This is a genomic window from Streptomyces sp. LARHCF249 (genome assembly GCF_052871255.1).
This window is the reverse complement of record NZ_JBIXJQ010000006.1, coordinates 276149-625813: the sequence shown is the minus strand read 5'-3', so window position 1 is coordinate 625813 and position 349665 is coordinate 276149. Positions and strand designations below refer to the sequence as shown.

The window sequence follows — 349665 nt, the reverse complement described above, 5'->3', positions numbered from 1 at the left end:
GGATCAAACTCTCCATGAATGTTTACCCGTAATCGGGTGCACACACACGCAGAGCGGGACGATCATGTCGGAATAAGACCGACCGTCCACTGCGTCCTCGCTGTGTAATTGCCTGCAAGCACTCCACAAGGAAGCCTCACAGGTCTTTTTCAAAGGAACCTCATCCACCGAAATGGACGGGGTATCAACTTTTGGCGTTGATTTTTGGCACGCTGTTGAGTTCTCAAGGAACGGACGCTTCCTTTGTACTCACCCTCGCGGGCTTTCCTCCGGGCTTTCGTTCTGTGTTCTTGCGTTTCCGACTCTATCAGACTCTTTCGGGCCTGACCCCCAGTCAGTGGGGTTTGTCTTCCGGGCTGTTGGGCCCTTCCGACTCCCGAACTCTAGTGGATTTCCCCGGCGATTCATAATCGGCCTTCGGAAATGAATTCGGGCACGCCGAATTCGTTCCCAGTGGGAGATCGTGCTGAGTTGGGTGCCGCAACGAGGCGGCGGGATGTGTTGCGCCCCAAACCTTTCGGCCCGGGGACAACTCGAAGAACCTTACGGATCCTCGGGGGCTGTGTCAACCCCCGTGGTCAGCTGGGCGACTGGAGGTCCTCCACGCGGTCCAGGAGCCGGGTGAGCATGTCGCCCAGCACCCCGCGTTCCGCGGTGGAGAGGTCTTGGAGGAGGTCCTCCTCGAAGACCGTGGCCGCACGCATCGCGTCCAGCCACTTGCTGCGGCCCTCGTCGGTGAGCTCCACGATCACGCGGACCCGGTTGGACTCATCGCGTTCGCGCGTGACCAGTCCTTCCGCCGTCATGCGGTCGATCCGGTGGGTCATCGCCGCCGGCGTGAGGCCCAGCTGCTTCGCGAGCTCGCTCGGGCCCATCCGGTACGGGGCGCCGGAGAGGACGAGGGCCTTGAGGACCTCCCACTCCGCGTTGCTGATGCCCAGCGCCGCGGTCTGGCGTCCGTACGCCACGTTCATGCGGCGGTTCAGCCGGCTCAGCGCCGAGACCACCTTCTCGACCTGGGGGTCGAGGTCCTGGAACTCGCGCTGGTAGACGGCGATCTGCTCATCGAGGGTCGGCTCGTGGACGGGCGCAGTGCCGTCGGGGGTGTCACCCATGCGTCGAAGTATCGCACGAACCCGTTGGCGTCTAACTCCTTCGATGTGTAGAGTTAAGGCTCAAAGTTTAGGTATGAAGTTCTGAAGTCTTCAGTCTTCGGCTCTCAAAGGCAGGTGAGAAGTGACCAAGGTGATGGGCGCCGCGATGCGGCGGATCCAGGCCGGGAACGCGCTGACCGCGTTCGGCATCGGCTTCACGGTTCCGTTCCTCTACATCTATGTGGCGCAGGTGCGAGGTCTGGGTTCCATGGCCGCCACGAGCGCGTTCGTGGCGTTCGCGCTGGGCGCCCTCGTCGCGCTGCCCCTCACCGGCCGGGTCATCGACCGACGCGGTCCCGTGCCCGTGGTCATCGGCGCCGCTGTCGCCGCCTCCGCGGGCGCGTTCTCGCTGGGGCTCTCCACCGGCCTGGTGCCGATCCTGCTGTCCGCCCTGGCGCTCGGCGCCGGGCAGGCCGTGATGCAGCCGGCCCTCGCCACCATGATCGTGTGGTGCTCCACCCCCTCCACGCGGACCCGTGCCTTCGCCCTCCAGTTCTTCATGCAGAACCTGGGTCTGGGCATCGGCGGGCTCATCGGCGGCCAGATCGTCGACGAGAGCCGGCCCGGCAGCTTCACCCTGCTGTTCGGCATCGAGGCCGTGATGTTCCTGGTGCTGGCGGCGGTCATCGCCTCCGTGCGGATGCCCCAGGTGCAGGGGTTCAAGGACGCCCGGCCGAAGGACTCTGCGCAGGCGGGCAGCGGCTTCAAGCGGCTGCTGCGGCACAAGGCCATGGTGCAGCTGTGCGTGCTCGGCTTCGTGCTGTTCTTCGCCTGCTACGGGCAGTTCGAGTCGGGTCTGGCCGCCTTCGGTACCGAGGCCGCGGGGATCTCCCCCTCCACGCTCGGCTTCGCGCTGGCCGCCAACACCGGCGCGATCGTCATCGCGCAGTTCGTGGTGCTCCGGCTCGTCGAGAAGCGGCGCCGGTCCCGCGTGATCGCGCTGGTCGGGCTGATCTGGACCGTGGCATGGGTCATCGCCGGGTTCTCGGGGCTGGGGCACGGCAGCGCCATGATGGCCGCCGCCGCGTTCATCACCACGTACGCGCTCTTCGGCATCGGCGAGGCCATGCTGTCCCCGACCCTGGCGCCGCTGGTGGCGGACCTGGCTCCGGAGGGCTCCGTGGGCCAGTACAACTCGGCCTTCGCGCTGGTCAAGCAGATGGCGCTGGCGCTGGGGCCGCTCGGTGTGCCGCTCGGAGCGGGGGTTCCGATGCTCTACATCGGGATCTTCATCGCCGTCTCGCTGGGGATCGCCTGGCTGGCGCTGCGGCTCGGCAAGCAGCTGACGCCGGTGCAGGACAACCCGTCGCTGTCCCGGGTCGTGGCGCAGGGCGGGCCCGCCCATCCGGCGGGTCCGGCCGCCCCGGCCGTGGGGGCCAAGGCCGCTGAGCCCGTGCACGCGTAAGCGCCCGTAGGACCCGAAGGACCCGTAGAACACGTACGGCAAGAGAACGAAGGCCCCGGTCCGGTGGATCGGGGCCTTCGGCGTGTCCGGCTATTTGTCCGGCAGGGCGAACTCGCACCAGACGGCCTTGCCGCCGCCCGGGGTGCGGCGGGTGCCCCAGGACGAGGCGATGGTGGCGACGATCGAGATGCCGCGGCCGGTCTCGTCGGCCGGCTCGGCGCGGCGGCGGCGCGGCAGGTGGTCGTCCCCGTCGGTGACCTCGATGATCAGGCGGCGGTCGGTGCGGCGCAGCCGCAGCCGCATGGGCGGGGTGCCGTGCTGGAGGGAGTTCGCGACGAGCTCGCTGGCGGCCAGGACACCGAGGTCGCACAGCTCGACGGGGAAGCGCCAGGAGGTGAGCACGCCCTGGGCGAAGGCGCGGGCGCGCGGGGCGGCCTCGATGCCGCCGAGGAGTTCCAGGGCGGCGTTGTGGAAGAGCTCGGCGTCCGCGCCGGTGCGGGCGGGCTGCTGGAGGACCATCACGGCGACGTCGTCGTCGTGGTCGGCGTCGACTCCGAGGGCGCGCATGAGGCGGTCGCAGATGACGGCCGGGGTGCCCTGGGCGCCGGAGAGGGCGCGCTCCAGGGCGGCGACGCCTTCGTCGATGTCCTCGCCGCGGCGTTCGACCAGGCCGTCGGTGTAGAGGACCGCGGTGGAGCCGGGGCCCAGGGCGATGGTGCCGGAGGTGTGGAGCCAGCCGCCGGTGCCGAGGGGCGGGCCGGTGGGGTCTGCGGCTCTGCGTACGGTGCCGTCCTCGTCGCGGACCAGGATCGGGAGGTGGCCGGCGGAGGCGTACGCGAGCAGGCCCTCGTTGGGGTCGTGGACGGCGTAGACGCAGGTGGCGATCTGGCTGGCGTCGATCTCGGCGGCGAGGCCGTCGAGGAGCTGCAGGACCTCGTGCGGGGGGAGGTCGAGGCGGGCGTACGCGCGGACGGCGGTGCGGAGCTGGCCCATGACGGCGGCGGCGCGGACCCCGCGGCCCATGACGTCGCCGATGACGAGGGCGGTGCGGCCGGCGCCGAGGGTGATGACGTCGTACCAGTCGCCGCCGACGGCCGCCTCGGTGCCGCCGGGCTGGTAGGTGGCGGCGACGCGCAGGTCGTCGGGCTGTTCGAGCTCCTGCGGGAGGAGGGAGCGCTGGAGGGTGACGGCGGCCTCGCGCTGGCGGCGTTCGCTGGCGCGGAGGCGCTCGACGGCTTCGGCGTGGTCGGTGACGTCGGCGAGGTGGATCAGGATCCCGGTGTGGTGGAGGTCGGTGTCGCCCTCGTTGCCGGACTTGGGGAACTCGACCGGGGTGCAGGTGACGGTGTACGAGTTCGTGCCGCCCGGGGTGGTGCGGTTCTTGGCGGTACGGGGCTTGCCGCTGCGCTGGACCTGGTCGAGGAGCGGGAGGAGGCCGAGGTCGCCGAGTTCGGGGAGGGCCTCGTGCGCGGGGGCGCCGGGGGTGCGGGTGCCGAAGCCGGCGACGTAGGCGTCGTTGACGTAGGCGACGCGGTGCTCGGGGCCGTGGACGAGGGCGACCAGGGCGGGGAGCCGGCCGAGGACCTCGCGTACGGAGAGCTCGTCGAGGGAGGGCGGCGCGGCCGTCGCGGGGTGGCCGCCGGTCCGCCGGACGGGGGCGAGGGCCGGGGTGGTGCCGGAGCCGGCGCCGGTCCCGGATGCCGTGGGGTCGGCGGGGGATCCGTCGGCGGCGGGCGTGGACCGCTCGGTTCCGGGGTCGGCGCGGCCGCCGCGGGCTGCCGGGACCGAGCCTTCACCCCGTTTGGCCTGGGCGGCGGCGTGTTCGGACCGGGCGGCGGCGCGGCGCTGCGTTCCGGGAAACCGGGCGCTCCAGCGCGTGAAGTTCACTGCGTTCAAGCCTCGTGGTGTCGCAAGTGGTCGCTGTGTCGCTCGTGGTGAGTCGCTGACTGGACGTTGTCACTCTGTGCAGGTGTGAGCCCACCTATGGTCACACGTCCAGTGTGGCCGACCGCACTGACAACGTCAGCCCTGGCTGTCCTGCGGGGGGTTGGGGGCGGGGTTCGGCGGGGGTTCCTTGGGGCCGCCGCCTGCGGCGAGTTCGAATTCTGCCCTGGGGTGTTCGAGTGAGCCTAGGGAGACGATCTCCCGCTTGAAAAGACCGGAGAGGGTCCATTCCGCGAGGACGCGCATCTTGCGGTTGAAGGTGGGGACGCGGCTGAGGTGGTAGGCGCGGTGCATGAACCAGGCGGGGTAGCCCTTGATCTTGCGGCCGTAGATGTGCGCGACGCCCTTGTGGAGGCCGAGCGAGGCGACGGAACCGGCGTACTTGTGGGCGTACTCCGTGAGGACTTCGTCGCGCAGGGCGGCGACGAGGTTGTCGGCGAGGGCCCTGGCCTGGCGGACGGCGTGCTGGGCGTTGGGGGCGCATTCGCGGCCGGGCCCCGGCGCGGTGATGTCGGGGACGGCGGCGGCGTCGCCGGCGGCCCAGGCGTGTTCCACCCCCTCGACGGTGAGGAAGGAGGTGCAGGCCAGGCGCCCGCGTTCGTTCTTCGGCAGGTCGCAGGCGCTCAGGATCGGGTGGGGTTTGACGCCGGCGGTCCACACGACGGTGCGGGTGGGGAAGCGGGCGCCGTCGCTGAGGACGGCGACGCGGTTCTCGCAGGATTCCAGCCGGGTCTCCAGGCGGAGGTCGATGTTGCGGCGGCGCAGTTCGCGGATCGTGTAGACGCCCATCTCGGGGCCGACTTCGGGAAGGATCCGGTCGCTGGCCTCGACCAGCACCCACTTCATGTCCTCGGGCTTGATGTTGTGGTAGTACCGCGCGGCGTAGCGGGCCATGTCCTCGAGTTCGCCGAGTGCCTCGACGCCCGCGTAGCCGCCGCCGACGAAGACGAAGGTGAGGGCGGCGTCGCGGAGGGCGGGGTCGCGGGTGGAGGAGGCGATGTCCATCTGTTCGATGACGTGGTTGCGCAGGCCGATGGCCTCTTCGACGGTCTTGAACCCGATGCCGTAGTCGGCGAGTCCCGGGATGGGCAGGGTGCGCGAGATGGAGCCGGGGGCGAGGACGAGTTCGTCGTACTCGATCTCGGTGGCGCCGGTGCCCTCTTCCTCGGTGGCGAGGGTGGTGATGGTGGCGGTGCGCTTGGAGTGGTCGATGCGGCGGGCCTCGCCGATGACGATGCGGCATTTGCCGAGGACGCGGCGGAGCGGGACCACGACGTGGCGGGGTGAGATGGAGCCTGCGGCCGCTTCGGGCAGGAAGGGCTGATAGGTCATGTACGGCTCGGGGGTGACCACCGTGACCTCGGCTTCTTCGGATCTCAGCTTTCTCTGGAGCCGAAGGGCCGTGTACATGCCGACGTAACCGCCGCCGACGACCAGGATGCGGGTGCGGGGCGGGGTACCGGGGGCCGCGCCCCGGGAGTTAGCAGCCTTCACCATCCCATGACGCAACGTGGCCGGGAGTTTGTCCACAGGCCCGACAAATTGTGTGACCGGCGGTGGGGGTGGGACGGGGTGGAAGCGGACCTTGGACGGGGGTACGGATCCGCAGGTCAGAGCGTGCGGAATGAGTACTTCCGAGGGCACGGAACGGAAAAGTGGGGGTGAATGCTCCGATCGGGCGGTGCTCCGTCCGGGGCTGCCTCTTCTGAATTGACTCTGGCTCAACTATGTTCGTATCTCGTCGAGGAGTAGGACCGGGCCCACATGACCGTGGCCCCCTCGGCGTGAAGGCGGGGAGTGTCTCCGGGGGGAGACAGATGATTACCGGGGGAAACATATGAACATTTCCGATTTCCATGGCTCTGCGACCGCACTCTCGGTCGAGGCCAACGGCCGCGGTATCGCGGGCGGCACGACGCACGGCGCAGGCCGGTCCACGCCGCTGCGCGTCGATGCCCAGCGCAATCTGGAGCACGTGCTGCGCGCGGCACGCGAGGTCTTCGGCGAGCTCGGCTACGGGGCTCCGATGGAGGATGTGGCACGGCGTGCGCGGGTCGGCGTCGGCACGGTGTACCGGCGGTTCCCCAGCAAGGACGTGCTGGTGCGGCGGATAGCCGAGGAGGAGACCGCGCGGCTGACCGAGCAGGCCAAGGCCGCGCTGGGCCAGGAGGAGGAGCCGTGGCAGGCGCTGTCGCGCTTCCTGCGCACCTCCGTGGCCTCGGGCGCGGGGCGGCTGCTGCCGCCGCAGGTGCTGCGGGTGGGCTCGGCGAGCGAGGACGGTGCCGAGGAGGCCGAGGCGGCGCGGGTTCCGCACCAGCGTCAGGCCGTCACGGCCGTCGGGGCTCCCGAACTGCGGGTCGTGGGCACGCGGCCCCCGAGCGAGGACGAGCCTTCGGAGGACGCGGGCGCGGGTGCGCTGCTCGAGGTCGTCGGCCGGCTGGTCGACCGGGCCCGGGAAGCCGGTGAGCTGCGGACCGACGTCACGGTGGCCGATGTGCTGCTGGTGATAGCGACGGCGGCGCCCGCGCTGCCCGACCCGGCGCATCAGGCGGCGGCCTCGACGCGGCTGCTCGACATCCTGCTCGAGGGGCTGCGGTCCCGGACGGTGTGACCTCCGCCGGGGTGCGGTCAGGGCGCCGGCTCGACCGGGCGTCAATCCGTGTGCCAGTACGGGGTTTCGTCGAATTGTGCCCGGATGAGTGGATGGTACGCAGAAGGGTTCGACGCGTGGCCGCCGTGTGACACGCTTGATCGGTGTACCGGTTGAGTGTGTCGTGCGGGGGCTTCCGCGATGAGCGTTGACGGGCGTCAAGAGCCACTCGGTGGCGCCGGCGGCGAGGTCGGAGCGGGCAGTCTGCCCGCCCGGCAGGTACCCGCACAGCGCGAGCCGGGCGGGCGGCACGCTGCCCCAGCGGGCACCGGCGGTGAGCTGCCGCGGTCCGACGGGGACTTGATCGCCCGGATGCGGGGCGGCGACGACGGTGCGTACGAGGAGCTGTTCCGTCGGCACGCCGATGCCGTACGCCGCTACGCACGGACCTGCTGCCGGGACGGGCACACGGCCGACGATCTGACCGCCGAGGTGTTCGCGCGGACGCTTCAGGCGGTACGGGGCGGGGCCGGGCCGGACCAGTCGGTGCGGGCCTATCTGCTGACCACCGTGCGCAGGGTCGCCGCGGCCTGGGCGAAGACCGCCCGGCGGGAGCACCTCGTCGAGGACTTCGCCGTCTTCGCGGAGCAGGCGGCCACGGGGACGGAAGGGGCCGGGCTGTCCGGTCTGTCCGGAGACGACACCCTCGAACTGGGCGCGGACGTCCGGGCGATGCACGAGGCGGAGCAGTCGCTGGCGATGCAGGCGTTCCGGAGCCTGCCCGAGCGGTGGCAGGCCGTGCTGTGGCACACCACCGTCGAGGAGGCCTCGCCGAGCGCGATCGCGCCGCTGTTCGGGCTGAGCGCCAACGCGACCGCCGTGCTGGCCAGTCGTGCTCGCGAGGGGCTCAAGCAGGCGTATCTGCAGGCGCACGTGAGTTCGGCGCTGAGTGAGGGCGGCGACTGCGCGCGGTACGCGGACCGGCTGGGCGCCTATGCGCGCGGCGGGCTGCGGATGCGGGCGGAGCGGGGGCTGCGCAAGCACCTGGAGGAGTGCGCGAAGTGCCGGCTGGCCGCCGGGGAGCTCAAGGACGTCAACGCGGGCATTCCCGCGCTGCTTCCGGTGGCGGTCATCGGGTGGTTCGCCGCCGGGTACGCGGCCAAGGCGGCCGGGGTGGTGGCCGGTGGGGCCGTTGCCGCGGGCGGAGCCGGGGCCGCTGCGGCTGCCACTGGAGCGGCGACTTCGGGGGCCGGAGCCGCCGGGGGGACTGCGGGGGCCGGAGCCGCCGGGGGTGCTGCGGGGGCCGGAGCCGCCGGTGGTGCTGCGGGAGCCGGAGCCGCCGGGGGGACTGCCGGGGCGGGTGTTGCCGGTGGGACGGGAGGTGCCGCCGGTGGGGCCGGGTCGGGGGCCGGGGCCGGGGGCGCCGTGGTGTCCGAGGGGCTGGGGATGCCGGCCAAGGCGTCCATCGCCGCCGGGATCGCGGTCGCTGCGGCCGCCGGGGTGGTGTTCGCGCTGGCCGGGGACGACACCGAGCCGCAGGCCCAGGCGAAGCCCGCCCCGAGTGTGGCGGCGCCGGTGGTGCCGAGCGCCCCCGCCTCGCCGACTCCGAGCCCGCCGGAGGCGGAGCCGCGGCCCGCGCAGGGCTCCGTACCGCCGCTGCCGGCCAAGCCGTCGCCGCCGGCCGCGCCGAGCCGCGCCGTGCCGAGCCACTCGCCTTCTGCGTCGCCCAGCCGGGAGCAGGCGTCGCCCGGCCCGTCTCCGAGCCGGACTTCGCCGAAGCCCGCGCCGCCGCCCGCGCCGAAGCCTGCCCAGGGGTTCCAGCTGTCGCGGCTCGGCCACTCGTTCTACGGGGACCAGGAGGGCCCGGAGATCGAGACCTGGCGCAGCAGTTGGGTGTGGCAGCGCTGGGGGCTGGAAGTGGGCGACCGGCGGTTCGGGCAGGGCATCACCGTGAACTCCCGTTCCTCCGTGGAGATCGCCCTCAACCGGCCGTGCACGGCCTTTTCGGCGCGCGCCGGGGTGGACGGCCTGTCGATGGTCACCCGGGGATCCCCGCGGACGGAGTCCGGGGGAGGCTCGGTGCGGTTCTCCGTGTACGCCGACGGGCAGCGGCTGTGGCAGTCCGCGGCCCTCGGGTACGGGGATCCGGCGGCGGCCGTGGAGGTCTCGCTGACCGGGCACAAGACGCTGCGCCTGGTGACGGAGAAGGCCGGTCCGGGCCGCCTGCCCGCGCTGGCCAGCTGGGCCGACTCGGTGATCAGCTGCCGCTGACCGGCGGCGAGCAGGAGCGGGACCGCCTCAGGACAGGGCCGGGCGGTGGACGGGGACTCCCTCCGGCACCGCGCGGCGGCGGGCCGCGGACGTGCCCGTCCAGCAGGTGCCGCGGCGGGCCAGGAGGCGGCGCAGCCACAGTTCCATGGAGACGAGTTCCGCCAGCCCGTCGAGCGGGACCGGGCGGCCGTCCGCCGCGTCGATCAGCGCCTGCTGGACGACCCGGGCGTCGATCAGCCCGGCGTCCGCGAGCAGCGGCGCGGCGAACAGGGCGAGCAGCTCGCCCAGGGCGGCGCGCAGCCCGAGCCGGGTCGCCGCCTCGTTCGGGGTGTGGGCGGTGGCCCCCCAGCCGGGCGGCAGTTCGCGCACCCCGGTCGAGGACAGGACGGTGCGCAGGATCGCGGCGCGGGCCCCGGGCTGGACGCGCAGGGATTCGGGGAGGGCGCGGGCGGCCCGGACGACCTGGTTGTCCAGGAACGGGGCGTGCAGGCGCTGGCTGCGGACTTCCACGGCCTGTTCGAAGACCCGGTGGTCGGCGGCGTGCCGGGCGAGGGCCGCGCGGGCCCGGGCCTCCCCCGGCCGCAGGGACAGGGGAGGGCGGCCGGCCGCTGCCGCGAGGCGGATCGATACTTCCGCCAGCGCCTCCCCGGTGAGCCATCCGGCCGCCGGGCCGGGCCGGGACCAGGTCAGGGCGGCGAGGGAAGCGTCCACCGGACCGGAGGATCTCTCGGTGACCCCGCCCTCGCGGAGCCTGGCCGCGGCGGCTTCCATGCCCGCGCGGTACGTCGTACGGGCAAGTCTGCGGGCCGCGGAGTACACGGTCAGCGGCACCAGCAGGGACTCGCCCGAGGCTCCGGAGGCCGATGCCGAGCGGACCAGCGCCGCCACCGGGCGCAGCAGGTGGCGCCTGCGGCGGTCCATCAGGAGGTCGGCCATGCGGGCGGGGTGCGCGTCGAGGACCTGGCGGGCGCCGTGGCCGGTGAAGTGGTCGGCGGAGCCGGCGGCCAGCCTTCGCCGCTCGCGGGCGGCGAAGACCAGCGAGGGGGCGGGTTCGTCGGTCAGCGGGCCGTCGAGTTCGGCGTACGGGAGGGCCTCCTCGGCGGCGGCCACCACGACGTGGTGCAGGCGCGGGTCGGCCGCGATGGCGCGGGCCCGCTCCAGTTCGTCCTCGCGGCCCTGCGGGGTGGCCAGGTCGTTGAAGGTGACCGCCAGCAGCCTGGCCCCGGCGGGGCTGCCAAGGGTGCCGGGGGCGCCGGGCAGGCCGGCCGCGAGCAGGGCCAGGGTCGCGGAGGCGCTGCCGCCGGACAGGTCGGCGCCGACCCCGGGCACCGGGGCGCCCCGGGCCGCACGCCGGTCGGCGGGCCCCATGCCGGGTACGGGGCCGGGATCGTACGGCGGAGCTGCGTCGGGGGCATGGCGGGGGGCCGTGAGCCGGGCGCGCACGGCATCCACCAAAGCTTCCCGTACGCCCTCCACCGCGCGGTCGGGATCGGCCTGGGGTCCGGCCACCGCGAGCGAGGCGACGGGCTCGTAGCCGGTGATCTCGCGGGATCCCTCGCGCAGGATGAGCGCGTGCCCGGGCGGGATGCGGCGGACCCCGGCGTACGGTGTGCCGTCGCCCAGTGCCTCCGGGCTGTCGGGACAGGCCAGCAGGGCGGCGAGATGGCCGATGTCGAGCTGCGCCTCGATGAGGTCGGCGAGCGGGAGGGCGGCGGTGGCGTACGCGGTGCCGCTGGCCCAGGGGGTGTAGAAGACGGGCCGCGCGCCCGCGAGGTCGCCGACGACGGTGATCCGGCGGCCGGCCTGGACGACGGCGGTGTAGCTGCCGGACCACTGGGTGAGGTGGCGCAGGGCCCCGCCGCGGGCGGCGTAGAGGGCCCGTCTCAGCTCGGCGTCGGTGGCACCGCAGCAGCCGAGGACGGCGAGCCGGGTGAAGGGGTCGGCCGGGTCGGCGGTGAGGGTGCGGATCTCGTCGGGGCGCCAGTCGCCGACGGCCCAGAGGGGGTCGGGGTCGCCCCAGAGCAGCTGGGATCCGACGGGGTGGACGGTGCGTTCGGCGTCCGCGCCGGGGTCGTCGGCGTGGGCGGCGTCCGCGATGCCTCCGTGGGGCGGGGCGCTGCCGCCCGGGTAGCCGGTATCGGGGTAACCGGGCTGGCCGGAGCCGTGCCTGGCCCCGTGTCCGGCACCGTTTCCGGCTCCGTTTCCGGAGACGCGGCCGGCCGTGCCGAAGCTCGCGGCGATACTGCTCCAACCCACCAACCAGCGCACCGCCGCCTCCCCAGCCTGTGGGCACATGACCGGGGCACGGGCAGCACGGTCGGCGCTGAGGGCGCGGTCGGCGGGACCCCGGGTGGCTCGGGTCCATGCTGCCACGGGACAGGCGTGCGAGAGTGGTTAAAGGGGGCGCACATGCAAACGAACACGCCCCCGCCACGCGGTATTTGGCGTTCCGTTCCCCCCGCCCCATAGGTCGCTTTCAGCCATTCTTCGGCGGTCCTGAGGGCCATCGGGGGCGCTCGGCTCCCGGTGCGCGGGCGCGGTCCGGGAGGCGGAATCCGCCCCCCGGACCGTTCCGCCACCCGCGGGGATTGAGGTAGCGGCATCCCCCGGCCCGCCAGATCCGCGCAGCGGGCCGACCCACGCACCGCACATCGAATCGCCGGGCCCGCGGACCGGCCAGAGCGCACGGGTGGGCGCACGGCCACACGGGCGGAGCACGCGAGGAGACGTGCGCCCCGGACACGGGGCCGGGGCGGACTGTGCAAACGGACAACAATCCCGCCATACGGAAGTAAAGGCCTTAACGCTTGGGAGGCGGGGAACTACGCTGGGTTTACGAAATGCCGGGCGCCTATGCCCCGGCGGCGTCTGCGTTCCGCGTGTGACGAGGGGTGGCGCATGTCCAGGGAGCTCCGCGAGCCCAATGAGAAGCTCGGCGCCGTCCTCGCCCTCGCGGGCATCAGCAACGCGGGGCTGGCCCGGCGGGTCAACGACCTCGGTGCGCAGCGCGGCCTGACGCTTCGGTACGACAAGACGTCGGTGGCCCGGTGGGTGTCGAAGGGGATGGTGCCGCAGGGTGCCGCACCCCACCTGATCGCGGCCGCCATCGGCGCGAAGCTGGGGCGGCCGGTGCCGCTGCACGAGATCGGGCTGGCGGACGCGGATCCCGCGCCCGAGGTCGGGCTGGCGTTCCCGCGCGATGTGGGTGCGGCGGTACGGTCGGCCACCGATCTCTACCGGCTCGACCTCGCCGGCCGGCGCGGCGGTGGCGGGATCTGGCAGTCCCTTGCCGGTTCGTTCTCCGTGGCGGCGTACGCGACGCCCGCCTCGCGCTGGCTGATATCTCCTGCCGACGGCTCGGTGGCGCGCGAGCCCGCGGGGGTGGGCGGTTCGGTACAGGCTCCTGCGGCCTCCTCGGCTGTGACCCCCTCGGCTCACGACGTGCCGGTGCACGACCCACCGGCGGGACAGACGGGCGGACCGACGGGCGGACGGGTCGGCGGACGGGTCGGCGGACGGGCCGGCGAACGGACCGGTGGACAGGCCGGTGGACAGGCAGCAGCGCCGGCGACCGGTCCGACGACAGGACCCGCGACGGGTGCGGCGGGAAGCCTGCCGGCTCCGCCGTCCACCGTTGTGCCCGCCCAGCCCGGCCTCGAAACGCCCCGTGACCACGGCCAGCGCGTGGGCCACAGCGATGTGGCCAAGCTGCGCGAGGCCGCCGAGGACGCCCGCCGCTGGGACTCCAAGTACGGGGGCGGGGACTGGCGTTCGTCGATGGTGCCCGAGTGCCTCCGGGTGGACGCGGCGCCCCTGCTCCTCGGCTCCTACTCCGACGAGGTGGGCCGGGCCCTGTTCGGCGCGACCGCCGAACTGACCCGGCTCGCCGGGTGGATGGCCTTCGACACCGGCCAGCAGGAGGCGGCCCAGCGCTACTACATCCAGGCGCTGCGCCTCGCCCGGGCGGCCGCGGACGTACCGCTCGGCGGCTACGTCCTGGCGTCGATGTCCCTGCAGGCGACCTACCGGGACTTCCCGGACGAGGGCGTGGACCTCGCGCAGGCTGCCGTCGAGCGCAACCGCGGCCTGGCCACCGCCCGCACCATGAGCTTCTTCCGGCTCGTCGAGGCCCGCGCCCACGCGAAGGCGGGCGATTCCGCGGCGGCGGGAGCCGCACTGCGGGCCGCCGAAGGCTGGCTGGAACGCGCCCGCGCCGGCGACCCGGACCCGACCTGGCTGGGCTTCTACTCCTACGACCGCTTCGCGGCGGACGCGGCGGAGTGCTACCGGGACCTCAAACTCCCGCGGCAGGTGCGGCGTTTCACCGAACAGGCCCTGTCCCGGCCCACCGAGGAGTATGTACGGTCGCATGGGCTGCGCCTGGTCGTGAGCGCGGTCGCCGAGCTGGAGTCGGGCAACCTCGACGCGGCCTGCGCGGCGGGCACACGGGCGGTGGAGGTGGCGGGCCGGATCTCCTCCGCGCGGACGACCGAATACGTGCGGGACCTGCTGCACCGCCTGGAACCGTACGGGGACGAGCCGCGCGTGGCGGAGCTGCGCGAGCGGGCCCGGCCGCTGCTGGTGGCACAGGCGTAGGGACCGCGTGCCCGCGTTGTCGGTGGCGGGGTGCAGTATGCAGGGGTGGGAGGTGTCAGCGTGGGCGGCGGCGTGGACTGCGATGTGCTGGTGATCGGTGGCGGGATCGTCGGCCTGTCGACGGCGCATGCCCTGTCACGGCTGGCTCCGGGGACCAGGGTGGTCGTCCTGGAGAAGGAGGTCGGCCCGGCCCGGCACCAGACGGGCCGCAACAGCGGGGTGATCCACAGCGGGATCTACTACCGCCCCGGGTCGCTCAAGGCGCGCTTCGCGGTGAGCGGCGCGGCCGAGATGGTCAAGTTCTGCGCGGAGCACGACATTCCGCACGAAGTGACGGGCAAGCTGATCGTCGCCACGGAGCGCGAGGAGCTGCCACGGCTGCACGCGCTGGTGCAGCGCGGCCGGGAGAACGGCATTCCGGTGCGCGAGCTCGGCCCGGCGCAGATCGCGGAGTACGAGCCGGAGGTCCAGGGCCTGGCCGCGATCCACGTGGGCAGCACCGGGATCGCGGACTTCGGGCGGGTGGCCGCCCGGCTGGCCGAGTCCTCGGGGGCGGAGATCGTCTACGGCGGCGCGGTGGACCTGATCTCCCGCCGCCCGTCGGCGGTGGCGGTCCGCACCACCGCCGGGCTGGTGGTCCGTGCCCGGGTGCTGGTGAACTGCGCGGGCCTCCAGTGCGACCGGATCGCCCGCCTGGCCGGAGACGACCCCGGCATGCGGATCATCCCCTTCCGGGGCGAGTACTACGACCTGGCCCGCCCGGAGCTGGTCCGCGGGCTGGTCTACCCGGTCCCCGACCCCGCCTTCCCCTTCCTGGGCGTCCACCTGACCCGCGGCATCGCCGGCGGCGTCCACGTCGGCCCGAACGCCGTGCCCGCGCTGGCCCGCGAGGGGTACGCCTGGTCGACCGTCCGCCCGCGCGACATCGGCTCCGAGCTGGCCTGGCCGGGAGCCTGGCGGATGGCCGCGCGGCACTGGCGGTACGGGGTGGGCGAGATCCACCGCTCGCTGTCGAAGCCGGCCTTCACCCAGGCGGTCCGGCGCCTCCTGCCGGCCGTGACGGCGGCGGACCTCCACCCCGCCCCGGCCGGGGTCCGGGCCCAGGCCGTCCTGCGGGACGGCACGCTGGTGGACGACTTCCTGATCCGGGACGCCCCGCGCACGGTGCACGTCCTGAACGCCCCCTCGCCGGCGGCCACCGCTTCGCTCCCGATCGGCCGCGAGATCGCTGCGCGAGCCCTTCGGACCCTCCGCTCGTCCTGACGGGCCGGGGCGGAGCCCGGGGCCGCTCGCGCAGCGGCCCGCCGGCCCGCCCGTCGTAGAATCAGCGCATTGTGTCTGAGTCCCTGAACCCCCAGCCGCCCAGCCTCCCGGACGCCGAGCCGGAGGCGAACGCGTACGTGCCGCCCAAGTGGCGCACCGAGCCCCGCTTCCCCGACGGGCCCTCTCCGGATCCGGCCGGCTCGCACCACGAGCGGCGCATCCGGAGCTTCCAGCCCCGCCGCAGCCGGGTCACCACCGGACAGGGCGAAGCCCTGAAGCGCCTGTGGGGCACCTGGGGCCTGGACATCGACGGCCATGAGGTCATCGACCTGAAGGCCCTCTTCGACGGCCTGCCCGTGGTCCTGGAGATCGGCTTCGGCATGGGCGAGGCCACCGCCCAGATGGCCGCTGCCGACCCCGGCACCGGCATCCTCGCCGCCGACGTGCACACGCCCGGGCAGGGCAACCTGCTCGCCCTCGCCGAGCGCAACGGGCTCAGCAACGTCCGCGTGGCCAACGGCGACGCCATCATCCTGCTCCGCGAGATGCTGCCGCCCGACTCCCTGGCCGGGATCCGCGTGTACTTCCCGGACCCCTGGCCCAAGGCCCGCCACCACAAGCGCCGGCTGATCCAGCCCGAGTTCCTCACCCTGGCCGCGACCCGGCTGGCCCCCGGGGCCGTGCTGCACTGCGCGACCGACTGGGAGCCGTACGCCGAGCAGATGCTCGAAGTCCTCACCGCGCACCCCGACTTCGAGAACACGCAGAGCGACGGCGGCTATGCGCCGCGCCCCGCATTCCGCCCGCTCACCCGTTTCGAGGGCCAGGGCCTCGACAAGGGCCACGTCGTACACGACTTGCTCTTCCGCCGCAGGGAGAACTGACAACGTCACTGCGCGTGTCAGACCGGCTCTGTAGGGTCATGGTGTGTTCCGAGCGCTCCCCCCTGTGCTCGCACGCCCGTCGGGCACGGTCCGCACGTGCGTGCTCCTCGTTCTGCTCGCCGCCACCGGGATCGCGATCCTCGAACTCGTGCGGGAGCAGACCGGTACCCCCGGGTTCTTCGTCGGTCTCGGTCTGGCCCTGCTGCCGGTGCCGCTGCTCATGGCGGCCTTCCGGTGGCTGGGCCGGGCCGCCCCCGCGCCCTGGCCGCAGCTGCTGTTCTGCTTCGGCTGGGGTGCCTGCACCGCGGCGCTGATCGCGATACTGGCCAACAGCTTCGCTACCGAGTGGATAGCCGCGGCCACCGCGGACCCCTCCGACGCCGACCAGCTCGGTTCGGTGGCGATCGCGCCGGTGGTGGAGGAGAGCGCCAAGGCGGCGGCCCTGCTCCTCGTCTTCGTCTTCCGGAGACGGCATTTCACCGGTCCCGCCGACGGTTTCGTGGTGGCCGGCTTCACCGCCACCGGCTTCGCCTTCACCGAGAACATCCTCTACCTCGGCAACGCCTTCGGCGAGGACCTGGCCAAGGGCACCGGCATGCTCAACTCGATCACGGCTGCGACCTTCTTCGTCCGCATAGTGGTGTCGCCGTTCGCGCACCCGCTGTTCACCGTGTTCACCGGGCTCGGTTTCGGCGCGGCCGCGCTCAGCGCCCGCCGGAGGAGCCGGATCGGCCTGCCCCTGCTCGGCTTGGCGCTCGCCATGGGTCTGCACGCACTGTGGAACAGCTCCTCGCGGGTCGGGGAGTACGGGTTCTACCTGGTCTACGGCTGCGTCATGGTCCCGGTGTTCGGGCTGCTGCTGTCGCTGGCGGTGCGGATAAGGCGCCGTCGCCTGCGGGCCGTCGCCGGGGAGCTCGCGGTGTACGCGGCCGCGGGCTGGCTCGGTCCGGCCGAGGTCCCCGCCCTGGCTTCGATGCCCGCCCGGTCGCTGGCGCGCAGCCTGGCACGGCGCAGCGGGGGCCGGGCCGCCGGGCGGGCGGTCGCCCTGTACGAGGCGGATGCGGCGGCCCTGGCGCTGCTGCGGAACCGGGCGCGCCGCGGCGGCCCCGGGCGCGAGCCGGATTTCGCCGGACGGGAGCGGGAGCTGCTGGACCGGCTCTGGCTGCGCCGGGCGACGGCGGGGCCCGCGCTGTCCCGGGCGGCCGTCATGGAAGAGCTGCTTCCGCCGTGGTTCGATCCCCTGCCCAGGCCCGGTGCAGCGCCCGGGGCCGTGCCGGCCGGCGTACCGGTGCCACGGCGGGCGGGCGATGCCGGGAACAGGACGGGCGGTGCCGACGCGAGGAGCGCCGGCGGCCTGCTCAGACGTTCAGGCCCTTGGAGGTCAGCCACGCCAGCGGGTCCACCGTCGAGCCGCCCTTGCGTACTTCCAGGTGGAGATGGGGTCCGGTGACGTTGCCGGTGGCGCCGACACGGCCGATGGTCTCGCCCGGGGAGACCGTGCCGGAGGTCACCGACATCGACGAGAGGTGGCAGTACCAGACCTCCGTCCCGTCCTCGAGCTCGAGCACGATCCGGTAGCCGTACGCCCCGGACCAGCCGGCCGAGGTGATCTTCCCGGCGGCCACGGCCTTGGCCGGGGTGCCGGTGGGAGCGGCGAAGTCGAGGCCGGTGTGGTAGCCGGAGGACCACATGGAGCCGGCGACCCCGTAGTGCGAGGTGAGGGTGTAGGCGGAGGTGGGCAGGGAGTAGCTGCCGGCCAGTTTGGCGAGGCGCTCCTGCTCGGCCTTGGCCGCGGCGGCCGCAGCTGCCTCCTCGGCGGCCTTGGCCTCTTCCGCGGCCTTCGCCTCGGCCGCCGCCTTCGCTTCCTCGGCCGCCTTGCGCGCGGCCTCCAGCTTGTCCTTGGCCTCCTGGGTGGCGGTCTCCCGGGCGACCCGCTCGGCCTCGGCCTGGGCCTGAGCCGCCGCGGCGGCCTGCTGTGAGTCGGCCTGCTGGAGGATGCGGTTGCGCAGCACTTCGCCGGGGTCGGCGCGGCGGTCGGACTGCTGCGGGATGATCCCGGCCTTCGCGGCCGCCCCCGCCGCCTGCTCGGAGCCGGCCTCCGCCTGCCGGACGGTGTCCCCGGTGATCCCGACGCCGGAGCCGTCCGGCACCAGGTCGGGCAAGGACGGCATGGATATCGCGACTTGGGGCCGGTCCTGGGCGGTGGCGATGCCGCCCGCGCCGACGGCCGCGATCACGCCGACGCCGAGCACGGTGGAGCTGCGGGCGAGTCCGCCGCGCTGCTTGGCCACGCGGTGCTTGCCGCGGACCGAACGGACCGAATCCTCGGTGGGATTCCACTCGCCCCAGGCGCCCGCGGTCGGCGGCTCCTGGTTCTCGATGCCTTCAGGGGCAGGCAAGTTGGAGGCCACCGGGGCACACTCCTCATTGACGCGATCGCGCACGGCGCCGTCTCTTGCGACGGCTGGGACGACCGCGCTGCGTTATCGAAAGGTAATAGACGGAGGGGAGTGATTCCAAGCTGTTGCGATTGATCGTTCCCACAATCGGCCACTCCCCGATCAGCTTTGGCCAGACCTTTTCATCTGAGATCCGGATTAAATCGGGCAAAATTCAGCCAACTACACCACCACTCCAGCCACATCTGGATCATGACGATCCGTCAGGCACCTTGCAGAGAGCGGCACGCCCCTCACCCACCGTCACAGCCTGTCGTCGCGTCGCACCACCGGTACGGTCCGCCGCCGCTCCGGCTGCCCCTCTCCCGGGCGGCCCACCGCGAGCAGCGCCATGTCGTCCGTCGCCCCGCCCCCGGTATGCCGTCGCACATCGCTGCTGAGCGCGCCGAGCAGTTCCTCCGGCCCGGGGAACACCCGGCCGCGCAGCCGGTCCGCCGGATCGTAGAAGGCCCCCGCCCGGTCCCTGGCCTCGGTGACCCCGTCCGTGTACAGCAGCAGCGTGGCGCCCGCCGGGAAGGCCCACTCCTCGACCCGGTCCGGCCGGCCGTCCAGCTCGCCCAGGCCGAGCGGCAGGGCCGGCTCCTCCGGGCCGAGCGCCACCAGCCCCCCGTCGGCGTGCAGCAGCAGCGGCTCGGGGTGGCCCCGGTTCAGCAGCCGCAGCACCTGTGCCTCCGGCGGGATCTCGCCGAGCACGCACGTCGTGAACCCCTCCACCGCGTCCAGGCTGTCGCGCCGGGTGCCCTCCCTGGCCAGGGCCCGCTCCAGCCGCTGCGCCAGGTCCTCCAGCGTCGGCTCGGTCTCCGCGGCCTCCCGGAAGGCCCCCAGGACCACCGCCACGGCTTCCACCGCGCCCAGCCCCTTGCCCCGTACGTCGCCCACCGCCAGCCGGACTCCGTACGGGGTCTGCTGGACCGCGTACAGGTCCCCGCCGATGAAGGCGTCCGCCTGCGCGGCCTCGTACCGGGCGGAGACGTGCAGGCCCCCGATCCGCTCGGCGGGCGTGGGCAGCACCGCCCGCTGCGCGGCCTCGGCGATGCCGCGCGCCGAGGCGAGCCGCTCGCCGCTGCGCCGCACCACCTGGTTGATCAGGAGCGCCAGCCCCGAGACGGTCAGGACGGTGACCAGCTCGGTCAGCGCCTCCACCTTCCACGTGGTGCCGTGGTACACGTGCAGCAGGACCACCGCGAGCGAGGCCAGCGCGCCGGTCGCGGCCGTGGCCCGGAAGCTGAACAGCGGGGCGGCGATCAGCGGTGCCGCCGAGAAGAAGGGGGATCCGGTGAAGCTGGGCGGGGTCAGCATGTCGAAGGCCAGCCCGAGGGCGAGCAGCACGCCCGGCAGCATCCGGACCACCTGCCGGGCCGTACCGTTGCCGCCGTCTGCGCCGTCTGCGCCTTCGGCGCCGTCCACGCGCTCGCCGTTGTCCTGCCGGCCCAGCCCCAACACGCTGCTCTCCTGCCGCCCGGTCGCTCGCACGGGTGCGGTCTGGCCCGCCTCGCCCCTCAAGGCTGGCGGCACGGGGGCCCGTACGGCGACCCGGCGGAGGCCGACCGGGTGACGGAGCCTCAGACGGCGGGACCGGAACCGGTAACCAGAAGCAGTAACCAGAGCCAGAGCAGGAACCGGAACCGCAGCACGACGAAGGCCCGGCTCCCCAAGGGGAACCGGGCCTTCGTACTGAGTAGCGGGGACAGGATTTGAACCTGCGACCTCTGGGTTATGAGCCCAGCGAGCTACCGAGCTGCTCCACCCCGCGTCGGTAAACCCAACTCTACGCCATCCGGGGGGAGGCCTTCGCCAATTAACCGCCACCCCACCCCCTCCACCCCCATAACCCCAGGTCAGGGCGGGTTCAACCGACTCGAACCCGGCGCGCGGAAGCGAAGATCATCTCTGTTGCACGCTGGTGACACTGCGGGGATGGTTCCGGGATCGGTTCCGGGCGAGGATTCACCTGTCGCCAAGGCCGCGGGGAACACGAACCGGCCGGCCGACACAGACCACACCAACCGGCTCGGCGCTCTGCCGTGCCCTCGTGATTCCTGGGGGGAGTCCACCATGTCCGTTCGCACCGCAGCCGCCATCGCAGTCGTCGCCGGCGTTGTCACCACTCTGCTGCCGCTCTCGGCCACCGCCGCGTCCGCCGCGCCCACCACCGACGGCCACGCCGTGCTGCGTACGGAGATGGGCACTCCCATCCCCAACGGCCCGCTGACCCGCGGCGGGGTCACCGAGACCTTCGACCTCACGGTGAAGAACCCCACCGGCAAGGCCGTCACCTACAAGCCGTGGATGCTCCTGGACCCGACCGGCCCGAGCCGCCTCCAGCAGGACGACGTCGTCTTCAAGGTCGAGTCGGTGGACGCCCCGGCGACCAAGTCCTCCATCGGCCAGCAGGACGGCGAGTGGCAGGGGACGTTCTTCCCGGCGGCCGGCACCCCGGGCGAGCCGAGCGAGGGCTTCGACATCCCCGCGAACGGCAAGATGACCTGGAAGGTCACCCTCGGCCTCGGCGCGAACTACCCGACGAACAACGGGGACTTCAACCTCCGGGCCGCCAGCTACAACAACTCGGTGGCCGCCGACGGCACGGACTCCCGCCTCTTCAAGGTCGGCCCGCAGATCAAGACGGGCGAGCTGAAGACCTCGTTCGCGCAGGGCAGCCCCGACATGGGCGGCCCGGAGAAGCGCGCGTACTGGAACGTGAACTACCAGGCCACCGGCGACGGTACGTTCGCCACCGGTCTCGCGAGCACCCTGATCCTGTCGCACCCGGGCGACGAGAAGGCCGACTTCCGCGTCCAGGCCATGATCGACGGCCGCTGGCAGGACCTGAAGGAAGAGGACGTCGACCGCTACAAGCTGCCCGAGATCCCCAAGGGCTTCGGCGCGGCCTCCGGCGTCCGCACCCTGCCGCTGCGGGTCAACCTGGGCGAGAACACCAAGATCAAGCAGAAGGCCACCGTCACGATGGAGGTCGAGGTCTCCCACGCCACGGGCAACACCTACCCGCTCAAGACCGTCGGTGTGAAGTTCCCCCTCGTCCCGTTCGCGCAGCCGGTGCCCTCCGGCACCCCGAGCACCACGCCGTCGGCCACGCCCACCAAGGCCCCGGCCACCTCCCCGTCGGTGCAGCCGGCCGCGGCCACGTCCTCCTCGGCCGCCGCCGCGGGCAACACCCACACGACCACCACGGGTTCGGGTGCGCTGGCCTCCACCGGCTCCTCCTCGGGCACGGGCCTGTACGCCGGCCTGGCCGCGGCCCTGGTCGCCCTCGGCGCGGCCGCCGCCTGGCTCGGCGCCCGCCGCCGCCGGGGCATCTCCGCCTGACCCGCACCCCGTACGGCGAAGCGCCCCACCCGATCTGCCCGGGTGGGGCGCTTCGCCGTACGGGCCATCGGAGTTGTCCCGCACGATCGTCCGGTCGCGAGACCCGCCCCGTCGTGGCCCGCGCCGTCGTTCGCCGGGGCTGCTTGCGCGCGCACAGGCCTGGAAACGACTGAGCGCCCTGTCCGGCCGAAACCAGATGGGGCGCTCAGTGCCAGGTCAGAGGGGGTGTCCCTCCCCTGGGAGCAGTAGGCCATGTCGGACTCGAACCGACAACCAACGGATTAAAAGTCCGCTGCTCTGCCAATTGAGCTAATGGCCCTCGGCGTGCTCACCCCAGAGCATAGCCGGACAGCGCCGGTCAGCCGATCGGGTATCGGCTGACCGGCCTGTCGGGGTCAGCGGGCCGGGGGGCGAACGACGCGCGAGGGGATGCCGGTGACCTTCATCGAGCCGCTGGTGCGGAGCTCCGGGCCCTGCCCGTCGGCGGGGCGGGCGGTCAGCGTCCACTCGTAGTCGCCGGTGTAGAGGTACGAACCCCACTGGTTCTTGCCGTCCCAGGCAGGGGCGATCACGCCACGCGCCTCGCCGCCCGAGCGCACGACCGTCGAGATGCCCGAGGTCTTGTTGCGCACCGTCAGCCGCCAGGACGAGACGGGCTTGGACAGCCACCAGCGCGACGCCCAGCTCTTCGCACTCCTGAAGTCCACGGTGGCGGGAACGTCCTGGTCGATCGCCGCGAGCGGCGAGGCCGAGCCGGTGACACCGACCAGGTGGACGGTCTGGCCCGCGTCCGTGTAGGCGAGCCGGCCGCCGAACCGGTCGATGGTCCAGTCATAGCCGTAGCTGTTGAACCACTTGGCGATCTCGCGTTCCCGTACCGGCGCGCCGGAGCGCAGGTTGAAGAGCTCCAGGCCGACGCCCCCCTGGTGCACGACGTAACCGTCGCCGAGCCGCACGCGGTGCGGCTCGGACGTGAAGGGCAGCGGTATCCGCTTCTTGGACGGCACGTGGAAGGCAGCGGCGCCGTCCCCGGCGGAGGAACACGCGGAGTAGAACCAGCTGCCGGCGGCCATGAGCCCGCTCGGGCGGCACCCCGAACCGAGGTCCACCCGCTGGACGACCTGCCGGGTCCGCAGGTCCGTACCGGCCACCACGCCCTTGTCCCCCTCGGGCTGCCAGAGCGTGGAGCCCCACAGGACGGACGACGAGGCCGGACTGACGTCCAGGACCTCCCCGGTATCGATGTCCGCCACGAACGACCGGGTGGAGGACTTGTCGGCCGCCACGAACTGGACGTACCGGCCCGAGGCGCTCTGGATGTGGCCCGGCCACAGCTCCGTCCCGCCCGCCAGTCGCACCTGGCGCACCGTGCCGCCCGCGGCGGCGTCGATCACGTTCACCGCGAGGTGGCAGCCGAAGCAGTCCCCCACGTCGACGCGCAACAGCGACACGAACCGGCCGTCGCCCGTCGCGACGCTCCGGTGGCCGACGGCGTCCTGCACGCCGCAGACCTTCGCGTTCACCGACAGGTCGCACTTCCACACGGAGTTCTGCGACACGGCCGGGGAACCCGAGACCGAAGCCGTGTATCCCTGAACGCTCCAGGCGGGGTCGCGTTGGCCCACCGCGAGCTGCCCCTGGGCGAAGGCGAGGCCCGCACGTTCCGCGGGATTCGGCGGAACGTCCACGACCTTCTGCACCGCGGGGACGCCGTCCGGGCCCGTTGCGATGCGGTGGATGCCCCAGCGGGTGGAGTCGGTGCCGCCGACCATGTAGGCGGCGCCGTCGGTTCCGGGCACGGTCGGGGCGCTGCCGGTCCGCGGCAGCAGGCTGCGCGTCGCTCCGCCCGCGACGGGCACCGCGGTCAGTCCCTGCGGGACCTGGGCCAGCAGCCAGTCGCCCACGGGCTGGACGGACACCGTCGACGACGTGGCCAGGTCGACCGTGTGGGTCACCTGGCCGTCGGTGCGCGAACGCAGCGTCACCTTGCCCGAGTTCTCCATCGCGATCCACCGCGAACCGAGCCCGAACTTGGTGTGGGCCGTCCCCGTGACACCGTCCGGCAGCGCCACCGGGCGCAGCGCGGCCGTGGCGAAGTCGAGCAGCGCCACGGTTTCGCCGCCCTTGCCGTTCAGGTACGAGACCAGGGCGCCCTTCGGGTCGAAGGCCTGCACCCGGAATCCGGAGGTCCCGAACCTGTCCGGCGAGGTGACGACCACGTCCTTGCGCGGCTCGTTCTCCCGGCCGATCAGATGCAGCGTGAGCCAGCCGACCTGGTCCACCTCCGCGGCGAGCACCTGCGTCGGCGAGAAGGCCTTCATCCAGGCCCGGCCCGCAGGGGCGGTCAGCGTCTCGCTGTTGCCGGAGCCGAGATCACGGATCACGAGCGGTTTGGTGTTGCCGGACGAAACGTAGTCGGACCCCAGTCCGCAGGCCACGGAGTCTCCGTGGAAGGCCACCCCGGACGAGTCGGACGGGCACCAGTCCACGGCCACGGCCACATCGCGTCCGTCCTGGAGACTCCGCCAGTGGCGATCCGGGCCCGCGCTGTAGGTGAGGCCGGAACCGCCCGCGTACACGGCGGCGTGCGCCGGATCCCGGTGCGGCGGCGGCGCGATCGTCAGGTCCCCGGCGGCCGTCGGCCCTGCCGTGGCCGGTACGGCGGCAAGGCCGCCGAGCCCGATGGCCAGTGCGAGCGCGGCGGCGCCCAGCACACGTGACCGTCTCATAGATGTCCCGCCCCTAGGAGATGGGCAGGGGCGGTCGCGATGGCGCGTTGCCGTGGCCCCCCGCCACAAAAGTCTGTGGATCGTAGCAACATGCGACAGGGCCCCCACGACCAGCTTGATCCAAGCGGTCGTGGGGGCCCTGTCAGGGGTTCAGCTCAGCTGCGATCAGCCGTTGCGCTTCCAGCGCGGCTTGTCGTCGCGGCGGCCGCCGAAGCCACCGGTGGAACCGGAGCCGGACGGGCGGTGGTCGTCGCGGCGGCCGTACGGGCGGTCGCCGGCGCCGCCGGAGCGGAAGCCACCGGACGGACGGTCGTCACGACGGTCGCGGTTGAACGGGCGGTCGCCGCCGCCGGAGCGGAAGCCGCCGCCGGAGGTGCGGTCGTCACGGTTGTACGTGCCGTTGCCCGTGGCCGGACGGTCGCCACCGGAGCGGAAGCCGCCCGACGGACGGTCGTCGCGGCGGAAACCACCACGGTCGCCACCACGGTCATCGCGGTTGAAGCCACCCGAGGGACGCTCGTCACGACGGAAGCCACCACCGGCCGGACGGTCACCACCGGAACGGAAACCACCCGACGGACGGTCGTCACGGCGGAAACCACCACGGTCGCCACCACGGTCATCGCGGTTGAAGCCACCCGAGGGACGCTCGTCACGACGGAAGCCACCACCGGCCGGACGGTCACCACCGGAACGGAAACCACCCGACGGACGGTCGTCACGGCGGAAACCACCACGGTCGCCACCACGGTCGTCACGGTTGAAGCCACCGGACGGACGGCCGCCGCGGTCGCCGCGGTCGTCACGGCGGAAGCCTCCGCGGTCACCGCCGCGGTCGCCACCGCGGTTGTCGCGACGCTCGAAGTTGCCGCGGTCGTCGCGCTGGGCGCGCTGCTCCTCGCGGCGCTCCTGCGCGGCCAGCTCGGCGGCAGCAGCCGCGGCGGCGGCCGCGACCTCGGCCTCGGCGGCCTCGGCCACCTCGGCGACAGCGGCCTCCGGGTCCTCGCCGCGCTCGCGCGCGGAACGGGCGACCAGGCGGTCGGCCTCCTCGCGCAGCTCGACGGCACGGCGCGACAGGCGCTCGAGCTGCTTGGTGAGCTCGGCGACCTCGCGCTCGGCCTGCTTGGCGGCGTTGTTCGCGGAGTCGGCCTGGACCTCGGTCAGCGAACGGGCACCGGTGATCTCGGCGACCTCGGGCTCGAAGGCGCCGGCGCCCTGGACGATGTGGCGCGAGGCGTCGACGCCCGCGTCCTCCATCAGGCGGAAGATCTGGCGGCGCTGGTGCGGCAGGGCCAGGGAGACGACGACACCGGACTTGCCGGCACGGGCGGTACGGCCCGAGCGGTGCAGGTAGTCCTTGTGGTCGCCGGCCGGGTCCACGTTCAGGACCAGGTCGATGCCGTCGACGTGGATGCCGCGGGCGGCGACGTCGGTGGCGACGAGCGCGTTGACGTAGCCGTCCTTGAAGTCGGCGAGGACGCGGGTACGGGCGCCCTGCGTCATGCCGCCGTGCAGCGCGTCGGCCTTCACGCCGGCCTCGACGAGCTGCTCGGCGATGCGGTCGGCGCCCAGCTGGGTGCGGACGAAGATGATGGTGCGGCCCTTGCGGGCGGCGATGGCGGCCGTGACCGGCGCCTTGTCCTTCGGCTTCACGACGAGCACGTGGTGCGTCATGGTCGTGACGTTGCCCTGCGCGCTGTCGACCTCGTGCGTGACGGGGTTGGACAGGTAGCGCTTGACCAGGGTGCCGATCTCGTTCTCCATGGTGGCGGAGAAGAGCATGCGCTGGCCGCCGCCGGGGATCTGGTCGAGCAGCTCGGTGACCTCGGGCAGGAAGCCCAGGTCGGCCATCTGGTCGGCCTCGTCGAGGACGGCGATCTTGACGTTCTCGAGGGAGCAGGCGCCGCGGTTGATGATGTCGCGCAGACGGCCCGGGGTGGCGACGAGGACGTCGACACCGCGCTCGAGGGCGTAGATCTGGTTGCTCATCGAGGTACCGCCGCAGACGACCTTCATCTTCAGGCCGAGCACGTCGCCGTAGGGCTGGAGGGCGTCCGCGACCTGCATCGCGAGCTCACGGGTCGGCGTGAGGATGATCGCGCGGGGCTTCTTCTTCTCGGTGTGACCGCCGGCCAGCGAGGCCAGGGTCGGCAGACCGAAGGAGAGGGTCTTGCCGGAGCCGGTGCGGCCGCGGCCGAGGATGTCCTTGCCGGCCAGGGCGTCCGGGATGGTCGCGGCCTGGATCGGGAAGGGGGCGGTGACGCCGTTCTGCGCGAGCTTGCGCACGATGCCCTCGGGCAGACCGAGGTCGCCGAAGGTGATCGTGGGCTCGGCGTCGGCGTCGGACTCGTCGTCGCCGTCGGCGTCGAAGGAGTCGATGGACTGGTCGGTCGTCACGTCGGCCTCAAGAGCCTCGATGGCCTCGTCGACCACATGGGTCTCTACTGCGTCGACGATCTCGTTCGAGTCGTTCTCGGGCATGACGGCACGGTCAGAACTGGAAATGGACATGCGAAATGCGAAACCTTCCGGAGTCTCGGCACGCGCCCAAACTCCGTGAATCGCAAATCGACCGCCTCAATGCGGTCAGCCACGGCTAGGGAGAGTACGCGCCACACGGCGCTCTTCGGATTCGGCGCCGGGCAATGGGATCAAACGATCTATAACCATACGCACCCTCCCCCGGGTCTGGCAAGTCACCTCAGCAGAAACGTCCTGACCTGCGGAGATGCCCTGAGCCCGGGGGCGGGCGGAGCGCGGCAACGCCCAGAACGACGCCCCGGCTACGACCCCGGCGCGGTACTCGGCTCCGGCTGCGGGCTCACCGGCGGCGGCGTGGGTTCCGTCACAGGCGGCGTCGTGGCCGGCGGCTCCGGGGTCGGGCTGGCGGACTGGTGCCCGCCGCCCGAGCCGCCCGAGCCGGAACCACCCGATCCACCCGATCCGCCCGAGCCACCCGAGCCGCCCGATCCCCCGGAGCCTCCGGATCCGCCCGACCCGCCCCCGGAGGGCTCCTGCGGCCCCTGGCCGCCGGCCCCGCCGCCCGGTCCCGCCGACGGCGAGGGCACTCCCGGCTTCCCGCTCGGCGCCCCCGGGCTCGGCGAGCCCCCGGTCGCGCCGGACGCCTTGCCGTCCTCCTTGGGCTTGCCGTCCTGGGTCCCCGTACCGTCCTTCGCGCCGTGCCCGCTGCCGTGCACTCCGGAGCCCCGGCCGGCCGTGGAGCCCCCGCCCGCCGCGGCGCCGCCGCGCCCGTCGGACGAGGCGGAGGGCCCGGGTTTCGCCGAGTCCTCGCCGACACTCATGCAGCTCGCCGTCGCCGCGACCGCGAGCGCGGTGACGGCCAGTCGGAGGGAAGCGGACAACTGGCGCACGAGGGCACCTCCGAGCCTGTGGGGTGAGCGGTCCGCATGAGCGGGTCAAGAAGCCCAACTCCCTTCGACCCGCAAGGGACACGCCCTCAGCCGAACAGCTGCTGCGCGACCTGCGAGCCGAGGTGTACGGCGCCCAGCCCGACCAGCACCGATGCCGCCACGTTCGCCGCCGCGAGAAACGTCCGGCCGAGCTCGGCCAGCCGCAGCGTCTCGTACGAGAACGTCGAGTACGTGCTCAGTGCCCCGCACAGGCCGGTCCCCAGCAGCAGTTCCAGCCGCCCGGAGGAAGCCCCGGCCAGCAGGGCGCCGGTCAGCACCCCCAGCACCAGGCACGCGGCCGCGTTGACCACGAAGGTGCCCCAGGGGAACAGCGAATCGTGCCGCGCCTGCACCGCACGGTCCGTCAGGTACCGCAGCGGCGCGCCGACCGCCGCGCCCGCCACCACGAGCAGCCAGTTCACCGGGCCGCCGCCCGCCCCCGGACGGCGCGGCGCGTCACCGCGGCCGCCGCCCACACCGCCCCGAGCGCCGCCACCACGGTGAGCCCCGCGTACGCGAGCGCGGTGCCCGCCTCCCCCTCGTCCAGGAGCCGTGCGAAGTCCACCGCGTACGTCGAGAAGGTGGTGAAGCCGCCGAGGATCCCGACCCCCGCGAAGGGCCGGACCAGCGGATGCCGCGCCGCCCGGCCGCCCTCGCCGATCAGCACCATCAGTACGCCGATCAGCGCACAGCCCGCCGCGTTGACCACGAGGGTCGCCCACGGGAAGGCCCCGGGCGCGGCCGGCCACAGCAGGAAGATCCCGTACCGCGCCGAGGCCCCGACCGCGCCGCCCGCCGCCACCGCCGCGAGCACCCGGCCCTGCGGCTCGGCGCGCTGCGCGGGTACGTGCAGGTCGACGTCGGGGTCGATGGCCTCGGCGCCGGGGACCGGCCGGGTCATCCGTAGCCCAGCGCGTGCAGCCGTTCGTCGTCGATCCCGAAGTGGTGGGCGATCTCGTGCACCACGGTGACCTCCGTCTCGACGATCACGCTCTCCCGGTCCCCGCACATCCGCAACGTGGGGTTCCGGTAGATCGTGATCCGGTCCGGCAGCACCCCGGCGTACCACTCGCCCCGGTCCGTCAGCGGGGTCCCCTCGTACAGGCCGAGCAGCTCGGGATCGTCGACGGAGGGTTCGTCCTCGACGAACACCGCCACGTTGTCCATCAGCCGCGTCAGCTCCGGCGGGATCCGGTCCAGCGCCTCTGCGACAAGCTCTTCGAACTCCTCGCGCGTCATCTCCAGCACCGGGCCATTGTCCCCCCGGCAGGGGCTCCTCCCGCCTGCCGGGGGGAAACCGTTTTGGCGATCCCTCCCCGGATCCCATATGCTTCTCACGTCCCCGACGCGCTGGAAAGTGCCCGGCGGGCCTTTAGCCCTCATCGTCTAGTGGCCCAGGACGCCGCCCTTTCAAGGCGGTAGCACGGGTTCGAATCCCGTTGGGGGTACGCATTACCGTGTGCAAGACTTGTTCTCGCACACTGCAAGGTCCTGTGGAGCAGTTGGTTAGCTCGCCACCCTGTCAAGGTGGAGGTCGCGGGTTCAAGTCCCGTCAGGATCGCTGAAGCCGGAAACGGCTTCGTGGCTGGGTAGCTCAGTTGGTACGAGCGATCGCCTGAAAAGCGATAGGTCGCCGGTTCGACCCCGGCCCCAGCCACCATCAAGAAGGCCCCGTCCATCGGACGGGGCCTTCTGTGGTTACTCCGTCTCCGTCTCCATCTCCGCCGTACGCGTCCTGCGGCGCCACTGCGCCAGCCCGGCGGCCGCCGCCCCCGACGCGACCAGGCCGAGCAGCGCCCAGTCCGGGACCCCGTCCGCCACCGACCGGACCCACTCCTCCACCGCGAACGAGTCGTCCACGTCCAGCAGCCCCGGCAGGGCGCTCGCCCCGTCGAAGGCCAGGAACATCGCGCCCAGGGCGATGAAGAACAGCCCGGACAGCAGCGAGGTGGTGTGCAGCTCGAAGCGGCCCGCCGTGAAGGCCCGCCCGCGCAGCCAGCGCCGCCGGCCCAGGTCGAACCGCTCCCACAGCAGGGCCAGCAGGAACAGCGGCACGGCCATCCCCAGCGCGTAGACGGCCAGCAGCAGGCCCCCGTAGACCGGGCTGCCGCTGACCGCCGCCACCGTCAGCACGCTGCCCAGGATCGGGCCCGCGCAGAAGCCGGCCAGCCCGTAGACCGCGCCGAGGGCGTACACCGACAGGGCGGTCGTCGGCCGGATCCTCCCCGACAGCTCGGAGACGCGCTGCGAGGCGAAGCCCAGCCCGAGGATCTGGGCGAGCCCGAGCGCAATGATCAGCCAGCCGCCGGCCAGGACCAGCGCGTCGCGGTTGCCGTGGAAGAACCGCCCGGCGTACGAGCCGGCCGCACCCAGCGGCACGAGGGTGGTCGCGAGGCCCGCGTAGAAGATCCCGGTCCGCGCCAGCAGCCGGGACGCGGAGTCGATCGAGTACGCGAAGAAGGCGGGCAGCAGCAGGGCGCTGCACGGGCTGAGCAGCGCGAGGAGGCCGCCCAGCAGCGCGGCCAGGTATCCGATGCCGGTCACGGGCGCGCCGCCGCCTCGGCCTTGGCGATGGCGGCGGTGAAGGCGTCGAGGGGCTGGGCTCCCGCGAGGGGCTGCCCGTTGACCAGGAACGAGGGGGTCGAGGTCACGCCGATGCGGTAGCCCTCGTCCTGGTCCTTCTTCAGGGCCGCCGCAGCCTGCTCCCCGGCCATGTCCTTCTTGAAGCGCTCCAGGTCGGGGACGCCCGCCTGCTCGGCCAGCTCCAGGAGGCGGGCCCCGCCGAAGCCCTTCTCCTTGGCGCCGTCGGCGTACGCGGCCGCGTGGAAGGCGCTGAAACGGTCCTGTTGCCCGGCGGCCCAGGCGGCCTTGGCGGCGGCCTCGGAGTCCGCGCCGAAGATCGGGAAGTTGCGCCACTCGATGCGCAGGGTGCCGTCCTCCACGTACTTCTTGACGAGCTCGGGCTCGGTGTCCCGGGCGAACTTGCCGCAGTAGCCGCACAGGAAGTCGGAGTACTCGATCAGCACGACGGGGGCGTCGGCGCGGCCGACGGCGAGCTTGTCGCCGGACTCCCGGCGGGCCAGCGCCTTCAGCTGGGCCGAGAGGTCGGTACGGGCCGCGGCGGAGGCGCCGGATCCGCCGGAGGGCCTGTCGGTGGCGGCGGTGGAGGCCTGCCAGGAGACGAGGCCGAGGGTGAGCGCGGCGAGGGCGACCCCGGCGGCGATGTGCAGGGGCTTCTTGGACGTCTTGCCGGGCTTGGAAGAGGACATGGGTGCTCCAGGGCTGCGGGTGGTGAGGCGGACCGGTGGGGTGACCGGCCCTCCTAGACCCGCATCACGGACAGCTCCACGGGGCCGGGCGGCGGCTGCTCCGGCCCGCGTACGAGGACCCGTACGGGTATCGCCCGGCCGTCCCAGGCCCGGTCCGCCGCGAGCCGCCCGGCGGCCGGGACGTGGGCGTGGCCCGGGTCGCCGGCGCGCGGCGGAACGGCCGGCGGCCGGCCGCGGTCCCCGGTCCCGGGGGCGCAGGACGGGCCGCCGCCCTCGTACGCGACCGCGCGGGCCGCGGAAGCCGCGGAGGCCGCGGGCGGGGGCGGCTGCCTCGCGGCGGCCGGCAGCGCACACCCCGCCAGCAGGGCCAGTACGGCGCCGAGCAGGCACCACACACGGCTGCGGCGGGACAAGGTGGGCTGCCTCTCACTCGTACGGCTGGGGGAGTCGTCCCGAAATGGTACGGGTACGCCCCACAAATGCGTTCGCCACCCGGCGGCCCCGGGTGAGATCCTCGACCAGGTATGTCTACTTCCTTCGCCGCCCTGCAGACGCTTCTCGGTGAGATCTCCCTCCGCGACGCGCACCGCCTAGGCCGCCGCCTCGAGGGCGCCCGCCGTATCCGCAAACCCGAGGCCAAGCAGGCCGTGCTCGACGAGATCGCCGCGGAGGCCGCGAAGGCCGCCGAGCGACTGGCCGGCCGTGCCTCGCGGATGCCCGAGGTCACGTATCCCGAGAACCTGCCCGTCAGCCAGAAGAAGGACGAGATCGCCGAGGCGATACGCGACCACCAGGTCGTGATCGTCGCGGGCGAGACCGGCTCCGGCAAGACCACGCAGATCCCCAAGATCTGCATGGAGCTGGGCCGCGGCGTCCGGGGCATGATCGGGCACACCCAGCCCCGCCGGATCGCCGCCCGCACGGTCGCGGAGCGCATCGCCGAGGAGCTGAAGTCCGAGATCGGCCAGACGGTCGGCTGGAAGGTCCGCTTCACCGACCAGGTGGACCAGGACGCGACCTTCGTGAAGCTGATGACGGACGGCATCCTGCTCGCCGAGATCCAGACGGACCGCGAGCTGCGCGCGTACGACACGATCATCATCGACGAGGCCCACGAGCGGTCGCTGAACATCGACTTCCTGCTCGGCTACCTGGCCACGCTGCTGCCCAAGCGCCCCGACCTCAAGGTGATCATCACCTCCGCCACGATCGACCCGGAGCGGTTCTCGCGGCACTTCGGGGACGCGCCGATCGTCGAGGTCAGCGGGCGGACGTATCCGGTGGAGGTCCGCTACCGGCCGCTGCTGGAGGAGGATTCGCAGGAGAGCGACCGGGACCAGATCACCGCGATCTGCGAGGCCGTGGACGAACTCCAGTCCGAGGGCGCGGGCGACATCCTGGTCTTCCTCTCCGGCGAGCGCGAGATCCGCGACACGGCGGACGCCCTGAACAAACGGAACCTTCGCTTCACCGAGGTTCTCCCCCTGTACGCCCGCCTCTCGCACGCCGAGCAGCACCGGGTCTTCCAGCAGCACACCGGCCGCCGGATCGTGCTCGCGACGAACGTCGCCGAGACCTCCCTCACCGTCCCGGGCATCAAGTACGTGATCGACCCGGGCACCGCCCGGATCTCCCGCTACAGCCACCGCACCAAGGTGCAGCGCCTGCCCATCGAGCGGATCTCGCAGGCCAGCGCCAACCAGCGCAAGGGCCGCTGCGGCCGCACCAGCGACGGCATCTGCATCCGGCTCTACTCCGAGGACGACTTCAACGCCCGTCCCGAGTTCACCGACGCCGAGATCCTGCGCACCAACCTGGCCTCCGTCATCCTCCAGATGACCGCGGCCGGGCTGGGCGAGATCGAGAAGTTCCCCTTCATCGACCCGCCGGACCACCGCAACATCCGCGACGGCGTGCAGCTGCTCCAGGAGCTCGGGGCGCTCGACCCGGCGGAGAAGGACCCCAAGAAGCGGCTCACGCAGATGGGCCGCCAGCTCTCCCAGCTCCCCGTGGACCCGCGTCTGGCCCGCATGGTCGTGGAGGCGGACAAGAACAACTGCGTCCGCGAGGTCATGGTCATCGCGGCGGCCCTGTCCATCCAGGACCCGCGCGAGCGGCCCTCGGACAAGCAGACCCAGGCCGACCAGAACCATGCCCGCTTCAAGGACGAGACCAGCGACTTCCTCTCGTTCCTCAACATGTGGCGCTACGTGCGCGAGCAGCAGAAGGAGCGCGGCTCGTCCTCGTTCCGCCGGATGTGCAAGCAGGAGTACCTGAACTTCCTGCGGATCCGCGAGTGGCAGGACATCTACTCGCAGCTGCGTACGGTCGCCAAGACCATGGGCATCCACGTCAACGAGGCCGACGCTCCCGAGACGAGCATCCACATCTCGCTCCTGGCCGGTCTGCTCTCGCACATCGGGCTCAAGGACACCGACAAGAACGAGTACCTGGGGGCCCGGTCCGCCAAGTTCGCGATCTTCCCGGGCTCGGCGCTCTTCAAGAAGCAGCCGAAGTTCCTGATGTCGGCGGAGCTGGTGGAGACCTCGCGGCTGTGGGCCCGGGTGAACGCCAAGGTGGAGCCCGAGTGGGTCGAACCGCTCGCGCAGCACCTGATCAAGCGCACCTACAGCGAGCCGCACTGGGAGAAGGACCAGGCGGCCGTGATGGCGTACGAGAAGGTCACGCTGTACGGCGTACCGATCGTGGCCCAGCGGAAGATCAACTACGGGCGGATCGACCCCGAGGTCTCCCGCGAGCTGTTCATCCGCAACGCGCTGGTCGAGGGCGACTGGCGGACCCACCACAAGTTCTACGCCGACAACCGCAAGCTCCTCACCGAGGTGGAGGAGCTGGAGAACCGGGCCCGGCGCCGCGACATCGTGGTGGACGACGAGACCCTCTTCGACTTCTACGACCAGAAGATCCCCGAGCACGTGGTCTCCGGGGCGCACTTCGACTCCTGGTGGAAGCACAAGAAGCGCGAGGAGCCCGAACTCCTCGACTTCGAGCGGGAGATGCTGCTGACCGAGAAGGCGGCCGGGGTCACCAAGGCCGACTACCCGGACACCTGGCGGCAGGGGCAGCTGAAGTTCCGGGTGACCTACCAGTTCGAGCCGGGCGCGGACGCGGACGGCGTGACCGTGCACATTCCGCTCCAGGTGCTGAACCAGGTCACCGACGAGGGCTTCGACTGGCAGATCCCGGGCCTGCGGGAGGAAGTCGTCACCGAGCTGATCCGCTCGCTGCCGAAGCCGATCCGCCGCCACTACGTCCCGGCGCCGAACTTCGCCGGCCGCTTCCTGGACACCGCCGTGCCCCTGCAGGAGCCGCTGCCGGTGACGCTGGCGCGCGAGCTCCAGCGGATGGTCGGCGTGCCGGTCTCGGCCGAGGACTTCGACCTCTCCCGGATCCCGGACCACCTGAAGATCACTTTCCGGATCGTCGACGAGCGCCGCAGGAACCTCGCCGAGGACAAGGACCTCGAGGCGCTCAGGCTGCGGCTGAAGCCGAAGGCCCGCCAGGCCCTGTCCAAGGCCGCCGCGGCCACCGCGGAACGGTCGGGCGGGGAGTCGGTGGAGCGCACCGGGCTGACCGACTGGACCATCGGGACGCTGACCAAGGTGTTCGAGACCCGGCGGGCGGGCCAGCCGGTGAAGGCGTATCCGGCGCTGGTGGACGAGGGCTCGAGCGTCTCCGTACGGCTCTTCGACACCGAGGCCGAGCAGCAGCAGGCGATGTGGCTGGGCACCCGGCGGCTCATCCTGCTGAACATCCCGGTGAATCCCGCGAAGTTCGCCTCGGACCACCTGACCAACCAGCAGAAGCTGGCCCTGTCCAGGAACCCGCACGGCTCCATCCAGGCCCTGTTCGACGACTGCGCGACCGCCGCGGCCGACAAGCTGATCGCCGACCACGGCGGGCCCGCGTGGGACGAGGCGGCCTTCCGGCGGCTCTACGAGGCCGTCCGCGCCGACCTCGTGGACACGACCGTGCGGACGGTGAGCCAGGTCGAGCAGGTGCTGGCCGCCTGGCAGGCCTGCGAGCGCCGCCTGAAGGCCACCGGCAGCCTCGCGCTGGTCGCCAACCTCCAGGACGTGAAGACGCAGCTGGCGGCCCTCATGCCGGCCGGCTTCGTGACGCTCACCGGGCTGCGCCGGCTGCCGGACCTCATGCGCTACCTGGTGGCGGTGGACCGGCGGCTCCAGCAGATGCCGGCGGGCGCCCAGCGCGACACCACGCGCATGGAGAAGGTCCACGAGATGCAGGACGAGTACGCGTGGCTGCTGGAGCAGCTGCCGAAGGGCCGGCCGGTGCCGGCGGCGGTCACCGACATCCGCTGGATGATCGAGGAACTGCGGGTCAGTTACTTCGCGCACGCCCTCGGGACGGCGTACCCGGTCTCCGACAAACGCATCGTGAAGGCGGTCGACGCGGCGGCACCGCCGTCGGCCCGGTGACCGGCCGCGTGATCCGGTTCGACTGCACCCCCTGAGCTGCGGTACAGTCTGATTCGCAGCCGCCGAGCGGCCGCAAATCAAGGACCTGTGGAGCAGTTGGTTAGCTCGCCACCCTGTCAAGGTGGAGGTCGCGGGTTCAAGTCCCGTCAGGTTCGCAGAAACGTCAGGGCCCGTATCCCCCAGGGGATGCGGGCCCTGACGCGTTGGCGGGGAAATCCGCTGGGCGGCCTTGGGGACTCCTGGCCCCCTGGGGCCCCTGGGGCTCGCCCGGGCCCGCTGGGCGCCCTTCAAGGCCCTCCGGGGCCCGTTCCGGCGCCCACGGCCGTTCCGGTGGCCCTCGCAGTCGACGCTGCCCCCCTGCCCGCCACCCGCCCGGCGAGAATCCCCCGTTCGCATGATGCGCTCCGCGGCGGGCATCCCCCTACGGGGTGCATTCGCGGGAATACAAGAGTGATCATCTGTGACGGGAGTCACCGTATGAGTTTTTGAGAGCGGTGCTTTTATCACACCCATACACCCGCTCAATTTAATATGTGCAATGGCACCCGCCCCGCAGGTCTCCGCACACCAGCCCGATACCGCCCTGACCTGGGCATAAAAAAGATCGCGCTGGACCCGGCGGAGTCCAGCGCGATCGACGACTCGTGAACCTGTTGGGGCAGGTTCAGTCGTATGAAGCTATGTGGGTTTCATCGGATTGGGGGACCCGATATAGACCCGTTAAAGCAGGGGTGCTTGCGGTGCCTCAGGCCTCGCTGCGCTGCTGCGGAATTCCCGCAAGCAGTGCGCGAACCTCGGCCTCGCGGTAACGGCGGTGTCCACCCAGAGTGCGGATGGACGTGAGCTTGCCAGCCTTGGCCCAGCGGGTGACCGTCTTCGGGTCCACGCGGAACATCGTGGCAACCTCAGCCGGGGTCAGCAGCGGCTCGGCATCAGGGGTGCGAGCGGTCATGAGCGGCCTCCTCGGGAGAACCGAACCATCTCGGTTCTTTCCTCTAAATTCTGCACCTTGGCCCGCGTTGCCCGAAATGGACATACGCGGGCCGAGTCGGTTATAGGACGAACGGCTTGTCCTCGGCACTACAACTACACCATCCGTCCAGCCCCAAGGGCCAAACCGACGGAATTGCCCTCCGAGGTGTTCATCAGCGGCGGAAGCCGATGGACCGTCCCATAACGGACAGTCACCCCACTGTGACGATCAGTCACAGAGCGATCAGGAGTCGTCAGACCCCCCGTAGAGCGCAATGCCGAGCATTCCGCACTTAGTTGGGCGGAAGGAACCCTCCCCGGACTCCTTGTCCTATTTTGGCACGAGGGTAGGGGAAGGGCGCAAGGGTGTGGTTAGTGCGGTCCGTCACGCTTGGGCCAATGGCCCGTATCGGGACGTAGGTCCTGGTACTACGTCCTTAAAGCCCCGATCAAGCCGCTGATCAGCCACTTATGACCAAAAGACCGATACGCAAGGGTACGTACGGGTGCTCCCCGGCCCGATCCGAGCGCGATCGGCTCCCGGACATCAATTCGCGAACAGTCTCTCCCGGACCGCCCGCCACCGCTCCGCCAGCTCCTCGTACACCTCGGCCGCGCCCTCCGCGTCGCCCGCGCGCAAGGCCGCGATCCCCTCCGCCAGCTCCCGCGCCGAGCGGTCCGCCGCCAGCCGGTCCGCCGGCAGGGCGTGCAGCAGCCCGCCGTAGTCCAGCTCGACCATCGACCGCGGGTGGAACTCCTCCAGCCAGCTCCCGACCTCCACCAGGCCGTCGGCGAGCCCCGCGTACCCCTCGGCCTCCCGCAGGGTCCGCAGGGCGCGCGCCAGGCGCCTCCGCGCCTGGACCATCGGCGTCCGGTAGCGCAGCCGCTCCCCCGGCACGTACTCCCGCTCCTGATCCGCCACCAGCACGAACCAGCGCAGCGGGACCTGCCACACCCCCGTACGGATCCACGGGCGCGCGTCCGGGTTCCGCTCGCGCCAGCGCTCGTACTCCTCGGCGGCCCGTTCGCGCATCAGCGGCGGGAGCGCCGCGTCCAGCACCGGCCGCGGGAACCACTCGACCAGCTCCTGGAGCGCCAGCCAGCCGCGGAGCCGGGTGCGCCACGGACAGACCAGCAGCACCCCGTCCACCTCCGCGGTGAAGGCGTCCGCGCTCTCGTGCGCCGGCACCCCCACCACGGGCACCCGTACCAAGTCGGAGAGGGACCGGCGCAGTTCGTCCTGGGCGGTCGGAGCCGTCCCGCGGCGGGCGTATTCGGCCCAGTGCGCGCGTTCCGGCTCCGGAAAGGCCACGAGGGGTTCGTAGACTCGCAGGTAGGAGGCATACGGGACGGCCGGCGCCGAGCGCGCGGAGGGCAGCAGGGGATCGGGAGATTCGCTCACGCTCTCGTACTCCCCTTTTTGCGGCTCCGCTACCTCCGGCGCTCCAGTGACACGGGAGTGTTCCGATCCTCGGACAGGCGGTCCCCGCGCCTCCCGCAGGTCTTACGCTGCTCCCAGCACGCCCTCCCCCACCCGCAGGGCGGGCGTCTCTTCCGCGCCGCATCTCTTCCATGGGAGTCACCACCGTGACCGAAATGACCGACGGCGTCCTGCACACCCTGTTCCGTACGGAGCAGGGCGGCCACGAGCAAGTCGTGCTGTGCCAGGACCGAGCCACTGGCCTGAAGGCCGTCATCGCGATCCACTCCACCGCCCTGGGCCCCGCCCTCGGCGGCACGCGCTTCCACGCGTACGCCTCGGACGAGGAGGCCGTCCTCGACGCGCTGAACCTCTCGCGCGGCATGTCCTACAAGAACGCCCTCGCCGGTCTCGACCTCGGCGGCGGCAAGGCCGTGATCATCGGCGACCCGGACGTCCTGAAGTCCGAGGAACTGCTGCTGGCCTACGGGCGGTTCGTCGAGTCCCTCGGCGGCCGCTACGTGACCGCCTGCGACGTCGGCACGTACGTGGCGGACATGGACATCGTGGCCCGCGAGACCCGCTGGGCGACCGGCCGCTCCCCCGAGAACGGCGGCGCGGGCGACTCCTCGGTGCTCACCGCCTTCGGTGTCTTCCAGGGCATGCGCGCCAGCGCCCAGCACCTGTGGGGCGACCCGACCCTGCGCGGCCGCAAGGTCGGCGTCGCCGGCGTCGGCAAGGTCGGCCACTACCTGGTCGAGCACCTGCTGGAGGACGGCGCCGAGGTCGTGATCACGGACGTGCGGGAGGAGTCCGTCCAGCGGATCCTCGACAAGCACCCGGGCAAGGTCACCGCGGTCACCGACACGGACGCGCTGATCCGCGTCGAGGGCCTGGACATCTACGCCCCGTGCGCGCTCGGCGGCGCCCTGGACGACGAGACCGTGCCGGCCCTCACCGCCAAGATCGTCTGCGGTGCGGCCAACAACCAGCTCGCCCACCCGGGCATCGAGAAGGACCTGCAGGACCGCGGGATCCTCTACGCCCCGGACTACGTGGTCAACGCCGGCGGCGTGATCCAGGTGGCCGACGAGCTGGTCGGTTTCGACTTCGACCGGTGCAAGGCCAAGGCCACGAAGATCTTCGACACCACCCTGGAAATCTTTGCTCGCGCGAAGATGGACGGCATCCCGCCGGCCGCCGCGGCCGACCGGATCGCCGAGCAGCGGATGGCGGACGCCCGCTCCGCCCGCCAGGTCTGACCCTTCACGGGGCCCCTGGGCGCGCCCGCCGGGGTGCGGGGAGACAGAACTCACTGCACTTCGGCGGGTCGCGGGCCAGGAAAGCGTTAAAATCGCGGTTGACCAGGGAGGACGGGGCGCCTTGTTGGTTCTGCACCAGGGCGCGTCATGCGGGCGGCGTACCGTATGGCCTCGGAAGCAGGTACCGTTAAACCCCTACGGACGGTCTCTCCATGGAGAGCCCGCTCCGAACCATGAACGCGTGTCAGACTCTGGGGCCGTCGAGCCCCGTCACCGAGGGGGTCGAGCCATGGGGCGCGGCCGGGCCAAGGCCAAGCAGACAAAGGTCGCCCGCCAGCTGAAGTACAACAGCGGCGGGACTGACCTCTCGCGTCTGGCCAATGAGCTGGGCGCATCGCCGACAGAGCCGCTGCAGATCAGCGAGCCGGTCGAAGTCGATGACGATCTGGACGACGACGACCCGTACGCCAAGTACGCGGATCTCTACAACAGCGATGACGACGATGAGGACGAAGAGTCCGGTCCGTCGGCACAGCGTCGCGGCGCTTGACGCTTTCTCGAGAGCGTCTGCACAACAGGTTCAAAGACTGAAACCCGGTCCAGGGCATCGCCCCGGGCCGGGTTTCAGTGCTGCTCAGCTCGCGTAGGAACCGGTCAGGGTCGACCCCTCGGCGTGGTCGCCGCGCTCGACGATCTCACCGGCGACCCAGGAGTCGACGCCCCGGTCGGCCAGCGCCGTCAGGGCCACGTCCACCGACTCGGCGGGCACGACCGCCATCATGCCGACGCCCATGTTCAGCGTCTTCTCCAGTTCCAGCTGCTCGACCTGACCGGCCTTGCCGACCAGGTCGAAGACCGCGCCGGGAGCCCAGGTCGAACGGTCGACCGCGGCGTGCAGGTGGTCCGGGATGACCCGGGCCAGGTTCGCCGCCAGGCCGCCGCCGGTGATGTGCGAGAAGGCGTGCACCTCGGCCGTCCGGGTGAGGGCCAGGCAGTCCAGCGAGTAGATCTTGGTGGGCTCCAGGAGCTCCTCGCCGAGGGTGCGGCCGAACTCCGCGATCTCCTGCTCCAGGGACATCCCGGCCCGGTCGAAGAGGACGTGGCGGACCAGCGAGTACCCGTTCGAGTGAAGGCCGGACGAAGCCATCGCGATGACGGCGTCACCCTTACGGATGCGATCCGCGCCGAGCAGCCGGTCGTACTCGACCACGCCGGTGCCGGCGCCCGCCACGTCGAAGTCGTCCGGGCCCAGCAGGCCCGGGTGTTCGGCGGTCTCGCCGCCGACCAGGGCGCAGCCGGCGAGGACGCAGCCCTCGGCGATGCCCTTGACGATGGCCGCGACCCGCTCGGGGTGGACCTTGCCGACGCAGATGTAGTCGGTCATGAAGAGCGGCTCGGCGCCGCAGACGACGATGTCGTCCATCACCATCGCCACGAGGTCGTGGCCGATGGTGTCGTACACGCCGAGCTGGCGGGCGATGTCGACCTTGGTGCCGACCCCGTCGGTGGCGGAGGCGAGCAGCGGACGCTCGTAGCGCTTGAGGGCGGAGGCGTCGAAGAGGCCGGCGAAACCGCCGAGGCCGCCGAGGACCTCGGGGCGCTGCGTCTTCTTCACCCACTCCTTCATCAGCTCGACGGCGCGGTCTCCCGCTTCGATGTCCACACCCGCGGCTGCGTAGCTGGCACCGGTGGTCTTCTCTGTCATGACAGGGAGAGCTTTCGTGTCGTTACTGCTGGGGGTGCCGGGCCCTTGAACCGCCTGAATGTTCTCTGGCGTGAAAAGGCAGGGCCCGGCGCAGGTGGAGCGGGGTTACGGGCGACGCAGCGCGTCGGCGGCGTCCGTGCCGCCTGCGAGCTCGGTCTCCAGGAGCTGCTTGCCCAGGAGCTGCGGGTCGGGCAGCTCCATCGGGTACTCGCCGTCGAAGCAGGCGCGGCAGAGGTTGGGCTTCTGGATGGTCGTCGCCTCGATCATCGCGTCGAGCGAGATGTACGAGAGCGAGTCCGCACCGAGCGACGTGGCGATCTCGTCGACCGTCATGCCGTTGGCGATCAGCTCGGCCCGGGTGGCGAAGTCGATGCCGAAGAAGCACGGCCACTTCACCGGCGGCGAGGAGATCCGGATGTGGACCTCCGCCGCGCCGGCCTCGCGGAGCATCTTGACCAGGGCGCGCTGGGTGTTGCCGCGGACGATCGAGTCGTCGACGACCACCAGGCGCTTGCCCCGGATGACTTCCTTGAGGGGGTTGAGCTTCAGGCGGATGCCGAGCTGGCGGATCGTCTGCGAGGGCTGGATGAAGGTCCTGCCGACGTAGGCGTTCTTGACCAGGCCGGAGCCGTACGGAATCCCGCTGGCCTCGGCGTAGCCGACGGCGGCGGGCGTACCCGACTCCGGCGTCGCTATGACCAGGTCGGCGTCGACCGGGGCTTCCTTGGCCAGGCGCCGGCCCATCTCGACACGCGAGAGGTAGACGTTCCGGCCGGCGATGTCGGTGTCCGGGCGCGCCAGGTAGACGTACTCGAAGACACAGCCCTTGGGCTTCGCTTCCGCGAATCGGGAGGTGCGCAGGCCGTTCTCGTCGATCGCGATGAGCTCGCCCGGCTCGACCTCGCGGACGAAGCTGGCGCCGCAGATGTCGAGGGCGGCGGTCTCGCTCGCGACCACCCAGCCGCGCTCCAGGCGGCCGAGGACCAGCGGGCGGATGCCCTGCGGGTCACGGGCGGTGTAGAGGGTTCCCTCGTCCATGAACACCAGCGAGAAGGCACCCTTGACCTGCGGGAGGACCTTGGCGGCCGACTCCTCGATGGTCAGGGGCTTGCCCTCGTCGTCGGTCTGGCCGGCGAGCAGGGCGGTCACCAGGTCGGTGTCGTTGGTGGCGGCCACCTGGGTGGCACGGCCGTCCTGACGGGGGAGGTCGGCGACCATCTCGGCAAGCTCGGCGGTGTTCACCAGGTTGCCGTTGTGACCCAGGGCAATGGAGCCGTGGGCGGTCGCGCGGAAGGTGGGCTGCGCGTTCTCCCAGACGGAGGCTCCGGTGGTCGAGTAGCGGGCGTGACCGACCGCGATATGACCTTGGAGCGAGCCGAGAGAGGTTTCGTCGAAGACTTGGGAAACGAGGCCCATGTCCTTGAAGACGAGGATCTGGGAACCGTTGCTCACAGCGATTCCCGCGGACTCTTGTCCGCGGTGCTGCAGTGCATACAGTCCGAAGTAGGTGAGCTTGGCGACCTCTTCACCCGGAGCCCAGACACCGAAGACGCCGCAAGCGTCCTGGGGGCCCTTTTCTCCGGGGAGCAGGTCGTGGTTGAGTCGTCCATCACCACGAGGCACACCTTGAGTGTAGGCGAGGTCGACCACTGGTCCGAATTCGGGACGCCCGGGAAATGTCACAGCACAGAGGGTGACGGTACCGCCGCGTCTTGCTATCCGATTTCTTTGTCGGCAGCCGTATGGGCATTCACTCGGCCGCCGTGGCGCCCTTGGCCGTGAGGCCCTTCCCGTCGGGGGCGGTGAGGGTCAGGTTCTGGCCCTGCGTCTTCCAGGTGAGCGCCCCGCTGCCGAACAGTGCGGTCAGGGTCCGCTCCACCTCACCGGCCGGGCCCTCGCAGGCCATCCGGGTCGTGGTGAGCGGTCCGAAGGTGACCGAGGAGCCCTCCACGGCGGCCTTGGCGCTGAACCGGTTGCAGCCGAGGCTGCCGCTCGCCGCGCCGTCGGCGGTGAGGGTGAACCGGGCCTTTCCGGCCGCCTCTGCGGGGACGGAGGACACGGTCGCGCCGTCGACCAGCGCGTCCACGGTCCACTCGGTCGCGGCGAGCGGGGCGTCCGGGGCCGGGGGCTCGGAGGTCAGGGCGATGGTGCTCCCGTCGGCGGCCTTCAGGGTGAGCCGGTCGGGGCCGCGGTCGATGGTGAGCCGGCCCTTGAAGACCTGGGCGAACGCGGTCTCGAACTCCAGGTTCTCGCAGGCGATGGCGGTCGACATGCCGGGGGTCACGGTCAGGGCGGACGAGCCTTCGAAGGCGACCTCTGCCCTGAAGCCGTTGCAGCCGTAGTTGCCCGTGGCCTTGTCCTGCTCGAGGTCGACGCGCGCGACCGCGGGCGCGTGCAGGGTGCGGCCGCCGGTGGTGAGGGACTCGACGGCCCAGGAGCCGACGGGGTCGGGGAGCGGGGCGCTGCTCCCGCCGTCCCCGGACCGGGCGCACGCGGCGAGCACGAGGAGGAGGGCCAGGCCGGTCGGAAGGTGCCTGAGGGTACGCATGCCGATGGGACGGAGCAGGCGCCCGGGCGGTTCCGCCGGCGCCGTGGCCGGGAGGGTCTGTCCGCCGCGGCACTACCTCATGAGGGGGAGCAGCGCGGACAGGTCGGCCCGTTCGCCGCTGGCCCTGACCAGCGCTTCATCGAGGGCCGCGGCCCAGTCCGTACGGCCCGTCGCGAGCCGGATCCAGGTCAGCGGGTCGGTCTCGACCACGTTCGGCGGAGTGCCGCGGGTGTGGCGGGGGCCCTCGATGCACTGGACCACGGCGAAGGGCGGGATCCGTACCTCGACCGAGCCGCCCGGCGCCTTGAGTGCGAGGGCGTCGGCGAGCAGCCGGGTGCAGGCGGCCAGGGCCTGGCGCTCGATGGGGATGTCCGCTGCGGCGGCCCGGTTCAGGTCGTCGGTGTGGACCACCAGCTCCACGGTCCTGGTGACCATGAAGTCGGCGAGGGTCATGTCGCCGATCCACAGGTTCAGCACGCGCGCGCCGGAGTTGGCCTCCAGCGCCCCGGCCATGTCGGCGGCCGCCCGCTCGTACAGCTCGGCGAGCGGGCCCCCGGCGAGGGTCTCGTGGGCGGCCTCGGAGATCTTCCCGGCGAGGGAGGCGGTGGCGAAGGGCCACTCGACGGCGGTCAGCTCGGCGAGGGCGGCGGGCGGCCGCGCGAGGCCGGCGGCCAGGGAGTCCGCGATCCACGCGATGTGAGCGGCGAGGTCGGCCACGGTCCACTTCCCGAGCCCGGTCGGCCGCGCCAGCTGCTCGGGGCTCAACTCGCCGACGGCCCGCGCGACATGCCCGAACTGCGCGGTGACCGCGGCGCGGATCTTGGCGGGGTCGTAGGCGCGCGGCTTCTTCTTGGCGGGCGGCATGGTCCCGACCCTACTCGGGCGGGGGCAGCACGAGCCCGGTGCATCCGCGCCGCGCCGCCGTCTCGGTGGCGTACGTCTTGAACAGCTCGGCCAGGCGGGCCTTCAGCAGGATGCCGTACTCGAGCTCGGCCTTCATCGTGAACGCCGCCGGGCGGCCCTGGCAGGTGGCCGACCCGAAGAGGACGTTGCCGCCCACCCGCCCGGCCTTGCGCCCGACGACCGAGATCGTGTGGGAGGGCCGGCCGACGTACGTGCCTTCTGCCTCGTTCCCGAAGTAGCTCTGGGTCCGGATCCACTCGGGGCGCTCGCCCAGCGCGGGGGCTTTCGCGCGCTCCTGCTCGGTCATCTCACCGAGGAGCCGCTTCGACTCCGCGGAACTCACCGCCAGCGTGCAGGACTCACCACGGGTGTGCGGGGCGAGTGGGGCGCCCACGGCGCGGTCCGGGAGCCTGCCCCGGTCCGCTCCCTTCAAGAAGTCCGCGTACCAGCCGCACGTGCCCTGCGCGGATCCGGCCGGCCCCAGGTCGAGCGGGGCTGCGGGCAGTTCCGCCGGCAGCTCGGGGAGGTCCGGCTCGCAGCCTCGCCGGGCAGCGGCCTTCAGCGCGCCATCCCGCGCGATCCGGGCGAGGAGCCGGCGATCGGCGCCGCTCACGTCGTCGAAGCCGGCCGACGCGGAGACCAGGAGGGAGGAAGCGCCGCACGGGGCGGTGACGGTGACGACCTGGCGCCCGTAGTCGCCCAGTGAGCCGTCACCCAGCGGCTGCCTGCTGGGGCGGTCGAGCCGGGTGGTGTCCTCGGCCTCGGAGCGCCTGCCGCGTTCGAAGGGGGCGTCCGAGTCCCCGATCAGGTGGAAGGGGTACGCGTGGGGGAGTTCGCGCAGGTTCAGGGCGAAGTACTCCTCGTCCTGCGTCTCTCCGTCCCGTTCCCGAGGGGTGTCGAGGGAGCAGAAGTGCGTGATCCCCACTCCCTGCGCGCTGCCGCTGGGCCGCAAGCCCCGGAGCCCCACGGCGTCGACCCCGCCGTTCAGCCGCATGACCGTGCGCGGATCGGCGAGGCCGGCACACGCCTTGTCGATCAGCTTGCGGTCCTGCCAGGCGTCGTACTCGCCCTTCAGGACCCACCCGCTGACCGCGATGCCCGTCAAGGCCAGGGTCAGCACCAGCAGGTTGATCCGATTGCGCAGGCGTCCCCGGTCCGGCAGGAGACGCTGAGATGCCGCTCCCGGCTCGGGCGGTTCGAGAACCATGCCTGTTCCCCCTCGCGCATGCGACGGCCCCGACCGTACCAATCACCGCCCGCAACGCCGAGGCCCCGCCCAGGGGGTGGGCGGGGCCTCGTACAGCCGATGGCGGGATCAGGCCAGCAGGGCCGGGATCGTCGCCTCGTGCGCCTCGCGGAGTTCGGCCAGCGGGAGGGTGAACTCGCCCTGGATCTCGATCTCCTCGCCGTCCACCACGCCGATGCGGGCGACCGGCAGGCCGCGCGCTCCGCACATGTCGGTGAAGCGGAGCTCCTCGCTGCGCGGGACGGACACGATGGCCCGGCCCGCCGACTCGGAGAACAGGAAGGTGAAGGCGTCCAGGCCCTCCGGGACCACGATCCGCGCGCCGTTGCCGCCGCGCAGGCAGGACTCGGTGAGCGCCTGGATCACGCCGCCGTCGGACAGGTCGTGCGCGGCGTCGATCATGCCGTCGCGCGAGGCGGAGATCAGGATCTCGCCGAGCAGCTTCTCGCGGCCCAGGTCCACCTTGGGCGGCATGCCGCCGAGGTGGTCGTGGACGACCTGCGACCAGGCCGAGCCGCCGAACTCCTCGGCCGTGTCGCCCAGCAGGTACAGCAGCTGGCCGGCCTCCGAGAACGCCATCGGCGTACGGCGGTTGACGTCGTCGATCACGCCGAGGACCGCCACGACCGGGGTCGGGTGGATGGCGATGTCGCCCGTCTGGTTGTAGAGGGAGACGTTGCCGCCGGTCACCGGGGTGCCCAGCTCCAGACAGCCGTCGGCCAGACCGCGGCAGGCCTCCGCGAACTGCCACATGACGTCCGGGTCCTCGGGGGAGCCGAAGTTCAGGCAGTCGGAGATCGCGAGCGGCTTGGCGCCGGTCGCGGCCACGTTGCGGTAGGACTCGGCCAGCGCCAGCTGCGCGCCCGTGTACGGGTCGAGCTTGGCGAAGCGGCCGTTGCCGTCGGTGGCCATGGCCACGCCGAGGTTGGACTCCTCGTCGATGCGGACCATGCCCGCGTCCTCGGGCTGCGAGAGCACCGTGTTGCCCTGGACGAAGCGGTCGTACTGGTCGGTGACCCACGACTTCGAGGCCTGGTTCGGGGAGGAGACCAGGGCCAGGACCTGTGCGCGCAGTTCGGCCGAAGTGGCCGGGCGCGGCAGCTTGTTCGCGTCGTCCGCCTGCAGCGCGTCCTGCCACTCGGGGCGGGCGTACGGGCGGTGGTACGTCGGGCCCTCGTGGGCGACGGTGCCCGGGGGCACGTCCACGATGAGCTCGCCGTGCCAGAAGATCTCCAGGTGGTCGCCGTCGGTCACCTCACCGATGACGGTGGCGATGACGTCCCACTTCTCGCAGATCTCCATGAAGCGCTCGACGTGCTGCGGCTCGACGATCGCGCACATGCGCTCCTGCGACTCGCTCATGAGGATTTCCTCGGGCGAGAGCGTCGCATCGCGCAGCGGGACGGTGTCCAGCTCGACGCGCATGCCGCCGGTACCGGCGGAGGCGAGCTCGGAGGTCGCGCAGGAGAGCCCGGCGCCACCGAGGTCCTGGATGCCCGCGACCAGCTTCTCCTTGAAGATCTCCAGGGTGCACTCGATGAGGAGCTTCTCCTGGAAGGGGTCGCCGACCTGGACCGCCGGGCGCTTCGTCGGCTTGGTGTCGTCGAAGGTCTCCGAGGCCAGCACGGACACGCCGCCGATGCCGTCGCCGCCCGTGCGGGCGCCGTAGAGGATGACCTTGTTGCCGGGGCCGGAGGCCTTGGCGAGGTGGATGTCCTCGTGCTTCATCACGCCGATGCAGCCGGCGTTGACCAGCGGGTTGCCCTGGTAGCAGGCGTCGAAGACGACCTCGCCGCCGATGTTGGGCAGGCCCAGGCAGTTGCCGTAGCCGCCGATGCCCGCGACCACGCCCGGCAGGACGCGCTTGGTGTCGGGGTGGTCGGCCGCGCCGAAGCGCAGCGGGTCCACGACGGCGATCGGGCGGGCGCCCATGGCGAGGATGTCGCGGACGATGCCGCCGATGCCGGTGGCCGCGCCCTGGTAGGGCTCGATGTACGACGGGTGGTTGTGCGACTCGACCTTGAAGGTGACCGCGTACCCCTGGCCGACGTCGACGACGCCGGCGTTCTCGCCGATGCCGACGAGCATGGCGTCGTTCTTGGGGGCCTTCGCGCCGAACTGGGCGAGGTGGACCTTGCTGCTCTTGTACGAGCAGTGCTCGGACCACATGACCGAGTACATGGCGAGCTCGGCGCCCGTGGGGCGTCGGCCGAGGATCTCCCGGATGCGGGCGTACTCGTCCTCCTTGAGGCCGAGCTCCTTCCAGGGCTGGGCCGCGTCCGGGGTCCCGGAGGCGTTCTTGACCGTGTCGAGGCTCATGCGTTGACCAGCTTCTTGAGGACCGACGTGAAGAACGGGAGGCCGTCGGTGCGGCCCGTCCCGATCAGCGGCTCCACCGCGTGCTCCGGGTGCGGCATGAGGCCGACGACGTTGCCCGCGGCGTTGGTGATGCCGGCGATGTCGCGCAGCGAGCCGTTCGGGTTGACGTCCACGTAGCGGAAGGCCACTCGGCCCTCGGCCTCCAGTTCGTCGAGCACGCGCTCGTCGGCGGTGTAGCGGCCGTCCATGTTCTTGAGCGGTACGGAGATCTCCTGGCCGGCGGTGTAGTCGCCGGTCCACGTGGTCTCCGCGTTCTCCACCCGCAGCTTCTGGTCGCGGCAGATGAAGTGCAGGTGGTTGTTGCGGAGCATCGCCCCCGGCAGCAGGTGGGCCTCGGTGAGGACCTGGAAGCCGTTGCAGATGCCGAGGACGGGCATGCCGCCCTTGGCCTGCTCGATGATGGTGTCCATCACCGGCGAGAACCGGGAGATGGCTCCGGCGCGCAGGTAGTCCCCGTAGGAGAAGCCGCCCGCGAGGACGACCGCGTCGACCTGGTGCAGGTCCTTGTCGCGGTGCCAGAGCGAAACCGGCTCGGCCCCCGCGAGGCGGATGGCGCGCAGTGAGTCACGGTCGTCGAGCGTTCCGGGGAACGTGACGACTCCGATGCGAGTGGTCACCGTCAGGCCTCGACCTTCACGGTGAAGTCTTCGATGACGGTGTTGGCGAGGAAGGTTTCGGCCATCTTGTGGATGCGGTCGAGGGCGGCCTGGTCGACCGGCCCCTCCACCTCGAGCTCGAAACGCTTCCCCTGGCGGACGTCCGCGATCCCCTCGAAGCCCAGGCGCGGCAGTGCACGCTGCACCGCCTGGCCCTGGGGGTCGAGGATCTCCGGCTTGAGCATGACGTCGACTACGACGCGTGCCATCGGGCACTCCCGTGTGTGGTTGGTGCGAAGGCGGTTCCCTCAGCGTACCCGGCCGAAATTTCTACGCGGGTAGATATCTCGGCGCCGTGATCACCGAACCGTTTCGCCTTCACCAACGCTTCGCAAAATCCGTCGGAAAACCACGTGCCCGGCATTGCGGCGGGACACGCGGAGAGAATTAACTGGGCTTCGCAATGCAATGGGAATCGGGGTACAAAGGAATCACCCGGGATTCCGGTTGAATGATGCATTGCCCCGAAACATCCACACAGTCGGCATCGCCCCACGTCAGCCGGTGGCGGCGTCGCACGAAGGGACCGATATCCGTGGCGCAGCGCGTAGTAGTCACGCTCTCCGACGACATCGATGGCGGAGAAGCGGCGGAAACGGTCGTGTTCGCTCTGGACGGAAAGTCGTACGAGATCGACCTCAATGCGGCCAACGCAAAGAAACTGCGGAAGGACCTCGAGCCCTTCGTGGCCGCCGGACGCCGCCAGTCGCGTTCGGGGAAGACCTTCAAGCACACGTCCATCGCGCCCGATCCGGCGGTCGTCCGGGCCTGGGCCCGGTCCAACCAGTACGAGGTGCCGCCCCGCGGCCGCATCCCCAAGAAGATCTACGAGGCCTACAACGCGGCCCACTGAGGGCCGATTTGCCATCCACCCCCCTGCTTCGGCTAATGTGTGGATCACGCCGAGGGGCCAGACCGCAGGTCAGGGCCTCGAAGGTCGTGCGGGTGTAGTTCAGTAGCAGAACATCCTCCTTCCAGGAGGAAGGCGCAGTGTGCGATCCCTGTCACCCGCTCTGCATCGGTTTGCCGACCACCACCGTGGATCAGGTAGAGTGATGTACGCATTGCTCGCGCAGTGCACGCAGTAAACCTGCGGACGTAGCTCAGTTGGTAGAGCACCACCTTGCCAAGGTGGATGTCGCGCGTTCGAGTCGCGTCGTCCGCTCCATAGGGAGAAGGCCCCGGTCATTACGACCGGGGCCTTCTTCGTGTTCCGCTTATCCAGAGCCTGACAAATGTCATCGCGGATCATGACAGCGCGCACTGCCCCGGCCGTCCGGGCGCCGCGAGGCTGGAGTCATGACTGACACCGTGATCGACGTCGCAGGGCTGCGCCGCGGCTACGTCGGCGGCTTCGAAGCCGTACGGGGCGTCTCCTTCTCCGTGGCCCGCGGCGAGATATTCGCCCTCCTCGGGCGACCGAAGGGAGATGGGGGTCCCCCCGGACGGAGTCTGGGGGAGGGGCCGGCAAGACCTCCACCGTCGAGCTGCTGGAGGGGCTGGCCGCGCCGAGCGGCGGGCAGGTCCGCGTCTTCGGGCTCGACCCGTACGCGCGGCGGGCCGAGGTCCGCCCGCGCACCGGGGTCATGCTCCAGGAGGGCGGTTTCCCCTCGGACCTCTCGGTCGCCGAGACCGTACGGATGTGGGGCGGGGGTCACCACGGGCGCCCGGCCCGCGGCGGAGGTGCTGGAGCTGGTGGGCCTGGGCGCGCGTGCCTCCGTACGGGTCAAGCAGCTGTCCGGCGGTGAACGGCGGCGCCTCGACCTGGCGCTGGCCCTGGTGGGGCGGCCCGAGGTGCTGTTCCTGGACGAGCCGACCACCGGCATGGATCCCGAAGGGCGCCGGGACACCTGGGCGCTGGTACGGGAGCTGCGGGACCGGGGAACCACGGTGGTGCTCACCACGCACTACCTGGAGGAGGCCGAGGAGCTCGCCGACCGGCTGGCGATCCTGCACGAGGGGGAGATCGTGCTGTCCGGCACCCCGGCCGAGGTGACCGCCACCCGGCCCGCCCGGATCCGCTGCACGCTGCCGGACGGGGTGCCCGCGGCCCGGCTCCCGCTGTCGCTGCACGCGGCGGCCTACGGGCAGCGCGTGGAGATCCGTACCCGGCGGCTCCAGGAGTCGCTTACCGAACTGCTGCGCTGGGCCCATGACTCCGGGGTGGAGCTGGACCGGCTCGAGGCCCGGTCCGGCTCCCTGGAGGAGGCGTTCCTGGAGATCGCGCAGGGCCGCCGCACCGACGACCCGACCGACACGGCAGAGCCGGTCGACCCGGCCCGCGCACCGGCAGGAGCCGCCCGATGAACACGCCCACCCTGAACCCCGGCCGACTCACCGCACTCGGCCGCAGCGAGCTCACCCTGCTCGTGCGCAACCGGGCTGCCCTGAGCGTGGCCCTGCTGATGCCGCTCCTGATGGTGTTCGTGCTGCGCTCCACCCTGGGCGGGGCGCAGGGCGCGCAAGCCGTCGCCGAGGCCACGCTGACCGGCGGGATCGGCATGGTGCTGCTGCTCGTCGTGTACATGAACCTGGTCTCCTCGTACGTGGCCCGGCGCGAGGAGCTCGTACTCAAGCGGCTGCGCACCGGCGAGGCGAGCGACCTGGAGATCCTGGCCGGGACCGCGCTGCCGTCCGCCGCCCTCGCGGTCGGCCAGATCGCCGTCCTCGCGGTCGCCGGGGCCGCCGCCCTGGACGTGCCGATGCCGCGCAACCCGCTGCTGCTCGTCTCGGCGGTCCTCGCCGGGATCGTGCTGCTGGCCGGGATGTCCGCACTGACCAGCACCGTCACCCGCACCGTGGAGAGCGCGGGCCTCACCACGCTGCCGCTGTTCCTGCTGACCGCGCTCGGCTCGGGGCTCTTCGTACCGCTGGACACACTGCCGGAGTTGGCGGCCTCGGTGTGCGAACTGCTGCCGCTCAGCGGCGTGATGACCCTGGTGCGGGCCGGCTGGAGCGGTGGCGCGCAGGTCCACGACCTGCCGGGGGCGGCGCTCACCACGCTGGCCTGGGTCATGATCACCGTGTTTGCTGTGCAGAAGTGGTTCCGCTGGGAACCGCGCCGCTAGAGAGCCGGGGGACGGGACCGTGTCGAAACTGACCGGGTGGTGGAAGAACCGCAGCAGCGCGGAGAAGGTCGAGCTGTACTGCCGCTGGTCGTGCCATCTCTTCATCCTCATCGAGATCATGTCGTTCGGGCTGCTCCCGGTGGCGGTCGAGGCCCCCAAGCGGCCCGTGGTGGCCCTGGCCCTCTTCCTGCTGGTGTGCGGGCACTCGGTGGTGTGCGGGGTGGTCTACTCGCGGGCGATGGACTGGGCCGTCGGCCGGCGCGAGCGTCCGGCCCGGCTCTCGGCCGCCATCACCGTGCTGACGGCGGTCTTCGCGGTGACGGTGCTCGCCCTGCGCGCCTACGGGGCGCTCTCCGAGCCGTCCGTGGCCCCGCAACTGGTCGGCGGGGTGGTCGGCTTCGGGAGCGGGGCCCTGGTGATGTGCCTGCCCTCGGTGCGGCAGATGCGGTTCATCGGCCCGGTCTTCGCGGGCGGCACGGGGCTGGTCGTGCTCGCCCTCGGACTGTCGGCCGGAGAAGCCCTCGGGTACGTGGTCGGCGTGCTGATCTCCTCCGTCTTCTTCTCGCTGGCCTGCGGGTTCACGATCTGGCTGATCAAGACCGTCTGGGAGCTGGACCGCTCCCGCGAGGCCCAGTCGCAGCTGGCGGTCGCCGAGGAGCGGCTGCGCTTCGGCCGGGACCTGCACGACGTGATGGGCCGCAACCTGGCGGTGATCGCGCTCAAGAGCGAGCTGGCGGTCCAGCTGGCGCGGCGCGAACGCCCGGAGGCGGTGTACCAGATGATCGAGGTGCAGCGGATCGCCCAGGAGTCCCAGCGAGAGGTACGGGACGTCGTGCGCGGCTACCGGGAGGCGGACCTCGCGGTGGAGCTGGAAGGTGCGCGCGGAGTGCTGAGCGCGGCCGGAATGGACTGCCGGGTCGATTTCGAGGCCGGGCGGGCGCTGCCCTCCGAGGTGCAGTCGGCGCTGGGCTGGGTGGTGCGCGAGGCGACCACCAACGTCCTGCGGCACGGGGACGCGCAGAGCTGCGTGATACGGCTGACCGCGCCGGATGCCGGCGCCGTGACGCTGGTGGTGGAGAACGACGGGGCGCCCGAGTGCCCCGCCGGGCCGCCGGGATCGGGGCTCGCCGGCCTGCGGGAACGGCTCGCGGTCCTGGACGGAACCCTGCAGGCGGGGCCGGTGGCCGGCGGCCGCTTCCGGCTGCGCGCCGAGATCCCGAGTGCGCACGTGCAAGGACTGGAGGTGCGGGCGTGAGCCCCGTACGCGTACTGCTCGCCGACGACGAGCACTTGATCCGCGGGGCGCTGGCCGCCCTGCTGGCGCTGGAGGACGACCTGCTGGTCGTCGCCGAGGCGGCCTCGGGACCCGAGGCGCTGGCGATGGCCCGGGCGCACCGGCCGGACGTGGCGGTGCTGGACCTCCAGATGCCCGGGGCGGACGGTGTGAGTGTCGCCACATCGCTCCGGGCCGAGCTCCCCGACTGCAAGACCATGATCGTGACCAGTCACGGCCGTCCGGGGCACCTGAAGCGGGCCCTGGCGGCGGGGGTGCGGGCCTTCGCGCCGAAGACCGTCTCGGCGCAGCGGCTGGCCGAGCTGATCCGGACCGTGCACGCCGGAGGGCGTTATGTGGACCCGGAGTTGGCGGCCGACGCGATCAGCGCGGGGGACTCGCCGCTGACCGCCCGCGAGGCGGAGGTACTGGAGTTCGCGGCGGACGGGGCGCCGGTCGCGGAGATCGCGGAGCGGGCCAGGCTCTCGCAGGGGACCGTACGCAACTACCTGTCCTCGGCGGCGACGAAGCTGGGGGCCGAGAACCGGCACACGGCAGTGCGTCTCGCACGGGAGCGGGGTTGGGTATAGTAGGTCTCGCCTTACGGCGCCTGCGGACATAGCTCAGTTGGTAGAGCACCACCTTGCCAAGGTGGATGTCGCGCGTTCGAGTCGCGTTGTCCGCTCTGCAGGGAAGAAGCCCCCGGTCCTCGACCGGGGGCTTCTTCATGCCCGATGTCCTACGGCCTCCTGCGAGGCCCTACGACCACGTCAGGCCGGTGAGCCGCTCGTACGCCTCGACGTACTTGGCGCGGGTCTGCTCGACGACCTCCTGCGGGAGGGCGGGCGGCGGGAGCTCCCCCTTCGGGTCCCAGCCGGAGGCCGGGGAGGCCAGCCAGTCGCGGACGTACTGCTTGTCGAAGGACGGCTGCGCGTGGCCCGGCTCCCACAGATCGGCCGGCCAGAAGCGGGAGGAGTCCGGGGTCAGCACCTCGTCGGCGGCGACCAGCGAGCCGTCCTTCGGGTCGAAGCCGAACTCGAACTTGGTGTCCGCCAGGATGATCCCGCGCTCGCGGGCGATGTCCCGGGCGCGGCCGTACACGGCGAGGGTCGTCTGGCGCAGCAGGGCGGCCGTCTCGGCGCCCGCGGTGCGCGCGACCTCCTCGTAGGAGACGTTCTCGTCGTGCTCGCCGACCGCGGCCTTGGCCGCCGGGGTGAAGATCGGGGCGGGCAGCTCGGAGCCGTCCACGAGGCCTTCGGGGAGCGCGAGGCCGCAGACCGTGCGGGTCTGCTTGTACTCGGCGAGGCCGGAGCCGGTCAGGTAGCCGCGGGCCACGCACTCGACGGGGACCATGTCGAGATTGCGGCAGACCAGCGTGCGGCCGGCCCAGTCGGCGGGGGCGCCGGCGGGCAGGTCGGTGGAGATGACGTGGTTCGGGACGAGGTCCGCGAGCTGGTCGAACCACCACAGGGAGAGCTGCGTCAGGACGCGGCCCTTGTCCGGGATCTCGGTGGGCAGCACCCAGTCGAAGGCGGACATGCGGTCGCTGGCGACCATGACGAGGCGGTCGTCCTCGTCGCGGTAGAGGTCGCGGACCTTGCCGGTGTGGAGGTGGACGAGGCCGGGAACCTCAACCGGCTCGGGCTTTTCGACGAATCCGGACACGGGGTCTCCCTGTGGGTCTGTACAAGCGCAAACCCATTCTCCCGTACGCGGTCCCCTGCCCGGGCAGGCGGGGTGTCGTGCGGGGTCTCAGTCCCGCTTGCAGATCCGGTCGAGGAGGTTGGCGGTGGCGCGCTGCACCCGCTCGTCGACGTGGCCGGGGCGGTCGAGCGCCGGGGACCAGGCGAAGGTGCCGGACGCGAAGACCAGGGCGCCGCTGGGCGCCCGGTAGAGCGAGGTCTCCTGGTGGCGGCGGTGGTTCTCGCTGTCGAGGTACGGGGAGTGCGCGAGCAGGATCCGGTCCTGGTGCGCGGGGAGCTGGGTGCGCGGGAAGTACCGGTCGGCCTCGCCCGCGACGAGGCCGGGCAGTTCGTCGTTCTCCCCGGCGCCGGTGGAGTCCCACAGCCAGTGCGTGGCGTTGCGCACGATCAGCGGCGCGGGCTCGGGGACCCGTCCCGCGTACTGGATGCCGAGCAGCTGCTGCTCCGGGCGGTCGACCTCGCGCCAGAGGCTGGGGCGGCCCGGGCCGCGGCGTTTTCGGCAGGTCAGGAGCCGGTCCTCGACCCCGGAGGGGGAGGGACCGAGCTCGACCTGCCAGTACATGGTGTTGGCGGAGAGGAAGACGAGGGAGGTGCCGTGGTCGCGGGCGCGCTCGACGGTGCGGCGCATGGGGACGGACCAGTACTCGTCGTGGCCGGGGAAGACCAGGCCGCGGTAGCGGGTGGGGTCGACGCGGCCGGCGTGCAGGTCGCGGGTGTCGGCGTAGGCGAGGTCGTAGCCGTAGCGCTCGGCCCAGCGGATGAAGTCGTAGGCGTGGCCCACGTGCAGGGGCAGGCCCGCGCCCGCGTAGGGGCGGTCGAAGGAGACGGTGTGGGCCGCGTCCTGCTCGCCGAGCAGCCGGCCGTCCTCGTCCCAGGCGTGGTAGAGGCTGGCGCCGGTACGGCCGTCCTCCGGGTAGAGGTTGTAGGCCTGCCAGGTGATGTCGGGGAGCAGCAGCAGGAGGTCGGCGGGGTGGTCGTCGCGGACCGTGAAGGGGATGTGGGAGCGGTAGCCGTCGGCGGTGGTGAGGACCGCCACGTACGCGCCGATGCTCCAGTAGGACGGCACCTGGAGGCGCCAGGACAGCCACCAGTGGTGGCAGGAGACGGTGCGGTCGGCGGCGAGGGGGGCCGGCTGGACGATGCCGGAGAGCCGGGGACTGGTGGTGATCTTGGACGCGCCGTCGCCGCCGTAGTGGCCGATGCGGTAGACGTCGACGGAGAACTGCTGGGGCGGGTCGACCGTGATGTGGAAGTCGATCGCCTCGCCGGGGGCCACGGCGCCTGTGGAGGCGAAGCCCTTGATCTGGCGGCGCACGTCGTCGGCGGTGCGGGGGCCGCCGGTGCCTCCGCGGGCGCGCGGCACCTGGCCGGGGGCGAGCGGGAGCCGGCCGGGGGCGAGCGCGGGGTCCACGTACCAGGGGACGACCTGGCCGGTGTCGTCGAAGTAGAGCTCACTGCCCCGGAACCAGGGCAGGGGGCCCTGGCCGAAGGGGTCGGTCACCGCGTGCGCGAGCGCACCTGACTCCCAGCGCCGGATCTGGTCCGCACCCATAACCGCTCCCCTCCCTCGCTCCCCCGAACGGGCATGCAATCGAGCCGGTCCCAGCACATCACATAACGCACGCAGTCCGTCACCGTTCGTCGCGAATTGACGGGATCGGAACATGGGGATCCGGTTGTGTGTGCGATCCGTAGCCCGTCAGAACGGGCGCGCCAGGGGAGGCCGTGGGCCTCGTCAGACGAGGCGGACGGGCTTCTCGGGGCGGACGCCGAGGTCCGCGAGCCAGTCGCGCAGCGGCTCCGGGTCACCGTCCTCGACCAGGCACAGCACGCGGGGCGCGAGGTCCGAGCGGCGGTCGCCGCCGACGAGCAGGACCGGGCCGTCGAGCCAGTCCAGGCCGGGTGCGGCCCCGGCCGAGTCGACCGCCGCGCAGCACACCATCGCCGTCACGTGGTCGGCCAGCAGGTCGCGGCCGCTGCGCGGCGGCTGGAGCGGGAACAGCGGTACGGCGTCCGCGCCGCGCGCCTTCCCGGTCGAGGGCTGCGCGGCGCCGGTGGCGCGCTCCTCGCGGGCCAGGTCGCCGCTGAGCCGTCCGGCCAGCGCCTCCCCGGCCGAGCCCGCGCCGGCGGGGTCGGTGAGATAGCCCAGCACCCGCTCCAGCGTGGGCCCGGCGAAGCCGTCCCCAGCGGGGGCGGGGGCGGGCGAGGCGGCGGAAACCGCGGGGGCGGAGGCCGCGGAGCCGGAGGCCGAGGGGGCGGGCGGCGCGGCCTCGACGGTCAGGGCGTCCAGCGCCGTGTGCAGGCGGGCCGCCTCCGTCCGCCACTTGCGGTCCACGACCTCTTCCGGATACGCCGCCCAGTCCACCGGGGACCAATCCGGCCCGGTCTCGGCCGGTCCGCCGTGGAAGAGCCGCGCGGCCAGCAGCGAAGCCGCCTCGTCGACCGCACCGGGCTGCTCCAGCAGGTCGCAGGCGGGGCGCTCGCCGAGGCGCGAGGTGAACCCGTCGGCGAGCCGGTCCCGGCGGGACAGCTCGGTCAGCGCGGAGACGACCCCGGCGTCGAGGTGCGCCGGCCAGCGGCCCATCCGCCAGGCGGGCAGCGCGACCCGGGTCAGCAGCCGGTCCCAGCCCGCGTAGGCGAGGCCGACCTGCTCCTGGGCGACGATGCGCAATCCGTAATCCACAGCCTGTGCACGCTCCGAGGCGGCCGCGGCCACCCCGCGCTCCATCTCGGCGGCATCCACCCGGCACAGCCGCAGCAGCAGCCGGGCCGGCCCGGCGATCCAGCCGAGGCCGCGGCGGCCGCCCACGTCCACGGCGGCGTCCAGGCCCCGTACGAAACCGCGCGCGTCGGCTATGTCCGGGTGGGCCGAGGGTCCCGTGCCGGCGACGACCGGGGCGAGGACGGCGCGCAGCTCGGCGACCCGCATCCACCACAGGAACGGCGAGCCGATGACCAGTACGGGGGCGGCGCCGGGCTCGGACTCCGGACGGGCAGGCCCGGCTATGCCGGCGGATGTGCGCGCGCCGCCGCGGCGGTGGGCCGCGTGGGTGCGGTCCTCCAGCCAGCTGTCGCAGTCCGGGGTCAGGGCTATCGCGGAGGGCGCCGGCACGTTCATGCGGTCGGCCAGATCACGCACCAGCCGGTAGAGATCGGGGGCGGCGGCCTCGGACAGCGGCACCGTCGGCGTCACGGCGGGGCTCGCCCGCAGGACCACCGCGGCGAAGATCCCGCCGACGAGCAGCACCAGCACGGCGACCGCGCAGACGGCGAGGGTCACCGCGGGCCAGGGGTCAGCGGCGAGCCGGCCCGTCATCCGGGCGGCCACCAGCACCACCGCGAGGGCGGCGGGCAGCAGCCCGACGGCCAAGGCCCTGCTGCGGACGCGCAGCACGGCCAAGGCGCGGGAACGCGCGGACGGCACGCCCACTTCCATGATCGAACCGGTTCCGGACACGGCCGGACCTCACCCCCTCTGCCCTGCGGCGGCTTTGCTCACTCCCCCACTGTGACACCCGCCACTGACATCGCAATGCCGGTGGGCCAAGTGCCGGAATGAGTGCCGGAATGCTTGCGCCGCACCCTAGTTGGGGCACGCCCGGGCGTCAGGCAGACCGAGGGACGATCACCCGATGGAATGGCTTTGGGCAAAGGTGGGTGCGTTCGAACGCGGCTGGATGCAGTCGCACGCGAACACGCCCGCGGGCCCGGGCGCACCTCGTGCGCACCGGGCCCGCGGGGGTGGGTCTGCCGCAGCTCAGGGGCGTCCAGCCGCCATGGCCGCGATATCCGTACGGTGCTGCGAGCCGTCGAGCCGGATGCGCGCGACCGCCTTATACGCCTTCTCCCTGGCCTGCGCCAGATCAGAACCGGTCGCCGTCACCGACAGCACACGGCCGCCCGCGCTGACCACCGCGTCGCCCTCGCGCCGGGTCCCGGCGTGCAGCACGTACGCGTCGGGGGCGTCCTCGGCGGCCACCTCGTCCAGGCCCTCGATGACATCGCCCGTGCGCGGGGTCTCGGGGTAGTTGTGCGAGGCGATGACCACCGTGACGGCCGCGTCCTCGCTCCAGCGGAGCTCGGGCTGGGCGTCCAGGGTGCCGTTGGCGGCGTTCAGCAGCACGCCCGCGAGGGGGGTGCGCAGCCGGGCCAGGACCACCTGGGTCTCGGGGTCGCCGAAGCGGGCGTTGAACTCGATGACCCGGGTACCGCGGCTCGTGATCGCCAGGCCGGCGTACAGGAGTCCGGAGAAGGGCGTTCCGCGGTGGCGCAGCTCGTCGACGGTGGGCTGGAGGACCAGCTCCATGACCTCGTCGACCAGCTTCGGGTCGGCCCAGGGCAGCGGGGAGTACGCGCCCATGCCGCCGGTGTTGGGGCCCTCGTCGCCGTCCAGCGCCCGCTTGAAGTCCTGGGCGGGCTGGAGCGGGACGACGGTGACGCCGTCGGTGATGGCGAAGAGGGAGACCTCGGGGCCGTCGAGGTACTCCTCGATGACCACGCGGTCGCAGCCGAGCGCGTGCGCGCGGGCCGCGGCCAGGTCCCCGGTGACCACGACGCCCTTGCCGGCGGCCAGGCCGTCGTCCTTGACGACGTACGGGGCGCCGAAGGCGTCGAGGGCCTCGTCCACCTCCTCCGGGGTGGTGCAGACGTAGCTGCGCGCGGTCGGGACCCCGGCCGCGGCCATCACGTCCTTGGCGAAGGCCTTGGAGCCCTCCAGCTGCGCCGCCTCGCCGGACGGGCCGAAGACGGGGATGCCGGCGGCGCGCACGGCGTCGGCGACTCCGGCGACCAGCGGGGCCTCCGGGCCGACGACGACCAGGTCGGCGCCGAGTTCGGTGGCGAGGGCGCAGACGGCGTCGCCGTCGAGGGCGTCGACCGGGCGGAGCTCGGCCACTTCGGCGATGCCGGCGTTGCCGGGAGCGCAGTACAGCGCGGAGACGTCGGGGTCGAGGGACAGAGAGCGGCACAGGGCGTGTTCGCGGGCGCCGCCGCCGATGACGAGGACCTTCACGCTGCTCAGCCTAGCCCGGACGGCGCAGCCGGCTTCGTGCGGCCACCCCAATCAGGCGGTGCTACTCATTCGTGTATTCCTCCACAACGGTGGCTCCGAGCTCGCGCACGATCAGGTCGTGTCCGGTCAGCGCGCTCTCGACGAGGTCGGGATCGTCCTCCTCCGGGACGTCGTCCTCGGGGGCGACCGGCGGGGGCGCCTGCTGTACGGGGGGCTGCGGGGCCGTAGCCGACTGCTGGGACTGCTGCGGCTGCTGGTACTGCGGGCCGGGAGCGGACGGGGCCGGTGCCTGCGGCGGGGGCGGCGGGCTGTAGGCCGGGGCAGGGGCGTGGGCGGCCGGGGCGCCGTACGGGGGTGAGGACTGGACCGGGCCCGGTGATCCGCCGCCCACCACGGCGTCGATCTTCCAGTTGACCTGGAACTGCTCGGCCAGGACGGCCTTGAGCACGTCCTCGCTGCCGCTGCTCGCGAAGTTGTCGCGGGCTCCGGCGTTGGGGAAGCCGAGCTGGAGGGTGGTCCCGTCGAAGCCGGTGACCTGGGCGTTCTGGCTGAGCAGGATCCAGGTGAAGCGGCGGCGGTTCTTGACGGCCTCGAGGACGCCGGGCCACATCGCCTGGACCTGCCCGGCGCCGGCGGCCATGCCGGGCGAGGGGGCGGCGGAGGCGGCGGGGGCCTGGGCCTGGGCGGCCGGTGCGGGCGCCGCGGGAGCGGGAGCCGGGACCCCCTGGCCGGGAGCGGCCGCGCTGGGCCAGGCGCCGGGGGACGCGGCCGCGGCTGCGGGCCGGGCGCCGGGCGCGCCGCTGCCGGGCTGCGCGGCTCCGGGCCACGCTCCGGGGGCGGGCGTCGTGGGGGCGGCGGCCGCGGCTGCGGGTGGCGCGGCCTGAACCGGAGCCTCCGGCTGCGCGGGAGCCCGTACCGGCTCGGGAGCCGCGACCGGCGCGGGGGAAGGCACCGCGGCGGGAGCCTGTGCGGCGGCCCGCGCGGCGGCGGCGCCCCCGCCCGGACCGGCGGGGGCCATGGCGTGCGCCTCGGGCCCGGGCACGTAGCCCATGGCGGGCGGCACGGCGACGGGGCCGGCGGCGAAGGCGGCCGCCCCGCTGCGCTCCAGCCGGTCGAGCCGGGCCTGGAAGGACCGCTCGTCGTCGAAGGCGGCGGGCAGCAGCACGCGGGCGCAGATCAGCTCGAGCTGGAGCCGCGGCGAGGTCGCGCCCCGCATCTCGGTGAGGCCGGTGTTGACGAGATCGGCGGCGCGCGACAGCTCGGCGGCCCCGAACACGGACGCCTGGGCCTGCATCCGCTCCACGACATCGGCGGGGGCGTCGATCAGCCCCTTCTCCCCGGCGTCGGGCACGGCCGCCAGGATGACCAGGTCCCGCAGCCGCTCGAGCAGATCGGCGACGAAGCGCCGGGGATCGTTCCCGCCCTCCACCACCCGGTCGACGACCTCGAAGGCGGCGGCCCCGTCCCCGGCGGCGAAGGCGTCGATGACGGAGTCGAGCAGGGACCCCTCGGTGTACCCGAGCAACGAGGTCGCCATGGCATACGTCACACCGTCGTCGGCGGCGCCGGCCAGCAGCTGGTCCATGACGGACATCGAGTCGCGAACGGACCCGGCACCGGCGCGCACGACGAGCGGCAGCACGCCGTCCTCGACCTTGGCGCCCTCGCGGCCGCAGACCTCGCCCAGGTAGTCGCGCAGGGTCCCCGGCGGAACCAGCCGGAAGGGATAGTGGTGCGTCCTGGACCGGATCGTCCCGATGACCTTCTCGGGCTCGGTGGTGGCGAAGATGAACTTGAGGTGCTCCGGCGGCTCCTCGACGACCTTCAGCAGGGCGTTGAAGCCCGCCGAGGTGACCATGTGGGCCTCGTCGATGATGTAGATCTTGTACCGGCTGGACGCGGGCCCGAAGAAGGCCTTCTCGCGCAGGTCGCGGGCATCGTCCACACCACCGTGCGAGGCGGCGTCGATCTCGATGACGTCGATGGACCCCGGCCCGTTCCTGGCCAGGTCACGGCAGGACTGGCACTCCCCGCACGGGGTGGGAGTGGGACCCTGCTCACAGTTCAGGCAGCGGGCGAGGATGCGCGCGCTGGTCGTCTTTCCGCAGCCGCGCGGCCCGCTGAACAGGTACGCGTGATTGACCCGGTTGTTCCGCAGCGCCTGCATCAGCGGGACAGTGACATGCTCCTGTCCGATGACCTCGGCGAACGTCTCGGGGCGATAGCGGCGGTAGAGCGCAAGGGACGACACGTCTACGAGGTTATCCGGGCCCACCGACAACGGCGGCCCACACGGTCCCCGGAACGCAAAGCGCCCCCCACGCACCCGCCAGAGCCCACTTACCCTTGCTGCCTTCCGGCCCTGGGGGAGTTGGGTGAGATAGCGCCACGTGAGGGGCTGACCCCACCCTAGCGGATGGACGCCCCCGGAATCGAGCCCGGCCCCGCGCCCGCCCTCCGAGAACGATCACGTTCGCGAGCACCCCTCAACGTCTTGTATTGTTTGCGGCGGAGGATTCGCCTAGTGGCCTAGGGCGCACGCTTGGAAAGCGTGTTGGGGGCAACCCCTCACGAGTTCGAATCTCGTATCCTCCGCCAGTGCCTCACCGGGCACTTGAAGGCCCCGACCGGGAAACCGGCCGGGGCCTTCTGCGTGCTCCGTCTCACTCGGTGTTCGGGACCAGCGGCGCGCCGGTGGGAGAGGCGAAGACGAAGCCCGTTCCCCGCCCGGGCGGTCCCCGACGAGGACTGACCGCACCGCACGGACGCGCCGAGGGGCCCGCGGCCGGATTCCGCCGGTGGGCCCCCCGGTCAGAAGCCGAGGGCGAGGGCGGCGACGGCCGGGGCGGCGTACAGGAGCGGGAAGGGGACGTGCGCGTACGAACGGGCGCGCAGGACGGTCAGGACGGCGCCGGTGAAGTAGACGGCGATGCCGATGGCGGCGGCGACGCCGATCGCCGGGACGAACAGTCCGACGACGAGGCCGGCCGCCCCGGCCGCCTTGGCGACGCCCAGCCAGGGCCACCACGAGGCCGGAACCCCGTACGCGGCGAGCGGCTCGACGACCCACTTGGCGCGGAGGAAGACCGAGACGGCGGAGAAGCCGACCATGAGGGCGCCGACGAGGGTGAGGACTACGGCGGTGGTGGACATGGGGTTCGCTCCCTTGGCAGATCCTGACGGGTTCACTCCACTGACCCGCCGGACCGCCGGGATGTGACGGCCCCGCGAAAAAAATCACGGCACGCTACCTCAGGGCGCAGTCCTGCGCCTTGGTTCGGCGCGCTCACTGCGCCGGGGCGGGTGTGTGATCAGCCGGTCCGGAGCGAGATCTCGGTGGACTTGATCAGCGCGACGACGGAGGAGCCGGCCGTCAGGCCGAGCGCGCCGACGGCGTCGGCGGTGATGGCGGCGGTCAGCCCGCCGCCGTTCACGTCCACCTTGACGGTGGCCATGGCGGGCCCGGCGGCGACGTCGACGACCGTGCCGGCGATCTGGTTGCGGATGGACAGCCCCTCGACCGGCCCGGTGGCCAGGGCCACCTCGGTGGCCTTGACCAGCGCCGTGACCGGGGACCCCGTCCCGATGCCGAGTTCCCTGACGGCGTCTGCGGTGATGGCGGCGGTGATCTCCTGGCCGCCGTCCAGCCGGACCTTGACCGCGGCCATGGCCTCACCGGTGGTGACGGCGGTGACGGTGCCGGCGATCTGGTTGCGGATGCTCAGGCTCATGGCGCTCGGACCTCTCGCGGCTCAGCCGAACTGCGGCATCTCGCCGACCGTCGTCGACATGTCGATCACCGCGAAGGCCGCGCCCTGCTGGTCCGTCACCGCCGCGAAGCGGCCGAACGGGCTGTCCATCGGGCCGAAGTACAGCTTCCCGCCGTGCTTCTTCGTCTTCTCGACCGCCTCGTCGCAGTTCGGGACGCCGAAGTAGACCTGGATGTACGAGGGGATCTGCGGCGGGAACTCGTCGCCCATCTTCATCCGGCCCAGCACCGGGTTCTCGGGGCCGCCGACGCTGAAGACCTTGAAGTCCATGCCCGCCGCCTCCGGGTCGTCACCCGCGTCCATCTGCTGGCCGCTGTACGGGAAGACCTTCGACAGGAAGGCGTCCGCCTTGCCGGGCTCGCGGGTGAAGACCTCCGCCCAGGCGTACGCGCCGGCCTCGCCCATCTTCTCGAAGCCCTTGTGGTCGCCGGGCTGCCAGACGCCGAAGACCGCGCCGCTCGGCTCCTTCGCGATGAGCATCGAGCCGAAGCTGCCCACCTGCATGGGCCCCATCAGCACCTCTCCGCCGTTCGAGGTGACCTTCTCGGCCGTGGCCGCCACGTCGGGCGAGTGCAGGTACAGACACCACTGCGACGGGGCGTCCGCCCCGGGCATCGGGGGCACCACGGCCGCGACGGCCTTCCCGCCGGAGTAGGCCTGCGTGTAGTTGCCGTACTCGCTGCTGGCCTCGCCGAAGGTCCAGCCCAGCACATCGCCGTAGAAGGTCTTGGCGGCCTCCACGTCGGCGAACATCGCGTCCACCCAGCACGGTGCGCCTTCGGTGAACTCACCCATGGTCGATCGACTCCTCGGACTCGGACTCGGACTGGGACTCGTACTCGTACGCGTAGCTTCGGTCGCTCCCACGCTAGGGGCGCGGTGCGCCGACCGCGCGGGGAGCGCGCCCGCGCGGGAGGCTGGAGCCATGGACAAGGACATCACCATCCGGCTGGCGCAGCAGCCGGACGCCGACGCGCTGCTCTCCCGGAGCCCGCTCGCCGCCCTCGTCGGGATGCTGCTGGACCAGCAGGTACCGATGGAATGGGCCTTCTCGGGGCCCTGGACGATCGCCCAGCGGCTCGGCTCCGACGACCTGGACGCGCACGCCATCGCCGCGTACGACCCGGAGGCCTTCGCCGCGCTGCTCTCGCAGAAGCCCGCCGTCCACCGCTACCCCGGGTCGATGGCGAAGCGGATCCAGCAGCTGTGCGCGTACCTGGTGGAGCACTACGGCGGGGACGCCGAGGCGGTCTGGGCCGGCGTCGGGACCGGGGCGGAACTGCTGGCGCGCCTCAAGGCGCTGCCCGGCTTCGGCGAGCAGAAGGCCCAGATCTTCCTCGCCCTGCTGGGGAAGCGGCTCGGGGTGCGGCCGAAGGGCTGGCGGGAGGCGGCGGGCGGCTACGGACCGGCGAACGTCTACCGCTCGGCGGCCGACATCACCGGCCCCGAGTCGCTGGCCAAGGTCCGGGCGCACAAGCAGGAGATGAAGGCCGCGGCCAAAGCCGCGAAAGGGCCGGGCTGACCGGCGGGGCCAACCAGAAATTGACCGGCTTGAAGGGTGCTGGATTGACCCCGGAAACCGGTCTATCAGCCCCGTAGATTAGGGGACATGAACGAGATCGCGACCCGCGCCGCCACCGCCGAAGCCATCCAGGACGCCCCCGGCAGCCTCATCACGCTGCTCACGGACACCGCCGAACTCACCTGCAACACGGCTACCTTCGAGGAGGGCGCGGCCGGCGCCCCGGTGCACTTCCACACCAGGGCCACCGAGTTCTTCCACGTCACCGCCGGCCGCCTCGACATCCTGGTCGGGGACGAGATCCACACCCTCGACGCCGGCGACTTCATCGCGGTTCCGCCCGGCGTCAAGCACGCCTTCGCGCCCGCCGCGGGCCACACCGCCGGCGTCTTCGTCGGCTTCACCCCCGGCATGGGCCGCTTCGACTACTACCGCCTCCTCGGCCGGGTCAACGCGGGCGAGGCCACCGTGCAGGACATCAAGGACAGCTCCGCCACGTACGACAACCACTACGCGGAGAGCGCCGCCTGGAGCGGCCGCCGTCGCAGCGCCGAGCCGTAGGTCACGTCCGCGTCGAGGCGGCGCAGCTCCTCCGCGATCAGTTCGGCGCCGCTGCGGATCTTCAGGGCCACGCTGCGGTCCGGGCTCCCCGGCAGGGCCAGCGTGGCCAGCGCGCCCGCGGGCCGGTCCACCCGGATCTCGCCGCCCGCGGTGCGCAGGCTGACCCGGGTGATCACCGGGCCCGCGCCCGCCACCCGGTCGACGGGCACGCCGAGCCGGTCCTCCAGCCAGCGCGCCAGCAGCTCGGCGCTCGCGTTGTCCGGCTCGCTCTCCACCGCCGCGCCGGTCACCGGCAGCGGCTTCTGGTCCAGGGCGGCCGCCAGCAGGGCCCGCCACGGCGTCAGCCGGGTCCAGGCCAGGTCGGTGTCCCCGGGCCGGTACGCGGCGGCCCGGTCGTCCAGTACGCCGACCGGGTCGAAGGCCGCGGCCGCGTCCGTGATCCGGCGCTGCGCGAGCGAGCCCAGGGAGTCCCCGGCGACATCGGCGGGGGCATCGGCCGGCCACCACGCCACGACGGGCGCGTCCGGCACCAGCAGCGGCAGGACGACCGAGCCGGCCTGCCCGGTCAGCTCCCCGTGCAGGCGCAGCACCAGGGTCTCCCCGGTCCCGGCGTCCGAGCCGACCCGCAGCTCGGCGTCCAGGCGGGTGGCGCGGAGCTTGTGCGAGCCGCGCGAGGTCCGCTTGATCACCGTGATGATGCGGCAGGGGTGCTCGCGCGAGGCCTCGGAGGCCGCGCGCAGGGCGTCGTAGGCGTTCTCCTCGTCGGTGACGACGAGGAGGGTCAGCACCAGCCCCGTGGTGGGGCTTCCTATCGCGCGGCGGGCCGCGAGCAGCGCCCGGTTGATCTTGCTGGACGTGGTGTCGGTCAGTTCGGTCCGCATGCCACGAGTCTGTCAGCGACGGGCCGGTTCCTCTCACCCGGTGCGCTGGATTCCGCCTGGAACGGGGGCCGGGTGACGCCGTTTTCGGCTCACCGCCGCCTGCGGGCCGTCCCGAAGACCGAGCGCGAGATCTCCCGGCCCAGCTGGGTCCCGATCGACCGGGCCAGTGAGCGGAACAGCCCGCTCCCCACCACCTGCTCGGCCAGCGAGGGATCGGGCCTGGGGGCGCTGCGCGCGGTCCGCGCCGCCTGCTTCTCGGCCTCTTCGGCCTGCTTCTGCGCCTCGGCGGCCGCCGCTGCCGCCTCCGCCGCCGCCTCCGCGGCGGCCTGCTCGGCGCTGATCTTCTCGTACGCCGACTCGCGGTCGACCGGCTCCGCGTAGCGCGACCAGAGCGGCGAGGACCTCACCGCCTGGTCCAGGGCCGCCGGCGCGATCGGCCCCATCAGCGACTGCGGGGCCCGCAGCCGGGTCGCCGCCACCGGGGTCGGCGCGCCGTTCTCGCTGAGCACGGTGACCACCGCCTCGCCGGTCCCCAGCTGTGTGAGCAGCTCCTCCAGGTCGTAGGCGGAGTGGGGGAAGGTCTTCACGGTCGCCTTCAGCGCCTTGGCGTCGTCGGGGGTGAAGGCGCGCAGCGCGTGCTGCACGCGGTTGCCGAGCTGGGCGAGCACGTCCCCCGGCACGTCCTTGGGCGTCTGCGTCACGAAGAAGACGCCCACCCCCTTGGAGCGGATGAGGCGCACGGTCTGGGTGATGGAGTCGAGGAAGGCCTTGGACGCGCCGTGGAAGAGCAGGTGCGCCTCGTCGAAGAAGAAGACGAGCTTGGGCTGCTCCAGGTCGCCGACCTCCGGCAGGTCGTTGAAGAGGTCGGCCAGCAGCCACATCAGGAAGGTGGAGAAGAGCTGCGGCTTGTCCTGGACCGCCGGGAGTTCGAGTACGGAGACGGTGCCGCGGCCGTCCGCGGCCGTCCGCAGGAACTCGCCGGTGTCGAACTCCGGCTCGCCGAAGAACTCCGCGGCCCCCTGCTGCTCGAAGGCGGTGAGCGCCCGCAGGATCACCCCGGCCGTCACCGTGGACAGCCCGCCGATGCCCTTGAGCTCCGGCTTTCCCTGGTCGGAGACGAGGAAGGCGACGACCGCGCGCAGGTCCTTGAGGTCGATCAGCTCCAGGCCCTTGGTGTCGGCGTAGTGGAAGATCAGGCCGAGGGACTGCTCCTGCGTCTGGTTGAGCTGGAGCACCTTCGACATCAGGACCGGGCCGAAGCTGGTGACGGTCGACCGGACCGGGATCCCGGGGCCGATACCGCCGAGCGAGTAGAACTCGGTGGGGTATCCGGTGGCCTCCCACCGCTGGGCCACGCCGTTCGCCCGCTCTGCGACCTTCTCGTTCGGCGCGCCCGGCGCCGAGATCCCCGAGACGTCGCCCTTGATGTCCGCGAGGAAGACCGGGACCCCGGCCGCCGACAGCTGCTCGGCGATGAGCTGGAGCGTCTTGGTCTTGCCGGTGCCGGTGGCGCCCGCGACCAGCCCGTGCCGGTTGAGCATCGGCAGGGGGATGCGGACCTGGTGGCCGGGCAGGCAGCTGCCGTCCCAGAGCAGGGCCCCCAGCTCGAGCGCCGGTCCGGTGAAGGCGTATCCGGCGGCGATCTTGTCGGCCGGGCCCGTCTGCTCCGCCACGGCGGCGGGGTCGGTGCTCTCGCTCATGCATCACTCCCGAATTGGCGCTGTTCGCCACTTTTGCACCAACGCGGCGAGGCTGCGCTCGCAGGGCCCGGCCCGGTAGGCTTTCCGTGTGATCTTCAAGCGCATCGGTAACGGAAAGCCGTACCCCGACCACGGCCGGGAAAGCACCCGGCAGTGGGCGGATGTCGCGCCGCGCCCGGTCCGGCTCGACCAGCTGGTGACGACCAAGGGGCAGCTCGACCTCGAGACCCTGCTCGCCGAGGACTCCACCTTCTACGGCGACCTCTTCGCGCACGTCGTCAAGTGGCGGGGCGACCTCTACCTGGAGGACGGGCTGCACCGCGCCGTGCGCGCGGCCCTGCAGCAGCGCCAGGTCCTGCACGCCCGCGTCCTCGAGATGGACTGAGCCCCGACCGGCACCGACCGGCCCGGCCCGGCCCCGAACGGCCCGAACCCAAGCCCCTGCCCGCCCATCGGCCAGGGGTTTCGGCGCTTTGGCGATGCGGCGCTTCGCGGTGGATTGCGCCTTTCGGGTCACCATTGACCTATCAGCAGATCATTTAGTAGGCATCGCCCCCGGGCGGCACTACGCTGCGCCCATGAGCATGCTCACTCCCCCCGGCATGGGCGGAAAGTACCGCGTCACGGGAGCCGCCTACCCCCGTATGAGCCGTAAGCGGAGCCGCCGGCGGATCGTCTTCGCCCTGCTCGGCTCGGTCCTCGCACTGGCCCTGCTCGGCTACGGAGCCCTGCAGCTCATCGACGTGTTCCAGGGCGACAGCCCGAAGCGGAACACGGCCGCGGGCGCCAGGGACTGTCCGACGAAGGCGGCCGACGCCGCCGTCAAGGGCGGACCCGAAGCCGCCTCGGCCGCCTCCCCGAAACCGGCGGTCGCGCTGCCCAAGCCCGCCGACATCACCGTCAACGTCTACAACGCGACCCCGCGCGCGGGACTCGCCAAGGCCGTCGGCGACGAGCTGCGCAAACGCGGCTTCACCGTCGGCAACGTCGGCAACGCCCCCGCCGACTTCGACAAGAAGGTCCCCGGCACCGGGATACTGCTGGGCTCCCCCGCCACCGACAAGGCCGCCTACAGCGTGCTGGGCACCCAGCTCGCGGGGGTCACCCAGCAGACCGACGCCCGCGAGACCGCGGAGATCGACCTGATCCTGGGCGACGCCTTCAAGGAGCTGAGTACGCCGGCGGACGCGGCCAAGGCGCTGGCCCTGCTGGCCAACCCCGCGCCCGCGCCCACCGCGAAGTGCTGATGCGCCTGATCCGGTGATCCGGTGCCGGAGGGCTACTCGGCCGAGCCGTACATGCGGTCGCCCGCGTCGCCCAGGCCCGGAACGATGTAGCCGTGCTCGTTGAGCCGCTCGTCCACCGCGGCCGTCACCACGGTCACCGGCGTGCCCGCCAGCTCGCGCTCCATGATCTCGACGCCCTCGGGCGCGGCCAGCAGCACCACGGCCGTGACGTCGTCGGCGCCGCGCTTGATCAGCTCACGGATCGCCGCGACGAGCGTGCCGCCGGTGGCCAGCATCGGGTCGACGACGTAGACCTGCCGCCCGGAGAGGTCCTCCGGCATGCGCGTCGCGTACGTGGAGGCCTCCAGGGTCTCCTCGTTGCGGACCATGCCCAGGAAGCCCACCTCGGCGGTCGGCAGGAGCCGCACCATGCCGTCGAGCATGCCGAGGCCCGCCCGCAGGATCGGCACGACCAGCGGGCGCGGGTGCGAGAGCTTCACGCCGGTGGTCGGGGCCACCGGGGTCTCGATGTCGGCCTGCTCCGTGCGCACGTCCCGGGTGGCCTCGTACGCGAGCAGGGTCACCAGCTCGTCGGCGAGCCGCCGGAACGTCGCGGAGTCGGTGCGCTTGTCGCGCAAGGTGGTGAGTTTGTGCGCCACCAAGGGGTGATCGACGACCTGCAAACGCACAACATCCTCCAAAACTCGGCCTGCGACCTGCAAAAACGGCCGCGAGACGCGACCTGCACCCAAAAGGCTACGCGCTGAGCGAGCCCCCGCGCGTCCGTCTGGGGATGCGACCCGCGCGCGAGCCGACCAGGCTGGACTGATGAGCAACGCACCGGTGATCGCCGCCGTCGACGGATCCGAGCACAGCCTCAAGGCCCTGGACTGGGCCAGGGCCGCGGCGCTGCGGCACGGCACGGGACTGCTGATCGCCCATGTACTGCCCGACCACGCCCAGTTGTACGCGGGACGCCGGGCCGCGCTGCACGACGCCTCGCAGCCGGAGGAGTTCTCCGACCCGGTGAGCGAGCGCATCCGGGCGCTCCTGGGCGGCGGACCCGACCTGCCGGAAGGGGTCCGGTACGAGTCGCTGGAGGGCTCCGTCCCCGAGGCGCTGCGCGTGATCGGCGCGGAGGCCCTGATGCTCGTGATGGGCTCCCGCGGGCGCGGCGGCTTCGCCAGCCTGCTGCTCGGCTCGAACAGCCGCGCCGTCGCCACCACCGCGCCCTGCCCGGTGGTCGTGGTCCCGCACGCGGAGCGCGGAGCGGCGGACGCCTCGGCGGAGGAGTCCGCCGGGAAGGTGGTGCTCGGCCTGCACGCCGCGGAGACCCCGGACGACGTACTGGCCTTCGCGTTCGCGGAAGCGTCCGTGCGGGGGACCACCGTCCAGGTGGTGTCCGCGTACGCCGTACCGCCCGCGCCGACCATGGTCATCGACGCGCCCTTCGCGGTGATCCCGCCGGAGGGCCTGGCGGACGACGGGGACGCCGTACCGGCCGAGCGGGAGATGCTGCGGTCCCAGACGGCGCGGCTGGCGCCGTTCCGCGCACGCTACCCCGGCGTCCCGGTCGAGCAGGCCGCCGTGCCCGGGGACGCGGCGGGCCGGATGGTGATGGCCTCGCGGTCGGCGGAGCTCGTCGTGGTGGGCCGCCACCATCCGCGGCGCACGGCCATGTCGCTGATGATCGGCTCGGTGGCGAACGCGGTACTGCAGCACGCCCACGGCCCCGTGGCGGTGGTCCCGACACTCTCCGAGGAGGCGGCGGCCGCGTGACCCAGGCGCGGTGATGACCGTTCTGACCTGCGCAGGGGTGGCATCAAACGGCCCGTCCGGGGGAAGGTGGGTGCAGGGGGAACGACCGACCAGCCCGGGGTGGTGGCCGATGCCCGACACGCAGCCGAGCGACGATGTGCCGGAGACCGCGGCGCAGCGCCGAGCACGCCGCGCGCAGTTCCTGCGCGACCTCATGGAGGCGCGGGCGCTGCGCGACCGCGTCCAGCCCCGCCGCGCCCGCGCCGCCCGCATGCGCCAGCAGATGCGCATGCGGACGTTCCGCTGGTGACCGCTCCCGCCCGACACGGCCGGGGCGCGCCCGGCGAGGAGGTGCGCCGGGCCGGGGCCCGTCCGAGGCCCTGGACCCGTACGGCGCCGCCGCCCCGCACCCCCCGCACAGGCCGCGCAGCGCACGGCACGGGACGACGCAAGCGCGGAAGACCTCTCGCAATGCCGCCGTTTCTGCCACGATGCCGATTGGGCGGGGCAGTACGGCGGGCACCACAGCCGTTCGACCCCAACCTCCGGCCGGGGGGACCTCCAACCGGCACGCCTATGACCAGTGGGAGAGTCACGGTGTATTTCGCCGCACTGCTCGCGCGCACCGAAGACGGGTGGGAAGCGAGCGACATGGAACTCGACGACGTCGAGTCCCTCAGTGATCTGATCGATCTCGCCCGGTCCGCCGCTGTCGACGACGACACGGTGGTCGCCCTCATCGAGCAGGAGGACGCCTGGTTCGGCGTCGTCCGCGTGGACGGCGAGGAGGACCCGCGGTACTTCGTATCGAACGCCTCCGCGGCCGCCCGCAGCTCCTACGGCTCGATGCTGACCAAAGAGCTGCTGGGCAGCGACGAGGAGGACGACGAACTCGACGAGCTGGACCTGGACGGCACCGAGGACGGCGAGGAGGAACCCCTCACCGCCTTCACCGACGAGACCGACGACGAGGACGAGCTGGGAGGCACCGGAGCGGAGCCGGTACCGGCCGGTCCGCTCGGCGACCCCCAGTTGCTGGACGACCTCGGCGTGACCCACAAGCAGCTGATGACCCTGGACGGGGACGCCCTCTCGGAGATCGCCGAGTCCCTCGGCGCGACCGAGGTCCTGGAGGCCGTCCGCTAGTGATCCACATGCAGGACGCGCACACTCCGGATCCCGTGCGGGACCCGTGGCGGGATTCCATGCGCCTGGCGCTCCACGAGGCCGCGCGGGCGGTGCCGGCCGGCGACGTGCCGGTCGGCGCCGTCGTGCTCGGCCCCGACGGCTCGGTCCTGGCCACCGGGTACAACGAGCGCGAGGCGACCGGCGACCCCACGGCGCACGCCGAGGTGCTGGCGCTGCGCCGGGCCGCGGCGGCACTCGGGGAATGGCGGCTTCCGGGGTGCACCCTCGTGGTGACCCTGGAGCCGTGCGTGATGTGCGCCGGCGCGCTCGTGCAGTCGCGCGTCGCCCGGGTCGTCTACGGCGCGGACGACGAGAAGGCGGGCGCGGCCGGCTCGCTCTGGGACCTCGTACGCGACCGCCGGCTCAACCACCGGCCCGAGGTGATCCGCGGCGTCCTCGCCGAGGAGTGCGCACGTCAGCTGACGGAGTTCTTCCGCGACCTGTGACATGGGACCGGCGGGCTACGGCTGACTGCCCCGGTGAACGGCCCGGGTGAACGGCCCGGGGGATTCCGATTTCGGTGAATGAGGCTCCTTAGGCTAGGATCCATCTCGGTAGTGTGTCCGAGTGGCCGAAGGAGCTCGCCTCGAAAGCGAGTATGGGGCAACCCATCGGGGGTTCAAATCCCTCCACTACCGCTCCGATCGAGAGCCCCAACCCGCAAGGGTCGGGGCTCTCGGCGTTCCGCCCGCGCGTCTCCGCCGCGCATCCACCGCGCCGCAACCGCGCCGCCGCCGCGTCCCTCCGGATGACGCCCGCGTGACCGCCCGCCCCCTCGGCCGTTGTCACGGCATGACCAAGACCCAGCGCATGCTCGCCGCCTTCGCCCTCGCGGGGGCCGCCGCGGGCCTCGCCGCACCCGCCGCCTCCGCCGCACCCCTGGCCCCCCTCACCCTCCCGGACCTCCCGACGGCCGCCCCGGGCATGCCCGCGGGGGCCCAGCCCGCCTCCGTCCAGGAGATCGGCGCGAAGATCAGCGAAGGCGCGAACCAGCTCAACCAGCTGACGGAGCTGCCGAACCAGCTGGCGCCCGTCATCGCCCCCGTACAGCCCCTGACGGACCTGGCCGGCGCCATCCAGTAGCCGGAGAACACGGGCGGGAAACACGAAGAAGGCCCCGACCGGAGTCGGGACCTTCCACGTGTGGGACGGGGGAAGTGGCATCGGGGGGACAAAGCCACTTCCCCCGACGAGGACGGAACCTGCCAGCCCGAGCCGCAGTCAGGGGGAAGCTTGCGGCTCGGACCCCGCAGTGAGGTCCTGTCCCTCACCCGCCGGTTTCCTGCCAGAACCGGTGGGCTCACACCAATCCTGCGCCCCCCGCAACCGCCGGCACACCGGCAAAGGGCCTGGAGTGCCGGGTCATTGGTCCTTAAAGGACAGGTGAGTACCCAAACCTGACCGGTTAGACTCACCCGACTTTGCAAGGACCGGTTGGGGAGGCCGTCACCGCTCATGGACACCAAGAAGCTCATCACGGGCGCCCTCACCATCTTCGTACTCTTCGTGATCATCACCCAGCCCAAGCGTGCGGCCGAGATGGTGGGAATAGGTTTCCAGGGCATATCGGATGCAGCCTCCGGTATCGGCGAGTTCATGACCGAACTGGTGCGCTGAGCCCGTACGCTGAACCGGCTTCCGGATTTCCCGGCCCCCCACTCCGACGGGTGGGGGGCTTTTTGCATACCCACCACCGGGCGCGATGCCCCTATATGCCCAACTTGCCCTCAACACGGTGATATACGGTGCTTGCACATAGTGCACATCTCTTGTGATGCTATGACCGCTTTTGACGGATGAGTTGACTGAAGGGGTGGCGTGACCGTGCCGGCCAGTACAGCGCCTCAGGTGCCACCCCAGCAGGACCCGCAGCAGGAAGCCCCGGTACCGCCCCAGCAGGAGCCCCGGCAGGGACCGAGGCAGGAGCCGCGCCCGGAGCCCTCCCCCGAGGAGCCCCCGGCACCGCCCGCGCCCCCCAGACCGCCCAGCAGGGGCGCGGACACCCGGGCCCTGACCCAGGTCCTCTTCGGGCAGCTGAAAGGGCTCCAGCCGGGCACCAGCGAGCACAACCGGGTGCGCGGGGCCCTCATCGAGGCCAACCTCCCCCTCGTCCGCTACGCGGCCGCCCGCTTCCGCAGCCGCAACGAGCCGATGGAGGACGTGGTCCAGGTCGGCACCATCGGGCTCATCAACGCCATCGACCGGTTCGACCCGGACCGCGGCGTGCAGTTCCCGACCTTCGCGATGCCCACCGTCGTGGGCGAGATCAAGCGCTACTTCCGCGACAACGTCCGCACCGTCCACGTGCCCCGCCGCCTCCACGAGCTGTGGGTGCAGGTCAACGCCGCCACCGAGGACCTCACCACCCTCCACGGCCGCACCCCGACCACCGCCGAGATCGCCGAGCGGCTGCGCATCAGCGAGGACGAGGTCCTCTCCTGCATCGAGGCCGGACGGAGCTATCACGCAACCTCACTCGAGGCCGCCCAGGAGGGCGACGGCATGCCGGGCCTCCTCGACCGCCTGGGTTACGAGGATCCGGAGCTGGCCGGGGTCGAGCACCGCGACCTCGTCCGCCACCTCCTCGTACAGCTGCCCGAGCGTGAGCAAAGGATCCTGCTCCTGCGGTACTACAACAATCTGACGCAGTCGCAGATCAGCGCAGAGCTCGGCGTCTCCCAGATGCACGTCTCCCGACTCCTCGCCCGGAGCTTCGCCCGACTGAGATCCGCAAACAGGATCGAGGCATAACCGGAACGAGTGGAGATCATTCACGCGTTTCCCGACAGAACGGGCTGATCGCCCTCAGACCTCCTCTGTCGCTGGAGATATATGTCGACTTGGCGCTACAGCGTGTTGCCGACATGTGACATTCTGCTTGAACCGCGTTTGCCGCAGCCCCGCCTCCGGTATTCAGGTGGAGGCTGCGTTCCTCCGACGGGCGCGCCGTACGCGACCGTCCGCGACCTCAAGGGGGTGGCATGTCCGTAGACCAGGGCAGCTCCAAGGTGCTCACGCTCGTCAAGAGCGCGGCGCCGGCAGCACCGGCAGCGTCTGACCGCTCGGAAGCCATCGACACCCGCACCCTCTCCCGCTCCCTCTTCCAGCGCCTCGCCGCCCTGGACGCGGACAGCCCCGACCGTACGTACGTACGCGACACCCTGATCGAGCTGAACCTGCCCCTGGTCCGGTACGCCGCCGCGCGCTTCCGCAGCCGCAACGAGCCGATGGAGGACATCGTCCAAGTCGGCACGATCGGCCTGATCAAGGCGATCGACCGGTTCGACTGCGAACGCGGCGTGGAGTTCCCGACGTTCGCTATGCCGACCGTCGTGGGCGAGATCAAACGATTCTTTAGGGACACCTCCTGGTCCGTCCGCGTCCCGCGGCGCCTCCAGGAGCTGCGCCTGGCGCTGACCAAGGCCAGCGACGAGCTCGCCCAGAAGCTGGACCGCTCGCCGACCGTCCCCGAGCTCGCCGCCGTCCTGGGCGTCTCGGAGGAGGACGTCGTCGACGGCCTCGCCGTGGGCAACGCCTACACCGCCTCCTCGCTCGACTCGCCCTCCCCCGAGGACGAGGGCGGCGAGGGCTCGCTCGCGGACCGGCTCGGCTACGAGGACACCGCGCTCGAGGGCGTGGAGTACCGCGAGTCGCTCAAGCCGCTGCTCGCCAAACTCCCCGCGCGGGAACGGCAGATCATCATGCTGCGGTTCTTCGCGAACATGACGCAGTCGCAGATCGGCGAGGAGGTCGGCATCTCCCAGATGCACGTCTCCCGGCTGCTCACCCGAACCCTCGCGCAACTGCGCGCAGGCTTGATCGGCGAGTGATCCGGGCGCACGGGCTTCCCAATTGACGGAGCGTCAGGAAAACTGGCGCGATGCGAAAGGGATCTCGCGCGGCCATCCTCCTCGCCCTGTGCTGCACGGCCGCCGCCGCCCTCACCGGCTGCGGCGGCCCGGCGCGGGACGGCTACGTCGCCGTGGGCGCCGCGGCCCCGGGCCCCGAGCGGGGCGCGGGGGAGAACGTGGCGCCGCAGGGCCAGGTCGAGTTCCAGCCGCTCGGCGGCCCGTCCGCGGCGGGCGGCTCCTCCGTGTCGTCGAGTACGTCGGCCAGTACGCCCGGGTCCCAGGCGCCCGGCGGCTCCGCCCGGACCGGAGCCGCGACCACCGGACCCGGCGGCTCCGCACACGCCCCGGGCACCTCACCCGGAGCCGGCCCCTCCACCACCGCACCCGGTACCCCCGGGAGCCCTGGCGGAACCGGCAGCCCGGGCAGCCCCGGCACGCCGGCGAGCCCGTCCGCCAAACCCGGCACCACGCCCCCGGCGCCGCCGGCCTCTCCGGCGAAGCTGACGCTGTCCACGCCGGTCAGGGCGGCCGCGGCCGACCGCTGGTGCGAGCAGGTGACCGTCACCTTCACCAACACCGGCTCCACCGCGGCCCGTTCGGGCACGGTCGGCTTCGCGACGCACATCATCGGCGCCCTCGGCATCGACTGGGCCACGATCACCACCACCCAGCCGCTGCCCGCGCCCATCGCGGGCGGGGCCGCGAAGACGCAGAGCTACGTGGTGTGCGTGGAGGCGTGGCGGGTGCCGCTGGGCATGCACGTGGAGACCCGTCAGGTCACGGCCACCTGGAACTGAGGGCTCCTGCCCGGACCGCGGGGCTCGGCAACCCAGCCGGGCTCAGCGCAGAGCGAGCCAGGCGGCCGCGCCGATCACGAGCACCAGCGCGACGGCCACGCCCAGCCACACGCCCTTCTTCGAGCCGGCGGCCTGCTGCTCCTCCTCGCGGCGCTGGCGACGGGAGGGCGTCTGCCGGGCCGGAGCGGCCTCCTCGACGAACGCTCGGAACATCTGGGTGCTGCCCGCGGGGTCGTAGTTGCCCTCGGGGCCCTGTGAGTTGTGGTTCGCAGCCATGGAGCAGGACCCTAGCCGGTTTTCCGAATCCTTTACCGCCCCACCCCCCGGATTCATTTGCCTGTAGCAACCATCCGCTTCTATGGTTGCCGCAAGCAACAAGATAGGGGGCTGTCGGGTGACCACGCAGACGCCGGAGGCGGCGCAGACCACGCGGTACGAAGAGCTGGCCCGCCAGCTCAGCGGAATCGGCGCGGTCAAACGCGACCTCGCCCGCATCCTGCCCCCGGACTGCCCGCCGGGCGCCGCCGCCGTCCTCACCGTGCTCGACCGGCACGGCGAGATGCGGCTGAGCCGGCTGGCCGAGCTCATGGCCGTGGACATCTCGGTGACCAGCCGGCACGTGACCCACGTCGCCGAGCGCGGCTGGATCGGGCGCGAGGCCGACCCGGGGGACGGCCGCTGCCGGATCCTGCGGCTCACCCCGGCCGGCCGCACGCTCCTCGCCGAGCTCGGCTCCCGCTACACGGCCGCGCTGGAAAGAGCACTGGCCGCATGGCCCCCCGAGGACGTCGACGCACTCAACACCCTGCTGGCCCGACTCCGATCGAGCTTCTAGACAAAGGAACGACATGGTTCAGTCGGAGACGACGACCCCCAACCCGCCCCCGTCCGCGACGTCGTCCGAGACCCCGGCCATGACCCACCCGCAGATCATGAAGGCCCTGTCCGGGCTGATGCTCGGCATGTTCGTGGCGATCCTGTCCTCCACGATCGTCTCGAACGCCCTGCCCCAGATCATCGGCGACCTCGGCGGCACGCAGTCCTCGTACACCTGGGTCGTCACCGCGGCCCTGCTGTCGATGACGGCGGCCACCCCGCTGTGGGGCAAGCTGTCGGACCTCTTCAGCAAGAAGCTGCTGGTCCAGATATCCCTCGTGATCTACGTCCTCGGCTCCGTGGTCGCCGGCATGTCCCAGAACACCGGCACGCTGATCGCCTGCCGCGTGGTCCAGGGCATCGGCGTCGGCGGCCTGTCCGCCCTCGCGCAGATCGTGATGGCCGCGATGATCTCCCCGCGCGAGCGCGGCCGGTACAGCGGCTACCTCGGCGCGGTCTTCGCCGTCGCGACCGTCGGCGGTCCGCTGCTGGGCGGTGTCATCACCGACACCGAGTGGCTCGGCTGGCGCTGGTGCTTCTACGTCGGCGTGCCCTTCGCGATCATCGCGCTGATCGTGCTCCAGCGCACCCTGCACCTGCCCGTCGTGCGCCGCGAGGTCAAGGTCGACTGGCTGGGCGCCTTCCTGATCAGCGGAGCCGTCTCGCTGCTGCTGATCTGGGTCACGCAGGCCGGCGACTCCTACGCGTGGATCTCCTGGCAGACCTGGGCGATGACCGCCGGCGCGGTGGCGCTCGGCCTGCTCTTCGTCCTGGTGGAGTCCCGGGCGAGCGACCCGATCATCCCGCTGCGCCTGTTCCGCAACAAGACCATCACGCTCGCCTCGGCGGCTTCGCTGTTCGTGGGCATCGCGATGTTCTCGGGCACCGTGTTTTTCAGCCAGTTCTTCCAGCTGGCCCGCGGCGAGTCCCCCACGATGTCCGGAATCCTCACGATTCCGATGATCGGCGGGCTCTTCGTCTCCTCCACCGTTTCCGGTCAGGTGATCACCAAGACCGGTAAGTGGAAGGCCTGGCTCGTCGCCGGCGGCGTGCTGCTGACCGCCGGTCTCGGACTGCTGGGCACCCTGCGGTACGACACCCCGTACTGGCACATCGCGGTCTACATGGCGCTGACCGGACTCGGCCTCGGCATGATGATGCAGAACCTGGTCCTCGCCACCCAGAACCAGGTGGCCCCCGAGGACCTGGGCGCGGCCAGCTCGGTCGTCACCTTCTTCCGCTCGCTCGGCGGCGCCATGGGCGTCTCGGCGCTCGGCGCGCTGATGGCGCACCAGGTCACCGGTTACGTGAAGGACGGCCTGGCCGCGCTCGGCCCGAAGGCCGCGGCGCTCGGCCACGGCGGCACGGGCGGCGGCGCCTTCCCGGACCTCGACAAACTGCCGGCCCCGGTCCGTACGGTCATCGAGTCGGCGTACGGGCACGGCGTGGGCGACGTCTTCCTCTACGCGGCGCCCACCGCACTGCTCGCGCTGCTGCTGTGCCTGTTCATCAAGGAGGTCGTGCTGAAGTCGAAGCCCACGGCCCACGCCCCGGCGGCCGGTTCCGCCGAGAAGACCGCCACCCCGGCGGAGGTGCCGGCCAAGGCCTGACCCTGCGCGCCTACGCCGTGGCCCCGGCCCCGGCCCCGGCCTTGGCCTCGATCCCGGCGATCAGGACGTCGAGCGCGAGGCAGAAGTCGCCCTCGGGCGCCCGCCGGGCCGCGCCGCCACAGCCGTGCAGGAACTGTGAGACGGCCAGATGGGCGCCGGTCCGGGCGGGGTCCGCGAGGCCCGTCGCGTCCAACAGCCGCTGGAGGGCGGCGTCGAAGGCCCGGGCGTGCGGGCCGATGTTCGGATAGGCGGCGGTGAGCGGGGCCACCCAGGGATGGTCCGTCAGCAGCCGGCGGTAGCCCCGGGCCAGCGCCCGCAGCCGGCCGGGCCAGCCATCCGGCGCGGGTCCGGCCTCCGGCACGGGTCCACCCTCCGGCACGGGTCCACCCCCCGGCGCGGGTCCACCCTCCGGCGGGGGCCCGGCCGACAGGGCCAGCTCGCCCAGAGCGCGGTCCAGGGCGAGTTCGAGCAGATCGTGTTTGGTGTCCACGTACCAGTACAGGGACATCGCGGTGACCCCGAGTCCGGCGGCGAGCCGCCGCATCGAGAACCGGGCCAGCCCCTCGGAGTCGAGCAGCCGCACGGTGGCGGCGGTGATCCGCTCCCGGTCGAGCCCGGAGGGCGCCTCGCTGCGGCGTCTGGCGGGTGCGGCGGGCCTGGCGGTCAGCCACACGCTGGGCTCGACCGGCAGCGGATCACCGGCATCGGCCGCGGTCACCATGGAGGCACCCTCCTCACGCCAGGCGGACCAGCCCGGAATGCCCGGTCCGCCCTCTTGATGCTAGGGGCTGCGCCGCGGCGGGCGCTGGATCAGGGCGTGGAAGCTGTCAGATCGTAGAAGGTGGCTCCGCCGACCGTGGTGGCCTTGAAGGTGGCCTTGACCCAGGTCTCGATGGCGGTGCCGGTGGCTCCGCCCGGACCGCCGCCGCCCTGGAGGAGGCGGCCTCCGCCGGCTTCACCGGTGGCGCCGCCGTCGGTGACCCTCTCGCTTCCTCCCCCGGGGCTTACCTGGCCGATGAACCAGTGGATCTTCCCGTCCCGCACGTACTGCTTGAACTGCTCCAGGGTGGGCGACGGATCGCTGCCGTTGAAGCCGCCGATCGGCATCACCGGGGCGCCGGTGGCCAGCTGGTAACTCGCGGCGTTCTGCGAGCCGATGGCGGCCGCCGCCCAGGTGTACCGGTCCGCGCCGGCGCTCAGGGCCGCCTTGGCCTCGGCGCTGACCCGGGTGCCGCCGAGGAGGCCGCCCGGCCCGCCCCCGACGCGCTCGAGGCCGCGCCCGGCCTGGCCGCCCGCGCCACCGCCCTGGGGTGCCCCGCCCGCCCGGGCCCCCGGCATGCCGCCCTGCGGCGGGGTGTTGCCGCCCTGGGGGCCGCCGCCTTGGCCCGCGCCACCGGGCCCGCCCGGAGGCAGCTCGCCGGCCCCGCCCTCACCCCGCATCATGCCGCCGGGCCCGCCCCGGCCACCCGCCACCGCGGGGCCGGCGGTCACGATGGAGCCGGTGTGCCCGGTGCTCACGGTGGTCAGGCAGTACGCGAGCGGTCCCGCCAGCACCGCCCCCAGGGCCAGCGCCGCCGTGGACTGCAGCACCCGGCGCCCGGCCCGTGCGGCGAACGGCAGCGCGGCCGCGGCGAGCAGCCCGCCCACCAGCACCGCCCAGCGCAGCCACGGCAGATAGCCGGGGGCCCGGCCGAGCAGCACGTACGACCAGACGGCGGTGAGGGCGAGCGTGCCGGACAGGGTGAGGAGGGCGGCCCGGTTGCCCCGCTCCTCCCACAGCACGGCGACCCCCATTCCGATCAGCGCGGCCACGAACGGCGCCAGCGCCACGGTGTAGTACTCGTGGAAGATGCCCTGCATGTAGCTGAAGACGAGCGCGGTGATCAGCAGCGAACCGCCCCAGGCCAGGAACGACGCCCGGGCCATCCCCTCCAGCGAGTCGGTGGCCCGGCGGGCCCGCCAGGTCACCACCAGCCCGGCCGCCAGCAGCACCAGGGCCGCGGGCATCAGCCAGGCGATCTGACCGCCGATGTTGGCCGAGAAGAGCCGGTCGATGCCCGTCTCACCCCAGCCGCCTCCACCTCCGCCGCCTCCACCTCCGCCGCCGGCTCGTCCCCCGCCGCCGACGCTGCCCGTCTCGTTGCCGTTGATCCGGCCCAGCCCGTTGTAGCCGAGGGTCAGTTCCAGGAAGGAGTTGGTCTGCGAGCCGCCGATGTACGGGCGGGAGGAGGCGGGCCACAGTTCCACGACGGCCACCCACCAGCCGCCGGCCACCACCATCGCGAGCCCGGCCAGCAGCAGCTGGCCCAGGCGCCTGCGCAGCACGGTGGGCGCGCAGACCGCGTACAGCACGGCGAGCGGCGGCAGGATGACGAAGGCCTGCAAGGTCTTGGTGAGGAAGCCGAAACCGACCGCCACACCGGCCCAGACCAGCCACTTCGTGTGCGCTCCGTCCAGCGCGCGCAGCACGCAGTACACGGTGGCGGTGAGCAGCAGGGTCAGCAGCGCGTCGGGGTTGTTGAAGCGGAACATGAGCGCGGCGACGGGCGTGAGCGCGAAGGCGCAGCCGCTCAGCAGCGCGGCCCCCGGCCCGAACTGGCGCCGTACGGCCGCGTACAGCACGGCGGTCGTCGCGACGCCCATCAGCGCCTGCGGGACGAGGATCTGCCAGGAGCCGAGCCCGAACAGCCGGACCGACAGCATCATCGGCCACAGGGCGGCCGGGGGCTTGTCGACGGTGATGGAGTTCCCGGCGTCCGAGGAGCCGAAGAAGAAGGCCTTCCAGCTCTCGCTGCCCGCCTGCACGGCTGCGGAGTAGAAGGAGTTGGCGTAGCCGGAGGAGCCCAGGTCCCACAGCAGCAGGAGGGCCGTGGCGATCAGGAGCCCGGCGAACGCGGGCCGTTCCCAGCCGGGCCGGCCGGTGCGGGGCCGGGCCTCGGCGGCCGGGAAGAGCGGAAGTGCTGCCGTGGTCATCGACTGTCCTTGGGCGTAGGGAACTCGGAGCCGCGCCGGTCGGGGAAGACCCAGGCGCGGAAGAGCAGGAACCGCAGCACGGTGGCGGCGAGGTTGGCGGTGATCAGTACGGCCAGTTCGGTGCCGTGCGCGGGATGCGCCGCGGCCGCACCGAGGGCGGCGAGGGAGCCGCTGGTCAGGGCCAGTCCGATGGCGAACACGACCAGCCCCTGGGCCTGGTGGCGCACGACCCGGTCCCGGCCGCGCACACCGAAGGTGAGCCGGCGGTTGGCGGCGGTGTTGGCGACGGCGGAGAGCAGCAGGGCGGCGCCGTTGGCGACCTGCGGGCCGGTCCCGGCGCGGAAGACGGAGTAGAGCGCCAGGTACAGCAGGGTCGACAGGGCTCCGACCGCGCAGAAGCCGAGGAGCTGGCGGGCCAGCCCGCCCTCCACCCCGGGCAGGGCGGTGCGGTCGCGCGGGTCGTCACCGAAGGGGCGGGCGAGCCGGTCGAGCGGGAGCGCGCCGACGGCCAGGGCACGGCCCACCCGCCAGACGCCCTTGAGGTCCTCGGTGGCGGTCTTGACGATGTGGACGGTGGAGTCGGGGTCGTCGACCCAGTCCACCGGCACCTCGTGGATCCGCAGCCCGGCCCGCTCCGCGAGGACGAGCAGCTCGGTGTCGAAGAACCAGCCGGAATCCTCCACCAGCGGCAGCAGCCGCTCGGCGACCTCCCGCCGGATGGCCTTGAACCCGCACTGGGCGTCGCTGAAGCGGGCGGCGAGGGAGGAGCGCAGGAGGAGGTTGTAGGCGCGGGAGACGAACTCCCGCTTGGCTCCGCGCACCACCCGGGAGGAGCGGGCGAGGCGGGTGCCGATGGCGAGGTCGGAGTGGCCGGAGATCAGCGGGGCGACCAGCGGCAGCAGGGCGTTCAGGTCGGTGGAGAGGTCCACGTCCATGTACGCGAGGACCGGTGCGTCGGAACCGGACCAGACCGTCCGCAGGGCCCTGCCCCGGCCCTTCTCCTCCAGCCGGGTGCTGCGCACGCCGTCCAGGGTCGCGGCGAGCGCACCCGCGACCTCGGGGGTGCGGTCGGTGCTCGCGTTGTCGGCGACGGTGATCCGGAAGGGGTAGGGGAACGTACGGGTGAGGTGCTCGTGCAGCCTGCGCACGCAGGGTCCGAGGTCCTTCTCCTCGTTGAAGACCGGAATCACCACGTCGAGGACGGGCTCACCGGGCACGGGCGCGAGGGGCGCCCGTGCCGGGAGGGCCCCGGGAGAGGTGTCGGTTCGCATGCTCCGACACTCGCCGGGCGCCCTGTCACCGCTGTGTGGTGAGCCTGTGCCCCGTCTGTGAGTCCTCGGCGTCGGACGCTGCCTCGGACGCCGCCTCGGGGGCGAGCGGCAGCAGGACCTCGAAGCAGGTCCGCCCGGGCTCGCTCCGCACGCCGACCCGGCCGCCGTGCGCGGTGACGACGGCCTGGACGATCGCGAGCCCGAGGCCGGTGGAGCCCACCGCCCGGGAGCGGGAGGCGTCACCGCGGGCGAAGCGCTCGAAGACGTGGGGGAGCAGGGCGGGCGGGATACCGGGCCCGTCGTCCTCGATCCGCAGCCTCACGGTGGATGTTTCACGTGAAACATCGGCGGTGACGGTGGTGCCGGGCGGCGTATGCGTGCGGGCATTGGCGAGCAGGTTGACCAGCACCTGCTGGATCCGCGCCGGGTCGCCGCGGACGGGCGCGGGCTCGTCCGGCAGGCGCAGCCGCCAGTGGTGCCCGGGGCCTGCGGCCCGGGCATCGCTGACGGCGTCGACGACGAGGGGCGCCAGGTCGGTGTCGGTGTCGCCGGTGGCGAGCGGACGGCCCGCGTCGAGCCGGGCCAGCAGCAGCAGGTCCTCGACCAGTCCGGTCATCCGGGTGGCCTCGGATTCGATCCGGCCCAGCGCGTGCCGGGTGTCGGGGCCCGGCTCCTCCCGTCCCCGGCGGGTCAGTTCGGCGTAGCCGCGGATGGAGGCCAGCGGGGTGCGCAGTTCGTGGCTGGCGTCGGCGACGAACTGCCGCACCCGCATCTCGCTCTGCTGGCGGGCCGTGAGGGCGGCGGAGACGTGGCCCAGCATCCGGTTGAGGGCGGCGCCGACTTGGCCCACTTCGGTGCGGGGGTCGGCCTCGGCGTCCGGGACCCGCTCGTGGAGGGCGGGTTCGCCCTCGTGCAGGGGCAGTTCGGAAACCCGGGTGGCGGTGGCGGCGACCCGGCGCAGCGGGCGCAGGGCGACCCCGACCATGGCCTGTCCGGCGAGGGAGGCCGCGATCAGCCCCGCCAGGGTGACGCAGACCTCCACCGCGATCAGAGTGTTCACGGTGGAGTCGACCTCGCCCAGCGGGAAGCCGAGGACGACGCTTCCGTCGGGCGCGGGCAGCACCCGGTACGCCCCGAGTCCCGGAAGGCTCAGGTTGACCGCTGCGGCCCCCTCCGGCCCGGCCGCACGGGCGGTCTTGGCCAGGACGGCGATCTGGGCTTCCGTGAGGGGCTCGCGGTTGTCGCGCGCGGGGTCCTCGAAGCGCACTGCGCGGTCGGCGCCGAACACCTTGCCGTCGGAGTCGACCCGGAATCCGACGGCATCCAGCGGCGTACCGGGGCCCAGGACGGACTTGCCCTCCCTGATCGGCTTCCCCAGGCCGGGGGGCGAGGAGGCCATGGAGACGGAGGTGCGCAGCTGCTCGTCGAGCTTGTCGACCAGGTAGGAGCGCAGGGCGAGGGTGGTGACGGCCCCGATGGCCGCTCCCACGACGGCGATCAGCGCGACCGCCGAAACGACGAGCCGGGTCCGCAGCGACCACGGCCGGCCGATCCGGGTCCGCAGCGACCACGGCCGGCGGATCCGCGCCGGCCGCTTGCCGCGGAAGGCCACTACTCGGCCGGCTTGATCAGGTAGCCCGCGCCGCGCCGGGTGTGGATCAGCGGTGCCATGCCCGGCCCGCTCTCCAGCTTCCGCCGCAGGTAGGAGATGTACAGCTCGACCACATTGGCCTGGCCGCCGAAGTCGTACGACCACACACGGTCCAGGATCTGCGCCTTGCTGAGCACCCGGCGCGGGTTGCGCATCAGGTAGCGCAGCAGCTCGAACTCGGTGGCGGTCAGGTGGATCTCGCGTCCGGCGCGGACCACCTCATGGCTGTCCTCGTCGAGCCGCAGGTCGCCGACGGCAAGCACCGAGCCGCCGCGCGCCGCCTGCGCCGCGCCCGAGCGCCGGACCAGGCCGCGCAGCCGGGCCACGACCTCCTCCAGGCTGAACGGCTTCGTGACGTAGTCGTCGCCGCCCGCCGTCAGGCCCGCGATGCGGTCCTCCACGGAGTCCTTTGCGGTCAGGAAGAGCACCGGGACCTGGGGGAGCTCCCGGCGCAGCTGTCCGAGGACGGCGAGCCCGTCCATGTCGGGAAGCATGATGTCGAGGACCACGACGTCGGGCCGGAACTCCCGGGCCGCCCGTACCGCACCGGCCCCGTCACCGGCGCTGCGGACCTCGCAGCCCTCGTAGCGCAGGGCCATGGACAGCAGCTCGGAGAGCGAGGCCTCGTCGTCGACGACCAGGACCCGGCAGGGCCCGCCGTCGGGCCGCACCAGGGCCGTGGGGCTGCTGGTGGACGTGGACGCGTGGGAGGTGGTCGTCGCAGTCATGCATTCACGCTGTCCGGCGCCTCTGAGAGCGTTCTTGTCCCTACCTGTGAATTTGCTGAGAAACGGAAGAAGGCCGTCGCGGCACGATCAGGCTCGGCCGTCGAGCCGGAACAGCCGGGCGCCGTTGTCGTGGCAGACGGCCCGCAGCCAGTCGTCGCCCAGGCCGAGCCGTTCGAGGGCGGCGAGCTGGTGCTCGTAGGGGTAGGGGATGTTCGGGAAGTCGGTGCCGAGCAGGATGCGGTCGCCCAGGTCGGCGAGCCGCGCGCGCTCCCCGGGCGGGAAGGGGCTGATCCGTTCGGAGAAGTCGGTGAAGGCCATGGTGGTGTCCAGGCGCACCTCTGAGTACCGGTCGGCGAGGTCCAGGAAGTCGGCGTACTCGGGCATGCCCATGTGGGCCACGATCAACGGCAGCCGCGGGTGGCGGGCCAGCAGCCGGGCGATCGGGTCGGGCCCCGTGTACTTGCCCGGAGCGGGCCCCGAACCGCAGTGGATCACGGTCGGGACGCCGGCCTCGGCGAGCAGCCCCCAGACGGGGTCGAGCCGGTCGTCGTTCGGGTCGTACGCGCCCACCTGGAGGTGTGCCTTGAAGACCCGGGCCCCGGCGTCGAGAGCCTGGCGGACGTACGCGCCCACGCCCTCCTCCGGGAAGAAGGTCGCCGTGTGCAGGCAGTCGGGGGTCCGGGCGGCGAAATCGGCGGACCACGAGTTGAGCCAGGCCGCCATCGCCGGCTTGTGCGGGTAGAGCATGGCGGTGAAGGCCCGGACCCCGAACTCCCGCAGGAGCGCGACGCGCTGCTCCTCCTCGTGCCGGTAGGTGATCGGCCACTCGACCCCCGTCAGCGGCCCGATCGCGTCGAAGTAGTCCCACACCTTGTCCAGGACCCGCTCGGGCATGAAGTGCGTGTGTACGTCGACCAGTCCGGGCAGCCCGAGCCGCTCCCGGAAGGCGCGGACCGCCTCAGCCGTTGCGGGCAAAGCCGTGGCTCCGCTCGACGGTCGCGACGTGCAGGGTGTAGCTCTCGTACCAGTTCTCGCGGCCCTGCTTCATGGCGCTCTGGTGTTCCAGGTCCTCCCGCCACGCCCGGAGCGACTCGTGGTCGCGGAAGTAGGCGACGGTGATCCCGAGGCCTCCCGGGGTGCGCGCGGACTCATAGCCGAGGAAGCCCGGGTTCTGCGCGACGATCTCGTTCATCCGGGCGAGGGTCTGCGGATAACCGCTGTCGTCGTCGGTGCGGACATTGCTGAAAACGGCCATCAGGTAAGGCGGTTCGAAGGCCGGTACCGGCTGAATGCTCATGCCCACCACCCTGTGCGGCGCACCCCGGCGTGTCCACCGGAATCCGCCCCGGCAGGCCAAAGGGATCCAAGTTTTGACCATGCCGCCGGCCAGCCCCGTCGGCGGCGGTCCGCCTCAGAACAGTCCGTCCTGCTCGGCCGGCGGATGCACCACGGCAGGCGGGACCTCCACCACCGGCACCGAGGTCACGACGGCCCCGCCCACCGGTGCGACGAGCTCCCACCCGGCCAGCAGCCGGGTGTCCACGACCAGCCCGTCGGCGAAGTGCAGATCCGGACCGGCCGCACCCACCAGCTGCCCCACGACCACCCCGCCGATGACCATCTCGGCGATCACCCGCGCGGGCTCGGGCAGCCCCTCCAGCCCGAACGGTCCCGCGTGGTCGGCAACCTCACAGTCCATCCGCTCCAGCGAGTCCGGCCAGCCGGGCAGCGCAGCGGCCCGTGCGTGCAGCTCGGCAACCTCCCGGGCCCGTTCGGGCGCGGCCGGCAGGCGGGCCCGTACGGCGCGCTTACGGGCGTACGCGATCCGGTCGGGCACCCCGAGCGCGGCCCGCAGCAGCTCCTCGGTGCGCCGGGTGGCCATCAGCGGCCCGCGCCCCAGCCAGGCCCAGGCCACGGCACCCTGCTCCAGCAGCCGGGCCCGGCCCCGCTCCTCGGCGGTGATGCCGACCTTGACCATCCCGGGCCCGAACCACGCCAGGTACACCCGGTAGGTGCGCGGATCGGCGGCGTTGGTGTCGGCGGCCACCGAGAACGACCGGTCGAGCCGCGCGCATTCGGGACACTGCGCGTTCCCGGCGCGGCCGGGCACGGTGGCGCCGGTGGGGCAGGGCGTCCGCTTCCCGGCCCGCCGCACCCCGAGGCAGCGCCGCTCCCCCTGGGCGACGAAGGCCAGCCGCTGCCCGTAGCCGAGCGTGCTCGCCCGCTCCCCGCGTTCCCCGTACCACCCGATGGCGGGCTGCCCGTCCTTCCACCGGATTCCGGTGCACCACCAGCTCACAGCGGGAGCGGCCGCTCGAAGAAGGTCTCCAGGACGACGGTGGCGTGCGTACCGCTGACCCCGTCGATGGCGTAGAGACGCCGCAGGACGTCCTGCAACTGCTCGGTCGAGGCCGTGCGCACCTTGACCAGCACCGACGCGCTGCCCGCAATGATGTGCGCCTCCTGGATCTCCGGGATCGCCGCGAACGCGGCGGCGGACTCTCCCATCCAGGCGTTGGAGTCGACCATCACGTAGGCGAGCACTCCACTGCCGACGGCCGCCGGGTCCACCTCGACGGTGGTCCGCCGGATCACCCCGCGCTCGCGCAGTTTGCGGACCCGCTCGTGGGTCGCCCCCGCCGAGAGCCCCACGGCCGCGCCGAGCGCGGCGTACGACTGGCCGGCGTCCTCCTGCAGGCGCAGGACGAGCGCCCGGTCGATGTCGTCCACGCGATCTTCCTCCCATGGGCCCGTCGGCCCTTGCGAAGACGGTACCTGATCCTGCAATCTCACCATCACGCCGAACATCATTCGGCAAATCACTCTCAGGGGGAATCATGTCAGGCATAGCCGACCTCACCTTGTACGAGATCCTGGACGAGCGCTTCAAGACCGGCCGCTGCGCCAACGGTGACGCGCGCCTGGACCGGCTCTACGACGACTGCCGCTGGGCGGAGGGCCCGCTGTACCTGCCCGCCTGGCGACAACTGGTGTGGAGCGACATCCCCAACGACCGCATGCTCCGCTGGGACGAGGCGACCGGCGCGGTGTCCGTCTTCCGCTCCCCGGCCGGCCACTCCAACGGCAACACCCTGGACCGCGAGGGCCGCCTGATCACCTGTGAGCAGGGCAACCGGCGCGTCACCCGCACCGAGCCCGACGGCCGCCTCACCGTCATCGCCGACCGCTTCGACGGCAAGCGGCTCAACAGCCCGAACGACGCGGTGGTCCGCTCGGACGGCTCGGTCTGGTTCTCCGACCCGGACTTCGGCATCACCAGCGACTACGAAGGCCATCGCGCGCCCGGCGAGATCGGCGCCTGCAACCTCTACCGGGCCGACCCGGCGACCGGCGAAGTCCGCATGGTCGCCGACGGCTTCCTCGGGCCCAACGGGCTGGTCTTCTCCCCCGACGAGAGCGAGCTGTACGCCGCGGACACCCGCGCGGGCCACATCCGCGCCTTCAAGGTCACCGACGACGGCACCCTCACCGGCGACCGGGTCTTCACCGCCTGCCCCTCCGTCGACAACATCCGCTTCGACGACGAGGGCCGCCTGTGGGCCGCCGCAATGGAGTCCGGCGTCCACTGCTACGCCGCGGACGGCACCCTGATCGGCCGCGTCCGCGTCCCGGAACCCGTCTCGAACATCGCCTTCGGCGGCCCGAAGAACAACCGCCTCTTCATCACCGCCACCACCTCCCTCTACTCCCTGGTGATGTCCGTGACCGGCCTGCCCCGCGTCCTCTGAGGACCGCGGCCCGCCCGGCTACCGGGCGACGAACTGCGTGAGGATCGCCTGCACCTCGTAGATGTCGACACCCTTGGTGAAGGTCTTCTCGATCGGCGCCGAGCTCCCGGATATCCAGATCTTGAGCTCGGCGTCGAGATCGAAGTGGCCGGCGGTCTCCACGGAGAAGTCCGTGATGCTCCGGTAGGGCACGGAGTGGTACTCGACCTTCTTCCCCGTGAGCCCCTGCTTGTCGATGAGCACCAGCCGCCGGTCGGTGAACAGGATCGTGTCGCGGATCAGCAGATAGGCGGCATGCACCTGCTCACCCTGGCCCAGCAGCCGCGCGTAATCCCGCTGGGCCGACGCCGAGTCGATGCTGTGCGCGTTTCCGAACAGTCCCATGAGAGCCCCCGTGTCCCGGTTTCCACTTCGAACGATCTTCAAGAACCGTACGGAACCCGACCCGTAACCCGCGTCCCTCTCCAGAGCCATCTCACCCCTGACCCCCTACGGGGTACGCCCTCCCCACCAAGGAGGAGACCGGCCCCACCCGACTCCGCCGGCACATACGACAGAGGCCCCCAGGATTTCTCGTGGGGGGCCTCTGCCTTGCTGTGCACTCGGCAGGGTTCGAGCCTGCAGCCTTCTGATCCACAGCTCTACAAAGATCGGTCAGCGCCGGTCGTTCTGGCCGCCTCGCGCCCTCTGAATGCCGCCATGGATCAACGCAGACTGCTGCGGTTGCGGTACACCGTTGCTGTCGTCACTCCCCGCGAACCGCTACCTAAGGATCGCAATAAGGGCCGCAATCCCCGTAAGCAAGCCGCCCAACCCTGCTGCTAGGGAAGCGACCCCCGCTACGAATGATCTTTTTCTTGCAGTAGGCTCAGCATCAGCTGGGGTGGCATGTTCCATGCCATTCCTCCTTTGGCGCTCGTCCAGCAGCGTCAGGAGCCTCACTCGGGTCTCGGCAGACATAGCGAGTGGGGCTCCTTTTTCGTCTGAGAACGTAGCAGCGACCCTTTCGCGACCAACCACAATTCGGCTCACATCCGGTGGAGTTTTTTTCGACGGAAGCCCCGCCTATGAGCGAATTAGCGCAACGCCCTGACCTGCACTTTTCCTAGCCGGACAAATCGACCAAGGCCAACCAAGGTCTTCTCGAGGCTTTCTCGAGACCAGCTAAGGCAGCCTGGATGCGAAGTAAGACCTTCTCGAGATCACAAGAGATTCGTCCTCGAGGTAAGTGGGTGACTTGACTCGAGAATGCCCCAATTCCCCTCATTATGGGACAACCTCTCTGGCATCGTTTGGCTGGAAATAGCCTTCAGGCAAACAGCGAGCAAGGCCCGGGCGGCGCCCAGCCGCGGAGACCCCCACACAACCAGCCCGCACCCGCACGACCGGCCCCAGTCATCCCGGAGCCTGAGCGCCTCCGCCGAAAGGCACTGCAGGTGCCTTGATGGAGTAGGGCTCTCACCGCGCCTTGAGCAACTGGCGCCCGTCATGGCTCCGGCCGTGAGGCCCGTCCCCGTCGTGGGCATCCAGTAGTCGGATGGCGTAGACCTCGCCGTCCGCTCGGACCCCTCTTCGGGCGGGAGTCACTGGCTGCCGCCGTCTCGTCGGGCTTCAAGGCCGGTGAGCTAGCACGTCGATCACCAAATCCAGCGCCAGGGCAGACGCACCACGAGACCTAGACCGAGGACTCCGACGACTTCCTTCCGATGCCATACCTCTGCATCAGGCGCTCCGGATGCGCCGCGCCCAGCAGGTCGGGGACCGGAAGGCGGGCGGGGAGCTCTGGCAGGACAGCCGCGGCCTCGACTTCACGACGAAGTAGGGGACGCCGATCAAGCCGCGGAACCTGACTCCGATGTTCGCGCTGCGGGCTCGGCGCGCTGGCCTGCGGGTGGCCCTGCTCCGGAACACCCGGCACGCGTGCCGTTCGCTTCCGGTCGCGCTCAAGGTGCAGTCGACGGTGGCACAGCGCACCCTGCGGCACTCGCAGATTGCCACGACGATGGGGGTCCACGTCGAGGCGGGCGAGGGATAGGTGCGGGACGCGATCGGCAAGCTGTCTGAAGCGATGGGTGGCAGCGGCGGCTGAGGCGGTTGCTGTGCTTCGCTGCTGTACGGCCCGAAACGACAGAAGCCCCGGACTTTCGTCCGGGGCTTCTGTCCTGCTGTGCACTCGGCAGGATTCGAACCTGCAACCTTCTGATCCGTAGTCAGATGCTCTATCCGTTAAGCTACGAGTGCTTGTCCGCCGGGGTTTTGCGCCCCGTTGGCCTTGCGAGAACAACAATACATGGACCTCGCCGGGACGCGAAATCCATTAGCCAAACCACCGCTGACCTGCGGAAACGCGCTGGAAGAAGATCATCCGGTTGAGCCCGGGAGGCTCCCGCCGAAGCAGTGCGCGGCCGGCCCGCCGCGGGTCGGGGCGCTTCGCCGGGACGCTTCGGAAGTCGCACAGACGTCGGAACGCACCGAAGCCCCGGTCCGCAGGGACCGGGGCTTCGTGAAGTGCGGAGGCGGAGGGATTTGAACCCTCGATGGGGTGTAAGCCCCAAACCGCATTAGCAGTGCGGCGCCATAGACCGGACTAGGCGACGCCTCCAGCACACCCTCGCGTACGAAGGTGCGTGCAGATGATGACACAGGCGCAGGGCCCCTCACCAATCCGCTCCCACGGTACTAGGAGGGGCGGGCGGAGGGCAAAGCCTTAAACCCGCCGCAACACGCAACATCGGCGGACCGGCGTCGTTGGTCAGGCGTACGACGTACGGACGACCTGGAGTGCCCCATGCTGCGTCTCGCCGCCTTCGCCGTCACCTCCGCCCTGGCCGCCGCGGCCGCCGGACCACTGCCCCCGCTGCCCGAGCCGCTGGGCGGGCTGCTCTCGACGCCCGACCGCCTGACGATCACCATGGCCAACACCGGCAACCGGCACCTGGACCGCGAGTACCAACTCGAATGCGATCCCGTCGGCGGCAACCACCCCTCGGCGGAGCAGGCCTGCGCGAAGCTGGACCGGCTCGCCGCGGAGGGGAAGGATCCCTTCGCACCCGTCTCCAAGCGGCAGATCTGCTCCGAGCAGTACGGGGGCCCGGCCACCGCCGAGATCACCGGGACCTGGCGGGGGCGCACAGTGGACGCGCGCTTCCGCCGGACGGACGGCTGCGAGATCAGCCGCTGGAAGGAGCTGGAACCTCTGCTTCCGCCCGGGCGTTCCTGACCTGGGAGGATGCGCACGACGGGTGGTCTCCGCCACACATCGGCCACCTCGCCGCGGGACTGTGGCCTTAGACTCCTCCCGTGACATGCCGGTAGTTGTGGTCAGGGAGGAAGCTCGTCGTGAGCAGCAGGCCATCCCGAGGCGCTGCTCGCCTCGCAGCAATACTCGACGCTCTTCCGGACGCGCTGTTGCTCGTCAACGCCAACGGCACTGTCGTCAACGCCAATTCGATCGCCCTCGAGGTCATGGAGAGCCCGGGCACCGGGCTCGTCGGCCGCGGCGTGCTCGACCTCCTGCCCGAGTTCGACTCCAAGCTGATCCCCGGCTCCATGCGCCGGCCCGGCGAGGACGAAGGCGGCCGGGCCACGCCCAAGCGGATGATCGCGCGCCGCACCGACGGCACCGAGTTCCCCGTCGAGGTCACCAGCGCCCACCTGGACGGGCGCGACGCCTACCGCGAGCCCCAGGCCTACACCGGTGACGAGCTGCTGATGCTCGTCGTACGGGACCTCTCGCAGACCGTGGACACCGAGGCCGAGCTGGCCCGCTCCCAGCGGCAGACCGAGATGATCCTGCGGGCCGCCGCGGAGGGCGTCGTCGGCACCGACACCGACGGACGGGTGGTGCTGGTCAATCCGGCCGCCGCCCAGATCCTCGGCTACCGCGCCACCGACCTCGGCAACCGCGAACTGCACGGGCTGGTCCTTCACTCGCGCGCCGACGGCTCGCCGTTCCCGTTCGAGGAGTCACCGCTCGCCGACACCCTGCGCAGCGGACGCAAGCACCGCGTGCGCGGCCAGGTCCTGTGGAACAAGGCCGGGCAGCCGGTCGCCGTCGACCTCACCACCTCGCCCGTGCGGGACGGGGAGCAGCTCGTCGGCGCCGTCATGACCTTCACCGACCGGCGGCCCTATGACGCCCTCGCCGCGCGCCACGCGCAATTGCTGGCCGTCCTCGGCGAGTCCCTGCGCGGACCGCTGGACGAGCTGCGCGGGGAGCTGGCGACGCTGGCCGCCGACGACGCCGGGCAGCTGTGGCCCGAGGCCAACCAGCTGCTGCACCACCTGGCCGCCGGGTACTCGCGGATGACCACGCTGCTGGACAACGTGCTCGGCTTCCAGCGCCTGGACTCCGGGAGCGACCGGCTCAAGAAGAAGAAAGTCCTGATCAACGGTGTGGTCACGGCGGGCGTCGACGGGGCCGTCGAGCTGATCGGCCCGGGCCGCGCGCAGTTCGCCGTCCACGCGCCGACGATCGAGGCCGAGGTCGACGCGGACCGGATCGCGATCGCTCTCGCGCACCTGGTCGCGGACGTCGCCGGGGTGGACGCCACCGGCAAGACGCGTCAGGGCAGCGGGTACAGCGACTCGACGATCGTGGTGGCCGCCGCGCAGCGCGGTGACGTCGTACGGATCGAGGTGCGCGGGCCGTACGAGGGCGGGAACCCGGTCCACGAGCCGATCGTACGAGGCATCGTGGCCGCGCACGGAGGCGTGCTGCAGACGGTGGAGGTTCCGGGCGCGCCCGGCGGCGCGTACGTGCTGGAACTGCCGCTGGGCGCGGGCGCGGGGACGGTCACCCTGCCCGAGCCGGCGGAGGAGCCCCCGGCCGACACGGCCCCCGCGGGCCGGGTCTCCGGAGGACGGCGGGCCCGTCGCGGGGTGGACGCGTTCCTGGAGGACGAGGCCGGCGGTCCCGGCGCGCCCGGCGCCGAGAAGGCCGCCGAGGGCGGCGCCGCGCTGGCGCTGCCGTCCGGGCGGCGGCGGGCCGGTGAGGCCGCGGCCGAGACGGGTCCGGAGCTCGCGCAGTCCCCGGTGAACCCGGCGGGGCTCGGGACCGGTCGGCGCCGTGGCCGCGCCGGTGACGGCAGCGGCGAAGGAGGCCCGGGGCAGCCCGTGCCCCCGCAGGGCACCGCCATGCCCGCGCTGCCGCCCGTTCCGACCGTGCCCCCGGTGCCGCTGATGGAGCATCCCGCCGGGCGGCGCCGCGCGCTGGGTGCGGCCGGTCCGGCGCAGCCCGGCGGTCCGGTGCCGGCGACCGGGCTCGGGCCGGCGCCCGCTCCCGCCCAGGTTCCGGCGCGGCCCATCGCTCCCGAGGGCGGCTTCGCGCTGCCCGCCGGTCCGACCCCCGCGGCCCCGGCTCCGGCTGCGGCTCCGGCTCCGCAGGATTCCGTGGTGGCCGGCTCGGCCCCCGTTCCCGTCGAGGCCGACGCCGAGGCCCCCGGTGGGCGGCGTGGGCGTCGCGTGCTCGGCGCCCCCGGTACTCCCGAGGACGAAGCCCCCGCAGCACCGTCGGCCGCGGCCGAGGGGGACCCCGTACATCCCACCGGGCGGCGGCGGGCGCTGGCGAACGCGCCGGCCTGGCCGGTTCCGGCGGCCAGGACCGCTCCGGAGGACGCCGAGGCGGCCACCGGCCAGGTCTCGGTGCCCGGGGCCCGGCAGCCGCAGGAGGCCCCGGCGGAGGGCCAGGCCGCGCAGCCGATCAGCGTGCGCGCCCTCGGCACCCTCGGGCAGGGCATCTCCGTGGACCCGACCGGTTCGGGTTCCGGCCGCCGCCGCCGGCTCTCCGAGCCCGCTCCACAGGGACGGGCCTTCGCGATAGGAGCCCCCGAGGCGGGCTCCGCCGAGGGTCCGGAGCCGCTGGACGGTCCCGGCGGCGCCGTCGAGGTGGTCAACCGTCCCGTGCCACGGCCCGTCGACGACGAACTGCCTCCGGAGCCGCTGGACAACCCGCGCCGGCTGCTGGTGTGGCCCGCGCCGGACGTGCAGACGCAGCAGGCGCTCAGCGACCGCGGCTACCGGCCGGTGATCGTGCACTCCCGCGAGGAGGTGGACGCGCAGATCGCGGCGTTCCCCGCCGCGCTGTTCGTGGATCCGCTGACCGGGCCGATCACCCGGACCGCCCTGCAGTCCCTGCGCCAGGCCGCGGTGGCCGCCGAGGTGCCCGTACTGGTCACGGCCGGGCTGGGGCACGCCACGCGCGAGGCGGCGTACGGCGCCGATCCGGCCGTCCTGCTGAAGGCGCTCGCACCGCGCGACAGCGAGCAGCACCCCTCCCGGGTCCTGCTGATCGAGGAGCACGACGCGATCGCGACCGCCCTGACCGCAGCGCTGGAGCGGCGCGGCCTCCAGGTCGCTCGGGCGGGCGCCGACACCGACGCCGTGGAGCTGGCGACGCGGATACGGCCCAACCTGGTCGTCATGGACCTGATGCAGGTGCGCCGCCGGCGGGCCGGGATCGTGGACTGGCTGCGTGCCAACGGGCAGCTGAACCACACCCCGCTGGTCGTCTACACGACGGCCGGCATCGAGCCGTCCGACCTGCCGAGGCTGGCGTCCGGCGAGAGCGTGCTCTTCCTCGCCGAACGGGCCACGACGGCGGACGTACAGGGCCGCATCGTGGACCTGCTGGCAAAGATCGGCACCAACTAGCCATCCTGGCCCGATGGCCCTCACCCACACGACCGAGCACACCGTCCCCGCCGACAACGGGGAGGTGAACCTGCTCATCGCGCGGCAGGTGGAGCCGGGACACGAGGAGACCTTCGAGGCCTGGGCCCACGGGATCCTGGAGACGGCCGCGGGCTTCCCGGACCACCTCGGGTACGGGCTCTTCCGCCCGGCGGCGGAGGGCGGGCCGTGGTTCCTGGTCCACCGCTTCCGCAACCAGGCGGCGTTCCAGCGCTGGCAGGACTCCCCGGAGCGGGCGGAGTGGTTCTCGAACTGCCTCGGGCACCACCACACGGAGATAGCCCGCCGTGAACTGCACGGCATGGAGACGTGGTTCGCCAGGCCGGGTACGACCCGGCCCGCGCCGCCGCGGTGGAAGATGGCGATCAGCTCGGGGCTGGCCATCTTCCCGATCTCGCTCGCCGGCAACGCGGTGCTCGGGCCGTACCTGGTGGATCTGCACTTCGTGCTGCGGACGGCGGCCTTCGCCGCCGTCTTCAGCACCCTGATGACCTACGTGGCCATGCCCGCCGTCAGCAAGCTGCTGCGGCCATGGCTCACCAAGGGCTGAGGGAGGTGAGGGCAGGGCGCGGTCAGTCCAGCTTCGTGACGTCCAGCGCGCCGTCCGCGTACTGCTTGCGGATCACCTTCTTGTCGAACTTGCCGACGCTGGTCTTCGGAACCGACTCGATGATCGTCCAGCGCTCGGGCAGCTGCCACTTGGCGATGGACTGGCTGAGGAACGCGCGCAGCCCCGCGTAGTCGACGGTCGCGCCCTCCTTGAGGACGACGGTGGCCAGCGGGCGCTCGCCCCACTTGTCGTCGGGGACCGCCACGACCGCGGCCTCGGCGACCTCGGGGTGGGCCATCAGCGCGTTCTCCAGCTCGACACTGGAGATCCACTCGCCGCCGGACTTGATGACGTCCTTGGCCCGGTCGGTGAGCGTGAGGTAGCCGTCGGGGCTGATGATGCCGACGTCGCCGGTCTTGAGCCAGCCGTCCGCGCTGAACTTGTCCTCGGGGCGGAGAGGTTCGCCGGACGCCCCGCCGTAGTAGGAGCCCGCGATCCAGGTGCCGCGCACCTCCAGCTCGCCCGCCGATTCACCGTCCCAGGGCAGGATGCCGCCGCCGGGTCCGACCAGGCGGGCCTCGACACCCGCCGGGAAGCGGCCCTGCGTGATCCGGTAGGGCCACTCCTCCTCGGCGCTGAGCCCGGACGGCGGGTGGGCCATCGTGCCCAGCGGGGAGGTCTCGGTCATGCCCCAGGCGTGGCAGAGGCGGACGCCGAGCTTGTCGTAGGCCTCCATCAGGGCGGGCGGACAGGCCGAGCCGCCGATGGTGACCTGCTTCATCGAGCTCAGGTCGCGGGGACGGGCGGTGACCTCGGCGAGGAGGCCCTGCCAGATGGTGGGGACGGCCGCGGCGTGCGTCGGCTTCTCGCGCTCGATCATCTCGGCGAGCGGGGCGGGCTGGAGGAACCGGTCCGGCATCAGCATGTTGATACCGGTCATGAAGGTGGCGTGCGGCAGTCCCCAGGCGTTCACGTGGAACTGCGGGACCACGACGAGGGTGGTGTCCTTGTCGGTCAGGCCCATCGACTCGGCCATGTTGACCTGCATGGAGTGCAGGTAGATCGAGCGGTGCGAGTAGACGACGCCCTTCGGGTCCCCGGTGGTGCCGGAGGTGTAACACATGGCCGCCGCCTGGCGTTCGTCCAGCTCGGGCCAGTCGTACGTGTCGGGGCGGCCCGCGAGCAGCTCCTCGTACTCGTGCACGCGTACGTCCAGGCCCGCGAGCGCGGAGCGGTCGCCGACGCCCGAGACGACGACGTGCTCGATGGTCGGCAGGTGCGGCAGCAGCGGCACCAGCAGGGGCAGCAGGGTGCCGTCGACCAGCACGACCCGGTCGGCGGCGTGGTTGACGATGAAGACCAGCTGCTCGGGAGGGAGCCGCAGGTTGAGGGTGTGCAGGACCGCGCCCATGGACGGGATCGCGAAGTATGCCTCGATGTGATTGGAGTTGTTCCACATGAGGGTCGCGACACGATCGTCCCGCTGCACACCGAGCTCGTCGCGCAGGGCGTTCGCGAGGCGGGTGGCGCGGGTACCGATCTCGGCGAAGCTGCGGCGGTGCGGCTCAGCCTCCCCGGTCCAGGTCGTGACCTGGGACTTCCCGTGGATCGTCATCCCGTGCTGGAGTATGCGGGTGACGAGGAGTGGTACGTCCTGCATGGTGCTCAGCAAAGCGTCCTCCCGGTGAGCGCTGCGGCGCCGCGGCGGCTACGGATGCTGCCGATTCTGCGCACGTACCGGTCGGCATGTCACTACCCGGGAGTACAACCCGCGCTGTGTTTCACGTGAAACATCGTGCGGCTCACCTGACCGGCGTGAGCTCCGGATCATCGCGGAGCTTGCCCAGCGCGCGGGAGACGGCGCTCTTGACCGTGCCCACCGAGACGCCCAGCAGTTCGGCGGTCTGCACCTCGCTGAGGTCCTCGTAGTAGCGCAGGACGACCATGGCCCGCTGCCGGTCGGGCAGCCGGGTCACCGCGCGCCACATCGCGTCGCGCAGGGCCTGCGCCTCCGCGGGGTCGGCGGCCGGGACCTCCTCGGTCTCCGGTAGCTCCTCGCAGGCGAACTCGTCGACCTTGCGCTTGCGCCACTGCGAGGTGCGCGTGTTGACGAGGGCGCGCCGGACGTAGCCGTCGAGGGCGCGGTGGTCCTCGATGCGGTCCCAGGCCATGTACGTCTTCGCGAGGGCCGTCTGGAGCAGGTCCTCGGCATCGCACGGGTTGGCGGTGAGGGAGCGCGCGGTGCGCATCAGGACCGTACCGCGGGTCCGGACGTACGCCGAGAACGACGGGTACGGCGTCGGCTGCGAGGCGAGCGTGCACACAGGCGTGGTCATGGCTCCACGCTAGGAGCGCCCGCCCGCCGTGGGATCGGCCGCAAGTGCCGAAGGGGGATCCGCCTCAGGTTGTAGGAGTAGGGCAAACCACACCCCCTGAAGGTGGAGGAGGCGGGGCCCGGGTGGGACGGAGGTCTCAGCCGTCGGCTCCGAGGATCAGCCCGGAGGTCGGCACGCCGGTACCGGCCGTGACGAGTACGCGCTCCGCCCCCGCGACCTGGTTGACGGAGCTGCCGCGCAGCTGGCGGACGGCCTCGGCGATCCCGTTCATGCCGTGCAGGTACGCCTCGCCCAGCTGGCCGCCGTGGGTGTTGAGCGGCAGTGCGTCCGCGGCCACGAAATCACCCGCCTCGCCCGGCGCGCAGAAGCCGAACTCCTCCAGCTGCATGAGCACGAAGGGGGTGAAGTGGTCGTAGAGGATGCCGACGTCGATGTCCGAGGGCCTCAGGCCGCTGGTCCGCCACAGCTGGCGGGCGACCACGTCCATCTCGGGCAGCCCGGTGAGGTCGTCGCGGTAGAAGGAGGTCATGGCCTCCTGGCGGCGCCCGGCGCCCTGGGCGGCCGCGGTGATCACGGCGGGCGCGTTCCGCAGGTCGCGTGCCCGCTCGACCGTGGTGACGACGAGGGCCTGGCCGCCGTCGGTCTCCTGGCAGCAGTCCAGCAGCCGCAGCGGCTCCACGATCCAGCGCGAGGCGGCGTGGTCGGCGAGGGTGATGGGCTTGCCGTGGAAGTACGCGGCGGGGTTGTTCGCGGCGTGCCGGCGGTCGGTGACCGCGACGTGCCCGAAGGCCTCGGGGGTGAGGTTGTACGTGTGCAGGTAGCGCTGGGCCGTCATGGCCACCCAAGAGGCGGGGGTGAGCAGCCCCCAGGGCAGCGACCAGCCGAGCGCCGCACCCTCGGCGGAGGGCTCGCGCTGCTGGACGCCAGAGCCGAAGCGGCGGCCGGAGCGCTCGTTGAAGGCGCGGTAGCAGACGACGACCTCGGCGACCCCGGTGGCGACGGCGAGGGCGGCCTGCTGGACGGTGGCGCAGGCCGCGCCGCCGCCGTAGTGGATACGGGAGAAGAAGGAGAGGTCCCCGACGCCGGCCGCCTGGGCGACGGTGATCTCGGGGCTGGTGTCCATCGTGAAGGTGACCATGCCGTCGACGTCGGCGGGGGTGAGTCCGGCGTCGTCGAGGGCGGCGTGGACGGCCTCGACGGCGAGCTTGAGCTCGCTGCGGCCGGAGTCCTTGGAGAACTCGGTGGCGCCGATCCCGGCGATGGCGGCGCGGCCGCCGAGTTCGTCGCGCCTGCGGACGCTCATGCCGGCACCTCCGCGGTGACCGTGCCCGTGACGTGGTGGCCGATGCCGTTGGCGCCGACCACGCGGATCTCGACCGTGGTCCCGGCCACGGCGGTGACGGTGCCGGTGAAGGTCACCGTGTTGCCCGGGTAGTTCGGGGCGCCCAGCCGGATCGCCACCTTGCGCAGCACGGCGTGCGGCCCGAGGTGGTCGGTGACGTAGCGGCCGACCAGGCCGTTCGTCGTCAGGATGTTCATGAAGATGTCCGGTGAGCCCTTCTCGCGCGCCAGCGCCGCGTCGTGGTGCACGTCCTGGTAGTCACGGGAGGCGATCGCACCCGCCACGATGAGCGTGCGGGTGACCGGGACCTCCAGCGGCGGCAGTGCGTCGCCGACCTTCATGCGTGTTCCCCCTCGGCTATCGAAGCTCCCAGCTCGGCCAGCAGTTCGCTGCCGCAGCCCAGATACGCGTCCAGCTGGCGGCCCCACAGGAAGTGCCGGTGGACGGGGTGGTCCAGATCGGCGCCCATGCCGCCGTGCAGGTGCTGGCCCGCGTGCACGACCCGCTTCCCCGCCTCCGAGGCCCACCAGGCCGCGGTCAGGGCGTGGTCGCGTGCCGGAAGCCCCCCGTCGATGCGCCAGGCCGCCTCGTACGCGGTGACCCGGATCGCCTCGGTGTCCATGTACGCGTCGGCCGCGCGCAGCATGACCCCCTGGTTGGTGGAGAGCGGCCTGCCGAACTGCTCGCGGGTCGAGGTGTACTCCACCGCCCGGGCGAGCGAGCCCGCGCAGACACCCGCCTGCAGCCCGGCGAAGGCGGTGCGGGCAGCGGCCAGGACCTCGTCGTAGGCCCCTGCTCCACCGAGCCGTTCCGCCTCGGCGCCGGTCAGGGTCAGCCGTCCCGCCGACCAGGGGGCGGTGGTCTCCACCGGCGAGGTCCGTACGCCGGGCGCGTCCGTCCGTACGAGCCACAGCACCCGGTCGGCGTCCGGGACCAGCACGTGCGTGGCCTCGCGCAGCCAGGGCACGGCGGGGGCGGTCCCGGTGAGCCGGCCGTCCTGCGCGGTGATCCGGCCGCGTGCCGGGAAGGCACCGGTGGCCACCGCCCCGCCGCTCTCCAGCGCGGGCAGCAGCCGGGCACGCTGCTCGGCGCTGCCGTGCGCCGCCAGCGGGAGCATCCCGTACACACAGGTGGCGGCGTACGGGACCTGTGCGGTGGTGCGGCCCTGTTCCTCCAGCAGCAGGACCAGTCCGAGCAGGCCGACGTCATGGACGGCGGCGATCAGCCCGGAGGCGGTGAGGGCCTTCCACAGCTCGGCGTCGCTGCCGGTGCCGGCGGCGGCGAGGCGTTCGTGGGTGGCGAGGTCGCGGAAGATCCGGGCGGCGAGGCCGGCGGCGGCTGCCTGCTCCTCGGTGGGGTGGAAGTCCATCAGCCCTCGCTCCCGCGGAAGACGGGCAGTTCGAGGTCGTCGTCGACGCGCAGGAACTCCAGCCGGACGGGCAGCCCGATGCGCACCTTGTCGTAGGGGACGCCGGTGATGTTGCTGACCATCCGGACCCCTTCGGCGAGTTCGACGAGCGCCACGGCGTACGGGCCCCCCGCGCCGGCGGGATCTTCGTGCGCGGTGAAAGCAGGGAAGGGCGGGTGGTGCATGACGACGTAGCTGAACACCGTGCCGGCGCCGGAGGCCTCGACCGTGTCCCAGTCGGGGGAGGCGCAGGCGTTGCACCCGGGGAGCCAGGGGAATCGCAGGGTGGCGCAGGCAGTGCAGCGCTGGACCAGCAGCTTGTGGTCCCGGACCCCGGCCCAGAATCCCTCGTTGTCACGGTTGATCACCGGACGGGGGCGCTGGGCCTTGGGCTTCTGCTCCCGCGCCCTGGCGGCCGGCGCGTACTTGAGGATCCGGAAGCGGTGGGTGCCGGCGAGCTCGCCGTCCGCGTGGACGTCCATGCGGGTGGTGACGAAGTGGCCGGTGCCCAGCTTGGTCGTCTTGCGCGGCGACACGGACTCGATGACGGCGTCGAACGTGATCGCGTCGCCGGGGCGCAGCGGGCGCAGGTACTCCTGCTCGCAGTCGGTGGCGACGACGGAGGTGAAGCCCGCGGCGTCGAGCAGCGCGAGGAGCTCGTCGTAGGCGGAGGAGCGGTCCGTGTGGCCGGAGAGGCCGCCCATCGTCCAGGCCTGGAGCATCGTGGGCGGAGCGATGGCGTCCGGGCCGGTGTAGGCGGGGTTGGCGTCGCCCATCGCCTCGCACCAGTGGCGGATCATCGGCTGGTTGACCACGTCCCTGCCCCGGCCCGCGGTGGCGGCGGGCTGCCCCTCGAAGGCCGTGACCAGGGCGTGGAACCGGCCCGCCTCATCCGCTGCGCCGGCACCGTCTGCCGTCATCGCTTCCTTCCCTTCATGCCGAGCCGCATCATGGCGACGATCTCCCGCTGGACCTCACTGACCCCGCCGCCGAAGGTGTTGATCTGGGCGGCCCGGTTCATCCGTTCCAGCTCGCCGCCCGCGAAGGCCGCGGGCCCCCGGATGAGGGCCTCCTCGCCCACCACCTCCTGGCACATCCGGTACACCTCGACGGTCGATTCGGTGCCGAGGAACTTCACGCCGCTCGCGTCGCCGGGGGCCAGGGTGCCGCCGCCCACGTCCTGGACGAGGCGCCAGTTCAGGAGGCGTACGGCGGCCAGCCGGGCGTGCGCCTCGGCGAGGCGGGACCGCACCCAGGGCAGGTCGGCGGGGCGGTCGCCGGTGACCGGGTCGGGGGTGCGGGCGTGGGCGAGGGCCGCCTCGAAGAAGTCCTCGGCCTGCATGCCGATGGCGGCGAGGGCCACGCGCTCGTGGTTGAGCTGGTTGGTGATCAGGCCCCAGCCGCCGTGCTCGGGGCCGACGAGGTTGCCGGCGGGCACGCGCACGGAGTCGTAGTACGTCGCCGTGGTCGTGAGCCCGCCGACGGTGTCGATCGGGGTCCAGGAGAAGCCGGGGGCGTCGGTGGGGACCAGGATGATCGAGATGCCCTTGTGTTTGGGGGCCGCGGGGTCGGTGCGGCAGGCGAGCCAGATCCAGTCCGCGTGCTGGGCGTTGGAGGTGAAGATCTTCTGTCCGTCGATGACCCAGTCACCGGCGTTCTTCCCGGCCTCGGCGTCCTGCCCCGCCTCGGGGTCCTGCCCGGCCTCGGGGTCCTGCCCGGCCTCGGCGACGCCGTCGCGGACGGCACGGGTGCGCAGGGCGGCGAGGTCGGTGCCGGCCTCGGGCTCGGAGTAGCCGATGGCGAAGACGATCTCGCCCTTGAGGATCCGGGGCAGGAAGTAGTCCTTCTGCTCCTGGGTCCCGTACTTCATCAGGGTCGGGCCGACGGTGTTGAGCGTGACCATGGAGACGGGGGCGCCGGCCCGGTAGGCCTCGTCGAAGAAGACGAACTGCTCGTCGGGGCCGCGCCCTTGGCCGCCGTACTCGACGGGCCAGCCGAGGCCGAGCAGTTCGTCGTCGCCGATGCGGCGCAGCAGTTCGCGCTGGTGGGCCGGATCTTCGGGGACCCCGTCCGGCAGCAGGTCCTGGAAGTACTCCCGCAGTTCGGCACGCAGCCGCAACTGGCCTTCGGTCGGGGCGAGGTGCACGGCGCTGGCCTCCCGGCATCACATCATCACGTGAACCTGACTGTCCGTCAGATTCACCCGTGGTGTCAAGGTCGGGGAGGGGGTGGGCGGGCCTGGGCGACGCCTGGCGGGCATGCGGGAGGGCGCCCGCGCTACCGGACCCCAGCCGGTCCGGTCGCACAGGCGCCCTCTTCAGTCGGAGCGGCTCAGGCCGCGGCTACCACCACGGGTGGAAGTTGACGGCGACGTTCGAGTTGGACTGGTCGATCGCGGTGAGGGCGGAGCCGTTGACCTGCGCGGTGTTGTTCTGGTTGGAGGCGCCGGAGCCGGTCGCCACCTGCTGCGACGTGGACGAGTTGCCGTTGTTGTTGCCGCCCACGCCGCTGCCGATGATGCTGGCGACGCTCGCATTCGATCCGTCGTTCGCGAAGGAGCCGTTGTCGGCCGAGGCCACCCCGCCGAACAGGGCGACGGCGAGGGGGAGCGCGGCGACAGCGGCGACGACGCGGGCGGTACGGATGCTTGCCATGTCTGAATCCTCCAGAAAAGCGAAGTGGGGCTTGCTCCAAGGCAGTTGGCCGACCGCCTCGGTCGTTCTGCGTACTGACGACGTCGCGACATCAGAGTTGCCCACCGAATCCCCGGCGAACCACCCCGGAGTCTGCGATTCCCCCGCAAGCATGACCAACATCGGATAAACCCGATTCGCGCCCCCGGCGCCCCAGATCAGCACTCCGGAATCCCCTGAAACGCCTGCCCCACAAGGGACGAAGCGTTCCACCAGACCACCGTGTCCCGGACATGCCGAAAAGGGCCGCGTCGTCCGGGAACCCCACCGTCTCCCGGGCCTGCGGCCCTGCAATGCCAAGCTTTGCGCCCCCTGTGCGCCCCCGGCGTCCGCCGGGGCAACCCATCCGTGCCCCGCTCCGGGGCACACCACGTGGCGCGATCCTCGGTCACATGCGACCGGGCTCCAGCGCCAGTTCCACGTCCCGTCCCAGCGGCAGCGCGTACGCCTACGCGGCGAGCGCGAGCACTTCCCGGGCGGCTCCGGCGGCGGTTCCGGCCGGCGCGCAGACGGGGGCACCTGCGGGGGCACCGGCGGGGGCACCGGCCTGGGTCGGGATTCGGACAGCGGTTCCCGGTCCGGCGCCCATGGCCGCGGCGGTGGTCGATCGACGGACGGACGGGGTCTTGCCGTGCGCCTCGGCGCGGATCCGCTGCTTGATGGTCGGCGGCAGCGATCCGCCCCGCATCATCGCCCGCCAGGTTCGCCGGGCCGCGAAGGCCGGACGGCGCACCGCGGCGACCGGGGCGGCGGGAGCGGCCGGGGCCGTGACGGAGGCGGTGGCCGCAGCGGCTTTCCCACCGAGACCGAGAGAGGTGAGGAGAGCCACGAGGGCGGCGAGGACGGAGGTCCAGATCGAGGAGAGGGTGCTGCGCTGAGCCATGACGGGTGCCTCGTTTCGAGATGTTCCGACGGGCGGATCTGAATACATTCGTCATGATGTGCCCGCAACCGCACAGCACCCACGACGCGCGCCGATCTTCCGACAAACACCACTCGGAAGGCCCAGCCGCAGGAGTCGTCTCCGACGGCGAGCACGCCATTGCGAGGCACCTGGAACCCGCTGACCTGCACCTTCGCCCCACGTCAGGCCGGGGGCCCGCAGCGGCACGCACACGCCGCGTCGGCAAGTCGGACATCGCGTCACGCGCCTTCACCCCGGCGGGGAACGCTTTCGGCCAATGGGGACGGGTGTCTTTGCCTTGTCGGCCCACAATGGGCCCAGAGCCGTGGGCGCTCGTCGCGCACGAGGGAGAGGGATGTGCCGGTGGTCGCAAGCGCGGGCATGACCGGCCGGGGAGTCGAGATGACCCGGATGGGTGATCGGTGGCGGGTGACCCGGCCGTGGCCTCCCCAGTTGCGCCCGTTCGTGCACAGCTATGCCGGCTACTGGGAGGCGGCGGCCTCGCCCTACCGGGTCCGGCTGGTGCCCACGGGGCGAGCCGTCGTGGTGATCAACCTCGGTGAGCCATTCGCCCAGGTCAGGCGGCTGGGGGAGGCGAGCCCGAGCAGCCAGGTGACCGGCTCGCTGATCGCGGGTCTGGAAGACGGGCCCCGGGTGTGCGACCACCCTGGCGGCCAGGAGGCGATTCGGCTCGAGCTGACTCCCCTGGGCGCCTTTCGGCTGTTCGCCGTGCCGATGAGCGAGTTGACCAACAGGGTGGTCGAGCTCTGCAACGTCCTCGGCCCCGAGACCGGTGTGCTGGTGGAGCAACTGGCGGCCACCAGCGACTGGGGAGCCCGGTTCGACCTGCTGGACCTCGCGCTGTCGGTCCGGCTCGAGCGCGGCCCGGATCCCTCGCCCGAGGTACGCCATGCCTGGCGGCTGCTGTCGCGGGCCGGCGGGGCGATCCCGGTCGGCCGGATCGCGGCCGAGGTCGGCTGGAGCCAGGGCTACCTGATCCGCCGGTTCACCGAACAGATCGGCCTGACACCCAAGACCTCCGCGCGGGTGCTGCGCTTCCATCGGGCGATGCGGCTGCTCACCCGGGAGGGAGCAGATCTCGCCGAAGTGACCGCCGCCTGCGGCTTCTACGACCAGGCCCACCTCAACCGCGAGTTCCGCGCCCTGGCCGGGACCACCCCGGGCCGGCTGGCCGTCGCCCGCCTCGCGGAGGGAGCCGTCCCCTTGTAAGGGGCGAGGTCAAATTTGTCCAAGCCAGCCCGGGCTGCGCGTCGATAGTGTCCCCCTTCGTAGTTGCCCAGAGGGGGAGTACTCGATGGAAGACCTGCTGCGCATTCTGGTATCCGGCGCGATCACCGGCGGCTTGATCGGTTTGGCGGGAGCCTTCGGCGCTCGCAGGCGCAGGCGGCGGGCGGGCGGCGGCACCAACGGCCGCTGACGCCCGGCTCGCGGCCCGTGCCGGCCGACTGCCTCTTGGCCCCACATGCACCGGTCAGCGACGGGAAACGGGGGATCCCGGCGCTGACCGGTGAACGCAGAGGGCGGGTCCCCGTATCGGGGACCCGCCCTTTGATCGTCATCCCGCTGGTGTCGACGATCCGGACGGTCAGGACGTCGCGTGCGCGCGATGTCCCCGGCGTGCTTGCCGTGCACGGCTCTGACCAGGTACGCAGCGCCGAGCAGGATGAGTAGGCGAACTCAGGTGGCGGTCCTCGGCAGCTTCGAGACTGGGCGCAGGTCGAACGAAGCGGAACGGAACGGGGAACGTCATGGTGCGGCGCTGGTCGAAGCCTGAGATGTGGGTGCCCGGTGGATACCTGGCCCTGGTGGTCGCGATGCTGGTCTACGTCGCGGTCGTCAGCCGGACGGGCGACATCGGGTTCTTCGGAGTCTGGCCGATCCTCGCCACCGCGCCGGTCAGCCTCCTGCTGCTGAGCACCTTCGGACCCGCGGCGGACGCCCCGGACGGGTCGGCCCCGGTCGACGGGCCAATCTACGAAGGCTCGCAGCCGCCTCCCGAACCGCTGCCCACGGAGTTCCTGCCGGAGTCCGCCCCGCGCCCCTCGGACTGGGTGGCACCGGACACATCCATCGACACCAAGCTCGACATGTGGTCCGAATTCGGCTTCTACGGCGCGGTCCTGGTCAGCGCCCTGGTCAACGCCGCGGCGATCTGGGCCCTGCTCCGCTGCGTGGCGCGGCGGCGTGACGCCAGGAGTTCAAGGTGAGACAGGATGAGCAGAGAGGGCGGGCACCCGGTTCGGGTACCCGCCCTCTGACCTGCTACTTCTCTGACCTGCAAGCGGTGGGTGTGGGATTTGAACCCACGGTGACTCGCGCCACGACGGTTTTCAAGACCGTTCCCTTAGGCCGCTCGGGCAACCCACCTGGCCGGTACAGAGTACCGGCCAGGTGGGGATGACGGGGCCGCTGAGGGTCAGGCGGTCTGGGCCTTGTCGTAGGCCGCCTTCGCCTCGTTGCCGAAGTAGGGGCCGTACATCCGGTTCGGCAGGAAGGTGTAGCCGAAGCTGTTCACCGAGACCTGGGTGCCCAGGCCGGTGGTCTCGTTGAAGTCCTGGAACCAGGGGCCGCCGCTGGAGCCGCCGGTCATGTTGCAGGCCAGGCTGTGGTCCTTGGTGAGCAGGAAGTCCTTGCCGCTGTTGCCGCTGCAGTAGACGAGCTTCGTGCCGTCGTACGGGGCCGCCGCGGGGAAGCCGAAGGAGTACATCCTCTTGTTGTAGCCGCCGTTGAAGAGGATGCCCTGGGCGCCGACGGCCTGGCTCAGGGTCTGCCCGTTCAGCGGGGCGACGACGGCGAGGCCGACGTCCATGTTCATGTCCTCGCTGGCGGCCCACTGGTCGGTGGCGAAGGTCTTGGTGGCCGACCACTGGCCGTAGGGCGCGTTGCCGTTGTTGTAGGCCGGTACGAAGACCCAGTTGGTGTGCCAGGCGCCCTGGTACTTCACGCAGTGGCCGGCCGTCATGACCGTGCTGCCGTTGGCGCTGGTGACCGAGTCGCCCGAGCAGGAGGCGGTCCGGTTTCCCATGGTGAAGAAGACCCGGCCCGAGGTCTTCACCACCGCTCCGGCGCCCGTCCAGGCGCCGCCCGGCTGCGGGAACGCGGTGGGGGACGCGGAGGCAACCGTCGGGGCGATGCGGGTCGGGGCGGCCGAGGTGGCGACCGGCGTACGGGCGGCGCCGGGGGCTGCCGTGATGTCGAGCGGGGTGGCGCTCCGCATCCGCTCGGCGGTCCAGAAACCCTGGGTGTGCTGCTGCCGGAAGGACGCGGGAGTGTCCGACGCGGCCGAGGGGGAGGCCGAGGTCAGTACACCCGCGATCAGGGCGCCTGCCGACAAGAGGACGGATGCGGCGATGCGATGACGATTCACGCATGACTCCTTCTGCCGTGCCCGGTCCGGTCCTGTCGGTCGGACCCGGGCAGGGTGGGGGTGAAGAACGGTCGGTGCGGATCGGCGGTGCGGGTTGTGCGGTGCGTGCCGTGCGGTGTGCGCCGGGCGGTGAGTGATGGACAGTGAGTGCCTGGGACTTGCCCGGCAGAGTGGCACGGCCGCGCACCATTGTCAGCGGGCAGTCAGAACGTTCGGTCGGTTCCGGCCATGAAATGGCCAACTCCCTCCCCTCGCTGCCGTCATGCGGTGAGCAGCACGCCCGCGTACGAGGCCCCCGCGACCACCACCCAGGCCCCCAGCCCGAGCACCGCGGCCCGTCCGCCGGTCCGGGCCAAGGTCGGCAGGTGCACCGCGCTGCCCAGACCGAACAGGGCAGCCGCGAGCAGGGCCTCCTGCGCGGTGTGCGCCCATTCCAGTGCCACGTCGGGCAGGGCTCCCGTGGCACGCAGGGCCGCCGCGGCCAGGAAACCGGCCACGAACAGCGGCACCGGGGCCGGCCGGCGGCCCGATGCCGTGCGCACCCCGCGCCGCCGGGCCCGTACGGAGAAGGCGACGGCCGCCACCAGCGGGGCGAGCAGCGCCACCCGCATCAGCTTGACCAGCACCGCTTCGCCGAGGGCCCCCGGGCCTGCGGTCTGCGCGGTGGCCACCACCTGGCCGACGTCGTGGACGCTCGCGCCGACCCACCGCCCGAAGGCGAGGTCGGAGAGCGCCAGGGGGTCTTGCAGAAGGGGAAGCACCGCGATCGCGAGCGTCCCGCACAGGGTCACCAGCGCCACCGAGGCGGCCACGTCCTCCTCGTCACTGCCGGAAACCTCGCTCACCGCGCCGATCGCCGAGGCCCCGCAGATCGAGTACCCGGTGGCGATCAACAGCGGTTGGTCGCCCGGGAGTCGGAGGCGTCGCCCCAGCCAGAGGGTGCCGAAGAAGGTGGCCGCGACGACCCCGGCCACCATGGCCACGGTCGCCCAGCCGAGCCGGAGGACCTGGTCCAGCCCCAGGCCGAGGCCCAGCAGGACGATGCCGATCCGCATCAGCCGCCGCCCCGCGAGCGAGAGGCCCGGACGGGCGGTTCCCCGTACGTAGGTCCGCAGACCGGGAAGGTGCGCCACGGCGATGCCCAGGACCACCGACGCGGTCAGCATGGGGACGGCGGGCACCACCCGGTGGATGCACCAGGCCGCCAGCGCTCCGCCCGCCGCCGCTGCCAAACCCGGCCAGACGGTGGATGTTTCACGTGAAACATGCCGGACCGCCGCACTCTGGGGGCGGTGGAGGAGGGCCATCAGTCGACGGGCAGCGTGTAGACGCGGCGGATGCTGGTACCCAGCCGGGAGACGTCGGCCCCGTACACGTGCACCGATATCGCTTTCGTACGACAGGAGTTGCGCACCTTGTGGATGTCGCCGGGCGGGGCGAAGCCGCAGACCTCACCCTGGCCGTTGACCACGTCCTCGGTGGCCACCAGCCGGGCCGCGTCCGGTCCGGGCGAGAGCCGGTAGCGGCGTTCGCTCTCCTCGCCCTGGTGGACGCCGGCCACGCACCACGCCACGTGGTCGTGGATGCAGGTCTCCTGGCCGGGCAGCCACACCAGGGCCACCACAGAGAAGCTGCCGTCGGACTCGGCGTGCAGGACGTGCTGCCGGTACCGATCCGGGTCGCCTTCCTGCTGCGCCGGGGTCAGCAGGTCGGCTGCGCCCAGATGCGGGGCGAGGCGTTCGCCGACCAGGTACGCGGTGAGGTCGGGGGCCAGCCCCCGGTCCACGACCGTGCGGATCTCATTGACGAGGGCGGCCATCCTCGTGGTCGTACGGGCCGGCGTCGTGGTGGTCATACCGGCAGCGTCCTGCTGCCGTTCCATCACGTCCAACGACAGTTATGACCCGAAATCCCAAGCTCTGCTTATCGGTTGATCAGCAGCCGACCCGGTTCGCGGCCGCGCTCTTCAGCGCGTCGAGCACCACGGCCGTCGCCGGGACGCGCAGGTGGTCGCGGTAGACGTAGGCGGCGATGTGGCGGCGGGCGGCTGGCTGGAGCGCCCGTCCGCAGACGCGGTTCAGCGAGAGGGAGGGAAGTACCAGCGCGGGCATCATGGCGACGCCCAGCCCCTGCCCGACCAGGCTCTGCACGACCAGGTTGTCATCGGTGGCGAACCGGATGTCGGGCACGAAGCCGAGCTCCGCGCACTCGTGCAGCAGGTTGGCCCGGCAGCGCGGGCAGCCGGCGATCCACTGCTCCTCGGCGAGGTCGGCCAGGTGGACGGCTCGGCGGCGGGCCAGCGGATGCCCGGTCGGGAGCAGCACCGTCAGCTGGTCCTCCAGCAGCCTGACCTCGGCGACCTCGTCCGGGATCTCCTCGTGCAGCCCGGGATAGGTGAAGGCCAGGGTGATGTCGCACTCCCCGCGCTCCAGCCGGCGCAGCGACTCCGGAGGCTCCCCCTCCAGCAGCTCCACCTGTACGCCGGGGTGCTCCTTGGCCAGGCCGCTCAACGCCTCCGGGACGAGGGTGACGTTGGCGCTGGGAAAGCCGCACAGCCGGACCCGTCCGGTGCGCAGGCGCGCGTACGCCTTGAGCTGGGCCTCGGCGGCGGAGAGGCTGCCGAGGATGGTCTCGGCGTGCCGCGAGAGGGACTCCCCGGCCTCGGTGAGCTGCATCTTTCGGCCCACACGGGTGAACAGCGGGGTCCCGACCGCGCGTTCGAGCGCCTTCATCTGCTGGGTGATGGCGGGCTGGGTGTAGCCCAGCACGCGTGCGGCCGCCGAGTAGGAGCCCGAGGCGACCACAGCGTGGAACGTCCGAATGTGCCGGGAATCGAACACCCGTGAAGCATAAGCGGACGTTGGGAGGGGCCGTAGGCGGAATCCCGCCCACGGCCCCTCCCCATCAAGCCACTGATGCGCGCCGCGCGCCCGTTACTTGTCTCCGACCCGCGAGCCGAGGGTGATGTCGACCGTGGTCGGCTTGCCGCCGCGCAGGTAGGTCAGCTTCACCGTGTCGCCGGGCTTGTACGTCCAGATCATGCTGATGAGGGTCGGACCGCTGTCGACCGGCTTGCCACCGAACTCGGTGATGATGTCGCCCGGCTTGAGGCCCGCCTTGCCGGCCGGGCCGTTCGGGTCCACCAGGTCGCCGGCGGGCGCGCCCTGCTCGGAGATCTTGGCGCCCTCGGCCTTGGCCTGGAGGTCGACGGAGACCGAGATCACCGGGTACACGGGCTTGCCCGTCTTGATCAGCGACTCTGCGACGTTCTTCGCCTGGTTGATCGGGATGGCGAAGCCGAGGCCGATCGAACCGGCCTGGCCGCCGCCGAAGCCGCCGTTGCCCGCCGACTGGATCGCGGAGTTGATGCCGATGACGGCGCCGCGCCCGTCGAGGAGGGGGCCGCCGGAGTTGCCCGGGTTGATCGAGGCGTCCGTCTGGAGCGCGCTCATGTACGAGTTCTTGCTGCCGGAGCCGTCACCCGAGGCGACCGGGCGGTTCTTGGCGCTCACGATGCCGGTGGTGACCGTGTTGGACAGGCCGAACGGGGCGCCGATCGCGATGGTCGCGTCGCCGACCGCGACCTTCTCGGAGTCGCCGAGCGGCAGCGGCTTGAGTCCGGCGGGCGGGTTCTTCAGCTTGAGGACGGCGACGTCATAGCCCTGGGCCCGGCCCACCACCTCGGCCTCGTACTTCTTGCCGTCGGAGAACGTGGCGGAGAGCTTGCCGCCGTTCGCCGCAGAGGCCACCACGTGGTTGTTGGTGAGGATGTGGCCCTGCTGGTCGTAGACGAACCCGGTACCGGTGCCGCCGTCGCCGTCGCCGGCCGAGGCCTCGATGGTGACCACGCTGGGCAGCGCGGCCGCGGCGAGGCCCGCGATGGAGCCGGCATCCCGCTTGAGGTCCTTCGGGGTGTTGCCCGCGCTGATCGTGGTGGAGCCGGCGGCGTCCTTGCTCCGGTCGGCGGCCCAGTAGCCGACGCCACCGCCGATGCCGCCGGCCAGCAGCGCGGCCACGAGCACGCCCGCGATCAGGCCGCCCCTGCCCTTCGGCTTGGCCGGCGGGGTGCCGTCCGCACCGAGCGGGGCGCCCCACGCACCGCCGCCGTGGCCGCCGCCCGCACCGTACGCGGGCACCGTGGGCGGCGGGGGCGGCCAGCCCTCGGCTCCGTGGGCGGCCGGGGCGTGGGCCGGCGGGGGGGCCTGGCCGTACGCGGGGGCCTGACCGTACGGGGGGGCCGGAGCCGGGGCCGGAGCAGCGGCCGGGGCGGCCGCCGGGTGCTCCGGCGCGGACGGAATCTGCTGGGTCGGCTCGGTGCCCGGCGCCGCCGCGGGCGGCAGCTGCTGGGTCACCGGCTCGGCAGCGGCGGGGGCCTGTCCGGCCGCCTGCGTCTCGGAGGCCGGAGCAGGGGGTGCGGACGGGGCCGCGGGGGGTGTAGGGGCCGCGGTGCCCTCGTTCTCGGTGCTCACAGCGCTCTCTCCTCGTCACACACGGCTTCAGAATTCTCTGGCGTCTCGGGCCGACTGAACGTTCGACGTGCCGTACAAGTTCCTGGGCAAAGCCTTTCCCATGGCCCGTCAGAGCACTGTAAGCCGGACCTGTGCATCTCCTGCCATACTTTATATCCGGCATTTCGGACGCATCCGCAGGACCTGGCCTCGACGCCGATCGGCCCGTCGGTGGCACCATGACCCAGTGACCCACGCAACGCCGCGTCCCATCCAGGTCGTCGCCCACCGCGGCGCCTCGGAGGATGCCCCCGAGCACACCCTGGCCGCCTACCGCAAAGCCATCGAGGACGGCGCCGACGCCCTCGAATGCGATGTCCGGCTGACCGCCGACGGCCATCTGGTCCTGGTCCACGACCGCCGGGTGAACCGCACCTCGAACGGCCGCGGCGCCGTCTCCGCCCTGGAGCTGGCCGATCTCGCCGCCCTCGACTTCGGCTCCTGGAGGGACCGCGAGGAGTCCCCCGACTGGGACGCGGACCCCGAGCGCACCTCCGTCCTCACCCTGGAACGCCTGCTGGAGCTGGTTTCCGACGCCGGCCGGCCGGTGCAGCTCGCGATCGAGACGAAGCACCCGACACGCTGGGCCGGACAGGTGGAGGAGCGCCTCCTCTTCCTGCTCAAGCGGTTCGGCCTGGACGCCCCCGCCGCCGAGGGCCCGCACCCCGTGCGGGTCATGAGCTTCTCCGCCCGCTCCCTGCACCGGGTGCGCGCGGCGGCCCCGACCATCCCCACCGTGTACCTGATGCAGTTCGTCTCGCCCCGGATGCGCGACGGCCGGCTGCCCGCCGGAGTGAAGATCGCTGGCCCCGGGATGCGGATCGTGCGCAACCACCCCGGCTTCATCCGCAAGCTCCAGGGCGCGGGTCATTCCGTACACGTCTGGACAGTGAACGATCCCGAAGATGTTCAGCTGTGCGCTGATTTGGGGGTAGAAGCGATCATCACGAACAGACCCCGTCAGGTTCTGTCCCAACTAGGCCGCTGACGTCCCTATTTGCCCACCAACCCCTCCCACCTCGCCGATAACAGGGTGTGCCCCGGCGCATCCGCTCCGCATCCGGACGGCACGAATGCGTCAGAGGGCTCCGGTTGGACGGTTTCCGGTCCAGGCCATTGGGGCATCCAGACCATGCGTGGGGCTAAGGAGGTTCCGGGGGTGGCGTTGGTGGTGGCACAGGAAGTGCCCACGTCGTCGTGCATGGATGTACGCCATGGTCCTGCGGGCGTGGGCGAAGCGAGACACCGGATGCGTGAACAACTGCGCATCAGCGGGGTGTCCGAATCGGTCGTGGACGATGCCGTACTGATCCTTTCCGAACTGCTCAGCAACGCTTGTCGACACGGCAGGCCACTGGGCGCGCGGGAAGTCGGGGACGGGGAGATACGCGCCGCATGGCGCGTCGACAAAGCGGGGCGACTGACGGTCGAGGTCACGGACGGGGGCGGACCCACCCGCCCGGTCCCGGCCACGCCTTCGGTCACCGCACGGGGCGGCCGGGGGCTGAACATCATCAGCGCGCTGGCCCAGGACTGGGGTGTCCGGGATGGAGCGGCGGGTGAGGTCACCGTCTGGGTGATCGTTGCCTGTGGGCCCCGGCACGACGATTTCGCTACGCGCGTTGCGCCCCCGGCGATCGACTTCAGTACGGCCTTCGACGACCTGGATCCGTGAACCCGGGATCCCGAGGCGGACAGCACGGCGAACAGCACGACGCACAACGAACAGCACCACAGCAGTACCGGGCATGGCACAGGCGGCCGTCCGGGAGCGCACGCCGACCGTGCTCCCGGCCGCACCCCACCGGTTCCGGCGGTACGAACGGCTAGGCTCGCGCCCAGACACGACGCCGTACCGCCGCAACCGGGAGACACGCACGATGGCCAAGAAGCGCCCCGCAGCCAAGACCGCAAAGCCGCAGCTCAACAACGGTGAAATCCCGGTGGTGGGCGCGCGCGAGCCCTGCCCCTGCGGATCCGGGCGCCGCTACAAGGCCTGCCATGGCGCGGCCGCCGCGCACGCGGTCACCGAGCACGTACGGCGCCCCTTCGAAGGCCTGCCGGGCGAGTGCGACTGGGTCGCGCTGCGCGAGCTCGTACCGGCGGCCACCGTTCCGCTGACCCTCAAGGGCGGCCTGCCCGAGGATGTCCCCTCCGTCACGCTGGTGACCGTGCTCCCCATGGCCTGGCCGGCCCTGCGCCGCGAGGACGGCTCCGTCCTCCTCGCCCTGCAGAACGACTCCACCACGGGGGACCTCGGCCGCGACATGGCCGACACCCTGCAGCGCGCGCTCGTAGCGGAGCCTGGTACTCCGATTCCGGCGCGCCGGGTTCCGGCCGAGGGTCCGCGACTTCAGGATCTCCTGGACACCGACGGCGTTTTCGAGCCGGTTGTGCACAGCGGCTTCGAATTCTGGATTCCGGAATCGGAGAGCGCCCAGAGCGCGTCCCCGGAGATCGCCGCCTCGCTGGAACGGGCCAACGCGGCCGCCATTCCCACCGTCAAGCTGACGGGCGCGGACGCGGCCTACTGGTGCGAGACCCCGGACAAGAACCACCTGCGCTGGGTCATGCCGCACCCCGAGGAGAAGCTGCTCGACGCCCTCGCGCGGCTGCACGCGGCCGGCACGTCCTCGCTCGGCGAGGGCACCAAGCTCGTCGGCTCCTTCCGCGCGCACGGCCTGATGGTTCCCGTCTGGGACCTGCCCACCGGGGTCACGGCCGACGATGTCGAGAAGCCCGCGGCGGAGTTCGCGGAGCGGCTGGCCACGGCTCTGGCCTCGGACGCACCGCTGACCACGGAGGAGCGCCGGGCGCGCGGCGGACTCACCAACCGCCAGGTGACCCTCAGCTGAGCTGCACCCTCGCGCAGGCCCGGTGACAGGAGTCACAACTCCCGCTAACCGTCTGCAAATCGGTGTCTGAATATCAGAGATCGAATTTGCGAACAGGCGATCTCTTGTTACCGTTCTTGTAGCCCGGTCGCTGGTGCATCCCCCGTCGCCAGCGACCGGGCCCTTCAAATTCCGGCGGTACTCAACCGTCACCCGGTTCCGGTGAGTTGCTCCCGGACCGCAGGAGCAGCCGCCCTTCCTCATCCGGAACTGCAAATTCCGCTACAGCCGAGTAGCTCTCCGGCTCTCCGGCCGAGTCCTCCTTGGGCGTCTCGCACAGTCCCGGCTCGTCCCCCGGGCCGATCGAGCAACGGATCTGCACCGTGCGCCCGGCGGGCCCCATCACCGTCAGCACGGCATCCAGCGCGCGACCACTCGTGTTCCGGTAGTAACTCCGGCCCCACGTCCGGCCCTCACCCACCAGAATGCACGTCTGGGCCTCCACACCATGGGGCGAGGACAGCTCGGGGCCGCACCGGGAATCCGTACGGGGCTGCTCGACGGGCCCGGCCTGCTCGGCCCCGGCCGGCGGCGTCGACGGTGCCGCCGCAGGCGCGGATGCCGTGGGGGAGGTACGCGAAGAGTCCGAAAGCCCGAGCGTCGAAAACAGGCCGCCGTTTTTTCCGTCATCCTGACCGGCAAAATCCGGCCCGGCGATCGCTCCTGCGAGCGGGAGCGACAAGATGATCAGCACACCGGCGCCGATACCGATCAGGCGGAGATTCATTCGCCGAAGATAGCGATGCGGGAATGGGGCACGGAGATCCCCGCGCCCAATTCCCTTGGAAACTCGTCCCGCTGGCACCCGTACGAGTGATCCGGACGAGCGCCGGAGCACCTGCGATCCGCCGAACCCGGCAGGTCAGTAAGCGAGTCTGCTGCCGCCGCCGGGCGCACCGCTGCTCGCCTCGACCAGCGCGTCCACGACCGCTTCCACCTGCGGGAGCCAGAGTTCCGGCGTACCCACCGGCCCGGCCGGCCCCGAAGACGGCTCCCTCTCCCACCGGACCTGGCCGCCGCTGGAGGCGGCGGACGGCGGCAGCAGGAGATAGCCGCCCTCGCCGTGGAAACGCAGCGAGGACGGCACGTGGTCCTTGGCGTAAAGCAGCTCTCCGAGCCGCTCCAGCGAGTACGGCGCCACCAGCAGTGACCACCGGGTGGGCGTGGCCACGACCGGCCCGAGCCTCATGCCTTGCTCGTCCAGTCGTACGAGGGCCCGCGCGGCCGCGCCGGCCGGGAGGCTCACGGCACACGGAGCGGTTCCGCCGGTGGCCATCAGAACAGGGGCGGTGGGCCGGTTGGTCCACCACCAGGTCACCATCCGGGGATCGGTGGTGGCCGCGAGCAGCCCCGGGTCGAAGGGGTGCGCGCCGGGGACGACGCAGTCGGGGTCGGGGCAGGCGCAGCGCGAGCCGTCCGTGGCGGACCGGCCGACGCCGGGCAGCACGGGCCACTGCCAGGCGGTGGCGCAGGTGAGCGCCGCGTCGAGGAGAGCCGGCGTGGCGCCGGTCTGTCGCGGGGTGGGGCGCAGGGATTGAAAGCGATCGCGGAGCCGCTGGAGACGCCTTCCGAGGATCTCGCGCATGAGCGCTCGTTCCTTTCCGTTGAACGCCGAGGGCCACATCACACCATGTAAGCGGTGTCTCACCACACGTACAGGTTTCGCGTCACTGTCCGCCATAGGCAGGTTCACACGGTTCGTGCAGTTTTCTTATGGAACGCAAGCCGCACCGGCTGCCGCCGCTAAGGACGGCGGCCCGCCTCGAACGGTTCCCGGCCCCCTCCGGGCAGGTCGCACGACGCACCGCGGTAGCGGCGACGGTCGTGGCCCAGTAGGTCCGGGGCCGCGCCAACTGGCCCCGGACACTACCGATTACGTACCCGGACCCCTTGCGGAGCCCGTCCAGTCGACCGCAAAAACCGCCTGCTTCCAGCTTTTTCCGGCCAAGTTCTAGCCTTGGCTGGACAGTGAGTTGCCGTCCCACGGACACCAGTATTCCCACCTGGGCAATGCTGGACATGGATCCGTGTGTGCGTGTAGATGTGGATTCCTTGATGGCGGCGCAGCACGATCTGGGGGTTTGCGATGCTATATGGCGAATCGCACCAGGTGGAAAGGCGGACGCCATGAGCGCCCCGCATCTGCCGAAAGTGGCTGGAATCGATCCCACAGTGACGACGCCACCGCACACTGTGGCGCCCACTCCCGCCCGGACCACACCCGCCCCGGCCCCGGTGCCCGGACCGGGCGGCCTCATCCAGGACCGGCTGGCAGGCATGGTCTCGGACCTCACCACCCTCCACGAACTCACCGAGCGCCTGACCCGAGCCGACGACCTCGACTCCTCCCTCCACGAGTTCCTGCGCGCCGGTGCCGCACTCGTCGGCGCCCGCCGCGGCCTGATCGTCCTGGAGCCCTCCGACGGTCTCGGCCCCACGAGCACGATCGGCCTCGGGCTCGGCCACGCCGACCTCGGGCACATCGAGACCGTGCCGCGCAGCGCCACCTCGTACGGCCGCATCCTCGACGGGCTCCCCGACGCCCACGGCGGCTCCGAGGTGCTCCCCGAACCGGGCGAGCCTCCCGGCGCGCCAGGCATCGCGGCCCCCGTCGACCCCCGCCACCGCGAAGTGGCCGCCCGCCTCGGCTACGCCGCCAGCTACGCGCTCCCGCTCACCGCCGAGGCCACCGGCCGGCTCGGCGCGGCCGTCTGGCTCTACGACGAGCAGGCCGAGCCCAACGACCGCCAGCGCGACCTCGTCGGACTGTACGTACGGCACGCCGCCGAGCACCTCGCCCGGATGCTGGAGGTGGAGCGCTCCCGCGCGCGCCTGGCCACCCTCACCGAGGAACTGCTGCCCAGCCGCCTCCCCCGGGTCCCCGGGGTCCAGCTCGCCGCCCGCCACCACACGGGACCGCGCGGCGGGGGCGACTGGTACGACGCCCTGCCACTGCCCGAGGGCGCCCTGGGGCTGGCCGTCGGCTCCGTCACCGGCTCGGGGCCCAGCGCCGTCGCCGCGATGGGCCGGCTCCGGGCCTCGCTGCGCGCCTACGCCGTGATGGAGGGCGAGGACCCGGTCGCCGTCCTGTCCGACCTGGAGCTGCTGCTGCGCCTGACCGAGCCGGCGCGCTCGGCCACCGCGCTCTTCGCCTACTGCGAGCCCGCCGAGCGAAAGATCATCCTGGCCGGCGCCGGGCACGCCCCGCCGCTCCTCATCGGCGAGCGCCGCACCGAGTACGTGGAGACCTCGCTCTCCGCGCCGCTGGGGATGCTGTCCTGCTGGGAGGCGCCGAGCGTGGAGATCGAGCCCGCACCGGGAGAAACGGTGCTGCTGTACACGGACGGGCTGCTGCGCCGCACCGGCGACCCGATGGACCGGGCCTACGCCCGGCTGCACGCGGCGGCCGCCTCGGTCCCCCGTACCGCCCGGGAAGACCCGGCCGCCCTCTGCGAGCACATCCTGCGGACCGTGCTGCCCGAAGGAGGGCCGGCCGACCTGCCCGAGGACATCGTCCTGCTCGCCGCCCGGTTCGAGTGAGCGGCGACCGTGCGATCGCTGCCACCAAAACGGTCGTTTGTGCGATAAAGCACACGGGCCTCCGGAGGCTCGCACATACGATGGACAAGGGCCCCACCCCGGTCCGTGCCTGTCGTCGTAGCTGAGGAGAATGACGTGGCTGACGAGCTCACCCCGGAGACCCCGGAAGAAGAGCAGCCCAAGAAGACGCACAAGCAGCGCAAGAACGGTCTGTACCCGGGCGTCAGCGACGAACTCGCCGAGAGCATGCGCACCGGCTGGGCCGACACCGAACTGCACGGGCTGGAGCCCATCGCCCAGGCCGAGCACACCGCCGCCCGCCGCGCCGCCCTGTCCGCGCGCTTCCCCGGCGACCGCCTGGTCGTCCCCGCGGGCCGTCTGAAGACCCGCTCGAACGACACCGAGTACCCCTTCCGCGCCTCGACCGAGTACGCGTACCTCACCGGCGACCAGACCGAGAACGGCGTCCTGGTCCTGGAGCCCACCGGGGAGGCCGGGCACACGGCCGCCATCTACCTGCTGCCGCGCTCCAACCGTGAGAACGGCGAGTTCTGGCTCTCGGGCCAGGGCGAGCTGTGGGTCGGCCGGCGCCACTCCCTCACCGAGGCCGAGCAGCTGCTGGGCATCCCCGCCAAGGACGTCCGCGAGCTCGCCGAGGCCCTCACCGAGGCCGAGGGCCCGGTGCGGTGCGTACGCGGCCACGACTCGGTCATCGAGTCCGCCCTCACCGACAAGGTGACCAAGGAGCGCGACGAGGAACTGCGCGTCTACCTCTCCGAGGCCCGCGCCGTGAAGGACGAGTTCGAGATCGGCGAACTGCAGAAGGCCGTCGACTCCACCGTCCGCGGCTTCGAGGACGTCGTGAAGGTCCTCGACAAGGCGGAGGCCACCTCCGAGCGCTACATCGAGGGCACGTTCTTCCTGCGCGCCCGCGTCGAGGGCAACGACGTCGGCTACGGCTCCATCTGCGCCGCCGGCCCGCACGCCTGCACCCTGCACTGGGTCCGCAACGACGGCGACGTCCGCTCCGGCGACCTGCTGCTGCTCGACGCCGGTGTGGAGACCCACTCCCTCTACACCGCCGACGTCACGCGCACGCTGCCGGTCAACGGCACGTACACCGACATCCAGCGCAAGATCTACGACGCGGTGTACGAGTCCCAGGAAGCCGGCATCGCCGCGGTCAAGCCGGGCGCGAAGTTCCGCGACTTCCACGACGCCTCCCAGCACGTCCTTGCCGAGAAGCTCGTCGCGTGGGGCCTTCTGGAGGGCCCGGTCGAGCGCGTTCTGGAGCTCGGCCTGCAGCGCCGCTGGACCCTGCACGGCACCGGCCACATGCTCGGCATGGACGTTCACGACTGCGCCGCCGCGCGCACCGAGGCGTACGTCGACGGCACGCTGGAGCCGGGCATGTGCCTCACCGTCGAGCCGGGCCTGTACTTCCAGGCCGACGACCTGACCGTGCCCGAGGAGTACCGCGGCATCGGCGTCCGGATCGAGGACGACATCCTCGTCACCGAGGACGGCAACCGGAACCTGTCGGCCGGGCTGCCCCGCACCTCGGTCGAGGTCGAGGCCTGGATGGCGCGGCTCAAGGGCTGACGCGCAGTTCCGGCGCAGTCGCTGCGCCACGATGGGCGGGGTCCCGGCAAGGGGTTCCGCCCATCGGCGTTTCCCCGCCGGGTTCTACGACACCTTCAGCAGCGCGTCGTCGCGCCACTTCAGGATCTTGTCGAAGCTCACGACCGCGCCGCGGCCGGGCCGGTTGCGGAAGCGGACGTGGTCGGCGAGTTCCTCGATCAGGTACAGGCCGCGGCCGTGCTCGGCCAGCGAGGGTCTGCGGCGGCCCACCGCCGAAGGCGGGAATCCGGGCCCGGAATCCGTCACTTCGATGCGGCAGCAGTCCCCGTCCAGATAGGCCGTGACGTGGTACGCCTCGGTCTCGTCCGGGATTCCGCCGCCCCCGCCGTGCTCCACCGCGTTCGCACACGCCTCGCTCAGCGCCACCGAGAGATCGTAGGAGATGTCCGGGTCCACCCCCGCGGTCTCCATCGTCCCGAGCAGCAGTCGCCTGGCGAGCGGCACGCTCGCGGCTTCGCGCCTCAAGTGGAGAGACCACCAGATGCTCATACGGTTACGTATTGCCGCCCACGGGGACCCGTAAGCGCCCAGAGGGCCTCCGGGCGCTTCATTGCCCTCGTTCGGCCGATGCGGCCCTGCGGGATCCGGTATATGCGGCGGCGCCCGCCGCGGTACTCGGCCCGGACCGCCGTGCCGGTGCCCATGACGGACTCATGGGACCTTCCGGACCTGCCGCATGGAGGGCCCGAGGGCAGTGCGATGATGGCCCGGCCATGACTGACCCCCACGCGACGCACGCCGGAGCCGGCCTCCGGCTCATCCGGGCCGCGGTGTTCACCGCGGTCTGCGTCGTGCTGTCCGCTGCGGGCCACGCCCTGGCATCCTGCGCCACGGTGCCGTGGTGGTCCCTGTGTCTGGGCTTCCTCGCCGTCTTCGCGGTCGCCGCGCCGCTCGCCGGACGCCGGCGCTCGCTGCCCGGCATCGCCGCCGGGCTGGCCGCCGGACAGCTCGCGCTGCACACGGTGTTCGGCCTCGGCCAGCACAGCGCCGCGTCGGCATCGGCATCGGCGTCGGCGTCGGCGTCGGCATCGGCATCGGCGGCCCAGGCATCGGCCTCCGCCGCCGACAACTCGCTCGCCGAGCTCGCCGCCCGTCTGGTGTGCGGGGGCAACGCCGTACCGCTCAGCCCGGCGGACGCCCGGCAGATCCTGACGACCGCCGGCCTGGACCCGGCTGCCCTGGCCGCGGAGGCGGCTCAGGCCGCACAGCTCGCCTCGCAGGGCCACGACGCGCACGCCCACGTGGCCCAAGCCGCCGCCGCGGCCCCTGCGACCGGACTGTTCAGCCCGGCCATGCTGCTGGGCCACCTGCTGGCGGCACTGGCCGTCGGCTGGCTCCTCGGCCGCGGCGACGCCGCGCTCTTCCGGCTCGTCGAACTCTCCCGGCTCTCCGCCGAAGCCGCCCCGGTACGCCCGTTGCGTGCCGCGCTGGCCTTCGTACGCGCCCTCGGCGCCGGACTCCCGGCCGCGCCCGCCGGTACCCCGCAGGCCCCGCGGACCGCGGCCGACCCCGCGGCCGCCACCGGCCGAGAGGCACTCCAGCACACGGTGATCAGGCGCGGGCCGCCCACGGCGCTCGCCCTCGCGGCCTGACGCGGCACCCTCCTCCCCGGGACACACGACGGGAACGCCGGTGCCGCGAACTCCGCGCGCGCCCGTGCGCGGAGCCGACGTCACCACTGCTTCCGTGGAGTGTTTCTGCCATGAAGACCTCTCGCGTCTCCTTCGCCGCCGCCCTCGCCGGCGGTACCGTCCTCCTCCTGTCCGGTCCCGCCTTCGCCCACGTCGGCGTGCAGCCCGGCGAGGCCGCCAAGGGCGGCTACGCCACGATCGACTTCAAGGTCCCCAACGAGCGCGACAACGCCTCGACCACCCAGCTCGAGGTCAACTTCCCGATCGACCAGCCCCTCACGTCCGTCATGCCGCAGGACGTTCCCGGCTGGACGGTGACGGTCGAGAAGAGCAAGCTCGACAAGCCGCTCACCGTCCACGGCAAGCAGATCAACGAGGCCGTCACCAAGGTCACCTGGTCCGGCGGCAAGATCGAGCCCGGCAAGTTCCAGCAGTTCCCGCTCTCCGTGGGCAAGCTCCCCGAGAACGCGGACCAGATGGTCTTCAAGTCCATCCAGACCTACGACAACGGCGAGGTCGTCCGCTGGATCGAAGAGGCCAAGGAAGGCGCCGCGGAACCGCAGAACCCCGCGCCCGTCCTGAAGCTGACCGCCGCCAAGGGCGCCGGCCACCACGATGCCGGTGCCGGCGACAAGAACGCCGACAAGAACACCAAGGACGCGCAGCACGGCCACGACCGGGCCGGCGCCGAGCACGGCTCCGACACGACCGCGCGTGCCCTCGGTATCGCCGGCATCGTCGTCGGGCTGGGCGGTGTCGCCTTCGGCGTCGCCTCGCGCCGCCGCTCCGCCTGACCGGCCGCGCCCCCTCGCGCCGCCGTTCCCGAACATCCGTCACATCCCCGATCCCAGGGACACCTCTCCATGCGCACCACACGCGTGACGGTCGCCGCACTCCTCGCGGCGGCCGCACTCACCCTGACCGCCTGCGGCGGCGAACCCGCCAAGGCCGGCTCGGTCACCCAGATCTCGGGCGGCCAGAGCAAGACCAAGGCCGCGACCGTGCTGGACCGCCCGTTCACCAAGCCGGAGCTGGTCCTCACCGACACCACGGGCAAGCCGTGGAACCTGCGCGAGCAGACCAAGGGCAAGCCGACGCTCATCTACTTCGGCTACACCAATTGCCCCGACGTGTGCCCGCTGACGATGAGCAACATCGCCGTCGCCAAGAAGGCACTCCCCAAGGCCGACCAGGACAACCTCCAGGTCGTCTTCGTCACCACCGACCCCGAGCGGGACACTCCCGACTCCCTCGGCGCGTGGCTCAGGGCCCAGGACCCGTCCTTCACCGGACTCACCGGGGACTTCGCCGCCATCCAGGCCGCCGCTCGCTCGCTCGGCATCGGCATCGAGGCCGCCAAGACGGACGCCGACGGCAAGGTCGTCTCCATGCACGGCGCCCAGGTCATCGCGTTCTCGCCCAAGACCGACGAGGGCTACGTCCTCTACGGCGAGGGCACCACCGTCGACGACTACACCAAGGACCTGCCGAAGATCATCAAGGGAGAGAACCCGTGAACGCCCGCACCACCCGCACCCTGGCCGCCGCCCTCTCCCTGACGGCCGCGCTCGCCATATCCGGCTGTTCCGGCTCCGAGAACGAGGCGTCCAAGCCCGCCCCGACGGTCAGCGGCGCCTTCATGCCCCAGCCGGTCAACGACGAGATGGCCGGCGCGTTCATGGTCATCAAGAACGGCTCCGAGACCGCCGACAAGCTCACCGGCGCCACCTCCACGCTCTCCGACGATCTGCAGATCCACGAGACCAAGAACCGGAAGATGCAGCAGGTCCAGTCCCTGGACGTGCCCGCCAACGGCGAGCTCAAGCTGGAGCGCGGCGGCAGCCACATCATGTTCATGGGCCTCAAGAGCACGCCGAAGGTCGGCGACAAGGTCACCATCGAGCTGCGCTTCGAGAAGGCCGACCCGGTCAAGGTCGAGCTCGACGTGAAGGAACGGACGTACACCGGGCAGGCTCCATCCACCGCCGGCAACGGCCACTGACGGACCGAGGAAGCGACACGCCATGACGGCCACGGCCCCCGCCCCATCCACGGTTCACGCCCGGACCGCGGCGCTGCTGCCGCGGCTCGTGCTGGTCCTCGCGGCCCTGCTGGCAACCCTGTTCACCGCGGCCACCCCGGCCTCGGCACACGCCGCACTCACCGCGAGCGACCCCGCGGACGGGGCGGTGGTCGCCACGGCCCCCGCCCAGGTCACGCTCTCCTTCTCGGAGCAGGTCGCCCTGGGCGACGACTCCATCCGTGTCCTGGACCCCCAGGGCAAGCGCGTGGACACCGGCGAACTGCGCGACATGTGCAGCGGGAACACCATCCGCTACGGCACCGCGCTGCACTCCGGCCTGCCCAACGGCACGTACACCGTCGCCTGGCAGGCCGTCTCCGCCGACAGCCACCCGATCTCCGGCGCCTTCACCTTCTCCATCGGAGCGCCCTCGGCCACCGATGTCACCCTGCCCACCGGACAGGCGGGGGGCGGGCCCGTCGGCATCGCGTACGGGATCGCCCGGTACGCCGCCTACGCCGGCTTCACCGTCCTCGTCGGCGGCGCGGCCTTCATCCTCCTGTGCTGGCGCCGGGGAGCGGCCGAACGGCCGCTCCAGAAGCTCGTCGTACGGGCCTGGGTGACCCTGACCGCCGCCACCCTCGCCATGCTCGTGCTCCGCGCCCCGTACACCGGATCCGGGAAGTTCGCCGATGTCTTCGACCTCGAGGGCCTGAAGGGCGTCCTGGAGACCAAGACCGGCGCCTCGCTGGTCTCCCGGCTGCTCCTGCTGGGCGCCGCCGCCCTCTTCATCGCGGTCCTCTTCGGCGTCTACGCACGCCGGCTGGGCTCCGCGACCGCGCAGGGCAGCACGGCGGAGGGCGGCGACGCCGAGGCCGAGGACACCAACGACCTCACCTTCGGCCTGGGCATCGGCGGCGCCGTGGTGTCCGCCGGTATCGCCGCCACCTGGGCCCTGTCCGAGCACGCCTCCACGGGCATCCAGCCCGGCATCGCCATGCCCGCCGACATCCTGCACCTGCTGGCCGTGGCCGCCTGGCTCGGCGGGCTCGCCGCGCTGCTCGTCGCCCTGTACAACGTCCCTGCGATCGAGCGGGCGGCCGTCCGGCGCTTCTCCCAAGTCGCTTTCGTCAGTGTGCTGGTGCTCGCGGTCACCGGCGTCTACCAGTCCTGGCGCCAGCTCGGCAGCTGGTCGGCACTGACCGGAACCACGTACGGACGACTGCTGCTCCTGAAGGCCGGCCTGGTCGCCGTCCTCGTCGCCATCGCGTACATGTCCCGGAAATGGACCGCCCGGCTCGCCGACGCCCCTGCGGCCGGCGTCGATGTTTCACGTGAAACGGCCGCCGCCGCAGCCGGGGTTCCCTCCCCGGCCACCGCTGGGAGCGCCCCCGGTGAAACAGAGTCGGTGACCGTGCCTGCCGACCCGCGGCGCGCGGCCCAGCTCGCCCGGCAGCGCACCGTCATCGAGAGCGCACGCGAGAAGCGGGCCCGTGACGCCGACCCGGACCGCGCAGGCCTGCGCCGCTCCGTCCTCGCCGAGGCCGCTGTCGCCGTGGCGCTGCTCGCCGTCACCACGGTGCTCACGAGCACCGAGCCCGGACGCACCGTGGAGCGGGAGGCCTCCCGGGGCTCCACCGCCACGGCCGTTCCGGACCGCGCGGTGAAGATCACCCTGCCCTTCGACACCGGCGGCCGCAACGGCAAGGGGAACGTCCGGCTCGAGCTCGATCCGGGTCGGGTAGGCGCCAACACCCTTCACCTCTGGGCCGACTCCGACGACGGCACGCCCCTCGACCTCCCCGAGGCCAAGGTGTCCTTCACCCTTCCGGCGAAGGACATCGGCCCCCTGCCCCTCCTGCCGGAACGTGCCGCACCCGGGCACTGGACGGCGTCCGGCGTCCAGCTGCCGCTCGCCGGCGAATGGCGCATCGACGTGACCGTCCGCACCTCCGACATCGACCAGACGACCGTCCAGAAGACCGTGAAGATCGGCTGACCCGCGTGACGCAGAGCAATACCGACATCGAGATCTCCCGCCGTCGCCTGCTGGGCACCGTCGGGGCCGCAGGCGCCGCCGGACTCGCGCTGGGCGCCGCCGGCGGGGCCCTCGCGCACTCCGCGCTCGCCGACTCCGGGAGCGGTTCCGCCTCCGGGGCCGGCGCCCGCCTGTCCGCCCTCGGCACCACCGAGGTCGCCTTCCACGGCGACCACCAGGCCGGCATCACCACGCCCTTGCAGGCCAAGGGGCACCTCGTCGCCTTCGACCTCGCCGCGGGGGCGGGCCGCACGCAGGCCGCCGCACTGCTGCGGCGCTGGTCCGAGACCGCCCGTCGGCTGATGGCGGGCGAGACCGCCTCGACCGACGACACCGGCATCGCCCTCGACGCCGGTCCGTCCTCCCTGACCGTCACCTTCGGCTTCGGCCACTCCTTCTTCGAGCGCACCGGCCTCACCGCCCGCCGCCCCGCCGCCCTGGACCCGCTGCCGGACTTCTCCTCCGACCGGCTCGACGCCCAGCGCAGCAACGGCGACCTGTGGGTCCAGATCGGCGCGGACGACGGGCTCGTCGCGTTCCACGCCCTGCGCGCCCTCCAGAAGGACGCCGGGGACGCCGCCCGCGTGCGCTGGCAGATGAACGGCTTCAACCGCTCCCCCGGAGCCACCGCCTCCCCGATGACCGCCCGCAACCTCATGGGGCAGATCGACGGCACCGGCAACCCCAAGCCCTCGGAGCCCGACTTCGACAAGCGGATCTTCGTGCCCGCGGCCGGCCCCGGGCCCGCCGAGCACGCCTGGATGGCGGGGGGCTCGTATGCCGTCGTCCGGCGCATCCGGATGCTCCTCGACGACTGGGACAAGCAGTCCCTCGCCCAGCAGGAGCAGGTCATAGGCCGTACCAAGGCCACCGGCGCCCCGCTGACCGGCGGCGGCGAGACCACCGAGATGGCACTCGACAAGATCGGTGCCGACGGCAAGCCGGTCATCCCGTCGAACGCCCATGCCCGGATCTCCGCCCCCGAGCAGAACGGCGGAGCCGCCATGCTGCGCCGCCCCTTCTCCTTCCACGACGGGATCGGCGCGGACGGTACGCCCGACGCGGGACTCCTCTTCGTCTGCTGGCAGGCCGATCCGCTGCGCGGGTTCGTCCCCGTCCAGCGCAAGCTCGACCGGGGTGACGCGCTGTCGGCCTTCATCCGGCACGAGGCCAGCGGTCTCTACGCGGTTCCGCCCGGCCCCCGCACCGGCGAGTACGTGGGGCAGCGGCTGCTCGAAGGGTGAACGGCACCCCGGCGGGCAGCACCCCGGCATTAGGCTGACCGCATGTCGGCCACCCGCTTCACGTATCTCGGTCCCGAGGGCACTTTCACCGAAGCCGCCCTGCGCACACTGCCGGAAGCAGCCACCCGGGAGCTCGTCCCGATGGTGTCGGTCCCGGCCGCCCTGGACGCCGTGCGCAACGGCGAGGCCGCTGCCGCCCTGGTGCCGATCGAGAACTCGGTGGAGGGCGGGGTCACCGCCACCCTCGACGAGCTGGCGTCCGGCGAACCGCTGATGATCTACCGCGAGGTGCTGCTGCCCATCGCCTTCGCACTCCTGGTGCGCCCCGGTACCTCCCTGTCGGACGTCAAGACGGTCACCGGTCACCCGGTGGCCCAGCCGCAGGTGCGGAACTGGCTGCGGGCGAACCTGCCCGACGCGGTGTGGGAGTCGGCCGCCTCGAACGCCGACGGCGCCCGGCTGGTCCAGGAGGGCCGCTTCGACGCGGCCTTCGCCGGCGAGTTCGCGGCCGCCACCTACGGGCTGGTCCCGCTGGTCACCGAGATCCACGACGCGGAGAACGCCGAGACCCGGTTCGTGCTCGTCGGGCGCCCCGCCCGGCCCGCCGCCCCGACCGGCGCCGACAAGACCTCCGTCGTGCTGTGGCTCGGCGACGACCACCCCGGGGCGCTGCTGGAGCTCCTCCAGGAGTTCGCCGTGCGCGGGGTCAACCTGATGCTGATCCAGTCCCGGCCGACGGGCGAGGGCATCGGCAACTACTGCTTCGCGGTCGACGCGGAGGGCCACATCTCCGACCGTCGCGTCAGCGAGGCCCTCATGGGCCTCAAGCGGACCTGTCCGCAGGTCCGCTTCCTCGGGTCCTATCCGCGTGCGGGTGTCGCTCAGGGTGACGTGCGGGCTCCGCGTCCGGGGACCTCCGACGGTGACTTCACGGCCGCCTCCGACTGGCTGACGCGCTGCCTCGACGGCCGGGCCTGAGCTTCGTCCACTGTCCACAGAGTTATCCACAGGCCGAGATGGGGACCTGGGGACAAGTCGACAGAGCGGCATGACAAGGTCGACAAATCGTCCGCAGGGCCCAGGTTTCGCGCTGGAGAGCGGAAGGTGAACGGCGTCACCCCCGTATCGCGGATCAACTCTTTGGGGCGAGTCATTCCCACCCGAATGAGTGTGTGAGGGTGGTTTGAGCTCCGATTCGCCCCGGCCCCCGGCCGATCCCTAATGATCTATTTCCGTGTCCACAGATGCGGCACACAGCCTGTGGATAAGATCCGGGACCGGGCAATTCCTGTGGACAAGGAACACCTCCGGCCCTGCTCAGGGACACGCGCACCGACTACCCTTCTGCCCCTTTTCGGGGAATGGGCCCGCTTTTATTGGCCGCCCGAGAAGCATCACTTCCGGCCAGCAGCCAAGATTTATCCATTCGCGGCAATTAGGACATAGCGACACGCAGCGTGATATCGGTGTGATCCCTGGAACCCCAGCCCGGTAGCCTGGAGGGGTGATTGACCTCCGGCTGCTCCGTGAAGACCCTGACCGTGTCCGCGCCTCGCAGCGCGCTCGTGGAGAGGACGTCGAACTCGTCGACGCACTGCTCTCCGCCGACGAGCGCCGCAGGTCCTCCGGCATGCGCTTCGACGAACTGCGCAATGAGCAGAAGTCGCTCGGCAAGCTCATCCCGAAGGCCTCTCCGGAGGAGCGGGCGGAGCTCCTGAAGAAGGCCGAGCAGCTCAAGCAGGACGTCAAGGCGGCCGAGAGCGAGCAGAACGAGGCGGACGAAGCCGCCAAGCGGCTCCTGCTCCAGCTCGGCAACATCGTCCACGAGGACGTCCCGGTCGGCGGCGAGGAGGACTTCACCGTCCTGGAGACGCACGGCACGATCCGCGACTTCGCCGCCGAGGGCTTCGAGCCCAAGGACCACCTCGAGCTCGGCGAGTCGCTGGGCGCCATCGACGTCGAGCGCGGCGCCAAGGTGTCGGGCTCGCGCTTCTACTACCTCACCGGTGTGGGCGCGCTGCTCGAGCTGGCGCTGGTCAACGCGGCCATCGCCCAGGCCACCGAGGCCGGCTTCATCCCGATGCTGACTCCGGCGCTGGTCCGTCCGCGCGCCATGGAGGGCACCGGCTTCCTCGGCCAGGCCGCGGAGAACGTGTACCACCTGGAGAAGGACGACTACTACCTGGTCGGCACCTCCGAGGTCCCGCTCGCCGCGTACCACATGGACGAGATCATCGACGCGGACAAGCTGCCGCTGCGCTACGCCGGCTTCTCGCCGTGCTTCCGCCGTGAGGCCGGCACGTACGGCAAGGACACCCGCGGCATCTTCCGCGTCCACCAGTTCGACAAGGTCGAGATGTTCTCGTACGTCGCGCCGGAGGAGGCCGAGGCCGAGCACCAGCGCCTCCTGGAGTGGGAGAAGCAGTGGCTGACCAGCCTGGAGCTGCCGTTCCAGGTGATCGACGTCGCCACCGGTGACCTGGGCGCCTCCGCCTCGCGCAAGTTCGACTGCGAGGCCTGGATTCCGACCCAGGGCAAGTACCGCGAGCTGACCTCCGCCTCGAACTGCAACAGCTTCCAGGCCCGCCGCCTGTCGATCCGCTACCGCGACGGCAAGAAGACGCAGCCGCTGTCCACGCTGAACGGCACGCTGTGCGCCGTACCGCGCACGATCGTCGCGATCCTGGAGAACCACCAGCAGGCCGACGGTTCGGTGCGCGTGCCCCAGGTGCTCCGTCCGTACCTCGGCGGCCGCGAGGTCCTGGAGCCGATCACCAAGTGAGCCCGGCCCCGTTCCCGTACAAGCTCGTCGCGACCGATCTCGACGGCACGCTGCTGCGCGGCGACGACAGCGTCTCGGAACGCACCCGTGAAGCGCTCGTCGCGGCCACCGCGGCGGGCGCGGCGCACATCGTCGTCACCGGCCGCGCCGTGCCCTGGACCCGGCACGTACTGGACGATCTCGGCTACCGGGGGATCGCCGTGTGCGGGCAGGGGGCGCAGGTCTACGACGCGGGCGCGCACCGGCTGCTGACGTCGGTGACGCTGGACCGGCAGCTCGCCGGTCTTGCCCTGTCGAAGATCGAGGCCGAGATCGGTCCGCTGGCCTTGGCGGCCAGCCGGGACGGGGTGGACGGCGAGGTCCTGTTCGGGCCCGGCTACCAGGTGCAGGAGGGCCTGCCGGCCATATACCTGGAGGACACCGCGGCGGTGTGGACGGCCCCGCTGAACAAGCTGTACATCCAGCACCCGGAGCTGGACGAGGACACGCTCGTCAAGGTGGCCCGGGAGATCGTGGGCAGCCTGGTCGACATCGTGATGGCCGGTCCCGGGATCGTGGAGATCCTGCCGCTGGGACTGACCAAGGCCACCGGCCTCTCGCTGGCCGCGCGCCGGCTCGGGGTGAAGGCCGCCGAGACGATCGCCTTCGGCGACATGCCGAACGACATCCCGATGTTCGGCTGGGCGGCGCACGGAGTGGCCATGGCCAACGCGCACGCGGAGCTCAAGGCGGTGGCCGACGAGGTGACGACCTCCAACGAGGAGGACGGGATCGCGGTGGTCCTGGAACGTCTGCTGGGCGCCGCCTAGCCCGTACGGCGTACGAGAGGTCCGGGGCAGCCCGCGCCGGACGGCGCGCTCGAAGTGGCTGCCCCGGGCCTTTTGTTGCTCCCCGCACGACTCACTCTGCCTGCGCCGGAAGCCCCGTACCAGCGAATTTCCGTGGGCCTGACCGTCTGTCAGTCATGTTTCACGTGAAACACACCCCTGTTTCACGTGAAACAGCGTGGCGCGTGAGCGGCCAGGCGAGCAGGCCGACGGAGAGCGCGATGGCGTGGCCGAGGTCGGTGAAGGTTCCGCCGGTGAGGAGGGGGAGCCCGAAGAAGGCGACAGCGCCGGCGAGGTAGAGCCAGCGCCAGGGGCCGGGGAGCCGGTAGGTGAGGACTCCGACGGCGGCCGCGAGTCCGTAACTGACGCCGATGTCGACGACATGGGTCATGCTGCGCGAGGCGCGGTGGTCTTCGATGGCCGTCAGGAGGACCTTCTGGCTGGCCAGCGTGGCGACGATGTGGGCGGTCGCGACGATCAGGAGCCAGCGCAGGGTGCCGAGCCAGCGTTCGACGGGGGCGTGGAACAGCTCGAAGAGCACGGCGTAGAGAGCGAGCGAGGCCGGGTTCTCGATCCAGAAGGCGCTGCTGAGGAGCGCCCGGACGGGGTGCTTGACCAGCTGGTGGATGTTGCTGCTGTTGCGGTGGAGCAGGATGTGCTCGACCCGGTCGGGGACGATCACCACGATGATGCTGGTGACCGCGATGATCAGCAGCCAGACGTGCGTACCGGGCGAGGAGCGTATCCAGGACCACAGAGGCCTGGACGGCTCGGGCTCGGTGCGCTCGATCATGCACCGATGATGACGCGCGAAGCTGTGCCCCGCCTGGCCGGTGGGCCGGGCGGGGCACAGCTTCGGGCAGTACGGCAGGACTTACTCCTCGCCTGCCAGGGTGAGGCGGCGCAGCTTCTGGCCCGCGTAGACGGTGGCACCGACGGTGACCACGGTGAGCAGGACCGCGGCGGTGGGCAGGCCGACGGTGGCATCGACGTATCCCTCGCCCGCGACCTTCTCGGCCAGGGACAGGGCCCACTGCTGGACGCTGAGGGTCTTGGCGCCGGAGACCAGGCTACCGAAGAGCGATTCCCAGATCAGGGCGTAGACCAGGCCGAAGACGACCGCGTGCCGGCTGACGGTGCCCAGGAGCAGGAACAGCGCGCTGTAGGCGATCGAGGCCACGAGGGCCGCGATGGTGTAGGCGACGGCGATCTGCTGTCCGTTGCCGTTGAGGATGAATCCGGCGATCAGGGTGGGGATCGCGGAGAAGGCCATGGTGACGGCGATCGCCACGATCAGCTTGGTCATGATGATCGTCGGCCGCTTCACCGGCTTGGAGAGCAGGTAGACGATCGATCCGTCGTCGATCTCGGGGCCGATGGCGCCCGTGCCGGCGATGACACCGATCAGCGGGACCATCGTCGCGAGGGCGAATCCGCCGAGCAGGTCGGCGGCGACCTTGTCGTCGACACCCGTGAGGGCGCGGACGGCGATCGCGATGAGGATCAGCAGGGCGGGCAGCAGGAAGAGGATCAGCGCCCTGCGGCGGCCGAGCAGGGCCCGGTAGGTGAGCCGGGCAACGGTGGGGTCGTACATGGGTGCCAGCTCCTTCAGGCCGCGACGAGGTAGGAGAAGACCGACTCGAGGGACTCGTCGGAAGGCGAGACCGTCAGCAGCCGGATGCCGTGCGCGCGGGCGACCCGCGGCAGCAGCTCGGTGAAGCGCCCGAAGTCGACGGCCTGGATGCGCAGGGCGCCTTCCTTCAGGTCGACCTCGATACCGGCCGTGGACGGGTCGGCGATCAGGGCCGCGGCGAGGGCCCGGTCGTCGGAGGAGCGGACGAGGTAGCGGTGCGGGCGGTCCGTCATCAGGCGGCGGATCTTGCGGAAGTCGCCGGAGGCGGCGTGCCGGCCGGCGACGACCACCTCGATGTGGGAGGCCAGTTGCTCGACCTCCTCCAGGATGTGCGAGGAGAACAGGACGGTGCGGCCGTCGCCGCCCATCCGCCGCAGCAGGCCCATCAGCTGCATCCGCTGGCGTGGGTCCATACCGTTGAACGGCTCGTCGAGGAGCAGTACGGACGGGTCGTGGACCAGGGCGGAGGCCATCTTCACGCGTTGGCGCATGCCCTTGGAGTACGTGGAGATCTTCCGGTCCTGGGCGTACTCCATCTCCACGGTGGCCAGCGCCCGCTGGGCGTCGGCGTCACCGAGGCCGTGCAGCTCGGCGTTGGCGACGACGAACTCGCGGCCGGTGAGGAAGTCGTACATGGCCTCGCGCTCGGGCACGACGCCGATCTGCTTGTAGACCTGCTCGTTGCGCCAGATCGGCGTGCCGTCCAGGGTGACCGTGCCCGTGGAGGGGGCCAGGAAGCCGCCCATCATGTTGATGAGGGTGGACTTGCCGGCGCCGTTGGGGCCCAGGAGGCCGGTGACGCCGGGACCGATGCGCATGGTCACGTCGTTGACGGCGACGACGTTCCCGAACCAGCGGGAGGTGTGGTCGATGTCGATGATGGTCACAGCCCGGCCTTCCGGTAGCGGGCCATCAGGGCGGCGTAGGAGCCGGCGATGAGGCCGAGGACGACGAGCAGGTAGACGAAGCCGGTGCCGGCCGAGGGGCCTTCGCCACCGGGGAAGGTGGAGGTCGCGCCGAGGAAGGCCGTCTGGACTCCGTCGATCAGTGTGATCGGGGAGAACAGGCCCATCCACTCGATGGCTCCGGTGTTCCCGGTGCTGTGGGCGATCCCCTGGACGGCGGTCACCGCGCCGAACGGGATCAGCAGCACGGCGATGATCGCGGCGACGCCGAATCCGCGGCGGGGGGTGAGCGCGGCCATGACGAGGCCGAGGCCCGCGAACAGCAGCGACAGCAGCAGTACCGACACCAGTCCCTGCCCGAATCCCTTGGTCTGGTCACCGAAGTCGAACTTCGCCAGCAGAGAGCCGATCCACATGATCAGCAGCGGGGTGGCGGTGAGGATGAACAGGGCCGAGGCCATGGCAGCGAACTTGGCCACGACGTAGTCGACCCGCTCGATGGGCCTGGAGAAGTAGAGCGGAACGGTCTTGAAGCGCAGGTCCCGGGAGACCGACTGCGGCGCCTGGGAGGCGAGGTAGAGGCCGATGACCACCTGGGTGGTCAGGGCGTACGTCGTGTACTTGATCGGCAGTTCGGTGGAGCCGGGGATGGTGATGGCCACCGCGACGAGGATCAGCGCGGGGACGCACATCACCGCGAAGAGGATCATCGGCAGCACCTTGGACTTGGCGGAGCGGCCGAGTCCGTAGGCGCCGCGCAGGGACTGCGAGAACAGCGACTTGCGGGCGTAGCCGCGGCCGAGCCGGGGGCCGTCGTAGGACCGGTAGCCGATGTTGTGGATCTGGGTCGAGGTGTCAGGCGCCATCGGAACCGGCTCCCTTCTGCTGGATGGGCTGCTCGGGCTGTTCGTTGTCGCGGAAGACCTCCGCGATGTGGTGGCGGCGCTGCTCCATGCGGATCAGGCCGATGCCGAGGTCGGCGACGGTGTCACGGACGGTGTCGTACGTCTCTTCGCCCGTGGCCTCTACCAGGAGGATGTGGCCGGCGCCGGGCAGGCCGTGCTCCTCGGCCGCGTGCAGGCTGATGCCCGCCTCGGTGAGTGCCTTGCGCAGGGCGGCGGTGCCGTCCGGGTGCGCGTCGGAGTCGGTGACCTCGACCGCGAGGGTCGTGGTGATCTGGGTGAAGTCGCTGGTGGAGCTGGAGCGCAGCAGCTTGCCGCCGTCGACGACCACGACGTGGTCGCAGGTCCGCTCCAGCTCGCCGAGGAGGTGGGAGGTGACCAGGACGGAGATGCCGAAGTCGGTGTAGACGCGGCGGATCAGGCCGAGCATCTCGTCGCGGCCGACCGGGTCGAGCCCGTTGGTGGGCTCGTCGAGGAGGACCAGCTGGGGGTCGTGGACGAGCGCCTGGGCCAGCTTGACGCGCTGCTTCATGCCCGTGGAGTAGCCGCCGATGGGGCGGTAGCGCTCCTCGTAGAGCCCCACGTGACGCAGGGTGTCCGCGGTGCGCTCCCGGGCCGCGGTCGGGGGGAGCCCGGACATGCGGGCCATGTGGACGACGAACTCGGTGGCCGAGACGTCGGGTGGCAGGCAGTCGTGCTCGGGCATGTAGCCGACGCGTTCACGGATGGCGCTGCCATGCGTGGTGACGTCGAGGCCGAGCACGGCGGCGCTGCCCTCGGTGGCGGGGGACAGTCCCAGCAGGATCTTGATCAGCGTGGACTTGCCGGCTCCATTGGCACCCACGAGGCCGGTCACACCAGGCCCGATGTCCAGGGAGAGCCGGTCGAGGGCGGTCACTCGGGGGTACCGCTTGCTCAGGCTTTCGGTCGCGATGACAGTCACGGCTTCGACGTTAGTGGCGGAGCTCGCGCGAATCGTCAGACCTTGAGCTGGATCCCGCCTCAGCCTTCAGGCGTACATGCCCGTACTGGAGGCTGATGTGGACCGGACAACTTTGTCCACAGGTCTGTGCACGGCCCTTGACGTGATCTCCGGTCATTGTCACATTCATCAGTGTCAACTTACGGGTACGTACGGCGACCGAGACGGGTGCTGACCATGGCAGGGGACGATTTTCGCGGGTTCAGGGAAGTGCAGCGCCTCTCCTACGAGTGCGCGGAGACCGTCGCCGCGCAGCTGCGCCCCGGGATGACCGAGCGCGAGGCCGCGCGCATGCAGCGGGAGTGGCTGCGCGAGCGCGGCGTGCGCGACTGGTTCCACCTGCCCTTCGCCTGGTTCGGGGACCGCACCGCCTTCGTGAACTTCCGCATCCCGCTGCAGTTCTTCCCGACGAACCGGAAGCTGGAGCCGGGGATGCCGTTCATCCTCGACATGGCGCCGGTCTACAAGGGCTACGCGGCGGACATCGGATACTCGGGCAGCCTCGGACTCAATCCGGTGCAGGACCGGCTCATGTCGGATCTGCAGGCCCACCGCACCCTGATCCTGGAGCAGGTGCGCGAGCGCCGCTCCCTGCGCGAGATCTACGAGAACGTCGAACGGCTCATGACCCGGCAGGGGTACGCCAACCGGCACCGCGCCTACCCCTTCGGCGTGATCGCGCACAAGATCGACCGGGTCAAGGAGCGACGCTGGTCCCCGACGGCGTTCGGTTTCGGCACCCAGTCCCTGAAGGGGCTGGCCTCCGACGCCCTGCACGGGCACCGTGAGGGCTGGTCCCCTCTGTGGAGCCCGTACCGCTTCTCCGACCACCCGCCGCAGCCCGGCCTGTGGGCGGTGGAGCCGCATCTGGGCTTCCGGGGGACCGGTGCGAAATTCGAGGAGATCCTGGTCGTCACCGACTCCCGGGACCCCGGGGAGAGCGCGTTCTGGCTGGACGACGATCTGCCGCACGTGCGGCGCTGGGCTGAGGAGAAGGCGGCATGAGCGGCATGAACGGGACGGGCACGGCAGGAGCGGCGGGCGCGCGCGAGCGCTGGGTGAACACCGGCGGCGTGGAGCTGTGCGTGGCCGAACTCGGCGACGCCGCCCAGCCCACGGTGATCCTGGTGCACGGCTACCCGGACAGCAAGGAGGTCTGGTCGGAGGTCGCCGAGCGGCTGGCCGCCCGCTTCCACGTGGTGCTCTACGACGTACGCGGCCACGGGCGCTCGACCGCGCCGCAGCCGCTGCGCGGCGGCTTCACCCTGGAGAAGCTGACCGACGACTTCCTCGCGGTGGCCGACGCGGTCAGCCCGGACCGGCCGGTCCACCTGGTCGGCCACGACTGGGGCTCCGTACAGGGATGGGAGTTCGCCACGGTAGCCCGCACCGAGGGCCGGATCGCCTCCTTCACCTCGATGTCGGGTCCCTCCCTCGACCACTTCGGGCACTGGATCAAGAAGCGGATGACCCGGCCCACCCCGCGCCGGGCGGCGCAGCTGCTGGGCCAGGGCGCCAAGTCCTGGTACGTGTACATGCTGCACACGCCCGTGCTGCCGGAGCTCGCCTGGCGCGGGCCGCTCGGCAAGCGCTGGCCGGCGATCCTCGAGCGGTTGGAGAAGGTTCCGGCCGGTTCCTACCCGACGGCCTCGCTGCCCTCGGACGCGGCGCGGGGAGCCTGGCTCTACCGCGACAACGTGCGCCCGCGGCTGCGCCGTCCGCGCCCGGACGCGTACGCCCACGCACCGGTGCAGCTGATCACCCCGACCGGCGACGCCTTCCTGTCCGAGCGGCTGTACGACGACCTGGAGCGGTGGGCCCCGGATCTGGTGCGCCGCACGCTGCCCGCCAAGCACTGGGTGCCCCGGACCCGGCCCGACCAGCTGGCCGCGTGGATCACCGAGTTCGTCACGGCCCGGGAGGAGCCCGCCACGCGGGCACCGGAGCAGAAGGCCCCGGGGAAGCACTCCGACCGTTTCGGCGGTCAGCTGGTCCTGGTCACGGGCGCGGCCAGCGGCATCGGCCGGGCCACCGCCTTCGCGTTCGCCGAGGCCGGGGCGCGCGTGGTGGCCGTGGACCGGGACGCCGAGGGCGCGGCGCGCACTGCGGACATGGCCCGCCTGGTCGGCGCCCCCGAGGCCTGGGGCGAGTGCGCGGACGTCAGCGACGAGCAGGCCATGGAGAAGCTCGCGGCGAAGGTGGCCGCGGAGTACGGGATCGTGGACGTCCTGGTCAACAACGCCGGGATCGGACTGTCCGGGGCCTTCCTCGACACCAGCGCCGAGGACTGGAAGAAGGTCCTCGACGTCAACCTGTGGGGCGTCATCCACGGCTGCCGGATCTTCGGCAAGCAGATGGTCGAGCGCGGCCAGGGCGGCCACATCGTCAACACCGCTTCCGCCGCCGCCTACCTGCCCTCCAGGACCCTGCCGGCCTACAGCACCTCCAAGGCCGCGGTCCTGATGCTGTCGGAGTGCCTGCGCGCGGAGCTGGCGTCGAGGTCGATCGGCGTCTCCGCCATCTGCCCCGGCATCGTCAACACCAACATCACCGCCACCTCGCGCTTCGCCGGCGTGGACGAGGCGGAGGAGAAGCGCCGTCAGGAACGCTCCTCTCGGCTGTACGGTCTGCGCAACTTCCCGCCGGAGAAGGTTGCCGACGCGATCCTGCGGGCCGTGGTGCGCAACGAGGCCGTGGTGCCGGTGACCCCCGAGTCCAAGGGCGCCCTGTGGATGTACCGCTTCGCCCCGCGCACCCTGCGGCGCATCGCGAAGCTGGAGCCCAGGCTGTGACCGCGGCCTCGTACGTGATCAGCCCGCGCCGGGTGGCCTTCGACTGGAAGGCCACACCGCTGCACTGGATACCCGACGAGCCCACCGCCACCCACGTCATCAACGTGCTGCACCTGCTGCTGCCCGCCGGGGAGCGGTGGTTCGTGAAGGTCTTCAAGGAGGGCCTGCCGCTGGTCACCGACCCCGAACTGCTGTGCCGGGTCAAGGGGTTCATGGGCCAGGGGGCCACGCACAGCGTGCAGCGCTCCTCCGTACTGGACCACCTCGCCGAGCAGCAGCTGCCGACGGAGGCGTACACGCGGCACGTGGACTTCCGAGGGACTGGACCGGGCCGGTGCGGACGCGGTCATGCTGGACCTGCTGCGCTGGCACGGCGCCGAGGAAGTGGAACACCGCTCCGTCGCCTTCGACATGTACCGGCACTGCGGGGGAGCGGGCCTGCCCCGCTACACGCGGCGCATCGGGGGGATGGCCGTGGTCGCGCCCGTACTGGCCTGGCTGTGGGTGTGGGGGGCTTCGTACCTCATCCGCAACGACCCCGAACTGGGCGGCCGGCTGCGCTATTCGCTCCGCGGGCACAACCGGGCGGTGGCCAAGGGTCTGCTGCCCCCGTGGAGCGAGCTCGCCGCGGCCATACCCCGCTACTTCCGGCGGTCGTACCATCCCTGGCAGGAGGGCTCGCTGCGCAGGGCGGTCGAGTACCTCGCGGCGTCACCCGCCGCCCGGGCCGCGGCGGGCGCGGTCGGCCGAGCCGCGATGTCGTAGGGAGCCGGGATTGTCCGATCAGGCGGTAGCCGAGTACCGGATCGAGGATCTGGCGCACCACAGCGGGGCGACGGTGCGCACGATCCGCGCGTACCAGGACCGGGGTCTGCTGCCGAAGCCGGAGCGGCGGGGCCGCTCCAACGTCTACCGGGACACGCATCTGGCGCGGCTGCGCCAGATCGCGGACCTGCTCGACCGCGGCTACACCCTGGCCTCCATCAAGGAGCTGCTGGAGGCGTGGGACGCCGGACGCGGGCTGGGCGGTGTCCTCGGGCTGGTTGCCGAGGTGCACGGGCCGTGGACCGACGAGGAGGCGGCCCGCATCAGCCGGGAGGAGCTGAACGCGCGCTTCGGCGGCAGGCCCGACGACGAGGCGGTGGACGAGGCCTGCGAACTGGGAGTGCTCGAGCGGATCCCGGGGCGCCCGGACCAGTTCCTGGTGCCCTCGCCGCAGGAGCTGGCGGTGGCCGCCGAGCTGTACGCGGCCGGCGTGCCGCTGTCGGCGATCACCGGGCACCTGCGGGAGCTGCGCGGGCAGGTGGAGCACATCGCCTCGCGGTTCCTGGAGTTCACCACCGAGCACGTCTTCGCGCGCTACCTCGGCCAGGTGCCCCCGACCGACACGGATGCGGCGGAGGCGGCGACGATGGTGCGGCGGCTGCGGCCGCTGGCCCAGCAGACCGTGGACGCGGAGCTGGCCCGGGCGATGCGGCTGTTCGCGACCCGCCATCTGCAGCGGCACCTCGGGGCGGGCGGGCCGCCTCCGTCGGGCCCCGCTCCGGTGGCGCTCCCGGCCGGGACGGTGCGGGCGGTGCAGGACCTCGTCGGCGCCGATCACGTGGCGGAGTTCGTCCGGGCCGCGACGGAGCGGGAACTCCAGGCCCGGACGATGAACGATCTGGCGCGCCGGGCCGAGCCCGGCCGGTAGTCCACAGGGCGGATCACGCGTTTGCCGTCAAAACCCGCCCAAACAGCTGTGGACAACTCCTGTTTGCCTGTGGGCAACAGGGGCTGAGAGCTCAGCCGATGGTCTCGTACGCGGCCTTGGTGGGCGTCGCCCCGTCCACCGGCCCGGGCTCGGTCAGGGTCTCCACCGGCAGGGACTTCGCGGACCGGGAGGTTCCGTACAACAGGCGGGCCAGGGTCAGGCCGAGGATGCCGCCGATCAGCTGCGCCGCGACGAACCCGGGAAGCGACTGCGGCGCGATGCCGGTGAAGGAGTCGCTGAAGCTGCGCCCGACGGTGCCGGCCGGATTGGCGAAGGAGCCGGAGGAGGTGAACCAGATCGCCGCGGCGATGTACGCGGCGACGGCGGCCGGGATGAGCTTCGGACGCCCGATGCGGTCCAGGCCCTGGATGACGAGGACGAGTCCGGCGGTGGCGACGACCTCGCCGACGAGCAGGTGTCCGCCGTCGCGGACCTGGGTGGCGAAGGTGCCGGGGGTACGGCCGAACATGGCTTCCGCGAGGACCGCCCCGCCGATCGCCCCGGCCGTCTGGGCAACGACGTAGGCCAGCGCCTCCCGGCCGGCGAGGCCTTCTCCGCCGGTGCGCCGGGACCACCAGGCGGTGAGGGTGACCACGGGGTTGAGGTGGGCGCCGGACAGCGGCCCGAAGAGCGTGATGATCAGCCACAGGCCGATGGCGGAGGCGACCGAGTTGGCGAGGAGGGCGACACCGGTGTCGCGGCTGAGCTCGGCGGCCTGGATTCCGGAGCCGATCACGACCAGGAGCAGGCCGGCCGTGCCGATCAGTTCGGCAGCCGCACGGCGTGGCAGAGAGGTATGGGCTGTCATGGTTTCTCCCCCTGAGCAGAAGTGGCAGCGGAAAATGTATTCCGTATCTTGGAATGGCGATAGGGGGTGTCCATGACCGTCGGCACTCCGAAAATCCCTGCCGGAAGGCCTCCCGACCCGGCAGGCTGGGGCCATGGACGACAGACGCACCGTGAAGGTGTCCAAATACGTCTCGAAACACCTGCGGCACCAGCCGGAACGGATCGGACTGGTGCTCGACCCGCACGGCTGGGTGGAGATCGACGACCTGCTGCGCGCGGCCGCCGCCCACGGTTTCGCCTTCAGCCGCGCCGAACTCGATCACGTCGTGGCCGCCAACGACAAACAGCGGTTCGCCGTCGACGGCACCCGGATCCGGGCCAGCCAGGGCCACACGGTGGCCGTCGACCTGGATCTTCCGGAAGCCGAACCGCCCGCGTACCTCTACCACGGCACCGTCGCCGCGGCCCTGGAAGCGATCCGCGCCGAGGGCCTGCGCCCGATGGCCCGCCACCACGTGCACCTGTCCCCCGACAGGGAGACCGCGACCCGGGTCGGCGCACGACGCGGCCGGCCCGTGGTGCTCAGTGTGGACGCGGGTGGGATGCGCTCCGCCGGGCACGTCTTCCGGATCAGCGCGAACGGGGTGTGGCTGGTGGACGCCGTACCGCCGCAGTTCCTGCGCTTCCAGTAGGACGTCCTGGCGCGCGCCCCGGCCGGCACCACTGGCTCAGCCCAGTGCCTGGACAATGCCGCCTGGACCGAGCAGGAGCGGGGCGCCGGACGCATCCCGGGGCCGCAGGGGTCGCCGCGCTGATCGACGAGGTCAAGACGCTGCCCGAGAGCGCGGTGCCCGACTGGCTGCTGCCGTCGGCAGAGCGCCTGTTCGTGGGAGCGGCGGATCAGCCGTTCAGCTGGGCCGTTGCCTCCAGGGCGATCTTCTCGAAGACCGACTCGTCCGCGGCGAAGTCGGAGTCCGGGATCGGCGCGTGGATCACCAGCTCGGTGAAGCCCAGCTCGAGGTGACGCCCCGCGAAGTCGACGAACGCATCCACGGATTCGAGCACCGTGTTGGCCTCGGGCGTGAAGCCGGTCAGCAGGATCTTCTCCATCGATGCGGCATCCCTCCCGATCTCCGCGCAGGCCTTGCCGAGCTTCTCGACCTGGCCGCGGATGGCCTCCACCGACTGCTCCGGAGTGCCGTCCGCGAAGAGCTTCGGGTCACCCGTGGTCACCCACGCCTGCCCGTGCCGCGCGGCGAGCCGCAGACCGCGCGGGCCCGTGGCGGCAACCGCGAACGGCAGGCGCGGCCGCTGCACACAGCCGGGGATGTTGCGGGCCTCCTCCGCGGAGTAGAAGGTGCCCTGCGAGCTCACCGCGCCCTCGGTCAGCAGCGTGTCCAGCAGCGGCACGAACTCGGCGAACCGGTCGGCCCGCTCGCGCGGGCTCCACGGCACCTGGCCCAGCGCGGTCGCGTCGAAGCCGTTGCCGCCCGCGCCGATACCGAGGGTGACCCGCCCGCCGGACACGTCATCCAGGGTGATGAGCTCCTTGGCGAGGGTTACGGGGTGGCGGAAGTTCGGAGAAGTGACCAGCGTCCCCAGGCGCAGCCGCTCGGTGGCCCCGGCCGCCGCGGTCAGGGTGGGCAACGCTCCGAACCAGGGTCCGTCGCGGAAGGTCCGCCAGGACAGGTGGTCATAGGTGTAGGCGGTGTGGAAGCCGAGCTGTTCTGCCCGGACCCACTGGTCGCGCCCCCCTTCGTGCCATCGACGTACCGGAAGGATCACCGTGCTCAGACGCAGACTCATGCGTTCGAGACTACGGCCGTCCCGATGTTTCACGTGAAACATGGCCGCCGAAGCGGTGTTTCACGTGAAACGTCGGCGGCTCTCGGACGGGACGGCCCCACCGTGGTCCGGGCGATCGCGGGCGATGGGCGAAGATGGGGCGGTGACCTCGGCTCCCCAGCGCCCGGATGGGCCAACCCCCACCCCTCGGCTCATCGCCACCGACCTCGACGGCACCCTGCTGCGCGACGACAAGTCCGTCTCGCTGCGCACCGTCGCCGCACTCGCCGCCGCCGAGGAGGCCGGGATCGAGGTCTTCTTCGTCACCGGACGGCCCGCCCGCTGGATGGACGTGGTCAGCGACCACGTCCACGGTCACGGCCTCGCAATCTGCGCGAACGGCGCTGCGGTCGTCGATCTGCATGCCGGGCGGGAATTCGTCCAGGTCAGAGCACTTCCCCGAGCTGCCGCCCTGTCCGTTGTGAACGCCCTGCGGAGCGCGGCACCCGGCACCTCCTTCGCCGTCGAGCTGACCACCGGCATCAACTACGAGCCGGCGTACCCGCCCTTCTTCAAGGACCCCGGCGCCCACGTCGCCATCGCCGAGAAGCTGCTCGCCGAGGACACGGACGACAGCGCCGCGCCCGTACTCAAGCTGCTCGCGCACCACGCCGAACTGGCCCCGGACGAATTCCTCGCCCTGGCCCGCTCGGCCGCCGGCGAGTACGCCTCCATCACCCGCTCAAGCCCCACCGCCCTCCTGGAGGTCAGCGGACACGGCGTCTCCAAGGCGAGCACCCTGGCGCTGTGCTGCGCCGAGCGGGGCATTTCCCCCGCCGAGGTCGTCGCCTTCGGAGACATGCCGAACGACGTGGAGATGCTCAGCTGGGCGGGCACCTCCTACGCGATGGGAAACGCACACCCGGACGTGATCGCGGCCGCGTCCGGCCGTACCACCGCCAACAACGAGGACGGAGTCGCCGTCGTCATCGAGCGCATCGTGGCCGACCTGATCGCTCGGCGGCAGCACCGGGACTCTGCCTCCCAGCGCCCGCAGGACGAGTCCTAGAGCGGGGCCTCCCACACCAGGGTGGTCCCGCCGCCGTCCTCGCCGATGCCCGGGCCGTACGAGCTCGTGCCGCCCAGGGACTCGGCCCGCCGGCGCAGATTCCGCAGCCCGCTGCGCCGCCCGCCCTCGGTGATGCCCACCCCGTCATCGGCGACCTCCAGCCGCACGCCCGGGCGTCCGTCGGCCAGCGTGACGGTGGAGTCCAGGACCACCTCGATGCGCGAGGCGTCGGCGTGGCGGAACGCGTTGGACAGGGCCTCGCGCAGCGCGGCGATCAGGTTCTTGCCGACCAGTTCACCGACGACCGCGTCGATCGGGCCGAGGAAGCGGTGCGCGGGCTTGAACCCGAGCGGCACGGCCGCCATGTTGATCTCCCGGAGCACCCGGGTGCGCAGGCCCGAGGGAGCCTCCGCCGGGCCCTGCTGGAGGGCGAAGATCGCCGTGCGGATCTCCTGGATCGTCACGTCCAGCTCGTCCACGGCCTTGCCGACCCCGTCGCGGACCTCCGGGACGATGGACCGGCGCTGGGCGCCCTCCAGCATCATGCCGGTGGCGAACAGCCGCTGGATGACCAGGTCGTGCAGATCACGGGCGATTCGGTCGCGGTCCTCGAAGACGGCGAGCCGTTCCCGGTCGCGCTGCGCCTCCGCCATCATGAGCGCGAGCGCGGCCTGTGAGGCGAACTGCGTGGCCAGCGTCCGCTCGGCCTCGCTGAACGGACGGCTGCCGCGGCCCCTAGGGGTGACCAGCGCCCCCAGCACCCGGCCGCCGCTGTGCAGGGGCAGCATCATGCAGGGCCCGTACTGGCTGGTCAGCTTGCTGACCATGCGCGGGTCGGACGCCGCGTCGTCGACGAAGACCGGCTCTCCCTGGAGCAGCCTGTGCACGACCGGGCTCTCGGCGGGGATCACCACGCCGAGCGAGGTGGCCGGGTTCTCGGCGGAGACGGCGACGATCTCCATCCCGCCCTCCTCGGCCGGGAGCATGACGATCCCGGCGGAGGAGTCGGCCAGGCGGCGGGCCTGCTCGGCCACCACCGCAAGGGCGTCGTCGGCGTCCCCGCCTGACAGCAGGGCGGTGGTGACGGCCACCGAACCGTCGATCCAGCGCTCTCGCTGGGTGGCCGCCTCGTACAGGCGGGCGTTGCCGATGGCGATGCCCGCCTCGGTCGCCAGCACCCGGACCATGTTGACGTCGTAGTCGTTGAACGGGCCGCCTCCGTTCTTCTCGGCAAGGTACAGATTGCCGAAGATCTCCCCCTGGACCCGGATCGGGACGCCGAGGAACGTGTTCATGGCCGGGTGGTGCGGCGGGAAGCCCGCCGAGCGCGGATCCTTCGTAAGATCCTCGAGCCGGACGGTGTCGGTCTGCGAGATCAGCGCCCCCAGCAGGCCCCGCTTCCCGTCCGGGCGGTGACCGATCTTCCGGGCGAGCTCGGAGCTGATCCCGAACGTGACGAAGTCCGAAAGTCCGCGGCCCTCCATGTCGACGACGCCGATCGCCGCGTAGCGGGCGTCCGCGAGCTCGGCCGCGGTCTCGCAGATCCGGTCCAGGGTGGAGTGCAGTTCGAGTCCGGTACCGACCGATCTCATGGCCTCCAGCAGCTGCGGTACCCGGGCCGTGAGCTCGGTGGACAGGCCTTGCAGACTCCTGGTGGCCTGGGTGGCGGCCTCCAGCGGGTCCGGCGTTCCCGGTGATGGTTCCGGCGGTTCCTGGGACTCCTGCACTGACATGTCCTTGAGACTAGTTAGTCCCGTTTAGCGGGGAAAGTCGGCATGGGGAAAGCCGGCCACCGCCGCGTCGGCTCCCCGTTCCCGCTCCAGCAGCCGCCGCAGCGGCCCCTCGGCGGCGGCCAGCTCGGCGTACGCACCGCGCTGTACGACCTCTCCGCCGTCGAGCACGAGCACCTCGTCGACCGCCTCCAGCCCGGCGAGCCGGTGCGTGATGAGCACGGTGGTACGGCCCTCGGTCGCCGTCAGCAGGTCGGCGGTCAGCGCGTCCGCCGTGGCCAGGTCGAGATGCTCGGCCGGCTCGTCCAGCACCAGTACGGGGAAGTCCGCGAGCAGCGCCCGGGCCAGGGCCAGGCGCTGGCGCTGGCCGCCGGAGATCCGCTCCCCGTGCTCGCCGACCAGCGTGTCGAGCCCGTCCGGAAGTCCGTCGGCCCACTCCAGGAGCCGCGCCGCGGCCAGCGCCTCCCGCAGCTCCTGCTCACTCGCGCCGGTCCGGGCCAGCCGCAGGTTCTCCCGTACCGAGCTGTCGAAGAGGTGCGCGTCTTGGGCGCAGAGCCCCACGAGCGCCCGGACGTCGTCCCCGTCGAGCGCGCACGCGTCGGTGCCGCCCACGGTGTACGTGCCCTCGCGCGGGTCCAGGAAGCGCAGCAGGACCTGCGCGAGGGTGGTCTTGCCGGAGCCCGAGGGGCCGACGACGGCGATGCGCCGGCCGGCTTCCAGGCTCAGCTCCACGCCCCGCAGCGCGTCCCGTTCCTGGCCGGGGTGCCGGGCGGCGAGCCCCGTCAGCCGCAGCGGGAAGGGCGAGCCGGGGGCCGCGGCGGCCTGCTGCGGCTCGGCGACCGGAGCCGTTGCGTCGATGACCTCGTAGAGCCGCTCGGCGCTGCGGCGCACCCGCTGGCGGTACTGGACCGCGAGCGGAAGGCCGTTGACCGCCTCGAAGGCGGCGAGGGGAGTCAGTACGGCGACGGCCATGGCTACTCCGGACAGCCGTCCGTCGTGCACCGCGTTCGCGGCCGCGGCCGCGGCGGCCACGACGGTCAGCCCGCACACGAGGGCGGACAGCCCGCCGCCCAGCCCGGCCGCGGCCGATCCGCGGGCGGCGATCCGCGTCAGCACGCCGTCGCTCTCCCCGGCCCGGGCCTTGCGGTCTTCCAGCGCCCCGGCGACGGTCAGTTCCGCGGTGCCGGTGAGCAGATCGGCCACCCGGGTGGCGAGTTCGCCCCGGGCGGGAGCCAGTCGGCGCTCCGCACGCCGCGCGCAGGCCCCGCTGACGAGCGGAACGCCGATGCCGGCGGCGAGCAGTCCGACGGCGAGCGCGGCTCCCGCCTCCGGCAGCAGCCAGGTGGTGAAGGCGACGGAACCGGTGCCGACGAGCACCGCGGTTCCGACCGGCAGCAGCCAGCGCAGCCAGTAGTCCTGCAGCGCGTCCGCGTCGGCCACCAGGCGGGTCAGCAGGTCGCCGCGCCGGTGCTCGCGCAGCCCGGCAGGGGCGATGCGCTCCAGCCTGCGGTACACGGAGACCCGCAGATCGGCGAGCATCCGCAGGACGGCGTCGTGCGAGACGAGCCGCTCGGCGTACCGGAAGACGGCCCGGCCCATTCCGAAGGCCCGGGTGGCCGTCACGGCCACCATCAGATAGAGCACGGGGGGCTGTTCGGAGGCCCGCGAGATCAGCCAGCCGGACACGGCCATCAGCCCGACGCTGCACCCCACGGCCAGCGCTCCGAGCATCAGTCCGAGCCGGAAACGGCCCTGCCACGCCCTGGCCACGGCCCGGACCCGGCGCAGCGGATCGCTCCCGCCGGAGTCGGTCCCGCCGACGGCGCGCGCCCGCTCGGCCGCTGCGCCGAGGATCCACTCCCCGGCGTCGGGTGCGGACGGGTCGGAAGCCCCGGCCCGGACGGCGGCGGTCCGGGGGAGCGGCGCGGGGGGCGCTCCCGCCGCGGCGATCGGGACCACGCGGTCGGCGACGGCGAGCAGCGCCGGCCGGTGCACGACCAGCAGGACGGTCCGGCCCACGGCCAGCCGCCGGACCGCGTCCACCACGGCGGCCTCGGTCTCGCCGTCCAGCGCCGCGGTCGGCTCGTCCAGAAGCAGCACGGGCCGGTCCGCCAGGAACGCCCGGGCGAGCGCCAGCCGCTGCCGCTGCCCGGCGGACAGTCCCACGCCCCCCTCGCCGAGGGGGGTTTCGACCCCGCCCGGCAGCGCGGCCACGAACTCCCAGGCGCCCGCGTCCCGCAGGGCCCGGGCCACGTCCGCTGCGCAGGCCTCCGGGCGGGCCAGCCGTACGTTTTCGCCGATGGTCCCGGCGAACAGGTGCGGGCGCTGCGGCACCCACGCCACCCGCTCCCGCCACTGCTCCGGCGACAGTTCGGCAAGGTCCGCTCCCGCGATCCGAACCTGTCCCGCGGTCGGTGCCACGAACCCCAGCAGCACCTGGAGCAGCGTGGACTTCCCGACTCCGCTCGGGCCGGTGAGCGCCACGCACTCCCCCGGTTCGACGGTCAGCGAGACCGGCCCGGGCGAGTCCTCGCTCCGGCCCTCGTACCGGACGGCGACCCCGTCGATCTCGATGCGCAGGGGAGCGCCGCCCGGCAGGACGGCTCCGCCGGCCGGCCGCGCGACGGGGGTCTCGAGGACCTCGAAGATCTCCTCGGCGGCCGCCAGCCCCTCGGCGGCCGCGTGGTACTGCGCGCCCACCTGCCGCAACGGCAGGTACGCCTCGGGCGCCAGGATCAGGATGACCAGTCCGGTGTAGAGGTCCAGCTCCCCGTGGACCAGCCGCATGCCGATGGTCACCGCCACCAGCGCCACCGACAGGGTCGCCAGGAGTTCCAGCGCGAAGGAGGAGAGGAAGGCGATGCGCAGGGTCCGCATCGTCGCGCGCCGGTAGTCGTCGGTGATCTTCCGGATCGACTCGGCCTGGGCCTTGGCCCGTCCGAATACCTTCAGGGTGGGAAGTCCGGCCACCACGTCGAGGAAGTGCCCCGACAGGCGCGACAGCAGCCGCCACTGGCGGTCCATCCGGGACTGGGTGGCCATGCCGATGAGGACCATGAACAGCGGGATCAGGGGCAGGGTGACGACGATGATGGCAGCCGACACCCAGTCCTCGGTGACGATCCGGGCCAGCACCGCCGCCGGCACCACCACCGCGAGCCCCAGCTGGGGCAGGTAGCGGCAGAAGTAGTCGTCGAGCGCGTCCACGCCCCGGGTGGCCAGGGCGACCAGTGACCCGGTCCGCTGGCCGTTCAGCCAGCCGGGCCCCAGATCCGCGGCCCGGTCCAGCAGCCGGCCCCGCAGTTCCGACTTGACCGCCGCGCCGGCCCGGTGCGCGGCCAGCTCCGTCAGCCAGGCGATCAGGCCGCGGCCCAGCGCCACCGCCGCGAGCAGCAGCAGCGGCGTCCGCAGCGCGGCCCCGCCCATCCCCTGTTCGAAGGCGCCGACCACGATTTCGGCGATCAGCATCGCCTGACCGACGACCAGCCCTGCCCCGGCAAGGCCCAGGGCCACCACCGCGCCCAGGAAGAGGCGGGTGGAACGGGCGTACCGAAGCAGGCGCGGGTCGATCGGTTTCACGTGAAACATCTCCCAGGCAGGGTCGGTCGGTCAGACAGGAGGGTCAGGGCGGCGGTGCCGCCGCACGCGGAGCTCAGTGCGCGTCGACGATGTGCTGCGTCCCGATGCGCTTGCGGAACACCCAGTACGTCCAGCCCTGGTAGAGCAGGACCAGCGGCGTGGCCACTGCCGCAAGCCAGGTCATGATCTTCAGGGTGTACGGGCTGGACGAGGCGTTGGTGACCGTGAGGCTCCAGGCGTCGTCCAGCGAGGACGGCATGACGTTCGGGAACAGCGTCAGGAAGAGCATCGCGACGGCCGCCGCGATGGTGACCCCGGACAGGGCGAACGCCCAGCCCTCGCGGCCCGCCCGGGTGAAGCCGAGGGCCCCGACCAGCGCGAGCACAGCGACGACCATGGCGACCAGGCTCTTGGCGTCGCCGCGCGTGAACTGGGTCCACGTCAGGAACACCAGGGCCAGCACCGCTGCGGCCGCACCCAGCCGGTTCGCGAGCCTGCGCGACCGGTCCCGGATGTCACCGACCGTCTTGAGCGAGGTGAAAACCGCACCGTGGAAGGTGAACAGGGTGAGGGTGACCAGGCCCCCGAGGAGCGAGTAGCCGTTCAGGAGGTCGAGGAAGGTGCCGACGTACTCCTTGTTCTGATCGATCTTCACACCGCGGACGATGTTGGCGAAGGCCACGCCCCACAGGAACGCGGGGATCAGCGAGGTCCAGAAGATCGCGTGTTCCCAGTTGGTCTGCCACTTGTCCTCGGGGCGCTTGTGCCGGTATTCGAACGCCACCCCCCGGATGATCAGGCAGACCAGGATGAGCAGCAGCGGAAGGTAGAACCCGGAGAAGAGGGTGGCGTACCAGTCGGGGAACGCGGCGAAGGTCGCACCGCCCGCGGTGAGCAGCCAGACCTCGTTGCCGTCCCAGACCGGCCCGATCGTGTTGATCAGGACTCGCTTCTCCGTACGGTCGCGGGCGAGCAGCTTGGTCAGCACGCCGACTCCGAAGTCGAAGCCCTCCAGGAAGAAGTAGCCGATCCACAGAACGGCGATGAGTACGAACCAGACGTCGTGGAGTTGCATCGTGTGGTCTCCTCAGCCTCAGTACGAGAAGGCCATCGGCCGGTCGGGGTTCTTGTCGTCCCCGCCGATCTTGGTGGGCGGGTTGAGATCGGCCTCGGTGAGCTCGGGGGGCCCGAGCTTGACGTACTTCACCAGCAGCTTGACCTCGATCACGGCGAGCACCGCGTACAGGAGCGTGAAGCCGATCATGGACGTGAGGACCTCGCCCTGCGAGACGCCCGGCGAGACCGCGTCCCGGGTGCGCAGGACTCCGTAGACCACCCAGGGCTGGCGGCCCATCTCGGTGAAGATCCAGCCCCAGGAGCTGGCGATGAGCGGGAAGCCCATGGTCCAGAGCGCGACGATCCAGTAGAGCCGTCCCCACTTGGGGCTCAGCGCCTGCTTGAAGAGGACCAGGTTCGGGACCTCGTCCTCCGAGGTGCGCAGTCCCGGCGGGAGCATGAACTTCTTGCGGGTCAGCCACAGCCCCAGCACGCCGATGCCGAGCGAGGCCATGCCGAAGCCGATCATCCAGCGGAAGCCCCAGTAGGCGACGGGGATGTTGGGCCGGTAGTCGCCGGGCCCGAACTTCTCCTGCTCGGCTTTGTTGACGTCGTTGATGCCCGGGACGAAGGAGGTGAAGTCGTCATTGGCCAGGAAGGACAGCAGGCCGGGGATCTCTATGGCGACCTCGTTGTGGCCCTTCTCGACATCGCCGTAGGCGAAGATCGAGAAGGGTGCCGGCGCCTCGCCGTCCCAGAGCGCCTCGGCGGCGGCCATCTTCATCGGCTGCTGCTTGAACATGACCTTGCCGAGCAGGTCACCGCTGATGGCGGTGCCCAGTCCGGCGATGATCAGAGTGACCAGGCCGAGCCGCAGCGAGGTCCGCATCACCGGGATGTGCTTCTTGCGCGCCAGGTGGAAGGCGGCGATGCCGACCATGAACGCGCCTCCGACCAGGAAGGCGGCCGTGATGGTGTGGAAGAACTGGGTGAGCGCCGTGTTCTGGGTGAGCACCTGCCAGAAATCGGTGAGCTCGGCCCGGCCGCGCTCCTCGTTGATGCGGTATCCGACCGGGTGCTGCATCCAGGAATTGGCCGCGAGGATGAAGTAGGCGGACAGGACGGTGCCGATGGACACCATCCAGATGCAGGCCAGGTGGATCTTCTTCGGCAGCTTGTCCCAGCCGAAGATCCACAGACCGATGAAGGTCGACTCGAAGAAGAAGGCGATCAGCGCCTCGAAGGCCAGCGGGGCCCCGAAGACGTCACCGACGAATCGCGAGTAGTCGGACCAGTTCATGCCGAACTGGAACTCCTGGACGATGCCGGTGACGACGCCCATCGCGATATTGATCAAGAAGAGCTTTCCCCAGAACTTGGTGGCCCTGAGGTACTTCTCCTTCTCGGTGCGCACCCACGCGGTCTGCAGGCCGGCCGTGAGCGCGGCGAGCGAGATCGTCAGGGGGACGAAGAGGAAGTGGTAGACGGTGGTAATACCGAACTGCCATCGCGCCAGTGTCTCCGGCGCCAAAGCTAGGTCCACGTCGTCGTCTCCTTCGTGTCACCGTGGTCACAGCCGCAGTCTGCCTGTTGTGTCCCACTCAATCCGGGAGAAAGCAGGGCACGCTTGTGAACGCGTTCACATTCACAAGCATTATGGCGCACCGGCGTTCCGAGCTTTCAGGCGGGGGTCCCTCTAGCCAACAGATTCAACAGATTGTTGAATGCGGCTCATGAAGATTCGAATCTCCTGGCCTGCGGGCCAGCTCACCGCAACCCTCGACGAGACCCCGACCAGCAAAGCGCTGGCCGAGGCCCTTCCGATCTCCGCCTCCGCGAACACCTGGGGCGAGGAGGTCTACTTCGACACCGGCATCTCCGTTGCCCTGGAGCACGACGCCCAGCAGGTCGTTGAGCCCGGCACGGTCGCCTTCTGGACCGAGGGCGACGCGCTCGCCCTGCCCTACGGCCCCACTCCCATCTCGCGCGGAGGCGAGAGCCGCCTGGCGAGCCCGTGCAACGTGCTCGGCTCGTTCGACGGCGACCCCCGCCTGCTGTCCACCGTCCGCGACGGCGATCCCCTCCGCGTGGAACTGGCCTGACCAGGCCTGCAGCTCCTACAGCTCCTTGAAGAAGGCCTCCGCCGCGTGCAGGAAGAGGTCGTTCGCCTCGGTCTCACCGATCGTGACCCGCAGGCCCTCGCCCGCGAAGGGCCGGACCACCACACCGGCCTTCTCGCAGGCCGCCGCGAAGTCCGCGGTCCGCTCCCCCAGCCGCATCCACACGAAGTTCGCCTGCGTGTCCGGCACGGTCCAGCCCTGTGCGAGCAGCGTCTCGTGGACCCGCTTGCGCTCGCACACCAGCGCCCCGACGCGGCCCATCAGCTCGTCCTCGGCGCGCAGCGAGGCCACCGCCGCGTCCTGGGCGAGCTGGCTGACGCCGAAGGGCACCGCCGTCTTGCGCAGCGCAGCCGCCACCGGCTCGTGCGCCACCGCGAAGCCCACGCGCAGGCCGGCGAGCCCGTACGCCTTGGAGAACGTCCGCAGCACGCAGACGTTCGGACGGTCGCGGTACAGCTCGATGCCGTCCGGTACGTCGGCGTCGCGCACGAACTCGCGGTAGGCCTCGTCCAGCACCACCAGGACGTCCGAGGGCACCCGGTCCAGGAAGCGCTCCAGCTCGGCACGGCGCACGGCGGTACCGGTGGGGTTGTTGGGGTTGCAGACGAAGATCAGCCGGGTCCGCTCCGTGACCGCCTCGGCCATCGCGTCCAGGTCGTGCACATCGCCGTCGGTCAGCGGCACCCGCACCGAGGTCGCACCCGAGATCTGCGTGATGATCGGGTACGCCTCGAAGGAGCGCCAGGCGTAGATGACCTCGTCGCCCGGGCCGGCCGTCGACTGGATCAGCGACTGGGCCACGCCCACCGAGCCGGTGCCGGTGGCGACGTGCCCGACCGGCACCCCGAACCGCTCCGCGATCTCGTTCACCAGGCCGGTGCAGGCCATGTCCGGGTACCGGTTGAAGTTCCCGGCCGCCGCGACCGCGCTCTCCAGCACCCCGGTCAGCGGCGGGTAAGGGTTCTCGTTCGAGGACAGCTTGTACGCGACGGCCCCGCCCGCGGCAGCCGGCTTGCCCGGCTTGTACGTGGGAATGCCGTCCAGCTCGGCGCGCAGCTTCGGGCTCTTCTCGCTCACCGCAGGTCCTCCTCGACCATCCCGTCCGACGTCGCCGTCGACTCAATACTGCTCACCTTATGAGGATTCCGCTCTTCCGAGAATGGGGGCGCCTGGAATGCGGGGGAGCGCGCGCATATATGCGCGCGCTGGTGGCCTGCGCCGTGGCGCGCGTCCCTCGTGCAGGTGAGTTGAGACCGGCCCGAGACCGCACCGTTTTGGCATGCCCGTGGCCGCCGACAAGCTTCACCGCAGAGTATTTCGATCAAATGCCTTCAGTTCCAAGGTCATTGGGGGTGGCGAACCACGCAGAAACGTGCCTGTCAACGCGTGCATATGCACACGGACCACCCACCCCACCGAGCCCTACTATCGGCTCGCCATGACAGCAGCAGGGAAGCATCAGGTGAGCCGGACCGAGACCACCCGGCGGGCCGCCGGCCGACAGGGCCGGGCAGGCATCAGGGACGTGGCCGCCGCGGCGGGCGTCTCCATCACAACCGTCTCCGACGCGCTCAATGGCAAGGGACGGCTGCCTGACGCCACCCGCCGCCACGTTCGCGAAGTGGCCGACAGACTGGGCTACCGCCCGTCCGCCGCCGCCCGCACCCTCCGTACCGGCAAGTCGGGCCTCATCGGCCTGACCGTGACGACGTACGGGGATGAACCTTTCACCTTCACCGAATTCGCCTACTTCGCCGAGATGGCCAGGGCCGCCACCTCGGCCGCGCTGGCCCGCGGCTACGCCCTCGTCATCCTCCCCGCCACGTCCCGACACGACGTGTGGTCCAACGTCGCCCTCGACGGCACCGTCGTCATCGACCCCTCCGACCACGATCCCGTCGTCACCGAACTGGTCCGCCAGGGCCTGCCCGTGGTCTCCGACGGCCGCCCGGCAGGCTCCCTCCCCGTCACCGCCTGGGTCGACAACGACCACGAGGCCGCCGTACTGGGCCTGCTCGACCACCTCGCCGCCGCCGGGGCCCGCAGAATCGGGCTGCTGACCGGCACCACCACCGACACCTACACCCGACTCTCCACCACCGCCTACCTCAACTGGTGCGAGCGCGTGGGCCAGGACCCGGTCTACGAGTCCTACCCCGCCCACGACCCCTGCGCGGGCGCCGTGGCCGCCGACCGGCTCCTCGCCCGCCCCGACCGGCCCGACGCCGTGTACGGGCTCTTCGACCCCAACGGCACCGACCTGCTCGCTGCCGCCCGGCGCTACGGCCTGCGCGTCCCGGAGGACCTGCTGCTCGTGTGCTGCAGCGAGTCCACCGTGTACGCCAACACCGAACCCCCCATCACCACCCTCTCCCTCAAACCGCGCCGCATCGGCACCGCCGTCGTGCAGCTGCTCATCGACGCGATCGAGGGAGTGGACACCGGACGCCCCGTCGAACAGGTCGTCCCGACCGAGCTCATCATCCGTACCTCGTCGCAGCGCAGGCAGCCCCGTACGACCGTCAGTCCGCCCCGCTCCCCGGCACAGGACTGACCCGCCCCACCGCTCCCTGGGCGGTGCCATCGGCTCCGCCCAGGATTCCAGGAGCACAGATATCGGGAGAAAATGGTAGGAACGACTGGTTCCGGAGAGGATTCACCACCCCTGGTGCGTCACACAGCGCGAGCCGCATTCCTATGATGGGCGCACGACATCACGGACCCTCCTCCCTGGAGGTCAGGAGGGTCCGCAGGTGTACGGCAGCGCGACGGTGGTGGAGGGGTCGATGACTCAGGGGGCCGGTCAGGGACCCGCGATGCGGACGGAAACGCTGCGGGACTTCCGGGTGCCGGTCATCGAACCCGCTCCATACGCCGTATCCGCCGGGCTGCCCGATGAGGCCCCCGTCTACGGCGAGTACCCGGCGTACTACGAGGAAGGCGCACGGAGCGTACCCGCGCAGCCGGGCTACACGCCGCAGCCGGCCACGCGGCCCGCAGCACCGCCCGCGCCGCACCACGAGGCGTACACGGTCCACGAGGCGCACGAAGTGCACGAGGTCACGGAGCCGGACCCCCGATCCGAACCCGACGACGACCTCGACGGCTACACCCCGACCTACCGCGACCTACCCGTCATCGGGCGCGGCGCGCTCGGCGGCCCCGGCGACACCGTGCAGATCCAGTACGTGCCCCAGGACCTGGCGGCCGCCGGTCCCGGCCCGCTCTACGTCGTCGGCGACGTCCACGGCTACCTCGACGAACTCGTCACCGAACTCCACGCCCAGGGCCTCATCGACGCGGAGCGCCGCTGGTCCGCCGGCAACGCGCGGCTCTGGTTCCTCGGCGACTTCACCGACCGCGGGCCCGACGGCATCGGCGTGATCGACCTCGTCATGCGCCTGTCCGCCGAGGCGGCGGCCGCCGGCGGCTACTGCAAGGCCCTCATGGGCAACCACGAGCTGCTCCTCATCGGCGCCAAGCGGTTCGGCGACACCCCCGTCTCCTCCGGCGCCGGCACCGCCACCTTCCAGGCCGCCTGGCTGCTCAACGGCGGCCAGCGCACCGACATGGAACGCCTGCAGGACGTACACCTGCAGTGGATGTCCCGGCTGGACGCGGCCGTCCTGGAGGAAGGGCACCTGCTCCTGCACTCCGACACCACGGCCTACCTGGACTACGGCGACTCGATCGAGGACGTCAACGACACCATCCACGAACTGCTCAACCGCAACGACGCCGACATCACCTGGGACCTCTTCCGCAAGTTCACCAAGCGGTTCGCCTTCCGCGACGAGGAGACCGGCCCGGGGGCCGTACGCGAACTGCTCGGTACCTACGGCGGCAGCCGCGTCGTGCACGGGCACAGCCCCATCCCCTACCTGCTCGGCGAAGTGGGCACCGAGGACGGTGACGAGTCACGTGGACCGGAGGCCGTGGACGGCCCCCACGTGTACGCGGACGGGCTCGCCATCGCGATGGACGGCGGCGTCACGATGGCGGGCAAGCTGCTCGTCGTGCAACTTCCTCTGAGCGACTGAGGGTTTGTCACGCAGGGGGTATTTCTGCAAAGCCCCTGTCAACCTGCGGTGTGGGGCCTCTACCATCGCTCTATCCGTAGCAGGCTCTCCTCCGTTTGTGCCGGCGCCCGGGTCTACGCGGGCAAACCGGCCTCCACGGAGCATCGGGGGATGCACATGACCAGCGCTCCGCACCTGCTGACCGAAGACCGGCCGGAGTTCGATCGGCTCCTCGACGAGGCGCTGCGCACCGCACACGAACGGCCCGAGCTCGCCGCCCTCGGCGAACGTCTGAACGCCGAACAGCTGCGCACCATGGCCCTGGGGGCCAGCGCCCTGCTGACGGCAGCAGCCGCCACCGAGTACGCCCACTACGTGAAGGTCCGCGAGGAACGGCGCGACGAAGTCCTCTCCACTCCCGGGACAGCCCGGGAGGAGGCCGACGGAGAGGGCGGCGCGGGCCTCGGCGCCGTGATCGCGGTCCTCGCGCCCGTCCTGGCGGGCGCCGCCATGCTGATCTTCCTGCTGGTGGGCTACATCCTGAAAATGATCGAACCCGAGCCGGCCTTCGCCGAGACCATGCTGACGGCGGGCTCGTTCTTCGGCGTGCTCACCGTCGCCTCCCTGGTCTTCGCCGTGATCGGCCTGCTCGTGACGGCCGTACGCAACAGATCGACCGAGGTGGCCGCGGACGGCGCAGAGGCGATACCGGACGAAGTCGCGCGGGCCCGCGAGGCCTGGCGGCACGCACTGCTGGAGCGCGGCATCATGCCGTTCCTGCGCGACGCTCTCGCCGACCCGGGCGCGGGAACCGGTTTTCCGGCCCCTCGCAGACGCGGCAGCCGGATGCCCCATCTGGGGTACACGGCTCCTGACTTCACCAGTCCCGGCTCCCCCTCCCAGGGCCCCCGCCCCGGCCACACTCCGCCGGACTTCTCAAGTCCGGACTTCGGCGGCCCGGAACACGGGCCGAAGTAGGCCTCGCCGCCGGCGGCCGGTGTTTCAGGGCGATGTTTCACGTGAAACAACGGCGCCGCCCCCGGCCCGACCGGCCGTGGAGCGGCGCCCTCGCACGTGAGCGGTGCGTCAGTCGGCCAGCGGCAGGTAGACGCGGTTGCCCGAGGCCGCGAACTCGGCGGACTTCTCCGCCATGCCCGCCTGGATCTCGTCGGCCTTGAGGTCACCGCCGTGCTCGCGGCGGATGTCCTGCGAGATCTTCATCGAGCAGAACTTCGGACCGCACATGGAGCAGAAGTGCGCGGTCTTCGCCGGCTCGGCGGGCAGGGTCTCGTCGTGGAACTCACGGGCCGTGTCCGGGTCGAGGGCCAGGTTGAACTGGTCCTCCCAGCGGAACTCGAAGCGGGCGTCCGACAGCGCGTCGTCCCACTCCTGGGCTCCGGGGTGCCCCTTCGCCAGGTCCGCGGCGTGCGCGGCGATCTTGTACGTGATCACGCCGGTCTTGACGTCGTCGCGGTTGGGCAGGCCCAGGTGCTCCTTGGGCGTGACGTAGCAGAGCATCGCGGTGCCCCACCAGGCGATCATCGCGGCGCCGATGCCCGAGGTGATGTGGTCGTAAGCGGGCGCGACGTCCGTGGTCAGCGGGCCGAGCGTGTAGAACGGCGCCTCTTCGCAGATCTCCTGCTGGAGGTCGATGTTCTCCTTGATCTTGTGCATCGGGACGTGGCCCGGGCCCTCGATCATCGTCTGGACGTTGTGCCGCTTGGCGATCGTGTTCAGCTCGCCCAGCGTCTTCAGCTCCGCGAACTGCGCCGCGTCGTTGGCGTCCGCGATGGAACCGGGGCGCAGGCCGTCACCCAGCGAGTACGTGACGTCGTACGTCGCGAGGATCTCGCAGAGCTCCTCGAAGTTCGTGTAGAGGAAGTTCTCCTTGTGGTGCGCCAGGCACCACGCGGCCATGATCGAGCCGCCGCGCGAGACGATGCCGGTCTTGCGGCGGGCCGTCAGAGGCACGTACGGCAGCAGCACGCCGGCGTGGACCGTCATGTAGTCGACGCCCTGCTCGGCCTGCTCGATGACCGTGTCCTTGTAGATCTCCCAGGTCAGGTCCTCGGCGCGGCCGTCGACCTTCTCCAGCGCCTGGTAGAGCGGGACGGTGCCGATGGGGACGGGGGAGTTGCGCAGCACCCACTCGCGCGTCGTGTGGATGTTGCGGCCCGTCGAGAGGTCCATGACCGTGTCGGCGCCCCACTTGGTGGCCCAGGTCATCTTGTCGACCTCTTCCTCGATGGAGGAGGTGACCGCGGAGTTGCCGATGTTGGCGTTGACCTTCACCAGGAACCGCTTGCCGATGATCATCGGCTCGATCTCGGGGTGGTTCACGTTCGCCGGAAGCACCGCACGGCCTGCGGCGATCTCCTCGCGGACGACCTCGGGGGAGACGTTCTCCCGAATCGCGACGTACTCCATCTCCGGGGTGATCTCGCCCCGGCGGGCATACGCGAGCTGCGTGACGGCGGCGCCGCCGCGGCCCCGGCGGGGCTGGCGCGGGCGGCCCGGGAAGACCGCGTCGAGGTTCTTGAGCCCGCCCCGCGGCGAGGTGTGCTTGATTCCGTCGTCCTCGGGGCGCACGGGACGGCCCGCGTACTCCTCGGTGTCCCCGCGGCCGATGATCCAGTTCTCGCGCAGCGGCGCGAGACCGCGGCGCACGTCGGTCTCGATCTGGGGGTCGGTGTACGGCCCGGACGTGTCGTAGAGCGTCACGTCCTTGCCGTTGGTGAGGTGGACCTGGCGGACCGGCACCCGGATGTCGGGGCGGGAGCCCGCCACGTAGCCCTTGTGCCAGCCCGGCTGGCGCTCGGTCTGGCCGTCGGCGTCCTGGCTGACGGCAGGCGTGCGTGCGTCCTGAATGGTCATGAGACCTGATCTCCCTACGCCGGCATTACCCGGTAACAGGTTCGGCGGTCGACGCAGCCTCTTCCCGTACGCATCCGTGATGCTTGTACGGTGATCAGCGTCCTCTCAGCCCGGTGCTCCGAGCTCCCGCGTTGTGCAAAGGTGCCCCCACGCTAGCGTCATCTAGGGCGTGCTGAACAGTGGGCCCCCTCATCTCTTGCGATGATCTGCCAGTGACGACCTCGCCGCAGCCCCCCAGCGACCCCACGGATCCCACTGGCCACACGGGCCACGCACACTCGGGTTCCGGACATGCCGCCGGCCATGGACACAGCCACGGCCACGGCCCGGCAGCCCCGGTCTCGAAGCACCTGCGCAAGGTCATCGCGGCCGTGCTGATCCCCTTCGCCGCCGCGGTCTTCGTCGGCATGGCGGTGCTCTGGCCGGGCGGCGCCCCCGCTCACGAGCGCACGGGCGTCGGCTTCGACCGCCAGACCCAACAGGGCACGGTCGTCTCGCTCGAGCATGTCGACTGCAAATCGGTGAACGCCTCGCAGGTGCCGCCCACCGGCGACACGTCCACCCCCGAGGGCCGCGAGGCCCAGGCCGCACAGACCGGCGAGTGCAAGAAGGCCACCGTGAAGGTCGGTACCGGGCCGGACCAGGGCCGCACCTTCATCGAGATCGTCCAGCCGGGCGCCCCGCGGCAGTTGGCGGACGGCCAGGAGGTGGTGGTCGCGTACGCGCCGGACGCCCCGCGGGACCTCCAGTACTCGGTGATCGACGTGAACCGCAAGTTCCCCATGGCGCTGCTGGCGGGCATCTTCGCCGTCGCGGTCGTCGTGGTCGGCCGGATGCGCGGGCTGTTCGCGCTGATCGCGCTGGTCATCAGCTTCGGGGTGCTGACCCTCTTCATCCTCCCCGCCATCCTGCAGGGGTCGAACCCGCTGGTCGTCGCGGTCGTCGGGGCGAGCGCCATCATGCTCATCGCCCTCTACATGTGCCACGGACTCACCGCCCGCACCTCGGTCGCCGTCCTCGGCACGCTCGTCTCACTGCTGTTGATCGGGCTGCTGGGCTCGCTGTTCATCGGCTGGGCGTTCCTCAGCGGCAACACCGATGACAACACGGGTCTGATCCACGGGCTCTACCCGGACATCGACATGAGCGGTTTGCTGCTCGCAGGCGTGATCATCGGATCGCTGGGTGTGCTCGACGATGTGACGGTCACCCAGACCTCGGCGGTCTGGGAACTCCACCAGGCCGACCCGTCGATGGGCCCGCGCACCCTGTACAGGGCAGCCATCCGGATCGGCCGCGACCACATCGCATCGGTGGTCAACACACTGGTGCTGGCGTACGCGGGTGCCGCGCTCCCGCTGCTCCTGCTGTTCTCGATCGCGAACAGCAGCATGGGTTCGGTGGCGAACAGCGAGCTGGTCGCGGAGGAGATCGTACGGACCCTCGTGGGCTCGATCGGGCTCGTGGCCTCGGTCCCGGTGACGACGGCGCTGGCCGCTCTGGTCGTCTCGGCCGACCGGCCGGGCACCCCGGACAGCGGAGCGGTCTCGGGGCCGGTCCGCGGCGGCCGGGGCCGCCGGCGCAAGCGCTGAAGGTGTTCAGGAGGGGTGAAGGCGTTCAGGGCGGAACGGGCGCTCAGCGCGTCGGCACGCTGAGCCCGTCATCCCGGGTGGCCCTGAGGGGCATGTGAGGGAACGTCCGTGGTCAGCGGACCCCCTCACCCGGTGCCGGCTGGTCAGCCCGCGTTCTGCTCGTTCTGCCGGGATTGGGCCAGGATCTTGCCGAGCGCCTCGTCAAGGTTCTCCTCGAAGTCGCCCAGGTTCCGCTCCTGGCCGAGCGGAACGAGCCGGTCGGTGCGATCGAGGAACGCGACGAGCGGCGCCGCGCCGGCGCGGAACAGGGCCCGGTCGCCGCCGACCTGAAGGCGGATGTGGACATCGGACAGATCCTCGGGATCGGTGGGGGCGATGTGCACATCGCCGTCACCGCACGGCTTGTTGATGCCGTCGAGGAGGAGTTCCCGGCCGAACGCCCAGGTCACGGGCGCATCTCCGGGAAGGTGGAAAGTAAGGCGGACTGCGTAGGGGTCACGAGCGTCGTACCGGAGTTCCACCGGGATCCGGAACGAGAGCTCCTCGGAAACGAGGAAACTCATCATGACCTCTGCTTGAACCGACTCGCGCATTGCCTACCCCGCTGTAGTGGAAGTGGCCAGGAATGATCCCCCAAGGCCCTCTTGACAAGAGTGGTGGAAGCGCTAGCAGATCACAAGGAGTGAGTTTTCAGATACTGATAGAGAACGAGAGGGTGCTCAACAGCGCGCCTACTTCACTCCGTAGTCGATCGACTACATAGAGCAACCGATGTTCTTGGTGGAGAGGCAGAGAAATCGCCATGGTCGCGGCGGCATCGCCCGCGGTAATGGGAATGGCGGCGCATACCGTGCCCAAGGCATATTCCTGTCGCTCGATCACAGGCTGCATTCGTTCCAGAGATCCGATCCGGTGCTCCAAGGACCGTTGATCCGCCACCGTGTATGGGGTGATGGCCTCGACCGGGTGCCGGTCGTAGTAGTCCTTGCGCGTCTTCTCGTCGAGCTGGCCGAGCAGGCACTGCCCGATGGCGTGCGCGTGGCCGGTCTCGCGGAAGTCGGCCCACTCCTCGCAGGCCGGATTGGCCGGGGTGTCCGAGACACCCAGGAGCTCGATCTCACCCTCGCGGAACATCGCGAAGTAGACGGGCGCCCCGACGGCGTCGCGGAAGTGCGCGAGCGAGTCGAGGATCATGCTGCGACGTTTCTGCTGGAGTCCCCCACCGGCCAGCCGCCCGGCTGCGTCGCCCAGGACGAAGACTCCGCTCTCCCGGCGCAGATAGCCCTCGTGCGTCAGGGTGCGCAGCAAGTGGTACGCGGTGGGGAGCGGGAGGCCGGCCTCGCGCGCCAGCTGTTTCGCCGGGGCTCCCTCGCTGTGCGAACCGACCGCTTCGAGCAGCCTCAGCGCCCGCTGCACCGAACCGATCAGCGTCGGCACACCGGCGTTGTGAACCGAAGACAAAGCTCACCCCCAGGCGTGGCGGCGGGCTGTGGGGGCCCGCCCTGCGGGGGCCGCCCCCGCGTGTGCCGTGACTCCTGGGGGTCGTGCTCAGCACCTACGTGAGACAACCGCAGCTCAGAGCGGCAGTACCGGCTTTCGGTGCCCAGGGAACGGCACAGATTGCCACTCTATCCGCCGATTCCCGTGGTGTGAGCGGTTTCGCCCACCACGTTCCCTCGCCTGGCCCAATCGGGAACCGTCAGGTCCAAGTCCCTTTACCACTCACCGGAAGAGGAGGACTTCGAGCCGCTGCCGCTGAACTTCTTCACCATGAAGATCAGGCCGCCGACGAGGCCGACGAAGAGGAGCAGCTTGAAGACGAACGAGATCAGCGCGCCAAGGACGCTGGTGATCACACCGCCGAAGACGAACAACGCCAGAAGCGGGACCGCGACCCACTTGACCCACCAGGGCATGCCTGCGAATACCTCTCGGATGCCGTTCATGTCCTCGACCTCTTCCTCGTCTTCATCGTCCGTGACTTCCTGCTCCCGATGCTAGGAGGCGGCGGACTCGGGCGGGGGCCCGCGAGCCCCCGCCGTCCCCTGATCCGCCCCCTAGGGGGACCCGGGCCGCGGCCCTCGTCCAACGGGGAGCCGCTCAGCCCTCCGGCGGGGAGAACACCACCATCACCCGCAGGTCCTCGCTGATGTGGTGGAACTTGTGCGGGACCCCGGCGGGGACGTAGACGACACTGCCGCGCGCCACGGTCGTCGTCTCCTCCCCGACCGTGATCGAGGCCCGGCCGCTCACGACGAAGTACACCTCGTCCTGGCGGTGCGGCTGCTGCGGGTCGCTCTGTCCGGCGTCGAGCGCGTACAGCCCGACCGACATGTTCCGCTCGCGTACGAACTGCAGATACGCGCCGTCGTTGGCGGCCCGCTCCGCTTCGAGCTCGTCAAGCCGGAAGGCTTTCATCGTTGTTGTGCCCCTTGTACTCGATCGTTCCCTCGCATCCGCTGATCTGCGGATGTCCCACCGGGATCTTCTCTGCCACGATCAGACACATGACGAATTTCGTAGTCAAGACGCTCGCCAACGCAGCGGCACTGGCCGTCGCCATCTGGCTCCTCGCCGGCATCACCTTGGACGACGGCAGCAGCATGGGCCGCCGCACGCTGACCCTCATCCTGGTGGCCCTGGTGTTCGGCCTGGTCAACTTCATCGTCAAGCCCGTGGTGAAGCTGTTCTCGCTGCCGCTCTTCATCCTGACCCTCGGACTGTTCACCCTCGTCGTGAACGCCCTGATGCTGCTGCTGACCTCCTGGCTGGCCAAGCAGCTCGACCTCAGCTTCCATGTCGACGGCTTCTGGACCGCGGTCGTCGGCGGCCTGATCATCTCCGTCGTCTCGTGGGCCGTGAACATGGTCCTGCCCGACAAGAACTGAACGGGCCGCCCATGTACCGCGTGTGCTTCGTCTGCACGGGAAACATATGCCGCTCGCCCATGGCCGAGGCCGTCTTCCGCGCACATGTCGCCGAGGCCGGGCTCGACGGCCTGGTCGAGGTGGACAGCGCCGGGACCGGCGGCTGGCACGAGGGCGACGGCGCCGACCCGCGCACCGTCTCCGTCCTGGAGGCCGCCGGATACGAGCAGGACCACCGGGCCCGCCGGTTCCGGTCCTCCTGGTTCGAGCGCCTCGACCTCGTCATCGCGCTCGACGCCGGGCACCTGCGGGATCTGCGGGCGCTAGCCCCCACCCCGCAGGACGCCGCCAAGGTCCGGCTGCTGCGGTCCTACGACCCGGCGGCCACGGCGGCGGAGGCCGACGTACCCGATCCCTACTACGGCTCACTCGACGGTTTCGAGCAGTGCCTGGAGCTGGTCGAGGCGGCGAGCCCCGGTCTGCTGGACGCCGTACGCGAGGCCGTACGCGAGGCCGCCAAGGAGCACATCGCATGAACGAGGACACGTACGAGGACGCCTGCGGGACCGCCCGGCTCGGCGACGGCACCCGAGCCGTCCGTGCCGGACTGCCCGAGCCCGTCAAGAACGAGCCGCCCCTGCCCGGACCGGTCTTCGCCGCCCACTTCCACCTCCCCGGCGACGTAGAGGGCCCGTACACCTACGGCCGCGACACCAACCCGACCTGGACCCTCCTGGAACAGGCCGTCGGGGAGCTGGAGGCTCCCGGCCAGGACGTGCACACCGTCGTCTTCGCCTCCGGCATGGCCGCGGTCTCCGCGGTCCTGCTCTCCCAGGCGCGCACCGGCGACACCGTGGTCCTGCCCGACGACGGCTACCAGGCGCTGCCTCTCCTCCGCGAGCAGCTGGAGGACTACGGGATCCACGTGCGCACCGCCCCGACCAGGGACGAAGCTCAGCTGGCGGTGCTCGACGGCGCCCGGATGCTGTGGATCGAGACCCCTTCCAATCCCGGGCTCGACGTGTGCGACGTACGCCGCCTCGTGGACGCGGCGCACGCCGGCGGGACCCTGGTCGCCGTCGACAACACCCTCGCCACGCCGCTCGGCCAGCGGCCGCTCGAGCTCGGCGCGGACTTCTCGGTCGCGAGCGGCACCAAGGGCCTGACCGGACACGGCGACCTGCTGCTCGGCTACGTCGTCTGCCGCGACCCGGAACTCGCCGCCCGGGTCCGGCAGTGGCGCAAGATCGTCGGAGCGATCCCGGGCCCGATGGAGGCCTGGCTCGCCCACCGTTCACTGGCCACCATCCAGCTGCGCGCGCAGCGCCAGTGGGCCAACGCACTGGCCGTCGCCGAGGCACTGGGCGATCGCGCCGAGGTCACCGCAGTGCGCTATCCGGGCCTGGCCTCGGACCCGTCCCACAAGACGGCCTCCCGCCAGATGCGGGGCTTCGGGTCGGTGGTCTCCTTCACGCTGCCCGACCGCGCGCACGCCGAACGCTTCATGGCGGCCCTCCACCTGGTCGAGGACGCGACGAGCTTCGGCGGAGTACGGTCCACCGCCGAACGGCGCGGGCGGTGGGGCGGCGACGCGGTGCCGGAGGGATTCATCCGATTCTCGGCCGGCGCGGAGGACACCGAGGACCTCGTGGCGGACGTCCTGCGCGCTCTCGACCGCGCGGCCCTGGCGCCCCACGGAGGCTGAACGGGCCGTGGAACGGCGGTCCGAGCCTCCCCCCTCGTGGCTCGGACCGCCCTCGGGTTCTGTCGGCGAAGAACCACGTGACAAGGCTAGTTGACTCAGCGTCAGAGTCCAATCACGGTAACGACAGGGGGCTATCGGCATATTTATAGTTGAAGGCCCCCACCGAGAGGTGCCGCGATGGACCTGGCCCTGCTGCGCACCTTCGTCGCCGTACACCGGGCGGGTTCCTTCACCCGGGCGGCCGCGCTCCTGGGGCTGTCCCAGCCCGCCGTGACCTCGCAGATCCGCACCCTCGAACGCCAGCTGGGCCGCCCGCTCTTCCACCGGCGGGCCCGCGGTGTCACACCGACCGCCATGGGCGACGAGCTCGCCCACAAGGCCGCCCCGCACCTCGACGCGCTGCTGCGGATCACCGAGGCCGAGCGGGAGGCCGCCGGCGCCGTGCGCACCCTGCATGTGGCCGGGCCCCCCGAGTTCCTGTGCCTGCGCGTACTGCCCGCCCTCGCACCCCTGGTCGGCCAGGGCCACACCCTGCGCGCCGCGCTCCAGAGCGGCGCCGAGGAGACCCTCGACGGGCTCGCCGCCGGCCACCACGACCTCGTCGTCACCACCGCCCGCCCCCGGGGCCGGCTCTTCACCGCCACGGCGCTGTGGGACGAGGAGCACGTGCTCGTCGCCGCGCCGTACTGGGCCGCCCTGATCGGCACGGACGAGCTGCGGGAAGCCGGTCCCGCCGCTCTCGCGGGGATTCCGTTCGTCGAGGTCCACGAGAGCCTGCCCCTCGTCACCCGCTACTGGGCTGCCGTCTTCGACGCCCGGCCCGATGCCGGTGACTCCGCCGCCACCGTGGTCGCGCCCGATCTGCGGGCCGTACTGGAATGCGTGCAGGCCGGTGCCGGGTTCGCGGTCGTGCCCCGCTATCTGTGCCAGGACGCCCTCGACAGCGGCCGGATCGTGGCCCTCGCGGAGCCCCCGGTGCCTCCGCTGCGCACCTGGTTCCTCGTCGTGCGGGCCGGCAGCCTCGCCCTCGCCCATCTCGCCCGCGCGCACGAGCGGCTGCTGCACGCCGCCGCACGCTGGTGAGCCCCGTTTTTCGGCCCCTGGCGCGTTTCAGAAGGGGAGCCGTGGGCCACTCTTCTCCCATGACCGAACGTCCCGTGGTCAAACGCACCGCCCGCGCGATCCTGCTCGACGGTGACGACCTGATCCTCATCAAGCGCACCAAGCCCGGCGTCGATCCGTACTGGCTCACCCCCGGCGGCGGGGTGGAGTCCTCGGACGCCACCGTCGTCGACGCCCTCCACCGGGAGGTCCACGAAGAACTCGGCGCGAAGATCATCGATGTGGTGCCCTGCTTCGTCGACACCGTCGAGCACATCGCCGACGGGGGAGTGACGGGCGTGAAGGTGCAGCACTTCTTCGTCTGCCACCTCGAATCGATGGACCCCAGCCAACGGCACGGTCCCGAGATGGACCACCCCGAGGGCGAGTACGAGATCGTCCGCGTGCCCTTCAGCCGGGTGGGCATCGCCGCCGTCCACCTCGTTCCGCTGTCCCTGCGGCACTACCTCGACGGCAACATCGAGGGCGTGCGCGCCATGCACGCCCCCGACCTGGGCTGAGCCCCCGGCCGGGACCGGCGGGAGTGGCCGCCGGTCTCAGCCGGGCACGCCCGCCAGCTCCTCCACCGCGTCGTGGCGGATCCGATCGCCGGGGATCCCGATCCGCTTGAGCTCGTCGACCCCGCTGCGGATCATCGCGGGCGGCCCGGATATGAACGCGTCGTACGAACTCCACGGCCCGTGCTCCCCGACCGCCTGCGGCAGCTGCCCGGCGAGCCAGTCGCCGACCACCGGACGCACCGACAGCCAGGGGTGCGAGCGCTGCAGCCCCAGCAGGGTGTCCTTGTCGTACAGGTCGTGGTCGCTGCGCGCCCCGAAGAACACCTCCACCGGGCGCCGCTCACCGTGCACGGCCACGTCCTCGATCAGCGCCTTGATCGGGGCGATTCCGGTCCCCCCGCCCAGGCAGAGCATCCCGTTGTCCGTCGTGTGGTCCACCACCATCGACCCGGCCGGCGGTCCGAGGCGCAGCACGTCCCCCGGGCGGGCGTGGCGCACCAGGGCGTTGGAGACCCAGCCCGCGGGCACGGCCTTGACGTGGAAGGACAGCAGTCCGTCGGCGCGCGGCGCCGAGGCGAAGGAGTAGTGCCGCCACACCCGGGGCCACCACGGGGTCTCCAGGCTGGCGTACTGGCCGGCCAGGAAGGCATACGGCTGGTCGGGACGGACGGTCAGCACCGCGATGTCCGAGGTGCGCAGATCATGGGAGACGACCTCCGCCTGCCACCACGCCGGGCTCGTGACCCCGTCCTGCGCGGCCGCGTCGATCATGATCTGGGAGATGGCGGTGTAGGCCCGTACCCACGCCGCCTCGGTCTCCGGCCCCCAGGTCGTCTGCGCGTACCGGGCCAGCGCGCCGATGAGGGCCTCGCCCACCACCGGGTAGTGGCCCGCCATGGTGCCGTACTTGCGGTGCCCGGTGCCCAGCCGACGCAGATAGGGCGTGAGTACGGCCGGGTTGTCGATGTGCTCGGCCGCGGTCAGCAGGGCCTTCAGCAGCCGGTCGCGCTGAACGTCCATGGCGGCGGGGAACATGCCGCGCACTTCCGGGTGCCCGGTGAACACCAGGGCGTAGAAGTACGAGGTCACCTTGTCGGCGACGGGTGCGATGTCCGCGAGGGTCCGGCGGATCAGCACGGCATCCGGTGAGGGCTCGGCCGCACCGCCCTCGGCGGGTATCCGGCCTGTCCCCCCTCTGGCCGATCTGGTGGGCGGAGCGTCCATGCGGTGCCTCGCTTCGAGCATCTCGGTCGGTCTGCAAGGCCACGGTCTTGAATCCGTGGTTCCGGGTTTTACAGCGTGCCAGCCGGTCCGGAGGCCGGCGGGGAAACGCGGGAATTCCGCGTTTCGAACCCACTTTCCTCTTAAGATGCCTCAACTCCCGGGCGTGGCATGCCTGCAAGCTGGTATGCCTCCCGAAGGTCCCGGCCCTCGTACACGTGGGTGGCACGGTCCGCCAGATACGGCCGCGCGTTGACCGCCACCGAGACCGGCACCACCTCGAAGAGCACCGCGTCGGTCATCGAGTCCCCGTACGCGACGCAGTCACCGCGGCTCACCCCGAACCGCTCGCACAGTTGGTCCGCCACCGTGACCTTGCCCTCGGGCGTCAGGATCCCGGACACCTCCATGGGCCCGGTGAACGGCACCTGCGGGAACACCGAACCGTGCGCGGCGTGCGCGCCCCACTCCAGTAGCAGTTCCACGAAGAAGGACGGCGACAAGGAGATCACCGCGCAGTAGTCCCCGCGCTCCCGGATCTCCCGCCACACCTCCTGGATGCCCGCCAGCCAGGGGGAACCGTCGAACGCCGCCCGGACGTGCTCGGGCGTCAGCTCCGACCACAGAGCATGAGCGGCCACGGAGAACTGCTGCGGCCCGATCTCCCGCGCACTGAACGATCGCTCCAGCTCGGCGATCTCGGCGCTCAGACCGAGCTGTCGGGAGATCTCGACCGGCGCCGCGGAGCCGAACATCAGGGTGCCGTCGAGGTCGAAGAGGTGCAGGGTGGCCATAGCCATGGAGGCTAAACCGTCCGCTTCACGCAGGCGATGTTTCACGTGAAACAGGCTGGTGTTTCACGTGAAACATTCCACCCAAATCCTCTGGACGGCTCCCGGCCCCATGATCCAGTCTGAGTCGGTGACACCTCCACACCTGACCGAGCTGCCGATCCGAGCGCTGGCCGCGGACGATCTCCGCCACTGCGCCGACCTCTCCGAAGACCGCGGCTGGCCCCGCGAGGACCACAAATGGGGACTGCTGCTCGCCGCCGGAAGCGGCTTCGGTATCGACGCCCCGGACGGGCAGGGACTGGCTGCCGCCTGCATCGTCACCCGGTACGGCGGTACGCGCGACGAGCCGGAGCTCGCCGCCATCGGCATGGTCCTCGTCGCCGACCGCTACTCCCGCCGGGGCCTGGGCCGCCGCCTGATGGCCCACGTCTGCGACGACGTCCTCAAGGGCGTCCCGCTCACCCTGCACGCCACGCCCTACGGCCGCCCGCTCTACGAGGATCTCGGCTTCGAGACAGCCGGCCGCGCCGAGATGCTGAGGGGCGTCTTCCGCCCCGACCCCGCGGCCAAGCCGTCCGACAGCACCACCGTCCGGCCCGCCACCGCCGAGGACCTCCCGCGGATCCTCCAGCTGGACACCGAGGTCTTCGGCACCGACCGGACCCACATGATCACCCGGCTGCCCGCCTTCACCGACCGGCTGCTCGTCGCCGAGGACCGGGCGGGCGCCCTCACCGGCTACGCCGCGATCTGGCCCAACATGGAGACCCATGTCATCGGCCCGCTGATCGCCCGCGACACCGCCGGAGCCCAGGCCCTCGTCACCGCCCTCGCCGCCACCACCGACCGGCCGCTGCGCACGGACGTCGACGTACGCCACGAGGAGCTCGTCTCCTGGCTCAAGGACCGCGGCCTCGGCTCCGTGGCCTTCAACGCCGTCATGACCCGAGACCTCCCGGACCTGCCCGGCGACTGGACCCGCCGCTGGGCGCCGCTCACCGTGGCCGCAGGCTGAGAAGGGAACACCCGACCGTGACCGAGACACCCGAGCCGGCCATCCGCACCGCCACCGAGGCGGATCTGCCCGCCATCGTCGCCATGCTGGCCGACGACCCCCTCGGAGCCACCCGGGAATCCCCGGACGACCCCACCCCGTACCTCGCGGCTTTCAAACGCCTGGCCGAGGACCCGAACCAACACCTCGTGGTCGCCGTCCGGGCGGACCGCGTCGTGGGCACGCTCCAGCTGACGATCGTCCCCGGGCTCTCCCGCAAGGGGTCCACCCGCTCCATCATCGAGGGCGTCCGCGTCCACGCCGACGAGCGGGGCAGCGGCCTCGGCACCCGCTTCATCGAATGGGCGATCGAGAAGTCCCGCGCCGAGCACTGCGACCTCGTCCAGCTGACCTCCGACGCGACCCGCACCGATGCCCACCGCTTCTACGAGCGGCTCGGCTTCGCCCCCTCCCACGTCGGGTTCAAGCTGCAGCTCTGACCGTCCGCACCCGTAGGCCGGGCCGCCGCGTCAGCGGCCCGGCCTACGATCGGGAGGATGAGCCCCAGCCTGCCTCTGGTCACCACCGCCGAGCGCCGTCACCGCCTCGGCCGACGCCACCGCCTGGCTCCCTCGGCCCGCGCCGCCACGGTCCCCCAGGCCGCCGACGCCGTCGTCGCCCTGCACGCCACCGACGCCGCGACCGTCTTCCTCTCCGCCCGCGCCCGGCTCACCGAAGGCAGCGCGGGCACCGTCGAGCAGGCGCTCTACGAGGACGTCAGCCTCGTCAGGCTGCTGAGCATGCGCAACACGCTCTTCGCCGTTTCGACCGAACTCGCCCCGCACGTCGACTCCTCCACCGCCCGTGCCATCGCCGTCAAGGAGCGCCGCACCCTCCTCAAGCACCTCGAGGAGGACGGCCAGGGACTGGACGCCGCTTGGCTGGCCCAGGCCGAGACCGCTGCGCTCGAAGCCCTCGACAGCAGCGGGCCCTGCACCGGCAGCCAACTGTCCGCCGCCGTCCCGGCCCTGCGCCAGAAGATCACCATCGGCCGGGGCCAGAAGTACGAGACGCAGACCGGCGTCGCCACCCGCGTCATCCGCCTGCTGGCCGCCGACGGCCGGATCCGCCGCGACCGCCCGCGCGGCTCGTGGACCTCCAGCCAGTTCCGCTGGGTCCACACCGAGCGCTGGCCCGCCGTACCCGCGGCCGAGGCCCGCGCCGAGATCGCCCGCCGCTGGCTCCACGCGTACGGGCCGGCCACCGAGGCCGACCTCAAGTGGTGGACCGGCTGGACCCTCGGCGACGTACGCAAGGCCCTCGCGGCCGTGGGCCCCGACCAGGTGCGCCTGGAGGACGGGACCACCGCCCTCGTCAGCCCCGGGGACACGGCACCCGAACCCGCCCCGGAACCGTGGGCCGCCCTGCTCCCCGGCCTCGACCCCAGCGGCATGGGCTGGGCCGACCGCGGCTTCCACCTCGACCCCGCCCACCGCCCCGCCCTCTTCGACTACGCCGGCAACATCGGCCCCACCGTGTGGTGGAACGGCGAGATCGTCGGCGGCTGGGCCCAGCGCGCCGACGGCGAGATCGTCTGGCGGATGCTGGCAGACCCCGGCCGCGCCGCCGAGAAGGCGATCACCGCCGAGGCCGCCCGCCTCGCCGCATGGGTCGGCGATGCCCGCATCACCCCCCGCTTCCGTACCCCGCTGGAGCGCGAGCTCGTCGCCTAGTGCTGTGGCCGGACCGTCAGCCGATGCCCCGCCAGCCCTGCGGGTCCACTCCGCCGGGCACCGGGGCCTGGGCGTCGTACGGCTCCCGCGTGAACACGAAAGACGCCAGATCCAGGTGGCTGACCGAGCCGTCGCCACGCCGTACCGCCCGCAGCGTCTCACCCGCGTAGTAGCCGGACAGGCCGGTCCAGGTGCCGTCCGGCTCCGCCCGGAAGCGCGCGGACCGCCCGCTCGCACCCATCGGCCCCAGCTCCAGCGATCCGTCCGCTTTCAGCCGCACCACCTGGGCCGACGTCCCCCAGTACCAGGGCCCGCACACCTCCAGCGGCACCTGGTCGGACTCCGTGAACGGCCGCCACGGCTGCGGGAACCGCGGCTCGGCGTCCGCGACGACCGCCACCAGGTCGGCGGCCACCGACGAGGCCGGCAACCCCGAAGTGCAGTTCGCCAGCACCACCGCCGCCACGTCGTCCGCCTCGCTCAGCCACAGCCCCGCGACGAACCCCGGCAGCGATCCGCTGTGCCCCGCGAGCCGGCGCCCGTTCTGGGCCGTCAGCTGGATACCCAGCCCGTAGCCGACCTCTGCGATGCCCGGCTCCGGCGGCGCCGCCGACGTGCGCATCTCCCGTACGGAGTCCGCACCGAGCACCCGCTCGTCCCCTCGCATCAGGAAGTCCGCGAACCGCGCCAAATCCCTTGCCGTCGACCAGAGCTGACCGGCCGGAGCCATCAGCCCCAGGTCCTCCAGCGGTTCGGGCATCATCAGGTCCGCCCACGGGTGCACCGCCCAGCCGCCCGCGTGCGGCGCCTGCGGCGACCCGCTCGTCCGGTCCAGCCCCAGCGGCTCCAGCACCTCCGCCCTCAGCACCTCTTCCCACGGCTTCCCGCGCAGCGCCTCGATCAGCGAACCCAGCAGGGTGTACCCGGGGTTGGAGTAGTGGTGCCTGCTCCCCGGCGCGTGCCGGAACGGCTCGTCCCCGAGCACGTCGGCGAGCTCGGGCCGCAGCGCACCGGGAGTGCGCTCCCACCACTCACCGGGCGTCTCCGCTGCCAGGCCACCGGTGTGGGCCAGCAGTTGGGCGATGGTCACCTCACCGGCTCCGGTACCCGGCAGGTGCTTCTCCAGCGGATCCCCGAGTCCCAGCAGGCCCTCGTCCCTCAGCCGCATCACCAGAACTGCGGTGAAGGTCTTGGTGATCGACCCGATCCGGTACTGGACGTTGCCGTCCGGGCCGTGACCCTCCACCGAGGTCCTGGAGCCCTCCCAGACCACCTTCCCGCCCCGCACCACGGCCGCGACCACGGACGGAGCCCGTCCCTCGCTCTGCGCAACGGCGATCCGGTGCCTCAGCACACGCCGGGTGCCAGGAAGAACGTCCAGGTCCTCAGAGATCTCATCCATGATCGGGATGCTACGTGTTGGCCATGTCCACGAACCGCGAATAGTGGCCCTGGAAGGCGACCGTGATCGTCGCCGTGGGGCCGTTACGGTGCTTCGCCACGATCAGGTCCGCCTCACCCGCGCGGGGGGACTCCTTCTCGTACGCGTCCTCGCGGTGAAGCAGGATCACCATGTCCGCGTCCTGCTCGATCGAGCCCGACTCACGCAGGTCGGAGACCATCGGCTTCTTGTCGGTGCGCTGTTCCGGACCACGGTTCAGCTGGGACAGCGCGATCACGGGGACCTCGAGCTCCTTCGCCAGCAGCTTGAGGTTTCGGGACATGTCCGAGACCTCCTGCTGACGGCTCTCGGGACGGCGCGAGCCGCCCGACTGCATCAGCTGGAGGTAGTCGATGACCACCAGGGAGAGGTCGTTGCGCTGCTTGAGCCGACGGCACTTGGCCCGGATCTCCATCATCGACAGGTTGGGCGAATCGTCGATGTAGAGCGGGGCCGCGGACACGTCCGGCATCCGCCGGGCCAGCCGGGTCCAGTCGTCGTCGGTCATCGTGCCCGAGCGCATGTGGTGCAGAGCCACCCGGGCCTCGGCCGAGAGCAAGCGCATCGCGATCTCGTTGCGCCCCATTTCGAGGGAGAAGATCACGCTCGGCAGGTTGCTCTTGATGGAGCAGGCGCGCGCGAAGTCCAGCGCGAGCGTGGACTTGCCCATGGCGGGACGGGCCGCGATGACGATCATCTGGCCGGGGTGCAGGCCGTTGGTCAGCGAGTCGAGGTCCGTGAAGCCGGTCGGCACGCCCGACATCTGGCCGCTGCGCGACCCGATCGCCTCGATCTCGTCGAGGGCGCCCTCCATGATGTCGCCCAGCGGCAGGTAGTCCTCGGAGGTCCGCTGCTCGGTCACCGCGTAGATCTCGGCCTGGGCGCTGTTGACGATCTCGTCGACGTCCCCGTCGGCCGCGTAGCCCATCTGCGTGATCTTCGTACCGGCCGCGACCAGGCGGCGCAGGACGGCACGCTCGTGGACGATCTCCGCGTAGTACTCGGCATTCGCCGCCGTCGGGACCGACTGCACCAGCGTGTGCAGGTACGAGGCCCCGCCGACCTTGCTGATCTCCCCGCGCCGGGTCAGCTCTGCCCCGACGGTGATCGGGTCGGCCGGCTCCCCCTTGGCGTACAGGTCGAGGATGGCCTGGTAGATCGTCTCGTGCGAGGGCCGGTAGAAGTCGTGGCCCTTGAGGACCTCGACCACATCGGCGATCGCGTCCTTGGACAGCAGCATGCCGCCGAGCACGGACTGCTCGGCGTCCAGGTCCTGGGGGGGGACGCGCTCGAAGCCGCCGCCGGCGCCGCCGCCGTCCCAGGAGCCGCCCTCGCGGCCCCGGTCGTGCTGCTCGTCCCCGCGTCCGCGGCCCTCGCCGTTGCGGCGGGGACGGGGCGGCAGACGGTCACCCGGACCGCTGTCGGCCCAGGGGTCGTCCATGGGCTCGGACATGCTCACCGGGCCGCCTCCTCACGTCCGCAACGCGGACCTTGCCGTGCCACTCTTTCTACGACACGGCTCTGACATTTGGGGCACCCGAATCGGCTGGGGGCGAGTCGGGCAACGCACCACGGTAGGGCCGACGGCGGCGTCAGCCAATCTTGTTATCCACAGGCTGTGTGGATGAGATGTGGACGACGGCGCCAATGCTGTGGGTAAGTCCGCGGAAGCTGTGCACGGACCGGGGGACGACGCTGTGGACAAAATCACCTGCCCCACCCTTCCACCCCACCTGACCTGCGATTTCCTGCATCGGCGACCCTGCTGCGGAAAAATCTTGGCCGCGGTTGCGAGATCGCCTCCAACGGGTGGGGAGGAACGCGCAAGTCAGCGCGTTGGTAAGGATCCAAATGGGATTGCATCCATTACCTGTGGAAGATTAGATTGAGCACATGACACAGGCCCCCGCCGCACCGAAGGCTGTGCCCAGACGGCACGACCGAGAGATCTTCGCGCTCGCCGTCCCCGCCTTCGGCGCCCTCGTCGCCGAGCCCCTCTTCGTGATGGCCGACAGCGCCATCGTCGGGCACCTCGGGACGCCCCAGCTGGCCGGCCTCGGCATCGCGGCGGCACTGCTCACCACCGCCGTGAGCGTCTTCGTCTTCCTCGCCTACGCCACCACCGCGGCCGTCTCCCGCCGGGTCGGAGCGGGCGACCTGCAGGCAGCCATCCGGCAGGGCATGGACGGCATCTGGCTCGCCCTCCTGCTCGGCGCGGCCGTCATCGCCGTGTTCCTGCCCGCCGCCCCGTGGCTGGTCTCCGTCTTCGGCGCCTCCGACACCGTCGCCCCGTACGCGATCACCTATCTGCGGATCTCCGCGCTCGGCATCCCGGCCATGCTCATGGTCCTCGCCGCCACCGGTGTGCTCCGCGGCCTCCAGGACACCCGTACGCCGCTCTACGTCGCCGTCGCGGGCTTCGCCCTCAACGCGGCCCTGAACGCCCTCCTCGTCTACGGCGCGGACCTCGGCATCGCCGGCTCCGCCTGGGGCACGGTCATCGCCCAGTGCGCCATGGCCGCCGCCTACCTCGTCGTCGTCGTCCGCGGAGCCCGGCGGCACGACGCCTCCCTGCGCCCGGACCTCGCGGGGATCCGGGCGTGCGCCCAGGCCGGCGCACCCCTGCTGGTCCGCACCCTGTCCCTGCGCGCCATCCTGATGATCGCGACGGCCGTGGCCGCCCGCCTGGGCGACGCCGACATCGCCGCCCACCAGATCCTGCTCGCCCTGTGGAGCCTGCTCGCCTTCGCCCTGGACGCCATCGCGATCGCCGGGCAGGCGATCATCGGCCGCTACCTGGGCGCGGGCGACACCAGCGGCGCCAAGGCCGTCTGCCGCCGCATGGTGCAGTGGGGGATCGCCTCGGGGATCGTGCTCGGCCTCCTGGTCGTCCTGGCCCGCCCCGTGTTCATCCCGCTGTTCACCAGCGATCCGGCGGTCGAGGACGCCCTGCTGCCCGCCCTGCTGGTCGTCGCGCTCTCCCAGCCCGTCTCCGGCATCGTCTTCGTTCTCGACGGCGTCCTGATGGGTGCGGGCGACGGCCGCTACCTGGCCCGGGCCATGCTGGTGACGCTGGCCGTGTTCACCCCGGCGGCGCTCCTGGTACCGACCATGGGAGGCGGCCTGACGACGCTCTGGTGGGCCATGACGCTGATGATGCTGGTTCGGATGGTCACCCTCCAGCTGCGCGCCCGCTCGGGCCGGTGGCTTGTCGTCGGGGCGACGCGCTAGCCATGTTTCACGTGAAACATCGCCACCCGCCGCGCATGTTTCACGTGAAACGTCGCCCCCGCCGCCGTATCCGGGAACGACGAAGGGCCGCACCCCAGCGGGGTGCGGCCCTTCGTGTGCGCAGCCTTAGGCGGCGACGACCTCGACGCCCACGTTCGCGGCCACGTCGGCGTGCAGACGCACGGAGACCTGGTACGAACCGAGGGTCTTGATCGGGGAGCCCAGCTCGACGCGGCGCTTGTCGACCTTCGGGCCGCCCGAGGACTCGATCGCCGTGGCGATGTCGGCCGGGGTCACGGAACCGAAGAGACGACCGGCGTCACCCGCGCGGGTGGCCAGACGGACCTTCACGCCCTCGAGCTTGGCCTTGACCTCGTTGGCCTGCTCGATGGTCGCGATCTCGTGGATCTTGCGGGCGCGGCGGATCTGCGCCACGTCCTTCTCGCCACCCTTGGTCCAGCGGATCGCGAAACCACGCGGGACCAGGTAGTTGCGAGCGTAACCGTCCTTGACGTCGACGACATCGCCGGCGGCACCGAGGCCAGATACCTCGTGGGTCAGGATGATCTTCATTAGTCGGTCACCCTTTCCTTATCGCGCGGTGGACGTGTAGGGCAGCAGCGCCATCTCACGGCTGTTCTTCACGGCCGTGGCGACGTCACGCTGGTGCTGCGTGCAGTTGCCGGTAACGCGGCGGGCACGGATCTTGCCGCGGTCGGAAATGAACTTCCGCAGCATGTTCGTGTCCTTGTAGTCCACGTAAGCGGTCTTGTCCTTGCAGAACGCGCAGACCTTCTTCTTAGGCTTGCGCACAGGCGGCTTCGCCATTGTGTCTCTCCTGTGTGATCAAGAAGTTTGGATGCGAGCTGCCCTAGAAGGGCGGCTCGTCCGAGTAGCCACCGCCGGAGCCGCCGGAGCTTCCGCCCCAGCCGCCACCGGCGCCGCCGCCCTGCTGCTGCTGGCCGCCGGCCGGCGCGCTGGACGCCCACGGGTCGTCGGAGGGAGCTCCGCCGCCCTGCGGGGCGCCGCCGCTGGGGGCTCCGCCCCAGCCACCGCCGCCGCCCTGCTGCTGCTGTCCGCCGCCGTATCCACCCTGGCCACCACGACCGGTGGTCTTGGCGACCTTGGCCGTGGCGTTCTTCAGGCTGGGGCCGACTTCCTCGACGTCCAGCTCGTAGACCGTGCGCTTGACACCCTCACGGTCCTCGTACGACCGCTGCCTCAGCCGGCCCTGCACGATGACGCGCATGCCCCGCTGGAGGGATTCGGCGACGTTCTCCGCCGCCTGCCGCCACACCGAGCAGGTCAGGAACAGGCTCTCGCCGTCCTTCCACTCATTGGTCTGACGGTCGAAGGTGCGGGGGGTGGACGCGACACGGAACTTCGCGACCGCCGCACCCGAGGGGGTGAAGCGCAGCTCGGGGTCGTCGACGAGATTGCCGACGACCGTGATGACGGTCTCGCCTGCCATGGATGAACCTCTCGGCGGGGATTGCTGCTGGGCTGCTGTGCTACTCGATCCCGATTACCGCTGAACCGAAGTTCAGTGGGTCTCGGGGCGAAGGACCTTGGTCCGGAGAACCGACTCGTTCAGGTTCATCTGTCGGTCAAGCTCCTTGACGACCGCAGGCTCGGCCTGAAGGTCGATGACCGAGTAGATGCCCTCGGGCTTCTTCTTGATCTCGTAAGCGAGACGACGACGGCCCCAGGTGTCGACCTTCTCGACCTTTCCGTTGCCCTCACGGACGACGGAGAGGAAGTTCTCGATCAGCGGGGAGACAGCGCGCTCCTCGAGATCGGGGTCGAGGATGACCATCACTTCGTAGTGACGCATGTGGAACCCACCTCCTTTGGACTCAGCGGCCACGGTCGTTCCGTGGCAGGAGGGTCGTGATGCGTGCGCACGGTGTCCGAGAGCAGACACCGCGCAGCTGTACAGACTACCTCCTCGACTCCTTCCGGTTGAAATCCGGCGCCAGGGGGACACAATCTGTATCCATCGGGTGTGCTCGGTGCTATGCCCCCCGGCCCCGCCGGAGGCGGCCCCGCGCACCGCTCTGCTTCAGCCAGGAGGTGCCCTCCGATGGCACAGGCCATGCGACCCCAGTCCTCACCGCCGCCGATCTCGCTCTTCTCGACCGACGGCAAGCCCCACCCGCTGCAGGACACCCTGATGGCGGTCACCCTGATCCTCGGCGCCGTGGCGTTCGTCACGGCGTTCTTCCACCACCTGCACCTGCTCAGCTCGTGGACCGGGCTGCTCGGGATCCTCACCGGCGCGTACGGGCAGTTCATCTCCGTCACGACACGCGAGCGCTTCGCACTGATCATCGGCCTTGGCGCAGCGGGCATCGGCTTCTTCCTCGGCATGGCGCACGGCGGCCTCTTCGGCGGCTGGCTGGGCTGACCGGGGTACCTCCGCGGCAGGGGGCCGCCCACACCGGGCCGGGCCTGCGGCCCGTCCCCCAGATGGGTGGCGCCCCTGTCGCAGTAGGCTTCGCGCCATAGCCAGCGAAGCCGCCGGAGGAGACACCCCGCATGAGCCTGTCCCTGAGCACCATCAGCCGAGAGCAGCATCTGGCCTACCTCCAGAGCCTGCCCTCGGCTAGCCACTGCCAGGTCCCGGCATGGGCCGACGTCAAGAACGAGTGGCGTTCGGAGAACCTCGGCTGGTTCGACAAGTCCGGTGAACTCGTCGGTGTGGCCCTGGTGTTGTACCGGCAGCTGCCCAAGGTGAAGCGGTACCTGGCGTACCTCCCCGAGGGCCCGGTCATCAACTGGTACGCCCCGAACCTGGAGGAGTGGATCCAGCCGATGCTGGCCCACCTCAAGAACCAGGGCGCCTTCACCGTGAAGATGGGTCCGCCCGTCGTCATCCGCCGCTGGAACTCCGCCGCCATCAAGGCCGGCATCCAGGACCCCGACGTCAAGCGCCTGCGCGACGTGGAGGCCTCGGTCATCGAGCCGCGCGCCTTCGAGGTGTCCGACAAGCTGCGCCGGATGGGCTGGCAGCAGGCCGAGGACGGCGGCGCCGGATTCGGCGACGTCCAGCCGCGCTACGTCTTCCAGGTGCCGCTGGCCAACCGCTCGCTGGACGATGTCCTCAAGGGCTTCAACCAGCTGTGGCGCCGCAACATCAAGAAGGCCGAGAAGGCCGGCGTCGAGGTCGTCCAGGGCGGCTACGAGGACCTGCCGACCTGGCAGCACCTGTACGAGATCACGGCCGAGCGCGACAAGTTCCGCCCGCGCCCGCTCAGCTACTTCCAGCGCCAGTGGACGGCCCTCAACTCCGAGGACCCCAACCGGATGCGGCTGTACATCGCCACGCACGAGGGGGAGCCGCTGGCCGCCGCCACGATGCTCACCGTCGGCCAGCACGTCTGGTACTCGTACGGCGCCTCCGCCAACCACAAGCGCGAGGTGCGCCCGTCCAACGCGATGCAGTGGCGCATGCTGCGCGACTCGTACGCGCTGGGCGCGAGCGTCTACGACCTGCGCGGCATCTCTGACACGCTGGACGAGAACGACCACCTGTTCGGTCTGATCCAGTTCAAGGTCGGCACGGGCGGCGAGGCCGTCGAGTACGTCGGCGAGTGGGACTTCCCGCTCAACAAGGTGCTGCACAAGGCGCTCGACATCTACATGTCGCGTCGCTGACTCCACCCCACCACACACACGAGAGGCTCCGGACGGGCATGGCGCTCACGCTCTACGTCGACACCGCGCGCTGGCGTGCGCACCAGAAGCAGATCCAGGACCAGTTCCCCGGAATGGTCCCTGTCTGCAAGGGCAACGGGTACGGCTTCGGCCACGAGCGCCTGTGCGAGGAGGCGACCCGGATGGGCGCCGACGTACTGGCCGTCGGAACGACGTACGAGGCCGCCAGCATCAAGGACTGGTTCGGCGGCGACCTGCTCGTCCTCACCCCGTTCCGGCGGGGCGAGGACCCGGTACCGCTGCCCGACCGGGTCATCCGCTCGGTGTCCTCGCTGGACGGGGTCCGCGGTCTGGTCGGCGCCCGTGTGGTCATCGAGTGCATGAGCTCGATGCGCCGCCACGGCATCTCCGATCAGGACCTGGGACAGCTGCACGCGGCGATCGACGACGTACGGCTGGAGGGCTTCGCCCTGCACCTGCCGCTGGACCGCCCGGACGGCTCGGACGCCGTCGAGGAGGTCATCGGCTGGATGGACCGGCTGCGAGCGGCCCGGCTGCCGCTGCACACCATGTTCGTCAGCCACCTGCGGGCGGAGGAACTGGCCCGGCTGCAGCAGCAGTTCCCGCAGACCCGCTTCCGCGCACGGATCGGGACCCGGCTGTGGCTGGGCGACCACGACGCGACCGAGTACCGCGGCGCGGTCCTCGACGTCACGCGCGTGGCCAAGGGCGACCGCTTCGGCTACCGCCAGCAGAAGGCCGCGTCCGACGGCTGGCTGGTCGTCGTGGCCGGCGGTACCTCGCACGGCGTGGGGCTGGAGGCACCCAAGGCCCTCCACGGCGTGATGCCGCGTGCCAAGGGCGTCGCCCGGGCGGGCCTGGCCACGGTCAACCGCAACCTGTCGCCCTTCGTGTGGGCGGGCAAGCAGCGCTGGTTCGCCGAGCCGCCGCACATGCAGGTCTCGATCCTTTTCGTGCCGTCGGACGCGCCCGAGCCCACGGTCGGCGACGAGCTCGTGGCACACCTGCGGCACACCACCACGCAGTTCGACCGGGTGCTCGACGCCTGACCGGCTGCCGCCGGCCGGTCCGTGACCGGCCGGCACGCCCGGGTCAGTCCTTGGGGACCCTGCCCCAGTCGACCCGCTGGCCCTCCGAGGGCGTCGCGTACCGCGGCGCCCGCGCCGCGTCCGACAGCACGAACACGTCCTCGGCCCCGTCCAGGACACCGCCGGAGGGGTCGTCCGAGCCGTCCCGGCGCACGACGTCCCGTTCGGGCATCAGGATGTCGCGGACGATGACCGCGCACAGGTAGAGGGTGCCCAGCAGGTGGGCGGCGATCGCCAGCTGGTAGCCCTCCGTGGGCAGGCCCTGGTGCTTGTCCCCGCTGCTCGTGTAGGCCAGGTAGAACCAGATCCCGAAGAAGTACACGACCTCGGTCGCCTGCCAGATCAGGAAGTCCCGCCAGCGCGGCCTTGCCAGCGCCGCGAGCGGGATGAGCCACAGCACGTACTGCGGCGAGTAGACCTTGTTGCACAGGATGAAGGCGGCGACGACCAGGAAGGCCAGCTGGGCGAAGCGGGGCCGGCGCGGGGCGGTCAGGGTCAGCAGGCCGATGGCCCCGCAGAGCAGGAGCGTCAGCCCGGTCGCGTACGTGTTGGCGCCGTCCAGGGGGTTGCCCGAGCGCTGGGAGATCAGCAGCCACACGGAGCCGAAGTCGATGGGCCGTTCCTGGCTGAAGGTGTAGAACTTCGTCCAGCCCTCCCAGGCGAGGAGCATGACGGGCAGGTTCACCACGAGCCAGGATCCCGCCGCGCCGAGCGTCGCGGCCCCGAAGGCGCGCCACTTCCCGGCCCGCCAGCAGAGGACGAACAGCACTCCGAGCAGCAGCACCGGGTAGAGCTTCGCCGCGGTGGCCAGGCCGATGAGGACACCGAAGAGCACGGTCCGGCCGCGGGACCACATGAGCATTCCGGCGGCGGTCAGGGCGATGGCCAGCAGGTCCCAGTTGATCGTCGCGGTGAGCGCGAAGGCCGGCGCGAGGGCGAACAGCAGGGCGTCCCAGGGGCGGCGGCGGTGGGTCCGGGCCACGCACACGGCGATGACGGCGGTGCAGGCCATCAGCATGCCCGCGTTGACCATCCAGTACATCTGCTCGCGGTGCTGCATGGAGCCGCTGCCGGGCGTCAGCCAGGAGGCGATCTCCATGAAGAGCCCGGTGAGCACCGGGTACTCCAGGTACTCCATGTCGCCGGGGAGCCGGTCGAAGTACGGGGCCAGGTTGTCGGCGAAGCCGCGTACCGCGTACAGGTGGGGGATGTCGGAGTAGCAGGCGTGGGTGTACTGGGAAGCCGCGCCCCGGAACCACGCCCAGTCGTAGCAGGGCAGCTTCTGCACCATGCCCAGCGCGAACATGCCGATGGCGATGAGGGCCACCACGCGGACGGGCCCCAGCCAGTGGCCGCCGAGCCGGGCGTGGCGGCCGAGCGGGCCGCCGAGGAACTCACTGCCCGCTGCGGCGACCTCGTCCTGCTGGGTGGGCAGTACGGGGCTGTCCTCGTGCACCTTGGTCATGGGCTCATCCTGCCGTACCGGGCCGGACATGGGGGAAGGCCGTCGCACACCGTGCGACGGCCTTCCCGATTCGGTCGGCGGCCCGGTCAGTCGGCGGGCCCGGTCATTCGGCCGCCGCTCCGGTGGGCCAGCCCGTGGTGCCGCCCGGACGGCCGGGTTTGGCGGTGTTCGTCGGGGACTGCGATCCGCTGGGACCGCCGATGAACCCGCCGTCCGAACCCCCGGTGGGGGTCCCGGTGGGCGTCGGCTCGCAGTACAGCTCCCAGGGCTTGCAGGAGGGCCTGCCGCCCTTCGACGGGGTCGGGGACGGCGTCGGGGAGCTCGACGGCGAGGGCGAGGGCGAGGTGGACGGCGAGGCGGGGGCCGAGGGGGTCGGGGAGGGGGCGCCCGCCGAGTCGGCCTTCACACCGATGTCCTCGGCCTCCGGGAACGGCGTGACCGGGGTGTCCTTGAGCGCTTCGCGCATGTATTCGGTCCAGATCACGGCCGGGATGTCACCACCGTGGATGGAGTCGACCCCGCCCACGTTGTTCATCGAGAGCAGTTCCTTGCCCTGCGAGTTGGGGTCGGACCGGAAGAGGGCCACGGAGGTGGACAGTTCCGGGGTGTAGCCGACGAACCAGGCCGACTTGTTCTGGTCGGTGGTGCCGGTCTTGCCCGCGGCGGGCCGGCCCAGCTTCTTGACCTTGGTACCCGTACCGTTCTGGACCACGTTCTGCAGGACCTTGGTGACGTTGTCGGCGATGGCGTTGTCCATGGCCCGCTCGTCCTTGGGCTTTTCGAACCCGCTCAGCGCCTCGCCGTCCTTCTCGACCTTGGTCACGGAGAACGGCTCGCGGTGGGTACCGGAGGCGGCGAAGGTGGCGTACGAGTCGGCCATGCGAATGGCGCTCGGGGTCGAGGTGCCCAGGGCGAACGAGGCCGTGTTGTCCTTGTCCATCGACTCCTCGAGGATCCCCGTCGCCTTGGCCACGTCACGCACCTTGGTGTGGCCGACGTCGAAGACGAGCTGGGCGAAGGGGACGTTGATGGACTTCTCCATCGCCTCGGTGAGGGTCACGTAGCCGTAGGCCGTGGGGCTCTCGTTCTTCTGCCGGAACGGCTTGCCGTCGGGTCCCGCCAGCGGGTTGCCCTGGCGGCTCTTGATCACGGTGAGGTCGTCGGCCATGTACTTGCTGTCGGGCGAGATGCCCTGGCCGTTGGAGTTCTGGGTGCCGTGCTGCATCGCCGCGGCCAGGACGTAGGGCTTCCACGTCGAGCCGACCGGGACACCCATGGTGTTGGCATTGTTGCTGAAGTGCTTCTGGTCCATGCCGGGCCCGCCGTACAGGGCCACGATGGCACCGGTCTTCACATCGACGGAGGCAGCGCCGAACTGTACGAAGGTGTCGTACTCGGGGCGCTTCTTCTCGTCGAGGAAGTCGTTGCGGGTGTCCTCGACGGCCTTGGCCAGGGCGTCCACCTTCGGCTTCTGGAAGGTGGTGTGGATCTGGTAGCCGCCCAGGGCCATCTGCTCGACCGTGATGTTCTTGGTCTTCATCACGTACTGCTTGGCCGTCTCGACCAGGTAGCCGATCTGGCCGGTCATGCCGCGGGCCTGCTCCGACTCGACGCGCGGGGGGAAGTCCGTGTCCTTGTACTTGGCTCGCTCGTCCTTGGGCATCCGGCCCACCTCGACCTCGCGGTCCAGGACCCAGGCCCAGCGCTTCCTGGCCCGCTGCTCGTTGAGGGCGGGGGTGGCCGCGGCGCCGATGCCGCCGTCCGGGTTGTACAGGTTGGGGCCCTTGAGCACGGAGGCCAGGAAGGCGCACTCGGCGGGGTTCAGGTCCTGGCTGTCCTTGCCGAAGTAGGCGCGGGCCGCTGCCTGGATGCCGTAGGCGTCGCGCCCGTAGTAGGCGGTGTTGAGGTAGCCGGCGAGGACCGTGTCCTTCTCCTCGGAGACACCCAGCTTGAGCGCGATGAAGAGCTCGGTGACCTTGCGCTTGAGCGTCTGGTCGGAGTCCAGGTAGGTGTTCTTCACGTACTGCTGGGTGATGGTCGAGCCGCCCTGCGTGGAGCCGCCCGTGGCCATGTTCCACACGGCGCGGGCGATGCCCATGGGGTCGACGCCCTTGTCCGTCTCGAACGACTCGTTCTCCGCCGCGATCACGGCGTCCCTCATCGCCCGGGGGATCTTGTCGATGGTCACGATCTGCCGGTTCATCGAACCGCCGGTCGCGACCATCTGGGTGTCGTCCGCCCAATAGAAGACGTTGTTCTGGGCCTGGGCCGCCTTGTGCGGGTCGGGCGTGCTCACCATGGCGATGCCGATGCCCGCTCCGGCGGTGATGATCGCGAAGAAGCCCAGTGCCGTGCCGGACACCAGCTTCCAGGACGGCACGAAGCGCTTCCAGCCGTCCCGGTCGGACCGCGGGTAGTTGATGAGGCGCTTGTCGGGGCGTCCGGTGCCACGGGCGGCGCGGCCGGAGCCTCGGCCACGGCCGGCGGACCCTCTCTGGGCGGCCCGGCGGGCCTCGGCGCGGCTGCCGTGGGCGGACGGTTCCGCATACGGCCCGCTGGGCGAGGCGGTGGGCACGTCACGTCCGGATCCGGCGCCCCGGCCGGGACGCTGCTGGGCAGCCCGGCGGGCCGAGGCTCGCCCACCACCTTGGGGCTGCGACGGTTTGCGGCGGTGCTCGCTCATCGAACGACTACTCCTCGGGCAGGCGAGTGGCCTGGAAGCGGCAGGTGAATTCCGGTTCCCCCGGTGTCCTGGCGCACAGACTACGCACGCCCAAAACCCGACCAGTGCCGAAGTTCACCCCAAATCAGGCAACCTGCATCGTACGAATTGGTGATGTGATGCCGGTCACCACGTCACCCCTTGTCGCCGGACGCGCACCGTTCTATCGTCTGGATGTATCGAGTCGATACATCAGCTCGGTATAAAGACTCAGAGCGAGGGCTCGGAGTCAGAGTCAGAGGAGAGGCAGGCGGATGAGCAGGCGCTCAGGCATCCTCGAATTCGCCGTCCTCGGCCTGCTTCGCGAATCCCCCATGCACGGGTACGAGCTGCGCAAGCGGCTCAACACCTCGCTCGGGGTGTTCAGGGCCTTCAGCTACGGGACGCTCTATCCCTGCCTCAAGACGCTCGTCGCCAACGGCTGGTTGATCGAAGAACCGGGCAACGCCCCGGAAGACGCGCTCGCCGCTTCACTCGCAGGGCGGCGTGCCAAGATCGTCTACCGGTTGACGGCCGCGGGCAAGGAGCACTTCGAGGAGCTCCTCTCCCACACGGGACCCGACACCTGGGAGGACGAGTCCTTCGCCGCCCGCTTCGCCTTCTTCGGCCAGACCGAACGAGACGTACGCATGCGGGTGCTGGAGGGCCGCCGCAGCCGGCTGGAGGAGCGTCTGGAGAAGATGCGCGCCTCACTGGCCCGCACGCGGGAACGCCTCGACGACTACACGCTCGAGCTGCAGCGGCACGGCATGGAGTCCGTGGAGCGCGAAGTGCGCTGGCTGAACGAGCTCATCGAGAGCGAGCGGGCGGGACGGGATCGCAGACGACCCGGACCGTCCGACGAAACTGAAAAATGAGGCCTGCATCTCGCAGACCTCGTCCGAGAACAAACAGGGAGCAACCGGAATGGGTTCGGTTCGCGTAGCCATCGTAGGCGTGGGCAACTGCGCCGCCTCGCTGGTGCAGGGCGTCGAGTACTACAAGGACGCCGACCCGGCGTCCAAGGTCCCCGGGCTGATGCACGTCCAGTTCGGCGAGTACCACGTGCGTGACATCGAGTTCGTCGCCGCGTTCGACGTCGACGCGAAGAAGGTCGGCCTCGACCTTTCGGACGCCATCGGCGCCAGCGAGAACAACACCATCAAGATCTGCGACGTCCCGAACACCGGTGTGACCGTCCAGCGCGGCCACACCCTGGACGGCCTGGGCAAGTACTACCGCATGACCATCGAGGAGTCCGCCGAGGCTCCGGTCGACGTGGTGCAGATCCTCAAGGACCGCCAGGTCGACGTCCTGATCTGCTACCTGCCGGTCGGCTCCGAGGCCGCGGCGAAGTTCTACGCCCAGTGCGCCATCGACGCCAAGGTCGCCTTCGTCAACGCCCTCCCGGTCTTCATCGCCGGCACCAAGGAGTGGGCCGACAAGTTCACCGAGGCCGGTGTCCCGATCGTCGGCGACGACATCAAGTCGCAGGTCGGCGCCACCATCACGCACCGCGTGATGGCGAAGCTGTTCGAGGACCGCGGTGTCCGTCTTGAGCGCACCATGCAGCTCAACGTCGGCGGCAACATGGACTTCAAGAACATGCTCGAGCGCGACCGCCTCGAGTCGAAGAAGATCTCCAAGACGCAGGCCGTCACCTCGCAGATCCCCGACCGTGAGCTCGGCGAGAAGAACGTCCACATCGGCCCGTCCGACTACGTCGCGTGGCTCGACGACCGCAAGTGGGCCTACGTCCGCCTCGAGGGCCGCGCCTTCGGCGACGTCCCGCTGAACCTCGAGTACAAGCTCGAGGTGTGGGACTCCCCGAACTCCGCCGGTGTCATCATCGACGCCCTGCGCGCCGCGAAGATCGCCAAGGACCGCGGTATCGGCGGCCCGATCCTGTCGGCGTCCAGCTACTTCATGAAGTCCCCGCCGGTGCAGTACTTCGACGACGAGGCCTACGCGAACGTCGAGAAGTTCATCAAGGGCGAGGTCGAGCGCTAGTCGAGCCCCGAGGGTCCGCGAGGACACCTGGACTTCGGCTGTTCTTCCGCGGAGGGTCCCCGGGCAATATGCCCGGGGACCCTCCGCGTATGTGACCCTTTCCCTCATGCCTGTCGTACGTGATCTGCGCGTACTCCTGCGCCTGAGGGACTTCCGCAACCTGCTCGCCGTACGGCTGCTCTCCCAGGCGGCGGACGGCGTCTACCAGGTCGCGCTCGCCACCTACGTCGTCTTCTCCCCAGAGAAGCAGACCTCGCCGGCGGCCATCGCCTCGGCCATGGCGGTACTCCTGCTGCCGTATTCCGCGATCGGCCCGTTCGCCGGGGTGCTGCTCGACCGCTGGCGCCGCCGCCAGGTCTTCCTCTACGGCAACCTCCTGCGGGCCTTCCTCGCCTGCGTCACCGGCATGCTGATCGTCGCCCAGGTCCCCGACTGGCTGTTCTACGCGTCGGCGCTGTCCGTGACCGCCGTCAACCGCTTCGTCCTGGCCGGGCTCTCCGCATCCCTGCCCCACGTCGTCGGCCCCGGTCAGCTGGTCACCGCGAACGCCCTCTCCCCGACCGCCGGAACCCTCGCGGCGACCGCCGGCGGGGGACTGGCCTTCCTCGTCCGGCTGCTGGCCGCCGACGCCGACGCCCTCGTCGTGCTCCTCGGCGCAGGGCTGTACCTGACCGCGGCCCTGGCCTCCCTGCGCCTGGCCATCGGCCTCCTGGGGCCCGACCACCCCCCTGGCCTGGTCCGCCCGTCCGTCGCCGAGGGCGTGGCCCTCACCGTCCGCGGCATGGCCGAGGGTCTGCGCCATCTCGCCTCGCGGCGGGAGGCCGCCCGTGCGCTCACCGCGATGACGATGATGCGGTTCTGCTACGGGGCGCTGTTCGTCATGCTGCTCACGCTCTGCCGCTACTCGTGGTCGGACAACGAGTCCGACGGGCTCGCTCTGCTGGGGGTCGCGGTCGGCGTCTCGGGGGCCGGGTTCTTCACGGCCGCCGTCGTCACTCCCTGGCTGGTGGACCGGCTGGGCCCGCTGGGCTGCATCACCGCCTGCTCCGCGGCCGCAGCTGTCCTGGTGCCCGCGCTCGGACTGTCCTTCGCCCCCGGTCCGATGCTGATCGCCGCGTTCGTCCTCGGCCTCGCCACCCAGAGCGCCAAGATCTCCACCGACACGGTCGTGCAGTCCCGGGTGGACGACGACTATCGCGGCCGCGTCTTCTCCGTTTACGACGTGCTCTTCAACGTCGCCTTCGTGGGCGCCGCGGCGGTGGCCTCCCTCATTCTCCCCGCCCACGGGCGGTCCGTGCCACTGATCCTCTGCGTGACCGCCCTCTACGCCGTCACCGCGGCGCTGCTGGGCCGGCAGGAGCGACGTTTCACGTGAAACATCGCCGCCCGCGTCTGCGCCGGGGCCGTTGTTTCACGTGAAACATCGACCCCGGCCTCCCGCCTCAGGCCTGCGCGGCCCACCACTCCTTGAGGGCGGCGACGGCCGCGTCCTGCCCCATCGGTCCGTTCTCCAGCCGCAGCTCCAGCAGGAACGCGTACGCCTTCCCGATCACCGGACCGGGGCCGACGTCCAGCACCCGCATGATCTCGTTGCCGTCCAGGTCGGGCCGGATCGCGTCCAGCTCCTCCTGCTCCTTCAGCTGCGCGATGCGCTCCTCCAGCCCGTCGTAGGTGCGGGAGAGCGCGTTGGCCTTGCGCTTGTTGCGCGTGGTGCAGTCGGACCGGGTCAGCTTGTGCAGCCGCTCCAGCAGCGGGCCGGCATCGCGGACGTAGCGCCGTACCGCGGAGTCCGTCCACTCGCCGTCGCCGTACCCGTGGAACCGCAGGTGCAGCTCCACCAGCCGGGACACGTCCTTGACGATGTCGTTGGAGTACTTCAGGGCCGTCAGGCGCTTCTTGGTCATCTTCGCGCCCACCACCTCGTGGTGGTGGAAGGAGACCCTGCCGTCGCTCTCGAAGCGCCGGGTACGGGGCTTGCCGATGTCGTGCAGCAGGGCCGCGAGCCGCAGCACCAGGTCCGGGCCGTCCTCCTCCAGCGCGATCGCCTGCTCCAGCACGATCAGCGAGTGGTCGTAGACGTCCTTGTGGCGGTGGTGCTCGTCGCTCTCCAGCCGCAGCGCGGGCAGCTCGGGCAGGACCCGGTCGGCCAGCCCGGTGTCCACGAGCAGGCCCAGGCCCGTGCGCGGGTTGGCGGAGAGGATCAGCTTGTTCAGCTCGCCCTGCACCCGCTCCGCCGAGACGATCTCGATCCGGTCGGACATGGCCTTCATGGCCGCGACGACCTCGGGAGCGACCTCGAAGTCCAGCTGCGCGGCGAACCGCGCCGCCCGCAGCATGCGCAGCGGATCGTCGGAGAACGAGTCCTCGGGGGTGCCGGGAGTGCGCAGCACACCGGCGGCCAGATCCTCCAGACCGCCGTACGGATCGATGAACTCCTGCTCCGGCAGGGCCAGCGCCATGGCGTTGACCGTGAAGTCGCGCCGGACCAGGTCCTCCTCGATCGAGTCGCCGTAGGAGACCTCGGGCTTGCGCGACGTCCGGTCGTAGGCCTCCGACCGGTACGTCGTCACCTCGATCTGGAAGCTCCGCTCAGCGTCTGCGACGCGGGCACTCTTGTGCGCGCCGACCGTGCCGAAGGCGATGCCGACGTCCCACACCGAGTCGGCCCACGGCCGGACGATCTTCAGAACGTCCTCGGGGCGGGCATCGGTGGTGAAGTCGAGATCGTTGCCGAGACGCCCGAGCAGCGCGTCGCGGACGGACCCGCCGACCAGGGCGAGGCGGAATCCCGCCTCCTGGAAACGGCGGCCGAGCTCGTCGGCGACAGGGGCGACCCGCAGCAGTTCACTCACCGCGCGGCGCTGCACCTGACTCAGGGCACTGGGATTGTCTTCGTTGGCGTTCGGCACAACAGAAAAGGGTACGTGTCCCGCCCGGCGCGGGCTCCCCCGTTTATGGCGACCCCGGTACACGGCCGCCCCGGGGCTGAGCCGATCATGTGGAGCAAGGGGCGGCACCCGCGCACAGCGGGTCTCGTTACCATGCGTGGACGCACAGACGACGACCACTGACACTTCGAGGGACGGGCTAACGCGTGGCCGAGGCGGCAGACATCCTGGGGACGTCCCCCACTCCTGTCCGGCGCCGATGGCTGCGGCGCACGGTGGTCCTGCTCGCCGGGACGCCCGTCCTCGCCGCCCTCGTCTACTCTCCCGCCCCCGAGGCCCAGGCCGCCCAGGCGGCCACCGTAGACGTCCAGCTGAACTCGATGACCCCCGCCGCCCCGATCAAGGGCGACACCCTGACCATCTCCGGCACGGTGGTCAACAACGGCTCCGAGACGATCACCGACGCACACGTGGGCCTGCGGGTCGGGCCGCTGCTCGCGGACCGGTCGTCGATCGACGAGGCGGCGGAACGCACCAGCTTCCGGGCCGGCACCGACCCCGGCGAGATCGACCCGGCCCACGCCGTGAAGATCGCCTCGTTGCCCTCGAAGGTCAACCAGTCGTTCACGCTCACCATCCCGGTGAACAAGCTGGAGCTGGACAAGGACGGCGTCTACCAGCTCGGCGTCTCCCTGTCCGGGGCGACCGAGAGCCGCCCGTCCGAGCAGGTCCTCGGCATCAAGCGCACCTTCCTGCCCTGGCAGCCGGATCCCGCGGCCAAGCGGGCCCAGCTCACCTACGTGTGGCCGCTGATCTCCACCACGCACGTGACCGCGGAAACCGGCTCGGACGAAACCCAGACCCCCGTCTTCCTCGACGACTCCCTCGCCGAGGAACTCAGGTCGGGCGGCCGGCTGGAGCGGATGGTCGCGCTCGGCAAGGACCTGCCCATCACCTGGGTCATCGATCCCGACCTGCTGTACACGGTCGACGCGATGACCAAGGGCTACCGGGTCCGCGTACCGGGCGGAAAGTCCGTCCAGGGCAAGAACAAGGCCCTCGCCGAACAGTGGCTCAGCTCTCTGGAAGCCGCCGTCCAGGGCAAGAAGGTCGTGGCGCTGCCCTTCGCGGACCCCGACCTCGCCTCCCTCGCCCACCGGGGCAAGGACGTCTCGGGAACCCTGGGCCAGCTGCGCCCCGCCACCGACAAGGCGAAGCAGGCCGTCGAGACGGTCCTGCACGTCCCCGCGTCCACCGACTTCTCCTGGCCCGTGGACGGCGCCATCGACCCGTCGATCGTCAACGTCGCCACCTCGGCCGGTGCCCACAACATCCTCACCCGCAGCGACAGCCTCTCCGAGAGCGGCGCCCTCGGGTACACCCCCTCGGCCGCCCGCCCCATCGGCGCGGGTGCCACCGCCGTCGTCGCCGACGCGGAACTCTCCACCGCCTTCGAGGGCGACATGCTGAGCGCCGGGAACTCCACCCTCGCCGTGCAGCGGTTCCTCGCCCACAGCCTCGCTCTGAACCTGCAGAAGACCGACGAGCAGCGCAGCTTCGTCGTCACCCCGCAGCGGATGCCCGGTGTCAGCCAGGTGCAGACGATGGCCGACGCCGTCCGCGCCCTCCAGGCCGGCCGCTGGATCCAGCCCGTCGACCTCGAGACCGCGGCCGCGGCCAAACCCGACCCCTCTGCCGCCACCCAGGTGCCGGGCGCCGGGCAGTACCCCGAGGACCTGCGCAAGCAGGAGCTACCGGTGGCCGCCTTCGAGAAGATCCGGACCACCCAGAACACCCTCGACCACTTCAAGGTCATCCTCGCCGCACCCGACCGCGTCGAGATCCCCTTCGGCAACACCACCAACCGGGAGATGTCCACCTCCTGGCGCGGCCACCCTGCGGAGGCAGCCCTCTACCGGGACCAGGTCCAGGACTATCTGATCGGCCTCACCGAGAAGGTCAAGGTCGTCCCCAAGTCCGACGCCACCCTGTCCGGACACAGCGCCACCATTCCGGTGAGTGTCCAGAACAGCCTCGTCCAGGACGTGCGCGGCCTCGTCCTGCGGGTGAAGTCCGCCAACCCGACCCGCCTGATGTTCGGCGAGGCGGAACAGCAGGTCACCGTCCAGGGCGACCACACCCAGACCGTAAAGTTCACCGCGAACGCCACCGCGAGCGGCCCCGTCGAGGTCACCGCGCAGCTCTTCACCAAGGACGGCGTCCCCTACGGCAAGGAACGAAAGTTCACCGTCGACGCCACCGAGATCACCCCCACCGTCATGCTCGTCATCGCCGGCGGTGTGCTCCTCCTGGTCCTGGCCGGCATCAAGATGTACGCCAGCCGCAAGCGCGTCGCGGCACGCGCGGCCGCCGAGGAGAGCACGCAGCCGAGTGACGAGTCCCCGGACACCGGACCGCAAAGCACCGACGGGTCCGGCACGGGTGAGACAGTGGACCGTTGAGCGATGCCGTGGCCGGCCGGCCTGGGGACGATGAGGTGGGGTTTCGATGAACGCGCCGTACGACGGTGACCGCGCGCAGGGCACTGGTGGGCCTGCGCCCTCCCAGGGCACTGCCCCGGGCACCCCGGTGCCCGGGCAGGTTCCCGCGCCTGCGCCCGCGCCGGAACGCGACCCGTATGTCCAGGACGCCTACGACCACGACCCGTACCGGTCGCAGGACCTGTCCGCACAGGACCCCGTGTCCGAGGTCCTCTACGACAGAGCCGCGCACCCCCCGCCGCCGCCCGGCACCTACCAGGAGGCCGGCCCGCTCTACGCGGCGCCCAGCGCGCCCTCGTACGCCCCCGATCCGCGCGTCTGGGCCCAGACCCCACCGCCGGAGCCGGACGGCCCCTCCCGCCACCTGCCCTACGGCGACCACGCCACCACGACGCAGTTCGTCGGCGTGGACTCCCTCGTCACCAAGGCGTCGGACGAACAGCCCGAGCCCGATGCCTTCGCCCACCTGTACCGGGACCAGGAGGCGGCTCCCCGCACCCCCGCCGAGGACGCCCCCGTCGCCGCCCCGGCACCGGCCAAGCCCGCCGGACGCGCCTCCAGCCTGCTGAAGTCCAGCGCGCTCATGGCCGCCGGCACGATCGTCTCCCGCATCACCGGCTTCCTGCGGACCCTGGTCATCGCCGGCGCCATCGGCGTGGGCACCTTCAACGACACGTACCAGATCGCCAACACCCTGCCCACGATGATCTACGTGCTGGTCGGCGGCGGCGCCCTCAACGCCGTCTTCATCCCGCAGCTCGTCCGGGCCATGAAGAACGACAGTGACGGCGGCCAGGCGTACGCCAACCGGCTGCTGACCCTCGTCGTGGTCCTGTTGGCCGCCATCACCACCGTCTGCGTCCTGGCCGCACCGGTGTTCATCACGATGATGTCGCCGAAGATCGCCTCCGACCCCCAGCAGATGGATGTCGCGGTCGCCTTCGCCCGCTACTGCCTGCCCACCATGTTCTTCATGGGCGTACACGTGGTCCTCGGTCAGATCCTCAACGCGCGCGGCCGCTTCGGCGCGATGATGTGGACCCCGGTCCTCAACAACATCGTCGTCATCGCCACCTTCGGCGCCTTCATCTGGGCCTTCGGCGGCTTCACCACCTCCGGCGTCAACGCCACGACCGTCACCGCCGACGGGGTACGCCTCCTGGGCCTCGGCACCCTGCTGGGCCTCACCGTCCAGGCCCTCGCCATGCTGCCCTACCTGCGCGACGCCGGCTTCAAGCCGCGCCTGCGCTTCGACTGGAAGGGCCACGGCCTCGGCAAGGCCGCCCGCCTGGCGAAGTGGACGTTCTTCTTCGTCCTCGCCAACCAGATCGGTCTCGTCGTCGTCACCCAGCTCGCCACCTGGGCCGGATCCGTCGCCGAGAAGCAGGGCCACCCCGGCACCGGCATCACCGCCTACAACTACGCGCTGCTGCTGTGGCAGATGCCGCAGGCCATCATCACCGTCTCGGTCATGACGGCCGTCCTGCCGCGCATCTCCCGGTCCGCCCACGACGGAGACGCGGCCGCCGTGCGCGACGACATCTCCTACGGACTGCGCACCTCCGCCGTCGCGATCGTGCCCTGCGCCTTCGCGTTCCTCGCCCTCGGCGTCCCGATGGCCACCCTGCTCTACGCCGGCTCCGGCGCCGGCGCCCAGAACATCGGCTACGTCCTGATGGCCTTCGGCCTCGGACTGATCCCGTACTCGGTCCAGTACGTGGTCCTGCGCGGCTTCTACGCCTACGAGGACACCCGGACGCCCTTCTACAACACCGTCATCGTCGCCGCCGTCAACGCGGCGGGCTCCGCGGCCTCCTTCTTCGTCCTCCCCTCCCGGTGGGCCGTCGTCGGCATGGCCGCCGCCTACGGCCTCGGCTACGCCGTCGGCGTGGGCGTGGCCTGGCGCCGCCTGAAGACCCGTCTCGGCGGCGACCTCGACGGCGCCCACGTGATGCGCACCTACGCCCGCCTCACCGGCGCCTGCGTGCCCGCGGCCGCCGTGGCCGGCGCCGCCGCCTACGGGGTCACCCAGTGGCTGGGCAGCGGAGCCGCGGGCTCCGCCGCCTCCCTCGCAGCGGGAGGCATCGCCCTCGCGGCCGTGTTCCTCATCGCCGCCAAGCGGATGCGGATCGAAGAACTCAACTCGATGGTCGGAATGGTCCGCGGACGACTGGGGCGCTGATGCGCACAACCGTCGCCCCCCTTCGTGTGTCGTGCATAGCGTCGGACTGTGGGCACAATTGGCATGGCTTCGCAGACTGGCCGACAGCGCGCAACGGATGGGGAGGCGGGAACGACGGTGGCGGAACGTAGCACGGCTGCCGTCGACGTGGCCGACAACAGTGGCGACAAGCCGCTGGCCGCGAAAGCGGACAAGGCCACGGCCGACGGGGTGGACATCCAGAACGGACGAGCCGCGGACGGACCCATGACCGAAAAGGACAGCGAACGCACGACCGCGGCCCCCGCGGCCGCACCCGAACTCCACAGCGGCCACAAGCTCGCCAGACGCTACCGGCTCGAAGAGTGCGTCACCCGTGTGGACGGATTCAGCAGCTGGCGTGCGATGGACGAGAAGCTGCGCCGGGCCGTCGGCGTCCACCTGCTGCCCGCCGACCACCCGCGGGCCCGTTCCGTCCTGGCCGCCGCACGCTCCTCCGCGCTGCTCGGCGACCCCCGGTTCGTCCAGGTCCTCGACGCCGTGGAGGAGAACGACCTCGTCTACGTCGTCCACGAATGGCTGCCCGACGCCACCGAACTCACCGCGCTCCTCGCCGCAGGACCCCTGGAGCCCCACGAGGCCTACCAGCTCGTCAGCCAGGTCTCCCAGGCCATGACCGCGGCCCACCGCGAGGGCCTCGCCCACCTGCGGCTGACGCCCAGCGCGATACTGCGCACCTCCACCGGCCAGTACCGCATCCGCGGCCTCGCCGTGAACGCCGCCCTGCGCGGCATCACCAGCGAGACGCCGCAGCGCGCCGACACCGAGGCCATCGGCGCCCTCCTGTACGCCGCGCTCACCCAGCGCTGGCCGTACGAGAGCGACGCCTACGGCCTCACCGGCCTCCCCAAGGGCGTCGGCCTGATCGCCCCCGACCAGGTCCGCGCCGGCGTCCACCGGGGCCTGGGCGAGCTCGCCATGCGCGCCCTCGCCAACGACGGGGCCACCGCCTCCCGTCAGGAACCCGCCTGCACCACCCCCGAGGAGCTGGCCAAGGCCGTCGCCGCGATGCCCCGCATCCGGCCGCCGGAGCCCGCCTTCACCGCGCCGCCCGAGTACCAGCACACCACCTACCAGCAGGGCAGCTACGGCCGCCCCGCGCAGCCAGGACTGTCCACGACGCAGCCCACGGTCGTCGCCCCTCCGCCGCCGCTGCAGAGCCGCACCGGCCGCGCCCTCAAGTGGGGCGTCGCAGCCCTGCTGATCGCCGCCCTCGGCCTCGGCAGCTGGCAGCTGGCCGACACCCTGCTGGACCACAACAGCGGCGGCACCAACGGCCCGAACCACACGCAGACCGAGTCGGACGACAACCCGAAGCAGGAGCAGGAACCCGTCCCGCTTGAGATCAAGGGGGCACAGGAATACTTCCCGGACGGGAAACCGCAGAACGCCGAGGACGTCTCGAACACCTACGACGGAGACGCGTCCACCTTCTGGCGCACCAAGAGCTACTACGACGGCCCCGAGATGAAGATCAAGGACGGCGTCGGCATCGTCTACGATCTCGGCTCCGAGCAGGAAGTCAACGGAGCCTCGATAACGCTGAGGTACGGTGGCGCGCACACCACCCTCACGCTGTACGCCACCGACTCGAAGTCCCCCAAGGGCTCCGTCGGCTCCATGGCGAAGATTGCCGGAACCACGACGTCGGAGACCGCGCTGCAGCTGGCCGCCGAGAAGCCCGTGAAAACGCGGTACGTGCTGCTGTGGATCACCGCGATGCCACATGCCCCACTCGACGACTTCAGCGATCCCGGATACAAGCAGGCCATCACCAACGTCTCGTTCGTCCGGACCCCGTAGCACTCCTCGGAACCGGACGCGCCGATAAAATCGGGGCTGTGGGAGCAAAGCTCCCACAGCCCCGGAACAGACCGCATTGCTACAGGCAGAATGTACGGTCAGTAGGAAGCGGTCCGCGTGTGCAGGCTCGTGTTCGAGTACTGCGACCAGCCCTCAGCAAACGAATTCAGCGGATCCTTGTCGTACACCATGGCCGTGTAGCACGTGTAGCTGCCGAGGGAATCGCTGTAGCTCAAATTCGAGCAGTTGTAGGCCTTGCCGTCGTTGTTGCGCACGATCTGCGCCTTGCCCCAGGCGTTCTCGGAAAGCCTGATGCGAGCCCACGCGGTGTGGCACTTGACGCTGTATCGCAGTTCGACCACCCCGAGGGTCCAGTTCGACGTGCCGATGTACGCCGACTGCTTGGTCGTAGCGTCAGCGGCACAACCAGCCGACGACGGGTTCTGCCCGTCCAGGGGGTACGAAGCAGCGTGCGCGTTTCCCGGAATTGCTGCCACCAACAGCGGCGCCGCAACGAGAGCAGGAATAAACTTACCGAGCTTTCGCATCAGTCTCCCCAACCTGAATACCAATCGAAAAACAGCTCCGACCCTAACACAAGATGATCTTGGTTGTCGGGATCGCCGAAGCGGCCCGCCGCGACCGAAATGCCCAAATAGCCCTCATTTACATTCAGAGGCAAACCCGATTCAATACCAGCACGGAACCAACCAGGAGAGGAATCATGAGGCCTGCGGCTGACGATCCCGACCCGGTCCAAGACCAGGAGTTGCTGGCCCGGCACGTCGCAGGAGATCCGGAGGCCTTCGGAGAGCTCGTGCGGCGCCACCGCGACCGGCTCTGGGCCGTGGCCCTGCGGACACTCGGAGACCGGGAAGAGGCCGCCGACGCGGTACAGGACGCCCTCGTCTCCGCCTACCGGGCAGCCCACACCTTCCGCGGGGACTCCGCCGTCACCACCTGGCTGCACCGCATCACCGTCAACGCCTGCCTCGACCGGGCCCGCAAGGCCGCCTCCCGCAAGACCTCGCCCCTCGACGACACCGAGCGCCTGGAGCGCCTCCTGGAGCCCCACGAGTCCGCCGAAGCCCCCGCGGAACGCCAGGACCTCCACCGCCAGCTCCTGGCCGCCCTCAGCACCCTCCCGGCCGATCAGCGGGCCGCACTCGTCCTGGTCGACATGCAGGGATACCCCGTCGCCGAAGCCGCTGAGATCCTCGACGTCCCCACCGGCACCGTGAAGAGCCGGTGCGCACGCGGCCGGGCGAAATTGCTCCCGATGGTCACTCATCTGCGCACGAATGCCGGGGATAACACCGCCGCCGAGCGGGGAAGGAACCGGACGCCGGGCACAGCCGTCCCACCAGCGGCAGAACCCAGGCATCCAGACCCCGACGCAGTGAAGGGCGGAGGTGGACGACCGTGAGCCCCACCACCGGCACGACCGGCACGATCCGGCACCCGGACGTCTCGGAGATCTCCGACCTGACCGAAGGACTGCTCTCGCCGACCCGCAGCGCCGAAGTCCGCCGCCACCTCGGCGACTGCGCGCTGTGCGCCGATGTCCGCGCCTCCCTGGAGGAGATCCGCGCCCTGCTGGGCACCCTCCCCGGACCGGCCCGGATGCCCGCCGACATCGCGGGCCGCATCGACGCCGCCCTCGCCGCCGAGGCCCTCCTCGACGCCACCACGGCCCAGGCGTCCGGCAACAGCCGCCGGCCCGCCGAGACGGCCCGTCCGCGCTCCGACGACCGCGATGTTTCACGTGAAACGCCCCGGGCTGCCGCTGGGCGGCGCCTCCAGCCCACCGGTCACCCGACCGGCCCAACCGGCCCCGGCCGCCGCCGCGCCCGCCGCCGGATCGCCGTACTCGCGGGACTGACCGGAGCCGCCGCCTGCGCCCTCGGGATCTTCCTGTTCAGCGACCCCTCCGGCCCGCCCGCACAGACGGCCCGCGACGCGGCGAGCTCCGCTGCCCAGCCCCGTGCCACCGACGGCTCCTACACCGCCCAGGGCCTCCAGAACACCGTCAGGGACCTCCTCGCCTCCGGGAAGGCCGCCGGTACGGTCCCGGAGGAGCAGAACAACACGTACGGGCTGGAGAACAGCCCTCAGGCCCCGGGGATCGCGCCCGACGACCGTCGGGCTGCCCCCGTCCCGGCCTGCGTCCAGAAGGCCACCGGCCGCTCCGACCCGCCGATCGCCGCCGAACGCGGCAGCTACCAGGGCACTCCCGTCTTCCTGCTCGTCCTGCCCCACCCGGGCGACACCTCCCGCGTGGACGCCTACCTCGTGGACAGCGGCTGCGAAACCGCCCCGGCCGCCACCGGACGGGTGTTGCTCACGCACACCTACGCCCGCAGTTGACACGTCGGGGCCCGCACCGGGACAGCTGGGAATGCATGCGCCGTAGGATCCGTTGGGTGGGGTGAGAGTCCGCACCGGCCCCGGTAGGCAGCACGCAGTCCGCAGAGACGAGGAAGAAACCAGTGAGCGACGTCCGAAACGTGATCATCATCGGATCCGGACCGGCCGGCTATACCGCCGCCCTGTACACCGCACGTGCTTCGCTCAAGCCGCTGGTATTCGAAGGTGCCGTCACCGCCGGCGGCGCGCTGATGAACACCACCGAGGTGGAGAACTTCCCCGGGTTCCAGGACGGCATCATGGGCCCGGACCTCATGGACAACATGCGCGGCCAGGCCGAGCGCTTCGGCGCCGAGCTGGTCCCCGACGACGTCGTCTCCGTGGACCTCACCGGTGACATCAAGACCGTCACCGACACCGCCGGCACCGTCCACCGCGCCAAGGCCGTCATCGTCACCACCGGCTCCCAGCACCGCAAGCTCGGCCTGCCGAACGAGGACGCCCTCTCCGGCCGCGGTGTCTCCTGGTGCGCCACCTGCGACGGGTTCTTCTTCAAGGACCACGACATCGCCGTCGTCGGCGGCGGCGACACCGCGATCGAGGAAGCGACCTTCCTCTCCCGGTTCGCCAAGTCCGTCACGATCGTCCACCGTCGCGACAGCCTGCGCGCCTCGAAGGCCATGCAGGACCGCGCCTTCGCCGACCCGAAGATCAAGTTCGCCTGGGACAGCGAAGTCGCCGAGATCCACGGCGAGCAGAAGCTCTCCGGTCTGACCCTGCGCAACACCAAGACCGGCGAGACCTCCGCGCTGCCCGTGACCGGCCTCTTCATCGCCGTCGGCCACGACCCGCGCACCGAGCTGTTCAAGGACCAGCTGGAGCTCGACGAAGAGGGATACCTCAAGGTAGAGGCCCCCTCGACCCGGACCAGCGTGACCGGCGTGTTCGGCGCCGGCGACGTCGTGGACCACACCTACCGTCAGGCCATCACCGCCGCGGGCACCGGTTGCTCCGCCGCACTCGACGCCGAACGCTTCCTCGCCGCCCTCGCGGACGCCGAGAAGGCCCACGCGACCGTCTGACCCCGTACCAGCCCCACCCACACCCCGCAGGAAGAAGGAGGCCGCTGTGGCCGGCACCCTCAAGAACGTGACCGACGCTGACTTCGACGCCGAGGTCCTCAGGAGCGACAAGCCCGTACTGGTGGACTTCTGGGCCGCCTGGTGCGGACCGTGCCGCCAGATCGCGCCGTCCCTCGAGGCCATCGCCGCCGAGTACGGCGACCAGATCGAGATCGTCAAGCTGAACATCGACGAGAACCCGGCCACGGCCGCCAAGTACGGCGTCATGTCCATCCCGACCCTGAACGTGTACCAGGGCGGCGAGGTGGCCAAGACCATCGTGGGTGCCAAGCCGAAGGCCGCCATCCTGCGCGACCTCGAGGGCTTCGTCCAGGTCAAGACCGCCTGACGATCCACACGTTGCGACGGGGCCGCCCCTTCGGGGGCGGCCCCGTTTCGCGTATCCGGCTCACAGCGGGCGCAGCGCCGGTTCCTTGCGCGCCGCACCCAGCAGCCGGTCCAGCGCCAGCTCCACGTCTTCCTTCCACGACAGCGTGGAACGCAACTCCAGCCTCAGCCGCGGATGCGCCGGGTGGGGCCGCACCGTCTTGAAGCCGACCGCGAGCAGGTGGTCCGCCGGGAGCAGACACGCCGGACCCTCCCACCGGGCGTCCCCGAACGCCTCGATCGCCCGGAAGCCCCGCCGCAACAGGTCCTTCGCCACCGTCTGGACCATCACCCGGCCGAGCCCCTGTCCCTGGTATCCCGGCGTGATCCACGCAGTGATCAGCTGCACGGCGTCGGGTGACACGGGACTGGTCGGGAACGCGGTGGCCCGCGGTACGTACGCCGGCGGCGCGTACAGCACGAAGCCGACGGGAACCTCGTCCACGTAGACCACCCGGCCGCACGATCCCCACTCCAGGAGGACGGCGGAGATCCAGGCCTCCTTCTCCAGTGCCGGCGTACCCGCCTTCACGGCGGCCTCACCGCTGACCGGATCGAGCTCCCAGAACACGCAGGACCGGCAACGACGAGGCAGGTCCTGGAGGTTGTCCAGCGTGAGCGGTACCAGCCGACGACCCATGAACGCATCGTAGCCACTGGCTCCCGTTCTTTCGACAGGCACAGCTTCGACAGGCACAGCTGCGACAGGCACAGCTGCGACAGGACGACAAAGGGGCGGACCGCGCCGGATCTCACCGGCACGGTCCGCCCCTCGGCGGCCGGGGGGTCACTCCCCGGACAGACCCTGCTCCAGCACCCGGCCCTCGCCCGGCGCCAGCGTCCCCAGAATCCGCTCCAGATCCTCCATCGACGCGAACTCGACGGTGATCTTGCCCTTCTTCTGGCCCAGGTCGACCTTCACCCGCGTCTCGAACCGGTCCGACAGCCGCGTCGCCAGCTCACTGAGCGCCGGAGCCACCCGGGCACCCGCACGCGGACCCTTCGGCTTCACCGCACTGGAGGGCTCCGACGCCATCAGCGTCACGATCTCCTCCACCGCACGCACCGACAGCCCCTCGGCCACGATCCGGTGCGCCAGGCGGTCCTGCTCCTCGGAGTCCTCCACCGACAGCAGCGCCCGCGCATGACCCGCCGACAGCACACCCGCCGCCACCCGGCGCTGCACCGACGGCGACAGCTTCAGCAGCCGAAGCGTGTTCGACACCTGAGGACGCGAACGGCCGATCCGGTCGGCCAGCTGATCGTGCGTGCAGTTGAAGTCCCGGAGCAGCTGGTCGTACGCCGCAGCCTCCTCCAACGGATTCAGCTGAGCCCGGTGCAGGTTCTCCAGCAGCGCGTCCAGCAGCAGCTTTTCGTCATCCGTCGCCCGGATGATCGCCGGAATGGCCTCCAGACCGGCCTCCCGGCAGGCCCGCCACCGCCGCTCACCCATGATCAGCTCATAGCGGCCAGGAGTCGCCTGCCTCACGACCACCGGCTGCAGCAGACCCACCTCCTGGATGGAGGTCACCAGCTCGGCCAGCGCGTCCTCGTCGAACACCTCACGGGGCTGCCGCGGGTTCGGCGTGATCGCGTCCATCGGAAGCTCCGCGAACGTCGCCCCGGCCACCACATTGGCCTCCGGCGCCGCCGGCACCGGCTCGCTCACCGGCTCGGCCGCGAATGTTTCACGTGAAACATCGGCCTGCGCCAGCGAAGCCAGCTTCGCCGCCGCGATCCCCCGCTCCGAGGTGATCACCGGCACCGCCGACGGAGACATCGACCCGCCGCCGACCACCGGCGTCTTCTCCTGCGGAGCCGCCGGAATCAGCGCACCGAGCCCCCGCCCCAAACCTCTACGCCGCTCGCTCACTGGATCCCCTCCGCCACACTCTGCGTGCTGTTCACACCCGCGCCCAGATGGGCCTGCTGGGCGTCGTACTGCATTCCAACCCCACGAAACGCGATCTCCCGCGCCGCCTCCAGATAGGAGAGCGAACCGCTGGAACCCGGGTCGTACGTGAGCACCGTCTGCCCATAGCTCGGCGCCTCGGAGATACGCACCGACCGCGGGATGCTCGTCCGCAGCACCTCCTTGCCGAAGTGACTGCGCACCTCGTCCGCCACCTGCGAGGCCAACCGGGTCCTGCCGTCGTACATCGTCAGCAGGATCGTCGACACGTGCAGGGTCGGGTTCAGGTGGGCCCGCACCAGATCGACATTGCGCAGCAGCTGCCCCAGCCCCTCCAGCGCGTAGTACTCGCACTGGATCGGGATCAGCACCTCCGCGCCCGCCACCAAGGCGTTGACCGTCAGCAGCCCCAGCGACGGCGGGCAGTCGATCAGGATGTAGTCGAGCGGCTGCTCGTACGCCTGGATCGCTCGCTGCAGCCGGCTCTCACGGGCCACCAGCGACACCAGCTCGATCTCCGCGCCCGCCAGGTCGATCGTGGCCGGAGCGCAGAAGAGCCCCTCCACGTCCACCACGGGCTGGACGACCTCCAGCAGCGGCCTGCTGTCCACCAGCACGTCGTAGATCGACGGCACATCCGCGTGGTGGTCGATTCCCAGGGCCGTGGAGGCATTGCCCTGCGGGTCGAGGTCGACCACCAGGACCCGCGCTCCGTGCAGTGCCAGTGAGGCCGCCAGATTCACGGTCGTCGTGGTCTTGCCCACGCCGCCCTTCTGGTTGGCGACCACGATGACCCGGGTCTGCTCCGGGCGGGGCAGGCCCTCGCCGGCGCGCCCCAGTGCCTCGACCGCCAGCTGGGCAGCTCGGCCGATCGGGGTGTCGTTGTCTACAAGGGGCGGAGGCGATGTTTCACGTGAAACATCGTCTCCCGCCGATTCAGAGCGGGGACCGGGGACCGGATCGGCCATCGGCCCCGCGAGGTTGGCGTCGGACCGCACGGTGTCACTCTCCTCGACATCAGGCTCGCGATGAACAGAGCCTGCCATGTCACCGGGGTCGCGAACCAGCGGGGCCCGTACTCCTGTGGATGAATCCACCGATGTGGACAACTCCGTCCCCCTCGCGTCCTTGCGAGGGCGGGGGGACGCAGCCGCACGACCGCGGCTGATGATTCCGTGCAGCAGAGAGCGACGTTTCACGTGAAACACGATGCCCGGGCGAAGACTTCAGACTGCTACGACACTCCGAAATCCATACCTATAGGGCCCAACACAGGCGAAATCTCCCGCAGAACCCCAAGACCGGAGACTCAGCGACGCCGACGCGTGCGTCCCACACGGGCCGCCTTAGCCCGCTTGGCCGCGAACCTCACCCCACCGGGGCTCTCGCCGACCTCCACACGCACCACCGTCGACAGAGGGTCCACCACACCCTCACCCACGTGCAGCACCGAGGTCTTCACCACACCGAGCTTCGCCAGGGCGGACTTGGCCGACACCAGCTCCTCCTCGGCGGTATCGCCCTTGAGCGCCAGCATCTCCCCGTACGGACGCAGCAGGGGCACACCCCACCCGGCCAGCCGGTCCAGCGGAGCCACCGCCCGCGCCGTCACCACGTGCACCGGCTGCACCTTCCCGAGAACCTCCTCGGCCCGCCCGCGCACCACCGTGACGTGGTCCAGGCCCAGCAGCTCCACGGCCTCCTGGAGGAAGTTCGTCCGCCGCAGCAGCGGCTCGAGCAGCGTGATCTTCAGATCACGCCGCACCAGCGCCAGCGGGATGCCGGGCAGACCCGCACCCGAGCCCACGTCGCACACGGTGACTCCCTGGGGAACCACCTCCGACAGCACAGCGCAGTTCAGCAGATGCCGCTCCCACAGCCGCGGCACCTCACGCGGCCCGATCAGGCCCCGCTGCACTCCCGCATCGGCCAGCAGCTCCGCGTAGCGCACAGCTTCCGGGAAATACTCACCGAACACCGCGCGCGCCTCTTCAGGCGCCGGGGGAAGCTCAGCTGCTGCCTCCGTCACGGGGACCGTCCCTTCCGTACCGCATGGTTCTGAAGAACCACGTCTTCAAGATGGCGCGTCGTTCACATGCCAGGCTGACAAACTTCGGCCCCGTCTGCGACACAGACGGGGCCGAACACTCTCGCTACCGGTCAGGCCGGGAGCACAACGACGAAGCGCTGCGGCTCCTCGCCCTCGGACTCGCTCCGCAGACCGGCCGCCGCCACGGCGTCGTGGACGACCTTGCGCTCGAACGGGGTCATCGGGGCCAGCTTCAGGGGCTCGCCGGACGCCTTCACGTCCGCCGCGGCCTGAGCGCCCAGCGCCGCCAGTTCCTCACGCTTCTTCGCGCGGAACCCGGCGATGTCCAGCATCAGCCGGCTGCGGTCCCCGGTCTCGCGGTGCACGGCGAGGCGGGTCAGCTCCTGCAGAGCCTCCAGGACCTCACCGTCACGGCCCACGAGCTTCTGCAGATCACGGCTGGCCGAGTCACTGACGATCGACACCGCGGCCCGGTCGGCCTCGACGTCCATGTCGATGTCGCCGTCCAGGTCGGCGATGTCCAGCAGACCCTCAAGGTAGTCGGCCGCGATCTCACCCTCCTGCTCGAGGCGGGTCAGGGTGTCGCCACTCTCAGCGGCGGCGGTGGTGGTGCCTTCCGTCACGGGAGGGACTCCTTCTTACTTCTTGGAGGGCTTGCTGGGGGGCGTCTGACGCTTCGACTTCGACTGCCGCTTGGGCTGCTGCCGCTTCGTGGCGACACCACCGCTCGCCGCGTCCGAGTCGGCGGTCGCTTCAGAACTCTTGATCACCGAGCCGTCCGCCTGAGCGGCCATGCCCTGCTTGGTCAGCGCGGAGATGAACTTGCGCTCGTTGTCGTTGCGGTCCGGGCCCTTGGCCACGATCGCCGCGACGACCTTCTTCTTGCCACGGCTCTTGACGTCACCATGCGAGCTGACGTGCTTCAGCAGGCGGGTCAGGTACTGGTCCTGGGCCTTGCTGCCCGGCGTCGGGTTCTGGTTGATCACGTACATCTGCTGACCCATGGTCCACACGTTCGTGGTCATCCAGTAGACGAGGACACCGACGGGGAAGTTGATGCCCATCACCGCGAAGATCACGGGGAAGATGTACATCAGCATCTTCTGCTGCTGCATGAACGGCGTCTTGACCGACAGGTCGACGTTCTTCTGCATCAGCTGGCGCTGGGTGTAGAACTGCGACAGCGACATCAGGACGATCATGACCGCGGTCACGATCCGGACGTCCGTCAGGGAGGCGCCCAGCGCCTCGACCTTCTCCGGACTGTCCATGAACTTGGCGGCGATGGGCGCACCGAAGATCTTGGCCTCACGGGCGCTGTCGACCAGCTGCTGGTCCATCGCGCCGATCTTCTTGCCGTCGGCGATGTTGGCCAGCACGTGGTACAGCGCGAAGAAGAACGGAGACTGCGCCAGGATGGGAAGGCACGAGGAGAGCGGGTTGGTACCCGTCTCCTTGTACAGCTTCATCATCTCTTCGGACTGACGCTGCTTGTCGTTCTTGTAGCGCTCCTGGATCGCCTTCATCTTCGGCTGGAGCGCCTGCATGCCGCGCGTCGCCTTGATCTGCTTCACGAAGAGCGGGATCAGGCAGATACGAATCAAGATCACCAGGGACACGATGGACAGGCCCCAGGCCCACCCACTGTCCGCACCGAAGATCGCCCCGTACAGCTTGTGGAACTGGACGATGATCCACGAAACGGGTGTGGTGATAAAGCTGAACAAACTGGCAATCGTGTCCACTAATCAGGCTCCTTGAGCATTGCGAGATCTACGCAACGCACTGCGCAGCTGCTCGTGCCAACGCGGGCGTTTACGAGGTGGGACATGGTCCACACCACCCGGGGACCACGGATTGCACCGCAGGATCCGCCAGGCGGTCAGAACCGTCCCCTTCACCGCACCATGCCGGTCGATGGCCGTGTACCCGTAGTGCGAACACGAGGGGTAGTAGCGGCACACCGGCCCGAGCAGCGGACTGATCGTCCACTGGTACAGCTTGATCAAAGCGAGCAGCGGGTACTTCATCGAGCCACGCCTCCCAGGAGCCGCACCAGAGCGGCATCCAGGTCCCGGGCCAGTTCGTCGGGGCCGGCATCACCCGCTCCGGGCAACGCACGTACCACCACCAGGCTACCGGCGGGCAGCTGGGGCAGCCGCTCCCGGACCAGATGGCGCAGACGGCGCTTCACCCGGTTACGTATGACGGCGTTGCCGACAGCTTTGCTGACGACGAAACCCGCACGCGTCGAGGGATCGATCTCCCCCCGCTCGTGCGGGTCCGTTGCACCGCTTGTACGTAGGTGGACGACGAGGAGCGGGCGACCGGCCCGACGCCCTCGACGTACCGCGCTCGCGAAGTCCTCGCGCCGCCTCAGCCGATTCTCGGGAGACAGCACGACGTCACGACCTGCGTGTTGTTACGCGGAAAGGGCTGCGCGGCCCTTGCCACGGCGGTTCGCCAGGATCGCGCGACCGGCACGGGTACGCATCCGCAGGCGGAAGCCGTGGGTCTTGGCACGACGGCGGTTGTTCGGCTGGAAGGTGCGCTTGCTCACTCGGGGGCTCCAGATAATGAATCGTTGTGGCGGGACATCGCCTGGCTGTCACCGTGCGCCCACGAGGAAACTCGCGTGTTCGCCCGAGTGGCACCGCTAAACGATCACAAACCAGTGATCTTCGCCCATCGGTAGGCAGGCGGCAGCAGCCATCGACAACTCGACCTCGTTACGGTACGCGCGGCTACGCCATCCGGTCAAACCGAGGCGACGCTGCCCCACACTGTGCACAGGCTGTGGACAACGACTTGAACCGTACCCGCTGGCCTGACTACCGTTGCCTGACCCCGGATTTTTTGTCCCGACCGTCCCAAAGAACCACACATTCGTGGGACCCCCTGTGAGAGAGCGTGCTCTGTGGCTGACGTACCTGCCGATCTTGCCGCAGTGTGGCCAAGGGTGCTCGAAAAGCTCCTCGGGGAGGGACAGCCGGGGATCGAGCCCAAGGACAAGCAGTGGGTCGAGCGCTGCCAGCCCCTGGCACTCGTCGCCGACACCGCACTGCTCGCCGTCCCCAACGAATGGGGCAAGCGCGTCCTCGAAGGCCGCCTCGCGCCGCTGATCAGCGACGCGCTCAGCCGCGAGTGCGGCCGCCCCATCCGGATCGCCATCACCGTGGACGACTCCGCCGGCGAGCCCGCCCCCGCCCCGACCACCCAGCAGCAGGGCGCGTACGAGCCGTACCCCGGCCAGCGCCCCGGCGGTCCGGGCGGCCCCTCGGACGACCAGCTGCCCACCGCCCGCCCCGCCTACCCGGACTACCAGCAGCCGCGCCCCGAGCCCGGCGCCTGGCCCCGCGGCGGCCAGCAGGACGACTACGGCTGGCAGCAGCCCCGCCTCGGCGGCTTCCCCGAGCGCGACCCGTACGCCTCCCCGCAGCCGGGGTACCTCCAGCAGTCCGAACCCCCGGCCTATGACCAGGGCTCTTACGAGCAGCAGCAGTACGAGCAGTCCCCGTACGAGTCCCAGCAGCAGCACAAGAACCACCCGTCACGCCAGTACGAGCAGCAGCAGTACGAGCAGCCCGCGCCGCGCCAGGCACCCGGCCGGCCCTCGGCCGCCCCGGCCCCGTCCGGCGGCTCCACCTCCGGCCCGCTCGAACCGACCGCCCGGCTGAACCCCAAGTACCTCTTCGACACCTTCGTCATCGGCGCCTCCAACCGCTTCGCGCACGCCGCCGCGGTGGCCGTCGCCGAGGCACCCGCGAAGGCGTACAACCCCCTCTTCATCTACGGGGAGTCGGGCCTCGGCAAGACGCACCTGCTGCACGCCATCGGGCACTACGCGCGGAGCCTCTACCCCGGCACCCGGGTGCGGTACGTGAGCTCCGAGGAGTTCACCAACGAGTTCATCAACTCCATCCGCGACGGCAAGGGCGACGCGTTCCGCAAGCGCTACCGCGAGATGGACATCCTGCTCGTCGACGACATCCAGTTCCTGGCGAGCAAGGAGTCGACGCAGGAGGAGTTCTTCCACACCTTCAACACGCTCCACAACGCCAACAAGCAGATCGTGCTCTCCTCCGACCGGCCGCCCAAGCAGCTCGTCACCCTGGAGGACCGGCTCCGCAACCGCTTCGAGTGGGGCCTGATCACCGACGTCCAGCCGCCCGAGCTGGAGACCCGCATCGCGATCCTGCGCAAGAAGGCCGTCCAGGAGCAGCTCAACGCCCCGCCGGAGGTACTGGAGTTCATCGCCTCCCGCATCTCGCGCAACATCCGCGAGCTGGAGGGGGCGCTGATCCGGGTCACGGCCTTCGCGAGCCTCAACCGGCAGCCGGTCGACCTGGGCCTGACCGAGGACGTCCTCAAGAACCTGATCCCGGGCGGCGAGGACAGTGCGCCGGAGATCACGGCGACCGACATCATGGCGGCCACCGCCGACTACTTCGGGCTCACCGTGGACGACCTGTGCGGCTCCTCGCGCAGCCGGGTCCTGGTCACCGCCCGGCAGATCGCCATGTACCTGTGCCGGGAGCTCACCGACCTGTCCCTGCCCAAGATCGGGGCCCAGTTCGGCGGCCGCGACCACACCACGGTCATGCACGCGGACCGCAAGATCCGTGCCCTGATGGCGGAGCGCCGCTCCATCTACAACCAGGTCACGGAGCTCACCAACCGCATCAAGAACGCCTGAGACGAGCCTCGGCCGAGCTCCTCGGCACGTCCTTCACACGCCGCCAGAGGGCGCTCCCGGACCACAGCGGGGGCGCCCTTTTTCGTCCGCGCGCCCCTGACCTGTTCGAATACGCCCCCGCGGGAGCAACTCATCCACAGATTCGCCGAGTTTCTGCCGTCCACACCCTGGGGACGGCCCCGGTCGCCCACAATCTGTCCACAGGGATGCCGGTTGAGCCCCCATCAGCCCAGGTCAGCAGGCTGTGGAATTGTGCGCAAGCGTCGTCCACAGCCTGTGGACAATTTTTTCGTCCACAACGCTGTCCACGACGTTGTCCACCACCAACCCACAGGTTCGCCGATCCTGTGCACAGGTTCTGCGGTCTTCTCCACACCGTTGTCCACTGTTCGGCAACATGCCACCCCTTCTCACCGACCCGAGTGAAAGCCGTCACACGGAGGTGGACGTTTGGGCTGTGGAGTACTGGGGAAAAGCTGGGGACACACCTGTGGAGTAGTCGAGGTCGTCTGGGGACGGCCTGTGCAGAAGTTTTCGTTCTCCACAGCAACACCGTGTTGTCCACCGGTGCCACCCACAGGGTGTGGGGATAAAAAACGCGGCCTGACCAGCCAAAACGGGGTTATCCACCGTTTCCACAGGCCCTACTACTACCCCCATAGAGAGTTAGCCCGGTTTCGGTTTTCAAGCAGGTCCTGTGCACAACTCGGCGGACGGCCGCCCCGACGCCTCGCTCCCGACTTGACCGCCAGCCGCACCGACTGTCGGCGCCGTACGTCAGACTGGTCCCCGGCACTCGAGCCATCGACGAGCCGACGACGAAGGCCGGCAGACGAGCGAGCAACAGCAGGAGGCGGTTCCGGTGAAGATCCGGGTGGAGCGCGACGTACTCGCGGAGGCGGTGGCCTGGGCGGCCCGTAGCCTCCCGGCCCGGCCGCCGGTGCCCGTTCTCGCGGGCCTGCTGCTGAAGGCCGAAGAGGGCACCCTCAGCCTCTCCGGCTTCGACTACGAGGTCTCGGCCCGCGTCTCCGTCGAGGCGGACGTCGAGGAGGACGGCACCGTCCTGGTCTCCGGCCGGCTCCTCGCCGACATCTGCCGCGCTCTCCCCAACCGCCCGGTGGAGATTTCCACAGACGGTGTACGGGCGACCGTGGTCTGCGGCTCCTCACGGTTCACCCTCCACACCCTGCCTGTGGACGAGTACCCGGCGCTGCCCGTGATGCCGACCGCGACCGGCACCGTGCCCGGCGAGGTCTTCGCCTCCGCCGCCGCACAGGTCGCCATCGCCGCCGGCCGCGACGACACGCTGCCCGTGCTGACCGGTGTCCGCATCGAGATCGAGGGCGACCGCGTCACCCTGGCCTCCACCGACCGCTACCGCTTCGCGGTCCGCGAGTTCCTGTGGAAGCCGGAGAACCCGGACGCCTCCGCCGTGGCCCTGGTGCCCGCGAAGACGCTCCTGGACACCGCCAAGTCCCTGACCAGCGGCGACACCGTCACTCTGGCGCTGTCCGGCTCCGGTGCCGGTGAGGGCCTGATCGGTTTCGAGGGCGCCGGCCGCCGCACCACCACCCGCCTCCTCGAGGGCGACCTGCCGAAGTACCGGACTCTCTTCCCGACGGAGTTCAACTCCATCGCCGTGATCGAGACCGCCCCGTTCGTCGAGGCCGTCAAGCGCGTGGCCCTCGTCGCCGAGCGCAACACCCCGGTCCGGCTGAGCTTCGAGCAGGGCGTGCTGATCCTCGAGGCGGGTTCCTCCGACGATGCACAGGCTGTGGAGCGCGTCGACGCCAAGCTCGAGGGCGACGACATCTCGATCGCCTTCAACCCGACCTTCCTGCTCGACGGCCTGAGCGCGATCGACTCGCCCGCCGCGCAGCTCAGCTTCACCACGTCGACCAAGCCGGCTCTGCTCAGCGGCCGCCCGGCGGTCGACGCCGAGGCCGACGAGGCGTACAAGTACCTGATCATGCCGGTACGCCTCTCCGGCTGATTCTTCGCAGGTCAGGCCCGGTTTCGCGGCACGCGAGACCGGGCCTGACCGCGTTTCCCCCGCAGCCCGGGGCCGTGCGCGCCCCGTGGAGCCCGGCGGCCCGGCCGGGCGTAGGCTCGGGGCCTGGGATGTCCTCCGGGAAGCAGGAGGCCCCGGCAAAGACGGCCACAACGCTTAAGGAACCACCTGATGGAGCTTGGTCTCGTCGGTCTCGGCAAGATGGGCGGCAACATGCGCGAGCGCATCCGCCGCGCAGGCCACACCGTCATCGGATACGACCGCAACCCGGACCTCGCGGATGTCCACAGCCTGCGGGAACTTGTGGACAGCCTGCAGGCCCCCCGCGTGGTGTGGGTGATGGTCCCGGCCGGTGCCGCCACCCAGTCCACCGTCGACGAGCTCGCCGAGCTGCTCTCGATCGGCGACATCGTCGTCGACGGCGGCAACTCCCGCTGGACCGACGACGAGAAGCACGCCGGGGAGCTGGCGGCCAAGGGCATCGGCTTCGTCGACTGCGGTGTCTCGGGCGGTGTGTGGGGCCTGGAGAACGGCTACGCGCTGATGTACGGCGGCGAGAAGGACCACGTGGCACGGGTCCAGCCGATCTTCGACGCCCTCAAGCCCGAGGGCGACTTCGGCGCCGTGCACGCCGGCAAGGTCGGTGCGGGCCACTTCGCGAAGATGGTCCACAACGGCATCGAGTACGCCATGATGCAGGCCTATGCCGAGGGCTGGGAGCTCCTGGAGAAGGTGGACTCGGTCACCGACGTCCGCGAGGTCTTCCGCTCCTGGCAGGAGGGCACGGTCATCCGTTCCTGGCTGCTGGACCTGGCCGTGAACGCCCTCGACGAGGACGAGCACCTCGAGCGGCTGCGCGGCTTCGCGCAGGACTCGGGCGAGGGCCGCTGGACGGTGGAGGCGGCGATCGACAACGCGGTTCCGCTGCCGGCGATCACCGCTTCGCTGTTCGCGCGGTTCGCGTCGCGCCAGGACGACTCCCCGCAGATGAAGATGATCGCCGCGCTGCGCAACCAGTTCGGCGGCCACGCGGTCGAGAAGAAGTAGTCGGGAAGAGACACCACGCAGCTCAGAGCGGCTGCACAGCACCACACAGAGCAGTAGGAAGCCGGGGGAGGTCGGCGCCGTATGCATGTTTCGCATCTCTCGCTGGCCGACTTCCGCTCGTACGCCCGGGCCGAGGTTCCCCTCGACCCGGGCGTCACGGCTTTCGTGGGTCCCAACGGCCAGGGGAAGACGAACCTCGTCGAGGCGATCGGCTACCTGTCGACGCTGGGCAGCCACCGGGTCTCCTCGGACGCGCCGCTGGTGCGGATGGGCGCGGACCGGGCGATCATCCGCGCGGCCGTCACCCAGGGCGAGCGTCAGCAGCTGGTCGAGCTGGAGCTGAACCCGGGCCGGGCGAACCGGGCCCGGATCAACCGGTCCTCGCAGGTCAGGCCGCGGGACGTGCTGGGGATCGTACGGACGGTGCTGTTCGCGCCGGAGGACCTGGCCCTGGTGAAGGGCGACCCGGGTGAGCGGCGCCGGTTCCTGGACGAGCTGGTCACCGCGCGCTCGCCGCGGATGGCGGCGGTCCGCTCGGACTACGAGCGGGTGCTGAAGCAGCGCAACACCCTGCTGAAGTCGGCGGCGATGGCCCGTCGGCACGGCGGCCGGTCCATGGACCTGTCGACCCTGGACGTGTGGGACCAGCATCTGGCGCGCGCGGGCGCGGAGTTGGTGGCGCAGCGGCTGGATCTCATCGCGACGCTGCTGCCGCTGGCGGACAAGGCGTACGAGCAGCTCGCGCCCGGCGGCGGGCCGCTGGGGCTCTCGTACAAGTCCTCGGCGGGCGAGCCGGTGGACAGCGGGTCGGCGCGCAGTCGCGAGGCGGTCTGCGAGGTGCTGCTGGCGGCCCTGGCGGAGGTGCGCAAGCAGGAGATCGAGCGGGGTGTGACGCTGGTGGGTCCGCACCGCGACGACCTGCTGCTGCGGCTGGGGGAGCTGCCGGCGAAGGGGTACGCGAGCCACGGGGAGTCGTGGTCGTACGCGCTGGCCCTGCGGCTGGCCTCGTACGAGCTGCTGCGCTCGGAGGGCGCGGAGCCGGTGCTGATCCTGGACGACGTGTTCGCGGAGCTGGACGCGCGGCGGCGGGAGCGGCTGGCCGAGCTGGTGGCGCCGGGTGAGCAGGTGCTGGTGACGGCGGCGGTGGACGATGACGTTCCGGGTGTGCTGGCGGGGGCGCGGTTCGGGGTGTCCGGTGGTGAGGTGACCCGGCTGTGAGCGATCAGGACGGCGAGCGGGGCAAGGAGGCGCGGGCCGATGCCCGCAGGGCGCCGGAGCCCTCCGGGGTGGATCTGGCGCGGCAGGCGCTGGCCGCGGCGCGGGAGCAGGCGCGGGCCCGGGGGAACGCGGCGGGCGGGAAGAAGCGGCAGCAGGGTCCGGGGCTGCGGTCGGGCGCGCGTGCGGACGGCCGGGATCCGATGCCGTTGATGGCGGCGCTGGACCGGTTGCGCACGGAGCGCGGCTGGGAGATGCCGATGGCGGTGGCGGGCGTGATGGAGCGCTGGCCGGAGATCGTGGGTCCGGAGATCGCGGCGCACTGCGTGCCGGAGCGGTACGAGGACCGTGAGCTGCTGGTCCGCTGTGATTCCTCGGCGTGGGCGGCGCAGCTGAAGCTGCTGGCTCCGCAGCTCGTGGCGCGGCTGAACGGGGATCTCGGGCAGGGGACCGTGCGGATGATCCAGGTGCGGGGGCCCGGGACCGGGCGGCCGAAGGGCTACGGGCCGTGGCGGGCGCCGGGGAGTACCGGGCCCGGGGACACGTACGGGTAGTCCGGCTGCGCCTGGCCTGGGGCTCCGCCCCGGACCCCGCGCCTCAAACGCCGGCGGGGCCGGATCGTGCCCGGCGCGGCTGGGAGTCGTCCCGAAGGCCGGCGGGGGCGGGAACGGGTGGTGTCCCTCACGGTAGTGGGAGGTTGACAGGCCGAAGCGCTGGATGCCCGTGTGAGCCTCTTTGAGCCCCGTCCCGGATATGGGGAGTCGGAAGGTGGAGGTTCAGGGCGGCACATGCGGACTCAGGTACCGGCAAACCCCCATTCATGTCGGTGGTACCGGTAGACTGAAGGAAATCCCGCCCGATCGCGGGATCACGCAGACAACGCAGATCGACGCGGCCGCTCCTCCGGCGCACACGCTGGTCCGGAGTACGGGCTGCGCTGTGCCAGAAAGGGCGCTTCGTGGCCGATTCCGGCGACTCCAACGAGAAGAATTACGACGCCAGTGCCATCCAGGTCCTCGAGGGCCTGGATGCGGTCCGCAAGCGGCCCGGTATGTACATCGGCTCGACCGGTGAGCGCGGCCTGCACCACCTCGTGCAGGAGGTCGTGGACAACTCCGTCGACGAGGCCATGGCCGGGCACGCGGACACGATCGACGTGACGATCCTGGCCGACGGCGGCGTGCGCGTGGTCGACAACGGCCGAGGCATCCCGGTCGGCATCGTGCCGTCCGAGGGCAAGCCGGCGGTCGAGGTCGTCCTCACGGTGCTGCACGCGGGCGGCAAGTTCGGCGGCGGCGGCTACGCGGTCTCCGGCGGTCTGCACGGCGTGGGCGTGTCCGTCGTGAACGCCCTGTCGACCAAGGTCGCGGTCGAGGTCAAGACGGACGGCTACCGCTGGACCCAGGACTACAAGCTGGGCGTGCCGACGGCCCCGCTGGCCAGGAACGAGGAGACCGGCGAGCACGGCACGTCGGTGACGTTCTGGGCCGACCCCGACATCTTCGAGACGACCGACTACTCCTTCGAGACGCTCTCGCGGCGCTTCCAGGAGATGGCCTTCCTGAACAAGGGCCTGACCCTGACGCTGACCGACGAGCGCGAGTCGGCGAAGGCCACGGTCGGCGCCGACGACCCGGACGCGGAGGCGGCGGAGCCCGCGGCGCGCACGGTGAAGTACCACTACGAGGGCGGCATCGTCGACTTCGTGAAGTACCTCAACTCGCGCAAGGGCGAGATGATCCACCCGACCGTCATCGACGTCGAGGCCGAGGACAAGGAGCGGATGCTCTCGGTCGAGATCGCGATGCAGTGGAACTCGCAGTACACGGAGGGTGTCTACTCCTTCGCGAACACGATCCACACGCACGAGGGCGGTACGCACGAGGAGGGCTTCCGTGCGGCTCTGACGGGTCTGGTCAACCGGTACGCGCGCGACAAGAAGCTGCTGCGCGAGAAGGACGACAACCTCGCCGGCGAGGACATCCGCGAGGGTCTGACGGCGATCATCTCGATCAAGCTGGGCGAGCCGCAGTTCGAGGGCCAGACGAAGACCAAGCTGGGCAACACGGAGGCGAAGACCTTCGTGCAGAAGGTCGTGCACGAGCACCTGAACGACTGGTTCGACCGGAACCCGGTCGAGGCGGCGGACATCGTCCGCAAGTCGATCAACGCGGCCACGGCGCGCGTCGCGGCCCGCAAGGCCCGTGACCTGACCCGTCGCAAGGGTCTGCTGGAGAGCGCCTCGCTGCCGGGCAAGCTGTCCGACTGCCAGTCGAACGACCCGACGAAGTGCGAGATCTTCATCGTCGAGGGTGACTCCGCCGGTGGTTCGGCGAAGTCCGGCCGCAATCCGATGTACCAGGCCATCCTGCCGATCCGCGGCAAGATCCTGAACGTCGAGAAGGCGCGGATCGACAAGATCCTGCAGAACACCGAGGTCCAGGCGCTGATCAGTGCCTTCGGCACGGGTGTGCACGAGGACTTCGACATCGAGAAGCTCCGCTATCACAAGATCATCCTGATGGCGGACGCCGACGTCGACGGCCAGCACATCAACACCCTGCTGCTGACCTTCCTGTTCCGCTTCATGCGGCCGCTGGTCGAGGCGGGCCACGTGTACCTGTCGCGCCCGCCGCTGTACAAGATCAAGTGGGGTCGGGACGACTTCGAGTACGCGTACTCGGACCGTGAGCGCGACGCCCTGGTCGAGCTCGGCAAGCAGAACGGCAAGCGGATCAAGGAAGACTCGATCCAGCGCTTCAAGGGTCTGGGCGAGATGAACGCCGAGGAGCTGCGCGTCACCACCATGGACGTGGACCACCGCGTGCTCGGCCAGGTCACCCTGGACGACGCGGCGCAGGCCGACGACCTGTTCTCGGTGCTGATGGGTGAGGACGTCGAGGCCCGGCGCTCCTTCATCCAGCGCAACGCCAAGGACGTTCGGTTCCTCGACATCTGAGTCGGTCTCAGCTGACCGCCTGAAAGGACTTCTGACCAGCAATGGCCGACGAAACCACCCCCACCGCAGAGATGCCCGCGGAGGACCAGCCTGTGCTGCGGATCGAGCCCGTCGGGCTCGAGACGGAGATGCAGCGCTCCTACCTCGACTACGCGATGTCCGTCATCGTCTCGCGTGCGCTGCCCGACGTACGGGACGGCCTCAAGCCGGTCCACCGCCGTGTGCTGTACGCGATGTACGACGGCGGCTACCGGCCCGAGAAGGGCTTCTACAAGTGCGCCCGTGTCGTCGGTGACGTCATGGGTACGTACCACCCGCACGGTGACTCCTCGATCTACGACGCCCTGGTCCGCCTGGCCCAGCCGTGGTCGATGCGCATGCCGCTGGTGGACAGCAACGGCAACTTCGGTTCTCCGGGCAACGACCCGGCGGCCGCGATGCGCTACACCGAGTGCAAGCTGATGCCGCTGGCCATGGAGATGCTCCGGGACATCGACGAGGAGACCGTCGACTTCACGGACAACTACGACGGCCGCAACCAGGAGCCGACGGTCCTGCCGGCGCGCTTCCCGAACCTGCTGGTCAACGGCAGCGCCGGTATCGCGGTCGGTATGGCCACCAACATCCCGCCGCACAACCTGCGCGAGGTCGCGGCCGGTGCGCAGTGGGCGCTGGAGCACCCGGAGGCCACGCACGAGGAGCTGCTGGACGCGCTCCTCGAGCGGATCAAGGGCCCGGACTTCCCGTCGGGCGCCCTGGTCGTGGGCCGCAAGGGCATCGAGGAGGCGTACCGGACCGGTCGCGGCTCCATCACGATGCGCGCGGTGGTGGAGGTCGAGGAGATCCAGAACCGCCAGTGCCTGGTGGTGACGGAGCTTCCGTACCAGACCAACCCCGACAACCTCGCGCAGAAGATCGCGGACCTGGTGAAGGACGGGAAGATCGGCGGCATCGCCGACGTCCGTGACGAGACCTCGTCGCGGACCGGCCAGCGCCTGGTGATCGTCCTGAAGCGCGACGCCGTCGCCAAGGTCGTGCTGAACAACCTGTACAAGCACACCGACCTGCAGACGAACTTCGGCGCGAACATGCTGGCGCTGGTGGACGGCGTGCCGCGCACGCTGTCGATCGACGCGTTCATCCGCCACTGGGTGCAGCACCAGATCGAGGTCATCGTCCGCCGTACGCGCTTCCGCCTGCGCAAGGCGGAGGAGCGCGCGCACATCCTGCGCGGTCTGCTCAAGGCGCTGGACGCGATCGACGAGGTCATCGCGCTGATCCGGCGCAGCAACACGGTCGAGATCGCGCGCGAGGGCCTGATGGGCCTGCTGGAGATCGACGAGATCCAGGCGAACGCGATCCTGGAGATGCAGCTGCGGCGCCTGGCGGCGCTGGAGCGGCAGAAGATCGTCGCCGAGCACGACGAGCTCCAGGCCAAGATCAACGAGTACAACGCGATCCTGGCCTCGCCGGAGAAGCAGCGTTCGATCGTCAGCGAGGAGCTGGCGGCGATCGTGGAGAAGTTCGGCGACGACCGGCGGTCCAAGCTGGTGCCCTTCGACGGCGACATGTCCATGGAGGACCTGATCGCCGAAGAGGACATCGTCGTCACGATCACGCACGGCGGCTACGTCAAGCGCACCAAGACCGAGGACTACCGCTCGCAGAAGCGGGGCGGCAAGGGCGTGCGCGGTACGAAGCTGAAGCAGGACGACCTGGTCGACCACTTCTTCGTCTCCACGACGCACCACTGGCTGCTGTTCTTCACGAACAAGGGCCGGGTCTACCGGTCCAAGGCGTACGAGCTCCCGGACGCCGGGCGTGACGCGCGCGGGCAGCACGTGGCGAACCTGCTGGCCTTCCAGCCGGACGAGAAGATCGCGCAGATCCTCGCCATCCGCGACTACGAGGCGGCGCCGTACCTGATCCTGGCCACCAAGGGCGGCCTGGTGAAGAAGACGGCGCTGAAGGACTACGACTCGCCCCGTTCGGGTGGTGTCATCGCGATCAACCTCCGGGAGACGGGCGCCGACGGCGCCGACGGCGCTTCCGACGAGCTGATCGGCGCGGAGCTGGTGTCCGCCGAGGACGACCTGCTGTTGATCAGCAAGAAGGCGCAGTCGATCCGCTTCACGGCGACCGATGACGCGCTGCGCCCGATGGGCCGTGCCACGTCGGGCGTGAAGGGCATGAGTTTCCGCGAAGGTGACGAACTGCTTTCCATGAGCGTGGTGAGGCCGGGTACGTTCGTCTTCACCGCGACCGACGGCGGCTACGCCAAGCGGACGCCGGTCGACGAGTACCGCGTCCAGGGTCGTGGCGGTCTGGGCATCAAGGCCGCGAAGATCGTGGAGGACCGCGGGTCGCTCGTCGGGGCGCTCGTGGTGCACGAAACGGACGAGATTCTCGCCATCACGCTCGGCGGTGGTGTGATTCGTACGCGCGTCAACGAAGTCAGGGAGACCGGCCGTGACACCATGGGCGTCCAGCTGATCAACCTGGGCAAGCGCGATGCCGTGGTGGGCATCGCCCGCAACGCCGAGGCCGGTCAGGAAGCTGACGAGGTCGTGGGCGACGAGATCGAGACCGATATCGAGACCGAGACCGAGGCAGCCGACGGACAGGCCGCCGAGGCCGCCGAGGGCACGCAGCCCTCGGCTGGGGAGCACGAGGAGTAAGTCGTGAGTGGAGCCACGGGCGCCGGACCGGCCATGACTGGAGAGAACGGTGCCCGTGGCCCTGCCGCGGACTCCCAAGGGGGGACTGTGACGGATACCCGAGGATCGCAGCCGCAGCCGCAGCCGCAGGCCGGCGCGGCCCCCGCGCAGCCGTACCACCCGCCGCAGGCCTACACGGCGCCCGCGGGCCCGGGTGCGCCGCGGACCGGCGGTGCGGGCACCGCGCAGCGCAAGCCGCGTACGGGGGCCCGTATGGCGCCCAGGACGCGCAAGGCGCGGCTGCGGGTGGCCAAGGCCGACCCGTGGTCGGTGATGAAGGTCAGCTTCCTGCTGTCCATCGCGCTGGGCATCTGCACGGTCGTGGCGGCGGCGGTGCTGTGGATGGTCATGGACGCGATGGGCGTCTTCTCGACCGTCGGCAGCACGATCAGCGAGGCGACCGGCTCGAACGAGAGCAACGGCTTCGACCTCCAGGCGTTCATGTCGCTGCCGCGCGTACTGATCTTCACCTCGGTGATCGCGGTGATCGACGTGGTGCTGGCGACGGCCCTGGCGACGCTCGGCGCGTTCATCTACAACCTGTCGGCGGGCTTCGTCGGCGGTGTGGAGCTCACCCTCGCCGAGGACGAGTGACCTGCGCAGACGCCTGCGCGTGGTGCCCTCAGGGGCTTCGCCCCGGGGATTTTGGAGCTACCGCCTCCGTGCGCTAACCTTCAGGAGTCAGCGCGCAGCGCGGATGGGGCTATAGCTCAGTTGGTTAGAGCGCATCCCTGATAAGGATGAGGCCACAGGTTCAAATCCTGTTAGCCCCACAGTGTCGAAGACCCCCAGGCCCAAGGCCTGGGGGTCTTTGTCATAGCGGTAGTTGGCGGGTTCCGAGATAACCGATCGGTATCGGTCGGTGTGTATTGTTGGCTGCCAGAAGTCCCCTACGTCAACGAAAGACGAGGTCGCGCGGTGAAGAAGCTGCTCCTGGTCGCACTGGCCGCCATCGGCGGGCTCCTCGTGTACCGCCAGATCCAGGCGGACCGCGCCGAGCAGGACCTGTGGACGGAGGCAACTGACTCCGTGCCCTCTGGTTCCGGTGTGTGAGACCGAAAGCTGATCTCATGAAGCCCCGGCTGCCGCTGCGGCCGGGGCTTTGTGCTGTTCTGTGACAAAAAGTTACGTTATGCAAAGATTTGGCTTGCGCTAGCAAACTCGGGGTGGGCGTGATGGGTCGGGTACGGACGACAGTGCGGACGGGAGCCGTGGCGGGTGCGGCGGCCCTGGCCGTGGCGGCGGGCCTGCCGGGGGCCGCCCACGCGGAGGGGACGGCGCCGCAGCCCGTCCCGACGTACCGCGCGGCGGACGGCGCCAAGGCCGTGGCGGGCAAGCCCTCCACGGCGGACGCCCCGCTCCTGGAGGCGGGAAGCGTCTACAAGGACGAGATCTCCCCCGGAGAGCGCGTCTACCGGCTCGTCCTGGAGAAGGACCGGTCGAACGTCTACGTCTCCGCCGTGGTCCGCCCCGGGCCGACCGCCAAGGTCACGGGCAGCGACGGCATCGAGGTGGAGATCATGACCACCGCCGGCGCGTCCTGCCCCGACAGCACCGGCCGGGCGGGCTTCGGCTACGACCCCGTGCCCATCAGTGCCGCCGGCGTCCGCTGGGGCAGGGAGGACCACGACTGCGCGCCGGGCGGCGTCTACTACGTCAAGGTCACCCGCACGTCCGCCAAGGGCTCCGACCAGAGCCCCTGGCCGGTGGAGCTCAAGGTGCAGCGCGAGCCCGGCCGGGGCGGTGCCGGGGCACCCACCACCGCGCCCGGCAGCTGGCCCTCGGGCGCCCCGTCCCTGCCGGGCACCGGGGCGGTCCCCCGCACCGGCGGCACCGGCTTCAACGACGCCCGTGCGCTGGGCGGCGGGGTGTGGCGCGACGAACTGCGGCCCGGGCAGACCCGCTTCTACCGGGTGCCGCTGGACTGGGGGCAGCAGCTGGGCCTCAGCGCCGAACTGGCCGCCGCCAAGCTGACCAAGCAGTACGGCTCCGCCTCCAACGGGCTCACCGTCTCGCTCTACAACCCCTACCGCGCCCTGGTCTCGTACGAGGACGTCTCCTACGACGGCAAGCAGGCCGGGGCCACGCTGGCGAAGACCCCTCCCGTCGTCTACGAGAACCGCTACGCCGGCGACAAGGACGTCCAGCGCGTGGGGATCGCCGGCTGGTACTACATCGCCGTGACCATGGGCGCGAAGGTCGCCGACTTCACCGAGGACGCGACGCCCGTGCCGCTGACCCTGCGCACCGAGGTGTCCGGCACCCCGGCGAAGGGACCCGCCTACACGCAGAGCCCGGCCGCCGGCGGATTCGGGGTCGGGGCCGAGGACCGGGCCGCGGCCAGGGAGGGGCTCACCGCACCGGAGGCCGCCGACGCCGCAAGGAACGGCTCGGTGATGCGGGTGGTGGCGGGCGCCGGGTTCGGTACCGGGACCCTGCTGCTGCTCGTACTGGGCGGCTGGATCCTGCTCGCCCGGCGGGGCCGGGGCGCCGCTACAGCCGGGTGAGGGCCCACGCTCCGACGGCGAAGCAGAGCAGGGCCGCGGCGAGGATCCCGGCCTTCACCCCGGCCGGGGGCGGGGCGATCTTGCCGCCGGTCCGCGCGGGCGGCGCCTGGGGCGTCGGCGGCGCGAGGTGGAAACTGCCGGTCTCCAGCGGACCGTACGCGGCCGTGGGGGCGCTCTGTGAGGTACCGCGGGGATCGGTGCGGGCGGCCTGCGTGACCGAGGCCGCAGGCGTGTACGGGGAGGCCTGCGGGGGCCCGTACGGAGAGGCGGGCGTCGCGTGCGGCGTCGCGGGCCCCGCGGCGGCGCCGGCCGGGCCCGCCACGGCCGTGGGCGCCGTGGGTGTCTGCGTGCCGCCGGTCCGGCCGGCCGCCGCGGCCGGCGGCCCCTGGGGTCCGAAACCGGCCGGGAGCGGGCCGATTTGGTCGAACACCTCCACCGGAACCTCGTCCGGCGCGGGCGGCGCGAGCAGTTCCACGGCCTCGGCAAGGGCCTTGCGCGCCCCTGTGGCCGTCTTGAACCGGCTGTGCGGGTCCGGCGCGCACAGATTGGCGATGACGTCCCACAGCGGCGCGGGAACGCCCTCCGGCGCGCCGGGGGTGCCGTGCGCGAGGAAGTGCTCCACCAGGGCCTGGGAGTCGGGCTTGCGTCCCTGGAGCAAGTAGAGGGCGACCAGGCCGACCGCGAAGAGGTCGGCGGGGAAGTCCGGCTCGGCGCCCATCAGTTGTTCGGGGGCGAAGTAACCCGGGGTGCCGACCACGTAGTCGGTCTCGGTCAGCCGGGGCTCGCCCTTGCGCATGGAGATGCCGAAGTCGGACAGCCGCAGGTGCGGCCGCCCGGTTCCGGTGGCCTCCATCAGGATGTTGGCCGGTTTGATGTCGCGGTGGACGACGCCTTCCGCGTGCACCGCGGCCAGCCCCGACAGGAGCTGGTCGAGCAGGGTGCAGACGAACCGGGGCGGGAGGGGACCGTAGTCCCCGATCACATGGCCGAGCGAGCCGCCGCTGACCAGGTCCATCGTGAAGAGGACCTTGTCGTCGTCGGCCGCCCAGCTGGCCGGGGCCAGTACGTGCGGGTGATCGATCCGCAGCGCCTGTTCCCGTACGAACCGCAGGAGCGTGTGGGCGTCGCTCTGAAGGAGGACCTTCGCGGCGACGTACCGGCGGCGCCGGTGGTCCCAGGCGCGCCACACGGCGCCCGCGCCGCCGCGCCCGATCGGATCGATCAACTCGTACCGACCGGCGAAGACCTCACCCATCGCTGCGCCCGTCCCCCGTCACCCGTAGTCGCCCTGGCCCGCCCGCGTGCGGGTCAGTTCTGGTGGGCCTCGTAGTGGGCCACCGCGTCGGCGGTGCGGCCCGCGCCGTACACCCGGAGGAACTCTGCCAGTTCCGGGTGGCTGGGCGCGAGTGTGTCCGCGGCGTCGATGATGTCCCCCGCCGCGGAGACCGAGCGCAGCAGCGACTGGATCTCACGGACGACGCGCTTGACGGTGGGTGCACCCGAACTGACGGCCGTCTGGCCGCTGTTGCTGAGGACGGAGCCTCCCTGGGTCTTCTTGATCTCGTCCATCCGGTCGGTGGCCTCGGCCGCACTGACGCTCCCGTCGGCCACCTGGCCGGCGAGATCCTGGAGGGCCTGGACGCGCTGCACCACGGCAGGGTTACCGATCTTGGCGCGCTGGCCGCTCATCAGCTGGGACAGCATGGGCGCCGACAGTCCGAGGACGGCAGCGAGGCGAGCCTGGTTCAGTCCGAGGTCATCTATGAGCCGGCGGAAGAGCGCTCCGAGCGGCTCCCCGTACCAACTGCGCTGAAGCTCTCTGGCTCTGGCCGTGGCCTCTTGCTGTACTGCGTCCACTCTTCTTACTCCCCTTCGCTGGTGCGAACCTCGCGAGCATCTTACGGAGCGTGGTCGCAGGGCGGGAGTCCCTATCATTTTGCGAGATGAGGGGGTACACCCGGTACTCTGTTCTGCGGAACACCCACTCCCCGCAAGGGGAGAGGCGTGCCCCGACCCATGGGGCCTTAGCTCAGTTGGTAGAGCGCTGCCTTTGCAAGGCAGATGTCAGGAGTTCGAATCTCCTAGGCTCCACACTCAGGACCCCCTTGACCTGCGGAAACGTGGTCAAGGGGGTCTTTTTCGTGTTCCCCGGCGGGTGTGCGGCGGTGACGGGGGCACCGTGGGCGCGGTCCCGCCGGTGGGCCGCCCACACCGGAGGCGGGCGGCGGGGCCTCTCCGCACGGCCGACGGGCGGGCGGTCCCGCCGCCGGGCCGTCCCGGCGCCCCTCCCTTCCTCCTGTACCGCAGGCCGGCCCGGGGACGGGTAGCCGGGCGCGCACCCGCGGCCCCAGGTGTGTGGCGGGCGCACCTGGGCAAGCCCTCTCCCCGGGCCGCACGGTGGTGGTCCCGCGGAGAGCAGCGGGCTGCCGAGGTTGGGGAGACGTGGGGATGCACCTCGTTTGGGAAGAACAGAGCAGTCATCGGGTGCCGGACAGCGCCCTGGGTGAACTGTGCGCGGAGATCTTCGCGCCGCTGTCGCGCAGCGATCAGCGCCGCAAGGGCGAGATGTACCTGCGCGGGCTGCTGTCGGCCGGCGGCCGCAAGTCGATCCGGAACATCGCGGCCTGCGTGGGCGACCGGGCGGCCGAGCAGAGCCTGCACCACTTCATCTCCTCCTCCACCTGGGAGTGGGAGCCGGTGCGCGCGGCGCTGTCGCGGTACCTGGAGCGGTCTCTGCGCCCCCGTGCCTGGGTGGCCCACCCGGTGATCATCCCCAAGGCGGGGCGCCACTCGGTGGGGGTCGGCCGCCGGTTCGTGCCCCGCCTCGGTCACGTGGTCAACAGCCAGGAGGCGTACGGCATCTGGGCGGCCGGCGAGGAGACGAGCAGCCCGGTGAACTGGCGGCTCGCGCTCTGCGACGACTGGCGGGACATGCCCAGGCTGGGGCACCCGCGGCTGCCGGAGTCGAGCCTGGCCGAGACCTCGCTGGAGTGTGTGGCCGGAGCCGCGTTCGAAGCGCAGTCCTGGGCGGGGGGCAGGGCGCGCCCGGTCGTGCTCGACCTCCCGGACAGCGATCCGGCGGCGGTCGCGCGGCGCTTCGCCGCCGCGGGCATGCCCTTCGTGGCGGGGGTCCGAGGCTCCGCGCGGGTCGCTCCCATGGCTCCGGCCCTGTTGGGCCATGACGGGCAGGAGATGCCCGCGCACCAGCTCCTGCGGATGGTCCGTACGCTGCGGCGGCCCGTGGCCTGGACGGATCCGGTGGGCGGGGGACCCCGTACGAGCCTGGTGGCCGCCGTCCCGGTGCGGCTGCCGGGAACGCACCGGACCCTGCTGCTGCTGGGCGAGTGGAGCGGCCCGGGTGGCTGGCCGGAGCAGTGCTGGCTCACCGACATGGCCGACGTGCCCTGGGGCGCGCTGCTGCGCCTGGCGAAGCTGACGGGCCGCGTCGCCACCGACTTCTCCGAGATCTCCACGGAGGTGGGGATGGTGGATTTCGAGGGCAGGTCCTTCGGCGGCTGGCACCGGCACACGACGCTCGCCTCGGCCGCGCATGCCGTGCAGGCCCTGACCGCCGGTCACCGGCCTCAGCCGGTGGCCCGGCCCGCCTGATCGCGGCGTCCCCGCATCAGTGCCTGCCGGGTGCGCTGCATCTGGAGGGCCAGCTGGACTTCCAGCGCCTGCCGGGGCTCCAGCCAGTCGGGACCGAGCAGTTCGCTGATGCGCTCCAGGCGGCGGGAGACGGTGTTGGGGTGGACGTGCAGGGTTTCCGCGGCACGCGTCGGGCTGCCGGCGGAGGCGAAGTACGCCTCCAGGGTTCGGGCCAGGTCGGTGCGCTGCTGGGCGTCGTAGTCCAGGACGGGGCCGATGGTGTTGTTGACGAAGTCGCCGGTGTTGGGGCTGTCGGAGAGCAGCAGGCCCAGGAAGCCCAGCTCGCGCAGTGATGCGGTGCCGCCGGAGCCGCCCAGCGCCGTCAGGGCGTCCAGGCAGCACCGGGCCTCCTGGTAGGTGGGGCTGATGGCCGACAGCTCGGTGACCGGCCCTGACGTGCCCACGGTCACCGGGTGGTTGAGTGCAGAGGAGAGCTCCTGCGACACGGCCCGTGCCGCGCCGGCCGGGTCGGTTCCGGGCAGCATCAGGATGATGGAGCCCTCGTCGACGCTCTTGAGTCCGGAGAGCTGGTGGGCGTACGAGGACGCCCAGATGACCGCTCTGCTCAGGGAGCCGCCTTCGGGGCGGGCGACCACGACGACGTGGGGGCCGTCCAGGTCGACTCCGAGGCGCCGGGCGCGTTCGGCGAGCTTGGCGGTCTGGAGCTCTCCTCCCTTGAGCAGGTCGTTGAACAGTTCGTCGCGGACCTGGCCCTCGGCCGCGGCGGCGCTGCGCTGCATCATCAGCAGGAGGGCGGTGACCTGGGCCACGAGGGCGAGGAGCTGGATCCGGTGGGCCGTGTCGGAGACCTCCTCCTCCGTTCGCGCGTACGGGACCAGCAGGAGCGTGCCGAGCATCTCCTGGCCCGCGACGGCGGGGGCGATCCAGATGCCGCTCGGCGACCGGACGGGCCGGCGCTCGGTGTGGGCGTCCAGGGAGGCCGCGCGGACCTCGCTCTCGTCCAGCTCCGGAAGGTCCCCGGGGGCGTGGAGGTCCCGTCCGGCCTGGTCGCGGATGAGCAGGGTGCCGCCGAGCAGCGTGGACGCCTCGGAGGCCAGGGTGTGCAGGCTGCCGCCCCCCAGCACCAGTTCGATCAGGCGGCTGTGGGTGTCCCGCAGGCGGTTGGCGGCGGCGGAGGAGTCCAGGGCGCGCGAGGTGTTGAGCTCCAGTCCCGCGACTTCGTCCCTGACCCGGTCCAGGAGCCGGGTCTTCTCGATGGCCACCGCGGCGAGGTCGGCGAGCGAGCTCATGAGCGAGATCTCGTCCGGGTCGAAGTGGCGGATGCGCCGGCCCGCGACGTACAGGTTTCCCAGGTCGCAGTCCTCGTGGCGGAGCGGGACCGCCATCAGGGCGTGGAGGCCTTCGGCCCGCACGACGTTGTCGATCACGTCGGAATGGGTGAAGGAGGTGTCCTGGAGGTAGTCGGCCGTCCAGAAGGGGGCGGATCGCTGCCGTGCCTGGCGGCCGACGCCTCCGGTCATCGGGACGGCGAAGCCCACGGTGATCGCCGAGGTGTGGCCGTCCGCGGCGCGCACGTAGGAGCGGCCTTCGTCGAAGGCGTGGAACGTCACCCAGGACATGTCGAGTCCCAGGAGCAGCCGGGCCCGCCGGGTGATGACCTTGAGCAGCGTGTCCAGGTTGTACGGGAGCGTCAGGTCCCGGGCGGTGTCGACGAGTGCGCTCAGCCCCGCTTCGCGCTGCTGGCGGCGGGCGAACAGGCCCCGGATGCTCAAGGAGAGGTCCTTGGCCCGGGTCAGCCGGGTGAGGTCCTCCTCGGAGGCCCCGGTGTCGCGGGCGGTGCGCACGATCCGCTCGAACTCGTCGGTGGGCGCCTCCCGGGCCAGCAGCTCCAGCATCTCGGCTGCGTCCGCGTGCGGCTCGCGTCTTTCCGGCGTCACTTTCGTCCCCCCCTCGCCCCGCGGCTCGGCGCGTACCCCGTGGCGAACGTAGTGCGGTCGACCGCATGCGGTCAACGTTTTGTTGAAGTAATAGTGCCAGGTCAGGGGGGCGGAGTGTGGCTGGGCCACCACTCTTCGTGAACGATGTGGTTGCCTGGCCACCTTCTGACAAGGCCTCGGCTTGAGTAAACCTTTACCCGGCGCCATGACCGGGCGCCGCGGTTCCAGGTTGCTCACGAGGGGGTCCTATGTCACAGGTCCAGAGTTTCGAGCGCTCGCTTCACCGCAGTCGCATGTCGTTGACGAGGGACGACAGGCCGAAGGTCTTCTCCATGTGCGGAAGGGAGTGGGACCTGCTGGACGAGGTGTTCGCGCCCGTGTTCTCCCCGTCGACCGATATCGCGCTGGACTTCCTGGGCCTGAACGGGTCGCCGTTGCCCCCGCGCACCGGGTCCTTCCTCGAAGTGGGATGCGGCGCCGGAGTGACGGCGGTCATGGCCGCCCTCGCCGGTCACGAGCGCGTCGTCGCCTCGGACATCAGCCCGCGCGCGGTGGAGAACGCGGCGGTCAACGCCGAACGGCACGGGGTGACGGCGCGGTTGAGCGCCGTGCACAGCGACCTGTTCTCCGGTCTGACGGAGAGCGGGCGGTTCGACACCGTCTTCTGGAGTTCCAACTACGTGCTGGCGCCGGAGTCCTACGAGTACAAGTCGGTCCACGAGCGTGCGTACGTCGACACCGGCTACCGGGCCCATCGCCGCTATCTGGAGCAGGCGCCGCGCTGGCTCGCCCCGGGCGGATCGGCGCTGCTGCACTTCAGCGACCGGGGCGATGTGCCGGCCCTGCGCCGGATCGCGCAGGAGTGCGGCCGGGAGCTGCGCACGCTGCGCACCATCCGGGTGCGCGAGGGCGAGTACGGCGACGACGTGGTCGAGCACATGCTGCTCGAGATCGTGCCGTCCGGGGCGAAGTGACGAGAGGCCGACGTGCGGACACTCCTGATCGACAACCACGACTCGTTCACTTACAACCTCTTCCACCAGATCACCGAGGTCAACGGCCGGGAGCCGGAGGTGGTACGCAACGACGACCCGAACTGGCGGCCCGGCAGGCTCGCGGCATTCGACAACGTCGTCATCTCTCCCGGGCCCGGAACCCCTCATCGGGCGGCCGACCTCGGCGTCTCCCGCGGGATCATCGAGCAGGGCACTCTGCCGCTGCTCGGCATCTGCCTCGGCCATCAGGCGATCGGGCTGCTGCACGGTGCCACGGTGGGCCGGGCGCCGGAACCCAGGCACGGGCGGGTCTCCTCCGTACTGCACGACGGCGAGGGCCTGTTCACCTCGATCCCCTCACCGATGGAGGTCGTGCGCTACCACTCGCTCGCGGTGACCGATCTGCCGCCCGTGCTGGAGGCCACGGCCTGGACGGCGGACGGAGTCCTGATGGGGCTGCGGCACCGGGACCGGCCGATGTGGGGCGTACAGTTCCACCCCGAATCGATCTGCGCCGAATACGGCATCGAACTCCTGCGTAATTTCGCCGAGTTGAGCACACCGCGGCGCCGGTCCCGGGCCGCTCCGGTACGGCCGGCCGCTGCCGGGCCCGGCCCCCGCGCCACACGCAGGCTGCGGGTGCTCACCGAGGAGCTGCCCACCGGCTGGGCCGCCGAGACGGCCTACGACCGGCTCTTCCGGGGCAATCCGTATGCCTTCTGGCTGGACAGCAGCAGTCCCGATGCCGGCGCCGGCCGCTTCTCGGTGATGGGCGACGCCTCCGGGCCGCTGGCACGGGTGGCCCGCGCCGATGTGTGGAGCGGCACGGTCCGCGTGGACTCCGCGGCGGGCAGCGACATCATGGCGGGCCCCTTCCTGGACTGGATCGACCAGGATCTGCGCGGCATCACCACGGACATCCCGGAGCTGCCCTTCGACTTCGCCCTCGGGTGGGCCGGCTACCTCGGCTACGAGCTCAAGGCCGAGTGCGGCGGCGATCTCGCGCACCAGTCGGAGGATCCCGACGCGACGATGGTCTTCGTCGACAGGGCGCTGGTTCTCGACCACGTCACCGGCAGCACCCACCTGCTGACGCTGACGGAGGAGGGCGTGGAGGGGGCGGAGGCCGTCGCGCGGAGCCGGCTGGCCGACATGGCGCAGCGGCTTGCGGAGCTGCCCCCGGGAAGGCCCGGCCCGGCGCCCGCCCCCGCACGGCTGGGCGAGATCCGGCTGCGCCACGACCGCGACGCCTATCTGGACCTGATCGCCGACTGCCAGGAGCAGATAGCGGCCGGCGAGACCTACGAGGTCTGCCTGACCAACATGGCGGAACTGAGCGGCTCCCTCGACCCGTGGTCCGGTTACCTGCGGCTGCGCCGCGCCAGCCCGGCACCGTTCGGCGCACTACTCCAGTTCGACGGCCTCAGCGTGCTGAGCGCCTCACCCGAGCGGTTCCTGCGGATCTCCCGGGACGGCGTGGTCGAATCGAAGCCGATCAAGGGCACCCGTCCCCGGGGCGCCACCCCCGCCGAGGACGCCGAGTTGGTGGCGGACCTGCTGAACAACGAGAAGGACCGCGCCGAGAACCTGATGATCGTGGACCTGGTCCGCAACGATCTGGGGCGCTGCGCCGAGCCGGGCTCCGTGGAGGCCGACGAGATCTTCCGGGTCGAGAGCTACGCCGGCGTCCACCAGCTGGTGAGCACCGTGCGGGCGCGGCTGCGGTCCGGCACCAGCGCCGTGGACTGCGTCCGCGCGGCCTTCCCCGGGGGCTCGATGACCGGAGCGCCCAAGGTGCGGACGATGAAGATCATCGACCGTCTCGAAGGAGGCCCGCGCGGTGTGTACTCCGGTGCCATCGGCTACTTCTCGCTCTCCGGCGCCGCCGATCTGAGCATCGTGATCCGTACCGCACTCGTCACCGAGGACCGCGTCCGCTACGGCGTGGGCGGGGCCGTCATCGCACTCTCCGACCCCGAGGCCGAGTTCGAGGAGACGGCGGTCAAGGCCACTCCGCTGCTGTTACTCGCCGAGGCCCGATTCCCGGGCAGACGCGGGGAGAAGCTCAGCACCTGAGCGTCCAGGCACGCTGGAGACGGGTGAGCTGACCCGTCTCCAGCGCCCCCGCGACATCAGGCATACGGATCCCGAGCCGTTCGAGGAGGTCCAGCGCACGGCGCCCTTCCTCGTGCGCGCCCAGCAGGGTGTCTCCGCACAGCTCCTCGTGCAGCGCCGCCGACTCCAGCACCTCCAAGGAGGTCGCCTGGGCGGTGTTCCAGCCGATGAGCGCGCTGACGTGGCGGGGCTCGACCGTCGTCCACACCAGCGCCGGAGGCACGGCCCCGGCCGCCCGCAGCACCCTCCACCACCCACTGCCGAGCCGCCGCTCCCGCACCCGGTACATCTCGCGTGCGACCGCCACGGCCGCCGTGTCACGGGCCCGGGAAACGGGGAGGGCGGGTTCGGACAGCGCCGCCAGCCGGGTGTTGACCTCCGCGTCGAGCACGTCCACGGGCACCGAGGCCGTGGCCGTGACCTGCTGGAGCTCCAGTCCGGCCGCGAGCGCACGTTCCGTCCCGGCGAGGTAGGCGCCCAGTACCTCGTCGTACCTCTCGGCCGAGAAGACCAGGTCCACGTCGACACTGATGCCCAGGGCGAGGCAGTCCTCGAGCGCGGCGAGGCCGGCCGGGGTCGCCGGGATGCGTGCCAGCAGGTTCGGCCGCCCCACGTCGGCGTGCACCCGGCGGGCCGCGGCCACCAGGGCCTCCGCGTCATGGGCGATCCTCGGATCCACCGGTACCGAGACCCGTCCGTACCGGCTCTCGCTGGTCAGGAAGGCGTCCCACAAGGCGTCACATGCCCGGCGGACGACGGCCGGACCGAGGGCCGGCGCCACCACGCCGTGCACGAGACCGCTGCGTGCGGCACGGGACAGCGGGCCGGGGAGGAACTCCTCCTCGCTCGTGGCGGCCAGCCAGGGCGATACGCCCTCGGACGCCAACTGCCTCAGCAGCGCGATAGCCGGTTGGCTCAACATGGTCCGACCCTAGGCCGATCGGACCGGCGGGTAACACCAGCGGCCTGCGGCATTGTCAAGTCCGCCGGCTGGGGCACCCGGCCGGGTGCCCTCCCCCCGCGGCTCTGCGCCGCAGACGTATTCGGATGATGCAGGTCCGATTCCAATGCGCGCATTACGGCAGCCTCGTCGATTTGTTCCGCAAAGGAACGGACTTGACCAAGTGTCGGCCACCTGACGAAGTGGGACTCCCTTATTGGTGGCCCGCGTTCATTGTTCACAGAATCCTCGTGCATCGCCATGTCAGCAGGTTGAGCACTGGGAGGTACCGCGTGCGTGAGATTGCACCCTGGAAATCGCTAGACGCAGGCCAACAGCCGGACTGGCCGGATCAGACGGTTCTCGGCACGGTGCGTGAGGAACTGTCGAACGCGCCCGCTCTGGTGCGCGGTGAGGACGTACGCGCATTGCGCGCCCTGCTGGCAAGGGTCGCGGCCGGAGAGATCCAGGTGGTGCAGAGCGGGGACTGTGCTGAGGACCCGGCCGAGTCCACCCGCGGGCACGTGGCGCGCAAGGCGGCTCTCCTGGACATGCTGGCGGGCGTCATGAAGACGCGCTCGCACAAGCCGGTCCTGCGCGTGGGCCGGCTCGCCGGGCAGTTCGGCAAGCCGCGCTCGAGCTCCACCGAGATCATCAACGGTGTCGAACTCGCCTCGTACCGCGGCCACATGGTCAACAGCCCGGAACCCGACCCGATGCTGCGCCGCCCCGACCCGCACCGGCTGCTCTCGGGCTACCGGGCGGCAGCCGAGGTCATGGAGCTGCTCGGCTGGCACGGCGAGCGGCAGCCCAGCGCGGCCGAGGCGCCGGTGTGGACGAGCCACGAGGCCCTGCTGCTCGACTACGAAGGCCCGATGCTGCGGACGGAGCCGGACGGCTCGTCCCTGCTCACCTCGACGCACTGGCCGTGGATCGGCGAGCGGACGCGGCAGATCGACGGAGCCCACGTCGCGTTCTTCGCCTCGCTGGCCAACCCGGTCGCCACCAAGGTCGGTCCGAAGACCACCCCGGCCCAGCTGCTGGAACTGTGCGAACTGCTGGATCCCCGGCGCGAGCCGGGCCGGCTGACGCTGATCTCCCGGATGGGTGCCGGCACCGCCGCCGAAAGGCTGCCGGAGCTGGTCCGTGCCGTGCGCGCGGCCGGATTCCCCGTCATCTGGCTGTGCGACCCGATGCACGGAAACACCGTGAACGCGCCGGGCGGATTCAAGACCCGCTACATGGAAACGGTCGTGCGGGAGGTCGAGGAATTCCAGAACGCGGTTTCCGACAACGGTGGAGTCGCGGCGGGTCTGCATTTGGAAACCACCCCGGAAAACGTGTCCGAATGTGTTGCCGACGCATCGCGGGTCGGGGAATTGGGCGAGAAGTACACGAGCTTCTGCGACCCCAGGCTCAATCCTCAGCAGGCGATCGAAGTCGCCTCCGCCTGGCGCGGCTGAGAGAGGAGTTCATCGATCATGCAAGGAAAGACCGCTCTGGTCACCGGCGCTGCCGGCGGCATCGGGGAGGCCGTCGCGCGTGCGCTGGCGGCCAAGGGTGTGCGGGTCGCGGCCGTCGACCGCGACGCCGGCCGACTGCGCGAAACCGTGAAGTCCGCCGTGGAGGAGGGCCTCGATGTCGCCGCGTTCCCCGCCGATGTCACCCTGAGCTCCGACGTCGACGAGCTGGTGGCCGAGATCGAATCGACCTTCGGGCCGCTCGACTTCCTCGTCAACGCCGCCGGTGTGCTGCGCCTGGCGGAGGCACGGGCCCTCACCGACGAGGAATGGGCCACCACCTTCGCCGTCAACACGACGGGCGTCTTCTTCGTCTCGCGCGCCGTCGTGAACCGCATGGTTCCGCGGCAGCGCGGTGCGATCGTCACCGTGGCCTCCAACGCCGCCGGTACGGCCCGCACCGAGATGTCCGCGTACGCCGCCTCCAAGGCCGCCGCGACCATGTTCACCAAGTGCCTCGGGCTGGAGGTCGCCAAGTACGGCATCCGGGCCAACCTCGTGGCGCCGGGCTCCACCGACACGCCGATGCTCACCTCGATGTGGCAGAGCAGCTCCAGCGCCCAGGTCTCGATCGACGGCAACCCCGACGCGTACCGGGTGGGCATCCCCCTGGGGAAGCTGGCCCGGCCCCAGGACGTCGCCGACGCGGTGGTGTTCCTGCTCTCCGACCAGGCGTCGCACATCACCATGCACGACCTCACCGTGGACGGGGGTGCGGCGCTCGGTGTCTAGGTCCATTCCCGCCATCAGCGCGTATCCGATGCCCGCGGCCGGTGATCTGCCCGCCGGTCCCGCCCAGTGGCAGGTCGATCCCGACCGCGCGGTCCTGCTCCTGCACGACATGCAGAAGTTCTTCCTGGCGCCCTTCCCGGCCGGCGAACAGCCCGTCACCACCCTGGTGGACCACGCCGCGCAGCTGCGCGAGCGCTGCGCGGAGCTCGGCATACCGGTCGCGTACACCGCGCAGCCCGGCGGCATGACACCGCGCCAGCGGGGCCTGCTGAGGGATTTCTGGGGTCCCGGCATGACGCCGAGCCCCGAGCACCGGCAGGTCGTGGAGGCGGTGGCACCCGACGAGGGCGACTGGGTGTTCACCAAGTGGCGCTACAGCGCCTTCCACCACACCGACCTGCTGGAGCGCATGCGGGCCGCGGGCCGCGATCAGCTGATCATCTGCGGTGTGTACGCCCATGTCGGCGTCCTGATGACGGCCGTCGACGCCTTCAGCCACGACATCCAGCCCTTCCTCGTCGGCGATGCCATCGCCGACTTCAGCTGGACGGACCACCGGATGGCCCTGGAGTACGCAGCGGCCCGCTGTGCCCGCGTCGCCGGCACCAAGGCGCTCCTCGAAGACCTGCCGCTGCCCCGGGCGGTCGCGGGCACGGGGGAGGACGCGTCATGACCGAGGACCTGCTGGGCGCGGTGCTGGCCGGACGGGCCCCCGCCTTCGCGCTCGTGCACCGGCCCGAGACCACCGGGGCCGACCGGGTCGACCTGTTCGCCGGCGAGATGACCGAGGTGGCGGCCCTGGCCGACATCGCGCTCCCCGGCCCCACCGGATCGGCGGTCCCGCGCCAGGACGTGCTGGCACTGGTGCCGTACCGGCAGATCGCCGAACGCGGCTACGAGGCTCCCGACGACGGTGCGCCGCTGCTCGCCATGACCATCGCCGAGCAGGCAACCGTGCCGCTGGAGGAGGTGCTGCGCCGCATCCCGGACGCGCCCGTCCGGCTGGCGCAGGGCGGCGGCTTCGACATCGACGACGACGCCTACGCGGCGACCGTCCGGCAGGTCATCACGGACGAGATCGGCACGGGCGCGGGCGCGAACTTCGTCATCAAGCGTTCCTTCGTCGCGGACATCACCGACTACGACATCGGGTCCGCGCTGCGCTTCTTCCGCCGCCTCCTGGAGCGCGAGACCGGTGCGTACTGGACGTTCGTGGTGCACACGGGCGACCGGACCCTGGTCGGCGCCTCCCCCGAGCGGCACGTGAGCGTCGCGGGCGGCCGGGCCGTGATGAACCCCATCAGCGGCACCTACCGCTATCCCGCCTCCGGTCCCTCCCTCGCCGGCGTCATGGATTTCCTCGCCGACAGCAAGGAGTCCGACGAGCTCTACATGGTCGTCGACGAGGAGCTCAAGATGATGGCCCGGGTGTGCGACGGGGGCGGACGCGTCGTCGGCCCCTACCTCAAGGAGATGGCCCGGCTCGCGCACACCGAGTACTTCATCGAGGGCGAGACCACCCGGGACCCGCGCGAGATCCTGCACGAGACGCTGTTCGCGCCCACCGTCACCGGGTCTCCGCTGGAGAGCGCCGGCCGGGTGATCAAGCGGTACGAACCTCAGGGGCGCGGCTACTACAGCGGCGTGCTCGCGGTCATCGGCCAGGACGGGCAGGGTGCGCGCACCCTGGATTCCGCGATCCTCATCCGGACCGCGGACATCGACGGGGCCGGCCGGATGCGGCTGGGGGTCGGTGCCACGCTGGTCCGCCACTCCGACCCGCTCTCCGAGGTAGCCGAGACCCGGGCCAAGGCCGCGGGGCTGCTGGCCGTCCTCGGCGAGAGCGGCCCGGCCCGCTTCGCCGGCCATCCCGGCGTGCGTGCCGCGCTGGCCCGCCGCAACGAGGGCATCTCCGCCTTCTGGCTGGCGGACGACGCCGGCCGGGTCCGCCCGATCCCCGGGCTCGCGGGCCGCAGCGTGCTGGTGATCGACGCCGAGGACACCTTCACGGCGATGATCGCCCTCCAACTGCGTGCCGCAGGCGCGCAGGTGACGGTGCGCCGGTTCGACGAGCCGTACTCCTTCGCCCCGTACGACCTCGTCGTGATGGGACCGGGCCCCGGCGACCCGCAGGATGCCGGCGACCCGAAGATCGCCCATCTGCGGGGGGCGATCGACACCCTGCTGACCCAGGGCAGGCCGTTCCTCGCGGTGTGCCTGAGCCACCAGGTGCTCAGTGCCCGGCTCGGCCTCGGCCTGCTGCGCAGGGAACGGCCCAACCAGGGTGTGCAGCGCCGGATCGACCTGTTCGGGAGGACGGAACGGGTCGGCTTCTACAACACGTTCGCCGCCCACAGCACCGAGGACAAGGGGGAGTGCCCCGATGTCGGTGTCTTCGAGGTGAGCAGGGATCCGCGGACCGGTGAGGTCCACGCGCTGCGCGGCCCCGGTTTCCGGTCCATGCAGTTCCACCCCGAGTCGGTGCTCACCGAGGACGGAGTGCGCATCGTGGGAGAGGCCCTCTCCGCGCTGCTCGAGGAGGGGATCGTATGAAGGCCGCCGTCGTGTGGTGGGACCTGGCCGGTTCCGGGCGGTCCATCGAGTCGCTGCGCGACTTCCTTCGCGATGAGGCCGTCGACCGGTTCGCCGGGATCGAGGGCCTGCGCCTGAAGTTCTGGATCTCGGATCCGCAGACCGAACGGTGGGGCGCGGTGCTGCTCTGGGAGTCCGCCGAGGCCGCCGCGGCGCCGCTGCCCGCGCGGGCGGCCGAGCTCATCGGACGCCCGCCCGTGCAGCGCACGCTGTTCGACGTCGAGGCGACGGTGGAGGGGCTGTACTCCGTTCCGGGGCTGTCCGGTCTGGGCCTGGCCCTGGAGCGCCAGTTGGGCGGATGACCGGCCCAGCCGCGGTACGGCGCTGTCCCGGACGACTCCGGGGAGCGCCGTACCGCGGGACTTGTGACGTAGTCCGGGCCACCTGACGAAGTGCTCCCGGCATCCTGCGCCCGCCCGCTCCGGCCCCTGCAAGGTGGCCGTGGGAGCGGCTCTTTCCACCCGTTCCGAACATCAGCCAAGGAGCCCTGAGCAGAACCGTGAGGACCCCACCGAAGAGTGCGACCGGACGCTTCGAATGGAGCGAACTGGACCGGCGTGCCGTGGACGTCGCCCGTGCCCTGGCCGTCGACGCCGTCGAAGAGGCCGGCCACGGCCACCCGGGCACCGCGATGAGCCTGGCTCCGGCCGCGTACCTGCTCTTCCAGCGGCTGCTGCGGCACGACCCCGCCGACCCGCGGTGGACGGGCCGCGACCGCTTCGTGCTGTCCTGCGGTCACTCCAGTCTCACCCTGTACAACCAGCTCTACCTCTCCGGCTACGGCCTGGAGCTCGACGACATCAAGGCGCTGCGGACGGCCGGCAGCCTGACCCCCGCGCACCCCGAGTACGGGCACACCCCGGGCGTGGAGACCACCACCGGTCCGCTCGGCCAGGGCCTCGCCAACGCCGTGGGCATGGCCATGGCCGCCCGCCGTGAGCGCGGTCTGTTCGACCCGCAGGCCGCCCCGGGCGAGAGCCCCTTCGACCACACCGTCTGGGTCATCGCCTCCGACGGCGACCTGGAGGAGGGCATCAGCCACGAGGCGAGCTCCCTGGCCGGCCACCAGAAGCTCGGCAACCTGGTCGTCCTCTACGACGACAACCACATCTCCATCGAGGACGACACCCAGATCGCCCAGTCCGAGGACGTGGCGGCGCGCTACCGGGCCTACGGCTGGCACGTGCAGCGGATCGACTGGACCGCGACCGGTTCCTACGTGGAAGACGTGCCCGCGCTGTACGCCGCGCTGAGCGCCGCCCGCGAGGAGACCGACCGGCCTTCCCTCGTCGCACTGCGCACCGTCATCGGCTGGCCCTCGCCCGGCAAGCAGAACAGCGGAAAGATCCACGGCGCCGCGCTGGGCGCGGAGGAGGCCGCCGCCACCAAGGAAGCGATGGGGCTGGACCCCGAGCTGCGCTTCCAGGTGCCGGCCGAGGTCCTCGCACACGCCCGCCGGGTGGGCGAGCGGGCGCGCCGGGACCGGGCGGAGTGGGACAAGCGCGAGCGGGACTGGCGTGCCGGCTCCCCGGAGCGCGCCGCCGAGTTCGACCGGATCTCGGCGCGCGAACTCCCCGAGGGCTGGGAGGAGGCGCTCCCGGTCTTCGAGCCGGGCCAGGCGGTCGCCACCCGCAAGGCATCGGGCGAGGTCCTGAACGCCCTCGCGGCGGCCCTGCCCGAACTGTGGGGCGGATCCGCCGATCTGGCGGAGAGCAACAACACCACCATGCGGGGCGAGCCGTCCTTCATCCCCGAGGAGCTGTCGACCGGCGCGTTCACCGGCCACCGCTACGGCCGCACGCTGCACTTCGGCATCCGTGAGCACGCCATGGGAGCGATCCTCAACGGGATCGCCCTGCACGGCGGCACCCGTCCGTACGGCGGCACCTTCCTGGTCTTCTCCGACTACATGCGGCCCGCGGTGCGGCTCGCCGCGATGATGCGGCTGCCCGTGACCTACGTCTGGACGCACGACTCGATCGGTCTCGGCGAGGACGGCCCCACCCACCAGCCGGTGGAGCACCTCTGGGCGCTGCGCCTCATCCCCGGCCTCGACGTCGTACGCCCCGCCGACGCCAATGAGACGGCCGCCGTCTGGGCCTCCGTCCTGCGGCGCACCGACCGGCCCGCGGGTCTGTGCCTGTCCCGGCAGAACCTGCCCGTCCTGGACCGCTCACCGCAGTCGGACATCGAGTCCGCGCAGGGCGCCGCGCGGGGCGGCTACATCCTGGCGGAGGCCGCGGGCGGCGCCCCCGAGGCCGTGCTGCTCGCCACCGGCAGCGAGGTGCACATCGCCCTCGACGCCCGGCGGATACTCCAGCGCGACGGCATCCCCACCCGGGTGGTGTCCATGCCGTGCCTGGAGTGGTTCGGCGAGCAGAGCCAGGAGTACCGGGACCTGGTGCTGCCGCCGCAGGTGCGGGCCCGGGTGTCGGTGGAGGCCGGTTCCGCCCTCGGCTGGCACGCGCTGGTCGGCGACGCCGGGCAGGCGGTGGGCCTGGACGGGTTCGGCGCCTCGGCCCCGTACCAGGCGCTGTACGAGCAGTACGGTCTGACGGCCGAGCGCGTGGCGGCCGCTGCCCGGTCCAGCGTGGCCCGGGCCAGGAGCTGGTCATGACGACCCGGCCGGCTCCGCTGACCGCCCGGGTCCCCGGTTCCAAGAGCATCACCAACCGGGCCCTGCTGCTGGCCGCCGCCGCGACCGGTGTGACGCGCCTGCGCGCACCGCTGACCAGTGACGACACCCTTGCCTTCCGTACCGCGCTCACCGACCTGGGCGTCCGCATCTCGGGCACGGACGAGGTCTGGGAGGTCACCGGTGCGGGAGCCGGGCCCGTCGGCGCCGCCCGCGTGTGGTGTGCCGACGCGGGAACCGCCGCGCGTTTCCTGCCGCCCTTCGCCGCCGCCGGCCGGGGGGAGTTCGTCTTCGACGGGAGCGACCAGCTCCGTGCCCGCCCGCTGCGTCCGCTCGTGGACGCCCTCACCGCCCTGGGCTCGAAGGTGGGCTCAGGGCCCGGGGGAGCGCTGCCGCTGGCCGTCACCGCGAGCGGTCTGGACGGCGGGGAGATCACCCTCGACTCCTCCTTCAGCAGCCAGTACCTCACCGGGCTGCTGCTGTCGGCCCCCCTGATGCGCGGGCCGCTGACCATCCGGGCGACGAGCCTGGTCAGCCGTCCGTACATCGACATGACCCGGGCGCTGATGCACCACTTCGGGGCACGCACCCGGCAGGACGGCGACGGCACGATCACGGTGCTGCCCGGCGGATACACCGCGGCGGACCTGACGATCGAACCGGACGCCTCCACCGCGTCGTACGTCTTCGCGGCGGCCGCCGTGACCGGGCGCAGCGTCACCGTGCCGGGCCTGGGCAGCCGCAGCTCCCAGGGAGACCTCGGCTTCGTCGAGGTATTGCGCCGCACGGGGGCGCACGTGGAGGTCACCGATTCCGGGACCACGGTGACCGGTCGTGGGGACGGCGCGCTCACGGGGGGGTTCGAGGTCGACATGGGCGACATCTCGGACACCTTCATGACCCTGGCGGCCATCGCGCCGCTCGCCGACGCCCCGATCACGGTTCACGGGATCGCGCACGCACGGCTCAAGGAGTCCGACCGGATCGAGGCGGTCGCCGGGAACCTGCGGGCCCTCGGGATCCGCACGGACGAAGGCCCGGACCGGATCACGATCCACCCGGGCAGGCCGAGCGGCGCCGAGATCGCCTGCTACCGCGACCACCGGATCGCGATGGCCTTCTCCGTCCTCGGACTGCGCGTCGGCGGCATCACGCTCGACGCTCCGGCCTGTGTCGGCAAGACCTTCCCCGGGTTCCACGACGAACTGCGCCGACTCTTCCTCGATCATCCGACACCACAAGGGACTTGAACCACAGATGGCGAACATACTCATCGCCGGCGGAGGCATCGGCGGACTCGCCGCAGCGCTCGGCATCGCGGGCCGCGGGCACCGGGTGACCGTTCTGGAGCGCAGGGACACCTTCGCCGAACTCGGCGCCGGCATCCAGCTCGGCCCCAACGCCTTCCACGCACTCGACCTGCTCGGGGTGGGCGGGCAGGTCCGCGACCGGGCGGTCTACATCGACGAGCTGCGGTTCATGGACGGCACCACGGGCGAGCGGGTCGCCTCGATGCCGCTGACCGGTGACTACCGCGCGCGCTTCGGGAACCCGTACGCGGTCGTGCAGCGCTCCGACCTGTACGAGCCGCTGCTGGAGGGCTGCCTGAACCACCCCCTGATCGAGCTGCGCGGCAGCAGCGGCGTCGTGTCGTACGAGCAGGGCGGCCAGGGCTCGGGCGAGGTGACCGCCGTGCTGAGCAGCGGCGAGTGGCTCAGCGGCACCGCGCTCATCGGGGCCGACGGCATCCGATCGGCGGTACGGCGCCAGCTGGTCGGGGACGGGGATCCGCGGGTTTCCGGGCACACGATCTACCGCTCGGTGATTCCCATGGAGCAGGTGCCCGAGGAGCTGCGGTGGAACACCGTGACGCTGTGGGCCGGCCCCAAGTGGCACTTCGTCCACTACCCGATCGGCGGCGGTGCGTTCCTGAACCTGGCCGCGACCCGGGACGACGCCGCGCGGGAAGCCGTGGTCGGGAAGCCGACCGCGCGCGACCACGTGCTGAACGAGTTCCCGGACCTGGGCGAGACCGCGCGCCGGCTGCTGGAACTCGGCCTGGACTGGAAGGCGTGGGTGCTGTGCGACCGCGACCCGGTCGACCGGTGGACGGACGGGCGCGTGGCGCTGCTGGGCGATGCGGCGCACCCGATGCTGCAGTACGCCGCCCAGGGCGCCTGCCAGGCGCTCGAGGACGCCGTGGTCATCGCCGAGTTGCTGGACTGCACCGAGGACGCCGTCGTGCAGCGCCTGGAGAAGTACGGCGCTGAGCGGCGGGAACGTACGGCCCGGATCCAGTTGGTCGCCCGCGAGCTGGGGCGGCAGCTGTACCACCCGGTGGGCGACGCGGCGCGCGAGCGCAACGCGATGCTCTCGGGCCTCTCGGCCGACGACATGTACGACAAGGTCGCCTGGCTGCACGGGGCGGAGCTCCGTTGAGGAGGCTGCGCAGGCTGACGGCGCGGGCGCGCCGCACCGTGCTCGTCCGTCTGGACCGCTTCGCCGGCCAGTCGATCCACAGAAATGACAAGGGAGTTGCATCCGCATGACCAATGTTGCCGTTATCTACTATTCCTCCACCGGGAACGTCCACACGATGGCCAGGGCGGCCGCAGAGTCGGCCGCGAAGGCCGGCGCCGAGGTGCGCCTGCTCAAGGTCGCCGAGCTCGCCCCGGCGTCGGTCATCGCCGGCAACCAGGCGTGGGCGGACCACGCCGCGGCCACCGCGGACGTGGCCGAGGCGACCCTGGCCGACCTGGAGTGGGCCGACGTGATCCTCTTCGGCACCCCGACCCGCTACGGGCTGCCCGCCGCTCAGCTCAAGCAGTTCATCGACACCACGGGCGGGCTGTGGTTCCAGGGCAAGCTGGTGAACAAGGTCGTCTCCTCGTTCACCTCCACCTCGACCGCCCACGGCGGCCAGGAGAGCACCCTGCTGGCGCTGAACAACACCTTCTACCACTGGGGCTCGATCATCGTCCCGCCCGGTTTCGCCGACCCGGTCCAGTTCGACCCGGCCAACGGCAACCCGTACGGGGCGAGCAGCGTCTCCGGCAACACCCCCGACAACGTGGCCGATGTGAACCTCGGCTCCGTCGAGTTCCAGGCTCGTCGCGCCGTGGAGATCGCGGCCGCGCTCGGGCGCGGATTCCTGGCCGCCTGACCGGCTCGGCACAGCGGTGTCAGGGGACCGGGGCGCACCGCCCCGGTCCCCTGACACGTTTCCCCGGCACTTTCGACATGCGGCAGAGGACGGACATGAGACGGACATCCATGCGCCACGCGCTCGCGCTCACGGTGGCCATCACGGCGATGGCCGCACCCGCGAGCGCCGCGGGGCCGGCCGGCGGCCCCGGCACCGGGCACGGGTACGGGTACGACATCACGTGGGACGACTTCCGGTCGGGTTTCGACCACACCGGTGACGACGCGAAGTGGACCCTGAGCGCCACCGGGGACCTTCCCTACGGTGACGGGAAGCCCTCGACCTCGGCGAACGGGCTGAGCGTCGTGCCCACCGGCACCAACGCGGCCACCGGCGAACCGGCGTTCGCCTTCACGACGGGCCAGGAGGCCGGCGGCGGGGGCGGCGACTGGGACCACCTCAAGTGGTACGCCGTCGCCAACCACAAGGCCTCGACGGGCGTCACCGGCTTCGACGCGGTGCCGGGGCAGACGCTGACCTGTGAGACCCGGATGGCCGCCCGGACCTTCGGTACCGAGCACCATCCCTTCGGTGCCGCGGTCGCCGACCCCGGGACGGACCTGAGACTGGGCGCGGGTGCCCTGTCCGTCATCGACTTCGAGACAAATGTAGTCTTCGACTTCTTCGTCACCAACGAGCGCGTCTACGCCTTCTACGAGCGGCTGCCGAAGCCGGGAGCCTCCTACGCCGCGTTCTCCTACGCCCTCCCGGTCGCGACCCGCAGACCGGGCCAGGAGCACGACCTCGCGATCTCCTTCGACAAGTCGGCCGGGAAGGCCGTGTGGCGGCTGGACGGGCGCGAGGTGCTGAGCATCGACCGCGTCGGCCGCCTCCCGGCGGACCGCGGGCATCTGATCCTCGACCACGGAGGCACGCAGGAGACGGTCTCGCCGCGGCAGCTGTCCTGCGGCATCGGGACGTTCACGCTCCTCGACGCCGAGGGCGCGGACGGCCGTGGCCTGGTGAGGCTCAGCGACCGCCCCGACTACTACTTCGACCCGGACCTCGGCGCACCGCACGAGCAGGGCTTCCTGGACGACGCGGGCAGCCCCGCAAACCGGCTGTGGGGCCAGGGCGTCCAGCTGCAGGTGGGCAGGGTGGGCGTCTCCTCCCGGCCGGCCCCGCACTGACCGCAGGCACGGCAGAACCGCAGGCACGGCCGAGGGGCGGTACCCGGACCGGATCCGGGTACCGCCCCGTCGTACGTCCCGGCGCTCAGGCCTCCCGCCGGGCAGTGGAGCGCCACCGCGGCAGCGCGGCCGCCGCGCCCGCGGCCAGCGATCCGGCGACCGGGGCGAGCAGGTAGACCCACAGCAGGCCGGTCGTACCGGAGACGAGGGCCGGCCCGAACTGGCGCGCCGGGTTCGCGCCGCCGCCGGAGAGCGGCCCGAGGAAGACGATGACGGCGGCGACACAGGAGCCGACGACCGGCGGAAGGTACCGCAGCAGCGGCGGGCGGCTCCCGAAGAAGGCCGTGATCAGCATGATGGCGGCCATGGCCGCCGCCTCGGCCGCGAACACGGCGGCGGCGCTCCAGCCGGGGGCGGCGGCCAGCGCGGCGTCGCCGACCGCGGCGGCAGCGTCGCCCCACACCAGCCGTGCCAGTGCCACGCCGCACAGGGAACCGGCCAGCTGTGCGGCGACGAAGGGCACCACCGCGTTCCCGGGGAAGACGCGCAGGAGCCACAGCCCGATGGTGACCGCCGGGTTGAGGTGGCCGGCGGTCCCCCGCCGCATGGAGGGCCCGAGCACGGCGGTGACGATGGCGCCGACCAGCAGCCCCATCGCCACCAGTTGGCCGCGCGGGGTCGGCAGCAGGTCCGAGAGGGGGGAGTCGGGCGCCGCCATCCAGCGGACGGCCGTCACCACGGTGAACAGGGTGCCGGTGGTGAGCGCGAACTCGTAGCCGGCGGTCACCAGGAGGGCAGGCAGGCGTCCGGGCGCGCGTACGGGAGGCCTCGCGGCCCGGGGATCGGTGTCGAGAGATGTTGATGTCACCAGAGGGAATGTGCGTCCGGGCACGGGCCGCGGCAATGGCCCGAGGGCGCACTGTGTCAGGTTCGCGGGCCCGGTCCCGGCGGCGTGCGACCTCAAGAAGTCACCGTCACCTGACGAAGTGAACCGGCGCCGATGGACCGGGGATTCGGGCGGGGCCAACACTCTGGGAAGTCGGCCAAGGACACCTGGTCACCTGGTCATCCCCCTTATCGAGAGGAATCGATCACCTATGTGCGGCCTTGCCGGATGGGTTAGCTTTCAGCGCGATCTGACGGCGCACACGGACATCGCGTCGGCCATGACGGGCACCATGGAGTGCCGCGGCCCGGACGCGGGTGGGCTGTGGACCTCGCCCCGAGCGATCCTCGGACACCGCCGACTGGCGATCATCGACCTCGAGGGCGGCCGGCAGCCCATGGCCGCCGTCGAGAACGACGACACGCAGCCCGTCATCACCTACACCGGCGAGGTCTACAACTTCCAGGAGCTGCGCGAGGAGCTGCGCGGACTCGGCCACGAGTTCCGCACCTCCAGCGACACCGAGGTCGTCCTGCGCTCCTACCTGGAGTGGGGCGCGGACTTCGCGGACCGCCTCAACGGCATCTACGCCTTCGCGATCTGGGACCCGCGCAGCGAGGAACTCCTCCTCATCCGCGACCGGATGGGTGTGAAGCCGCTCTACTACTACCCGACCGCCGACGGCGTGCTCTTCGGCTCCGAGCCGAAGGCGATCCTCGCGCACGACGACGCCGAGGCCGTCGTCGACGCCGACGGCCTCAAGGAGATCTTCAGCATCGTCAAGACCCCCGGGCACGCCGTCTACAAGGGCATGCACGAGGTCCGCCCCGCCACGATCGTCCGCTTCACCCGCGAGGGCCGGACCGAGACGAAGTACTGGCAGCTCGAGGCGAAGCCGCACACCGACGACCTCGACTCGACGATCGCCACCGTGCGCGGCCTCCTCGAGGACATCGTGGAGCGCCAGCTCGTCGCCGACGTCACCGTCGGCACCCTGCTCTCCGGCGGCCTGGACTCCAGCGCGGTCACCGCGCTCGCCGCCAAGGCGCTCACCAAGCAGGGCGTGACGGAGCCCATCCGCGCCTTCTCGGTGGACTTCACCGGCCACGACGAGCGTTTCGAGGCCAACGTCCAGTGGGCCGACCCCGACACCCCGTTCGCGGTCGAGGTCGCAGAGCTGGTCGGCGCCGAGCACATCATCGTCGAGCTCGACAACGAGGACATCCTCGACCCCGAGGTGCGCAGCACCGTTCTGCGGGCCCAGGACCTGCCGGTCTCCACCGGCGACATGGAGTACTCGCTGCTCATCCTGTGCCGGGCGCTGAAGGAGCAGATGACCGTCGCGCTCTCCGGGGAGGCGGCCGACGAGCTGTTCGGCGGCTACACCTGGTTCCACGACAAGGAAGCCGTCGAGTCGGACAACTTCCCCTGGCACCACCCCTTCGAGAAGGCCGGCGGCATCGGCGCGCTGCGCACGGTCGGCCTGTGGGACAAGCTCGGCCTCACCGAGTACGTCAAGGAGCGCTACACCGAGGCCCTGGACGAGGTCCCCCGGCTGGACGGCGAGACCGGCCTGGAGGCGCGGATGCGCGAGGTCACGTACCTCAACCTGACCCGCTGGGAGAACTTCCTGCTGGACCGCAAGGACCGGATCAGCATGGCGGTGAGCCTCGAGGTGCGCGTCCCCTTCACCGACCACCGCCTCGTCGAGTACGTCTACAACACCCCGTGGGCGATGAAGACCTTCGACGGCCGGGAGAAGAGCCTGCTGCGCGCCTCCATGCGGGGTCTGCTGCCCGACTCGGTCCTCGACCGCAAGAAGAACCCGTACCCCTCCACCCAGGACCGCAAGTACGAACTGGCCCTGCGCGAGCAGGTCGAGGGCATCCTCACCGAGGGCGCCCCGGTCTTCCAGCTGGTCTCCGAGGCGGACATCCGCAAGCTGCTCGACGTGCCGGAGGGCTCGTACGGCGTCGGCGGCCCGTGGAGTGCCCGCGCGGTGCTGGAGCGGCTCATCGAGTTCAACACGTGGGTCACCGAGTACGACGTCCGCGTCGAGCTCTGATCGAGGTGTGCCCGGCCGCCCGGCGGCGGCCGGGCGCGTTCGTCCCACCCCAGGAGGATCGGACATGGTGACACAATCCGGCATCCCGACGGTGACCGTCTGGTCGGACATCGGGTGCCCCTGGGCGAGTCTCGCCCTGCACACCTTGCGCGCCGCGGCGAGGCGCCGGGCCCTGCCGCTGCTCATCGACCACCGGGCCTTCCCGCTGGAGCTGTTCAACGGCGAGCCCACCCCGAAGTTCATCGTGGACCCCGAGGTCATGGCGATCGCCGCCCGGCTGCCCGAGCTCGGCTGGCGGCTGTGGAACGGCCCGGCGTCCGCCTACCCGGTGACGACCCTGCCGGCGCTCGAAGCGGTCCAGGCCGCGAAGGACCCGGCGATAGGCGGGCTGCGGGGAAGCGACGAGCTGGACGAGGCGTTGCGCCGGGCGTTCTACGCCGACAGCAGGTGCATCAGCGTCCACGCCGTGATCCTCGACATCGCCCGGCAGTGCGAGCACGTCGACGCCGGGGCGCTGGCGGAGGCACTGGCCCGGGGAACCGGACGCGCCGAGGTCTACGCGCAGTGGCGTACGGCCGAGGGGCCGGACGTCCAGGGCAGCCCGCACCTGTTCGCCGGCGGGGGCTACGCGGCCCACAACCCCGGTGCCGCGTTCACGTGGACGGGCTCCCCCTACGAGGGCGGCCTCCCCCGGCTGGACGACTACAGCCGGGCCTGGGCCGACGAACTGCTCGACACGATTCACCGAGAAAGCTAGAGAGAGAGGCTTGGACGATGTCCGCACGATTCGCTGGAAGGGTCGCCCTCGTCGCCGGAGCGGGCGACGGCGTCTGCCGGGCGACGGCCGTTGCGTTCGCCCGCGAGGGCGCCACCGTCATGGTCGCGGGGCCGGACCCCGAGGAGCTGGCGGGCACGGTCAAGCTGATCCGTGACGCGGGTGGGGAGGCCGACTCGGTCGTGGCGGACATGACCCGGGGCGGTTCGGACGCGGCCGTTCGCATGGTGGCGGCGACGGTGGAGCGGTACGGCGCCCTGGACATCGCGTTCAACAACGCGACCGTCACCGGACCCCACCGCAACGTGGCCGACATCTGCGAGGTCGTCTGGGCGGAGACCCTCGCCGCGAACCTCACCGGTGTGTGGATGGCGATGAAGCACGAGCTGGCCCAGATGGAGCCGCACGGCGGCGGTGTGATCGTCAACACCGCCTGCAACATGGCGAGCACCGGGCGGCTGCTCGGCATGGGGGCGTACGCCGCCTCCAAAGCCGCCCTGAGCACGCTGACGCGCACCGCCGCCCACGAGTACATCGGCAAGGGCATCAGGATCAACGCGATCAGCCCGGGGCCCGCGCACGAGGCGGGATCCGCCGAAGCCGACGGCGCCACCGCCGAGGAGGTAGCCGAGACGGTGGTGTGGCTGTGTTCGGACGAGGCCTCCTTCGTCGTCGGCCACGACCTGGTGCTCGACAAGAAGACCGTGGTCTGAGTCCACAGTCCGGATTTGCGACAAGGAGCAGTGAGAGAGTGCTGAGCAGGTTGCGCTGGCTGACCGCAGGCGAGTCCCACGGACCCGCGCTGGTGGCCACCCTGGAGGGGCTTCCGGCAGGCGTTCCGGTCGACACCGCGATGGTCGCGGACCACCTGGCCCGGCGTCGGCTCGGGCACGGGCGCGGTGCCCGGATGACGTTCGAGCAGGACGAGGTGACGTTCCTCGGCGGTGTCCGGCACGGGCTGTCGCTGGGTTCCCCCGTCGCCGTCATGATCGGCAACAGCGAATGGCCGAAGTGGCAGACCGTGATGTCGGCCGACCCGGTCGACCCCTCGCTGCTGAAGGACACCGGCCGCAACGCGCCGCTGACCCGGCCCCGGCCCGGGCACGCCGACCTCGCCGGCATGCAGAAGTACGGCTTCGACGAGGCACGGCCGATCCTGGAGCGCGCCAGCGCCCGGGAGACCGCCGCCCGCGTCGCCCTGGGCGCGGTCGCCCGGTCCTTCATCAAGGAGGTCGCCGGCATCGAGATCGTCTCGCACGTGGTCGAACTGGCCGCGGCCAAGGCCCCGCACGGCGTCTACCCGACCCCCGCGGATGTGGAGAAGCTGGATGCGGATCCGGTGCGCTGCCTCGACGCCGACGCCTCGAAGGCGATGGTGGCGGAGATCGAGCAGGCTCAGAAGGGCGGCGACACCCTGGGGGGTGTGGTCGAGGTCCTCGCCTACGGAGTTCCGGTCGGACTCGGCTCGCACGTGCACTGGGACCGCCGCCTGGACGCACGTCTGGCCGCTGCGCTGATGGGCATCCAGGCGATCAAGGGCGTCGAGGTCGGCGACGGCTTCGCGCTGGCCCGTGTGCCCGGGTCGAAGGCCCACGACGAGATCGCGGCGACCGGCGACGGCATCCGCCGCACCTCGGATCGCTCCGGAGGGACCGAAGGCGGTCTGACCACCGGTGAACTGCTGCGCGTGCGCGCCGCGATGAAGCCGATCGCGACCGTGCCGCGCGCTCTCGCCACCGTCGACGTGGCGACCGGCGAGGCGGCCGTCGCGCACCACCAGCGCTCCGACGTGTGCGCCGTCCCCGCGGCCGGCATCGTCGCCGAGGCGATGGTGGCCCTGGTCCTCGCGGACGCCGTCATCGAGAAGTTCGGCGGCGACTCGGTCCCCGAGACCCGCCGCAACGTCCGCTCGTACCTCGACCACCTGCACATCCGGTGACCGGCGGACCGCTGACCGTCCTGGTGGGCCCGATGGGCGCCGGCAAGTCCACGGTGGGCGCGCTGGTGGCCGAACGGCTCGGAGCCCCCTTCCGTGACACCGACCAGGACGTGGAGAGCGGCACCGGCCGGACGGTCAGGGAGATCATCACCGGTGACGGGGAGCGGAGTTTCCGCGAACTGGAGCACCTGGCGGTGGCGCGCGCGGTCCGCGAGGACGGCGCCGTCCTCGCCCTCGGCGGGGGCGCGGTCCTGCACGCGGGCACCCGGGCGTTGCTGGGCGGGCTCCCCGTGGCCTTTCTCGACGTCCCGGCCGGCGAGGCCGTGATGCGGGTCGGGGAGGGGACCGGGCGGCCGCTGCTCGCCGCGGACCCCGAGCGGCGCTGGCAGGAACTGCTGGAAGAGCGACGCCACGTGTACCTCGGTGTCGCACGGGTCGTCGTACCGACGCACGGCCGCACGCCCGAGAGGGTGGCGGAGGCGGTCATAGAGGCATTGGAGCTGACACAAGCATGACCGGGCAGTCTGTGACACGGATCCGGGTCGGTGCGGGAGCCGGCACGGAACCGTACGAAGTCCTGGTCGGGCGGGGCGTCCTGGGCGATCAGGCCGAGCTGCACCGGCTGATCGGGCCGGCCGCCCAGCGGGTCGCCGTGATCCACCCGAAGGCGCTGACCGCCACGGCCGACGCGCTGCGGGCCCGGGCCGAGGAGCTCGGCTACGAGACGGTCGCCCTGCACGTGCCGGACGCGGAGGCGGCGAAGAGCGCCGAGGTGGCGGCGGACTGCTGGCAGTCGCTGGGCCGGGCCGGGTTCACCCGCACCGATGTGGTGATCGGCGTCGGCGGCGGCGCCACCACCGACCTGGCCGGCTTCGTTGCGGCGAGCTGGCTGCGCGGAGTGCGCTGGATCGCCGTTCCCACCACCGTTCTCGCCATGGTGGACGCCGCCGTCGGCGGGAAGACGGGCATCAACACGGCCGAGGGCAAGAACCTGGTCGGCGCCTTCCACCCGCCCGCCGGGGTGCTCTGCGACCTGGCGGCCCTGGACACCCTGCCGCAGGTGGAGCACGTCAGCGGGCTGGCCGAGATCATCAAGGCAGGCTTCATCGCCGACCCGGTGATCCTCGACCTCATCGAGCAGGACCCGGACGCCGCCCGCACCCCCGGCGGCCCGCACCTGCCCGAGCTGATCGAGCGCGCCATCCGGGTCAAGGCCGAGGTGGTCTCCGGCGATCTGCGGGAAGCCGGCCGCCGGGAGGTCCTCAACTACGGGCACACGCTCGCGCACGCCATCGAGAAGAGCGAGGACTACACCTGGCGGCACGGCGAGGCCGTCGCCGTCGGCATGGTCTACGCGGCCGAGCTCGCCCGCCTCGACGGCCGGCTGTCCGAGGCCGACGTGCGGCGCCACCGCGCCGTACTGGCCTGCGTGGGCCTGCCGACCGGCTACCGCGGCGATCGCTGGAGCGCACTGCTGGACGCCATGCGGGTGGACAAGAAGGCCCGCGGCGACCTGCTCCGTTTCATCGTCCTCGACGCGATCGGCCGCCCCGAAGTGCTGGCGGGCCCCAGCCCGGACACCTTGGCCGCCGCTTTCGCGAAGATCGCCGCCCCCCTGCCGGCGAGCACCCCGGCCCCCCGTCGGGTGCTGGTCCTCAACGGCCCCAATCTGGGCCGGCTCGGCTGCCGCGAACCCGGCATCTACGGCACCACCTCCTACGCCGGGCTCGTCGAGGCCTGCCGGACCCTCGGCGGGGAACTCGGACTCGACGTCGAGGTCCGCCAGACCGACGACGAGGCCGAACTGGTCCACTGGCTGCACGAATCCGCCGACTTCGCGCTGCCCGTCGTCCTCAACCCGGCGGCCTTCACCCACTACTCCTACGCGGTGCGGGACGCGGCCGCACAGCGCACCGCCCCGCTCATCGAAGTGCACCTGTCCCATCCGCAGGCCCGTGAGGACTTCCGGCACCTCTCGGTGACCGCTCCTGTCGCGAGCGGCACCATCGCCGGGCTGGGCATCGAGTCCTACCGGCTCGCGCTGCGCGCACTCGCCGGGCAGAACGGCGGGGCGGGTGAGTCCCGTGCCGTCTGACCGGGCTGCCGCGGGCGAAGGACGGCGCAGGGCCGCCGTGCTGGGCTCCCCCGTCGCCCATTCGCTCTCGCCGCTGCTGCACAGCGCCGCGTACTGCGCTCTGGGCCTGGACCGCTGGTCCTACGGCCGCTTCGAAGTGGACGAGCGGGGCCTGCCGGGCTTCGTGGCCCGGCTCGGCGGCCCGTCCGGCTCCGAGTGGGCCGGCCTGTCGCTGACCATGCCGCTCAAGCGTGCCGTCATCCCCCTGCTGGACGAGCTCACCGCCAGGGCAGCCTCCGTCGAGGCGGTCAACACCGTGATCCGGGCCCCCGACGGACGGTTGACCGGCGACAACACCGATATCCCGGGCATGGTCGAGGCGCTGCGGGCCAGGGGCGTGACCCGCGTCGAGTCCGCCACCGTCCTCGGTGCGGGGGCGACCGCGGCCTCCGCGATCGCCGCCCTCGCCCAGATCTGCTCCGGACCGGTCACGGTCTTCGCCCGGGTCCCCGGGCGCGCCGCCGAGCTGCGCGGCTGGGGCGAGCGCCTCGGCGTGGACGTCCGGACGGCGAGGTGGGAGCACGCCGAGCACGCCCTGTCCGCCCCGCTCGTGATCGCCTCCACCCCCAAGGGGGCCGCGGACGGCCTCGCGGGAGCCGTGCCCGCCGCCCCCGGGGTCCTGTTCGACGTGGTGTACGACCCGTGGCCCACAGCCCTCGCGGCGGCCTGGGCGGGCCGCGGCGGAGCGGTACTCGGCGGTCTTGACCTGCTGGTCCACCAGGCGGCACGCCAGGTCGAGCTGATGACGGGTCATCGCCGGGCCCCGCTCGCGGCGATGCGCGCGGCGGGCGCGGCGGCGCTGGCCGCGGCAGTCGCATGACGACAGGCCCGCGGCGGCACGCGTCCACGCCCGGGCGCGCGAACACACACACCTTGGAGGACAGATGAGCGCAGTGCAGTTCGGGATCTTCACGATCGGAGACGTCACGCCCGATCCGGCCACCGGGCGGGCGCCGACCGAGCACGAGCGGATCAAGGCGATGACCGCCATGGCCGTCAAGGCGGAGGAGGTCGGCCTGGACGTCTTCGCCACCGGCGAGCACCACAATCCGCCGTTCGTTCCCTCGTCCCCGACGACGCTGCTCGCCTGGATCGCGGCGCGCACCGAGCGGTTGATCCTCTCCACGTCCACCACGCTGATCACCACCAACGACCCGGTGAAGATCGCGGAGGACTACGCGATGCTCCAGCACCTGGCCGACGGCCGGACGGACCTGATGCTGGGCCGGGGCAACACGCCTGCCGTCTACCCGTGGTTCGGCAAGGACCAGCGCCGGGCCATACCCCTCGCCGTCGAGAACTACGAACTCCTCCACACCCTGTGGAGGAAGGAGCGGGTGACCTGGGAGGGGAAGTTCCGCACCCCGCTGCAGCAGTTCACCTCCACGCCGCGCCCGCTGGACGGCGTAGCGCCCTTCGTCTGGCACGGCTCGGTCCGTTCCGCCGAGGTGGCGGAACTGGCCGCGTTCTACGGCGACGGGTTCTTCGCCAACAACATCTTCGCGCCGACGGGCCACTACCGGCAGCTGGTGGAGTTCTACCGCGAGCGGTACGCCCACCACGGGCACGGGACTCCGGAACAGGCCGTCGTCGGCCTGGGCGGGCAGACCTTCCTGAAGGCGCGTTCCCAGGACGCCTTCCGGGGCTTCCGCCCGTACTTCGACCGCTCGCCCGTCTACGGCGGCGGCGCCTCCCTGGAGGACGTCGCCGCGCAGACCCCGCTGACGGTCGGCAGCCCGCAGCAGGCGATCGAGAAGACGCTGGCCTTCCGCGAGATCTACGGCGACTACCACCGCCAGCTCTTCCACGTGGACCACGCGGGCCTGCCGCTGAAGGCGGCCCTGGAGCAGATCGAGATCCTCGGCACGGAGGTCGTGCCGGTGCTGCGCAAGGAGATGGATTCCATCCGCCGCCCGGGAGTCCCGGACGCCCCCCGCCACCCTGCGCTGTTCGGCTAGAGGTCGATCCAGTAGCGGCGCTTGGGGCCGATCAAGGTCTCGCGGACGTCTTCGAGGACGCCGCCGCCCCGCTCGATCGTGCGCACCGACGCGGTGTTGCCGGGGTCGCAGGTCAGCAGGACCCGGTCCATGCCCATCACCCGCGCCTCGTGGAGCACCGATTCCAGGGCCCGCCCGGCCAGTCCGCGCCCCCGCGCCGAGGGGCGCACGCTGTAGCCGATGTGGCCGCCGGCATCGAGGAGGAACGCGTTCAGGTGGTGGCGCAGGTCGATGGCGCCCAGGTAGGTGTCGCCGTCGGCGATCCACCAGTACGTCGCGTGCACCCGGCCCTGCTCGACCGGCACCGTACGGTCCGCGTGGCGGTGCAGCGTCTCGACCCAGGCGGCGAAGCCCCCGGGGCTGTCCACGTCGTCGTCCGAGCCGAGGCCGGCCCCGTCCATGTGGGCGTCGTCGCCCCACTCCGCACGGGCGGCGAGCCAGGAGGAGTGCAGTCGGGGGGTGGGCCGGATCAGCTCGAACATGTTCCGGACGCTACCAGCCGGGCCGTTCGTCAACGGCCGGCCGATTTCCACCGGGGCCCCTCACCGCGGTAGCCGGGGGGCACCGGGCCGCAGGAGCGTCGCCGCGAGGGCGGTCGCGGCCAGCAGCAGCCCGGCGCCCAGGGCGAAGGCCAGGTGGTATCCGCTGGTGAGGGCCTCGGCCGGGGTGCTGCCGGACCGTGCCGAGGACTCCGTACGGGAGGCCGCCATGGTGGAGAGGACGGCCACACCCAGGGCCATGCCGATCTGCGCGGTCGTGTTGAACAGCCCCGAGGCCAGCCCCGCGTCGCGGTCGTCGGCGCCGGACATGCCCAGGGTGGTGAGGGCCGGCAGGGCCAGGCCGAAGCCCGCGGCCAGCAGCATCACCGGCAGCAGGTCGGTGGCGTAGTCGGCGCGCACGGGCAGCCGGGTCAGCAGCCCCAGGGCCGCGACGAGCAGGGCGAGTCCGGCCAGCAGTACGGCGCGCTCCCCGAAGCGGGCGTTGAGCCGGGCCGAGACGCCGAGGGAGACGGCCCCGATCACCAGGGCCGCGGGCAGCATGGCCAGGCCGGTGGCGGCGGCTCCGTAGCCCAGGACCTTCTGCAGGTAGAGGGCGACCAGGACCTGGAAGGAGAACAGCGCGGCCACCATCAGCATCTGGACCAGGTTCGCGCCGACCACGGTCCGCGACCGGAAGATCCGCAGGGGCACCAGCGGAGTACGGGCCTTCGCCTGGCGCAGGGTGAAGGCGGCGAGCAGGGCCAGGGAGAGCGCCCCGAGGCCGAGGGTGTGCGCGGAGGCCCAGCCGTACCGCTCCACCTTGACCACGGCGTAGATCCCGGTCATCAGCCCGCTCGTGACGAGGACGGCACCGAGTACGTCGGCACCCGCGCCCAGCCCCGGCCCGCCATGGGTGCGGTCGGCGGGGAGCGCGGGCAGGGCCAGGAGCAGTGCGGCGAGCCCGATCGGCAGGTTGATGAAGAAGATCCAGTGCCAGTCGAGCGCCTCGGTGAGGACACCGCCGAGCACCTGGCCCAGGGAGGCGCCGGCCGCGCCGGTGAAGGAGAACACGGCGATCGCCCTGGCGCGTTCACGGGGCTCGGTGAACAGGGTGACCAGGATGCCGAGACCGACGGCGGAGGCCATCGCACTGCCGACCCCCTGGAGGAAGCGGGCGCCTATCAGCGCCGCCGGGGAGGAGGCGAAACCGGCGAGCACCGAGGCGCCGGTGAACACGGCGGTGCCGGCCAGGAACAGGCGCTTGCGGCCGAGCAGGTCTCCGAGGCGTCCGGCGAGAAGCAGCAGGCTGCCGAAGGCGATCAGGTAGGCGTTCACGACCCAGCTGAGGCTCGCGGGGGAGAAGCCGAGGTCGTTCTGGATGGCGGGCATCGCCACGGTGACGATGCTGCCGTCGAGGATCGTCATCAGCATGCCGGTCGAGAGCACGGTCAGGGCGGTCCAGCGGGAGCGCAGGCCGCGGGGGGCGGCTGCGCCCGTCGGGCCGGTCGTCGGCGAAGGGGCGGAGGCGGACGGGGAAGCGGCAGGCATCGGTCTCTCCAGTCGGGGAGGGCGGCGGGCTACTGGTAAGACCGTAACAGATGATTTCGTTGCAGACTATTTTCTTCGGATCGAATTGTTAGGCTGGAGAACATGACTGCGATGGCACCCACCCGGACCGAGCCCGACCTCTCCTTCCTCCTGGACCACACCAGCCACGTGCTGCGCACCCGCATGGCGGCCGCCCTCGGCGAGATCGGGCTCACCCCCCGGATGCACTGCGTCCTGGTCCACGCCCTGGAGGAGGAGCGGACCCAGATCCAGCTCGCCGAGATCGGCGACATGGACAAGACGACGATGGTCGTCACGGTGGACGCCCTGGAGAAGGCCGGGCTGGCCGAGCGCCGCCCGTCCACCAAGGACCGCCGGGCCCGGATCATCGCCGTCACCGGGAAGGGCGCGGCCGTCGCCGTGGACAGCCAGCGGATCGTCGACCAGGTCCACGCGGACGCCCTGGGCTCCCTGGCCGACGCGGACCGCACGTCTCTGCTGCGGATCCTCGGCCTCCTCGTCGAAGGCGACCTGGCCGCCCCCTCGGAAAGCCCCCGCCCGGCGCGCCGCGCCCGCCAGTGACGGCAGGCCGGCGGCCCGGCCCGGTCCCCCGGACGGCCCCGTCGCAGGGCCGCCCGGCGCCCCGTGGCCGACAGTGGGGGAAGGCGCCGCGCCCCAAGGCGCCGCCCAGGGGGAAACACCACGCCGGAGGCGTACACACATGGGACTCTTCGACTTCCTGAAGTCCGACAAGAAGAAGGCGCACGAGGCCGCCGAGAAGGCGAAGGAGCAGGTACAGCAGCAGGCGCCGGCAGCACCCGCCACGAGCCGGGCGGCGGACGCCGCATCGGCCACCCGGGCGGCCGCCGAGCGGATGGCCGCCGCCGCACCGCCCAAGCCCGCCCCCGCGACCCCGACCCCCGCCTCGGCCGCGCACAAGGCCGTTCCCGCGCCCCCCAAGCCCGCAGCGATGCCCAAGCCCGGGACGGCGGCCGCGGCCGCGCCGCGCGCCGCGCACACCCCGACCCCCGCTTCGGCCGCGCACAAGGCGGTTCCGGCGGCGCCCGAGCCGGCGCCCACCGCCCAGAAGCGCACCTACACGGTCAAGCCCGGCGACTCGCTCTCCGAGATCGCCCGCCGAGAGCTGGGCAACGAGGCCCGCTGGCGCGAGCTCTACGCCGTGAACCAGGGGGTCATCGGCTCCAACCCCGACCTCATCCGCCCGGGCATGGTGCTGACGCTCCCCCACTGACACCGGCGGACAGACCGGCGCAGACGCGGAAGGGCCCGGATCCACCAACCTGGATCCGGGCCCTTCCGCCGGCCGTCAGACCTGCTTGTCGTCGGCTGCCGACCCGGTCTCCTGCTCCTTCGCCGCCAGCTCGTCGTCGAAGCTCGCCGGCTCGGCATCGCCCGCCGGCACCTCCGTGGCCGCCGGCGGCTCGACGAGCCAGTCCGGGTTCGACTGCTGGTCCCACCACCGCCACGCCGCGAAGGCGGCGCCCGCCAGGACACCGACCACGGCGACCCCGCGCAGTGCCCGGCCGAAGCGCGCCCGCCGCTCGTGGCGCCGGGCGAGCCGCGCGATCTCCTGCGGCCTCACCTGGCCGCGCAGCGCCGCGAAGGCGGCCACCGACCGCGAGGCGGCCTCCTCGGCCACCGGCGTGGCAGCCGCGATCGCGCTCTCGATGCGCGGCTGCGTGTAGTCGGCAGCCTGGCGCGCCGCCCGGCGCGTCTGCTTCGCCGCCTTCGTCGCCATCCGGTCCACGTTCGGCGGCACGTGGGCACGCGCCGCCCTCATCCGCGGGTGCAGATGGGCGTCGTACGTCGTACGCGCCTGCCGCGCGGCCTCCTGGGCCGCGTACGAGACCTTCGGCGCGAGTACCTGGTTCGCCTCATGCGCGTAGTGCGCCACGGCGTCTTTGGCGGTCCCTGCGTACGGTGCCACCACTTCCGACGCGTGCCGCGCGGTCTCCTTGGCGCTTTCCGCTGCCGCGCGCACGCTGTCCTTGCGGGTCACAGGATTCCTCCTTCTCGGTGGCGGACACAGTTCACCTTTCCACCCTTTGTCGGATCATGCCTGGCATGACGCCGCCGGGCATGCGCGACAGGGCATACGGGTGGAGCATTTCTCTGCCCTGCTTCCCTCCGTGGGAGGATCGGAACCGACAGTGATGACTATGGAAGGCAGATCTGTGGCCGAGAAGCTCTACGCCACCCTGAAGACCAGCCACGGCGACATCGAGATCGAGCTGCTGCCGAACTTCGCCCCGAAGACCGTACGGAACTTCGTCGAGCTCGCCACCGGCGCCCGTGAGTGGACCCGTCCCACCGACGGCCAGAAGACCACGGACCCGCTGTACGACGGCACCGTCTTCCACCGCGTCATCAGTGGCTTCATGATCCAGGGCGGTGACCCGCTGGGGAACGGCACCGGCGGTCCGGGCTACCAGTTCGCCGACGAGTTCCACCCCGACCTGGCCTTCACCAAGCCCTACGTGCTCGCCATGGCCAACGCCGGCCCGGGCACCAACGGCTCGCAGTTCTTCATCACGGTCGCCCCCACCGCCTGGCTGACCCGCAAGCACACCATCTTCGGCGAGGTCGCCGACAAGGCCAGCCAGACGGTCGTGGACAAGATCGCCTCGCTCCCGACCAACGCGCGCACCGAGCGCCCGCTGGACGACGTGATCATCAAGTCGGTCGTCATCGAGAAGCGCTGACGCCGACCGCCCGATCCCGTGCGCGGGGTCTCCGGGAACCTTTCCGCCCCGCCCGTCCGTCCTGCATGCGTACGCATCGCGGAGTCATACGGACCGGCGGGGCGTCATCCTGCCCCGCCGCCGATCGAGGGGACCGATGGACACCGACCGCCTGCCGGGCTGCTACCGCCACCCGGACCGCGACACGGGGATCAGCTGCACCCGCTGCGAGCGCCCCATCTGCCCCGAGTGCATGATCAGCGCCTCGGTCGGCTTCCAGTGCCCCGAGTGCGTACGCGAGGGCTCAGGCACCGGCCACCGGCCGACCGCGAACGCGCCGCGCACCCTCGCGGGCGGGGTGGTGGCCGCCGACCCCCAGCTGGTCACCAAGATCCTGATCGGCGTCAACGCCGCCGTGTTCCTCGCGGGTCTTGCGGCGCCGGCGCTCGTGGTGCAGCTGGAGCTGCTCGGCCGGTACGTGGAATTCTTCGGCGCACCCGTCGAAGGAGTCTCCACGGGCCAGTACTACCGCCTGCTGACCTCGGTGTTCCTGCACGTCGAGTGGTGGCACATCATCGGCAACATGATCGGCCTGTGGGTGATCGGCGGCCCGCTGGAAGCGGCGCTGGGCCGCTCCCGGTATCTCGCCGTCTACCTGCTCTCGGGGCTCGGCGGCAGCGCCCTGGTCTATCTGCTGACCGCGCCGAACACCCCGACCCTCGGCGCGTCCGGCGCCGTCTTCGGCCTGCTCGGTGCCACCGTCGTCCTGGCGCGCCGGCTGCGCTACGAGATGCGGCCGGTGATCGTGATGGTCGTACTGATGCTGTTCCTGACCTTCGTACCGCTCGGCGGCAGCCTCAACGTGTCCTGGCAGGCGCACGTGGGCGGCCTGGTCACCGGCGCGCTGGCGGGCGCGGGCATGCTCAGGCCCGCCGCCGGCAGGAACCGCGCACTCGTCCAGTGGGGGACCTGCGCGGTGGTGTTCCTGCTGGCGGCAGCGGTGATCCTGATCCGGACCGCGGAACTCACCTGATCACACCGGCGTCAACTCTCCACAGAGTTATCCACAGATCTTCTGTCTTTTCCTCAGGTGTGGATGACGCTGTGGATAACTCATGGGGAGAGCTTTCCTCAGGGAAGGTTTAGTGCTACTTCCACTGCGTGGAGACGCCGAATCCCGCCGCGATGAAGCCGAAACCGACCACAATGTTCCAATTGCCCAGCGACTCGATCGGCAGCTGGGTCTCGGTCACGTAGAAAACGACGATCCACGCGAGTCCGATCAGGAAAAGTGCCAGCATGACCGGGGCGACCCAGCTGCGATTGGTCAGCCTGATGGCCTGCGGCTGCCGCGTGGGCGGCGGCGTGTAGTCGTCCTTCTTGCGGATACGTGACTTCGGCACGAGGGGCTCTCCTGTCGATGCGCTGGGGACCTTGCCTGCCCCGGGCGTCCGTTAGCGTAGTGGACCTGTGGCGTTGAAGGAGAAGGGTACGTTGAGCAATTCCGACGACTCCTCCGCGGGTCCCCGTCGCCGGGCCAGACCGGTCCGGCTGCTGACAGCCGCCGTCTTCGCCCTGGCCGGGCTGCTCTTCGTCACCAGTTTCAACACCTCCAAGGGTACGAACATCCGGACCGACGCATCGCTCCTGAAACTGTCGGACCTCATCGAGGAACGCAGTCAGAGCAACGCGGCGCTGGAGGAGAGCCTCGGACCGGTGCGCCGCCGTGTCGGGGCGCTCGCCGAACGCGACGACGGCAGCACCAAGGCCGAGGACGCCAAGCTGGCCGCCCTGCGGGTGGCGTCGGGCACCGAGGAGCTGTCCGGCAAGGGCCTGAGCGTCACCCTCAACGACGCCCCGCCGAACGCAACCGCCCGCATCCCCAACGTCCCCGAGCCGCAGCCCAACGACCTGGTGATCCACCAGCAGGACCTGCAGGCCGTGGTGAACGCCCTCTGGCAGGGCGGGGCCCACGGCATCCAGGTCATGGACCAGCGGCTCATCTCCACCAGCGCGGTCCGGTGCGTCGGCAACACCCTGATCCTCCAGGGCCGGGTCTACTCGCCGCCGTACAAGGTCTCGGCGGTCGGCGACCCGGGCGCGTTGCGCAAGGCCCTCGCCGCCTCCCCGGCCCTGCAGAACTACCAGCTGTACGTGAACGCGTACGGGCTCGGCTGGAAAGTGGACGAGCACAGGGCGCTGACACTTCCCGGCTACTCCGGCACAGTGGACCTCCACTATGCGAAGCCGGTGGAGCCCTCGTCCTGAGGCATTGCGGCCCGACGTCGTACTGCGCCTGGTGGTACGGACGTTCAGCGAGGTGTGCCTGACGGCGGGAACCCTCATCGTGCTCTTCGTGGCCTACGTCCTGCTGTGGACCGGGGTCAAGGCCGACCGGGCCATGGACGGCGAGATGACCCGGCTGCGCGACGACTGGGCGGCCGCCGCGGCCGCGGAATCCGCCCCGGCGGCGGCGCCGGCGCCCGCCGAGCCGGTCGGCTACCCCGCGGGACAGGCCTTCGCCGAGATGTACGTCCCGCGCTTCGGCAAGGACTGGAACAAGCCCGTCCTGGAGGGCACCGGCACCGAGCTGCTGAAGAAGGGACTGGGCCACTACCCCGGCACGGCCGTCCTCGGCGCCACCGGGAACTTCTCGGTGGCGGGCCACCGGCGCACGTACGGAGACCCCTTCAAGGACTTCCCCGAGCTGCGTCCCGGCGACGCCGTGATCCTCAAGGACGCGACCGCCTGGTACACGTACACGGTGCGCGGCGGGCCGCTGCGCACCCTGCCCACGGACATCGGGGTGGTCGACCCGGTGCCCCGGAAGTCGCCGTTCACCACGCCCGGCCGGTATCTGACCCTGACGACCTGCGACCCCGAGTGGGGCCACAGCCACCGGCTGGTCGTCTGGGCGGAACTGACCGGCACGCGTGCCGTGGGGCAGGGCGGGCCGGAGGGTTTGCCGAGCTGACCCACCCGGCCCGGCCGCTGCCTTTAGTCTGTTGGCGTACCGCCCTTGCGGTGCGTGGACGAACGTGGACGAAAAGGAAACAGGCGGCATGTACGGCTGGATCTGGCGGCATCTGCCGGGCAACGCGTGGGTACGCGCGCTGATCTCACTCGTACTGGCCCTCGCGGTGGTGTTCGTGCTGTTCCAGTACGTCTTCCCGTGGGCCGAGCCGCTCCTGCCGTTCAACGATGTGACCGTGGACGAGGGATCGGGAGCCACTCCGTGAGCGCGCGCATTCTGGTTGTGGACAACTACGACAGCTTTGTCTTCAACCTGGTCCAGTACCTCTACCAGCTCGGCGCCGAGTGCGAAGTGCTGCGCAACGACGAGGTCGAGCTCTCGCACGCGCAGGACGGCTTCGACGGCGTGCTGCTCTCCCCGGGGCCCGGGACTCCGGAGGAGGCGGGGGTCTGCGTCGACATGGTCCGGCACTGCGCCGAGACGGGCGTGCCCGTCTTCGGGGTGTGCCTCGGCATGCAGTCGATGGCGGTCGCGTACGGAGGGGTCGTGGGCCGGGCGCCCGAGCTGCTGCACGGCAAGACCTCGCCGGTGGTCCACGAGGGCCTGGGCGTCTTCGAGGGCCTGCCCTCCCCCTTCACCGCGACCCGGTACCACTCCCTGGCCGCCGAGCCCCAGACCCTGCCCGAGGCGCTGGAGGTCACGGCGCGCACGCAGGACGGGATCATCATGGGCCTGCGCCACCGGGAGCACGACGTCGAGGGCGTGCAGTTCCACCCCGAGTCGGTGCTGACCGAGTGGGGCCACCGGATGCTCGCGAACTGGCTGGTGCGGTGCGGTGACGCGGGTGCCGTGGAGCGCTCGGTGGGGCTGGCCCCGGTGGTGGGCAAGGCCGTCGCGTGACCGCGCTCGCGCCGTCCGCGCCCACCGGGGGCCGGGCCGCGCGGCGCAGGGCAGCACAGGAGGCCGCGAAGCGGGCCGCCCGCACCTCCCGGAGGCGGGGCGGGCGGCGGCGCAGGCGGCCGGCGTCGGGCGGACCGCTGGTCGTCGCGAGCCGGCTGGGCGGGGAGCTGTTCATCACGGCTGGCCTGGTGATGCTGCTGTTCGTCGCCTACCAGCTCTGGTACACGAACATCGTCGCGGAGCGGACGGCCGACGGGGCCGCGGGCACGCTCCAGCAGACGTGGCAGCGGGACGCGGGCACGGACGCGGGCGGGGCGGCCGCGCCGCCCGTGACGGCGTTCGAGCCCGGCCAGGGTTTCGCGATCCTGCACATCCCGAAGCTGGACGTGAAGGTTCCGGTGGCGGAGGGGATCAGCAAGCCGAAGGTGCTGGACCGGGGGATGGTCGGGCACTACGGCGAGGGCGCGCTGAAGACGGCGATGCCGGCGGACAAGCAGGGGAACTTCGCGGTGGCCGGCCACCGCAACACCCACGGGGAGCCCTTCCGCTTCATCAACCGGCTGGTGCCGGGGGATCCCGTGGTGGTCGAGACGCGGGACGCGTACTACACGTACGAGATGACCTCGTCGCTGGCGCAGACCCCGCCGACGAACGTGGCGGTGATCAAACCGGTGCCGGAGGGCTCGGGATTCACCGCACCCGGCCGCTACATCACGCTGACGACCTGCACGCCGGAGTTCACCAGCACCTACCGGATGATCGTATGGGGCAGGATGGTCGACGAACGCCCCCGCAGCCAGGGTGCTCCGCCCGCGCTGACCAGTTAAGGACGAATCAGCAGTGTCTCGTGCCCGCCGCCGCGCCGCGGCACCGCCCGCCGGCAGCCGCAGTGTGCTCGCCGGGTTCCTGAGCCTGCTGGGCGAGCTCCTGATCACGCTGGGGCTGGTGCTGGGCCTGTTCGTGGCGTACTCGCTGTGGTGGACGAACGTGCTCGCGGACCGGCAGGCGTCGGCGCGTGGCGACCAGATCCGCCAGCAGTGGCAGACGCCGGGCACGTCGCAGTCGAAGCCCGCGGAGCCGGGGGCGCTGGACACCAAGGACGGCGTCGGCTTCCTGCACGTGCCGGCGATGAAGAACGGCGAGGTGCTGGTCAAGCGGGGCACGGACCCCGAGACGCTGAACGACGGGGTCGCGGGCTACTACACGGAGCCGGTGAAGTCGGCCCTGCCGTGGGACGAGAAGGGCAACTTCTCGCTCGCCGCGCACCGCGACGGCCACGGCGCGAAGTTCCACAACATCGACAAGCTGAAGAACGGCGACGCGATCGTCTTCGAGACCAAGGACACCTGGTACGTGTACAAGGTCTTCGCGGAGCTGCGCCAGACGTCGAAGTACAACGTGGACGTGATCAGCCCAGTGCCCAAGGAGTCGGGCAAGGCGGCCCCGGGGCGCTACATCACGCTGACGACGTGCACGCCGGTGTACACGTCGAAGTACCGGTACATCGTGTGGGGCGAGCTGGTCCGGACGGAGAAGGTGGACGGCAAGCGGACGCCGCCGGCGGAGCTGCGCTGACCGTGTTTTTTCTAGGCTGCATCTTGCAGCTTAGAAAGAGCGCAGCACCTGGAGCTGCACTCCCGCGCTCCAAGCCTCCAGAAGGCCCCTGTGGACGGCTGTGACGCCTCCCTGGGCGGCGATGGCCAGGGCTTCGCGGGTGAAGGCGCAGGTGGCCACGTAGAGGGCCACGTCGGCCTGGTGGAGGACCTTCGAGGCGCCGAGGAACTTCTGCATCTCGCCGCTGAGCACGTGCCGGAAGGGCGCGAAGTTCTTGCACTGCACGGCGACCGAGCGGCCGTCGGCGGTGCGGGCGGTGATGTCGACCCCGCGGTCGCCGCCGTGCCCGCCGAACACCTCGACGTCGGTGCACCCGTCCCGGCGCAGCAGGCCGGCGACGTGCAGCTCGAACTCCTTCCAGGCCCGAGCTCTCGATGAGGACGTTCAGCATGGGCACGACGGTCTTGCCGAGAACATCGGTGATCCGCCTGTCGATCCGCTCGTCTAGCTCGTCCCAGCCAGGGCTGTGGACAAAGTTATCCACAGGGCGCGTGCGGACCTCGTACTCGGCATCGAGAAGGTACGTACGCACCTGACGTGCGACTTTGCTGTCCCGAAGCAGCATCCCGACGTTGAGAACGGCCCGTCGCGAGTACACGGCGATGGCCGCTGCGTGCCTGTTGAGAGAACTGACCTCCTTAAAGGAGGTCAGTTCTGTACCTGTCAAAACCCTATAGCCGCCGGCGTTGAGTTCGTCTCGGTGATCGATCACCAAAGACTCAATGGCCTTGATGCCGACCTCGTAGTACGCCGCCACCATCGCCGTAGTCACATGCAGCCCGTCCGGCAGCAGCGACAGTGCCTTGACCTTGTCCAGGACGTGCGTCCGTTCGAGGACGCTCGTGCGCAGGGTCCGGGATTCCAGCAGTACCGATTCGTTGATCATGATCCGTCCCTCCCGGGCGGAGCCCCATACCCCACCCCCGTCCGGGTTAACGGATTTCGTACATATGAAGACACGTACGAAATGGGTCCGGCCCTTCTCCCAGGGGGAGGAGGGCCGGACCCATGGCTGCGGGCGGTGGTCAGCCGCCGAGGCCTCCGAAGAAGCCGCCGCCGCCGTTGTTGTTTCCGCCGTTGTTGCCGCCGCCGTCCATGGTCATCACGTTGATCACCGTGCCCGTCGGGACGGGGCGCCCGGCGCCCGGATCCGAGGACAGGACGCGGGCGTTGTCGTCCGTCGGGCCGGAGAGTACGGCGCCGAAGACCAGGCCCTTGGAGGCGAGTTCCGCCTTGGCCTGGGCGACCGTCTTGCCCATCAGGTTCGGGACCTGGACCTGCTGCGCGGCCTTGGCGATGGTCACGTTGACCGTCTTGCCGACCTCGAGCTGCGAGCCCGCCTGGGGCTGCTGGTCGATGACCGTCTTGGGCGCGGCCCCGGGGAAGTCGACCTCCGTCACGCTGCCGAGCTTGAGGTTGACGGCCTTGAGGGCCTTCTCCGCGTCGTCCTTGGTCTTGCCCTTGAGGTCCGGGACGATCGCCTTGGACTGTTCCTTGGCGACCGTCAGCGTGACCAGGGAGTTCTTCTCCGCCTCGCCGCCCGCCTTCGGGTTCTGCTCGAGGACCGTTCCGGCGGGGCGCTCGGACTCCTGGGGCTTGCGGTCGACCTGGAAACCCTTCTCCTTCAGCGCCGCCTCGGCCTGTTCGTAGGTGAGGTTGACCACGCTGGGGATCGCCACCTTGGGCGCGCCCGTGGAGACCGTCACCGTGACCGTGGAGTCCTTCGCGACCTTGGTGTCGGGCGCCGGGTCCTGCTTGCAGACGTTGCCCTTGGGCTGGTCGGCGCAGGGCTCGTCGGCTCCCTTCACGACCTTGATGCCGACGTTCTCCCCGCTCTTCTGCGCCTGCTCGAAGGTCGAGCCGATGAGCTTGGGCACGCTGGGCCGGTTGTCGGCGGTGCTGCTGAAGAGGGAGCGGCCGATCAGGATCGCGCCGACCAGGACGAGGATGCCGGCCGCCACGAGCAGGATCGTGGACGCCTTGCTCTTCTTCTGGCGGCGGTGCGGTCCCTGGTCGTAGCCGCCGTGGCCCTGGTCGCCGTAGCCGTAGCCGCCCTCGCCCGGGGGCATCGGCGGCATCATCGAGGTCTGGCCGGCGTCGGCGGTGCGCAGGGCGGTGGTGGGCTGGTCGTAGCCCTGGTGTCCGTAGCCGCCCTGGTCGTGCGGGTAGCCGTAGCCGGCCGCGCCCATGGCGGCGGTGGCGGCGACGGGCTGGCCGTCGAGGCAGGCCTCGATGTCGGCGCGCATCTCGTCGGCGGACTGGTAGCGGTAGTCGGGGTCCTTGACCAGCGCCTTCAACACGATCGCGTCCATTTCGGGCGTGATCTCGGGGTCGAAGTTCGACGGCGGCTGCGGTTCTTCCCGTACGTGCTGGTAGGCGACGGCCACGGGGGAGTCGCCGACGAACGGGGGCCGCACGCTGAGGAGCTCGTAGAGCAGGCAGCCGGCGGAGTAGAGGTCGGAGCGCGCGTCGACCTGCTCGCCCTTGGCCTGCTCGGGGGAGAGGTACTGGGCGGTGCCGATGACGGCGGCCGTCTGCGTCATGGTCATGCCGGAGTCGCCCATGGCGCGGGCGATGCCGAAGTCCATGACCTTGACCTGGCCGGTGCGGGTCAGCATCACGTTGGCGGGCTTGATGTCGCGGTGCACGATGCCGGCGCGGTGCGAGTACTCGAGGGCCTGGAGGATGCCGATGCACATTTCCAGGGTGCGTTCGGGCAGCAGCTTGCGCCCGGAGTGCAGCAGCTCGCGCAGGGTGGATCCGTCGACGTACTCCATCACGATGTACGGGATGGAGATGTTGTCGACGTAGTCCTCGCCGGTGTCGTAGACGGCGACGATCGCCGGATGGTTCAGCGACGCGGCCGACTGGGCCTCGCGCCGGAACCGGGCCTGGAAGGACGGGTCGCGGGCGAGATCGGCGCGCAGGGTCTTGACGGCGACGGTACGGCCGAGCCGGGTGTCGTGGGCGAGGTAGACCTCGGCCATGCCACCGCGGCCGAGCACGTGGCTCAGCTCGTACCGGCCGCCGAGGCGACGCGGCTCTTCCATAACGTTGCAGCCCTCTCCGTCAGTCCCGACCGCACCTGTGTGTGGTCCGGCGGTGTGCTGTTCGCGCAAAGGCTACCGGCCGATCGTCTGTGATCGGTTCGCGGCCACAGGCTGATACAGGACCGGTACCGTACGCTCCGACCCGGGCGGGATCAGTGACGTGGATCACGTGGTTCCGGCGGCCCGGCATCCCCGGCTCATCCCTGGCTCTTCAGTACGGCTTCCATGACGGCCTTCGCGACGGGGGCGGCGAGGCCGCCGCCGCTGATGTCCTCGCGGTCCGCCTGGCTGTCCTCGATGACGACGGCGACGGCGACGGGCGAGGTGCCGTCCGGGTTCTCGGCGTAGGAGATGAACCAGGCGTACGGGCGCTTCTTGTTGCCCTCGCCGTGCTGGGCGGTGCCGGTCTTGCCGCCGACCTTCGTGCCCTGGATCTTCGCCTTGGTGCCGGTGCCGTTCTCGACGACGTTGACCATCATCTCCTGCACCTTCTGCGCGTTGGCGGCGGAGAGGGGCCGGCTCATTTCCTGCGGCGAGTGCTTCTCGATGATGTCGAGGTTGGGCGCGGTGAGCTGGTCGACCATGTAGGGCTTCATCAGCTTGCCGTCGTTGGCGATGGCGGCGGTGACCATGGCCATCTGCAGCGGGGTGGCGGCGGTGTTGAACTGCCCGATGGCGCTCTGGGCGTTGCCGTCCTTGCCCATCTTCTTGTCGTAGACGCTGGCGAAGGCGCGGACCGGGATGTCGATCTTGTCGTTGTTGAAGCCGAACTTCTCCGCGGTCTCCACCATCTTGTCGCGGGTGACCTTGTCGCCCAGGTTCGCGAAGACGGAGTTGCAGGAGACCTTCAGGGCGTCGTTGAGGCTCGCTTCCTTGCAGCCCTTGGCGTGGTTGACCATCTCGGTCCGGGTGCCGGGCAGGAAGTACGGGTCCGGGGTGTCCGTCGGGGCGTTGATGTCCTGGACGACGTTGTGCTCCAGGGCGGCCGCGGCGGTGACCACCTTGAAGGTGGAGCCGGGCGGGTAGGTCTCGCGCAGGGCGCGGTTGACGAGGTTCTTGTCCTCGCTGTCCTTGAGCTCGACCCAGGCCTTCTCGTCGTCCTTGGAGTTGCCGGCGAAGCGGGAGGGGTCGTACGAGGGGGTGGAGACGAGGGCGAGGACGGCGCCGGTGCGCGGGTCGATGGCGGCGGCCGCGCCCTTGTTGTTGCCGAGCGCCTTGAAGGCGGCCCTCTGGGCGTCGGGGTTGAGCGTGGTGACGACGTTGCCGCCCTGCTTCTTCTCCCCGGTGAACATGCCGATGGTGCGGTCGAAGAACAGCCGGTCGTCGTTGCCGGTGAGGATGCCGTCCTCGAGCGATTCGAGCTGGGTGGAGCCGAAGGCCTGCGAGGCGTAGCCGGTGACGGGGGCCCAGAGGGGGCCGTCCAGGTAGGTGCGCTTGTACTTGTAGTCGCTGCCGTTGGTGACCGCGGAGCCGGTGATCGGCTCGCCCGCGACGATGATGTTGCCGCGTTCGGTGGCGTACTGGGCGATCTGGACCCGGCGGTTCTCCTTGCGGGTGCTGAGTTCCTCGGCCTGGACGTACTGCAGCCAGTTGGTCCGGATCAGCAGCGCGAGGACGAGCAGCCCGCAGAACAGCGAGATGCGGCGCAGGGGCTTGTTCATGACGGGCGGACCACCTGGGTCATCTCGGAGTCGGGGGACGGGGCGGGGGCCGGGGCAGGTCGGCGTGCGGTGTCGCTGATCCGGATGAGGATGGCGATGAGGATCCAGTTCGCGAGGACGGAGGAGCCGCCGGACGCGAGGAAGGGCATCGTCATGCCGGTGAGGGGGATGAGGCCCATGACTCCGCCGGCGACGACGAAGATCTGGAGGGCGAAGGCGCCGGAGAGGCCGATGGCGAAGAGCTTGCCGAAGGGGTCGCGGGCGGCGAGGGCGGTGCGGACGCCCCGCTCGATGATGAGGCCGTAGAGCAGGAGGAAGGCCATCACGCCGGTGAGGCCGAGTTCCTCGCCGACGGTGGAGAAGATGAAGTCGGAGTTGGCGGCGAAGCCGATGAGGTCGGAGTTGCCCTGGCCCCATCCGGCGCCGAGGACGCCGCCGGAGCCGAAGCTCATGATCGACTGGCCGACCTGCTCGCAGGCGCCCGAGGTGGTGTAGCAGGCGAAGGGGTCGAGCCAGGCGGTGACGCGGGCCTTGACGTGGCTGGCGAAGCTGGCCACGACGACGGCGCCGCCGACCGACATGAGCAGGCCGATGACGATCCAGCTGGTCCGCTCGGTGGCGACGTACAGCATGATCACGAACATGCCGAAGAAGAGCAGCGAGGTGCCGAGGTCGTTCTCGAAGACGAGGACGAGCAGGCTCATCGCCCAGATCATCAGGATCGGGCCCAGGTCGCGGCCGCGCGGCAGGTAGAGGCCCATGAAGCGGCGGCTGGCCAGGGCCAGGGCGTCACGTTTCACCATGAGGTAGCCGGCGAAGAAGATGGCGATGACGATCTTCGCGAACTCGCCTGGCTGGATGGAGAAGCCGCCGACGCTGATCCAGATCTTGGCGCCGAAGACGTCGGCGCCGAGGCCCGGGATGACGGGCAGGATCAGCAGGACCAGGGCGCCGGCCATGGAGATGTACGTGAAGCGCTGCAGGACGCGGTGGTCCTTGAGGACGAGCAGGACCGCGGCGAACAGGGCGATGGCGAGCGCCGTGTACATCATCTGGCGGGGTGCGGAGGGGGTGAAGGCACCGAAGGAGCGCTTGGCGAGGTTCTGCAGCCGCTCGGACTGGTCGAGCCGCCAGATCAGTACGAGGCCGAGGCCGTTGAGGAGGGTGGCCAGCGGCAGCAGCAGCGGGTCGGCGTACTTGGCGTACCGGCGTACGACGAGGTGCGCGATCCCGGCGAGGGCGCCCAGGCCCAGGCCGTAGAGCAGCATGCCGGGGGGCAGGCTGCCGTTGATCGCGAGGCCCACGTTGGCGTAGGCGAACATCGGGATGACCACGGCGAAGCCGAGCAGCATCAGCTCGGTGTTGCGCCGGCTCGGCAGCTCGATGGCGCCGATGGTGGTCGTGTTGGTGACAACGCTCATGGTGTGGCAGGCCCCCTGTGCCCGCGGGTGTCTACTGCTTTCCGCACAGGCTGACCACTTGCTGCTCCGCGGGAGTCAGAGTGGAGCCGGGTGTCTGGTTCTGCGCCTCGGCGTTGCGGCGTTCCTCGTCCTTCTTGCAGGCGGAGACCTGGACGCCGAGGTCGTCGAGCTTCGCGCGGGCGCCGTCGAGGCTGCCTTCGCTGATGGTGGCCTCGACCTGCTTGCGCTTGAAGGGCGGGAGGTACTTCAGTTCGATGTCGGGGCGGTCGGTCTCCACCTTGGAGAGCTCCAGCGGCCCGAGCTTCTGGCTGATGCCGCGGAAGAGCGCGACGTGCTCGCCCTTGACGCCGACGTAGTACTGGGTCTGGGTCCAGCGCCAGCCCGCGTAGAGGCCGCCGCCGACGACGCCGGCGACCAGGAGCAGGGTCAGCGTGCGGGTGGCCCACTTGCGCCCTTTGCCGCGGTGCCTGCGGGGGTGGTCGTACGTGTCCTCGTACTCGGAGTCGCCGTCGTAGGCCTCGGCTTCGCCGAAGCTTCCGTAGGCGCCGCCGCCCTGGCCCTGCTCGGCGTACCCGTAGCCGGCGGCCTCGCCGCTGCCGGGGGGGCCGAAGGCGCCGGCGGGCGGGGCTGCCTGGCGGCCGAGGCCCGAGGCGCGGCCGGCCGGGGTCTGCATGGCGTTGCCGCCGTCGAAGAGCTGGTGCTGGTTCTCGGCGACCGCGCCGACGACGACCGGGGTGTCGTTGACCTGGGCGGCGAGGGTGTCTCCGCTGTCGGTGTCGAGGACGTCGGCGACGATGCAGGTGATGTTGTCGGGTCCGCCGCCACGCAGGGCGAGCTGGATGAGCGACTGCACGGTCTCGCGGGGGCCGTGGTAGTCGGCGAGGGTCTCTTCGAGGGTCTGGTGGGAGACCACGCCGGAGAGTCCGTCGGAGCAGATGAGGTAGCGGTCGCCGGCGCGGACCTCGCGGATGGAGAGGTCGGGTTCGACGATGTCGCCGCTGCCGAGCGCCCGCATCAGCAGGGAGCGCTGCGGGTGGGTGGTGGCTTCCTCTTCGGTGATGCGGCCCTCGTCGACGAGGCGCTGCACCCAGGTGTGGTCCTGGGTGATCTGCGTGAGGACGCCGTCGCGGAGCAGGTAGGCGCGGGAGTCGCCGACGTGGACGAGGCCGAGGCGCTGTCCGGTCCACAGCAGGGCGGTGAGCGTGGTGCCCATGCCCTCGAGCTGGGGGTCCTCCTCGACCATGACGCGCAGCTGGTCGTTGGCGCGCTGCACGGCGGTGGCGAGGGAGGTGAGGATGTCGGAGCCCGGGACGTCGTCGTCGAGCTGCACGAGGGTGGAGATCACCTCGGAGCTGGCGACCTCGCCGGCGGCCTGGCCTCCCATGCCGTCGGCGATCGCGAGGAGGCGGGGCCCGGCGTAGCCGGAATCCTCGTTGCCCTCGCGGATCATGCCTTTGTGCGATCCGGCGGCGAACCGCAGGGACAGACTCATGCGCACCTCGCCGGTCGGCTCCGGGTACAACCGGTCTCGAGCCACACTGCCCACCCTCCGGTCGGGAGCGCGCGCGTGTCCGTGTCCTCGGTAGGACGGATCGCCGCTGCGTGCTCGCTCCGCTCGCTCATTCTCGTACTACTTCCGCAGCTCGATGACGGTCTTGCCGATGCGGATCGGGGCGCCCGGCGGAATGGGCGTCGGGGTGGTCAGCCGGGTCCGGTCGAGATACGTGCCGTTGGTGGACCCGAGATCCTCGACGATCCACTGGCCGTCACGGTCGGGATAGATCCTGGCATGGCGGCTGGACGCGTAGTCGTCGTCCAGCACGATCGTGGAGTCGTGGGCGCGGCCCAGGGTGATCGTCTGGCCCGCGAGGGCCACCGTGGTTCCTGTGAGGGTGCCCTCGGAGACGACGAGCTTGGTGGGCGCACCGCGGCGCTGGCGCTGCTGCGGAGGCGCGGCCTGCCGGCCGGCCTGCTGCGGGGCGGTGCCCGCGCCGCCGCGGCGGGAGCCGCGCTGCGTGACTCTCGTTCCGAAGAGGTCGCTGCGGATGACCTGGACGGCCACGATGACGAACAGCCACAGAACGGCTAGGAAACCCAGCCGCATGACCGTCAGGGTCAGCTCTGACATTGCCCCCGCTTCACCCTTCGGCTTGCCGGTAAATGATGGTCGTGCTGCCCACGACGATCCGCGAGCCGTCGCGGAGCGTAGCGCGGGTGGTGTGCTGCCCGTCCACCACGATGCCGTTGGTGGACCCGAGATCCTGGATCGTCGAGGGCGTTCCGGTCCGGATCTCACAGTGCCGGCGCGAGACGCCGGGGTCGTCGATCCGCACGTCGGCTTCGGTGCTTCGGCCGAGTACGAGCGTGGGGCGCGAGATCTGGTGGCGGGTGCCGTTGATCTCGATCCAGTGGCGCCGGGGGGCGCCGGAGGCCGGTACGGGTGCGGCCGGGCCGGGTCCGCCCGCGTGCCGCCTGGCGCCGGGTCCGCCGGGGGGCGGGGCGCTGGGCATGGGCGGGGCGGCGACCGGCGGGTAGCCGTAGCCGCCCTGGCCTGCCGGACCGCCCTGCGGCCGGCCCTGGGGGGCCTGCGGCTGGGAGGTGCTGGCGGCGAGGGTGCGGCTGCGGACCCGGTAGAGCCCGGTGTCGAGGTCGTCGGCCTTCTCCAGGTGGACCTTGATGGGGCCCATGAAGCTGTAGCGCTGCTGCTTGGCGTAGTCGCGGACGAGGCCCGCGAGCTCGTCGCCGAGCTGCCCGGAGTAGGGGCTCAGGCGGTCGTAGTCGCCGGCGCTGAGCTCGACGATGAAGTCGTTGGGGACGACGGTCCGCTCGCGGTTCCAGATGGTGGCGTTGTTGTCGCACTCCCGCTGGAGGGCTCCGGCGATCTCCACCGGCTGGACCTCGGACTTGAACACCTTGGCGAAGGTGCCGTTCACCAGACCTTCGAGTCGCTGCTCGAACCGCTTCAGAACTCCCATGGGGCACCTCCTCCGTCGTTGTCGCCCTGTACTGCTTACTGATCGTATCCACGCGTGGCGGATTCGGGTGGTTCCCCATCGGTCCTGTGAGGACGAGTGTTGGTCCTCACAGGGATCGTAGGGGGGCCTCAGGGACAGTGTCCCGCACCGGGAGCGGAGTGCGGGAGTGGCTGTCCGCGGCGGGGGTCCGGGGTGCGGGGAAAGCGATGTGATTCCACCCCGTCCGACGTGCTAATGTTTCGACGTCGCCAGGGGAACGGCCCGAAAGGGAAGAACCACTGGGACGCTGCTCGGGCGAGTGGCGGAACGGCAGACGCGCTGGCTTCAGGTGCCAGTGTCCTTCGGGACGTGGGGGTTCAAATCCCCCCTCGCCCACATCGACGAAACGGTCGTCATCGCGAAAGCGGTGGCGGCCGTTTCGTGTTTCCGGCTTTCCGGAGATCAACTGCCGTGCGCGGGGAGGCCCGTGCGGCCCAGGGACCGCCAAGGAGTGATCCAGGACACGTCGTTCGCGTTCGGTCGTCCGACTTTCGTCGCGCGGGGCGAGACGAAAGAGAGCGGCCGGCGGCGCGGCGGGGTGTCTAGGGTCGGTCGCGTGGATGCGAAGGCGATGACGCGTGCGGGCTGGGACTGGCTGAGGGGTCCGGAGCCCTGGACCCGGCGGATGCTCGCGGGTGATGTGGCGATCGCCGGGGTGCTGGCGCTGCTCGGCCTGGGCGTCGAGGAGCTCGACAACGGGTCCGGGCGCCGGATGGCCGCGAGCGCCGTGGCCGTGGTCCTGCTCACCCTGCTGCGGCGCAGGCTGCCGGCGGCGACGCTGGTCGCGGGTTCGGCGGTGAGCGTGTTCCTGCCCGGTTCGTTCCTGGTCACCAGCCTGCTGGGCTGGTCGGCGGGGCACCGGATCATCGGGGTGGGACGGGCGGGGGCCGCGTTCACGCTGGCCTTCGTCGCGGCGCTCGGGCTCGGCGTGATGCACGAGTGGTCGCAGATGCGGCCGCTGCTGGTGATCGTGTTCTCCACGCTGATGTTCCTGGCGATGACCGTGATGCCGGGTCTGGCCAGCCGGTACTGGTCGCAGCGCCACACGCTGCTGCGCGCGCTCCAGGAGCGCAACGGGCAGCTGATGCGGGAGCGGGCGATGGTCGCCGGGCAGGCGAGGCTGCGCGAGCGGCAGCGGATCGCCCAGGACATGCACGACAGCCTCGGCCACCAGTTGGCGCTGATCTCGGTGCACACCGGCGCGCTGGAGGTGGATCCGAAGCTCACCGACCGTCAGCGCGAGGCGGTCGGTGTGCTGCGGCAGGCCTCGGTCGCGGCGATGCACGAGCTGCGCGAGGTCGTCGGGATCCTGCGGGACGGGGTCGAGGCGCCCGTACCGGTGGAGGAGCCGGCGGCGCGCGGGGTGGCGGGGATCGCCGGGGTGGTGGAGGCGGCGCAGGGCGCGGGGACCGACGTACGGCTGTCCACCTCGGGTCAGCCGCGGCCGCTGGTCGCGGCCTGCGATCACGCGGCGTACCGGATCGTGCAGGAGGCGCTGACGAACGCGTACAAGCACGCTCCGGGGGCGCCGATCACGGTGGAACTGCGCTACGAGGACGACTCGCTGGTGGTGGAGATCGCCAACGGGCCGGCGGCCGGTCCGGGGGCCGGCGAGGTGGTGTCGGGCGGGCAGGGGCTGACGGGGCTGCGCGAGCGGGCGCGGCTGGTCGGCGGGATGGTGCACGCGGGCGGGACCGAGGGCGGCGGCTTCCGGGTGGCGGGGGTGCTGCCGTACGGGGCGGAGCCGGCCGGGGTGGCGGACGTGGCGGACGACTTCGGGCAGCAGGCGCGGGCGCGGGGGCTGCCGGGGGCGCCGCCGATGGACTGGGCGGCGGTGGACCGGGAGCTGGCCGTCCGGGCGCGCAGCCGGACCGGCGGGTTGGCGCTGGGCTGCGGGATCGCCTTCGCGGCGGTGGTGCTGATGGTGATCGTGCTGGGGGCGGGGGCGCTGATGGTGATGGGTTCGATGGGCGACTCGATGCTGGACCAGGACCAGTTCGACGCGGTGCGGGTGGGAGAGTCGGAGCGGGTCGTCCGGGAGCGGCTGCCGAGCGGCGACAATTTCCTGACGGCCGGGGCGGAGCACAAGGGCCCGCCGCGGCCGGAGGGTTCGAACTGCCTGGCAGTGCTGGCGCAGGATCAGCCGGAGGCGCTGGGGACGGACCTGATCTACCGGTTCTGCTTCAAGGACGGGCAGCTCGTGGACAAGCAGGCTTACGAGGTCAAGCAGTAGGAGCACGGGTGACAGCCGAAGTGATCCGCGTGGTGATCGCCGACGACGAGCCGCTGATCCGGGCGGGGATCAGGATGATCCTGACCTCGGCACCGGACATCGAGGTCGTGGCGGAGGCGGCGAACGGCCGGGAGGCGGTGGACCTGGCCCGGGCGCACGCGCCGGACGTGGTGCTGCTGGACATCCAGATGCCGGTGATGGACGGGCTGACGGCGCTGGGCGAGCTGGGGCGGGCCGCGCCGGAGGTGCGGGCGCTGATCCTGACCACCTTCGGGGAGAAGGAGAACGTGCTGCGGGCGCTGGGCGAGGGCGGTGCGGGGTTCCTGCTGAAGGACTCGGCGCCGAGTGAGCTCATCGGTGCCGTACGGGCGGCCGCGGCGGGCGACGCGTACCTCTCGCCGTCGGCGACCCGGCACGTGGTCGACCAGCTGGCGTCGGGGAAGGCCGCGGTGCGGGGCGAGGAGGCCCGGCGGCAGGTCGCCGAGCTGAGCGAACGCGAGCGCGGGGTCCTGGCGTTGCTGGGGGAGGGGCTCTCGAACGCCGACGCGGGGCGGCGGCTGCACATGAGCGAGGCGACCGTGAAGACGTACGTGAGCCGGATCCTGGCGAAGCTGGGCTGCGAGAACCGGGTGCAGGCGGCCTTGCTGGCCAGGGACGCCGGGCTGTAGATACGGTCAGCCCGTCCGAAGGCGATCAACGTACGGGTGGGGGGCGGCGCGCATGGCGGCGGTAGTGGGGCAGCGGATCCCGGAGGTGGCGGGGTTCGCGCCGCGGGTGGCGGACGGATCGCCCAAGCAGGAGGGCCGGGCGCTGCGCCTGCGCGTGCCGCGGGCGGCGCACGCCGCCTTCGCGGCGCCCGGCGACCGCCCGGACGCGGTGCGGGCGGTGGAGGAGTCCAACGCGGGCCGGGTCGCCGAGCTGACGCCGATACGGGTGGGCCGGATGGCGGCGAACCCCTTCGCGTTCCTGCGGGGGGCGGCAGGGCTGATGGCCCACGACCTGTCCGGCGGGCCGGTGACCGGGGTCGGCGCGCAGATCTGCGGCGACGCGCACGCGGCGAACTTCGGGCTGTACGGGGACGCGCAGGGCCGGCTGGTCATCGACCTGAACGACTTCGACGAGACCGTCTTCGGCCCGTGGGAGTGGGACGTGAAGCGGCTGGCGACCTCGCTGGTGCTGGCCGGGCGGGTGTCGGGCGCGGGCGAGGACGCCAGCCGGGCGGCCGCGCTGGATGCGGTGGGCGCCTACCGGCGGACCATGCGGCTGCTGTCGCGGCTGCCCGCCATGGACGCGTGGAACGCCATCGCCGACGAGGAGCTGGTCTCGCACACCGATGCCCGGGATCTGCTGGGCACGCTGGAGCGGGTCGCGGAGAAGGCCCGCAACAACACCTCCGCGCGGTTCGCCGCGCGGTCGACCGAGGCCGTACCGGACGGCAGCCGGCCCCGCGGCGGAGCCGTTCAGCGACGCTTCGTGGACGCGCTGCCCGTGCTGCGCCGGGTCGGGGACGGGGAGGCCGCGGCCGTGGCGGCCTCGCTGGGCCCGTACCTGGAGACCCTGCAGGCCGACCGGCTGCCGCTGATGGCCCGGTACGCGATCCACGACGTGGCCTTCCGCGTGGTGGGGACGGGGAGCGTCGGCACGCGGTCGTACGTGGTGCTGCTGCTGGACCACCGGGGCGAGCCGCTGGTGCTGCAGGTGAAGGAGGCCCGGCCTTCGGTGCTGCTGCCGCACCTGCCCGCGCTGGGCTTCGTCTCGCCGCCGGAGGAGCACGAGGGGCGCCGGGTGGTGGCCGGGCAGAAGCGGATGCAGGTGGTGTCGGACATCATGCTGGGCTGGACCACCGTGGAGGGGCGGCCCTTCCAGGTGCGCCAGTTCCGCAACCGCAAGGGCAGTGTGGATCCGGCGGCGCTGACCGCCGGCCAGCTCGACGACTACGGGCGGATGACCGGGGCCCTGCTGGCCCGGGCGCACGCGCACAGCGTCGATCCGCGGCTGCTGGCCGGGTACTGCGGGAAGAACGAGGAGCTGGACGAGGCGATGGCCGCGTTCGCGGTGGCCTACGCGGACCGGACCGAGGCCGACCACGCCGATCTGGTGGCGGCGGTGCGGGCCGGGCGGATCGCGGCGGAGTCCGGGGTCTGAGCGGTTCGGCCGGCGCGGTCCGGCCTGCGCGGGGTGCCCGGGGCGGCGGGCCGTAGGCTGGCCGGGTGAGCGAGCAGACCGAACACACGGTTCCCGACGACGAACGTCCCGAGGCGCGCCTGGAACGGGCCGTGCGGGTCGCCGAGCAGGCACTGATCGAGTTCGAGATCGCGGTGGAGACCTTCCGGGTCGAGGTGGAGAACTTCTCCCGCCTGCACCACCAGAAGCTCGGCCCGATGTATGCGCGGCTCGACGAACTCGAGGCGCTGATCGCCGAGGCGAAGGCGGCCCGTACCGGGGACCCGGAGGACCTGCGGCGGGCGCGCGAGGCGCGCTCGCTGGTCATGCCGATGCCCGGGGTGGACGAGCTGTTCCACGACTGGATGGACTCGGACGGGATCTCCGACGACGCGGGCGCGATGCTCACCGAGCGGCCCGTGCGGCCGCCGGAGCGGGTGCGGCCCTCGGAGGAGGTGCGCCGCCTCTACCGCGAGCTGGTCCGCCGGGCCCACCCCGACCTCGCGCAGGACGAGGCCGAGCGGGCGCGCCGTGACGCGTTCATCGCGCGGGTCAACGGCGCGTACGGGCGGGGCGAGGAGGGGTTGCTGCGCGAGCTGGCCGAGGAGTGGGCGGCCGGTCCCGCGCCGGAGCGGGCCGAGCCGGAGGAGAGCGGGGAGCTGTACGCCCGGCTGGAGTGGCTGGCGCGCCGCAAGGAGCTGCTGTCGCTCGTGGCCAAGGAGCTGGAGGACAGCGCGATCGGGTCGATGCTGAGGATGGCTCCCGAGGACCCGGACCGGCTGCTGGAGGAGATCGCGGAGCAGCTGCTGGCGCGGGTCGCCGAACGCGAGGCGGAGCTGGCCCAGGCGCTCGCCGCGGGGTGAGGCAGGGGCTGGACGGGCGCCTGGCCGGGCGGGGCCGTCGGATAGGTTGGACTTCGGATCTGTGATGAGAGAAGGCGACGTATGAACTTCGGACCGCTTCCCTCGGTGGACGCCGCCGCGGTGCCCTCCGAAGGCTTTGTGCTGGACGTCCGGGAGGACGACGAGTGGGCTGCCGGGCACGTCGAGGGGGCTCTGCACATTCCGATGAGTGACTTCGTGGCCCGTTTCGGCGAGCTGACCGAGGCCGTCGAGGACGGTCGCCGGGTGCACGTGATGTGCCGGGTCGGCGGGCGCTCCGCGCAGGTGACCCAGTACCTGGTGCGCCAGGAGATCGACGCGGTGAACGTCGACGGCGGGATGCAGGCCTGGGAACGTGCCGGGCGCCCGATGGTGGCGGACAGCGGGAACCCGGCCTTCGTGCTGTAGCCCCGGGGAGCCCTCAGGCGAGGGGGTGGGCGGCCAGCAGGTCGCCCAGGGCCTCCTCGTGCGCGGCGGCGGGGCCGAGCTGGAGTTCCAGCTGCTTGGCCCAGGCGTGGTACCGGTGCAGCGGGTAGTCGGTGTCGGCGCCGAAGCCGCCGTGCAGGTGCTGGGCGGTCTGCACGACCCGGCGTACGCCCTCCGAGGCCCAGATCTTGGCGACCGCGACGTCCCCCGAGCTCGGCAGCGGGCCGCCGGCGCCGCCGGTCGCGGCGTCGAGCCGCCAGGCGGCCTGCCAGAGGGTGGCCTCCATGGCGCGCAGGTCGATGTAGCGGTCGGCGGCCTGCACGGCGACGGCCTGGAAGGTGGCCACCGGGAAGCCGAACTGCTCGCGCTTGCTCGTGTACTGGCTGGTCATGGTGAGGACGCCCTCGCCGAGGCCGAGGGCGAGGGCGCAGGTTCCGGTGGCGAGGAGCTGGCGCAGCCGCTCCCAGGCGTCCGGGACGTCGATGAGGTGGGTCGGGGCCACCCGTACGCCGTCCAGGGCGAGTTCGGCGAGCCGTTCCCCGCTGGTGGAGACCTGTTCGGCGAGGGCCAGGCCCTCGGCGGTGCGCGGGACGAGCGCGAGGACGGCCTCGGCCTCGCCGGTGTGGGCCGGTACGGCGATCCAGTCGGCGCTCTGCGCCCAGGGGACGGCGGTCTGCGTGCCGTCCAGGATCCAGCCGTCCCCCTCCCGGCGGGCGGTGACGGCGAGTTCGGCCGGGTCGTGGCCGGAGCGGCCGTGGGCGGCGGCGGTCAGGACGAGGGTGCCGCGCCCGGCGCCGGGCAGCAGGGCGGCGGCGAGTTCGGGGCTGCCGTGGGCCTGTACGGCCATGGCGGTGGCGCAGTGTTCCAGCAGCGGTACCCGGGCCAGTACCCTCGCCGCCTCGCGCAGCACCAGGCACAGGGCGATGGTGTCGAGGCCGGCGCCGCCGTGCTCCTCGGCGAGGACCAGGCTCAGCAGGTCGGATCCGGCGAGCCTGGCCCACAGCGGGCGGTCGAAGTCGTCGGCGACGGCCCCGGGGGTGAGCGCGGGGCTGGGCACCCCGTCGGGCGCGACGTCCGCGAAGACGGCCTTCGCCGCTTCGACGGCCGCCTGCTGCTCCTCGGTGAAGGTGAAGTCCACTGCCGGTCCTCCCGTTCTGATCTGACGGTGCGTCAAGATAGAACAGGCTCTGGGAAAAGGACAGGGCCTGGGACAGGGACCCCGAACGGGGGCAGGGCCCCGGTCACCGGTCGAAGTCGATCTCCACTTCCTCCGTCACCGGGTGGGACTGGCAGGCCAGTACGAATCCGGCGTCCGTCTCCTCGGCCTCCAGCGCGAAGTTCCGGTCCATCCGGACCTCGCCCGTCACCAGGAACGCCCGGCAGGTGCCGCACACCCCGCCCTTGCAGGCGTACGGGGCGTCCGCGCGGTTGCGGAGCACCGCGTCCAGCAGGGATTCCCCGTCGCGGACCGGCCAGGTGCCGGAACGGCCGTCCAGGCGCGCGGTGACCCGGCCGTGGGAGGGGGCCGGGGCGGCGCCGGCGCGAACCGGCGCCGTGCTGTCCTCGACGTGGAAGATCTCCTCGTGCACCCGGCTCCGGGCGACGCCGAGCGCGCCCAGGGTGCGCTCCGCACTCTGCACCAGGCCGTACGGGCCGCACAGGAACCAGCCCGTCACGTCCGCCACCGGCAGCAGCGCGGGCAGCAGCTCGGCCAGCCGCTCCCCGTCCAGGCGCCCGGAGGGCAGTCCGGACTCCTGCTCCTCCCGGGACAGGACCGTGACCAGCTGGAAGCGTGCCGGATACCGGTCCTTGAGGTCGGCGACCTCCTCCAGGAACATCGTCGACGCCGCCGTGCGGTCGCTGCGCACGAGGCAGAACCGGGCGTCGGGGCGGGCGGCCAGCAGGCTCGCGGCGATCGACAGCACGGGGGTGATCCCGCTGCCGCCGACGATCGCCGCGTAGTGCCCGGCGGCCGGGGCGGCGGCCGGGTCCAGGACGAACCGGCCGGCCGGGACCATCACGTCCAGCACGTCCCCGGCGGCGATCTGCTTGTGGGCGAAGGTGGAGAACTCCCCGCCCTCCACCAGCCGCACGCCGACCCGCAGCTCCGCGGGGCCCGGGCCGTCCGGCGTCGGGGCGGGGGAGCAGATCGAGTAGGTGCGGCGGATCTCCGTGCCGCCCTCGGGGGCGGCGCGGCGCAGCGTCAGGTGCTGGCCGGGGGCGTGCCGGTACTCCTCGCGCAGTTCCTGCGGAACCCGGAGGGTCAGGGCCACCGAGTCGTCGGTGAGCCGGTCGACCGCAGCCACCGTCAGCGGGTGGAACGCGCCGTGGCGGGGTGCGGCCATCTACAGCTCCTTGAAGTGGTCGAACGGTTCGCGGCAGGCGGTGCAGCGGCGCAGCGCCTTGCAGGCGGTGGAGGAGAACCGGCTGAGCAGCTCGGTGTCGGTGGACCCACAGTTCGGGCAGCGGACCGACAGGGTCAGCGGGACCGGCCCGCCGGCCGCGTGCGGGCGCGGCGGGGCGATGCCGAACTCGGCCAGCTTGCGGCGGCCTTCGGCGCTGATGTCGTCGGTGGACCAGGCGGGGGCGAGCACGGTGGTCACCCGTACCTCGGGTATGCCGTGGTCGGTGAGGACCCGCTCGATGTCGGCGGACATGGCCTCGATGGCCGGGCAGCCGGTGTAGGTGGGGGTGAGGACGACCTCGGCGCCGCCGTTCTCGCGCATCTTCACGCCGCGCACCACGCCGAGCTCGCCGAGGGTGAGCACGGGCAGCTCGGGGTCCGGGACGGAGCCGGCCAGCTCGGCCAGCTCCGCCTCCAGGCGGGTCGTGCCGGCGTGGGCGGTCACCATGACGCCCCCGGGTGGCTGCGGTGCAGGTGCTGCATCTCGGCGAGCAGGCGGCCGAAGGACTCGGTGTGCAGTCCCTGGCGCCCGGCTCCGGCCGCCCAGGCGCCGGTGCGCGGCCCCTCGGGCAGCGCGAGCCCGGCCCGCTCCAGTACGCCGGTCACCGCGGCCAGCCAACGCCCTTCCAGGGCGGGCCAGTCCAGGCCCTCGAGGCCGTCCACCGGCTGGAACATCTCGCCGGTGTACTTCCACAGGGCGTCCAGGGCGGCGCGCATGCGGCCCCGGCTCTCCTCGGTGCCGTCGCCGAGCCGCAGGGTCCACTGCTCGGCGTGGTCGCGGTGGTAGGCGGTCTCCTTGACGGCCTTGGCCGCGAGCGGCGCGAACGGGCCGTCCCCGCAGGCCAGTTCCCCGTAGAGCTCGTGCTGGTAGAGGGAGAAGAAGAGCTGGCGGGCGATGGTGTGGGCGAAGTCGCCATTGGGTTGCTCGACCAGCTGGAGGTTGCGGAAGGAGCGCTCCTCGCGCAGGAACGCCAGCTCGTCCTCGTCGCCGGCCATGGTCAGCAGGATGCGGGCCTGGCCGAGCAGGTCGAGGGCGATGTTGGCGAGCGCGACCTCCTCCTCCAGCACGGGGGCGTGGCCCGCCCACTCGCCGAGGCGGTGGGAGAGGATCAGGGCGTCGTCGCCGAGGGCGAGGGCCGCCCGGTGGACTGCCGCGGTGGTCGTGTCGGCGGCGGTGTCGGTGCCGGTCACAGGTGGCTCACCCCCTCCGGGATGTCGTAGAAGGTCGGGTGGCGGTAGGGCTTGTCGGCGGACGGGGCGAAGAAGGGGTCGCGCTCGTCCGGCGAGGAGGCGGTGATCTCGGTGGAGGGCACCACCCAGATCGAGACGCCCTCGCTCCGCCGGGTGTAGAGGTCGCGGGCGTTGCGCAGGGCCATCTCCGCGTCGGGGGCGTGCAGGCTTCCCGCGTGCGTGTGCGAGAGGCCGCGGCGCGAGCGCACGAACACCTCCCACAGGGGCCAGTTCTGCGTCATACCCGTGCCTCCTCGTTCTGTGCGGCGCGTGCCGCCTGCTTCTCCGCGTACGCCGCGGCCGCGTCGCGCACCCAGGCGCCTTCCTCGTGCGCCGTGCGCCGCTGGCTCAGGCGCTGCTCGTTGCACGGGCCGTTGCCCTTGAGCACGTTCCAGAACTCCGCCCAGTCGATGGCGCCGAAGTCGTGGTGGCCGCGCTCCTCGTTCCACTTCAGGTCCGGGTCGGGCAGGGTCAGGCCGAGGGCCTCCGCCTGCGGGACGGCGATGTCCACGAACCGCTGGCGCAGCTCGTCGTTCGAGTGCCGCTTGATCCGCCAGGCCATCGACTGGGCCGAGTGCGCCGACTCGTCGTCGGGCGGGCCGAACATCATCAGCGAGGGCCACCACCAGCGGTCGACCGCGTCCTGGGCCATGGCGTGCTGTGCCTCGGTGCCCTTGGACAGGGTCATGAGGAGCTCGAAGCCCTGGCGCTGGTGGAAGGACTCCTCCTTGCAGATCCGGACCATGGCGCGCGCGTACGGCCCGTAGGAGCAGCGGCAGATCGGCACCTGGTTGGTGATCGCCGCGCCGTCCACCAGCCAGCCGATGGCGCCGACGTCGGCCCAGGTCAGGGTGGGGTAGTTGAAGATCGAGGAGTACTTCTGCTTGCCCGCGTGGAGCTTGTCGAGCAGCTCGTCGCGGCTGGTGCCCAGGGTCTCGGCCGCGCTGTAGAGGTACAGCCCGTGGCCGGCCTCGTCCTGCACCTTGGCCATCAGGATCGCCTTGCGGCGCAGCGAGGGCGCACGCGTGATCCAGTTCGCCTCGGGCTGCATGCCGATGATCTCGGAGTGGGCGTGCTGGGCCATCTGGCGCACGAGGGAGGCGCGGTATTCCTCGGGCATCCAGTCGCGCGGCTCCACGCGCTCCTCCGCCGCGACCGCCGCGTCGAAGGCCGCCGCGAGCTGTGCGCCCAGGTCAGCAGCCATGCCTGTGCCGTCCGTCCGGTCTGTCCCGAGGGCCGTCTCCGGCCCCGTCTCCGGGGTCACTGCCACCATCCCGGTCCCCTGTCAGCGTGTGTCGGCCGGCCGTCTGTCCACCCGACCGACCGATCGTTCGGTTCATCCTCTTCAATGGTGGGTCGGCGGCCCGTAGGGTGTCAACCTCTGAGGTCAACCCTGTGGATGCCGGACGATCGGGGCGGGATGGATTCGAACGAGCGGGAACCCGCCGCAGCGGCCGATCCGCCGCCCCCGCCGGCGCCCGGAATCGCCGGTCTGTCCTCCCCCTACCGGGTGGTCGTCGCCCTGGCCCTCGGCGCCGTCGCCGTGGCTGCCTGTACGCATCTCGCCCTGGTGTTCCTGCACGTCGCCCCGCCCAATACGGTCAGCAAGCAGCACGCGCGGACGGTCGACGACTGGATCTACCCCGAGTTCGAACAGAACTGGAAGCTCTTCGCGCCCAATCCGCTCCAGCAGAACATCGCGGTGGAGGTGCGCGCGCAGGTACGGACGGCCGGCGGCGAGCTCGTCACCACGGACTGGCGGAACCTGAGCGCCGAGGACGGCGCGGCCATCCGCCGCAGCCTGCTGCCCAGCCACACGGAGCAGAACGAGCTCCGCCGGGCCTGGGACTTCTTCACCGGCTCCCACGACGAGCAGAACAAGCCGAACGGCGAGCGCGGCGAGCTGTCCGAGCAGTACCTGCGGCGGATCGCGGTGAACCGGCTCGCCCCGCACCACCCCGGCGGCCACATCCTGCGGATCCAGCTGCGCTCGGCGACGACGGCCGTGCCCGCGCCGAAGTGGAGCGACGAGACGACCGACACCGAGACGTACTACCGGGAGCTGCCGTGGTGGACGGTGTGAGAACCGGCCTGGCGACCGCGCTGGCGAAGGTCACCGGGCAGGCCATGGGCCCGTACCAGAGCGCCGTGATCCGCATCGGCTTCGCCGGGACCTGGCTCTTCTTCCTGCTGCGCGAGTTCCCGCACCGCCACGAGCTGTACGGGCCGGACGGGCCGTGGAGCTGGGCGCTGGCGGAGCGGCTGATCGAGTCGAACGGGGCCTTCACGGTCCTGATGTGGTCGGACTCGACGGTGTGGTTCGAGATCGTCTACGCGGTGGCCGTGCTGGCGAGCGCCGGGCTGCTGCTGGGCTGGCGGACGCGGGCCACGTCCGTGCTGTTCATGGTCGGGGTGCTCGCGCTGCAGAACCGCAGCGTGTTCATGGGCGACGGCGGGGACAACGTCATCCACCTGATGGCCGTGTACCTGGTGCTGACCCGGTGCGCGCAGGTCTGGTCCCTGGACGCGCGGCGGGCCCGGCTGCGCGGTTCGGCCTCGGCGGGTGCCGCCGGGCCGGTGCTGTGGGGCGTGCTGGGCGCGGTGCTCGCGTACGGGGCGGTGACCGGGCGGTTCGGCAACGGCTGGCTGGCGGCCTTCGCGGCGGTGTGGGTGGTCTGCGGGCTGTGGTGGCTGGTGGACCGGCACGAGCCGGGCGGGGAGGGCCGGGCGACGCTGGACGTGCTGGCCAACGTGCTGCACAACGCCGGGATGCTGGTGATCATGGCGGAGGTGTGCCTGATCTACGCGACGGCGGGCTGGTACAAGATCCAGGGATCGCGGTGGCAGGACGGGACGGCCCTGTACTACCCCCTCGGCCTGGACTACTTCACGCCGTGGCCGGGGCTGTCCGCGCTGCTGGCGGGCAGTGGGACGCTGGTGATGCTGCTGTCGTACGGGACGGTGGCCGTCCAGGTGGCGTTTCCGTTCACGGTGTTCAACCGGCGGATCAAGAACGCGCTGCTGGCCGTGATGGTGCTGGAGCACGCCGGGATCGCCGTGCTGCTGGGCCTGCCGTTCTTCTCTTTGGCGATGATCGCCGCCGACGCGGTGTTCCTGCCGACGGTGTTCCTGGTCTGGCTGGGAGCCAGGGCCGCTGCGCTGCGGCCCGGGCGTCGTGAGCAGGCCCCTGCCCTGGCCCCGGCGGAGCCGAGCCCGGCCCTCCCCCGCTGACCGCCCCTGCGGGTCCGGGCAGAGGCGGACCGTAGGGTCGGGGCATGAGCAAAGGGCAGAGTGCCGACGATGTTGAGCGGCAGTGGCGGGACGGCGTCGGGCAGGGGCTCGTCCTGCTGGACGGGTTTCACGCGCTGAAGCACGCGCTGCGGTTCGGGGCCGAGGTGCGGACGGTCCTCGCCGAGGACCCCGACGCCGTACGGGCGCTCGCCGCCGAGCTGGCTCCGGACGTCGAGGCCGAGGTGGCCCGCCTGACGCGGGCGGCGCCGCTGAAGGGGCTGCTGGCCCGGGTGCACCCCACCGGAGTCGCGGCCCTGGCGGTGCGGCCCGACCGGGCGGCGGGCCTGGCGGCCCTGGGGCGGCTGCCGCGCCCCGCGCCCGTCGTCGTGCTCGACAACCCCCGCAACCTCGGCAACGTCGGAGCCGTCGTCCGCCTCGCCGCGGGCTTCGGCGCCACCGGCGTGGTCACCCGCGGCGACCTCGACCCCTGGCATCCGAACGTGGTCCGGGCCGGGGCCGGGCTGCACTACGCCACCACCGTCGAGCGGATCACCCTCGACACGCTGCCGCCCGGGCCGCTGTACGCGCTCGACCCGGAGGGCGAGGACATCCGTGCCCTCACCCTCCCGGACGACGCGCTGCTCGCCTTCGGCTCCGAGCGCCACGGCATCTCACCCGAGCTGCGGGAACGGGCCGACCACCTGGTCGCACTCCCGATGCGGCCGCAGGTCTCCAGCTACAACCTAGCCACCAGCGTGGCCATGGCCCTGTTCCACTGGGGCGGGCCCGGGGACACCGCTTAGGCCTGGCGGCGGACCTCCACCACGCGGAAGCGGTTGGAGACGAACGCGCCGTCGCACAGCGCCGCGTTGGCCGCCGGGTTGCCGCCCGAGCCGTGGAAGTCGGAGAACGCGGCGGTCTGGTTCACGTACACCCCGCCGGTCAGGTTCAGCGAGAGCTGCGCGGACTCCTCCAGGCAGACCTCCTCGATCGCCCGCTCGGTGTCGGCGGACGTCGTGTAGGCGCCCACCGTCATCGCGCCCTTCTCGCGCACCGTGCGGCGCAGCAGCTCCAGCGCGTCCGCCGTGGAGTCCACGGCCACCGCGAAGGAGACCGGGCCGAAGCACTCCGAGAGGTACGCCGCCTCCGGGTCGGGCTTGGACGCGTCCAGCTTGACCATCACCGGGGTGCGGACCACCGCGTCCGGGAACTCCGGGTTGACGACCTCGCGGGAGGCCAGCGCGACCTCGCCCAGTCCGGCCGCCGCCTCCAGCCGCTCCTTGACGCCCGGGTTGACCAGGGCGCCGAGCAGGGCGTTGGCCCGCGCGTCGTCGCCCAGCAGGCCGCCGACCGAGGCGGCGAGGTCGGCGACGACCTCGTCGTACGTCTTGTGCCCGGCGTCCGTGGCGATGCCGTCGCGCGGGATCAGCAGGTTCTGCGGGGTGGTGCACATCTGGCCGCTGTAGAGGGAGAGGGAGAACGCGAGGTTCGCCAGCATGCCCTTGTAGTTGTCCGTGGAGTCCACGACCACCGTGTTGACGCCGGCCTTCTCCGTGTAGACCTGGGCCTGGCGGGCGTTGGCCTCCAGCCAGTCGCCGAACTCGGTGGAGCCGGTGTAGTCGATCAGCTTGACCTCGGGGCGCAGCGCGAGGGTCTTGGCGATGCCCTCGCCCGGCCGCTCCACCGCCAGCGCCACCAGGTTCGGGTCGAAGCCGGCCTCGGCGAGGACCTCGCGGGCCGCCTGGACCGTCAGCGCCAGCGGGAGGACGGCCCGCGGGTGCGGCTTGACCAGCACCGCGTTGCCGGTGGCCAGGGAGGCGAACAGGCCCGGGTAGCCGTTCCACGTCGGGAAGGTGTTGCAGCCGATCATCAGGGAGACGCCGCGCGGGACCGCCGTGAAGGTCTTGCCGAGGTCGAGCGGGTCGCGCTTGCCCTGGGGCTTGGACCAGTCGGCCTGCCCCGGGACCCGCGTCTGCTCCTCGTACGCGTAGGCCACGGCCTCCAGGCCGCGGTCCTGCGCGTGCGGGCCGCCCGCCTGGAACGCCATCATGAACGCCTGGCCGCTGGTGTGCATGACCGCGTGCGCGAACTCGTGCGTGCGGGCACCGATCCGGGCCAGGATCTCGATGCAGACCAGGGCGCGCGCCTCGGGGCCCGCGTCGCGCCAGGCGGCCATGCCGGCCTTCATCGCGGGCAGCAGGACGTCCGGGTCCACGTGCGGGTACTCGACACCCAGCTCCGGGCCGTACGGGGAGACCTCGCCGCCCGCCCAGCCGTCGGTGCCGGGCTGTCCCAGGTCCAGCCGGGTGCCGCGGACGGCCTCGAAGGCGGCGAGCCCGTCGGCCGGGGCGGTTTCGCCGTAGGCCTTGGGGTGTTCGGGATGCGGGGACCAGTAGGCGCGGCTGTGGATCGCCGACAGGGCCTGGTCCAGGGTGGGCCGGTGCTTGGCGGACAGCTGGGGGACGGTGAGCTCGGCGGCCATCAGGGACCAACTCCTCGTTGAGCCGGGCGAAGGAGAGCAGACTGGAGTTAGAGTAACCGAACGATCGGTCGGGACAAGAGGGCCCGGCGGCCCTGTGGATAAGTCGGTGCGGGAGGATCAGGACATGACAGCAATCGAGCGGTCCCGCACTGTGGCGGTCATCGGCGCGGGCACCATGGGCCAGGGGATCGCCCAGGTCGCCCTTCTCGCAGGTCACCGCGTGCTGATCTACGACATCGACGCGGCCCTCGCCGCCGACGGCGTCGGCATCGTGCAGGACCGCATCGAGCGGATGACCGCCAAGGGCCGCCTGGATCGCGCCGAGGCCGAGGACGCGATCGGCCGAATCGCTTCGGCGGGCGCCCTCGCGGACCTGGCCGCAGCCGCCCTGGTCATCGAGGCGGTCGTCGAGAACGTCACCGTCAAGCAGACGCTCTTCGCCGCACTCGAAGGGGTGGTTTCGCCGGACGCGCTGCTGGCCACGAACACCTCTTCGCTCTCCGTCACCGAGCTCGCCGCGGGTCTCGCGCACCCCGGCCGCTTCCTCGGCCTGCACTTCTTCAACCCGGCCCCGCTGCTCCCCCTCGTCGAGGTGATCAGCGGTTTCGCGACCGACCCGGCCGCCGCCGAGCGCGCCTACCGCACCGTCCTCGGCTGGGGGAAGACGCCGGTCCGCTGCGCCGACACCCCCGGCTTCATCGTCAACCGGATCGCCCGCCCCTTCTACGCCGAGGCCTTCTCGGTGTACGAGGAGCAGGGCGCCGACCCGGCCACCATCGACGCCGTGCTCCGCGAGAGCGGCGGCTTCAAGATGGGCCCGTTCCAGCTGACCGACCTGATCGGCCAGGACGTCAACGAGGCCGTGACCCGCTCGGTGTGGGAGTCCTTCTTCCGCAGCCCCAAGTTCACCCCGTCCCTCGCGCAGCGCCGGCTGGTCCAGTCGGGCCGCCTCGGCCGGAAGTCGGGCCACGGCTGGTTCCCGTACGGCCCGGACGCCATCGCCCCGGAGCCGCACACCGCCGCCCCCGAGGAGGCCCCGGCCAAGGTCACCGTGGTCGGCGACCTCGGGCCCGCGGCCGAGCTGGCCGACCTGCTGGAAGAGGCCGGGATCGCGGTCGCCTCCACGGGGCACGGGGGCCCGTACATCCAGCTGCCCGGCGAGGGCCAGCTGGTGCTCGCGGACGGCAAGACCTCGGTCGAGTTCGCGGACGTCGTCTACTTCGACCTCGCGCTCGACTACCGGGGGGCCACCCGGATCGCGCTCTCCGCCAGCGAGGACACGAGCGAGCGGACCCTCGCGGAGGCCGTCGGCCTGTTCCAGAAGCTGGGCAAGAAGGTCTCCGTCATCGGAGACGTCCCCGGCATGATCGTCGCCCGGACGGTCGCGATGCTGATCGACCTGACGGCCGATGCCGTCGCGCGCGGCGCGGCCACCGCCGAGGACATCGACACGGCGATGCGGCTCGGCGTCAACTACCCGCTGGGCCCCGCCGAGTGGCACGACCGGCTGGGCCGGGACTGGGCCTACGACCTGCTGCACCACCTCGACGAGCGCTGTCCCGGCGGGCGGTACGCGCCCTCGCTGGCGCTGTTCCGGCTGGGCTACGCCGCAGGGGACGGCGACGAGACGGGGGAGAGCGCGTGACGACGGCGAAGCGGGACACCTACACCCCCGAGACACTGCTCTCGGTCGCCGTCGAGGTCTTCAACGAACGCGGCTACGACGGCACCTCAATGGAGCACCTCTCCAAGGCCGCGGGCATCTCGAAGTCCTCGATCTACCACCACGTGACGAGCAAGGAGGAGCTGCTGCGCCGAGCCGTGAGCCGCGCCCTCGACGGGCTCTTCGCCGTCCTGGAGGAGCCCGGCGCCGTACGGGGGCGGGCCGTCGAGCGCGTCGAGTACGTCACGCGCCGCACGGTGGAGGTGCTCGTCGGCGAGCTGCCGTACGTGACCCTGCTGCTGCGCGTGCGCGGCAACACCCGGACCGAGCGCTGGGCCCTGGAACGCCGCCGCGAGTTCGACCACCAGGTCGCGGACCTGCTCAAGGCGGCCGCCGCCGACGGGGACCTGCGGGCCGACGTGGACATCCGGCTCGCCACCCGCCTCCTCTTCGGCATGGTCAACTCCCTGGTCGAGTGGTACCGCCCGCACCCGGGCACGGGACCCGACCAACTGGCCGACGCGGTGGTGCACATGGCCCTCGACGGCCTGCGGACGGTCCGCTGACCAGCGGCTGCCACCCCCCTCCGGAAGGCTGCCGGGCGGTTCTGTACCCTGAGCGGGATTTCGGTCTTGAGCGCGTTCAAAACTTCGCGTCCAGGGCCCTCGCACCGAACGAAAATGGGGGAACCGGTGCGCAGTCGCCGTCTCGTAGTTCCAGCTGCCGCAATCGTCGCGGCCGTCGTGGGTTTTCTGCCGGGCACGGCCCAGGCCGCGGGTCCGTCCGCGCCGGGCGCCCACCACGTCACCAAGCCCTCCGACCCGGGGAAGGCCGGAGCGTCCAGCTTCAGGACCTTCACCAGCGGCGCCGAGAAGACCGTCCGGAAGGAGGCTTCCGCCGCCGCTCTGGCGGAAGGAGCCGCCACGGGGAACCCGGACCTGAAGGTCGCCCTGGGCGTCACGAACACCGGCGCCCACTCCCTCCAGCTGGAGGCGGACGTCACGAGTGCCGACGCCTCGCTCGAAGTCAGCGTCTCCTGGGGTGACGGCACGGTGGACCGGCTCGCCGCCTCCGGCTCCACCCTGCTGATGCCGACGCACACCTACGCGGAGGTCGGCCACTACACGATCAAGGTCGGTGTGAACGACGTCGCCAACAAGGTGTACGTCGAGAACGAGGTCGCGGCCGTGACCTCGGGCAACGAGTTCACGCCGCACGAGCCCCTGCGCCTGCTGGACACCCGGGAGGGGTTCCGCGCGCCGAAGGCCAAGATCGCCCCGTACGCCTCCGCCCGCGTGAAGGTCGCCGGCTACGGCACGATCCCGGCCGACGCGCAGGCCGTGGTCCTCAACGTCACCGTCACCAACACCACCAGCGGCGGGCACATCACGGCCTACGACTCGGGCAACATGCGGCCGAACGCGTCGAACATCAACTTCGAGGCCGGCCAGACGGTCCCGAACCTGGTCGTCGTACCGGTCGGCCAGGACGGCTCCGTGGAGCTCTACAACGGCGGTTGGGAGTCGGTCGACCTGATCGCCGACATCACCGGCTACTTCGCGCAGAAGGCATCCAACGGCTACACCCCGATCGCCCCGGCCCGCTTCGTCGACACCCGCGAGGGCCTCGGCACCCTCAAGGGCCAGGTCCCCGGCCAGACGAGCTTCGGCACGCAGATCAGCGGTCTGCGCGGGGTGCCCCAGGGGATCAAGGCGGTGGCGCTCAACGTGACGGTGACCGGCCCGAAGGAGGCCGGCCACCTGACCGTCTACCCGAGCGGCGGGCGGATCCCGCTCGCGTCCAACGTGAACTTCACCGCCGGCCAGACCGTCGCCAACTCGGTGATCGTGCCGGTCGGGCCCGACGGAAGCATCAACATCCGCAACAGCTCCTGGGCCGGGGCCGACGTCGTGGTGGACGTCGTCGGCTACTACAGCCCCGAAGGCCAGGGTGCCTTCATGGTGCTCTCGCCGATGCGCTGGCTCGACACGCGCAACCCCGAGGGCGCGATCAGCGAGATCCACGGCCCGATCGCCGGCCGCGGCTACGTCCCCGTGCCGTTCTTCTACGAGGAGGGCTTCGCCGTCACCGCGTACGTGCTGAACACCACGGTCACCAACACGGCCGGCGCGGGCTTCCTCTCGGTCGCTCCCGACCCGAACTCGGCCGAGCAGTACAAGAACGGGACCCAGGTCACGCCGGCGCGGCCCAGCGCCTCGACCCTGAACTGGACGAAGGGAAAGACCGTCCCGAACCTGGTCCAGGCGACCTCGGGCCCCCACGCCGTCGTCGACTTCTGGAACCAGGGCTGGGAGAAGGCCGACCTCGTGGTCGACATCTTCGGCTACTACGAGCACCCGGTTCACCCGTAGGTTCCGCGCACAGCGCCCCGGGGTGGTCCGCCAGGCCCTTCCCGGGGCGCTGTCGCGCGTACGGGCTATTCTTCGGTGAGCGACGGAGGCCCGGACGGGCCCGGGCCCGGGGCCAGGAGATCCGTTTCCTCGAACACCAGCAGGGTGCGCGTGGAGAGCACCTCCGGAATGGACTGGAGGCGGGTCAGGACCAGCTCGCGCAGGGTGCGGTTGTCCGGTGTGTGGACCAGCAGCAGGACGTCGAAGTCGCCGCTGACCAGGGCGATGTGCGCGGCGCCGGGGAGCTCGCGGAGCTTCTCGCGGACCGTCCGCCAGGAGTTCTGGACGATCTTCAGGGTGATGTAGGCGGAGGCGCCCTGGCCTGCCCGTTCGTGGTTGACGCGGGCCGTGAAGCCCCGGATCACGCCGTCGTCGATGAGCCGGTTGATGCGGGCGTAGGCGTTGGCGCGCGACACGTGGACCTGTTCGGCGACCGAGCGTATCGACGCGCGGCCGTCCGCCTGGAGCAGCCGCATGATCGACCGGTCGATCGGGTCCAGGGGGCGGGGTGGGACGGAAGACACCGACGGGGTCCCGGGGGCGACCCCCGGCGGGACCGGTGCGGAACCCGCTCCGGCCATTTGTTCATCCGGCATTGCCCGATGCCTCCCTCTCCTGGACGTCCTGCATCCATCCCAGGGCCCAGACGCCAGTTTGTCCACAGCCTGGAGCCGCCTGTAGCCAAATTGCGCGGACAACCGAACAATCGGTAGGTGAGGCGCCTCACATCCGAGCCGTCGCCTCCCCCGGCTACCGCTGGGGGTGCCCCCAGCCCGCTTCCCACGAGGAGGTGTACGCCGCCATGACGGTCCAAGAGCTGCCCGGTGCCGGTGCGTCCCACCGACCCACCCCGCCGCCCGCCTGGAGGCCCCGTACGGACGCCGCTCCGCTGCTCCCGGACGCCGAGCCCTACCGGGTCCTCGGTACGCCCGCGGCGGACCGGCTCGACCCCGCGCTGATGCGCCGCTGCTACGCCGAGCTGGTGCGCGGCCGCCGCTACAACGCGCAGGCCACCGCGCTGACCAAGCAGGGGCGGCTCGCCGTCTACCCGTCCACCGTCGGCCAGGAGGCCTGCGAGATCGCGGCGGCGATGGTCCTCGAGGACCAGGACTGGCTGTTCCCGAGCTACCGCGACACGCTCGCGGCCGTGGCGCGCGGACTGGACCCCGTACAGGCACTGACCCTGCTGCGCGGCGACTGGCACACCGGATACGACCCGCGCGAGCACCGGATAGCCCCGCTGAGCACCCCGCTCGCCACCCAGCTGCCGCACGCCGTGGGCCTGGCCCACGCGGCCCGGCTGCGCGGCGACGACGTCGTGGCCCTGGCCATGGTCGGCGACGGCGGCACCAGCGAGGGCGACTTCCACGAGGCCCTGAACTTCGCCGCCGTCTGGCAGGCACCGGTGGTCTTCCTCGTGCAGAACAACGGCTTCGCGATATCCGTTCCGCTCGCCAAGCAGACCGCCGCCCCGACGCTGGCCCACAAGGCCGTGGGCTACGGGATGCCCGGCCGGCTGGTCGACGGCAACGACGTGGCCGCGATGCACGAGGTGCTGACCGAGGCCGTCCGGCGGGCCCGGGCCGGCGGCGGTCCGACCCTGATCGAGGCCGTCACGTACCGGATGGAGGCCCACACGAACGCCGACGACGCCACCCGCTACCGCGGCGACGCCGAGGTCGAGGCCTGGAAGGCGCACGACCCGGTCGAGCTGCTGGAGCGCGAGCTGACCGCGCGCGGGATCCTCGACGAGGCGGGCATCCAGGAGGCGCGCGACGCGGCCGAGACCATGGCCGCCTCGCTGCGCGAGGGGATGAACGCGGATCCGGTGCTGGACCCGATGGACCTCTTCGCGCACGTCTACGCGGAGCAGACCGGCCGGCTGCGCGAGCAGGCGGCACAGCTGCGCGCCGAGCTGGACGCGGAGGGAGACGCATGACCACGGTGGCTGCGAAGGCGGCGAAGTCGGGGGCCAAGCCCGCGACGATGGCCCAGGCCCTGACGCGCGCGATGCGCGACGCGATGGCCGAGGACCCCACGGTCCACGTCATGGGCGAGGACGTCGGGACGCTGGGCGGGGTCTTCCGGATCACGGACGGGCTCGCGAAGGAGTTCGGCGAGGACCGCTGCACGGACACCCCGCTCGCGGAGGCCGGCATCCTGGGCGCGGCGGTCGGCATGGCCATGTACGGGCTGCGGCCGGTCGTGGAGATGCAGTTCGACGCGTTCGCGTACCCGGCCTTCGAGCAGCTGATCTCGCACGTGGCCAAGATGCGCAACCGCACGCGGGGCGCGATGCCGCTGCCGATCACCATCCGGGTGCCGTACGGCGGCGGGATCGGCGGGGTGGAGCACCACTGCGACTCCTCCGAGGCGTACTACCTGGCCACGCCCGGCCTGCACGTGGTGACCCCGGCGACGGTCGAGGACGCGTACGGGCTGCTGCGCGCGTCCATCGCGAGCGACGACCCGGTGGTCTTCCTGGAGCCGAAGCGGCTCTACTGGTCGAAGTCCGACTGGTCGCCGCAGGCTCCGGCCGCGGTGCCGGGGATCGGCAAGGCCCTGGTCCGGCGGACGGGCACGAGCGCGACGCTGATCACGTACGGGCCTTCGCTGCCGGTGTGCCTGGAGGCGGCCGAGGCGGCGCGCGAGGAGGGCTGGGACCTGGAGGTCGTGGACCTGCGCTCGCTGGTCCCCTTCGACGAGGACACGGTCGTGGAATCCGTACGCCGCACCGGGCGCGCGGTGGTGGTCCACGAGGCCGCCGGCTTCGGCGGACCGGGGGCGGAGATCGCCGCCCGGGTGACCGAGCGCTGCTTCCACCACCTGGAGGCGCCGGTGCTGCGGGTGACGGGCTTCGACATCCCGTATCCGCCGCCGATGCTGGAGAAGCACCACCTGCCCGGTGTGGACCGGATCCTGGACACCGTGGCCCGCCTGCAGTGGGAGATCTGATGCCGCAGGTCATGGAATTCAAGCTGCCGGACCTCGGTGAGGGCCTGACGGAGGCCGAGATCGTGCGCTGGCTGGTCGCGGTGGGCGATGTCGTCGCCATCGACCAGCCGGTCGTCGAGGTCGAGACGGCCAAGGCGATGGTCGAGGTGCCCTGCCCGTACGGCGGAGTGGTCACCGCCCGCTTCGGGGAGGAGGGGCAGGAGCTTCCGGTCGGCGCCCCGCTGATCACCGTGGCGGTGGGGGCGGAGGCGGCTTCCGCCGAGGCTCCCGCGGCTCCCGCGGCGGAGGCCTCGGGCTCCGGGAACGTCCTGGTCGGCTACGGCACGGACCATTCGCGTCCGGCCCGTCGGCGGCGGGTGCGACCCGTCACCGCCGAGGTCTCGGCGCCGGTGGCCCAGGTTGCCGGGCCCGTACCGGTGATCTCGCCGCTGGTACGGAAGCTGGCCAAGGACCACGGGGTCGACCTGCGCGCGCTGCGCGGGTCGGGCCCCGAGGGGCTGATCCTGCGCGCGGACGTCGAGGCGGCGCTGTCGGCGCTGCGCGCGCCGCAGCCCGCCGCGGCGCCCGTCGCGGCCCCTGTCGCCGTGGCGGCGCAGGGCGAGCGGATCCCGCTCAAGGGAGTGCGCGGGGCGGTCGCCGAGAAGCTGTCGCGCAGCCGGCGGGAGATCCCGGACGCGACCTGCTGGGTCGACGCGGACGCCACCGAGCTGATGGCGGCGCGGGCGGCGATGAACGCCGTGGGCGGGCCCAAGATCTCGGTGCTCGCGCTGCTGGCGCGGATCTGCACGGCCGCGCTGGCCCGGTATCCGGAGCTCAACTCCACCGTGGACCTGGCGGCGGGCGAGATCGTCCGGCTGCCGTCCGTGCACCTGTCCTTCGCCGCGCAGACCGAGCGGGGCCTGATGGTCCCGGTGGTCCGCGACGCGCAGAACCGCAACCCGGAGTCGCTGTCGGCGGAGTTCGCCCGGCTGACGGAGCTGGCGCGGGCCGGGAAGCTGTCGCCGGCGGACCTGACGGGCGGGACGTTCACCCTGAACAACTACGGGGTGTTCGGGGTCGACGGCTCCACGCCGATCATCAACCACCCCGAGGCGGCGATGCTCGGTGTCGGGCGGATCATCGCCAAGCCGTGGGTGCACGGCGGTGAGCTGGCGGTGCGGCAGGTCGTGCAGCTGTCCCTGACGTTCGACCACCGGGTCTGCGACGGCGGCACGGCCGGCGGGTTCCTGCGCTACGTCGCCGACTGCGTGGAATCCCCGGCGGTGCTGCTGCGCAGCCTGTAGCCGTCCCGCGGGGCCGGATGTGCCCACAGGGCGATCCGGCCCCGCCGGCGTTTGAGGCGGGGGCGCTCAGACCGTGAGCAGGAGTTTGCCCACGTGGCTGCCCGACTCCAACACCCGGTGGGCCTCGGCGGCCTCCGCCATCGGGAACGTCGCGTGGACCACCGGGCGTACGCGGCCCGCCGCCACCAGCGGCCACACGTGCTCCCGTACCGCCGCGATGATCGCCGCCTTCTCCTCCAGCGGACGCGTCCGCAGCGAGGTGGCGGTGATCGCCGCCCGCTTGGACAGCAGGGCGGCCAGGTTCAGTTCGGCCTTCACGCCGCCCTGGAGGCCGATGACCGCCAGGCGGCCGTTCACGGCGAGGGCGTCCACGTTCCGGGACAGGTACTTGGCGCCCATGATGTCCAGGATCACGTCCGCCCCGGCTCCGCCCGTCGCCGCCCGCAGCTCGGCCACGAAGTCCTGCTCGCGGTAGTCGATCAGGATGTCGGCGCCCAGCTCCTTGCAGCGGGCCAGCTTCTCCGGGCCGCCGGCCGTCACCGCGACGGTCGCGCCCACGGCTTTCGCCAGCTGGACGGCCATCGTCCCGATCCCGCTGGCCCCGCCGTGCACCAGCAGGGTCTCGCCGGGCCGCAGGCCCGCCACCATGAACACGTTGGACCACACGGTCGCGACGACCTCGGGCAGCGCGGCCGCCGTCACCAGGTCCACGCCCGCCGGGACCGGCAGCAGCTGGCCCACCGGGACGACCGCCTTCTGCGCGTACCCGCCGCCCGCCAGGAGGGCGCACACCTCGTCGCCCACCGACCATCCGGACACCCCCGGACCCATCGCCGAGATCCGCCCGGAGCACTCCAGCCCGGGGTGGAGCGAGGCGCCGGGCGGCGGATCGTAGAAACCCTGCCGCTGCAGGACGTCGGCACGGTTCACGGCGCTCGCCGCGACCTCGACGAGGACCTCGCCCTCGGCCGGCACCGGATCGGGTGCCTCGGTCCAGACGAGGGCCTCAGGACCGCCGGGCTGTTCGATGGTGATCGCATGCATGGCCCGGAGGCTACGCGATCTAGTCGCGGGACGGCAGCGTCACCGGCGGCGAAGTCGGCGGAGCCGCGCGGACGATGGTGATGAGACGGTCCGTCAGCTGGATCGGGCTCGCGTGCGGATCGTCGTACGCCAGCAGCCGGTGCCCGCGCAGCACGCTCACGACCAGGTCGTCCGTCTCGCGCACCGACTTGCCGACCTCGGACCGGTTGGCGGGCCGTTCGATGAGGTCGAGGCCGCTGCCCGACTGGATCAGGTCCTCCATCACGGTGCCCGCGCTCGGGCTGAGGACGGAGAGGCCCAGCAGCCGGCCCGCCGCGCTCGCGCTCGTGATGACCGCGTCCGCGCCCGACTGGCGCAGCAGGGGTGCGTTCTCCTCCTCGCGCACCGCCGCGACGATCTTCGCGCCGCGGTTGAGCTGCCGCGCCGTCAGCGTGACCAGGACCGCCGTGTCGTCGCGCTGGGTGGCGATGATGATCTGACGCGCCTTCTGGAGCTCTGCCCGCAGCAGGACGTCGGAGCGGGTGGCGTCGCCGACCACGCCGGTGAAGCCCTCCGCGTTGGCCATGTCGACCACCTTGGCGCTCGGATCGACGACGACGACCTGGTCCCGGCCCAGGCCGGTGGACAGCAGCGTCTGCAGGGCAGAGCGGCCCTTGGTGCCGAAGCCGACGACGACCGTGTGTTCGCGCAAGTTCTTCCTCCAGCGGCGCAGCCGCCATTCTTCCCTCGTCCGCTCCGTGAGGACTTCCAGGGTGGTTCCGACCAGGATGATCAGGAACAGGACGCGCAGGGGCGTGATGAGCAGGACGTTGGTCAGCCGCGCGCTGTCGCTGTGCGGGACGATGTCGCCGTAGCCGGTCGTCGACAGCGTCACGGTCGCGTAGTAGACGCAGTCGAGGAGGTCGACCCGGTCGTTGGCGTTGTCGTGGTAGCCCTCGCGGTCCAGCCACACGATCAGGACCGTCAGGAACAGCACGAACAGGGCCATCAGCAGGCGTTTGGTGACCTGCTGCAGGGGCTTCTCGACGATCCGTCTGGGCAGTTTGATGCGCCGGGACACCAGCTTCTCGTCGGCGTCCCGGGCCATGGCGTCGTGGCCGTGCAGTTTCACGTGAAACATCCTCCGGAGGCCCAGGGCAGATCGAGGATCTCCAACTCCTGCCCGGCCCGCGCGCCGTTCGGCGGTACGACGGCCAGCGCGTCGGCGGCGGCCACGCCGCGCAGCATCGCGGGACCGTTGTAGCGCAGCGGCTGCGCGTGCTCGCCGCTCAGCAGGACCGGGACCAGCCGGGTGTCGTGCGGGTGGCCCGGTACGTCGCCCTGGACCGTCGCCGTGTAGCGGGGGCGCGGGCGGCGGCCGGCGAGGGCGCGCAGCAGAGGTTCGGCCAGCGTCAGCAGCCCGGAGACGGCGGCGAGCGGGTTCCCGGGCAGCCCGACCAGGTGCCGGCCCTCGGCCCGGTTCCCGATCCTGGCCAGCAGCATCGGGTGGCCGGGGCGTACCGCGACGCCGTCGACCAGGAGTTCGGCTCCGGCCCGGCGCAGTACGGGGTGCACGTGGTCGACGGGCCCGGAGGCGGTGCCGCCGGTGGTGAGGACGACATCGGCGGCGGAGGTGGTGACGGCCTGGTGGAGGGCTTCGGCTCCGGCGGGGTCGTCGCCGAGCCGCCGCGTGCCGATGACCTCGGCACCGAGGCGGGTGAGCCAGGGGCCGAGCATGGGGCTCAGCGCGTCCCGGATCAGCCCGTCGTGCGGGCGGCCTTCCGTGAGGAGCTCGTCGCCGAGCACCAGGATCTCCACGCGGGGGCGGGGCCGGGTGGTCAGCTCGTCGTACCCGGCGGCCGCGGCCAGGCCCAGTACGGCGGGGGTGACCAGTGATCCGGCGGGCAGCAGCAGGTCGCCGGAGCGGCACTCCTGGCCGCGCGGGCGGATGTCCTGGCCGGTGAGGACGGGCCGGTCGGCGAAGAGCTGGGTGCCGCTCTCGCGGCAGTGCTCGCTGCGGATGACGGCGGTGGTCTCGGCGGGGATCCGGGCGCCGGTGGCGATCCGTACGGCCTCGCCGTCCGCGAGGGGCTCGGGCCGGCCGGAGCCGGCCAGCACCCCGGCACCGGCGCGGACGCTCCACGGGCCGGGGCCGGCGACGGCCCAGCCGTCCATGGCCGAGGTGTCGAAGGACGGCAGGTCGGTCAGGGCGTCCAGGGGCGCGGCCAGCACCTCGCCGAGGGCGTCCGCGAGGGGGACCCGGTGGGTGCGGGCCCGCACCCCGTCCCCGGCCCGGGCGGCCGTGTCCCGGGCCCGCGGCCAGGCGCAGGCGCGGCGGCCGCCGCCGGCCCCGCCGCCGGAGCCGGCACCGTCCGGGGTGCGGCTGACCAGGGCCAGGGCCTCGTCGAGGGCCTGTTCGGCGGGGTTCGCGGGGATCATCCGGAGCCGTTCTCGTGGGAGGCGTCGGGGGAGTCGGCGGCCTTCGCCTCGGCGGCCCAGCGCAGCGCCAGGCCGGCGGCCTTGCGGGAGGCCTCGGCGACGGCCTGGGCGGGGTCGGCCCCGGCGGCCTCGGCCCGCGCCGCCGCGTAGCCGACCAGGAAGGTGGTCAGCGGTGCGGCGGGCCGGTCGACGCCGTGGGCGGCGTCACGGGCGAGGTCGAGCAGGGCCTTGACGTCGACGGGGAGGTCGATGCCCAGCTCGGTCTTGACGGCGGTGATCCATTGGTCCAGCACGGTTCCATGCTCCCTGATCCGGGCGCGGGCGGCGGCGAGATCGTCCCAGGTGTCGCAGTCGAACGAGGCGAACGGCGGCGCCGGGACACGGGCGAGGTCGAGTTCGGCGGTGAGTGCGCGCAGCGGGAGCCCGGCGAGACTGCCGTGTTCGGCGGCGAGGAGGGCCAGCTCGCGGCGGAGCGGCTCGCCGCGGTAGGCGGCGATGAGCGGCTGGTCCCGGCCGTCCGGGTCGCGAAGCAGGGCGCCCTCGTGCCCGGGGGCGCCGTGCCCGCCGGGTCCGCCGGATGAGCTCAGCAGGGTCCGTACGGTCTCCCGGTCCAGGAAGGGCAGGTCCGCTGAGAGGACGAGCACGAGCTCGGCGGCGGTCTGCCGCAGTCCGGCGTCCAGCGCGGCCACGGGGCCGCCGCCGGGCGGATCCTCCCTGGCCCAGCGCACCGGGCGGGCGGTGGGGCGGCGGCCGCCGACCACGATGGTGGTGCGGGCGTCGGCGCACGCGTCGAGGACGCGGTCGAGGAGGGGGCGGCCGCCGACGCTCAGCGCGGGCTTGTCCGCCCCGCCGAGGCGCCTCGCGGCGCCGCCCGCCAGCACGATCGCGTCGTAACTCATGCCCCTGAGTATGCGTCGCCCGTGTCCCCTGTGGCGCCGCGCATGGTGAAGGCGGGTCCGGACAGCCGGACCCGCCGTGTGGATGCTGACCGCCGGAGGCTAGAGGTAGGGGCCCGAGCGGACCGGGCCGTGGCCGTCTTCGTCGTCCGTCGGCGCGCCCGGCGGGAGCGCGCGGCGCATCTGCTCGAGCTGGGCCCGCGCCGCCATCTGCTGCGCGAACAGGGCCGTCTGGATGCCGTGGAAGAGGCCCTCCAGCCAGCCCACCAACTGCGCCTGGGCGATGCGCAGTTCGGCCTCCGAGGGGATGGCCTCCTCGGTGAACGGGAGGGACAGGCGCTCCAGTTCCTCCACGAGCTCCGGGGCCAGACCGTCCTCCAGCTCCTTCACCGAGGCGGCATGGATGTCCTTGAGCCGGACCCGGCTCGCCTCGTCGAGAGGCGCGGCGCGTACCTCTTCCAGGAGTTGCTTGATCATGCTGCCGATCCGCATGACCTTGGCGGGCTGTTCGACCATCTCCGTCACCGGGACCTCGCGCGACTCGTCATCGGCGCCGCCGACCGCCATCCCGTCCTGTCCCACGATCAGGACGTGCGGGGGACTGTCCTGCGACCGTTCACTCCTCGGCATCTCCATGCCGTCATTCTCTCGCACACTTTCGTACTCACACGGTGTGCCCCCGTACAGGCGTGATCCACCCTGTACGGAGGCACCTTGTCACTCCGCGTGCGCTACCCGGCGGCGCGCCGCGCGAGCGCCCCGCCCGAGCGGGTCACCAGCGCGGCCAGCAGCCCCGCGCCCAGCGGGACGAGGACGATCAGCGCGCCCAGGGTCTCCCACGGCACGGAGATCGGGACGTAGGCCCCGGCCGCGTCCGAGGCGATGTGGCCGTTGGCGATGCCGTTCGCGTAGAGGCGCTCCAGATCCTGCCGTTCGAGGAGCCGCAGGCCCACCGCGGGCAGCACTCCGGCCGCCGAGCCCAGCACGACCCCCATGAGGGCCACGACCGCGCACTGGAAGCCGCTGAGCGTCCGCCGGACCCGCGGGGCCGCGCCGACCGCCGCCAGGGTCTTCAGATCGGCCTCGGCGTCGGCCTGGGCGAGGCCGGTGGCGATCCCGGCCGCACCGACGGTGACCAGACCCGCGAAGACGGTCAGGAGGAGCAGGACGAGGTCGTTGTTCCCCTGGTAGCCCGCCTCGATCTCGACGGAGGCGTCCACCCCCATCCGGTCGAGCGTGCCGTCCAGCCGCTGCCGCTGCTCCGTCGAGGCCGTCCCGTCGAGGGTGAAGTACGAGCCGAACGGTACGGCCGTCAGCCCGGCCTTCCGGGCCGTCTCGGGCGGCAGCACCAGCTCGAGGCCGTAGCCGTTGACGCCGTCGGGCACCTGGTAGGCGGCGAGGACCCTGTCCTCGCCCGGCAGCTCCTGGTTGCGCGCCTCCGCGCTCTCGGCCTTCTCCCGGTCGGTGACCAGGCGGACGGTGACCTTGTCGTCCTTGACGTTGCGCTTGTCGAAGGAGACCGCCTTGCCCGCCCTGAGGGCGGATACAGCGCCCGGGTCGGTGACCGCCAGCGCGGTCAGCAGCTTCTCGTCGGCGACGACCGTCTCGTGCGCCTTGCCGAACCGGGCCTCCGCGCACCGCCAGTCGCCGCGCAGCTCCCTGGCCTGGTCCACGGTGAAGGACGCGGGCCCGTTGGGGGCCTCGTAGAGCGGGCAGCGGTGTTCCTTGGGCGTGATGAGCTCGGCCCGTCCGCAGCCCTGCTCCAGGGAGTAGCCGTCGCAGCCGGGCCTGCCGACCACGAGCCGGTCCACGTCCGCCCGCACGCTCAACGGGAGCTCCTTGGCGAGCGCGTCGCGTACCGCGGGCACGTCCTTGTGGCCGGCGCTCTCGTTGACCGTCACCAGCCCGGAGCCGAACGGGTAGGAGGAGACGTACTCGTGCCGGTTCTGGACGTCCCGGCTGTGCTCGTACGTGGCCACCGCGACGGTGCCGGCGACGGCGGCCAGTACGGCGGCCACGGCCGGTGCCGTACGCCCCCGGTTGCGCACGGCGTCGCGCAGCGCGAGCCGCGGCGACAGCGGGAGCCACCGCCCGAGCCGCCCGAACAGGCCGACCAGGACCGGGGTGAGGGCGACGATGCCGAGCTCGGCGATGGCGCTGCCGCCCGCCACGACGGCGGACCCCATGCCCGAGGTGCTGCCGTACAGGGCGATCGCGGCGCCGGCCGCGACGGCGAGCAGGCCGAGGACGGGCAGGACCCGGTTGGCGCGGCGGACCCCGCGGCGGCCGGTCAGCGAGGCCAGCACGGTCTGCCGGGACGCGGTGACCGCCGGGACGATCGCGGAGAGCAGGCCGGTCAGGACGGCGAGCAGGGCGATGGCGGCCAGTTCCAGCGGCCGGACCTCGAAGCCGCCGAAGCGCTCGCCGAGGAACTGCTCCAGCAGCGGCCGCAGCGCGACGGTGAGGGCCAGGCCGACGGCGGTGCCGATGACGGCGGCCGCGGCGCCGATGACCAGGCCGCCGGAGAGCACGATGGCGCGGATGTGCCGCCGGTCGCCGCCGTTGGCCCCGACCAGGCCGAGCTGGCGGCGCGAGCGGCGGGCGCCCACGGCGAAGGCCGGCCCGGCGAGCAGGCAGATCTCCAGCATGGCGAGGCCCACGACGGTGGCCAGCACGGCCAGTTCTGTGGCCCGGGGGGAGTCGGAGAAGTTGAACTGCTCCTTGGGCTGCTGCTGGTAGAGCGGCACCTCGGAGTCGGCCGGCGGGTCGAGCATCACGGCGCGGGAGAGGACCGTCACGCCCTTGGTGTTGGCCTCCTTGACCATGTTCCACGTGAAACCGTCGCCGCCCCCGACCTTGACGAGGTAGGAGTCCTGGATCCGCAGCCCGTTCGCGCCGGCGGCCTGCAGGGCCGTGTCGAGCGGGCCGAGCAGGGTCCCCGGCGGGGCGATGAGCTCGTCCTTCTTGAGGTCGGAGGGCAGCTCGTAGGCGCCGACGATCTTGTAGGAGGCGGTGCCGCCGCGCGGGGTGACCGAGGAGCCGACGAACCGCCCGGAGTGCTTCAGGAAGGCGTTGGTGGCGATGACCTCGCCCGCGCCCTCGGGGAGCCGGCCGCGGTCGAGGGTGATCAGGCCCTCCGTCAGCGGGCTGTGCACGTCGAGTTCGCGGAACTCGATGCCGAGCACCCCGTGGGCGGTGTGGACCTTGGCGTAGGTCTGGCTGTCCTTGACGGACCGACCGCCCTGCGGGATCGCCGAGGTGAGGGCCTGCTGGTCCGCGTCCTTCTCCCTGGGCGGGGTGTAGGCGTCGTAGCCGCCGACGGGCGCGTAGCCGCTGCCCGCGGGCTCCTGGTAGATGGCCGTGCCCAGGTGGGCGGATTCCAGCCGGGCGTCGGCGCTGCCCAGTTTCCGGGTCAGCTGCTGTTCCACGGTCAGCTGGCCGCTGCGGAAAGTCAGGTCGGCGGCGCTCACTCCGATGATGGGCAGGGCGATCATCGACAGGACGAGGGCGCTGCGGCCCTTGGCGCGCCAGGCGTCGCGGCGCGCGATGCGCAGGGCCGCGACCCAGGAGTGGTAACGGCCTTGGAGCGAGGAGATCACTGGCCGGCCGCCTGCCCCGAGAGGAGGGAGTCGGCGTGGCTGCGCAGGGTCTCGTCGACCACGCTGCCGTCGCGCAGGAAGACCACGCGGTCCGCCCAGGCGGCGAACCGCGGTTCGTGGGTGACCAGGATCCCGGCCGCGCCCGCGTCGCAGCGGGAGCGCAGCAGGGCCAGGACGGACTCGCCGGTCTCGGAGTCGAGGGCGCCCGTGGGTTCGTCGGCGAGGACCAGGCGGCGGTCGCCGACGAGGGCGCGGGCTATGGCCACGCGCTGCTGCTGGCCGCCGGACATCTCGTCGGGGAAGCGGTCGGCGAGCTCGCCCAGCCCCATCTCCTCCAGCGCGGCGAGGGCGGAGGTCCGGGCCTTGCGGGCGGAGACACCGTCGAGTTCACGGGGCAGGGCCACGTTCTCGGCGGCGGTGAGGGCCGGGATCAGGTTGTAGTCCTGGAAGACGTACCCGATGCTGCGGCGGCGCAGCGCGGCCAGCTGCCCCCGGCTCGCCGTGGTGATGTCGGTGCCCTCGACGACGACCCGGCCGCTGCTCGGGGTGTCGAGTCCGCCGGCCAGTGTGAGCAGCGTGGACTTGCCGGAGCCGGACGGGCCCATGACGGCGACGAGTTCGCCGGGGTAGACGGAGAGGTTGATGCCGCGCAGGGCGTGCACCTCGGTGGCGCCGCTGCCGTGGGTGCGTACGAGCTGGTCCAACTGCAGTACGGGCTGTTGGCGCTGGTGCTGGTCAGGCATGAAGGGTCCCCCCTGGGACGGTCGTTCAGCTCCGCCGCGTGCGGGCGGTGCGGGGCCGGTCGGTGGTGGTCGGGGCGGGAGCTTCGGCTCCGGCGGCGGCCGGGGGCGGTACGGGCTCGGCGGCTCCCCCGCCGGCCGGCCGGGAGAGCCGGACGAGCCGGGATTCGCAGTGGTCGAGCCAGCGGGCCTCGGCCTCGGTCTGGAAGATCAGCTGTTCCAGCACCAGCAGCCAGGCCACGTCGTCGCGTTCGCGGGACCGCCCGCCCTCGACCGCGGCGAGCGCCGTGGCCTTGAGCCGGGTGTAGTCCTGCATCGCCTTGATCGTGGCGTGCCGCTGGGACTGGATGACGGCGCGGATGTCCACGCCGGGGGCGCCCACGGCCATGGCGAGCTTGATGGACAGCTCGTCACGGGGCGGGTTGGCGCGGTCGACGGGGCGCTCGTACCACTGGCGCAGTTCGGTGCGGCCGTCGTCGGTGATGGCGTAGAGGGTGTGCCCGGCGGCGTCCTCGCCGCCGGGGGCGACCAGTCCGTCGCGTTCCAGGCGGGCGAGGGTGGTGTACACCTGCCCGACGTTGAGCGGCCAGGTGGAGCCGGTGCGGGATTCGAACTCGGTGCGCAGCTGGGAGCCGTACCGAGGACCCCGTTCCAGCAGGGCGAGTAGCCCGTGACGGATCGACATACCGAGTATGTATACCGAGTATGTTCACTCTCGGCAACCGCCTCGGGTCGTACGCCGGAAGGGGGACGCCCGTGCGGCCGCCGGGCTAGAGGCCCTTGCGCAGCCGCATGCCCAGGTAGCCCAGGCCCACTCCCATCAGGGCGAATCCGGTGCCCAGCGGCAGTATGTGCGCGGCCAGGTCGGCGGCCCGCTCGTTCCGTTCGGTGCCGAGGGCGCCGACCGTCGACGGCGGGGTCGCGGCCGCCCCCGGCGGCGGCTCGGGAGGCTCGGGAGGCTCGGGGCGCGGCCGTACGGGCAGGGGGCGGGAGGCCACCATCATCTCCGGATTGGCGGGCTCGCCGACCGGCCTGCCCGGACGCGGCCGCCCGGCCCCGGCGGCGCTGCCGGCCAGCCCGTCGCGCGGGCCTTCCGGCGTGGCCGCGGCTTCCGCCGGATGGGGGCCCCAGGCGCGCGGCGCCGGGGCGGCGTGCGCGGGGGCGGCGGCGCCGAGCGCGGCGGCGGCCAGCGCGGCACAGGCGAGCCAGCGCGGCGGGCGGAAGCCTTGGATCACGGAGTGCCCCTCCCGTCCCGAGCTGCCAGGATGTCTCGCTCGCTCAGGTTTACATAGTGGGGCAAAACCGGCACCCCGGGCCCCTCATCAGGGTGCCCGGGGTGCAGGTGTGTCGCGTCGGGGAGCCGGCTGCGCTATCCCGGATTGCCGGTGGACACGGTCAGCGTGTACTCCGTGCCCTCCTTGTTGATCTTGTCGTCGGGCGCGGGGTTCTGCTCCAGCACCATGTCCTTGCCGTACACGGCCTCGTCCTTCTCGACGATCTTGTACTTGCCGCCCGAGGCCTGGATGCACTCCTTCACCGAGAGCAGGTTCTTGTAGCGCAGGTCCGGCGCCTGGTACTTGCCCGCTTCGCTGTAGTGCTTGGTCGGCTCCTTGCACTTCTTCGGGTCGATCGTGCGCGTGGGGTCCGGCCCCTTGAACCCGGGCTTGGCCGAGCCCGACGCGGCCGTCGAGGCGCCCGGAGTGGCCTGGTCGTCCTTCTTGTCGTCGTCACCGTTCATCACGATCGCGGTGATCAGACCGCCGACCGCCAGCAGGGCCACCGCGATCGCGCCCGCGACCACCGGCATGTTCCGCTTGCCGCCGCTGCCGGCCTGGGCCGGGGTGCTCGCCGGGGAGATCGTGTACGGCGGCGGGGTCTGCGGCGCGTACTGCTGCTGCGGCGGGGGCGTGTGCGGGTAGGCGTAGCCGCCCTGGGCGTGCGCCTGCGGCTGCGGGGCGGGCGTCGGCGCGTACGGGGACGGCGCCGGCGTGTGCGGCGCCTGGTACGGGTGCTGCACGGACTGCGGCGGCGCCTGGAACCCGGAGTCCACCGGCGGGAACACGGCCGAGGCCACGCCCGCACCGCTGCTCAGCGGCCCGTGTCCCTGCACGATGGCCGGAGCCCCGGTCTGCCCGGCGGACATCACCCGGGCGACCTCGTCGCGCATGGCCGCGGCCGAGGGGAAACGCTCGTTCGGGTTCTTCTTCAGCGCCCGCGCCACCAGCGCGTCCATCGCCGGGGTCAGCGACCGGTTGACGGAGGAGGGGGCGACCGGCTCCTCCTGCACGTGCGCGTACGCGATGGCCAGCGGCGAGTCGGCGTCGAACGGAATCCGCCCGGTCAGCAGCTGGAACAGCATGATGCCGACCGAGTACAGGTCGGAGCGGGCGTCGACCCCGCGCCCCAGCGCCTGCTCGGGCGAGAGGTACTGCGGGGTGCCGACGACCATGCCGGTCTGCGTCATCGAGGTGACGCCCGACTGCATGGCGCGCGCGATGCCGAAGTCCATGACCTTGACCACGCCGCGCTTGGTCATCATCACGTTGCCGGGCTTGATGTCGCGGTGGACGAGCCCCATGTCGTGGCTGGTCTCCAGCGCGGCCAGTACATCGGCCGTCACCTTCAGCGCCTTGTCCGCCGGCATCGCCCCGTACTGCGCGATGTCCGCCCGGAGCACGTCGCCGAGCGGCTGGCCCTCCACGAACTCCATCACGATGTACGGCATGACGGCGCCGTCGAACTCGTCTTCACCCGTATCGAACACCGAGACGATGTTGGTGTGCGACAGTTTGGCTACAGCCTGGGCCTCACGGCGGAACCGCTCGCGGAAGCTCTGCTCGCGCCCCAGCTCCGTGTGCAGGGTTTTGATCGCCACCTGCCGGTCGAGCGCGGTGTCGTACGCGAGGTACACGGCGGCCATGCCGCCCTCGCCGAGCAAATCCCGTAGCTGGTAACGGCCACGGGCCAGGGAACCGCCTGCGTACCGGCCCTGAGTGCCGTCCTGGCTCATGACTGTTGCTTCCCCTCGAGCTGCTGATGTCGCGCCCAGTCTGCCGGAGGGCAAGCACACGTCAAGCCGGGTGCCCGTTCTGTGACCACACGGCCACGCTCGCCCTTGTCCGAACGGTGACCGGTTCCGAGGCTGTAGCGTTCATCGGAGCACCAGAGCAGAGGACACCGCTGAGCGGCGGCCGAGAGAGACGACGGCGAGGACTGATGGCACCCGAACCCGAGGGAAACGGCGCCGGGATGGCCGATGGTCCTGAGCACTGGGGCGCCGGCGGCCTGGTGGGAGACGGCCGCTACCGGCTGACACACCGGCTCGGACGCGGCGGCATGGCCGAGGTGTTCGCCGCCGAGGACGTGCGCCTGGGCCGCACCGTGGCGGTGAAGCTGCTCCGCGCCGACCTGGCCGAGGACCCGGTGTCCAAGGCCCGTTTCACCCGCGAGGCGCAGTCCGTCGCCGGGCTCAACCACCACGCCGTCGTAGCGGTGTACGACTCGGGCGAGGACCGGGTCGGACCGAACACCGTCCCGTACATCGTGATGGAGCTGGTCGAGGGCCGCACCATCCGCGACCTCCTGATGAGCGCCGAGGCCCCGGGCCCCGAGCAGGCGCTCATCATCACCTCGGGCGTGCTCGAGGCGCTCGCGTACTCGCACCAGCACGGCATCGTGCACCGCGACATCAAACCGGCGAACGTCATCATCACGGACACCGGCGCGGTGAAGGTGATGGACTTCGGCATCGCCCGCGCCCTGCACGGCGTCCAGTCGACGATGACCCAGACCGGCATGGTCATGGGCACCCCGCAGTACCTGTCGCCCGAGCAGGCCCTCGGCAAGGCCGTGGACCACCGCTCCGACCTGTACGCCACCGGCTGCCTGCTGTACGAACTGCTCGCGCTGAGGCCCCCGTTCACCGGCGAGACGCCGCTGTCGGTGGTCTACCAGCACGTGCAGGACGCACCCGTGCCCCCCTCGCAGCTGCCGGAGGGCCGCCACATCCCGCAGGAGCTCGACGGGCTGGTCATGCGGTCGCTGGCCAAGGACCCGGACGACCGGTTCCAGAGCGCCGAGGAGATGCGCGGGCTGGTCCAGTACGCGCTCCGGATGCTGCACGACCAGGGGCCGAACACCGGTACCTGGAACACCGGCCCGGTCACCATGGCGCTGCCGCACGGGCGCGGCGGGGCGGCGGCCACCACGGCCATGCCCATGGGCGGGAGCGGCGGGCAGCAGCAGTACCCCGCGCACGCCTCGACCTCGCAGTTCCAGCAGCCGATGGTGCCGCCGCTGAACCCGGACGACGGCTCGGCCTTCCCGGGCGGCGGCGGCCACGGCCAGGGCGGCCACGGCGGCGGCTACGACGGGTACGAGGACCGCGGCGGCAGCCGCTGGAAGATGTGGCTGTTCGCGGTGCTCGCGGTCATCGCGGTGGCGGGCGGCGTGGCGTACGCCGTCAACTCCGTGGGCAAGAAGAACGACGACAACGGTCCGACCGCGCCGATCACGAGTTCCTCCAGCCAGCCGAGCACGTCCGGCACTCCGGAGAACACGCCGTCGCAGCAGACACCGGAGCACACCCCCTCGCACAGCGAGCCCTCGTTCACGCCGAGCCGCAGCCGGACGCCGACCTTCAGCCAGTCGCCCACGCCGTCGACGACGCCCTCGACGTCCCCGTCGACCTCCCCCTCGACGTCCAAGTCCCCGTCCTCCACGCCGTCGAAGACCCCGTCGGCGACGCCGTCGAAGCCCGTGGAGACGGGCGGCGGCCTCTTCGAGGAGTGACCCGCGAACGCGCGGACGGGCCCGGCGGAATCAATTCCGCCGGGCCCGTTCCCGTATCGGGTCCGGATTCCCGGCGAGGGAGTGCACGGTGACGAACTGCGGTTCGATCCGCATGTAGACCGGGTCGAAGACAGCTCCGTCGACGAAATGCGGACCGGGTCCGAAAAGCTCCAGTTCGGCGTCGGCCGGTTCGACGATCCGTGCGGTTCCGGTGAACTGGACGGACCACAGCCCGGGGTCGCGCGAATTGAAGTTGTCGGCCCCGTAGGCGACCACGCTGCCGTTGCACGCCCGGTGGTAGCCGAAGCCGGAGTGCATTCTCAGGACGACCTTGCCGTCCACCACGATGTGGCGGGCGAGCGCGAGGAAGGGCAGCGCGCGCATGCTGGTGGCCACCCGGCCGTACGGCACCCGGCGCAGCAGTTCGAGGGCGTGGAGTTCCTCTGGGGACATGCCGTCCACTCTCCGTCACCGGCAAGCGGCGGAAAAGAGGAGCCCGCCCCGATGATCGGGGACGTTGGTCCCGAATGAAACCGTCAGTGGCGCTTCTCGGCCTGCAGGCGGGCCACATAGGCGGCGGCCTGCGAGCGGCGCTCCATGCCCAGCTTGGAGAGCAGGCTCGACACGTAGTTCTTGATCGTCTTCTCGGCCAGGTGCAGCCGCTCGCCGATGACGCGGTTGGTCAGGCCCTCGCCGATCAGGTCGAGGATCTTCCGCTCCTGATCGGTGAGGTTCGAGAGCCGGTCGTCGCCCTTGCCGTTCTTGCCGTCGCGCAGCCGCTCCAGCACCCGCGCGGTGGCCACCGGGTCCAGCAGGGACCTGCCCGCCGCCACGTCCCGTACGGCGCTGAGGAGCTCATTGCCGCGGATCGCCTTGAGCACGTAGCCGGAGGCGCCGGCCATGATCGCGTCGAACAGCGCCTCGTCGTCGGCGAACGAGGTCAGCATCAGGCACTTGATGTCCTCGTTCCCGGAGCGCACCTCGCGGCACACCTCCACACCGCTGCCGTCCGGCAGGCGCACGTCGAGGACGGCGACGTCGGGGCGGGTGGCGGGGATGCGGACCAGGGCGTCGGCCGCCGTACCCGCCTCGCCGACGATCTCGATGTCCTCTTCGACCGACAACAGCTCGTGAACGCCCCGACGTACCACTTCGTGGTCGTCCAGGAGGAATACCTTGATTTTTCCGTCTTCGCGCACGAAGTCAGTTTCACACACTCACCCCTTCCCTGCCGGAGTTACCCGGGATAACGTGCCGTTGTTCCCGGCCCCTGCAAGGCTGTGACCAGTGGTTGTTCCCGCGCCGGCGGATTTACTTGGAAATCCAAGCAAAATCCCAGGTCAAACGGGGTTTCGCAGATATGCGGCGCACTGGGTAACGTGCATTGCGCAGGGCACTCGCCGGGGCACCTGTCACGCCTGAATCCCGTACACAGCGCGCACCCACCCCGTGCGCGGGTACAGGTTCAGGTGAGCCGCACTGGACCCCGGAGAACCCGGGTGCCGGACCGACGGAGGAGCACACGTGACCGTGGAGAGCACTGCCGCGCGCAAGCCGCGACGCAGCAGCGGCACCAAGCGGGCGGCAGGCGCGGCCAACGCCGCCAAGCCCACCGCTGCCACCGCGCAGACGCAGAACGCCGAACCTCAGCTCGTACAGCTGCTGACGCCCGAAGGGGACCGGGTCGACAACGCGGAGAACGCGGAGTTCGCCCCCTTCGTCGCCGACATCACCACCGAGGACCTGCGCGGGCTGTACCGCGACATGGTCCTGACCCGCCGCTTCGACGGGGAGGCGACCGCCCTGCAGCGCCAGGGCGAGCTGGGCCTGTGGGCCTCGCTGCTCGGGCAGGAGGCCGCCCAGATCGGCTCCGGCCGGGCCCTGAACGACGAGGACTACGTCTTCCCGACCTACCGCGAGCACGGAGTGGCCTGGTGCCGCGGGGTCGACCCGACCAACCTGCTCGGCATGTTCCGCGGTGTGAACCACGGTGGCTGGGACCCCAACACCAACAACTTCCACCTCTACACGATCGTCATCGGCTCGCAGACGCTCCACGCGACCGGTTACGCGATGGGCGTGGCCAAGGACGGCGCGGACTCCGCGGTCATCGCCTACTTCGGCGACGGCGCGTCCAGCCAGGGCGACGTGATGGAGGCCTTCAACTTCTCCGCCGTCTACAACTCGCCCGTGGTGTTCTTCTGCCAGAACAACCAGTGGGCGATCTCCGAGCCGACCGAGCGCCAGATGCGCGTGCCGCTCTACCAGCGCGCCCAGGGCTTCGGCTTCCCGGGCGTCCGCGTCGACGGCAACGACGTGCTGGCCTGCCTGGCCGTGACCCGCTGGGCCCTGGACCGGGCGCGCCGCGGCGAGGGCCCGACCCTGGTCGAGGCGTTCACGTACCGGATGGGCGCGCACACCACCTCCGACGACCCGACGAAGTACCGGCGGGACGAGGAGACGGCGGCGTGGGAGGCCAAGGACCCGATCCTGCGCCTGAAGGCCCACCTGCTCGCCTCCGGCGGCGCCGACGAGGCCTTCTTCGCCGAACTGGAGACGGAGAGCGAGGCGATGGGCAAGCGCGTGCGCGAGGCCGTACGCGCCATGCCCGACCCCGACACCATGGCGATCTTCGAGAACGTCTACGCGGACGGGCACGCGCTCGTCGACGAGGAGCGCGCGCAGTTCGCCGCCTACCTCGCGTCCTTCGAGGGTGGGGAGTGACCACCATGGCCATCGAGAAGATGTCTATCGCGAAGGCGCTCAACGAGTCGCTGCGCAAGGCCCTGGACACGGACCCCAAGGTCCTGATCATGGGTGAGGACGTCGGCAAGCTGGGCGGCGTCTTCCGGATCACCGACGGACTGCAGAAGGACTTCGGCGAGGAGCGGGTCATCGACACCCCGCTCGCCGAGTCGGGCATCGTCGGCACGGCCATCGGCCTCGCGCTGCGCGGCTACCGGCCGGTCGTGGAGATCCAGTTCGACGGGTTCGTCTTCCCCGCGTACGACCAGATCGTCACGCAGCTCGCGAAGATGCACGCGCGCGCCCTGGGCAAGATCAAGATGCCGGTCGTCGTGCGCATCCCGTACGCGGGCGGCATCGGCGCGGTCGAGCACCACAGCGAGTCCCCCGAGGCGCTCTTCGCGCACGTGCCGGGCCTGAAGGTGGTCTCCCCGTCCAACGCGAGCGACGCCTACTGGATGCTCCAGCAGGCGATCCTCAGCGACGACCCGGTGATCTTCTTCGAGCCGAAGCGCCGCTACTGGGACAAGGGCGAGGTCGACGTCGAGGCCATCCCCTACCAGCTGCACAAGGCGCGCGTGGCGCGGGAGGGCTCCGACATCACCCTGGCCGCTTACGGTCCGATGGTGAAGGTCTGCCTCGAGGCGGCGGCCGCGGCCGCCGAGGAGGGCAAGTCGGTGGAGGTCGTCGACCTGCGGTCGATGTCCCCGGTCGACTTCGACGGGATCCAGGCGTCGGTGGAGAAGACCCGCCGGCTCGTGGTCGTCCACGAGGCGCCGGTGTTCCTGGGCGTGGGCTCGGAGGTCGCCGCCCGCATCACGGAGCGGTGCTTCTACCACCTGGAGGCGCCGGTCCTGCGCGTGGGCGGCTTCCACGCCCCCTACCCGCCGGCCCGCCTGGAGGACGAGTACCTGCCGGGCCTGGACCGGGTGCTCGACGCCGTCGACCGCTCGCTGGCGTTCTGAGGAGCCACGTTCATGACCATCCGCGAATTCAAGATGCCCGACGTGGGCGAGGGCCTCACCGAGGCCGAGATCCTCAAGTGGTACGTCCAGCCGGGTGACACGGTCACCGACGGCCAGGTCGTCTGCGAGGTCGAGACGGCCAAGGCCGCCGTGGAACTGCCGATCCCGTTCGACGGTGTCGTGCACGCGCTCCTCTTCGAGGAGGGCACCACGGTCGACGTCGGCCAGGTGATCATCTCGGTGCAGACCGGCTCCGGCGAGGCCGCCGGGGCCCCGGTCCAGGAGGCGGCCCCGGCCGCCGCCGAGGAAGCGGCCCCGGCGGCCCGCCAGCCGGTCCTGGTGGGCTACGGCGTCTCCGAGGCCTCCACCAAGCGCCGCCCGCGCAAGGCCGCCCCGGCGTCCGCCGTGGCGGCGCAGAACGGCACGTCGGCTCCGGCGGCCCCCGCGGCTCCGGCCGCCCCGGTGCTTCCCGCGGTCCCGGCCCAGCCGGCCGGCGAGCGCCCGCTGGCCAAGCCGCCGGTGCGCAAGCTCGCCAAGGACCTCGGCATCGACCTGGCCTCGGTCGTCGCCACCGGCGACGGCGGGGTCGTGACCCGGGAGGACGTCCACGCGGCGGCCGCCGCGGCGCTCGCCCCGCAGGCCGCGCCGGCCCCGGCCGCGGCGCCGGCCCCCGCGCCCGTCCAGGCCGCGGCTGCGGCCGAGGCCGCCCCGGCACGGGAGACCCGTATCCCGGTCAAGGGCGTCCGCAAGGTCACCGCCCAGGCCATGGTCGGCTCCGCCTTCACCGCGCCGCACGTCACCGAGTTCGTCACGTTCGACGTGACCCGCACGATGAAGCTGGTCCAGGAGCTCAAGGAGGACCCGGACCTGGCGGGGCTGCGGATCAACCCGCTGCTCCTCATCGCCAAGGCCGTCCTGGTGGCCATCCGCCGCAACCCGGACGTCAACGCGTCCTGGGACGAGGCGGCCCAGGAGATCGTGCTCAAGCACTACGTCAACCTGGGCATCGCGGCGGCCACTCCGCGCGGGCTGATCGTCCCGAACATCAAGGACGCCCACGCCAAGACGCTCGGCGAGCTCTCGGAGTCCCTCTCCTCGCTGGTCGCCACGGCCCGCGAGGGCAAGACCTCCCCGGCCGACATGCAGAACGGCACCATCACCATCACCAACGTCGGCGTCTTCGGCGTCGACACCGGTACGCCCATCCTGAACCCGGGCGAGTCCGCGATCCTCGCGGTCGGCGCGATCAAGCTCCAGCCGTGGGTCCACAAGGGCAAGGTGAAGCCGCGCCAGGTCACCACCCTGGCCCTGTCGTTCGACCACCGCCTGATCGACGGCGAACTCGGCTCCAAGTTCCTCGCCGACATCGCGGCGGTCCTGGAACACCCCCGCCGCCTGATCACCTGGGCGTAGCGGGCACGTAAAACGCCCCACCCGACGGCCGGTCTCCCACGAGGAGGCCGGCCGTCGGCCGTATCCCGGGCGCTGACGGGGGGAAATCCCCTGGCCAGGGTAGTGACCGCGTGTGATCATCGCCGGATGTTCTTTCGCGCTGCCACCGCAGACCCCGCCGACCTGGACCGCGCCCTCGCCTACCCGGCCGACGGCCCCGTCCCCGCCCTGACCGCCGAGCGGATCCGGGAGGAGCTCGACGGGAACCGGTTCCGGCCCGAGTGGATCTGGTTCGCCGAGGACGGGGACGGGCAGGTTCTGGCCCGGGCCCTGTGGTGGGGGCGCGGCGACAGCGAGCGGCCCATCGCGCTCGACTGCCTGCAGGTGCGGTCCTCGGTGGCCGACCCGGCCGCGCTGGCCGCCGGGCTGCTCGCCGCCGGGCACGCCGCCTTCGGGATCCTGCCGGTCTACAACGTCTCGCTGCCCCGCGGCTGGCGGGCCGACCCGGCCGTGGCCGACGCGGTCGCCTGGCGGCGGAAGGCGGCGTACGAGGCCGGCCTGACCAGCGAGATCGAGCGCCTGCGCTACGAGTGGACCCCAGCCGCCGGGACCCCCGCCGAGCCCACCGGGCGGCTGGTCTTCCGGGAGGGCACCGACGAGGAGTTCCTGGACGCCTTCGTACGCCTGTCGGCCGGCAGCCTCGACCTGCACACGCAGGCCGAGCTCCGGTCGATGGACGCGGAACAACTGGCCCGCGAGGACATCGAGTTCTACCGCGACTGCCCCGGCGAGCGCGCGTGGTGGCGCCTCGCCGAGCTGCCGGACGGCGCCCTCGCCGGCATGGCCATCCCCTCGGCGACCCCGTACCACCGCAACGTGGGATACCTGGGCGTCGTACCGGAACAGCGCGGCCGGGGCCTGATCGACGAGATCCTGGCGGAGATCACCCGCTTCCACGCGGCGGCGGGCGCCGAGCGCATCACCGCGACCACGGACACCGTCAACATCCCGATGGCGGCCGCCTTCGACCGGGCCGGATACGAGGTGACGGAGATCCGCCTCGTCATGGAAGGCCCGTCACGCTGAAGGGGTGGACCGGGTAGCCTCCCGGCGTGCCCATAGCCGAGTTGCAGGTGTACTCCGTGGAGGAGGCCGACGTCACGGGCGGCGTGTGCGTGGTCCGCTGCGTCGGCGGGGTGGCGCGGGCCGGACAGGTCTACGCCGTGGGGGAGTTGCGGCTCGGGCTGCGCCGCATCGAGCGGTACGGGCGCACCGTCGGCTTCTTCGACGCCGGGCACGTCGCCAAGGTCCACCTCACGGGAGCCGTGGTCGCGCTGCTCAGCCGCGGGCAGGTGCTGACCTCGGTGCCGCCCGACGGACACTCGCTGGAGGAGCTGGAGGAGTGGCTGGCCACCGGCCCGCCGCTGGGGGACGAGCCCCTTCCGCGGACGCTGCGCATCCTGGCGGTCGGGTGGATGCAGGACGACGCGGTCCCGGACGGGATCCGGCTCCGCTGGGGCCGGGTGGCGCTGGCCGCGACCTACCGCTGCGCGGAGGCCGAGGAGACGGGCGAGCTGGCCCGCGGGGCCGAGCTGGCGGCCGTACGGGGCTACCTGATCCGGGAGTTCGGCCCGGAACGCGGCGGCGACCCGGCGGCCCTGTGCCGGGAGCTGCTGGCGCTGATCGACCTGACCCCGCAGGAAGCGGCCGCGGAGGCCGACAGCTGGCGCGACCTGCCGCGCCCGCGCATCCTGCACCTGCGCCGCATCAAGAACCTGCTCCCGTGGCTGGCCCTCGTACGCCCGTACCTGCCGGACGGCGAGCCCCTGGCGGAGGCGGTCGACGCGTGGTCGGCGGTGCGGCCGCGATTGCCGTAGGCCGAGGGAGTGACATCGGCTTCCGGCCATTGGATGATGATCGAAGTCTTCACGGGTTCGCGTGCGCCCGACTGTCGCTGGGGGAACAGGACGTCTGCCAGTCGTGCGGCGCCGCAGCACCCGTCGTGACTCCACGCCATTTGCTTCGTCGAAGGAACCCTTCTGGTGCGTCCCACTCGTGCGACGGTCCTGCTGACCGCAGGTCTCGTCACTCTTCTCGGCATTCCGGGCGCCGCGGCCGCCGATGTCCCGAGTTCCCTGTACGTCAGCAACCATGACGGCTCCAACTGCTCAGACGCCGGCTCCGGCACGCAGGCCGTCCCGTACTGCACGATCTCGGCCGCGGCCAAGGTCGTGGCGCCGGGTCAGACCGTGCGGATCCAGACGGGCAAGGCGTACGACGAAAACGTCGTCGTCGACCGCTCCGGGGAGCCGGGCAAGCCGATCAGCTTCGTGGCCGACGGGCGGGTGGGCGCCACCAGGGCGGACCTGGCCTACGGCAAGGGTCTGACCGTCAGCGGTGCCTCCCACGTGGTGCTGCGCCAGCTGCGGAGCTACAGCGGCATGCGGGTCAGCGGTTCCACCGGTGTGGAGCTGGACGGGATCGAAACCAGGAAGGGCGCGCTCGACTCCCTCGTGGTCGACGGGGCGAGCAAGGACGTGCGCGTCAGCCGGAGCACGCTGACGGGGGTCCGTATCGAGGGCGGCTCGCAGGGCACCGTGCTCAGCCGCAACGACATCGCGGGTACCGCCGGGCCGTCGGTCACGGTGGTGGACGCGCCGGGCACCGTCCTCACCAACAACACGGTCCAAGGCGGCTGCGCGGCGGCCGTCTCGGTCAGTGGCGGCTCGACCGCCTCCGGGCTGTTCAACAACGTGCTCCACACCGGGGCCCACTCCTTGTGCAGATCGACCGAACCGCGCCACGGCATCGCGGTGTCCACGAGTGCCGCGGCGGGAACCCTCGCCGACTACAACCTGATCGCCCTCAACCCCGCGGTCCCGCTCGTGCCCTACAGCTGGTCCGGCACGACCTACAAGGACCCGGCCGCCTTCCAGTCGGCCACCGGCCAGGGCGCGCACGACATCCAGACCCCGTCGTCGGAAGGCGTCGAACCCAGGGACGGCTCCCCCACCATCGACTCCGCCGACCCGACGGCTCCGGGCGTGCTGCCCACCGACATCAACGGGTACCCGACCGCGGACGACCCGCGCGTCCCCAACACCGGGAAGAACGGCGGGTACCTCGACCGCGGTGCCTACGAGACCGATGACGGCCTGAGCGCGGTCTGGATGTACATCGACCAGACCTGGGCGCCGGTCGGGACCGAGGTGCAGGTGCAGGCCGTCTCGGACAGCGGCTGGCCCACCGCGATGAGCTACCACGTCGACTTCGGCGACGGCACGGCGCCGGTCGTCACCCGGCAGGGCGACGGAATGCACGCCCTCGCCTCGCACGTCTACGGCAAGCCGGGCGACTACGTGGTCAAGGTGACGGCGGTCAACGGGGTCGGCCTGAAGGTCACCACGGAGAAGCCGGTCAAGGTGACCCCGGCCGGCCCGCTGACCGGGGGCTTCACCGCCGTGCCGGTCCTGCCGACCTCGGACAACCCGATCGGGCGCGTCGCACCGCTGACCCTTTCGGTCGACCCGGCGGCCACGGTGGCGCCGTGGCCGGTGGAGTACATGGAGGTGGACTTCGGCGACGGCTTCTCCGAGCGCAGCGAGGGCCTGTCCACCGTCCGGCACACCTACAGCACGCCGGGCGAGTACAAGGTGACGCTCAAGCTCCAGGACACCAAGGGCGGCACGTCCACGGTGAGCCGGACCGTTCGGGTCGACTACGCGGCGTCCGGCTACGTCGCCACCACACCCTTCCGGCTCATGGACACCCGGACCACTGACAGTCCCCTCCAGGGCGGCGTCGCCCGTTCCGTGATCCTGCCGGTCGGCATCACGGTGCCGGATCACGTCCTCTCCGGTGGCATGGCCTCGGTCGTACTCAATGTGACCGCCACCGGGGCCACCGAAGACACCCACGTCAGCGTCTGGCCCGCCGGTCAGCCCCGCCCGGTCACCTCGAACGTCAACGTCAAGGCGGGCGGCACTTCCTCCAACACCGTGACCGTCCCCGTGGGCGCCGACGGCAAGGTCTCCGCCCAGCTCAACTCGGGCCGCGCTTCACTCGTCGTCGACTTCGTCGGCTACTACCAGCCCAACATCGGGCAGCGTTTCAGCCCGGTCACCCCGACCCGGCTCGCCGACACCCGTACGTCGGGCGGCGCGGTGGCCGGCGGCCAGACGCGTACCGTCAAGGTCGCCGGTGTGGCCGGGATCCCGGCCGACGCCACGGCGGTCGCGCTGAACCTGACCAGCACCGGCACGACGGCCGACACCCACGTGATCGCCTACCCGGACCCGGCGAAGCGGCCCGTGACGTCGAACCTGAACCCGGAGCCGGGCAAGGACAAGTCCAACCAGGCCATCGTCCCGGTGGGCCCCGACGGCACGATCACCCTCTACAACAACTCCGGTTCCACGCACCTGATCGTCGACGCGGTCGGCTACTACGGCGAGGACGGCAAGGCCCTCTTCACCCCGGCCGTGCCCAAGCGCCTGGCCGACACCCGCACCACGGGCAAGGTCGCCCCGGGCGCGACCACGACCGTGGCCGGCCTGCCGGCGAACGCGGTCGGCGCGGTGCTGAACGTGACCGCGACCGAGACCACCGGTCCCGGCTTCCTGACCGTCCACGGGTACGGGACGCCGCGCACGGACGCGAGCAGCCTCAACACCCTGCCCGGCCTCACCGTCCCGAACCACGTCACGACCCCGGTCGGGGACGGCAAGGTCAGCGTCTTCAACAGCTGGGGCGGCAGCAACCACGTGATCACCGACCTGCTCGGTCACTTCACACAGGGCTGACGCCGGACTGACGAGCCCCGGCCCCCGCGCACCGTGCGGAGGCCGGGGCTCCCGGCTGTCCGGGACCCGGTCCTCAGCCCTCGGCGCGCGCCGCGTTGCCGAGGACCCTGGTCGGGGTGATGCGCACGACCACGCGGACGTTGTCGGCCGGGGCGTCCTGGTACTCCTTGCCGGCGCCCGGGCCGAGGTACTCCTCGGCGATGCGGACGGCCACGGCCCGGCCGGCGTCCTCGGCGACGGTGGCCGTGCCGCGGATCTCGGCGTAGAGGAAGGGGTTGGCCAGGTCGAAGACGGTCAGGCCGACCCGGCCGTCGCGGACGATGTTGCGCTCCTTGCGCCGCCCCTGCTCGGTGGAGATCAGCAGATCGCCGCCCTCGCGCGACACCCAGACCACGGAACTCTGCGGGCTTCCGTCGGGGTTGATGGTCGACAGGACGGCGGGATGCGGCGCGTCCAGCAGCCCGCGCACGGTCTCGTTCAGCTCAACAGTCATGGCCGTCACGCTAGTTGGCGGTGTCCGTTTCCGCTCCCCGACTACACGAAGTCGGGGAGCGGCTACGTCTCGGTCGCCGCGCCGCGACCATTGATGGGGAAGCGCCCGTGACCGGCAGCCCGTGCGGGCGGGTCAGGGTGACGGCCAGGTCGAGAGCAGGTCGTGACGGCGATGCGCTCCGGATGATGCCGGGACCCGCACCCCGCCACGTGGCGACGGCCGGCGGAGTGCTCCCGAGCCCACCGGCACGGCCTCATCACGGCCCCCTGCCGAGCGCCGTGTGGAGCCCCCTCGTGCCACCGCGCGACCTCGCGGACCCCCTTGACTCGGCCCGGGCGCGGGGAGACGCTCCCACGTCGGGGATCCGAACGGGTGCAGCTGGGGGGCCGCCATGCCGGAGGAATCTGTCCAGACAGCGGGGGAGTTGCGGGCACGGCTCGCGGCGCGCGGGGCGCGGTGGTCGGTCCTCGAGCACCTGGCCGACGAGGAGCCGGTGCCGCGGCCCTCGCTCGGACTGGAGCCCGGGTCGAACCTGACCCCCGCCGAGGCGGTCCGCGGCGCCGACCTGCGGGCGCTCATCGGGCACGAGAGCGGCAATCCGCACCTCACCCGGCGCCGGGCCGCCCACGGGCTGCTCCCCGGCACCCGCGCGGGCGCCCGGCCCGCCTCCGTCGACTGGCGCAGCCGCTGGGGCACGTCCTGGATCACCAAGGTGAAGGACCAGAACCCGTGCGGCTCCTGCTGGGCCTTCGGCGCCGCCGGGCTGGTGGAGTCCATGGCCCGCATAGAGCACTGCGTGTGGGCGGAGCGCTCCGAGGGGGACGTCCACGACGGGCTCAGGTTCAGCTGCGGGCAGGGCAGCAACCCCGAGACCGCCCTCGACTGGATCAGGACCAACGGCGGGCTCGCCGACCCGGACTGCTGGCCGTACAGCACCCCGCCCGCCGGTCTGCCCGCCGCCCGGCGCGACGCCTGGCGGGCCGAGTACACGCCCAGCTGGGACCGTTCGGGGCGGACCGTCCGGATCAGCGACTACGTCCGCCTCGGCGACGTCGAGCAGCAGAAGGTGTGGCTGGACACCGTCGGCCCGCTGACCGCCTGCTTCGACGTGTACGACGACTTCTTCGCCCTCGGCGCCGGGGTCTACCACCGCACCGGTGACCGGCTCGCGGGCGGCCACTGCGTGCTGATCACCGGGTACGACGACGCGGCGGGCTGCTGGCTGTTCAAGAACTCCTGGGGCCCGGGCTATCACGTCGGCGGCTACGGCCGGATCGCCTACGGCGAGGTCAACATCGACTACTGGGCCAAGTGCGGCCTGCGCGGCACCAACATCGACCCGTGGAGCAAGCGCCGCCTGCACACCGGCAGCGTCTACGAGAGCGGCAACGGCCGCGCCCACCGCAATTTCGAGCTGCTCGCGCGGGCCGGCGGCGGCCGCCTCCAGCACTGGTGGCGCGAGGGCGACGCGCCGTACGCGTGGGCCCGCGCGGGCACCTTCGCGAACGACGCCTCGGGCCCGCCCGCCTTCACCGGCACCACCTACAACCGGAACATGGAGTCCCTGCACGTGACCACGGGCGGCCGGCTGCGCCACTGGTACTACGAGCAGTCCGCCGGCGTCTGGCGCGACGGCGGGGCCTTCGGCCCGGGCGACGCGTCCGTCGGTTCGACCCCGGCCTTCATCCAGAGCGACTACGGCAAGCCGGGCAACTTCGAGGTGGTCGTGCGGACCGCGGACGGCCGCCTGAACCACTGGTGGCGGATCAACGGCGCCCCCTGGACCTGGAACGACGGCGGCCGCTTCGCCTCGGGCATCGCCCACTACGGCCCCGCCCTCGTCCAGACCCGCTCCCGCCGCCTCGACCTCGTCGCCGCCCGCGCCGACGGCCGGATGCAGCTGTGGTGGCGCGACGACGCGAACGGCTTCGTGTGGCGGGCCGGGGAGGTCTTCGGCGCCGGCGCGGTCTCCGCGCCCTGCCTGATCGAGGGGCAGTACGGGGCCGTGGACGAGGACACCGCGGGGAACTACGAGCTGTGCGTGGCCGTTGCCGACGGCCGCGTCGAGCACTGGTGGCGGGGCAACGCGCGCGGCTCGGCCTGGAGCCGCAGCGCGGTCTTCGGGCACGACGTGCGCGCGGTCACGGGGATGCTCCAGGGCAGTTTCGGGTTCAACCTGGAAGTGATCGCCTTGCGCACCGACCGCCTGCTCCAGCACTACTGGCGGGACGGGGCCGGCTGGCACGAGGGGCCGGTCATCGGCCCGGGCTGAGAGGACCGATGCGGGTGGAGGTACGGAGCGTCGTGCTGAGCCCCGGTGAGCCGTACGAGCTGCGGCTGACCGGGCGCGGGGCGCGCGGGTACGTGTGGACCTGGCAGGTCACCGGGGATGCGGACGTGGTGGCGGTGTCGCAGGGCCCGACGGTCTCCGGGGAAGGAGCGGAAGCGGGGGAAGCCGGGGAAGCCGCGGCCGGCCCCCCGGGGGCGGCGGTGGAGCGCACGTACGTCGTACGGGGCCGTCCCCCGGGCGGCGGCCGGGCCCGGATCCGGTTCGCGCAGATCCGGCCGCCCTACCCGGACGAGGCCCCGTACGACGAGTTCGTCCTGGACGTCGAGGTCACCTGAGCGCCCACCGCTGTACGGACTCCAGCGGGCCCCGGTCGAACCGGCGCAGCCACAGCCACGACCCGGCGGCCAGCGCGAGCCCGACGGCCGCCCACAGGCCCATGACCCACCAGGGGCCGGTCCCGGCGAACCGCTCGGCCAGGCCCAGTCCGAAGCCGTAGCAGAGCAGCATGCACAGCAGGTTCTGGGCGACGTAGCAGGTCAGGGCGGTGCGGCCGATCGAGCCGAGGGCGGTGGTGACGGGCCGCGGGATCCACAGCCGGTCCAGGGCGATGCCGATCAGGCCGATGTAGCCGACGGCGACGAGCGGCGCGGCCCCGTAGCGGCCCAGGAGGAAGAAGGCGTCGCCGCCCAGCGCGGTCGCGGCGTTCAGGGGCAGTCCGAGGCCGAGGCCCCAGGCGGCCGTCCGGGTCCGGATGCGGCGGCCTTCGGGGGTGGCGGCGAAGGCACCGGCCCGGTGCAGCCGGACGCCGAGCAGGAAGAGGAACACCAGCAGCCCGAAGGAGAAGACGGGCTCGATGCGCAGGGCGAGGACGTTCTCCAGCCGGAAGGCGATCTGGTCGCCGTAGCCCCGCTGCGCATACAGCTCGACGGCAGCCGGATCCGGCCCCTCCTGCGTGCCGTCCGCGCTGCCCAGGGCGGCGAGCGTCAGCAGGCAGACCAGGGCCAGGTGCACGGAGGCGGCCGTCCACATCGCGCGCCGGCGGACCTTCTCGGAGCGGGCGAGCAGCCAGGCGACGAGGAGGGCGGTGACGGCGTAGCCCATCAGCACGTCCCAGGCGAAGACGAGGACGAAGTGGACGGTGCCCTCGATGAACAGGAAGGCGGCGCGCCGCGGGTAGCGGCCGGGCCACGGTTCGCCGCGGCGGGCGGCGGAGTCGTACTGGATGGCCAGGCCCACCCCGAACAGGACCGTCAGCAGCGCCAGGAACTTGCCGTCCGCGAGGAAGCGGAAGACGCTCTCGGCGATGTTCGCGGTGGAGGGGTCGGCGACGGGGTCGGGGGTGGTGAGCCCGCCGGTGAGCACGCCCCACTCCGAGCCGGGCGAGGCGAAGATCCAGACATTGGTCATGAGCGTGCCGAGGATCGCGGCGCCGCGCAGGACGTCGAGGAGGGGGAGCCGGGCGGTCGTCCGGCTCACCGGGACGGTGGTCAGGGTGTCGGCCATGAGTTCAGCGTCCCGGCGCGCGGGGCTCCGTACGTCGTGCCGGTGGACGAACCGGCGGTACATCCTTCGATGCAGTCCCCGAGGAAGTCTTGGATGCTGAGACGCGACGAGGCTGTACACGACATGTATCTATGCTGTGGCCATGCCGTCCCCCGCCGCGCCCGCACCTGCCGCCGACCGCGTCTACCGGCACATCAAGCAGGGCGTTCTCGACCGCCGGTACGAGGGCGGCACGCTCCTCACCGAGGGCGAGGTCGCCGACGCCGTGGGCGTGTCCCGCACCCCGGTGCGCGAGGCGCTGCTGCGCCTGGAGACCGAGGGGCTGATCCGGCTCTACCCCAAGAAGGGCGCGCTGGTCCTGCCCGTGTCGGCGCAGGAGATCGCGGACGTGGTCGAAACCCGGCTGCTGGTGGAGGAGTTCACCGTACGGCGGGCCGTCCCGGCCCCGCCCGCGCTGCTCGAGCGGCTGGAGGAACTGCTGCGCGCGCAGGAGCGGCACGCGGACAGCGGCGATCTGGCGGCCTTCGCGGTCGAGGACCGCTGCTTCCACGCCGAGATCGTCCGGCACGCCGGCAACCAGATCCTGTCCCGCCTCTACGACCAACTGCGCGACCGGCAACTGCGGATGGGCGTCGCCGTGATGCACGCCCACCCGGACCGGGTCGCGCAGAACCTCGTCGAACACCGCGAGGTCCTGGCGGCGCTGCGGGCGGGCGACGCGGACCGGGCGGCGGCCTGCGTACGGGCGCACCTGGGCCGGGTCGGCACCCTGATGCGCGGTGACGCCCGGTGAGCGCCCTCGACCCTCCCGGCGGGCGCAAGGCCGTCGCCGTCTGGTCCATCGGCGTCGCCGTCTACTTCGTGGCGGTGATCTTCCGGACCAGCCTGGGCGTGGCCGGACTCGACGCCGCCGACCGCTTCCACGTCAACGCCTCGGCGCTGGCGACCTTCTCGCTGCTCCAGCTGCTGGTGTACGCGGGGATGCAGATACCGGTGGGGCTGATGGTGGACCGGCTCGGCACCAAGCGGGTGCTGACCCTCGGGGCCGTCCTGTTCACCGCCGGTCAGCTCGGCTTCGCGCTGGCCCCCTCGTACGAGATGGCGCTGGCCGCCCGCGCCCTGCTGGGCTGCGGCGACGCCATGACCTTCATTTCGGTGCTGCGGCTCGGCACCCGGTGGTTCCCGGCCCGGCGGGGGCCGCTGATGGCGCAGCTGGCCGGGCTGGTCGGGATGGCCGGCAACCTGGTCTCCACGCTGGTGCTGGCGCCGGTTCTGCACGGGGTCGGCTGGGTGCCGGCGTTCGCGGGGAGCGCGGCGGCGGGGCTGGTCGTCCTGGTCCCGCTGGTGCTGTTCCTTCGCGACCACCCGGAGGGGCACGCGCCGCCACCGGTGGCGCGCGGCGCGGGCGGAGGCTTCGTCCGCCGCCAGATCCGCGAGTCCTGGAGCGAGCCGGGCACCCGGCTGGGCCTGTGGGTGCACTTCACCACGCAGTTCCCGGCGATGGTGTTCCTGCTGCTGTGGGGCATGCCGTTCCTGGTCGAGGCGCAGGGCCTGTCCCGGACCACCGCGGGCGGCCTGCTGACCCTGGTCGTCGCCTCCAACATGGCGCTCGGCCTGGTCTACGGGCAGATCGTCGGCCGCCGCCAGTCCGCGCGGATACCCCTCGCCCTGGGCACGGTGGGCCTGACGGCCCTGCTGTGGGCGGCGGTCCTCGTCCACCCGGGTGACCGGGCCCCGATGTGGCTGCTGATCACCCTGTGCCTGGTGCTGGGCTCCTGCGGGCCGGCGTCGATGATCGGCTTCGACTTCGCCCGCCCGGCCAACCCGGCGGAGCGCCAGGGCACCGCCTCCGGGATCACGAACATGGGCGGATTCATCGCCTCGATGACCACCCTGCTGGCGGTGGGCGTCCTCCTGGACGCCACCGGCGACAACTACCGCATCGCGTTCTCCACGGTGTTCGCCGTGGAGGCGCTCGGCATCACCCAGATCCTCCGGCTGCGCGGCCGGGCCCTGTCCCGCGAAGCCGCCGGCGGCCGCGCCGTGATCCCCGCGCCGCAGGCCGGGCACCCGGATCCGGCCCCGCAACCGGAGCGGGTCCCCCGCGCGTGTCCCCTTCCGGAGACGTCGGGGCACGGGTCACAGTAGGCCCCGCCGTCGGCGGTCGACGGCACGGCCGGAGGAGGATCAGCCCGCATGTGGACCCGTGTGTCCGCCGCCGCCGTGCCCGTGGCGGACAGGTTCGAGTGGTTCAACGACCTCGTCGCCTCCGCCCTGATACCGACGGCGATCAAGAGCGAGCGGTCCGCCGACTTCCAGGCCGAGGCGGCGCTGCTGGACCTCGGCGCCCTCCAGGTGTCCACCTTCGCGCACTCGCCCCTGAGCTCGCGCCGCACGCCCGCCCTGATCCGGCGCGGGGACCCCGAGCAGTACCAGCTGGCGCTGATCACCGGCGGCCGGTGGTGGATGTCCCACCGGGGCGGGGACGAGGAGTTCGGCGTCGGCGACATGATCCTCTGGGACACCTCGCGCCCCCAGGAGACCGTCGCCCACCCCGGGGACGGCCCGAACCGGTCGATCATCCTCCATCTGCCGAAGGACGCCCTGCCGCTGCGGCCGGACCGGGTGGACCGGCTGCTCGGCCGGCGCATCGCCACGGACAGCGGCATGGCGGCCGTCCTGGCGCAGTTCATCTCCTCGCTCGGCGAACACGGCTCCGCGTGCGCACCGCAGGAGCTGCGCCGACTGGGCTCGGTGGCGGTCGATCTGGCTGCCGCCTGCCTCGCCCACCGCCTCGACGCCTACGGTGAGCTCCCCGCCGAGGCCCGCGAGCGGGCCCTGCGCGAGCGGATCGACGCGTTCATCGAGCACAACCTCGGGGATCCGCAGCTCGCCCCCGGCTTGATCGCCGCCGCGCACGGCATCTCCGTACGGAGCCTGCACGCGCTCTTCCGCGGGCGGGAGGAGAGCGTCTCGGCCGCCGTCCGGCGACGGCGCCTGGAGCGCGCCCGCGCCGATCTGGCCCGCGCCGATCTGGCCGGCCGGCCCGTCCACGAGATCGCGGCCCGCTGGTGCTTCACCAACGCCCCGGCCTTCAGCCGCGCGTTCCGCGCCGCGTACGCGCTCAGCCCCACCGAGTTCCGCCGCGCGGCCGCGGCCGGGGCCCGCGTGCCGCGCTGAAGGCTGAGCCACCGGGCGGGGCGGACCCCCGTCCCACCCCGCCCGGACGCGCTCAACGAGGTCGAGACTAGGGAGGGGCGGCCGCGGGGCGTGTGCCGTGCGCGCAGGATCCGTTGATCTTCCGCGCAGGCACACGCACGGGCCGAGGCCCGGGCCGGGGTGGGCGCAGGCCAGGCTGGGCGCAGGCCCGGGTACAGCCCGGGCCCGAGGCCTTACGGCGTGACGGCGAACCCGGCCAGGATGGCCCCGGCCAGCTCCGCGTCGCCCTCGACCTTCACCCGGTCGGCGACGGAGTGCGCGCGGACCCGGCCCGCGGCCAGCCGGACGTACGTCTCCCAGTCCAGCGTGAGCGTCACGGCCGGGCCCAGCGACGGGGCCTTGTCCACGGTCCCCCGCCCCTCCGCGTCGACCCGTACCGTCCGCATGAACTCCAGCTGACCGTGCACGTCGATCACCACCGCCGAGTTCGCCGGCGCCCCCGCCCGCTTCGCGACCACCTTCGGCAGCCCGGCGAGGAGGAGGTCCCGCGCCACGTACGCGCCCGGCGAGTCCCAGTTCCCCGGCACGCCCAGCGCCGCCCGCAGGTCCTGCTCGTGGATCCACACGTCGAACGCCCGCAGCCGCAGCGCCTGCTCCAGCGTCACCTGGTCGCCCAGCGGCCCCCGCACCATCGTGGCCGGATCCCGCTTCTCGTTCCGCAGCTGCCGCGACCGCCGGATGACCGTGTACTCGAGCTCCGAGGTCATCTCCGGCGCGGTGTGGTGGCGCCGTACGTCGACCTGCACCTCCATGTACCGGCTGAACTCGTCCACCACGTGCCGCAGGTCGCGGGCCACGGTGTGGATCGGCCGCGGGTCTCCGAGCTGCTCGCATTCGATGCCGATGATGTGTGACACGACGTCACGGACCGACCAGCCGGGGCACGGCGTCGCCCGGTTCCACTCGCCCTCCGTCAGCGGGAGGACCAGCTCGGATATTGCCTCGATGGAGTGCGTCCACGCGTCGGCATAGGGCTGAAGGCTGGAATGGACGGTCAACGGGACCCCTCGCGGTGCTGTTCAGTGGCGCGTTCTGGAAGCTCTGGACATCAGACTCGGTTTCCAAAACTACGCTGCCGGTGAGCACCCCGGCAGTGCTTTCGTGTGACGATCGTAGGCCCGAGTTGTCGGCTGGAAGGCCAGGACGGTGGTAATGTGCGCGCCTCGCTGATTCAAATCGCAGTGAACGAGGGCGAGTCGGTCGATTCCCGGCGCGCCCGTGTGGCCGATCTCGTACGCGAGCAGGCCGGCTCGGACCTGGTCGTACTGCCCGAGCTGTGGACGGTCGGGGCCTTCGCGTACGAGCAGTTCGAGACCGAGGCGGAACCGCTGGACGGCCCGACCTACGCGGCCATGGCCGGGGCCGCCCGCGATGCCGGGCTCTGGCTGCACGCGGGCTCGGTCGTGGAGCGCGCGGGCGACGGCTCGCTGTACAACACGACCCTCGTGCTCTCCCCGGAGGGCGAGCTGGCCGCCACCTACCGCAAGATCCACCGGTTCGGCTTCGACCAGGGCGAGGCGGTGCTCATGGCGCCGGGCGACTCCCTGACCACGGTGGAGCTGCCGGAGCAGACCCTCGGCATCGCCACCTGCTACGACCTGCGCTTCCCCGAACTGTTCCGCGGCCTGGTCGACGCCGGGGCCACCACGATGGTCGTCGCGGCCGGCTGGCCCGCGCGGCGCCGGTCGCACTGGACCCTGTTGAACCGGGCGCGGGCGGTCGAGGACCAGTCCTACGTCCTGGCGTGCGCCCTGGCCGGCACCCACGCGGGCGTCGAACAGTCGGGCCACAGCCTGGTGGTGGACCCGTGGGGCGAGGTGCTGGCCGAGGCCGGTCCCGGCGAGGACGTCCTCACCGTCGACCTCGACCCGGCGAAGGTCCCCGACACCCGTGCCCAGTTCCCGGCCCTCAAGGACCGCGTGCTGGGGCTCCGCGCCCCGGCCGGCCGATGACCGCCGATCCCGGCGCGGCACCGGCCGGCGGCATCCGGCGGCGCGGGCTCCCCGACCTCGACGCCTGCGCCGGGGTGCTCGCCGCCGTCCACGCGCACGACGGCTACCCGGTGCACTGGCCGGACCGGCCCGCCGAGTGGCTGGCTCCGGCCGGCCTGCTCGACGCCTGGGTGGCGCAGTCCGACGGCCGCGTGACCGGCCACATCGGCCTGTCCCGCAGCGGAGCGGGAGACGCGGCGCCCGCCCTGTGGAGCCGCCGCGCCGGTGTGCCGGTCGAGCGCACCGCGGTGATCAGCCGCCTGTTCGTCTCGCCCGCGGCCCGTGGCCGGGGCACGGGCGCCCTGCTGCTGGCACGGGCCGTGCAGGGAGCCCGGGAGCGCGCGCTGCACCCCGTCCTCGACGTCCTGGCGTCCGACACGGCCGCGGCGGCCCTGTACGAAAGCCGGGGCTGGAGCCGGCTGGCCACCGTCGAGCAGCGGTGGAGCCCTGACCAGCTGGTGTCCGTGCACTGCTACGCGGCGCCCGCCTGACCCCCGCCCGGCAGGATCCGGAAGAGACGGCCTAGCCGTCCTCGCGCTCCTTCTCCGCCATCCGGATCACGCACACCGCCACCGCGATCAGCAGCGCCGCGTCCGCGTCCTCGCGGATCACGTCCACCGCGTACGTGTCGCGGATCCGGTACCACTGGCGCGAGATCAGGGCGAGCAGCTCGCCCTCGTACTCGACCTTGAACTCACGGTCCAGGATCCGCCCGCTGACGTCGAGCCCGGTGCCCTCGGCCAGGGTCACGCGGTAGTGGTTGCGCAGCAGGGACAGCCGCTTCTTGCGGATCACCGCCAGCCGGAGGTCGTCCCGTTCCAGGGTCATCGCGTCGCGGAAGGAGAGCATCTTCTCCCGCAGGGTGATCAGGATCCGGCCGTCCGGATCCTTGAGCTCCAGGGTGTCGCGGACCCGCAGGGCCTTCCCGTCGACGAGGAAGGCGTGGCGGCCGTCCTCGTCCTCGATCCAGTAGTCGTCCCCGATGGCCAGCACTTTGTCCCGTACGAGGTATTTCATGCGCTGATCCGTGCCCGCGATAGGTTGCCCTCATGCCCCTGCTCTACGTGACCGACCTGGCGTACCCGGCGCGCGGCCGCCGCTACGGCGACGAGGACATATTCCTCACCGCCCGGCTGCGGGAGCACTTCCCGCTGGCCCTGTGCCATCCGCGCGACGCGCAGCGCCTGATGCCCGGCTTCGACGCCGTGATCGTCCGCAACAGCGGGCCGGTCCTGCACTACCAGGAGGCCTACGACGCCTTCCGCGCCGCCGCGCTCGCCTCCGGCACGCCGGTCTACAACCCCCTCACGGGCCGCGGCGACATGGCGGGCAAGCAGTACCTGCTCGACCTCACGGCCGCCGGATACCCGGTCATCCCGACCGTCGACGACCCGGCCCGGCTGTCGGAACTGCCGCAGGTGCCCCAGTACGCGGTCAAGCCCAAGCAGGGCGCGGACTCCATCGGCCTCACCTTCACGGCGGACCCGTCCGGGACGGCGGGCGAGGTCCTCATTCAGCCGCGCATCGACTTCGCGTACGAGGTGTCCTTCTACTTCGTCGACGACGCCTTCCAGTACGCCCTGTACGCCCCGGACCCGGACCGGCGCTGGGAGCTGCGGCCCTACGAACCCGCCGGCGCGGACCTGGAGTTCGCCCGCGCCTTCGTCGAGTGGAACACCCTCTCGCACGGCATCCAGCGGGTGGACGCCTGCCGGGCGCCCTCGGGCGAACTGCTCCTCGTCGAGCTGGAGGACCTGAACCCGTACCTGTCCCTGGACCTGGTCCCGCCTGCGGTCCGGCAAGCCTTCGTCACATCACTCACGGGATCTCTCCACTCCTTCCTCACCTGATGTCAGACCCGGGTGCGAGGCTCTGTCCATGGACAAGCAGACGTTCTGGAAGCTGATCGGCACGGCCCGCGCGGAGGCGGCGCAGGACCTGGTGGCCGAGCGTGCGGCGGCGTTGCTCGCGCGCCTCCCGGAGGCGGAGATAGCCGGGGCCCAGCAAGTGCTGTGGGACCTGCTGGCGGAGTCCTACCGCAGCCCCCTCTGGGCCGCGGCCTACGTGATCAACGGCGGCTGCTCGGACGACGGCTTCGACTACTTCCGGGGCTGGCTGCTCACCCAGGGCCAGGACGCCTTCGAGTCGGCGCTGGCCGACCCCGACTCCCTGGCGTCCCACCCCGCGGTCCGCGAGGCCGCGCGGGACGGCCTGGAGCTGGCCGACGAGGAGGCCCTGTCCATCGCCTGGACCGCCTACGAGACCGCCACGGGCCGCGAACTCCCGGCGGACTCCTTCACGATCAGCTACCCGCCGCTGGACCCGGCCTGGGACTTCGACTTCGACGACACCGGGGAAACCACGGCCCGCCTCCCCCGCCTGAGCGCCCTCTTCGACTAGAGCCCGCTGGAGTCCAGCTCGAGGTCGAAGGGCTCCGGCAGCCGGACCGGAGTCCCGAAGGGGTGCGGCCCGTTCACCTTGGTGTAGCCGAGCCGTCCCGGCTCGGCGAAGAGGGTGACGGTCTGGTTTCCGGACCCTCAGCGTCCCACGGGGGCTCGCGCCGCGTCGTCACCCGGACGGGTGCATATGCACGGGGGTGGCACCCTTGTCGCATGAACTCTGCCGCGTCCGCACCCCGACGTGCCCGTGTCCGTGCCCCCGAGCTGATCGGCAAGGGGGGCTGGCTGAATACCGGTGGCACGCCGTACACCCTCGCCGACCTGCGAGGGCGGATCGTCATCCTGGACTTCTGGACCTTCTGCTGCATCAACTGCCTGCACGTCCTCGACGAGCTGCGCGAGCTGGAGGAGAAGCACCGCGACACCGTCGTGATCATCGGGGTGCACTCGCCGAAGTTCGTGCACGAGGCGGAGCACGCCGCCGTCGTCGATGCCGTCGAGCGGTACGAGGTGCACCACCCCGTGCTGGACGACCCGGAGCTCGCGACGTGGAAGCAGTACGCCGTCCGGGCCTGGCCCACGCTCGTGGTGATCGACCCCGAGGGGTACGTCGTCGCGCAGCACGCCGGTGAGGGGCACGCGCACGCCATCGAGCGGCTCGTCGAGGAGCTGGAGGCCGCGCACGAGGCCAAGGGGACGCTGCGGCGCGGCGACGGGCCGTACGTGGCGCCCGAGCCGGTGGCGAGCGACCTGCGGTTCCCCGGCAAGGCCCTGGTGCTGCCCGGCGGGAACCTGCTGGTGTCGGACTCGACCCGGCACCAGCTGGTGGAGCTGGCGGCCGACGGGGAGAGCGTCGTACGGCGCATCGGGAGCGGGGAGCGCGGGTTCACCGCCCAGAGCTTCAGCGAGCCGCAGGGGCTGGCGCTGCTGCCCGACGGGAGCGTCGTCGTCGCCGACACCGTCAACCACGCGCTGCGCCGCTTCGACCCGGCCACCGGGGCCGTCGAGACCGTCGCCGGGACGGGCCGGCAGTGGTGGCAGGGCTCGCCCACCTCCGGGCCGGCCCTCGAGGTGGACCTGTCCTCGCCGTGGGACGTGGCCTGGTGGCAGGGCAAGGTCTGGATCGCCATGGCGGGTGTGCACCAGCTGTGGACCTGGGATCCGGAGACGGACACCGTCGAGGTCGCCGCCGGTACGACCAACGAGGGGCTGCACGACGGGCCGGCCGCCGAGGCCTGGTTCGCCCAGCCCTCGGGGCTCGCGGCCGCCGGGGACCGGCTCTGGATCGCCGACTCCGAGACCAGCGCGCTGCGCTACGTCCAGCCCGCCGAGGACGGCTACGCCGTCACGACCGCCGTGGGCACCGGGCTGTTCGACTTCGGGCACCGGGACGGCGACGCCGGCCAGGCCCTGCTCCAGCACCCGCTCGGGGTCACCGCCCTGCCCGACGGCTCGGTCGCGGTGTGCGACACGTACAACCACGCGCTGCGGCGGTTCGACCCGGCCACCGGGCAGGTGTCCACCCTCGCCACCGACCTGCGCGAGCCCAGCGACGCCGTGCTGGTCGGCGAGGACATCGTGGTCGTCGAGTCCGCCCGGCACCGGCTGACCCGGCTGCGGCTCCCGGAGGACGCCGTACGGGTGGACGCGGTCGCCCACCGGACGCAGCGCGCCGCCACCGAGGTGGCGCCGGGCACGCTCCGCCTCGACGTGGTGTTCCAGGCGCCGAGCGGGCAGAAGCTCGACACCCGCTACGGGCCGTCCACCCGGCTGCTGGTCTCCTCGACCCCGGCCGAGCTGCTCGCGGCGGGCGAGGGCGCCGGGACCGACCTGTTCCGGGAGCTCGCGCTGAACCCGGACGTCACCGAGGGCGTCCTGCACGTCTCCGCGATGGCGGCGTCCTGCGACGACGACCCCGACAACGAGTACCCGGCCTGCCACGTCCACCAGCAGGACTGGGGCGTCCCCGTCCGCGTCACCCCCGACGGGGCCGCCCGCCTGCCCCTCGTCCTCGCCGGGATGGACGACAGCGCCTGAGCTCCGCGCAGTCGCACCGAGGCCCTCGCACCAGGAGCGGTGCGAGGGCCTCGGCCTGCACAGGGGGCTTCGTACGGATCAGGCGGCGGCATTCGCGCAGATCGCGTAGAACTCTCCGGTCACCTGAGCGCCGACCCCGGCGACGGCGATCGTCCAGCTCGTGCCGGCGGCATTCGGGCCCGATGTCGCGACACGGAGGTCGATTGGAGAGCCGCTGGTGATCTCGACCCCTCCGCTGAGGACCCGCTTTCCTGCCGGGCAGGGGATTTGTGCGGCCACGGTTCCACCGTTGATGACCAAGAACCCGCCGCCGGGAACCACTTCGTAGCCGGTGATGCCGTCGCCGTCGCCACCGGGTGTCGTCGTCGCGGCCTGGTCGCAGGTGCCCGCCTGGTGGATCTCGTTGTTGTTGCCGGCCACGTTGTTCTGCAGGCCGCACACCAGAGGCGACAAGACGTCCAGCAGTCCGTCGGCCTGTGCGCTGCCCGCGCCCGTCAGGGTGAGGGTCGCCGCGCTCACCAGCGCGATGGCGATCCCACGAATCCTGCGCATGCCGCTCTCCCTCGTCCAAGGCCCGTTCCGGCCGGCTGGAGGCGAATCTACGAGGACGGCACGTGCCCGTCACGCACCGACATGCGCGGGCAGCCCTTGCGGGCCCAGTACTGCTCCATACGCCCGGGGGACGGGGCTTACCGCCCGGGAGAGCCTGGCTCCGAGGCCTCGGCGCGGCCGACTCCCGGGCCCGCCGGCGGCGGGCCGGTCCCTGAGGGGGCCGTGCCCTGCCGCCGACCGGGGCCTCAGCCCTCCAGGAAGGCGACCAGGGCGTTCGCGAGGAGGTACGGGTCGTCCGCGCCGCACAGTTCGCGGGCGCTGTGCATGGAGAGGATCGCGACGCCGATGTCGACGGTCTGGATGCCGTGGCGGGCAGCCGTGATCGGGCCGATCGTCGTGCCGCACGGCATCGAGTTGTTGGAGACGAAGGTCTGCCACGGCACCCCGGCCCGCTCGCACGCGCTCGCGAACACCGCGCGCCCGCTGCCGTCCGTCGCGTACCGCTGGTTGACGTTGACCTTCAGGATCGGTCCGCCGTTGGCCCGCGGGTGGTGCGTCGGGTCGTGCCGCTCCCCGTAGTTGGGGTGCACGGCGTGGCCGGTGTCCGAGGACAGGCAGATGGTGCCCGCGAAGGACCGCGCGCGGTCCTCGTACGAGCCGCCGCGCGCGAAGACTGAACGTTCCAGCACGTTGCCCAGCAGCGGCCCGTCCGCGCCGGTGTCCGACTGCGAGCCGTTCTCCTCGTGGTCGAAGGCGGCCAGCACCGGGATGTACTCCAGCTTCCCCGTGGAGACCGCCGCCAGCGCCGCGATGCCCGCGTGCACCGACAGCAGGTTGTCCATGCGCGGGCCGGCCAGCAGCTCGCGGTCGCGGCCGAGGTAGGCGGGCGGCTCGATCGAGTGGACCATCAGGTCCCAGCCGGCCACCGAGCCCTGTTCCAGGCCCTCTTCCTCTTCCAGGAAGGCGATCAGGTCGCCCTCCTGGACCTCGCCCAGACCCCAGATCGGCTGCATGTGCCGCTGCTTGTCGAGCTTGAGCCCGTCCGTGTTCACCGACCGGTCCAGGTGCACGGCCAGTTGGGGCACGCGCAGCAGTGCGCGGTCCACGTTCACCAGGCGCTCGGTGCCGTCGCGCAGGGTCAGCCGCCCGGCCAGGCCCAGGTCCCGGTCGAGCCAGGTGTTGAGCAGCGTCCCGCCGTAGATCTCGACGGCGATCTGCCGCCAGCCCTGGGAGCCCGTGTCCGGCAGCGGCTTGACCCGCAGGTTGGGGGAGTCGGTGTGCGCGCCGATGATGCGGAACGGGGTGTGCGCCGCCGCGCCTTCGGGGACGTACCAGGCGATGAGCGCGCCGCCGCGGAGCACGAACTTGCCCCCGGTGCTCGCATCCCAGGCGTCCGTTTCCGACAACTGGCTGAAGCCTGCCTTCTCCAGCCGCTCGGCCGCGTTGGCCACGGCGTGGTACGGCGACGGACTGGCCGTCAGGTAGGTCATCAGATCGTCGGTGTGGCCGCGGTCGAAGCGGGCGGGAGAGCTCATGTGATTCACCTTAACGACGGTCGTGTGCGCCATGGCCGGACTGCGGCTGATAGCCGAGGGGTCGCGACCGCGGGGTGGGTGATCTGCGGTCCCGTCAATTCTCAGCCCGGAGGACGCTCGAATCGGCGCTGCAGCTGTCTGCGCTCGCCCCGGCGGATGCGCGGGAGCATCTCCGGGGTTTGCGCGGAGCGCTGCGCGCGTCTCTTGCGTCCGGCGCAGAAGATACAGCCCTCACCTGGGGGTGCGTCGGGGTCGATGGGCGCCCCGGGGTGCTCGGAGCAGCCGGAGGCGTTGCGCGGCCGGGACAGCTCGCGGGCGACGATGAAGGCGCGGTGGAGGTCGTCGGCGATGCGGACGAAGTCCTCCGCGGGCGAGGACAGGGCGAGGTGGAAGCGCTGGTCCTCGACGGTGCGCAGGCACGCGCGCAGCCGCTCGAGGGTGTACGGGCCCTCCGGCACGGGGTAGCCCAGGCGCCGCTGCTCCGCGGCCGGTGCGGGGCCGGCCGCCCGGCCGCCCTGCCGCCGCCGCCCGAGGCGGCGCCGGTCGTTGCAGATGAGGCAGCGGCCCCAGCCGTCGGGGGCCTCGGGGTCGAGGGCGCCGTTGGGGTGTTCGGGGCAGCCGGTGTAGCTCTTGGCGGGCGCGAGTCCGGCGGCGGTCTGGAAGGCCACGTACAGCGCGTCGGCGATGCCGTCGTACTCGGCGGGGTGCGCGCCGTCGTACAGCTCCCGGAGGTGGTCGCCGAGGCTGCCCAGGCTCGCTTGCAGCTCCTTGAGGGCGTACGGCCGCCCGGTCGGGACGGAGTACCCCCTGCTGCTGCCGTGCTGATCCTGTGGACTCATGCGTACGAGCGTCCCATGAACGACTGACAACGGGGGAAAACCGCAGGCCAAGGGCCTTCGGCCGGTCCGCTTACGCCGACGGCCGGCCCCTCCTCGGCGGAGGGTCCGGCCGTCGTGCGTACCTGCGGGGCGACGCAGCCTAGAAGGCCGCCTCGTCCAGCTCCATCAGGGAGTTGTCGACGGCCTCGGCGAGCGACCGGGCGACCGAGACGTTGGGCAGGACCTGCGACGCGAAGAACTTCGCGGCGGCGATCTTGCCGGTGTAGAAGGGGACGTCCTTCGCGGAGGCGGTGGCGAGCTTCTCGGCGGCCACGGCCGCACCCTTGAGCAGCAGGTATCCGACGACGACGTCGCCGGAGGCCATCAGCAGGCGGGTGGTGTTCTGGCCGACCTTGTAGATGTTCTTGACGTCCTCGCCGGTGGCGGTGAGGTCGACGATCATCTGGCCGACGATGGCCTCGAGGTCGACGGCGGCCTTGGCGAGCGCGTCGCGGGCGCCGGCCAGCTCCTCGCCGCCGACGGCCTCGGCCAGGAACTTCTTGATCGTCTCGGAGAGGACGTTCAGGGAGGCGCCCTGGTCGCGGACGATCTTCCGGAAGAAGAAGTCCTGGCCCTGGATCGCCGTGGTGCCCTCGTAGAGGGTGTCGATCTTGGCGTCCCGGATGTACTGCTCGATCGGGTATTCCTGGAGGTAACCGGAACCGCCGAAGGTCTGCAGCGACTGGGCGAGCTGCTCGTAGGACTTCTCCGAGCCGTAGCCCTTCACGATCGGCAGGAGCAGGTCGTTCAGGCCGATCTCGGCGGAGGCGTCCTCGCCCGCGGCCTGCTTGACCTGGATCGCGTCCTGGACGGAGGCGGTGTACAGCACCAGGGCGCGCATGCCCTCGGCGTACGCCTTCTGCGTCATGAGCGAGCGGCGCACGTCGGGGTGGTGCGTGATGGTGACCTTGGGCGCGGTCTTGTCCATGAAGTTGGCCAGGTCCGGGCCCTGCACGCGCTCCTTGGCGTACTCCAGCGCGTTCAGGTAACCCGTCGAGAGCGTCGCGATGGCCTTCGTGCCGACCATCATGCGGGCGAACTCGATGATCATGAACATCTGGCGGATGCCGTCGTGCTTGTCACCGATCAGCCAGCCCTTGGCGGGGTGCTGGTCGCCGAAGGTCATCTCGCACGTGTTGGACGCCTTGAGGCCCATCTTGTGCTCGACGTTCGTGGCGTAGACGCCGTTGCGCTCGCCCAGCTCGCCGGTCTCCCAGTCGAAGTGGAACTTCGGGACGAGGAAGAGGGACAGGCCCTTGGTGCCCGGGCCGTGGCCCTCCGGGCGCGCGAGGACGTAGTGGAGGATGTTCTCCTCCATGTCGTGCTCACCGGACGTGATGAAGCGCTTGACGCCCTCGATGTGCCAGGAGCCGTCGTCCTGCTTGATCGCCTTGGTGCGGCCAGCGCCCACGTCCGAGCCGGCGTCCGGCTCGGTGAGGACCATGGTGGAGCCCCAGCGCTTCTCGACCGCTATCTGGGCGACCTTCTTCTGCGCCTCGTTGCCCTCGTCGTGGAGGATGCCGGCGAACGCCGGGCCGGAGGAGTACATCCAGATGGCCGGGTTCGAGCCGAGCAGCAGCTCCGCGTACGCCCAGATGAGGGAACGGGGCGAGGTGGTGCCGCCGATCTCCTCGGGCAGGCCCAGGCGCCAGTACTCCGAGTCCATGAAGGCTTCGTAGCTCTTCTTGAAGGAGGCCGGGACCGGCGCGGTGTTGGTGGCCGGGTCGAAGACCGGCGGGTTGCGGTCCGCGTCCTCGAAGGAGGCGGCCAGCTCGTTCTCGGCGAGACGCGTGAGCTCGGAGAGGACGCTCTTGGCGGTCTCGGTGTCCATCTCCTCGAACGGACCGGTGCCGTACAGCTTGTCGCGGCCGAGCACCTCGAAGAGGTTGAACTCGATGTCGCGGAGATTCGACTTGTAGTGCCCCATGGCGACGGCTCCGTTAAGGCTCGGGGAGACAGGTTCCTCGTACATACCAATCGGTAACAACATGATGCTACCCACGGGTAATAACGGCAACCCTTCCGAGCCGACTGTGACCAGGGTCAAAGCTCGCACCACACGGTCTTGCTGCCCAGCCCCCGGGTGACTCCCCACCGCAGGGCCACGGCGTCGAGCAGGGCCAGGCCCCGCCCGGATTCGTCGGTGTCGGCCGCCTGCCGCAGTACGGGCCACGCGCGCGGATCGGGATCGGTGAGCTCGACCCGCGTACGGGCTGCCCTTCCGGTGATCCGCAGGGTGACGGGCGTGCCCTCGCCGAGGTGGGCGATCACGTTGCCCAGCAGCTCGCTGACGCACAGCTCCGCGTCCGGGGAGGCGTCGGCGCCGAGGTGCTCGCGCACGGCGTGGCGGAGGAGGGGCGCGGCCTTGGGGACGGCGAGCAGCCGGATGGTGAGCTCGTTCACCGCTCGGCCAGCGCGGCGACCAGGCGCTGGGCGGTGGCCAGGTTGCAGTTGCCGAGGGCGATGAGGGGCGGCGTGCGGTAGCTGCCGGCGTAGGAGGGGAGGTGGAGCGCGAGGGAGGGCAGCGTGATGCCGTGCGCCGCGAGGGCGGCGCGGAGCGCTGCGAGGGCCTCGATGGTCTCGCGATCATGGGTGTGGTCGCTCATGGGGACCCTTCCGGATGTGCGGACTGTGACGAACCACTCACAGGCTGGCGCGGGTCGGCGTAGCGTGGGAAGGGTTTCGGGCTCCACGGTGCGAGGTGTGGAAGGCGGGCGATGGTGGCCGCGCGTAAGGACATTGACGGCTCGGCGAGCGTGCCGGCCTTCTATGGCAAGGAGCTGCGGTGGCGCCGGGAGGCGGCGGGCCTCACGCTCCAGCAGACCGTGGAGGGCAGCTTTTACGGGGCCAGCTACTTGAGCGAGATCGAGCGGGCCCAGCGGCGGATGCCGGAGGATCTCGCGCGGCACGTCGACCAGGTGCTGAAGACCGACGGGTTCTTCTCGCGACGCTGCGAAGACGTCCGGAAGGCCAAGCGGGGCGCGCACGCCGAGTACTTCGCTCCGGTCGCCGAGGCGGAGAAGCGGGCGCGAACCATCGAGGAGTGGAGCAACACGCTCATCCCCGGTCTGCTTCAGACGGAGGCTTACGCGCGGGCGGTCATCCACTCCACACATCCGTTGGACCTGGCGGAGGAGGTAGATGCGAAGGTCCGCGCCCGCATCGAGAGGGCCGCTCTGTTCGAGGATCCGAAGAGGCCGGAGTACTGGACGATCCTGCATGAGGGTTTGGTGCGCCAGCCGCTGTTGCCGCCGGGTGAGATGGCTGCTCAACTCGAGCACATCGCCGTCTTGGCGCGGCGCCGCCGCATCGTTCCACAGGTCTTGCTGTGGAGTTCTGCCATCCAGCCCTTCCTGGGGCTTCCGCTCATGTTCATGGAATTCGAGAACGAGCCGCCGTTCGTGTACACGGAGGGCCCGTATCACGGCGAGATCGTGGACGATCCGGCCCTCGTGAAGCGGTATCGCACGTCATACGATCGACTCAGGGCCGCCGCACTGTCGCCGGAGGCCTCTCTCGCCACGATCGAGCAAGCTGCTGAGGAGTACAGAAATGGCAAGCAACGGGACTGAGTTCGGTGCCGTGATCTGGCGCAAGAGCAGCTACAGCACCGGCGACGGCGGAAACTGCGTCGAGGTCGCCGACGGGCTGGACGGAATCGTCCCGGTTCGGGACTCCAAGAGGCCAGGCGGGCCCGCGCTCATTCTCAGCGCGCCCGCGTGGGGGCCGTTCATCGCCGCCCTCAAGGCGGCCCCGGCTCGGTAGGCTGTCGGCCATGTACGGCTACGACCAGAACCCGGGCGCCCAGCAGCAGGGCTACGCGCAGCCCCAGCCCCCGCAGGGGTACGGGCAGGCGCCGCTGTACCCCGAGCCGTCCCCGCCCTCCCTCGCGGACGCGGTACGCGCCTTCACCACGGGCTCCCTGTCCGCCGAGGACTTCCAGCAGATCTTCGCCTCCGCCAAGGTCTACTGCCCGCGCGGCGAGACCCCGGGCTTCCTGGCGCTGCACAACACGCAGCATCCGGTCATCCCGATGTTCACCACGCTCAAGGAGCTGCGCCGGTACGCCGGCAAGGAGTCCAAGTACTTCGTGATCACCGGCGCGGAGGTGATCGACCTGCTGCCCACCGGGTACGGCTTCGTCCTCGACATGGAGGGCGACCACCGGATGGTCTTCGACGCGAAGGCGGTCGAGCAGATGGTCGACTTCGCCATGCGCCGCATGTATGGCTAGACGCCATTGCCGCTCAGACGGCTAGCAGTCCCTGAACGTTTCGGGGGTGCCCGAAAGGATCGCGGCCGCGTCGGCGGCTCCCGAGTATCGGTGGTGCGGGGGGAATCCCGCTCCTACGGAAAGGGAGACTGCGATGTCACGTACGTCGATACGCACGAAGCTCGCGGCAGTCGCGGCCGCGGGGGTGATGGCGCTGGGTACGGGGGTCCTGGCGGCGTCTCCGGCCCAGGCCGCCGCGACGGGCGGCACCTACATGAACTGCGACTACGGTGCCGGGTGCATCTACGGCGGCGCCAACTGGAACGGCTGGCCCAAGGAGTACTTCAGCCGCGGGAACCACCCGTTCTACAACCAGTACGGAGTGCACCGGGTCTTCAACAACCAGACGCCCGGCTGGTACGTGCAGCTCTGCCGGAACGGCAACGGCACCAACTGCGACATCACCATCCCGCCGTGGACGTACTACGACGTCGACCTGACGCCGTACAACTCATTGAAGATCGTCGGACCGTAATCGCAGGTCGAGGGAGGCGCCGGCCCCAGGGGAATGCCCCTGGGGCCGGCGCTGTTCTGTCGGGTGTGGCAGAAAGTTCGAGTTTCAACTAAACTCGACGCAGAAGGAGGTCCTGACCATGCCCGCAGTGACTGTTGAGAACCCGTTGACGCTCCCCCGCGTGGCCGAGCCGACCGCGGTCGCCCCGCGCAAGGTGATGGCCGTCGTGACCGCTCCCGGCGGGTTCGAGGGCGAGGGATTCCCGGTGCGCCGCGCGTTCGCCGGCATCAACTACCAGTACCTCGACCCGTTCATCATGATGGACCAGATGGGCGAGGTGGAGTACGCCCCGGGCGAGCCCAAGGGCACCCCGTGGCACCCCCACCGCGGTTTCGAGACCGTCACGTACCTGATCGACGGAACCTTCGTCCACCAGGACAGCAACGGCGGCGGCGGAGTCATCAACGGCGGTGACACGCAGTGGATGACCGCCGGGTCGGGCCTCCTGCACATCGAGGCCCCGCCGGAGTCCCTCGTCGTGTCCGGCGGGCTGTTCCACGGCCTCCAGCTGTGGGTGAACCTCCCGGCCTCCGACAAGATGATGCCCCCGCGGTACCAGGACATCGGCGGCGGCCAGGTCCAGTTGCTGACCACCCCGGACGGCGGCGCCCTGCTCCGCGTGATCGCGGGCGAGCTGGACGGCCACGAGGGCCCCGGCATCACCCACACGCCGATCACGATGATCCACGCGACCGTCACCCCGGGCGCGCAGGTCACCCTGCCGTGGCGCGGGGACTTCAACGCCCTGGCGTACGTCATGGCCGGGCGCGGCTCGGTCGGCGAGGACCGCCGGCCCGTCCACACCGGGCAGACGGCCGTCTTCGGCGAGGGCGGCTCGCTCACGGTGCGGGCGGACGAGTCCCAGGACTCCAACGCTCCGGACCTCGAGGTCGTGCTCCTCGGCGGACGCCCGATCCGCGAACCCATGGCGCACTACGGGCCGTTCGTGATGAACAGCAAGCACGAGCTCCAGCAGGCCTTCGACGACTTCCAGGCCGGACGGCTGGGCACCGTCCCGACCACCGCCCGGGAGCGGACCCGGTCGTCGGAGCAGCACTCCTAGACCGGGGACTCCCCTCAGCCGCCCCGTCTCCCTCCCCCCGTGGGAGGCGGGGCTTCCGGCGGGGCGCGGCCTTCGGCGGCGCGGCTTCCCCCGGGCCGCGCCCCCGCCCGCCCCGCCGGACCCCCCACCAGGGTCCGGCCACAGCACTAGGCCGTCTCTTCCGGATCTTGCCTGACCCGCGCCGCCCGGCACCGCACCTCGCCGCACTGCCGGAGCACCCAAGTACGTCCAGTACGCGGGAGCCCCGGCAGCGCGCCGAGGCACGGCACCGGACGACGCGGGCTTAACCGGCAAGATCCGAAAGAGACGACCTAGGCGGCGGGCTCCGCCGGTTCCGCGTACCGGGCCCGCAGCTCCGAGACCACCCCGAACGCGGCCGCCGTCAGCGGGACCGCGAGCAGCATCCCCAGGATCCCGGCGACGCTCGCCCCTGCCGTGATGGCCAGCATGACCACCGCCGGGTGCATCTGCACCGTCCGGCTCTGCACCATCGGCTGGAGTACGTACCCCTCGATCATCTGGACCACCAGCACCAGGCCGATCGCCCACAGGCCGATGACCCAGCCCCGGTCGGCGAGGGCGACGAGGACCGCCACGGCGCCCGAGAGGAAGGCCCCGAGGTAGGGGATGTAGGCGGTCACGAACACCAGGGCCGCCAGGCCCACCGCCCCCGGCACGTCGAGCACGAGCAGGCCCGCGCCGATCAGCACGGCGTCGACCAGGGCGATGAAGGTGGTCCCGCGCATGAAGCCCTCGACGGCCTCGAACGCGCGCCGCCCCATCGCCTCCATCAGGTCGCCCGAGCGGGTCGGGACCAGGGAGCGCAGCGTCCCCACGGCCCGGTCGGAGTCGCGCAGGAAGAAGAAGATCAGCACCAGCGCCAGCAGGGCCGTCGCGAGCATCGTGCCCACCACGCTGAGCCCCGCGACCACCCCGGAGGCGGCCGTGCCGCCGAACTTGGCCAGCAGGTCCTTGGAGTTCTTCGCGACGTCCTCGAGCGAGGTGCCGAGCGCCCCGAAGTGCTCCGCGAGGCCCTGGCCGGCCCGCCGCAGCGCGTCGACGATCTGGTCGCCGGTCTCGATGAGCGCGAGCACGACGACGTACGAGGCCCCGCCGACGACGGCGAGCACGGCGAGGCAGGTGAGGGCCGCCGCGAGCGAGCGGTTGACCTTCATGCGGACCAGCCGCCGGTGCATCGGTCCGAGCAGGGCCGTGCCGAGCACGGCGAGCAGCACGGGCGTGACGACCGTACGGAAGACGGCGCACAGCCAGACGATGACGGCGAGCACGGCGGTCACGACGAGGACGACGGCGCACCAGGCGGCGAGCCGCCGCACGGGTTCGGGCAGCAGGGGGTTCGACACGGCGTCATCCAACCACGGCCCTGCACCGGCGGCTTGACGGAACGGCTGCGTCCGCCGATGCGGGCGGGTCACAATCCGAGGAGACCCGTCCCGGCGGTACGCGCCCCGAGCCCTCAGGAGCAGTTGGTGTCGTCGCAGGAAGTCGGCGTAACGATCACTCCGCAGCAGGCCGCCCACGGGGTGATCCTGACCGTCACGCTCCCGACCGGGCCGGCCCGCCTGCGCATCCCGTCCGGCACCCGGGACGGCGAGCTCGTCCGGGTCCGCGTCGGCGGTGGCGAGGTGCTCGCGCGGGTCACGGTGGCCGCGTCCCCGGCCGCCGCCCGGCCGGCGCCCGCCGGTCCCGCCCCGGCGCAGCCCGTTCCACCGCCGGCGCCGACGCAGCAGATACCGGCCCAGCCGGGCGGCGGCAATCCCTTCGCGACGCCGCGGCCGCCGCAGCCGGGCGGCGGCAACCCGTTCGCCACGCCGCCGCCGGCGGCGCCGAGCCGGGGAGGCGGCGGCAGGCCCGCCGTCGGACTCCTGGTGGCGGGCGGGATCGTCGCGGCCTTGCTCATCGGCATCTTCGCGTACGGCTCCGGGGACGTCGGCGACAGCAAGGCGTCCGGCTCCGGGGCGTCCACCCACTCGGCCGGCCCCGAGCCGTCGTCCTCGTCCTACAGCCCGTCGTACAGCCCGTCGTACAGCCCGTCCTCCAGTCCCTCCGCCGTCCCGGCCCCGCCCACCTACCCGGCCACGACCGCGCCGACCGAGGAGGCCGAGCCGAGCGAGGACGCGGCCCCCACCCCGTACGACAGGGGCACCTGCCTCAACGGCACCCTGCCGGACTCGACGACGGCGCAGCGCGTCGACGACGTGGAGGAGGTGTCCTGCTCGGCCTCCGACGCGCACTACCGGGTGATCGGGAGCATCCCGATGACCTCCGACATGGACCGCTGCGACGAGTATCCGAAGACGCAGTACGCCTTCTCCCACCGCTACACCCTCAACGGCGCCGTCATCAACGAGTACGTCTACTGCCTGGTCGGTCTCGGTTCGTACGCCCGCGGGTAGGGCCGGTCCTCCGGGTCAGGCGTCGGGCTGCTTGGAGCGCTCGTAGAGCTCGAACCAGATGGACTTGCCCTCACCGCGCGGGTCCACGCCCCAGGAGTCGGCGAGCATCTCCATCAGCAGGACGCCGCGGCCGCTGGAGGCCATCTCGCCCGGGTGCCGCTTGTGCGGGAGCTCGTCGCTCCCGTCCGCGACCTCCACGCGCAGCCGGCGCTCGCCCAGCTCGCCCACGGCCTCGGCGACCAGCAGGGCGTCGCCGTCGGTGTGCATGAGCACGTTGGTCACCATCTCGGAGACCATGAGCACCGCCGAGTCCACCTGATCGGCGTCGGCCCAGTCGTGCAGCAGCTCGCGGATCTGCTGCCGGGCGCCCGCGATCCGTTCCGGTTCGGCCTGGGCCACGGTCAGCATCGTGCGGCGGGCCGGACGGACCGGGTGCGCGAGTGCGGGGCCGCAGCCGCAGCCCTCGCCCTCGCGGCACAGCAGGACGACCGCTATGTCGTCCTCGCGGCGGTCGGCCAGCGGGCCGGTGGTGTGGTGCGAGGACGGCCCGTGCACGGCCTGGACCAGCAGGTCGGCGAGCTTCTCCAGCGACTCGGCCCCCTGCGTGTCGGACTCCAGGATCGCGCGCAGCCGCGCCCAGCCGGTGTCCAGGTCGTGTCCGCCGGTCTCGATGAGCCCGTCGGTGCACAGCATCATCGTCTCGCCGGGTTCCAGGGTGAACCGGGTCGTGGGGTAGTCGGTGTCCGGGACGATGCCGAGGGGCAGTCCGCCCGCCGTGGGGCGCATCAGGACGGTGCCGTCGGGCATCCGGATCGCGGGGTCGGGATGGCCGGCGCGGGCCACCTCCAGCACGCCGGTGCGGGGGTCGCACTCCACGTACAGGCAGGTCGCGAACCGGGGGCTCTGGAAGTCCGGGTCCTCGTCCGCGTCGGAGTCCTGCGCGGAGCCGAGCCCGGCGAGGAAGCGGGAGGCGCGGGAGAGCACCGCGTCGGGCCGGTGGCCCTCCGAGGCGTACGCCCGCACCGCGATCCGCAGCTGGCCCATCAGCCCGGCCGCGCGCACGTCGTGGCCCTGGACGTCGCCGATGACCAGCGCGAACCGTCCCGAGGGCAGCGGGATCATGTCGTACCAGTCGCCGCCGACCTGGAGCCCGCCGCCGGTCGGCACGTACCGGGCGGCGATCCGCATGCCGGGGATCTCCGGGCCGAGCTGCGGCATCATCGACCGCTGGAGGCCGGTGGTGAGTTCCCGCTCGGATTCGGCCACCCCGGCGCGCTGGAGGGCCTGGGCGAGCATCCGGGCCACGGTGGTCAGGACGGACCGCTCGTCGGGGGAGAAGGACACCGGATGCTTGAAGGCGGCCATCCAGGCGCCCATGGTCCGTCCGGCGACGATCAGGGGCAGGAAGGCCCAGGAGGCCCGTCCGAAGCGCTGGGCGAGCGGCCAGGTGGCCGGAAAGCGCCGTTTGTAGTCCTCGGGGCTGGGCAGGTAGATCGCCCGTCCGGTACGGACCACCTCCGCGGCCGGGTAGTCCGTCTCCAGCCGCATGTCCGCGAAGGGCGCCTCGTCGCCGACGTCGTGCCCGTGGTGCCCGGTGATCGACAGCCGGTCCCCGGCCACGCCGAAGACGGCCAGTCCGTCCGGGCTGAAGCCGGGCATGGACAGCGACGCCGCGACCCGCAGCACCTCCGCGGTGGAGCGGGCCTCGGCCAGCGCGCGCCCCGCGTCCAGCAGGAAGGCCTCGCGGGACCGCCGCCAGTCGCCGGTGATCGGGGTGTGCGCGGCGGTGGTGCCGGGCTGCGGCTCGGCGATCTCCTGGATGGTGCCGATCAGCTCGTAGTCGACGCGGCCGTCGGCGGTGCGGTTCTCCACCGGTTTGGAGCGGCTGCGCACGGTCCGCAGGACCCGCCCGTCCTCGTCCATGATCCGCAGCCGGGCCTCGGCGAGCGTGCCCTCCGCGACGGCCAGCGTCACGATGCCGTTGATCTCGTTCCAGTCCACCGGGTGGAACCGCGACCGTACGGCGACCTCCGGCAGCACCACCGGGTCCGCGGGCAGCCCCAGGAGCCGGGCGGCCTCGCTGTCGAGGGCGACCGTCCCGGACGCGTTGTCCCATCGCCACAGACCGGTCGCGATGGCGGCCAGGACATCCTCGGTGCGCACCCGGTCATCTTTACAGGTCATCCGTCTCACGTGCCTGTTCACCCGGTGGATCGGGTGCGTTCGCCCCGGCCCGCCGGGCGTGCCCGACCGGCCCCCCGCCCGGACGGTAACCTTGTGAGGGTTGAATCCACCCTGGTATCGCGAAGAACTGGATGACTGATGCATCGGTACAGGTCCCACACCTGCGGCGAGCTCCGCGCCTCTGACGTCAACGCCGACGTCCGGCTGAGCGGCTGGCTGCACAACCGTCGAGACCTGGGCGGCATCCTCTTCATCGATCTGCGTGACCACTACGGCATCACGCAGCTCGTGGCCCGTCCCGGCACCGCTGCCGCCGCCGTCCTGGACAAGCTCTCCAAGGAGACCGTGGTCCGGGTCGACGGCAAGGTCGTCTCGCGCGGTGCCGAGAACATCAACCCCGAGCTGCCGACCGGTGAGATCGAGATCGAGGCCGCCGAGGTCGAGGTGCTCGGCGCGGCCGCCCCGCTGCCCTTCACCATCAACACCGACGACGGGGTGAACGAGGAGCGGCGCCTGGAGTACCGCTTCCTCGACCTGCGCCGCGAGCGCATGCACCGCAACATCATGCTGCGCTCGGCGGTCATCGCCTCGATCCGCTCGAAGATGGTGGCCCTCGGCTTCAACGAGATGGCGACGCCGATCCTCACCGCGACCTCCCCCGAGGGCGCCCGTGACTTCGTCGTCCCGTCCCGCCTGAACCCGGGCAAGTTCTACGCCCTGCCGCAGGCACCGCAGCAGTTCAAGCAGCTGCTGATGATCTCCGGCTTCGACCGGTACTTCCAGATCGCGCCGTGCTTCCGCGACGAGGACGCCCGCGCCGACCGCTCGCCGGGCGAGTTCTACCAGCTCGACGTGGAGATGTCCTTCGTCGAGCAGGAGGACGTCTTCCAGCCGATCGAGCGCCTGATGACCGAGATCTTCACGGAGTTCGGCAAGGGCCGCGAGGTCACCTCGCCCTTCCCGCGGATCCCGTTCCGCGAGTCGATGCTGAAGTACGGCAACGACAAGCCCGACCTGCGCGCCAAGCTGGAACTCGTCGACATCACCGACGTGTTCGAGGGCTCGGAGTTCAAGGCGTTCGCCGGCAAGCACGTGCGCGCCCTGGCCGTCCCGGACACCGCCGCGCAGCCGCGCAAGTTCTTCGACGGCCTCGGCGAGTACGCGATCTCGCTGGGCGCCAAGGGCCTGGCCTGGGTCCGCGTCGGCGAGGACGGCGCCCTGACCGGCCCGATCGCCAAGTTCCTCACCGAGGAGAACGTCAAGGTCCTCACCGAGCGCCTGGGTCTGGCCGCCGGCCACGCCGTGTTCTTCGGCGCGGGCGAGTTCGACGAGGTCTCCAAGATCATGTCCGGCGTCCGCGTCGAGGCGGCCAAGCGCGCGGGCCAGTTCGAGGAGAACGTCTTCCGCTTCTGCTGGATCGTCGACTTCCCGATGTACGAGAAGGACGAGGAGACCGGCAAGATCGACTTCTCCCACAACCCCTTCTCCATGCCGCAGGGCGGGATGAAGGACCTGGAGGAGAAGGACCCGCTGGACATCCTGGCGTGGCAGTACGACATCGTCTGCAACGGCATCGAGCTGTCCTCCGGCGCCATCCGCAACCACGAGCCCGAGGTCATGCTGAAGGCCTTCGAGATCGCGGGCTACGAGGCCGAGACCGTCGAGCGCGAGTTCGCCGGCATGCTGCGCGCCTTCCGGCTCGGCGCCCCGCCGCACGGCGGCATCGCCCCGGGCGTGGACCGCATCGTGATGCTGCTGGCCGACGAGCCGAACATCCGCGAGACCATCGCCTTCCCGCTGAACGGCAACGCGCAGGACCTGATGATGGGCGCGCCGACGGTGCTGGAGGAGGCCCGCCTGCGCGAGCTGAACATCGCGCTGCGCAAGCCGGTGGAGGCCAAGCCGGCCGACGCCAAGCCGATCGCCGAGGCCGTCCACCCGGACGCCGCGCGGTAGTCGGAACGGATGTGCCGAAGGGCCCGGGATCGGATGATCCCGGGCCCT

310 protein-coding genes, 17 tRNA genes, 1 other RNA gene and 7 pseudogenes are annotated in these 349665 nt (G+C 71.5%); 177 read left to right on the top strand and 158 right to left on the bottom strand.

Annotated elements, in window-relative coordinates:
• Positions 1 to 578: 578 nt before the first annotated feature.
• Positions 579 to 1115 (bottom strand): MarR family winged helix-turn-helix transcriptional regulator, encoded by a 537-nt coding sequence (locus ACIPUC_RS20940; RefSeq protein ID WP_446591147.1) that lies wholly within the window; start codon positions 1113 to 1115, stop codon positions 579 to 581.
• Positions 1116 to 1248: 133 nt separating this feature from the next.
• On the opposite strand from ACIPUC_RS20940, the gene ACIPUC_RS20935 reads away from it, so the two are divergent.
• Positions 1249 to 2559, top strand: a complete 1311-nt coding sequence (locus ACIPUC_RS20935; protein ID WP_446591192.1) for an MFS transporter — start codon at positions 1249 to 1251, stop codon at positions 2557 to 2559.
• A gap of 90 nt (positions 2560 to 2649) precedes the next feature.
• Here ACIPUC_RS20935 and ACIPUC_RS20930 read toward each other — a convergent pair whose 3' ends face one another.
• Positions 2650 to 4446: an ATP-binding SpoIIE family protein phosphatase gene (locus tag ACIPUC_RS20930; protein ID WP_446591191.1), complete on the bottom strand. Its 1797-nt coding sequence runs from the start codon at positions 4444 to 4446 to the stop codon at positions 2650 to 2652.
• Positions 4447 to 4581: 135 nt separating this feature from the next.
• Complete coding sequence (locus ACIPUC_RS20925; protein WP_446591146.1) at positions 4582 to 6000, bottom strand: NAD(P)/FAD-dependent oxidoreductase; 1419 nt, start codon at positions 5998 to 6000, stop codon at positions 4582 to 4584.
• Between the two features lie 340 nt (positions 6001 to 6340).
• On the opposite strand from ACIPUC_RS20925, the gene ACIPUC_RS20920 reads away from it, so the two are divergent.
• Positions 6341 to 7114, top strand: coding sequence for a TetR/AcrR family transcriptional regulator (locus ACIPUC_RS20920; protein WP_446591144.1), 774 nt, complete (start codon positions 6341 to 6343; stop codon positions 7112 to 7114).
• 180 nt (positions 7115 to 7294) lie between these two features.
• Positions 7295 to 9364 (top strand): sigma-70 family RNA polymerase sigma factor, encoded by a 2070-nt coding sequence (locus tag ACIPUC_RS20915; protein ID WP_446591142.1) that lies wholly within the window; start codon positions 7295 to 7297, stop codon positions 9362 to 9364.
• 27 nt (positions 9365 to 9391) lie between these two features.
• On the opposite strand, the gene ACIPUC_RS20910 is transcribed toward ACIPUC_RS20915, so the two are convergent.
• Positions 9392 to 11632, bottom strand: a complete 2241-nt coding sequence (locus ACIPUC_RS20910) for an asparagine synthase-related protein (RefSeq protein ID WP_446591141.1) — start codon at positions 11630 to 11632, stop codon at positions 9392 to 9394.
• A 630-nt stretch (positions 11633 to 12262) separates the two neighbouring features.
• Between ACIPUC_RS20910 and ACIPUC_RS20905 the strand changes: the two genes are divergently transcribed.
• From ACIPUC_RS20905 to ACIPUC_RS20890, 4 genes are all read left to right on the top strand, one after another.
• The gene (locus ACIPUC_RS20905) at positions 12263 to 13960 is read left to right on the top strand and encodes a sporulation protein (protein ID WP_446591140.1); all 1698 of its coding nucleotides are present in this window, start codon (positions 12263 to 12265) and stop codon (positions 13958 to 13960) included.
• A gap of 30 nt (positions 13961 to 13990) precedes the next feature.
• Complete coding sequence (gene lhgO / locus ACIPUC_RS20900; RefSeq protein ID WP_446591138.1) at positions 13991 to 15223, top strand: L-2-hydroxyglutarate oxidase; 1233 nt, start codon at positions 13991 to 13993, stop codon at positions 15221 to 15223.
• Between the two features lie 71 nt (positions 15224 to 15294).
• Positions 15295 to 16107, top strand: a complete 813-nt coding sequence (gene trmB, locus ACIPUC_RS20895) for a tRNA (guanosine(46)-N7)-methyltransferase TrmB (protein ID WP_446591137.1) — start codon at positions 15295 to 15297, stop codon at positions 16105 to 16107.
• 43 nt (positions 16108 to 16150) lie between these two features.
• A complete protein-coding gene (locus ACIPUC_RS20890; RefSeq protein ID WP_446591136.1) occupies positions 16151 to 17557 on the top strand; it encodes a PrsW family intramembrane metalloprotease in 1407 nt (468 codons plus the stop codon).
• Here the strand turns inward: ACIPUC_RS20890 and ACIPUC_RS20885 are convergent.
• The 3 genes from ACIPUC_RS20885 to ACIPUC_RS20875 form a co-directional block, all read right to left on the bottom strand.
• On the bottom strand, positions 17466 to 18518 hold the full coding sequence (locus ACIPUC_RS20885; RefSeq protein WP_446591134.1) for a M23 family metallopeptidase: 1053 nt from the start codon (positions 18516 to 18518) through the stop codon (positions 17466 to 17468). The genes ACIPUC_RS20890 and ACIPUC_RS20885 overlap by 92 nt on opposite strands.
• Before the next feature lie 291 nt (positions 18519 to 18809).
• A complete protein-coding gene (locus tag ACIPUC_RS20880; RefSeq protein WP_446591132.1) occupies positions 18810 to 20009 on the bottom strand; it encodes a PP2C family protein-serine/threonine phosphatase in 1200 nt (399 codons plus the stop codon).
• Positions 20010 to 20245: 236 nt separating this feature from the next.
• Positions 20246 to 20319 (bottom strand) — tRNA-Met (locus ACIPUC_RS20875).
• Between the two features lie 302 nt (positions 20320 to 20621).
• Here ACIPUC_RS20875 and ACIPUC_RS20870 point away from each other — a divergent pair.
• Positions 20622 to 21893 carry a hypothetical protein gene (locus tag ACIPUC_RS20870; protein WP_446591130.1) on the top strand — a complete coding sequence of 424 codons (1272 nt, stop codon included), beginning with the start codon at positions 20622 to 20624 and terminating at the stop codon, positions 21891 to 21893.
• 246 nt (positions 21894 to 22139) lie between these two features.
• Here ACIPUC_RS20870 and ACIPUC_RS20865 read toward each other — a convergent pair.
• The 7 genes from ACIPUC_RS20865 to ACIPUC_RS20835 form a co-directional block, all read right to left on the bottom strand.
• Positions 22140 to 22212: transfer RNA gene (locus ACIPUC_RS20865), tRNA-Lys, on the bottom strand.
• Positions 22213 to 22288: 76 nt separating this feature from the next.
• On the bottom strand, positions 22289 to 24622 hold the full coding sequence (locus tag ACIPUC_RS20860) for a hypothetical protein (protein WP_446591129.1): 2334 nt from the start codon (positions 24620 to 24622) through the stop codon (positions 22289 to 22291).
• 165 nt (positions 24623 to 24787) lie between these two features.
• Complete coding sequence (locus ACIPUC_RS20855) at positions 24788 to 27103, bottom strand: DEAD/DEAH box helicase (protein ID WP_446591127.1); 2316 nt, start codon at positions 27101 to 27103, stop codon at positions 24788 to 24790.
• A gap of 302 nt (positions 27104 to 27405) precedes the next feature.
• Entirely contained in the window at positions 27406 to 27993 is a 588-nt protein-coding gene (locus ACIPUC_RS20850; RefSeq protein ID WP_446591125.1) for a hypothetical protein, read from the bottom strand.
• An 86-nt stretch (positions 27994 to 28079) separates the two neighbouring features.
• Entirely contained in the window at positions 28080 to 28454 is a 375-nt protein-coding gene (locus ACIPUC_RS20845) for a fluoride efflux transporter FluC (protein ID WP_446591123.1), read from the bottom strand.
• Positions 28451 to 28933, bottom strand: a complete 483-nt coding sequence (locus ACIPUC_RS20840; protein ID WP_446591121.1) for a FluC/FEX family fluoride channel — start codon at positions 28931 to 28933, stop codon at positions 28451 to 28453. The genes ACIPUC_RS20845 and ACIPUC_RS20840 overlap by 4 nt, the downstream gene beginning before the upstream one ends.
• On the bottom strand, positions 28930 to 29280 hold the full coding sequence (locus tag ACIPUC_RS20835; RefSeq protein ID WP_446591119.1) for a metallopeptidase family protein: 351 nt from the start codon (positions 29278 to 29280) through the stop codon (positions 28930 to 28932). The genes ACIPUC_RS20840 and ACIPUC_RS20835 overlap by 4 nt, the downstream gene beginning before the upstream one ends.
• Before the next feature lie 127 nt (positions 29281 to 29407).
• On the opposite strand from ACIPUC_RS20835, the gene ACIPUC_RS20830 reads away from it, so the two are divergent.
• The 3 genes from ACIPUC_RS20830 (at position 29408) to ACIPUC_RS20820 (ending at position 29692) form a co-directional block, all read left to right on the top strand.
• Positions 29408 to 29480 (top strand) — tRNA-Glu (locus tag ACIPUC_RS20830).
• 39 nt (positions 29481 to 29519) lie between these two features.
• Positions 29520 to 29593 (top strand) — tRNA-Asp (locus tag ACIPUC_RS20825).
• 22 nt (positions 29594 to 29615) lie between these two features.
• Positions 29616 to 29692, top strand: a tRNA-Phe gene (locus tag ACIPUC_RS20820).
• Positions 29693 to 29730: 38 nt separating this feature from the next.
• Here ACIPUC_RS20820 and ACIPUC_RS20815 read toward each other — a convergent pair.
• The 3 genes from ACIPUC_RS20815 to ACIPUC_RS20805 are packed head-to-tail and all read right to left on the bottom strand — an operon-like array spanning position 29731 to position 31714.
• Positions 29731 to 30576, bottom strand: coding sequence for a cytochrome c biogenesis CcdA family protein (locus tag ACIPUC_RS20815; protein ID WP_446591118.1), 846 nt, complete (start codon positions 30574 to 30576; stop codon positions 29731 to 29733).
• The gene (locus ACIPUC_RS20810; protein WP_446591116.1) at positions 30573 to 31301 is read right to left on the bottom strand and encodes a DsbA family protein; all 729 of its coding nucleotides are present in this window, start codon (positions 31299 to 31301) and stop codon (positions 30573 to 30575) included. Before ACIPUC_RS20810 ends, ACIPUC_RS20815 begins: the two co-directional genes overlap by 4 nt.
• A 53-nt stretch (positions 31302 to 31354) precedes the next feature.
• Positions 31355 to 31714, bottom strand: a complete 360-nt coding sequence (locus ACIPUC_RS20805) for a hypothetical protein (protein WP_446591114.1) — start codon at positions 31712 to 31714, stop codon at positions 31355 to 31357.
• A 111-nt stretch (positions 31715 to 31825) separates the two neighbouring features.
• Between ACIPUC_RS20805 and hrpA the strand changes: the two genes are divergently transcribed.
• Positions 31826 to 35761: an ATP-dependent RNA helicase HrpA gene (hrpA, locus tag ACIPUC_RS20800; protein WP_446591112.1), complete on the top strand. Its 3936-nt coding sequence runs from the start codon at positions 31826 to 31828 to the stop codon at positions 35759 to 35761.
• An 81-nt stretch (positions 35762 to 35842) separates the two neighbouring features.
• A tRNA-Asp gene (locus ACIPUC_RS20795) sits at positions 35843 to 35916 on the top strand.
• A 590-nt stretch (positions 35917 to 36506) separates the two neighbouring features.
• On the opposite strand, the gene bldC is transcribed toward ACIPUC_RS20795, so the two are convergent.
• The gene (gene bldC / locus ACIPUC_RS20790; RefSeq protein WP_003949541.1) at positions 36507 to 36713 is read right to left on the bottom strand and encodes a developmental transcriptional regulator BldC; all 207 of its coding nucleotides are present in this window, start codon (positions 36711 to 36713) and stop codon (positions 36507 to 36509) included.
• Between the two features lie 567 nt (positions 36714 to 37280).
• A complete protein-coding gene (locus tag ACIPUC_RS20785; protein ID WP_446591111.1) occupies positions 37281 to 38135 on the bottom strand; it encodes a hypothetical protein in 855 nt (284 codons plus the stop codon).
• A 185-nt stretch (positions 38136 to 38320) separates the two neighbouring features.
• On the opposite strand from ACIPUC_RS20785, the gene ACIPUC_RS20780 reads away from it, so the two are divergent.
• Entirely contained in the window at positions 38321 to 39415 is a 1095-nt protein-coding gene (locus ACIPUC_RS20780; protein WP_446591109.1) for a Leu/Phe/Val dehydrogenase, read from the top strand.
• A 289-nt stretch (positions 39416 to 39704) separates the two neighbouring features.
• The gene (locus ACIPUC_RS20775; protein WP_069921195.1) at positions 39705 to 39965 is read left to right on the top strand and encodes a DUF3073 domain-containing protein; all 261 of its coding nucleotides are present in this window, start codon (positions 39705 to 39707) and stop codon (positions 39963 to 39965) included.
• 84 nt (positions 39966 to 40049) lie between these two features.
• On the opposite strand, the gene purM is transcribed toward ACIPUC_RS20775, so the two are convergent.
• From purM to purS, 8 genes are all read right to left on the bottom strand, one after another.
• A complete protein-coding gene (gene purM, locus ACIPUC_RS20770; protein WP_446591107.1) occupies positions 40050 to 41120 on the bottom strand; it encodes a phosphoribosylformylglycinamidine cyclo-ligase in 1071 nt (356 codons plus the stop codon).
• Between the two features lie 105 nt (positions 41121 to 41225).
• The gene (gene purF, locus ACIPUC_RS20765; protein ID WP_362389699.1) at positions 41226 to 42743 is read right to left on the bottom strand and encodes an amidophosphoribosyltransferase; all 1518 of its coding nucleotides are present in this window, start codon (positions 42741 to 42743) and stop codon (positions 41226 to 41228) included.
• Positions 42744 to 42870: 127 nt separating this feature from the next.
• Entirely contained in the window at positions 42871 to 43668 is a 798-nt protein-coding gene (locus ACIPUC_RS20760; RefSeq protein ID WP_446591104.1) for an META domain-containing protein, read from the bottom strand.
• A 72-nt stretch (positions 43669 to 43740) separates the two neighbouring features.
• Positions 43741 to 44532 carry a sterol carrier family protein gene (locus ACIPUC_RS20755; RefSeq protein WP_446591103.1) on the bottom strand — a complete coding sequence of 264 codons (792 nt, stop codon included), beginning with the start codon at positions 44530 to 44532 and terminating at the stop codon, positions 43741 to 43743.
• Positions 44533 to 44542: 10 nt separating this feature from the next.
• Entirely contained in the window at positions 44543 to 45778 is a 1236-nt protein-coding gene (locus tag ACIPUC_RS20750) for a hypothetical protein (RefSeq protein ID WP_446591101.1), read from the bottom strand.
• A gap of 108 nt (positions 45779 to 45886) precedes the next feature.
• Complete coding sequence (gene purL, locus ACIPUC_RS20745) at positions 45887 to 48136, bottom strand: phosphoribosylformylglycinamidine synthase subunit PurL (RefSeq protein ID WP_446591100.1); 2250 nt, start codon at positions 48134 to 48136, stop codon at positions 45887 to 45889.
• Positions 48133 to 48813, bottom strand: a complete 681-nt coding sequence (gene purQ, locus ACIPUC_RS20740) for a phosphoribosylformylglycinamidine synthase subunit PurQ (RefSeq protein WP_446591098.1) — start codon at positions 48811 to 48813, stop codon at positions 48133 to 48135. The genes purL and purQ overlap by 4 nt, the downstream gene beginning before the upstream one ends.
• 2 nt (positions 48814 to 48815) lie before the next feature.
• On the bottom strand, positions 48816 to 49061 hold the full coding sequence (gene purS, locus ACIPUC_RS20735; protein WP_030009438.1) for a phosphoribosylformylglycinamidine synthase subunit PurS: 246 nt from the start codon (positions 49059 to 49061) through the stop codon (positions 48816 to 48818).
• Between the two features lie 326 nt (positions 49062 to 49387).
• On the opposite strand from purS, the gene ACIPUC_RS20730 reads away from it, so the two are divergent.
• The 8 genes and pseudogenes from ACIPUC_RS20730 to ACIPUC_RS20695 all read left to right on the top strand — a co-directional run bounded on the left by ACIPUC_RS20730 (position 49388) and on the right by ACIPUC_RS20695 (position 53878).
• A complete protein-coding gene (locus ACIPUC_RS20730) occupies positions 49388 to 49705 on the top strand; it encodes a histone-like nucleoid-structuring protein Lsr2 (protein WP_446591096.1) in 318 nt (105 codons plus the stop codon).
• 88 nt (positions 49706 to 49793) lie between these two features.
• Positions 49794 to 49865, top strand: a tRNA-Gly gene (locus ACIPUC_RS20725).
• A gap of 79 nt (positions 49866 to 49944) precedes the next feature.
• Positions 49945 to 50020, top strand: a tRNA-Gly gene (locus ACIPUC_RS20720).
• Between the two features lie 131 nt (positions 50021 to 50151).
• Positions 50152 to 51159 (top strand): annotated as a pseudogene (locus tag ACIPUC_RS20715) (ABC transporter ATP-binding protein).
• Complete coding sequence (locus ACIPUC_RS20710; protein WP_446591094.1) at positions 51156 to 51920, top strand: ABC transporter permease; 765 nt, start codon at positions 51156 to 51158, stop codon at positions 51918 to 51920. The pseudogene ACIPUC_RS20715 and the gene ACIPUC_RS20710 overlap by 4 nt, the downstream one beginning before the upstream one ends.
• A 19-nt stretch (positions 51921 to 51939) precedes the next feature.
• Positions 51940 to 53175: a sensor histidine kinase gene (locus tag ACIPUC_RS20705; RefSeq protein ID WP_446591092.1), complete on the top strand. Its 1236-nt coding sequence runs from the start codon at positions 51940 to 51942 to the stop codon at positions 53173 to 53175.
• A complete protein-coding gene (locus tag ACIPUC_RS20700; protein WP_362582121.1) occupies positions 53172 to 53783 on the top strand; it encodes a response regulator transcription factor in 612 nt (203 codons plus the stop codon). The genes ACIPUC_RS20705 and ACIPUC_RS20700 overlap by 4 nt, the downstream gene beginning before the upstream one ends.
• Before the next feature lie 22 nt (positions 53784 to 53805).
• Positions 53806 to 53878: transfer RNA gene (locus ACIPUC_RS20695), tRNA-Gly, on the top strand.
• A gap of 74 nt (positions 53879 to 53952) precedes the next feature.
• On the opposite strand, the gene ACIPUC_RS20690 is transcribed toward ACIPUC_RS20695, so the two are convergent.
• From ACIPUC_RS20690 to ffs, 6 genes are all read right to left on the bottom strand, one after another.
• Positions 53953 to 54858: a phosphoribosylaminoimidazolesuccinocarboxamide synthase gene (locus ACIPUC_RS20690; RefSeq protein WP_446591090.1), complete on the bottom strand. Its 906-nt coding sequence runs from the start codon at positions 54856 to 54858 to the stop codon at positions 53953 to 53955.
• Between the two features lie 87 nt (positions 54859 to 54945).
• Positions 54946 to 56448, bottom strand: a complete 1503-nt coding sequence (locus ACIPUC_RS20685) for a N,N-dimethylformamidase beta subunit family domain-containing protein (RefSeq protein WP_446591089.1) — start codon at positions 56446 to 56448, stop codon at positions 54946 to 54948.
• A gap of 183 nt (positions 56449 to 56631) precedes the next feature.
• Positions 56632 to 58353 (bottom strand): hypothetical protein, encoded by a 1722-nt coding sequence (locus ACIPUC_RS20680; RefSeq protein WP_446591088.1) that lies wholly within the window; start codon positions 58351 to 58353, stop codon positions 56632 to 56634.
• 300 nt (positions 58354 to 58653) lie between these two features.
• Positions 58654 to 59907, bottom strand: coding sequence for a phosphoribosylamine--glycine ligase (purD, locus tag ACIPUC_RS20675; RefSeq protein WP_446591086.1), 1254 nt, complete (start codon positions 59905 to 59907; stop codon positions 58654 to 58656).
• 61 nt (positions 59908 to 59968) lie between these two features.
• Complete coding sequence (locus ACIPUC_RS20670; RefSeq protein WP_446591085.1) at positions 59969 to 62158, bottom strand: DNA polymerase III subunit gamma and tau; 2190 nt, start codon at positions 62156 to 62158, stop codon at positions 59969 to 59971.
• Between the two features lie 53 nt (positions 62159 to 62211).
• Positions 62212 to 62310: signal recognition particle sRNA small type (ffs, locus tag ACIPUC_RS20665), an RNA gene on the bottom strand.
• 107 nt (positions 62311 to 62417) lie between these two features.
• Here ffs and ACIPUC_RS20660 point away from each other — a divergent pair.
• A tRNA-Ser gene (locus ACIPUC_RS20660) sits at positions 62418 to 62505 on the top strand.
• 213 nt (positions 62506 to 62718) lie between these two features.
• Here the strand turns inward: ACIPUC_RS20660 and ACIPUC_RS20655 are convergent.
• The 3 genes from ACIPUC_RS20655 to ACIPUC_RS20645 all read right to left on the bottom strand — a co-directional run bounded on the left by ACIPUC_RS20655 (position 62719) and on the right by ACIPUC_RS20645 (position 64472).
• Positions 62719 to 63060, bottom strand: a complete 342-nt coding sequence (locus tag ACIPUC_RS20655) for a DoxX family protein (protein WP_446591084.1) — start codon at positions 63058 to 63060, stop codon at positions 62719 to 62721.
• Positions 63061 to 63218: 158 nt separating this feature from the next.
• Entirely contained in the window at positions 63219 to 63638 is a 420-nt protein-coding gene (locus ACIPUC_RS20650; protein ID WP_446591082.1) for a TOBE domain-containing protein, read from the bottom strand.
• 21 nt (positions 63639 to 63659) lie between these two features.
• On the bottom strand, positions 63660 to 64472 hold the full coding sequence (locus ACIPUC_RS20645; RefSeq protein ID WP_446591081.1) for a VOC family protein: 813 nt from the start codon (positions 64470 to 64472) through the stop codon (positions 63660 to 63662).
• Positions 64473 to 64602: 130 nt separating this feature from the next.
• Here ACIPUC_RS20645 and ACIPUC_RS20640 point away from each other — a divergent pair, with 130 nt between their 5' ends.
• Both ACIPUC_RS20640 and ACIPUC_RS20635 read left to right on the top strand, forming a co-directional pair.
• A complete protein-coding gene (locus ACIPUC_RS20640; protein ID WP_446591079.1) occupies positions 64603 to 65199 on the top strand; it encodes an HhH-GPD-type base excision DNA repair protein in 597 nt (198 codons plus the stop codon).
• Positions 65200 to 65286: 87 nt separating this feature from the next.
• Complete coding sequence (locus ACIPUC_RS20635) at positions 65287 to 65760, top strand: cupin domain-containing protein (protein WP_446591078.1); 474 nt, start codon at positions 65287 to 65289, stop codon at positions 65758 to 65760.
• Here ACIPUC_RS20635 and opcA read toward each other — a convergent pair.
• Both opcA and ACIPUC_RS20625 read right to left on the bottom strand, forming a co-directional pair.
• Entirely contained in the window at positions 65709 to 66641 is a 933-nt protein-coding gene (opcA, locus tag ACIPUC_RS20630) for a glucose-6-phosphate dehydrogenase assembly protein OpcA (RefSeq protein WP_446591077.1), read from the bottom strand. The genes ACIPUC_RS20635 and opcA overlap by 52 nt on opposite strands.
• Before the next feature lie 89 nt (positions 66642 to 66730).
• On the bottom strand, positions 66731 to 68341 hold the full coding sequence (locus tag ACIPUC_RS20625; protein ID WP_446591076.1) for a helicase HerA-like domain-containing protein: 1611 nt from the start codon (positions 68339 to 68341) through the stop codon (positions 66731 to 66733).
• Between the two features lie 88 nt (positions 68342 to 68429).
• Between ACIPUC_RS20625 and ACIPUC_RS20620 the strand changes: the two genes are divergently transcribed.
• Together ACIPUC_RS20620 and ACIPUC_RS20615 are read left to right on the top strand one after the other, a co-directional pair.
• On the top strand, positions 68430 to 68726 hold the full coding sequence (locus ACIPUC_RS20620) for a type II toxin-antitoxin system VapB family antitoxin (RefSeq protein WP_017240525.1): 297 nt from the start codon (positions 68430 to 68432) through the stop codon (positions 68724 to 68726).
• Positions 68727 to 68919: 193 nt separating this feature from the next.
• Entirely contained in the window at positions 68920 to 69588 is a 669-nt protein-coding gene (locus ACIPUC_RS20615; RefSeq protein ID WP_446591075.1) for a LytR C-terminal domain-containing protein, read from the top strand.
• A 32-nt stretch (positions 69589 to 69620) separates the two neighbouring features.
• On the opposite strand, the gene upp is transcribed toward ACIPUC_RS20615, so the two are convergent.
• A complete protein-coding gene (upp, locus tag ACIPUC_RS20610) occupies positions 69621 to 70256 on the bottom strand; it encodes a uracil phosphoribosyltransferase (protein ID WP_328926482.1) in 636 nt (211 codons plus the stop codon).
• A 139-nt stretch (positions 70257 to 70395) separates the two neighbouring features.
• Here upp and ACIPUC_RS20605 point away from each other — a divergent pair, with 139 nt between their 5' ends.
• The 10 genes from ACIPUC_RS20605 to ACIPUC_RS20560 all read left to right on the top strand — a co-directional run bounded on the left by ACIPUC_RS20605 (position 70396) and on the right by ACIPUC_RS20560 (position 77161).
• Positions 70396 to 71346: a universal stress protein gene (locus tag ACIPUC_RS20605; RefSeq protein ID WP_446591073.1), complete on the top strand. Its 951-nt coding sequence runs from the start codon at positions 70396 to 70398 to the stop codon at positions 71344 to 71346.
• Positions 71347 to 71455: 109 nt separating this feature from the next.
• Complete coding sequence (locus ACIPUC_RS20600) at positions 71456 to 71635, top strand: hypothetical protein (RefSeq protein WP_446591072.1); 180 nt, start codon at positions 71456 to 71458, stop codon at positions 71633 to 71635.
• 287 nt (positions 71636 to 71922) lie between these two features.
• Positions 71923 to 72471, top strand: a complete 549-nt coding sequence (locus ACIPUC_RS20595; RefSeq protein WP_446591070.1) for a tRNA adenosine deaminase-associated protein — start codon at positions 71923 to 71925, stop codon at positions 72469 to 72471.
• A gap of 8 nt (positions 72472 to 72479) precedes the next feature.
• Positions 72480 to 72959 carry a tRNA adenosine(34) deaminase TadA gene (tadA, locus tag ACIPUC_RS20590; RefSeq protein WP_446591189.1) on the top strand — a complete coding sequence of 160 codons (480 nt, stop codon included), beginning with the start codon at positions 72480 to 72482 and terminating at the stop codon, positions 72957 to 72959.
• Positions 72960 to 73066: 107 nt separating this feature from the next.
• Positions 73067 to 73151, top strand: a tRNA-Ser gene (locus tag ACIPUC_RS20585).
• A gap of 154 nt (positions 73152 to 73305) precedes the next feature.
• The gene (locus ACIPUC_RS20580) at positions 73306 to 73596 is read left to right on the top strand and encodes a hypothetical protein (RefSeq protein ID WP_446591069.1); all 291 of its coding nucleotides are present in this window, start codon (positions 73306 to 73308) and stop codon (positions 73594 to 73596) included.
• Between the two features lie 372 nt (positions 73597 to 73968).
• A complete protein-coding gene (locus ACIPUC_RS20575; RefSeq protein ID WP_167739582.1) occupies positions 73969 to 74130 on the top strand; it encodes a hypothetical protein in 162 nt (53 codons plus the stop codon).
• Between the two features lie 231 nt (positions 74131 to 74361).
• Positions 74362 to 75264 (top strand): RNA polymerase sigma factor SigF, encoded by a 903-nt coding sequence (locus ACIPUC_RS20570; RefSeq protein WP_446591067.1) that lies wholly within the window; start codon positions 74362 to 74364, stop codon positions 75262 to 75264.
• A gap of 230 nt (positions 75265 to 75494) precedes the next feature.
• A complete protein-coding gene (locus ACIPUC_RS20565) occupies positions 75495 to 76343 on the top strand; it encodes an RNA polymerase sigma factor SigF (protein WP_446591065.1) in 849 nt (282 codons plus the stop codon).
• Between the two features lie 50 nt (positions 76344 to 76393).
• On the top strand, positions 76394 to 77161 hold the full coding sequence (locus ACIPUC_RS20560) for a hypothetical protein (protein ID WP_446591063.1): 768 nt from the start codon (positions 76394 to 76396) through the stop codon (positions 77159 to 77161).
• A gap of 42 nt (positions 77162 to 77203) precedes the next feature.
• Here ACIPUC_RS20560 and ACIPUC_RS20555 read toward each other — a convergent pair whose 3' ends face one another.
• Positions 77204 to 77437 (bottom strand): hypothetical protein, encoded by a 234-nt coding sequence (locus tag ACIPUC_RS20555; RefSeq protein WP_446591062.1) that lies wholly within the window; start codon positions 77435 to 77437, stop codon positions 77204 to 77206.
• A gap of 82 nt (positions 77438 to 77519) precedes the next feature.
• Here ACIPUC_RS20555 and ACIPUC_RS20550 point away from each other — a divergent pair, with 82 nt between their 5' ends.
• Together ACIPUC_RS20550 and ACIPUC_RS20545 are read left to right on the top strand one after the other, a co-directional pair.
• Positions 77520 to 77996 (top strand): MarR family winged helix-turn-helix transcriptional regulator, encoded by a 477-nt coding sequence (locus ACIPUC_RS20550; protein WP_446591060.1) that lies wholly within the window; start codon positions 77520 to 77522, stop codon positions 77994 to 77996.
• Between the two features lie 13 nt (positions 77997 to 78009).
• On the top strand, positions 78010 to 79647 hold the full coding sequence (locus ACIPUC_RS20545; RefSeq protein ID WP_446591059.1) for an MFS transporter: 1638 nt from the start codon (positions 78010 to 78012) through the stop codon (positions 79645 to 79647).
• A gap of 10 nt (positions 79648 to 79657) precedes the next feature.
• On the opposite strand, the gene ACIPUC_RS20540 is transcribed toward ACIPUC_RS20545, so the two are convergent.
• From ACIPUC_RS20540 to ACIPUC_RS20500, 9 genes are all read right to left on the bottom strand, one after another.
• Complete coding sequence (locus tag ACIPUC_RS20540; RefSeq protein WP_446591057.1) at positions 79658 to 80368, bottom strand: TetR/AcrR family transcriptional regulator; 711 nt, start codon at positions 80366 to 80368, stop codon at positions 79658 to 79660.
• A gap of 89 nt (positions 80369 to 80457) precedes the next feature.
• Positions 80458 to 82620, bottom strand: coding sequence for an ArnT family glycosyltransferase (locus ACIPUC_RS20535; RefSeq protein WP_446591056.1), 2163 nt, complete (start codon positions 82618 to 82620; stop codon positions 80458 to 80460).
• Positions 82617 to 83891, bottom strand: coding sequence for a glycosyltransferase (locus tag ACIPUC_RS20530; RefSeq protein WP_446591054.1), 1275 nt, complete (start codon positions 83889 to 83891; stop codon positions 82617 to 82619). The genes ACIPUC_RS20535 and ACIPUC_RS20530 overlap by 4 nt, the downstream gene beginning before the upstream one ends.
• A 25-nt stretch (positions 83892 to 83916) precedes the next feature.
• On the bottom strand, positions 83917 to 85443 hold the full coding sequence (locus tag ACIPUC_RS20525; RefSeq protein WP_446591187.1) for a sensor histidine kinase: 1527 nt from the start codon (positions 85441 to 85443) through the stop codon (positions 83917 to 83919).
• A gap of 59 nt (positions 85444 to 85502) precedes the next feature.
• A complete protein-coding gene (locus ACIPUC_RS20520) occupies positions 85503 to 86270 on the bottom strand; it encodes a response regulator transcription factor (RefSeq protein ID WP_446591053.1) in 768 nt (255 codons plus the stop codon).
• An 87-nt stretch (positions 86271 to 86357) separates the two neighbouring features.
• Positions 86358 to 87245, bottom strand: coding sequence for an amidohydrolase family protein (locus tag ACIPUC_RS20515; RefSeq protein ID WP_446591052.1), 888 nt, complete (start codon positions 87243 to 87245; stop codon positions 86358 to 86360).
• Positions 87229 to 87567 carry an antibiotic biosynthesis monooxygenase family protein gene (locus ACIPUC_RS20510; RefSeq protein ID WP_446591051.1) on the bottom strand — a complete coding sequence of 113 codons (339 nt, stop codon included), beginning with the start codon at positions 87565 to 87567 and terminating at the stop codon, positions 87229 to 87231. Before ACIPUC_RS20510 ends, ACIPUC_RS20515 begins: the two co-directional genes overlap by 17 nt.
• A 114-nt stretch (positions 87568 to 87681) precedes the next feature.
• A complete protein-coding gene (locus tag ACIPUC_RS20505) occupies positions 87682 to 88569 on the bottom strand; it encodes a DUF2797 domain-containing protein (RefSeq protein WP_446591049.1) in 888 nt (295 codons plus the stop codon).
• Positions 88566 to 89000 (bottom strand): Lrp/AsnC family transcriptional regulator, encoded by a 435-nt coding sequence (locus ACIPUC_RS20500; protein ID WP_362582191.1) that lies wholly within the window; start codon positions 88998 to 89000, stop codon positions 88566 to 88568. The genes ACIPUC_RS20505 and ACIPUC_RS20500 overlap by 4 nt, the downstream gene beginning before the upstream one ends.
• A gap of 107 nt (positions 89001 to 89107) precedes the next feature.
• On the opposite strand from ACIPUC_RS20500, the gene ACIPUC_RS20495 reads away from it, so the two are divergent.
• Positions 89108 to 90019 carry an SMP-30/gluconolactonase/LRE family protein gene (locus ACIPUC_RS20495; protein ID WP_446591048.1) on the top strand — a complete coding sequence of 304 codons (912 nt, stop codon included), beginning with the start codon at positions 89108 to 89110 and terminating at the stop codon, positions 90017 to 90019.
• An 18-nt stretch (positions 90020 to 90037) separates the two neighbouring features.
• Here the strand turns inward: ACIPUC_RS20495 and ACIPUC_RS20490 are convergent, their stop codons facing one another.
• The 4 genes and pseudogenes from ACIPUC_RS20490 to ACIPUC_RS20475 all read right to left on the bottom strand — a co-directional run bounded on the left by ACIPUC_RS20490 (position 90038) and on the right by ACIPUC_RS20475 (position 92621).
• The gene (locus tag ACIPUC_RS20490; RefSeq protein WP_446591047.1) at positions 90038 to 90403 is read right to left on the bottom strand and encodes a PH domain-containing protein; all 366 of its coding nucleotides are present in this window, start codon (positions 90401 to 90403) and stop codon (positions 90038 to 90040) included.
• A gap of 1074 nt (positions 90404 to 91477) precedes the next feature.
• A pseudogene (locus tag ACIPUC_RS20485) lies at positions 91478 to 91602 on the bottom strand (NUDIX hydrolase); the annotation flags it as partial.
• A 585-nt stretch (positions 91603 to 92187) separates the two neighbouring features.
• Positions 92188 to 92260, bottom strand: a tRNA-Arg gene (locus ACIPUC_RS20480).
• A gap of 270 nt (positions 92261 to 92530) precedes the next feature.
• Positions 92531 to 92621 (bottom strand) — tRNA-Ser (locus ACIPUC_RS20475).
• 186 nt (positions 92622 to 92807) lie between these two features.
• On the opposite strand from ACIPUC_RS20475, the gene ACIPUC_RS20470 reads away from it, so the two are divergent.
• The 3 genes from ACIPUC_RS20470 (at position 92808) to ACIPUC_RS20460 (ending at position 97259) form a co-directional block, all read left to right on the top strand.
• Positions 92808 to 93239: an SSI family serine proteinase inhibitor gene (locus tag ACIPUC_RS20470; protein ID WP_446591046.1), complete on the top strand. Its 432-nt coding sequence runs from the start codon at positions 92808 to 92810 to the stop codon at positions 93237 to 93239.
• Between the two features lie 119 nt (positions 93240 to 93358).
• Entirely contained in the window at positions 93359 to 96670 is a 3312-nt protein-coding gene (locus tag ACIPUC_RS20465; RefSeq protein ID WP_446591044.1) for a PAS domain-containing protein, read from the top strand.
• 13 nt (positions 96671 to 96683) lie between these two features.
• Positions 96684 to 97259 (top strand): antibiotic biosynthesis monooxygenase, encoded by a 576-nt coding sequence (locus ACIPUC_RS20460; RefSeq protein ID WP_446591043.1) that lies wholly within the window; start codon positions 96684 to 96686, stop codon positions 97257 to 97259.
• A gap of 22 nt (positions 97260 to 97281) precedes the next feature.
• Here ACIPUC_RS20460 and ACIPUC_RS20455 read toward each other — a convergent pair whose 3' ends face one another.
• The 9 genes from ACIPUC_RS20455 to ACIPUC_RS20415 all read right to left on the bottom strand — a co-directional run bounded on the left by ACIPUC_RS20455 (position 97282) and on the right by ACIPUC_RS20415 (position 105921).
• The gene (locus ACIPUC_RS20455; protein ID WP_446591042.1) at positions 97282 to 98931 is read right to left on the bottom strand and encodes a long-chain fatty acid--CoA ligase; all 1650 of its coding nucleotides are present in this window, start codon (positions 98929 to 98931) and stop codon (positions 97282 to 97284) included.
• A gap of 130 nt (positions 98932 to 99061) precedes the next feature.
• The gene (locus tag ACIPUC_RS20450; RefSeq protein ID WP_446591041.1) at positions 99062 to 99595 is read right to left on the bottom strand and encodes a SigE family RNA polymerase sigma factor; all 534 of its coding nucleotides are present in this window, start codon (positions 99593 to 99595) and stop codon (positions 99062 to 99064) included.
• Positions 99596 to 99731: 136 nt separating this feature from the next.
• The gene (locus tag ACIPUC_RS20445; protein ID WP_446591040.1) at positions 99732 to 100898 is read right to left on the bottom strand and encodes a lipid-transfer protein; all 1167 of its coding nucleotides are present in this window, start codon (positions 100896 to 100898) and stop codon (positions 99732 to 99734) included.
• Positions 100895 to 101278 (bottom strand): MaoC family dehydratase, encoded by a 384-nt coding sequence (locus ACIPUC_RS20440; protein ID WP_446591039.1) that lies wholly within the window; start codon positions 101276 to 101278, stop codon positions 100895 to 100897. Before ACIPUC_RS20440 ends, ACIPUC_RS20445 begins: the two co-directional genes overlap by 4 nt.
• Complete coding sequence (locus ACIPUC_RS20435) at positions 101275 to 102306, bottom strand: acyl-CoA dehydrogenase family protein (protein WP_446591038.1); 1032 nt, start codon at positions 102304 to 102306, stop codon at positions 101275 to 101277. The genes ACIPUC_RS20440 and ACIPUC_RS20435 overlap by 4 nt, the downstream gene beginning before the upstream one ends.
• Entirely contained in the window at positions 102306 to 103265 is a 960-nt protein-coding gene (locus tag ACIPUC_RS20430; RefSeq protein WP_446591037.1) for a bifunctional MaoC family dehydratase N-terminal/OB-fold nucleic acid binding domain-containing protein, read from the bottom strand. Before ACIPUC_RS20430 ends, ACIPUC_RS20435 begins: the two co-directional genes overlap by 1 nt.
• Positions 103262 to 104491 (bottom strand): acyl-CoA dehydrogenase family protein, encoded by a 1230-nt coding sequence (locus ACIPUC_RS20425; RefSeq protein WP_446591036.1) that lies wholly within the window; start codon positions 104489 to 104491, stop codon positions 103262 to 103264. The genes ACIPUC_RS20430 and ACIPUC_RS20425 overlap by 4 nt, the downstream gene beginning before the upstream one ends.
• 196 nt (positions 104492 to 104687) lie before the next feature.
• Entirely contained in the window at positions 104688 to 104999 is a 312-nt protein-coding gene (locus ACIPUC_RS20420; RefSeq protein ID WP_446591035.1) for a hypothetical protein, read from the bottom strand.
• A 487-nt stretch (positions 105000 to 105486) separates the two neighbouring features.
• Positions 105487 to 105921: a DUF6344 domain-containing protein gene (locus tag ACIPUC_RS20415; RefSeq protein WP_446591033.1), complete on the bottom strand. Its 435-nt coding sequence runs from the start codon at positions 105919 to 105921 to the stop codon at positions 105487 to 105489.
• A 378-nt stretch (positions 105922 to 106299) separates the two neighbouring features.
• Here ACIPUC_RS20415 and ACIPUC_RS20410 point away from each other — a divergent pair, with 378 nt between their 5' ends.
• From ACIPUC_RS20410 to ACIPUC_RS20400, 3 genes are all read left to right on the top strand, one after another.
• Positions 106300 to 107172 (top strand): helix-turn-helix domain-containing protein, encoded by an 873-nt coding sequence (locus ACIPUC_RS20410; protein ID WP_446591032.1) that lies wholly within the window; start codon positions 106300 to 106302, stop codon positions 107170 to 107172.
• An 85-nt stretch (positions 107173 to 107257) separates the two neighbouring features.
• Positions 107258 to 107380, top strand: a complete 123-nt coding sequence (locus ACIPUC_RS20405; protein WP_446591030.1) for a hypothetical protein — start codon at positions 107258 to 107260, stop codon at positions 107378 to 107380.
• 364 nt (positions 107381 to 107744) lie between these two features.
• Positions 107745 to 108170 (top strand): SCO4225 family membrane protein, encoded by a 426-nt coding sequence (locus ACIPUC_RS20400; protein WP_446591029.1) that lies wholly within the window; start codon positions 107745 to 107747, stop codon positions 108168 to 108170.
• A gap of 75 nt (positions 108171 to 108245) precedes the next feature.
• Here ACIPUC_RS20400 and ACIPUC_RS20395 read toward each other — a convergent pair.
• The 6 genes from ACIPUC_RS20395 to ACIPUC_RS20370 all read right to left on the bottom strand — a co-directional run bounded on the left by ACIPUC_RS20395 (position 108246) and on the right by ACIPUC_RS20370 (position 113799).
• Positions 108246 to 108330 (bottom strand) — tRNA-Ser (locus ACIPUC_RS20395).
• Between the two features lie 49 nt (positions 108331 to 108379).
• Positions 108380 to 109330 (bottom strand): trypsin-like serine peptidase, encoded by a 951-nt coding sequence (locus ACIPUC_RS20390; protein WP_446591028.1) that lies wholly within the window; start codon positions 109328 to 109330, stop codon positions 108380 to 108382.
• Between the two features lie 260 nt (positions 109331 to 109590).
• The gene (locus ACIPUC_RS20385) at positions 109591 to 110637 is read right to left on the bottom strand and encodes a YeiH family protein (RefSeq protein ID WP_446591027.1); all 1047 of its coding nucleotides are present in this window, start codon (positions 110635 to 110637) and stop codon (positions 109591 to 109593) included.
• On the bottom strand, positions 110637 to 111185 hold the full coding sequence (locus tag ACIPUC_RS20380) for a cysteine dioxygenase (RefSeq protein ID WP_446591026.1): 549 nt from the start codon (positions 111183 to 111185) through the stop codon (positions 110637 to 110639). Before ACIPUC_RS20380 ends, ACIPUC_RS20385 begins: the two co-directional genes overlap by 1 nt.
• A 79-nt stretch (positions 111186 to 111264) precedes the next feature.
• Positions 111265 to 112170, bottom strand: coding sequence for a LysR family transcriptional regulator (locus tag ACIPUC_RS20375; RefSeq protein WP_446591025.1), 906 nt, complete (start codon positions 112168 to 112170; stop codon positions 111265 to 111267).
• A gap of 93 nt (positions 112171 to 112263) precedes the next feature.
• Positions 112264 to 113799, bottom strand: coding sequence for a S1C family serine protease (locus ACIPUC_RS20370; protein WP_446591024.1), 1536 nt, complete (start codon positions 113797 to 113799; stop codon positions 112264 to 112266).
• Between the two features lie 226 nt (positions 113800 to 114025).
• On the opposite strand from ACIPUC_RS20370, the gene ACIPUC_RS20365 reads away from it, so the two are divergent.
• The 3 genes and pseudogenes from ACIPUC_RS20365 to ACIPUC_RS20355 all read left to right on the top strand — a co-directional run bounded on the left by ACIPUC_RS20365 (position 114026) and on the right by ACIPUC_RS20355 (position 116693).
• Positions 114026 to 114826: a glycerophosphodiester phosphodiesterase gene (locus ACIPUC_RS20365; protein ID WP_446591023.1), complete on the top strand. Its 801-nt coding sequence runs from the start codon at positions 114026 to 114028 to the stop codon at positions 114824 to 114826.
• Between the two features lie 85 nt (positions 114827 to 114911).
• Positions 114912 to 115513: pseudogene (locus ACIPUC_RS20360) on the top strand (ATP-binding protein).
• A gap of 205 nt (positions 115514 to 115718) precedes the next feature.
• Positions 115719 to 116693 (top strand): DUF5926 family protein, encoded by a 975-nt coding sequence (locus tag ACIPUC_RS20355; protein ID WP_446591022.1) that lies wholly within the window; start codon positions 115719 to 115721, stop codon positions 116691 to 116693.
• Between the two features lie 181 nt (positions 116694 to 116874).
• Here the strand turns inward: ACIPUC_RS20355 and ACIPUC_RS20350 are convergent, their stop codons facing one another.
• Both ACIPUC_RS20350 and ACIPUC_RS20345 read right to left on the bottom strand, forming a co-directional pair.
• Entirely contained in the window at positions 116875 to 117459 is a 585-nt protein-coding gene (locus ACIPUC_RS20350; RefSeq protein WP_446591021.1) for a hypothetical protein, read from the bottom strand.
• Positions 117460 to 117594: 135 nt separating this feature from the next.
• On the bottom strand, positions 117595 to 118317 hold the full coding sequence (locus tag ACIPUC_RS20345; protein WP_446591020.1) for a bifunctional DNA primase/polymerase: 723 nt from the start codon (positions 118315 to 118317) through the stop codon (positions 117595 to 117597).
• A 425-nt stretch (positions 118318 to 118742) separates the two neighbouring features.
• Between ACIPUC_RS20345 and ACIPUC_RS20340 the strand changes: the two genes are divergently transcribed.
• Together ACIPUC_RS20340 and ACIPUC_RS20335 are read left to right on the top strand one after the other, a co-directional pair.
• Positions 118743 to 120272 carry a PP2C family protein-serine/threonine phosphatase gene (locus ACIPUC_RS20340; protein WP_446591019.1) on the top strand — a complete coding sequence of 510 codons (1530 nt, stop codon included), beginning with the start codon at positions 118743 to 118745 and terminating at the stop codon, positions 120270 to 120272.
• Between the two features lie 135 nt (positions 120273 to 120407).
• A complete protein-coding gene (locus ACIPUC_RS20335) occupies positions 120408 to 121874 on the top strand; it encodes an aminopeptidase P family protein (protein ID WP_446591018.1) in 1467 nt (488 codons plus the stop codon).
• Between the two features lie 84 nt (positions 121875 to 121958).
• Here the strand turns inward: ACIPUC_RS20335 and ACIPUC_RS20330 are convergent, their stop codons facing one another.
• Positions 121959 to 122402 carry an ATP-binding protein gene (locus ACIPUC_RS20330; RefSeq protein ID WP_446591017.1) on the bottom strand — a complete coding sequence of 148 codons (444 nt, stop codon included), beginning with the start codon at positions 122400 to 122402 and terminating at the stop codon, positions 121959 to 121961.
• A 224-nt stretch (positions 122403 to 122626) separates the two neighbouring features.
• Here ACIPUC_RS20330 and ACIPUC_RS20325 point away from each other — a divergent pair, with 224 nt between their 5' ends.
• The 9 genes from ACIPUC_RS20325 (at position 122627) to ACIPUC_RS20285 (ending at position 132440) form a co-directional block, all read left to right on the top strand.
• Positions 122627 to 123505, top strand: a complete 879-nt coding sequence (locus ACIPUC_RS20325) for a hypothetical protein (protein ID WP_446591016.1) — start codon at positions 122627 to 122629, stop codon at positions 123503 to 123505.
• 110 nt (positions 123506 to 123615) lie between these two features.
• Complete coding sequence (locus ACIPUC_RS20320; RefSeq protein WP_446591014.1) at positions 123616 to 124338, top strand: YcnI family copper-binding membrane protein; 723 nt, start codon at positions 123616 to 123618, stop codon at positions 124336 to 124338.
• Positions 124339 to 124407: 69 nt separating this feature from the next.
• Positions 124408 to 125061: an SCO family protein gene (locus ACIPUC_RS20315; protein ID WP_446591013.1), complete on the top strand. Its 654-nt coding sequence runs from the start codon at positions 124408 to 124410 to the stop codon at positions 125059 to 125061.
• The gene (locus tag ACIPUC_RS20310; protein WP_446591012.1) at positions 125058 to 125546 is read left to right on the top strand and encodes a copper chaperone PCu(A)C; all 489 of its coding nucleotides are present in this window, start codon (positions 125058 to 125060) and stop codon (positions 125544 to 125546) included. The genes ACIPUC_RS20315 and ACIPUC_RS20310 overlap by 4 nt, the downstream gene beginning before the upstream one ends.
• A 22-nt stretch (positions 125547 to 125568) precedes the next feature.
• Complete coding sequence (locus ACIPUC_RS20305) at positions 125569 to 127566, top strand: copper resistance CopC/CopD family protein (RefSeq protein WP_446591011.1); 1998 nt, start codon at positions 125569 to 125571, stop codon at positions 127564 to 127566.
• Positions 127491 to 128849 carry an iron uptake transporter deferrochelatase/peroxidase subunit gene (gene efeB, locus ACIPUC_RS20300; protein ID WP_446591009.1) on the top strand — a complete coding sequence of 453 codons (1359 nt, stop codon included), beginning with the start codon at positions 127491 to 127493 and terminating at the stop codon, positions 128847 to 128849. The genes ACIPUC_RS20305 and efeB overlap by 76 nt, the downstream gene beginning before the upstream one ends.
• A 42-nt stretch (positions 128850 to 128891) precedes the next feature.
• Positions 128892 to 129827 (top strand): prephenate dehydratase, encoded by a 936-nt coding sequence (gene pheA, locus ACIPUC_RS20295; protein WP_446591008.1) that lies wholly within the window; start codon positions 128892 to 128894, stop codon positions 129825 to 129827.
• 526 nt (positions 129828 to 130353) lie between these two features.
• Positions 130354 to 131631 (top strand): serine--tRNA ligase, encoded by a 1278-nt coding sequence (serS, locus tag ACIPUC_RS20290; RefSeq protein WP_446591006.1) that lies wholly within the window; start codon positions 130354 to 130356, stop codon positions 131629 to 131631.
• Positions 131628 to 132440: an HAD family hydrolase gene (locus tag ACIPUC_RS20285; RefSeq protein ID WP_446591004.1), complete on the top strand. Its 813-nt coding sequence runs from the start codon at positions 131628 to 131630 to the stop codon at positions 132438 to 132440. The genes serS and ACIPUC_RS20285 overlap by 4 nt, the downstream gene beginning before the upstream one ends.
• A gap of 160 nt (positions 132441 to 132600) precedes the next feature.
• On the opposite strand, the gene ACIPUC_RS20280 is transcribed toward ACIPUC_RS20285, so the two are convergent.
• From ACIPUC_RS20280 to ACIPUC_RS20260, 5 genes are all read right to left on the bottom strand, one after another.
• A complete protein-coding gene (locus ACIPUC_RS20280) occupies positions 132601 to 133251 on the bottom strand; it encodes a rhomboid-like protein (protein WP_446591003.1) in 651 nt (216 codons plus the stop codon).
• Between the two features lie 81 nt (positions 133252 to 133332).
• Positions 133333 to 134052 carry an ABC transporter permease subunit gene (locus tag ACIPUC_RS20275; protein ID WP_446591001.1) on the bottom strand — a complete coding sequence of 240 codons (720 nt, stop codon included), beginning with the start codon at positions 134050 to 134052 and terminating at the stop codon, positions 133333 to 133335.
• Between the two features lie 14 nt (positions 134053 to 134066).
• Positions 134067 to 134978, bottom strand: coding sequence for an ABC transporter ATP-binding protein (locus ACIPUC_RS20270; protein WP_446591000.1), 912 nt, complete (start codon positions 134976 to 134978; stop codon positions 134067 to 134069).
• On the bottom strand, positions 134975 to 135862 hold the full coding sequence (locus ACIPUC_RS20265; RefSeq protein ID WP_446590999.1) for an ABC transporter permease subunit: 888 nt from the start codon (positions 135860 to 135862) through the stop codon (positions 134975 to 134977). The genes ACIPUC_RS20270 and ACIPUC_RS20265 overlap by 4 nt, the downstream gene beginning before the upstream one ends.
• Entirely contained in the window at positions 135852 to 136841 is a 990-nt protein-coding gene (locus ACIPUC_RS20260; RefSeq protein WP_446590998.1) for an ABC transporter ATP-binding protein, read from the bottom strand. Before ACIPUC_RS20260 ends, ACIPUC_RS20265 begins: the two co-directional genes overlap by 11 nt.
• Before the next feature lie 216 nt (positions 136842 to 137057).
• Here ACIPUC_RS20260 and ACIPUC_RS20255 point away from each other — a divergent pair, with 216 nt between their 5' ends.
• From ACIPUC_RS20255 to ACIPUC_RS20240, 4 genes and pseudogenes are all read left to right on the top strand, one after another.
• Positions 137058 to 137885: a M24 family metallopeptidase gene (locus tag ACIPUC_RS20255; RefSeq protein WP_446590997.1), complete on the top strand. Its 828-nt coding sequence runs from the start codon at positions 137058 to 137060 to the stop codon at positions 137883 to 137885.
• The gene (locus ACIPUC_RS20250) at positions 137882 to 139672 is read left to right on the top strand and encodes an SDR family oxidoreductase (protein ID WP_446590996.1); all 1791 of its coding nucleotides are present in this window, start codon (positions 137882 to 137884) and stop codon (positions 139670 to 139672) included. The genes ACIPUC_RS20255 and ACIPUC_RS20250 overlap by 4 nt, the downstream gene beginning before the upstream one ends.
• Positions 139669 to 140437: pseudogene (locus ACIPUC_RS20245) on the top strand (metal-dependent hydrolase). Before ACIPUC_RS20250 ends, ACIPUC_RS20245 begins: the two are co-directional and overlap by 4 nt.
• 10 nt (positions 140438 to 140447) lie before the next feature.
• Complete coding sequence (locus ACIPUC_RS20240) at positions 140448 to 141365, top strand: MerR family transcriptional regulator (RefSeq protein ID WP_446590995.1); 918 nt, start codon at positions 140448 to 140450, stop codon at positions 141363 to 141365.
• A 91-nt stretch (positions 141366 to 141456) separates the two neighbouring features.
• On the opposite strand, the gene ACIPUC_RS20235 is transcribed toward ACIPUC_RS20240, so the two are convergent.
• Complete coding sequence (locus ACIPUC_RS20235; protein ID WP_446590993.1) at positions 141457 to 142233, bottom strand: aquaporin; 777 nt, start codon at positions 142231 to 142233, stop codon at positions 141457 to 141459.
• Between the two features lie 133 nt (positions 142234 to 142366).
• Here ACIPUC_RS20235 and ACIPUC_RS20230 point away from each other — a divergent pair, with 133 nt between their 5' ends.
• The gene (locus ACIPUC_RS20230; protein ID WP_446590992.1) at positions 142367 to 142906 is read left to right on the top strand and encodes an RNA 2'-phosphotransferase; all 540 of its coding nucleotides are present in this window, start codon (positions 142367 to 142369) and stop codon (positions 142904 to 142906) included.
• 208 nt (positions 142907 to 143114) lie between these two features.
• On the opposite strand, the gene ACIPUC_RS20225 is transcribed toward ACIPUC_RS20230, so the two are convergent.
• Complete coding sequence (locus tag ACIPUC_RS20225; protein WP_446590991.1) at positions 143115 to 144020, bottom strand: LLM class flavin-dependent oxidoreductase; 906 nt, start codon at positions 144018 to 144020, stop codon at positions 143115 to 143117.
• A gap of 124 nt (positions 144021 to 144144) precedes the next feature.
• Here ACIPUC_RS20225 and ACIPUC_RS20220 point away from each other — a divergent pair, with 124 nt between their 5' ends.
• Positions 144145 to 145068, top strand: a complete 924-nt coding sequence (locus tag ACIPUC_RS20220; RefSeq protein WP_446590990.1) for a Cof-type HAD-IIB family hydrolase — start codon at positions 144145 to 144147, stop codon at positions 145066 to 145068.
• Here the strand turns inward: ACIPUC_RS20220 and ACIPUC_RS20215 are convergent.
• From ACIPUC_RS20215 to ACIPUC_RS20200, 4 genes are all read right to left on the bottom strand, one after another.
• Complete coding sequence (locus ACIPUC_RS20215; RefSeq protein ID WP_446590989.1) at positions 145065 to 146801, bottom strand: sensor histidine kinase; 1737 nt, start codon at positions 146799 to 146801, stop codon at positions 145065 to 145067. The two genes, ACIPUC_RS20220 and ACIPUC_RS20215, sit on opposite strands and share 4 nt — an antisense overlap.
• Positions 146802 to 146825: 24 nt before the next feature.
• Positions 146826 to 150377, bottom strand: a complete 3552-nt coding sequence (cydD, locus tag ACIPUC_RS20210) for a thiol reductant ABC exporter subunit CydD (RefSeq protein WP_446590987.1) — start codon at positions 150375 to 150377, stop codon at positions 146826 to 146828.
• A 73-nt stretch (positions 150378 to 150450) separates the two neighbouring features.
• Positions 150451 to 151452 carry a cytochrome d ubiquinol oxidase subunit II gene (gene cydB / locus ACIPUC_RS20205; RefSeq protein ID WP_446590986.1) on the bottom strand — a complete coding sequence of 334 codons (1002 nt, stop codon included), beginning with the start codon at positions 151450 to 151452 and terminating at the stop codon, positions 150451 to 150453.
• An 18-nt stretch (positions 151453 to 151470) separates the two neighbouring features.
• Positions 151471 to 152976: a cytochrome ubiquinol oxidase subunit I gene (locus ACIPUC_RS20200; protein WP_446590985.1), complete on the bottom strand. Its 1506-nt coding sequence runs from the start codon at positions 152974 to 152976 to the stop codon at positions 151471 to 151473.
• Between the two features lie 190 nt (positions 152977 to 153166).
• Here ACIPUC_RS20200 and ACIPUC_RS20195 point away from each other — a divergent pair, with 190 nt between their 5' ends.
• Positions 153167 to 153535, top strand: a complete 369-nt coding sequence (locus ACIPUC_RS20195) for a cyclophilin-like fold protein (protein WP_446590984.1) — start codon at positions 153167 to 153169, stop codon at positions 153533 to 153535.
• Positions 153536 to 153550: 15 nt separating this feature from the next.
• On the opposite strand, the gene hisC is transcribed toward ACIPUC_RS20195, so the two are convergent.
• A complete protein-coding gene (hisC, locus tag ACIPUC_RS20190; RefSeq protein ID WP_446590983.1) occupies positions 153551 to 154630 on the bottom strand; it encodes a histidinol-phosphate transaminase in 1080 nt (359 codons plus the stop codon).
• A 361-nt stretch (positions 154631 to 154991) separates the two neighbouring features.
• Between hisC and ACIPUC_RS20185 the strand changes: the two genes are divergently transcribed.
• The 3 genes from ACIPUC_RS20185 to ACIPUC_RS20175 all read left to right on the top strand — a co-directional run bounded on the left by ACIPUC_RS20185 (position 154992) and on the right by ACIPUC_RS20175 (position 158550).
• A complete protein-coding gene (locus tag ACIPUC_RS20185) occupies positions 154992 to 156107 on the top strand; it encodes a LacI family DNA-binding transcriptional regulator (RefSeq protein WP_030028209.1) in 1116 nt (371 codons plus the stop codon).
• Between the two features lie 217 nt (positions 156108 to 156324).
• Positions 156325 to 157593 carry a metallophosphoesterase gene (locus ACIPUC_RS20180; RefSeq protein WP_446591186.1) on the top strand — a complete coding sequence of 423 codons (1269 nt, stop codon included), beginning with the start codon at positions 156325 to 156327 and terminating at the stop codon, positions 157591 to 157593.
• A gap of 150 nt (positions 157594 to 157743) precedes the next feature.
• On the top strand, positions 157744 to 158550 hold the full coding sequence (locus tag ACIPUC_RS20175; RefSeq protein ID WP_446590982.1) for a hypothetical protein: 807 nt from the start codon (positions 157744 to 157746) through the stop codon (positions 158548 to 158550).
• Positions 158551 to 158658: 108 nt separating this feature from the next.
• Here the strand turns inward: ACIPUC_RS20175 and thiC are convergent, their stop codons facing one another.
• Positions 158659 to 160446 (bottom strand): phosphomethylpyrimidine synthase ThiC, encoded by a 1788-nt coding sequence (gene thiC / locus ACIPUC_RS20170; protein ID WP_361765366.1) that lies wholly within the window; start codon positions 160444 to 160446, stop codon positions 158659 to 158661.
• A 212-nt stretch (positions 160447 to 160658) separates the two neighbouring features.
• Between thiC and ACIPUC_RS20165 the strand changes: the two genes are divergently transcribed.
• On the top strand, positions 160659 to 162038 hold the full coding sequence (locus tag ACIPUC_RS20165; RefSeq protein ID WP_446590981.1) for a YibE/F family protein: 1380 nt from the start codon (positions 160659 to 160661) through the stop codon (positions 162036 to 162038).
• A 143-nt stretch (positions 162039 to 162181) separates the two neighbouring features.
• Here ACIPUC_RS20165 and ACIPUC_RS20160 read toward each other — a convergent pair whose 3' ends face one another.
• The 4 genes from ACIPUC_RS20160 to ACIPUC_RS20145 all read right to left on the bottom strand — a co-directional run bounded on the left by ACIPUC_RS20160 (position 162182) and on the right by ACIPUC_RS20145 (position 164456).
• The gene (locus ACIPUC_RS20160; protein ID WP_446590980.1) at positions 162182 to 162631 is read right to left on the bottom strand and encodes an SsgA family sporulation/cell division regulator; all 450 of its coding nucleotides are present in this window, start codon (positions 162629 to 162631) and stop codon (positions 162182 to 162184) included.
• A gap of 97 nt (positions 162632 to 162728) precedes the next feature.
• Positions 162729 to 163475, bottom strand: coding sequence for an IclR family transcriptional regulator (locus tag ACIPUC_RS20155; RefSeq protein WP_446590979.1), 747 nt, complete (start codon positions 163473 to 163475; stop codon positions 162729 to 162731).
• Between the two features lie 278 nt (positions 163476 to 163753).
• A complete protein-coding gene (locus ACIPUC_RS20150) occupies positions 163754 to 163984 on the bottom strand; it encodes a DUF5326 family protein (protein WP_446590978.1) in 231 nt (76 codons plus the stop codon).
• Between the two features lie 154 nt (positions 163985 to 164138).
• Positions 164139 to 164456 carry a cupin domain-containing protein gene (locus ACIPUC_RS20145; protein ID WP_215139776.1) on the bottom strand — a complete coding sequence of 106 codons (318 nt, stop codon included), beginning with the start codon at positions 164454 to 164456 and terminating at the stop codon, positions 164139 to 164141.
• Between the two features lie 89 nt (positions 164457 to 164545).
• Here ACIPUC_RS20145 and ACIPUC_RS20140 point away from each other — a divergent pair, with 89 nt between their 5' ends.
• From ACIPUC_RS20140 to ACIPUC_RS20120, 5 genes are all read left to right on the top strand, one after another.
• Positions 164546 to 164926, top strand: a complete 381-nt coding sequence (locus tag ACIPUC_RS20140) for a phage holin family protein (protein ID WP_446590976.1) — start codon at positions 164546 to 164548, stop codon at positions 164924 to 164926.
• 11 nt (positions 164927 to 164937) lie between these two features.
• Positions 164938 to 165441 (top strand): low molecular weight protein-tyrosine-phosphatase, encoded by a 504-nt coding sequence (locus ACIPUC_RS20135; RefSeq protein ID WP_446590975.1) that lies wholly within the window; start codon positions 164938 to 164940, stop codon positions 165439 to 165441.
• Positions 165438 to 166610 (top strand): cystathionine gamma-lyase, encoded by a 1173-nt coding sequence (locus ACIPUC_RS20130; RefSeq protein ID WP_446590974.1) that lies wholly within the window; start codon positions 165438 to 165440, stop codon positions 166608 to 166610. The genes ACIPUC_RS20135 and ACIPUC_RS20130 overlap by 4 nt, the downstream gene beginning before the upstream one ends.
• 177 nt (positions 166611 to 166787) lie before the next feature.
• On the top strand, positions 166788 to 167693 hold the full coding sequence (locus ACIPUC_RS20125) for a LysR family transcriptional regulator (RefSeq protein ID WP_446590973.1): 906 nt from the start codon (positions 166788 to 166790) through the stop codon (positions 167691 to 167693).
• A 59-nt stretch (positions 167694 to 167752) separates the two neighbouring features.
• On the top strand, positions 167753 to 168232 hold the full coding sequence (locus ACIPUC_RS20120) for an NUDIX domain-containing protein (RefSeq protein ID WP_446590972.1): 480 nt from the start codon (positions 167753 to 167755) through the stop codon (positions 168230 to 168232).
• A 36-nt stretch (positions 168233 to 168268) separates the two neighbouring features.
• Here ACIPUC_RS20120 and ACIPUC_RS20115 read toward each other — a convergent pair whose 3' ends face one another.
• Positions 168269 to 169603: a globin domain-containing protein gene (locus ACIPUC_RS20115; protein ID WP_446591185.1), complete on the bottom strand. Its 1335-nt coding sequence runs from the start codon at positions 169601 to 169603 to the stop codon at positions 168269 to 168271.
• Positions 169597 to 170247 (bottom strand): HAD family hydrolase, encoded by a 651-nt coding sequence (locus tag ACIPUC_RS20110; RefSeq protein WP_446590971.1) that lies wholly within the window; start codon positions 170245 to 170247, stop codon positions 169597 to 169599. Before ACIPUC_RS20110 ends, ACIPUC_RS20115 begins: the two co-directional genes overlap by 7 nt.
• Before the next feature lie 127 nt (positions 170248 to 170374).
• Here ACIPUC_RS20110 and ACIPUC_RS20105 point away from each other — a divergent pair, with 127 nt between their 5' ends.
• The 3 genes from ACIPUC_RS20105 to ACIPUC_RS20095 are packed head-to-tail and all read left to right on the top strand — an operon-like array spanning position 170375 to position 172974.
• Positions 170375 to 171262: a GNAT family N-acetyltransferase gene (locus ACIPUC_RS20105; RefSeq protein WP_446590970.1), complete on the top strand. Its 888-nt coding sequence runs from the start codon at positions 170375 to 170377 to the stop codon at positions 171260 to 171262.
• A gap of 17 nt (positions 171263 to 171279) precedes the next feature.
• Positions 171280 to 171741, top strand: a complete 462-nt coding sequence (locus ACIPUC_RS20100) for an N-acetyltransferase family protein (protein ID WP_446590969.1) — start codon at positions 171280 to 171282, stop codon at positions 171739 to 171741.
• A 57-nt stretch (positions 171742 to 171798) separates the two neighbouring features.
• Positions 171799 to 172974 carry a winged helix DNA-binding domain-containing protein gene (locus ACIPUC_RS20095; RefSeq protein WP_446590968.1) on the top strand — a complete coding sequence of 392 codons (1176 nt, stop codon included), beginning with the start codon at positions 171799 to 171801 and terminating at the stop codon, positions 172972 to 172974.
• Positions 172975 to 172990: 16 nt separating this feature from the next.
• Here ACIPUC_RS20095 and ACIPUC_RS20090 read toward each other — a convergent pair whose 3' ends face one another.
• Positions 172991 to 174376 carry a serine hydrolase domain-containing protein gene (locus ACIPUC_RS20090; RefSeq protein WP_446590967.1) on the bottom strand — a complete coding sequence of 462 codons (1386 nt, stop codon included), beginning with the start codon at positions 174374 to 174376 and terminating at the stop codon, positions 172991 to 172993.
• A gap of 10 nt (positions 174377 to 174386) precedes the next feature.
• A complete protein-coding gene (dnaB, locus tag ACIPUC_RS20085) occupies positions 174387 to 175856 on the bottom strand; it encodes a replicative DNA helicase (RefSeq protein ID WP_215139829.1) in 1470 nt (489 codons plus the stop codon).
• A 452-nt stretch (positions 175857 to 176308) separates the two neighbouring features.
• Between dnaB and ACIPUC_RS20080 the strand changes: the two genes are divergently transcribed.
• Positions 176309 to 177646 (top strand): MATE family efflux transporter, encoded by a 1338-nt coding sequence (locus ACIPUC_RS20080; protein WP_446590966.1) that lies wholly within the window; start codon positions 176309 to 176311, stop codon positions 177644 to 177646.
• A 126-nt stretch (positions 177647 to 177772) separates the two neighbouring features.
• Here the strand turns inward: ACIPUC_RS20080 and rplI are convergent, their stop codons facing one another.
• From rplI to rpsF, 4 genes are all read right to left on the bottom strand, one after another.
• Positions 177773 to 178219, bottom strand: coding sequence for a 50S ribosomal protein L9 (gene rplI, locus ACIPUC_RS20075; RefSeq protein ID WP_360902748.1), 447 nt, complete (start codon positions 178217 to 178219; stop codon positions 177773 to 177775).
• Positions 178220 to 178237: 18 nt separating this feature from the next.
• Entirely contained in the window at positions 178238 to 178474 is a 237-nt protein-coding gene (gene rpsR / locus ACIPUC_RS20070; RefSeq protein ID WP_005315025.1) for a 30S ribosomal protein S18, read from the bottom strand.
• A 43-nt stretch (positions 178475 to 178517) separates the two neighbouring features.
• On the bottom strand, positions 178518 to 179117 hold the full coding sequence (locus ACIPUC_RS20065; RefSeq protein ID WP_446590964.1) for a single-stranded DNA-binding protein: 600 nt from the start codon (positions 179115 to 179117) through the stop codon (positions 178518 to 178520).
• Between the two features lie 72 nt (positions 179118 to 179189).
• The gene (gene rpsF, locus ACIPUC_RS20060) at positions 179190 to 179480 is read right to left on the bottom strand and encodes a 30S ribosomal protein S6 (RefSeq protein ID WP_004950685.1); all 291 of its coding nucleotides are present in this window, start codon (positions 179478 to 179480) and stop codon (positions 179190 to 179192) included.
• Between the two features lie 249 nt (positions 179481 to 179729).
• Between rpsF and ACIPUC_RS20055 the strand changes: the two genes are divergently transcribed.
• The 3 genes from ACIPUC_RS20055 to ACIPUC_RS20045 all read left to right on the top strand — a co-directional run bounded on the left by ACIPUC_RS20055 (position 179730) and on the right by ACIPUC_RS20045 (position 182373).
• Entirely contained in the window at positions 179730 to 180053 is a 324-nt protein-coding gene (locus ACIPUC_RS20055) for a hypothetical protein (RefSeq protein ID WP_446590962.1), read from the top strand.
• A gap of 131 nt (positions 180054 to 180184) precedes the next feature.
• Entirely contained in the window at positions 180185 to 181303 is a 1119-nt protein-coding gene (locus tag ACIPUC_RS20050; RefSeq protein WP_446590961.1) for a lipid II:glycine glycyltransferase FemX, read from the top strand.
• Between the two features lie 38 nt (positions 181304 to 181341).
• Positions 181342 to 182373, top strand: coding sequence for an alanine racemase (locus tag ACIPUC_RS20045; RefSeq protein WP_446590959.1), 1032 nt, complete (start codon positions 181342 to 181344; stop codon positions 182371 to 182373).
• A gap of 43 nt (positions 182374 to 182416) precedes the next feature.
• On the opposite strand, the gene ACIPUC_RS20040 is transcribed toward ACIPUC_RS20045, so the two are convergent.
• Together ACIPUC_RS20040 and ACIPUC_RS20035 are read right to left on the bottom strand one after the other, a co-directional pair.
• A complete protein-coding gene (locus ACIPUC_RS20040) occupies positions 182417 to 183877 on the bottom strand; it encodes a glycosyltransferase family 87 protein (protein ID WP_446590958.1) in 1461 nt (486 codons plus the stop codon).
• A 103-nt stretch (positions 183878 to 183980) separates the two neighbouring features.
• Positions 183981 to 186560, bottom strand: a complete 2580-nt coding sequence (locus tag ACIPUC_RS20035; protein WP_446590957.1) for a transglycosylase domain-containing protein — start codon at positions 186558 to 186560, stop codon at positions 183981 to 183983.
• A gap of 293 nt (positions 186561 to 186853) precedes the next feature.
• Between ACIPUC_RS20035 and ACIPUC_RS20030 the strand changes: the two genes are divergently transcribed.
• The 3 genes from ACIPUC_RS20030 (at position 186854) to ACIPUC_RS20020 (ending at position 189963) form a co-directional block, all read left to right on the top strand.
• Complete coding sequence (locus ACIPUC_RS20030) at positions 186854 to 187456, top strand: PadR family transcriptional regulator (protein WP_069921079.1); 603 nt, start codon at positions 186854 to 186856, stop codon at positions 187454 to 187456.
• A gap of 49 nt (positions 187457 to 187505) precedes the next feature.
• On the top strand, positions 187506 to 188588 hold the full coding sequence (locus ACIPUC_RS20025; protein WP_446590956.1) for an inositol-3-phosphate synthase: 1083 nt from the start codon (positions 187506 to 187508) through the stop codon (positions 188586 to 188588).
• Positions 188589 to 188694: 106 nt separating this feature from the next.
• Entirely contained in the window at positions 188695 to 189963 is a 1269-nt protein-coding gene (locus tag ACIPUC_RS20020) for an MFS transporter (protein WP_446590955.1), read from the top strand.
• A gap of 67 nt (positions 189964 to 190030) precedes the next feature.
• On the opposite strand, the gene ACIPUC_RS20015 is transcribed toward ACIPUC_RS20020, so the two are convergent.
• Entirely contained in the window at positions 190031 to 191497 is a 1467-nt protein-coding gene (locus ACIPUC_RS20015) for a CCA tRNA nucleotidyltransferase (protein ID WP_446590954.1), read from the bottom strand.
• Between the two features lie 185 nt (positions 191498 to 191682).
• Between ACIPUC_RS20015 and ACIPUC_RS20010 the strand changes: the two genes are divergently transcribed.
• From ACIPUC_RS20010 to ACIPUC_RS20000, 3 genes are all read left to right on the top strand, one after another.
• Positions 191683 to 193938: a DUF6049 family protein gene (locus ACIPUC_RS20010; protein ID WP_446590953.1), complete on the top strand. Its 2256-nt coding sequence runs from the start codon at positions 191683 to 191685 to the stop codon at positions 193936 to 193938.
• Between the two features lie 46 nt (positions 193939 to 193984).
• A complete protein-coding gene (gene murJ / locus ACIPUC_RS20005) occupies positions 193985 to 196159 on the top strand; it encodes a murein biosynthesis integral membrane protein MurJ (protein WP_446590952.1) in 2175 nt (724 codons plus the stop codon).
• A gap of 117 nt (positions 196160 to 196276) precedes the next feature.
• Positions 196277 to 198001 carry a protein kinase family protein gene (locus ACIPUC_RS20000; protein ID WP_446590951.1) on the top strand — a complete coding sequence of 575 codons (1725 nt, stop codon included), beginning with the start codon at positions 196277 to 196279 and terminating at the stop codon, positions 197999 to 198001.
• A gap of 98 nt (positions 198002 to 198099) precedes the next feature.
• Here ACIPUC_RS20000 and ACIPUC_RS19995 read toward each other — a convergent pair whose 3' ends face one another.
• On the bottom strand, positions 198100 to 198549 hold the full coding sequence (locus ACIPUC_RS19995) for a DUF2690 domain-containing protein (protein WP_446590950.1): 450 nt from the start codon (positions 198547 to 198549) through the stop codon (positions 198100 to 198102).
• Positions 198550 to 198725: 176 nt separating this feature from the next.
• Between ACIPUC_RS19995 and sigM the strand changes: the two genes are divergently transcribed.
• The 4 genes from sigM to trxA all read left to right on the top strand — a co-directional run bounded on the left by sigM (position 198726) and on the right by trxA (position 201838).
• On the top strand, positions 198726 to 199427 hold the full coding sequence (gene sigM / locus ACIPUC_RS19990) for an RNA polymerase sigma factor SigM (RefSeq protein ID WP_446590949.1): 702 nt from the start codon (positions 198726 to 198728) through the stop codon (positions 199425 to 199427).
• Positions 199424 to 200368: an anti-sigma factor family protein gene (locus tag ACIPUC_RS19985; RefSeq protein ID WP_446590948.1), complete on the top strand. Its 945-nt coding sequence runs from the start codon at positions 199424 to 199426 to the stop codon at positions 200366 to 200368. Before sigM ends, ACIPUC_RS19985 begins: the two co-directional genes overlap by 4 nt.
• A 122-nt stretch (positions 200369 to 200490) precedes the next feature.
• A complete protein-coding gene (trxB, locus tag ACIPUC_RS19980; RefSeq protein WP_446590947.1) occupies positions 200491 to 201450 on the top strand; it encodes a thioredoxin-disulfide reductase in 960 nt (319 codons plus the stop codon).
• Between the two features lie 46 nt (positions 201451 to 201496).
• A complete protein-coding gene (gene trxA, locus ACIPUC_RS19975; RefSeq protein WP_361750197.1) occupies positions 201497 to 201838 on the top strand; it encodes a thioredoxin in 342 nt (113 codons plus the stop codon).
• Positions 201839 to 201898: 60 nt separating this feature from the next.
• On the opposite strand, the gene ACIPUC_RS19970 is transcribed toward trxA, so the two are convergent.
• The 9 genes from ACIPUC_RS19970 to rpmH all read right to left on the bottom strand — a co-directional run bounded on the left by ACIPUC_RS19970 (position 201899) and on the right by rpmH (position 208398).
• Entirely contained in the window at positions 201899 to 202516 is a 618-nt protein-coding gene (locus tag ACIPUC_RS19970) for a GNAT family N-acetyltransferase (protein WP_446590946.1), read from the bottom strand.
• Between the two features lie 147 nt (positions 202517 to 202663).
• Entirely contained in the window at positions 202664 to 203749 is a 1086-nt protein-coding gene (locus ACIPUC_RS19965; RefSeq protein ID WP_446590945.1) for a ParB/RepB/Spo0J family partition protein, read from the bottom strand.
• Positions 203746 to 204834, bottom strand: a complete 1089-nt coding sequence (locus ACIPUC_RS19960) for a ParA family protein (RefSeq protein WP_446590944.1) — start codon at positions 204832 to 204834, stop codon at positions 203746 to 203748. Before ACIPUC_RS19960 ends, ACIPUC_RS19965 begins: the two co-directional genes overlap by 4 nt.
• Positions 204835 to 205097: 263 nt before the next feature.
• Positions 205098 to 205817, bottom strand: a complete 720-nt coding sequence (gene rsmG, locus ACIPUC_RS19955; protein WP_446590943.1) for a 16S rRNA (guanine(527)-N(7))-methyltransferase RsmG — start codon at positions 205815 to 205817, stop codon at positions 205098 to 205100.
• Positions 205818 to 205948: 131 nt separating this feature from the next.
• Complete coding sequence (locus tag ACIPUC_RS19950; RefSeq protein ID WP_030008408.1) at positions 205949 to 206461, bottom strand: Jag family protein; 513 nt, start codon at positions 206459 to 206461, stop codon at positions 205949 to 205951.
• A 15-nt stretch (positions 206462 to 206476) separates the two neighbouring features.
• Complete coding sequence (yidC, locus tag ACIPUC_RS19945; protein WP_446590941.1) at positions 206477 to 207583, bottom strand: membrane protein insertase YidC; 1107 nt, start codon at positions 207581 to 207583, stop codon at positions 206477 to 206479.
• 3 nt (positions 207584 to 207586) lie between these two features.
• Positions 207587 to 207868, bottom strand: a complete 282-nt coding sequence (gene yidD, locus ACIPUC_RS19940; RefSeq protein WP_075970728.1) for a membrane protein insertion efficiency factor YidD — start codon at positions 207866 to 207868, stop codon at positions 207587 to 207589.
• Positions 207865 to 208239: a ribonuclease P protein component gene (rnpA, locus tag ACIPUC_RS19935; RefSeq protein WP_446590940.1), complete on the bottom strand. Its 375-nt coding sequence runs from the start codon at positions 208237 to 208239 to the stop codon at positions 207865 to 207867. Before rnpA ends, yidD begins: the two co-directional genes overlap by 4 nt.
• Before the next feature lie 21 nt (positions 208240 to 208260).
• Entirely contained in the window at positions 208261 to 208398 is a 138-nt protein-coding gene (gene rpmH, locus ACIPUC_RS19930; protein WP_008741645.1) for a 50S ribosomal protein L34, read from the bottom strand.
• Positions 208399 to 208755: 357 nt separating this feature from the next.
• Between rpmH and dnaA the strand changes: the two genes are divergently transcribed.
• From dnaA to ACIPUC_RS19875, 11 genes are all read left to right on the top strand, one after another.
• Positions 208756 to 210534, top strand: a complete 1779-nt coding sequence (gene dnaA / locus ACIPUC_RS19925; protein WP_446590938.1) for a chromosomal replication initiator protein DnaA — start codon at positions 208756 to 208758, stop codon at positions 210532 to 210534.
• A gap of 862 nt (positions 210535 to 211396) precedes the next feature.
• Entirely contained in the window at positions 211397 to 212527 is a 1131-nt protein-coding gene (dnaN, locus tag ACIPUC_RS19920; RefSeq protein WP_446590936.1) for a DNA polymerase III subunit beta, read from the top strand.
• A 189-nt stretch (positions 212528 to 212716) separates the two neighbouring features.
• The gene (gene gnd, locus ACIPUC_RS19915) at positions 212717 to 213592 is read left to right on the top strand and encodes a phosphogluconate dehydrogenase (NAD(+)-dependent, decarboxylating) (RefSeq protein WP_446590935.1); all 876 of its coding nucleotides are present in this window, start codon (positions 212717 to 212719) and stop codon (positions 213590 to 213592) included.
• Between the two features lie 81 nt (positions 213593 to 213673).
• Positions 213674 to 214810, top strand: coding sequence for a DNA replication/repair protein RecF (recF, locus tag ACIPUC_RS19910; protein ID WP_446590934.1), 1137 nt, complete (start codon positions 213674 to 213676; stop codon positions 214808 to 214810).
• Complete coding sequence (locus ACIPUC_RS19905; RefSeq protein ID WP_446590932.1) at positions 214807 to 215361, top strand: DUF721 domain-containing protein; 555 nt, start codon at positions 214807 to 214809, stop codon at positions 215359 to 215361. The genes recF and ACIPUC_RS19905 overlap by 4 nt, the downstream gene beginning before the upstream one ends.
• Positions 215362 to 215744: 383 nt before the next feature.
• Positions 215745 to 217766 (top strand): DNA topoisomerase (ATP-hydrolyzing) subunit B, encoded by a 2022-nt coding sequence (gene gyrB / locus ACIPUC_RS19900; RefSeq protein ID WP_446591184.1) that lies wholly within the window; start codon positions 215745 to 215747, stop codon positions 217764 to 217766.
• Positions 217767 to 217807: 41 nt separating this feature from the next.
• Complete coding sequence (gene gyrA / locus ACIPUC_RS19895) at positions 217808 to 220444, top strand: DNA gyrase subunit A (protein WP_446590931.1); 2637 nt, start codon at positions 217808 to 217810, stop codon at positions 220442 to 220444.
• A 3-nt stretch (positions 220445 to 220447) separates the two neighbouring features.
• The gene (locus tag ACIPUC_RS19890) at positions 220448 to 221077 is read left to right on the top strand and encodes a DUF3566 domain-containing protein (protein WP_446590929.1); all 630 of its coding nucleotides are present in this window, start codon (positions 220448 to 220450) and stop codon (positions 221075 to 221077) included.
• Positions 221078 to 221182: 105 nt separating this feature from the next.
• A tRNA-Ile gene (locus ACIPUC_RS19885) sits at positions 221183 to 221256 on the top strand.
• 145 nt (positions 221257 to 221401) lie between these two features.
• The gene (locus ACIPUC_RS19880) at positions 221402 to 221536 is read left to right on the top strand and encodes a DLW-39 family protein (RefSeq protein ID WP_208809277.1); all 135 of its coding nucleotides are present in this window, start codon (positions 221402 to 221404) and stop codon (positions 221534 to 221536) included.
• Positions 221537 to 221658: 122 nt separating this feature from the next.
• On the top strand, positions 221659 to 222990 hold the full coding sequence (locus ACIPUC_RS19875) for a hypothetical protein (RefSeq protein ID WP_446590927.1): 1332 nt from the start codon (positions 221659 to 221661) through the stop codon (positions 222988 to 222990).
• Here the strand turns inward: ACIPUC_RS19875 and ACIPUC_RS19870 are convergent.
• Positions 222977 to 224245, bottom strand: coding sequence for a serine/threonine-protein kinase (locus ACIPUC_RS19870; protein WP_446590925.1), 1269 nt, complete (start codon positions 224243 to 224245; stop codon positions 222977 to 222979). The two genes, ACIPUC_RS19875 and ACIPUC_RS19870, sit on opposite strands and share 14 nt — an antisense overlap.
• Positions 224246 to 224298: 53 nt before the next feature.
• A complete protein-coding gene (locus ACIPUC_RS19865; protein WP_446590924.1) occupies positions 224299 to 224847 on the bottom strand; it encodes a helix-turn-helix domain-containing protein in 549 nt (182 codons plus the stop codon).
• A 161-nt stretch (positions 224848 to 225008) separates the two neighbouring features.
• Here ACIPUC_RS19865 and ACIPUC_RS19860 point away from each other — a divergent pair.
• Both ACIPUC_RS19860 and ACIPUC_RS19855 read left to right on the top strand, forming a co-directional pair.
• Positions 225009 to 225081: transfer RNA gene (locus ACIPUC_RS19860), tRNA-Ala, on the top strand.
• A 357-nt stretch (positions 225082 to 225438) separates the two neighbouring features.
• On the top strand, positions 225439 to 226599 hold the full coding sequence (locus ACIPUC_RS19855; protein ID WP_446590923.1) for an IS701 family transposase: 1161 nt from the start codon (positions 225439 to 225441) through the stop codon (positions 226597 to 226599).
• On the opposite strand, the gene ACIPUC_RS19850 is transcribed toward ACIPUC_RS19855, so the two are convergent.
• On the bottom strand, positions 226575 to 228536 hold the full coding sequence (locus ACIPUC_RS19850; protein ID WP_446590922.1) for a helix-turn-helix domain-containing protein: 1962 nt from the start codon (positions 228534 to 228536) through the stop codon (positions 226575 to 226577). The two genes, ACIPUC_RS19855 and ACIPUC_RS19850, sit on opposite strands and share 25 nt — an antisense overlap.
• A gap of 293 nt (positions 228537 to 228829) precedes the next feature.
• On the opposite strand from ACIPUC_RS19850, the gene ACIPUC_RS19845 reads away from it, so the two are divergent.
• Both ACIPUC_RS19845 and pabB read left to right on the top strand, forming a co-directional pair.
• Entirely contained in the window at positions 228830 to 229510 is a 681-nt protein-coding gene (locus ACIPUC_RS19845) for a methyltransferase domain-containing protein (protein WP_446590920.1), read from the top strand.
• 12 nt (positions 229511 to 229522) lie between these two features.
• Entirely contained in the window at positions 229523 to 231607 is a 2085-nt protein-coding gene (pabB, locus tag ACIPUC_RS19840; protein ID WP_446590919.1) for an aminodeoxychorismate synthase component I, read from the top strand.
• On the opposite strand, the gene ACIPUC_RS19835 is transcribed toward pabB, so the two are convergent.
• On the bottom strand, positions 231597 to 232568 hold the full coding sequence (locus ACIPUC_RS19835; protein ID WP_446590917.1) for a transaldolase family protein: 972 nt from the start codon (positions 232566 to 232568) through the stop codon (positions 231597 to 231599). The two genes, pabB and ACIPUC_RS19835, sit on opposite strands and share 11 nt — an antisense overlap.
• Positions 232569 to 232879: 311 nt before the next feature.
• On the opposite strand from ACIPUC_RS19835, the gene ACIPUC_RS19830 reads away from it, so the two are divergent.
• The 10 genes from ACIPUC_RS19830 to ACIPUC_RS19785 all read left to right on the top strand — a co-directional run bounded on the left by ACIPUC_RS19830 (position 232880) and on the right by ACIPUC_RS19785 (position 244400).
• Complete coding sequence (locus tag ACIPUC_RS19830; protein WP_446590916.1) at positions 232880 to 234049, top strand: 3-deoxy-7-phosphoheptulonate synthase; 1170 nt, start codon at positions 232880 to 232882, stop codon at positions 234047 to 234049.
• A gap of 18 nt (positions 234050 to 234067) precedes the next feature.
• Positions 234068 to 234838: a 2,3-dihydro-2,3-dihydroxybenzoate dehydrogenase gene (locus tag ACIPUC_RS19825; RefSeq protein ID WP_446590914.1), complete on the top strand. Its 771-nt coding sequence runs from the start codon at positions 234068 to 234070 to the stop codon at positions 234836 to 234838.
• A gap of 28 nt (positions 234839 to 234866) precedes the next feature.
• Positions 234867 to 235511, top strand: coding sequence for an isochorismatase family protein (locus ACIPUC_RS19820; protein WP_446591182.1), 645 nt, complete (start codon positions 234867 to 234869; stop codon positions 235509 to 235511).
• On the top strand, positions 235508 to 237391 hold the full coding sequence (locus ACIPUC_RS19815; protein ID WP_446590913.1) for an anthranilate synthase family protein: 1884 nt from the start codon (positions 235508 to 235510) through the stop codon (positions 237389 to 237391). The genes ACIPUC_RS19820 and ACIPUC_RS19815 overlap by 4 nt, the downstream gene beginning before the upstream one ends.
• Entirely contained in the window at positions 237388 to 237732 is a 345-nt protein-coding gene (locus ACIPUC_RS19810) for a hypothetical protein (protein WP_446590912.1), read from the top strand. Before ACIPUC_RS19815 ends, ACIPUC_RS19810 begins: the two co-directional genes overlap by 4 nt.
• A gap of 197 nt (positions 237733 to 237929) precedes the next feature.
• On the top strand, positions 237930 to 240047 hold the full coding sequence (gene tkt / locus ACIPUC_RS19805; RefSeq protein WP_446590911.1) for a transketolase: 2118 nt from the start codon (positions 237930 to 237932) through the stop codon (positions 240045 to 240047).
• Positions 240044 to 241315 (top strand): 3-phosphoshikimate 1-carboxyvinyltransferase, encoded by a 1272-nt coding sequence (gene aroA / locus ACIPUC_RS19800; RefSeq protein WP_446590910.1) that lies wholly within the window; start codon positions 240044 to 240046, stop codon positions 241313 to 241315. Before tkt ends, aroA begins: the two co-directional genes overlap by 4 nt.
• 7 nt (positions 241316 to 241322) lie before the next feature.
• On the top strand, positions 241323 to 242504 hold the full coding sequence (locus tag ACIPUC_RS19795) for a 3-hydroxybenzoate 6-monooxygenase (protein ID WP_446590909.1): 1182 nt from the start codon (positions 241323 to 241325) through the stop codon (positions 242502 to 242504).
• Positions 242505 to 242610: 106 nt separating this feature from the next.
• Positions 242611 to 243228: an NAD(P)H:quinone oxidoreductase gene (gene wrbA / locus ACIPUC_RS19790; protein WP_446590907.1), complete on the top strand. Its 618-nt coding sequence runs from the start codon at positions 242611 to 242613 to the stop codon at positions 243226 to 243228.
• Between the two features lie 95 nt (positions 243229 to 243323).
• Positions 243324 to 244400, top strand: a complete 1077-nt coding sequence (locus ACIPUC_RS19785) for a DUF6081 family protein (protein WP_446590905.1) — start codon at positions 243324 to 243326, stop codon at positions 244398 to 244400.
• Between the two features lie 85 nt (positions 244401 to 244485).
• Here the strand turns inward: ACIPUC_RS19785 and ACIPUC_RS19780 are convergent, their stop codons facing one another.
• The gene (locus ACIPUC_RS19780; RefSeq protein WP_446590904.1) at positions 244486 to 245268 is read right to left on the bottom strand and encodes an aquaporin; all 783 of its coding nucleotides are present in this window, start codon (positions 245266 to 245268) and stop codon (positions 244486 to 244488) included.
• Between the two features lie 229 nt (positions 245269 to 245497).
• Here ACIPUC_RS19780 and asnB point away from each other — a divergent pair, with 229 nt between their 5' ends.
• The 9 genes and pseudogenes from asnB (at position 245498) to ACIPUC_RS19735 (ending at position 254157) form a co-directional block, all read left to right on the top strand.
• Entirely contained in the window at positions 245498 to 247351 is a 1854-nt protein-coding gene (asnB, locus tag ACIPUC_RS19775; RefSeq protein ID WP_446590902.1) for an asparagine synthase (glutamine-hydrolyzing), read from the top strand.
• A 64-nt stretch (positions 247352 to 247415) separates the two neighbouring features.
• Positions 247416 to 248108, top strand: a complete 693-nt coding sequence (locus tag ACIPUC_RS19770; RefSeq protein WP_446590901.1) for a DsbA family oxidoreductase — start codon at positions 247416 to 247418, stop codon at positions 248106 to 248108.
• A gap of 17 nt (positions 248109 to 248125) precedes the next feature.
• Positions 248126 to 248839: an SDR family oxidoreductase gene (locus tag ACIPUC_RS19765; RefSeq protein ID WP_446590900.1), complete on the top strand. Its 714-nt coding sequence runs from the start codon at positions 248126 to 248128 to the stop codon at positions 248837 to 248839.
• A 41-nt stretch (positions 248840 to 248880) separates the two neighbouring features.
• The gene (gene aroC / locus ACIPUC_RS19760) at positions 248881 to 250065 is read left to right on the top strand and encodes a chorismate synthase (RefSeq protein ID WP_446591181.1); all 1185 of its coding nucleotides are present in this window, start codon (positions 248881 to 248883) and stop codon (positions 250063 to 250065) included.
• Positions 250062 to 250580, top strand: a complete 519-nt coding sequence (locus ACIPUC_RS19755) for a shikimate kinase (protein WP_446590898.1) — start codon at positions 250062 to 250064, stop codon at positions 250578 to 250580. Before aroC ends, ACIPUC_RS19755 begins: the two co-directional genes overlap by 4 nt.
• Positions 250577 to 251677: pseudogene (gene aroB, locus ACIPUC_RS19750) on the top strand (3-dehydroquinate synthase); the annotation flags it as partial. The gene ACIPUC_RS19755 and the pseudogene aroB, both read left to right, overlap by 4 nt.
• A gap of 33 nt (positions 251678 to 251710) precedes the next feature.
• Positions 251711 to 252160, top strand: a complete 450-nt coding sequence (locus ACIPUC_RS19745; protein ID WP_446591179.1) for a type II 3-dehydroquinate dehydratase — start codon at positions 251711 to 251713, stop codon at positions 252158 to 252160.
• Positions 252150 to 253019, top strand: a complete 870-nt coding sequence (locus ACIPUC_RS19740; RefSeq protein WP_446590897.1) for a shikimate dehydrogenase — start codon at positions 252150 to 252152, stop codon at positions 253017 to 253019. The genes ACIPUC_RS19745 and ACIPUC_RS19740 overlap by 11 nt, the downstream gene beginning before the upstream one ends.
• Before the next feature lie 73 nt (positions 253020 to 253092).
• Positions 253093 to 254157, top strand: coding sequence for a CE1758 family FMN-dependent luciferase-like monooxygenase (locus ACIPUC_RS19735; protein WP_446591178.1), 1065 nt, complete (start codon positions 253093 to 253095; stop codon positions 254155 to 254157).
• On the opposite strand, the gene ACIPUC_RS19730 is transcribed toward ACIPUC_RS19735, so the two are convergent.
• Positions 254154 to 254678: a GNAT family N-acetyltransferase gene (locus tag ACIPUC_RS19730; RefSeq protein WP_446590896.1), complete on the bottom strand. Its 525-nt coding sequence runs from the start codon at positions 254676 to 254678 to the stop codon at positions 254154 to 254156. The genes ACIPUC_RS19735 and ACIPUC_RS19730 overlap by 4 nt on opposite strands.
• A gap of 60 nt (positions 254679 to 254738) precedes the next feature.
• A complete protein-coding gene (locus tag ACIPUC_RS19725) occupies positions 254739 to 256223 on the bottom strand; it encodes an MFS transporter (protein ID WP_446590895.1) in 1485 nt (494 codons plus the stop codon).
• A gap of 102 nt (positions 256224 to 256325) precedes the next feature.
• Between ACIPUC_RS19725 and ACIPUC_RS19720 the strand changes: the two genes are divergently transcribed.
• Both ACIPUC_RS19720 and ACIPUC_RS19715 read left to right on the top strand, forming a co-directional pair.
• Complete coding sequence (locus ACIPUC_RS19720) at positions 256326 to 256805, top strand: MarR family winged helix-turn-helix transcriptional regulator (protein ID WP_446590894.1); 480 nt, start codon at positions 256326 to 256328, stop codon at positions 256803 to 256805.
• 139 nt (positions 256806 to 256944) lie between these two features.
• Positions 256945 to 257475, top strand: a complete 531-nt coding sequence (locus ACIPUC_RS19715) for a LysM peptidoglycan-binding domain-containing protein (protein ID WP_446590893.1) — start codon at positions 256945 to 256947, stop codon at positions 257473 to 257475.
• Between the two features lie 75 nt (positions 257476 to 257550).
• Here the strand turns inward: ACIPUC_RS19715 and ACIPUC_RS19710 are convergent, their stop codons facing one another.
• Positions 257551 to 258243, bottom strand: a complete 693-nt coding sequence (locus tag ACIPUC_RS19710) for a DUF5324 family protein (RefSeq protein WP_446590892.1) — start codon at positions 258241 to 258243, stop codon at positions 257551 to 257553.
• Between the two features lie 175 nt (positions 258244 to 258418).
• On the opposite strand from ACIPUC_RS19710, the gene ACIPUC_RS19705 reads away from it, so the two are divergent.
• Together ACIPUC_RS19705 and ACIPUC_RS19700 are read left to right on the top strand one after the other, a co-directional pair.
• Positions 258419 to 258946, top strand: coding sequence for a peptidylprolyl isomerase (locus ACIPUC_RS19705; RefSeq protein ID WP_446591176.1), 528 nt, complete (start codon positions 258419 to 258421; stop codon positions 258944 to 258946).
• A 136-nt stretch (positions 258947 to 259082) separates the two neighbouring features.
• Positions 259083 to 259958: a rhomboid family intramembrane serine protease gene (locus tag ACIPUC_RS19700; protein WP_446590891.1), complete on the top strand. Its 876-nt coding sequence runs from the start codon at positions 259083 to 259085 to the stop codon at positions 259956 to 259958.
• Positions 259959 to 260073: 115 nt separating this feature from the next.
• On the opposite strand, the gene crgA is transcribed toward ACIPUC_RS19700, so the two are convergent.
• Positions 260074 to 260328 carry a cell division protein CrgA gene (gene crgA / locus ACIPUC_RS19695; RefSeq protein WP_257555397.1) on the bottom strand — a complete coding sequence of 85 codons (255 nt, stop codon included), beginning with the start codon at positions 260326 to 260328 and terminating at the stop codon, positions 260074 to 260076.
• 91 nt (positions 260329 to 260419) lie between these two features.
• Between crgA and ACIPUC_RS19690 the strand changes: the two genes are divergently transcribed.
• The 6 genes and pseudogenes from ACIPUC_RS19690 to ACIPUC_RS19665 all read left to right on the top strand — a co-directional run bounded on the left by ACIPUC_RS19690 (position 260420) and on the right by ACIPUC_RS19665 (position 264374).
• Complete coding sequence (locus ACIPUC_RS19690) at positions 260420 to 261193, top strand: DUF881 domain-containing protein (RefSeq protein WP_446590890.1); 774 nt, start codon at positions 260420 to 260422, stop codon at positions 261191 to 261193.
• 4 nt (positions 261194 to 261197) lie between these two features.
• Entirely contained in the window at positions 261198 to 261899 is a 702-nt protein-coding gene (locus tag ACIPUC_RS19685) for a class E sortase (RefSeq protein WP_446590889.1), read from the top strand.
• A gap of 88 nt (positions 261900 to 261987) precedes the next feature.
• Complete coding sequence (locus ACIPUC_RS19680; RefSeq protein ID WP_446590887.1) at positions 261988 to 262164, top strand: hypothetical protein; 177 nt, start codon at positions 261988 to 261990, stop codon at positions 262162 to 262164.
• Positions 262161 to 262799, top strand: a complete 639-nt coding sequence (locus ACIPUC_RS19675; protein ID WP_446590886.1) for an aminodeoxychorismate/anthranilate synthase component II — start codon at positions 262161 to 262163, stop codon at positions 262797 to 262799. The genes ACIPUC_RS19680 and ACIPUC_RS19675 overlap by 4 nt, the downstream gene beginning before the upstream one ends.
• Positions 262781 to 263626, top strand: a pseudogene (locus ACIPUC_RS19670) (class E sortase); the annotation flags it as partial. The gene ACIPUC_RS19675 and the pseudogene ACIPUC_RS19670, both read left to right, overlap by 19 nt.
• 13 nt (positions 263627 to 263639) lie before the next feature.
• On the top strand, positions 263640 to 264374 hold the full coding sequence (locus tag ACIPUC_RS19665; RefSeq protein ID WP_446590884.1) for a class E sortase: 735 nt from the start codon (positions 263640 to 263642) through the stop codon (positions 264372 to 264374).
• Between the two features lie 30 nt (positions 264375 to 264404).
• Here the strand turns inward: ACIPUC_RS19665 and ACIPUC_RS19660 are convergent, their stop codons facing one another.
• The 7 genes from ACIPUC_RS19660 to ACIPUC_RS19630 form a co-directional block, all read right to left on the bottom strand.
• Positions 264405 to 264740, bottom strand: coding sequence for a restriction endonuclease (locus tag ACIPUC_RS19660; RefSeq protein ID WP_446591175.1), 336 nt, complete (start codon positions 264738 to 264740; stop codon positions 264405 to 264407).
• Positions 264741 to 265438: 698 nt separating this feature from the next.
• Positions 265439 to 267463 (bottom strand): Stk1 family PASTA domain-containing Ser/Thr kinase, encoded by a 2025-nt coding sequence (gene pknB / locus ACIPUC_RS19655; RefSeq protein ID WP_446590883.1) that lies wholly within the window; start codon positions 267461 to 267463, stop codon positions 265439 to 265441.
• Between the two features lie 197 nt (positions 267464 to 267660).
• Entirely contained in the window at positions 267661 to 269124 is a 1464-nt protein-coding gene (locus tag ACIPUC_RS19650; protein ID WP_446590882.1) for a peptidoglycan D,D-transpeptidase FtsI family protein, read from the bottom strand.
• On the bottom strand, positions 269121 to 270545 hold the full coding sequence (locus ACIPUC_RS19645) for an FtsW/RodA/SpoVE family cell cycle protein (protein ID WP_446590881.1): 1425 nt from the start codon (positions 270543 to 270545) through the stop codon (positions 269121 to 269123). The genes ACIPUC_RS19650 and ACIPUC_RS19645 overlap by 4 nt, the downstream gene beginning before the upstream one ends.
• A 31-nt stretch (positions 270546 to 270576) precedes the next feature.
• The gene (locus ACIPUC_RS19640; protein WP_446590880.1) at positions 270577 to 272037 is read right to left on the bottom strand and encodes a PP2C family protein-serine/threonine phosphatase; all 1461 of its coding nucleotides are present in this window, start codon (positions 272035 to 272037) and stop codon (positions 270577 to 270579) included.
• 138 nt (positions 272038 to 272175) lie between these two features.
• Positions 272176 to 272673 (bottom strand): FHA domain-containing protein FhaB/FipA, encoded by a 498-nt coding sequence (locus tag ACIPUC_RS19635; RefSeq protein ID WP_215145016.1) that lies wholly within the window; start codon positions 272671 to 272673, stop codon positions 272176 to 272178.
• Between the two features lie 10 nt (positions 272674 to 272683).
• The gene (locus ACIPUC_RS19630) at positions 272684 to 273520 is read right to left on the bottom strand and encodes an FhaA domain-containing protein (protein ID WP_446590879.1); all 837 of its coding nucleotides are present in this window, start codon (positions 273518 to 273520) and stop codon (positions 272684 to 272686) included.
• A gap of 292 nt (positions 273521 to 273812) precedes the next feature.
• On the opposite strand from ACIPUC_RS19630, the gene ACIPUC_RS19625 reads away from it, so the two are divergent.
• The 6 genes from ACIPUC_RS19625 to ACIPUC_RS19600 all read left to right on the top strand — a co-directional run bounded on the left by ACIPUC_RS19625 (position 273813) and on the right by ACIPUC_RS19600 (position 279244).
• Positions 273813 to 273895 (top strand) — tRNA-Leu (locus ACIPUC_RS19625).
• A 235-nt stretch (positions 273896 to 274130) separates the two neighbouring features.
• Positions 274131 to 275792, top strand: a complete 1662-nt coding sequence (locus ACIPUC_RS19620) for a sensor histidine kinase (RefSeq protein WP_446591173.1) — start codon at positions 274131 to 274133, stop codon at positions 275790 to 275792.
• 8 nt (positions 275793 to 275800) lie between these two features.
• The gene (locus ACIPUC_RS19615; protein ID WP_446590877.1) at positions 275801 to 276460 is read left to right on the top strand and encodes a response regulator; all 660 of its coding nucleotides are present in this window, start codon (positions 275801 to 275803) and stop codon (positions 276458 to 276460) included.
• Between the two features lie 52 nt (positions 276461 to 276512).
• On the top strand, positions 276513 to 277937 hold the full coding sequence (locus ACIPUC_RS19610; RefSeq protein ID WP_446590876.1) for a DUF2252 domain-containing protein: 1425 nt from the start codon (positions 276513 to 276515) through the stop codon (positions 277935 to 277937).
• Between the two features lie 65 nt (positions 277938 to 278002).
• Positions 278003 to 278818 (top strand): hypothetical protein, encoded by an 816-nt coding sequence (locus tag ACIPUC_RS19605; protein ID WP_446590875.1) that lies wholly within the window; start codon positions 278003 to 278005, stop codon positions 278816 to 278818.
• An 81-nt stretch (positions 278819 to 278899) separates the two neighbouring features.
• A complete protein-coding gene (locus ACIPUC_RS19600) occupies positions 278900 to 279244 on the top strand; it encodes a rhodanese-like domain-containing protein (protein WP_446590874.1) in 345 nt (114 codons plus the stop codon).
• 13 nt (positions 279245 to 279257) lie between these two features.
• On the opposite strand, the gene ACIPUC_RS19595 is transcribed toward ACIPUC_RS19600, so the two are convergent.
• The 6 genes from ACIPUC_RS19595 to paaA all read right to left on the bottom strand — a co-directional run bounded on the left by ACIPUC_RS19595 (position 279258) and on the right by paaA (position 284169).
• Positions 279258 to 280400, bottom strand: coding sequence for an acyl-CoA dehydrogenase family protein (locus ACIPUC_RS19595; RefSeq protein ID WP_446590873.1), 1143 nt, complete (start codon positions 280398 to 280400; stop codon positions 279258 to 279260).
• Between the two features lie 103 nt (positions 280401 to 280503).
• Positions 280504 to 281607, bottom strand: a complete 1104-nt coding sequence (locus tag ACIPUC_RS19590; protein WP_446590872.1) for a 2Fe-2S iron-sulfur cluster-binding protein — start codon at positions 281605 to 281607, stop codon at positions 280504 to 280506.
• Positions 281608 to 282114 carry a 1,2-phenylacetyl-CoA epoxidase subunit PaaD gene (paaD, locus tag ACIPUC_RS19585; RefSeq protein ID WP_446590871.1) on the bottom strand — a complete coding sequence of 169 codons (507 nt, stop codon included), beginning with the start codon at positions 282112 to 282114 and terminating at the stop codon, positions 281608 to 281610.
• Positions 282108 to 282857 carry a 1,2-phenylacetyl-CoA epoxidase subunit PaaC gene (paaC, locus tag ACIPUC_RS19580; RefSeq protein ID WP_446590869.1) on the bottom strand — a complete coding sequence of 250 codons (750 nt, stop codon included), beginning with the start codon at positions 282855 to 282857 and terminating at the stop codon, positions 282108 to 282110. Before paaC ends, paaD begins: the two co-directional genes overlap by 7 nt.
• Entirely contained in the window at positions 282854 to 283138 is a 285-nt protein-coding gene (gene paaB / locus ACIPUC_RS19575) for a 1,2-phenylacetyl-CoA epoxidase subunit PaaB (protein ID WP_384757985.1), read from the bottom strand. Before paaB ends, paaC begins: the two co-directional genes overlap by 4 nt.
• The gene (gene paaA, locus ACIPUC_RS19570; RefSeq protein WP_446590868.1) at positions 283135 to 284169 is read right to left on the bottom strand and encodes a 1,2-phenylacetyl-CoA epoxidase subunit PaaA; all 1035 of its coding nucleotides are present in this window, start codon (positions 284167 to 284169) and stop codon (positions 283135 to 283137) included. Before paaA ends, paaB begins: the two co-directional genes overlap by 4 nt.
• Before the next feature lie 147 nt (positions 284170 to 284316).
• Here paaA and ACIPUC_RS19565 point away from each other — a divergent pair, with 147 nt between their 5' ends.
• From ACIPUC_RS19565 to ACIPUC_RS19555, 3 genes are read left to right on the top strand one after another with little or no spacing between them, the layout of a single operon-like run.
• Positions 284317 to 284979, top strand: coding sequence for a DUF5819 family protein (locus tag ACIPUC_RS19565; RefSeq protein ID WP_446590867.1), 663 nt, complete (start codon positions 284317 to 284319; stop codon positions 284977 to 284979).
• Positions 284976 to 286127: an HTTM domain-containing protein gene (locus tag ACIPUC_RS19560; protein WP_446591171.1), complete on the top strand. Its 1152-nt coding sequence runs from the start codon at positions 284976 to 284978 to the stop codon at positions 286125 to 286127. The genes ACIPUC_RS19565 and ACIPUC_RS19560 overlap by 4 nt, the downstream gene beginning before the upstream one ends.
• Positions 286128 to 286171: 44 nt before the next feature.
• Complete coding sequence (locus ACIPUC_RS19555) at positions 286172 to 286930, top strand: TrmH family RNA methyltransferase (protein WP_446590866.1); 759 nt, start codon at positions 286172 to 286174, stop codon at positions 286928 to 286930.
• Here the strand turns inward: ACIPUC_RS19555 and paaN are convergent.
• Complete coding sequence (paaN, locus tag ACIPUC_RS19550; protein ID WP_446590865.1) at positions 286927 to 288609, bottom strand: phenylacetic acid degradation protein PaaN; 1683 nt, start codon at positions 288607 to 288609, stop codon at positions 286927 to 286929. The two genes, ACIPUC_RS19555 and paaN, sit on opposite strands and share 4 nt — an antisense overlap.
• 124 nt (positions 288610 to 288733) lie before the next feature.
• On the opposite strand from paaN, the gene ACIPUC_RS19545 reads away from it, so the two are divergent.
• The 3 genes from ACIPUC_RS19545 to ACIPUC_RS19535 all read left to right on the top strand — a co-directional run bounded on the left by ACIPUC_RS19545 (position 288734) and on the right by ACIPUC_RS19535 (position 292644).
• The gene (locus tag ACIPUC_RS19545; protein WP_446590864.1) at positions 288734 to 290254 is read left to right on the top strand and encodes a 3-hydroxyacyl-CoA dehydrogenase; all 1521 of its coding nucleotides are present in this window, start codon (positions 288734 to 288736) and stop codon (positions 290252 to 290254) included.
• The gene (locus tag ACIPUC_RS19540) at positions 290251 to 290838 is read left to right on the top strand and encodes a TetR/AcrR family transcriptional regulator (protein ID WP_446590863.1); all 588 of its coding nucleotides are present in this window, start codon (positions 290251 to 290253) and stop codon (positions 290836 to 290838) included. Before ACIPUC_RS19545 ends, ACIPUC_RS19540 begins: the two co-directional genes overlap by 4 nt.
• A 177-nt stretch (positions 290839 to 291015) precedes the next feature.
• Positions 291016 to 292644 carry a PKD domain-containing protein gene (locus ACIPUC_RS19535; protein WP_446590861.1) on the top strand — a complete coding sequence of 543 codons (1629 nt, stop codon included), beginning with the start codon at positions 291016 to 291018 and terminating at the stop codon, positions 292642 to 292644.
• Between the two features lie 65 nt (positions 292645 to 292709).
• On the opposite strand, the gene ACIPUC_RS19530 is transcribed toward ACIPUC_RS19535, so the two are convergent.
• Positions 292710 to 293279, bottom strand: coding sequence for an Lrp/AsnC family transcriptional regulator (locus ACIPUC_RS19530; protein ID WP_446590859.1), 570 nt, complete (start codon positions 293277 to 293279; stop codon positions 292710 to 292712).
• Positions 293280 to 293485: 206 nt separating this feature from the next.
• Between ACIPUC_RS19530 and pdhA (ACIPUC_RS19525) the strand changes: the two genes are divergently transcribed.
• The 3 genes from pdhA (ACIPUC_RS19525) to ACIPUC_RS19515 are packed head-to-tail and all read left to right on the top strand — an operon-like array spanning position 293486 to position 296921.
• Positions 293486 to 294622: a pyruvate dehydrogenase (acetyl-transferring) E1 component subunit alpha gene (pdhA, locus tag ACIPUC_RS19525; RefSeq protein WP_446590858.1), complete on the top strand. Its 1137-nt coding sequence runs from the start codon at positions 293486 to 293488 to the stop codon at positions 294620 to 294622.
• Complete coding sequence (locus ACIPUC_RS19520) at positions 294619 to 295638, top strand: alpha-ketoacid dehydrogenase subunit beta (protein WP_446590856.1); 1020 nt, start codon at positions 294619 to 294621, stop codon at positions 295636 to 295638. The genes pdhA (ACIPUC_RS19525) and ACIPUC_RS19520 overlap by 4 nt, the downstream gene beginning before the upstream one ends.
• Positions 295638 to 296921 carry a dihydrolipoamide acetyltransferase family protein gene (locus tag ACIPUC_RS19515; protein WP_446590854.1) on the top strand — a complete coding sequence of 428 codons (1284 nt, stop codon included), beginning with the start codon at positions 295638 to 295640 and terminating at the stop codon, positions 296919 to 296921. The genes ACIPUC_RS19520 and ACIPUC_RS19515 overlap by 1 nt, the downstream gene beginning before the upstream one ends.
• A gap of 66 nt (positions 296922 to 296987) precedes the next feature.
• Here ACIPUC_RS19515 and ACIPUC_RS19510 read toward each other — a convergent pair whose 3' ends face one another.
• The 10 genes from ACIPUC_RS19510 to ACIPUC_RS19465 all read right to left on the bottom strand — a co-directional run bounded on the left by ACIPUC_RS19510 (position 296988) and on the right by ACIPUC_RS19465 (position 308628).
• On the bottom strand, positions 296988 to 297965 hold the full coding sequence (locus tag ACIPUC_RS19510) for an NAD(P)H-quinone oxidoreductase (RefSeq protein ID WP_446590853.1): 978 nt from the start codon (positions 297963 to 297965) through the stop codon (positions 296988 to 296990).
• Positions 297966 to 297984: 19 nt separating this feature from the next.
• Complete coding sequence (locus tag ACIPUC_RS19505) at positions 297985 to 299085, bottom strand: potassium channel family protein (RefSeq protein WP_446590852.1); 1101 nt, start codon at positions 299083 to 299085, stop codon at positions 297985 to 297987.
• A complete protein-coding gene (locus ACIPUC_RS19500) occupies positions 299073 to 300383 on the bottom strand; it encodes a molybdopterin molybdotransferase MoeA (protein WP_446590850.1) in 1311 nt (436 codons plus the stop codon). The genes ACIPUC_RS19505 and ACIPUC_RS19500 overlap by 13 nt, the downstream gene beginning before the upstream one ends.
• Positions 300380 to 301282, bottom strand: a complete 903-nt coding sequence (locus ACIPUC_RS19495) for an NTP transferase domain-containing protein (protein ID WP_446590849.1) — start codon at positions 301280 to 301282, stop codon at positions 300380 to 300382. The genes ACIPUC_RS19500 and ACIPUC_RS19495 overlap by 4 nt, the downstream gene beginning before the upstream one ends.
• Positions 301283 to 301381: 99 nt before the next feature.
• Positions 301382 to 301915: a bacterial proteasome activator family protein gene (locus tag ACIPUC_RS19490; RefSeq protein WP_446590847.1), complete on the bottom strand. Its 534-nt coding sequence runs from the start codon at positions 301913 to 301915 to the stop codon at positions 301382 to 301384.
• Positions 301916 to 302010: 95 nt separating this feature from the next.
• Positions 302011 to 304773: an FtsX-like permease family protein gene (locus ACIPUC_RS19485; protein WP_446591169.1), complete on the bottom strand. Its 2763-nt coding sequence runs from the start codon at positions 304771 to 304773 to the stop codon at positions 302011 to 302013.
• A gap of 101 nt (positions 304774 to 304874) precedes the next feature.
• Positions 304875 to 305621, bottom strand: a complete 747-nt coding sequence (locus ACIPUC_RS19480) for an ABC transporter ATP-binding protein (RefSeq protein WP_446590846.1) — start codon at positions 305619 to 305621, stop codon at positions 304875 to 304877.
• Positions 305622 to 305646: 25 nt separating this feature from the next.
• Positions 305647 to 306303, bottom strand: a complete 657-nt coding sequence (locus tag ACIPUC_RS19475) for a PadR family transcriptional regulator (protein ID WP_446590845.1) — start codon at positions 306301 to 306303, stop codon at positions 305647 to 305649.
• Positions 306304 to 306388: 85 nt separating this feature from the next.
• Complete coding sequence (locus ACIPUC_RS19470) at positions 306389 to 306853, bottom strand: hypothetical protein (protein ID WP_446590844.1); 465 nt, start codon at positions 306851 to 306853, stop codon at positions 306389 to 306391.
• A gap of 134 nt (positions 306854 to 306987) precedes the next feature.
• Positions 306988 to 308628, bottom strand: coding sequence for a protein kinase domain-containing protein (locus tag ACIPUC_RS19465; RefSeq protein WP_446590843.1), 1641 nt, complete (start codon positions 308626 to 308628; stop codon positions 306988 to 306990).
• Positions 308629 to 308834: 206 nt separating this feature from the next.
• On the opposite strand from ACIPUC_RS19465, the gene ACIPUC_RS19460 reads away from it, so the two are divergent.
• Entirely contained in the window at positions 308835 to 310409 is a 1575-nt protein-coding gene (locus ACIPUC_RS19460; protein ID WP_446590842.1) for a protein kinase domain-containing protein, read from the top strand.
• Positions 310410 to 310439: 30 nt separating this feature from the next.
• On the opposite strand, the gene ACIPUC_RS19455 is transcribed toward ACIPUC_RS19460, so the two are convergent.
• Positions 310440 to 310862, bottom strand: coding sequence for a pyridoxamine 5'-phosphate oxidase family protein (locus ACIPUC_RS19455; RefSeq protein ID WP_446590841.1), 423 nt, complete (start codon positions 310860 to 310862; stop codon positions 310440 to 310442).
• Between the two features lie 83 nt (positions 310863 to 310945).
• Positions 310946 to 311608, bottom strand: a complete 663-nt coding sequence (locus ACIPUC_RS19450) for a response regulator (protein ID WP_446590840.1) — start codon at positions 311606 to 311608, stop codon at positions 310946 to 310948.
• 325 nt (positions 311609 to 311933) lie between these two features.
• Here ACIPUC_RS19450 and pdhA (ACIPUC_RS19445) point away from each other — a divergent pair, with 325 nt between their 5' ends.
• The 6 genes from pdhA (ACIPUC_RS19445) to ACIPUC_RS19420 all read left to right on the top strand — a co-directional run bounded on the left by pdhA (ACIPUC_RS19445) (position 311934) and on the right by ACIPUC_RS19420 (position 320313).
• Positions 311934 to 313133 (top strand): pyruvate dehydrogenase (acetyl-transferring) E1 component subunit alpha, encoded by a 1200-nt coding sequence (pdhA, locus tag ACIPUC_RS19445; protein ID WP_446590839.1) that lies wholly within the window; start codon positions 311934 to 311936, stop codon positions 313131 to 313133.
• Positions 313134 to 313138: 5 nt separating this feature from the next.
• Positions 313139 to 314119: an alpha-ketoacid dehydrogenase subunit beta gene (locus ACIPUC_RS19440; RefSeq protein ID WP_446590838.1), complete on the top strand. Its 981-nt coding sequence runs from the start codon at positions 313139 to 313141 to the stop codon at positions 314117 to 314119.
• Between the two features lie 12 nt (positions 314120 to 314131).
• A complete protein-coding gene (locus tag ACIPUC_RS19435) occupies positions 314132 to 315532 on the top strand; it encodes a dihydrolipoamide acetyltransferase family protein (RefSeq protein ID WP_446590837.1) in 1401 nt (466 codons plus the stop codon).
• Between the two features lie 126 nt (positions 315533 to 315658).
• Positions 315659 to 316597, top strand: a complete 939-nt coding sequence (locus ACIPUC_RS19430; RefSeq protein WP_446590835.1) for a GNAT family N-acetyltransferase — start codon at positions 315659 to 315661, stop codon at positions 316595 to 316597.
• A gap of 26 nt (positions 316598 to 316623) precedes the next feature.
• The gene (locus ACIPUC_RS19425) at positions 316624 to 317388 is read left to right on the top strand and encodes a hypothetical protein (RefSeq protein WP_446590834.1); all 765 of its coding nucleotides are present in this window, start codon (positions 316624 to 316626) and stop codon (positions 317386 to 317388) included.
• 165 nt (positions 317389 to 317553) lie between these two features.
• On the top strand, positions 317554 to 320313 hold the full coding sequence (locus ACIPUC_RS19420; protein ID WP_446590833.1) for a PKD domain-containing protein: 2760 nt from the start codon (positions 317554 to 317556) through the stop codon (positions 320311 to 320313).
• Positions 320314 to 320386: 73 nt separating this feature from the next.
• Here ACIPUC_RS19420 and ACIPUC_RS19415 read toward each other — a convergent pair whose 3' ends face one another.
• A complete protein-coding gene (locus tag ACIPUC_RS19415; RefSeq protein WP_446590832.1) occupies positions 320387 to 320806 on the bottom strand; it encodes a PPOX class F420-dependent oxidoreductase in 420 nt (139 codons plus the stop codon).
• Between the two features lie 391 nt (positions 320807 to 321197).
• Between ACIPUC_RS19415 and ACIPUC_RS19410 the strand changes: the two genes are divergently transcribed.
• Positions 321198 to 323078 carry a C1 family peptidase gene (locus tag ACIPUC_RS19410; RefSeq protein WP_446590830.1) on the top strand — a complete coding sequence of 627 codons (1881 nt, stop codon included), beginning with the start codon at positions 321198 to 321200 and terminating at the stop codon, positions 323076 to 323078.
• Positions 323079 to 323092: 14 nt separating this feature from the next.
• Positions 323093 to 323431: a protease inhibitor I42 family protein gene (locus ACIPUC_RS19405; RefSeq protein WP_446590829.1), complete on the top strand. Its 339-nt coding sequence runs from the start codon at positions 323093 to 323095 to the stop codon at positions 323429 to 323431.
• Here ACIPUC_RS19405 and ACIPUC_RS19400 read toward each other — a convergent pair.
• A complete protein-coding gene (locus ACIPUC_RS19400) occupies positions 323424 to 324599 on the bottom strand; it encodes a DUF418 domain-containing protein (protein WP_446590828.1) in 1176 nt (391 codons plus the stop codon). The genes ACIPUC_RS19405 and ACIPUC_RS19400 overlap by 8 nt on opposite strands.
• Before the next feature lie 142 nt (positions 324600 to 324741).
• On the opposite strand from ACIPUC_RS19400, the gene ACIPUC_RS19395 reads away from it, so the two are divergent.
• Genes ACIPUC_RS19395 through ACIPUC_RS19385 form a run of 3 tightly spaced genes read left to right on the top strand, consistent with a single transcriptional unit; the run spans position 324742 to position 327779 of the window.
• Positions 324742 to 325392: a GntR family transcriptional regulator gene (locus tag ACIPUC_RS19395; protein WP_446590827.1), complete on the top strand. Its 651-nt coding sequence runs from the start codon at positions 324742 to 324744 to the stop codon at positions 325390 to 325392.
• Positions 325389 to 326747 carry an MFS transporter gene (locus ACIPUC_RS19390; RefSeq protein ID WP_446590826.1) on the top strand — a complete coding sequence of 453 codons (1359 nt, stop codon included), beginning with the start codon at positions 325389 to 325391 and terminating at the stop codon, positions 326745 to 326747. The genes ACIPUC_RS19395 and ACIPUC_RS19390 overlap by 4 nt, the downstream gene beginning before the upstream one ends.
• Positions 326748 to 326795: 48 nt before the next feature.
• The gene (locus ACIPUC_RS19385) at positions 326796 to 327779 is read left to right on the top strand and encodes an AraC-like ligand-binding domain-containing protein (RefSeq protein ID WP_446590825.1); all 984 of its coding nucleotides are present in this window, start codon (positions 326796 to 326798) and stop codon (positions 327777 to 327779) included.
• A 212-nt stretch (positions 327780 to 327991) separates the two neighbouring features.
• Here the strand turns inward: ACIPUC_RS19385 and ACIPUC_RS19380 are convergent, their stop codons facing one another.
• Positions 327992 to 328816 carry a maleylpyruvate isomerase family mycothiol-dependent enzyme gene (locus ACIPUC_RS19380; protein ID WP_446590824.1) on the bottom strand — a complete coding sequence of 275 codons (825 nt, stop codon included), beginning with the start codon at positions 328814 to 328816 and terminating at the stop codon, positions 327992 to 327994.
• A gap of 156 nt (positions 328817 to 328972) precedes the next feature.
• Between ACIPUC_RS19380 and ACIPUC_RS19375 the strand changes: the two genes are divergently transcribed.
• Entirely contained in the window at positions 328973 to 329770 is a 798-nt protein-coding gene (locus ACIPUC_RS19375) for a carbon-nitrogen family hydrolase (protein ID WP_446590823.1), read from the top strand.
• A complete protein-coding gene (locus tag ACIPUC_RS19370; RefSeq protein WP_446590822.1) occupies positions 329767 to 330300 on the top strand; it encodes a GNAT family N-acetyltransferase in 534 nt (177 codons plus the stop codon). Before ACIPUC_RS19375 ends, ACIPUC_RS19370 begins: the two co-directional genes overlap by 4 nt.
• A gap of 31 nt (positions 330301 to 330331) precedes the next feature.
• Here ACIPUC_RS19370 and ACIPUC_RS19365 read toward each other — a convergent pair whose 3' ends face one another.
• Entirely contained in the window at positions 330332 to 330826 is a 495-nt protein-coding gene (locus ACIPUC_RS19365) for an LURP-one-related/scramblase family protein (RefSeq protein WP_446590820.1), read from the bottom strand.
• 32 nt (positions 330827 to 330858) lie between these two features.
• On the opposite strand from ACIPUC_RS19365, the gene ACIPUC_RS19360 reads away from it, so the two are divergent.
• Complete coding sequence (locus ACIPUC_RS19360) at positions 330859 to 331659, top strand: hypothetical protein (protein WP_446590818.1); 801 nt, start codon at positions 330859 to 330861, stop codon at positions 331657 to 331659.
• Positions 331660 to 331687: 28 nt separating this feature from the next.
• Complete coding sequence (locus ACIPUC_RS19355; protein ID WP_446590817.1) at positions 331688 to 332209, top strand: DUF4240 domain-containing protein; 522 nt, start codon at positions 331688 to 331690, stop codon at positions 332207 to 332209.
• Here ACIPUC_RS19355 and ACIPUC_RS19350 read toward each other — a convergent pair.
• Positions 332206 to 332334: pseudogene (locus ACIPUC_RS19350) on the bottom strand (Uma2 family endonuclease); the annotation flags it as partial. The gene ACIPUC_RS19355 and the pseudogene ACIPUC_RS19350 overlap by 4 nt on opposite strands.
• An 87-nt stretch (positions 332335 to 332421) precedes the next feature.
• On the opposite strand from ACIPUC_RS19350, the gene ACIPUC_RS19345 reads away from it, so the two are divergent.
• Positions 332422 to 334245: an NHL domain-containing thioredoxin family protein gene (locus ACIPUC_RS19345; protein WP_446590816.1), complete on the top strand. Its 1824-nt coding sequence runs from the start codon at positions 332422 to 332424 to the stop codon at positions 334243 to 334245.
• 78 nt (positions 334246 to 334323) lie between these two features.
• Here ACIPUC_RS19345 and ACIPUC_RS19340 read toward each other — a convergent pair whose 3' ends face one another.
• The 6 genes from ACIPUC_RS19340 to ACIPUC_RS19315 form a co-directional block, all read right to left on the bottom strand.
• Positions 334324 to 334797, bottom strand: a complete 474-nt coding sequence (locus ACIPUC_RS19340) for a hypothetical protein (protein ID WP_446590815.1) — start codon at positions 334795 to 334797, stop codon at positions 334324 to 334326.
• Between the two features lie 245 nt (positions 334798 to 335042).
• A complete protein-coding gene (locus ACIPUC_RS19335) occupies positions 335043 to 336332 on the bottom strand; it encodes a M18 family aminopeptidase (RefSeq protein ID WP_446590814.1) in 1290 nt (429 codons plus the stop codon).
• Positions 336333 to 336433: 101 nt separating this feature from the next.
• Positions 336434 to 337171 carry a hypothetical protein gene (locus ACIPUC_RS19330; protein ID WP_446590813.1) on the bottom strand — a complete coding sequence of 246 codons (738 nt, stop codon included), beginning with the start codon at positions 337169 to 337171 and terminating at the stop codon, positions 336434 to 336436.
• Positions 337172 to 337310: 139 nt separating this feature from the next.
• Positions 337311 to 339137, bottom strand: a complete 1827-nt coding sequence (locus ACIPUC_RS19325) for an acyl-CoA dehydrogenase (RefSeq protein ID WP_446591167.1) — start codon at positions 339135 to 339137, stop codon at positions 337311 to 337313.
• A 116-nt stretch (positions 339138 to 339253) separates the two neighbouring features.
• Positions 339254 to 339613 carry an ATP-binding protein gene (locus tag ACIPUC_RS19320; RefSeq protein WP_446590811.1) on the bottom strand — a complete coding sequence of 120 codons (360 nt, stop codon included), beginning with the start codon at positions 339611 to 339613 and terminating at the stop codon, positions 339254 to 339256.
• Positions 339610 to 339816, bottom strand: a complete 207-nt coding sequence (locus tag ACIPUC_RS19315; protein WP_446590810.1) for a hypothetical protein — start codon at positions 339814 to 339816, stop codon at positions 339610 to 339612. The genes ACIPUC_RS19320 and ACIPUC_RS19315 overlap by 4 nt, the downstream gene beginning before the upstream one ends.
• A 114-nt stretch (positions 339817 to 339930) precedes the next feature.
• Between ACIPUC_RS19315 and ACIPUC_RS19310 the strand changes: the two genes are divergently transcribed.
• The 5 genes from ACIPUC_RS19310 to ACIPUC_RS19290 all read left to right on the top strand — a co-directional run bounded on the left by ACIPUC_RS19310 (position 339931) and on the right by ACIPUC_RS19290 (position 343060).
• Positions 339931 to 340782, top strand: coding sequence for a helix-turn-helix domain-containing protein (locus ACIPUC_RS19310; RefSeq protein ID WP_446591166.1), 852 nt, complete (start codon positions 339931 to 339933; stop codon positions 340780 to 340782).
• Positions 340763 to 340975 carry a DUF397 domain-containing protein gene (locus ACIPUC_RS19305; RefSeq protein WP_446590808.1) on the top strand — a complete coding sequence of 71 codons (213 nt, stop codon included), beginning with the start codon at positions 340763 to 340765 and terminating at the stop codon, positions 340973 to 340975. The genes ACIPUC_RS19310 and ACIPUC_RS19305 overlap by 20 nt, the downstream gene beginning before the upstream one ends.
• Before the next feature lie 10 nt (positions 340976 to 340985).
• Positions 340986 to 341444, top strand: a complete 459-nt coding sequence (locus tag ACIPUC_RS19300) for an SseB family protein (RefSeq protein ID WP_446590806.1) — start codon at positions 340986 to 340988, stop codon at positions 341442 to 341444.
• 133 nt (positions 341445 to 341577) lie between these two features.
• A complete protein-coding gene (locus ACIPUC_RS19295) occupies positions 341578 to 341958 on the top strand; it encodes a hypothetical protein (protein WP_446590804.1) in 381 nt (126 codons plus the stop codon).
• Positions 341959 to 342076: 118 nt separating this feature from the next.
• The gene (locus tag ACIPUC_RS19290) at positions 342077 to 343060 is read left to right on the top strand and encodes a pirin family protein (RefSeq protein WP_446590802.1); all 984 of its coding nucleotides are present in this window, start codon (positions 342077 to 342079) and stop codon (positions 343058 to 343060) included.
• A gap of 311 nt (positions 343061 to 343371) precedes the next feature.
• Here the strand turns inward: ACIPUC_RS19290 and ACIPUC_RS19285 are convergent, their stop codons facing one another.
• On the bottom strand, positions 343372 to 344424 hold the full coding sequence (locus ACIPUC_RS19285) for an AI-2E family transporter (RefSeq protein WP_446590801.1): 1053 nt from the start codon (positions 344422 to 344424) through the stop codon (positions 343372 to 343374).
• A gap of 126 nt (positions 344425 to 344550) precedes the next feature.
• Between ACIPUC_RS19285 and ACIPUC_RS19280 the strand changes: the two genes are divergently transcribed.
• Positions 344551 to 345477: an LppU/SCO3897 family protein gene (locus tag ACIPUC_RS19280; protein WP_446590800.1), complete on the top strand. Its 927-nt coding sequence runs from the start codon at positions 344551 to 344553 to the stop codon at positions 345475 to 345477.
• 15 nt (positions 345478 to 345492) lie between these two features.
• On the opposite strand, the gene ACIPUC_RS19275 is transcribed toward ACIPUC_RS19280, so the two are convergent.
• Entirely contained in the window at positions 345493 to 347640 is a 2148-nt protein-coding gene (locus ACIPUC_RS19275) for an ATP-binding SpoIIE family protein phosphatase (RefSeq protein WP_446590799.1), read from the bottom strand.
• 159 nt (positions 347641 to 347799) lie between these two features.
• Here ACIPUC_RS19275 and aspS point away from each other — a divergent pair, with 159 nt between their 5' ends.
• On the top strand, positions 347800 to 349617 hold the full coding sequence (gene aspS / locus ACIPUC_RS19270; protein ID WP_446590798.1) for an aspartate--tRNA ligase: 1818 nt from the start codon (positions 347800 to 347802) through the stop codon (positions 349615 to 349617).
• Positions 349618 to 349665: the final 48 nt, after the last annotated feature.

Excerpts from the sequence above, each read along its gene's own strand:
- ACIPUC_RS19520 (WP_446590856.1), top strand. The coding sequence starts at position 294,619 with ATGACCACGGTGGCTGCGAAGGCGGCGAAGTCGGGGGCCAAGCCCGCG.
- ACIPUC_RS20195 (WP_446590984.1), top strand. The coding sequence starts at position 153,167 with ATGAAGATTCGAATCTCCTGGCCTGCGGGCCAGCTCACCGCAACCCTC.
- ACIPUC_RS20140 (WP_446590976.1), top strand. The coding sequence starts at position 164,546 with ATGACGAATTTCGTAGTCAAGACGCTCGCCAACGCAGCGGCACTGGCC.
- ACIPUC_RS20580 (WP_446591069.1), top strand. The coding sequence starts at position 73,306 with ATGACCAAGACCCAGCGCATGCTCGCCGCCTTCGCCCTCGCGGGGGCC.
- ACIPUC_RS20280 (WP_446591003.1), bottom strand. The coding sequence starts at position 133,251 with ATGATCGAGCGCACCGAGCCCGAGCCGTCCAGGCCTCTGTGGTCCTGG.
- opcA (WP_446591077.1), bottom strand. The coding sequence starts at position 66,641 with ATGCGGACCGAACTGACCGACACCACGTCCAGCAAGATCAACCGGGCG.
- ACIPUC_RS19995 (WP_446590950.1), bottom strand. The coding sequence starts at position 198,549 with ATGCGAAAGCTCGGTAAGTTTATTCCTGCTCTCGTTGCGGCGCCGCTG.
- ACIPUC_RS20600 (WP_446591072.1), top strand. The coding sequence starts at position 71,456 with ATGCCCGACACGCAGCCGAGCGACGATGTGCCGGAGACCGCGGCGCAG.
- ACIPUC_RS20565 (WP_446591065.1), top strand. The coding sequence starts at position 75,495 with ATGTCCGTAGACCAGGGCAGCTCCAAGGTGCTCACGCTCGTCAAGAGC.
- ACIPUC_RS19305 (WP_446590808.1), top strand. The coding sequence starts at position 340,763 with ATGGCAAGCAACGGGACTGAGTTCGGTGCCGTGATCTGGCGCAAGAGC.
- ACIPUC_RS19460 (WP_446590842.1), top strand. The coding sequence starts at position 308,835 with ATGGCACCCGAACCCGAGGGAAACGGCGCCGGGATGGCCGATGGTCCT.
- yidD (WP_075970728.1), bottom strand. The coding sequence starts at position 207,868 with ATGAAGTACCCGCTGCTCGCTTTGATCAAGCTGTACCAGTGGACGATC.
- ACIPUC_RS19855 (WP_446590923.1), top strand. The coding sequence starts at position 225,439 with ATGCACCTCGTTTGGGAAGAACAGAGCAGTCATCGGGTGCCGGACAGC.
- ACIPUC_RS20275 (WP_446591001.1), bottom strand. The coding sequence starts at position 134,052 with ATGTACGACCCCACCGTTGCCCGGCTCACCTACCGGGCCCTGCTCGGC.
- thiC (WP_361765366.1), bottom strand. The coding sequence starts at position 160,446 with ATGACCATTCAGGACGCACGCACGCCTGCCGTCAGCCAGGACGCCGAC.
- ACIPUC_RS19700 (WP_446590891.1), top strand. The coding sequence starts at position 259,083 with ATGGACACCGACCGCCTGCCGGGCTGCTACCGCCACCCGGACCGCGAC.
- ACIPUC_RS20250 (WP_446590996.1), top strand. The coding sequence starts at position 137,882 with ATGAGCGGCATGAACGGGACGGGCACGGCAGGAGCGGCGGGCGCGCGC.
- tadA (WP_446591189.1), top strand. The coding sequence starts at position 72,480 with ATGCAGGACGCGCACACTCCGGATCCCGTGCGGGACCCGTGGCGGGAT.
- aspS (WP_446590798.1), top strand. The coding sequence starts at position 347,800 with ATGCATCGGTACAGGTCCCACACCTGCGGCGAGCTCCGCGCCTCTGAC.
- ACIPUC_RS19490 (WP_446590847.1), bottom strand. The coding sequence starts at position 301,915 with ATGGAGATGCCGAGGAGTGAACGGTCGCAGGACAGTCCCCCGCACGTC.
- ACIPUC_RS19645 (WP_446590881.1), bottom strand. The coding sequence starts at position 270,545 with ATGAGCGTTGTCACCAACACGACCACCATCGGCGCCATCGAGCTGCCG.
- ACIPUC_RS20810 (WP_446591116.1), bottom strand. The coding sequence starts at position 31,301 with ATGTCCTCTTCCAAGCCCGGCAAGACGTCCAAGAAGCCCCTGCACATC.
- ACIPUC_RS20535 (WP_446591056.1), bottom strand. The coding sequence starts at position 82,620 with ATGACCACGGCAGCACTTCCGCTCTTCCCGGCCGCCGAGGCCCGGCCC.
- pheA (WP_446591008.1), top strand. The coding sequence starts at position 128,892 with ATGTCGGCCACCCGCTTCACGTATCTCGGTCCCGAGGGCACTTTCACC.
- ACIPUC_RS19720 (WP_446590894.1), top strand. The coding sequence starts at position 256,326 with ATGACTGCGATGGCACCCACCCGGACCGAGCCCGACCTCTCCTTCCTC.
- ACIPUC_RS19465 (WP_446590843.1), bottom strand. The coding sequence starts at position 308,628 with ATGAGCCAGGACGGCACTCAGGGCCGGTACGCAGGCGGTTCCCTGGCC.
- ACIPUC_RS20185 (WP_030028209.1), top strand. The coding sequence starts at position 154,992 with ATGACAGCAGCAGGGAAGCATCAGGTGAGCCGGACCGAGACCACCCGG.
- ACIPUC_RS20555 (WP_446591062.1), bottom strand. The coding sequence starts at position 77,437 with ATGGCTGCGAACCACAACTCACAGGGCCCCGAGGGCAACTACGACCCC.
- ACIPUC_RS20550 (WP_446591060.1), top strand. The coding sequence starts at position 77,520 with ATGGTTGCCGCAAGCAACAAGATAGGGGGCTGTCGGGTGACCACGCAG.
- ACIPUC_RS20920 (WP_446591144.1), top strand. The coding sequence starts at position 6,341 with ATGAACATTTCCGATTTCCATGGCTCTGCGACCGCACTCTCGGTCGAG.
- ACIPUC_RS19415 (WP_446590832.1), bottom strand. The coding sequence starts at position 320,806 with ATGACTGTTGAGCTGAACGAGACCGTGCGCGGGCTGCTGGACGCGCCG.
- ACIPUC_RS19715 (WP_446590893.1), top strand. The coding sequence starts at position 256,945 with ATGGGACTCTTCGACTTCCTGAAGTCCGACAAGAAGAAGGCGCACGAG.
- ACIPUC_RS20495 (WP_446591048.1), top strand. The coding sequence starts at position 89,108 with ATGTCAGGCATAGCCGACCTCACCTTGTACGAGATCCTGGACGAGCGC.
- ACIPUC_RS20235 (WP_446590993.1), bottom strand. The coding sequence starts at position 142,233 with ATGACAGCCCATACCTCTCTGCCACGCCGTGCGGCTGCCGAACTGATC.
- bldC (WP_003949541.1), bottom strand. The coding sequence starts at position 36,713 with ATGACCGCTCGCACCCCTGATGCCGAGCCGCTGCTGACCCCGGCTGAG.
- ACIPUC_RS20625 (WP_446591076.1), bottom strand. The coding sequence starts at position 68,341 with ATGAGCGAGAGCACCGACCCCGCCGCCGTGGCGGAGCAGACGGGCCCG.
- ACIPUC_RS20225 (WP_446590991.1), bottom strand. The coding sequence starts at position 144,020 with ATGAGTCTGCGTCTGAGCACGGTGATCCTTCCGGTACGTCGATGGCAC.
- ACIPUC_RS19635 (WP_215145016.1), bottom strand. The coding sequence starts at position 272,673 with ATGTCAGAGCTGACCCTGACGGTCATGCGGCTGGGTTTCCTAGCCGTT.
- ACIPUC_RS20415 (WP_446591033.1), bottom strand. The coding sequence starts at position 105,921 with ATGGCTCAGCGCAGCACCCTCTCCTCGATCTGGACCTCCGTCCTCGCC.
- ACIPUC_RS19680 (WP_446590887.1), top strand. The coding sequence starts at position 261,988 with ATGTACGGCTGGATCTGGCGGCATCTGCCGGGCAACGCGTGGGTACGC.
- ACIPUC_RS20230 (WP_446590992.1), top strand. The coding sequence starts at position 142,367 with ATGGACGACAGACGCACCGTGAAGGTGTCCAAATACGTCTCGAAACAC.
- paaB (WP_384757985.1), bottom strand. The coding sequence starts at position 283,138 with ATGACGCAGAACTGGCCCCTGTGGGAGGTGTTCGTGCGCTCGCGCCGC.
- ACIPUC_RS20065 (WP_446590964.1), bottom strand. The coding sequence starts at position 179,117 with ATGGCAGGCGAGACCGTCATCACGGTCGTCGGCAATCTCGTCGACGAC.
- ACIPUC_RS20685 (WP_446591089.1), bottom strand. The coding sequence starts at position 56,448 with ATGGGTGCGGACCAGATCCGGCGCTGGGAGTCAGGTGCGCTCGCGCAC.
- ACIPUC_RS20490 (WP_446591047.1), bottom strand. The coding sequence starts at position 90,403 with ATGGGACTGTTCGGAAACGCGCACAGCATCGACTCGGCGTCGGCCCAG.
- ACIPUC_RS20220 (WP_446590990.1), top strand. The coding sequence starts at position 144,145 with ATGGGCGAAGATGGGGCGGTGACCTCGGCTCCCCAGCGCCCGGATGGG.
- ACIPUC_RS20135 (WP_446590975.1), top strand. The coding sequence starts at position 164,938 with ATGTACCGCGTGTGCTTCGTCTGCACGGGAAACATATGCCGCTCGCCC.
- ACIPUC_RS20405 (WP_446591030.1), top strand. The coding sequence starts at position 107,258 with ATGGAAGACCTGCTGCGCATTCTGGTATCCGGCGCGATCACCGGCGGC.
- ACIPUC_RS19325 (WP_446591167.1), bottom strand. The coding sequence starts at position 339,137 with ATGGGGCACTACAAGTCGAATCTCCGCGACATCGAGTTCAACCTCTTC.
- ACIPUC_RS19730 (WP_446590896.1), bottom strand. The coding sequence starts at position 254,678 with ATGTTCGAGCTGATCCGGCCCACCCCCCGACTGCACTCCTCCTGGCTC.
- wrbA (WP_446590907.1), top strand. The coding sequence starts at position 242,611 with ATGACCAATGTTGCCGTTATCTACTATTCCTCCACCGGGAACGTCCAC.
- ACIPUC_RS20615 (WP_446591075.1), top strand. The coding sequence starts at position 68,920 with ATGAGCATGCTCACTCCCCCCGGCATGGGCGGAAAGTACCGCGTCACG.
- ACIPUC_RS19455 (WP_446590841.1), bottom strand. The coding sequence starts at position 310,862 with ATGTCCCCAGAGGAACTCCACGCCCTCGAACTGCTGCGCCGGGTGCCG.
- ACIPUC_RS19970 (WP_446590946.1), bottom strand. The coding sequence starts at position 202,516 with ATGGGTCGTCGGCTGGTACCGCTCACGCTGGACAACCTCCAGGACCTG.
- ACIPUC_RS19510 (WP_446590853.1), bottom strand. The coding sequence starts at position 297,965 with ATGCATGCGATCACCATCGAACAGCCCGGCGGTCCTGAGGCCCTCGTC.
- ACIPUC_RS19640 (WP_446590880.1), bottom strand. The coding sequence starts at position 272,037 with ATGAGTCTGTCCCTGCGGTTCGCCGCCGGATCGCACAAAGGCATGATC.
- ACIPUC_RS19795 (WP_446590909.1), top strand. The coding sequence starts at position 241,323 with ATGGCGAACATACTCATCGCCGGCGGAGGCATCGGCGGACTCGCCGCA.
- ACIPUC_RS19870 (WP_446590925.1), bottom strand. The coding sequence starts at position 224,245 with ATGGGTGAGGTCTTCGCCGGTCGGTACGAGTTGATCGATCCGATCGGG.
- ACIPUC_RS19435 (WP_446590837.1), top strand. The coding sequence starts at position 314,132 with ATGACCATCCGCGAATTCAAGATGCCCGACGTGGGCGAGGGCCTCACC.
- ACIPUC_RS20860 (WP_446591129.1), bottom strand. The coding sequence starts at position 24,622 with ATGAGACGGTCACGTGTGCTGGGCGCCGCCGCGCTCGCACTGGCCATC.
- ACIPUC_RS19530 (WP_446590859.1), bottom strand. The coding sequence starts at position 293,279 with ATGCCGGATGAACAAATGGCCGGAGCGGGTTCCGCACCGGTCCCGCCG.
- ACIPUC_RS20350 (WP_446591021.1), bottom strand. The coding sequence starts at position 117,459 with ATGAATCTCCGCCTGATCGGTATCGGCGCCGGTGTGCTGATCATCTTG.
- ACIPUC_RS19785 (WP_446590905.1), top strand. The coding sequence starts at position 243,324 with ATGAGACGGACATCCATGCGCCACGCGCTCGCGCTCACGGTGGCCATC.
- gyrA (WP_446590931.1), top strand. The coding sequence starts at position 217,808 with ATGGCCGACGAAACCACCCCCACCGCAGAGATGCCCGCGGAGGACCAG.
- ACIPUC_RS20145 (WP_215139776.1), bottom strand. The coding sequence starts at position 164,456 with ATGAAAGCCTTCCGGCTTGACGAGCTCGAAGCGGAGCGGGCCGCCAAC.
- ACIPUC_RS20940 (WP_446591147.1), bottom strand. The coding sequence starts at position 1,115 with ATGGGTGACACCCCCGACGGCACTGCGCCCGTCCACGAGCCGACCCTC.
- ACIPUC_RS19590 (WP_446590872.1), bottom strand. The coding sequence starts at position 281,607 with ATGGCCGCACCCCGCCACGGCGCGTTCCACCCGCTGACGGTGGCTGCG.
- ACIPUC_RS20650 (WP_446591082.1), bottom strand. The coding sequence starts at position 63,638 with ATGAGCCTGAGCATCCGCAACCAGATCGCCGGCACCGTCACCGCCGTC.
- ACIPUC_RS19725 (WP_446590895.1), bottom strand. The coding sequence starts at position 256,223 with ATGCCTGCCGCTTCCCCGTCCGCCTCCGCCCCTTCGCCGACGACCGGC.
- paaD (WP_446590871.1), bottom strand. The coding sequence starts at position 282,114 with ATGGTGACCGCCCACGCCGGCACGACCCGCCTGGAGGCGGAGCTGGCC.
- ACIPUC_RS20750 (WP_446591101.1), bottom strand. The coding sequence starts at position 45,778 with ATGGTTCTCGAACCGCCCGAGCCGGGAGCGGCATCTCAGCGTCTCCTG.
- ACIPUC_RS19345 (WP_446590816.1), top strand. The coding sequence starts at position 332,422 with ATGAACTCTGCCGCGTCCGCACCCCGACGTGCCCGTGTCCGTGCCCCC.
- ACIPUC_RS20385 (WP_446591027.1), bottom strand. The coding sequence starts at position 110,637 with ATGGCCCTCCTCCACCGCCCCCAGAGTGCGGCGGTCCGGCATGTTTCA.
- ACIPUC_RS20080 (WP_446590966.1), top strand. The coding sequence starts at position 176,309 with ATGACACAGGCCCCCGCCGCACCGAAGGCTGTGCCCAGACGGCACGAC.
- ACIPUC_RS20440 (WP_446591039.1), bottom strand. The coding sequence starts at position 101,278 with ATGAAGGTCGGCGACGCACTGCCGCCGCTGGAGGTCCCGGTCACCCGC.
- ACIPUC_RS20840 (WP_446591121.1), bottom strand. The coding sequence starts at position 28,933 with ATGACCCGGCCGGTCCCCGGCGCCGAGGCCATCGACCCCGACGTCGAC.
- ACIPUC_RS20775 (WP_069921195.1), top strand. The coding sequence starts at position 39,705 with ATGGGGCGCGGCCGGGCCAAGGCCAAGCAGACAAAGGTCGCCCGCCAG.
- ACIPUC_RS20450 (WP_446591041.1), bottom strand. The coding sequence starts at position 99,595 with ATGACCACGCCTGTGTGCACGCTCGCCTCGCAGCCGACGCCGTACCCG.
- recF (WP_446590934.1), top strand. The coding sequence starts at position 213,674 with ATGCATGTTTCGCATCTCTCGCTGGCCGACTTCCGCTCGTACGCCCGG.
- ACIPUC_RS20020 (WP_446590955.1), top strand. The coding sequence starts at position 188,695 with ATGCCTGTCGTACGTGATCTGCGCGTACTCCTGCGCCTGAGGGACTTC.
- ACIPUC_RS19515 (WP_446590854.1), top strand. The coding sequence starts at position 295,638 with ATGCCGCAGGTCATGGAATTCAAGCTGCCGGACCTCGGTGAGGGCCTG.
- ACIPUC_RS20045 (WP_446590959.1), top strand. The coding sequence starts at position 181,342 with ATGGCGCTCACGCTCTACGTCGACACCGCGCGCTGGCGTGCGCACCAG.
- purL (WP_446591100.1), bottom strand. The coding sequence starts at position 48,136 with ATGAGCCTCGACACGGTCAAGAACGCCTCCGGGACCCCGGACGCGGCC.
- ACIPUC_RS20540 (WP_446591057.1), bottom strand. The coding sequence starts at position 80,368 with ATGGTGACCGCGGCCGATGCCGGTGATCCGCTGCCGGTCGAGCCCAGC.
- ACIPUC_RS20050 (WP_446590961.1), top strand. The coding sequence starts at position 180,185 with ATGAGCCTGTCCCTGAGCACCATCAGCCGAGAGCAGCATCTGGCCTAC.
- ACIPUC_RS19340 (WP_446590815.1), bottom strand. The coding sequence starts at position 334,797 with ATGCGCAGGATTCGTGGGATCGCCATCGCGCTGGTGAGCGCGGCGACC.
- ACIPUC_RS19610 (WP_446590876.1), top strand. The coding sequence starts at position 276,513 with ATGGCGGCGGTAGTGGGGCAGCGGATCCCGGAGGTGGCGGGGTTCGCG.
- rpsR (WP_005315025.1), bottom strand. The coding sequence starts at position 178,474 with ATGGCGAAGCCGCCTGTGCGCAAGCCTAAGAAGAAGGTCTGCGCGTTC.
- ACIPUC_RS19315 (WP_446590810.1), bottom strand. The coding sequence starts at position 339,816 with ATGAGCGACCACACCCATGATCGCGAGACCATCGAGGCCCTCGCAGCG.
- ACIPUC_RS20655 (WP_446591084.1), bottom strand. The coding sequence starts at position 63,060 with ATGTCCACCACCGCCGTAGTCCTCACCCTCGTCGGCGCCCTCATGGTC.
- ACIPUC_RS20345 (WP_446591020.1), bottom strand. The coding sequence starts at position 118,317 with ATGCGCGAGATCCTCGGAAGGCGTCTCCAGCGGCTCCGCGATCGCTTT.
- rplI (WP_360902748.1), bottom strand. The coding sequence starts at position 178,219 with ATGAAGATCATCCTGACCCACGAGGTATCTGGCCTCGGTGCCGCCGGC.
- ACIPUC_RS20305 (WP_446591011.1), top strand. The coding sequence starts at position 125,569 with ATGACGGCCACGGCCCCCGCCCCATCCACGGTTCACGCCCGGACCGCG.
- ACIPUC_RS20530 (WP_446591054.1), bottom strand. The coding sequence starts at position 83,891 with ATGCGAACCGACACCTCTCCCGGGGCCCTCCCGGCACGGGCGCCCCTC.
- ACIPUC_RS19650 (WP_446590882.1), bottom strand. The coding sequence starts at position 269,124 with ATGAACAAGCCCCTGCGCCGCATCTCGCTGTTCTGCGGGCTGCTCGTC.
- ACIPUC_RS20330 (WP_446591017.1), bottom strand. The coding sequence starts at position 122,402 with ATGAGCATCTGGTGGTCTCTCCACTTGAGGCGCGAAGCCGCGAGCGTG.
- ACIPUC_RS19600 (WP_446590874.1), top strand. The coding sequence starts at position 278,900 with ATGAACTTCGGACCGCTTCCCTCGGTGGACGCCGCCGCGGTGCCCTCC.
- ACIPUC_RS19355 (WP_446590817.1), top strand. The coding sequence starts at position 331,688 with ATGGACAAGCAGACGTTCTGGAAGCTGATCGGCACGGCCCGCGCGGAG.
- ACIPUC_RS20130 (WP_446590974.1), top strand. The coding sequence starts at position 165,438 with ATGAACGAGGACACGTACGAGGACGCCTGCGGGACCGCCCGGCTCGGC.
- gnd (WP_446590935.1), top strand. The coding sequence starts at position 212,717 with ATGGAGCTTGGTCTCGTCGGTCTCGGCAAGATGGGCGGCAACATGCGC.
- ACIPUC_RS20870 (WP_446591130.1), top strand. The coding sequence starts at position 20,622 with ATGTCCGTTCGCACCGCAGCCGCCATCGCAGTCGTCGCCGGCGTTGTC.
- ACIPUC_RS19500 (WP_446590850.1), bottom strand. The coding sequence starts at position 300,383 with ATGATCCCCGCGAACCCCGCCGAACAGGCCCTCGACGAGGCCCTGGCC.
- ACIPUC_RS19825 (WP_446590914.1), top strand. The coding sequence starts at position 234,068 with ATGCAAGGAAAGACCGCTCTGGTCACCGGCGCTGCCGGCGGCATCGGG.
- ACIPUC_RS20520 (WP_446591053.1), bottom strand. The coding sequence starts at position 86,270 with ATGACTGCGACGACCACCTCCCACGCGTCCACGTCCACCAGCAGCCCC.
- ACIPUC_RS20340 (WP_446591019.1), top strand. The coding sequence starts at position 118,743 with ATGCTGGACATGGATCCGTGTGTGCGTGTAGATGTGGATTCCTTGATG.
- ACIPUC_RS19430 (WP_446590835.1), top strand. The coding sequence starts at position 315,659 with ATGTTCTTTCGCGCTGCCACCGCAGACCCCGCCGACCTGGACCGCGCC.
- ACIPUC_RS19360 (WP_446590818.1), top strand. The coding sequence starts at position 330,859 with ATGCCCCTGCTCTACGTGACCGACCTGGCGTACCCGGCGCGCGGCCGC.
- ACIPUC_RS20935 (WP_446591192.1), top strand. The coding sequence starts at position 1,249 with ATGGGCGCCGCGATGCGGCGGATCCAGGCCGGGAACGCGCTGACCGCG.
- ACIPUC_RS20430 (WP_446591037.1), bottom strand. The coding sequence starts at position 103,265 with ATGACGGCAGACGGTGCCGGCGCAGCGGATGAGGCGGGCCGGTTCCAC.
- ACIPUC_RS19495 (WP_446590849.1), bottom strand. The coding sequence starts at position 301,282 with ATGAGTTACGACGCGATCGTGCTGGCGGGCGGCGCCGCGAGGCGCCTC.
- dnaB (WP_215139829.1), bottom strand. The coding sequence starts at position 175,856 with ATGGACGACCCCTGGGCCGACAGCGGTCCGGGTGACCGTCTGCCGCCC.
- ACIPUC_RS20755 (WP_446591103.1), bottom strand. The coding sequence starts at position 44,532 with ATGCCGCCCGCCAAGAAGAAGCCGCGCGCCTACGACCCCGCCAAGATC.
- ACIPUC_RS20575 (WP_167739582.1), top strand. The coding sequence starts at position 73,969 with ATGGACACCAAGAAGCTCATCACGGGCGCCCTCACCATCTTCGTACTC.
- paaN (WP_446590865.1), bottom strand. The coding sequence starts at position 288,609 with ATGGCCGCCGAGCTCACCGTCCCCCAGCTGTCCGCCAAGCACCGGCCC.
- ACIPUC_RS19400 (WP_446590828.1), bottom strand. The coding sequence starts at position 324,599 with ATGGCCGACACCCTGACCACCGTCCCGGTGAGCCGGACGACCGCCCGG.
- ACIPUC_RS19545 (WP_446590864.1), top strand. The coding sequence starts at position 288,734 with ATGACAGCAATCGAGCGGTCCCGCACTGTGGCGGTCATCGGCGCGGGC.
- ACIPUC_RS20255 (WP_446590997.1), top strand. The coding sequence starts at position 137,058 with ATGGCAGGGGACGATTTTCGCGGGTTCAGGGAAGTGCAGCGCCTCTCC.
- ACIPUC_RS20175 (WP_446590982.1), top strand. The coding sequence starts at position 157,744 with ATGCACATGACCAGCGCTCCGCACCTGCTGACCGAAGACCGGCCGGAG.
- rpsF (WP_004950685.1), bottom strand. The coding sequence starts at position 179,480 with ATGCGTCACTACGAAGTGATGGTCATCCTCGACCCCGATCTCGAGGAG.
- ACIPUC_RS20905 (WP_446591140.1), top strand. The coding sequence starts at position 12,263 with ATGTCCAGGGAGCTCCGCGAGCCCAATGAGAAGCTCGGCGCCGTCCTC.
- ACIPUC_RS19485 (WP_446591169.1), bottom strand. The coding sequence starts at position 304,773 with ATGATCGCCCTGCCCATCATCGGAGTGAGCGCCGCCGACCTGACTTTC.
- ACIPUC_RS19335 (WP_446590814.1), bottom strand. The coding sequence starts at position 336,332 with ATGAGCTCTCCCGCCCGCTTCGACCGCGGCCACACCGACGATCTGATG.
- aroA (WP_446590910.1), top strand. The coding sequence starts at position 240,044 with ATGACGACCCGGCCGGCTCCGCTGACCGCCCGGGTCCCCGGTTCCAAG.
- ACIPUC_RS20110 (WP_446590971.1), bottom strand. The coding sequence starts at position 170,247 with ATGGCCACCCTGCACCTCTTCGACCTCGACGGCACCCTGATGTTCGGC.
- ACIPUC_RS19820 (WP_446591182.1), top strand. The coding sequence starts at position 234,867 with ATGCCCGCGGCCGGTGATCTGCCCGCCGGTCCCGCCCAGTGGCAGGTC.
- ACIPUC_RS20470 (WP_446591046.1), top strand. The coding sequence starts at position 92,808 with ATGCTGCGTCTCGCCGCCTTCGCCGTCACCTCCGCCCTGGCCGCCGCG.
- paaA (WP_446590868.1), bottom strand. The coding sequence starts at position 284,169 with ATGGTGGCAGTGACCCCGGAGACGGGGCCGGAGACGGCCCTCGGGACA.
- ACIPUC_RS19475 (WP_446590845.1), bottom strand. The coding sequence starts at position 306,303 with ATGTCGATCCGTCACGGGCTACTCGCCCTGCTGGAACGGGGTCCTCGG.
- efeB (WP_446591009.1), top strand. The coding sequence starts at position 127,491 with ATGGCGCATCGACGTGACCGTCCGCACCTCCGACATCGACCAGACGAC.
- ACIPUC_RS19385 (WP_446590825.1), top strand. The coding sequence starts at position 326,796 with ATGTGGACCCGTGTGTCCGCCGCCGCCGTGCCCGTGGCGGACAGGTTC.
- ACIPUC_RS20315 (WP_446591013.1), top strand. The coding sequence starts at position 124,408 with ATGCGCACCACACGCGTGACGGTCGCCGCACTCCTCGCGGCGGCCGCA.
- ACIPUC_RS20355 (WP_446591022.1), top strand. The coding sequence starts at position 115,719 with ATGGCCAAGAAGCGCCCCGCAGCCAAGACCGCAAAGCCGCAGCTCAAC.
- ACIPUC_RS20160 (WP_446590980.1), bottom strand. The coding sequence starts at position 162,631 with ATGCGCGAGTCGGTTCAAGCAGAGGTCATGATGAGTTTCCTCGTTTCC.
- ACIPUC_RS20040 (WP_446590958.1), bottom strand. The coding sequence starts at position 183,877 with ATGACCAAGGTGCACGAGGACAGCCCCGTACTGCCCACCCAGCAGGAC.
- murJ (WP_446590952.1), top strand. The coding sequence starts at position 193,985 with ATGAACGCGCCGTACGACGGTGACCGCGCGCAGGGCACTGGTGGGCCT.
- ACIPUC_RS20640 (WP_446591079.1), top strand. The coding sequence starts at position 64,603 with ATGGACAAGGACATCACCATCCGGCTGGCGCAGCAGCCGGACGCCGAC.
- ACIPUC_RS20120 (WP_446590972.1), top strand. The coding sequence starts at position 167,753 with ATGACCGAACGTCCCGTGGTCAAACGCACCGCCCGCGCGATCCTGCTC.
- ACIPUC_RS19770 (WP_446590901.1), top strand. The coding sequence starts at position 247,416 with ATGGTGACACAATCCGGCATCCCGACGGTGACCGTCTGGTCGGACATC.
- ACIPUC_RS20460 (WP_446591043.1), top strand. The coding sequence starts at position 96,684 with ATGGCCCTCACCCACACGACCGAGCACACCGTCCCCGCCGACAACGGG.
- ACIPUC_RS19620 (WP_446591173.1), top strand. The coding sequence starts at position 274,131 with ATGACGCGTGCGGGCTGGGACTGGCTGAGGGGTCCGGAGCCCTGGACC.
- ACIPUC_RS20215 (WP_446590989.1), bottom strand. The coding sequence starts at position 146,801 with ATGTCAGTGCAGGAGTCCCAGGAACCGCCGGAACCATCACCGGGAACG.
- ACIPUC_RS20150 (WP_446590978.1), bottom strand. The coding sequence starts at position 163,984 with ATGAACGGCATCCGAGAGGTATTCGCAGGCATGCCCTGGTGGGTCAAG.
- sigM (WP_446590949.1), top strand. The coding sequence starts at position 198,726 with ATGAGGCCTGCGGCTGACGATCCCGACCCGGTCCAAGACCAGGAGTTG.
- ACIPUC_RS20635 (WP_446591078.1), top strand. The coding sequence starts at position 65,287 with ATGAACGAGATCGCGACCCGCGCCGCCACCGCCGAAGCCATCCAGGAC.
- purM (WP_446591107.1), bottom strand. The coding sequence starts at position 41,120 with ATGACAGAGAAGACCACCGGTGCCAGCTACGCAGCCGCGGGTGTGGAC.
- pknB (WP_446590883.1), bottom strand. The coding sequence starts at position 267,463 with ATGGAAGAGCCGCGTCGCCTCGGCGGCCGGTACGAGCTGAGCCACGTG.
- ACIPUC_RS20090 (WP_446590967.1), bottom strand. The coding sequence starts at position 174,376 with ATGGATGAGATCTCTGAGGACCTGGACGTTCTTCCTGGCACCCGGCGT.
- ACIPUC_RS20320 (WP_446591014.1), top strand. The coding sequence starts at position 123,616 with ATGAAGACCTCTCGCGTCTCCTTCGCCGCCGCCCTCGCCGGCGGTACC.
- ACIPUC_RS19960 (WP_446590944.1), bottom strand. The coding sequence starts at position 204,834 with ATGGCAGGCTCTGTTCATCGCGAGCCTGATGTCGAGGAGAGTGACACC.
- ACIPUC_RS20925 (WP_446591146.1), bottom strand. The coding sequence starts at position 6,000 with ATGGTGAAGGCTGCTAACTCCCGGGGCGCGGCCCCCGGTACCCCGCCC.
- ACIPUC_RS20055 (WP_446590962.1), top strand. The coding sequence starts at position 179,730 with ATGGCACAGGCCATGCGACCCCAGTCCTCACCGCCGCCGATCTCGCTC.
- ACIPUC_RS20435 (WP_446591038.1), bottom strand. The coding sequence starts at position 102,306 with ATGGACTTCCACCCCACCGAGGAGCAGGCAGCCGCCGCCGGCCTCGCC.
- ACIPUC_RS19290 (WP_446590802.1), top strand. The coding sequence starts at position 342,077 with ATGCCCGCAGTGACTGTTGAGAACCCGTTGACGCTCCCCCGCGTGGCC.
- ACIPUC_RS19370 (WP_446590822.1), top strand. The coding sequence starts at position 329,767 with ATGACCGCCGATCCCGGCGCGGCACCGGCCGGCGGCATCCGGCGGCGC.
- ACIPUC_RS19555 (WP_446590866.1), top strand. The coding sequence starts at position 286,172 with ATGAGCAAAGGGCAGAGTGCCGACGATGTTGAGCGGCAGTGGCGGGAC.
- hrpA (WP_446591112.1), top strand. The coding sequence starts at position 31,826 with ATGTCTACTTCCTTCGCCGCCCTGCAGACGCTTCTCGGTGAGATCTCC.
- ACIPUC_RS20760 (WP_446591104.1), bottom strand. The coding sequence starts at position 43,668 with ATGCGTACCCTCAGGCACCTTCCGACCGGCCTGGCCCTCCTCCTCGTG.
- ACIPUC_RS19565 (WP_446590867.1), top strand. The coding sequence starts at position 284,317 with ATGGATTCGAACGAGCGGGAACCCGCCGCAGCGGCCGATCCGCCGCCC.
- ACIPUC_RS20915 (WP_446591142.1), top strand. The coding sequence starts at position 7,295 with ATGAGCGTTGACGGGCGTCAAGAGCCACTCGGTGGCGCCGGCGGCGAG.
- ACIPUC_RS19845 (WP_446590920.1), top strand. The coding sequence starts at position 228,830 with ATGTCGTTGACGAGGGACGACAGGCCGAAGGTCTTCTCCATGTGCGGA.
- purS (WP_030009438.1), bottom strand. The coding sequence starts at position 49,061 with ATGGCACGCGTCGTAGTCGACGTCATGCTCAAGCCGGAGATCCTCGAC.
- ACIPUC_RS19875 (WP_446590927.1), top strand. The coding sequence starts at position 221,659 with ATGGGTCGGGTACGGACGACAGTGCGGACGGGAGCCGTGGCGGGTGCG.
- ACIPUC_RS19630 (WP_446590879.1), bottom strand. The coding sequence starts at position 273,520 with ATGGGAGTTCTGAAGCGGTTCGAGCAGCGACTCGAAGGTCTGGTGAAC.
- ACIPUC_RS20545 (WP_446591059.1), top strand. The coding sequence starts at position 78,010 with ATGGTTCAGTCGGAGACGACGACCCCCAACCCGCCCCCGTCCGCGACG.
- ACIPUC_RS19410 (WP_446590830.1), top strand. The coding sequence starts at position 321,198 with ATGCCGGAGGAATCTGTCCAGACAGCGGGGGAGTTGCGGGCACGGCTC.
- ACIPUC_RS19440 (WP_446590838.1), top strand. The coding sequence starts at position 313,139 with ATGGCCATCGAGAAGATGTCTATCGCGAAGGCGCTCAACGAGTCGCTG.
- ACIPUC_RS19295 (WP_446590804.1), top strand. The coding sequence starts at position 341,578 with ATGTCACGTACGTCGATACGCACGAAGCTCGCGGCAGTCGCGGCCGCG.
- ACIPUC_RS20645 (WP_446591081.1), bottom strand. The coding sequence starts at position 64,472 with ATGGGTGAGTTCACCGAAGGCGCACCGTGCTGGGTGGACGCGATGTTC.
- ACIPUC_RS20510 (WP_446591051.1), bottom strand. The coding sequence starts at position 87,567 with ATGAGCATTCAGCCGGTACCGGCCTTCGAACCGCCTTACCTGATGGCC.
- ACIPUC_RS19480 (WP_446590846.1), bottom strand. The coding sequence starts at position 305,621 with ATGCCTGACCAGCACCAGCGCCAACAGCCCGTACTGCAGTTGGACCAG.
- cydB (WP_446590986.1), bottom strand. The coding sequence starts at position 151,452 with ATGCAACTCCACGACGTCTGGTTCGTACTCATCGCCGTTCTGTGGATC.
- ACIPUC_RS20605 (WP_446591073.1), top strand. The coding sequence starts at position 70,396 with ATGAGCAACGCACCGGTGATCGCCGCCGTCGACGGATCCGAGCACAGC.
- ACIPUC_RS20445 (WP_446591040.1), bottom strand. The coding sequence starts at position 100,898 with ATGAGCGTCCGCAGGCGCGACGAACTCGGCGGCCGCGCCGCCATCGCC.
- ACIPUC_RS20125 (WP_446590973.1), top strand. The coding sequence starts at position 166,788 with ATGGACCTGGCCCTGCTGCGCACCTTCGTCGCCGTACACCGGGCGGGT.
- asnB (WP_446590902.1), top strand. The coding sequence starts at position 245,498 with ATGTGCGGCCTTGCCGGATGGGTTAGCTTTCAGCGCGATCTGACGGCG.
- ACIPUC_RS19810 (WP_446590912.1), top strand. The coding sequence starts at position 237,388 with ATGAAGGCCGCCGTCGTGTGGTGGGACCTGGCCGGTTCCGGGCGGTCC.
- ACIPUC_RS20560 (WP_446591063.1), top strand. The coding sequence starts at position 76,394 with ATGCGAAAGGGATCTCGCGCGGCCATCCTCCTCGCCCTGTGCTGCACG.
- ACIPUC_RS20325 (WP_446591016.1), top strand. The coding sequence starts at position 122,627 with ATGACTGACCCCCACGCGACGCACGCCGGAGCCGGCCTCCGGCTCATC.
- ACIPUC_RS20030 (WP_069921079.1), top strand. The coding sequence starts at position 186,854 with ATGAGCAGGCGCTCAGGCATCCTCGAATTCGCCGTCCTCGGCCTGCTT.
- ACIPUC_RS19765 (WP_446590900.1), top strand. The coding sequence starts at position 248,126 with ATGTCCGCACGATTCGCTGGAAGGGTCGCCCTCGTCGCCGGAGCGGGC.
- ACIPUC_RS20710 (WP_446591094.1), top strand. The coding sequence starts at position 51,156 with ATGAACACGCCCACCCTGAACCCCGGCCGACTCACCGCACTCGGCCGC.
- ACIPUC_RS19300 (WP_446590806.1), top strand. The coding sequence starts at position 340,986 with ATGTACGGCTACGACCAGAACCCGGGCGCCCAGCAGCAGGGCTACGCG.
- ACIPUC_RS20095 (WP_446590968.1), top strand. The coding sequence starts at position 171,799 with ATGAGCCCCAGCCTGCCTCTGGTCACCACCGCCGAGCGCCGTCACCGC.
- ACIPUC_RS19505 (WP_446590852.1), bottom strand. The coding sequence starts at position 299,085 with ATGTTTCACGTGAAACTGCACGGCCACGACGCCATGGCCCGGGACGCC.
- ACIPUC_RS20025 (WP_446590956.1), top strand. The coding sequence starts at position 187,506 with ATGGGTTCGGTTCGCGTAGCCATCGTAGGCGTGGGCAACTGCGCCGCC.
- ACIPUC_RS19835 (WP_446590917.1), bottom strand. The coding sequence starts at position 232,568 with ATGTTGAGCCAACCGGCTATCGCGCTGCTGAGGCAGTTGGCGTCCGAG.
- ACIPUC_RS19815 (WP_446590913.1), top strand. The coding sequence starts at position 235,508 with ATGACCGAGGACCTGCTGGGCGCGGTGCTGGCCGGACGGGCCCCCGCC.
- ACIPUC_RS20035 (WP_446590957.1), bottom strand. The coding sequence starts at position 186,560 with ATGAGCGAGCACCGCCGCAAACCGTCGCAGCCCCAAGGTGGTGGGCGA.
- ACIPUC_RS20380 (WP_446591026.1), bottom strand. The coding sequence starts at position 111,185 with ATGACCACCACGACGCCGGCCCGTACGACCACGAGGATGGCCGCCCTC.
- ACIPUC_RS19330 (WP_446590813.1), bottom strand. The coding sequence starts at position 337,171 with ATGAGTCCACAGGATCAGCACGGCAGCAGCAGGGGGTACTCCGTCCCG.
- ACIPUC_RS20420 (WP_446591035.1), bottom strand. The coding sequence starts at position 104,999 with ATGGCAAGCATCCGTACCGCCCGCGTCGTCGCCGCTGTCGCCGCGCTC.
- ACIPUC_RS19395 (WP_446590827.1), top strand. The coding sequence starts at position 324,742 with ATGCCGTCCCCCGCCGCGCCCGCACCTGCCGCCGACCGCGTCTACCGG.
- ACIPUC_RS20855 (WP_446591127.1), bottom strand. The coding sequence starts at position 27,103 with ATGCCCGAGAACGACTCGAACGAGATCGTCGACGCAGTAGAGACCCAT.
- ACIPUC_RS20265 (WP_446590999.1), bottom strand. The coding sequence starts at position 135,862 with ATGGCGCCTGACACCTCGACCCAGATCCACAACATCGGCTACCGGTCC.
- ACIPUC_RS19365 (WP_446590820.1), bottom strand. The coding sequence starts at position 330,826 with ATGAAATACCTCGTACGGGACAAAGTGCTGGCCATCGGGGACGACTAC.
- pdhA (WP_446590858.1), top strand. The coding sequence starts at position 293,486 with ATGACGGTCCAAGAGCTGCCCGGTGCCGGTGCGTCCCACCGACCCACC.